Origin of the sequence: Nocardia sp. NPDC056541 (assembly GCF_042794235.1) — a bacterium.
Lineage (GTDB): Bacteria > Actinomycetota > Actinomycetes > Mycobacteriales > Mycobacteriaceae > Nocardia.
This window is the reverse complement of record NZ_JBHTUD010000010.1, coordinates 1-333,880: the sequence shown is the minus strand read 5'-3', so window position 1 is coordinate 333,880 and position 333,880 is coordinate 1. Positions and strand designations below refer to the sequence as shown.

The 333,880-nt window shown below is 67.8% G+C and carries 291 protein-coding genes, 2 tRNA genes and 1 riboswitch; of the genes, 97 read left to right on the top strand and 196 right to left on the bottom strand.

All coding sequences use genetic code 11. From position 1 onward, the window contains the following. Positions 1–101: 101 nt before the first annotated feature. The 4 genes from pspA to pgsA form a co-directional block, all read right to left on the bottom strand. On the bottom strand, positions 102–920 hold the full coding sequence (gene pspA, locus ACFQ9R_RS20185) for a phage shock protein PspA (RefSeq protein ID WP_378992389.1): 819 nt from the start codon (positions 918–920) through the stop codon (positions 102–104). 196 nt (positions 921–1,116) lie between these two features. Next, positions 1,117–1,569, bottom strand: a complete 453-nt coding sequence (locus tag ACFQ9R_RS20180; RefSeq protein WP_378626573.1) for a helix-turn-helix domain-containing protein — start codon at positions 1,567–1,569, stop codon at positions 1,117–1,119. Between the two features lie 91 nt (positions 1,570–1,660). Further along, positions 1,661–2,152: a CinA family protein gene (locus ACFQ9R_RS20175; RefSeq protein WP_378992388.1), complete on the bottom strand. Its 492-nt coding sequence runs from the start codon at positions 2,150–2,152 to the stop codon at positions 1,661–1,663. Further along, on the bottom strand, positions 2,149–2,784 hold the full coding sequence (gene pgsA / locus ACFQ9R_RS20170; RefSeq protein WP_378992386.1) for a CDP-diacylglycerol--glycerol-3-phosphate 3-phosphatidyltransferase: 636 nt from the start codon (positions 2,782–2,784) through the stop codon (positions 2,149–2,151). Before pgsA ends, ACFQ9R_RS20175 begins: the two co-directional genes overlap by 4 nt. A gap of 255 nt (positions 2,785–3,039) precedes the next feature. Here pgsA and ACFQ9R_RS20165 point away from each other — a divergent pair, with 255 nt between their 5' ends. Both ACFQ9R_RS20165 and ACFQ9R_RS20160 read left to right on the top strand, forming a co-directional pair. Then, complete coding sequence (locus tag ACFQ9R_RS20165) at positions 3,040–3,606, top strand: amino-acid N-acetyltransferase (protein ID WP_378992384.1); 567 nt, start codon at positions 3,040–3,042, stop codon at positions 3,604–3,606. A gap of 28 nt (positions 3,607–3,634) precedes the next feature. Further along, on the top strand, positions 3,635–3,919 hold the full coding sequence (locus tag ACFQ9R_RS20160; protein WP_378992382.1) for a YciI family protein: 285 nt from the start codon (positions 3,635–3,637) through the stop codon (positions 3,917–3,919). 64 nt (positions 3,920–3,983) lie between these two features. Here the strand turns inward: ACFQ9R_RS20160 and ACFQ9R_RS20155 are convergent, their stop codons facing one another. Then, positions 3,984–4,964 (bottom strand): TerC family protein, encoded by a 981-nt coding sequence (locus ACFQ9R_RS20155; RefSeq protein ID WP_378992379.1) that lies wholly within the window; start codon positions 4,962–4,964, stop codon positions 3,984–3,986. 425 nt (positions 4,965–5,389) lie between these two features. Continuing rightward, on the bottom strand, positions 5,390–7,936 hold the full coding sequence (locus ACFQ9R_RS20150) for a DNA translocase FtsK (RefSeq protein WP_378992377.1): 2,547 nt from the start codon (positions 7,934–7,936) through the stop codon (positions 5,390–5,392). A 297-nt stretch (positions 7,937–8,233) separates the two neighbouring features. On the opposite strand from ACFQ9R_RS20150, the gene ACFQ9R_RS20145 reads away from it, so the two are divergent. After that, positions 8,234–8,617, top strand: a complete 384-nt coding sequence (locus tag ACFQ9R_RS20145; protein WP_378628262.1) for a DUF4189 domain-containing protein — start codon at positions 8,234–8,236, stop codon at positions 8,615–8,617. A gap of 34 nt (positions 8,618–8,651) precedes the next feature. Further along, positions 8,652–9,206, top strand: a complete 555-nt coding sequence (locus ACFQ9R_RS20140) for a hypothetical protein (RefSeq protein ID WP_378992376.1) — start codon at positions 8,652–8,654, stop codon at positions 9,204–9,206. A gap of 120 nt (positions 9,207–9,326) precedes the next feature. On the opposite strand, the gene ACFQ9R_RS20135 is transcribed toward ACFQ9R_RS20140, so the two are convergent. Together ACFQ9R_RS20135 and dapA are read right to left on the bottom strand one after the other, a co-directional pair. Then, the gene (locus ACFQ9R_RS20135) at positions 9,327–11,429 is read right to left on the bottom strand and encodes an RNase J family beta-CASP ribonuclease (RefSeq protein ID WP_378992375.1); all 2,103 of its coding nucleotides are present in this window, start codon (positions 11,427–11,429) and stop codon (positions 9,327–9,329) included. Then, on the bottom strand, positions 11,426–12,334 hold the full coding sequence (dapA, locus tag ACFQ9R_RS20130) for a 4-hydroxy-tetrahydrodipicolinate synthase (protein ID WP_378992374.1): 909 nt from the start codon (positions 12,332–12,334) through the stop codon (positions 11,426–11,428). Before dapA ends, ACFQ9R_RS20135 begins: the two co-directional genes overlap by 4 nt. Positions 12,335–12,448: 114 nt before the next feature. Here dapA and ACFQ9R_RS20125 point away from each other — a divergent pair, with 114 nt between their 5' ends. Beyond that, a complete protein-coding gene (locus tag ACFQ9R_RS20125; RefSeq protein WP_378992372.1) occupies positions 12,449–12,895 on the top strand; it encodes a hypothetical protein in 447 nt (148 codons plus the stop codon). 13 nt (positions 12,896–12,908) lie between these two features. Here the strand turns inward: ACFQ9R_RS20125 and ACFQ9R_RS20120 are convergent, their stop codons facing one another. The 8 genes from ACFQ9R_RS20120 to ACFQ9R_RS20085 all read right to left on the bottom strand — a co-directional run bounded on the left by ACFQ9R_RS20120 (position 12,909) and on the right by ACFQ9R_RS20085 (position 20,090). Beyond that, positions 12,909–14,108, bottom strand: coding sequence for a winged helix-turn-helix domain-containing protein (locus tag ACFQ9R_RS20120; RefSeq protein ID WP_378992370.1), 1,200 nt, complete (start codon positions 14,106–14,108; stop codon positions 12,909–12,911). A 40-nt stretch (positions 14,109–14,148) separates the two neighbouring features. After that, complete coding sequence (locus ACFQ9R_RS20115) at positions 14,149–15,174, bottom strand: hypothetical protein (protein ID WP_378992368.1); 1,026 nt, start codon at positions 15,172–15,174, stop codon at positions 14,149–14,151. Continuing rightward, a complete protein-coding gene (locus tag ACFQ9R_RS20110) occupies positions 15,174–16,388 on the bottom strand; it encodes a sensor histidine kinase (RefSeq protein ID WP_378992366.1) in 1,215 nt (404 codons plus the stop codon). Before ACFQ9R_RS20110 ends, ACFQ9R_RS20115 begins: the two co-directional genes overlap by 1 nt. Continuing rightward, a complete protein-coding gene (locus tag ACFQ9R_RS20105; RefSeq protein WP_378626553.1) occupies positions 16,385–17,074 on the bottom strand; it encodes a response regulator in 690 nt (229 codons plus the stop codon). Before ACFQ9R_RS20105 ends, ACFQ9R_RS20110 begins: the two co-directional genes overlap by 4 nt. Before the next feature lie 110 nt (positions 17,075–17,184). Next, entirely contained in the window at positions 17,185–17,637 is a 453-nt protein-coding gene (locus ACFQ9R_RS20100; RefSeq protein WP_378655351.1) for a flavodoxin family protein, read from the bottom strand. Positions 17,638–17,644: 7 nt separating this feature from the next. After that, on the bottom strand, positions 17,645–18,142 hold the full coding sequence (locus ACFQ9R_RS20095) for a hypothetical protein (RefSeq protein ID WP_378992365.1): 498 nt from the start codon (positions 18,140–18,142) through the stop codon (positions 17,645–17,647). After that, a complete protein-coding gene (gene dapB, locus ACFQ9R_RS20090) occupies positions 18,139–18,885 on the bottom strand; it encodes a 4-hydroxy-tetrahydrodipicolinate reductase (protein WP_378761874.1) in 747 nt (248 codons plus the stop codon). Before dapB ends, ACFQ9R_RS20095 begins: the two co-directional genes overlap by 4 nt. A gap of 98 nt (positions 18,886–18,983) precedes the next feature. Continuing rightward, positions 18,984–20,090, bottom strand: coding sequence for an alcohol dehydrogenase catalytic domain-containing protein (locus ACFQ9R_RS20085; protein WP_378992364.1), 1,107 nt, complete (start codon positions 20,088–20,090; stop codon positions 18,984–18,986). Between the two features lie 134 nt (positions 20,091–20,224). Between ACFQ9R_RS20085 and ACFQ9R_RS20080 the strand changes: the two genes are divergently transcribed. Next, positions 20,225–20,620, top strand: a complete 396-nt coding sequence (locus tag ACFQ9R_RS20080) for a VOC family protein (RefSeq protein WP_378992409.1) — start codon at positions 20,225–20,227, stop codon at positions 20,618–20,620. A gap of 40 nt (positions 20,621–20,660) precedes the next feature. On the opposite strand, the gene ACFQ9R_RS20075 is transcribed toward ACFQ9R_RS20080, so the two are convergent. Further along, positions 20,661–21,854: an MFS transporter gene (locus tag ACFQ9R_RS20075; RefSeq protein ID WP_378992407.1), complete on the bottom strand. Its 1,194-nt coding sequence runs from the start codon at positions 21,852–21,854 to the stop codon at positions 20,661–20,663. 107 nt (positions 21,855–21,961) lie between these two features. Here ACFQ9R_RS20075 and ACFQ9R_RS20070 point away from each other — a divergent pair, with 107 nt between their 5' ends. Next, positions 21,962–22,324 carry an ArsR/SmtB family transcription factor gene (locus tag ACFQ9R_RS20070; RefSeq protein WP_378992362.1) on the top strand — a complete coding sequence of 121 codons (363 nt, stop codon included), beginning with the start codon at positions 21,962–21,964 and terminating at the stop codon, positions 22,322–22,324. Between the two features lie 209 nt (positions 22,325–22,533). Here the strand turns inward: ACFQ9R_RS20070 and ACFQ9R_RS20065 are convergent, their stop codons facing one another. The 5 genes from ACFQ9R_RS20065 to ACFQ9R_RS20045 form a co-directional block, all read right to left on the bottom strand. Continuing rightward, a complete protein-coding gene (locus ACFQ9R_RS20065) occupies positions 22,534–23,862 on the bottom strand; it encodes a M16 family metallopeptidase (protein WP_378992406.1) in 1,329 nt (442 codons plus the stop codon). 198 nt (positions 23,863–24,060) lie between these two features. After that, complete coding sequence (locus ACFQ9R_RS20060) at positions 24,061–47,361, bottom strand: non-ribosomal peptide synthase/polyketide synthase (protein WP_378992360.1); 23,301 nt, start codon at positions 47,359–47,361, stop codon at positions 24,061–24,063. A 593-nt stretch (positions 47,362–47,954) separates the two neighbouring features. Next, positions 47,955–50,228: a polyribonucleotide nucleotidyltransferase gene (locus ACFQ9R_RS20055; RefSeq protein ID WP_378992359.1), complete on the bottom strand. Its 2,274-nt coding sequence runs from the start codon at positions 50,226–50,228 to the stop codon at positions 47,955–47,957. 375 nt (positions 50,229–50,603) lie between these two features. Beyond that, positions 50,604–50,873 (bottom strand): 30S ribosomal protein S15, encoded by a 270-nt coding sequence (gene rpsO / locus ACFQ9R_RS20050; protein ID WP_056811493.1) that lies wholly within the window; start codon positions 50,871–50,873, stop codon positions 50,604–50,606. Between the two features lie 127 nt (positions 50,874–51,000). Then, positions 51,001–51,969: a bifunctional riboflavin kinase/FAD synthetase gene (locus ACFQ9R_RS20045; protein ID WP_378992358.1), complete on the bottom strand. Its 969-nt coding sequence runs from the start codon at positions 51,967–51,969 to the stop codon at positions 51,001–51,003. Positions 51,970–52,071: 102 nt separating this feature from the next. Between ACFQ9R_RS20045 and ACFQ9R_RS20040 the strand changes: the two genes are divergently transcribed. Next, the gene (locus ACFQ9R_RS20040) at positions 52,072–52,833 is read left to right on the top strand and encodes a metal-dependent transcriptional regulator (RefSeq protein WP_378992357.1); all 762 of its coding nucleotides are present in this window, start codon (positions 52,072–52,074) and stop codon (positions 52,831–52,833) included. Positions 52,834–52,840: 7 nt separating this feature from the next. On the opposite strand, the gene ACFQ9R_RS20035 is transcribed toward ACFQ9R_RS20040, so the two are convergent. The 3 genes from ACFQ9R_RS20035 to ACFQ9R_RS20025 all read right to left on the bottom strand — a co-directional run bounded on the left by ACFQ9R_RS20035 (position 52,841) and on the right by ACFQ9R_RS20025 (position 55,442). Continuing rightward, complete coding sequence (locus ACFQ9R_RS20035; RefSeq protein ID WP_378992355.1) at positions 52,841–53,671, bottom strand: hypothetical protein; 831 nt, start codon at positions 53,669–53,671, stop codon at positions 52,841–52,843. A gap of 121 nt (positions 53,672–53,792) precedes the next feature. Continuing rightward, the gene (locus tag ACFQ9R_RS20030; RefSeq protein ID WP_378992353.1) at positions 53,793–54,215 is read right to left on the bottom strand and encodes an EF-hand domain-containing protein; all 423 of its coding nucleotides are present in this window, start codon (positions 54,213–54,215) and stop codon (positions 53,793–53,795) included. A 111-nt stretch (positions 54,216–54,326) separates the two neighbouring features. Next, positions 54,327–55,442, bottom strand: a complete 1,116-nt coding sequence (locus tag ACFQ9R_RS20025; protein WP_378992351.1) for a LuxR C-terminal-related transcriptional regulator — start codon at positions 55,440–55,442, stop codon at positions 54,327–54,329. 225 nt (positions 55,443–55,667) lie between these two features. On the opposite strand from ACFQ9R_RS20025, the gene ACFQ9R_RS20020 reads away from it, so the two are divergent. After that, positions 55,668–57,152: an FAD/NAD(P)-binding protein gene (locus ACFQ9R_RS20020; protein ID WP_378992350.1), complete on the top strand. Its 1,485-nt coding sequence runs from the start codon at positions 55,668–55,670 to the stop codon at positions 57,150–57,152. 81 nt (positions 57,153–57,233) lie between these two features. Here ACFQ9R_RS20020 and truB read toward each other — a convergent pair whose 3' ends face one another. The 4 genes from truB to ACFQ9R_RS20000 form a co-directional block, all read right to left on the bottom strand. Then, positions 57,234–58,166: a tRNA pseudouridine(55) synthase TruB gene (gene truB, locus ACFQ9R_RS20015; protein WP_378992348.1), complete on the bottom strand. Its 933-nt coding sequence runs from the start codon at positions 58,164–58,166 to the stop codon at positions 57,234–57,236. Then, positions 58,166–58,837 (bottom strand): 4'-phosphopantetheinyl transferase Npt, encoded by a 672-nt coding sequence (npt, locus tag ACFQ9R_RS20010; RefSeq protein ID WP_378992346.1) that lies wholly within the window; start codon positions 58,835–58,837, stop codon positions 58,166–58,168. The genes truB and npt overlap by 1 nt, the downstream gene beginning before the upstream one ends. Before the next feature lie 156 nt (positions 58,838–58,993). Beyond that, positions 58,994–59,950 carry a metallophosphoesterase family protein gene (locus ACFQ9R_RS20005; protein ID WP_378992344.1) on the bottom strand — a complete coding sequence of 319 codons (957 nt, stop codon included), beginning with the start codon at positions 59,948–59,950 and terminating at the stop codon, positions 58,994–58,996. 42 nt (positions 59,951–59,992) lie between these two features. After that, positions 59,993–60,295: an ArsR/SmtB family transcription factor gene (locus tag ACFQ9R_RS20000; RefSeq protein ID WP_378626527.1), complete on the bottom strand. Its 303-nt coding sequence runs from the start codon at positions 60,293–60,295 to the stop codon at positions 59,993–59,995. Positions 60,296–60,384: 89 nt separating this feature from the next. Between ACFQ9R_RS20000 and ACFQ9R_RS19995 the strand changes: the two genes are divergently transcribed. Next, the gene (locus ACFQ9R_RS19995) at positions 60,385–60,693 is read left to right on the top strand and encodes a putative quinol monooxygenase (protein ID WP_378992342.1); all 309 of its coding nucleotides are present in this window, start codon (positions 60,385–60,387) and stop codon (positions 60,691–60,693) included. A 17-nt stretch (positions 60,694–60,710) separates the two neighbouring features. On the opposite strand, the gene ACFQ9R_RS19990 is transcribed toward ACFQ9R_RS19995, so the two are convergent. Further along, on the bottom strand, positions 60,711–61,856 hold the full coding sequence (locus tag ACFQ9R_RS19990) for a lipase family protein (protein ID WP_378992341.1): 1,146 nt from the start codon (positions 61,854–61,856) through the stop codon (positions 60,711–60,713). 120 nt (positions 61,857–61,976) lie between these two features. After that, complete coding sequence (locus ACFQ9R_RS19985; protein WP_378992340.1) at positions 61,977–63,317, bottom strand: MATE family efflux transporter; 1,341 nt, start codon at positions 63,315–63,317, stop codon at positions 61,977–61,979. A 369-nt stretch (positions 63,318–63,686) separates the two neighbouring features. Here ACFQ9R_RS19985 and ACFQ9R_RS19980 point away from each other — a divergent pair, with 369 nt between their 5' ends. Next, on the top strand, positions 63,687–64,853 hold the full coding sequence (locus ACFQ9R_RS19980) for an MFS transporter (protein WP_378992339.1): 1,167 nt from the start codon (positions 63,687–63,689) through the stop codon (positions 64,851–64,853). Between the two features lies 1 nt (position 64,854). On the opposite strand, the gene ACFQ9R_RS19975 is transcribed toward ACFQ9R_RS19980, so the two are convergent. From ACFQ9R_RS19975 to rimP, 7 genes are all read right to left on the bottom strand, one after another. Then, on the bottom strand, positions 64,855–65,853 hold the full coding sequence (locus ACFQ9R_RS19975; RefSeq protein ID WP_378992337.1) for a bifunctional oligoribonuclease/PAP phosphatase NrnA: 999 nt from the start codon (positions 65,851–65,853) through the stop codon (positions 64,855–64,857). Between the two features lie 119 nt (positions 65,854–65,972). Continuing rightward, complete coding sequence (rbfA, locus tag ACFQ9R_RS19970) at positions 65,973–66,419, bottom strand: 30S ribosome-binding factor RbfA (RefSeq protein WP_378626520.1); 447 nt, start codon at positions 66,417–66,419, stop codon at positions 65,973–65,975. A 12-nt stretch (positions 66,420–66,431) separates the two neighbouring features. Then, complete coding sequence (locus ACFQ9R_RS19965) at positions 66,432–66,725, bottom strand: DUF503 domain-containing protein (RefSeq protein WP_378628258.1); 294 nt, start codon at positions 66,723–66,725, stop codon at positions 66,432–66,434. A 93-nt stretch (positions 66,726–66,818) separates the two neighbouring features. After that, the gene (gene infB / locus ACFQ9R_RS19960) at positions 66,819–69,836 is read right to left on the bottom strand and encodes a translation initiation factor IF-2 (RefSeq protein ID WP_378992336.1); all 3,018 of its coding nucleotides are present in this window, start codon (positions 69,834–69,836) and stop codon (positions 66,819–66,821) included. Between the two features lie 108 nt (positions 69,837–69,944). Then, positions 69,945–70,256, bottom strand: a complete 312-nt coding sequence (locus tag ACFQ9R_RS19955) for a YlxR family protein (RefSeq protein ID WP_101468594.1) — start codon at positions 70,254–70,256, stop codon at positions 69,945–69,947. A 69-nt stretch (positions 70,257–70,325) separates the two neighbouring features. Further along, positions 70,326–71,354, bottom strand: a complete 1,029-nt coding sequence (nusA, locus tag ACFQ9R_RS19950; RefSeq protein ID WP_378626517.1) for a transcription termination factor NusA — start codon at positions 71,352–71,354, stop codon at positions 70,326–70,328. Continuing rightward, positions 71,351–71,983: a ribosome maturation factor RimP gene (gene rimP / locus ACFQ9R_RS19945; protein WP_378992335.1), complete on the bottom strand. Its 633-nt coding sequence runs from the start codon at positions 71,981–71,983 to the stop codon at positions 71,351–71,353. Before rimP ends, nusA begins: the two co-directional genes overlap by 4 nt. Before the next feature lie 231 nt (positions 71,984–72,214). Between rimP and ACFQ9R_RS19940 the strand changes: the two genes are divergently transcribed. Together ACFQ9R_RS19940 and ACFQ9R_RS19935 are read left to right on the top strand one after the other, a co-directional pair. Continuing rightward, positions 72,215–72,922, top strand: a complete 708-nt coding sequence (locus ACFQ9R_RS19940) for a hypothetical protein (RefSeq protein WP_378992334.1) — start codon at positions 72,215–72,217, stop codon at positions 72,920–72,922. Next, positions 72,919–73,350, top strand: a complete 432-nt coding sequence (locus ACFQ9R_RS19935; RefSeq protein WP_378992332.1) for a ferritin-like domain-containing protein — start codon at positions 72,919–72,921, stop codon at positions 73,348–73,350. The genes ACFQ9R_RS19940 and ACFQ9R_RS19935 overlap by 4 nt, the downstream gene beginning before the upstream one ends. A gap of 57 nt (positions 73,351–73,407) precedes the next feature. On the opposite strand, the gene ACFQ9R_RS19930 is transcribed toward ACFQ9R_RS19935, so the two are convergent. Together ACFQ9R_RS19930 and ACFQ9R_RS19925 are read right to left on the bottom strand one after the other, a co-directional pair. Beyond that, entirely contained in the window at positions 73,408–75,159 is a 1,752-nt protein-coding gene (locus ACFQ9R_RS19930; protein WP_378992331.1) for an acyl-CoA dehydrogenase family protein, read from the bottom strand. 262 nt (positions 75,160–75,421) lie between these two features. Then, the gene (locus ACFQ9R_RS19925; protein WP_378992330.1) at positions 75,422–77,170 is read right to left on the bottom strand and encodes a proline--tRNA ligase; all 1,749 of its coding nucleotides are present in this window, start codon (positions 77,168–77,170) and stop codon (positions 75,422–75,424) included. A 276-nt stretch (positions 77,171–77,446) separates the two neighbouring features. On the opposite strand from ACFQ9R_RS19925, the gene ehuB reads away from it, so the two are divergent. The 5 genes from ehuB (at position 77,447) to yaaA (ending at position 81,305) form a co-directional block, all read left to right on the top strand. Further along, on the top strand, positions 77,447–78,316 hold the full coding sequence (gene ehuB / locus ACFQ9R_RS19920) for an ectoine/hydroxyectoine ABC transporter substrate-binding protein EhuB (RefSeq protein WP_378992405.1): 870 nt from the start codon (positions 77,447–77,449) through the stop codon (positions 78,314–78,316). Between the two features lie 7 nt (positions 78,317–78,323). Further along, a complete protein-coding gene (ehuC, locus tag ACFQ9R_RS19915; RefSeq protein ID WP_378992329.1) occupies positions 78,324–79,040 on the top strand; it encodes an ectoine/hydroxyectoine ABC transporter permease subunit EhuC in 717 nt (238 codons plus the stop codon). Then, positions 79,037–79,684, top strand: coding sequence for an ectoine/hydroxyectoine ABC transporter permease subunit EhuD (gene ehuD / locus ACFQ9R_RS19910; protein ID WP_378992328.1), 648 nt, complete (start codon positions 79,037–79,039; stop codon positions 79,682–79,684). The genes ehuC and ehuD overlap by 4 nt, the downstream gene beginning before the upstream one ends. Before the next feature lie 4 nt (positions 79,685–79,688). Beyond that, a complete protein-coding gene (gene ehuA, locus ACFQ9R_RS19905; RefSeq protein WP_378992326.1) occupies positions 79,689–80,444 on the top strand; it encodes an ectoine/hydroxyectoine ABC transporter ATP-binding protein EhuA in 756 nt (251 codons plus the stop codon). A 114-nt stretch (positions 80,445–80,558) separates the two neighbouring features. Continuing rightward, a complete protein-coding gene (gene yaaA / locus ACFQ9R_RS19900; protein WP_378992325.1) occupies positions 80,559–81,305 on the top strand; it encodes a peroxide stress protein YaaA in 747 nt (248 codons plus the stop codon). On the opposite strand, the gene ACFQ9R_RS19895 is transcribed toward yaaA, so the two are convergent. The 3 genes from ACFQ9R_RS19895 to ACFQ9R_RS19885 form a co-directional block, all read right to left on the bottom strand. After that, positions 81,295–81,687, bottom strand: a complete 393-nt coding sequence (locus tag ACFQ9R_RS19895) for a VOC family protein (protein WP_378992404.1) — start codon at positions 81,685–81,687, stop codon at positions 81,295–81,297. The two genes, yaaA and ACFQ9R_RS19895, sit on opposite strands and share 11 nt — an antisense overlap. Then, the gene (locus ACFQ9R_RS19890) at positions 81,687–81,968 is read right to left on the bottom strand and encodes an ArsR/SmtB family transcription factor (RefSeq protein WP_378992324.1); all 282 of its coding nucleotides are present in this window, start codon (positions 81,966–81,968) and stop codon (positions 81,687–81,689) included. Before ACFQ9R_RS19890 ends, ACFQ9R_RS19895 begins: the two co-directional genes overlap by 1 nt. Positions 81,969–82,046: 78 nt before the next feature. Continuing rightward, a complete protein-coding gene (locus ACFQ9R_RS19885) occupies positions 82,047–82,991 on the bottom strand; it encodes a LysR family transcriptional regulator (protein ID WP_378992322.1) in 945 nt (314 codons plus the stop codon). 50 nt (positions 82,992–83,041) lie between these two features. On the opposite strand from ACFQ9R_RS19885, the gene ACFQ9R_RS19880 reads away from it, so the two are divergent. After that, the gene (locus tag ACFQ9R_RS19880; RefSeq protein ID WP_378992320.1) at positions 83,042–83,731 is read left to right on the top strand and encodes a type 1 glutamine amidotransferase domain-containing protein; all 690 of its coding nucleotides are present in this window, start codon (positions 83,042–83,044) and stop codon (positions 83,729–83,731) included. 107 nt (positions 83,732–83,838) lie between these two features. On the opposite strand, the gene ACFQ9R_RS19875 is transcribed toward ACFQ9R_RS19880, so the two are convergent. Both ACFQ9R_RS19875 and ACFQ9R_RS19870 read right to left on the bottom strand, forming a co-directional pair. Then, a complete protein-coding gene (locus tag ACFQ9R_RS19875; RefSeq protein WP_378992319.1) occupies positions 83,839–84,471 on the bottom strand; it encodes a metal-dependent phosphohydrolase in 633 nt (210 codons plus the stop codon). An 89-nt stretch (positions 84,472–84,560) separates the two neighbouring features. After that, entirely contained in the window at positions 84,561–85,292 is a 732-nt protein-coding gene (locus ACFQ9R_RS19870) for an NADPH-dependent F420 reductase (RefSeq protein ID WP_378992316.1), read from the bottom strand. A 28-nt stretch (positions 85,293–85,320) separates the two neighbouring features. On the opposite strand from ACFQ9R_RS19870, the gene ACFQ9R_RS19865 reads away from it, so the two are divergent. Together ACFQ9R_RS19865 and ACFQ9R_RS19860 are read left to right on the top strand one after the other, a co-directional pair. After that, positions 85,321–85,965, top strand: a complete 645-nt coding sequence (locus tag ACFQ9R_RS19865; protein ID WP_378992315.1) for a LysE family translocator — start codon at positions 85,321–85,323, stop codon at positions 85,963–85,965. A gap of 22 nt (positions 85,966–85,987) precedes the next feature. Further along, positions 85,988–86,836 (top strand): SGNH/GDSL hydrolase family protein, encoded by an 849-nt coding sequence (locus tag ACFQ9R_RS19860; protein ID WP_378992313.1) that lies wholly within the window; start codon positions 85,988–85,990, stop codon positions 86,834–86,836. 10 nt (positions 86,837–86,846) lie between these two features. Here ACFQ9R_RS19860 and ACFQ9R_RS19855 read toward each other — a convergent pair whose 3' ends face one another. Beyond that, positions 86,847–88,469 (bottom strand): PucR family transcriptional regulator, encoded by a 1,623-nt coding sequence (locus tag ACFQ9R_RS19855; RefSeq protein WP_378992311.1) that lies wholly within the window; start codon positions 88,467–88,469, stop codon positions 86,847–86,849. Positions 88,470–88,577: 108 nt separating this feature from the next. Between ACFQ9R_RS19855 and ACFQ9R_RS19850 the strand changes: the two genes are divergently transcribed. Beyond that, complete coding sequence (locus ACFQ9R_RS19850; protein WP_378992310.1) at positions 88,578–90,068, top strand: CoA-acylating methylmalonate-semialdehyde dehydrogenase; 1,491 nt, start codon at positions 88,578–88,580, stop codon at positions 90,066–90,068. A gap of 17 nt (positions 90,069–90,085) precedes the next feature. Next, positions 90,086–91,432, top strand: coding sequence for an aspartate aminotransferase family protein (locus ACFQ9R_RS19845; RefSeq protein WP_378992308.1), 1,347 nt, complete (start codon positions 90,086–90,088; stop codon positions 91,430–91,432). Here the strand turns inward: ACFQ9R_RS19845 and ACFQ9R_RS19840 are convergent. Next, positions 91,422–92,006, bottom strand: a complete 585-nt coding sequence (locus ACFQ9R_RS19840) for a DUF1345 domain-containing protein (RefSeq protein ID WP_378992306.1) — start codon at positions 92,004–92,006, stop codon at positions 91,422–91,424. The genes ACFQ9R_RS19845 and ACFQ9R_RS19840 overlap by 11 nt on opposite strands. Before the next feature lie 99 nt (positions 92,007–92,105). Here ACFQ9R_RS19840 and ACFQ9R_RS19835 point away from each other — a divergent pair, with 99 nt between their 5' ends. Continuing rightward, entirely contained in the window at positions 92,106–92,579 is a 474-nt protein-coding gene (locus ACFQ9R_RS19835) for a PPOX class F420-dependent oxidoreductase (RefSeq protein ID WP_378992304.1), read from the top strand. An 18-nt stretch (positions 92,580–92,597) separates the two neighbouring features. On the opposite strand, the gene ACFQ9R_RS19830 is transcribed toward ACFQ9R_RS19835, so the two are convergent. Together ACFQ9R_RS19830 and cobA are read right to left on the bottom strand one after the other, a co-directional pair. After that, positions 92,598–94,058 (bottom strand): MFS transporter, encoded by a 1,461-nt coding sequence (locus ACFQ9R_RS19830; RefSeq protein ID WP_378628251.1) that lies wholly within the window; start codon positions 94,056–94,058, stop codon positions 92,598–92,600. A gap of 78 nt (positions 94,059–94,136) precedes the next feature. Beyond that, a complete protein-coding gene (gene cobA, locus ACFQ9R_RS19825) occupies positions 94,137–95,378 on the bottom strand; it encodes a uroporphyrinogen-III C-methyltransferase (protein WP_378992303.1) in 1,242 nt (413 codons plus the stop codon). A gap of 148 nt (positions 95,379–95,526) precedes the next feature. On the opposite strand from cobA, the gene ACFQ9R_RS19820 reads away from it, so the two are divergent. Further along, complete coding sequence (locus ACFQ9R_RS19820; RefSeq protein WP_378992301.1) at positions 95,527–96,930, top strand: purine-cytosine permease family protein; 1,404 nt, start codon at positions 95,527–95,529, stop codon at positions 96,928–96,930. 78 nt (positions 96,931–97,008) lie between these two features. Here the strand turns inward: ACFQ9R_RS19820 and ACFQ9R_RS19815 are convergent, their stop codons facing one another. Next, a complete protein-coding gene (locus tag ACFQ9R_RS19815; RefSeq protein WP_378992300.1) occupies positions 97,009–98,541 on the bottom strand; it encodes a PucR family transcriptional regulator in 1,533 nt (510 codons plus the stop codon). An 85-nt stretch (positions 98,542–98,626) separates the two neighbouring features. On the opposite strand from ACFQ9R_RS19815, the gene ACFQ9R_RS19810 reads away from it, so the two are divergent. After that, positions 98,627–99,094, top strand: a complete 468-nt coding sequence (locus ACFQ9R_RS19810; RefSeq protein ID WP_378992299.1) for a nucleoside deaminase — start codon at positions 98,627–98,629, stop codon at positions 99,092–99,094. Further along, on the top strand, positions 99,091–100,050 hold the full coding sequence (locus ACFQ9R_RS19805) for an isopenicillin N synthase family dioxygenase (protein WP_378992297.1): 960 nt from the start codon (positions 99,091–99,093) through the stop codon (positions 100,048–100,050). Before ACFQ9R_RS19810 ends, ACFQ9R_RS19805 begins: the two co-directional genes overlap by 4 nt. Positions 100,051–100,066: 16 nt before the next feature. Here the strand turns inward: ACFQ9R_RS19805 and ACFQ9R_RS19800 are convergent, their stop codons facing one another. Further along, the gene (locus tag ACFQ9R_RS19800; protein WP_378992403.1) at positions 100,067–101,359 is read right to left on the bottom strand and encodes a DoxX family protein; all 1,293 of its coding nucleotides are present in this window, start codon (positions 101,357–101,359) and stop codon (positions 100,067–100,069) included. A gap of 256 nt (positions 101,360–101,615) precedes the next feature. On the opposite strand from ACFQ9R_RS19800, the gene ACFQ9R_RS19795 reads away from it, so the two are divergent. Both ACFQ9R_RS19795 and ACFQ9R_RS19790 read left to right on the top strand, forming a co-directional pair. Continuing rightward, complete coding sequence (locus ACFQ9R_RS19795) at positions 101,616–102,740, top strand: phosphotransferase family protein (protein ID WP_378992296.1); 1,125 nt, start codon at positions 101,616–101,618, stop codon at positions 102,738–102,740. 14 nt (positions 102,741–102,754) lie between these two features. Next, positions 102,755–103,846, top strand: a complete 1,092-nt coding sequence (locus ACFQ9R_RS19790; RefSeq protein WP_378992295.1) for a hypothetical protein — start codon at positions 102,755–102,757, stop codon at positions 103,844–103,846. A gap of 788 nt (positions 103,847–104,634) precedes the next feature. Here ACFQ9R_RS19790 and ACFQ9R_RS19785 read toward each other — a convergent pair. The 7 genes from ACFQ9R_RS19785 to mqo form a co-directional block, all read right to left on the bottom strand. Further along, the gene (locus ACFQ9R_RS19785; RefSeq protein WP_378992293.1) at positions 104,635–106,578 is read right to left on the bottom strand and encodes a hypothetical protein; all 1,944 of its coding nucleotides are present in this window, start codon (positions 106,576–106,578) and stop codon (positions 104,635–104,637) included. Between the two features lie 347 nt (positions 106,579–106,925). Then, positions 106,926–107,282, bottom strand: a complete 357-nt coding sequence (locus ACFQ9R_RS19780; protein WP_378992292.1) for a cobalamin biosynthesis protein — start codon at positions 107,280–107,282, stop codon at positions 106,926–106,928. Positions 107,283–107,320: 38 nt separating this feature from the next. Then, complete coding sequence (locus ACFQ9R_RS19775) at positions 107,321–108,790, bottom strand: cobyrinate a,c-diamide synthase (protein ID WP_378992291.1); 1,470 nt, start codon at positions 108,788–108,790, stop codon at positions 107,321–107,323. After that, on the bottom strand, positions 108,784–109,398 hold the full coding sequence (gene cobO / locus ACFQ9R_RS19770) for a cob(I)yrinic acid a,c-diamide adenosyltransferase (protein WP_378626475.1): 615 nt from the start codon (positions 109,396–109,398) through the stop codon (positions 108,784–108,786). The genes ACFQ9R_RS19775 and cobO overlap by 7 nt, the downstream gene beginning before the upstream one ends. A gap of 211 nt (positions 109,399–109,609) precedes the next feature. Further along, positions 109,610–111,700 (bottom strand): VWA domain-containing protein, encoded by a 2,091-nt coding sequence (locus ACFQ9R_RS19765; protein WP_378992402.1) that lies wholly within the window; start codon positions 111,698–111,700, stop codon positions 109,610–109,612. Between the two features lie 145 nt (positions 111,701–111,845). Further along, positions 111,846–112,286, bottom strand: a complete 441-nt coding sequence (locus ACFQ9R_RS19760) for a GNAT family N-acetyltransferase (RefSeq protein WP_378992290.1) — start codon at positions 112,284–112,286, stop codon at positions 111,846–111,848. Beyond that, positions 112,283–113,893 carry a malate dehydrogenase (quinone) gene (mqo, locus tag ACFQ9R_RS19755; protein ID WP_378992289.1) on the bottom strand — a complete coding sequence of 537 codons (1,611 nt, stop codon included), beginning with the start codon at positions 113,891–113,893 and terminating at the stop codon, positions 112,283–112,285. The genes ACFQ9R_RS19760 and mqo overlap by 4 nt, the downstream gene beginning before the upstream one ends. Positions 113,894–114,046: 153 nt before the next feature. Between mqo and ACFQ9R_RS19750 the strand changes: the two genes are divergently transcribed. Continuing rightward, positions 114,047–115,069 carry an alpha/beta hydrolase gene (locus ACFQ9R_RS19750; RefSeq protein WP_378992287.1) on the top strand — a complete coding sequence of 341 codons (1,023 nt, stop codon included), beginning with the start codon at positions 114,047–114,049 and terminating at the stop codon, positions 115,067–115,069. A 72-nt stretch (positions 115,070–115,141) separates the two neighbouring features. Here the strand turns inward: ACFQ9R_RS19750 and ACFQ9R_RS19745 are convergent, their stop codons facing one another. The 7 genes from ACFQ9R_RS19745 to ACFQ9R_RS19715 form a co-directional block, all read right to left on the bottom strand. Next, positions 115,142–115,705, bottom strand: coding sequence for an alpha/beta hydrolase (locus ACFQ9R_RS19745; RefSeq protein ID WP_378626468.1), 564 nt, complete (start codon positions 115,703–115,705; stop codon positions 115,142–115,144). A 187-nt stretch (positions 115,706–115,892) separates the two neighbouring features. After that, the gene (locus tag ACFQ9R_RS19740) at positions 115,893–117,464 is read right to left on the bottom strand and encodes a cobyric acid synthase (RefSeq protein ID WP_378992286.1); all 1,572 of its coding nucleotides are present in this window, start codon (positions 117,462–117,464) and stop codon (positions 115,893–115,895) included. Between the two features lie 68 nt (positions 117,465–117,532). Then, complete coding sequence (gene map, locus ACFQ9R_RS19735) at positions 117,533–118,396, bottom strand: type I methionyl aminopeptidase (protein WP_378992285.1); 864 nt, start codon at positions 118,394–118,396, stop codon at positions 117,533–117,535. A 13-nt stretch (positions 118,397–118,409) separates the two neighbouring features. Beyond that, positions 118,410–120,719: an FdhF/YdeP family oxidoreductase gene (locus tag ACFQ9R_RS19730; RefSeq protein WP_378992283.1), complete on the bottom strand. Its 2,310-nt coding sequence runs from the start codon at positions 120,717–120,719 to the stop codon at positions 118,410–118,412. A 142-nt stretch (positions 120,720–120,861) separates the two neighbouring features. Beyond that, positions 120,862–121,839: an AAA family ATPase gene (locus ACFQ9R_RS19725; protein ID WP_378992281.1), complete on the bottom strand. Its 978-nt coding sequence runs from the start codon at positions 121,837–121,839 to the stop codon at positions 120,862–120,864. A 4-nt stretch (positions 121,840–121,843) separates the two neighbouring features. Continuing rightward, complete coding sequence (locus ACFQ9R_RS19720; RefSeq protein ID WP_378992280.1) at positions 121,844–122,269, bottom strand: ribulose bisphosphate carboxylase small subunit; 426 nt, start codon at positions 122,267–122,269, stop codon at positions 121,844–121,846. Positions 122,270–122,282: 13 nt separating this feature from the next. Next, on the bottom strand, positions 122,283–123,746 hold the full coding sequence (locus tag ACFQ9R_RS19715; RefSeq protein WP_378992279.1) for a form I ribulose bisphosphate carboxylase large subunit: 1,464 nt from the start codon (positions 123,744–123,746) through the stop codon (positions 122,283–122,285). A 105-nt stretch (positions 123,747–123,851) separates the two neighbouring features. On the opposite strand from ACFQ9R_RS19715, the gene ACFQ9R_RS19710 reads away from it, so the two are divergent. Continuing rightward, positions 123,852–124,763 (top strand): LysR family transcriptional regulator, encoded by a 912-nt coding sequence (locus tag ACFQ9R_RS19710; protein ID WP_378992277.1) that lies wholly within the window; start codon positions 123,852–123,854, stop codon positions 124,761–124,763. A gap of 36 nt (positions 124,764–124,799) precedes the next feature. Next, positions 124,800–125,783: a class I fructose-bisphosphate aldolase gene (locus ACFQ9R_RS19705; protein WP_378992275.1), complete on the top strand. Its 984-nt coding sequence runs from the start codon at positions 124,800–124,802 to the stop codon at positions 125,781–125,783. 99 nt (positions 125,784–125,882) lie between these two features. Here ACFQ9R_RS19705 and ACFQ9R_RS19700 read toward each other — a convergent pair whose 3' ends face one another. Both ACFQ9R_RS19700 and ACFQ9R_RS19695 read right to left on the bottom strand, forming a co-directional pair. Next, the gene (locus tag ACFQ9R_RS19700; protein ID WP_378992273.1) at positions 125,883–127,055 is read right to left on the bottom strand and encodes a GAF domain-containing sensor histidine kinase; all 1,173 of its coding nucleotides are present in this window, start codon (positions 127,053–127,055) and stop codon (positions 125,883–125,885) included. Continuing rightward, positions 127,052–127,720, bottom strand: coding sequence for a response regulator (locus tag ACFQ9R_RS19695; protein ID WP_378992271.1), 669 nt, complete (start codon positions 127,718–127,720; stop codon positions 127,052–127,054). Before ACFQ9R_RS19695 ends, ACFQ9R_RS19700 begins: the two co-directional genes overlap by 4 nt. A gap of 105 nt (positions 127,721–127,825) precedes the next feature. Here ACFQ9R_RS19695 and rpe point away from each other — a divergent pair, with 105 nt between their 5' ends. From rpe to ACFQ9R_RS19680, 3 genes are read left to right on the top strand one after another with little or no spacing between them, the layout of a single operon-like run. Further along, complete coding sequence (gene rpe, locus ACFQ9R_RS19690; protein ID WP_378992269.1) at positions 127,826–128,551, top strand: ribulose-phosphate 3-epimerase; 726 nt, start codon at positions 127,826–127,828, stop codon at positions 128,549–128,551. Next, positions 128,551–130,542 (top strand): transketolase, encoded by a 1,992-nt coding sequence (gene tkt / locus ACFQ9R_RS19685; RefSeq protein ID WP_378992268.1) that lies wholly within the window; start codon positions 128,551–128,553, stop codon positions 130,540–130,542. Before rpe ends, tkt begins: the two co-directional genes overlap by 1 nt. After that, positions 130,539–131,228, top strand: coding sequence for an HAD family hydrolase (locus ACFQ9R_RS19680; protein WP_378992267.1), 690 nt, complete (start codon positions 130,539–130,541; stop codon positions 131,226–131,228). Before tkt ends, ACFQ9R_RS19680 begins: the two co-directional genes overlap by 4 nt. 19 nt (positions 131,229–131,247) lie before the next feature. Here the strand turns inward: ACFQ9R_RS19680 and ACFQ9R_RS19675 are convergent, their stop codons facing one another. The 4 genes from ACFQ9R_RS19675 to ACFQ9R_RS19660 form a co-directional block, all read right to left on the bottom strand. Beyond that, positions 131,248–132,123: a phosphoribulokinase gene (locus ACFQ9R_RS19675; RefSeq protein WP_378992266.1), complete on the bottom strand. Its 876-nt coding sequence runs from the start codon at positions 132,121–132,123 to the stop codon at positions 131,248–131,250. Between the two features lie 11 nt (positions 132,124–132,134). Next, positions 132,135–133,211, bottom strand: coding sequence for a class 1 fructose-bisphosphatase (locus tag ACFQ9R_RS19670; protein ID WP_378992264.1), 1,077 nt, complete (start codon positions 133,209–133,211; stop codon positions 132,135–132,137). An 82-nt stretch (positions 133,212–133,293) separates the two neighbouring features. Then, positions 133,294–134,724, bottom strand: a complete 1,431-nt coding sequence (locus tag ACFQ9R_RS19665) for a DHA2 family efflux MFS transporter permease subunit (RefSeq protein ID WP_378992262.1) — start codon at positions 134,722–134,724, stop codon at positions 133,294–133,296. Between the two features lie 73 nt (positions 134,725–134,797). After that, a complete protein-coding gene (locus ACFQ9R_RS19660; RefSeq protein WP_378992259.1) occupies positions 134,798–135,274 on the bottom strand; it encodes a MarR family winged helix-turn-helix transcriptional regulator in 477 nt (158 codons plus the stop codon). A 110-nt stretch (positions 135,275–135,384) separates the two neighbouring features. Here ACFQ9R_RS19660 and ACFQ9R_RS19655 point away from each other — a divergent pair, with 110 nt between their 5' ends. Then, positions 135,385–136,395, top strand: coding sequence for an LLM class flavin-dependent oxidoreductase (locus tag ACFQ9R_RS19655; RefSeq protein WP_378992258.1), 1,011 nt, complete (start codon positions 135,385–135,387; stop codon positions 136,393–136,395). Between the two features lie 7 nt (positions 136,396–136,402). On the opposite strand, the gene ACFQ9R_RS19650 is transcribed toward ACFQ9R_RS19655, so the two are convergent. Then, positions 136,403–137,011: a DUF4126 domain-containing protein gene (locus ACFQ9R_RS19650; RefSeq protein WP_378992257.1), complete on the bottom strand. Its 609-nt coding sequence runs from the start codon at positions 137,009–137,011 to the stop codon at positions 136,403–136,405. A gap of 143 nt (positions 137,012–137,154) precedes the next feature. Between ACFQ9R_RS19650 and ACFQ9R_RS19645 the strand changes: the two genes are divergently transcribed. The 4 genes from ACFQ9R_RS19645 (at position 137,155) to ACFQ9R_RS19630 (ending at position 139,477) form a co-directional block, all read left to right on the top strand. Then, entirely contained in the window at positions 137,155–137,631 is a 477-nt protein-coding gene (locus ACFQ9R_RS19645) for a DUF1772 domain-containing protein (RefSeq protein ID WP_378626429.1), read from the top strand. Positions 137,632–137,658: 27 nt separating this feature from the next. Continuing rightward, on the top strand, positions 137,659–138,057 hold the full coding sequence (locus tag ACFQ9R_RS19640) for a PPOX class F420-dependent oxidoreductase (protein WP_378992255.1): 399 nt from the start codon (positions 137,659–137,661) through the stop codon (positions 138,055–138,057). 136 nt (positions 138,058–138,193) lie between these two features. Then, a complete protein-coding gene (locus ACFQ9R_RS19635; protein WP_378992253.1) occupies positions 138,194–138,511 on the top strand; it encodes a hypothetical protein in 318 nt (105 codons plus the stop codon). Between the two features lie 558 nt (positions 138,512–139,069). Further along, positions 139,070–139,477 carry a hypothetical protein gene (locus tag ACFQ9R_RS19630; RefSeq protein ID WP_378992252.1) on the top strand — a complete coding sequence of 136 codons (408 nt, stop codon included), beginning with the start codon at positions 139,070–139,072 and terminating at the stop codon, positions 139,475–139,477. Between the two features lie 141 nt (positions 139,478–139,618). On the opposite strand, the gene ACFQ9R_RS19625 is transcribed toward ACFQ9R_RS19630, so the two are convergent. The 3 genes from ACFQ9R_RS19625 to ACFQ9R_RS19615 all read right to left on the bottom strand — a co-directional run bounded on the left by ACFQ9R_RS19625 (position 139,619) and on the right by ACFQ9R_RS19615 (position 141,396). Continuing rightward, on the bottom strand, positions 139,619–139,987 hold the full coding sequence (locus ACFQ9R_RS19625; protein ID WP_378992250.1) for a hypothetical protein: 369 nt from the start codon (positions 139,985–139,987) through the stop codon (positions 139,619–139,621). A 399-nt stretch (positions 139,988–140,386) separates the two neighbouring features. Next, positions 140,387–140,854, bottom strand: coding sequence for a hypothetical protein (locus ACFQ9R_RS19620; RefSeq protein ID WP_378992248.1), 468 nt, complete (start codon positions 140,852–140,854; stop codon positions 140,387–140,389). Next, positions 140,854–141,396 (bottom strand): hypothetical protein, encoded by a 543-nt coding sequence (locus tag ACFQ9R_RS19615; protein ID WP_378992247.1) that lies wholly within the window; start codon positions 141,394–141,396, stop codon positions 140,854–140,856. Before ACFQ9R_RS19615 ends, ACFQ9R_RS19620 begins: the two co-directional genes overlap by 1 nt. A 485-nt stretch (positions 141,397–141,881) precedes the next feature. Here ACFQ9R_RS19615 and ACFQ9R_RS19610 point away from each other — a divergent pair, with 485 nt between their 5' ends. From ACFQ9R_RS19610 to ACFQ9R_RS19590, 5 genes are all read left to right on the top strand, one after another. Beyond that, complete coding sequence (locus ACFQ9R_RS19610) at positions 141,882–142,841, top strand: restriction endonuclease (protein ID WP_378992245.1); 960 nt, start codon at positions 141,882–141,884, stop codon at positions 142,839–142,841. A gap of 751 nt (positions 142,842–143,592) precedes the next feature. Continuing rightward, positions 143,593–145,311: an ATP-dependent endonuclease gene (locus ACFQ9R_RS19605; protein WP_378992243.1), complete on the top strand. Its 1,719-nt coding sequence runs from the start codon at positions 143,593–143,595 to the stop codon at positions 145,309–145,311. Next, positions 145,308–147,056 carry an ATP-dependent helicase gene (locus ACFQ9R_RS19600; protein ID WP_378992242.1) on the top strand — a complete coding sequence of 583 codons (1,749 nt, stop codon included), beginning with the start codon at positions 145,308–145,310 and terminating at the stop codon, positions 147,054–147,056. The genes ACFQ9R_RS19605 and ACFQ9R_RS19600 overlap by 4 nt, the downstream gene beginning before the upstream one ends. Positions 147,057–147,330: 274 nt before the next feature. Continuing rightward, complete coding sequence (locus ACFQ9R_RS19595) at positions 147,331–148,044, top strand: helix-turn-helix transcriptional regulator (RefSeq protein WP_378992241.1); 714 nt, start codon at positions 147,331–147,333, stop codon at positions 148,042–148,044. Between the two features lie 134 nt (positions 148,045–148,178). Beyond that, positions 148,179–148,943, top strand: coding sequence for a glucose 1-dehydrogenase (locus tag ACFQ9R_RS19590; RefSeq protein WP_378992240.1), 765 nt, complete (start codon positions 148,179–148,181; stop codon positions 148,941–148,943). Positions 148,944–148,949: 6 nt separating this feature from the next. On the opposite strand, the gene ACFQ9R_RS19585 is transcribed toward ACFQ9R_RS19590, so the two are convergent. The 6 genes from ACFQ9R_RS19585 to ACFQ9R_RS19560 all read right to left on the bottom strand — a co-directional run bounded on the left by ACFQ9R_RS19585 (position 148,950) and on the right by ACFQ9R_RS19560 (position 154,920). Beyond that, the gene (locus ACFQ9R_RS19585; protein WP_378992238.1) at positions 148,950–149,753 is read right to left on the bottom strand and encodes an ABC transporter permease; all 804 of its coding nucleotides are present in this window, start codon (positions 149,751–149,753) and stop codon (positions 148,950–148,952) included. Next, positions 149,750–150,646, bottom strand: a complete 897-nt coding sequence (locus ACFQ9R_RS19580; RefSeq protein ID WP_378992236.1) for a 2-aminoethylphosphonate ABC transporter permease subunit — start codon at positions 150,644–150,646, stop codon at positions 149,750–149,752. Before ACFQ9R_RS19580 ends, ACFQ9R_RS19585 begins: the two co-directional genes overlap by 4 nt. Positions 150,647–150,686: 40 nt before the next feature. Then, a complete protein-coding gene (locus ACFQ9R_RS19575; protein WP_378992235.1) occupies positions 150,687–151,889 on the bottom strand; it encodes an ABC transporter ATP-binding protein in 1,203 nt (400 codons plus the stop codon). A 28-nt stretch (positions 151,890–151,917) separates the two neighbouring features. Beyond that, positions 151,918–152,964 carry a 2-aminoethylphosphonate ABC transporter substrate-binding protein gene (locus tag ACFQ9R_RS19570; protein WP_378992234.1) on the bottom strand — a complete coding sequence of 349 codons (1,047 nt, stop codon included), beginning with the start codon at positions 152,962–152,964 and terminating at the stop codon, positions 151,918–151,920. Positions 152,965–153,096: 132 nt separating this feature from the next. Continuing rightward, entirely contained in the window at positions 153,097–153,783 is a 687-nt protein-coding gene (locus tag ACFQ9R_RS19565; protein WP_378992232.1) for a phosphonatase-like hydrolase, read from the bottom strand. Positions 153,784–153,792: 9 nt separating this feature from the next. Continuing rightward, on the bottom strand, positions 153,793–154,920 hold the full coding sequence (locus ACFQ9R_RS19560; protein ID WP_378992230.1) for a TIGR03364 family FAD-dependent oxidoreductase: 1,128 nt from the start codon (positions 154,918–154,920) through the stop codon (positions 153,793–153,795). A 97-nt stretch (positions 154,921–155,017) separates the two neighbouring features. Here ACFQ9R_RS19560 and ACFQ9R_RS19555 point away from each other — a divergent pair, with 97 nt between their 5' ends. Continuing rightward, the gene (locus ACFQ9R_RS19555; protein WP_378626415.1) at positions 155,018–155,740 is read left to right on the top strand and encodes a GntR family transcriptional regulator; all 723 of its coding nucleotides are present in this window, start codon (positions 155,018–155,020) and stop codon (positions 155,738–155,740) included. Positions 155,741–155,744: 4 nt separating this feature from the next. Here the strand turns inward: ACFQ9R_RS19555 and ACFQ9R_RS19550 are convergent, their stop codons facing one another. After that, on the bottom strand, positions 155,745–156,104 hold the full coding sequence (locus ACFQ9R_RS19550; RefSeq protein ID WP_101468584.1) for a DUF4254 domain-containing protein: 360 nt from the start codon (positions 156,102–156,104) through the stop codon (positions 155,745–155,747). A gap of 398 nt (positions 156,105–156,502) precedes the next feature. Here ACFQ9R_RS19550 and ACFQ9R_RS19545 point away from each other — a divergent pair, with 398 nt between their 5' ends. Further along, a complete protein-coding gene (locus ACFQ9R_RS19545; protein WP_378655165.1) occupies positions 156,503–157,381 on the top strand; it encodes a helix-turn-helix domain-containing protein in 879 nt (292 codons plus the stop codon). Here the strand turns inward: ACFQ9R_RS19545 and ACFQ9R_RS19540 are convergent. From ACFQ9R_RS19540 to ACFQ9R_RS19520, 5 genes are all read right to left on the bottom strand, one after another. Continuing rightward, positions 157,375–158,184 carry an ABC transporter permease gene (locus ACFQ9R_RS19540; protein ID WP_378992228.1) on the bottom strand — a complete coding sequence of 270 codons (810 nt, stop codon included), beginning with the start codon at positions 158,182–158,184 and terminating at the stop codon, positions 157,375–157,377. The genes ACFQ9R_RS19545 and ACFQ9R_RS19540 overlap by 7 nt on opposite strands. Further along, the gene (locus ACFQ9R_RS19535; protein WP_378992227.1) at positions 158,181–159,053 is read right to left on the bottom strand and encodes an ABC transporter permease; all 873 of its coding nucleotides are present in this window, start codon (positions 159,051–159,053) and stop codon (positions 158,181–158,183) included. Before ACFQ9R_RS19535 ends, ACFQ9R_RS19540 begins: the two co-directional genes overlap by 4 nt. Then, complete coding sequence (locus ACFQ9R_RS19530; RefSeq protein WP_378992226.1) at positions 159,047–159,955, bottom strand: thioesterase domain-containing protein; 909 nt, start codon at positions 159,953–159,955, stop codon at positions 159,047–159,049. The genes ACFQ9R_RS19535 and ACFQ9R_RS19530 overlap by 7 nt, the downstream gene beginning before the upstream one ends. Positions 159,956–160,156: 201 nt before the next feature. After that, complete coding sequence (locus tag ACFQ9R_RS19525) at positions 160,157–160,600, bottom strand: hypothetical protein (RefSeq protein WP_378992225.1); 444 nt, start codon at positions 160,598–160,600, stop codon at positions 160,157–160,159. A gap of 257 nt (positions 160,601–160,857) precedes the next feature. Beyond that, on the bottom strand, positions 160,858–162,204 hold the full coding sequence (locus tag ACFQ9R_RS19520; protein WP_378992224.1) for a TIGR03118 family protein: 1,347 nt from the start codon (positions 162,202–162,204) through the stop codon (positions 160,858–160,860). A gap of 115 nt (positions 162,205–162,319) precedes the next feature. Between ACFQ9R_RS19520 and ACFQ9R_RS19515 the strand changes: the two genes are divergently transcribed. Together ACFQ9R_RS19515 and ACFQ9R_RS19510 are read left to right on the top strand one after the other, a co-directional pair. Further along, positions 162,320–162,817, top strand: coding sequence for a peroxynitrite isomerase (locus ACFQ9R_RS19515; RefSeq protein WP_378992223.1), 498 nt, complete (start codon positions 162,320–162,322; stop codon positions 162,815–162,817). Positions 162,818–163,083: 266 nt separating this feature from the next. Then, the gene (locus tag ACFQ9R_RS19510) at positions 163,084–163,287 is read left to right on the top strand and encodes a hypothetical protein (protein WP_378992222.1); all 204 of its coding nucleotides are present in this window, start codon (positions 163,084–163,086) and stop codon (positions 163,285–163,287) included. Positions 163,288–163,339: 52 nt separating this feature from the next. On the opposite strand, the gene ACFQ9R_RS19505 is transcribed toward ACFQ9R_RS19510, so the two are convergent. The 5 genes from ACFQ9R_RS19505 to dxr form a co-directional block, all read right to left on the bottom strand. After that, positions 163,340–165,130, bottom strand: coding sequence for a penicillin-binding transpeptidase domain-containing protein (locus tag ACFQ9R_RS19505; RefSeq protein WP_378992221.1), 1,791 nt, complete (start codon positions 165,128–165,130; stop codon positions 163,340–163,342). Positions 165,131–165,186: 56 nt separating this feature from the next. Further along, complete coding sequence (locus ACFQ9R_RS19500; protein WP_378992401.1) at positions 165,187–166,041, bottom strand: GNAT family N-acetyltransferase; 855 nt, start codon at positions 166,039–166,041, stop codon at positions 165,187–165,189. Positions 166,042–166,126: 85 nt separating this feature from the next. Next, positions 166,127–167,281: a flavodoxin-dependent (E)-4-hydroxy-3-methylbut-2-enyl-diphosphate synthase gene (ispG, locus tag ACFQ9R_RS19495; protein ID WP_378992220.1), complete on the bottom strand. Its 1,155-nt coding sequence runs from the start codon at positions 167,279–167,281 to the stop codon at positions 166,127–166,129. A gap of 114 nt (positions 167,282–167,395) precedes the next feature. Further along, positions 167,396–168,592, bottom strand: a complete 1,197-nt coding sequence (locus ACFQ9R_RS19490; RefSeq protein WP_378992219.1) for a M50 family metallopeptidase — start codon at positions 168,590–168,592, stop codon at positions 167,396–167,398. A gap of 147 nt (positions 168,593–168,739) precedes the next feature. After that, entirely contained in the window at positions 168,740–169,933 is a 1,194-nt protein-coding gene (dxr, locus tag ACFQ9R_RS19485) for a 1-deoxy-D-xylulose-5-phosphate reductoisomerase (protein WP_378992218.1), read from the bottom strand. A 95-nt stretch (positions 169,934–170,028) separates the two neighbouring features. Here dxr and ACFQ9R_RS19480 point away from each other — a divergent pair, with 95 nt between their 5' ends. After that, the gene (locus ACFQ9R_RS19480; protein WP_378992217.1) at positions 170,029–170,298 is read left to right on the top strand and encodes a DUF2631 domain-containing protein; all 270 of its coding nucleotides are present in this window, start codon (positions 170,029–170,031) and stop codon (positions 170,296–170,298) included. Positions 170,299–170,362: 64 nt separating this feature from the next. On the opposite strand, the gene ACFQ9R_RS19475 is transcribed toward ACFQ9R_RS19480, so the two are convergent. The 5 genes from ACFQ9R_RS19475 to ACFQ9R_RS19455 form a co-directional block, all read right to left on the bottom strand. Continuing rightward, complete coding sequence (locus ACFQ9R_RS19475; RefSeq protein ID WP_378992216.1) at positions 170,363–171,325, bottom strand: LysR family transcriptional regulator; 963 nt, start codon at positions 171,323–171,325, stop codon at positions 170,363–170,365. A gap of 43 nt (positions 171,326–171,368) precedes the next feature. Next, a complete protein-coding gene (locus tag ACFQ9R_RS19470; protein WP_378992214.1) occupies positions 171,369–172,505 on the bottom strand; it encodes a serine/threonine-protein kinase in 1,137 nt (378 codons plus the stop codon). A gap of 94 nt (positions 172,506–172,599) precedes the next feature. Continuing rightward, positions 172,600–173,556 carry a hypothetical protein gene (locus ACFQ9R_RS19465; RefSeq protein ID WP_378992213.1) on the bottom strand — a complete coding sequence of 319 codons (957 nt, stop codon included), beginning with the start codon at positions 173,554–173,556 and terminating at the stop codon, positions 172,600–172,602. 32 nt (positions 173,557–173,588) lie between these two features. After that, on the bottom strand, positions 173,589–173,837 hold the full coding sequence (locus ACFQ9R_RS19460) for a hypothetical protein (RefSeq protein ID WP_378992212.1): 249 nt from the start codon (positions 173,835–173,837) through the stop codon (positions 173,589–173,591). A 105-nt stretch (positions 173,838–173,942) separates the two neighbouring features. Beyond that, positions 173,943–174,365, bottom strand: coding sequence for an uL11 family ribosomal protein (locus ACFQ9R_RS19455; protein ID WP_378992211.1), 423 nt, complete (start codon positions 174,363–174,365; stop codon positions 173,943–173,945). 115 nt (positions 174,366–174,480) lie between these two features. Here ACFQ9R_RS19455 and ACFQ9R_RS19450 point away from each other — a divergent pair, with 115 nt between their 5' ends. Continuing rightward, the gene (locus ACFQ9R_RS19450; protein WP_378992209.1) at positions 174,481–175,284 is read left to right on the top strand and encodes a transglutaminase family protein; all 804 of its coding nucleotides are present in this window, start codon (positions 174,481–174,483) and stop codon (positions 175,282–175,284) included. A 42-nt stretch (positions 175,285–175,326) separates the two neighbouring features. Here the strand turns inward: ACFQ9R_RS19450 and rlmN are convergent, their stop codons facing one another. Next, the gene (rlmN, locus tag ACFQ9R_RS19445) at positions 175,327–176,436 is read right to left on the bottom strand and encodes a 23S rRNA (adenine(2503)-C(2))-methyltransferase RlmN (RefSeq protein ID WP_378626392.1); all 1,110 of its coding nucleotides are present in this window, start codon (positions 176,434–176,436) and stop codon (positions 175,327–175,329) included. Between the two features lie 101 nt (positions 176,437–176,537). Between rlmN and ACFQ9R_RS19440 the strand changes: the two genes are divergently transcribed. After that, on the top strand, positions 176,538–176,918 hold the full coding sequence (locus ACFQ9R_RS19440) for a lipopolysaccharide assembly LapA domain-containing protein (protein ID WP_378992208.1): 381 nt from the start codon (positions 176,538–176,540) through the stop codon (positions 176,916–176,918). Positions 176,919–176,929: 11 nt separating this feature from the next. Here ACFQ9R_RS19440 and ACFQ9R_RS19435 read toward each other — a convergent pair whose 3' ends face one another. The 5 genes from ACFQ9R_RS19435 to rpsB all read right to left on the bottom strand — a co-directional run bounded on the left by ACFQ9R_RS19435 (position 176,930) and on the right by rpsB (position 181,247). After that, positions 176,930–177,808 (bottom strand): phosphatidate cytidylyltransferase, encoded by an 879-nt coding sequence (locus ACFQ9R_RS19435; RefSeq protein WP_378992400.1) that lies wholly within the window; start codon positions 177,806–177,808, stop codon positions 176,930–176,932. 111 nt (positions 177,809–177,919) lie between these two features. Beyond that, positions 177,920–178,477, bottom strand: a complete 558-nt coding sequence (gene frr, locus ACFQ9R_RS19430) for a ribosome recycling factor (RefSeq protein WP_101468579.1) — start codon at positions 178,475–178,477, stop codon at positions 177,920–177,922. Positions 178,478–178,526: 49 nt separating this feature from the next. After that, positions 178,527–179,255, bottom strand: coding sequence for a UMP kinase (gene pyrH, locus ACFQ9R_RS19425; protein ID WP_378607015.1), 729 nt, complete (start codon positions 179,253–179,255; stop codon positions 178,527–178,529). Between the two features lie 168 nt (positions 179,256–179,423). Further along, positions 179,424–180,248 carry a translation elongation factor Ts gene (tsf, locus tag ACFQ9R_RS19420; RefSeq protein ID WP_378992207.1) on the bottom strand — a complete coding sequence of 275 codons (825 nt, stop codon included), beginning with the start codon at positions 180,246–180,248 and terminating at the stop codon, positions 179,424–179,426. 108 nt (positions 180,249–180,356) lie between these two features. Next, entirely contained in the window at positions 180,357–181,247 is an 891-nt protein-coding gene (gene rpsB / locus ACFQ9R_RS19415; protein ID WP_062989975.1) for a 30S ribosomal protein S2, read from the bottom strand. Between the two features lie 914 nt (positions 181,248–182,161). On the opposite strand from rpsB, the gene ACFQ9R_RS19410 reads away from it, so the two are divergent. From ACFQ9R_RS19410 to ACFQ9R_RS19400, 3 genes are all read left to right on the top strand, one after another. Then, positions 182,162–182,410 (top strand): hypothetical protein, encoded by a 249-nt coding sequence (locus ACFQ9R_RS19410; protein ID WP_378992206.1) that lies wholly within the window; start codon positions 182,162–182,164, stop codon positions 182,408–182,410. Positions 182,411–182,750: 340 nt separating this feature from the next. After that, positions 182,751–183,230, top strand: a complete 480-nt coding sequence (locus tag ACFQ9R_RS19405; protein WP_378992205.1) for a M23 family metallopeptidase — start codon at positions 182,751–182,753, stop codon at positions 183,228–183,230. 61 nt (positions 183,231–183,291) lie between these two features. Then, positions 183,292–183,804 (top strand): DUF1990 family protein, encoded by a 513-nt coding sequence (locus ACFQ9R_RS19400; protein ID WP_378992204.1) that lies wholly within the window; start codon positions 183,292–183,294, stop codon positions 183,802–183,804. A 31-nt stretch (positions 183,805–183,835) separates the two neighbouring features. On the opposite strand, the gene ACFQ9R_RS19395 is transcribed toward ACFQ9R_RS19400, so the two are convergent. The 16 genes from ACFQ9R_RS19395 to ACFQ9R_RS19320 form a co-directional block, all read right to left on the bottom strand. Continuing rightward, positions 183,836–184,177, bottom strand: coding sequence for a hypothetical protein (locus ACFQ9R_RS19395; RefSeq protein ID WP_378992203.1), 342 nt, complete (start codon positions 184,175–184,177; stop codon positions 183,836–183,838). A gap of 61 nt (positions 184,178–184,238) precedes the next feature. Further along, positions 184,239–184,538, bottom strand: coding sequence for a DUF202 domain-containing protein (locus ACFQ9R_RS19390; RefSeq protein WP_378992202.1), 300 nt, complete (start codon positions 184,536–184,538; stop codon positions 184,239–184,241). Then, positions 184,535–184,900 (bottom strand): YidH family protein, encoded by a 366-nt coding sequence (locus ACFQ9R_RS19385; RefSeq protein WP_378992200.1) that lies wholly within the window; start codon positions 184,898–184,900, stop codon positions 184,535–184,537. The genes ACFQ9R_RS19390 and ACFQ9R_RS19385 overlap by 4 nt, the downstream gene beginning before the upstream one ends. A gap of 417 nt (positions 184,901–185,317) precedes the next feature. After that, positions 185,318–186,241 carry a tyrosine recombinase XerC gene (locus ACFQ9R_RS19380; protein WP_378626382.1) on the bottom strand — a complete coding sequence of 308 codons (924 nt, stop codon included), beginning with the start codon at positions 186,239–186,241 and terminating at the stop codon, positions 185,318–185,320. Positions 186,242–186,502: 261 nt separating this feature from the next. Then, complete coding sequence (dprA, locus tag ACFQ9R_RS19375) at positions 186,503–187,684, bottom strand: DNA-processing protein DprA (RefSeq protein ID WP_378992199.1); 1,182 nt, start codon at positions 187,682–187,684, stop codon at positions 186,503–186,505. Further along, a complete protein-coding gene (locus tag ACFQ9R_RS19370) occupies positions 187,681–189,189 on the bottom strand; it encodes a YifB family Mg chelatase-like AAA ATPase (RefSeq protein ID WP_378992198.1) in 1,509 nt (502 codons plus the stop codon). The genes dprA and ACFQ9R_RS19370 overlap by 4 nt, the downstream gene beginning before the upstream one ends. Then, entirely contained in the window at positions 189,189–189,545 is a 357-nt protein-coding gene (locus tag ACFQ9R_RS19365) for a YraN family protein (RefSeq protein WP_378992197.1), read from the bottom strand. Before ACFQ9R_RS19365 ends, ACFQ9R_RS19370 begins: the two co-directional genes overlap by 1 nt. A gap of 91 nt (positions 189,546–189,636) precedes the next feature. Further along, positions 189,637–189,942 carry a DUF2469 domain-containing protein gene (locus tag ACFQ9R_RS19360; RefSeq protein WP_011210678.1) on the bottom strand — a complete coding sequence of 102 codons (306 nt, stop codon included), beginning with the start codon at positions 189,940–189,942 and terminating at the stop codon, positions 189,637–189,639. A gap of 46 nt (positions 189,943–189,988) precedes the next feature. After that, the gene (locus tag ACFQ9R_RS19355) at positions 189,989–190,693 is read right to left on the bottom strand and encodes a ribonuclease HII (protein ID WP_378992196.1); all 705 of its coding nucleotides are present in this window, start codon (positions 190,691–190,693) and stop codon (positions 189,989–189,991) included. 124 nt (positions 190,694–190,817) lie between these two features. After that, the gene (lepB, locus tag ACFQ9R_RS19350) at positions 190,818–191,582 is read right to left on the bottom strand and encodes a signal peptidase I (protein WP_378992195.1); all 765 of its coding nucleotides are present in this window, start codon (positions 191,580–191,582) and stop codon (positions 190,818–190,820) included. 86 nt (positions 191,583–191,668) lie between these two features. Next, positions 191,669–192,010, bottom strand: a complete 342-nt coding sequence (rplS, locus tag ACFQ9R_RS19345; RefSeq protein ID WP_071929278.1) for a 50S ribosomal protein L19 — start codon at positions 192,008–192,010, stop codon at positions 191,669–191,671. A 157-nt stretch (positions 192,011–192,167) separates the two neighbouring features. Then, the gene (locus tag ACFQ9R_RS19340; protein ID WP_378992193.1) at positions 192,168–193,046 is read right to left on the bottom strand and encodes a hypothetical protein; all 879 of its coding nucleotides are present in this window, start codon (positions 193,044–193,046) and stop codon (positions 192,168–192,170) included. A 28-nt stretch (positions 193,047–193,074) separates the two neighbouring features. Beyond that, a complete protein-coding gene (locus tag ACFQ9R_RS19335) occupies positions 193,075–195,456 on the bottom strand; it encodes a Tex family protein (RefSeq protein WP_378992192.1) in 2,382 nt (793 codons plus the stop codon). Between the two features lie 47 nt (positions 195,457–195,503). Beyond that, positions 195,504–196,673: an alpha/beta hydrolase family protein gene (locus ACFQ9R_RS19330; protein WP_378992190.1), complete on the bottom strand. Its 1,170-nt coding sequence runs from the start codon at positions 196,671–196,673 to the stop codon at positions 195,504–195,506. Between the two features lie 110 nt (positions 196,674–196,783). After that, on the bottom strand, positions 196,784–198,397 hold the full coding sequence (locus ACFQ9R_RS19325; protein ID WP_378992188.1) for an AMP-binding protein: 1,614 nt from the start codon (positions 198,395–198,397) through the stop codon (positions 196,784–196,786). After that, complete coding sequence (locus ACFQ9R_RS19320) at positions 198,397–200,010, bottom strand: AMP-binding protein (RefSeq protein ID WP_378992186.1); 1,614 nt, start codon at positions 200,008–200,010, stop codon at positions 198,397–198,399. Before ACFQ9R_RS19320 ends, ACFQ9R_RS19325 begins: the two co-directional genes overlap by 1 nt. 96 nt (positions 200,011–200,106) lie before the next feature. Between ACFQ9R_RS19320 and ACFQ9R_RS19315 the strand changes: the two genes are divergently transcribed. Beyond that, positions 200,107–200,952, top strand: coding sequence for a LuxR C-terminal-related transcriptional regulator (locus ACFQ9R_RS19315; RefSeq protein ID WP_378992184.1), 846 nt, complete (start codon positions 200,107–200,109; stop codon positions 200,950–200,952). 404 nt (positions 200,953–201,356) lie between these two features. Continuing rightward, the gene (locus ACFQ9R_RS19310; RefSeq protein WP_378992183.1) at positions 201,357–201,725 is read left to right on the top strand and encodes a VOC family protein; all 369 of its coding nucleotides are present in this window, start codon (positions 201,357–201,359) and stop codon (positions 201,723–201,725) included. A gap of 1 nt (position 201,726) precedes the next feature. Here ACFQ9R_RS19310 and trmD read toward each other — a convergent pair whose 3' ends face one another. The 6 genes from trmD to ACFQ9R_RS19280 form a co-directional block, all read right to left on the bottom strand. Next, the gene (gene trmD / locus ACFQ9R_RS19305; RefSeq protein ID WP_378992180.1) at positions 201,727–202,404 is read right to left on the bottom strand and encodes a tRNA (guanosine(37)-N1)-methyltransferase TrmD; all 678 of its coding nucleotides are present in this window, start codon (positions 202,402–202,404) and stop codon (positions 201,727–201,729) included. Between the two features lie 3 nt (positions 202,405–202,407). Continuing rightward, positions 202,408–202,932, bottom strand: coding sequence for a ribosome maturation factor RimM (rimM, locus tag ACFQ9R_RS19300; protein WP_378626368.1), 525 nt, complete (start codon positions 202,930–202,932; stop codon positions 202,408–202,410). Continuing rightward, positions 202,933–203,175 carry an RNA-binding protein gene (locus tag ACFQ9R_RS19295; RefSeq protein WP_056811833.1) on the bottom strand — a complete coding sequence of 81 codons (243 nt, stop codon included), beginning with the start codon at positions 203,173–203,175 and terminating at the stop codon, positions 202,933–202,935. After that, positions 203,175–203,612 carry a 30S ribosomal protein S16 gene (gene rpsP, locus ACFQ9R_RS19290; RefSeq protein ID WP_378626367.1) on the bottom strand — a complete coding sequence of 146 codons (438 nt, stop codon included), beginning with the start codon at positions 203,610–203,612 and terminating at the stop codon, positions 203,175–203,177. Before rpsP ends, ACFQ9R_RS19295 begins: the two co-directional genes overlap by 1 nt. 208 nt (positions 203,613–203,820) lie before the next feature. After that, positions 203,821–204,915, bottom strand: coding sequence for an amidohydrolase family protein (locus ACFQ9R_RS19285; RefSeq protein ID WP_378992179.1), 1,095 nt, complete (start codon positions 204,913–204,915; stop codon positions 203,821–203,823). 122 nt (positions 204,916–205,037) lie between these two features. Further along, positions 205,038–205,856: a nuclear transport factor 2 family protein gene (locus ACFQ9R_RS19280; RefSeq protein WP_378992178.1), complete on the bottom strand. Its 819-nt coding sequence runs from the start codon at positions 205,854–205,856 to the stop codon at positions 205,038–205,040. A gap of 104 nt (positions 205,857–205,960) precedes the next feature. Here ACFQ9R_RS19280 and ACFQ9R_RS19275 point away from each other — a divergent pair, with 104 nt between their 5' ends. Next, the gene (locus ACFQ9R_RS19275; RefSeq protein WP_378992176.1) at positions 205,961–206,752 is read left to right on the top strand and encodes a 3-oxo-5-alpha-steroid 4-dehydrogenase; all 792 of its coding nucleotides are present in this window, start codon (positions 205,961–205,963) and stop codon (positions 206,750–206,752) included. A 63-nt stretch (positions 206,753–206,815) separates the two neighbouring features. Here the strand turns inward: ACFQ9R_RS19275 and ffh are convergent, their stop codons facing one another. From ffh to ftsY, 6 genes are all read right to left on the bottom strand, one after another. Further along, the gene (gene ffh / locus ACFQ9R_RS19270; protein ID WP_056811842.1) at positions 206,816–208,381 is read right to left on the bottom strand and encodes a signal recognition particle protein; all 1,566 of its coding nucleotides are present in this window, start codon (positions 208,379–208,381) and stop codon (positions 206,816–206,818) included. Between the two features lie 80 nt (positions 208,382–208,461). Then, complete coding sequence (locus ACFQ9R_RS19265) at positions 208,462–208,776, bottom strand: hypothetical protein (RefSeq protein WP_378992174.1); 315 nt, start codon at positions 208,774–208,776, stop codon at positions 208,462–208,464. A 132-nt stretch (positions 208,777–208,908) separates the two neighbouring features. Beyond that, the gene (locus tag ACFQ9R_RS19260) at positions 208,909–211,353 is read right to left on the bottom strand and encodes a [protein-PII] uridylyltransferase (protein ID WP_378992173.1); all 2,445 of its coding nucleotides are present in this window, start codon (positions 211,351–211,353) and stop codon (positions 208,909–208,911) included. Between the two features lie 91 nt (positions 211,354–211,444). Continuing rightward, complete coding sequence (locus ACFQ9R_RS19255) at positions 211,445–211,783, bottom strand: P-II family nitrogen regulator (RefSeq protein ID WP_067449485.1); 339 nt, start codon at positions 211,781–211,783, stop codon at positions 211,445–211,447. 5 nt (positions 211,784–211,788) lie between these two features. Next, a complete protein-coding gene (locus ACFQ9R_RS19250; protein WP_378992171.1) occupies positions 211,789–213,135 on the bottom strand; it encodes an ammonium transporter in 1,347 nt (448 codons plus the stop codon). A gap of 314 nt (positions 213,136–213,449) precedes the next feature. Next, the gene (gene ftsY / locus ACFQ9R_RS19245) at positions 213,450–214,970 is read right to left on the bottom strand and encodes a signal recognition particle-docking protein FtsY (protein ID WP_378992169.1); all 1,521 of its coding nucleotides are present in this window, start codon (positions 214,968–214,970) and stop codon (positions 213,450–213,452) included. Positions 214,971–215,124: 154 nt separating this feature from the next. Here ftsY and ACFQ9R_RS19240 point away from each other — a divergent pair, with 154 nt between their 5' ends. Then, on the top strand, positions 215,125–215,514 hold the full coding sequence (locus ACFQ9R_RS19240) for a DUF2237 family protein (protein WP_019048221.1): 390 nt from the start codon (positions 215,125–215,127) through the stop codon (positions 215,512–215,514). Here the strand turns inward: ACFQ9R_RS19240 and ACFQ9R_RS19235 are convergent. Then, positions 215,498–216,271, bottom strand: coding sequence for a TetR/AcrR family transcriptional regulator (locus ACFQ9R_RS19235; protein WP_378992167.1), 774 nt, complete (start codon positions 216,269–216,271; stop codon positions 215,498–215,500). The genes ACFQ9R_RS19240 and ACFQ9R_RS19235 overlap by 17 nt on opposite strands. 123 nt (positions 216,272–216,394) lie before the next feature. Between ACFQ9R_RS19235 and ACFQ9R_RS19230 the strand changes: the two genes are divergently transcribed. Then, on the top strand, positions 216,395–217,315 hold the full coding sequence (locus ACFQ9R_RS19230) for an NmrA family NAD(P)-binding protein (protein ID WP_378992165.1): 921 nt from the start codon (positions 216,395–216,397) through the stop codon (positions 217,313–217,315). 27 nt (positions 217,316–217,342) lie between these two features. Here the strand turns inward: ACFQ9R_RS19230 and smc are convergent, their stop codons facing one another. From smc to ACFQ9R_RS19180, 10 genes are all read right to left on the bottom strand, one after another. Further along, positions 217,343–220,969 carry a chromosome segregation protein SMC gene (gene smc / locus ACFQ9R_RS19225; protein ID WP_378992163.1) on the bottom strand — a complete coding sequence of 1,209 codons (3,627 nt, stop codon included), beginning with the start codon at positions 220,967–220,969 and terminating at the stop codon, positions 217,343–217,345. A gap of 155 nt (positions 220,970–221,124) precedes the next feature. After that, positions 221,125–221,601, bottom strand: coding sequence for a DUF1707 domain-containing protein (locus tag ACFQ9R_RS19220; protein ID WP_378992161.1), 477 nt, complete (start codon positions 221,599–221,601; stop codon positions 221,125–221,127). An 87-nt stretch (positions 221,602–221,688) separates the two neighbouring features. Continuing rightward, positions 221,689–222,144 (bottom strand): DUF350 domain-containing protein, encoded by a 456-nt coding sequence (locus ACFQ9R_RS19215; RefSeq protein ID WP_062986928.1) that lies wholly within the window; start codon positions 222,142–222,144, stop codon positions 221,689–221,691. A 35-nt stretch (positions 222,145–222,179) separates the two neighbouring features. Then, a complete protein-coding gene (locus ACFQ9R_RS19210) occupies positions 222,180–223,343 on the bottom strand; it encodes a glutathionylspermidine synthase family protein (protein WP_378992159.1) in 1,164 nt (387 codons plus the stop codon). Next, positions 223,344–224,093 carry a hypothetical protein gene (locus ACFQ9R_RS19205; protein ID WP_378992158.1) on the bottom strand — a complete coding sequence of 250 codons (750 nt, stop codon included), beginning with the start codon at positions 224,091–224,093 and terminating at the stop codon, positions 223,344–223,346. It lies immediately after the preceding gene. Between the two features lie 31 nt (positions 224,094–224,124). Further along, on the bottom strand, positions 224,125–224,460 hold the full coding sequence (locus ACFQ9R_RS19200; protein ID WP_378992157.1) for an acylphosphatase: 336 nt from the start codon (positions 224,458–224,460) through the stop codon (positions 224,125–224,127). Beyond that, positions 224,457–224,900: an OsmC family protein gene (locus tag ACFQ9R_RS19195; protein ID WP_378992155.1), complete on the bottom strand. Its 444-nt coding sequence runs from the start codon at positions 224,898–224,900 to the stop codon at positions 224,457–224,459. Before ACFQ9R_RS19195 ends, ACFQ9R_RS19200 begins: the two co-directional genes overlap by 4 nt. Before the next feature lie 90 nt (positions 224,901–224,990). Next, positions 224,991–225,662: a response regulator gene (locus tag ACFQ9R_RS19190; RefSeq protein ID WP_378992399.1), complete on the bottom strand. Its 672-nt coding sequence runs from the start codon at positions 225,660–225,662 to the stop codon at positions 224,991–224,993. Between the two features lie 121 nt (positions 225,663–225,783). Beyond that, entirely contained in the window at positions 225,784–228,306 is a 2,523-nt protein-coding gene (locus ACFQ9R_RS19185; RefSeq protein WP_378992154.1) for an ATP-binding protein, read from the bottom strand. Continuing rightward, the gene (locus ACFQ9R_RS19180; protein WP_378992153.1) at positions 228,303–228,446 is read right to left on the bottom strand and encodes a hypothetical protein; all 144 of its coding nucleotides are present in this window, start codon (positions 228,444–228,446) and stop codon (positions 228,303–228,305) included. Before ACFQ9R_RS19180 ends, ACFQ9R_RS19185 begins: the two co-directional genes overlap by 4 nt. Before the next feature lie 264 nt (positions 228,447–228,710). Between ACFQ9R_RS19180 and ACFQ9R_RS19175 the strand changes: the two genes are divergently transcribed. The 4 genes from ACFQ9R_RS19175 to ACFQ9R_RS19160 are packed head-to-tail and all read left to right on the top strand — an operon-like array spanning position 228,711 to position 233,593. After that, positions 228,711–228,908 carry a potassium-transporting ATPase subunit F gene (locus tag ACFQ9R_RS19175; protein ID WP_378992151.1) on the top strand — a complete coding sequence of 66 codons (198 nt, stop codon included), beginning with the start codon at positions 228,711–228,713 and terminating at the stop codon, positions 228,906–228,908. Then, positions 228,909–230,579 carry a potassium-transporting ATPase subunit KdpA gene (gene kdpA / locus ACFQ9R_RS19170; protein ID WP_378992148.1) on the top strand — a complete coding sequence of 557 codons (1,671 nt, stop codon included), beginning with the start codon at positions 228,909–228,911 and terminating at the stop codon, positions 230,577–230,579. It begins immediately after the preceding gene. Between the two features lies 1 nt (position 230,580). After that, positions 230,581–232,722, top strand: coding sequence for a potassium-transporting ATPase subunit KdpB (kdpB, locus tag ACFQ9R_RS19165; RefSeq protein ID WP_378992147.1), 2,142 nt, complete (start codon positions 230,581–230,583; stop codon positions 232,720–232,722). A gap of 1 nt (position 232,723) precedes the next feature. Beyond that, positions 232,724–233,593: a potassium-transporting ATPase subunit C gene (locus tag ACFQ9R_RS19160; RefSeq protein ID WP_378992146.1), complete on the top strand. Its 870-nt coding sequence runs from the start codon at positions 232,724–232,726 to the stop codon at positions 233,591–233,593. Positions 233,594–233,646: 53 nt separating this feature from the next. Here the strand turns inward: ACFQ9R_RS19160 and ACFQ9R_RS19155 are convergent, their stop codons facing one another. The 10 genes from ACFQ9R_RS19155 to ACFQ9R_RS19110 all read right to left on the bottom strand — a co-directional run bounded on the left by ACFQ9R_RS19155 (position 233,647) and on the right by ACFQ9R_RS19110 (position 243,895). Next, positions 233,647–235,791 carry a glycogen debranching N-terminal domain-containing protein gene (locus ACFQ9R_RS19155; RefSeq protein ID WP_378626337.1) on the bottom strand — a complete coding sequence of 715 codons (2,145 nt, stop codon included), beginning with the start codon at positions 235,789–235,791 and terminating at the stop codon, positions 233,647–233,649. Beyond that, positions 235,788–236,957 (bottom strand): glycosyltransferase family 4 protein, encoded by a 1,170-nt coding sequence (locus tag ACFQ9R_RS19150; RefSeq protein ID WP_378992398.1) that lies wholly within the window; start codon positions 236,955–236,957, stop codon positions 235,788–235,790. The genes ACFQ9R_RS19155 and ACFQ9R_RS19150 overlap by 4 nt, the downstream gene beginning before the upstream one ends. 285 nt (positions 236,958–237,242) lie before the next feature. Beyond that, the gene (locus ACFQ9R_RS19145) at positions 237,243–238,751 is read right to left on the bottom strand and encodes a PstS family phosphate ABC transporter substrate-binding protein (protein WP_378992143.1); all 1,509 of its coding nucleotides are present in this window, start codon (positions 238,749–238,751) and stop codon (positions 237,243–237,245) included. Between the two features lie 94 nt (positions 238,752–238,845). Then, positions 238,846–239,883, bottom strand: a complete 1,038-nt coding sequence (locus ACFQ9R_RS19140; protein ID WP_378992141.1) for a PHP domain-containing protein — start codon at positions 239,881–239,883, stop codon at positions 238,846–238,848. A gap of 5 nt (positions 239,884–239,888) precedes the next feature. Then, the gene (locus ACFQ9R_RS19135) at positions 239,889–240,470 is read right to left on the bottom strand and encodes a dihydrofolate reductase family protein (protein WP_378992139.1); all 582 of its coding nucleotides are present in this window, start codon (positions 240,468–240,470) and stop codon (positions 239,889–239,891) included. Positions 240,471–240,534: 64 nt separating this feature from the next. After that, a complete protein-coding gene (gene mutM / locus ACFQ9R_RS19130; protein ID WP_378992137.1) occupies positions 240,535–241,395 on the bottom strand; it encodes a bifunctional DNA-formamidopyrimidine glycosylase/DNA-(apurinic or apyrimidinic site) lyase in 861 nt (286 codons plus the stop codon). Between the two features lie 3 nt (positions 241,396–241,398). Then, positions 241,399–242,130 (bottom strand): ribonuclease III, encoded by a 732-nt coding sequence (gene rnc, locus ACFQ9R_RS19125; protein WP_358064067.1) that lies wholly within the window; start codon positions 242,128–242,130, stop codon positions 241,399–241,401. Positions 242,131–242,154: 24 nt separating this feature from the next. Beyond that, entirely contained in the window at positions 242,155–242,337 is a 183-nt protein-coding gene (gene rpmF / locus ACFQ9R_RS19120) for a 50S ribosomal protein L32 (protein ID WP_040708879.1), read from the bottom strand. Between the two features lie 80 nt (positions 242,338–242,417). Continuing rightward, complete coding sequence (locus tag ACFQ9R_RS19115; protein ID WP_364401610.1) at positions 242,418–243,023, bottom strand: DUF177 domain-containing protein; 606 nt, start codon at positions 243,021–243,023, stop codon at positions 242,418–242,420. A gap of 98 nt (positions 243,024–243,121) precedes the next feature. Continuing rightward, positions 243,122–243,895, bottom strand: a complete 774-nt coding sequence (locus tag ACFQ9R_RS19110) for a DivIVA domain-containing protein (RefSeq protein WP_378992397.1) — start codon at positions 243,893–243,895, stop codon at positions 243,122–243,124. A 252-nt stretch (positions 243,896–244,147) separates the two neighbouring features. Between ACFQ9R_RS19110 and ACFQ9R_RS19105 the strand changes: the two genes are divergently transcribed. After that, complete coding sequence (locus ACFQ9R_RS19105) at positions 244,148–244,693, top strand: GtrA family protein (RefSeq protein ID WP_378992136.1); 546 nt, start codon at positions 244,148–244,150, stop codon at positions 244,691–244,693. Here the strand turns inward: ACFQ9R_RS19105 and coaD are convergent. Then, complete coding sequence (gene coaD, locus ACFQ9R_RS19100; RefSeq protein ID WP_056811926.1) at positions 244,690–245,175, bottom strand: pantetheine-phosphate adenylyltransferase; 486 nt, start codon at positions 245,173–245,175, stop codon at positions 244,690–244,692. The two genes, ACFQ9R_RS19105 and coaD, sit on opposite strands and share 4 nt — an antisense overlap. 86 nt (positions 245,176–245,261) lie before the next feature. Here coaD and ACFQ9R_RS19095 point away from each other — a divergent pair, with 86 nt between their 5' ends. Beyond that, entirely contained in the window at positions 245,262–246,695 is a 1,434-nt protein-coding gene (locus tag ACFQ9R_RS19095; protein WP_378992135.1) for an RNA-guided endonuclease TnpB family protein, read from the top strand. A gap of 37 nt (positions 246,696–246,732) precedes the next feature. On the opposite strand, the gene rsmD is transcribed toward ACFQ9R_RS19095, so the two are convergent. Then, the gene (gene rsmD / locus ACFQ9R_RS19090) at positions 246,733–247,308 is read right to left on the bottom strand and encodes a 16S rRNA (guanine(966)-N(2))-methyltransferase RsmD (RefSeq protein WP_378992134.1); all 576 of its coding nucleotides are present in this window, start codon (positions 247,306–247,308) and stop codon (positions 246,733–246,735) included. After that, positions 247,305–250,703, bottom strand: coding sequence for a pyruvate carboxylase (locus ACFQ9R_RS19085; RefSeq protein ID WP_378992132.1), 3,399 nt, complete (start codon positions 250,701–250,703; stop codon positions 247,305–247,307). The genes rsmD and ACFQ9R_RS19085 overlap by 4 nt, the downstream gene beginning before the upstream one ends. Before the next feature lie 290 nt (positions 250,704–250,993). Beyond that, positions 250,994–251,191: riboswitch (cobalamin riboswitch) on the top strand. Between the two features lie 136 nt (positions 251,192–251,327). Between ACFQ9R_RS19085 and metE the strand changes: the two genes are divergently transcribed. After that, positions 251,328–253,598: a 5-methyltetrahydropteroyltriglutamate--homocysteine S-methyltransferase gene (gene metE / locus ACFQ9R_RS19080; RefSeq protein WP_378992395.1), complete on the top strand. Its 2,271-nt coding sequence runs from the start codon at positions 251,328–251,330 to the stop codon at positions 253,596–253,598. A gap of 85 nt (positions 253,599–253,683) precedes the next feature. On the opposite strand, the gene ACFQ9R_RS19075 is transcribed toward metE, so the two are convergent. The 3 genes from ACFQ9R_RS19075 to ACFQ9R_RS19065 are packed head-to-tail and all read right to left on the bottom strand — an operon-like array spanning position 253,684 to position 257,268. Then, positions 253,684–254,826 (bottom strand): bifunctional 2-methylcitrate synthase/citrate synthase, encoded by a 1,143-nt coding sequence (locus ACFQ9R_RS19075; RefSeq protein WP_378992130.1) that lies wholly within the window; start codon positions 254,824–254,826, stop codon positions 253,684–253,686. A gap of 4 nt (positions 254,827–254,830) precedes the next feature. Beyond that, the gene (gene prpB / locus ACFQ9R_RS19070) at positions 254,831–255,745 is read right to left on the bottom strand and encodes a methylisocitrate lyase (RefSeq protein ID WP_378992129.1); all 915 of its coding nucleotides are present in this window, start codon (positions 255,743–255,745) and stop codon (positions 254,831–254,833) included. Then, positions 255,745–257,268: an MmgE/PrpD family protein gene (locus ACFQ9R_RS19065; RefSeq protein ID WP_378992394.1), complete on the bottom strand. Its 1,524-nt coding sequence runs from the start codon at positions 257,266–257,268 to the stop codon at positions 255,745–255,747. The genes prpB and ACFQ9R_RS19065 overlap by 1 nt, the downstream gene beginning before the upstream one ends. Before the next feature lie 353 nt (positions 257,269–257,621). Here ACFQ9R_RS19065 and ACFQ9R_RS19060 point away from each other — a divergent pair, with 353 nt between their 5' ends. Beyond that, the gene (locus tag ACFQ9R_RS19060; protein WP_378626319.1) at positions 257,622–259,046 is read left to right on the top strand and encodes a short-chain fatty acyl-CoA regulator family protein; all 1,425 of its coding nucleotides are present in this window, start codon (positions 257,622–257,624) and stop codon (positions 259,044–259,046) included. 11 nt (positions 259,047–259,057) lie between these two features. Here the strand turns inward: ACFQ9R_RS19060 and recG are convergent, their stop codons facing one another. Further along, entirely contained in the window at positions 259,058–261,316 is a 2,259-nt protein-coding gene (gene recG, locus ACFQ9R_RS19055; protein WP_378992128.1) for an ATP-dependent DNA helicase RecG, read from the bottom strand. Further along, positions 261,317–263,275, bottom strand: a complete 1,959-nt coding sequence (locus ACFQ9R_RS19050) for a DAK2 domain-containing protein (RefSeq protein WP_378992127.1) — start codon at positions 263,273–263,275, stop codon at positions 261,317–261,319. Between the two features lie 313 nt (positions 263,276–263,588). Between ACFQ9R_RS19050 and rpmB the strand changes: the two genes are divergently transcribed. From rpmB to ACFQ9R_RS19035, 3 genes are all read left to right on the top strand, one after another. Further along, the gene (gene rpmB / locus ACFQ9R_RS19045) at positions 263,589–263,780 is read left to right on the top strand and encodes a 50S ribosomal protein L28 (protein ID WP_011210730.1); all 192 of its coding nucleotides are present in this window, start codon (positions 263,589–263,591) and stop codon (positions 263,778–263,780) included. A gap of 99 nt (positions 263,781–263,879) precedes the next feature. Next, positions 263,880–264,386 carry a GNAT family N-acetyltransferase gene (locus ACFQ9R_RS19040; protein ID WP_378992126.1) on the top strand — a complete coding sequence of 169 codons (507 nt, stop codon included), beginning with the start codon at positions 263,880–263,882 and terminating at the stop codon, positions 264,384–264,386. Between the two features lie 9 nt (positions 264,387–264,395). Then, the gene (locus ACFQ9R_RS19035; RefSeq protein WP_378626314.1) at positions 264,396–265,184 is read left to right on the top strand and encodes an enoyl-CoA hydratase/isomerase family protein; all 789 of its coding nucleotides are present in this window, start codon (positions 264,396–264,398) and stop codon (positions 265,182–265,184) included. 201 nt (positions 265,185–265,385) lie between these two features. Here the strand turns inward: ACFQ9R_RS19035 and ACFQ9R_RS19030 are convergent, their stop codons facing one another. From ACFQ9R_RS19030 to ACFQ9R_RS19020, 3 genes are read right to left on the bottom strand one after another with little or no spacing between them, the layout of a single operon-like run. Further along, positions 265,386–265,637, bottom strand: coding sequence for a hypothetical protein (locus ACFQ9R_RS19030; protein WP_266291645.1), 252 nt, complete (start codon positions 265,635–265,637; stop codon positions 265,386–265,388). A gap of 49 nt (positions 265,638–265,686) precedes the next feature. Next, complete coding sequence (locus ACFQ9R_RS19025) at positions 265,687–266,370, bottom strand: uracil-DNA glycosylase (protein ID WP_358064032.1); 684 nt, start codon at positions 266,368–266,370, stop codon at positions 265,687–265,689. 11 nt (positions 266,371–266,381) lie between these two features. Beyond that, positions 266,382–267,386 (bottom strand): thiamine-phosphate kinase, encoded by a 1,005-nt coding sequence (locus ACFQ9R_RS19020; protein WP_378992392.1) that lies wholly within the window; start codon positions 267,384–267,386, stop codon positions 266,382–266,384. A 119-nt stretch (positions 267,387–267,505) separates the two neighbouring features. Between ACFQ9R_RS19020 and ACFQ9R_RS19015 the strand changes: the two genes are divergently transcribed. After that, positions 267,506–268,267 carry a DUF3515 domain-containing protein gene (locus tag ACFQ9R_RS19015; protein ID WP_378992125.1) on the top strand — a complete coding sequence of 254 codons (762 nt, stop codon included), beginning with the start codon at positions 267,506–267,508 and terminating at the stop codon, positions 268,265–268,267. 66 nt (positions 268,268–268,333) lie between these two features. On the opposite strand, the gene ACFQ9R_RS19010 is transcribed toward ACFQ9R_RS19015, so the two are convergent. Beyond that, positions 268,334–269,425, bottom strand: coding sequence for a D-alanine--D-alanine ligase family protein (locus tag ACFQ9R_RS19010; RefSeq protein ID WP_378992123.1), 1,092 nt, complete (start codon positions 269,423–269,425; stop codon positions 268,334–268,336). A 44-nt stretch (positions 269,426–269,469) separates the two neighbouring features. Further along, a complete protein-coding gene (locus ACFQ9R_RS19005) occupies positions 269,470–270,465 on the bottom strand; it encodes an NAD(P)H-dependent glycerol-3-phosphate dehydrogenase (protein ID WP_378992122.1) in 996 nt (331 codons plus the stop codon). Positions 270,466–270,496: 31 nt separating this feature from the next. Between ACFQ9R_RS19005 and cofC the strand changes: the two genes are divergently transcribed. The 3 genes from cofC (at position 270,497) to ACFQ9R_RS18990 (ending at position 274,353) form a co-directional block, all read left to right on the top strand. Beyond that, the gene (gene cofC / locus ACFQ9R_RS19000; protein ID WP_378992120.1) at positions 270,497–271,168 is read left to right on the top strand and encodes a 2-phospho-L-lactate guanylyltransferase; all 672 of its coding nucleotides are present in this window, start codon (positions 270,497–270,499) and stop codon (positions 271,166–271,168) included. Between the two features lie 72 nt (positions 271,169–271,240). Next, positions 271,241–273,409, top strand: coding sequence for an RNA degradosome polyphosphate kinase (locus ACFQ9R_RS18995; protein ID WP_378992119.1), 2,169 nt, complete (start codon positions 271,241–271,243; stop codon positions 273,407–273,409). A 23-nt stretch (positions 273,410–273,432) separates the two neighbouring features. Beyond that, a complete protein-coding gene (locus ACFQ9R_RS18990) occupies positions 273,433–274,353 on the top strand; it encodes an NUDIX domain-containing protein (protein ID WP_378992118.1) in 921 nt (306 codons plus the stop codon). 122 nt (positions 274,354–274,475) lie between these two features. On the opposite strand, the gene ACFQ9R_RS18985 is transcribed toward ACFQ9R_RS18990, so the two are convergent. The 3 genes from ACFQ9R_RS18985 to leuC all read right to left on the bottom strand — a co-directional run bounded on the left by ACFQ9R_RS18985 (position 274,476) and on the right by leuC (position 277,351). After that, positions 274,476–275,126, bottom strand: a complete 651-nt coding sequence (locus ACFQ9R_RS18985; protein ID WP_358105333.1) for an HU family DNA-binding protein — start codon at positions 275,124–275,126, stop codon at positions 274,476–274,478. 156 nt (positions 275,127–275,282) lie between these two features. After that, positions 275,283–275,891: a 3-isopropylmalate dehydratase small subunit gene (gene leuD, locus ACFQ9R_RS18980; protein WP_378626302.1), complete on the bottom strand. Its 609-nt coding sequence runs from the start codon at positions 275,889–275,891 to the stop codon at positions 275,283–275,285. A 35-nt stretch (positions 275,892–275,926) separates the two neighbouring features. Further along, a complete protein-coding gene (gene leuC, locus ACFQ9R_RS18975; protein WP_378992116.1) occupies positions 275,927–277,351 on the bottom strand; it encodes a 3-isopropylmalate dehydratase large subunit in 1,425 nt (474 codons plus the stop codon). A 63-nt stretch (positions 277,352–277,414) separates the two neighbouring features. On the opposite strand from leuC, the gene ACFQ9R_RS18970 reads away from it, so the two are divergent. After that, positions 277,415–278,116, top strand: coding sequence for an IclR family transcriptional regulator (locus ACFQ9R_RS18970; RefSeq protein ID WP_101466364.1), 702 nt, complete (start codon positions 277,415–277,417; stop codon positions 278,114–278,116). A 51-nt stretch (positions 278,117–278,167) separates the two neighbouring features. Here ACFQ9R_RS18970 and ACFQ9R_RS18965 read toward each other — a convergent pair. The 4 genes from ACFQ9R_RS18965 to ACFQ9R_RS18950 form a co-directional block, all read right to left on the bottom strand. Further along, positions 278,168–278,240: transfer RNA gene (locus ACFQ9R_RS18965), tRNA-Glu, on the bottom strand. Between the two features lie 27 nt (positions 278,241–278,267). Beyond that, positions 278,268–278,339 (bottom strand) — tRNA-Gln (locus ACFQ9R_RS18960). 190 nt (positions 278,340–278,529) lie between these two features. After that, a complete protein-coding gene (gltX, locus tag ACFQ9R_RS18955; protein ID WP_378992114.1) occupies positions 278,530–280,005 on the bottom strand; it encodes a glutamate--tRNA ligase in 1,476 nt (491 codons plus the stop codon). A gap of 20 nt (positions 280,006–280,025) precedes the next feature. Continuing rightward, the gene (locus tag ACFQ9R_RS18950) at positions 280,026–280,799 is read right to left on the bottom strand and encodes a fumarylacetoacetate hydrolase family protein (protein ID WP_378626299.1); all 774 of its coding nucleotides are present in this window, start codon (positions 280,797–280,799) and stop codon (positions 280,026–280,028) included. Between the two features lie 303 nt (positions 280,800–281,102). Between ACFQ9R_RS18950 and ACFQ9R_RS18945 the strand changes: the two genes are divergently transcribed. Continuing rightward, positions 281,103–282,278 carry an MFS transporter gene (locus ACFQ9R_RS18945; protein WP_378992391.1) on the top strand — a complete coding sequence of 392 codons (1,176 nt, stop codon included), beginning with the start codon at positions 281,103–281,105 and terminating at the stop codon, positions 282,276–282,278. 185 nt (positions 282,279–282,463) lie between these two features. Here the strand turns inward: ACFQ9R_RS18945 and ACFQ9R_RS18940 are convergent, their stop codons facing one another. The 3 genes from ACFQ9R_RS18940 to serA all read right to left on the bottom strand — a co-directional run bounded on the left by ACFQ9R_RS18940 (position 282,464) and on the right by serA (position 285,999). Further along, entirely contained in the window at positions 282,464–283,072 is a 609-nt protein-coding gene (locus tag ACFQ9R_RS18940) for a Uma2 family endonuclease (RefSeq protein ID WP_378992112.1), read from the bottom strand. 201 nt (positions 283,073–283,273) lie between these two features. Next, positions 283,274–284,281 (bottom strand): 3-isopropylmalate dehydrogenase, encoded by a 1,008-nt coding sequence (locus ACFQ9R_RS18935; RefSeq protein ID WP_378992110.1) that lies wholly within the window; start codon positions 284,279–284,281, stop codon positions 283,274–283,276. A gap of 119 nt (positions 284,282–284,400) precedes the next feature. Continuing rightward, positions 284,401–285,999: a phosphoglycerate dehydrogenase gene (serA, locus tag ACFQ9R_RS18930; protein ID WP_378992108.1), complete on the bottom strand. Its 1,599-nt coding sequence runs from the start codon at positions 285,997–285,999 to the stop codon at positions 284,401–284,403. A 135-nt stretch (positions 286,000–286,134) separates the two neighbouring features. On the opposite strand from serA, the gene ACFQ9R_RS18925 reads away from it, so the two are divergent. Next, the gene (locus ACFQ9R_RS18925; RefSeq protein WP_378992107.1) at positions 286,135–286,938 is read left to right on the top strand and encodes a DNA polymerase beta superfamily protein; all 804 of its coding nucleotides are present in this window, start codon (positions 286,135–286,137) and stop codon (positions 286,936–286,938) included. Between the two features lie 72 nt (positions 286,939–287,010). Here the strand turns inward: ACFQ9R_RS18925 and ACFQ9R_RS18920 are convergent, their stop codons facing one another. Continuing rightward, a complete protein-coding gene (locus tag ACFQ9R_RS18920) occupies positions 287,011–287,214 on the bottom strand; it encodes a cold-shock protein (RefSeq protein WP_056812000.1) in 204 nt (67 codons plus the stop codon). 418 nt (positions 287,215–287,632) lie between these two features. Here ACFQ9R_RS18920 and ACFQ9R_RS18915 point away from each other — a divergent pair, with 418 nt between their 5' ends. Continuing rightward, the gene (locus ACFQ9R_RS18915; protein ID WP_378992106.1) at positions 287,633–288,415 is read left to right on the top strand and encodes an MHYT domain-containing protein; all 783 of its coding nucleotides are present in this window, start codon (positions 287,633–287,635) and stop codon (positions 288,413–288,415) included. Positions 288,416–288,503: 88 nt separating this feature from the next. After that, on the top strand, positions 288,504–288,773 hold the full coding sequence (locus ACFQ9R_RS18910; RefSeq protein WP_378992105.1) for a hypothetical protein: 270 nt from the start codon (positions 288,504–288,506) through the stop codon (positions 288,771–288,773). Here the strand turns inward: ACFQ9R_RS18910 and ACFQ9R_RS18905 are convergent, their stop codons facing one another. Next, positions 288,774–288,977, bottom strand: coding sequence for a cold-shock protein (locus tag ACFQ9R_RS18905; RefSeq protein ID WP_358063985.1), 204 nt, complete (start codon positions 288,975–288,977; stop codon positions 288,774–288,776). Between the two features lie 170 nt (positions 288,978–289,147). Between ACFQ9R_RS18905 and ACFQ9R_RS18900 the strand changes: the two genes are divergently transcribed. Further along, positions 289,148–290,443: a hypothetical protein gene (locus ACFQ9R_RS18900; protein WP_378992104.1), complete on the top strand. Its 1,296-nt coding sequence runs from the start codon at positions 289,148–289,150 to the stop codon at positions 290,441–290,443. On the opposite strand, the gene ACFQ9R_RS18895 is transcribed toward ACFQ9R_RS18900, so the two are convergent. Beyond that, complete coding sequence (locus ACFQ9R_RS18895) at positions 290,433–290,876, bottom strand: NUDIX domain-containing protein (RefSeq protein WP_378992103.1); 444 nt, start codon at positions 290,874–290,876, stop codon at positions 290,433–290,435. The genes ACFQ9R_RS18900 and ACFQ9R_RS18895 overlap by 11 nt on opposite strands. 76 nt (positions 290,877–290,952) lie before the next feature. Here ACFQ9R_RS18895 and ACFQ9R_RS18890 point away from each other — a divergent pair, with 76 nt between their 5' ends. The 3 genes from ACFQ9R_RS18890 (at position 290,953) to ACFQ9R_RS18880 (ending at position 292,862) form a co-directional block, all read left to right on the top strand. After that, positions 290,953–291,597 (top strand): hypothetical protein, encoded by a 645-nt coding sequence (locus ACFQ9R_RS18890; RefSeq protein ID WP_378992102.1) that lies wholly within the window; start codon positions 290,953–290,955, stop codon positions 291,595–291,597. A gap of 87 nt (positions 291,598–291,684) precedes the next feature. Further along, on the top strand, positions 291,685–292,203 hold the full coding sequence (locus ACFQ9R_RS18885; protein ID WP_378992101.1) for a hemerythrin domain-containing protein: 519 nt from the start codon (positions 291,685–291,687) through the stop codon (positions 292,201–292,203). Positions 292,204–292,289: 86 nt separating this feature from the next. Next, on the top strand, positions 292,290–292,862 hold the full coding sequence (locus ACFQ9R_RS18880; RefSeq protein WP_378992100.1) for an HD domain-containing protein: 573 nt from the start codon (positions 292,290–292,292) through the stop codon (positions 292,860–292,862). On the opposite strand, the gene ACFQ9R_RS18875 is transcribed toward ACFQ9R_RS18880, so the two are convergent. Both ACFQ9R_RS18875 and ACFQ9R_RS18870 read right to left on the bottom strand, forming a co-directional pair. Then, complete coding sequence (locus tag ACFQ9R_RS18875; protein WP_378992098.1) at positions 292,844–293,311, bottom strand: NUDIX hydrolase; 468 nt, start codon at positions 293,309–293,311, stop codon at positions 292,844–292,846. The two genes, ACFQ9R_RS18880 and ACFQ9R_RS18875, sit on opposite strands and share 19 nt — an antisense overlap. Before the next feature lie 10 nt (positions 293,312–293,321). After that, positions 293,322–294,059, bottom strand: coding sequence for an XRE family transcriptional regulator (locus tag ACFQ9R_RS18870; protein WP_378992097.1), 738 nt, complete (start codon positions 294,057–294,059; stop codon positions 293,322–293,324). A gap of 157 nt (positions 294,060–294,216) precedes the next feature. Here ACFQ9R_RS18870 and ACFQ9R_RS18865 point away from each other — a divergent pair, with 157 nt between their 5' ends. The 4 genes from ACFQ9R_RS18865 (at position 294,217) to ACFQ9R_RS18850 (ending at position 297,909) form a co-directional block, all read left to right on the top strand. Beyond that, a complete protein-coding gene (locus ACFQ9R_RS18865; protein ID WP_378992096.1) occupies positions 294,217–295,110 on the top strand; it encodes a radical SAM protein in 894 nt (297 codons plus the stop codon). Positions 295,111–295,658: 548 nt separating this feature from the next. Continuing rightward, positions 295,659–296,339, top strand: a complete 681-nt coding sequence (locus ACFQ9R_RS18860; RefSeq protein WP_378992094.1) for a class I SAM-dependent methyltransferase — start codon at positions 295,659–295,661, stop codon at positions 296,337–296,339. Next, positions 296,329–296,883 carry a class IV adenylate cyclase gene (locus ACFQ9R_RS18855; RefSeq protein WP_378992092.1) on the top strand — a complete coding sequence of 185 codons (555 nt, stop codon included), beginning with the start codon at positions 296,329–296,331 and terminating at the stop codon, positions 296,881–296,883. The genes ACFQ9R_RS18860 and ACFQ9R_RS18855 overlap by 11 nt, the downstream gene beginning before the upstream one ends. A gap of 48 nt (positions 296,884–296,931) precedes the next feature. Beyond that, entirely contained in the window at positions 296,932–297,909 is a 978-nt protein-coding gene (locus ACFQ9R_RS18850) for an HNH endonuclease (protein WP_378992090.1), read from the top strand. A gap of 5 nt (positions 297,910–297,914) precedes the next feature. Here ACFQ9R_RS18850 and ACFQ9R_RS18845 read toward each other — a convergent pair whose 3' ends face one another. Together ACFQ9R_RS18845 and ACFQ9R_RS18840 are read right to left on the bottom strand one after the other, a co-directional pair. Next, entirely contained in the window at positions 297,915–300,899 is a 2,985-nt protein-coding gene (locus ACFQ9R_RS18845; RefSeq protein WP_378992089.1) for a Z1 domain-containing protein, read from the bottom strand. 18 nt (positions 300,900–300,917) lie between these two features. After that, positions 300,918–302,375 carry an ATP-binding protein gene (locus ACFQ9R_RS18840; RefSeq protein ID WP_378992087.1) on the bottom strand — a complete coding sequence of 486 codons (1,458 nt, stop codon included), beginning with the start codon at positions 302,373–302,375 and terminating at the stop codon, positions 300,918–300,920. 521 nt (positions 302,376–302,896) lie between these two features. Between ACFQ9R_RS18840 and ACFQ9R_RS18835 the strand changes: the two genes are divergently transcribed. The 3 genes from ACFQ9R_RS18835 to ACFQ9R_RS18825 all read left to right on the top strand — a co-directional run bounded on the left by ACFQ9R_RS18835 (position 302,897) and on the right by ACFQ9R_RS18825 (position 305,154). Beyond that, on the top strand, positions 302,897–303,112 hold the full coding sequence (locus ACFQ9R_RS18835; protein ID WP_056812051.1) for a hypothetical protein: 216 nt from the start codon (positions 302,897–302,899) through the stop codon (positions 303,110–303,112). After that, entirely contained in the window at positions 303,109–304,383 is a 1,275-nt protein-coding gene (locus ACFQ9R_RS18830) for a hypothetical protein (protein WP_378992085.1), read from the top strand. Before ACFQ9R_RS18835 ends, ACFQ9R_RS18830 begins: the two co-directional genes overlap by 4 nt. A 117-nt stretch (positions 304,384–304,500) precedes the next feature. After that, positions 304,501–305,154 carry a hypothetical protein gene (locus ACFQ9R_RS18825; RefSeq protein ID WP_378992083.1) on the top strand — a complete coding sequence of 218 codons (654 nt, stop codon included), beginning with the start codon at positions 304,501–304,503 and terminating at the stop codon, positions 305,152–305,154. Here the strand turns inward: ACFQ9R_RS18825 and ACFQ9R_RS18820 are convergent. After that, positions 305,146–306,102: a helix-turn-helix transcriptional regulator gene (locus ACFQ9R_RS18820; RefSeq protein WP_378992081.1), complete on the bottom strand. Its 957-nt coding sequence runs from the start codon at positions 306,100–306,102 to the stop codon at positions 305,146–305,148. The genes ACFQ9R_RS18825 and ACFQ9R_RS18820 overlap by 9 nt on opposite strands. An 89-nt stretch (positions 306,103–306,191) precedes the next feature. On the opposite strand from ACFQ9R_RS18820, the gene ACFQ9R_RS18815 reads away from it, so the two are divergent. Next, a complete protein-coding gene (locus ACFQ9R_RS18815) occupies positions 306,192–306,719 on the top strand; it encodes a DinB family protein (RefSeq protein ID WP_378992080.1) in 528 nt (175 codons plus the stop codon). Here ACFQ9R_RS18815 and ACFQ9R_RS18810 read toward each other — a convergent pair. Next, a complete protein-coding gene (locus ACFQ9R_RS18810) occupies positions 306,679–309,168 on the bottom strand; it encodes a tetratricopeptide repeat protein (RefSeq protein WP_378992079.1) in 2,490 nt (829 codons plus the stop codon). The two genes, ACFQ9R_RS18815 and ACFQ9R_RS18810, sit on opposite strands and share 41 nt — an antisense overlap. Before the next feature lie 176 nt (positions 309,169–309,344). On the opposite strand from ACFQ9R_RS18810, the gene ACFQ9R_RS18805 reads away from it, so the two are divergent. Next, on the top strand, positions 309,345–309,800 hold the full coding sequence (locus tag ACFQ9R_RS18805; RefSeq protein ID WP_378992078.1) for a carboxymuconolactone decarboxylase family protein: 456 nt from the start codon (positions 309,345–309,347) through the stop codon (positions 309,798–309,800). 30 nt (positions 309,801–309,830) lie between these two features. Continuing rightward, complete coding sequence (locus ACFQ9R_RS18800) at positions 309,831–310,292, top strand: nitroreductase family deazaflavin-dependent oxidoreductase (RefSeq protein WP_378992076.1); 462 nt, start codon at positions 309,831–309,833, stop codon at positions 310,290–310,292. A 132-nt stretch (positions 310,293–310,424) separates the two neighbouring features. Here the strand turns inward: ACFQ9R_RS18800 and ACFQ9R_RS18795 are convergent, their stop codons facing one another. The 6 genes from ACFQ9R_RS18795 to ACFQ9R_RS18770 form a co-directional block, all read right to left on the bottom strand. Further along, positions 310,425–311,852, bottom strand: coding sequence for a VWA domain-containing protein (locus ACFQ9R_RS18795; RefSeq protein ID WP_378992074.1), 1,428 nt, complete (start codon positions 311,850–311,852; stop codon positions 310,425–310,427). Continuing rightward, positions 311,849–312,733 (bottom strand): AAA family ATPase, encoded by an 885-nt coding sequence (locus ACFQ9R_RS18790; protein WP_378992073.1) that lies wholly within the window; start codon positions 312,731–312,733, stop codon positions 311,849–311,851. Before ACFQ9R_RS18790 ends, ACFQ9R_RS18795 begins: the two co-directional genes overlap by 4 nt. 76 nt (positions 312,734–312,809) lie before the next feature. Further along, positions 312,810–314,168 carry a DUF2252 domain-containing protein gene (locus ACFQ9R_RS18785; RefSeq protein ID WP_378992071.1) on the bottom strand — a complete coding sequence of 453 codons (1,359 nt, stop codon included), beginning with the start codon at positions 314,166–314,168 and terminating at the stop codon, positions 312,810–312,812. Between the two features lie 147 nt (positions 314,169–314,315). After that, entirely contained in the window at positions 314,316–315,395 is a 1,080-nt protein-coding gene (locus tag ACFQ9R_RS18780) for a DUF4185 domain-containing protein (RefSeq protein ID WP_378992070.1), read from the bottom strand. Positions 315,396–315,747: 352 nt separating this feature from the next. Next, positions 315,748–318,300 carry a TIR domain-containing protein gene (locus ACFQ9R_RS18775; protein WP_378992069.1) on the bottom strand — a complete coding sequence of 851 codons (2,553 nt, stop codon included), beginning with the start codon at positions 318,298–318,300 and terminating at the stop codon, positions 315,748–315,750. Continuing rightward, entirely contained in the window at positions 318,293–321,028 is a 2,736-nt protein-coding gene (locus ACFQ9R_RS18770; RefSeq protein ID WP_378992068.1) for a WD40 repeat domain-containing protein, read from the bottom strand. Before ACFQ9R_RS18770 ends, ACFQ9R_RS18775 begins: the two co-directional genes overlap by 8 nt. A 274-nt stretch (positions 321,029–321,302) precedes the next feature. On the opposite strand from ACFQ9R_RS18770, the gene ACFQ9R_RS18765 reads away from it, so the two are divergent. Beyond that, positions 321,303–321,755: a DUF4231 domain-containing protein gene (locus ACFQ9R_RS18765; protein ID WP_378992067.1), complete on the top strand. Its 453-nt coding sequence runs from the start codon at positions 321,303–321,305 to the stop codon at positions 321,753–321,755. Here ACFQ9R_RS18765 and ACFQ9R_RS18760 read toward each other — a convergent pair whose 3' ends face one another. From ACFQ9R_RS18760 to ACFQ9R_RS18735, 6 genes are all read right to left on the bottom strand, one after another. Then, entirely contained in the window at positions 321,756–322,472 is a 717-nt protein-coding gene (locus ACFQ9R_RS18760) for a hypothetical protein (RefSeq protein WP_378992066.1), read from the bottom strand. A 48-nt stretch (positions 322,473–322,520) separates the two neighbouring features. After that, entirely contained in the window at positions 322,521–323,903 is a 1,383-nt protein-coding gene (locus tag ACFQ9R_RS18755; protein WP_378992064.1) for a TRAFs-binding domain-containing protein, read from the bottom strand. A 71-nt stretch (positions 323,904–323,974) separates the two neighbouring features. Next, positions 323,975–326,851 carry a toll/interleukin-1 receptor domain-containing protein gene (locus ACFQ9R_RS18750; protein ID WP_378992062.1) on the bottom strand — a complete coding sequence of 959 codons (2,877 nt, stop codon included), beginning with the start codon at positions 326,849–326,851 and terminating at the stop codon, positions 323,975–323,977. A 258-nt stretch (positions 326,852–327,109) separates the two neighbouring features. Next, a complete protein-coding gene (ilvC, locus tag ACFQ9R_RS18745) occupies positions 327,110–328,111 on the bottom strand; it encodes a ketol-acid reductoisomerase (RefSeq protein WP_174551969.1) in 1,002 nt (333 codons plus the stop codon). A gap of 77 nt (positions 328,112–328,188) precedes the next feature. Next, a complete protein-coding gene (gene ilvN / locus ACFQ9R_RS18740; protein WP_019048314.1) occupies positions 328,189–328,692 on the bottom strand; it encodes an acetolactate synthase small subunit in 504 nt (167 codons plus the stop codon). Next, positions 328,689–330,617 carry an acetolactate synthase large subunit gene (locus ACFQ9R_RS18735; protein ID WP_378992061.1) on the bottom strand — a complete coding sequence of 643 codons (1,929 nt, stop codon included), beginning with the start codon at positions 330,615–330,617 and terminating at the stop codon, positions 328,689–328,691. Before ACFQ9R_RS18735 ends, ilvN begins: the two co-directional genes overlap by 4 nt. Before the next feature lie 314 nt (positions 330,618–330,931). On the opposite strand from ACFQ9R_RS18735, the gene ACFQ9R_RS18730 reads away from it, so the two are divergent. Then, positions 330,932–331,711 carry a PH domain-containing protein gene (locus ACFQ9R_RS18730; protein WP_378992059.1) on the top strand — a complete coding sequence of 260 codons (780 nt, stop codon included), beginning with the start codon at positions 330,932–330,934 and terminating at the stop codon, positions 331,709–331,711. Positions 331,712–332,001: 290 nt separating this feature from the next. Beyond that, entirely contained in the window at positions 332,002–333,843 is a 1,842-nt protein-coding gene (gene ilvD / locus ACFQ9R_RS18725) for a dihydroxy-acid dehydratase (RefSeq protein WP_378992058.1), read from the top strand. The last annotated feature ends 37 nt before the right edge of the window (positions 333,844–333,880 follow it).

Here is a 333,880-nt window from a genome sequence, read left to right as displayed (position 1 = left end):
CCCTGCGGGGCGTTTGCGTACGCGCCAAGAGACACATCCAACGGTGCCTGATCGACGGGACACAAGGGGCCGCGAACTCGAGCGCGCCAGCGCTCCGAATATTACAGCGCTTGGCCCTTGTCGATGTTCGGTGCCGGTGCGGCCTTGGGCTGCGCCGGGTTGATCGCCGCGTTGTTGTTGCTGGTGGGCAGCGCGTCACCGCGCATGGAGGCGCGGATCTGCTCGAGCTTGCTGTGCCCGGCCATCTGGACGCTGGCCTGCTGCACCTCCATCATGCGACCCTGCACCGTGTTCTGCGCCAGCTCGGCCGAGCCGAGCGCGTTGGCGTAGCGGCGCTCGATCTTGTCGCGCACGGCGTCCAGGCTGGGCGTGGAGCCCGGCGCGGACAGGGTGGAGTCCATCTGCTGCAGCGAGGCCGAGACCTGCTCCTGCATCTTGGCCTGCTCGAGCTGGCTGAGCAGCTTGGTGCGCTCGGCGACCTTCTGCTGCAACATCATCGCGTTCTGCTCGACCGCCTTCTTGGCCTGTGCGGCGGCCTGCAGGGACTGATCGTGCAGCACCTTGAGGTCTTCCACCGACTGCTCGGCGGTGACCAGCTGGGCGGCGAACGCCTCGGCGGCGTTGGTGTACTGGATCGCCTTCTCGGTGTCGCCCGCCGCCTGTGCCTGATCGGCCAGGGTGACGGCCTGACGGGCGTTGGCGTTGAGCTTCTCGACCTCGTCGAGCTGGCGGTTCAGCTTCATCTCCAGCTGACGCTGGTTACCGATCACCGACGCCGCCTGCTGCGACAGCGCCTGATGCTGACGCTGCGCCTCCTCGATAGCCTGCTGAATCTGGACCTTCGGATCCGCATGCTCTTCGATCTTGGAGTCGAAGAGGGCCATCATGTACTTCCAGGCCTTCACGAACGGATTAGCCATCGATTGATCCCGCCTCCATCTGTGCGTCGCTCGTGCGACTGGTGGTACGCGACCGTCACGCACCAGATACGTGCTTATCCTTCACCATGCGGCACCCGGACCGGCAGTGGCCGGACCGATCGACGCCTGATGAGAATCTATCCGTTCTCACCAGCGGTGTGCAGCGTCTCGCGCGCCGGGCGCAGGGTTCGCCGCGTCACATTCCCTTCACCAGTACCAGCATCTCGGCCCTCGGGGCCGGGATGACGATGCGGGTGTCTTCGGCGATGCCGATGCGCGCGCCCTGCTCGGCCGCCGCGCTCGCGGAGGCGGAAGCCTCGCCCGCGGCGGGTTCGGGCAGGGTGGCGGGCTCGGCTTCGGCGGGCTCGCGCTCGGCGGCGGGGCCGGTCAGCGCGGGTTCGCGCGGCGCGGAGCCGTCGGCGCCCGCCATCAGGGTGCTCACGTCCCAGAGCACGCGCGAGAGCGGCACGTCGAGTGCCTCGCAGATGCTGGCGAGCAGTTCACTGGAGGCTTCCTTGCGGCCGCGCTCCACTTCCGACAGATAGCCGAGGCTCACGCGCGCCGAGGTCGACACCTCGCGCAGCGTTCGATGCTGGGCGAGACGCGCACGCCGCAGACTGTCCCCGATTGCCTCCCGCAGCAGCGTCATCTCGTTCTCCTCCACCTCGTGTCACCGCCGTAGCGGTGCTCACCTCTTTCTGGCACAACGTCGAGCATGGACCGGTGGTTCCCGAACCGGGCTACTTCACACTGACACAGCGCAGCAACTCCCGCACCGCACTGTGCACCGCACCGAGTCTGATCGTCCACCGGTCACCGTGCAGTTTCAACCGGACCACTTCGCTGTGATGTGGACCGGCCAACCCGAGGTATACCGTGCCGACGGGATGCCCGTCCTGGGAATCGGGTCCGGCGACCCCGGTCAATCCCAGACCCCAGTCCGCGCCACACTGCTCCCGCGCCCCCACAGCGAGCTGTTCGGCGGTCGAGGCGGCGACCGGTCCGTCGGTACGGAGCAGCTCGTCGTCGACGCGGGCCAGGCTGTTCTTGAGGTCGGTGGCGTAGACGATCAAGCCGCCCCGCAGCACCGCGCTCGCACCGGGAACTCCGGCCACCGTGGCCGCGAGCAGGCCCGCGGTGAGCGATTCGGCCGTGGCGACGGTCTGACCCGCCGCGTTCAGGGCTTCGACCAGTTCGGCGACCGGCGCACCGTCGATGAGCGGATCGCTCACGAGCGCGACCGTCCACCCGCCAGCCACACCCTGGCCGCCTGCCCCACATAGTCCAGACCGGTGACCACCGTCAGCGCCACGGCCAGATACATCAGCCACATGCCCGCGGTGGCGAAGACCCCCGACAGCGGCAGCACCAGCAGCGCGATCGCCACCGACTGCACCAGCGTTTTGAGCTTGCCTCCGCGTCCGGCCGGGATCACCCCGCGCCGCACCACAACCAGCCGCAGCAGCGTGATGCCGATTTCACGGCCGCAGATGACCAGGGTGATCCACCACGGCAAGTCCCCGAGTACCGAGAGCCCGATCAGCGCGGCTCCGATCAGCGCCTTGTCCGCGATGGGGTCGGCGAGCTTGCCGAAATCGGTGACCAAACCGTATTTGCGGGCCAGTTGCCCGTCGAAGCGATCGGTGATCGCGGCCAGGCCGAAGACCGCCGCGGCGATGACCCGCCAGCGGGTGTCGTGCCCGCCCTCGGCGAACAGCGCCAGCACGAACAGCGGCACCAGCACGATGCGCGCGATGGTCAGCACGTTGGCGATATTGAGCAGCGGAACCTGCGTCTCCGCCACCCCGTGCATCGGCGTCACCGCACTCGACCCACGATCGATCTCTTCGGGTCGCACGCTCATGCCCTGTCCTCGTGGCATGACCGGGCGCCTCGCGTGGCCACGCGAGCTACCGCCTCCAGACGCTGACCGTTCATGCGCTGCCCTCTCGGCACTCACCGGCACTGCGCCGAAATCCAACGGTTTCGCGAGCTGTTTGCTCGCACGATCGGTGCCGCGCGATCCGGTCGTCGAGCCCGGCGCGATGCGAGGAGCGGAACGACAGGATGTGCGGCACATGTTCAGACTATCGGTAACCCGGCCGACTACTGTGCACCCATGACCTCACGGGGACCCTTGAGCGGTTCGACCAGCGACGCGCATACTGCCGCGCCCACTGTGGCGCCTGTTTCCGGCGTGGTCGTCCGACGAGCGCGAACCTCCGATGTCCCCGAGATCAAGCGTCTGGTCGACGAGTACGCCGGGCGCATCCTGCTCGAGAAGAACCTGGTCACACTGTACGAATCAGTGCAGGAGTTCTGGGTCGCCGAGCTCGACGGGCGCGTCGTCGGCTGCGGTGCGTTGCACGTGCTGTGGGCCGATCTGGGCGAAGTACGCACTGTCGCAGTGGATCCCGTCGTCAAGGGCCGCGGCGTCGGCGGGGCGGTGGTCGAGCACCTGGTCACCGTCGCCCGCGAACTGCAGTTGCAGCGTGTGTTCGTGCTCACTTTCGAGGTGGACTTCTTCGGCAGGCACGGGTTCGTCGAGATCGACGGCACGCCCGTCACCGCCGAGGTGTACGCGGAGATGTGCCGCTCCTACGACACCGGTGTCGCCGAATTCCTCGACCTCAGCTTCGTCAAGCCGAACACCCTCGGTAATACCCGCATGCTGCTGACCCTGTAGAGAATCCCTCGCGAGAAAGTGATCGACTGTGCCGATCTTCGCTGTCCACTACACCTACTCCGATGCGACGGCGGCCGACCGCGCGACCAACCGACCCGAGCATCGCGGCTGGCTGAACGCGCTCGTCGACGCGGGCACGGTGCTCAGTAGCGGGCCCTACCCCGACGGTTCGGGCGCGCTGCTGCTGTTCCGCGCCGAGGACGCACCCTCGCTGACCGAACTGCTGGGCAACGACCCGTTCGCGAAGCTGGACCTGATCGACGCCGTCCGCGTGGTCGAGTGGTTGCCGGTGATGGGCGCCTTCGCCGAGTAGCGCAGCCCGGAGACAGAGCTGCCCGGAACCCTCGGGGTTCCGGGCAGCGTCGTCCGCGGTGGTGTCAGGCTTTGTTGGTGTTACGGGTGCGCAGCAGGCTCGCCACCGTCGCGATGACCAGAATGCCGATGATCACGCTCAGCGAGAACGCCGTGGAGATCTCCGGGACGCTCACGTGCTCACCGCCGTTGATGAACGACAGCGTGTTCTCGTGCAGCGCGTGCAGCACCAGCTTCACGCCGATGAACGCCAGGATCGCGGCCAGGCCGTAGGACAGGTACACCAGGCGGTCGAGCAGACCGCCGATGAGGAAGTACAGCTGGCGCAGGCCCATCAACGCGAAGGCGTTGGCGGTGAACACCAGATACGGCTCCTCGGTGAGACCGTAGATCGCCGGAATCGAGTCCAGCGCGAACAGCAGGTCGGCGAAGCCGATCGCCAGCAGCGCGAGCAGCAGCGGCGTCACCACGCGTTTGCCGTTGATCCGGGTGACGAGCTTGTCGCCGTCGTACTCGTCGGTGGTGGGCAGGACCCGTTTGGCCAGCGAGACGATGTAGCTGTCGCGCTTCTTCTCGTGTTCGACCTCGTGTCCGCTCTCGCGCAGCAGGTTGATCGCGGTGTAGATCAGGAACGCGCCGAACAGGTAGAACACCCAGCTGTACGCGCTGATCGCGGCCGCGCCGACCGCGATGAACACACCGCGCATCGCCAGCGCCAGCACGATGCCGATCAGCAGCACCTTCTGCTGGTAGATCCGCGGCACGGCGAAGGTGCTCATGATGATGAGGAAGATGAACAGGTTGTCGACCGAGAGCGCTTTCTCGGTGACGAAGCCCGCGTAGTACTCCCCCGAGAACGTGCCGCCCCATTTCCAGGCGACGAACAGGCCGAACAGCAGCGCCAAGCTGATGTAGACAGCCGACCAGATGCCCGATTCCTTGAAGGTGGGCTCGTGCGGGGTGCGCACGTGGGCGAAGAAGTCGAAGACGAACAGGCCGAGGATCACCAGTCCGGTGATCACCCACTCGAGCGTGGTCACCTGCATGTGGTGGTCCGATCGATGAAGTTCATGTCGCCCATCATGCCCGAATTGTCCGTTTCAGTCGGCTTTGCGGAACGATTGCCCGTCATGATTTCACACACATCGGCGGCCGACGCACCCGCCGCGCACACGGAAAAGCGCTTTCGCCCGGTTCGCGAGCGCTGCTACCGTCACCGCATACCCCGACCACAGCCCCGAGAGGAGCGAGCCGTGTACGAATCCACCGCGCAGAACCAGCGCCCCACCGCGATGCACCGGCCCAGCCCCGGTGCCGTGAAGTCGGGTACCCGCCTCGCGCGCGCCCGCTTCATCGCCTGACAGGCGATTTTCGCCCGACCCCGGGCCAGTCCCGACCATGAGCCGTGCCAGGTCCCTCCTCGTTCGTCGCCGCCTGCTTCCGGCACGGTCAGAGCAAACCGGGAACGGCGTCACTCGTCCTCGGACGCACCGGGATCGCCGCCACGGATCGACCACAGCAACCCGTCCAATTCGTCGGGCTTGATGAGCACGTCACGCGCCTTGGAACCCTCACTGGGCCCGACCACGCCGCGCGTCTCCATCAGGTCCATCAACCGGCCCGCCTTGGCGAAGCCGACGCGCAGCTTGCGCTGCAGCATCGAGGTCGAACCGAACTGTGAGGTGACCACCAGCTCCACCGCTTGCAGCAGCACGTCCATGTCGTCGCCGATATCGGGGTCGACGTCCTTGACCTCGCCGGCCTTGGCCGCGGTGACACCCTCCTGATATTCGGGTTCGGCCTGGGTCTTGCTGAACTCGACGACGGCCTGGATCTCCTCGTCGGAGATGAACGCGCCCTGCAACCGGGTCGGCTTGCCCTGACCCATCGGCAGGAACAGACCGTCGCCCATGCCGATCAATTTCTCCGCGCCCGGCTGGTCCAGGATGACGCGCGAGTCGGTGAGCGAGGAGGTGGCGAACGCCAGCCGCGAGGGCACATTGGTCTTGATCAGACCGGTCACCACGTCCACCGAGGGCCGCTGGGTGGCCAGCACCAGGTGGATACCGGCGGCACGCGCCTTCTGGGTGATCCGCACGATCGCGTCCTCGACATCGCGCGGTGCGGTCATCATCAGGTCGGCCAGCTCGTCGACGATGGCCAGGATGTACGGGTAGGGCCGGTAGACGCGTTCGCTGCCCAGCGGCGCGGTGATCTTGCCCGAGCGCACGTTCTTGTTGAAGTCGTCGATGTGGCGGACCTTGTTGGCCTGCATGTCCTGGTAGCGCTGCTCCATCTCCTCGACCAGCCAGGCCAGCGCGGCGGCGGCCTTCTTCGGCTGGGTGATGATGGGCGTGATCAGGTGTGGAATGCCCTCGTACGGCGTGAGCTCCACCATCTTCGGGTCGATCAGGATCATCCTGACCTCCTCGGGGGTGGCCCGGTGCAGCAGCGAGATCAGCATCGAGTTCACGAAACTCGACTTACCCGAACCGGTAGAACCGGCCACCAGCAGGTGCGGCATCTTGGCCAGGTTCGCCGAGACGAACTCGCCCTCGATGTTCTTGCCGAGACCGATCACCAGCGGATGGTGGTCGTTGCGGGTGTGCGGCGACTTCAGGACGTCGGCCAGGCGCACCAATTCGCGGTCGGCATTGGGCACTTCGATGCCCACGGCCGACTTACCGGGGATGGGCGCGAGCAGGCGCACGTTCTCGGTGGCGACGGCGTAGGCGAGGTTGCGGGCCAGCGCGGTGATCTTCTCGACCTTGACGCCGGGACCGAGCTCCACCTCGTAGCGAGTGACGGTCGGGCCGCGCACGAACCCGGTGACGGCGGCGTCGATCTTGAACTGCACCAGGACTTCGGTGATCGCCTCGATCATCGATTCGTTGGCCGCGGAACGCTTCTTGGGCGGGTCGCCGTCGAGCAGCAGTGTCAGCGGGGGCAGCGTGTAGTCGCCGTCGACGACCCGATCGGTGACGAACTCCGGTTCCGGTGGCGGCGGCGGGGTCTGGTCGACCGGCTTGACCACCGGCCGCTTGCGCGCCGGTTTCGGTGCGGGCGCGGGCGGTTCCTCGATCGGCTTGGCATCGCGCAGCGGCGGTTCGCCCAGTGATTCGGTGACCGCGTCGGAGCCGCCGAACTCGTCGGGCGGGTAGTTGTCGTCGGGGTTGCGGCCACGGCGACGGGTTCGGTTGCGGTGCACCGGGAATCCGTCGGCGTCGTAGTTGGCCGGGTCGTAGGGGTCGCCGTCGTCGGCGTATTCGCCGAGGCCGAAGTATTCGCTCAGCTTGGCAGGCACCTCGCGCACCGTGGTACCGGTGAGCAGCAAGACGCCGAACATCATGGCCAGCAACAGGATCGGCAGCGCGAGCCATGGTGTGAGCCCCTGGCCGAGCGGTCCGCCGATCGCATAGCCGAGCGCGCCGGCCGCGGTGGCGCGGCCGTCCGCGCCGGTGGGGGAACCAGCTGCCAGGTGCCAGACCCCCAGGGCGGGAAGCACGACGAGTAGCCCACCGAGGACCAGCCGTGGCCGGATCTCCGGATGTGGTTCGGTGCGCATCAGCACCACCGCCAGCGCGACCAGCAGAATCGGCGCAAGCGCGGCCGCGGAACCGGCGATCGCCCGGACGATGTCCTCGAGGAAACGGCCGACCGGTCCGCCCGCCGACAGCCACATCGCGGCGGCGATGATCGCGCTCAACGCGATGAGCGCCAGGCCGATGCCGTCGCGCCGGTGCCCGTGGTCCAGGTCGCCTGCCCGGCTCAACGTGCGGGTGGTGGCGCCGACGCCGCGCGCCAGCATGGTCCAACCGCTCCCGATCCCGCGGCTGATCACCGCCAGCGGTGCGGTGTTGGAGGCGCGTTTGACCGGCCTGCGTACGGGCGTGGTGCGCCCACGCGGAGCCGCCGTCGCTCGCGGAGTCGCCGAACGAGACCGCGCCGCCGGCGTCTGCCCCCTGGTCGATCCCGCCCGCGCACGAGAGGTCGTGGTGCTGCGGGACTTACCTGCCATGACCATCAGGCTAGCCGCTCGAACACCTCCGAGACCATCCGCAACACTGGTCCCACCGTGCTCGCCACGGTGATCCAGGGTGGATGCGCAGGTCGCAGCGCCCCGGTCAGCGCGGGGAAATCTCGCCGGGAACCGCGTTTCGCGGGCCCGAACTTACGGAATCCTTGTCGATCGCCACTGATTCGGGCGTGAGCGGGCTCGCGCGTCTAGCGCGGGCGCCGTAACCCTCGGTACGTTGACTGCGCTCTATCGGGTCGTCGACCCGTGCAGATGAAGGGGACGCTACAAGTGAAGAGAATGCTCACCAGCGCGGCCGTGCTGGGTGCCACCGCAGCCGCAGTGTTCGCGGGGCACATCGCACCGGCCCAGGCGCAGTCGGGCAACTACGGCGCCATCGCGGTGTCGGTCAAACCGGGGGTTTACGGATACGCCACGGACTACGGCAGCTACGCCGATGCCGAGGCCGGTGCCATGTCGGCCTGCCTGCGTGGCGGCGGTGGTGGCGGGTGCGACGTGAAGGTGTCCTACCGCAACGGGTGTGGAGCCATCGCGATCTCGCGCGGGTGGTGGAGCTACGGCTCCGCGTCGACGATCGGCGGCGCGAAACGCGAAGCGCTGAACAACAATCCGGGCAACGCCTACATCAAGCACTGGAACTGCACCAGCGGCTACCAGCTCTAGCCCGACCGTTTCGACCATGATCATGGGAGTTGTAGTGAACAACCGTCCAGTGAAATCCGCTGCCGTTCTCGTCGCGATCGTCGCGGCGCTCGGCCTCAGCGCGTGCAGTTCCGGCACCGACTCGACCAGCACGAGCGCGGGAACCACCACCAGCAAGGGCGGCGCCTTCGAAACGGGCGACGCCAAGTCGGGCAAGGAAGAGGGCGGTGAGCCCGCGGCCACCACGGTGCCCAACCTGCCCAAGCCGACCGCCGCCGAGCTGAACGCCCGGTTGAACAAGGCCCTCGCGGGCCAGCTCACCGGCGAGGAGAAGAAGACCTACATCGAGGACGCCGACCAGGATCCGATGCTGGTCGACAAGTTCGTCGAGGCGGCGAAACAGAACAACGTCAAGGTCGCCATCACCACCGTCGGTGACCCCGCCGACGGCAAGCTCAAGGCGAACGCCGATGTCACCATCGACGGCGCCCCGGTCAAGGACGCCTTCGTCGACTTCGTCGCCGAGGACGATTCCTGGAAGGTGTCGCACGTGTTCGCGTGCAACATCGTGAAGTCGGCGCAACTCGACTCCGCTGCCTGCCAGGCCTGAGTCACAGTCCGAATATCGCATCCGAATATCGGGTCCGAATATCAAGAAAACCGCTGGGCGACATAGTCGCCCAGCGGTTTTCAGTTGATCTGTTGATCTGTTGATCTCTCGATCAGGCGATCAGACGGCGACGACCGTCGGCACGATCATCGGGCGGCGACGGTAGACGTCGGCGACCCAGCGGCCGACCACCCGGCGCACGCCCTGGGCGATGCGGTGGGTGTCGGTGATGCCCTCACCGGCCAGGCGCAGCAGCTCCGCCTCGACCAGCTCGTTCGCGCCGTCGAGCGCGGTCCGGTCGTCGGAGAAGCCGCGCCCGTTGAGCTCGGGCGTGCTCACCGCCTTGCCGGTGGTCGAGTCGATGACGATGGTGATCGAGATGAACCCACCCTCGCCCAGGACCAGGCGGTCCGACAGGGTCGACTCGCCGACGTCGCCGACCGAGAGGCCGTCGACATAGACGTGTCCGACCGGCACACGGCCGACGATGGAGGCGATGCCGTCGACCAGGTCGACCACCACGCCGTCCTCGGCCAGCATGACCCGCTCCTCGGGCACACCGGTCGCCACCGCCAGTGCGGCGTTGGCGCGCAGGTGCCGCCATTCGCCGTGCACGGGCATGGCGTTGGTCGGGCGCACCGCGTTGTACAGGTACAGCAGCTCACCGGCGGAAGCATGCCCGGAGACGTGCACCTTCGCGTTCTGCTGGGTGATCACGGTCGCGCCGAGCCTGGCCAGGCCGTTGACCACGGCGAACACCGAGTTCTCGTTGCCGGGGATCAGCGAGGACGCCAGCACCACCAGGTCGTCGGCGCGGATGTTGATCTGGCGGTGCTCGCCGCGCGCCATCCGTGACAGCGCCGAGAGCGGCTCGCCCTGGGAGCCGGTGGAGATCAGCACCAGGCGGTTGCCGGGCAGGTTCGCGGCCTGATCGAGGGTGACCACCACGTTGTCGGGCACGGTGAGGTAGCCGAGGTCCTGCGCGATCTCCATGTTGCGGACCATCGAGCGGCCGACGAAGCAGACCTTGCGGTTGTACTTCTGCGCGACGTCGACGACCTGCTGGATGCGGTGCACGTGGCTGGCGAACGACGCCACGATGACGCGGTTGGTGGCCTTGCCGATGACGTTGTCGAGCACGCCACCGATCTCGCGCTCGGGGGTGACGAAACCGGGAACCTCGGCGTTGGTGGAGTCGACCAGGAACAGGTCGACACCTTCGTCGCCGAGGCGGGAGAAACCGGCCAGGTCGGTGAGGCGGCCATCGAGGGGCAGCTGGTCTAGCTTGATGTCGCCGGTGTGCAGGACCACGCCGGCACCGGTGCGGATGGCCACGGCCAGCGCGTCGGGAATCGAGTGGTTGACCGCGAAGTACTCGAGCTCGAACGGGCCGTGCACCGTGGTCTCGCCCTCGGCGACCTCGCGCAGCTTGGGCTGCAACCGGTGCTCGCGCGCCTTGGCCGCGACCAGCGCGAGGGTGAACTTGGCGCCGATCACCGGGATGTCCTGGCGCAGGCGCAGCAGGAACGGCACGGCACCGATGTGGTCCTCGTGGCCGTGGGTGAGCACGATGGCCTCGACGTCGGCCATCCGGTTTTCGATGGGCCCGAAGTCCGGCAGGATCAGGTCGACACCGGGCTGCTGGTCCTCGGGGAACAGCACACCGCAGTCGACGATCAGCAGCTTGCCGCCGTATTCGAACACGGTCATGTTGCGGCCGATTTCGCCGATGCCGCCCAGGGCGAACAGGCGCAAGCCGTTCTTCACCAGCTTCGGCGGCGGGCCCAGCTTGTCGTGGGCCGCCTTCTCGCGCGGCTCGGCGACCGGCGCGGAACCTCGACCGCGTCCCCCGCCCTGCCTGCCACGGCCACCACCGCGGGACTGCTCGGCGGCGGGCTTGCTCTTGGCCTCGGCCTGCTTGCCCTTGACTTCGGTAGCCGGCTTGGTCCTCGCGCGCCGCGGCGCGGTCTTCTTCGCGGTCACTTGTTCTTCGGCGACGCTGAGCAGGTCGGTGCCCACTTCGGCGCTACCGGCCAGGTTCGCTTCCGCGGTGACCTCGGCGATCGGTTCGGCGATCGCCGGTTCCTTCGCCGCGGGGGCTTCCTCGGGCGCGACCACCTTCTTCACCGCGGCCTGCGCGGTCTCCACCGGCGTCGGCTCCGGCGCACCGGCGGCACGCGATGCCGAACGGCGGCGGGGCTTACGGGCTACGGGTTCGGTCATGCCGACACCCCCGCGGCCTGCAGGTCCAGCGCCAGCTCCTCGAGCTGTGCCTGCGTCGGCATCAGCTGGGGCAACCGGGGCTCACCTACGTCGATGCCGAGCAATCGGAGTCCTCCCTTACACATCGCCACACCTCCCAGGCGGGTCATGGCCGCGTACAGCGGCAGTAGTGTCGCGTTGATCTCTCGCGCCCTGGCCACGTCACCGATGGTGTAGGCGTGGTGGATCTCGCGCAGTCGCTCCGGCACGAGGTGTCCGATGACGCTGATGAACCCGACCGCACCGACCGAGAGCCAGGGGAGATTCAGTCCGTCGTCACCGGAGTAGAAATCCAGATCGGTGGTCGCGATGAGATCGGCTCCGGAGACGAGATCGCCCTTGGCATCCTTCACCGCGACGATGTTGGGATGCTCGGCAAGGCGCCGGATCGTGTCGATGGCGATAGGCACCACCGACCTCGGTGGAATGTCGTAGAGCGTGATCGGCAGCGCGGTGGCGTCGGCGACCGCGGTGAAATGCGCGATCAGGCCCTCCTGTGTGGGCCGCGAGTAATACGGGGTCACCACGAGCAGACCGTGTGCGCCCGCGTTCTCCGCGGCACGCGCCAGTTCGATCGAGTGCGCGGTGTCGTAGGTACCCGCGCCCGCGACCACGGTGGCCCGGTCGCCGACGCCGTCGACGACCGCCCGCAGCAGATCATGCTTCTCGGTTTCGGTCGTGGTCGGCGATTCGCCGGTGGTACCCGAGATGATCAGCAGGTCGACCCCACGGTCGACCAGGTGTGCCGCCAGTGCGACACCGGCATCGACGTCGAGCTTGCCCGCAGCGCTGAAGGGGGTCACCATCGCGACACCTACCGTGCCGGACGCGCGCAGCTCCGTTGGCGTCGATTCACCGTTCGTCATGGTCAGAAAGGCTACCCGGTCGCCGGATGCGCCTCGACACCCTAGCGCCCGAAGCGGCTGCCGGTGGGTGTTTTTCACCTTGCGTGATGTCATATGTGACGTCACAATGATGTCATGGATCTGAATGCTCATACCGCGCGGTTGCGCGAGGAACTGATCGCCGCCGCCGCGCTCGGCGACGAGAAAACGCAGGCCACCGCCGCCGCCCTCGCCGCTGCGGTGGAGAGTTCGAGCCGCCTGGTGCTGCTGTCGGCGCTGTCGGAACTGGCCGCCGAGATCAGTACCGAACTCGGTGACCGCACCGTGCACGTCCGCCTGGAAGGCACGCAGGCGAAGGCCGACGTGCGCAAGAACACGCCGCCGGGCGCGGAGGAACCCCAGACTTTCGAGGAAATGACCGGCGACATCAGCCGGGTGACCCTGCGACTGGTCGAACAGCTCAAGTCCCGCGCGGAGGAAGCGGCCCAGCAGAACGGGCAGTCGCTCAACTCCTGGCTCTCCGGCGCCGTCAGTGGCGCGTTGAAGGATCAGATGCGCGGTTACGGCGGCAAGGGCTGGTAGACCGCGTCCGAGTTCACAGCAGCGGGGCCAGGTCGCCGCGTTCGCCGATAACGACTTCGTCGAGTTCGAGCCAGTCGGCCATTTCCCGCAGTGCCCCGCGCAAAGCCTGGGCGGTCTCGGCGGTCGCGTAGCCGGGTTCGGCGAACGCGCCGGGGGCGAGCAGTCGGCCGGTGGCGCGTTCGGCGCGCAGATCCACCCGGCCGACGAGCTTGCCGTCGACGAGCAGCGGGAAGACGTAATAGCCGTGCACCCGTTTGGGTTCGGGGGTGTAGATCTCGATGCGGTAGTGGAAGTCGAAGATCCGCTGGGTACGTGGGCGGAAGAAGATCAGCGGATCGAACGGGCACAACAGCGCGGTCCCGGTGATCCGACGCGGGGTGGCGGCCTCCGGGTGCAGGTAGGCGGGTGCGTCCCAGCCGTCGACGTCGACAGGGAGTAGTTCGCCCGCGTCGACCAGGTCGGCGATCGCCGGGGCGCTCTGGCGCCGGGCCAGGCGGTAGTAGTCGCGCAGGTCGGCCTCGGTGCCGATCCCGAGGGCCCGGCTGGACCGGCGGATCAGCTCGCGCACGGCGTCGTCCTCGGCGATCTCCCGGTCGCGTACATCGGCCGGGACGACCCGTTCGGTGAGGTCGTAATGCCGGGTGAACCCGACCCGGCGGGCGGTGGACAGCTCACCGGCGGCGAAGAGCTGCTCGCAGATCATCTTCGTGTCGCTCAGGTTCCACCAGGTCCCCTTCGGCCGGGGCTTGTCCAGTTCCAGATGACGTTCGATCTCCCCGGCGCTCGCCGCGCCCACCTCGGTCACGACATCGAGAATGTCCTTGCCCAGCGTGGGATTTCGTTCGACGATCGTGCGCATCCCCGACCAGCGCCCGTGCCGGTACTCGCGCATCCGCCAGCGCATCAGCGGCCAGTCGGCGACCGGGATCAGCGCCGCCTCGTGCGCCCAGTACTCCACCAGCCCCCGTCGCGCCTTCGCGCTGTCGCTCCAGGCGGCGCCGTCGAGCAGGCCGCGATCGTAGGGGCCGATCCGGCTGAACACCGGCGCGTAGTGCGCGCGGACCACAGCCGAGACCGAATCTATTTGCAGCAGACGGGTTCTGGCGACCACATCGAGCACGGCCCGACGCTTCGGGTTGGTGGGCCTCCGCTTGCCGAAGCCCTGCGCGGCCAGCGCCGTTCGACGGGCCTGCGCCGCATTCATCCGCTGCATTCGCTCAGCCTGACACAGGGGTCCGACAGGTTTTCGGCGCTCAGGTGGAGACCCGGACCTCACCCGCGGTGTCGATCTCGGTCCGCCGATCCCCGCCCGGCGCGGCGGCCAGCACGGTCGCCACCCAGCGTCTGCCGACCGGCAGCACGCGCACGGTCACCGAGCCCGCTCCCGCCATGTCGAGTTCGTCGACCGCGGCCTCGATCACGTGGTGGCGCACCCATTCCGGGACCCCGAGAAAGCCGCCGTCGTCGAGCAGGGTGACCTCGACGCCGCGCGATCGCGCCCCCCGAGCGGCGGCGCTGAGCCGCTCGGTGACCAGCTGCGGCGCCCGGAGACCGTCGCGCAGTTCGGCTTCGAGCAGCCTGCACTGTTCGCGTTCGGTGTCGGTGAGCTCGATCCCGGCGGCGATGCGGGCGAGCAGTGGCCCGGCCACCCGGTCGAGTGCTCCCAGCTGACGATCACGCTCGGCAGTGGCCGCGGCCAGCGCGGCCTCGGTCGCCGCGCGTCGATTGGCCTCGCTGCGCAGTTCCCGCAGCGAACGCTGGGTGGGCCGCACGATCGACATGAACACCGTCACCGCGCCGACGGTGGCGACCGGCGTCAGCGCGCGCACCACGGTTTCGGGGTGCCAACTGGTGAACACCCCCATCGTCACCAGCACCGTCGCGGCGGCCGCCACGCCGAGCCAGGCCGACACGATCCGCCCGCGCAGCACCAGCATCGCCAGCAGATACGACGTCGGATAGGCGGTCCACAGCTGGTGGGCGAACCCCGACGAGCTCTCGAGCCACGGCACGGTGAGCGCCATCGCCGCAGGTCCGGCACAGGCCACGTAGATCGTGGCGGGCCACGGCAGCGGGTCCACCGGGAACACCAGCACCACCAGCGCGGCCACGGCCATCAGCACCAGCGCGGCGGCCGCGGCCGCCGGCGGGGCGATATCGAAATTCACCCGGAGGTACATCACGATGGTGGCTTCGAAGATCACCACGAACAGCCACGCCGTGCCGTCGCTGAGGCCGAACAGATCGCGCATCGCGAACGGCAGATCCCGATCGACCATCAGCTACCCCACACCAGTGTCACCACGGTTCCCGCGCCCGGCGCCGATTCCACGAACGCCGCGCCACCGGCGAGCGCGCGCATCCGGCCCAGGATGCTGCCGGCGATCCCCATCCGATCGGCCGACACCCGCGCCGGGTCGAACCCGGCGCCGTCATCGGACAGCACCACCCGGATGCCGCCGGTCGCGATGGTGACCGACACACCGCGCCGCACCGTCCGACCGGGGACGTCGGCATGACGCACGCTGTTGCGCACCGCCTCCGAGAGCGCGGCCCCGAGCACCTGGGCGGCCTCGATCGGCAGGCACAGATCGGCCGCGCGCCGCGAGGACACCTGCACCGGGACCTCGGATTCCACCTCGCGCACCGCCTCGCGCAGGAATTCGATCGCCGCGGCGGCGTCGAGGTGGTCGATCTCGGGCGCGGTCCGCGACAGCTCGAGCTGTTCGAGGGTGCGCGCGGCCTGGTTGCGCAGCACCGGCGAGGACTGCTGCGCCCGAGAGGCCTCCAGCAGCGTCGACAGCACCGCGTCGTGGATGAGCGCCGCGAAACGCGCGCCCTCGCGTTCCCTGGCCGAGGTCGCCGCGACCGCCGCCGCCCGGCTGCGCTGCCGGACCGCTTCCCGGTCGACCCGTTCGGCGGCGGCACGCGCGTACACCACGCACCACAGGAACAGCGCGGCTACGCCGAGCGCCCTGGTGATGTCGCCGAACAACGCCCCCATCGAACTGTCGGGCACCACAAGGGCATTCGACACACTGGTCGTCACCGCGAGCAGGGCTGCGAACGCGGCCGCACCACGTCGCGGCCACGCCAGACCCGCGGCCAGCACGCCGACAGCGAGCCCTCGATAAGGCCACGAGGCGAACGAACCGACGTGCACCACCGGATACACCAGCGGCGTCGCCACGGTGGCCGCGAGGTAACACACGGCGGCCGCGGCGGCGGTGCGCCGGATCGCCGCGGCGGTGCCGCGCGCCGACACGATCGCCAGCACACCGAACATCAGATACGCCGACACCAGATGCAGTTCCGGCCACACCGACTGATTGATCGGCTGCACCAGCACCGCGGGCAGTTCCAGCACCATCACGATCGTGGCGCCGGTCCCGATCACCAGCCCGAGCCTGCGCAGGATCTGTTCGGTCGCCGCGCGCGAGAAGTCGACGTCGCCGACCGGTGCGGGCGCCGTCGCGACCGCGAGATCGGTCACGTGCGCTGCTGCCTTTCCGGCACGGGCAGCCATCCGTCCTCGACGGCCCGTTTGTACAGATCGGTCTTGGTGGGCGCGGGTCGGCCCGCGTCGGCGTACTTCTGCCGGATGCGGCCCAGGTAGTCGTTGACGGTCTGTTCCGACAGACCGGTCAGCCGGGCCACCCGCGAGGCCTTCTCCCCCGAGGCGTACAGCATCAGCACTTCCTCCTGACGCGGGCTGAGCCCGACGTCGGAGAGCTTCGGATCGCCGTCGATGGCGGCGGCCCAGTCGGTGGTCACCACCTGCTCCCCCGACGCGGCCCGGCGCACCGCCTCGACCACGGTCGCCACGCTCTCGGACTTGCGCAGCACCCCGAGCACGCCCGCTTTGGCGGCGGAGCGGACCAGGAAGGCGTTGTCGGCGCCGGTGAACACCAGCACCTCGATGTCGCGTTCGCGCAGCGCGGTGACATTGTCCTCGGGCGTCGAGCCGTCGGGCAGGCGCAGATCGAGGACGACGAGGTCGAGATCGGTGGTCTCGGCGAGCAGCCCGGCGACGGACTCCGCCACCGCCACCAGTTCCAGGTCGGGTTCGGGGCCGAGCATGGCCGCCAGTCCGATCGCCACGGACTCGTGGTCCTCCACCAGACCGACCCGCCGCACCGTGCGCGTCTGCGCCAACTCGCTCACCCGACCACTCCCCATCCTCGAACACCCACCGCGGCCAGCCCGCAACACGTCGGTCGAGTTCTACCGCATCCCGAGCCCGCGTGTCAGCCCACCAAAATTCGGGGCGGACCCGCTGTCCCGATCAGCTATTCCATCAGACCAGCGGCGATGGTCGCGCCGAGTTCCCAGCATTTCTCCAGATCGGCCTTGCTCGGCGGTCCCGAGACCACGACCGCCTCGGCGGCGCGCTGCCAGCCCAGCCCGGTGGTGATCCGCTCCACGCTGCTCTCAGCGCCTTCGGTGCCTTCGTTGCCGTGCAGGTAGAGGCCGTAGGGGCGCCCACCGGTCGAGTCGAGGCAGGGGTAGTAGATGGTGTCGAAGGCGTGTTTGAGCGCGCCGCTCATGTAGCCGAGATTGGCCGGGGTGCCGAGCAGGTAGCCGTCGGCGTCGAGCACATCGACGGCGGTCACCGCCAGCGCGGCCCGGCGCACCACCTCGACCCCCTCGATCTCGGGGTCGCTCGCCCCGGCGAGGACCGCTTCGAACATCGCCTGGGTGTGCGGCGACGGGGTGTGATGGATGATCAGCAACCGGGCCATGGGCTCGCTACTCTCCTGGGTCGCGTTCCAGTTTTTCCAGTGCCACCGCGCGGCGCATGGTGTCGCGGGCGCGGCCCCGGTCGCCGGCGTAGTCGTAGGCGCGGGCCAGCCGGTAGGAGGACCGCCAGTTGTCCGGGTCGGCTTCCCATTCGGTCTTGATCTGTGTGAACAGGGCGTCGGCCGCGTCGCGTTCGATCCGGCCGGAGGGTCGGCGCGGCAGTTGCGAGGTGTCGACCTCCAGTCCTTCCTCGTGGATACGCCGGGCCAGCCGTTGATGCGCGAACGCCGCGCTCAAGGTCGCCCACAGGATCCAGAGACCGACGACGGGCAGCAGCAGCATGCCGATGCCGATCGCGATACCCGCGAACCCGCCGTCGGCGATGTAGGCGATGGCGAGCCCGCCGAGCCGGACGAAGTAGAACAGCAGCGCGACGACCAGGAACACCACGACCGCAACGGTTTTCAGGACCTGCCGATCGGGTCGCTGCGCGTCGGAGTCGCTCACAGATCCAGGAACGGGTCGAGCCCGACGGTCAGACCCGGCCGTCCGGCGATCTCGCGCACCCCGAGCAGCACGCCCGGGGCGAACGAGGACCGGTCGATGGAGTCGTGGCGAATGGTCAGGGTCTCGCCCTGGGTGCCGAACAGCACCTCCTGGTGGGCCACGAGCCCGGCCAGACGCACCGAATGCACTCGCACACCGTCGACATCGGCGCCGCGGGCACCCTCGAGTTCGGTGGTGGTGGCGTCGGGGCTGATCCCGACCCCGGCCTCGGCGCGGGCCGCGGCGATCACTGCGGCGGTGCGGTAGGCGGTGCCCGAGGGGGCGTCGGCCTTGTTCGGGTGGTGCAACTCGATGACCTCGACGGAGTCGAAGAACCGCGCCGCCTGCTCGGCGAATCGCATCGACAGCACGGCGCCGATGGCGAAGTTCGGCGCGATCAGCACGCCCACCTCGGGCCGCTGCGCCAGCTGCCCGCGTACCTCGGCGAGGCGGGCCTCGTCGAAGCCGGTGGTGCCGACGACGGCGTGGATGCCGTTCTCGATCAGGAACTTCAGGTTGCCCATCACCACATCGGGGTGGGTGAAATCGACGACCACCTGGGTGCCCGCCTCGGTGAACGTCTCGAGCGCGTCACCCTTGTCGACCTGCGCCACCAGCTCCAGATCGGGCGCCGCCTCCACCGCCGCGCAGATCGCCTGCCCGACCTTGCCGCGTGCTCCGAGCACTCCGACCCGAATGGTCACCGCATCTCCTCGTCCTCGACTCAGCTTGCTCGTCGAAGCCTATCGAGCAGCCCGTGGGGCCGCGGCGCCGACCTCACACCATCGGGCCTGCCGAGCCGTCAGTCGAAGACGATCACCTGTCGTAGCGCCGCGCCCGCCGCGAGATCGTCCATCGCCTGGTTCACCTGGTCGAGTCCGATGCGGGCCGAGACGAGCCGTTCCAGCGGCAGCTTGCCCTCGCGCCACCGCCGCACGTATTCGGGGATGTCACGGTCGGGAACAGCGGAGCCGAGGTAGCTGCCGATGATGGTGCGGCCCTGCGCCACCAGCGCCAGTGGCGAGATGGTGGCCGTGGCGGTCGGGGCGGGCAGGCCGACCGTCACGGTGACGCCACCGGGTGCTGTTGCGGTGACGGCGGTTTCGAACGCGCGCACGTTGCCCGCCGCTTCGATCACCACGTCGGCCTGCACGCCCTGCTCGGCGACCTCGCCCGGCGTGCAGGCCGCGGTCGCACCGAATTCGCGGGCGAGCGCCAGCTTTTCGGGAACCGTGTCGACGGCGATCACCTCACCGAGCCCGAGCGACACCGCGACGAGCACCGCCGCCATCCCGACACCACCGAGCCCGACCACCATGATCCGGTCGCCCGCACCGGGTTTCGCGGCGTTGAGCAGTGCGCCGCCGCCGGTGAGCACCGCGCAGCCGAGCACCGCCGCCACCTCGGGCGGCACGTCGTCGTCGACCGGGACGACCGAGCGCCGGTCCACCACCGCGTGCGTGGCGAAGCCGGAGACGCCGAGATGGTGCTGCACCACCTCGCCGTCGCGGGTGAGCCGTCGACCGCCGCCGAGCAGTTCGCCCGCGTTGTTGGCCACACTGCCCGGCCCGCACGGGGTGCGTCCGTTGCTCGCACAGCCCGCGCAGTCGCCGCAGCGCGGCAGGAACGTCATCACGACCCGCTGTCCAGGGGCCACATCGGTGACACCGGCGCCCACCGATTCGACGATGCCCGCGGCTTCGTGGCCGAGCAGCATGGGCACCGGGCGCACCCGATTGCCGTCCACCACAGACAGATCCGAATGGCACAGGCCGGCCGCTTCGATGCGCACCAGCAATTCGCCCCGACCCGGTTCGGCCAGTTCCAGGTCACACACCGTGATGGGCTGCGAATCGGCGAACGGCGCCGAGTCGGCGATCCGTTCCAGAACGGCTCCACGAATCTTCATGCTCGCGACGCTACCGCGAGTGCCCTTTACAGGTTCCGGGATCTGTCGCTAACCTCGATCTCGGTGATGGTGCTCCTGTCGGCCGCCTCGTACCGTGCCCAGGGTCGGCGCCATCACGAACAAGGAGAAATCCCCTGTCAGTGCAGTTCAATCACACCATTGTCGGATGCCGCGATAATCGGGAGACCGCCGAGTTCTGGGCGGACATCCTCGGGTTGGACGTAGGAAAAGAGTGGGGGCCGTTCATTCCGATCGCCCTCGATCACGGTGCGGCCTTCGATTTCGCCAAGGTCCCGCCCTTCGTTTCCGAGATCCAGCCACAGCACTACGCGTTCCTGGTCAGCGAGGCCGAGTTCGACGCGTCCTACGCCAAGATCCAGCGCTACAAGCTGGACCATTGGGCCGACCCCCAGCAACACGGGGTCAACGAGATCAATCACAACGATGGTGGTCGCGGTGTCTATTTCCTCGACCCCAACGGCCACTTCCTGGAACTGATCACCGTTCCGTACGGCGGTTGGCCCGAGTAGTCGTTCAGGCCGGTCCCTGCTGGGACCGGCCTGTTTGCGATTACCCGAGTTTCGCGGCCGCGCGGGTCCCGCGCAGACCCAGCAGCGCGGCGCCGACACACGCCACCGAGACGCCCACGATGAACCAGGGGAATACCGTCGTAAGTCCCCAGGTCGTCGCGGCCCAGCCCGCCGCCAGGGTCGGCAAGGCCATCGCCGAATAGGCCAGCAGGTAGAAGGCCGACATGGTCTCGCCACGGCGATGCGGCGGAACGACCTCGGACAGGTGCCGCAGCGACCCACCGAAACCGAGACCGAAGGTGCCGCCGAGCACCAGACCGGCGAGGACCACTACCGCGGGCTCTTTCGTCGCCAGCGCCGGAATAGTGGCGAGTAGTGCGGCCGCCATGCCGAGGTCCCCGATCATCGCGGCGCGACGGGCCGGCACCCGGGTGGCCAGCAACTGCGCCAACGCGCCCGCCAGCGCGGTGCTCGCGACGACGACACCACCGAACACCAGATTGTGCACGCCGGTTTCGGCCGCGGCCAGCGACGGATACAGCGACAGCAGGACACCCAGCACCGACCAGGCGGCCATCACGCCGATCGCGGAGAACCAGAAGTCGGACCTGATCTCGTGCGGGACGGACGGTTTCGCGATGGTGATGCGTGCCTTCACCCGGGTGGTGTGCGGTTCACGAAGGGCGAGAATGCCGGCCCCCGCGGCCACACAGATGACGGTGATCACCACATACGGCGTGCGCAACGGCGACGGCGCGTACTGCGCGAGCACCGCGGTGCCGAGCACCGCGATCGCGATGCCGACGTTGAACGCGACGCCGCTGAGCTGCCCGGAGCGAGCACCACGCTCGGGCCGCAGATCCAGCAGCGCCGCCGCGCCCGCGACGACGGTGGCGCCGACGGCCGCCCCGTGCAATGCCCTGGCCAGCAACAACATCGGCACCGAATCGGCGAGCAGGAAGACGCCCAGCCCGAGGATCATGGTGGCGAAGGCGCCGATCATCACCGGCTTGCGGCCGACCACATCGGAGATCCGGCCGGAGACCAGCACCGCGCCGAGCGCCGCGAAGGCATAGACGGCGAAGACCAGCGTCGTGGTCAGCGGGGACAGATGCCACTCGGTCTCATAGATCCCGTAGAGCGGAGCGGGCGCCCCGGAAACCCCGAGCGCCACCGCGCTCGCGGCCAGGACGAGCCCGTACGCCCAGCGCTGCCCGGCCTCGACCGGCGCCATCGTTGTCGCTGCCACAGCAGCCCCCATCAGCAGAGTTTGATAACCATCGAACGATGATCAGGCTACGCCGAGTATGATGACTATCAAACCCCCGAGTGAGGTAACTCATGACACAGGCTAAAGATCTCACCCCGGCGCCGACCATACCCGTCGCCGCGCTCCCTACCGTCCTCGGCGCCCTTCACGACCCCGTCCGCCTGGAGATGGTCCGTCGCCTGAGCAATGCCGCCGCCCCCGTCCGCTGCGCGGCGCTCTACGACGCGATCAACAAATCCACCGCGACCCACCACTTCAAGATCCTGCGCGAAGCGGGCCTGATCGAACGGCTCACCATCGACGGCCAGACCTTCCAGGAACTGCGCACCGACGCCGTAGAGCACGCGCTGCCCGGCCTGCTCCCCTCGATCGTCGACGCCGCCAACCGCGTGGATGCGGATGCCACACACCGCGACGAGCAGTCCTTGCGCTGATCGCCCGACCGGCCCTGCGTGTTTCCAGCGTTCCGCGGCTGTCGCCACCGCGCCGCCCGGCAGTGACGGCGTACCGGCCAGAGCCCGGCTCGGACAGATGGCCGCAGGCGACCGGGGTGCTTCCACCCGGGGTGGCGCGACACCGCTCACCACCGATCATCGGCACCACCGTTCACGCGCGCACCCGGATGACCCCGGTGCCGAATTGCTCAGCGCTCGACGAGCTTTCGGACCGAGGCGGGCAGATCGCGGGTGCGCTGATACGGGCCCGACACCGCCGCACCGTAGGGGCGGGCGAGCAAGGTGCGGGCGATCTCGCTGACCTCGTCGGTGGTGACGGCGTCGATGCGAGCCAGGGTCGCCGAGACGCTGCGATGGTTGCCGTAGCTGAGTTCGCTGCGGCCGATGCGGTTCATCCGGGAGGCCGAGTCCTCGAGGCCCAAGACCAGCCCGCCGCGCAAAGAGCCCTTGGCCCTGGCGCATTCGGCATCGGTGACACCGTTGGCGGCGACCTCGTCGAGCACGCCACGTGCCAATGTCGCGACCTGGCCGAGGTTTTCGGGCTGGCAGCCGAGCGAGACCGAGAACGCGCCGGTGTCGGCGAAGGTGTCGACGCTCGAGTACACCGAGTACGCCAGGCCGCGTTCTTCCCGGATGCGCTGGAACAGGCGCGAACTCAGGCCGCCGCCGACGATGGTGTTGAGGATCGACAGCGGCCAGCGCTGTTGGCCTTCGTGCCTGCCGAACGCCCGCACCCCGAAGGCGAGGTGGGTCTGTTCACTGTCGCGGTTGATCCTGATCAGGCCGGGTGCGCCCTGCGCGCGGAACTTCCCTTCGCGGCGCGGCGCGGGCTCGGCGGTGGTGTCCAGGTGTGGCCCGAACGCGCGGTGCACCAGTTCCACTACGCGTTCGTGCTCCACGTTGCCCGCCACCGCGACGACCATGCGCTCGGGCCGGTAGCGGCGCTGATGGAAGCCGCGCAGCTGGGCAGCCTGCATGTTCTCGATGGATTCGACGCTGCCGATCACCGGGCGCCCGATCGGGTGGTCGCCGAACATGGCGGTGAGGAAGGAGTCGGCGACCAGGTCTTCGGGGTCGTCGTCGCGCATCGCGATCTCTTCCAGGACCACCTGGCGCTCCACGTCGACGTCGATCGCGCGGCACAGACCGTTGAGCACCACATCGGAGACGAGGTCCACCGCGAGCGGCAGGTCCTCGTCGATGACGTGGGCGTAGTAGCAGGTCTGTTCCTTGGCGGTGAACGCGTTGAGCTCGCCGCCGACCGCGTCCATGGATTGCGCGATGTCGAGGGCGGTGCGTGTGGGCGTCGCCTTGAACAGCAGATGTTCGAGGAAGTGCGCGGCGCCGGCCACGGTGGGGCCCTCGTCGCGCGAACCGACGCCTACCCACACCCCGATGGAGGCCGAGCGCACGCCGGGCACGTGCTCGGTGACCACACGAAGGCCACCGGGCAGCACGGTGCGGCGCACTCCCCCGGTGGAGACATCGTCAGCGGATTCGGTATTCGACTCGGTCAACTTCGGTTTCGTCACCCGATCCTCGATAACAGTGTCTTCGTCGGACTCGGTCTGCGACTCGATGTGCTCGGACCTCGTCACCCGATCCCACCGGACGGCTGTGCTGGCATGGTTCCTCAAACTCTCGAACGGGACCTGGCGACGTGCGCGTAATGCCTCATTGTGCAGGCCGCAGGCACGACGGCCGGCTCCGCGATTCTATGCGCCCATCGCCCCCGCCCGCGCATCGGCCCTCGTCGCCGGGTCCTCGCCTGCGAGCCCGCGCGTCTCGGATCCGCTCCCGTCGAGGACGTCCGCGATCCGGGCCAGCGCCGCCTCACCCGCCATCGCCCAGTGCGTGGCGGGGATGGCGTGCCGGTGGACCGTGCCGTCGACGGCGGTGGCCCAACTCGCCGCGCCACGCGATCCGCTGGGATCGTCGACGGTGGCGGCGAAGTAGACGAGGTCGCCGTCGAAGCGACGTGGCCGGTATTCGTCGACCATCCGCATCGAGGCCGTGGCGGCGTCGATGATGCGGGCGATGCGGTCGCGATCGAGTGCCGCCAGTGGTCCGCCGATGCCCGCGGCCGCGGCGGCGAGACCGTCGGTGTCGAACGCGAGATCGTCACCGGCGAGCCCGCCGAGCAGGTCGCCGACGGTGGGCATCGCAGTCTGTTGCGGTCCGTCGCCGAGCCAGCTGTCCATCATGGCCAGCTGTGCCACCTGTTCGCCGTCGGCTTGCAGGCCGGTGGCGACGGCGTGGGCCAGCAGCCCGCCCAGCGACCAGCCGAGCAGGTGGTACGGCCCTTCCGGCTGCACCTCGCGGATGGCGGCGATGTAGCGGCGCGCCCAGTCCTCGATCGTGGCGGGCAGCGGTTCGTCGGCGGTGAGGGCAGGCGACTGCAACCCGTAGATCGGGCGCTGCGGGTCGAGGTGGCGGGTCAGTCCGGCGAACGACCAGGACACACCGCCGACGGGGTGGATGCAGAACAGCGGCGCGCCGGTGCCGCCGGCGCGCAGCGGGAGCAGGACCGCGAACGCGTCATCGCTCGAATCATCTTCGGCGCGTAGCCGTTCCACGACGACCGCCGGCGTGGGGTCGGTGAAGAACCACGCCACCGGCACCGGGCTGCCCAGTGCTTCGCTCAGTCGAGACGACAGCTGGACCGCGGTGAGGGAGTTGCCGCCGAGGTCGAAGAAGTTGTCGTCCATGCCGATGCGGTCCAGTCCGAGTACCCGGGCGAAGGCGCCTGCGACGAGCTGCTCGGTCTCGGTGATCGGCGCCCGATAGGTCGCCTGGCGGATCTCCGGGCGCGGCAGTGCGCCGCGGTCGAGTTTGCCGGAGGTGTTGACCGGCAACGCGTCCAGCTCGAGGACCACGGCGGGCACCAGGTAGCCGGGTAGTTCGGTGGCCAGCGCCGCCCGCAGCACGGCCGCATCGAATCCCGAACCAGCGTGTGTCACAGTGCCGTCGACCGCCGCACCGGGACCTGCTCCGACGGTAGTGGGCGCACCGGCAATGCCATCGGATTCCTTGTTCCGTGACGCCACCACGTACGCGACAAGTCGATCTGCGCCGACCCCGGACACCACGGCCGCCGCGGCCTGCGCCACCCCGGGCCGCCGCTGCAGCGCGGCTTCCACTTCACCGAGTTCGATGCGCTGGCCGTTGAGCTTCACCTGCAGGTCGGCACGCCCGAGGTATTCCAGTGCCGGAGTGTCGCTTCCCCGCAGGCGAACGAGGTCGCCGGTGCGATACATCCGAGCGCCGGACGCACCGAACGGGTCCGGGACGAACCGCTCCGCGGTGAGCTCGGCGGCCCCGATGTACCCGTGTGCGAGTTGCGCGCCACCGACATACAGCTCACCGGTCACCCCCGGCGGCACCGGACGCATCCTGGCATCGAGCACGTACAGCCCCGTATTCCACACCGGCGCACCGATCGGCACCGTGACGACGTCGTCATCGGTCACCCGGTGCGCACTCACCTGCACCGTGGTCTCGGTCGGCCCGTAGAGGTTCACCACCTGCGCGCCGGTCAGTGCGCGCACCTGCTGTGCCAGCCCGGCGGGCAACGCCTCGCCACCGGCGAACACCCGCCGTAGCGGCGTACTCACGACACTGTTGCCCGCAGCGGCCGCCTCCCGCGCATGCGCCGCATAGGCCGCGAGCAGGGTCGGGGCGAATTGCGCTGTGTCGATGTGGTGTTCGGTGATCAGCGCGGCCAGGTAGGCCGGGTCCCCGTGCCCACCGGGCCGGGCGATGACCGTGCGGGCGCCCACCCGCAGCGGCAGCAACAGCTCCCAGATCGAGGCGTCGAAGGTGATCGGCGTCTTGTGCAGCACCCTGTCACCGGCGGCGAAGCCGAACTGCTGTGCCAGCCAGTCGAGTTGGTGGACGATCGCGCGATGCGGCACGCCGACGCCCTTGGGCAGACCGGTCGACCCGGACGTGAAGATCACGTACGCGGTGTGCTCCGGGAGCAACGGCGCCACCCGTTCGGCGTCGGCGATCGGCGCTACCGGCAAGCCCGCGAGATCGACGGTGTCCAGCGTGATCACCTCGTGCCCGCGCAGCGGGAGGTCCATAGCATCGCCGCTGGTGGTGAGCACGCAGACCGGTTGCGCGATCCGCAGGATGCGGGTGATCCGCTCCGCCGGATGATCCGGATCGATCGGCACGTAGGTGCCACCCGCCGCCAGCACCGCGTACACGCCGACCAGCAACTCGGCCGAGCGCCGAACTCCCACCGCCACCGCGTGATCCGGCCCGACACCGTGGTCGATCAGATGGCGGGCGAGCCGGTTCACCCGCGCCGCGAATTCGGCGTAGGTGAGAACGAGGTCACCGTCGACGAGCGCGACGGCGTCCGGTGTCGCCGCGGCTCGGCGATCGAACGCTGTCGGCAGAACGCCGACCGCGCCGACGTGAGCGATGTCGTCCGGCAGCGACCTCGCATCCTCGGTCGCCGCGACCGGCCACGCATCGTCGGCCGGATGCGCGGTGTCACACCAATTCTCGAGCATCTGACGGTCGCCGTCGGTGAGCAGGTCGATATCACCGACCGCACCTTCCGGGTTCGCCGTGACCGCGTCGAGGATCCGCACGTACCCGTCCGCGATGCGGGCGGCCGTCTCGGCGTCGAACAGGTCGGTGGCGTAGGTCACGCTCACCGCGCAACCACCGTCGGCGGTGCCGGTGAGGACCAGATCCAGGTCGAACTTGGCGATGGCGGCGTCGGCGTCCAGTCCGGTCACGGTGAGGCCGGGCAGGACCACCTCGACCGGGCCTGCGGCCAGGTTCTGGAAGGCCAGCATCACCTGGAACAGCGGGCTGTGCGCGGTCGAGCGGGTCGGGTCGAGCACGTCGACCAGCCGTTCGAACGGCACCTGCGCGTTCTCGAAGGCATCCAGATCCACCCGCCTGGTCTCGCGCAGCAGCGAACTGAACGACGCTGCGGGGTCGACACCGGTGCGCAGCACCAGCGTGTTGACGAACATGCCGACGAGATCGTCGAGGGCCTGCTCACCGCGACCCGCCACCGGGGTGCCGATCGCGATGTCGCCGGCGCCACCGAGTCGCGCGAGCAACGCGGCCAGCGCGGCATGGGCAACCATGAACTCGCTCACGTCGGCGCGACGGGCCAACCGCGCCACCCGCTGCCATACCGTCGGCGGCACAACAGTGTCAACGCTCGCACCACGATGCGACGCGACAGCAGGCCGCGGCCGGTCGGCGGGCAATTCGAGCAACCCGGGCAGTCCGGCCAGCTCGGTGCGCCAGAACCGCAGCTGCCGCGCGGCGACCGACTCGGCGTCGTCCTCGCTGCCCAGCACGGCACGCTGCCACAGCGTGTAGTCGGCGTACTGCACCGACAGCGGCGCCCACCCGGGTTCGGTCCCCGCGCGACGGGCGAGGTAGGCGGCGGTGGTGTCACGCAGCAGCGGCCCGGCGGAGAACCCGTCGGCGCTGATGTGGTGGATCACCACGACCAGCACGACTTCGTCCGCCGCGCAGCGCAATACGCGCACCCGCACCGGCGGCGCGACGGTGACGTCGAATCCGCGCCCGATCTCGGCCGCGACGATCGCCGGTACCGCGATGGGGTCCACGGTCTCCACCACCGGCGTCGGCACGAACTCCCACACCGCCTGGTGCCCGATCCCGTCGACGGCAGGGTAGGCCGTGCGCAGCACCTCGTGCCGGTCGAGCACGTCGGTGACCGCGGCGGCCAGCGCGCCGGCATCGACATCACCGGTGAGCCGCACCGCGATCGGGATGTTGTACGCGGCGGACTCGGGATCGAGGCGGTTGAGCAGCCACATGCGCTGCTGGGCCGCGGACAGCGGTATCCGGGCCGGTCGTTCGCCGGATGTCAACGCGATCCCCGCGCCGCTGCCGGCCGTGGTCGCGAGCGCGGCGGCCAGGTCGGCCACGGTGGTCGCTTCGAACAGGGCCCGCACGGGCACCCGCGTCGACAATGTCGCGCCGAGGCGGGCGGCGACCCTGGTCGCGATGAGTGAGTTGCCGCCGAGTTCGAAGAAGTCGTCGTCGAGCCCGACCCGCTCGCGCCCGAGCACCTCACCGAACACCTCGGCCACCGCCCGCTGCGCCGCGCTGACCGGCGCCCGGAACGGCCTGGCCACGAATTCCGGTGCGGGCAGCGCCTTGCGGTCGAGCTTGCCGGAGGTGTTGAGCGGGAACGCGTCGAGCACCACGATCACCGACGGCACCATGTAGGACGGCAGCACCGCGCCCACGCCCGACCGCAGGGCGGCCGGATCCAGCGCGACGCCCGGCCTCGGCACGACATAGCCGACGAGCTGGTCACCGGTCGCACTCGCCGCGACCACCGCCGCGGCCTGACCGACCCCGGCCGATCCGCCGAGCGCGGCCTCGATCTCACCGAGTTCGATGCGCTGACCACGGAACTTCACCTGGAAGTCGATGCGCGCCAGATAGACCAGTACGCCGTCGCGAGTCCACTTCACCAGGTCTCCGGTGCGATACATTCTCGCGCCCCGGCGATGCCGGTCGCGGCCGTCACCGACGGAATACGCGGTGTCGAGACCCGCGTCCGCGACGGTGCCTGCCGCGCCGGACTGGATGTCCGCCCCGGCGAACGGGTCCGCGACGAATCTGTCGGCGGTGAGCGCGGTGCGGCCGAGGTACCCGCGAGCGAGCTGGTCACCCGCCAGGTACAGCTCACCGGCCACTCCCGGTGCGACCGGGCGCAGCCGTTCGTCTAGCACGTACACACGCGAATTCCATTCGGGCACACCGATGGGCACCGTCTGCCCGGTCGCACCGTCGGCGGGCCACGCCGTCACCGACACGGCGGCCTCGGTCGGCCCGTACAGGTTGTGCACCGCCGCAGCCGATTTCGCCCGCAGCGCGCCGACTGTCTCCGGAGTGAGCGCTTCACCGATCGCGAGCACCAGCCGCAGACCGGCCAGGTGCTCGGCGTCGGCGTGCGCGGCGAACACTGCCAGCATCGACGGCACGAAGTCGACGACGGTGACCTGCCGCGCTGCCACCAGTTCGGCGAGGTACAGCGGGTCGCGATGCCCGTCCGGGGTGGCGAGCACCAGCGTCGCGCCCGCTGCGAGCGGTGCGAAGAAGCCCCAGACCGACAAGTCGAACCCGGCCGCGGACTTCTGCAGGTACACATCGTCACCGTCGATCGCGTACTGCTCGATCAGCCAGGCGATCTGGTTGCGAATGCCGGCATGACTCATGGCCACGCCCTTGGGTTCGCCGGTCGAGCCGGAGGTGAACAGCACGTAGGCGAGGTTCGAATCCCGCAGGGGGGCGCGGAGTTCGGACTCCACGACCGGATGACCCGGGTAACGGGCAGTGTCGATGTCATCGAGCACGACAACCCCGGTCGGCCCCGCGGTCCGCGAACCACCTGGCGCGGTCTCGCCGCCCTCGACTCCCGGGATCGGCGATCCGCGATCACTGCCGATCACCCGGAACGGCGAGTCGGACGAACCGTCAGCCGGTGCCGGCTTGTCGAATGCGTCTGCGGCGGTGGTGAGGACGAGGTGTGGCCGCGCGGTGTCGAGGATCTGGGTGATCCGGTCGGCCGGGTGATCCGGATCGATCGGCACATACGCGCCGCCCGCGGTGAGGACCGCGTACAAGGCGACGACGAGTTCGGTGGAGCGCCGGATGGCGAGCCCCACCAAGGCGTCGGGGCCGACACCTTCCTCGATCAGGTACCGGGCCAGGCGGTTGACCCGGGTGTCGAATTCGGCGTAGGTCAGGGCCGTGTCCTCGAACACGAGCGCTGTCGCGTCCGGGGTAGCCCGAACCTGCGCACGGAACGAGGTGAGTAGCGTGGCGGCGCCGTCGATCTCGTGGGTGGTGGCATTCCACTCGGTGAGGATGCGCGTGCGCTCGACCGGTTCGAGCACCTCGACCGAATCCAGCGGTGTACGCGGCGATGCCGCGACAGCGGTGAGCAGGCGTTCCAGCCGTCCGGCGATCGCCACCGCGGTCTCGGTGTCGAACACGTCGTGGGCGTAGGTGAGGACGCCGGTGACGCCCGCGGCCGCACCGTCGACCGCGTACTCGTCGCTGACGATGAGGTGCAGATCGAACTGCGACAGCTCGTTCTCGGTGTCCAGCCCCGACACGGTGATCCCGGGCAGGGCCAGCTCGGCACGCTCGAAGTTCTGGAACGAGAAGCCGACCTGGAACAGCGGATGCCGGGCGGTGGAGCGGGCCGGATCGAGCACCTCGACGAGGCGTTCGAACGGCACCTCGGCATGGGCGTACACGGCGAGGTCGGTGGCGCGCTGGCGAATCAGCAACTGCTGGAACGACTCTCCCGCGCGCAGCCGGGTTCGGAAGACCAGCGTGTTCACGAACATGCCGATCAGGTCCTCGAGCGCGGCCTCACCGCGCCCGGCGACCGGCGTGCCGACGGTGATGTCCGCGCTGCCCGAGAGGCGACCGAGCAGCGCCGCGAACGCGGTGTGCACGACCATGAACAGCGTTGCGCCGGACTCCCTGGCCAGCGCGCTGAGCCGGGCGTGGGTGCCCGCGTCCAGGGTCACCGGCACGGTCCCACCGGCGAGGGTCCGCACCGCCGGGCGCGGGCGGTCCAGCGGCAACGCGAGTTCATCGGGGAGGTCGGCGAGTTCGGCGCGCCAGAAGTCGAGCTGGCGGGCGGCCACCGAGTCGGGATCGGCTTCGTCGCCGAGCAGCGCACGCTGCCACAGCGCGTAGTCGGCGTACTGCACCGGCAGCGGCGTCCACGACGGGGCCGTACCGTCGCGTCGTGCGAGGTAGGCGGTCATCAGGTCGCGCACCAGCGGCGGCATCGACGAACCGTCGGCGCTGATGTGGTGCACGACCATGGCGAGCACCGCCTCGTCGGCGCTGATCCGATACAGCACCACCTGCCACGGCACACCGGCCGTGACATCGAAGGCGGTGGCGGCCAGCGCCGTCACGGCAGCCACGATCTCCGCCGGCGCGAGGTACTGAACCCGCAGAGCCACACCGGCTTCGGCGGCGGACACGATCCGCTGTACCGGACCTTCGGCGGTCTCGGGGTAATAGGTGCGCAGTACTTCGTGCCGATCGATGAGATCGTCCACCGCGGCGGCGAGCGCGTCGAGATCGAGCGCGCCACCGAGTCGCACCGCGATCGGCACGTTGTAGCCGGCCGAGTCCGGATCGAACCGGTTGAGGAACCACATGCGCTGCTGGGCGGGCGAGAGCGGGATCGAAGCGGGCCGCTCCCCCGCCACCAGCGCCAGCCGCGCCGCGCCGCCCGCGGCGTCGAGCGCGGCAGCCAACGCGGCCACCGCCGGCGTCTCGAAGATCCGCGCCACGGGCACCTGCCGGTTCAACGCCGCACCGAGGCGCGCCGCGACCCGGGTCGCGATCAGCGAGTTGCCGCCCAGATCGAAGAAATCGTCCTCGGCACCGACCAGTTCGACACCGAGCACCTCGGCGACGACCCCGGCCACCAACTGCTCCGACGGTGTCGCCGGAGCACGGAATTCACGAGCGGCCAGCTCGGGCGCGGGCAGCGCCCGCCGATCGAGCTTGCCCGAGGAATTGACCGGGAACTCCGTGAGAACGACGAACGCGCTCGGCACCATGTAGGCCGGAAGTGCCTGCTGTAGAGCGGATTTCACCACGTCGAGGTCCACACCCGGGACGCCGAGCAGGTAGGCGGTGAGGTAGTCGCCGGTGCCGTCGTCACGGACCGTGACCACCGCCCGTTCGATGGTGTCGAGACCGGTGAGAACGGCCTCGATTTCGCCGAGTTCGATGCGCAGGCCGCGCAGTTTCACCTGGAAGTCGGTGCGGCCCAGGTATTCCAGTTCGCCCGAGCGAGTGCGGACCACGAGGTCGCCGGTGCGGTACATGCGGTCGCCGGGGGCACCGAGGGGGTTGGCGACGAAGCGGTCGGCGGACAGATCCGGGCGGGCGAGGTAGCCGCGGGCGAGTTGGACGCCGGCCAGATACAGCTCACCCGGTGTGCCGACGGGAACGGGACGCAGGCGGGCATCGAGCACGTGCAGGGCGGTGTTGGCGACCGGGGCGCCGATCGGCACCGTGACCGTGTCGGCGTCGGTGACCTCGTGGAAGCTCACGTCGACCGCGGCCTCGGTGGGTCCGTACAGGTTGTGCACGGCGACACCGGGGACCAGCGCGCGCAGGCGCTGGGCAGCGGCGGCGGGCAGCGCCTCACCGGAGGCGAACACCTGCCGCAGCGAGACACAGTCGGCCGCACGCGGCTCGGCGAGGAAGGCCGCCAGCATCGACGGCACGAAGTGCGCGACGCCGACACCCGTGCGGGTGATGACCTCGGCCAGGTAGGCGGGGTCGCGGTGCCCGTCGGGCCGCGCGATCACCAGGGTGGCGCCGATCTGCAAGGGCCAGAACAGTTCCCACACCGACACATCGAAGGTGATCGGCGTCTTGTGCAGCACGGTGCCGGCCGCGTCGAGCCGGTAGGCATCCTGCATCCACACCAGACGGTTGACGATCGCGGCATGGGTCACCGCGACGCCCTTGGGCTTACCGGTCGAGCCGGACGTGAACAGCACATACGCCAGGTCCGCGGCACGCAACGGCCGGATCCGGTCGGCATCGGTCACCGGGTCGACAGCGAACCCGGAAAGATCGAGCGCGCCGGGCTCGACAAGACGAATGCCGGGCTCGGTGCCGGATTCGACCGCATGCGTGCCGGACTCGACCAGCCGGTAGCCGGACTCGACCTGCGCGGCGGGCACCGCGGTGCGTGCGCCGGTTTCGGGGAAGTCGGCGGCGGCCAGCACACAGACCGGGGCCGCGGTCGCCAGGATGTCGGCGATCCGGTCGGCCGGGTGGTCGGGATCCAGCGGCAGATAGGCGGCGCCCGCGGCCTGGACCGCGTAGAGGGCGACCAGGAGATCGATGCCGCGCCGCAGCCCGACACCGACGACCGCGCCGGGACCGACCTGCTCGGCGATCAGCCAACGCGCGAGGCGGGCGACACGCATCGCGAACTCGCCATAGGTGATCCGCTGCCCCTCGAACTCCAGGGCGATCGCGTCGGGGGTACGCGCGGCCTGCGCGGCGAACATCGAGACCAGCGTCGCCTCGGCGTCGAGCGGGGCCACGGTGTCGTTCCACGCCGCGAGCTGGGCGGACTCGGCGGCATCCAGCAGATCGATCTCGCCGACCGCGATGCTGTCGTCGGCGACGACCGCGCTCAGCACCCGCACGAACCGCGCACCGAACGCCGCCACTGTGTCGGCGTCGAACAGATCCGTGGCGTAGCGCAGCCACCCGCGCATGCCGGGCTCCCCCGCGGCGCCGACGATCTCGTTGATCGCCAGCGACAGATCGAACTGGGTGGTCGCCGCGTCCAGAGCGAACTCGTCGATCCGCAGTCCGGGCAACTCGATGATGGTGTCCTCGCGATGCTCGAACGCGAGCATCACCTGCACGATCGGCGAATACGCCGTGGAGCGGCTCGGATTGAGCTCGTCGACGAGCCGCTCGAACGGCAGGTCGGCGTGTGCGAAGGCCCGCAGATCAGCGTCGCGCACCTCGGCCAGTAGTTCACCGAACCCGGCACCGGCATCGACCGCCGTCCGCAACACGAGGGTGTTGACGAACATGCCGACCAGGTCGTCGAGCGCGGCATCGGCCCGCCCGGCGACCGGCGTGCCGACGAGCACATCCGCGCCGGCGCCCTGACGAGACAGCAGCACCGCGAACGCCGCGTGCACCACCATGAAGGTGGACACCCCGTGGCGGCGGGCCAGCGCCTCGATCCCCGCCACGACATCGGCGGGCACCTCGAACCCGACGGCCCCGCCCGCACCCGCGCGGACGGCGGGCCGGGGCCGATCCGTCGCCAGTTCGAGAACCGGTGCGATCCCGGCCAATTCGTCACGCCAGTGCGCCGACTGCCGCGCCAGCCGCGACTGCGGGTCGGCCGCGTCGCCGAGCACGGCACGCTGCCACAGGGTGAAGTCCGGATACTGCACCGGCAACGGCTCCCACACCGGAGCGATCCCCGCGGCGCGCGTGGCATAGGCGGCGATGAGGTCCCGCGCCAGCGGCGTCGTCGACACCCCATCGGCGGCGATGTGATGCACAGCGAGCACCAGCACGTGCTCTGTCTGGTGCGAACCCACGCAATGCACGGCCGCGAGACCCGGCGTGGCATCGCCGACCACTGGTCGGCGGTCGACAGCTTCGACCGGCGTTTCCCGGCGCAGCAGCGCGGCGCGCAGAGGCGGCTGAGTGGTCAGGTCGTAACCCTGGCCGATGATCGAGCGCACCGTAGCGGCCAGTTCACCCTCGGCGATCTCGCGCACGACGGCAGCGGGCAGCACCGCGTCGGCGGGAAGGACCACCTGGGTCGGGCCGTCGGCGTCTTCGGGGAAAATGGTGCGCAGTGATTCGTGCCGGTCGAGGACGTCGGCCAGCGCCGCCCACAGGGCGCCGGTGTCGAGATCGCCGGTCAGGCGCAATGCGATCGGCAGGGTGTAGACGGCCGATTCGGGATCGATCCGGTTCAGTAACCACAGGCGAGTCTGGGCCAGCGACAGCGGGATTCGATCCGGGCGCGGTCGCACCACGGTCAGCGGCGGCGACTGTTCGCCGCCGACGCCCGCACGCTCGGCGAGTCCGGCGACGGTCGGGGCGTCGAACACATCGCGCACGTCGAGCGCACTGCCGAGGGCCGCGTTGGCCCGGGCGACCAGACGCATCGCGAGCAGTGAGTTGCCGCCGACGGCGAAGAAGTCGTCGTTGGCGCCGATGCGTGCCACGCCGAGCAATTCGCCGATCACACCGGCGAGCGCGGTCTGCGCACCCGGTCGCGGCGCCACGTATTCGGTGGTGACGGACAGGTCGGCGGCGGGCAGCGCGGCCCGATCCAGTTTGCCCGCCGAGTTGAGCGGCACGGTGTCGAGCACGACCAGGTGCGAGGGCACCATGTACGCGGGCACCCGGCCCGCGACGTGGGCACGCACCGCCACGCTGTCCACCTCGCCCGCGACATATCCGACCAGACACTGCCGACCGGCGTCGTCGGTGGCGGGCAGTACGGTCGCGTGGGTGACGCCGGGTGCGTCGCCGAGCGCGGCCTCGATCTCGCCCAGCTCGATCCGCAGTCCCCGGATCTTCACCTGGAAATCGTTGCGGCCCAAGTAGACCAGCGCATCGTCGCGATCGCGGCGAACGAGGTCACCCGTGCGGTACATCCGGGTTCCGTCCGCCCCGAACGGGTCGGCGACGAAGCGGTCGGCGGTCAGGTCGGGCCTGCCCAGGTAGCCTCGGGCCAGCTGATCACCCGCGAGATACAGCTCGCCCGCGACACCGCCGGGCACCGGGTGCAGGCGCTCGTCGAGCACGTAGGCGCGCACGTTCCAGGTCGGCCTGCCGATGGGCAGCTCGGTCTGCTCGACCGGCGCGGTGATCCGCTGGAACGTGCTGGTGATCGCCACTTCGGTGGGGCCGTAGGTGTTGTGCAGTTCGCCGGGGATCGTGGCGAGGACGGTGGCCGCCAGTGGCGCGGGCAGTTCCTCGCCGCCCACGTGCAGCATGCGCAGCCCGCTCAGCGCGTCGCCGAGCCCTTCGGCGAGCATCGCGGCCAGCACCGACGGCACGATCTCCATGATGGTGACGCCCTGCTCGCGCACCACTCGCGCCTGATATTCCAGGTCGAGGTGACCGCCCGGGCGCAACAGCACCAGCGGGGCGCCGAGCAGCGCGGGCGCCAGCAGTTCCCAGAGCGAGACGTCGAAGGTGAGGGGCGCGCGCTGCAGGAAGCGATCGGCCGACGTCATGCCGTATTCGCCACGCAGCCAGCAGATCTCGTTGACCACGGCGCGATGCGAGATCAGCACGCCCTTCGGCGTACCGGTGGAGCCGGACGTGAACAGCACGTACGCCGGGTGCTCGGGGTGCAGCGGCGCCAGGCGTTCGAGGTCGGTGACCGGGCCGGCTGCCACCGTATCCTGCGCTACGTCCTCGAGCTGGCCGACGGTGAGCACCGCAACCCCGGAGCGCGACGCGGCGGCGAAATGCACCGAGGCCGTGGCGGATCGGATACCGCTGTCCACATGGTCGAGGTCACCGGCCCCCGCGACGACGACGAGTCGCGGGGTGGCGGTCGCCAGCACATGCCCGATGCGTTCGGCGGGCTGGCCCGCGTCGATCGGCACGTACACGCCCCCGGCGGCGAGTACACCGTGCAGCACCACCAGCAGTTCGATGCTGCGCGGAACAGCCACGGCCACCGGTGTTTCCGGCCCGACACCGCAGTCGATCAACCTGCGCGCCAACCGGTTCGCCCTGGCAGCGAGCGCGCCGTAGGTGATCTCGACGCCTTCGAAGATCGCCGCCACGGCGTGGGGAGCTCGCGCGGCCGCGGCATCGAGCAGGTGGGCGGCGAGTGGGGCGCGCAGGCCCAGTTCCGCGAGCGCGCTGTCGAGCGGCACCACCTCACCGTGGTGCCGCGTCGGCAGTGTGGCCGCGGCGGTGTCGGCCAGCAAGGCGAGGTCGCCGACCGCGGTGCCGGGGGCGGTGACCGCGTCCCGCAGCACCCGATCGAGCATCGCGACCATGGTCGCGATGGTGTCGGCGTCGAAAAGATCGGTGGCGTAGCGCAGTTCGAGGTCGAGCCCGTCAGGTGCGCCGTCGGGCGCGAAACGGTCGACGAAGGTGAAGTCCAGATCGACTTCGATCGGCGCATCCGGCAGGGTCAGCCCCGACAGGGTCAGGCCCGGCAATTCGAAGGCGGTCCTGCGCTGGTTCTGCAAGGCCAGGGAGATCTGGTACAGCGGTGAATACCCCTGTGAGCGCGCCGGATTCAGTGCGTCGACCAGGCTTTCGAACGGCACGTCGGCATTGTCGAAAGCATCGAGATCCTCGGCACGGACCGCGTCGAGGAGATCGCTGAAACGCGCGCCCGCGCGCACCTGCGCACGGAGCACGAGCGTGTTGACGAACATGCCGACGATGTCGTCGAGTTCGCGATGGCCACGCCCGGCCACGGGCGTGCCGACGACGATGTCGGTACCGGCCGAGAGCCGCGCGAGCAGCACCGAGAGGCCCGCGTGCAGCACCATGAACGCAGTGGCGCGGTGCGCGCGAGCCAGCTCCTCGATCCCGCGATGCAGGTCGGCGCCGAGGGTGGTGGTGAAGGTCGCGCCCCGGTTGGAGGCGATCAGCGGCCTGCGCCGGTCGGCGGGCAGCGTCAGGACATCGGGCAAACCCGCGAGTCGGCGCGTCCAGTAGTCGAGCTGGCGGGCCAGCGGCGCGTCCGGGTCGTCGGCACTGCCGAGCCCCTCGGTCTGCCACAGTGCGTAGTCGGCATAGTGCACAGCGAGCGCGGGCAGCTGTGGCTGCGCACCTACAGCGCGGGCGGCGTAGGCGGCCACCAGATCCCGCGTCAGCGGCCCCATCGACCAGCCGTCGGCCGCGATGTGATGCACAACGAGCACCAGCACGTGTTCGGTCGCCGCGACCCGCAGCAGTGCGGCGCGCACCGGCACCTCGCGGGTGATGTCGAAACCGCCGGCGAGGACCGACACCACCGTCGCGGGCACGTGATCGGCGGCCACGTCGACGACGGCGAGCTCGGGCACGAACGCCGGACCGACGAGTTGGGTCGCCCGCCCGTCGAATTCGGGATAGGTCGTGCGCAATGTCTCGTGCCGGGCGATCAGATCACCCAGGGCGCCGCGCAGCGCGGTCGTATCCAGCTCGCCGCTGAGCCGGATCGCGACCGGGATGTGGTACGCGGCGGAGTCCGGATCGAAGCGGTGCAGGAACCACATCCGCTGCTGGGCGGGCGAGAGCGGGATCCGCTGCGGCCGTTGGCCCGCCACCGGTCCACGCCTGCTGCCGGTGCCGCGCAGCGCGTCCAGCCGCACGGCGAGTCCGTCCACGGTGCTCGCCTCGAACAGCTCGCGCACCGGCACCCGCGCATCCAGCGCGGCACCGAGCCGGGCCGCCACCTGGGTCGCCAGCAGCGAGTTGCCCCCGAGGGCGAAGAAGTCGTCGCCCGCGCCGACTCGGTCGAGGTCGAGCACCCCGGCGAACGTCGCGGCAACGATCCGCTCGGTGGCGGTGGCGGGCTCGCGGTAGTCGAGCTGCCGCGACTGCGGCGCAGGGAGTGCCCGGCGATCGAGCTTGCCCGAAGCATTCACGGGCAACTCGTCGAGGAAGACGTAGGCGCCAGGGACCATGTAGGAGGGCAGGGTCGCCGCGATCGCTGCGTCGAAGTCGGCGGTGGTGGGCGCCGCCGACGAGTCGGGTCGCGGAACAGCCGGCGCGACGTCGACAGCACGGACCGCGTCGCCTCCCCCGGAATCGGCGCCGCCGGCGATGGGGCCGAAGTCGCCGACGACGACCTCGGGCGTCTCGGCAGCACGGACGACGTAGGCGACGAGCTGATCGGTCCGGCCTTCGTCCGAGCGGACCAGGACGGCGACGCGGCCGACGCCGGGAACCGAGGCGATCGCGGCTTCGATTTCGGCCGGTTCGATGCGCAGACCGCGCAGTTTCACCTGCAAGTCGGTGCGGCCGAGGTAGTGCAGCGCCGGACCGTCGGCGCCGGTGCGCCAGGTGACCAGATCGCCGGTGCGGTACAGGCGCTCGCCCGCGCCGAAGGGGTCGGCGACGAAACGTTCGGCGGTGAGCTCGGTACGGCCGTGATAGCCGTCGGCGAGCTGCGCGCCCGCCACGTACAGCTCGCCCGGAACACCCGCGGGGACGGGACGCAGGCGCGAATCCAGCACGTACACACGGGTATCGGCGACCGGTGCGCCGATCGGCACCGTGGCGCCGAGTTCGTCACCGGCCTCGTGCGTGGTGACCTGGATGGCGGTTTCGGTCGGGCCGTACAGGTTGACCACCGTCGCGCCGGTCATCGCGCGCACCCGCCGCGCCAGGTCGGTTGTCAGCGCTTCACCGCCCGCGAAGACGAGTCGCAGCGAATCGGACTGCGCGGCAGCCGGTTCCGCCACGACCGCGGCGAGCACCGACGGTACGTACTGGACGACACTCACCCGATGCCGCACGGTGGCTGCCGCCAGGTAGGCCGGATCGCGATGCCCGTCAGCGGTGGCGAGCACCAAGCGCGCCCCGGCGTGCAACGGCCACAGCAGTTCCCACACCGATGCGTCGAAGGTGAACGGTGTCTTCTGCAGCACCACGTCGTCGGCACCGAGCGGGTACTCCCGCTGCAACCACAGCAACTGGTTCACCGCGGCCTTGTGCGGCACGGCCACACCCTTCGGCTTGCCGGTGGAACCCGACGTGAACAGCACATACGCGAGGTGCCCGGGACGCAGCGGCGCCACCCGCTCCGCATCGGTGATCGGCTCGCCGGACAGCTCCGACAGGTCGAGCACGTCGACCTCCACCACCGATTCGCCCACAGCCACACCGATTCCGGCAAGCGTCAGCACACAGACCGGTGCCGTCTGCGCCAGCACATACGCGGTCCGCTCGGCCGGATGATCCGGGTCCACCGGCACATAGGCCGCCCCGGCCACCAGCACGGCGTGTACCGCGACCAACTGCTCCACACCACGGCGCATCGCGACCGCGACCAGCGAGCCAGGGCCCGCTCCCAGCCCGATCAGATGACGCGCCAATCGTGCGACTCGCACGCCGAACTCCCCGTACGAAAGCTCCACTGCGGTCGTGGAATCAGCAGCACGCAGCGACACCTCGGGCACCGCACCCCGGGCGCGGTGTGCGGCGATGGCATCGGCTGCCGCGTGTTCGAGCCGGGAAATCGCGCTCGAGGACGCCCCGATTCCGAGGGGCGCGCCATCGGCAACTACCCGAGCGCCGTCCTCGGTCGGTGTGCCCGCCTCGACTGTGCGCGCCGACAGACGACCCGGCTTCGCCGTCGACTCCAGGCGCTCCTGCACCGATTCGTCTCTCGCGGTGGGCGATACATCGAGCGCCCGTGCCATTGTCGTGGCGGCCAGCGGCGCGTCATCGACCGCGGTGGGATCGGTATCGAGGACGACGGCGATCGCGTGGGGCGTTGCGGCGGCTCGGTCGGTGAGCAGCGAGGCGAGAGTCGCGGCGTGGCCGGTCTCGGTGGCGGTGTCGTTCCACGTGGTCAGGATGTCGGTCCGCTCGGCGGCGTCGAGGAAGTCGAGGTCGCCGACGGGGCGGGCCGGGTCGGCGAGGACGGCCGTGAGGATACGGTCCAAGCGGGTAGCGAACGCGGCGACGGTGGTGGCGTCGAACAGGTCGGTGGCGTAGAGGAAGGCACCGGAAATGCCGGTGGGAGTGCCGTTGTCGTCGCGGTGCTCGGTGAGGGTGAGTTCCAGGTCGAACTTGGCGATACCGGTGGGCAGGTCGAAACCTGCGACGGTGAGGCCGGGGAGCGCGAGTTCGCTCGGGGTGTCCTCGTTGAGGGACAGCATCACCTGGAACAGGGGGTTGCGGGCGGTGGAGCGAACCGGATCGAGGACCTCGACCAGGCGCTCGAACGGCACGTCGGCGTGGCCGAAGGCGGCGAGGTCCTGCTCGCGGACCTGGGCGATCAGTTCGGTGAACGGAGTCGCGGGTACCACCTCCACCCGCAGGACGAGGGTGTTGACGAACATGCCGACGAGATCATCGAGCGCGCGCTCACCCCGCCCCGACACCGGCGTGCCGATCGCGATGTCGGTGGTCGCCGACAGCCGTGCCAGCAGCACCGCGAACACCGCGTGCGCGGCCATGAACACCGTGATGCCCTGCGCGCGAGCGAATTCCGCCAGTGCCCGATGGGTCGCGGCATCGATCTCGACGCCGTGCATCGCACCCCGCCGGGAAGCGACCGCAGGCCGGGTCCGGTCGGTGGGCAGTTCCAGCTGCTCGGGCACCCCCGCCAGCGCGTCACGCCAGAACGAGAGCTGCTTCGCCGCCACCGATTCCGGATCGGCCGCATCACCGAGCACCGTGTGCTGCCACACGGCGTAGTCGGCGTATTGCACCTCCAACGGCGCCCAACCCGGGGCCTCACCGATGGCGCGCGTGCCGTAGGCCGTGAGCACGTCCCGGATCAACGGCCCGAACGAGAAACCATCGGCCGCGATGTGATGCACCACGATGACCAGCACGTACTCAGCACCGGCAGACCCCGTCGAGTCCGCCACTGCGGCATGCCCATCGGCCCGGTCACGCGCACCCGACGCGCGATGCTCCAGCGCGGTGTCCGGGGCAACACGCAGCAGCGTCGCGCGGATCGGGGCATCGACGGTGAGGTCGAAGCCGGTGGCGGCGAAGGTACGCACGGCGTCGGACAGGTCGGCCGCAGCCACGATCTGCGGGTGGACCTCGGGAAGCAGGCCGGTCGCCGGAAGGATCTCGGCGATGGCGTTGCCGTCCAGTTCCGGGTAGCGGGTGCGCAGGACCTCGTGCCGGTCCAGCACGTCGACGATCGCGGCCTGGAGTGCGGCGATGTCGAGCGCACCGGTGAGCCGGACGGCCAGCGGGATGTTGTCGGTGGCCGAGCCGGGATCGAAGCGGTTGAGGAACCACATGCGCTGCTGGGCAGGCGAGAGCGGCACGGGATCGGGCCGGGGTCCCGCCACCAGCGCGGGGCCGGTGCCGGTGCCACGCAGACGGTCGGCGGCCGCGGCCAGCGTCAGCACCGTCGTGGTGTCGAAGAGCTGGCGGACGGGAATGCGCAGGTCGAGGTCGGCGCCGATGCGCGCCATCAACCGGGTCGCCAGGAGCGAGTTGCCGCCCAGATCGAAGAAGTCGTCGTCGCGGCCGACCCGGTCCAGTCCGAGGACCTCGGCGAACGCGGCGGCCACCACCTGCTCGGCCACCGTTTCCGGTGCCCGGTAGGCGGCGGTGTCGAAGACCGGTGCGGGCAGCGCGGCCCGATCGAGCTTGCCGACAGGGGTCAGCGGCACGGCATCGAGGGTGACGACCGCGGCGGGCACCATGTGCGAGGGCAGGTGCGCGGCGGTGTGCGCGATGAGGGTCGCGGCGTCGATGGTGGCACCGGCGACAGGCACGACATAGGAGACCAGCAGGGTGGCGCCCGCGTCGGTCCGATGACCGACGGTGGCGGCGAAGTCGACCGTCCGATGGCGGGCCAGGACCGCGTCGATCTCGCCGAGTTCGATCCGGAAGCCGCGCACCTTCACCTGGAAGTCGTTGCGGCCCAGGTACTCCAGATCGAACGAGCCTTCGCGCCGCACCCAGCGCACGGTGTCACCGGTGCGGTACATCCGCTCGCCGGGCGCGCCGAAGGGATTGGTGACGAACCGTCCGGCGGTCAGCGCGGGCCTGCGATGGTAGCCGCGCGCCAGCTGCGCACCAGCGATGTACAGCTCGCCGACGACCCCCGCGGGCACCGGCCGCAGCCGCTCGTCGAGCACCAGTTCGGTCGTGCCCTCCACCGGTGCGCCGAGCGTGATCGCCGTTGTCGCACTGAGTGGTTCGCTGATATTGGTGACGATGGTCGTCTCGGTCGGGCCGTAACCGTTGCGGAAGATCAGACCCGGAATCGCGGCGGTCCACCGCGCCACCAGTTCCGGCGGGCATGCCTCGCCACCGACCACCACCATCCGCAGCTCGTCGAGGCCCTCCGGGTGTACCGTCGCCAGCGCCGACGGCGTGATGACCACATGGGTCACCCGCTCGGCCCGCAGCAACTCCCCCAGCTCCGCCCCACCGAACACCCCGGCGGGCGCGATGACCATCGTCGCCCCCTCGGTCACGGTCAGCAGCAGCTCGGCCACGGAGATGTCGAACGAGGGCGACGCCACGTGCAGCACGCGCGCATCGGCGCAGGCCAGGTACCGCCCGGCCTGCACGGGCAGATACGCCGCGACCGCACCGTGCGGAATCACCACACCCTTGGGCAGACCGGTGGTGCCGGAGGTGTAGATGACGTACGCGGGATCCAGCGGATCCACCGCTCGTGCACCCGCCGCGCCGCCGTTCACCGCACGGCCACCTGCTGCGCCGACCGTACGGGAATCGGCCACGGGGGCATGGGGAGAGGTCACGACGCCGCCGCGACCGGTCTCGGCATCGACGGCGTTCTCGACGCTGATCGTCCTGTCACCGGCACGTGCGTATGCGCCCAGGCCCGCCCGCGCCGCATCGTCTGCCGTGGGTTCTGTGCCGTCGAGCACGAGCCAGTTCACGGTAGCCGGCAGATCCGACCGCACCGCCTCGATCGTGATACCCGCCGCCGCGCCGGAATCGGAGAGCATGTGGGCGATGCGGTCGGCGGGATAGTTCGGGTCGACCGGGAGGAAGCCCGCGCCGGACTTCACGACGGCCCAGATCGCGGTGATCGAGTGGGCCGAACGCGGAATACTCACGGCGACAAGGTCACCCGTGCCGACGCCGAGATCGGCGAGACGGGCGGCCAGGGAGGTGGAGGCGTCGTCGAGCTCGCCGTAGGTGAGGGTGCGGGCGCCGTCGCGGATGGCGATCGCGGTGGGGTCGGCGGCGGCGCGGGCGAGCACCTGCGGCAGCAGCGGAGCCGGAGTCGACGGGCCGCCGGTGCGGGCGGTCAGCTCGGCGAGTTCGGTGTCGATCAGCAGTGGCAGGTCGGCGACGGGAGTCTGCGGGGCCGCGGCGATCGCGGCGAGTAGGCCGGTGAAGCGGGCCACCGTGCGCCGGATGGTCTGCTCGTCGAACAGATCTGTGGCGTAGGAGAATTCGCCGGACAGACCCAGGGCCGCGGAATCACGCAGGGTCAGGGAGAGATCGAACTTCTCGATGTCATAGGGCAGGTCGACGGCGGCCGCGCGCAGACCGGGCAGCTCGAAGGTGGTCGGCGGCAGGTTCTGCAACGACAGTGCCACCTGGAACAGCGGATGGCGACCGGCTGAACGGGTCGGCGCGAGCACCTCGACGAGCCGCTCGAACGGCAGGGTGGTGTGGTCGAAAGCGGCCAGATCCCCGGTGCGGACGCGGCCGAGCAGGCCGGCGAACGGTTCGCCGCCACGCACCTGAGTGCGCAGCACGGCGGTGTTGACGAACATGCCGATGACGTCGTCGAGTTCGGCGGCACCGCGCCCGGCGACCGGCGTGCCGATCGCCACATCGGCATTGCCCGACAGGCGTGCGATCAGCACCGACAATGCCGCGTGCAGCACCATGAACAGGGTCGCACCCTGTTCCGCGGCAACAGCGTTCAGCGCCGCGACCACGTCGGCATCGAGCTCGAACGAGACCCGGCGTCCCCGCATCGACGCGGTGGCGGGGCGAGGGCGATCGGTCGGCAGGCCCGACTCGTCCGGCAGTCCGGCCAGCGAGTCACGCCAGAACGCGATCTCGCGCCCGGCCTGCGAGTCGGCGTCGTCCTCCGCGCCGAGGACGGCACGCTGCCACAGGGTGTAGTCGGCGTACTGCACCGGCAGCGGATTCCACTGCGGCGCCACACCTTCGGCACGCGCGTAGTAGGCGGTCATCGTGTCACGCACCAGCGGACCGGCCGACCAGCCGTCGGAGGCGATGTGATGCACCACCAGCACCAGCACGTGATCACCGTCGACCTCGAACAGGCTCGCGCGCACCGGTGGCGCGGCCGTGACATCGAATCCGCGCAGAACGACGGCCGCCAACACCTCCGGAAGGTCCTCGGCGCCGATGCTGACGGCGTCGAGCACCGTCGAAGACCCCGCCGCGACCCCATCGGCGCCGGCATCGGCGTGGTCGCTCGAAGACAATTCGGCCGCAAGCACTTCGAGCGCCTCGGCGACAGGAAGAACCCGTTGCGTCCCCACCCCGTCGACCTCGGGGTACACCGTGCGCAGCACCTCGTGCCGCGCGATCAGATCACCCACCGCCGCCCGCAACGCGTCCCGATCCAGCGCACCCGTCAACCGCACTGCGATCGGGATGTTGTACGCCCCGGTCTCCGGATCGAACCGGTTGAGGAACCACATCCGCTGCTGCGCGGGCGAGAGCGGCAACAGCTCGGGACGCGGACCCGCGACGAGCGCGGGCCGATCATCGACCACCCCGCCCTCGACCAGCTTCGCGAGTACGGCCACCGTCGGGCTGTCGAAGAAGTCGCGAACATCCACCCGCACACCGAAGTTCGCCTGCAACCGGCCGATGGCGCGGGTGGCGATCAACGAGTTGCCGCCGAGGCGGAAGAAGTCGTCGTCCAAGCCGACCACGTCCACCTCGAGCAGCTCGGCGAACAACGCGGCGACGGTACGCTCGGTCGCCGTGCGTGGCTCCCGGAATTCGGCGGCCGACACCCGGAAGTCCGGCTCCGGCAACGCTTTCCGATCCAGCTTGCCGCTGGCATTGATCGGCATCGCGTCCAGTTGCACCAGCAGCGACGGCACCATGTACTCGGGCATCGACGACTTGGCGTGCTCGGCCAGCTCGGCCTCGTCGAGCACCGCACCGTCGACGCTCACCACATAACCGACCAGCGCCTCACCGGCGCCATGGCGATGCAGCACCACCGCCGCGTAGCCGACGCGAGGGTGCGCGGCCAGCACGGCCTCGATCTCCCCCAGCTCGATCCGCAGGCCACGCAGCTTCACCTGGAAGTCGGTGCGCCCCAGGTATTCCAGCTCACCGCGCGACTCCCGTACCAGGTCACCGGTGCGATACATGCGCTCACCGGGCACGCCGTACGGATTGGCGACGAACCGATCCGCGGTGAGCCCCGGGCGCGCCACGTACCCACGCGCCAACTGGACACCGGCCAGATACAGCTCGCCGACCACCCCGACGGGGACCTGGTCGAGGTTCTCGTCGAGCACGAGCAGCCCGGTGTCGTCGGCGGGACCCCCGATCGGCACCGACACCTCGTCGAGAGCGGTCACCTCGTGCGCGGTGACGTCGACCGCCGCCTCGGTGGGCCCGTACAGGTTGTGCAGCGCCGTCGCCGACAACGCGCGCAGCCGGGCGGCCGTGGCAGCGGGCAGCGCCTCACCGGAGGCGAACACCATCCGCAACGACGACAGATCCACCTCGGGACCCACGTCACCGACGAACGCGGCCAGCATCGACGGCACGAAGTGCGTCACGGTGACCCGATGCTGGGCGATCAGCGCCGCCAGGTACGCGGGATCACCGTGGCGCCCCGCCTCGGCGACCACCAGCCGAGCGCCGATCTGCAAGGGCCAGAACAACTCCCACACCGACACATCGAAGGTGTAAGGCGTCTTCTGCACCACCACATCGGCCTCGGTCATGGCGTAGCGGCGCTGCCGCCAATCCAGGTTCGCCACGATCGCCCCGTGGGTGACCGCCACGCCCTTCGGCCTGCCCGTGGAGCCCGACGTGAAGATGACGTAGGCCGTGTTGCCCGCCCGTACCCCGGACACCACCTCGCCGGGCGCCGCGTCCCAGTCGATGTCATCGGTGCGCAGCACCGGCGCGCCGTTCAGATCCGGCTCGTCGCCTGCCCGTGTCACGACCACCACCGGCCGCGCCACCTCGAGCACATAGTGCAGCCGGTCCACCGGATGATCGGGGTCCAGCGGCACATACGCACCGCCCGCACGCACGATCGCGTGCACCGCGACGATCAGCTCGACACTGCGCCGCAGCGCCAACCCGACCAGCGTCTCCGGCCCGACGCCCGCCTCGACCAATCGCGCCGCCAGCACCCGCACTCTGGCATCGAATGCCGCGTAGGTCAGCGTGACGTCACCGCACTGCACCGCGACAGCATCCGGCGTCCGCGCCACCTGCGCGGCGAACCGATCGACCAGCGTCGCCGCGGCCACCGCCTCCAGCCCCAGCGCCGCCATCACATCGCCCGCGAGCGAATCCAGCAGCACACCGAACGTCCCCTCGGCGGCATCGACCACGCCGGGGAACAGCTCGGCGAGCACCACCTGCACGAGCGTCTCCGCGTCCAGCGCCCCACCGGTGAGCTCGGCCATCAGCGTGAGCTGGGCGTCGAGATCGGCATAGGACACCGCGGTGCTGTCGAACTCGACCGCGATCCGCGCCGGATCCATCGCCGCGACCGTCGCCACCAGCGCCGCCAGCTGTTCTGTTTCCGCGCGCGCCGGAGTGGGGTTGGTCATCGCACACTGCCTTCCATTACCGGCCGCGGGTAACGCCACGCGGCCGCACAAACTCTCGGAACTCCCCGGCTCGAACCGGGGTGGGGTGGATCGGCGCGGGGGCGGCCAACCTCGGGCACCCTGCCCGAAATCCGCCCGCGCACACCGGATTCAGTGCGATCGGCTATGACACGATCGCGGCAATCCGGCTCGCCGCCACGCAACCAGCAATGACTCGGCTATCTCCCGACCTCCATCGTCAACCCCGACACCTGAAACACGCGTCCGAACACGAGGAGAAGCGTATTCGTTTCAATAATAAACCGGACCAGATTCAGTCAAAATCACGGCGGGGCGACACACTTTCCGGCGCTGAGAAACGGTCCAGCGATCCGACCGCGTACGCCGAGCCGACAGCGGTCGGCACTGCGCTCCGAGTGGGCGGCAGCACGGCTGTCGGCACAGATTCTTACTGTGTCCAGCCACACTAGGCGACGCAACGTTGCATCACCGTTGCATCTTCGTGACCCAGGTCACGAACCTGCCAGAGCCCGGAAACGACAAAACCCCCGCCGTGCAACGGCGGGGGTTTCGGCAGTCAGCAGCAGTAACGCCTACTCGGCGTCGGTGTTCTCCTCGACAGCGGCCGGCTCAGCGGCAGCGGCCTCGTCCTCGACCGGGACGAGCGAGATCTTGCCGCGGTTGTCGATATCGGCGATCTCCACACGCAGCTTGTCGCCGACGTTGACCACGTCTTCGACCTTGGCCACGCGCTTGCCGTTGCCCAGCTTGGAGATGTGCACCAGACCGTCGCGGCCCGGCAGGAGCGACACGAACGCACCGAAGGCGGTGGTCTTGACGACCGTGCCCAGGAAACGCTCGCCGACCTTGGGCAGCTGCGGGTTGGCGATGGCGTTGATCAGGTCGATCGCGGCCTGGGCCGACGGCCCATCGGTCGCACCGACGAACACGGTGCCGTCATCTTCGATGGAGATGTTGGCGCCGGTTTCCTCGGTGATCTGGTTGATCATCTTGCCCTTGGGCCCGATGACCTCGCCGATCTTGTCGACCGGGATCTTGATGGCCGTCACGCGCGGGGCGTAGGGGCTCATCTCGTCGGGGTCGGTGATGGCCTCGGCCATCACGTCCAGGATGGTGGTGCGGGCGTCGTGCGCCTGGTTCAGCGCACCGGCCAGCACCTGCGAGGGGATGCCGTCGAGCTTGGTGTCCAGCTGCAGGGCGGTGACGAAGTCACGGGTACCGGCAACCTTGAAGTCCATGTCGCCGAAGGCATCCTCGGCGCCGAGGATGTCGGTAAGCGCGACGTAGCGGACCTCGTCCTCACCCTTGTCGTTGGTGATGGTGTCGGAGACCAGGCCCATGGCGATACCCGCGACCGGCGCCTTCAGCGGCACACCGGCGTTGAGCAGCGACAGGGTCGAGGCACAGACCGAACCCATCGAGGTGGAGCCGTTGGAGCTCAGCGCCTCCGAGACCTGACGGATGGCGTAGGGGAACTCCTCCTGCGAGGGCAGCACCGGCATCAGCGCACGCTCGGCGAGCGCGCCGTGGCCGATCTCGCGACGCTTCGGCGAACCGACGCGACCGGTCTCGCCGGTGGAGAACGGCGGGAAGTTGTAGTGGTGCATGTAGCGCTTGGAGGTCTCCGGGCCGAGCGAGTCGACCTGCTGCGCCATCTTCACCATGTCGAGGGTGGTGACGCCCATGATCTGGGTCTCGCCACGCTCGAAGATCGCCGAACCGTGGGCGCGCGGGATCACGTCGACCTCGGCGGAGAGCTGACGGATGTCGGCCAGGCCGCGGCCGTCGATGCGGAAACCGTCGGTGAGGATGCGCTGGCGGACCAGCTTCTTGGTGACCGAGCGGAACGCGGCACCCAGTTCTTTCTCGCGACCGACGAAGTCGTCACCCAGGCGGGACAGCACCTCGGCCTTGATCTCGTCGATCTTGGCTTCGCGGGCCTGCTTGTCGGCGATGCTCAGCGCCTCGTTCAGCTCGACCTTCGAGGTGCCCTCGACAGCCTCGAACACGTCCGGGCCGTACGGCGGGAAGAGCGGGAACTCCTGGGTCGGCTTGGCAGCCAGCGCGGCCAGGTCGGCCTGGGCGCGGACCAGGCGCGCGATGAACGGCTTGGCGGCTTCCAGACCCTCGGCCACCACGGCCTCGGTCGGGGCCTGCGCACCGTCTTCGATCAGTGCGATGACCTTGTCGGTGGCCTCGGCCTCGACCATCATGATGGCGACGTCGCCGGTGTCGGTGACGCGGCCCGCGACGACCATGTCGAACACAGCGCCTTCGAGCTGCTCGACGGTCGGGAACGCGACCCACTGGCCACCGATGAGGGCAACGCGGACGCCACCGATCGGGCCGGAGAACGGGATGCCCGAGAGCTGAGTCGACGCCGAGGCGGCGTTGATGGCCACCACGTCGTAGAGGTCGGCCGGGTTGAGGCTCAGGACCGTGACGACGACCTGGATCTCGTTGCGCAGACCGTCGATGAAGGTCGGGCGCAGCGGCCGGTCGATCAGGCGGCAGGTCAGGATCGCGTCGGTGGAGGGGCGGCCCTCGCGACGGAAGAACGAGCCGGGGATGCGACCCGCGGCGTACATGCGCTCTTCGACATCGACCGTCAGCGGGAAGAAGTCGAACTGGTCCTTGGGGTACTTACCGGCGGTGGTCGCCGACAGCAGCATGGTCTCGTCGTCCAGGTAGGCGGCGACGGAACCCGCGGCCTGCTTGGCCAGACGGCCGGTCTCGAAGCGGATGGTGCGGGTGCCGAAGCTACCGTTGTCGATCAGCGCGACCGACTCGAAAACTCCGGGCTCGACCTCGACCGCAGTCGAAGGGCGTTCAGTTGTCTGCGTCATATTCTCTTCTCTCGACCTCTCGTCTCGCTGGAGCGCAGCACCATGTGGGCGCGAACCAGCTATTCGTCAGCCGTACCGGACACGGACACGTGGAAACCCTCCTGGCTGCCACGCGCAGCACCCGGCCGGATCCCCTTGGAAGCGGCGACGCGGAGGCGGTCATCGATCGAAGCCCGACGGCGGCGGGAAACGCCTGCCGAAAGGCCACTACCGAAGACCGACGCCACGCGGACGGGTACATACGGCTGTCACATGTTGTAGTGCAGCCGGGAACCCGATGGTCCCCGAATACACGAATAGCCAACGAGAAGAAGTGTACTTCTTCCCGTTGGCCAGGTGTCGACCGCCTCGACGAGGAGGCGTGTCCGATTCAGATCAGCGACGCAGACCCAGGCGCTCGATGAGCGAACGGTAGCGGTTGATGTCGTTGGCCTGCAGGTACTTCGACAGGCGGCGACGACGACCGATCAGGGCCAGCAGGCCGTGCCGGGTGTGGTGATCGTGCTTGTGCTGCTTCAGGTGCTCGGTCAGGTCCGAGATCCGCTTCGACAGCAGCGCGATCTGCGCCTCCGGCGAGCCGGTGTCGGTGGGGTGCAGGCCGTATTCGGCGAGAATTGCCGACTTCTGCTCAGTGGTCAGCGCCATGTGGCTCGACTCCTATTTTTCAGTTCCGCGCTCGAAGGTCCGGTTACCCGGGATGGGCGCCACCGCGGACCGCAGCAAACCCGAGGAGCCACTCTACTCGACACGTAACGGCCAGGGTAATTCGGGCTCAGGCGTCGGCGGCGGTGAGGACCTTGCGCGCGGCCTCGACGTCGCGGCCCATGGCCTCGACCAGATCGTCGATGGAGTCGAACTTGCGCATTCCGCGTAGTTGTTCGACGAAATCGACACCGACGTGCTGGCCGTAGAGATCGGCCTCGCCGTCGAGGACGAATGCCTCGACGGTCCGTGAGCGACCCGAGAACGTGGGGTTGGTGCCGACCGAGATCGCGGCCATCGCGCGCTCGCCGGGTGCGGCGTCACCGATGGCCGGGCCCGCCCCGAGCACGGTGAACCACCCCGCGTACACCCCGTCGGCCGGGATCGCGGCGTGCATCGGCGGGGCGACGTTGGCGGTCGGGAAACCCAGCCCGCGCCCGCGCCCGTCGCCGTGCACGACGACGCCCTCGACGCGATGTGGCCGCCCCAGCGCCTCGGCGGCCGCGGCCATGTCGCCCGCGTCGACACAGGCCCGGATGTAGGTGGAGGAGAAAGTGACAGCGTGTTCGCCCAGCAGGGTCACCCCGTCGACCTCGAAGCCGAACCGCTCGCCGAGTTCGCGCATCGTGTCGACGGTGCCCGCGGCCTTCTTACCGAAGGTGAAATTGTCGCCGACCACGACCTCGGTGACGTGCAGACGTTCGACCAGCAGGTCGTGTACGTATTCCGACGGGGTGAGCTTCATGAAGTCCTGGGTGAACGGCATCACGCAGAACACGTCGATCCCGAGCTCCTCGGCCAGCTCCGCGCGGCGGGTCAGCGTGGTGAGCTGCGCGGGGTGCGAACCGGGTCGCACCACCTCCATCGGGTGCGGATCGAAGGTCATCAGAACCGAGCGCACGCCACGCTTCTCCGCCGCGGCGACCGCGCGGCTGATCAGCTGCGCGTGCCCCCGATGTACCCCGTCGAACACGCCGATCGTGAGAACGCAACGCCCCCAGTCCGCGGGCACGTCGTCGAGACTTCGCCATCTCTGCACAGAGCGAAGCCTACGCAAAGCGGTGCCCGAACAGAATTCCGGTGTGCGGCGGATCGCCGGTGCGCGGCGTGCCGGTTCGCCGATGTGTCATTCGGGCCAGGGATGCCTAACATTGGTGATGTGCCAGCTAAACGAGATGTCGCGACCCGCAGCGCGCTGACGCAACCCGCCGAGCAGGCCGAACTCGCCGCCACGATCGCGCCCGAACTGTCGGCGGTGGCACAGGATTATCTGAAGGTCATCTGGACCGCTCAGGAGTGGTCGCAAGAGAAGGTGTCGACCAAGTTACTGGCCGAGCGGATCGGCGTGTCGGCCTCGACGGTGTCGGAGGCGGTGCGCAAGCTCACCGATCAGGGCCTGGTCGAGCACGCCCGCTACGGCGCGATCACCCTGACCGAACACGGCCGTCGCGCCGCGGTCGCGATGGTGCGCCGTCACCGGCTGATCGAGACCTTCCTGGTGAACGAACTCGGCTACGGCTGGGACGAAGTGCACGACGAGGCCGAGGTACTCGAACACGCCGTCTCCGACCTGCTCATGTCCCGCATCGACGCGAAACTCGGCCACCCCGACCGCGACCCGCACGGCGACCCCATCCCCTCCACCGACGGCGCCGTCCCCACTCCCCCCGCCCGTCAGCTCAGCGACTTCGCCGCGGGCGAATCCGGCCGGGTGGCCCGCATCTCCGACTCCGACCCCGCGATGCTGCGCTATTTCGACTCGGTCGGTATCGCGCTCGACACCACCATCGAAGTCGCCGAACGCCGCGATTTCGCCGGCACCATCGCCGTCCACATCGCCTCGGCCGAAGCCCCCACCGAACTCGGAACTCTTGCCGCCGAAGCGATTTGGCTCACCACATAGTCCTGGATCAGCAGTTGAAGTAGGTACGGAGGCGGTCCGGAACGCCATCGGCGACGGCGCTGGACCAACAGATGTCGTGGGGGAACCGGACATAGGTGGACCAGGTTCCCGACGTGCGGGTGATGACGCGCTGGTTGTCGCCGGGTGTCTCCCAGCGGATGACACCCCACTGCCCGTCGCAGTCGGCGATGGTGGCGACGGGTCCCGGATCGACACCGAGTTCGGTTTCGATGGTGGATTCGGCGCAGGCCGGGGCGGGTTCGGGTGGGGTGTCCTGGAAGCGCAGCTGACCGGTGGCCGTGCCGCCGGGGGTGACCAGGAACAGCGAGTGCATACCCTCGGGGACCGGGTTCGTCCCGGCGGGCGCGGTCATCCCGAAGCGGTAGCAACCGATTTCGGTGGCGAAGGCCGCCCGGCCCTGCTCGTCGGTGACACCGTCGCGGCGCAGCGTTTCCACCGTCTCGCCGACGGGGATGTCGTTGCTCGCCGGATCACACGGCTGCTGCAGCGACAGGTACACCGGCACACCAGGAACGGGGATCCCGGACAGTGTCACGGTGCGCAGCACCACGGTGCCGGTCGCGAGTTCGGGCGGTCTCGCGGTCTTCGCCGGGGCAGTGGAGGCACCCACGGAATTCGAGGAGCCCGCGCCAGGGCGACCGGCGGGCGTGACTGCGGGAGCGGGGCTGGGCGTGGCGACCGAGATCGGCGCAGTGCGAGTGGTGGTCGGACGCGCCGAGCTCGATCCCGGTGCCTGCGGATCGACGCCGCCACAGCCCGCGAGCACCATCGTCACCCCGGCGACGGCACCGATCCAGATCTTCCTGATCGCAGCCATGGTCTACCCCTCCGACGCGAAAGCCATACATCCTCGCTATCGCCCGTTCCGAGCAGGGTGTTATCCGCCGTCCAGTACCCCTGACTACCGGTGCGGCCGCCGACCGGGGAAGGCGGCACCTTCAGCGCGACAGGAAATCCAGCAGCACCCGGAATTCGGGCAGCGAGAGGTAGCCGTCGCCGTCTTGATCGGCGGCCGCGAGCAGGTCGGCGGCCGGTTCGTCGATGCGCCCCGCACCCACGTGGCGGATCAACGATTCCAGCTCGGCCACCGAGATCCGGCCGTCACCGTTGGTGTCGAAGACCCGGAACGCCGCATCGGCGTCGGTGACCTCGATCCGCCCCGCGACGACGGCGGCGTCGAATTCGGCACGGGAGACGAGAAAATCGCCGTTGGTATCCGCGGCGGCGACCATCCGCTCGACGGCCTCCCGGTCGACTTCGATTCCCGCCGAACGAATTCCGTCGGCGATATCGTCCACCGACACCAGTCCGTCACCGTCGCGATCCCACAGTGTGAACGTGTCGACCGACTCTGCACTCATCTCACGATCCCTCTTCCACCCCGGCCACCGGCCGGTTTACGCCACTCTACGGATTCGCCGGAGTGGGTGCGGCGCACAGGGAGTCGGCCCAGCGGTCCGCGAGATCGCCGCTCAGCCGGCGCGTCCGTCGAGGACCCGCAGTGTGACCGATTCGGCCGCCGGTTGCCGGTATTCGGTGAACAGGGCCGCGACGAGCTCGCCACGGCTGGTGACACCCGTCTTGTCGAAGACGGACTTCACGTGGTCGCGCACGGTGTGGGCGGAGACGAGCAGCTGCCGGGCGATGGCGGCGGTGGACAGTCCCGCCGCGATGAGTTCGGTGACCTCCAGTTCGCGGCGGGTCAGTTCATAGGCGGCGACGACGAGCGCCGCGACGTCCGAGGGCGTCGCGTGTTCGATCACCAGCGCCGTCGTAGTCGGTTCGCCGTTCGCGTCACGCAGACACGAGGCGTGGCAGACGAGCCACTGCCCGGTCAGGGTGCGAATGCGGATGCGAGCGCTGTCTCCGGTGAGCCGCGCACGCCCCGCGGTGCTGAGAATCCAGACCGGCAAGGGCAATTCGAGTCCGGCGCCGGTCGTGGTGGACGGGCCAGGCGGCATCCGCGCGAGCAGCTCGCGGGCCTCGTCGTTCACCGAGAGCAGCGCGCCGTCCGCGCCGAACAGCAGCAGGCCGGGTGCGTGGACGCCGCGCGAGCCCGTGGTCGCCGGTCGGGCGAAGCCGCGCAGGCGTCGGGCCATGGGGGCCGACAACACGTGCAGCACCGCCACATCGGCGGCTGCGAAGGCCTGTCTGCCGCGTTCCCGGAACAAGCTCACCTGCCCCCAACCCTGACCGTCCACGCGCAGCACGGCCCGCAGTTCGTCACCGAATCCGCGGGGCCGCATGAAGCTTCGATACAGCGGGCTCAGTGTCGGCCGGTCGCCCGTCACCGCGCGCAAACCGGCCACCGGCACCTGCGCCACGGCCAGATCGCGGAACAGGTTGACGTGCTCCGCGAAAAGCTCTGACTCCCAGTAGGTCCCGCAGCCGCCTTCGTGCAGGTTCTCCACCCGCACCGGCGCGGTCGTCAGCCCGTTGACCGGATCGGTGGCCACCCACACCGCGGCGTCGAACCCCACGGACCGGCGCAACCGGGTGGAAGTCCGCTCGAACAGCTCGTGCGCATCCGGCGCCGCGTCGATCCCGCGGAGCAAGGCGGTCATGGCAGGCGAAGCCGGGGCGGTCATGTGCCCATTGTCGTCGCGGTCAATGTTCGGGACCATCCCGCGATCGAGGGGGTGCCCGTCGATCGCGCACCGCCGCGGCCCCGCGTCACCCGGTGAGCCGTATCCCGCACATGCGGGATTTCGCGGCGGCACCGGCGCGAGCACGCTGATCACAGAGCGGGCACGACGTCGTGCTCGCCATCGAATGAGAGTGCGCGGCAACGCCCTCCGAGGACAGGAGTCGACATGCGAATCGGGATCATCGGTGCGGGAGTGGCCGCGGTCGGGTTGCTCGACGCGCTCGCGGGTGCCGACGGGGCACCGGGCACGATCACCGTGTTCGAGGGGTCCGCGGCGCTGTGGCGTGGGCGAGCCTATCAGCGCGATGTGCCCGCGGTGCGCGTGAACGCCCCGCCCGCGTTGATGTCCGCGCGGGCGATCGATCGTGGGCATTTCCAGGACTGGCTCGCCCCGCGACCGGACGCGGTGCGCTTCCTCGACCCCGGGTTGGGACAGCCGATCGTGCCGCGCGCGATGTACGGCGAGTACCTGGAACAGTCGGCGCGGGCGTCGATCGACCGGTTGCGTCACGACGGATGGCGGGTCGACGTGGTGAACGACCGGGTCACCGGCGTCGCGCAGCAACAGCCGGTGGTACTGCGCACCGAGGGCGGTGTCAGGTATCCGGTGGATCGCGTGGTGCTCTGCGTCGGCAGTGGCCGTCCCCGCGACCAGTACGGACTGACCGGGGCCCCCGGCTATGTCGACGAGCCGTATCCGCTGGCGCGCACGCTCACCGAGGTGGATCCCGAGGCTCGGGTCGCCGTGATCGGTAGCGGCCTGACCGCCGTCGACATCACGGCCGCGTTGACCGAGAACGGTCATCGAGGTCCGATCACCCTGCTGTCACGCAGCGGGATCCTGCCGTTCGTCCAGCAACGTCCACGACCACTGTCACCGCGCCACCTCACCCCGGCCGCCGCACTGGACCTCGCGGCGGGCGGGGCGGTCGAGTTCACCGCGGTGGCCGCGCTCCTGCGTGCCGAATTGACCGGCCTGGGTGAGGATTTCGACGAGTTCGCCGCCGAGATCCGCGCCACCGGCGCCGAGGACCCGGTGCTTCGCCTGCGCCGCCAGCTCGCCGATGTCGACTCCACCCTGCTGGGTCGACGCCTGCTCACGATGGCGATCCGCACGATGGGCCCGATCCTGTGGCCTGCCCTGACCGACGCCGACCGGATGAGGTTGCGGACCGATCACTACCGCACGATCAGCAGCCTCAGCTCGCCGATGGTCCCGCACAACGCGGAAATCCTGCTGCGCCTGCTGGATTCGGGTCAGGTGCGGTTGCGCACCGGACTCACTGCGATCGCGGCGGACGACACCGGGTTCACCCTGACCGGCGAATCCACCGGGACGGCCGACATCGTGATCAACGCTGTCAACCCACCCGCCTACGTCACCCCGCAGGACACCGAGACGCTGATGACACACCTGCTCGACAGCGGCACAGCGCAAGTCGCGCCCACCGGTGGTCTCCGCGCCGAACCACGCACCCGTGCGCTGCGTGCCGGCACCTGGCACGTCCTCGGCAACCTGGCGGCGGATTCGATGTTCATCGCCACCAACCCACCCGGCCTCGCCGCGGAAGCGGCACAGCTGGCCGAGCACCTGACGAAGGAATCCGGGCTACCGGAATTCCGGTACGAGGCACTTCCCGTGAGCAGCTGACCTCTGCCCGGCGGGGCGGTTTCGGGCTCGGGCGCCCGCCTCACCCGGCCACGAGACGGGCATCGAACGACAACGAGCTCGTCAGTCGCCGATTCCCCTCGGCCGCACCACCATCACCGAGCCCGCGCGTTTGCCGCTCTCCTCCAGGAGTGCGATGGCCCGGCCCCGTGGGTCGATCGCGGCGTAGACGCCCTTGATGCCGACGGGCTCGAGCCAGCGGCCGGTCCGCAGGTCGGTGGCCTGCGATTCGTCGATGTCACGGAGTGGGAAGGCGGTGCGGACGGCGGCGTCGATATCGAGGCTGAGCAGAGGCTGCTCGGCTTCGACCGCGGTCGCGAGTTGTTCGAGGGTACGGGCGTGTTCGAGCGTGAAGGGACCGACCCTGGTGCGGCGCAAGGCTGTCAGATGTCCGCCCACACCGAGGGCCGCGCCGAGGTCGCGGGCCAGGGCGCGAATGTAGGTACCGGAGGTGCATTCGACCGCGACGTCGAGATCCACGAATTCACCGTCGGCGACATCGCGACGGGCCAGGATGTCGAAGCGCGACACCGTGACCGGCCGGGCGGCCAGTTGTACCTCCTCGCCGGCGCGCACGCGCGCGTAGGCCCGTTCGCCGTCGACCTTGATGGCGCTCACCGTGGCGGGGACCTGCTCGATGTCACCGGTCAGGGCCGCGACGCCGGCCGCGATCTCGTCGTCGGTGACGTGCAGCGCGGGTGTGGTCGCGGTGACCTCACCCTCGGCGTCGTCGGTGTTCGTGGCCTGACCGAGGCGGATCGTCGCGGTGTATGCCTTGGTGGTGAGCAGCAGCTGGCCGAGGAGTTTCGTGGCCCGCTCCACCCCGAGCACCAGCACCCCGGTGGCCATCGGGTCGAGGGTGCCCGCGTGGCCGACCTTCTTGGTCTGCAACAGCTTTCGGCTGCGCGCCACCACGTCGTGGCTGGTGAGGCCGCTGTCCTTGTCGACGATCACGAGACCGCCCAGCTCGCCCACCCGCGACACTCGCGCGGCCATCAGCCGTGTGCGATCGCGGTCAGGATCAGCCCGTCGGCGATCAACCAGAGGCCGTCGAACTCGGTCAGAGCGGCGCCGCCGTCGTTCGTCAGGCCGGGCACGAGCAGCTTCGTATGAAAAGTGCCCGAGCCCGCATTGTCTGTGCGGGAGTCGATCTCGAAGGTGATGTGCGCGTCCTCGAAACCGAGCCACCGCAGCGTGAGCGGGAACCAGGCTTTGTAGGTGGCCTCCTTGGCACAGAACAGCAGCCGATCCAGATGCAGGCCCTCGCCGGGCGTGTCCGACAGCCATTCGCGTTCGGCGGGCAGACTGACCGAATCGAGCACTCCCTCGGGCAGGGTGTCGTGCGGTTCGGCGTCGATACCGACCGAGCGGAAACGCAGCGAGTGCGCCATCGCGGCGGCACGGTAGCCGTCGCAATGGGTGAGGCTGCCGACGATGCCGCGCGGGAACAGCGGCATGCCGCGTTCGCCCTTGCCGATCGCGACAGGCTGCTCACCGAGCTGTTCGAGGGCGAGGCGAGCACAGTGCCGGGCGCCGATGAAATCGCGGCGCCGCTTCTCCACGGACTTGGCGATGAGGTGCTCCTCGGCGGGATGCGCCGTGAGATCCTCCGGGAAAACCAGCAACTCCGCCGAAGCCACACTCCTCGGCAAAATCCTCTCCAGCACTGGCTTGTCCGCCTCTCCGCGTCGTGTGGCCAGACCTCGGCGCTGGTTGGGTCAGCGTTGGCGTCTGGCGGTACCGGGTGGGCGGGTTTGCTCGTGCCCGGTGAGTTGCCGATGCTCTTACGAAATCAGGCGTGGGGTTTTCGTGCAAATTCGCTGTCAGATGCCTCGCCTGCGCTCGGCCTTCTCGCGCATCTCGGCGGCTGCGGCTTCCATCTCCGGGGTGACCTTGAAGTGGCCGCCCCAGGAGTTCAGATCGCCTTCGGCGTAGACCGGGTCGGGAAGGATCTGGCGGAGCAGCGGTTCCGGCATGCCTCGGCGTTTCCATTCGCGGGGATAGCCGAGGGAGACCTCTTCGAAGCGGACGCCGTCGTAGTAGGTGGTGCGCGGGATGTGGAGGTGTCCGTAGACCGAGCAGACCACGTTGTAGCTGGTGTGCCAGTCGGCGGTCAGGTCGGTGCCGCACCACAGCGAGAACTCCGGGTAGAACAGGATGTCGGTGGGCTGGCGGACCAGGGGGAAGTGGTTGATCATCACCAACGGAGTGTCGGTGGGCAGCGCGTCGAGGCGGCGCTGGGTGTACTGGACACGGGCGTGGCACCAGGCGTCGCGGGTGAGGTACGGGTCGGGAGTCAGCAGGAACTCGTCGGTCGCCACCACATTGCGTTCTCGCGCCAGCGCCAGACCCTCCGCCTTGGTCTTCGTGCCCGCCGGTCGCCACGAGTAGTCGTAGAGCAGGAGCATCGGCGCCAGGGTGACCCGGCCGCCGTACTTCTCGGCGCCCGGACCCGTCCACACCGGGAACGGGTCCTCGGGGGTGACGACATCGAGGTCACGGCACATCGCGACGAGATAGTCGTAGCGGGCGGCGCCGTGCATCTGCACCGGATCCTTCGGCGTGGTCCACAGCTCGTGGTTGCCCGGTACCCAGATCACCTTGGCGAAGCGGCCGCGCAGCAACTCCAGCGCCCACCGCACCTCCTCGGCCTTCTCCCCCACGTCACCGGCGACGATCAGCCAGTCCTCGGGCGAATCGGGAACGATCTGCTCCACCACAGGCTTGTTGCCCTGATGCCCCACGTGCACATCGCTGACCGCCATCAACTTCGGAATCACCTGTCCACAGTGGCACACCCCGGGTGCGCGGCACCGGCGGGTTCACCCCTGCGCGTCGGCTGCCTCGGCCACCAGCAGATCGAGCAGCCCGGGAAACCGCGCGTCGAGGTCGGCCCGCCGCAGGACGACGGTGCTGCGATTGCCGTAATTCACCTGCCGGACCAGCCCCGCCTCGCGCAGCACCCGGAAGTGGTGGGTGCGGGTCGCCTTCGTCACCGGTAGGTCGAACGACGAGCAGCTGCGGTCGCCATCGGCGGGATCCAGCGCGAGCAGGGTGATCACGCGACGCCGCAGCGGATCGGCCAGCGCGCCGAGTACCGCTCCCAGCTCGAGTTCCTGGTCCACCCACCACCTCCACATAGGTACGGCTTGCGTCATACCTAACTGCCGCCTAGCGTCCTTAGGTACGTAGAACATCGTACCTAAGGAGCATCATGTCGAGCACCTACGCGCTGGTGGGGTTCGCCCACCCGAAACCCGAACGCCGCGACGACCTGCGTGAGCTGCTGCTCTCGTTCGTCGAACCGACCCGCGCCGAAGAAGGCTGCCTCGAATACCACTTCCACGTCGACAGCGACGACCCCTCGGTCTTCGTCTTCTACGAGGTATGGCGCAGCAAAGCCGACCTCGACCGCCACCTCGCCCTGCCGCACATGCAGGACTTCTGGAATTCGCGCCTGGACTACCTGACCCGCGACCTGGACATCCGCTGGATCGACATGCTCAGCCCCTATCCCCGCTGAGCCGTCCCGCTCCCGGGTCAGGCGGTGGCGAGTAAGCCGTCGACGAAAGCCAGGACCCGTTCCCGCGATTCGACGCCGACCTGTTCGTGTCCGCCCGGGTACTGCGCGAACTCGACCTGGGTGCCCGCCGATCGCATCTGCGCGAGCAGCGCGAAAGTCAGCGGCAGCGGAACCACCGTGTCGGCCGCGCCGTGGGCGATCAGCACCGGTTGGCGATAACCGACCGTGGGAACGACCATGTAGTCGCGCAGGGCCGCGCCGATGCCGTCGGCGGCCACGGGCTTCGCCAGGAGCGCGCCGATCGACGCACCGCCGACGGCCCGGTCGAAATCGTCGACACAACTGGTGGCGATCGCGTCGACCACTTCGCGGCCACGCGCGCTGAGCAGACCGTTCACATCCAGATCGGGACGGGTGGCGCGAAGCCCGGCGAGCATGCCCGCGAACGGGCCGACGAGCCGGTCCACCACGGGGAGGTTCGGGACCTCGGGACCGAGCTGGGTCAGAATCTGCTCGTAGTTGGATGCCGGCGCCAGTGCCACGGTGCCGCGGAAGTCCAGTTCGGGCGCGTAGTCGCCGGCGAGGTTGCCGGTCCCCAGTGCGGCATGTCCCCCCTGCGAACCGCCGACCACGGCCCACGTCGGCGCCAGACTCGGCTCCGCGGCCCGCGCGGCACGAACCAGGTCGATCGTGGCCGTGGCCTCGGTGCGAGTGTGCAGGTACGGGTGCACGGTGTCGGAGCCGGGCGACAGGCCGAGGTAATCCGGTGCGACCACCGCCCAGCCGCGATCGAGGAACGCTTGCAGCAGCGGGCGTTCATGCCGCGCCTTGTCGGTGGTGAGGCCGCAGTCGGGCCCGAGCCCGCTGGTCCCGTGATCCCACGCCACCACCGGATAACCACCTTCCGGGGCGGGCGAATCCGGGAGCAGCACCAGCCCTGCCGCGTTCGCGATGCCGTGCGTCGCACCCTCCGTGCGATATTCGACGATGGCTGCCCGCGACCATTCACCCCAGCCGGCAGGCTGCGCGGTGTGGGCAATCAGCTGCCCCGGCGCGACGGGCGCCGCCTGCGCCGCGGGCCCCGCGCCCACCGCGCCGATCAGCACCAGCGCCGCGGCCACCGCCACCCGGCCGGCCTGGGCAATCACATCGTGCACGGCCATTGCGCCTCCATCGTCGATCCCACTGTCCGCACTTGCGACGGTAGGCGATCGACTGTCGAGAAGCACCTTCGTACCCGTCACCAGAATCGAATCTGCTGCGTCGCAAAGGTTTCCACAGCCCTATGCGGCGCCGTGCGGGATTTCGGCGCCCACCTTGGCCCAGCGACCGGATCGCGCGCGGGCGATGACGGCCAGCAGTCGAGCCAACATGAAGACGACCAAACCGGTCCAGATTCCCGCCACGCCCCAGTCGAAGATCAGCGACAGCCAGATCAGCGGCAGGAAGCCGGTCAGGGCGGCGACGAGGGTCGCGGTGCGAAGGAAGGCGGCGTCGCCCGCGCCGAGCAGGACACCGTCGAGGGCGAACACCGCGCCGGCCACCGGGATCATGGCGACGAAGAACCACCAGATGACATGGATGCGTTCGAGGACCTGGGGGTCGTCGGTGAACAGCAGCGGGATCGCGGTCACGCCCGCGGCGAAGACGGCGGCAAGGAGCAGCGCGAAGATCTCGGACCAGACCGTCACCCGGCGCGCGATCGCCTTGGCGCCGTGGGCATTACCGGCACCGAGAGCCGCGCCGACCAGGGTCTGGGCGGCGATGGCGAGCGAGTCCAAGGTCAGGGCGAGGAAATTCCAGAGTTGCAGGACCACCTGGTGGGCGGCCACGGACGCGGCGCCGAAACGGGCGGCCACCGCGGCGGCGGAGACGAAGCAGATCTGGAACGACAGACTGCGGATGATGAGGTCGCGCCCGAGGACGAGTTGAGCGCGCATCACCGCGACGCGCGGGCGCAGCGAAACACGTTCGCGCAGCAGGGCATAGGCGAACAGGACGCCGGAGACCGATTGGCCGACGAGGTTCGCCACCGCCGAGCCGGCCAGTTCCATCCGCGGTGCGCCGAGCAGTCCGTACACCAGAACCGGACACAGCACCGCCGACAACGCCAGACCCACCACCACATAGGTCAGTGGTCGTCGCACATCCTGCACACCGCGCATCCACCCGTTGCCCGCCATCGACAGCAGGATCAACGGCACGCCGAACAGCGCGATCCGCACCCAGATCAGCGCCTCGTCGGCGATCTCCCCACCGCCGGAGAGCACCGAACACAGTGGCACCGCGAACAACTGGATCACCGCGACGATCACCAGACCGATCGCCACACCCACCCAGCTGGCCTGTACGCCCTCCTCGACAGCACCTGTCCGATCCCCCGCACCGTGTCTACGGGCCGCACGCGCGGTCGTCCCATAGGACAGGAACGTCAACTGGGTGCTCACCGACCCGAGGATCACGGCGCCGACGGCCAGCCCGGCCAGTGCCAGCGCCCCCAGCCTGCCGACCACCGCGATATCGAAGAGCAGATACAGCGGCTCGGCGACCAACACACCCAGGGTGGGCACGGCGATGCCGAGAATTCGCCGCGGCCCGACCTGGTCGACCTCATCGCCGGTCACGGCTTCGTCCCTCGGTTCAGCGGACCCCACACCGACCTCCCACGGTCACCACGAACTCATCGGACGCGCAGCCGACCTGCCGATGGTGGCACACGCCACCGACACCATCGCCCACCGCGCAGCACCACCGGAGCGATCTCGCCGATCGCCGGGCATGATCATGTTCGCGGTGGTGGCGCACCGACGCCGCCACCCACATCGCCGATCACGCCCGCCGATCGCGGACACACCTCCCGATCAGCACGAAACCGCGAGTACGAAGTGTGGACGGCAGGCAGGATGAGCGACGATACTGGTCGCCTGCCCAGCTCGGGTGGGACGATGACATACCGCGGACGCCTGGTTCGCCCGGACAACTCAGGATCGACCATGGTGTTTGTGCAGCGATGGCGGGTGATCACGGCGTTCGCCCTGGTCGGCGCGGCCACCCAGCTGGTGTGGCTCACCTACGCGCCGGTGACGACCGTGGCGGCGGAGCACTTCGGTGTGTCCGAGTCCGCGATCGGGTGGCTGGCGAACATGTTCCCGCTGCTCTATGTCGTGCTCGCCGTGCCCGCCGGAATCGCACTCGATCGCTGGTTTCGCCCCAGCCTGATCGCCGGCGCAGTTCTCACCGCGATCGGTGCGGCGCTGCGCCTGCTCGACGGCGGTTTCGCGATCGTGCTCATCGGTCAGACCGTCGTCGCCATCGCGCAACCGCTGGTGCTCAACGCCATCACCGGCATCTCGGGGCATTATCTCGACGAGAAGGACCGGCCGACCGGTATCGCGGTGGGCACCGCGAGCACCTTCGCCGGGATGGCCGCCGCGTTCGTACTCGGCGCGGCGCTGCCCGCGCAAAGCCAGCTCACCGCCCTCACCGCGATCGGCACGATCTTCGCCGCCCTGGCCGCGGTCGCACTCACCGTCGAACTGATGCGCGCGGGCACCGGACCTGCCGCGAGCACATCGACCTCGTTCGTCGCGCTCCGAGCGACCCTCGGGGACCGGTATGTGCGCAGACTCTGCGTCACCGTGTTCTTCCCCTTCGGCACGTTCGTCGCGCTGGCGACCTATGGCCAAGCGCTGCTGGAACCGTCCGGCGTGAGCGCGGACGCGGCCAGCATCGTGCTGCTGGTGAACGTCCTCGCCGGTGTCGTCGGCTGCGCGGTGATTCCGGTCGCGGTCCTGCGCCGCGGTATCGAACTCCCCGCCGTGATGGTCGGTCTCACCGCCAGCGCCGCCGCCTGTCTGCTCGTCGCCCTCGCCCCCGGCCTCGCCACCGGCTTCCTGGCCTTCGTGCTCATCGGCCTGACCCTGCTCCCCGCCCTCCCGATCGTGCTGGCCATGGCCGAACGCCACACCGGCGCCGCGGACGGCACCGCCGCGGGCCTCATCTGGATGACCGGCAATCTCGGCGGTCTCGTCGTCGCGGGCCTGACCGGCCTCCTCGTAGACCAGCCCGCCCTGGCCTTCACCCTCTGCGCCACCACCACCGTCCTCGGCGTCCCCCTGGCCCTGCGCCTGCGCCGCGAGAAGGCCGTCGCCGCGACCTAGGTCAGCCCAGTGCGGCGATCAGGGCGCGCACGACATCCTCGGCGTTGCCGTAGGTGGTGTAGCCGGCGGCGAAGCGGTGGCCGCCGCCGCCGAAAACGCCGGCGACCGCGGCGACATCGACGCCGTCGGTGCGGCCTGGGGCAGAGTCGCGGGAGCGCAGGGAAACCGTCCAGCGGTCGTTCTGGCCGCGGGCTTCCTTGAAGACGGCGGCGATGCCCGCTTCGGCAGTGGTCCGGATGACGTCGATGACGCTCTCGACCTCTTCGGGCCCCACGTCATGGGTATCGGCGGCGCGCACGAGCGCGTAGACCAGGCCGACACCGGCGGCGGCGGGCACGACCACGGCGGTGGACAGCACCTTCGACAACATCGGGAGCCAGGCGTAGGGGTGGGTGTCGAGCAGGACACGGGTGATCTCGGTGCCGTCGATGCCGGTGGCGAGCAGGCGCTCGGCCATCGCGTGGCTGCCGGACCGGGCCCAGCGGAACGAGCCGGTATCGGTGACCAGGCCCGCGAACAGGCAGTGCGCGATGGGGGCGTCGATCTCCACGCCCCACGCATCGAGGAGCCGGGTCACCAATTCGGTGGTCGAGGCCGCGGATTCGTCGATCAGGTCGACGGTGCCGAAGCCGTCGTTGGCCCGGTGATGATCGATCACCAATGTCATGGTCGCACCGGGTAATCGGTCGGCGAGAGCGCCGAGACGGCTGCGCGCGCCGCAGTCGACGACGATCAACAGGTCCACCTCGGCCGGCACCTGCGCGGGCGGCACGACCAGCTGCACGCCGGGCAGCGTGCGCAACGAAGCGGGCAGCTCAGCGGGCTCGGCGAAGGACACACACACCGGTACCTCGCGCCGGTGCAGGGCCAGCGCCAGCGCCAGCCCGCTCCCCACGGTGTCGGCATCGGGCTGCACGTGGCACAGGATCGTCACCGAGCGCGCCGCCGCCAAGGCGGCGACGGCAGTGCCCAGTTCGGTCCCGTCGCGGACGCTGGTCATCCGGCGTCCACGACGGGCACCGGTCGGCGGCCCGACAAGGCGGTGGCCACCGGGCAGGATGACGTACCCTGCGTGGTCACTCGGGCTACCGCCTGCGGGCGCTGACCGGACATGCCTGCCTACTCGTCTTCGTCGTCGCGATCGGCCTTGTACGGGTCGGCCTCGCCCGCATGCTTGGCGTTGGCGGCGACCTTGGCCACCTCGTCGTCGATGGCGCGAGCTCTCGCGAGCAACTCTTCCATCTCGCGGGCCACCTCGGGCACCTTATCGAGAGTGAAAGACAGGATCGGGGTGAACTTCACTCCGGTACCCGCGCCCACCTTGGACCGCAACACACCCTTGGCCGCGTCGAGCCCGGCGGCGGCCTCGGCGTAGTCGGGTTCGGCGTCGATGGTCTCGCCCATCACCGTGTAATAGACGTTCGCCTCGCGCAGATCCCCGGACACCTTGGCATCGGTGACGGTGACGAACCGCAGCCGCGGATCCTTGATCTCGTATTCGATCGCGGTGGCCACGATCGCGGAAATCCGCTTGGCGAGCCGGCGTGCCCTGGCTTGATCAACCATGGCTGAACCTCCCTAGTCTTCGGGTCCGAAGATCCGGCGGCGTACTGCCAGCAACTCTATCTCCGGACGCGCGGCAACGTGCCGCTCACACTTGTCGAGCACCTCGTTCAGGTGTCCCGTTTCCGCACTGACCATGGCAACCCCGAGCAGTGCCCGGCGGTGCAGGTCCTGATCTCCGGCTTCGGCGGCATTCACGCCGAAGCGCTTTCCCAGCTCGGCGAGGATCGGCCGGATCACCGACCGCTTCTCCTTGAGCGAATGCACGTCACCGAGCAGTAGATCGAATTCGAGCGCACCGATGAACAGCGGTGCTCACCTCCTGGTAGATGGGGTTCCCGCAAGACTCCACGCCGCACCCGAAGAATCGGATGCGGCGTGGATCGAGCGGTATTGCGTTGATCAGTCGCGCGGCTTTTCACGAAGCTCGTAAGCCTCGATGATGTCGCCGTCCTTGATGTCGCTGTAGGTGACGGTCATACCGCACTCGAAACCTTCGCGAACCTCAGGAGCATCGTCCTTCTCCCGCTTGAGCGAGGAGATGGTCATCGTCTCCGCGATCACTCGACCGTCACGGATCAGGCGCGCCTTGGCGTTGCGCTTGACCGAGCCCGAGGTGACCATGCAACCGGCGATGTTGCCGATCTTGGACGAACGGAAGATCGCGCGGATCTCGGCGCGGCCCAGCTCGACCTCTTCGTAGATCGGCTTGAGCATGCCCTTGAGGGCCTTCTCGATCTCGTCGATCGCCTGGTAGATCACCGAGTAGTACCGGATGTCGACGCCTTCGCGGTTGGCCAGCTCAGTGGCCTTGCCCTCCGCGCGGACGTTGAAGCCGATGATGATCGCGTTCGAGGCCGACGCCAGGTTGACGTTGGTCTCGGTGACGCCACCGACACCGCGGTCGATGACGCGCAGACGCACCTCGTCGTCGATCTCGATACCGAGCAGGGCCTCTTCGAGGGCCTCGACGGTACCGGAGTTGTCGCCCTTGAGGATCAGGTTGAGCTCCGAAGTCTCCTTCAGTGCGGCATCCAGATCTTCCAGGCTGATCCGCTTGCGGCTGCGAGCGGCCAGCGCGTTGCGCTTACGCGCATTGCGGCGATCGGCGATCTGCCGGGCGATGCGGTCTTCCTCGACCACGATCAGGTTGTCACCGGCGCCGGGCACCGAGGTGAAACCGATGACCTGGACCGGGCGCGACGGGGTCGCCGCGTGGACGTCCTCGCCGTGCTCGTCGACCATGCGACGGACGCGGCCGTAGGCGTCGCCCGCCACGATCGAGTCGCCGACGTGCAGCGTGCCGCGCTGGATGAGCACGGTGGCCACGGGGCCACGGCCGCGGTCGAGGTGCGCCTCGATGGCGACACCCTGGGCGTCCATGTCCGGGTTGGCCCGCAGGTCGAGCGAGGCATCCGCGGTCAGCAGCACGGCTTCGAGCAGCTGATCGATGTTGGTGCCCTGCTTGGCCGAGATGTTGACGAACATGGTGTCGCCGCCGTACTCCTCGGTGACCAGGCCGTACTCGGTGAGCTGCTGCTTGATCTTGTCCGGGTTCGCACCCTCTTTGTCGATCTTGTTGATCGCGACGACGATCGGCACATCAGCGGCTTGGGCGTGGTTGATCGCTTCCACCGTCTGCGGCATGACGCCGTCGTCGGCCGCGACCACGAGGATCGCGATATCGGTGGCCTTCGCACCACGAGCACGCATGGCGGTGAACGCCTCGTGACCCGGGGTGTCGATGAAGGTGATCAGACGCTCTTCCTCGTTGAGGTTGGTGAGCACCTGGTAGGCACCGATGTGCTGGGTGATGCCACCGGCCTCGCCCTCGGCGACGTTGGCCTTACGGATCGTGTCGAGCAGTCGGGTCTTACCGTGGTCGACGTGACCCATGACGGTCACGACCGGCGGACGGTGCTCGAGGTCGTCCTCGCCGCCGGCGTCTTCGCCGTAGGTGAGGTCGAACGACTGCAGCAGTTCGCGATCTTCGTCCTCGGGGCTGACCACGTGGACGACGTAGTTCATCTCGCCGCCGAGCAGCTCGAGGGTCTCGTCGTTCACCGACTGGGTCGCGGTGACCATCTCGCCGAGGTTGAACAGTGCCTGCACGAGAGCTGCGGGGTTCGCGTCGATCTTCTCGGCGAAGTCCGACAGCGATGCGCCACGGGCGAGACGGATGATCTCGCCGTTGCCGCGGGGCAGACGCACGCCACCGACGGCGGGAGCCTGCATGTTCTCGTACTCGGCGCGCTTCGCCCGCTTCGACTTACGGCCACGGCGAACTGCGCCACCGGGACGACCGAAGGCGCCTGCGGCACCACCACGGCCACCGGGACCACCGGGACGACCGCCGCCGCCACCGGGACGACCACGGAAACCACCGGCCGCGGGAGCGCCGGCACCGGGAGCGCCGGGGGTACCGCCACCGCCACCGCGGTAACCGCCACCGCCGCCGCCACCGCCGGGACGGCCTGCGCCGCCACCGCCGGGAGCGCCACCCGGACGACCCGGACGGCCACCGGCCGCGGGGCCGGGACGTGCGGAGCGTGCGGGCATGGCGCCGGGGTTCGGACGCGGAGGCATCGAACCCGGGTTGGGACGGGGACCACCGGGACGCGGGGCACCGCCCTGCGCGGCGGCCGGACGCTGACCCTGACCACCCTGACCGGGGCGGGGACCGCCCTGACCGGGAGCGGGACGCGGGCCACCCTGACCGGGAGCCGGACGGGGACCGCCCTGACCCGGAGTGGGACGCGGGCCACCCTGCGGAGCGGGACGCGGTGCCGGACGCTCACGATCGGGCGCCGAGCTGAACGGATTGTTGCCGACGCGCGGAGCCTTCGGCCCCGGCTTCGGGCCGGGACCGGCCGGACGCGGACCGGGCGCGGCAGCACCCGGCGTCGCCTGACCCGGACGGGTCTGACCTGCGGCGGGCGCCTGTGCCGGACGCGGCGCGGCGGGAGCCGGACGCGGGCCGGGCGCGGGGGCGCCTGCGGGCTTGGTGGCCGGAGCCGACTGCGCGGCGGCCGGAGCGGGGCTCGCGGGTGCCGGAGTAGCGGGCTTGGCCTCGACCGGAGCGGCCTGTTCGGGCTTCGGCGCAGCCGGCGCGGCAGCGGCTGCCGGGGCGGGAGCGGCCGGAGCCGGACGCGGACCGGGGCGAGGGCCACCGGGGGTGGGCTTGGCAGCCGGACGGGCTGCTGCTGCCGACGACGGGCCGGGACGGGCCGCCGACTTGGCATCGGCCGCCGGAGCGGACTTCGACGCCAGTGATTCGCGCAGACGACGTGCGACGGGTGCTTCCACCGTCGAGGACGCCGACTTCACGAACTCGCCTTGCTCCTTGAGCTTCGCGAGTAGTTCCTTGCTTGTGACACCGAGCTCTTTAGCCAACTCGTGCACGCGGGCCTTGCCTGCCACTGCTCTCCTCACTGAGAGGCCGAGCAGTGACGCCGCCTAGGTAAGGCGGGCCCGCACGACCTCGGGTTATCTCCGACGGACGTTCATCGTTGGTGCTTCACGGTGTGCTCATGAGTGCTCGTGCCTGTTCTCGAGGTACTGCTCCAGGGCTGAGATATCCAGATTTCCGGACACTCGTAGGGCTCTGCCGAATGCTCGGCGCCGCTCTGCGGAACGCAAACAAACTGAAACGGGGTGCAGCCATGCACCCCGTCCGGGCTGTCTGCGCCGCGGATCGGGAACAATCGCGACATCGGTGTTCCGATGCTGCGCCACGATCCGCAACAGGTCGGCAGACGGCTCGCGCTGACGGCATCCGATACAGGTGCGAACGGATTGCGCGGGCCGGTCCTGTACCCACTCTACCGGTGACCCGGTCATAACGACGAACCCCTCCCCTCCGGAAGTTACGAACATGTCATCCGCCGGTCGGGATTCGACGTGTTCGGATCAGCTACGGTGCGCTTCCGGCCGGGCGGAGTCGTCCGGTTGTGGAGCCGCGTCGCTGCGGATATCGATGCGCCAGCCCGTCAGACGGGCAGCCAGGCGGGCATTCTGGCCCTCCTTGCCGATGGCGAGGGAGAGCTGGAAGTCCGGCACGATCACGCGTGCCGCCCTGGCGTCGGGATCGACGACGGTGACCGAAACCACCTTCGACGGCGAGAGCGCATTGCCGACGAACGTCGCCGGATCCTCGGCGTAGTCGATGATATCGATCTTCTCGCCCGCCAGTTCACTCATCACGTTGCGCACGCGCTGACCCATCGGGCCGATGCACGCGCCCTTGGCGTTCACGCCCGGCACGGTGGACTGCACGGCGATCTTGGACCGGTGTCCCGACTCGCGCGCCACCGCGACGATCTCGACGGAGCCGTCGGCGATCTCGGGCACCTCGAGCGAGAACAGCCGCCGCACCAGGTTCGGGTGGGTGCGCGAGAGCTGGATCTGCGGGCCACGCGGGCCACGCGAGACGCCGTAGACGTAGCACTTGATGCGATCGCCGTGCTCATAGGTCTCCCCCGGCACCTGTTCGGCGGGCGGGATCAGCCCCTCGGCGCCGTTGGCCTCGCTGCCGATGCGAACCACCACGATGCCGCGGGCGTTGGCCCTGGCGTCGCGCTGGACCACACCGCCGACGATCTCACCCTCGTGGGTGGCGAAGTCGCCGAAGGACTTCTCGTTCTCGGCGTCACGCAGCCGCTGCAGCACCACCTGGCGGGCGGTGGTCGCGGCGATGCGGCCGAAACCCTCCGGGGTGTCGTCCCATTCGGAGACGAGGTTGCCGTCGGCGTCGAGCTCACGCGCCATCACCCGCACCACACCGGTCTTCTGGTTGATGTCGATGCGCGCGTTGGCCTCGTGGCCGTCGGTGTGCCGGTAGGCGGTGAGCAGTGCCGACTCGATCGCCGAGATCACGGTCTCGATCGAGATACCTTTGTCGGCGACGATCGCCCGCAAGGCTTCGATTTCAATATTCATTCCGCAACCCCTTCGGTGGGAGTGTCACTGTGTTGTCCTGGTGCGGCGAGGTCGGCGGGTTCTTCGCCCGGTACCGGGCGGCCCGGTGCGATACCGCCCGCGAGCTCGAGTTCGGCGGCGCCCGGTGCGTTGAACTCGACCTGGACGACAGCCTCGGCGATATCGACGACCGGAACGTGTACGCGGTGCGGCTTCACCTTGCCGCCGATGACGAGCGCGATGGCGGTGGCGTCGTCGGTGAACTGGCCGACGCGCGCGTCGAAACGAGCCTTGCCCTCGATCCGCTCGGCGCCGTCGGCCAGCTTCACGCGGACCTTGCGGCCCTGTGCGCGCCGCCAATGCCGTTCGGTGGTGAGCGGGCGCTCCACGCCGGGAGTCGTCACTTCGAGCAGATAGGCGGCTTCGCCGAAATCGCCTGCGGCATCGAGAAGTTCGGACATCTCGCGGCTGAGCGCGGCGATGGCGTCCAGGTCGGCGGGGCCGTCGCTGTCGACGGTGACCTTCACTCGAACCGGAGCCAGCTCGCCATTGCCCGCGGCGGCGATCGCGACGCCCTCGAGGTCGAATCCCCGGCGTGCGACGAGCTCAGCGACTAGCTGGCTCACCCTTTCCTCGGTGGGCATCGGCATATGGGCGGCTCCTGGTTCAGTTGTGACGCGATCGGAAATATCTACGCCGAAGGTCTAGCGTAACGCGCTCAGAGAGTGTAAAGGACCAGGCGCTGAGCGCCACGCACCGGTCCGACTCGGCGTGCCCGCGGCCTGTCAGCACGCATGCGTGCCGCCCGCGTGAGATCTGGCACGATGGTCAACGTGCCCCACCGCCATTCCGTCCCGCCGAGAGCCGGGCGACCTTCCGGCATGCGTTCCGACCGGCACGAACCCTCTCGGTTACGGGTCGAGCCCGCCGACGCGCACCTCGCCGGGCCGACGCCGGCTCCCACCGGCGCGACCGCGTCGCCGCCGCCCGCCGTAGTGCCGCATCCCACACCGGTGCAGCAGCTTTCACCGTCGGCGACCGGACGGGTCGACACCCGGCCTGCCTGGCGCCGCCGCACCGTGCTCCGACTCGTCGGCGCGAGCGCGATCGGCCTCCCCGTGGTGGCCACGCTGGCCGCCTGCACCGAGGACGATACCGTCCACGCGCCGGATCCTCTTGCCGCGCAAGAAGTTCTGGCTCGCGCCGATGCCGCGGCCGCGACCGCGGCGATCGCGCTGGCACCCCAGTCGAATGCCGCGCTGAGCACGATCGCCACCGAGCGCACCGCGCACGCCGACGCGCTCCGCACCGAAATCGACCGGGTGATCGGCGTGTACGGCGACGGCACCACGCCCGTTCATCGCACGGGCGCCGTGACCGTGCCCGGCCCCGGCGGATCGCCGGTTTCGGCCTCGGAGGTCGAGACCGCGTCCGCGCAGCCGGCCACCCTCGCGCAAGTGCGTGATCAGCTGGTCCGGTCCCAACAGTCCGCCGCCGCCCTGGCCCGCACCGAAACCGGCTATCGCGCAGGTCTTCTCGCGTCGATCAGCGCGGCCTGCGCCACCCAGGCAGGAGTCCTGCTGACATGACCGAACAGCGAACGGCATTGCAGAGCGCACTCGATGCCGAGTACGCGGCCGTCTACTCCTACGGCCTGATCGCCGCGTACGCCAATGCCGACCGGTCCCGGCTGGTCGCCGAGTTCAGCGCCGCGCATCGAGCACGTCGCGACAGCACGGTCGAACTGCTCGAAGCGGAGGGCACGGCACCCGACGCTCCCCGCGCCGCCTACACCCCACCCGCCCCGGTCGACGACCCGATCCCCGCGGCGCATCTCGCGGTGAGCGTCGAAACCGATTGCGCGGCAGCGTGGTACGCGGTCGTGGAGAACGCGACCGACGAAGTGGTGCGCGCCACCGCGACGGAAGCCCTCACCGAGGCCGCCGTTCGCCGCGCTCGCTGGCAGACGATTCTGGGATCGGTCCCGGTCACCGTCACCTTCCCGGGACGGGCGTAGCGAACCGAGTCGGCGGTTGCGGGCAGATCGGCGATCTGCCCGCAACCGAGGTCCCGACTACGGGCGCATCGCGTACGCGCCGTCGTAGGCCTCGACCTGCTGCCACACCCGGCCGAAACGCTCGGCGTCGGCAACCGGGCTGCGCAGGGCCCCGATCGCCCAGGCACGCTGAGCCTCGGTGACCGACGGCTTGCCGAGCAGCGCCGCCGCCTGGGTGTTGAAGTCGCGGATCTGGAAGTCGAAGATCTGATCGAGCACATCGCGGTCGAGCCCGGTGAGCTCGGCCTGCTCGAGAATCAGCTGCCCGTAGACCACCGTGGAGAACAGGTGGCCGATGGTCAGCATGAAGTCCAGGTCCTTCTGCTGGTCCGCATCGGGTGCCGCGGTGAGCAGCAGGCTGCGCAGCGCTTGGGCCTGCTCGTAGAACCTACCGACATTCGGGACCGCGGATGCCTGCTCATAGGCGGGGGTCCAGTCGGCGAACTGCACCTTGCCTGCGCCGCGCGCCGGACCCTGCTGCCAGAAGAACGGCTGGTCGCCGGGGGCGAGGTCGGTGCCGATCGCCGGGTATTCCTTCGGGTTGAGCAGGTAGTTCGGCATGAACTTCAGGATCTGCCCCACGTTCACGTGCACGGTGCCCTCGAGGCGCGGCAGGTGGTTGATGTAGCGCGAGGCCTGCGCGAAGTAGGTGGCCTTCTCGAATCCCTTGGCCGCCAGCACATCCAGCAGCAGGGTCATCGCGACCTCGGCCTCGGAGGTGACCTTGGACTTGGTCATCGGGTTGAACAGCAGGTAGCGGCGGTCCTCGAGCGAGGCGCTGCGGAAGTAGTCGACGGCGCGGTCGCTGAACAGCTTCATCGCGATCAACCGCGCGTAGGCGTCGACGAAATTGCCGCGCACATGGGCGAAGTCGGTGACGGGGTTGCCGTAGAGGATGCGGTTGTTGGCGTGGGTGATGGCCTCGAAGAACGAGTGCTCGACCATGCCGATGCCGCCGTGGCAGAGGTTGAACTTGCCGACGTTGACGGTGTTGAGCGCGGCCGAGAAGGCCTCCGGCCCCTCGTGCAGCAGGTCGGCGGCGGTCACCGGGTAGTTCTCCAGCCGGAAGTGGCTGACATACATCTGACCGTGGATGACGCTCTCGATCAGGTGGTAGTCGTCGTGGCGGCTGTCGGCGGCGAACCAGATGTAGCCCGCCGGACCCTCGACGTCGGCGCGGCGCGAGAACACCGACACCATCGAGGCGACGTTGCCGTTGCCGATGTAGTACTTCTCGCCGCTCGCCCGGAACAGGATGCCCGCCTCGGCGTCGGCGCTGCCCGGCTCGCTCGGGGTGAGGATCAGGTCGGTGTTGTAGATGTCGGCGCCGTGGTCGCGCTCGGACAGCGCGAACGCCATCACCTGACCGTCGTCGAGATCGGCGGCGGCCTTGCGCTTGGCGACCTCGTTATCGCTCTGCCAGATCGGGCCGAGGCCGAGGATGGTGACCTGCTCGGCGTACCAGTACGCCAGTCCGTAGAACCCGAAGATCTCCGCCAGCGCCGCGTTGCGTGCCGCGTCCCAGCGCTTGTTCGGGTCGCCGTCGGCGTAGGCGGCCGGGGTCAGGAAGGTCGCGAACAGCTTCTCCTTGCCGACGAACTCGAGGAACTCCGAGGTCCACACCGCGTCGCGATCCTCGACCAGCAGCTGCGCCTTGCCCTTGGACTCGAACCACTCGATGGTGGCCTTCAACAGCCGCCGCGTCTCGGCGTCGAAGTGCTGCGGGTCGTAGGTGGCCGGGTTGAAAAGCAGGCTGGGCGAACTCGTCATGCCGTTAACTTATCAGCGCCGCCCACTCGCCACGCCGACCCTCACACCCTCTACCAGCACTTTCGCCTACGTAGCCGTAAGTTCGAACAACTTGCTGTTCCCCCCGATCGAACACGAACCAGATTTCCGGCCTCGCCCAGATGTCGAGCAACTCTCGCCGAGAAGATGCGCCAGGGCGTACGAACCGGTCCGCGGCGCGGTCCTACAGACAGCAATCGCGCTGCCCCACATCAAGTGGGACAGCGCGATTCGTGCGATGAACTCAGCCGCGAACCTTGGCGGTGACCGCGCTGACGGCGTCTTCGGCCGGGATCTCCTCGGCTTCGCCGGTGAAGCGGTTGCGCAGCTCCACCTTGCCCTCGGCCCAGCCGCGGCCGATGACCAGGATCCAGGGCATGCCGAGCAGTTCGGCGTCCTTGAACTTCACGCCGGGTGAGGCGGTGCGGTCGTCGAAGAGAACCTCGAGGCCTTCGGCGTCCAGGCCCGCGACGACGTGTTCGGCGCCGTCGCGGGCGGCGGCGTCCTTGTTGGCGATGACGACGTGCACGTCGTACGGGGCGACCTCGGCGGGCCAGCGCAGGCCCTTCTCGTCGTGCTGCTGTTCGGCGATCACCGCGACCATGCGGGAGACACCGATGCCGTAGGAACCCATGGTGAGGCGCACCGGCTTGCCGTTCTCGCCGAGCACGTCGACATCGAAGGCGTCGGTGTACTTACGGCCGAGCTGGAAGATGTGACCGATCTCGATGCCACGGGCGGACACCAGCGGGCCCGCGCCGTCGGGCGAGGGATCGCCGTCGCGGACCTCGGCGGCCTCGATGGTGCCGTCGGGGGTGAAGTCGCGGCCGGCAACCAGGCCGACAACGTGCTTGCCCGCCACGTCGGCACCGGTGATCCAGGCGGTGCCGTCGACGACGCGGGGGTCGACGAGGTAACGAACACCGTTGGCGGCCAGGCCCTTCGGGCCGATGTAGCCCTTCACCAGGAACGGGTTGGCGGCGAAGTCGGCCTCGGTGAGCAGTTCCACCTCGGCGGGTTCGACGGCGGCGCCCAGACGCTTGTCGTCGACCTCGCGGTCACCGGGGACGCCGATGCCGAGGATCTCGGTCTTGCCGTCGGGGTGGCGCAGCTTCACCATCACGTTCTTCAACGTGTCGGCGGCGGTCACCGTGCGGTCGAGGACCTTCGCCTCGTTGGCCCAGTCGACCAGCGTCGCGATGGTGGGGGTGTTCGGGGTGTCGTATTCGACCGCGGCGGCCTGGCCCTCGATGGGCAGCGGCGCAGGCGCGGGCGTGACCACGGCTTCCACGTTCGCCGCGTAGCCGGACTCGACGCAGCGCACGTAGGTGTCCTCACCGACGGGGCTGGCGGCGAGGAACTCCTCGGACGCGCTGCCACCCATGGCGCCGGAGGTGGCGGCCACGATCACGTACTCGACGTCGAGCCGATCGAAGATGGCCTGGTAGGCCTTGCGGTGGGTGGCGTAGCTGTTGGTGAGACCGTCGTCGTCGATGTCGAAGGAGTAGGAGTCCTTCATCACGAACTCGCGCCCGCGCAGGATGCCCGCGCGGGGACGTTCCTCGTCGCGGTACTTGGTCTGGATCTGGTAGAGCGTGACCGGCAGATCCTTGTAAGAGTTGTACTCGCCCTTGACGGTGAGCGCGAACAGCTCCTCATGGGTGGGCCCGAGCAGGTAGTCGCCGCCCTTGCGGTCCTTGAGCCGGAACAGGCCGGGCCCGTACTCGGTCCACCGGTTGGTGGTCTCGTAGGGCTCGCGCGGCAGCAGCGCGGGCAGCGAGATCTCCTGGGCGCCGGTGGCGTCCATCTCCTGGCGCACCACGTCCTCGATCTTGCGCAGCGTGCGCAGACCGAGCGGCAGCCACGAGTACACGCCGGGGGCGACCCGGCGGACGTAGCCGGCGCGAACGAGCAGTTTGTGGCTGGGCACCTCGGCGTCGGCGGGATCGTCTCGCAGGGTGCGCAGGAACAGGCGGGAGAGGCGGGTGATCACGGATGCACAGGGTAGTCCCTGGTCCGCGCGGGGCGACAGCCGATTACCACCTGGGCGCCCGCAGGCCCCCGAAAACCGGTTCCGACAAAAGAGCGCATATCAGGATACCCAGTACAAATCTATTTCAATCATCAGATAACAACCTGATAACGTAACCGCATCTGGCAATTCTTACGTGACTAGATTTTCTCTATAAGTCAATTACGCACTTACAACAGAAAATTGGTGGCGGCGACGCTGCCCTTGCGAGAGGTCACAATGGCTGAGACGAAATCCATGTCGAAGCGCTGTACAGCGGTGTTCACCGGAGCCGCGTTGGTGGCCGCGGCCCTCGCCGGATGCACCAAGACCGAGACCACCGAGAGCGGTCAGCTCCTGCAGTCGCTGAAGGACAAGGGCACGATCACCGTGGGTTTCGCCGGTGAGGCGCCCTATTCGTTCGAAGAGGGAGGCCAGCTCACCGGTGCCACGGTGGCCCTGCACAAGGAGATCTTCGCCAACCTCGGCATCAAGACCGTCGACGGTGTGCAGACCGAGTTCGGCGCACTGATCCCCGGTCTGCAGGCCAATCGCTTCGACGCGGTCAGCGCCGGGATGTCGATCTTGCCGAAACGCTGTGAACAGGCATCTTTCAGCGAACCGGAATTCATGTACACCACCGCGCTGATGGTGAAACCCGGTAATCCGATGAATTTGACGGATATGCAGTCGATCAAGGCCGGTGGCGCGAAGATGGCCGCGATGACCGGCGCCATCGAATCCGATTACGCCAGCTCGCTGGGCATCGACGCCACCCAGGTCGGCACCCCGCAGGACGGCATGGACGCGGTCACTTCAGGACGCGCCGACGTGTTCGCGCTCACCGCGATCTCGCTGAACTGGCTCAAGAGCCACACCCCCAACGCCGCGGTCGACGTGACACCGTCGTTCGTGGCCGTCATCGACGGCAAGCCGCAGGTCGGCGCCGGTGGCACCGTGTTCCGCACCACCGATCCCGATCTGCTCGCCGCCTACAACGCCGAGCTGGCCAAGATCACCGGCGACAAGGACAAGTACTTGTCGATCGTCGGGAAATTCGGGTTCACCGAGCGCGAGCTGCCCGATCCGAAGTACACGACGGCCGCGCTGTGCAAGGGCGAAATCTGATCCACGCATGAGCAATGTCGATGCGGTCCGCGATGCCCTGCCCTCGTTGTGGCAGGGCATCGCGGTCACGCTGGAGCTGACCATCGGCGGCGCGCTGCTCGCGTTCGTCCTCGCCCTCGCCCTCGGCACCACCGCCCGCGTGCGCAATCTCGCGGCACGCGGCAGTGCCAGGGTCATGATCGAATTCTTCCGCGGTACCTCACTGCTGGTGCAGATCTTCTGGCTGTTCTATGTACTGCCGTTGCTCGGCTACAAGCTCGACCCGCTGTTCTGCGGCATCCTGGCGCTCGGCCTCAACTACGGCGCCTACGGCGCCGAGGTGGTGCGCGGCGCGCTCAACGCGGTGCCGCGCGCGCAGTTCGAGGCGGCGGTCGCGCTGAACTTCAGTCCGTGGCAAAGGATGCGCAGGGTGCTGTTCCCGCAAGCATGGGCGCTGATGCTGCCCTCGCTGACCAATCTGCTGGTCCACCTGCTCAAAGGCACCGCCGTGGCGTCCTACATCACCCTGCACGACCTGACCTACGAGATCGGTGACCTGCGCAAGACCACCAGCGACACGCTGTTCTCCTTCGGTGTCGGCCTGGTCATCTACTTCGTCCTCGGCTACCTGCTCACCCTGGGCATGAACCTGCTCGAAACCCGCGCCAAGACCAAGCTGGGTCGCGGCGCGTCGCTCAAGGAGGTCCTCAGCCTGGCGCCCGACGACACGAAGGTGGCGCCATGAGAGCCGAATGGAGTTGGGAGCGCGCCCGCGAGGCGCTGCCGGTGCTGTGGGACGGCTTCCAGATCACACTGCTGGCCACGGTGCTCGGCTTCGCCCTGGCCGCGGTGCTCGGGCTGGCGATCGCGATCATCCGTCGTACGATGCCGCGCCCGATCGCCGCGCCGGTGCACGCGGTGAGCGAGTTCGTCCGGCTCACCCCGCTGGTCGTGCAGTTGCTGTTCGCCTACACACTGTTCACGCAGTTCTCGGCGTTGCAGATCGGCATCGTGGTGCTGGGCATCCACTATTCGAGTTACCTGGCCGAGGTGTACCGGGCCGGGATCGAGGCGGTGCCGAAGGGACAGTGGGAGGCAGCGCGCGCCCTGTCGTTGCCGCCTGCCCGCACCTGGGGCGCGGTGGTGCTGCCGCAGGCGATCCGGGCGAGCCTGCCCGCGCTCGGCACCAACGCCGTCTCGATGTTCAAGGACACACCGTTCCTGTTCGCCATCTCGGTCGTCGAATTGGTGACCGCCGCACAGCAATTCGGGGCACGCAATTTCGCGTACCTGGAGTCGATCACGATGGCCGGGGTGTTCTTCCTCGTCGCCAGCTACCCGACGTCTGTGCTGATCAGAAGACTGGAGAAGCGACTTGCCTACTACTGACGAGATGATCCGATTCGATCAGGTGGTCAAACGCTTCGGCGACCTCACCGTGCTCGATCACCTCGATTTCAGCGTGCGCCGCGGGGAGAAGGTCACCCTGATCGGGCCGTCGGGGTCGGGCAAGACCACCATTCTGCGGCTGCTGATGACCCTGGAGACGATCAGCGACGGCGTGATCTGGGTCGACGGTGAACCACTCACCCACACCGAGCGCGGCGGAAAGCTGGTGCCCGCCAAGGAGAAACACCTGCGCGCGGTGCGGACCAAGATCGGCATGGTGTTCCAACAGTTCAATCTGTTCCCGAACATGACGGTGCTGGAGAACATCACCGAGGCGCCGATCCATGTGCTCGGCAAGTCGAAAGACGCAGCGCGCGAACGTGCCCGCCATCTGCTCGACGTCGTCGGCCTGTCGGACAAGGCCGGCGCGCATCCCTCGCAGCTGTCGGGCGGGCAGCAACAGCGGGTCGCGATCGCCCGGTGCTGCGCGATGGATCCGAAGGTCATGCTGCTCGACGAGGTGACGTCGGCCTTGGATCCGGAACTGGTCGGCGACGTCCTCGACGTGCTGCGCACCATCGCCGAAACCACCGACATCACCATGCTGATCGTCACCCACGAGATGCGTTTCGCGCGCGAGGTCTCGGATCGGGTCCTGATGTTCGACTCCGGTCGCATCGTCGAACAGGGCCCGCCGGAGCAGATCTTCGAAGCACCGACCAACGAGCGCACGCGCAAGTTCCTCGAAGCCGTGCGCTGAACCACGCGGACAGCGGATCGGGGCGGGTCCAGCAAGGCCGCTGACCGCCGGACGACCGGTCCGCGGCGGGGCGGGGCGCGGTGGTGGTTGCGGCGACGATTACCGTTGTCGATCGTGCTGGTGCTGCTGCCTCCCTCCGAAACCAAGTCCGACGGCGGATCGGGCGTGCCGCTGGAACTCGCCGATCTCGCGATGCCGCAGCTCAGCGCGATTCGCGACAAGTTGATCACCGAGGTCGTCCAGCTGGCGGCCGACCCCGCGGCCTCGGCCGCGGTGCTCGGTCTGGGTAAAGGCGCCGACGCGGAGATCGCCCGCAACGCGAGCCTGCGCACGTCGGCGACCCGCCCCGCCCTCGAGCGCTACACCGGGGTCCTCTATGACGCCCTGGACGCGAAGTCGTTCACCACGGTGCAGCGGACCAAGGCATTCGCCCGCCTGGGGATCGGATCGGCCCTGTTCGGCGCGGTTCGCGCGGCCGACCCCATCCCCGCCTACCGCCTCTCCGGCGGCACCAAACTGCCAGGGCTGCCGACACTTTCGGCCCTCTGGCGCGACGTGCTGCCCGACGCTCTCTACGCGGAGGCCGCGGGCGAGCTCGTCATCGACCTGCGGTCGGGTACCTACCAGCAACTCGGCCGAGTCCCCGGCGCCGTCACCGCCAATGTGCTCACCGAGCACCCGGACGGCTCACGCACGGTGGTCAGCCACTTCAACAAACATCACAAGGGTCTGCTCGCCCGCGCGCTGGTCCTCACCCGCGCCGACCCCACCGACATCCGCGCCGTTGCCCGGGTAGCCACCAAGGCAGGCCTGCGCGCCGAAATCGCCTCCCCCACCGAACTTCTGATCATCACTCGGTGACGGGCGCCATCAGCTGGATGAGGTTGCCGCAGGTGTCGTCGAACACCGCGGTGGCGAACGCGCCCATCGGGGCGGGGGCCTGCGTGAAGAAGACATCGCGGTCGAGCAGGCGGCGGTATTCGGCGTCGAGATCGTCGACGGTGAAGACGATGACGGGGATACCTTCGGCGCTCAGTGCCGTTTTGTAGGCCTTGGCGGCCGGATGCTGGTCGGGCTCGAGCAACAGCTGGATGCCGTCGACATCGGCGGGTGAGACGAGGGTGAGCCAGTCGAATTCGCCGAGCGAGACCTTGTCTTTGACCTGGAAGCCGAGCACGTCCGTGTAGAAGGCCTCGGCCTTGGCCTGGTCGTCGACGAAAACGCTGGTCACTCCGATGCGGATCATGTGTCCTCCTGAGGGATGGGCCAACGCACCGAAATCGCCTGTAGCGGCGTGAAATCGGCGTGATGGAACTTGTATCGGCCTTGCCGGCGGGTATGGACGAGACCGACTTCCTCGAGCACGCCCAGGTGCTGGGTGATCGCCTGACGTGACGAGCTGATGCCGTGCTTGTTCACCAGGCGGGCGCACAATTCGAACAGGGTTTGCCCGTCGCGATCAGCCAGTTCGTCGAGCAGCGCGCGTCGTGTCGAATCCGCCAACGCGGTGAAGATATCGGTCACTCTGCACGCTCCGTTCACTCCCCTCGAACCATAGGCAAGTGTGCGCTTGCCTGTCAAGCGCAAGTGCTCGCTTGCCTGTCAAGCGCCGCACCCCGCCCGCCAACCTCGCGCCGCCTCCACCAACCGGGCGCGAACCACGTCGACGTGCGGTCGCGACGGTGCGCCGATCCGGCGGGCCAGGAAGCCGGTGTTGATCGGCGGGTCGGCGGGATCGAGCAGCGTGACCAGCGTTCCGTCGGCCAGTTCCCGGCCGCACAGGTAGTGCGGAAGCACGCTGATCCCCGCCCCCGAGGTGACAGCGGCCAGTACCGCGCGCAGATCGCCGACGATCAGGGCGGGCTCGGTTTCCAGGCGGGTCTCGAAGACATGGCGCCAGTAGCGACGCAGGATCGGCAGATCGGCGGCGTAGCTGACGAGCGGGATGCCGTCGAGCGCGATCGGGCCCTCGGCCCGCAGACGGTCGGCGTCGATCCGGTCGGCGATCGACGGGGCTGCGACGAGCAGGAATTCCTCGTCGACGAGCGGTTCCGCCAGCACGGTCCGACCGCGTGGGCGGGTGGTGGCGAAGACCAGGTCCAGCGCCCCCGAATGCAATCGAGCGAGCAACTCGTCGGTCAGGCCGGTACTGACCGTGAGCCGCACACCGTCGGCGACCAACGGCGACAACGCGGGCACGATCTTGGCGGCGAGCATCTCCGCCGGTCCACCGAGCAGCACCGGCGGCTCGGGCGGGGCCGCCCGGGCGGTCGCCGCACCGCTGACGACCGCCTCCAGCTCCTCGAGTGGACCGCCCACCCGCGCCGCGAGCTCGTGACCGGCGGCGGTCGGCGTCACCCCGCGCGGCAGGCGTTCGAACAGCGGCCTGCCGAGGTGCCGTTCGAGCGCCTGGATCTGCGTGGTCACTGTCGGCTGGGACAGCCCGACCTGGGCGGCGCCCGCGGTGAGCGAGCCGGTGCGGAACACGGCAAGGAAGGTCCGCAGCTGCACCAGATCCATCGACCCATCGGCTGACCTATGTCTCATATAGGCAATCCTATTGGTCAGGAGATGCCATCAACCCTAGCGTTGTTCCCATGGCACACATCCTGTTCGTTCTCACCGGCACTGATCATTGGACACTGGCCGACGGCACCGAACATCCCACCGGCTACTGGGCCGAGGAATTCACGGCGCCCTATGCGGCCTTCACCGCCGCGGGCCACACCGTTACCGTGGCGACCCCGGACGGCGTTGTCGCGACCGTCGACCAGGCCAGCCTGGCCCCCGAGGTCAACGGTGGCGCCGACGGTGCGGCGGCGGTCGCCGAAATCCTGTCCGGCGCCGACGCATTGCGGAATCCGCTCGCTCTCGACAAGGTCGACCTCGCCGACTACGACGCCGTCTTCTACCCCGGCGGACACGGCCCGATGCAAGATCTCGCCGTCGACCCGGTCTCGGGCACCCTGCTCGTCGACGCCCTTGCCTCCGGCAAACCGCTCGGCATCGTCTGCCACGCCCCCGCCGCGCTACTCGCCACCGCCGAATCGGGCAACTCCCCCTTCGCGGGCTACCGCCTCACCGCGTTCAGCGATGCCGAGGAAACCCAGGCGGGCTTCGCCGACAAGGCGAAGTGGCTGCTCCAGGATCGCCTGGTCGCACTCGGTGCCGACTACCGCGAAGGCGACCCGTGGGCCCCGCACATCGAGGTGGACCGCAATCTCTACACCGGCCAGAACCCCGCCTCCGCGGGCCCGCTGGCCGCCGAAATGCTCACCGCCCTCTGACAGACAGCGCCGTATCGACCGGCTGCAGTCGTCGACGACCGCAGCCGGTGCCGCCGGGTCGGTAACCCGGGATCACCGGAGCCACCGAGACAGGGGCAGTCGGCCGGTCAGCCGATCTCCGCGGTGAGTTCGGCGAGTTCCGCGGCGAGGTTGGCGCGGGCGATCGCCTCGTACCGGTCGTGGGCGAGGTCGGTGCGGAAAAGGCGGGGCTGGTCGGCCAGATTGCGCAGCACCGAGGCGCGCCCGGCCCGGAACAGATCGTCGGGCACGTGGGCGTATTCGGCGCGGATCGCGGTGGTGTAGGCGGCGTATTCCTGCGGACTACCGCCGAGCACAACGAGGTCGGCATCACAGAGCACCGCGCCGTTCGCGTCACCGGGCTGTGGACGGTGCCCACGGGTCACAACCACGAGCCGCACTACCTCCTCGACCAATTCCGGTGCGGCACCGAGTGATTCGAGGATGTCACGGCCCAGGTCGGCGCTGCGCTCCTCGTTGTCGGCCCGGGCGACGGCGTAGATCGCGTCGTGGAAGAACGCCGCGTAGCGCACGGCGTCGATATCGGTTGCGGCATCGGCCAATTCGTCGATGGCCGCGAGCATCACCGCCAGGTGCGTGCCGGTGTGGTAACGGCGGTGCGGTTCGCTGTAGCGCCCCACCACTCCGGCACCGATCTGTTCGGCCTCGATCCCGGCCAATGCGATCCACCGGTCCATCAGGTTCTGTGACAACGCACTCATACACCAAGTTTCGTCGTCGGTACCGACACCCACAACCCCCCGAAACTGGTCGCCCGGCCGGTCGCGGCCGGCCGGACGACGCTCAGCGCTCAGACCTCGGCGGCGGCGAGGGCCGCACGCACCTCCTCGGCGCCCGCGGGCTTCGAGGCGGGCGGCCAGTTGTCGTCGGCGGCATAGGGGCGTACGTAAACCGGGGTATCCCGTTGGGAGCGGCGGCTTTCGGCGAGGGACCCACCGTCGACCACGTCATAGCCGATGGCGTCGATGAGGTCGGTGGCGAGCTTCTTGGCGTCGGGGTCGTCGCCGAACACGGGCAGGGCAGACCGGTCCGCGGCACCGACCGGGCGGGCGAGTTCGGCGAGGTTGGCGTAGGCGATGTTGTTGAACGCCTTGACCACCTTCGATTCCGGCAGGTGGCGTTGCAGCAGTTCGCTGGTGGTGGTCTGGTCGGCGTCGAGTTCGGGGAAGGCCCCGTCGCGGTCGGGGTAGTAGTTGTTGGTGTCGAACACGACCTTGCCCGCGAGCGGTGCGACCGGTACGTCCCGATACGCCTTCAACGGCACCGTGACCACCACATAGTCGCCCGCTTCGGCCGCCTCGGCCGGAGTAGCCGCCCGGGCCCGCGGACCCAGCTCGGCGACCAGATCCGCCAGGGTCTGCGGTCCGCGTGAGTTGCTGAGCACCACGTCATAACCCGCGTCCACCGCCAGCCGCGCGACGGTGGATCCGATATGTCCGCTACCGATCAATCCGAGTGTCGTCATGCGCAGCACAACCGCCACCACCGCATGGTTGTTCCCGCGCACCGCGGCCGTTGTCACCGCGCCCACCGCCGGATAGCGTGGGGCGATGGTGTCGTCGGCTCATCTGGTCTCGTTCGCGGGTTTGGCGTTTCTGCTGGTGATCGTGCCCGGACCCAGCGTCTTGTTCACGATCGGCCGGGCACTCACCGTCGGGCGACGATCGGCGCTGATGACCGTGCTGGGCAATGCGGTCGGGGTGTACGGCCAAGTCGTGGCAGTCGCGTTCGGGTTGGGCGCGGTGGTGGCGGCGTCGGCGGCGGTGTTCACCGCGATCAAACTGGTCGGCGCCGCCTATCTGGTCTATCTCGGCGTGCAGGCGATTCGCCATCGTGACGCGCTACGGACCGCCTTTCACGCCGAGCAGGACGTGGCCGCGCACAGTCCGATGGCGGCGTTGCGCGACGGCGTGATCGTCGGGGCCGCCAACCCGAAGACCATCGTCTTCCTGGCGGCGCTGCTGCCACAGTTCGTGGATACCACGCACGGTGCGGTCCCTCAGCAGATGTTGATCCTCGGGCTCTGCATCCCCGTGTTCGGCCTGATCTTCGACTCGCTCTGGGCGTTCGCGGCCGGGTCGGCACGGTCCTGGTTCGCGCGGTCGCCACGCCGTCTCGCCGCCATCGGCGGTACCAGTGGCCTGGTGATGATCGGGCTCGGCACGTCACTCGCTCTCACCGGTCGCAAAGACTGAACCACAACCGTCAGGATCTTCGATGAAGAGCTTGCTGCTCACCGGCGCTGTGGCGCTGATGGTCTCGGTGTCGACGCACGCGGTGGCACGGGCCGAGGTGCGGCCGGGCGCCACCTACGTCGCGCTCGGTGATTCCGGGGCAGCCACCACCGGTGCGGTCGATCTCGACGTGACGGCTCCGCTGCGCTGTGTGCGGTCCACCGCCAACGCGCCGAAGCTGGTCGCCGAAAAACTCGGGCTGGGGCTGGACGACCGGACCTGCAGCTCGGCGAAGATCCCGGATCTGTACGGGTCGCAAGGCGCCGGGATCGACCCCCAATTCGACGCACTCGGTCCCGCCACCCGGATCGTCACCCTGCACATGGGCGCCAACGACGCCGGCATGACCGAGTTCATCCTCGGCCACTGTCACGCCGGAGCACTCAGCGGTGGTTGTGCCGCCGAGGCAGATCCGGAGTGGGACAACAGGATAGACGCGATCGCGCCCGCCTACGCCGCCGCGCTGGCCGACATCACCCGGCGCGCACCCGAGGCGACCGTTTTCGTCGACGGGTGGCCCACCTATCTCACGAACACCAGCTGCCCGGCCATGCTCGGCCTGCTTCCCGCCGACGCGGCCTACATCCAGTCCAAGTTCGAACGCCTCAACACCGTCGTCGCGCGGGCGGCCGCCGACCACGGCGCCGTGTACATCGATACCGTCACCGCCTCCCGCGAATTCGGGATGTGCGCCGACCCTGGCGTCCGCTGGTTCGATCCGATTCTCGCCGATCAGACCCTGCTCCCCTATCACCCCACCCTCGCGGGCCAACGGGGCGTCGCGGACCTGATCGTCGCCGCCGTCGAGTCGACCGGAGTCCTTTCCCGCTGACCCCTGCGGTCTAGAGCTTCGCGCCACCCGCGGTGAGGTCGCGCACGAGCAGCGCGGCGTGCAGGGAGGTGCGCGATTCACCGTCGTCGAGGTCGACGGCGAGGACGCGTTCGATGCGGGCGAGACGGTCGTAGAGGGTGGGCCGGCTGATCGCGAGCGCCTTGGCGAGCTCGGTCTTGTTGCCCGCCAGGTCGAGGAAGCGGCGCAGCGTACCGGTGAGGTCGGCGGTGTGGCGGATGTCGTAGCGCAGCAGTGCCCCGAGTTCGGCCTCGGCGAAACTCTGCACGCCGGGCTCGTCGCGGATCAGCGACAGCAGACCGCGCAGACGAATATCCGCGCTGCGGAAGAACGCGCGATTCGCCGCCGCGGTCATCGACAGGGCTACCTCGGCGACACCCGCGGCATGCGCGAGCCTGCCCGCGGTGTCGAGGAGGGAATCGGAGTCGGCGCCGACGCCGACGACCGCACGACGCACGTTGTCGACCCGGCGGACCTCGGCCAGCACCGCCGAACACACCGTCGCCAGCCGGCCGTCGACGTCGCCGCCCCGCGGCACCGCGAGGATCACGGTGACCTGCTCCCCATCGGAGCCACCGCGGGTTCGCCGATGTTCCGCCGCGCTGAGCGCCGACGCGTCAACCAGGCCGAGCGCATGCGTCGCCGCTTCGACGATGGCCTCGCTGCGTCGTTGCGCCGCCACCGGATCCGGTGCCGGCTCGGTATCGATCTCGATCGCCAGCGGCACATAACGAGCCCGGCGGTGCAGACCGAGGGCGGCCGCGCGCGCCTGCGCGTCGCGCTCGTCGATCACCCGGCCCTCCACCAAATCGGCGATCAGGCCGGTCTGGGCCTGGCGGTGCAAGCCGAAACGGTCCTTGTCGATCATCCGGTGCAGGGTGATGGTCTGCGCGGCGCGCTCGAGGACCATGCCCACCCGCGCGGTGTGGGCATGGTCGGTGCGCAGGATCAGCCTGCCCCAGCGCTGTGTGTGCGGTCCGACGCCGACCACACCGGACCCGTCGGGCAGCATCCGCGACACCGATTCCCAATCATCGAGCAGCGCGGCCGAACTGGTGTGGCGGGCGGTAGCCGCCAGCACCCGATGCGACAGGTCTTCCAGCACCACCGACGCGTCGAGCATGCTCGCGGCCGTGTGCACGATCTCGGCGAGCGCGGCGCGGCGCACGCTCAGCTCGGTGAAGGTCTCGTGCACGGTGCGCGCGAATTCGAGTTCGGCGTATTGGTCGGCGACGATCGCCCGATGGACGGCTTCGGTGATCTCCACGAAGCGGGTCACCCGGTGCAGCACGATCACCGGCAACCCGAGTTCGGCGGCCGTGGCGGCAACGACGGGACCCAGCTCGCTCACGTAGCTGCCCAGCTCCACGACCAGTCCCGCGACGCCGGCGGCGGACAGCGATCTCAGGTAGACGATCCGCGCCTGCTCGGGAGCGGCGAGCGCCTGCCCGGTGGTCAGGATCAACTCCGAGCCGACCAGGAGGTCGGCCACCTCGGCCTGGTCGCTGACATGCACCCAGCGCACCGCCCGGTCCAGGTTCGCGGCACAGACGACCTCGGGTTGCCCGGCCTGCATCACCGGCGTCGCGAGCACATCGGCCACGGTCATCAGCATTGACGAATCGTAATATGAATGCCGCGATTGTGTACATATCGTCGGCCCGCCGACGGCTCAGGATGGACCAGGGTGGAAGCACCACACCACCGGCGAAACGAGGCATTCATGCAGTCCATCGGGCACTGGATCGACGGCAAATCGGTCAGCGGCAGCAGCGAGACCACCGCGCCGGTGACCAATCCCGCCACCGGCGCCGTCACCGGGGAGCTGGCGCTGGCCAATGTGGCCGACACCCGCGCCGCGATCGACGCCGCGACGATGGCCTTCGCCTCCTGGCGTGACGCCTCGCTCACCCGCCGCACCCAGGTGCTGTTCCGCTTCCGCGAACTCCTGGCCGAGCGGAAGACCGAACTGGCCGCGGTGATCACCGCCGAACACGGCAAGGTGGCCGCCGACGCGCTCGGCGAGGTGACCCGTGGGCTCGAAGTCGTCGAATTCGCCTGTGGTGTCCCGCATCTGCTCAAAGGCGGCTTCACCGAGAACGCCTCGACCGATGTCGACATCTACTCGATCCGGCAGCCGCTGGGTCCGGTCGCGATCATCGCACCGTTCAACTTCCCCGCCATGGTGCCGATGTGGTTCTTCCCGCTGGCGATCGGCGCGGGCAACACGGTGGTGCTCAAGCCGAGCGAGAAGGACCCGTCGGCGGCGCTGTGGCTGGCGCGGCTGTGGCAGGAGGCAGGCCTGCCCGACGGTGTGTTCAATGTCGTGCAGGGCGACAAGGTCGCCGTCGACGAACTCCTGGACAACCCGGCCGTCAAGGCCGTCTCGTTCGTCGGCTCGACCCCGATCGCCAAGTACGTGTACCAGCGCGGCACCGCGGCGGGCAAGCGGGTGCAGGCGCTCGGCGGCGCGAAGAACCACATGGTGGTACTGCCCGACGCCGATCTGGACCTGGCCGCCGATGCCGCCGTGAACGCCGGTTTCGGGTCGGCGGGTGAGCGGTGCATGGCGATCAGCGTGGTCGTCGCCGTCGGCGGGGTGGCCGACGATCTGGTCACCAAGATCAGTGCACGAGCCGCGAACATCGTCACCGGTGACGGCACCGGTGGCGCCGAGATGGGCCCGCTGATCACCCGGGCGCACCGCGACCGGGTGGCCGAGTACATCGACGCGGGCGAGACGGCCGGTGCCCGGGTGGTGCTCGACGGGCGCAATCTCACCGTCGACGGCGCACCGGACGGATTCTGGCTGGGCCCCACGATTCTCGACGAGGTCACTCCGACCATGAGCGTCTACACCGACGAGATCTTCGGCCCGGTGCTGTCGGTCGTGCGGGTCGGCACCTATGAGGAGGCGGTGGCGCTGATCAACGCGAACCGCTACGGCAACGGCACCGCCATCTTCACCAACGACGGCGGCGCGGGACGACGGTTCCAGCACGAGGTGGAGGTGGGTATGGTCGGCATCAACGTCCCGATCCCCGTGCCGATGGCCTATTTCAGCTTCGGCGGCTGGAAGAATTCCCTGTTCGGTGACTCGCACGCGCACGGCACCGACGGCGTGCACTTCTTCACCCGCACCAAAGCGGTCACCACCCGCTGGCTCGACCCGAGCCACGGTGGGCTGGAACTCGGTTTCCCACAGAACAAGTGACTCCAGGAGACTTCGCCATGACGCTTTCCGAAGAGGCCGCTCGCGCCTACGAGCTCGACCGCCGCCACGTCTTCCATTCCTGGTCCGCGCAGGCGACTCTCACGCCGACGGTGCTCACCGCCGCCGAGGGGTGCTACGTGTGGGACGGCGAGGGCAACCGCCTGCTCGACTTCTCCTCGATGATGGTGAACACCAATATCGGTCACCAGCATCCGAAGGTCGTGGCCGCGATCCAGGAGCAGGCGGCCAAGCTGTGCACTGTCGCACCCTCGTTCGTCAACGATGCCCGCTCGGAAGCGGCCCGCCTGATCAGCGAACGCACGCCCGGTGACCTCGACACGATCTTCTTCACCAACGGCGGCGCCGACGCCGTCGAGCACGCCGTCCGGATGGCGCGACTGCACACCGGCCGCTACAAGGTGCTCTCGCGCTACCGCTCCTACCACGGCGGCACCGAGACCGCGGTGAACCTCACCGGCGACCCGCGCCGCTGGCCCAACGACCACGGCAACACCGGCACCGTGCACTTCTTCGGCCCGTTCCTGTATCGCTCGGAGTTCCACGCCACCGACGAGGCGCAGGAAACCGAACGCGCGCTGGCGCATCTGGAACGCACCATCGAGATGGAGGGTCCGGCCACCATCGCCGCGGTCGTCCTGGAGTCGGTCCCGGGCACCGCGGGCATCATGGTGCCGACCACGGAGTACATGCGTGGAGTGCGCGCGCTGTGCGACAAGCACGGCATCGTCTTCATCGCCGACGAGGTGATGGCAGGCTTCGGCCGGACCGGAAAGTGGTTCGCCATCGACAATTTCGATGTCGTGCCCGATCTGATCACCTTCGCCAAGGGCGTGAACTCCGGGTATGTCCCGCTCGGCGGCGTGGCGATCAACGCGGCCATCGCGGCGACCTTCGCCCACCGCCCGTATCCCGGCGGGCTCACCTATTCCGGTCATCCGCTGGCCACCGCCGCTGCCGTCGCGACGATCAACGCGATGGCCGAGGAAGGCATTGTCGAGAACGCCGCCGACATCGGCGCGACGGTCATCGGGCCCGGCCTTCGTGAACTGGCGCAACGGCATCCGAGCATCGGCGAAGTCCGCGGGCTCGGTGTCTTCTGGGCCGTCGAGCTGGTCCGGAACCGGGCCACCCGCGAGCCACTGGCCCCCTACGGCGGCACCAGCCCCGCGATGAACGAACTGGTGGCCGCCTGCCGCGCAGGCGGGATGCTGCCGTTCGTCAATTTCAACCGCTTGCACGTGGTCCCGCCGTGCGTGATCACCGAGGCCGAGGCCAAGGAGGGGCTCGCCATCCTCGACCAAGCCCTCACCGTCGCCGACGCGCACACCGTCGCTACCCCTTGATCCAGTCGATCGCGATGGCGACGACGGCGGCGTTGAAGAAGAAACTCAGCACGCTGTGGGCGGTGACGCGCCGGCGCATCGACCGGTGCACCACCTTCACATCCGATACCGCGAACGACGTACCGATGGTGAACGAGAAGTACACGAACTCCGACAGCTGCGGCACCGGGCACTCCGGGAAACGCAGTCCCCCGTCGGCGAACTGGGCCCGCGCGTAGATCTGCGCGAACGCGGTGTGCAGGAGCAACCACGACATCAGCACCGTCGCCGCCGCGACGGCATTGTCGGCATCGCTGTCGCGGGCACCGATCATGATCATCCCGGCCGCCAGCCCGGCGCCACTGGCCACCACCGCGAAAGTGGTGGTGTACCAGCGTGGACCGATCCAGTCGATGGAGTCGTCGGGCAGGTCGCGGCGCAACAGCAGCCAGCCCGACGCGACATAGGCGACGGCCAGCAGATCCCAGACCAGCAGCAGGCCGATCCCGCCGGTTGTCCACGAGAAGAGCGACAACCAGACCACACCGAGGACGGTCAGCCCGAGCTCCAGTACCCACACCAGCGTGCGACTCATGGCCGCAACGTCTACCACGCCGCCGCGTGGACACACCGACACCGCGCCCGGCGGCGGCGTTTCCGCGCCGCGCGACTGGTCGACGCGCTCCGGCTACGCGTGACCACCGATCGAATCCTGACCGGAATTCCCCGGCCGGGCAATGCGTTGTCCAAGAGCGTGACCGATACCGCAGTGCTTTCCGATGAACTGAAGTCGTACCTCGACGAGGAGAAGGTCTACGCGACCGTCGCCACCGTCGGGCCCAACGGGCATCCGCATCTGACCGTGGTCTGGATCAAACGCGAGGGCGACGAACTGCTGTTCTCCACCACCGTCTCACGGCAGCAGGCCAAGAACCTGGTGCGTGACCCGCGGATCACCGTGATGGTGAACCCGCCGGAGCGGCCGTTCCTGTACGCCGAGGTACGCGGAACCGCCACCACCACACCGGATCCCGAGCGGGCGCTGCCGGACGAGATGTCGCTCAAATACACCGGCAAGCCGTATCGCGAGTTCAACCCGGCCTCGGTGGACGACGCCGAACGCGTCGTCATCCGCGTCACCCCCACCAAGGTCGCCGGACGCTTCTGACCAGCGGGCCCGGCGGAGTCAGCTCCGCTGGGCCTCTTCCTGCGCGTGCTGCGCCTGCACCAGCTGTTGCGGGGTGTAGCGCACGGTCAGCGCGACGAGCGCGGCGACGGCGGCGATGATCGCGCAGATGAACAGCACCAGGGTGTAGCCGCTGTTGAGCGCATCGATCTCGGCGGGCGTCGTGTTCGCGCCGGGGGTATCGCTGCCGCCGAGCGACAGCGTGCGTGACGCCGCGATCGGGCTGAGCAGACCGATGGCGATCGGTGTCGCCAAGCTCATGAACATCTGGCCGACCGCCGAGAGCGGGCCGATGTTCGACGGCGGAACCCCGACCAGCACGCAGAGCGGAGCGAGCACGATCGCCATCCCGACGCCGAAGCCGATCACCAGCAGCAGGGCCAGCAGCGTCGGCAGGTACTGCACGTGCCGGTCCAGCGTCGACCCGAAGAACAGGCCGACGGCGAGCACCACACCCGCGGTGGCGAGCAACCAGCGCGGCGCGATCACCAACGCGGCCTTGGAGGCCACGGCACCGCCGACACCGATGCCGATGGTGAACGGGATCGAGGCGACACCGGCCAGCAGCGGGCTGTAGCCGAGCACGTTCTGCAGCAGCTGGGCGACGAAGAATGTCATCGCGCCGAGCACCGCACCGGCCAGGAAGATCAGAACGAAGGTGGCGACCCGGTCGCGGCTGTCGAACAGCGACCACGGCAGCAGCGGATCGGATTCGCGTCGCTCGGCGAAAACGAAGATCACCAGCAGGACGAAACCGCCGATCAGCGAACCAAGGATCAGCGGGCTCGTCCAGCCCATGGCCGGGCCCTCGGTGGCACCGAACACGATCGTCGCGCAGGCCAGGGTGCCCAGAATCGCGCCCTTGATGTCGAGCGGAGTGCGGTGGTGTTCGGTGTCGGTGAGCTTGTAGACCGCGCCGAGCACGATGAGCGCGCCGATCGGGACGTTGATCAGGAAGATCCAGCGCCACCCGACCTCGGTCAGCGCACCGCCGACGATGAGACCACCGACCGATCCGATGCCCGCCATCGAGCCGACGATCGCGATCGCCTGGTTCCTGGCCGGCCCGGGTGCGAAAGTGGTCGCGACCAGTGCGAACGCGGTCGGTGCCGCGATGGCGGCGCCCGCGCCCTGGAAGGCGCGCGAGATCAGCAGCATCGCCTCACCGGTGGCCAGACCGCACGCCAGCGAGGCGGCGGTGAACAGGCCGACACCGTAGATCAGCATGCGTTTGCGGCCGAACGCGTCGCCGAGCCTGCCACCGAGCAGCATCAACCCCGCGAAGGTGAGCCCGTAGGCGGTCACCGTCCACGCACTGCCCGAACTGGACAGCCCCATGTCCTGCTGCAGGCGCGGCAGGGCGAAGATCACGACGGTGCCGTCGAGCACCACCATGAACTGCAGACCGCTCAGCACGAGGATGGCCAGGCCGAACGCCCGCTGCTTCACCGGATACTGCATCGTCGCAGCGGGTTTATCGAGCACAGTGAGGCAGTGTAATTGGCGCACCGGCAACGAGTGGGCGCGCCGTCGGTGAAGCTAGTCGAGGCCGAAGCCGGCCGTGGGGCCGATGACGATGATCGCGGGCGGGCGGATGCCCTCTTCCTTGACCCGGTCGGCGACCGTGGCGAGGTCGGCGCGCACCACCCGCTGCGTGCGCAGCGTGCCTTCCTGGATGACCGCGGCCGGGGTATCGCTCGGGCGACCACCGGCGAGCAGGGCCGCGGCGAACTTGTCGATCCGCTCGACCGCCATCATCAGCACGATGGTGCCGCGCAGCTTGGCCAGTGCCGACCAGTCGACGAGCGAATCAGGATGTTCGGGGGCCACGTGTCCGCTCACGACCACGAACTCGTGGGTGACCCCGCGATGGGTCACCGGGATGCCTGCCGCGCCGGGCACCGAGATCGGGCTCGTGACACCGGGCACCACCGTCACCGGGATGCCTGCCTCCGTGCACGCCTCGAGTTCCTCGTAACCGCGACCGAACACGTACGGATCGCCGCCCTTGAGCCGGACCACGAACTTGCCCGCTTTGAAGCCCTCGACGAGCGCGAGGTTGATCGCCTCCTGCGCCATCGACCGGCCGTAGGGGATCTTCGCGGCATCGATCACCTCGACGTGCGGGCCCAGTTCGGCGAGCAGTTCCGGCGGGGCGAGCCGGTCAGCGACGACCAGATCGGCGCGCGCGAGGAGCCTGCGACCACGCACGGTGATCAGGTCGGGATCGCCGGGACCGCCGCCGACGAGCGCGACGCCTGGAGTCACCGGTTCCGAATCATCGGTCACCACACCCGATTGCAGCGCTTCGAGGAGACCGTTGCGCACCGCGGCCGAGCGGCGGTGCGCGCCACCGGCGAGCACGCCGAGGGAGAGTCCGTCGTAGCGAGCGGTCGCGGGCGTGACCGCGGTGCCGTCGCGCGCGATGTCGGCGCGGACGCAGAAGATGCGCTTGGCGGTGGCTTCGGCGACCACCGCGGCGTTGGTCTCCGGTTCGTCGGTGCAGGCCATCGCGTACCAGGCGCCGTCGAGATCGCCGTCGGCGTAAGCGCGCAGTTCGACCGTGAGTTGTCCCGCCGTAGCCATGCCCTCCACCGCCGGGGTGACCGCCCGGCTGATCACGTGCACCTCCGCACCCGAGGCCACGAGCAGGCCGAGTCGGCGCTGGGCGACGGTTCCGCCGCCGACCACCACTACTCTGCGTGCACGCAGATCGAGCCCGACCAGGTAGTTCGGGTCGCCTGCGGGCGGGGTCGATGCGGTGTCAGCGGTGTTCGGCACAGTGTCCCAGCCTAGTTCCTGGCTCGGTGCGGCCCGAACGCACCCGCCGACAGACTCGGCGCCGATCGACGATCTGTCCGTCGGCGGACCCGTCTTGACGGACGATCCGTCGGTTGTCCACGACACGGGACCCGACGAATGTTCAAGAATGGCTACGACCGAAGACAACGCGCCCGCCGCGGACTACACCGATCGCGTGATCGCGGTGGAGCCCGGCGGCAACGAAACCATCCCCGAATCCGCCCGGCACGGCAGTCCGCGCGGGCTGCTGTGGACGTGGACCTCGCCCAATCTCGAGTTCGCCACGATCTTCATCGGGGTGCTGTCGGTGACCGTCTTCGGCATGAGTTTCTGGCAGGCGGCGCTCGGGCTGGCGGTCGGTATCGGTCTCGGTGCCGGGGCGCACTACGTGTTGTCCGCGCGTGGTCCGGTGTACGGCGTACCGCAGATGGTGCTGGGCCGCACGGCTTTCGGGTATCGCGGGAACGCGCTGCCCGCCACGTTCATGGCGATCATGTGCGGTGTCGGCTGGTTCGCCACCAACAGTGTGTCGGGCGCGTTCGCGTTGAACACGCTGACCGGTCTGCCGAAGGTTCCGTCGCTGGTGCTGATCGTGGTGTTGCAGACCGGTTTCGCGGTCTTCGGGCACAACCTGGTGCAGGCTTTCGAGCGGTTCGTCTTCCCGTTGCTGGCGGTGGTTTTCGTGCTGGTGACCGTCGTGATCGTCAGCAAGGCCGAGCTGACCGGCGCCGCGCCCGCGGGCGGTGTGGGTGGGATCGCCGGATTCCTGCTCACCGTCGGCACCGCCTTCGGCTACGCGGGCGGCTGGAACCCGTACGCGGCGGACTACTCCCGCTACCTGCCGACCGCGGTGTCGAAGGTCGCGACCGGCGGATACGCGGCGACCGGGCTGTTCGCCTCCTGCCTGTGGTTGTCGGCGCTCGGGGCCGCGTCGGCGACCATCGTGAGCACGGCGACCGGGAGCCCCACGGACGTGTTCACCGCGAATCTGCCCGGCGCACTGGCGAATCTGACGCTGCTGGCCATCACCCTCGGCGCGATCGCGGCGAACGCGCTCAATGTGTACTCGGGGGCGATGGCGTTCGTGACGATCGGGGTGAAGCTGCCGGTGCGCACCCAGCGGGCGCTCGTCTCGGCGGTGTTCGGCGTGGTCGGCTTCCTGGTGGCGTGGTGGGCGCTGCCCGACGCGGCGGCCGGCTACGAGGCGTTCTTGCTGATCGTGGCCTACTGGATCGGGCCGTGGCTCGGTGTCGTGTTCGCCGACCAGTACCTGCGCCGCGGCACCGACATCCGCCCACTGCTCTACGACCGCGCCTCCACCAACCGGGGTGGAGTCGTGGCCTTCGCGACCGGCCTGGTGGTGTCGGTGCTGTTGTTCTCCAACCAGGCGAAGTTCACCGGCTACCTGGTGCGGGAGTTCCCGAATCTGGGCGACATCACCGTCTTCGTCGGATTCGCGCTGGCGGGTGGGTTGTACCTCTTGCTCACCCGGGGACGTGTCAGCGCCGACCGGGCGGTGGTCGCGGCGTGAGGCCCGTCGAGCCGGCGGCCGGCTCGGTCCGGTCAGCGGCCGGATGACCGGCTTCCCGCCCCGTGCTCGCGATCCGCGTCAGTTCGACACCCGGTGCGCGCTGAGCGCCAGCAGCAAGGTGGGAGTGAGTTCCGGTGCGGCGGGATCGAAGCCGAGAAGCGCTTTGATCCGGTCCAGGCGTTGGTAGAGCGATTGCCTGCCGATGTGGAGGGCGGCGGCGCATCGGGTGGCGCTGCCACCGTGACGCAGGAATGCTTCGAGTGTGTGGGTGAGAGCGCTGTGATGGGCGGTGTCCCAGGCGATCAGCGGAGCGAGAGTCGTCTCGACGAGGCGGGCTCGGTCGGCGGCGGGCAGCGCGTCGACCAGCAGATCACCGGCCAGTGCGCGCCGGGTGGTGACGGGGCCGCTCTGCCCGGCGCGGTCGCGGCGCTGACGGACGGCCAATCGCAGTGCCGGGCCCGTCGCGGTGAGTGCGGCAGACAGACTCGCCGCTGTCGACTCCGCCGGGTCACCGACCACCAGGGTGACGCCATCGATGCTGTTGGTGGCACACGCTTTTCGCATCAGGTCCGCGACCTCGGCGACGGGATCGGTCGCCGCGGGGTCGGGTGCGAGCACCCCGTACACCGTCGCGTGCACCTCACCGATCACCCCGGGGCGCCCGAGTTCCTTGACCGCGCTGTCGAGCAGCCTGGCGGCGATCCGCGTGTCCGGCGCGTCGACCGCCACCGGGACCAGACGTAGCCCGGCCGTCGCACCGGCACCGGCCGCGGCCAGCCGCGCACGGAGGTCGGCGGGGCGGATCTGCTTGTCCGCCAGCAGATCCGCGAGCAACCGGGTGGCCACCCGGCGCGGCCGGCCGCTGGGGCCGGCGGATCGCGCGAGCGCCGGTCCCAGCACGGCGGCGGCACGGTCGAGGACTTCACCCAGCGTCGTCGGATCCAGCGGTGAACCGGGACCGGCGGTGAGAGTGCCCCAGAAACTGTCGCGCACCGTGATCTTCGCGGTAGCTCCGGCGGATTCCACGGCGGCCCAGGCAGATCGATCATCGTCGACCCCGTGCGCCGCGACCAACGCGCCACTGCCCGCGGTGAGCACCACCGCGCACCCGGTCACCGCGCCGACCTTCGACAGCAGCCGCGCCGGGCCGTGCCCGGCACCGAGCTCGACCAGCAGCTCGCGGGTCAACCCGTCGACCACCCGCCGCATCCCCACTTCGCGCGAGACGATCACCGTGTTGGCCGCGCGGCACAGGTCGATGAACGGCACCACGCTGCGCAGGGCGATCAGCGGCAGCCCGGCCCGCGAGGCCTCCGCGACCATGTCCGGCGGGACGGTGTCGAACGTGCGGCCCAGCTCGACCGCCACCCCGGCTACCGCGCGATCGGCGATCTCGCGCAGGTAGTGACGTCGGGTTCCGGCGTCGACGCCCGCCAACCCCAGCCCCGTCGTCAGCAGCAGCTCACCGCCCGAGAGCAGCGGGCTGATCTCGAAGATCTCGCTGGAGTGCACCCACCGCACGGCCCGGTCCAGCGACGAGCGCCCCGACAGCACCAGCGGGTCGGCCGCCAGGAACTGGTCGGCGAGCAGTTGTCGGACGGTGGGCAGCATGCGGTCATCCTGTCATCGATCGACCGCACGGGTATGGACGAAATGTACGTTGCCGACCGGGAGAGCAGGCAGGACAGTGGAGTCCATGACACCGCCGGACGCACTCCTGGACGTGGCCTACGACGAAGCCCTGCGCGGGCTGGCCGAAGGGGGTGTCCCCATCGGCGCGGCCCTGTTCGACGCCGACGGCACTCTGCTGGGCCGCGGCCACAACCGCCGCGTACAGAACGACGATCCGAGTGTGCACGCCGAAACCGACGCCTTCCGCGCCGCGGGCCGACGCCGCGACTACGGGCCGACGATCATGGTCACCACGCTGTCCCCGTGCTGGTACTGCAGCGGCCTGGTACGCCAGTTCGGGATCGGCACCGTGATCATCGGCGAGGCGCGGACCTTCCACGGCGGCCACGACTGGCTGGCCGAACACGGGGTGACGGTGATCGTGCTGGACGACCCGCGCTGCGTGTCGCTGATGACCGACTTCATCGCCGAGCGCCCCGACCTGTGGTTCGAGGACATCGGCGTCGCGCCGACGAAGGAGACACCCGCATGAGCAGCATCGCCTCGGTCGATCTGGCCCGCTGGCGCACCGGCGGCGAGGTGGCCCGCACCGTGGAACGCGAGGTCGACGAAGGGCTGCGCCGGGCCGGCTTCCTCCTGGTGCACGGCCACGGGATCGACCCCGCGTTGCCCGCCGCGGTCCGGGCCGCCGCACGCCGGTTCTTCGCCCTGCCGGACGACGTGAAGCAGCGGTACGCGGTGGCCGTCGGCGGTCGTGGCTGGATCGGTCCCGGCCGCGAGGCCAACGGCTATGCCGAGGGCACCGAAACCCCGCCGGATCTGAAGGAGACCTTCGCCGTCGGCGCCGACACCGCGACCGGTGATCCGGCGATCGATCAGATGTGGTTCCTGCCGAATGTGTGGCCCGCCGAGGTCGTGGAGCTGCGCGCGCTGCTGACCGAGTACACCGCCGCGGTGCGCACGCTGTCCGACGAACTGCTCGCCCTGTTCGCCGCGGCCCTCGCGCTGCCGGTCAACCCGTTCGCCGACCTGGCCGCACGCCCGACCTGGACCTGCAATATCAACCACTATCCGCCGATGACCGATGTCGGTGAGCCGGAGCCCGGCCAGTTCCGGATCGGTCCGCATACCGACTTCGGCACGGTGACGGTGCTCGACCGAGAACCCGGTGCGGGCGGGTTGCAGGTCTACACCGAGGCCGGCGGGTGGGCCGACGCTCCCTACGATCCGGCGGCGCTGACGGTGAACATCGGTGACCTGCTGGCCTATTGGAGCGGCGAGCGATGGCCGTCGGGTCGGCATCGGGTGCTGCCACCCCAGCCCGATGCCCCCGAGGAGGACCTGGTCTCGCTCATCTACTTCTACGAACTCGACCACGACGCGGTGGTGACTCCGCTGGCACCGCCGATCGGCCGGGTGGCGCAGGGACCGCCGGTGGTGTCGGCCGATTTCCTCCGTATCCGGTTGGATGCCATCACTATCGGCTGACGCACCGGGCGCGCGATCATTCGAAGTACGGCTGGTTCTGCACCCAGCGGAAGTCTGTGCTGCGCAACGGGAACCGCTCGAGGTCGAGGCGGTCGAGAGTGACCGTGGCGGGCCGGCCGTCCAGTTCGCCACGCAATGTCAGCGTGTCGGCCGAGGGATGCTCGACGGTGAAGGTGGCGTAGGGCGCCGGGGTTCCGTCGGCGCCGGTGGGTGCGGCGACGAGCGTCATCGTGGCGGCCGCCAGGTCGGTCGTGGCCGACACCGGCACCACCGAATCGTCCATTCGCTGGTATCCCGCCGAGCCCACGTCGATCACGAGGCGTTGCCAGCGCACCGGATCGGTGGCCAACGGCGGGATCGGGGTCGCTTCGACGCTGAACTCGCGCACCTCCCAGATGCCGTACAGCTCGGGTTTCGGTGCACCGCCGCCGTATTCGCGCCAGCTCTGCATTCCCGCGTCGATCATGCCCGCCGTGATCCACAGTCCGACCACGACCTGCGCCACCGCCGCCCACCGGTTCGCCCGCGACGAGGAGAACAGCGGTGGCTGCACGGCCGGGCCCGAATCACGCTCCAGCACGAGGAAATTCGCGAGCCTGCGCGCCTGCGGGGCGAGCAGCACCAGCCCCATCAGCAGCAGGTGCCCGGCCAGCATCTTCACCGGCACGTCGAAAGTCAGATTGAGCAGGAACACCTGCGCCATGCTGATCACGCCCAGCATGGCGCCCACCGTCGCGGTGCGTGGCCAGAACAGCAGCAGACCGGCGAGTACTTCGGCTGCGCCCAAAGCGATCTCGTAGGCGGGTGACGATCCGACCTGGGTCCACAGCATCGCCATCGGCGTCAGATCACCGACCCGGGTGAGCAATGTGGTCAGCGCGGGTTCGGGCATCTGCGTCGGGATGAGCTTGGCGAATCCGTAGAACAGCATCTGTCCGCCCACACACAGCCGCAGCGCCGTGAGAAACCAGCTCAGCAGTCGTGGATACGCGAGCCTGCGCCGGTCGAGCACCGACCACACCAGGGTGATCAGCACCGCGACCACCAGCAGCAGACCGCACTGGATCCAGATCGCGGCCTGGTCGCCGCTGCCGTTCATCGCCAGCTCGGCCTCCACCCCGAACACGTGCTCACCGATCCAGCTACTCATCGGATCGAGGGCCATGATCTGCCAGAGCATGGCCTCCTCGGGCAACCGCAGCGCGAGCACACCCAGGAAGACGAAGGTGATCTGAGCCATCCACAGACAGAAAAGGCCCAGGTACGCCACACTGAACCGGAAGGCGAGCCGGGTGATCGGATGCCACATCGGTGGCGGTGAGGACGGGCTCGCGATATCGTCGCGCGCACGCTCAATGGTCCCTGTGGTCACCCACGCCTCCTCATCGAGTTCGGTTGTTACCGAAGCTAATCGGAAGATACCGTGGAGCGCGTCGGGGAAAACCCCGATCTTTGCGCTGTCAACCCTGAGTCTCACTCAGCGATGCCGCCCTTACATTCCGGTCGGCCGTCCGGTACTCAGAAGTGACACACGTTACAGTTTTGCCGACAGGGGTACCCCGTAGATGTCCGAAGATCAGGATCCGGCCGCTCAGATGTCGCTCACCGTCAGCGAGCGCGATCTGGACGAGCTAGCCGGGACGCTGGCGAGCTGGCTGACCGACAAGGTCGGCGCCGACGTGACGGTCAGCAATCTGAACAAACCGTCCAGCGGCGGCATGTCGAGCACCACCATCCTGTTCGACGCCGAATGGCCGGCGGACGGGGCCGCCGAACAGGGGTCCTTCGTCATCCGGATGGCGCCGGAGGACAGCTCGTTCCCGGTGTTCGAGTCCTACGACCTGGCGATGCAGTACCAGGTGATGGCCGGCGTCGCCGCGTCCTCCGAGGTCGCCGTGCCGACGCTGCGCTGGCTCGAACTCGACGATTCGGTGTTCGGCTCCCCCTTCCTCGTGATGGAGCGGGTCGAGGGCAGGGCGCCGTCGGACAATCCGCCGTACGTGTTCTTCGGCTGGCTGTTCGACGCGACGGTCGCCGAGCGCGAGCTGGTGGCGGACGCGACGGTCGAGGTGATCGCCCAGGTGCACGCCATCGACAAGGTGGCCGAGCGCTTCCCGCTGCTCGACGGTGCGGGCACCGCGCTGCGCAGGCATTTCGAGGCCCAGCGCGCCTGGTACCGGTGGGCACTGACCGACCACGGTGTCGAGGTGCCGCTGATCGAGCGGACCTTCGATTGGCTCGAGGCCAACTGGCCGGCCGACCCCGGTCCCGAAGTGCTGAACTGGGGCGACGCTCGTCCCGGCAACATCCTGTTCGACGGGTTCACCCCGGCGGCCGTGCTCGACTGGGAGATGGCGACGTTCGCGCCACGCGAACTCGACCTCGGCTGGACCATCTTCATCCACCGGTTCTTCCAGGACATCGCCACCCGCTTCGACCAGCCGGGTCTGGTGGACTTCCTGCGCCGCGACGCGGTGGTGGCGAAATACGAGGAACTGACCGGGCATTCGGTCCGGAATCTGGACTTCTACATCGTCTACGCCGCGCTGCGGCACGCGATCGTGATGGCCAGGATCAAGTGCCGGATGATCCATTTCGGCGAGGACACCGTGCCCGCCGAACTCGACGACTACGTGATGCACCGCCTCACCCTCGAGGCGTTGCTCGACGGCACCTACGAATGGGACTGACTATGCGCGCGATCATGCCCGTCCCCCTGGACGAATACCCGGTCCATCAGACCCCGCTGTCGCTGGCCAGGGTGGCCACCAGCGACCGGAACTTCTACGACCGCTATTACTTCAACGCCTTCGACCCGGCCGGCGACGCGATGCTGATCACCGGGTTCGGTGTGTACCCGAACCTCGGGGTGGTCGACGCGTTCGCGACGGTGCGCCACGGTGACGCCCAGCGCAGCGTGCGCTTCTCCGACGCGCTCACCTCGCGCGATCTGACCACCGCCGTCGGCGGCTACCGGATCGAGGTGATCGAGCCGCTCCAGAAGCTCCGAGTGGTCTGCGAGCACGACGATCTCGGGTTCGATCTGACCTGGACCGGTGCGCAGCCCGCCGTGCAGGAGCAGCCGCACCTGATCCTGTCCGGCACCAAGCCGATCATCGAGGCCTCGCGCTTCGCCCAATCGGGTTCGTGGGAGGGCACTCTCGCGGTCGACGGCATCGACTACCCGGTCGACCCGGCGGTGTGGACGGGCAGCCGCGATCGATCCTGGGGCATCCGGCCCTCCGGTGAGCCCGAACCCGCAGGCAGGCCGACCGGCATGGACGGTTTCTGGTGGCTGTACGCGCCGCTGCGGTTCCAGGATTTCTCGATCGTGGTGATCGTGCAGGAGGAGCCCGACGGCACCCGCACCCTCAACAACGCGGTGCGGATCTGGAACGACGGGCGCAAGGAACAACTGGGCTGGCCGCGCATGCACTGGACCTACGAGTCCGGCACCCGGCACCCGAAATCCGTGCGCCTGGACATGACCACCCCCGACGGGAAGCCGCTCGAGGTCGAGATCGAGTCGCGCCCCGGGATCGCCCTGCACGTCGGCTGCGGTTACGGCGCCGACCCCGACTGGACCCACGGCCGCTGGATGGGCGAGAACTGGTCGCTGTCGAGCGCCTACGACCTCACCGACCCCGCGATCAAGGGCCGCACCCCCTACGGCGTGATCGACCACATCGGCTACGCCCGCTGCGGTGATCTCGAAGGCTGGGGCCTGTTCGAACACGCCTCCATGGGCCGCCACGACCCCACGGGTTTCGCCGATTGGTCTTCCGTCGCCCCTTGACGGAGCTCTCGCGCGAGAAGAAAAGGCGCCGCCGCGACAACGAGGTCGCGGCGGCTCCGATTTCTTGTTTCTTATGCGCCCGTGGCCAAGTTGGCCAGTAGCGACGGCACCGCCTCGCCTCAAACCTCCGGCATACTGACGGCCTTGAACTGCCCGTTGGAATTGCTCCTCAGACGTTTGGCCGCAGCCTCGGAGCACGCTCGCTGACGGCGGACCTGGGTTGGCTCTTGCGCTCGATACTCCGCCAGGACCTCGTCAATCCTTGAGCGTCGACGTTCACCGAGCCACGGGTATAGGTCCATCATCCATTGCGCAGCCCCTGAACCGGTTATCTGTGCTCGGTACGATAATTTTCGGCCTTCCACATATCGAGGTATGTCGTATACAGAACAACCGAACAAACGTGCAACTCGCACAATGACGTCACGGTCGGTCATATTTACTACAATGTGCGGGTACCGGTAAATCTTACTGCTCCTGATCATGAGGAACGATCCTTCACCCTCCAACAGACCAGCCAACCATGCAATCTCGACGACAGTGGGCCTGACCCTCTCCTTCGAATTTCCTCGCGCCGACATATTCGCCACTCCCCCCACTAGGTCCGAAACATAAAGGTCATTCAGCTCGAACACACGCCCAGTAAGTCGACAGAGCCTCGAAATGTCGCGTGCACCATTACTACTCTGTCGACAATCGCTCTCGGGTGGATACCTTCCACACGAACTACGCAGCGGTCGGTCGCAACTCGGTGAGCTTCGGTTTCCCGCTGTCGCCGTGCCTGATGCCTACGTCGGCTTCTTCTTCCCGAACCGGGAGCCTGCCAACACGTTGATACGCTGCTCGACGTTGATGAGGCCAAGCACAGTGGCGGTGAGAGCCTCCGGCGACGTCCAGTTGTCGATATTGGCGTTGTTAACGCGGACAGGGTCCCCTTCTGCCGCGTACAGCGGCTGACCCGACAGCTTGTGGGCATGCATGACCTTAGAGATCACCTCATCCTCGTACACGCCCTTCACCAGATTGACGACGTCTTCGGACGCCGCCTTCGGATACTGGTCGATCCAGTACTGGAACTCAGACTTGAACAGCGGGAACGACAGGTTGAAATGCACCGTGCCGTAGGACCCGTCGACGCAATCGGCCTTATCGAACCGTGCCGCGTGGGCTCCCTCGTCCTCAGGAAAGTGGTTGTCCCAGCTAGTAGTAGGGATGCCATCGGACGAACGCCGCACCGCGCCAAATCGTTCACCACTTCGGTCTTCGTTGAGGAGAGCAGTCCCTCCGGCTCCGCCGGTGTCCTGTCGGCCGGGTGACGAGCCACTCGGGCGAGGGTGGTTCGGCCGCTTGGCCTTGACGTGCACACGTGGTTCACCAGTGCGTGAACCTGAATCGTTGCCGGCCGTCCTCCCAAGGGAATGCTCGATCAGGTTCACCGGGCGGAATCGCGTCGCTAGCCGAGCTGCGATGCGCTTCAGGCGTTCCCGCCGCTCGGTGCTGTCGGCAGGGGACGACCGCGACTTGCGAAACTCAGCGAGCGCGTCCTGGATAGGCTTAGGCATGTTGAGCGCGAACGAGTCCTCCCAGTCGGCCCACGGCAGCGGGGTGCCGCCCTTTGAGAGCAGCTGACCACGCGAACCCTGCGGGAAAACGCCCCAATCGGGACGACCCTCTTCGTACTTGGGTGGCGTCAAGACGAGCCACAACCTGTTCCTGAACTCCTCGATGAGACCGAATGGGCGGTAGTCCCGCACGGTCGTCTTCCGTTCGTACGATTCACCCTCGTAGGCGAGACAGATGTGCGGGGTAGCCGGACCGTCCGTCTGGCCGCGGGTGACGATATCTTCTCCGGCGAGGTACCAGTCGACCGAGGTGTCGTGCTTGAGCATGAAGCCGCCCCGCTGGGCAGTGTCGGGGATATAGGCCAACGCCCCGCGAGCACGACGCCAGTCGATGGAGAGCAGCGACCCGGTCGGCGACTCCAGCGAGTCCTTCTGCCATGTGCCCGGCTCACGCCTCGCCCGATCCTCGACCTCGGCTACCCTGGCCGTCACACCCTGCGGGATCTCAAGGAACCTGGAGTTGATGTAGATAATGATCCCGCGCTTCACATTGTCCTCGCCGCGGTCGACGTCACCGCGATGAGTGTCATCGTCCGGCGACTTACCGAGAAACAAGAACACAGTGCCCTGGCCGGCTTCCTCGATCTCCTTGGTCTTCAGCTTTGCGACGTCCACACCGATCTCATCGAGGTAGAACGGAGCTACAACGTCTTCAACCGAGGCGTCTTCTTCGACCTCGAAGTCCTTCAACTCCCAGTAGATCTTGCCCGCCCGCGTCCTCCGGTGGATCCAGATCATGCAGCCTTCGGGGTAGTCTTTCGTCCACGACGCAACGATGATGCCGTACGGATTCCACTCGTAGCAAGACGATTTGAATCCCTGCCCGAAGTTCTGGGTCAACCCGATCGGACGACCGCCACCACCAAAGGACATCAGAAAGATTTTGATGTCCTCGGGACTCATCCCGATGCCGTTGTCAGCGATATACCGGCGAAGCACGCCCTTCGACTTGAATCCCTGCGGCTCGACGCCGAACTCGATCGACGTGGCTTGAGCCTGGATGCCGTTGACAAGAGCTTCCCGGGCCCACTGCCACTTCTCACCGGCCTCGTACGCCTGGCGGATCAAATAAGCGGTGCCCTCCTGCGACACCGACGCAATACTTCCCATCAGCTTCTCCTAGTTCGCTAGGAACGGCGGCTAGGCAACTAGCTTCCGCTCAGGCACCAATGTCGGACCTCAACCCGAGGGTACCTTCGACCACCGACATGAGGAGAGCAATCCGGCGGTGTGAAGCTGCGACCGTAGTCGTCAGCAGACGAAACCGAGGAGGCCAGACAGGGCACGAGTCCCTGAAACCCGAGTTTCTTCTGCTCAGATGGGGTGCCCCGGCAGGATTCGGACCTGCGAAATCCCCAATCCGGTTGGTAACCGATCGGATTCCGGTCCGCCTCGCAACTGCTGAAAGCGACGTTACTGCGCGGGATCGAACTTGCACAGCGAATCAACTCGGGCATTTACGAACGCGGCGACACTACTGCCACCGCGACGGCTGTTCCGTCGACAATTGTTCTGCCGCAGACGAGTTCACCGCCGCCTGCGAGCAGTGCCGCGGCTTCGGCGACGCTGGCGGTGCCGACCGCCGCCGAGACCCGCTCGGAACTGTGCTCCACCTCGACCTCGGCCAACTGCTCGGCTGAGAAGGCCATGACGGGTACACCGAAGGCGGCTGCTGCGGCACCTACCGCGGGTTCGATGGCACGCCGGTCCAGCGTCGCCAAACACGCGATGGTGCGGTCGCCGATCACCGCATCGACGGCGCGAACGATCCGCTCGGCGTCGGTCCCCGGCCGGATGCCGATACCGACAGCCACCGCCGCACCCGCTGTCAAATCCGGTCGGGTGCGCGCCATCAGTGGCCGAAATGTTGTGCGGCGGTGACGAATCGGGTGATCGCGTCGGGGTTTCCCGCCGGGTGGGTGTGCAGGTAGGAGGCATGCACCTGGCGGACAACGGCACCTTCGGCAAGGGAACCTGTTGTGCGCCAACCCCAGGCCGCGTTCTCGGCACCGGTGCGGACCAGCCGGGTGCGGTGGAATTCGTGGCCGCGAACCCGTGCCCCGGCACGCCACAGCACTGAGTCGTGCAGGGCAACGGCGTCGCGGTAGCCGAGGGTCAGGCGCGGGCCGAATTCGGCGTCGGCGTCGATGACCCCGGCCATCGGGTGGCCGTCGAGGGAGCGGGTGAGGTAGAGCAGGCCCGCGCATTCGGCGTGAATCGGCAGACCTTTCGCCGCGCCGTCAGCGACTGCGGCTCGGAGGCGCTCGTTGGCGGAAAGCTCGCCTGCGTGCTCCTCCGGAAACCCGCCCGGCAGCACCAATCCCGCTGTGCCGAGTGGGAGTTCGTCGGACAGTGGGTCGAAGACGACCACCCGCGCTCCTGCGGCGTCCAGGAGTTCCCGATGCTCGGCGTACCCGAAGGTGAACGCAGGACCGCCCGCCATCGCGATCAATGGACCTTTGCCTGATCGAGTCAATGAGGTCGCCGCAGGCTGATCGAAAGACGTCGATGGTGCGTCGGTCGTCGCGGGCGCGCTGCCCTTATCGAGTGCGGTCCAGCTTGCATGTTCAGCGGCGGCCAGTTCTGCGCGCGGGTCCCATGCGGGCCCCTGGGCCGAGCCTCCGGCCAGCGCGGCAATCGCGCGCAGATCGATGTGTGCCGCAACGAGTTCGGTCATCGCGTCGACTGCCGCGGTGGCGGCGGTGCCGTGTTCGACGGCGGGGATCAGTCCCAAATGCCGTGAGGGGACCTCCAATTCGGCCATGCGAGGTAGGGCACCGAGAACGGGCAGGCCGACACGATCGCAGGCCGCGCGCAGGACTTGTTCGTGGCGTTCGCTGCCGACGCGATTGAGGATCACACCGCCGAGGCGGACCGAGGAGTCGTAGGTGGCGAAGCCGTGCAGGAGCGCCGCGAGACTCTGGGAATGACCACGGGCGTCGACCACCAGCACCACCGGTGCCCCGAGCAGCCCCGCCACCTGCGCGGTGGAACCCTCGGCGATCGCGTCGCCGCGGTTCTCGTCGATCCGGCCGTCGAACAGGCCCATCACGCCTTCGACGACGGCGATATCGCAGCCCTGCGCGCCGTGGCGATACAGCGGCACCACCCGATCCTCGCCCACCAGAACGGGATCCAGATTGCGCCCCGGCCGCCCGGCCGCGAGCCCGTGGTAGCCGGGGTCGATGTAGTCGGGTCCCACCTTGAACGGTGCCACCCGATGCCCGGCCCGTCGCAGCGCACCGATCAGCCCGGTGGCCAAGGTGGTCTTCCCGCTCCCCGACGCCGGGGCCGCGATCACTACTGCGGGAGCACTCACCATTCGATACCGCGTTGGCCCTTGCGACCCGCGTCCATCGGGTGCTTGACCTTCGTCATCTCGGTGACCAGGTCGGCGGCCTCGATCAGGGCCGGGGGCGCGTCGCGACCGGTAATGACCACGTGCTGGTTGCCGGGGCGGTGGGTGAGGGTGTCGACGACCTCGTCGATGTCGACCCAGCCCCATTTGAGCGGGTAGGTGAACTCGTCGAGGACGTAGAAGCGGTGCTGTTCGGCGGCGAGACGGCGGGCGATCTCCTGCCAGCCGGACAGGGCGGCGGCCGCGTGGTCTTCCTCGGTGCCGTGCTTGCGGGTCCAGGACCAGCCTTCGCCCATCTTGTGCCACTCGACCGCGCCACCCGCGCCGGTCTCCTCGTGCAGGGTGCCGAGGGTCCGGAAGGCGGCTTCCTCGCCGACCTTCCATTTCGCGCTCTTCACGAACTGGAAGACCGCCACGTCGAAGCCCTGGTTCCAGGCCCGCAACGCCATCCCGAACGCCGCGGTGGACTTGCCCTTGCCCGGCCCGGTGTGCACGGCGAGCACCGGCTGATTGCGCCGCTGCCGAGTGGTCAGACCGTCCTCGGGGACGGTCTCCGGAACACCTTTGGGCACGGAAACTCCTCTTCTCGACGCACGCGAGGTGCGCGTTCTGCACGACCTCGCGGTCGATATCTGTCGCACGCCGGCGCGCTCGAATGTCGAAGCCCGCTCCGCGACCCGTACCTCTCGGGTCGGCCGCGCGTGCCGGTTCGTCACCCTTTCTATCAGGGTGCGCCCGGCACACTCACAGGGCTCGCCCCCTACGCCGGACGGGCTGGAACCTCTACGCCGCTCGAGCGGGCAGACCCGTGGCACGGACCACGTCGGCGACTGTCTCGCCGGTGAGTTCGGTCAAGCGCAGGTAGCGGGCGCGCAGGTCGCGAGCGAGTTCGGCGGCGAGGCCGAGCCGGATCATGCCGCGCTCGCAGTCGATGACCATGGCGGTGTGTCCTTGCGCGGCCAGCAGCTTGGCGGCGGTGCGCGCCCGTGGCAGCGGGTCGGTGCCGCCGGTAGCACGGCCGTCGGTGAGCAGGATCAGCATCGGGCGGCGGCGGGGGTCGCGGACGTGTTCGCGGGCGATCACCTCGCGCGCCTTCTGCAAGCCCGCGGCGAGTGGCGTTTTGCCGCCGGTACGCATCCCGGCCAGGCGGCGGACCGCGATGTCGACCGAGGAGGTGGGCGGCAGAACGAGTTCGGCCGTACTGCCGCGGACGCTGATCACGGCCACCTTGTCGCGGCGCTGGTAGGCATCGCGCAGCAGGGTGACAATCGCGCCGGTGACGGCGGTGAGCCGGTCGCGCGCGGCCATCGAGCCGGACGCGTCGACCACGAAAACGACCAGATTGCCTTCTCTGCCTTCGCGATACGCGCCGCGCAGGTCCTCGGTTTCCAGGGCGAGTGGGCCGCTGATCCTGCCACGCTCGAATTGCTTCGGCGCGGCCGCGAAGACGGTGCCGAGCAGGTGCAGGCCGGTCGACGGGTCGGCGTCGGGGCGGACCGTACGGCCGGTCCTGGTCCGGGCGCGCGAACGGCGCCCGGGGGCACCTTCGCCGATACCGGGGACCTCCCACCGCGGCGCGGGCTTGCCTGCCGAAGTCGGTGTGCCCGAGAGTTTTTCGGGTCCGGGTCGCGAACCGTTGCCCGCGTTGTCCTGGTTGGAGCTGTCCGAGCGGTCGCCGCCGGAACCGCCGCCGCCCGGTCCGCCACCGTCCGGTCCTCGATCGTCCGGGCCGCCGCCATCAGGGCCGCCGTCATCATCAGGACCATCATCGGGACCCAGGCCGTCCGGACCGCTTTCGCGACCGCTGCCTCGCGACCGCTCGTCCTCGCGGCCACCGGGGTCGACATCGTCCGGGTGCGCGCTGTCACCGTCATCGGCGTCGAGCTCGTCCCGGTGGCCGTTCCCCTCGGCACCCGGTCCACGCGAACCGTCGAATTCCTCATCCCCCGAAGCCTTGTCGACCTCGGCGGCCGCGGCGTCCATCGCTTCGTCGAGCTGCTGCTCGCTGATCCCGGGCTCGTCGAACGGATCCCGCCGACGACGGTGCGGCAGCGCGAGTTCCGCCGCGATCCGCACATCGTCCTCGGTGACCCGATCCCGTCCACGCCACGCGGCATGCGCGGTCGCGGTCCGGGCGACGACGAGGTCGGCACGCATCCCGTCGACATCGAACGACGCGCACAGCGCCGCGATCCGGCGCAGCTCCGCATTGTCCAGCGCGACCTCGGGCAACCGGTCGCGTGCGGTCAGAATGCGTTCGGCCACTACCTGATCGGCGTCGACATAGCGGGCGGCGAACGCGGCCGGGTCGGCCTCGTAGTCGAGGCGACGGCGCACCACCGCCATCCGCACGTCGACCTCGCGCGAGGCCGCCACATCGACCGTGAGCCCGAACCGGTCGAGCAGCTGCGGGCGCAACTCGCCTTCTTCGGGGTTCATCGTGCCGACCAGCACGAACCGCGCCGGATGCGAGTGCGAGACACCGTCGCGCTCGACGTGCACGCGTCCCATCGCCGCCGCGTCGAGCAGCACGTCCACCAGGTGGTCGTGCAGCAGGTTCACTTCGTCCACGTAGAGCACGCCGTGGTGGGCAGCGGCGAGCAGCCCGGGCCGGAACGCCTGCTCCCCGTCGCGCAGCACCCGCTCGAGATCGAGTGACCCGACAACCCGGTCCTCGGTGGCGCCGACCGGCAACTCCACCAGCCGGGCGGGCCGGGCCCCGGTCTCGTCGACCACGGGCGGCAGCAACTGCGCGAGCGCGCGGACCACGGTCGACTTCGCCGTGCCCTTCTCACCCCGCACCAGCACCCCGCCGATCCCGGGGTGCACGGCCGACAAGATCAACGCCAGCTGCAACCGCTCCTGCCCCACCACAGCGGAGAACGGGAATCCCGCCTCACCCGCCGCCCGTGCGGCGGTGTGCGGACCAGCGGCGACATCAGCAAAACCAGGCACGCCCCAACTCTATGCGCGCGCCGTTGCGGGCCCTCCCCCGGGCATCGACGGGCGGTGTACCGCCTCAGCCGCGCCGCATCGGCACGTGCATGATCCCGTCGTCGTCGTATTCGGGCCCGTCGACGGCGAAACCGAACTTCGCGTACATGCCGACCAGGTGCGACTGGGCATCCAGTCGCACAGTGGCCGAGCCGGATTCGGCCAGTGCGGCCTGCATCAGCCGGGTGGTGTACCCGTGTTTGCGAGCGGACTGCGCGACGCAGACCCGGCCGATGCGATAGCTGGTGACCCCGTTGTCGGACTCGTCGAGCAGGCGCAACGTGGCGAGCACGGAACCGTCGTCGAGCCACAGGTGCCGCGTCGTCGCCAGCAGGTCGCGCCCGTCCAGCTCGGGATAGGCGCATTCCTGCTCGACGACGAACACCTCGACGCGCAGGCACAACAACCGGTACAGGGTGGCGGCGTCGAGATCCGCCGCCCACGCCCGTCTCAGTTCGGCGCTCACACCTGGGCGTAGCTCGAGACCTGCTCGTTCGCAGGCGCGGTGGTGCCGTCCAGCTTCAGCGACTTGCTGGTCCAGTCCCACACTTCCTGGAACAGGGCCTGGTTCTCCGACAGCTTCTGGCCGAGGGAGGGGATCATCTGCTGCAGCTGCGGCGTCCAGCCGGTGTACTGCTCCGGGAAGCACCGCTGCATCACGTCGAGCATGGCGGTGACGCAGGTCGACGCACCCGGCGACGCACCGAGCAGACCGGCGATGGAGCCGTCCTGCGCGGAGATGACCGCGGTGCCGAACTCGAGCACGCCACCCACACCCTTGCGGCGGATGACCTGCACGCGCTGACCGGCGGTGATGAGCTCCCAGTCGCGGCCCTGCGCGCGCGGCAGGAACTCCCCGAGTACGCCCACCTTGCCGTTCTGCGACTTGAGCAGCTCTTCGACCAGGTACTTGGTCAGGCCGAGCTCGGTGAGACCGACGCCGACGAGCGAGCCGATGTTGTTCGGCTTGATCGACTTGAACAGGTCGGCGTTGGAGCCGTCCTTGAGGAACTTGGGGGTCCAGCCGGCATAGGGGCCGAACAGCAGGCCCTTCTGGCCGTTGATGACGCGGGTGTCGAGGTGCGGCACCGACATGGGCGGCGCGCCGACGGCGGCCTTGCCGTAGACCTTGGCCTCGTGCGCGGCGATCAGCTCCGGGTTGGTGGAGCGCAGGAACTGGCCGCTGATCGGGAAGCCGCCGAAGCCCTTGGCTTCGGCGATGCCTGCCTTCTGCAGCAGCGGCAGCGCGCCACCACCGGCGCCGACGAACACGAACTTCGCGTTGATGGTGCGCGACTGGTAGGTGCGCAGATTGCGGACGGTGACGTTCCACGACCCGTCGGACTGCTTGTCGAGGTTGCGGACCTCGGTGCCGAAGGCGATCTCGCCGCCGGAGTAGCCGATGTAGGCGAGCAGCTGCTTGGTGAGCGCGCCGAAGTCGATATCGGTGCCGCCGTCGGACCAGTTCAGCGCGATCGGGTCGCTGAAGTCACGGCCCTTGGCCATCAGCGGCAGGCGCGCGGCGAACTCGTCGGGGGTGTCGATGTACTCCATGCCACGGAACAGCGGGTGCGGCGACAGTGCCTCGTAGCGCTTGCGCAGGTAGTCGACGTTGTCGGCGCCGTGCACGAAGCTGACGTGCGGGATGGGGTTGATGAAGCCCGCGGGGTCGTCCAGCACGCCTGCGTCGACAGCGGAGGCCCAGAACTGGCGCGAGACCTGGAAGCGCTCGTTGATGTCGACGGCCTTGCTCACGTCGACCGAGCCGTCGGCGTTCTGCGGGCTGTAGTTGAGCTCACACAGCGCCGAGTGGCCAGTGCCCGCGTTGTTCCACGGGTCGCTGCTCTCCGCGGCGGCGGCGTCGAGCCGCTCGAACACCGAGATCGTCCAATCCGGCTGCAGCTGCCGCAGCAGCGCGCCCAGCGTGGCACTCATGATGCCAGCGCCGATGAGAACTACATCGGTCTTTTCACTCTTCGCAGCGTTCGGCACGGGTAGATCGACTTCCTTGTCCTTCTCAGCTACCCACCGGCAGGTGAGTTCGCTTGGCGCGGGCGCTTTGGCGGTGTTCATGCGACTCGCGGTGAATCGCCGGGAGGTAGGTTACCCGTCGTTCACCTGATGCCAATTGTGCACCTCAGCTGAGCACAGTTCTGCAACGGACCTCCCGAATGTGATGAAAAGCAAGCCTGCACGTCACCATGACCGCGCGATAGATTGAGCAGTGTGACGAAAGAAACCCTCGCTGATCGAACCGACGAGCAGTGGCAACCCGATGTTCTCGGCACCGCCTATCAACAGCGGACCCTCCCGCTCGGTATCGACCCCGACGGTGAGGGCGAGGTGGTGGCCACGCTCGTGCGCTATCTGCCCGATGCCACGGCGCCGGCGATCGAGCCGACCGTGCTCTACGTGCACGGGTTCACCGACTACTTCTTCCAGGAGCATCTGGCCGAGCATTTCGCGGCGCGCGGGCACCGGTTCTACGCGCTCGACCTGCGTAAATGCGGGCGGTCGCGGCGAGAAGGACAGAGCGCGCACTACGTGAGCGACCTGGCGCTCTACGACGACGAGCTGACCGAGGCGCTGCGGATCGCGCGCGAGGAGACCGGCAACGATGTGCTGATCGTCGCGCATTCGACCGGTGGCCTGATCGTGCCGCTGTGGCTGGACCGGCTCGAGGCGGCCGGTGGCAGCGCGGCGGCGGGTGTGGCCGGGGTCGTCCTCAACAGCCCCTGGTTCGACCTCCAGGGACCGTCCTTCTACCGCACCGTCGGCACCCCCGTGATCAACGCCGTGGGCCGGTTCCGCGCCTTCGCCCAGTTGCCCGGCGGCGTCAGCACCGCCTACGGCGACAGCCTGCACACCAGCCGCTCGGGTGAGTGGGATTACAACCTGGACTGGAAGCCGCTCAGCGGTGAACCGGTGCGGCTGGGCTGGCTGCGCGCCATCCGCCGGGGACACGCGCGCCTGCACCAGGGCCTGACCATCGGCGTGCCGGCGCTGATCCTGCGTTCGCGGCTCACCAAGTTCGCCCGTGAGCACTCCCCCGCCGTCGACGTGGCCGATGCCGTGCTCGATGTGAAGCAGATCCAGCGCTGGGCGGGTTGTCTGGGCGAGCGCACCTCGATCGTCCCGATCGACGGCGCCCGCCACGACGTGTTCCTGTCCTCGGAAGCCGTGCGCGCCAACGCATTCCAGGAAACCGACAACTGGCTCGACTGGTTGGCGGCCTACCGCAAGTCCTGATCCGGACACACCGCTCACCAGGCTCTGGCGCGATCAGCGATCCGCGTCAGTGCCTGGTGAGCTCGGCCGCATCTACCAGAGGCTGGTGCGCAGGACGATCTCGGTGGCGAATTCGTGGCCCGCCTCGGTGGCGATGTTGTCGACTTCCAGTGGGACGACCCGGAATTCGCCGTAGACATAGCGGCCGGAGGCGTCGGCGGTGGCGCGGGGCAGGCCCTTGGTGACCAGCATCGTGACGGGCAGTTCCAGCGGCGGACAGGTCGCGTCGGGGACTCGGCCGTCGGCGTCGGGAACCGCCGGGTGCCCGTGGTCGGCGACGACCAGACTCATGAACCGGCCGAACCGGCCCGCGCACACCCGCCACGCCAGCTCCGCGCCCGACCCACGCCCCGCGACGTTGACGTAGGGCAGTTCGAGTTCGTCGAGAATCGCGCGCACACCCGCCGGATCGAGCCCCTCGACTGACTCCACGACGATGGTCTGCAAGTCGGATTCGTGCAGCCGCGTGCACACCTTGTCGAACACGTCGGCAGGGTCGTCCGCATCGGGAAGCAGCAGCACATTGTGCCGCGAAGATGGTCCGTCGACCCGCACCGTCCAGGCCTGGTCACCGACCGTGATCTGCCGAGATTTCATGCCGGGTTACGGTACACGTCCAGCCTGAACAACGCGGCCTGTTCCGCCGCGGCCCGCCGATCCGCACACCCCCGTGTACTGGGCTTTCACTGCCCACAACACCCGAATTGCCGAACCTGTCACAACGCCGCGCCCCGGGCTGTGAGGCGAGACGAGCCGCACACCGCCGCGTCCACGGCGCGCTGGGTCACTGGGACGTTCGGATGACCGGGATGCCGGCCGGGGCGCCGTCGCGGATCAGCTGGTCCAGCGCCACGAGGTCGACGTGTTTCTCGATGAGGTCGGCGAGGAGGTCGAGTTGCGCGGATCGGACGGCCGCGACCGAGGTGCCGGGCGCGACGGTGAAGCCGGTGCGTCCGGCGCGGGCGGCCACCTCGGTGAGCCAGGTGCGGCGGAACTCGTCGGACTCGAGGAGCCCGTGGACATGGGTGCCCCAGATCGCTTCTCGCACACTTCCTTCCGGGTCGCCGTCGATGGTCAGCCAGGCGGGGTCGGCGGTGCGGGTGACGCGGCCGTGATGGATCTCGTAGCCGTGCAGGGGGTCCGCGCCCGCGATGCCCGACACCTGCCGGGCGATCTTGGGGTCCGCGAATTCGATATCGAGGTCGAGGAGACCGAGGCCGTCCACCACGCAGGGCCGCGCAGACCCCGATTCGGGGACGTCGGCCTGACCCGCTGCCGCTGTGTGCTCGACGCCGTCGACGATGCGGGTGCCGAGCATCTGGTAGCCGCCACAGATGCCGAGGACGGGACGGCCTGCGACGGCGCGAGCACGAAGAGCATCGGCGATTCCGTTGGCGCGCAACCAGTTCAGGTCGGAGATGGTCGCCTTGCTGCCGGGAACGATCACGAGGTCGGCGGTGGCCAGCTGATGGGGGCTGTCGGCCCAGCGGACCGAGACGCCGGGTTCGCAGGCGAGAGCCTCGATGTCGGTGGAGTTGGAGATTCGCGGGAGGCGGATGGCGGCCACGGTGAGCCAGTCGGTGCCGTGCGGCGGGCCTGGGCGGCCCACGGGGGCACCGGAGAGGGTGCCGAGGGAATCTTCGGCATCGAGCCAGAGCTCTTCGGCGAAGGGAAGAACGCCGAGGGTGGGGCGGCCGGTCAGCGCGACCAGCTGGTCGAGGCCGGGTTGCAGCAGGGACACGTCACCGCGGAATTTATTGATGAGGAAGCCCGCGATGAGCTGCTGATCTTCGGGTTCCAGCACGGCGACGGTGCCGAACAGGTGGGCGAGAACGCCGCCGCGGTCGATGTCGCCCACCACCAGCACCGGAATATCGGCGGCGCGGGCCAAACCCATGTTCGCGAGATCGGTTGCCCTGAGATTGATTTCGGCCGGTGAGCCCGCCCCCTCACAGATCACTACGTCGAATTCGTCACGTAACGAGGCCAATTCGGCCGCGACGACCTCGCGCAGTTCCTGCCGACGAGTGAAATAGTCACGCGCGCCGACAGTTCCGACAGCGGCGCCGCGAACCACCAGCTGCGAGCGGCGATCGCTACCGGGCTTCAACAGCACCGGGTTGAACCGCACGCTCGGCTCCAGCCCGCAGGCTCGAGCTTGCAGCGCCTGGGCACGCCCGATCTCCCCGCCGTCGAGGGTGACGACCGAGTTGTTCGACATGTTCTGCGCCTTGAACGGCGCCACCCGCACCCCGCGTCGCGCCAGCATCCGGCAGATACCCGCCACCACGACACTCTTCCCGGCGTCGGAGGTGGTACCCGCGATCAACAGCGCGCCGCGCAGGGGCGCGCTCACGGCAGCGTGAGAATTTCCGCGCCCGTGTCGGTGACGACCCAAAGGCGCGAGCCTCGACCTGCGCCGATTCACGGCAAGGTCAGAACTTCCGCACCCGTGTCGGTGACGACCAGTGTGTGCTCGAATTGCGCGGTCCACTTGCGGTCCTGGGTGACCACGGTCCAGCCGTCGTCCCAGATGTCGTAGTCGATGCCGCCGAGGTTGATCATCGGCTCGATCGTGAAGGTCATGCCGGGCTCGATCACCGACTCGATGTTGGGCTGGTCGTAGTGCAGCACCACCAGTCCGCTGTGGAAGGTGGGGCCGACGCCGTGGCCGGTGAAGTCGCGCACCACGCCGTAGCCGAAGCGGTTGGCGTAGGCCTCGATGACACGCCCGACCACGTTCAGGGCGCGACCCGGCTTGACCGCCTTGATGGCCCGGTTGGTGGCCTCTTCGGTGCGCTCGACGAGCAGACGCACCTCCTCGTCGACATCGCCGGCCAGGAAGGTCTTGTTGGTGTCGCCGTGTACGCCGTGGATGAAGGCGGTGACGTCGATATTGACGATGTCACCGTCTTCGACCACCGTCGAGTCGGGGATGCCGTGGCAGATGACCTCGTTGAGCGAGGTGCAGCAGGATTTGGGAAAACCCTTGTAGCCCAGCGTCGACGGGTAGGCGCCGTGGTCGCACATGTACTCGTGGGCGATCCGGTCGAGCTCGTCGGTGGTAACGCCGGGAACCACGGCCTTACCCGCCTCTTCGAGTGCCCGCGCCGCGATCTTGCCGGCGATTCGCATCTTCTCGATGGTCTCGGTGGTCTGTACCCAGGGCTCGTTGCCCTCGTTCGCGGTCTTCTTCCACACGTATTCGGGCCGCTCGATGGAGCGGGGAACTTCCCGGATCGGCGACTGGGTACCGGGAACTAGTGGCTGACGGGTGCGCACGGACATGAGAGCAGTGTATCTATGCGCGCTCGTCGCCGTCGGTCCCAGCCCGTCGGACCACCGGCTCCAAACGGACGATGATGCCTTTCGAGGTCGGCGTGTTGCTGATGTCGGCGACGCTGTCGAGCGGAACCAGCACGTTGGTCTCCGGGTAGTACGCGGCGGCCGACCCACGGCTGGCCGGGTACCCGACGGCGACGAACTTCTCCGCGCGGCGCTCGGTGCCGTCGTGCCAGATGCTGACGATGTCGACCAGCTCCCCGTCGGCGATCCCCCGCTCGGCCAGGTCGTCGGGGTTGACCATCACCACCCGGCGGGCGTGGTGGATGCCGCGATAGCGGTCGTTGCTCGCGTAGGGAATGGTGTTCCACTGATCGTGGGACCGCAGTGATTGCAGCACAAGGTATCCCGGCGGCGCGTCGATCATGTCGAAGTCGTTGCGGGTGAACTCGGCCTTCCCGCTCGCGGTGCGGTAGATGCCCTTGTTGACCGGATTGACCAGCAGCATCCCGCCCGGCGCGGTGACCCGCTCGTTGAAGTTCTCGAAGCCGGGTACGACCCGGGAGATACGGTCGCGCACGGTGCTGTAGTCGGCGACGAATTCCTCCCACGGAATCGCGGACTCCGCCCCCAGCGTGCTGCGCGCCAGCCGGGAGATGATCGCGATCTCGCTGAGCAACTCGGGTGAGGCCGGGTCGAGGCGCCCCCGCGACGTGCGGACCTGACTCATCGAATCCTCGACCGTGTAGAACTGCTCACCCGTGGCCTGGATGTCGCGATCGCTGCGACCCAGTGTGGGCAGGATCAGTGCCGTCTCGCCGCAGACCGTGTGGGAGCGGTTGAGTTTGGTGGAGATCTGCACGGTCAGCGAACACTGCCGCAGGGCCGCCTCGGTGACCTCGCTGTCGGGCGTGGCCCGCACGAAATTGCCTGCGACACCGACGAATACCTTCGCCTTGCCGTCGCGCATGGCCCGGATGGCACCGACCGCGTCCAGCCCGTGGGCCGCGGGCGGGGTGAAACCGAACTCCGTGCCGAGCGCGTCCAGGAACGACTGCGGCATCCGCTCCCAGATGCCCATGGTGCGGTCGCCCTGGACATTGCTGTGCCCGCGCACCGGACACACCCCGGCGCCGGGTCGGCCGAGGTTGCCGCGCAGCAGCAGGAAGTCGACGATCTCGCGGATCGTGGGCACGCCGTGCTTGTGCTGGGTCAAACCCATCGCCCAGCACACGATCACCTTCTTGCTGGCCACCACCTGCTGGTGCACGGCCTCGATCTCCGCGCGCGTGAGCCCGGTGGCGGTGAGCGCGTGCTCCCAGCTCACCGTCCTGGTGTGCTCGGCGAACGCGTCGAAACCGCTGGTGTGCGCGGCGATGAACGCGTGGTCGAGCACCGTGCCCGGCGCCGCGTCCTCGGCGTCGAGGAGCAGTTTGTTCAGCATCTGGAACAGGGCCAGGTCGCCGCCGGGGCGGATCTTGAGGAAGATATCGGCGATCTCGGTGCCGCGCCCGAGCACCCCGCGCGCCTTCTGCGGGTTCTTGAACCGGATCAGCCCGGCCTCGGGCAGCGGGTTCACCGCCACGATCTTGCCGCCGTTGCGTTTGGTCTCCTCGAGCGCCGACAGCATGCGCGGATGGTTCGTGCCGGGGTTCTGGCCGACGACGAAGACCAGGTCGGCTTCGTAGATGTCGTCGAGGGACACGCTGCCCTTGCCGACACCGATGGTCTGCGCCAACGCGGAACCGCTCGACTCGTGGCACAGGTTCGAGCAGTCGGGCAGGTTGTTGGTGCCATAGGCGCGGGCGAACAGTTGCAGCAGGAACGCGGCCTCGTTGTTGAGCCGCCCCGAGGTGTAGAACAGGGCCTCGTCGGGGCTGTCGAGCCCACGCAGTTCGCCGGCCAGCACGCCGAACGCATCGTCCCAGCCGATGGGCTCGTAGTGCGTGGCGCCGGGCCGCTTCACCATAGGCTCGGTGAGCCTGCCCTGCTGGTTGAGCCAGTAATCCGACATGGTGTCGAGCTCGGCGACCGGATGCTCGGCGAAGAACTGCCGGGTGACGCGGCGGGTGGTGGCCTCGTCGTTGATGTGCTTGGCGCCGTTTTCGCAGTACTCGTTGAGGTGGCGGCGCGTGGGCTCGGGCCACGCGCAGCCGGGACAGTCGAAGCCCTTGGTCTGATTGATGTTGAGCAAGGTGAGCGCGGTGCGGGCCGGGGAGTTCTGCGAGAGCGAGTACTCGATCGCGTGCGCCACCGCGGGAACGCCGACCGCCCAGGTCTTGGGCGGGGTCACGCTCAGATCATCTTCTGGGTCCTCGATCGAGGTCATGTGTCAGCTTCTCTTCAGTTCTGCGGCACCGCGCGGTCGGCATATCTGACAAAAGGCTTCTCACATTGTCCACCCTTGTCAAAGCGGAAAGCCCGATCACCTGATAGATGCCGGTTATCGGGCTTTCCGCCGCGCGCGTGACTCAGTCCTGGGCCGGCTCGAAGACGCTGCTGCCGTAGACGTCCTCGGCGGTGAGCGTGATGAGGTCGGACTTGCCCAGTGGCCGGTCGAGCGCGACCAGCCTGCGGGCCTGCCGCAGCCTGCAGCGTTCGATCGCGTTACGCACGCTGCGCGCGTTGGAGAACCTGGGCTGCTCCATGCGCAGCGTGAGGTACTCGGCGAACGCCTTGTGCGCGTCGTCGTCGAAGGCGAATCCTTCCGACTCCACCATCAGTCCGGCGATCTGGGTCAGTTCCGCATGGTCGTAGTCGGCGAACGTGAGATGGTGCGGCACCCGGGAACTCAGGCCCGGATTGGCGGCGAAGAAGGTCGCCATCCGGTCGGGGTAGCCGGCGAAGATCACCACCAGATCACCGCGCTCGTTCTCCATCTCGGTGAGCAGGATCTCGATCACCTCCTGCCCGTAGTCCCGCTCGTTCTCCGGCCGGAACAGGTAGTAGGCCTCGTCGATGAACAGCACTCCCCCGGCCGCGCGGGCGATCGCCTCCTTGGTCTTGGGCGCGGTGTGGCCGATGAACTGGCCGACCAGGTCGTCGCGGGTGACGGTGTGCACGCGCGGGGCCCTGATGTAGTCGAGTGCGTGCAGGATGGCCGCCATCCGCAGCGCGACCGTGGTCTTGCCGGTGCCGGGACCGCCGGTGAAGCTCATGTGCAACGTGGGCCGCGTGGTGGTGAGCCCGAACCGGCGCCGCGCCCGGTCGACCTGGAGCAGCGAGGCGATCTCACGGACCCGGCGCTTGACCGAGGCCAAGCCGACCAGCTCGGCGTCGAGCGCGGCCAGGGTGTCGCTCACCCTGGCCGCGGCCTCGTCGGCCGAGAGATCGAGCACCTCGTCGTCGCCCAGAATCGCGGGCTCGGGCGTCTGCTCCTCGACTGCCGTGGTCTGCGCCGCGCCGCCCGCCGACGGTCGGTGGAACCCGAATCCCTTTGGTGTATCCATCAGTTCACTCGCCCGCGTACCGATCGCCGGTCGGACGGGCGGTGGCGTAGGACTTCACCGAGTACCGCTGGGTGCGGTCGGGACCCTCGACGCGTTCGAGCAGGAAGCCGGGCTCGTGTGCCGGTCGCTGGACGAGGAACGACATCGCGGTGGACTGCCTGCCCAGGGACGCGTCGTAGGCCAGCAGCCGGATGTAGTGCTGCGGGAAGGTGGCCCGGCAATCGGCGAGCTGGGCGAGCACGCCGTCGGGTTCGGCCAGGTCGAACATCGGCAGCCCCCACATCTCCCAGTAGACGTTGCGTGGGTGCGGGTCGTCGGTGTACTCCAGCGAGACCGGCCAGCCGTGATCGAGGGCGAACTTCACCTGGGCCGCGATCTCGTCGTCGGTGAGGTCGGGCAGGTAGGAGAAGGTTCCGTAGCGCAGTTTCATCGGGTGCTCCTGGTCAGATCGAGGGCACCGGAGTCGCCACCACATCGGGGGCGTCGGTGCTGGTGTAGTCGAAGGTGATGTCGCCCCAGGTGTCCAGGGCGGCCTGCAGCGGGGTGCAGTGCTTGGCGGCCCTGCGCAGCACGTCGGGTCCTTCGATCAGCAGATCGCGACCTTCGTTGCGCGCCTTGACCATTGCCTCGAGCGCCACCCGGTTGGCCTCGGCGCCCGCGGCGATGCCGTACGGGTGCCCGATGGTGCCGCCGCCGAACTGCAGGATCACGTCGTCGCCGAAAAGGTCGAGGAGCTGGTGCATCTGGCCGGCGTGGATGCCGCCGGAGGCCACCGGCATCACGCCGGGCATCGAGATCCAGTCCTGATCGAAGAAGATGCCGTTGCCGAGATTGCGGGGAACGTTGTTGTCGCGCAACGTGTCGTAGAAGCCACGGGTGGTGGCCGGGTCGCCCTCGAGCTTGCCGACGACGGTGCCCGCGTGCACGTGGTCGACACCCATGAGCCGCGACCACTTCCCGATCACCCGGAAGCTCACGCCGTGCGTCTTCTGCCGCGTGTAGGTGGAGTGCCCGGCCCGGTGCAGATGCAGCAGCAGGCCGTTCTCGCGGGCCCAGTGCGCCATCGACTGGATGGCGGTGTAGCCGATGGTGAGGTCGATCATCACCACCACGCTGCCGAGTTCCTTGGCGAGGTTCGCCCGCCGGTACATCTCCTCCATCGTGCCCGCGGTGACATTGAGGTAATGGCCCTTGATCTCGCCGGTTTCGGCCATCGCCCGGTTCACCCCCTCCATCGCGTAGAGGAAGCGGTCACGCCAGCGCATGAAGGGCTGGGAGTTGATGTTCTCGTCGTCCTTGGTGAAGTCGAGGCCGCCGCGACAGGCCTCGTAGACCACGCGCCCGTAGTTGCGGGCCGACAGGCCCAGCTTGGGCTTGATGGTGGCGCCGAGCAGCGGGCGGCCGTACTTGTTGAGCATCTCCCGTTCCATGACGATGCCGTGGGCGGGGCCCTGGAAGGTCTTGGTGTAGGCGACGGGGATGCGCATGTCCTCCAGGCGCAGCGCCTTGAGCGGCTTGAAACCGAAGACGTTGCCGATGATCGAGGAGGTCAGGTTCGCGATGGAGCCTTCCTCGAAGAGGTCGATGTCGTAGGCGATGTAGGCGAAGTACTCACCGGGCCTGCCCGGAACCTCGTCGACCTGGTACGCCTTGGCCTGGTAGTGGCTGTTGGCGGTGAGCCGGTCGGTCCACACGACAGTCCAGGTGGCGGTGGACGATTCGCCCGCGACGGCGGCCGCGGCCTCGATCGGGTCGACGCCGTCCTGGGGGGTGACCCGGAACACGGCGAGCACGTCGGTGTCCTTGGGGATGTAATCGGGGTTCCAGTAACCCATTCCGGCATAACTCTGTACACCTGGATCCCAACGCTCTTTGGTCGCCGCGCCGTCGTTGTCGATCGTCGTCATCGCCGTTCCTTTCGGGTCACGCCTATGAAGCACTTTCAGTGTGTGGGCGCGACTGTTCAGCGACAATGGAATGTTTCCTGTGCACTGTTAAGACATAATTGAATGATGTTCGCCAGCCCCGACCTGCCCGCGGCCGCTACCTGGGGTCGGCTGCGCACCTTCCTCGCCGTGTACGACACCGGGAGTGTGCGTGCCGCCGCGCAGACGTTGCATGTGACGCCGCCGGCGGTGTCGGCCGCGCTCGCCGCACTCGAAGACGCGCTGGGCACAACGCTTTTCGGTAAGTCGGGCCGGGGTATCGTGGCCACGGATTCGGGCGAGATCTTCGCCGTTTACGTGCGCAAGCTGCTCGGGCTGCTCGCGGAGGCGGCCGGGGCGGTGCACGACGCCGATCGCGGACGGGTGCGCATCGGCGCGGTCGCGACGGCCAGTGAGTACGTGCTGCCTGCACTGATGGCCACCTTCGCCCAAGCCCATCCGCACGTGGAACTGTCGCTGTCGGTGCTGACGCGCGGCGAGCTGTTCGCCCGCGCCGCCGACCACGTCTTCGATATCGCCCTGGCCGGTCGACCGCCGCGGGGCTCCGGGCTGGTCACCGCCGCCCAGCGGGCCAACCGGCTGGTGCTGGTCGGGCGGCCCGGGCTGGTCGACGATCCGCTCACCACGCCCTGGCTGCTCACCGGGATCGGCTCCGGCACCCGCGACACCACGCTGTCGTTGCTGAGCCGATTACAGGCGGCGCCACCGCTGCTCACCCTCGGTACCTCGGGCGCCGCCGTGGCCGCGGCACGCGAGGGGCTCGGTGTCACGCTCGTGCACGAGGAGGCCGCGCGCGAGCAACTCGCCTCGGGGGAACTGGTCTCCTACAGCGTGCCGGGCACCCCTCTCGACCGGCCGTGGCACGTCTGCACGACCCAGGAACCGACCGCGGCGACCCGACTGTTCGTGGCGCACCTGTGCGATCCGGAGCAGGTGGGCGCGGCCGCATTTCACACCCGTCCTCGCCCGAAGGGGTGAGGACGGCGGCGACCGGATGCTCGCATGCTGGTCGTCATGACGACACTCCCCGCCGACGTCGCCCAGCAGCTGACCAGCGGCGGCCGCGGCATTCTCGCCGCCGACGAGTCGATCAAGACCATGTCGTCGCGCCTGGAACAGGAAGGGGTTCCCGCGAGCGCGACCGCCCGGCGCGACTACCGCGAACTGCTGCTCACCGCCGACGGTCTGCCGGAATGGATCAGCGGAATCATCCTGTGCGACGAGACCTTCGGCCAGGATCTCGCCGATGGGCGCCCGTTCCCGATCGCGGCGCGCGAACTCGGCGTCCTGCCCGGCATCAAGGTCGACACCGGCACCACCGCGCTCCCCGGCCAGGGCGGTGCGCTGATCACCGAGGGGCTCGACGGGCTCGGCGCACGGCTGGCCTCCTATTCCGATCGAGGGGCGGCGTTCGCCAAGTGGCGGGCGGTGTTCGACGTGCACACCATCACCCCCTACTCCGCCGCCGCCAACGGGCACGCGCTGGCCCGCTATGCCGCGCTGTGTCAGCAGCACGGCATCGTCCCCATCGTCGAGCCCGAGGTGCTGTGCACCGGCGACCACAACCTCGCGGCCTCGGCGAAGGCGACACGCCTGGCCCTGAGCGCGGTGTTCACCGAACTCGTCGACGCCGCGGTGGATCTCACCGGCATCGTGCTCAAGCCCAACTTCGTCACCCCCGGTCTGGACGCCGCGGCTGCCCCGCCCGCCGACGTCGCGGCCGCGACCTTCGCCGTGCTGCGTGAGCTGGTGCCCGCCGAGGTGGCGGGCATCGCGTTCCTGTCCGGTGGGCATCCCACCTCGCGGGTGTGTGCTTTTCTGAGCGAGCTCGCCGCCGTCGACGAGCGGCCGTGGCCTGTGACATTCTCCTTCGGGCGCGCGCTCGTGAGCGCGGCCCTGCACACTTGGGGTGGAACGAACTCCGAAGTTCCCGCAGCACACCGTGTTCTGCTCCAGAACTGCCGCAACGCCTCTGCTGCCGCCGAGCACACCGCGTAAGCGGGTCCGCTCGGCAGCCGCCCTGAGCGCGGTGGCAACGCGCAGCAGCGGCGCTACCCCTCGGGCACCGCTGCTGCGTTCGTTGGCCGGTGCCCGCCGCTACTTCAGCGGTAGTTCCACCAGCACCGTGGTTCCGCGTCCCCGCATCGATTCCACGCGCAGCGAGGCTTCGATCAGGGCACAGCGTTCCGCGATCGAGCTCAGGCCGAAATGTTGTTCGCCGTCGGCGTCGGCGGCGCGATGGGCACGCTGCGCTGCCGGGTCGAAACCCGCACCGTCGTCGGAACATCCGAAGATCGCCGAGTCGCCGACCCGGCGCAGGGAGAGCACGATCCGTTGCGCATCAGCGTGTTTCACCGCGTTCGCGAGCGCTTCCTGGGCGATCCGGTACAGGGTGGCGGCGGCGTGGTCGGGGATGTCGTCGATGGCGGCGGCGTGATCGACGAGGAATTCGATCGTCGGCGGGCCTTCGCCACTCACCGTGCGCACCAGCGATTCGATCGCGGCGACCAGGCCGAGGTCGTCGAGGACGAGACTGTGCAGGCCCGAGATCGCCGCCCTGGTCGCGTTGTAGGCGAAATCGGCCAGCTCGCGCGCGCTGACGAGTTCGGCGCGGGCCCTGGCGAGATCGCGCAGGCTGGCTCCGTCGGTGACGTCGACGTGGGCGGCGAGTTCGGAGACGGTGAGATCGGCGGCGGACAGGTGAAACGACATCGAGGCCAGGGCGGTGGTGACGCCGTCGTGCAGATCGAAGGCGATGCGTCTGCGTTCGGCCTCCTGAGCGGTGATCGCCTGCTCGACCAGGCGGTCGCGCTCGGTGCGCTGCCGGTTGACGGTGCGGAACAGCCGCTGCGCGTGCAACCACAGGCCGAGCACGCCCGCGTACTGCTGCGCGACGTCGAGGTCGTGCTGCCCGAACGGGTCACGGGGACGGCGGTGCACGGCGAGCACGCCGACCACATCGCCTTCCAACCCAGGCAGCGGCAGACACATCCGCGCGACCGTCTGCTGCGGATCCAGACGTAGAAGTCTGCGGTGCAGAGCATTACGTGGCGAGTCGTTGTCGAGCAGCACCGGCGTACGAGTGCGGGCCACCAACCCGGTCACCCCGAATCCGACCTGCAACCGCAACGAACCCGCCGAGGGATGCGAAGGCCACAGATCGACGATGCTCAGATCCTGGCCGTCGACGGCGTAGAGCAGCACGCCTTCGGCGCCGAGCAGTGGCGCCAGCTCCGCCGCCGTGGGCACCGCGCCGCTCGCGAAGCTCACCGGAACAGCCCCTCCCGCAACGCGACCGCGATCGCCCCGCTGCGATCGGACACCCCCAGCTTGCGATACAGCCCGCGAATATGGGTTTTCACGGTGTCCTCGCTGACCACCAGCTTGCTCGCGACCGCGCGATTGGAGTGGCCGGAGACCAACAGTCCCAGCACTTCCGACTCACGCTGGGTCAGTCCGAGGTGCGCGCCGGACCAGAACTGGCCCGCGCTGAGCCGGGCCGCGGCCAGCGCCACCCGACCGGCCAGTGCGGCGTCGACCACCGTCTCGCCTTCGCGGACGCGGCACAACTGGGCGACCAGTTCGCGCCCGTCGACCCGCTTGAGAATGTAGCCCGACGCCCCCACGCGCAGCGCCTGGTACAGGTAGTGCTCGTCGTCGTAGACGGTCAGCAACACGACCTTGGTCTCGGGATATTGCAGGGTGATCTGACGGCACAGATCCAAGCCACTGGCCTTGCCGATGCGAACATCGCACAGGACGATATCGGGCCGATGTTCGGCGACCATCCGCAGCGCGGCGGTGTCGGTGGTGGACTGGCCGACGATCATCACGTCGTCGGGAAAGTGTCCGAGCATGGCGTCGAGCCCGTGCAGCACCATTTCGTGATCGTCGACGAGCACAAGCTTCAACGGGGTCGGAGGTAACTCCGGCATCACTCCACCCTACGGCGAGCGGCAGCGCGGCTACGGGCATTGACGAGATCTCACCCGGGCCGCCACCCCCGAGGGGGAGTGCGGCGGGTACGCCGGTGCGGTCCGATGAACGGACCCGATCAGAAAGGCCGCGCCATGCCGGAGTCCTCAGTTCGTCGGCCGCTCATAGTGCCGTCGGTCTTGCCCGCCGATTTCGCCTGCCTCGGTGAAGAAGTGCGCGATCTGTGCGCGGCGGGCGTCGACCGGATCCAATGGGACGTGATGGACGGCGTGTTCGTCCCCAACCTCACCTTCGGTCCCGATGTCATCGCGTCGGCGCGTTCGCACAGCACCGTGGGGTTCGAGGCGCACCTCATGGTGGTGAATCCCGATGGGCTGCTCAGCACGTACGTCGACGCGGGTTGCGAGCTGATCATCGTGCACGCCGAATCCTGTACGCATCTGCATCGCACGCTCGCCAGGATCCGCGAACTGGGCGCGCGCAGCGGTGTCGCGGTGAATCCGCACACCCCCGCCGAGGTCGTCGCGCACGTGCTGGCCGAGACCGACCTGATCCTGGCCATGACCGTGAATCCGGGTTTCGGTGGGCAGGCCTACATTCCGGCCGTGGAATCGAAGATCACGCGGTTGCGCCGGATGATCGACGAGTCCGGGCACTCCATCGAGCTCGAAGTGGACGGCGGGATCACCGGTGACACGATCGGCGGCGCGGCCGCGGCCGGCGCCGACGTGTTCATCTCGGGATCGTGGATGTACGGCTGCCCCGAAGGCAAGGCGGCCGCGGTCAAGCGGCTTCGCGATGCCGCCACCGTCGCGGGAGCGGCAGCCTGATGACCGATATCGCGCCAACGACTTTCACGCCGACGGTGGAGACCGACCAGCTCGCCGTCGACACCCTGCGCTTCCTCGCGGCCGACATGGTGGAGGCCGCGCAGTCGGGTCACCCCGGCATGCCGATGGGGGCGGCGCCGATGGCGTGGACGCTGTGGAGCCGGCACCTGCGCCATGACCCGGCCGATCCCGAGTGGGCCGATCGGGACCGGTTCGTGCTCTCGGCCGGACACGGGTCGGCGCTGCTGTACGGACTGTTGCACCTGTTCGGCTACGACCTGCCCGTCGAGGAACTGCGGCGCTTCCGGCAACTGGGGTCGCGGACGCCGGGTCATCCCGAGTTCGGGCAGACGCCCGGCGTGGAGTGCACCACCGGCCCGTTGGGTCAGGGGCTGGCGATGGCGGTGGGCATGGCCCTCGCCGAGCGGATGACCGCCGCCCGGTATCCGGAGATCACCGGTCATCGCACCTACGCGATCGTCGGCGACGGCTGCCTGATGGAAGGTGTCAGTCACGAAGTCGCCTCGTTCGCAGGGCATTTGGGGCTCGGCGGGCTGACCGTGCTGTGGGACGACAACGAGATCACCATCGACGGCGCGGTCGGGCGCTCGTGCGGTGACGATCAGGTGGCGCGGTTCGCGGCCTATGGGTGGCATACCGAAGTGGTGCCGGACGGGACCGATATCGAGGCGATCGACGCCGCGCTGACCCGGGCGAAGGGTGATCCCCGGCCGAGCTTTCTCGCGGTGCGCACGGTGATCGGTCACGGTGCGCCCGGCGTCGCCGGAACGCCGAAGGCGCACGGCTCGCCGCTGGGCGCCCAACGACTCGCACAGGCCAAAGAGCTGGCGGGATGGACTCTTCCGCCGTTCACCGTGCCCGAGCAGGTCGAGGCGACGTGCGCGGTGCTGGCCGCGCTCGGTGGTGCGGAGCATGCGACCTGGCTCGAGGAGTTCGCGGCGTTCGACGCCGTCGCGCCGGTGCGCGCCGCCGAGTTCCGGCGCGCCCGTGCGCGACTGCTGCCTGCGGGTTTGCCGGACGCGCTGGAAGCCGTCGCCGCGCGGGCACCGCGCGCCACCCGGCAGTCCTCACAGGCGTGTTTGCACGCGGCGCTGTCGGTGATGCCGGAATTGGTGGGCGGGTCGGCCGACCTGGCCGGGTCGACCGGCACCGTGTGCGGCGAGGTGGTGCATCGCGACGACTTCAGTTCCAGCGCTGTCGCTTTCGGTATTCGCGAGTTCGGGATGGCGGCGATTCTGAACGGGATGAGCCTGCACGGCGGGTTCCGGGTCTTCGGCAGTACGTTCCTGGTGTTCGCCGACTATCTGCGTCCCGCCCTGCGGCTGTCGGCACTGATGGGGCAGCCGGTGATCTATGTGCTCACCCACGATTCCGTCGCGGTCGGCGAGGACGGGCCGACACATCAACCCGTCGAGCAGATCGAGTCGCTCCGGGTGATTCCGGGGCTGCAGGTGTTGCGACCGGCCGACGATGCGCAGACCGCTCTCGCTTGGGAACTCGCGCTGAGCCGGGTCGACGGACCGACCGCGCTGATCCTGTCCCGCCAGTCACTGCCCCAGCTGGAACTCGCGGAGAGTGCTACCTGGCCCGATAGTGCGCTCTCGAGAGCCGACGCGGTCGGCACGGTGGCCGGCAGACCATCCACAGCAGCGCTTCCCAGCATCCACATCGTCGCTACCGGTTCGGAAGTCGCACTGGCGGTCGCCGCCGCCGAGCAGCTACGGGCAGAAGGGTTCGCCGTGCGGGTGGTGTCGGTGATGGATCGGACGCGCTTCACCCGCGACGCCGCGGCGCACACCATCAGCATCGAGGCGGGAAGTACGGCGGGCTGGACCGGGCTGGTCGACCTGGCGATCGGGATCGACGACTTCGGGCACAGCGGCCCCGGCGACGAGGTCATGGCTTGTCACGGATTCACCGTGCGCGCCGTACTCGACCGGATTCGCGAATACCTCGACGGTGCGCTGTGACTCGCCTGCGGGCGGTGATCTTCGACGTCGACGGCACCCTGGTGGACAGCGAGCGCGACGGCCATCGGGTGGCTTTCAACGCGGCCTTCGCCGAGGCGGGTCTTCCTGATCGCTGGGCGGTCGAGGAGTACGGGAAGCTGCTGAAGGTGGCCGGGGGCGCGCAACGGCTGGCGTTCTGGTTCGAACAGCAGGGCAGGCCCGTCGAGCAAGCGCGGGCGCTCGCGCATCAGGTGCACCGCACCAAGACCCGCATCATGCGGCAGATGGCAGCGGACGGGCACATCCGTGCCCGTCCGGGCGCGCGGGAACTGATCGAACGGCTCCGGTCGCACGGTGTCCGGTTGCACGTGGCGACCACCGGCACCCGCGCGTGGGTCGAACCCTTGCTGAAGCACGCTTTCGGTGAGCCGTTCGACACCGTGACCACCGGCACCGAAGTGCCTGTCCTGAAGCCGAGCCCCGCGGTGTATCTGGATGTCCTGATCCAGACCGGACTGTCCCCCGATCAAGCAGTGGCCGTGGAGGACTCGTCCAACGGCGTGCGGTCGGCGGTAGCCGCGGGACTGCGGTGCGTGGCCGCCCAGAACGCCTACACGCGCACCGACGACCTCTCGGCGGCAGTGCTGGTCGCCGACGGGCTCGACGACCCGGAGCTGGTGACATGGTTCGACGGCCACCTCGCCTGAGGTGGCCGTCGAATCGGGCTCAGCGCGTGCGGCCGCGACGTTCCATGAGCCGCAACAGCATCGGCGTGAAGATCAGCTGCATCGCCAGGTCCATCTTCCCGCCGGGACACACGATCGTGTTCGGGCGCGACATGAACGAGTCGTGCAGCATCGACAGCAGATACGGGAAGTCGATGCCGTGCGGGTCGGCGAACCGGATCACCAGCATCGACTCATCTGGCGTCGGAATGGTCCGGGCCACGAAGGGATTCGATGTGTCGACCACGGGAACCCGCTGGAAGTTCACATGGGTGCGGGAGAACTGCGGGCACATGAAATTCACGTAGTCGTGCATGCGGCGCAGGATCGTCTCGGTCACCGCCTCGGTGGAGTAGCCGCGCTTGTCCTTGTCGCGGTGCAGCTTCTGGGTCCACTCGAGGTTGATCACCGGCACCACCCCGATGAGCAGGTCCGCGTACTGTGCCACGTCGACCTGTTCGTTGGCGACCGCCCCGTGTAGACCCTCGTAGAACAGCAGGTCGGTGCCGGGGCGCAGGTCCTCCCACGGTGTGAAGGTGCCGGGTTCCTGGTCGTAGGGCGCCGCTTCCTCCTTGTCGTGCAGGTACTTTCGCACCCGGCCCGTACCGGTCTCGCCGTAGCCGCGGAACAGCTTCTCGAGGTCTTCGAACAGGTTGGCCTCCGCGCCGAAATGGCTGAAGGTGTGGTCACCGTCCGACAGCGCTCGCGCCAGCTCCTCCTTCATGCCGGCCCGGTCGAACCTGTGGAAGCTGTCGCCCTCGACGTACGCGGCGTCGATGCCTTCCCTGCGGAAGATCGAATCGAACGTGCGCATCACCGACGTTGTTCCGGCACCGGATGACCCGGTGATGGCGACGACAGGGTGCTTGGCGGACATGAATCTCCTCCTCAGGTGGTGGAACGGTAGAGACCGCGGAGACCGAACAGCGGACTCCACTGGCCGTCGGGCTCCTCGGCCGCGTCGGCGTGGTATCTCACGATGCGCGCTACCTCGTCGCGGGAACCGAAAATGAACGCGATCCGCTGGTGCAGTTCGGTGGGGGCGACGTCGAGGATGCGCTCGCGACCGGTCGAGGCCAGGCCGCCGGCCTGCTCGATCAGAAAGGCGATGGGGTTGGCCTCGTAGAGCAGCCGCAGTCTGCCCTCCTTGGCCGGGTCCTTCGAGTCGCGCGGGTACAGGAACACCCCGCCCCGGGTCAGGATGCGGTGGGTTTCGACCACCAGCGACGCCACCCAGCGCATGTTGAAGTCCTTCTCGCGCGGACCCGTCGCGCCCGCCAGGCATTCGTCGATGTAGCGGCGCACGGCCGGTTCCCAGAATCGACGGTTGGAACTGTTGACCGCGTACTCCGAGGTGGACTCCGACAGCCGCAGGTTCTGCCCGGTCAGGAAGAACTCGCCCAGTTCGGGATCGAGAGTGAAGGCGTGCACGCCGGTGCCGACGGTGAGCACGAGTTGCGTCGCGGGGCCGTAGATCGCGTAACCCGCGGCGACCTGCTCGGTGCCGGGCTGCAGGAAGTCCACCGTCGTCGCGTCGATGCCGGGGTTCGGGGCGCGCAGAATCGAAAAGATGCTGCCCACAGCGACATTCACGTCGATATTGGACGAACCGTCGAGCGGATCGAACGCCAGCAGGTATTTGCCGCGCGGATAGTCGGGCGGGATCGCATACGGGTCGTCGAGCTCCTCCGACACCATTCCCGCCAGCTGGCCGCCCCATTCGTTGGCGCGCAGGAACAGCTCGTTGGCGACCACGTCGAGCTTCTGCTGCTGCTCACCCTGCACGTTCACCACACCGGCGCCGCCGAGGACGCCGGTGAGCGCACCGGAGGCGATGCGCTTGGAGATCGCCTTGCAGGCCAGCGCGACGTCGAGGATCAGGGAATTGAGCTCACCGCTGGAACCGGGATGGCGCCTGCGCTCTTCGATGAGGAATTGGGTCAACGTCGTGCGATCGGTCAGCATCTTTCGAGGACACCACCGCACCCCCCGGGCGGACATCCACCCGGGGGGTGAATCGCGGGGGTGGTTACCGCGATTCGTCGCGTCAGAAGGCCGGGACGGCTTGCGCGACCGTTGCCTCCTCGGACGTGTGCCGCTTGCGCAGCACGGTGACGCCGACGACCAGGGCCGCGGCGAGCAGTCCGGCCGCGACCGTGAACGCCAGCCGGTATCCGCTGGTCAGAGCGGCAGCGTCGGACGCTCCGGCCACCAGTTCGGTGCCGGTCCGTGCGGCGGCGAGGGTGGACAACACCGCGACGCCGATCGCCATGCCGACCTGCTGGGTGGTGTTGAACAGCCCCGAGGCCAGGCCGGCGTCGTCGGCGTCGGCGCCCGACATGCCCAGCGCGGTGAGTGCGGGCAGCACCAGCCCGCCACCGGAGACGGCCACCATCACCGGCAGCACGTCGGTGAGGTAGCCAGCATCGACCGGAAGCCGCGTCAGCCACGACATCCCGGCCAGCAACAGGGACAGACCCGCGATGAGCACGGCCCGCTCACCGAAGCGGGTGATCAGCCGGGCAGAGGCGAACAGCGACACCCCGCCGATGGCGACGGCGGCGGGCAGCATGGCCAGGCCGGTCTGCACGGCGTTGTAGCCCAGCACCTTCTGCAGGTAGAGCGCGACGATGATCTGGAAGGCGAACATGGCCGCGAGAGTGAGCATCTGAACCACATTGGCGCCGGAGACCGTGCGGGAGCGAAAGATTCGCAACGGCAGCAGCGGGTTGGTCGCGGTGGCCTGACGGAGGACGAAGGCCGCGAGCAGTGCGGCGGCGAGTGCGCCGAGGCCGAGAGTGTGCGCCGAGACCCAGCCGTAGCGTTCGACTTCGACGACGGTGTAGATGCCGAGCATCAGACCGACGGTAACCAGGGCCGCACCCAGCACATCGGCACCGGCGGACCAGCCGAGGCCGCGGTCGGCGGGCAGCGCTCGCACCGCCACCAGCACGGTCAGCACGCCGATCGGCACGTTGATCAGGAAGATCCAGTGCCAGTTCAGCGCGTCGGTGAGCACGCCGCCGAGCACCTGTCCGATCGAGGCGCCCGCGGCGCCCGTGAAGCTGAAAACACCGATGGCCGTTGCCCGTTGGCGGGGTTCGGTGAAGATCGTCACCAGGATACCGAGGACCACCGAGGCGGCGATCGCGCTGCCGACGCCCTGCAGGAATCGGGCCCCGACCAGCACGGCGGGGGTGGTCGCGACGCCTGCCAGCACCGAGGCCGCGGTGAAGACGACGGTGCCGGTGATGAACATCGTCTTGCGGCCGATCAGGTCGCCGAGGCGTCCCGCCAGCAGGAGCAGACCGCCGAAAGCGATCAGGTAGGCGTTCACGGTCCAGCTCAGGCCGGCCGGCGAGAAGCCGAGGTCCTCCTGGATCGCCGGCATGGCGACGGTCACGATGCTGCCGTCGAGGATGGTCATCAGCATCGCGGCCGACAGCACCGCGAGAGCGGTGCGCTGGGACTTGGTCATGGGGTCATCTCCTGCTCGAAGCGAACAAGAGAGACCGTACTAGATAGTTCCGTAGCAGACAATCTATAACGGACTATTGCCTCGCGCGACGCGCGGGCGCAGCGTCGACCGCAGTCGACAGATGCCCTTCCACCAGGTGATTCAGTGCACGCAACAGGGATTCACGCTCCGCCTTCGGCAGCGAGCCGAGCGCCCCCCGATGGACGCCGTCGACGATCTCGGTACTGCGCGCGGCAAGTTCGGCACCGGCCGGAGTCACCGAGATGATGCGCGCGCGACGGTCGGCACTCGACGGCTTCCGTTCGGCCAGACCCGCTTTCTCCAGCGCGTCGACGGTGACGACCATGGTCGTCTTGTCCATATCGCCGAGTTCGGCGAGCTGAGCCTGGGTGCGCTCGGCCTCCAGCGCGTGGACCAGCACGCAGTGCATGCGGGCCGTGAGCCCGATCTCGGCCAGCGCCGCTGCCATCTGCGTACGCAGGACGTGGCTGGTCCGGTCCAGCAGGAAGGACAGGTCGGGTTCGGCGCGCGTGGTCGCCAGAGCGGTCATACCGCTCATTATAGTTTTGTCATAGATAATCCGCATACATCCATAAGTCGGGGAATGTTATCGGACTGCGGTCCGTTTAGATGGGGACCACATCCCGAAGAGAGGTTCACATGGAACTGGGGCTCACCACCTTCGCCGAGCTGTACCCGACCGGCGACCGGCCCGCGCCGACCGCCGCCGAGCGGCTGCGCCAGGTGGTCGACGAGGCCGTCGCGACCGAGGCCGCCGGGCTCGATGTGTACGGCGTGGGTGAACATCATCGCCGGGATTTCGCCGCGTCCTCCCCCGCTGTCGTCCTGGCCGCCGCGGCCGCCAGGACCGAGCGCATCCAGTTGACCAGCGCGGTGACCGTGCTCAGCTCCGACGACCCGGTGCGCGTGTACCAGGACTTCGCCACGCTCGACGGGCTGTCGAACGGGCGCGCGGAGTTGATGGCGGGGCGCGGTTCGTTCACGGAGTCGTTCCCGCTGTTCGGCTACGACCTGTCCGATTACGACGCGCTCTTCGAAGAGAAGCTGGCACTGCTGCTGCGGGTGCGCGAGGAAGGCCCGGTCACGTGGACCGGGCGATTCCGGGCACCGCTGCACGACGCCACGGTGTATCCGCGCACCGATGATCGACCGCTGCCGGTGTGGATCGCGGTCGGCGGCAGTCCCGAATCGGTGATCCGCGCCGGGCTGCTGGGTCTACCGCTCGCCCTCGCGATCATCGGCGGTCAGCCGGCACGGTTCAAGCCGCTGGTCGAGCTGTATCACCGGGCGCTGACCGAAGGCGGCCACGAGAAGCAGCCCGTCGCGGTGCACGCGCACGGGTATGTCGCCGACACCGACGCCCAGGCAGTCGCCGAGTTCTACCAGCCCTACGCCGGGGCGATGTCGGTTATCGGCCGGGAGCGCGGCTGGGGACCGATGACGCGCGAACAGTTCGACGCGCTGCGTTCGCAGAGCGGTTCCCTGTTCGTCGGCACCCCCGACTACGTGGCAGGCAAGATCGCCGAGGTCCGCGACACCCTCGGCCTCGACCGCTTCATGCTGCACACCAGCGTCGGGACGCTGCCGCCCGAGCAGGTGCTGCACAGCATCGAACTGCTGGGCACGAAGGTGGCCCCGCAGGTGCGGTGAGCAGGGTCTATTCGAGCGCCGGGCCGACGCCGGTGGTCCGGGCGGCCCGGCGTTCTCGCCTTCGTCGGCGGTAACGGCTGATTCGGCTGGCGCACAGATAGACCACCCACAAACCGATGCCCAACAGGGCCGCGGCGATCACCGCGGCCAGCACCGGGAAGAACACCGCGAGGGTGAGGACGCCGCCGACCGTGAGGTCCTCGGCGGTGCTCACCGCGATATTGGTGACCGGTTCCGGCGAGGTGTTGATCGCCATCCGGGTGCCCGCTTTGACGATATGACTGAGCAGGGCGGTCGTGCCACCCACCGCCGCGGCGAACATCGTGGGCAGTGAATCGTCCTGCCCCGCGATCAGTGCCGACACGACCGCGCCCGACGCGGGCCGCACCACCGTGTGCACCGCGTCCCAGAACGAGTCGAGGTACGGGATCTTGTCCGCCACCGCCTCGATCAGGAACAGCACCCCGGCGGCGACGAGCACATCGGTGCGCAGCAGCCCCGGCGGCACATCGCCGGCCCACCCGATCCGACCGAACAACCCCAGCAGAAACACCACCGCGTACGCGTTGATACCGCTGGCCCAGCCCGCGGTGAAGATCAGAGGGAGCACCGACACCCGCTCAGACTAAGCCCGCCTGCCGACACCGCGCGGCAAGGACGTGCAGCGGCGATATCTAGCATCGCTAGATAAGCTAGCGATCAACTGTTACCTTTGCTCCATCATCTAGCGCTGCTATATATCGAGGAAGGAAAGCCGAAATGCTCATCGTCACCGGCCAGATCATCGCCACCGCCGCCGTGCTCGCCAATGCCGTCGTCTACGGCACCGATGTCTGCGCGGCCGTGATCATGCGGTCGGTGTACCGCAAACTCGATGACGCGACCGTCACCATCAGCGCGGGGTGGGGCCACTACTACGGCGACCGGCGCATGCCGGTGGTCGGTGCGGGCGGTGTGATCACCGCGGTGCTCACCCTGCTCATCGCACTGCTGGCCGGACAGATCGGCGCCGCGGTCGCGGCGGGGATCGCGGTGGCGGCACTGCTCACCTGGCTCGCCCTCTACGTCCGCATCGCCAAGCCGATCAATGCCAGGCAGACCGCCGCCGCCCAGAGCGGCGTCATTCCGGCCGATGCCCGTGCGCTGCAGGACAAGTGGGACAGCATCCTGAAGTACCGCGTCACCCTCCAGTTCGTCGCCATCGCCGGACTGTGCGCCGCGCTGATCCTGTTCTGATATCGAATTCACCGAGGAGAATCCGTCATGAGTTTCACCAGCAATGAACAGCAGTTCCTCGCGGAGGCCGGGATCGGCCGGCTGGCCACGGTGTCGCCCGACGGCATTGTGCAGAACAACCCGACCGGCTATCGGGTGAACGCCGACGGCACGATCGATATCGGGGGTATGCGGATGCGCGGCAGCCGGAAATACCGCAATGTCGAAGCGGGCAGCCGGGTCTCGTTCGTCATCGACCAACAGGTTTCCTGGGAGCCGTACGTGATTCGCGGCATCGAGGTACGCGGCACCGCCGAAGCGCTCGACGACGAGCAGCCACCGTTCGAACACCAGGAACGCGCGATCATCCGAATTCACCCCGAGCGGATCATCTCCTGGGGCATCGACGGCGGATCCTTCGACTTCACCAGTCGCGCCGCCGAATAGAGGAGGCTCGGCTCATCATCAGCAACTTGCCTCGACAAGTCGAAACACAGGAATATCAGCCCCTACGGCAGTCATCCGAGTAACGTTTTCGATCACCCGGCGATTTCTCAGACAACATCGATTCAGGAGGTTCGACATGCTTTCTGTGAAGAGACTCGCCGCCGGTGCCATCGTTGCCACCGCCACCGCTTCCGCCGTCATCGTCGGTGGCGGTGTGGCCCAGGCCGACGTTCCGGTGTGGCAGGCCAACTGTCACGTTTACAACATCTTCAACACCGGCGGAATGGCCAATTGCGAACTGCCGACCTGGCACCAGGTGAAACTCACCTGCGTCGCGTGGCCGGTCCCGTTCGTCTACTGGAAGTACGGCCCCGCGCAATACGGACAGAACCAGTCGTGGGCCAGCTGCGACTCGCTCAACGCCCTGGTGGGCATCGAGGTCATTCAGGCGTAAACCACGCACCGCGATCGAGCAGCACCCCACTCGCCCCGTTGTTACCGTGGATTCATGGTCAGTGCGGCATCCACCCGGCGACACGAACAGCTCCGTGACTTCCTGCGATCGCGGCGGGAGCGGATCGGACCGGGCGAGGTGGGTCTGCCGGTAGCGGGGCGACGGCGAACCCCCGGGCTACGGCGCGAAGAAGTCGCGATGCTGGCCGGGGTGAGATGTCGGTTACACACTCCATCGATCCAGAGGGCGGGAGGGAGACAACAACGTTGCCGCTCCCATCTGTGGATCAGTCGTCGACCACATCGCTACCACCGAGTCGGTCGGAGCATCCTGAAATGCCGATGTGCGCGCCCCTTCGGTGGACCGCGATGCTCAAGAAGTGCGGTGCCGAGTATCGAGGAAGAACAGAAGCGCAGAACCCTTCCGGCTTGGGTGTGTGGCCTCGGCATCCGAACGAATGATCGGCTGTCCCTGCCGATCCAGGGACTCAGTGATTGACGACCCGACCGCATCCGGGTTGTTGCCGACGATCAGTCGCGGTAGTAGGAAGATCTCTCCATGCATGTCTTCGCGAGTTCGCGCACCTTCGAGGTCTGGCAATGGGGCCCGGGGCACACTGGGCTATTGCTACGCAGCTGGAGCGGCGCCAACGACGAGCCTCGCATCGAAGTTCTGTTCAAACCGGCCGACTTCGTATGCCTGCCAAACAGGTTGACCGGCGTCGACATCGCCATGGTGACCGACGGTGACGTGTGGACAACCGTCCCGAGAGTGGTCGGACGCGATCTGAAGCAGCGGGAGAACCTGTTCGTTGTGACGTCCGAAGAAATGTCGGGTTGGGTGGTCGGAGGCTCAGTAAATGGCCGCACTGGCCCTGAATCCGGCTCCCGCGAGCCGATGTTCGACGGATGGGAGGCCCGAGACCCGATCAGGGACCTCTTCACCACTAACACCGCCCCACACTGACGGTCGGCTAGAACGCACTATTCTGCCGCATACCGTGCTGACCGACCCGGCCAGCGCGGAGCCCCGGAAGGGCAAGCGGCCGGGCCGGGCAGACTACCGTCCAACGCCTGCAACAGCCGGATGGCATGAGCCCCTGGGCGGTCAGAATTCCAACTGGTCATCGAGTCGACCGATGATCGCGCGAAGCTCGCGCGCGCTGCGGGGTGACATCGCTGAGATCACGATGTCGAGCAGGTCGCGGGCCTCCACCGGACTGCCACAACAGAAGTCGTGCACATCCCCGAACTCGTAGTAATGCCGCAGCTCACGGGTCGGACGGCGAACGTGGTTCTTCCACAAACGAACTGCATTGCCGACATCCCCTGTCCGCAGGTAGTTCCGGGTGCGCTCGAGGCGAGCGATCTCGGAACTCGCTGACGACGACAGTCCGTTGATAGCGGAGGCGGCGCCTTGGGGGCGGGGCCTCAACGCAGCGGCGGCCCGGACCTCGGATGGGCGGTTACGCGGCATGGGCCTTTCGGCTGGAGATCATGTCGAACATGATGCCACGATACGAACCTGGCGAACGTAGTCAATTGCCGCCTACCGCGAGTCCGGCCAGCCTCTCCGACACTTGCAATGCCAGCTGCGCGCAGCCTTGATCGACTGACCGGCTCGGTGGTGGGACTGAGCGAGGAATTCTGAGGTGTTCTTTGCGTTGCTCAGTCGACGTGAAGTACGTAGCGTGCACACCTGGCTGGGGTGAGATGTCGGTTACACAGTCCTTGAGGGCGCAGCCGAGTCCGGTAACACCAGGCCGGGATTCGGCGAACCAGTTGCAGTAGCTGCGAGTGCCGGAGTGCGGAGGTCAAGAGAACCCACACGGGCTTGCACCAGGTGGATAGCGGCTGTGACGGAAACCTGGTGTGGCTATATCGAAGCGACTTCGTCGTAGAAGGTGGAGGGTACTGCCTGGCGGGAGACCTCAGCGCGGACAGGCGCGAGCAATTGCTCAAATCCTCGACGGGGAGCCACACGGGCCAAGGCCCAGTCGCCTGTGCTGTGTTGACGGTTCTTCGAATCCTCATACAAATGACTAAGGGCTCTGTCGAGGCGGGTGGCGGCCAGCGCAGCCTTCGGAGTGCCATAGATCCAGACACAGCTGAGCGCGTTGTGCCACACGTGGCTGTCGGCCGCGAGAACGCGATCGTCTGCTGTGTTTGCCAGGGCGATCTGTTGGATGGTGTCGTAGCTGGTACGGAAAGCGGCAGCGAGCTGCTGGTAACTGTCGGCGCGCTTATCCCGCCGCCAGCGGGTTGCTTCGGTGCGATGGTCCCAGAGGCGGCCGATCACGATGCCGAGGACGGCAGCGCACGCTGCCAGTAGCGCGGCAGTCATCAGGAGCCCCGTCGCTGTTCGGTGATCGCGGCCGAGTCGTGCCCGGTTGTCGGGAGTATCTGTGCAGAGTGGAACACTCTTACAGGGGCCGGGGGAAGGTCGAGCTCCCTACGCGCCGCGTTGACGAACTGTTCGAAAACAGCCCCTGCTGGCTGGCGCGCCTGCTCCCACTCGGCGCGGTCTTGAATCTGCCGGTCGGTTGCGGCGGAGAACAAGACCCCGAGTGCTTCGTCGAGATCAGTGACCGCGATGACGACGTCAGTCGACCCGTGGAGCCACACGGCGGCTACCGCGCTGTCCCAGGCCGCGAACCCGCCCGAACGGGTGTGCTCGATCAGGGCTTGAAACGCTGCTGCGTCGGTATCGGTCAGGGCGACTACACGAATCGCTTCGTAGGTGGCTTGGAACTGTTCGATGACGCGCTGATAGCTGGCGGTCTTCTGATCGCGGCGCCAGCGAGTCGATTCGGATCGTATATCCCACAGCCGCCCGATCATGACGCCGACCAAGCCGGCCAACGCGGCGAAAAATGCTGCCGTCATTGCTCCCCCAACTGACCCCCGCTGCGCGCGGGATCAGGGCTAGTCTACGGCCATCGTGCAGCATTGCCAGGCGGCATTCGCCAGGAAGCGTTCTGCACCAACGGTTCTCACTCTTCGACGAGCGCAGCCTCGATCTAAGCATGGCGATCGTTCAGGAGCCACAACCAGGGCAGGCACACCCGTCCCGCCGGGCTGCCCCGAGCGAGCGGGCGCAGCTAGCGCATTTCCGCAGCTCAGGCGATAGGTGGTGTAGAGGCCGTACCACTCTCCGGGGTAAGATGTAGTTTATACACTCCTCAATTGCCCGAATGCGGCGAAGGCGACCTCGTCATCACAGGAACGGCAGCGATCGCGGATTCCGTAGAGGCTCAAGCAAATCCGATGGTGTGCGTTTACGGGGCGGTCCACGTTCCAGGTCGGTGTCGAACTGTACGATCCTGCAGAGATCCAGTCTGGGATCTGCACGAGGAATTCAGTGAGGGCGAATGCGGTACATCACGACAGCACGGCAAGCCGAAGAAAATGCGGCCCAAGTGCTTCGGGATATGGGATTTCGGGATGCAACCGCTACGCCGGTAGGTCCAGATGGTGGAATAGATGTCGTTGCCAACGGTGCGATCGCGCAGGTGAAGTGGCAAAGTGCCCAGGTGGGTCGGCCCGAAGTCCAGCGTCTTTTCGGTGCCCGCGGCAACCACTACAGTACGAGGCTGTTCTTCTTTGCGGCATCCGGCTACTCGAACGGCGCTATCGAGTACGCCGACGAGCATGCTATCTGCCTGTACACATACGACCCACTAGGGGTAGTGAGCGCGAAAAACCCTGTGGCCCAAGCCTTCTCGCTGACGGCGAGACACACACCCGCTCCAACCACCGCCGGACGCCCGAATGTGGCCAAGGTGTCGTCCTCGCCGCCGCTCGCGCGAACATCTCGGCTGGTCAAGCCCAACAATCCGGATATCGATGACCCGCAGGCGCGCCAAGAACTTGCCCATTCTTTCCTCCTCAAGAACATTCCCGATGCGAAGCTATACCGGTTGGTGAGCACCGAAGCCGGGATCGCTATGGTCGCGCCAGCGCCCTCCCAGATGCCAAAAGGTTCGCTTGGCCTGTCCAAAGAGCCAGCTCGGCGGCCAACGTGGATCTGGCGGCATGTCGCGTGTGGGCGAGGAATATGGACCACCATAGACGAGGCGAGCGCGATGCAGGGACAACTTCGCGCTGGTGTCCAGGGGCTGCTTCGGTTCGTTGACGGCATGCCGCGTTGGGATGACCTAAATCGGCTTCCACTCCCATCCGCCTTCGTCATGGAAGCGGCACACAATGCCTTCGTGAAGCGATACCCGGCCGTGACTGACTACGACGTATCTTCCCAGTGGCTCGTAGTGAGATTCGAGCACAACGGAGTTCTGCTGCTCCGCGCGACAGCGAACGACAAAGCCAGCTGACAAATCGGCGTGCGTTCATGGGCTTTGGACCCAGCCGACCGGGTGTGCAGGACACCGGCGCGCTAGGCGGATGTCGGCGTCCTGGCGGTCCACGGAGACAGCACCGGCGAGAATCCGAATCGCTGCCGGGGCGGTGCTGTTCGGTCTGGGCTGAAGTGGGTATCGCGGTCCGGGCTGGCGGTCTACGTTGAGGAGCTGCAGTCGCCATCCTGCAGTCCACGGGGCCATTCCGGGGAGGCCAGTTTTGATCGACATCACTTCGAGCGCCACACGAACGGGCGTTCAGACCGATCGGTAGTGCTGTAGTCATTGTGGTTAGGTCGCTCCGGTCATCCGCGGCCCTACTAGATGGAGTGCGGAGGCGGTACCACTCACCGGGGTGAGATGTTCGTTACACATCCCCTAGCTGCCCACCTGCGGGGAGGCATCTCTGCCATCTCTTGCCACAGCCGCCCGCCTCTTCTCCCATCTTGTCACTCCGTCGTCGACACCACGCCTGCAATGCCGTACCAACCTTGGCGTCGAAGAAACAAGATTCGAGTTAGAAGACCTTGCGGTGACGATTCCGGTGGAAATGTAAAAATCGACCGAGCGGTATTCTACTGCCGCAGCGACTAATCAGGTCATCTCTCTCCAGAAAATCTAGGATGTCGACCGAACTCGCTAGTAACTGGACGAGTGCTGGTATCACCGACTACCGTGATGACCGTCCTGGAGTCGGAGCGCTTGTATCGCATATTACTGGAGCGTTATGCAGATCGTTCAGTTTTCTGTAAATAACTTTCGAAACCTCGCGGATGTTCAGCTTGAACTGCGACCGGGGACTGTTATTGTAGGCGAAAATAGGGCCGGCAAGAGCAACTTGTTGCACGCCCTGCGCTTGATTCTTGATGGCAGTCTCTCCTATGCGGATCGCCAACTAGCGCGTGAGGATTTTTGGGAAGGGCTCTCAAATGGTGCTGATGACTGGGATCCCATGGCGGCCGGCTGCGTCATCGAAGCATCCATTGACATTGTCGAATTTGAAAGCGACCCGAAACTTGCGGCCGCTCTAGGTGATGCGCTTCTAATAGCTGAACCTATGCGTGCCCGGCTCACTTATCGCTTTGCGCCTGTAGATACTGGCGGCACAATGAAGGCGAAGTACCGTGGCGCGGTTTACGGAGGCGAAGAACTGGATAAGCCGATCTCGTCGGATGTCCGGTCGACACTGCATATGGTATTTCTGCACGCGTTGCGCGATGTAGAGTCCGACATTAAGAACTGGCGGCGATCGCCATTGCGCGCACTGTTGCTGGAAGCGGCGGCCGCAGCGGATGACGAGGATCTAGGCGAAGTACGCTCTGCCATGCACGAAGCGAATGAGAAGCTGAATGGCCTGGAGGTAATTCATGATCTTGGAAAATCGATCAGTAATCGCCTGGTCGATATGGTTGGCGACGCGCAAGCAATCGAGACAGAACTGGCAGTGGCACCGGATGATCCACTCCGCCTAATTCGAGGTATGCGGCTTTTCGTTGACGGGGACGCTCATCGAGCGCTGGGAAGCACAAGCCTTGGCACGCTCAATATTATTTATCTGACATTGCAGCAACTTGGCCTGGACTCTCGGATCGTCGGCGATTCTGAAATCGCCCACGTAGTAATGGCGATAGAGGAGCCCGAAGCTCATCTACACCCTCATTTACAGCGACTTGTTTTCCGCCGATTGTTTGCTGATCGAGATCGTCCGAGTACCGTGCTTGTAACTACTCAGTCACCACAGATCGCCAGCGTCGCAGATCCGCGTAACCTGGTGGTTTTGCGTAATATGGATGGTGGAGTTGTTGCGGCACAGGCTCATCACGCCAACCTCTCTTCAGCCGAGTGGGACGATATTGCCCGCTATCTCGATGCCACTCGTGCGGAGCTGGTTTTTGCACGCAAAGTACTACTGGTCGAAGGATTTGCCGAGCAACTGCTCGTACCGAAGCTCGCACTCTCTCTCGGGATCGATCTGGATAAACAGGGCATCACGATTTGCGCCGTTCATGGTACTCATTTTTCATCTTATATCCAGTTCTGTCAAGCTATTGGCCTCCCGTGGGCGGTTATCACGGACGGAGACATCGATCTGACGACGCCGTATCAGGGCGCAACTCGTGCAGCGGAGTTGGCCACTCTCATTGCGCCGGGCGTCGATCCACAGAAATGCGGAATATTTGTCGGAGACAACACCTTTGAACATGACCTGATTGCCTCTGTAGCCGACAATATCGACCCCAGTTTCGACACTCTTAGGGAACTATGCAAAAATCCATCGGTCAAGGTGATCGACTCCTGGGGTGGAAAAGATCCCGGCCACGCTGCCTTCATGACTATGATTACCAACGCTGGAGGCAAGGGGCGTTATTCGCAAAGACTCGCATTGCGTGAGCTCCGTCCACCCCTCTACATTTCTAACGCCCTGCACTATCTGGCGGGCCTGTGAACGCCCTTTCTGAGTCGATTAAGGACCTTCGAACCAACAAACGCCAGTGGGAAGCATTCTCGACCGAGGGGCATTGCGTAGTTCTCGCACCCCCTGGCAGCGGCAAGACGAAGTTGCTGACCACCCGTATGGCTTACGACCTTGCTAACAATATTCACCGTCCCCATGGAGCGGCCTGCATTACACTAACTAATGCCGCTGCGGACGAACTTCGGCGGCGTGTCGAGCGTCTCGGTATCGAGGGCCGCTTGAATCTGTTTATAGGAACAGTGCACAGCTTTATATTGCGTAGGATTATCGAGCCCTTTGCAATGGCTGTCGGTCGACCAGATCTGGCGGACATCACAATTGCCAGCAAGCAAACGTGCGACTCGCTCCTGCGAGAGGCTATCTCGGAGGTATTCCCGCATACAGACGCCCGATTGGTGAAATCGACTATTGAATTCAATCGGCAACGTATGGCAAGCGATGAAGAATGGTCTAGAGCTGGTATCCAAGTGCTTGATGCCGCGAATGTCTACGAAAATAAGTTGGCGCAACGCAACCTACATGACTTCAGTGGTATTATCGCCACCGCAGTACACCTTGTTGAAGAGTATCCGGCCATCAGGAGAATTCTAACGTCACAATATCCCCGCCTTTACATTGACGAGTATCAAGATCTTGCACCTGGCCTGGATCGGATGGTAAAGGCGCTGTGTTTCGACTACGTCAATAGCTCAGATATTTTTGCGGTCGGCGATCCGGACCAGGCACTTTTCGGATTCACGGGTACGCGACCAGAACTGCTGAACGAGCTCGCGTCACGAAGTGATATCGCCCGTGTCGAGTTAACTCACAATTATCGGTGTGGCACAGAAATTATTCGCGTCGCCAATCTGATGCGTGCTGGACGCAGTCCTATTACGGGGGACAGGGCGGGTGGCCGTGCAACAGCTATTCAATGCCCCGGCGGCCTCCCAGACCAATACAGGCATGTCATCGAAGCGGCCAATGATGCGAGACGACGTGGCGTGCCACTTCATGAGATCGCGGTATTGTGCGCAACGAGGGCACATTGCCTCGAAGTGACGAGTTCACTTAGGAAGGCGGGGACCAGTGCCTTCTTCAGGGACACCTCCGAATATCGGCTAACTACAGTTACTGGCTTCATCGAGGCTGCGTCAGCTTGGGCGGTTCTGGGTCGAGAGCTGAGTGGCTACCGTCTTGGTGATTTACTTCGCCGATGGCGTCTAATACTGGGCGCAAGATGGACCCGCGCCCACAACAGCACCCTTACAAAATTCCTCATGGACTGTGCCGCGCGAGCCAACGAGCAAGCGATAGTTGTCGTTAGCGAGCTCACGACTTTTGGGCTAGAGGATGCGCTTAAACGCGTCGCATTGGCTGAAGATGCATTAGAGGTCGAGAGAATGTCCGAGACTATACAAGGCCTGTCACTGATAGAGCTAGCCGAGCGCGCACGTAAAACGGACCGCGTTGAGGTCACGACGATGACGTCCAGTAAAGGGTTAGAGTTTGATGTCGTATTTATAGTTGGTGCAGATGAGCAGAACATGCCGAGCTACCTCTCAAAAACGGCATCCCAACTGGCCGAGGACCGCCGGAAGTTCTATGTTTCGATTACACGTGCTCGGGACGAGTTGCGAATTTTCTATTCCAGATTCGTCATTACCAACAACGGGCGCAGAATTAACGTCGAACCTAGTCGCTACCTCAAGGAAGTCCACCTTATACCGCAGTGACACTCGGCTTCAAAGGACATGATTTCCGCCGAGCATCTACGGAAGTATTGGAAACCCGGCAGGCTGCCTCGCTCCGGCGAGCCAGCCTGCCGGCTCAGTACGTTTCCATTTATGGCCGATCGGCGGTGATAAATGATCGTCACTGCGTCGGTCGGCAGCCAGCAAGCGCGCTGCTGACTGCAGAACTCCGATGATGGTGCGTAAGCCCCGCCAGGAGCGCGAGCGACTTTGATGGCGTTGCGCGAATGTGTCCGCAGTACCAACTGTATAGAGTATGGAGGCGGAACCGCTCGCCGGGGTCGGGGTGTCTTGGTACACCTGGTTGGAGCAGGGGCGTGACATCAGGGTGTCGGGGGAGGTGCTCGACGCGGTGGCGGGGGTGTTGCGGTTGAGTGCGGCCGAGCGGACGCATCTGTATGTGCTGGCCGGGCTCAATCCGCCGGTGGCGCGGGGGTCCGCGGTGGAGGTGACCGCGGAGATTCGGGCGCTCATCGATGGGTGGGTGCGTGGACCCGCGGTAGTGCGGGATCGGTACTGGAACATCGTGGCGTTCAACGTGCTCGCGGGGCGGGTGTTCGGGTGTGACGATGGCGAGCCGCACAATTGCCTGGTCACGTTCTTCACCAGTCCTCGTTATCGCGAGCTGCCCGACCTGTGGTCCGATGCCGCACCGGGTGTGGTCGCCGCCTATCGCGCGGACGCGGCCCTCGTCCCGCACGACGACGAATTCCAGCGCGTAGCAAGCGAACTCGCTGCTGCCGAGCCGGAGTTCGCCGAGCTCTGGGAGCGACACGATGTCGGTGCGCCTGTGCAAGCCGTGAACGCCCTGCACCACCCGGAGGCCGGGGATCTCTACTTCGACGCCACCACGCTCACCGTCGCCGACCATCCCCACTGGTCACTGGTGCTCTACAACCCGAAACCGAACACCGACACCGCCGACCGCCTGGCTGCCCTCCCCCGACTGCGCCTCTCCGAATCCGCGTAGCGATCCGGTGCGGGTGCGGAACCCGGATCGGCGCGACAGTGCCGACCGTCCCGCAGTACCGTCGATCCTGGTGGTGGCACACCCCTGATAACTGCGCACTGCCTGCTCGGGCTGCCACCCGCCAGGCTGAGTTCATGACGCACAACGGTTCTCGATTCGATGGCAAGACCGCGCTGATCACGGGCGGTAGTAGTGGGATGGGGTTGGCTACCGCGCATCGTCTGATCGCGGAGGGGGCTCGGGTCGTGGTGACCGGACGCGACAAGAAGCGCCTCGACGCGTCGGTCGCCGAGCTCGGTGGGCAGGCGCACGGAATCGCCGGTGATGCCACCGATCTCGACGATCTCGACGATCTCGCCGCGGCGGTGGCCGACCGCTTCGGACACCTCGATCTCCTGTTCGCCAATGCGGGCATCGGCTCGTTCCAGACGATCGAGCAGGTCACCGGCGAGCTCTTCGATCAGGTGATCGGCAGCAACCTCAAGGGCGCCTTCTTCACCATTCAGAAGGTTCTGCCGCTGCTCCCCGACCACGCCTCGATCGTCATCAATGCCTCCTTCGGCCTGCACCTCGGGGTCTCGGGCTCTGCCCTCTACTCCGCGAGCAAAGCGGCCGTCCACAACCTGACCCGCGCTCTCGCCGCGGAATTGGCGCCACGGCGAATCCGGGTGAACGCGGTCAGCCCCGGCTACATCGACACCCCGGCCTTCCGCGCGGAGCTCTCCGAATCCGCTCGGCAGGGGGTCGCGGCCCTGTCCCCCGCGGGTCGCGTCGGCACCGCAGAAGACGTCGCCGCCGCCGTCGTCTTCCTGGCTTCGGCCGACGCCGCCTTCGTCAACGGCCACGACCTGCGCGTGGACGGTGGCCTCACCGCAATCGGCGCATCGGCGCTGGTGTAGGCCGGCTCAGCGCAGCGCGGCGCGTCCACGTATGCGGCCGAGCACCACCAGCACCACCAGTGTGACCACGACCAGGACCGTGGTTCCGGCCGCGGCGTCGAAGACTTCGCCGCGGTCGGTCTGCGCGAAGATGCTGACGGGCAACGTCTTCCAGGTGGCGGGGTAGACCATGATGGTCGCGCCGAGCTCGCCCATGGACAGGGAGACCGCCAGGCCCGCTGCCGCGCCGAGAGCGGGCAACAGCAAGGGCAGGGTGATCTGGCAGAGGACGCGAACAGGGCCCGCGCCAAGGGATTGCGCGGCCTGCCGGTAGGCGGGGTCGAGCCGATCGAGAGCGGCGGAGACGGCGCTGAAGGCGTAGGCCAGAACCAGGACCGCATGGGCGACGATGACGATCCATTTGGTCCCGCCCAGGAGCACCGGGCGTTCGTTGAAGGCGATGAGGACGCCGAGACCGACCGCTACCGACGGGACGGCGACCGGGAGGTGGAAGACGGCGTCGGTGAGACGGCGCAACCAGGTGGGCGCCGCTCGGGAGGCCAGAGCGGCCCAGGTGCCGAGGACGAGGGAGATCGCGCCGGCGAGCAGGGCGGTTTGCAGGCTCACCGAGAGGCTCGCCGCCTGCTCACCGCTGAGCGCGTTGCCGATATTGGTGAAGCCGAGGTCCGACGGCAGTGGGCCGGTCCAGCTGCCTGCCAGGGCGGCGGCGATCACGGTGGCGATCGGGGCGACGAAGACCACCGCGACCACCAGCCCGAACACGCCGAGTACCAGCGCTTTTCCGCGAGAAGTCCAGACGAGCACGATCATTGCTCCTTCGGGCGGGCGATGAACCGGGCGAACACGAACCGGTAGACGAGGTAGAGGCCCAGCGAGAGCAGCACCTGCACCGAGGCCAGCACCGCCGCACCGGGCAGGTCGAAGGTGACGATGCCCCGGGTGTAGATCAGCGCGGGCAGCGTGATGACGCCCTTGGCGCCGGTGAACAACACGATGCCGAATTCGTTGAGCGTGAGCAGCAGCACCAGCGACCCGCCCGCCGCGAGCGCGGGCCACGCCTCGGGCAGTACCACCTGCCGCAGCACCCGCCACGGCGAAGCGCCGAGACTCGCTGCCACATCGAGCTGTTCCCGGGGCAGCTGCGCGAACGCGGCCAGCACCGGGCGCACCACGAACGGGGTGAAGTAGGTGATCTCGGCCAGGATCACACCGAGCGGGGTCGTCAGAAAGTCGATGACCGGTGTGGTGGCGCCGGTCAATTCGGCGATCAGGGCGTTCACTGCGCCCGCCGTCCCGTAGAGGAAGGTGAAGGCGAGGGTGATCAGGAACGAGGGCAACGTCAGGATCGTGTCGATGAGCCTGCCGACCAGACCGGATCCAGGAAACGGCACGAAGGCCAGCACGATCGCCAGGAACGTGCCGAGCACCAGACACCCCGCCGTGGCACACACGGCGATGGAAACGGTGCGCCACAACGCTTCCCGGAACGCTTCGGAGCCGAGTACCGATGTCCACACCTCGGTGCCGCGCCCGGTCGGCGTCCGGGTGGACTCGGTGAGCACCCGCAGAATCGGATACCCCGCGATCCCGAGCACCACGAGCACGGGCGGCAAGGTCCACAGGATCGGCAACCACGACCGGCGAGGTGCGCGATCTTTCGATGGCGGCGACGCGTCGGGCCGATCGAGAACGACAGCGCTCACGACAGCACCTCGCTGATGCCCCGTTCGGCTACGAGCGCTTTCATGGCTGATCCTCTGCGCGCACGGAACTGCCTGCCGTAGTGGCTGTCTCGCCGATCGCACGAGGGATGAGCACACCCGCCGGGTCCGGAAGCTTCACCCCGACAACGGCACCGGCCTCGGTCGTGAAGTGCCCCGACACATCGGCCGCGAGCGTGCCGGGTAGCCCGTCGACCGACAGCTCGACCCTGGTCGTGGCACCACGCCATACCGAGGTCGACACAGTGGCGCGCAAGGCGTCCCGCTCGCCGGGTGTGCCGACGGTGATCGTGTGCGGGCGGATACACAGCAGCGCGTCGTCGTCGGGCGCCCACTCCGCCGGTCCCACACCGGGTTGCGGTGCCTGGGCGCGCAGGGTGTTGGTGCCCGCGGTGACCAGGGCTGCGGTGCCGCTGACGTGGTTGACGGTGCAGGGCACCAGGTTCGCGCCGCCGAGGAACCCCGCGGTGAAGTCGGTGGGCGGGCGCTGCCACAGGTTTTCGGCCGTGTCGATGTCGACGAGGCGGGCATCGCGCATCACCGCGATCCGATCCGCCAGCGCCAGCGCCTCGGCCTGGTCATGGGTCACGTACAGCATCGCGGTGTCGGGCAGCGCTTTGCGCAACGCCTGCAACTCGCCGAGCATCGAATGGCGCAATTGCGCGTCGAGCGCGGCGAGCGGCTCGTCCAGCAGCAGGACGCTGGGCTTGATGGCCAGCGCACGGGCGATCGCCACCCGCTGCTGCTGGCCACCGGACAACTCACGGGGGAGCCGCTGCGCGTAGTTGCCCATGCCGACCATGTCGAGCGCCTCGGCGACCCGTGCGGCGATCTCCGCCCGCGGCACCCGATGCGATTTCAGGCCGAACGCCACATTGCTGTGCACGCTCATGTGCGGGAATAACGCATAGGACTGCACGACGACACCGATCCCACGCTTGGCGGGCGAGAGATCGGTGACGTCGCGGCCCGCCAGGCGGACCGCGCCCGCGGTGGGCCGGACGAAACCGGCCAGCGCCTTGAGCGCGGTCGACTTGCCCGAACCACTCGGGCCGAGGAGCGCGACAGTCTCACCGACGGCGACGCGCAGGGTGAAATCGGCCAGCGCGACCGCGGCCTTGCGGCCGCGGCCGTAGCTGACCCCGACCCGGTCGAACACGATCGCGGGTTCGGTGGTGGCCGCCACGGACATGGCGGATCTCATCTGGAGGTCACCGTCGGACATCGTCAACTCCCTTGTGTCACAGCCGCAGTCAGCTGCCGGTTGCCTTCTGGTACGCCGCGACGTCGGCGTCCAGCTCGGTGAGCACCTTGTTCCAGTCGACCGGGACCACCTCGACACCGGTCATGGCGGCGGCCGGACCACCGTCGGCCGGGGCAGGCACATCGGTGCGGGGCGACACGGCGAACGCCTCGGGGCCCAGTTTCGCCTGCGCGGCCGGGGCCATCAGGAAGCTCATCAGCTTGGTGGCGTCGTCCTTGTGCGGCGCGCCCTTGGCCAGACCCATCATGTACGGGACGGCCACGGTGGAACGCTTGCCTGCGGCGGCCGGGAAGAAGACGGTGAACTTGGAGCCCTTCTCCTTCACCGTGGTCAGGTTCATCTGCACGTCGCCGTTGGCGATGAGCAGCTCACCCTTGTCGACCTTGGCCTGCAGTTTGCCGGTCGAGGACGACGGGCCGACGTTGTTGGCCTGCAACGCGGCCAGGTAGTCGAGGGCGGCCTGCTTGCCTCGCAGCTGCTGCAGCAGCACCAGCACCGCGGTGCCGTCACCGGCCTGGCCGGGAGTGGAGTACTGCAGCTTGCCCTTGTACTCCGGCTTCAGCAGGTCTTCCCAGGTGAGCGCCGAAGCATCGACCGCGGGGTTGGCGATGAAGCACAGGAAGTTGTTGGCCAGGGTCACATAGCTGCCCTCGGCGTCCTTGGCCGCGGCGGGTACAGCGGCGGTGTCGATACCGCTGGGCTGCAGCAGACCCGACTGCTTGGCCTTCTGGATGAACGGGGGCAGCGTAACGACGACGTCGGCCTGCGGGTTGGACTGTTCCTTGTCGACCCGGTTCACGACCTCGCCGGAGCCCGCCTCAACCAGGTTGACCGCGATACCGGTCTCCTTGGTGAACGCGTCGAACTGGGACTTGTACCAGCCGCCGACACCGTCGGCGGAGTACACGGTGACGGTCTTGCCGTCCGCGGATTCGGTACCGGTGCCACCGCAGGCGCCGGTGAACGCGACGGCGGTGACGCCGGCCAGCAGCAGCGCGACCTTGGACAGGCGGCGCGCGGTGAGGGAAGTACGCACGATGACAGCAACTTTCGTCTCAGATGTCGGGGGAATCGCAGGGGCGGGTGGATCGGAGGGCGACGCCGCGGCGAATACCGCGACGGCAGGTTCGTGAGCGAGCAGCGGCTCTCAGTGCGCGAGCACCAGCTCTCAATGCGCGAGCACCAGCGCCGGGAACTCGGCGACCGACGCCACGACGTGGGTGGCGCCGGCGGCGCGCAGCTGCTCGGCGGTGTGCGCGCCGGTGAGGGTGCCCGCGACGATGCCCGCGCCTGCGGCCAGGCCGGTGGCGATATCGCTGGTGGTGTCACCGAGCACGGCGATCCGGTCGACGGCGTCGACGCCCAGGCGCAGCGCGGCGGCCAGCACCATGTCGGGGTAGGGGCGGCCGCGTCCGGCGTCGGACGGTGCGAGGGTGAGGTCGACCAGGTCGGCCCAGCCCAGCGCGGCGAGGAGTTTGTCCTGCGTGCTCCGGCTGAATCCGGTGGTCAGCGCGACCCGGACACCGGCCGCACGCAGTGCGGTGATCGCGTCCACCGCACCGGGAATCGGCGCGATATCGGCCTCGTCGACCAGTGCTTCGTAGGCGGTTTCGAAGGCGCGGTTGGCATGGTGGGCAGCGGCCTCGTCGCCGTCGAGCAGCGCGCGGAACACCTCGATCTTGGACTGGCCCATGGTGTCGACCACGTAGCGGCGGGCCTGTTCCCGGCGCGGGCCCTCGGGCTCGATCCCGGCGGTGGTAGCGGCACTCTCGAAGGCGCGCAACACCAGCCCGCCGTCGGCGACGGTGGTGCCTGCCATATCGAGGGCGGCGAGCTGAATCTTGTTGTTCGACACAGGTGTTCCTCACAGTCCGATCTGGTCGGCGGTCTGTTCGCCGATGGCGGGGCCGAGCGTCATACCGCGACCGCCGGGGCCGGTGACGACCCAGACGTTGGTATCGGCGCGCACCCGGGTGACGACGGCTCCGGGGTCGACGCTCTGGCTGTAGACGCCCGCCCAGCGCCGCACGATCGGCGGCAGCTTGCGGCCGAGCAATTCCTCGGTCACCTCGGTGAGGTGGTCATAGGGTGCTTCGTCGACGTCGAAGGCGAAAGGCTCGACATATTCGTGGGTGTCGCCGATGGTCAGGCCACCGTGCAGGCGCTGCACGCACAGCAGCTGCATCTTGTGCTCGGCGGCGGTCGCGGTCTGCGATTGCTCGGCGGCCAGCGAATCCAGCTGCGGGCCCGCGAAACCCGGGTAGTAGCGGAAGCTGTCGCCGTCGGCGATCGCGGTGGTGAGCGGTTCGCCCAGCGGGGCGGTCTGCATCATCTGCAGCCGCACGCGGCGCACCGGCAGTTCGCCCGCCAGCTCACGAGTGAGCCCCGAGTGAGCGGCGCCGGGGCAGTGGACGACCAGGTCGGCCTCGTGGCGGCGACCGTGATCGTCGACGACCACCGCGCCGGAACCGGTGTCGAGGACCGCGCGGGCCTCGGTGCCCTCATGAAAGGTGTAGCGATCGGAGGCAGCCATGTGGGCGCGCAGCGCGGGCAGCGCTTGCCGCGACTCCACGGCGGCATCGGTCGAGCAGTGCAGGCCCGCAAGGTATTTGCCGCGCACCGCCGGGTTGATCGCGCGCACCTGGTCGGGGTCGAGCAGGGTGAAGCCACGGGCATCGGCGGAGTCGCCGGCAGCCGCGGCCTCGGCGACAGCGAGTTCGGCGGGGGTACGCACCAGCGTGATCGAACCGGCGGGCCGGAAGCCGACGCCGGCCACCCGGCCGCCGATCTCCTCCCACAGCTCGCGCGAACGCAGCGTCAGCTCCAGCTCGTTCGCCGACCGGCCCGAGACCCAGACCAGGCCGAAGTTGCGGACCGTCGCGCCGCGGGCTTCGCGCTCGCGTTCGAGGTGCACGACCTCGTGTCCACGGGCTATCGCCGCCCAGGCGTGGGCGGTGCCGAGGATCCCTCCACCGATGATGACCAATCGCATGCCACCGATAGTGGCAAATGGTCTAGACCGATAGGTGTGGGCCGCGAGAACGGCAAGTTAATTTTTGGTATAGACCAATCCGGGTAGGGTGGACAGCATGGATTCGCCGCAGACGACCCGAGTTCCGAAGGTGTTCCTGGTTCGCACCGAAATCGATCTGCTGCTGGCCGATCTCACCGAGGGCGACCCGGTGCCCTCCGAACGCGACCTCGCCACCCGCTTCGGCGTCGCCCGCGAGACCGTGCGACAGGCACTGCGAGAACTGCTGGTGGAAGGCAGGATTCGCCGTCAGGGCCGCGGCACGGTGATCTCCCGCCCCAAACTCACGCAGCCACTGTCGCTGCGCTCCTATACCGAGGGCGCGATCAGCCTCGGCCGCACCCCCGGCCGCATCCTGGTGGCCTGGGAAGACGTCGCCGCGGACGCGGCGACGGCCACCGACCTCGAGGTGGAGCCGGGCACCGAGGTGATGCACCTGGAGCGGGTACTGCTCGCCGACGGTGAACGTGTCGGACTGGAGAGCACCTACCTGCCGCTGCACCGCTTCGCCGCCTTGCGCGGCAGCTATGACCCCACCACTTCGCTGTACGCCGCGATCCGCGCCACCGGCGTCGAACTCGCCGGTGCGCGCGAACGCATCGAAACCGTACTCGCCGCCCCGCGAGAGGCGGGTCTACTCGAATGCACCACCGCACTACCGATGTTGCTGCTGCACCGGCGCAGTGTCGACGCCGACGGCGCACCCATCGAACGGGTGCGCTCGCTCTACCGTGGCGACCGCATCGCCTTCGAGGCGAGACTGTCACCGGAGCCGGCGTAGCCCCTCACTGCTCGGGCAGCCGCCGCCGCCCACCGGCCACATCGGTGACCAGATCTGTGTAACCATCCACAAGCTCGGCAAGGTGGTACCAGTGCTTGTGGGTGTTGTCACTTCGCGCGCCGTCGATGTCGATCGCCTGATTGGCATCCACCCAGCTACGCGCCATCCGGTCGACGACCGCACCGAGACTTTCGGTGTGCAGCGAGGCGCCGTTGCGATGCAACGGGATCTCCTGGACACACCAGTCGTTGATATCGTCGACGAGTTCACTTCGACGGCAATCGATCTCGGCGATCAATGCCGTATCACGCACCTGCCCCCGCCGTTCGTGCAGTTCAGCGAGTGCGTGCGCTGACCGCAACAATTCGCGATCTTGAAATCGCCGCCCCTGAAATGCGCACAACAATTGCGGAGCGGTGGGCAGTATGCCCATCACCGGCGCGCTCATCGCACGGCCCCGAATTCACCCGACACCCAAGATTTGTCTACCAACATGATTGGCTCTCGATTCGGTTATCCCGGTCATCTGTTTGGATTGTTCGCAACCAGGCTAACTGGATCATGCTCGCTCAGAAGGCGAAACGCAAGATTGCGTTATCACTCCTGCAGTAAAGCCGCCCTGACAGAACTTGGAGTCACATGCGCAGCGCCGCACGGTCTTCCGGCGCGCCTCGCGGACTCGCCGAACACCATGGCAGGCCCTATGCCGCTGTCTTCGCCGAACGCGTGACACAGCGGCCTTGCAGCGCAATAATGCGTTTCATGGCAGGCAAGCGCACGACCCTGACCGTCCGGCTCCGCAGGCTCGCGGCCATGTTGCGCGAGTTGCGCGAAAGCGCCCAGCTGAGCAAGGAAGACGTCAGCGCGCGAACCGGAATCAACGTCACCACGCTGTACCGGATCGAAATGGCGCAGGCGCGCCCACAACGTCGCACTCTCGGCGCCATGCTCGACCTGTATCAGGTCGACGACAAAATGCGCGAGGAAGCGCTCAGCTTGCTGACCGACGCGTTGAAACCCGGCATGTCGCGACCTTACGAAGGCGCGGTGTCGGAGGTGTATGCGAATTACATCAACTTCGAGGCGGAAGCGTTGTCGGCCAGGCAATACCAGACCTCGACGGTGCCCGGCCTGCTGCAGACCTTCGAGTACGCCGCCGCCGTGATCGACACCTCGATGCCACGCCTGGATGCCTCGGTGATGGAGAGCCGGGCGCAGGCGCGCATGGATCGCGCCATCAACCTGACCAAGGACGACCCGCTGGAATTGTGGGTGGTGATGGACGAGGCGGCGATCCGCAGGGTGGTCGGTGGACCCGCGACGATGGCAGGCCAGCTCGACCGGCTGCTCGACGAGACCAAGCGCAAGAACGTGATCCTGCAGGTACTTCCGTTCGACGCGGGCGCGCACCCCGGCATGGCGGGCTCGTTCACGCTGCTCGACTTCCGCAATCCCGTCGACCCCGAACTGGTGTACGTGGAGAGTATGTCCGTGCACGATCTGGTCGAGGGGCACTCGGAGATCCGGCGATTCGGCGTGATCTTCGACCAGCTGCGGGCGATGGCGTTGAGTCCCCGCGATTCGGCCAAGCTGATCACCGAGGCACGGGACGCGATCACCCGGTCCGCGTCCGCTCAGTAGCGGCTGGCCCGGCGGAAACCGATCGCGGCCGGTAGGGCGAAAATCGCGATCGCGCCGAGCGACCACGCCAGGGTGGCCAGCAGCGGGCCACGCACCGGCCCGCCGAGCGAGAGGCCGCGCATGGTGTCGATGGCGTGCGTGAGCGGGTTGTGCTCCACGATCGGGCGCGCCCAACCGGGATAGGCGGCGAGCGGGACGAATCCGGTGCTGAAGAACATCAGCAACGACGAGCCCAGCGAAACAACCTCCACCAGTGCGGCTCCAGCCGTGTACACCGCCAGTGCGGTAACCATCGTCGCGAAGCCGAGTCCGTACAGCACCGGGATGGCGAACAGGGCGATCGCGGCGGGCAGGCCCTGGGTGAAGCGGAATCCGAGCGCGATGCCGACCGCGAAGATCACCATGGTGCACACCAGGATCCGGACGCCTTCGGCCAGGACGCGCGACAGCAGACCCGAGGCGCGATGGACCGGCAGTACCCAGAATCGGGACAGCAGTCCCTCGTCGCGCTCGCGGCCCAGGGTGACCGCTCCGGCCAGGGAACCCGACATCACCCCGACCAGTGCGACCATCGGGACCGACCCGTAGAGGGCGTCGGCGCCCGCGAACGACGACACCTGTTTGCCCAGTACGGCATTGAGCATCACCAGCAACAACGCGGGGAAGAGCAGGGCCTGCATCACGGTCAACGGGTCTCGACCCCAGCGAGTCAGCAGCCGCCGGGTCTGGATCACGGTCTGCGGTAGCAGCATTCGCAGCGACTCGCTGTGCCGCGCGAGGGCGGGCAGGGGAAGGGTTGTCATGCGGCCCGCCGGGCGGCATGGCGCCAGGACAGACCGCCGCAGACCACCAGGATGCCGAGCGCCCAGGCCAGACCGGGGCCCAGGGTCGCGAGGTCGACGGTGCCCGCGTCACCGGTGGAATCGCCCGCCAGCGCGCGCAGGCCGTCGACGAACTGGGAGACGGGCTGATTGCGGGCGAAACCCTGGATCCAGCCGGGAAATTGGCTCGCGGGCGCGAAGCCGGTGGACACCATGCCGAAGATCAGCTGGGGCAGGACGAGGATCTGGGTGGTGGCCTCGGGACTGGCGGACACGCTGCCGAGCAGATCGGCGCCGCAGCTCAGGGACGTCGCGATCAGCAGCGAGAACGCGAGGAAGCCGACTGTGTGCCACCAGCTTCCGTAGAACCGGAACCCGATGACGGCGCCGCAGACGAGCGCGGCGCCGACCGCGATCACCGCGCGGTGGGCGGCCGCGGTGATCCTGGCCGCGAACGGGACCCAGCGTGGCATCGGCAGGGTCGCGAACCGGACGTCGAGGCCGTCACGGGCATCGGTGGCCGCACGGAACGCGGCCGAGATGGCGCAGAACGCCACGGCCTGCATGACGATCATCGGCATCAGGAACTGGGCATAGCTGCTCAGGCCGTGCCCGTAGACGGTCATCACGAGGTTGAGCGGGACGTAGAAACCGAGGGTGAACACCGCGGGGGCGAGCAGGGCGGTGAGGATCTCACCGGTGCGCCATGCCGGACGGATCAGCCGTCGCGCGAGCACCCACCACTGAGTGAACGCCACCGTCGGCGCGCGGTCGGGCGTGAGCTCGTCGGCGGTCGGCACGCCCCCATCGTGGTCGATGCGCGCGGTGGTGCCGGGGAACCCGGTCAGCATGTCGTGCGCGCGGAGGGCGGGGCGGTCGCGAGGATGCGGGCGATTTCGGGGAGGACGTCGGGTGCGGTGAGGTCGCGCGGGGTGGCGTCGAGGACGAAGCCGGTGACCGCACCCTCGACGTAGGGGCGCCACCGGCGAACTGTGGCACCGGGGTCGAGGCGATCGGTGCCGCCGGGCTCCCGGCCCGGGATGCACACGGTGAGGTCGCCGAGGAGCCACGAGGGCCGGTGTCCGGCCACCATGCGTGCGGCTGTGGCGCTCAGGTCGGCCAGTCGGTCGAGATCGTCGCCGGTGACGTCGATCGTTCCCGCCATGGCGGCATTGATCGCCGCGGCGGTGTCGTCGGAGGTCGGGGTTGTCGAGCCTTCCGCAGCTGCGTCGAAGGCCGGGCTGTCGACACCGAGCAGCGAGGCGATACGGTCGGCCGGCAGCGGCGCCGGGGCGGAGGCCTCGGGGTCGGTGGCGAGAACGACGACACGGACTCGCTCGCCTGCCGCACGGAGCCGAACCGCGACTTCGTGGGCGACGAAACCCCCTGCGGACCAACCGAGTAGCTGGTACGGGCCGTGCGGGGCGATGCGGCGGATCTCGGCGAGACAGCGGGTGGCGTAGTCGCGGATCGTGCGCGGTTCGGCGCTCGCCTGCAGACCGTAGATCGGGACGCGAGGATCGAGGTGGGCGACCAGGCCCGCATAGTTCCAGGCCAGGACCGCTTCCCCGGCCAGGCAGAACAGCGGTGTGCCGTCGACATAGGCGCTGTGCGGGCGGATCGGCAGCACCATCGCCGTTGCCGCGGAATCGGCACGCTCGCCGACGGGCGGCTCCGTCGAACAGGAATCGGGCCGACCAGCCGTCCACCCGCAGGCGGACGGCAGGTCGGCCGGATCGTCAACGGTGCTCACAACACATGATACGTCGCACGAAACCCCCAGCAGCCCAATACTTTCGGGGGCTTCCGCCACAGACCGACCGCGCATCCGAACTCCTTCGCCGACCCGACCACAGATGGTGTGAGTTCCACTGTCGCGCGGGACGGCCCCGACCCCAACCCTCCCCGGGGCCCGGTCTCGCCCACCCAGGTGGCGGTGAATCCACCCTTGGTGTCAATAGGTGTTCGCGGGCAGGCTGCGTGCGCCGGACCACAGATCGTCGATCAAGCGCTCATAGCTGTCGGCGAGGTCGTCGAGGCGGACCCATTCGTCGTAGAAGACCGACTCGGGGGCGCCGGCCAGGCCGACGAACGCCTGGGAACAGTGCTTGGCCAGGCGATCGACCAGGCCGCCGAGGGTTTCGCAGTGTTCGTCCGCCGCGGCGTGCGGAACGGGGGCGGCGAGGATCACCCAGCGGTCGATCGCGCGCATCAGCTGGGCCCGGCGCCGGTCGATGCGCTCGGACTCGCTCAGTGGGGAGCGCTCGCGCAACTGGTGCAGCAGCGCCAGCTCCCCGGCGGCATCGAGGATGGGGTGGTCATCGTGTGGCAAACCACGGAACGCCGCGAGGAGCACGTCCCGGCCGGGCAGCATCGCCTCTCGTGCCGCGTGCCGCATTTCACCGCTCCCCCGCCGAACCGACGACGTCAACGTGCGAAATCTTCATCTGGCACACCTCCGGCTCGGGCACGGCACCCCGGCGGGGGTGCCATCGCGTGCGGACGGAACACGCCGGGTGGACACCGATCGCATCCACCCGGCAACCATTCCGCCACCACTGTCCCCTACAACGGCCCGTCGGCGGAAGCGAATCGGCACCGGACATCCAAATTGTCCGCTTCGCCGCCCCTTGTCCGCCGCGCCCCCAGGCCCGCTTACTGCACGCGCAGACTGCCGAAGAGGCCGTCTTTCTCGTCTTCGGGACCCGCCGTGAAGTAGAGGGCGTTCGCGTCGCCCAGGCTTTCGCCGTTGCCGAACATCAACGCCCACAGACCCGCGATCTCGACCGGCTTCGCCTCACCGTCGCGCAGATAGTCGACGAAGGTGCCGGTGGTGTCGTCGTAGGCGAGGACCCGGCCGAGGCCACCGAAGTTGCCGATCAGCAGTTTGCCCGACAGCGCGCCGAAGTTCGACGGCGCGATCGCCACACCCCACGGCGCGTTGAGCCTGCCGCCGTCGTCGATGATGCGCACCAGCTTGCCCGCCCCGTCGAACTCGGCGACCTTGCCCTTGTCGGGCTTGCCGTGGGAGTCCTTGTCCTGGTCGGCGTCGAGCGAGGCTTCCTCGGCCTTGTCGAAGGCTTTCGGGTCGTTCTCCTCGGGCTGCGTCACGGCATAGGACACGAACACCCGGCTGCCCAGGGTGGTGATGTTGAACGGCGCGGGATCGCCTGGCTTGGCCTTCTTGCCCTTCTCGGGCGAGGACGCGTCGATCACCTCACCGGTGGCGAACGGGTTGGCGAAACCGGTGGTCGCGACCGGCTGCCAGAACTTGTCGAAGGTGCGAACCTGCGGGTCGGCACCGAAATCGGCGGCCAGCAGCTTGTCACCCGAGGGCGCCAGCGCGATTCCGAAGAAGGCCATGCCCGCAGCGGAACCGTCGAACACCTGGTTCGCGCCGCCGTCGCGGCGCACGATCGCGCCGTCGGGGGCCTGTTCGGTCCAGGCCGAGATCTTGCCCGAGTCGGTGGCGAAGATGAAGCGCGAGGAACCGCCGAGCGGGATCGGCACACCGTCCACATCGACCCACTGGTCGCGCACCGCGAACAGATCCGAGGTGATCGGCGCCGGGTTGAACACGACGCCGGTGACCTTGCCGATGCTCTTGTCGGAGGTATCGGCATCGGCGCCGGGGACGCCGACGAGCTTGAGCTGGTCCTGGGTCAGCTTCTGCAGCTTGGGATCCGAGGACGACTGCACGTCACCGAGGAACTGGAACGACTTGCCGCCCGCGCCGACCCAGAAATGCCCACCCGCGCCCTTCGGCCGATCGGCCAGTCCCCAGGCGTTGACCATGCCGGGCAGCGTGAACTGGGCGTGATAGGAGTCCTTGTCGGCGGCCAGGTTGGTCTGGCCGTAGCGGTTGCCGTCCAGCGCGGCCACATCGTCGCTCGAGGGCTCGGTGTTCGAGCACGCCACGGCGAGCAACACTGCCGCGCCGAGTACCGCACCACGCACCAGCCCGGACCGCACCCCGCGGGCGCCCCTCACATGTCCGTTCACGTTCTTGTCCTTTCGACCTTCCGCCGGACGGCGTTCAGGCGAGGCTGACCTTATCGTGGCTGATGCGGCGGTGTGCCGTGACCGTCGCAGGAAGCACAGGGCTACGCTGTCGGCCGTGGTCGAACCTTCCCCCAACATCGCCCCGCATCCCGACATCGCCGCCCTGGCACCACTACTCGGCACCTGGCGCGGTCGGGGCAGCGGCGAATACCCGACCATCGAATCCTTCGACTACGTCGAGGAGATCACCTTCGGGCACCTGGGCCGACCGTTCCTCACCTACAAGCAGCGCACCAAGGCCGGCTCCGACGGCAGGCCGCTGCACGCGGAGACCGGCTACCTGCGCAGTCCGGCGCCGGGCCGGGTCGAATTGATACTCGCCCATCCGACCGGAATCACCGAGATCTGCGAGGGCACGATCACCGAAACGGTGGACGGAATTCGTCTGGAATTGAACTCCACGAATATCGGTCTGAGCGAATCAGCAAAGCCGGTTACCGCCGTCGGACGCTCATTCCATGTCACCGGCGACACCATCGAGTACACGCTACGAATGGCGGCGGTCGGCGAATCTTTGCAGCATCACCTAGCGGCAACGCTGCAACGCGGCTGAGTCACACGCAATTCGGCAAGTTACCCGAGCATGACCTTTGATCAGCGCATTTGCCGGATCGAAACCGATAATTCACCTTTTCATCACGGCCCGGTAGCAGTTGTGTTCGAACACGCCCGCACATAGGGCAACAATTGTGTGTCGCTTGCTGCCGTCGCCTGTTGCCGAAGTAACCGCCGTTCTACGGTGGTGCATCAGCTAATCCTCAGACAATCGAACGACCTGCCCCGCGAACACGTCGAAACCCTGAATGAGGGAGACGAACCATGAGGCGTTCTACTTTGATCTTGACCACGGCGGGGATGATCCTCGGCGGCGCGGCCGCCATCGACGTCCTCGACAGCGCGGCCACCGCCGCACCCGAGCCCGTTGTCAGCTACAACGTGCTGCACGACACAGCGACATCCCACACCGACAGCACATCGCTCGCGGTGGTGCGGGGTCTGCTGGCGACCGAGAACGCCGACTGACCCGACACCATCACGAATCCCGTACGGCCCGCAGGCCCGTTCGACGGCGCGATCAGTAGCCGGCGGGTAGTGCGGCGAACATATCCCGGGTGACAGCCACCGCGTTGTCGGAACTGCCACCCTTCACCAGCAGCGTCGCGAAGGCGATATCCCCGCGATAGCCGATGAACCACGAGTGCGATCCACCGTCGACCTCGGCCTCGCCGGTCTTGCCGTAGACCTCACCTTGATCCCTGATGCGTTCGGCCGTGCCACCCGTGACCACCATGCGCATCATCGAACGCAGCCCCTCGACCACCTCCGGCGCGATCGCGGGCCGATCGCCGGTGATCTCGGTGGGCCTGCCCGCGATCAGATACGGCACCGGCGCGGCACCATGGGCGACCGTCGCGGCCATCACGGCCATGCCGAACGGGCTCACCACCACTCGGCCCTGGCCGATGCCGTCTTCGGCGCGCTGGACGAGCCCCTCGGCCTTCGGCACAGACCCGGACACGGTCGGTAGACCTTCGACCTTGTAGTCCTGGCCCACGCCGAGACGCGCCGCGGCCTCGGTGAGCGCGTCAGGTTCGAGCTTGCTGGCCAGCCTGGCGAAGGTGGTGTTGCACGAGCGTTCGTAGGCGGTGGCCATCGGCACTTCACCGACGGTGAACATGTTGTAGTTGGGGATGGTGCGCTCGCCGATGATGGTGCTGCTCGGACAGGCCAGCACGGTGTCGGGCGTGGCCAGCCCGGAGGCCATCGCCGCCGACGCCGTCACCGTCTTGAAGATCGAGCCCGGCGGGTACTGACCGCTGGTGGCCACCGGCCCGTCGCGGTCGGCGAACTTGTTCTGGGCCACCGCGAGGATCGCACCGGTCGACGGGCGCAGCACCACCATCATCGCCTGCTCGGCGCGCAGGTCGACCGCGTGCTGGGCGGAATTCTGCACGAACCGATCGATGCTCAGCGCGAACGACGGCGCGGGTTCGGCCGCTTCCTCGTGCAGCACATCGAGGTCGGCGCCGTCGGCATTGCGGGTGACCACGCTCCAGCCCGCCTTGCCGTCGACCTCGGCGATCACCGTCTTGCGGACCTGGGTGAGCAGGTCGGGCGCGAATTTGCGGTCGGTGGGCACCATGTCCCACTCCTGGGTCAGGGTCACGCCGGGCAGGCCGATCAGTTCGCCGCCGATGGTCTCGGCCTCGTACTCGTTGAGCAGGATCACGGTGTGCGCGCCGTCGGTCTTGCGCGCCGCGGTGAGGATGGACTGCGGGGTGTAGGCGACGGGGTCGATACGGCTCAGCGCCGCGGCGAGCGCACCGGCGACGCGGCTGGGGTCGGGGGCGTCGGCCACGGTGAACTTCACCCGCGAGATCTTGCCGGGGACCAGCACATCGCTGCCCGCGGCCTCGTTCACCCTGGCGCGCGGCGCGGGTCGGGTGCGCAACTCCATACTCTGGGTGTCACCCAGTTTGGGGTGGATGTCGGCGGAGCTCCAGCGGACCAGCCAGCGCCCGTCACTGCGGCCCATCTGCAATTCGCCGGAATAGGTCCACTGCCGACCCTTCGGCAGGGTCCACTCGTAGGTGTAGTCGACCGTCGCGGTGTCACCGTTGACGCGCGCGTCGCCGGTGCGGATCGACAGCTTCTCCGCCTGCAACGCCTGCCACGTCGAAGTCAGTGCCGCCGCGGCCTTCTCGGGTGCGGTGGTGAGCGCCGCGGCCGCGGGGAGATCGTGTTCGGCGAACGCCTCGGCGAAGGCGTCGGCGGCGGGCACCGGCCCCTGGGCACCGGAAGAACAGGCCGTCGCCGCGACAGCGAGGGCGGCCACCGCGCACGTGGTGAGCATCCGTGTCCTCATCGGCACCGATGGTAGCGGCGAAAAGCCCTCCGACCTCGGCGCCACGCGCCAAAGTTTCAGTCCAGCAAGACGGTTGCGAAGGTAGCGATCTGACGGAATCCCACCCGGCTGTAGGCGCGGCGGGCGACGCGGTTGTAGTCGTTGACGTAGAGGCTCGCCGTACGGCCCGTTGCCACAACAGCATTGGCGACCGAGGCGGTCCCGGCGGTCCCCACACCCGCACCCCGGAATTCGGGATGCACCCACACGCCTTGGATCTGGCCGGTGCGTCGCGACAGCGCGCCGATCTCGGCCTTGTAGACGACCTCACCGTCCTCGAAACGTGCCCAGGCCCTACCGGATTCGATGAGATTCTTGATCCGCCTCCGATAGCCGCGCCCACCGTCACCCGTGCGCGGGTCGATGCCGACCTCTTCGATGAACATCGCGATCGCGGCGGTCAAATAGCGGTCGATCTCGTCGGGCCGCACGCGGCGCACTCCCCCGTCGGCGCGCGCGGCGGCCGGCCTGGCCAGTGCCAGCAGGGGCTGATCGGCGCGCAGTTCCCTGGCCGGGCCCCAGGCCGGGAGCAACATCTCCCACAGCGGGAGCGCGAGTTCCTGCCTGCCGACCACCGAGGAACACACCCGCGGCCAGCGGCCTGCCCGATCGGCGAACGCGCGCAATGCCTGCTGGTCACCGCGCAGCGGCACCAGATTGGCGCCGGAGAAACACAGGGAGTCGGCCGGCCCGCCGCGGCTCCACAGCTCACCGGCACCGGTCCGGGAGTCGATCCCGAATTCCTGCACCCGGGCCGCGATCATGCACGACGCCACCGGGTCGGCGTCGAGGACGCGCAGCACCTCACCGACATCTCGCACGGCCACCGGGCGCGCGGGAGCGGTTTTGGACCGTCGCGTCGGCTCCAGCAGACTCCGCACGGCACAAGCCTGCCACGAAAGCACGCCGAGCGGTACGGGTCCGCCGAATCCGGCGGATGACTGTGCGGAGGCCGGTTCAGCTCACAGAGACAACGGGCTCAGTGCCCGGCTCCGCGTCCATCTGTTCGGCGATGCGCATCGCCTCTTCGATCAGGGTCTCCACGATCAAATGCTCGGGCACGGTCTTGATGACCTCACCCTTGACGAAGATCTGCCCCTTGCCGTTACCGGAGGCGACACCGAGGTCGGCTTCGCGCGCCTCGCCGGGCCCGTTCACGACACAGCCCATCACCGCGACGCGCAGCGGCACCTCCAGGCCGTCCAGACCGGCGGCGACCGCGTCGGCCAGGGTGTACACGTCCACCTGAGCGCGTCCGCACGATGGGCAGGACACGATCTCGAGCTTGCGCGGGCGCAGGTTCAGCGACTGCAGGATCTGGCTGCCGACCTTGATCTCCTCGGCGGGCGGGGCCGAGAGCGACACGCGGATCGTGTCGCCGATGCCCTCGCTGAGCAGCGCGCCGAAGGCCACCGCGGACTTGATCGTGCCCTGGAACGCCGGGCCCGCCTCGGTGACGCCGAGGTGCAGCGGGTAGTCGCTCTGTGCGGCGAGCTGGCGGTAGGCCTCGACCATGATCACCGGGTCGTTGTGCTTGACCGAGATCTTGATGTCGCCGAAGCCGTGCTCCTCGAACAGGCTCGCCTCCCACAGCGCCGACTCGACCAGCGCTTCGGGGGTGGCCTTGCCGTACTTCTCCAGCATCCGCTTGTCCAGCGAACCGGCGTTGACGCCGATGCGGATCGGGATGCCCGCGGCGCCCGCGGCCTTGGCCACCTCGCCGACGCGGCCGTCGAATTCCTTGATGTTGCCCGGGTTGACGCGCACCGCGGCGCAGCCCGCGTCGATGGCGGCGAAGATGTAGCGCGGCTGGAAGTGGATGTCGGCGATCACCGGGATCTGCGACTTCTTCGCGATCGTGGCGAGCGCGTCGGCGTCTTCCTGGCGCGGACAGGCCACCCGCACGATGTCGCAGCCCGAGGCGGTGAGCTCGGCGATCTGCTGCAGCGTGGCGTTGATGTCGTGGGTCTTGGTGGTGGTCATGGACTGCACCGAGATCGGCGAATCGCTACCGACGCCGACATTGCCGACCATCAGCTGGCGGGTCTTGCGCCGGGGTGCGAGAACAGCAGCGGGGGCGGCGGGCATCCCCAATCCGATTGTGCTGGTCACGTTCGGCTGCCTTCTTTCGTACGTTTCGCGGATCGACCTGGGTTGTTGATGCCGAGCTTAGTCGCGCAAGGTAACCGGGCGCCCTGTGAGGGGCACGACACCGGTCGTCTCGCCTCAGGGCAGACGGATCGGGTTGACGATATCGGCGGCCAAGGTCAGCACCATGAACGCACCACCGATCACTACCGCCACATAGGTCACCGGGAGCAGCTTCAGATAGTCGACCGGACCGGCAGGGGCCTTGCCGAGCCAGCCGCGAATCGTGTTCCGGATCTTCTCGTAGAGCACCACCGCGATATGCCCGCCGTCCAGCGGCAGCAGGGGCAGCAGGTTGAATGCTCCCAGGAAGAAGTTCAAGCTGGCCAGCACCATAATGAACATGCCCCACAGGCCACGCTCGGCGGTCTCGCCACCGATGCGGCTGGCACCGTAGACGCTGACCGGGGTCTCCGGATCGCGCTCGCCGCCGGTCACCGCTTCCCACAGCGCCGACACCTTCTGCGGCATCTTGGCGAGCGACTTCACCGTCTCGACGAAGAAATCACCGGTGAACGAGATGGTGGCGGGGATCGCCGCGATCGGGCCGTACTGCTTCGGCTCGGCGTAGTCGGGGCCGACGCCGACCGCGCTCACTTCACGACTCGCGCCTTCCTTGGGCGAGCGCATGACCCGTTCCGGAGTGACCGGGACCGTCAGCGTGGTGCCGTCGCGTTCGATCGTGTAGGTGAAAGTGCCGGTCTGCTTCTGGGTTTCGGCCTGGAACTGCGCCCAGGTGCTCACCTCGACACCGTTCACGGCCTTCACCACGTCACCACGCTGCAAACCGGCGCGCTGGGCGGGTCCGTCGCCGGTGCAGGGGGCAAGGGTCTTCTGCGGGGTCTCCTGCGCGACACAGCTCATGGTGCCCAGCGCGGTGGCAGGCGGCTGCTCGAGCTGGGGCAGACCCCAGCCGACCGCGAGGACCATCAGCAGGACGAACCCGAGCAGGAAGTTCATGCCGATGCCGCCGAACATCACGACCAGCCGCTTCCAGGTCGACTGGCGATACATCGCCCGGTCGACCTCCTCCGGTTCGAGCTCGTCGAGCGCCGTCATGCCCGCGATGTCGCAGAAGCCGCCCAGCGGCAGCGCCTTGAGCCCGTACTCGGTCTCCCCGCGACGGAACGAGAACACCTTCGGCCCGAAGCCGATGAAGTAGCGGCGCACCTTCATGCCGGTGGCCTGCGCGGCCCACATGTGCCCGCACTCGTGCAGCGCGATCGAAATCGTGATACCGAGAGCGAACAGTGCGAACCCCAGCGCGAAAACCATGTGGGCCCTTCTCTTTGGCGGCTGGCGCCGCGTGTTTTCGGCCTCGTAACCCCGAATCCGAGGGGCGATACTGCGCCTGCGGCGTTCCGTCTCGCCCCTCGGATCCGGGGCGGCCGAAAACGTGGTGGTCTCGTTGTGGTCGTCAGGTCAGGACGTTGTTTCACCGTCGATGGTCTTCGCGGCGTACTCCCGTGCCCAGCGGTCGGCCGCGAGGACGTCGTCCAGGGTATCGGGTTCGGCGTGCCAGCGGTCGGCGGCCTCTACCGCGCGGGTGACGGTGCGCACGATGGCGGGGAAGGTGATCTTGCCGTCGAGGAAAGCTTGGACCGCGACTTCGTTGGCGGCGTTGTAGACCGCGGTGACGCTGCCGCCCGCTTCGCCTGCCTGCCTGGCCAGGCGGACGGCGGGGAAGACCTCGTCGTCGACCGGCTCGAAGGTCCAGGTGGAGGCGGTACCGAAATCGCAGGCGGCGGCCGCGCCGGGGATGCGGTCGGGCCAGCCCAGCGCCAGGGCGATGGGGAGTTTCATGTCAGGGGGGCTGGCCTGGGCCAGGGTGGAGCCGTCGGTGAAGGTGACCATCGAGTGGACGATCGACTGGGGGTGGACGGTGACGTCGATCCGGTCGTAGGGCACACCGAACAGCAGGTGGGTCTCGATCAGTTCCAGGCCCTTGTTCACCAGCGAGGCCGAGTTCAGGGTGTTCATCGGGCCCATCGACCAGGTCGGGTGGGTCTTGGCCTCCGCGGGGTTCACCGATTCGAGCATCTCGGTGCTCCAGCCGCGGAACGGTCCACCCGACGCGGTGAGCACGAGGCGGTCGACCTCCTGCGCGCGACCGCCGCGCAGGCACTGGGCCAGCGCCGAGTGCTCGGAGTCGACGGGCACGATCTGGCCGGGCGCGGCCGCCCGCGTCACCAGGGAGCCGCCCGCGACCAAGGATTCCTTGTTCGCCAGCGCCAGGCGGGTGCCCGCGTGCAGGGTGGCCAGCGTGGGTTCCAGACCCAGCGAACCCACCAGCGCATTGAGCACGACATCGGCGTCGGTGCGGCGGACCAGTTCGGTCACGGCGTCGGGGCCGCCGAGTTCCAGCCCGAGCGCCTGGGCGGCGGCGGGATCGGCGACGGCGACATTGCGGGTGCCGGTGGCGGTCATCTGCTCGGCGAGCAGGGCGGGGTTGCCGCCGCGTGCGGCCAGCCCGACCACCTCGAAGCGGTCGGGGTTGGCGGCGATCACCTCGAGCGCCTGGGTACCGATCGAACCGGTACTGCCGAGAAGCAGCACCTTCACCCGATCGGTGGACGGGGAACTGTCGTGCGTGGCACGCGTTGCGGGGTGGGACACGGGCCCATTGTGGCAGGGCTGCTGGCTACGACGGACGGTCGTATGCCACGATATGCTCACTCGCCCAACCAGAACTCGAGCCCTTAGGAGCGATCGTGGCAGCCACGGACCTCGATAAAGCCAGCACCGAGCGTGCCGTCGCCACCAGCGTCGACCCCGCCGAGGTGCCCTCGGCAGCATGGGGCTGGAGCGGTGAGTCGCGCAAGACCTTCCGCATCGCGGGTTGGGTCGTCATCGTGGCCCTGCTCGGGATGACCATCGGCAACCACAAGGGTCATGTCGAGGACATCTTCCTCGTCGGCCTGGCAGGCGTGATGGCGATCATCCTGGTCGTCGATTCGCTCACCCAGCGGATGCCGAAGTAGTTCTTCGACGACACGTACGTCCCCGCCTGCGGCAATCACCATGCGCCGCAGGCGTTTTCGTGCGTCAGCGGCCGCGCCGGGCCGGTTTGCGGCCACGCGCGACCGGCTTCTTCGGCGCCGGTTTCTTGGCCGCGGGCTTCTTCACCGCGGGTTTGCGCGCGGGCGCCGTGGCGCGCTGCTCCGGTTCCGCGACCCCGCCGCGCGAGCTGTTGGCCGAGCGGCCGCGCACGATGCCGACGAACTCCTCGAGCAGATCGCTGTCGGTCCCGGCAGGCCAGGCCAGCGCGATCTCGGTGAACTCGGTGTCGCTGATCGGGCGGTAGACCAGGTCGCGGCGGTGATGCAGGCGCGCGATCGATTGCGGCATGATCGCCGCGCCGCCCACGGCGGCGACCAGGGCGAGAGTGTCGACGGCCTGATCGAGATCGGCACTGTCCTGGATCGTCTCGTCGGCCAGATCCGCCGGGCCAATCGTCTCCAGCAGTGACAGCTCGTCGTCTTTCTGCACGACCGCGACCGGCGTCTCCTGCCACAGCGCGATCGCGTTGGTCGCGGTCCGGTCGATGGGCAGCCGGACGAAGCACAGGTCGACGCGCCCCTCGCGCAGCACCGACTCCTGCTCGCCCTGCGCGACGCCGACCACCTCGAGCGGGTGGTCAGGTAGCCGCTCGCCCCAGATCCGCGCCCACTTCGACACCGTCACTCCCGGCACGAACCCCACCCGCAGGCTCGCGGGCGCGTCGGGCTTCTGCTCCCGTTCGGCCTGCTCCCGCACCCGGATCAGGTCCCTGGCACGCGCGAGCAGGGCGGTGCCGTCGTCGGTGAGCTGGGTGGGCGAAGCGCCCGGCACGAAGACGCGGGTGCCGAGCTCTTCTTCCAGCTCGATCACAGTGGCGCTGAGAGCCTGCCGGGGGATCCGCAGCGCCTTGGCGGCGCGGGCGAAGTGCAACTCCTCGGCGACCGCGACGAAACGACGCAACCGGTCGAGGTCGATAGAGTCGGCGGCGGTGACGTCGAAGTCGCTCATTCTGACCAGAATATGGCACCCGCCGATCGGGTCGACGAGCCGATCAGAGGTTGGCCAGCAGCGCGATCACACCGGCGATCACGATGACGACGACCAACAGGACCGCGTAGGCGCCCAGTGCCGATCCCCAGCCGCCCCGTTGCGGCGGCGGATTCGGGATCGGCGCCGGTTGCTGCCGATACTGCGGCGGGGGCGCGTACTGCGGCTGCGGCATCCGCGGGGGCATCGGAGCGGGGTTGTACTGCGGGATGGGCGTGCCCGTCGAGCTCACCGGGCGCATGGGCTGCATGCCGACGAACGGCTGCGCGTGCGACCCCGAGGTCGGCCGGGCGATCGGGCGGGCACCGGTGGTTCCGGTGCGCACCGCCCGCTGCGCGGCGTCGACGAACTCCTCGCACGAGGTGAACCGATCGGCGGGTCGCTTGGCCAGCGCACGCGCCATCACGGCGTCGAGCACCGGCGGCAGGCCCGCGCGGCGCGGACTGATCGGGGGTGGCGGCGCTTGCAGATGACCGGTGATCACCGCGGCCGGGCTGGTTGATTCGTAGGGCGCGCTGCCGGTCAGCAGTGTGTAGAGCGTGCATGCGAGGGAGTACTGGTCGGCGCGGTGATCCAGTGCGGCGCCGGTGAGCTGCTCTGGCGCGGCGTAGGCCAGCGTGGCGGTGAACGATCCGGTCTCGGTGAGATGACCCGAATCGTCGCGCAGCCGTGCGATGCCGAAGTCGGTGAGATACACCCGCTCCTGGCTGCTGGAACGCGCCAGCAGGATGTTGGCGGGCTTGACGTCGCGGTGCAGCACCCCCGCGCGATGCGCGTAGTCGAGCGCGGCGGCGGTCTCACCGATGATCTGCAGCGCCCGGTCCGGCGGCAGGGAATGCGGATCCAGCGAGGAGGCATCGATCCCGTCGATGTACTGCATGCTGATCCACAGCTGATCGCCCTCGACGCCGCGGTCGAACACGGTGACGATGTTGGGGTGGTCGAGCTGCGCGACCAGGTCGGCTTCACGCTCGAACCTGGCCCGGATCTCCTTGTCGGAGAACAACTCCCGATTCAGCAGCTTGAGCGCCGTCCATCGGGGCAGACGCGGGTGCCTGGCCAGATACACCGATCCCATCCCGCCCTGACCCAGCTGCCGGTCGATCGTGTAGCCGGCGAACACCGTCCCGTCAGAAACCACTCTGACCCCCGAATCTCGCTCTTCGTCCGACGGCCTGGACCCTACCAAACGCGAGGACCCGCGAATCGGTGCAGTACACCGCTGTGTGGCAGGTTCAACCCAGTGGGAAGCGAGCGATGTCGGCGAGGAGAACAGGCATATCGGCCTCGACTGTGGTGAAAGCCGAGCCGCGCTGGAAGACCAGCACCCATCGTTCTCGCGCGGAATCGCTGAAGGTGGACACCACGGCGGAGCCACTGTATCCGCCGTTGTAGGCCTGTTCACGATGGTGGTCGGTACGCGATCCGGTCGAGGCGTTTCCCTTGTCACCGGTCTCACCACGAAACCGATTCACTGCCTCGACTGCGTCTGCCGCGGTCGCGAAGGCGTAGAAGAAATAGTCGGTATCGGCACTGTCCAGACTGCCGCACGACCATTTCGCGTCTGCCTCCTGAAACGTCAACTCCCACAGGAGTTCGTTCCGGATCTTCGTGTTCGCGTACGCCGAGCACTCACGACCCTCGAATCCGGGGCCGTCCGCGAATCCGGTCGGCACCATCTGGGGAAATGCCTGCGACATCGCGGCCAGATCTTTGTGCGCACGCGATCGTTCCAGCATGTCCGAAATCCAGGTGCTCTCGTCCTGCCACACCCAGGTGACGGCGCCGCCGATGATCAGTGTCAAGGTCAGCAACACCGCTGCGACTACCCGGCCGCCCTTTCGTCGCGGCACCGGCGCGCGGTAACCGGAGTTTCGCGGCATCGGCGGCGGTGCGTAGCCCGGGTTCGGCTGGGGCGCGGCGAAGCGCGGCGCGTGCCCGCCGTCACCGTACGGATTCGGCTGGGGGTGTCGGGGCACCGAGCGCGCACCGGCGAACACGGTGGGTTGCGCACCGGTGCCACTCAGCGCACGGCGTGCGGCAGCCGCGAATTCGGCGCAGGAATCGAATCGGTCGGTGGCGCGTTTGGCGAGGGCGCGGGCGAGGACCGCGTCCATGGCTGCGGGCAGATCCGGTCGATGGGCGCGCAGCGACGGGGGTGGGGATTGGAGGTGTCCCTGGATCACCTGCACCGGGTTCGGCGCCTCGAACGGGGCGACGCCGGTCAGCAGCGAGTACAGGGTGCAGGCCAGGGCGTACTGGTCGGCGCGTGCTCCAATTGCGCGGCGAGGTCGGCCTCGCGCTCGAACCTGGCACGAATCTCGTTGTCGGCGAACAGCTCCGGATTCAGCAGCTTCAACGCGGTCTGCCGAGGCAGGCGCGGATGCCGGGCAAGGTACACCGAACCCATCCCGCCGCGCCCCAGCTGCCGTTCGATCGCGTACCCGGCGAAGACGTCCCCCGTCGCAAGCATGGTCCCCCGTTGTCCACCGAAGTAGTGCCCGGCCTTCAGCGAATATCCCCGCCGCCGACCAGCACCAACCCTAATCGGCGCGAGGACAGGGCACTACACCCCGGCTCAGTCCTCCACCCGCACACCCATCGACCGCGCTGTGCCCGCGACGATGCGCATCGCCGCTGCGACATCGTCGGTGTTCAGGTCGGGGAGTTTGCGGATCGCGATGCGGCGCAATTGATCCCGGCTGATCGCCCCCACCGGTTTGTGCCCGGGCTGCGGGGAGCCGGGGTGGCCGAGAGCCTTGCGGATCAACGATGCGGTCGGTGGGGTCTTGAGCCGCATCGTCCAGCGTTTGCGGGCGTCGATCGTGATGACGGCCGGAATGATCTCGCCACGTCGATCCGCGGTGGCGGCGTCGTAGCGCCGTTTGACCTCGAAGGGCGCAACGCCGGTCGGACCGAGCATCTTGCCGAGGATCATCAGCGAGGCATTGCCCGCTTCGAGCTCGAGAGTGACTGTGACAGAGGCTATTTCGCGCGCCATAGTCAACGATCTCGGATGCACGCGTCGATCCGGTCCCACGACGGTAACGCCTGGGCCACAACCCGCTCCAGCGGTTCGGTTCGCCTGATCCCGATTCGCCTGTCAGTCTGTGGGCGTGAAACGGGACGTTTCCGCTCGCCTGGAGGTCGCGGTCCATGCCGATTCGGTGCTGCAGTGTCAGATCACTGTCGCCCGCCAGCCAGGACTCGATCTCATCGAGTCCATGACATGCTCGCTCGACGGCGAGTTCCTCACGCCGCGCGAAGTGGTCGGTCCGCACGGTTCCCGGATCCACGTGCTCGACGTGCGCGCGGGGACCCTCCGGATCGACTATCAGGCGACCGTCCTGGGCACCGCCGTCCTCGCGCCGCCGTCCGACTACGACCTCGCGCTGTACCGGCGGCCGAGCCGCTACGCGGAGTCGGACAAGCTACTCGGCTTCGCGGCAGCCGAATTCGGTTACGGCATCGCCGATCCCGAGGTGGCCAACCGCGTCTCGTCGTGGATCGGCAGACGGATCACCTATGTCTCGGGCAGTAGCACGCCCATCGACGGCGCGGTCGAGACACTGCTCTCCGGCACCGGCGTCTGCCGCGACTTCTCGCATCTGATGGTCGCGCTGTTGCGCGCCGTCGGCGTCCCCGCCCGGGTCGCCGCGGTCTACGCGCCGGGCTGTGTGCCGATGGACTTCCACGCCGTCTGTGAGGCCTACATCGACGGCGAGTGGCGCACCTACGACCCGACCGGCCTCGCGCCGCGCTCGAGCCTGGTACGCATCGCCACCGGCCGCGACGCCTCCGATATCGCCTTCCTGGACAACCACGGCGGCGACATCACTTTGAACTTCATGTCGGTCAACGCCTTCGTCGCGGGCCCACTCCCCTACGACGACTTCATCGCACCGAGCAGCATCGTCTGAGCTCGGACACGTCTCCCCGAGCTCATCACGGCGGCGAGGCCCCTAGCCCTCGGCGGCGAGCTGACCGCAGGCGGCGGCGATCTCCTGGCCGCGGGTGTCGCGCACGGTGCACGACACGCCCTGGGCGATCACGCGACGCACGAACTCCTTCTCGACCGGCTTGGGGCTGGCATCCCACTCGCTGCCCGGTGTCGGGTTGAGCGGGATCAGGTTCACGTGCACGAGCGGACCGAGCGCCTTGTGCAGTTTCTTGCCCAGCAGATCCGCCCGCCACGGCTGATCGTTGATATCGCGGATCAACGCGTACTCGATCGACACGCGACGCCCGGACTTGTCGGCGTAATACCGTGCGGCGTCGAGCACTTCGGCGATCGACCAGCGATTGTTCACCGGCACCAGAGTGTCGCGCAGTTCGTCGTCGGGGGTGTGCAGCGACACCGCAAGGCGCACCGACATGTTCTCGTCGGCCAGCTTGCGGATCGCGGGCGCCAGGCCGACGGTCGACACCGTCACCGACCGCTGCGAAATACCGAGCCCGTCGGGAGCGGGCGAAGTGATCCGGCGAACCGCGTTCACCACCCGCTTGTAGTTGGCCAGCGGCTCGCCCATCCCCATGAACACGATGTTGGACAACCGGCCCGGACCGCCGTGCACCTCGCCGTCACGCAGGGACGCCGCGGCGGCACGCACCTGGTCGACGATCTCCGCCGTCGACAGGTTGCGAGTGAGCCCCGCCTGCCCGGTCGCGCAGAACGGACAGGCCATTCCGCACCCAGCCTGACTGGAAATGCACAGCGTGTTGCGGTCGGGGTAGCGCATGAGCACGCTCTCCAGCAGCGTCCCGTCGTGCGCCTTCCACAGCGTTTTGCGGGTGTCGCCCTCGTCGCAGGCGATATTGCGCACCACCGACAGCAGCGGCGGGAACAGCGTCTCGCCGACCTTCGCGCGCACATCGGCGGGCAGGTCGGTCATCAGGGCGGGATCGGACTGCAGGCGGCCGTAGTACTGACGGGCCAACTGGTCGGCACGGAACTTCGGCAATCCCAGCTCCTGCACCGCGGCCTTGCGTTCGTCCGAATCGAGATCGGCGAGGTGGCGCGGCGGCATACCGCGGCGCGGGGCATCGAACACGAGGGGCAGGGAGATGGCCATAGTTTCACCATTGTCCCAAACGCCACGTCGGACCTGCCACGCCGGGCGACGTTATCGAGAAGATGCGTGCGTGAGCCATAGCAGTCGGCCATGATCGAACCATGAGTACACATGCGGAATCCGGTGCGTCACCGGCCGAGCACGACCCGCCGACGACCGATCTCACCGGCAAGCACAGCAAGCCCGCCGAACCGGCGAAACCCGCGGCCGCGCCGGTACCCGTCCCACGCGACGCCGTGCACGGGTCTCGCACCGGCTACACCTGGATCGCGTTGCTGGCCGCCGCCCTGCTCGGCATCGTGCTGCTGACCTTCATCATCCAGAACCTCGACAAGGTCCGTACCAACCTGCTGTTCTGGGATTTCGAACTGCCGCTCGGTATCACCGTGTTGCTGTCGGTGATCGCGGGCGCGCTGGTGATGGGTCTGGTCGGCGGGGTGCGCATTCTGCAACTGCGGCACGCCGCCAAGCGGTCGTCCTGACGCTGAGTCGATCAGATCAGCGCGCTGAGTACCAGCCAGGACACGAACGCCGAGGGCAGCATCGAGTCCAGGCGATCCATGATTCCGCCGTGCCCCGGCAGCAGGGTCCCCATGTCCTTGATGCCGAGTTCCCGCTTGATCTGCGACTCGATCAGGTCACCGATGGTCGCCACGGCCACCAGGCCGACACCGAGCACCACACCGATCATCGAGTTCGCCTCGAGCAGCAGCGTGACGGTCAGCAGACCGCCGATCACGCTGAACACCAGCGACCCGCAGAACCCCTCCCACGACTTCTTCGGACTGATCGCGGGCACCATCGGATGCCTGCCGAACAGCACACCGGCGACGTAGCCGCCGACATCGGAGCACACCACCAGGATCATGAAGGTGAGTACCCGGAGATTGCCGTCGGGTTCGAGCAGCAGCAACGTCGAGAACGCGGCCAGCAACGGAATCCAAGTGAGGGTGAACACAGCGATCGCCGTGTCACGCAGGAAGTTCTTCGGCGCGGTACTGAGGCCGTGGTCGAACAGACGCCACACCATGCACACCAGCGCGGTGGCGGCGAACGCGCCGAGCACCCCACCTGCCCCCCACGGCCAGCCCAGCCAGAACACCGCCTGACCGCCCACCAGCAGCGGAATCCGCGGTACCAGCACATCGGCTTCGCGCAGCCGCTTGGTGACCTCCCAGGTCGCCACGCCGACGCCGATGCCCGCGACCGCGATGAACACCTTCGGGACGAACAACAGGATCGCGATCAACGACAGCCCGAGCGTCAGCCCGACTGCCAGTGCCGCGGGCAGATTGCGCCCGGCCCGTGAGGTCGGGGCGGGCGGCTGCTCGTCCTGCGGCGCGGCCGCGGTCTCCTCGACCTTGTCCGGCATGGGATCCGGTGCCGCCCCGGTGGCGGCGGCGTCTTCGGCCACGATTGTCCCGTCGCTCAACTCGTCGTTCCGTTCATCCCCCGCACGAGCGGGACTGGCGAGATCTGGCGCTCAGACCTCGAGCAGTTCGGCTTCCTTGTGCTTGACCAGCTCGTCGACCTGGGCCACATACTTGGCGGTGGTCTTGTCGAGCTCCTTCTCGGCGCGCCCGACCTCGTCCTCACCCGCTTCGCCATCCTTCTGGATGCGACCGAGTTCGTCCATCGCCTTGCGGCGGACGTTGCGAATCGAGACCTTGGCGTCCTCGCCCTTGCTCTTGGCCATCTTGACCATCTCGCGGCGGCGTTCCTCGGTGAGCTGCGGCACCGAGATGCGCAGGATGTCGCCGTTGTTGGTCGGGTTCACGCCCAGGTCGGAGTTGCGGATGGCGTTCTCGATCAGGCCGAGCGAGCTCTGCTCGTAGGGCTTGATCACGACCATGCGCGGCTCGGGCACGGTGATGCTCGAGACCTGGGTGATCGGGGTGAGCGAGCCGTAGTACTCGATCAGCACACGGGTGAACATGCCCGGGTTGGCGCGACCGGTACGGATGCTGCCCAGGTCGTCCTTCGCCACCGTGACGGCCTTGTCCATCTTCTCTTCGGCATCGAAGAGCGCTTCATCAATCACGACCGAATCCTCCACAGCGTCGTCATCGTCATCGTCCGCGGGTGCGGGGTCACGACCGAACCAGGGTGCCGATGGGTTCACCGGCGACCGCGCGGGCAATATTGCCCTTGATCAACAGATTGAACACCAGCATCGGCATCTGGTTGTCCATGCAGAGACTGAACGCGGTGGCATCGGCCACCTTCAGGCCCTTTTCGATCACTTCCTTGTGGGTGATCTCGGTGAACATGCTCGCATTCGGGTCGACGCGCGGATCGGCGTCGAACACACCGTCGACCGCTTTCGCCATCAGCACCACGTCGGCGCCGATTTCCAGCGCGCGCTGCGCGGCCGTGGTGTCGGTGGAGAAGTAGGGCATGCCCATTCCCGCGCCGAAGATCACGACGCGGCCCTTCTCGAGGTGGCGCTTGGCGCGCAGCGGCAGGTAGGGCTCGGCGACCTGGCCCATGGTGATGGCGGTCTGCACGCGGGTGTCCACACCCTGCTGCTGAAGGAAATCCTGGAGGGCAAGGCTGTTCATCACGGTGCCGAGCATGCCCATGTAGTCGGAGCGCGCCCGCTCCATGCCGCGCTCCTCCAATTCGGCGCCGCGGAAGAAGTTGCCGCCGCCGATCACCACGGCCACCTGCACGCCGGTCTCGACGATCTCGGCGATCTGCTCGGCCACGGTCTGCACGACGTCGGGATCGAGGCCCACTCCGCCACCACCGAACATCTCCCCACCCAGCTTGAGCAGCACCCGGTTGTATCCAGGGCGGTCGTTACCCGGGTCGGTCATGGGTGTCGGTCTCCTTCGGCGAGGTCGAGAGCGGGGCGAGCAGGCGGCATCCATCCTGCCCTATCAGGTTGCGGTCACCCGGAAGTGGGGTCGGTCGATCCATGAGGAAAGCCCCTCCGGCGCGGCATCACACCGCGCCGAAGAGGCTGTTCGTGAAGTTCAGGCGGATCAGGCCTGGCCGACCTCGAAACGAGCGAAACGCTTCACGTTCACGCCCGCCTCTTCCAGAAGCGCCTTGACGGTCTTCTTGGAGTCGGTGACGGCGGACTGCTCGAGCAGCACGACGTCCTTGAAGAAGCCGTTCACGCGGCCTTCGGTGATCTTCGCCAGCGCGGCTTCGGGCTTGCCCTCTTCGCGCGCGGTCTCCTCGGCGATGCGACGCTCGTTGTCGACGACATCGGCGGGCACCTCCTCGCGGGTCAGGTACTTGGCCTTGAGCGCGGCGACCTGCATGCCTGCGGCACGCGCGGCGTCGGCAGCGGCGTCGCCGGTGCCTTCGTACTCCACCAGCACGCCGACGGCGGGCGGCAGGTCCGAAGCGCGCTTGTGCAGGTAGGTGGCGACCGGGCCGTCGAAGGACACGACGCGACGCAGTTCCAGCTTCTCGCCGATCTTGGCCGACAGCGCCTGCACGGCGTCGTCAACGGTGCCGTCGGTCAGCTTGAGCGCCTTGAGGGCGTCCAGGTCGGCCGGCTTGGCCGCGGCGGCCGCGGTCACGATCGCGTCGGCCAGCTGCTGGAACTCGGCGTTCTTGGCGACGAAGTCGGTCTCGCAGTTGATCTCGACCATGACGCCGTCCTTGGCGATGACCAGGCCTTCGGCGGTCGCGCGCTCGGCGCGCTTGCCGACGTCCTTGGCGCCCTTGATGCGCAGCACCTCGACGGCCTTGTCGAAATCGCCGTCGGAGTCGGCCAGCGCGTTCTTGCAGTCCATCATGCCGGAGCCGGTGAGCTCCCGGAGCCGCTTCACATCAGCAGCGGTGTAGTTCGCCATCGGGGGCGAGCCTCCTCGTGTGTGGGGTGCTTGGGTGTTAACACCACCTTGCCGACCGCTTCTGAATTCAGAAGGGCCGGCAAGGTGAACGTAGTGCTACCGGTCAGCTCAGAAGTCGGCCGGGGTGTGCTGTGCCGGGTCGGCCTTGACCTCGGCCTCGGCCTCGGCCGGGGTCTCGACGGCCGGGGCCTCGGTCGCGGCAGCGACATCGGCTTCGGCAGCCGGGGTCGCCGAGGACAGGAGCTCCTGCTCCCACTCGGCCAGCGGCTCGCCTGCGCCGGCTTCGGGCTTCGCGTCGCCGGAAGCCTGGCCCGCGCGGGCCTGCACGCCCTCGGCCACCGCGGAGGCGACGACCTTGGTGAGCAGTGCGGCGGAACGGATCGCGTCGTCGTTACCCGGGATCGGGTAGTCGACCAGGTCGGGGTCGCAGTTGGTATCCAGGATCGCGATGACCGGGATGTTCAGCTTGCGCGCCTCGCCGACGGCGATGTGCTCCTTGTTGGTATCGACGATCCAGATGGCCGAGGGAACCTTGGCCATGTCACGGATACCGCCGAGGGTGCGGTCCAGCTTGGTCATCTCACGCGTGAGCATGAGGATTTCCTTCTTGGTGCGACCCTCGAAGCCACCGGTCTGCTCCATCGCCTCGAGTTCTTTGAGGCGCTGCAGGCGCTTGTGCACGGTGGAGAAGTTGGTGAGCATGCCACCCAGCCAACGCTGGTTGACGTAGGGCATTCCGACGCGCAGCGCCTCGGAAGCGATCGACTCCTGGGCCTGCTTCTTGGTACCGACGAAGAGGACGGTGCCACCGTGGGCGACCGTCTCCTTGACGAACTCGTAGGCCTTGTCGATGAAGGTCAGCGTCTGCTGCAGGTCGATGATGTAGATGCCGTTGCGGTCGGTGAAGATGAACCGCTTCATCTTCGGGTTCCACCGACGAGTCTGGTGGCCGAAGTGCGCGCCGCTGTCGAGCAGCTGCTTCATAGTTACGACAGGCATAGCCTTCGTATCTCTCTTTCGTTGCCGGTTGTCGCGGTCGATCGGCGATCGACTGCCCTGGCGCCACCGAAACCGCCGGACCCGATTCGAAGAATCCGGGACCAGCCGACGATTTCCCTGTTCATCCGCTGGAGAACTCGCGCTGACATGCCCTCGCGGACCGTCTGCATTGCGAGCGACGACCGGATGGACGAGCACGGGTGGCGCGCGAAGTCGGTCCGTGCTGTGCACACGCATTGGCTGCTGAGCACAAACCGCTTGTTCAGTCTACGCGGAGCAGGGCCAGGTCCGAAATCGCCCCTGCGCAAAGACCGCCCATTTCGCGGATGAAGTACGCGATATCCACATGCGGGAACGTTGTCCACATTCCCGAAATCGTTGTCCCGGTGGGGTTGTCCAGCGCCCAGAGTTGGGGCATGAACACTGTGACACGCACCCTGATCACTACATTTCCGCTGCTCTTCGCGGCGGGGGTCGCTGCCGCACCGGCCGCGGCACACCCTGAGAGCGGTGCTCCACCCGCAGCTCGACCCTCCGCTACCGACGTCGCACCAACGGTCCCACACCCCAGCGACCCATCGCCGATATGCGCCGGTGGCGGGGCACACGGGGCCGTGGTCCTGGCCCACCCGCCCGAGCGGGTCGGCCAGGCGACTCGCCCATCGCAACGTGCGGCCGCGCCCGGCACGGTGCCGACAGCGCCGCCCGCGCCCAACCCACAGAACGCGCCCACCTCGACAGGCCGACCAGCGGCGGCCGCTGTTCCCGTTTCGATCATCCTCGCAGCGGCGGTAGCTGTGGAACTCCCGCCGAGGCCGGCGATGGAAGGTGCGCGCAGGAGTGGTTCGCCTGTCCAGCCGCCGGAGCACCCGTCCGGCGCCGTCTCGTGCGGCCGGGAATCGAATGTGGTTCCGGTGACCGTGCCCCGACGGGAACTCGTTCCCGCTCCTGTCCCGGTGCAGGTGACGATTCACGATTTCGGATCCGCGCCGGCACGACCGCAGGGTATGGATCCGAGTGCCGGGGCTCGGTCGGAGATAGGGATCAGGGTGCTGGCCGGAGGCGGGAGCGGGTCGGCGGCGCAGCTGCCCGCGGTTCTGCGGGAGATGCTGCGGGCGCTGGCGGCGCAGCAGCGGGTGCCGACACCACGACCGCACCGCTGAGGCCTCGATGTTCGCGACCCACGACGGTGGGCTGAAGATGGCGGGTCGCGTTCTTCGGCCCGGTTGGTCCCGACCCCGCTCCACAGCGTGGCCAGCTGGCGCCAATCGGCCCGGTCGGTCTGACGCCGTGGCGTGGTCGACGAACCGAGCACCCCGTCATCGATCTGACGCCATCACATCAGCGACCCGCCTGTACCGGGTCGACCAGCCCTGGCCCGGCTGTGATGCGTGGTCGGCGGCACCCGATCGTGGCCGGCGTCCTCGCATTCCCGAGCAGCTGCGACGCGCGGCGCTTCGGGTGCGGTCGATTTTCCGGGGAGTACTCGGGGTCGTCTGTCCGGTGGCCATTGTGCTCAGTGGCGCGGTACCGGCCGATGCGGCGGAAGCGGGGCCGTTCGGTTGGCCGTTGCGGCCGCGACCGGCGGTGGAGCGCCGGTTCGACAAGCCGGAGCGGAATTGGCTGCCGGGGCATCGGGGAGTGGATCTGGCGGGTACCGCCGGGCAGACGGTGCTGGCGGCGGGGGACGGCATCGTGGTGTTCGCGGGGGAAGTGGCGGGCAAACCCGTGGTGTCCATCGATCATCCGGGCGGCTTGCGCACCACGTATGAACCGGTGACGGCGAAGGTCGCGGTGGGAGGCCGGGTGGTCAGGGGTACGGCGATCGGCACGCTGGTGACCGGACACGAGGGGTGTCCGGTCGCCGCGTGCCTGCACTGGGGAGCCCGACGTGAGTCCGGTGCCCACAACCGGCGCGAGTACGTCGACCCGCTCGGACTCCTGCACGAGGTGCCGGTCCGGCTGAAACCGCTGGATCCGTGATGTGACGAAACGCTCCGCCACCCCGCACCTATGACAGCCCGGAGCGGACGAGAATCGAGGTGTGTCCGAGAAATCAGCGCCTTTCACCTATCCCGACGTGGGCGCCACCCGCGCCACGATGCCCGACGGGTACCACCGGTTCCGGAATCGGCGGCCGATCGGCCACGGCCGCGATCTGTTCGAGCGCGCGGCCGCCCACATTCTCGACTTCGGAATTCAGAAGGGCGTCGGCACCTTTCGCGGCGCCGATACCGAAACCGCGCAGCCCGGAACCGAGTTGACCGTCGTCCTCCGCATCGGGCCACTGAACATCAGCGCGCCCTGCCGCGTCGTCTACGTCCTCGACGAACCCGACCGCCGAGGTTTCGCCTACGGCACCCTGCCGGGACACCCCGAGGTCGGCGAGGAACTGTTCGCCGTCGAATACGACCCGACCGACGACACCGTCTACGGCCTGATCACCGCCTTCTCCCAGCCGGGTGCCTGGTACGTCCGTCTCGGCGGACCCGTCGCCCGGCTGATCCAGCGCTGGTTCACCCACCGCTACCTGAACACTCTGCCCACCAACGACTGACGTCGCAGCCCGGCCCGCCCGGGTACGGCCGTCAGAGCAGCGCGGCCAGCGCGTCGGCCTCGGCGCTCAACCGATCGCGGCGATCGATCGCGCCGAGTCGGTCGTAGTCAGATGCCGCGCAACGTCTTTCGTCGATCTCCCGACGGACGATCGCCTCGATCTCGACCTCGGTGAGGTCGCGGCGAACGGCCTCGGCCGCACCGAGGCCGACTGCGCTTTCCTCCACGGCGCCGGCTCGTACGTCACCGGCATCGATCGCCTCCGCGTTGTCGATCGCCGCCAACGCCGAACGCAGCGCCGTGACCGCACCGAGGTCACGGGCCTTCATCGCAGTTTTCAACGCGGCGCGCAGCCGCTCGCGCAGGGAAGTCACGTCCACCACAGTATTTCTGACAACGCCACCGGTGCCGAGTACATCGCAGGGCGAGCGCGCGCTACCCGTTGAGCACTACGGTGACTGCCGCGATGAGGGCGACGGTCGCAACGGCGAGGGTGGTGGTCGCGACGAATCGGTGCGCGGTGCCGCAGTGTCCGCGATCGAGTGCGCGGCCGCGCGACCAGCCGACTCCGGCCACGAGCAGGGCGACCGTGGCGGCGGCGAGCGGGACCGGCCATGCCGGCCAACCGTCGACAGTCGCCTCGTGCACGAAGAGCAGCGCGCAGCCGGCTGCTCCGAGAGAGGTGCGCCGCCAAGCCAGAGCGGTGCGCTCCATCGCCAGGGTCGCTGCGGTCACGACAGCACGACCGCCACACAGGCGAGCACGGCGACGATCGCGATGCCGGCCGACAACACGGGAACCAGGACCGTTCCTGGCAACGGTCGCCCGGTCCGCATCGCGAGATCGACCCGCCGCCAGTGCCGGAAGGCAGCGAGCGCGACGGCCAGCGCCATGATCAGGCAGATCATCGAGATGGCGCCGGCGAATCCGGCCAGCCGAGTCGGCTGCACGAGGGTGTGCACCGCGACGCCGCCGGCGAGCAGACCGATCGCGGTCCTGATCCACGCCAGAAACGTCCGCTCGTTGGCGAGGGTGAACCGATAGTCGACCTCCTCCTCGCCGTCGTCCGATTCGGCCCCGACCTCGGGCAACGTCACGACCACCACCTCCTGCCCCCATCATGCGCTACCCCGATCCACCCACGGATGATCCGCACGAGCGCGGCGCCGATCAGGTTGTCGCCGCTGATCTGTGCGGTGCCGGCGCGGCGCCGATCGTGCGCACTCCGTGACAAGGACTCGCGCGGGTTCCCCGCCCACCCAGAAACTCCCGGAGCGGCACGGTTCCTGAAGCCGACTTCCAGACCGGACACGAGAATAGGCACGTTGCGGGCCAGACCGAGGTCACCTGCCGACGGGTGGGATCGGGCGTAAAACCGCTCCAAGGCGACCGGTCGCCGGGTGGGCCGGCCGCTGACCGCTCGAGTCGGTCGGCCGCGCACGGGACCTGGCCGAGAACCCACTCGACACGATCAGCCATCGAAGTCGACCGGACCGAAGACCGACTCGACACGGTCAGGCGCGGGGGTGGGCCTGGTCGTGGACTCGTTTGAGGCGCTCTACGGAGACGTGGGTGTAGAGCTGGGTGGTTGCCATGCTGGCGTGACCGAGGAGTTCCTGGACAACGCGCAGGTCGGCGCCGCCCTCGAGGAGGTGGGTGGCGGCGCTGTGGCGGAGGCCGTGCGGGCCCATGTCGGGAGCGCCGGGGATCGCGGCGATGACATCGTGGACGACGGCACGCGCTTGGCGCTGGTCGAGGCGGCGACCGCGCTGGCCGAGGAACAAGGCGCGGCCCGAGTTGCTGTTGACCAGCGACGGCCGGCCCGCCCGGAGCCAGGCCTCGAGCGCGGTGTCGGCCGGACCACCGAACGGTACCGAGCGCTCCTTGTTGCCCTTGCCGAGCACACGCACCAGACGACGCTCCCGGTCGATGTCGTCGAGGTCGAGACCGCACAGCTCGCTGACACGAATCCCGGTGGCGTACAACAACTCCACCACCAGCCGATCCCGTAGCGCCATCGGATCCTGCTGCGCCGCCCCGGATTCCGCCGCGACCATGGCCTGTTCGGCCTGACCACGGCCGAGCACCGCGGGCAACACGCGATGGGCTTTCGGAGCCTGCAGGCGCAGCCCCGGGTCGACACCGAGCCGCCCGGTCTCGGTCAGCCACGCGGTGAAAGTCCTTGCCGCCGATGCCCGCCGAGCCAGGGTCGTCCGGGCCACCCCCGCCGCCGCCAGCTCGGCCAACCACGACCGCAGCAACGGCAGATCCAACTCCCGCACCGCCGAATCCGCCGACCGCGCGTACAGATGCTCGAGCAACGACCGCACATCCCCCAGATACGCCCGCACCGTATGCGCCGACCGATTCCGGCCCAACCGCAGATGCCGCCCGAACTCGGTGAGCAACGCGGTCAGGTCATCAGGCAACACATCCATGACCCAACCGTCACCCTTCCCGGTCCCCCACGCAACCCACCACGCCGCCGAGCCGACCGAACGGTCCGCTTCCCCGTACTGCTCGTCTTCGCACCGTCGCCGCCCGGCCCGCGAAGCACTCAGTCGCGATCCCACTCGACCATTGCCGCGCAGCCGGGACAGACCTGTACTCGCCGAAACGTCGATGTCCACACGTCACGCGACCTGCGCTCGCCTGAAACGTCGATGTCCACACCTCACCCCCGCTGGACGCCCACCGTGTCAGCTGGCCCGTCGACTGGATGTCCGAAACCAGCCACCGGAATCGCAGCCGACCAGTTCGGCGAGCTCCAGGCTCGGCAGGACCGCTCGAACCGTGGCCAGGTCCAAGCCGGACTGCTCAGACAGTTCGCGAGGTAGACGCGAGCCGATGGTGGGTAGAGCCGCGTAGATCTCAGCTTCAGCACCGCGCAGGTGGCCGGCGCGGTCCGTCGAGCCACCTTCGCTGACAGGGAGGCGGAGGGGACCCGCTTCGTCGATGATGTCTTCGGCTCGGGTTACCAGCAGCGCCTCGCCGTCTCTGATCATGCGATGACAGCCTGCCGAGGAGGCCGACCCGACCGGCCCCGGCACAGCCATGGCCGGCCTGCCCAGTCTGCGGGCCCATTTCACGGTGTTGCGAGCGCCGCTGCGCAGCCCTGCCTCGACCACCAGAACCCCGTCCCCGAGCGTCGCGATCAACCGGTTCCTCGCCAGGAACTGATGTTTCTGCGCCGAGATGCCCGGCGGGTATTCGCTGACGACCAGACCACTGTCGGCGATGGCGGCGAGCAGGCGGTCGTGCTGCGCCGGATAGGGACGGTCGACACCGCAGGCGAGGACGGCGACGGTGGTTCCACCGACGGCGAGGGCCGCCCGGTGCGCCGCCGCGTCGATGCCGAAGGCCGCTCCGGAGACGATCGTCCAGCCCCGGCCTGCCAGGTCGCACGCGATCTCGCTCGCCACCTGCAACCCGTATCCACTGCTACACCGCGAACCGACCACCGCGACAGCACGTTCGGACGCGGTGTGGAGCGAGAGGGGACCCCGCGCCCACAGCACCAGCGGCACCGCCGCCTCGCGATCGCGCTCGCTGTCGAGTTGGTCGAGTCCGAGCATCCGCCAGCCCGGCCATTCCTCGTCGTCGGGAGTGATCACCCGCCCGCCCAGACGAGCAATCGCCTCCAGATCTGCTGCTGCCGAGTCGATCTCACGCCGCATCGCGGTGGGACCACGCAGTGCCGCGGGCAACTCGTGCTCACGGACAGCACGCGCGGCCTCGCACACCCCGACCGAGGCGATCAAAGCCGACAGTGGCGCACACGGCCCCTGCACCACCCGCGACAGGTACACCCAGGCGAGTCGGCGCTCGTCCGGATCACCGTCGAGATCCACCATGTCGCCGACCGCACGCGATTCGCTCATTGCGCACCTCGCTGCCGGAAGTTCAACGACGACATCACATCCCGCACCGTGGGCAGCTCCCCTTCGCGCAGGTCGCAGACCGTCCAGGCGACCCGGATGGCCCGGTCGGCGCCACGGGCCGACATGCGCCCCAGCCGTAAGGCCGTCTCGATCGGCGCGATCGATTCCCGCGGCAACGTGAATCGCTTCCGCAGAATGTGGCCCGGCACTTCGGCATTGGTCGCCCACCCGTCCTCGCTCCACCGCTGCGCCGCGCGGGCTCGCGCCCGGGCCACGCGTTCGGCCACCGTGCCGCTGCTCTCGGCCTGTTCGTCGCCGAACGTCGCACCGGCCTGCCCGTGCATCTGGACCCAGATATCGATGCGGTCGAGCAACGGTCCCGATAGTTTGCCCAGGTAGCGGCGTCGTGCCAGTGGCGCGCAGATGCAGTCCACATCGCGTGCCGGAGCGCACGGACAGGGATTGGCCGCCAAGACCAGCTGGAAGCGGGCCGGGTACCGGGCAACGCCGTCGCGCCGGGCGATACGCACTTCCCCCTCTTCGAGCGGAGTCCGCAGTGCCTCCAAGACTTTGGTGCCGATCTCGGCGCATTCGTCGAGGAACAGAACCCCGCGATGGGCCCGGCTGACCGCGCCGGGACGGGCCATGCCGGAACCACCGCCGATCATGGCGGTGACCGACGTCGAATGATGCGGCGCGACAAAGGGAGCCAACGTGAGCAACGGCTGCTCGGCCGACAGCGATCCCGCCATCGAATGGATCGCGGTTACCTCCAGCGATTCCGCTTCCGACAGCGGTGGCAGCAGTCCCGGAAGACGTTGTGCCAACATCGTTTTGCCGATCCCGGGCGGCCCGGTGAGCAGCAGATGGTGTCCGCCTGCCGCAGCGACCTCCAGCGCCCAGCGCGCCTCGTCCTGTCCGACGACATCGCTGAGGTCACCGCACGGGACCTGTGTCCCCGGCACGACGCCGTCGGGTTCGAGCAGCTGGCCCTCCCCGCGCAGCCAGGCCACCACTGCCCGCAGACTCGTCGCCCCGAGCACCTCGATCCCCTCGACCAGCCCCGCTTCGGCCACCGCCTCGGCGGGCACGACCACCGTGGGCAGCCCGGCCCGCCGGGCCGCGATCACCGCGGGCAGCACCCCGCGCACCCGCCGAACCCGCCCGTCGAGCGCCAATTCCCCCAGCAGCACCGTTTTCACCAGCCGCTCGCCGGGCACCACCCCGGAGGCGTCGAGCACGGAAACCGCCAGCGCGAGGTCGTAGACACTGCCCACTTTCGGCAGCGTCGCAGGCGAGAGGGCCAGGATCACCCGGCCGTCCGGCCACTTCTCCCCCGTGTTGGCCACTGCCGAACGCACCCGATTGCGCGATTCCTGCAGGGCGGTATCGGGCAGACCGACCAGATTAACCGAGGGCAGACCCTGACCGATGTCGGCCTCGATCTCCACCAGCTGCCCGTCGACCCCCGTCACCGCGACCGACAGCGCCCGTCCGAGCGCCATCAGAACGCGCCGGTCAGATGTTCGATGACCGGCCCGCGCCCCCGCGGCATCAGCACCGACACGACGTCGAAGCGGATGCGCCGCCACGGCCCGTCCTGTTCGGCCAGCCACAGCAGCGCCAGCCGGCGGATGCGCTGCTGCTTGCTGAAGGTGACCGACTCGGCCGGAGTTCCGAACCCCAGCCCCGACCGCGTCTTCACCTCGACGAACGCGGTGATCGACGGGTCCTGGACGATCAGGTCCAGCTCACCGTATCGACACCGCCAATTGCGGGCGACGATCTCCATCCCCGACTCGCACAGATACTGCGCGGCCAGCTTCTCCCCGTACGCGCCGAGCGCCTGTTTGTGTGCCATGAGCGAAAGCATGGCCACAGACGCTCACGTGGCTGTCCCCCGCGACCTGGGCAAACAGAAATCCTGTGGATAACCGCGCCCCTGTGGACAACTACTCCGGCAGGCGCAGGTCCGGCTTCTCCAGCTCCTCGATGTTCACGTCCTTGAACGTGATCACCCGAACGTGCTTGACGAAGCGTGCCGGGCGGTACATATCCCATACCCACGCATCGCTCATCCGCACTTCGAAATACACCTCGCCGTCGGCGTTCTGCGGACGCAGTTCGACCGAATTGGCCAGGTAGAAGCGCCGTTCGGTCTCCACCACGTACGAGAACTGGCCGACGATGTCCTTGTACTCGCGGTACAACGACAGTTCCATCTCGGTTTCGTACTTCTCGAGGTCCTCAGCACTCATCGGGTGGGACGTCCTCCTGCTAGCAGCGCCGCGTTCATTGGTGACATCATCGCGCATGTGCCGCGCGAGTAGCCACTCGGCTACCTCCGGGCGCCTCGAGCTCGCGCACATTCCGCCAGGAACGGCGGTGTTCTGTGCTCGGTCCGAGCTGCCGCAGGGCGGCGGTGTGCTCGGGCGTGTTGTAGCCCTTGTGCGCGGCGAAACCGTAGCCGGGTAGCTGGGCGTCGAGCTCGACCATCATCCGGTCCCTGGTCACCTTCGCCAGGATGCTCGCGGCCGCGATGCAGGCCGCGGTGCCGTCGCCGCCGATCACCGGCAGCGACGGTGCGGGCAGGCCGGGCACCTTGAATCCGTCGGTCAGGATGTAGCCGGGGGTGCGTTCGAGGCCGACGACGGCTCGGCGCATGCCCTCGATATTGGCGACGTGGATCCCGATCGAGTCGATCTCCCACGCAGGTACCACCACGACGCTCCAGGCCAGCGACAACCGCTGAACCACCGGGAACAGCTCCTCACGGGCCGCCTCCGTGAGTTTCTTGGAGTCGTCGAGCCCGGCGAGCTTGTCGTAGGCCTTGGGCGCGAGCAGGCACGCGGCGACCACCAGCGGACCCGCGCAGGGTCCGCGCCCCGCCTCGTCGACACCGGCCACCGGCGCGAGGCCACCGCGCACGAGCGCGGCCTCGAGCGTGCGTAGTCCCGCCGCCCGGCGCATCACCATCCGCGGCGGCCAGCTGGTCCGATCCTGCCCCACAGTTCGATTGTCCCGTCGCGTCAGTTCGACTGGGTGTTCCGGGTGCGCGTTCGCCCCGGAACACCCCTGCTCAACGTGTCAGTTCTCTTGCGCGTTCTGGCCCAGAACACTCATCCTCGTCGCGTTAGTTCTCTTGCGGGTTCTGGGTCTTCACTGGGCCCATCCGGTTCGGCGGCCAGATCTTGAACACCGTTTTGCCGCGGACGTTGTCCACCGGCACGGTGCCCTGTAGATCGTCGCTGACGTGGGCGCGCGAATCAGCCGACTCGTTGCGGTTGTCGCCCATCACCCACAGATTGCCCTCCGGCACCTTCACCGGGCCGAACACCCGGCCCGCCGGGTACACGGCGTTGGGACGGTCGGTGTACCAGGGGTAGTCCTTCTTGATGTACGGCTCGTCGAGCGGTTTGCCGTCGACCATGACGCGCCCCTGCGGATCACAGCACTGCACGGTTTGCCCGCCGACCGCGATCACGCGCTTGACCAGATCGTTCTCGTCCGGCGGGACCAGCCCGAAGTAGGACAGGAAGTTCTGCAGACCGCGCACGACAGTGTTGTCCGAACGCACCGACTTGTAGTGCCCGTTCCACGACGGCGGTCCGACGAACACCACCACGTCGCCCGGTCCGGGTTCGGAGCCGTAATAGCTGATCTTCTGGACGTAGATGCGATCACCGATCAGCAGCGTGTTCTCCATCGACTGCGAGGGGATCACATACGGCCGACCGACGAAAGTCACCATCAACGCGGCGATCACCGCTGCGATCACGACAAGTATCGGCAGCTCCTGCCAGAACGGGCGCTGCTTCTTGTCGCCGCGCTTTTTTCTGCGCCGCCCACCTTCGTCACCCGAATCGGACACCGACACCGACTCACTTTCGTCTGCCACGCCGAACAGAGTAGCCCGGCACCCTGACGTGAGTCGGGTACCGGGCTACCTGAAGAATTCTGGTACTGCGAAGTGCTACTGCGAGATCAGCGCTTTTCCTTGATCTTGGCAGCCTTGCCGCGCAGGTCGCGCAGGTAGTACAGCTTGGCGCGACGCACGTCACCGCGGGTCACGACATCGATGTGGTCGATGTTGGGGCTGTGCACGGGGAAGGTGCGCTCGACACCGACGCCGAAGGACACCTTGCGGACCGTGAAGGTCTCGCCGATGCCGCCGCCGTGACGCCGGATCACGACGCCCTTGAAGACCTGGATGCGCTCCTTCGAGCCTTCGATGACCTTCACGTGCACGTTCAGGGTGTCGCCCGGACGGAAGTCGGGGACGTCGCTACGCAGCGACTTCTCGTCGACGAAATCAAGGGTGTTCATTTTCCACCTTTTCGGATTCTTTGCGTGAACAGAGGAACCTGGCGGCACTCGCGCGCTCGACCGGTTCATGCTCAGAACAGGAGTGCTCTCGGACATGACTCGTCCAAGGCAACCGGTTCATTGTGCCAGACCGGGTAGCCCTGATCGAAATCGGGCCTCACTGCTCGTCGGTCTGGTCGGTTCGGCGGCGCGGCAGCAGGTGCGGATGCGGCGGCGGTGCCGAGGGCGCCGGGACAACGGTACGCGCCAACTCCGCCTCGGCTGCCGTACGCGCGTGCTCGACGTCGGGCTTGCCCGCGATCAGGTCCTGGATGAAGATCTTCGCGCGGATGACCGGGCGACGGTAGCGCCGCTCCCGCGCGACCGCGCGGTTCATGGTCTTGGGCCGGTGACCGTAGCGCCAACGTGCCCACGGGGCGCCCGGCCTGCTCAAGCGCACCGCGCCGACCAGCAGCAGCGGCGTGAAGAACATGCCGAACAGCCCGGTCCAGATCTTGCCCTTGGCGATCACGATCGCGGCGAGCACCAGATTCACTGTGATCGTGATCACCACCCCGACCCGCACCCCGACACCGCGCGATGCCCGGAAGTCGTCGTAGTCCAGAAACGTCGCCGGTTGGACGCCGAGCAGGAGCAGACCGGTCACGGCGAAGGCGACGAAGACGGCGTCCACCGAGGTTCGGCCCTGCTCGGACCAGTAGACATCACGCAGATAGAAGATCAGCGCGAACTCGTCGAGTACCAGCGCGGCGCCGATCCCGAAGATCGCGGCCAGCACGCTCGAGGTGACCTGGGTGGAGTCCTCGGCGGTGGCGATCAGCCCGATGCCCGACAGCAGCACGGTGATCACGCCGAACACCATGTGGTGGATGTGGGTGTCGCCGGCTTTCACATTGCCCGGCCACCAGCGCACATTGGCCCGGATCATCCGCACACTCACCCGGATCACCACGAAGCCGAGGATGAACCCCAGCAGGAAACAGAGCAGGGGCAGGCGGCCGTGCGCGATCACCGCTTCCTCGAGCCACCGTCGCATGCCGCCCGCCCTGTCGTCGAGTTGCTACCTACTTGTTGCCGAAACCAGCCGCGCGCAGGGCGTCTGCCATCGAACCGCTCGGTGCCGCAGCCTGCTTGCGCTGGTTACCGCCGCCGTTGCCCTGACGCCCCTGTCCCTGGTTGCGGGCAGGCGCCGGACCACGACCGCCTTGCTGTCCACGACCCTGACCGCGCGGCGCGCCACCTCCACGATTGTCCCCCTGCGCGGGCTTGCCCGGCTCGTCATCGAGCCGCAGGGTGAGCCCGATCCGCTGACGGGCGACGTCGACCTCGAGAACCTTCACCTTCACCACGTCACCGGACTTCACCACTTCGCGCGGATCCTTGACGAAGGTGTGCGACAGCGCCGACACGTGCACGAGACCGTCCTGATGAACGCCGACATCGACGAACGCGCCGAACGCGGCCACATTCGTCACGACGCCCTCGAGCACCATCCCGGGCTTCAGGTCGGCGACCTTCTCGATGCCCGCGGCGAACTCGGCGGTCTTGAATTCCGGACGCGGGTCCAGGCCCGGCTTCTCCAGCTCGGCGATGATGTCGCTGACGGTGGGCACACCGAACTTCTCGTCGGTGAAGTCGCCGGGCTTCAACGCGCGCAGAGTGCTGGTGTTGCCGATGACCTCGGCCATCTCCCGGCCGGTGTGCTCGAGAATGCGGCGCACCACCGGATAGGCCTCGGGGTGCACGGCGGAGGTGTCCAGCGGGTCGGCACCGCCGCGGATACGCAGGAAGCCCGCGCACTGCTCGAAAGCCTTCGGCCCCAGGCGCGGAACCTCGAGCAGGGCCTTGCGGCTGTTGAAAGGCCCGTTCTGATCACGGTGGGCCACAATGCTTTCCGCCACCGACGAGGAAACACCCGACACGCGCGAGAGCAGCGGCACCGAAGCCGTGTTCACGTCGACACCGACGGCGTTCACCGCGTCTTCGACGACCGCGCCCAGCGAGCGCGCGAGCAGCGTCTCGGATACGTCGTGCTGGTACTGGCCGACGCCGATCGACTTCGGATCGATCTTCACCAGTTCGGCGAGCGGGTCCTGCAGACGCCGGGCGATGGAGACCGCGCCGCGCAGCGACACGTCCATGTCGGGCAATTCGGCCGAGGCGTAGGCCGATGCGGAATACACCGAGGCGCCCGCCTCCGACACCACGATCTTGGTCGGCTTGTTCTCCGGAATCCGCGAGATCAGTTCCACCGCGAGGGCATCGGTCTCGCGCGAGGCGGTGCCGTTGCCGATGGCGATGAGCTCCACACCGAAGCGGGCGACGAGCGCGGCCAGCACCGCGAGGGACTTCTCGGTCTGCCCCTGCGGCTTGTGCGGGTAGATCACCTCGGTCGCGACGGCCTTACCCGTGGCGTCGACGACGGCGACCTTCACGCCGGTGCGGTAACCGGGGTCGAGGCCCATGGTGGTGCGGGTGCCCGCGGGTGCGGCGAGCAACAGGTCGCGCAGGTTCGCGGCGAACACGTCGACCGCGTCCTTCTCGGCCGCCTGGCGCAACCGCATCCTGGTGTCGATACCCAGGCTCACGGCGAGCTTGGTGCGCCAGGCCCAGCGGACGGTGTCGAGCAGCCAGGAATCGGCCGGACGGCCCTTGTCGGCGATGCCGAACGCGACCGCGATGCGGCCCTCGTAGAGGGTGCGCTCGCCGGGTGCCGGTTCGTCGGTGTCGGCTTCGAGATGCAGTGTGAGCATCTCCTCCTTCTCCCCGCGCAGCAGCGCCAGGATCCGGTGCGAGGGCAGCTTGTGGAAGGGCTCGCTGAACTCGAAGTAGTCGGAGAACTTGGCTCCCGCCTCCTCCTTGCCCGCGCGCACCGTGGAGGTGATCTGGCCGCGTTTCCACATCAGCTCACGCAGCTCACCGACCAGGTCGGCGTCTTCGGCGAAGCGTTCGACCAGGATCGAGCGGGCGCCGTCGAGCTGTTCGGCGGTGTAGGCGGCCGGATCGGTGCCCGGGTCGCCGATCAGCGCGTCGGCCACCGGCTCGTGTCCGGCTTCGCGCGCGATCTGCGCCTTGGTGCGGCGCTTGGGCTTGTACGGCAGGTAGATGTCTTCCAGGCGCGCCTTGGTCTCGGCGAGCATGAGCTGCGAGTGCAGAGTGGGATCGAGTTTGCCCTGGCCGCGAATGGATTCGATGATCGCGCCGCGGCGCTCGTCGAGCTCACGCAGATACCCGAGCCGTTCCTCGAGCTGACGCAACTGGGCATCGTCGAGGCCGTCGGTGACCTCTTTGCGGTAGCGCGCGATGAACGGAACCGTCGAACCACCGTCGAGCAGTTCGACGGCGGCACGGACCTGGGTCTCGCGCACCCCCAGTTCATCGGCGATCCGCCTGCCTACGCTGGCGATGGTGGTCGTGCTGTCGGCGATCTCGGGCGCTGTCGTCACAGCCGCAGAGACTACAGCTCATGACCGACACCGCGCTGGCACCCAGGTCAGCGGATTGTCCGCACCTCGGGTTCGGTGATCGGGCGATCCAGCACGGTGTCGGTGCGTTCGCGCAGGAATTTGTCGAACATCGCCGCGACGTAGCCCCGCACGAGCGACGCCATGCGATCCGGATCGATGGCGCCGAGGTAGGTCGACGCGGCGGGCCGGGCGACGGCGGGTACCAGCGACGGCATGTCGGTGAAGTCGTAATGCGCCGAATCCGCTATGGCCAGATGACGTTTCCAGCCGGTGGCCCCCTGCCAGAACGCGTCGAGGGACGGATTCGCATCACCGACTTCCTCGATCTGCTCGCTGGTCAGGACCAGGGTGGGCCGATCGACGCCCTCGGTCACCGCGCGGCCGAACGCCTCGTCCACCCCGATCTGCCCGTCCATGTCGACGGCCGCGTCGATGCGGCGGTCCTCGTGCATGGCCTCGACGGCGGTGTACCCGCCCGACGAATGTCCGACGGCGCCGATCCGGTTCAGGTCGAGCACCCGGCCCAGATCGGCGGGTAGGGGGTCGGATTCGGCATCGGGGTTGGTCCCCGCGGCCAGCCCGGCAAGGGAGTCGAGCACGAACCGGAGATCGAGCAGCCGTGCGGCGATGTACTTCTCGCGGATCGCGGTGTCGAAGCCGTTGGGCGCCGGGGCGGGCCGCACGAGCCGGCCGCCGGGGAACTCGACGGCCGGACCGGTTTCATAGGTGTGATCGATGGTCACCACCACGTAGCCGCGCGAGGCCAGGTCCTCGGCGAGCCCGGTGCCCAGAATCCGCGAGACACCGGCGCCGGGGGTGTACAGCACGACCGGGTAGGCGCCCGCCGCCTCCGCGGGCGCCTCCCGGTGGGCGTGAGTCAGGGCGCCGGGCAGCTCGATGCCGAGTTCGTCCTCCAGTCCGGGGATCAGTTCGGTCGACGCGTAATGCGCACGCGGGTAGCGATTCACCTCGGTCGCCGGGTAGAACACCGAGACCATCAGTTCCCTCGACCGGTCGGGCTGGAACGGATCCGGCCGTGCGTCGTCGACCAGGTGCAGCGTCGTGGCGCCGACCGGCAGAGTTGCACTGGGACTCGGGAGAACGCCGACCCCGCCCGGCCCGGCGTCGGCACCACCCGCACTCGACGCGACCACCGCGCAGACCGACATCGATACCACCACTACACGACGGAACACCGTCTCCCCCATCATTGTTCAGTACCATCCCGAACGCCCGACCGTCGCGAACACGCTAGCAACAAGCGCTGGTGCCCGCGACGGATCGAGCCAGGGTGCGCTCCAGCCGCTCAGCCGAGGATGTCCCTGGCAAGTTCGCGCATCTCGGCCTTGCGCACCTTGCCGGTGACCGTCATCGGGAACTCGTCGACCACGTGCACATAGCGCGGGATCTTGTAGTGAGCCAGGCGTCCGGCGCAGAAGGTGCGGACGGTGTCGGCGTCGAGGGGTTTCGCGCCCTCACGGAGCCGGAGCCAGACCATGAGCTCCTCACCGTATTTGGCGTCAGGGACACCGATGACCTGGGCGTCGACGATATCGGGGTGGGTGTAGAGGAACTCCTCGATCTCGCGGGGGTAGATGTTCTCGCCGCCGCGGATCACCATGTCCTTGATCCGGCCGGTGACCGCGAGGTAGCCGTCGGCGTCCATGACGCCGATGTCGCCGGTGTGCATCCAGCGGGCGGCGTCGATCGCCTCGGCGGTCTTGTCGGGCTGTTCCCAGTACCCGAGCATCACCGAGTAGCCGCGGGTGCACAGTTCGCCCGGTTCGCCACGCGCCACGGTGCGCCCGGTCTCCGGGTCGACCACCTTCACCTCGAGGTGCGGGCCGACCCGGCCGACGGTGGCGGTGCGCCGGTCGATGCTGTCGTCGCGACGGGTCTGCGTGGACACCGGTGAGGTCTCGGTCATGCCGTAGCAGATGGACACCTCGCTCATCCCCAGCCGATCGATCACCCGTTTCATCACCTCGACCGGGCACGGTGAGCCCGCCATGATGCCGGTGCGCAGGCTCGACAGGTCGTAGTCGGCGCCGGAATCGAGTTCGGCCAGCATCGCGATGAACATCGTCGGCACACCGTAGAGCGAGGTGCAGCGTTCCGCGGCGACAGCGGCCAGCGCCGCGGCCGGGTCGAACGACGGCGACGGAATCACCGCGGTCGCACCGTGGGAGGTGACCGCGAGATTGCCCATCACCATGCCGAAGCAGTGGTAGTACGGAACCGGGATGCAGACCCGATCGGCCTCGGTGTATCCGCACAGTTCGCCGACGAAGAACCCGTTGTTGAGGATGTTGTGGTGGCTCAGCGTCGCGCCCTTCGGGAAACCCGTTGTTCCCGAGGTGTATTGGATGTTGATCGGGTCGTCGGCCGACAGCGTCTCGGCGATCGCACCGAGCCGCTGCCTGTCCGGCACGGTTTCGGCCACCTGCCGCCACGGCTCGGTGCCGAGAATCAGCACCTGTTCCAGGGCGGGACAGTTCGGCCGGACCTGCTCGATCATCGCGACGTAGTCCGAGCTCTTGAACTCCGGTGCGGCGATCAGCGTGCGTATCCCGGCCTGGACGAGAACGTATTCGAGTTCGCTGGTGCGGTAGGCGGGGTTGATGTTGACCAGGATGGCACCGATCTTCGCGGTGGCGTATTGCACGAGGAACCATTCCGCACAGTTGGGTGCCCAGATGCCGACCCGGTCACCGGGTTCGATGCCGTGTGCGGCGAGACCGGTCGCGACGGCGTCGACCGCCGCACCCACCTCGCGGTAGGTCCAGCGACGCCCTGCCGGGCAGTCGACGAGCGCGTCACGCGCGGGGTGGGCCGCGACGGCGCGGTCCAGATTCGCGCCGATGGTGTCGCCGAGCAGCGCGACCTCGGCGGGACCGCAGCTGTAGCTGAGTTCGGACATCACCGGATCTCCTTGCCGCGCAGCAGGAATCGCTGCACTTTGCCACTGGGCGTCTTGGGCAGGCTGTCCACGAAATGGACCCTTCTCGGATAAGCGTGGGCGGCGAACTCGTCCTTGACCAGCTGCTGCAGCTCGGCTGCCAACCCGGCGCTGCCCTCGATGCCGGTGCGGGTCACCACGAAGGCCTCCAGCACCTCACCGCGCAGTTCGTCGGGCATCCCGACCACGGCGGCCTCGGCGACCTGCTCGTGCAGAACCAGCACACTCTCGACCTCGAACGGGCCGATCCGGTAGCCCGCCATGATGATCACGTCGTCGTCGCGGGAGCTGAAGCGGAAGCAGCCGTCGGAATCGCGGGAGGCGACGTCACCGGTCAGATACCAGCGTCCGTCGGCGGTGAATCGGCTCGCGGTGCGCTCCGGATCGTCGAGGTAGCCGAGGAACCAGAGCAGCGGGCTGTGGTGGGTGTCGATGGCGACCCGGCCGATCTCACCGGGTGCCGCCTCGGTGTCGACGTCCTCGGCGAGGACCGCACAGGACCACCCGGGGAGCTGCCTGCCCATCGAACCGGGCGGGACGGCCACATCGAGGGCGGGGTGCCACGCATGGCAGATCACCATGCCGTGCTCGGTCTGACCGTAGTGGTCACGCACCGCAACCCCGAGTGTCCGCTGCGACCAGGCCACCACGTCCGGGGTCAACGGCTCGCCCGCCGACGACGCCCGGCGCAGGGCGAAGCCCTCCGGAGCCGGAGCGCTGTCGGCGCGCAACGCCCGATAGACGGTCGGCGCGGCGGCGAAGTTGGTGACGCCGAAGCGCTGCAACACGTCCCAGGTGAGTGACGCCGAGAACCCCGCGTGCAGCAGCAGGCTGCGCACGCCGGTGGCCAGCGGCCCCAGGATCGCGTAGTAGAGGCCGTACGCCCAGCCTGGATCGGCCGCGTTCCAGAAGACGTCCTCGGGGCGCACATCCAGGGCGAACTCCTGGTAGGCGTGGAACGACGCCAGCGCGCGCACCGGGATCGGCACGCCCTTGGGGGTTCCGGTGGTGCCGCTGGTGAACAGCTGGACCAGCAGGCCGTCGCCACCTACCGCCACCGGCTTCGCACGCGGGTCGTCGGACCGGTACCCGTCGAGCAGATCGTCGAAGCGCAGCGCGCCGGGGCTGTCGGCGTCACCGGCAACGATCGTCCGATAGCCGGCCGCCGCGAGTTTCGGCGCCTGGTCGGCATCGGCGACCACGACCTTCGCGCGGCTCGCGGTCAGCCGGAATTCGACGGCCGGGGGCGCGAACGCGGTGAACAACGGCACGTGCACCGCGCCGCGGCGCCAGATACCCAGCAGCGCCACCACGAGCTCGACGGATTTCGCCATCAATGTCGCCACCCGATCGCCGGGTTCGACGCCGAGTTCGGCCAGCGCGGCGGCGAACCGGGCCGAGCGCTCCCGCAGCTCACCGTAGGTCAGGTCGTGGGCGCGCAGATCGGACTCGATCACCGTGAACGCGATCTGCCCGGCCGGGTGCCGATCGCAGAGCAGATCGGCCGCACAGGCCTCTGGTCGGTCGTAGTGGTCGAGCAGGTCGCGCACCCGCACGTCCAGATCGGTAGTCATCGCAGCTTCTCCTCATCACCCGGGTATCGGCCACCGGGTCTGCCCTAGAATGTGGCATAGCTCACGTGTCCCACTACCCCCGAAAAGGGGTGATCCATGACTTCCCTGTTGCGCCCGCGCGACGGTGACGCGCTGCGCGCCGAGATCCGCTGGGTGGCGGGACGGGCGAGCGTCCCGGTGGTGTTCGGCGGCGCGGTGGACGAGGACACCCTGCTGCTCACCGAGTTCGCCGGCACCGTCACCACCGGTCTGCGCGGGCTGTCGGTGCTGCGCACCTCCGGGCTCGGCGGGCAGGCCATGGAGTACCGCAGGCCCGCGTCGGTGGCCGACTATCGAGGCTCGTCCGCGATCACCCACCACTACGACGCCGCGGTCGTCGGCGAAGGGTTGCGGTCGGTGATGGCCGTGCCGGTGCTGGTCGCCGACCGACCTCGCGCCGTGCTGTACGCCGCCACGCGTGGCACGGGCCCCCTCGGCGACCGCACCGCCGAGGTGATCCTGCAGGCGGGTAAGCGACTGGCCGCGGAGATCGCCGTCCGTGACGAGGTGGACCGGCGGGTCCGGCTGCTCGAGCTCGCGACACCGCCGGCGACGACCACCCCCGCGGCGACCGAGGAGTTGCGGGAGATCCACGCCGAGCTTCGCGCCCTCGCGGCCGCCACGGGCGATCTCGCCCTGCGCGACCGGCTTTCCGGGGTGTGCGAACGACTGACCGGGGTGTTGACCGGCGAGTCCGCCGGCGATGCGCCGCGGTTGTCGCGGCGCGAACTCGACGTGCTCGCCCAGATCGCCCTCGGCTGCACGAATCAGGAAGCGGCGCTTCGACTCTCGCTCGGCGCCGAGACCGTCAAGAGTTACCTGCGCCAGGCGATGAGCAAGCTGGATGCCGGCACCAGGCACGAGGCGGTGGCTCGGGCACGGCGGCACGGCCTGCTGCCCTGACCGCCGCGACCCACGACCGCTTCGACCCCTGCATCAGATGTGGGATATATCACCGCCATTCGGCCGCTGAATCCGCCGCAATGCCTCCGGCGCGACCGATCGGACCGGCAAGGTCTCACATCGTGGGCGCGACACCCCACACCGAATGTCACCGAGCGCTCACTCGGGTCAGCGTCCAATCATCAAGGGACGCAGTGCCTGTACTGGGAACATCGGCGCAGCGTCCGTTCGGCCTCGTCGCGTCCGACCCGACCGCGCCGACGGACGCTGGAACCGAACCCGTTCCGGATGGAACCAGCAACCCTCACTATGGACGATCGCACAAAGAACGACCTGGATGGATACCCAAATGTCTTTAGGGGAAAACAATCTCGGTCCCCGTCGCGCCCGGTAGCGTCGCTTCGATGACGGAGCCTTTTCAACTGGCCGGCCTCTCACTGGACTGTGACGACCCCGAGTCCCTCGCCCGCTTCTATCTCGGGCTGCTCGGTGGCCGTGTCCTGTGGAACGACGCGCACAGCGTCGGGATCCGAATCCCGTCGGGACTGACGGTCGCCGCGCAACGCGTCGAGGACTACTACCCGCCGCAGTGGCCCGGCACGGCCGCGGTGCACCTCGATCTCGCCGCCGACGCCGACCTCGATCTCTGCGAACAGCACGCCCTCGCGATCGGCGCCAAACCCGCACCGGTACAACCGGATCCGCGCTGGCGGGTATTGCTCGACCCCGCCGGGCACCCGTTCTGTATCACCACCCGGGTGATCCCGGGTTAGGTCAGGGCAACAGGTCGGGACGGCGCTGCGCCGTGCGTTCCAGTGACTGTTCGTGCCGCCACGCGGCGACCTTGGCATGGTCGCCCGACAGCAGGATCGGGGGCACCTCGAGGCCACGCCACGACACCGGCCGGGTGTAGCTGGGCCCTTCGAGGAGCCCGTCGGAGAACGAATCCTCCTGGTGGGACTGCTGATTGCCGAGCACGCCGGGGATCAGACGCACCACGGCCTCGGTCATCACGAGCACCGCGGCCTCGCCGCCGATGAGAACGTAGTCGCCGATGCTCACCTCTTCGACGCGGACGCGGCGGGCGGCATCGTCGAACACGCGCTGATCGATGCCCTCGTAGCGCCCGCAGGCGAACACGAGGTGCTTCTCGGTGGCCCAGCGCTGCGCGGTGGCCTGGGTGAACGGCACACCGGCCGGCGTGGGGACGACGAGCAGTGCGTCGTCCGGGCACACCTCGTCCAGGGCCTCGCCCCAGACGGTGGGCTTCATGACCATGCCGGGACCGCCGCCGTAGGGCGAATCGTCGACCGATTTGTGCACGTCGTGCGTCCAGTGGCGCAGATCGTGCACGCCGATCGAGATCAGGCCCTTGTCGACAGCCTTGCCGAGCAGCGCTGTCCGCAGCGGCTCGAGGTACTCCGGGAAGATCGTGACGACGTCGAGTTGCACGAATTACTCCGGATCGAGCAGGCCCTCGGGCGGCGTGATGACAACCAGTCCATCGGCGAGCGAAACCGTCGGCACGATGGCGGTGACAAAGGGAATGAGAATCTCGCGACCGTCGTCGGCGGCGCGCACCGACAGCAGTTCGCCCGCGGCCGAATGCAGCACCTCGGTGACCGTGCCGACGAGGGTGCCGTCGGTGAACTCGACCCGGAGGCCTTCGAGTTCGTGGTCGTAGAAGGCGTCGTCGTCCTCCGACGGCGGCAGCGAATCGCTGTCGACGACGAACAACGTGCCACGCAGGGCGTCGGCGGCGGTGCGATCGTCGATCCCGTCGACGAACACCAGAAGCCGGCCCGAGTGCTCTCGGGCCGACTTCACGGTGTAGTCACGGGTCGCCGAGGACTTCGGCATCCTGCCGCGCAGCGTGACGCCCGGCGCGAACCGGACGTCCGGTTCGTCGGTGCGAACATCGACGACGAGTTCGCCGCGCACACCGTGCGACTTGGCGACCCGACCTACGACGAGTTCCATCTAGGCGTCGGTATCGACCACGTCGACCCGGATCCCACGGCCGCCGATGCCAGCGACCAGGGTGCGCAGCGCGGTCGCGGTACGACCACCGCGCCCGATCACCTTGCCCAGGTCTTCAGGATGGACGTGTACCTCGACGGTGCGTCCACGACGTCCGGTGAGCAGCTCGACACGGACGTCGTCAGGGTTGGCGACGATGCCGCGAACCAGATGTTCGACGGCATCGGCAACAACAGCAGTCATTACTCGGCAGCCTCGGTGGCGGCTTCCTCAGCGGCAGCCTCGTCCTTCTTGGCGGCCTTCTTCTTCGGGGTGACGGCCTCGGTGGTGGGCGCGTTGTCGGCGGCGGCCAGCGCGGCGTTGAACAGGTCCAGCTTGGAGGTCTTCGCGGCCTTCACCTTCAGGGTGCCCTCGGTGCCCGGCAGGCCCTTGAACTTCTGCCAGTCGCCGGTGATCTCCAGCAGACGCTGCACCGACTCGGTGGGCTGCGCGCCGACCGACAGCCAGTACGCGACGCGCTCGGCGTCGATCTGGATCAGCGAAGGCTCTTCCTTCGGGTGGTACAGGCCGATGGACTCGATGGCGCGGCCGTCACGACGGGTACGGGCGTCGGCGACGACGACGCGGTACTGCGGGTTGCGGATCTTGCCGAGACGAGTGAGCTTGATCTTGACAGCCATGCTGTTCAGTCTTCTTTCAGTAGTTTTGGTCACCACGCGATTCGGCGACCCGCATGGTCTGCGGGTCCGGTTTCGCGCATGCGTGCGTGACCGCCGCGCGGTACGTAACCGGAGACGGGCTGACACTGTCCAGGAAGGACGAGGGTTCATTCTGCCAGACGACCCGCCGCGCCCGGAAATCGCCTCCGCTATTGCCGTCGACGCCGATTCAGCGGTGCCCGGTGACCGGATCGGGGGTCTTCACGACCAGGCCACGCAGCACGACCCATTGTGGGTCGGTGAGCGAGTGCGGGTTCACGCGGGGGTCGTGGGCGTAGACGACGAAGTCGGCCGGGGCGCCCTCGTCGATACCGGGGCGGCCGAGCCAGGTGCGGGCGTTCCACGACGCGGCGCCGAGAGCCTCGTGGGGTGACAGGCCCGCGCCGGACAGGGCGGTGATCTCGTCGGCGATGCGGCCGTGACGGATGGAGCCGCCCGCGTCGGTGCCCGCGTAGATCGGGACGCCCGCCTCGTGGGCTTTGCCGACGGTGTCGCGAACGCGGCGGTGCAGGTCGCGCATGTGGGCGGCGTAGACCGGGAACTTCGTGGCGCTGTCGGCGATGCCGGGGAAGGTGTCGATATTGATCAGGGTGGGGACCAGGGCGGTGCCGTTGGCCACCATCAGTTCGATGGTGTCGTCGGTGATGCCGGTGCCGTGTTCGAGGCAATCGATACCCGCGTTGATCAGGCCCGGCAGGGCGTCCTCACCGAACACGTGGGCGGTGACCCTTGCCCCGTTCGCGTGGGCGGCGTCGATGGCCTGCTTCAGGATGTCGTCACTCCACAGCGGGCGCAGGTCGCCGACGGAGCGGTCGATCCAATCCCCCACGATCTTCACCCAGCCGTCACCGAAGCGGGCCTGCTCGGCGACGATCTCGGGCAGGTCGCGCTCGTCGTCGAGTTCGATCCCGAGTTCGCGGATGTAGCGCTTGGGGCGGGCGATGTGACGACCCGCGCGGATGATCCGCGGCAGCTCGGCGTGCTCGTCGATGAAGCGGGTGTCGATCGGCGAGCCCGCGTCGCGCAGGAGCAGCGCCCCGGCGTCGCGTTCGGTCTCGGCCTGCTCGATCGCGCCGTCGCGGGTCTCGTCCCCGCCGCCGTAGCGAATGCCGACATGGCAGTGCGCGTCGACCAGGCCGGGCACGATCCAGCCTGTGCCGCACAGGGTTTCGGCACCACGCACGGGCTCGAACGTCACGGCGCCGTCGACAACCCAGAGGTCGCGCTCCCGGTCGCCGGGGAGAACTACACCACGCAGATGCACACGAACCTCCAGTCGTCGGCCTGAAACCGAACCTACCTCGCAGGATCGGCGCACGCACACGCTCCGAGGCCCGGCCACCGCGCCAGCACCGGGCGCGGGGTCGGCACCCTTCGGGCGAGCGGTCAGTCGCCTGAAGGATCGCCGTCGAGAAAGACCCGCACAGCGGTGATCCGCGGCCGGTCCGGGGCGAAGTCGACGAAGGCCACACCCCGCGACGCACCGACCCGCACGCTCACGCTGACCGTGCGACCCGCGGCGATCATCTTGTCCCACTCGATGTCTCGCGCGCGGTCGGCGAACTCCGTCACCGAGATCGGTCGCCCGGCGGGCAGCTCGCACACCGTCCGCTCATCGAGCAGCGCTCGCACGCCACCCGTGTCGCCGGACGCGACAGCAGCGAAGAGTCTGCCGACGATGCGCTTGCCGGAGCCGCCTATGCCGCGCAGCGCCCGCATCATGCCCATCGCTCCGCCCATGCCGAGCTCGCCCACGAGTTGCGGCCCGAGCTTCGCTCCCGCGAGCAATCCGGACGGGCCGGTGCGCAGCAGACGCGCGACCATCACCCCCAGCTCCCAGTGCGCGGCGAGCCGGGCGATCCGCCAGCCGCCATCGGTATCGACCAGGTCGTAGCGCAGATGCATCGGCACGGTGACGGTGGCGCCCGTCGACATCGTGGTCTCGATGTGCAGGTCACGCACCACCGCGTAGCCGGCGACGATGTCGCGGTCCACGCGGAAGGCGATGGCGTTCGGCGCGATGAAGACGTTGTAGAAACGCGAGATCGCGTCCGGGCCGATGTGCTCGCGCGAGCCGTACGGGTCGTGTACCGCCGCCTGCTCGGCGAACAGCCCGACCCACGCGGTCTTGTCGTGCGCGGCCACCGCACGCGGTGACGCCCGCACCGCCGCCAGCAGGTCCTCGGCGGTCCGATCCAACGACATGTAGGTCCTCCATAGTCACGCTCCCCCTCCGCGATCCATGATAGAACGTGTTCTAGTTTTGCGTCGGCGATCGTGCTCGGCGCCTGTTGGACAAGAGGATCTCGATGGACTGGTACACCGGGAACACCACCTACGACACCGTGCTGGCCATCGCCTTCGCCTTCGCCGCGTTCGTGATCGTCGGCGGGCTGTTCGCGCAGAGCCCCTACGGCCGCTTCGCGTCGAACAAGGTCGGCTTCAATCTCAACCCCAAGCTGGGCTGGTGGCTGATGGAGCTGCCCGCGACCGTCGTGTTCGCGGTGTTCTATCTCAGCGGCCCCGATCGTTTCGAGCCGGTGCCGCTGGTGCTGGCCGCCATCTGGTTGCTGCACTACGGCAATCGCGGCTGGTTCTTCCCGCTCTCCATCCGGCAGGTGCCGGGTAAGACGAGCAGCTTCAACGTTTCGGTGGTCGCGGCGGGCGTGTTCGTGACGGCCCTGCACGGCTACCTCAACGGCGCGTTCTTCAGCAACGACTACAAGAACCAGTACGGCACCGCCTGGCTCACCGATCCGCGCTTCCTGATCGGGCTGGTCGTGTACCTGTGCGGATTCGGGCTGCTGGTGCGATCCGAGGCGATCGTGCGCAATCTGCGGGACAAGAACAACCCCGGCGCCGCCGAGTACCGGGTCCCCCACGGCGCCGGCTTCCGCTTCGTCAGCAGCCCGGCCTACCTGGGCGAGCTGATCGCCTGGGCCGGGTTCGCCCTGCTCACCTGGTCGCTGGCCGGCGTCGCGATCTTCTTGATCACCGCGGGAAACCTGGTGCCGCGCGCCTTCGCCACCCACCGCTGGTACCGCGAGAAGTTCGCCGACTACCCGACCACCCGCAAAGCGCTGATCCCCGGCGTGATCTAACACGCCGACCAGCACCGCGACCCCTCAGGGCCGCGGACACGCGCGCGCCAGCGCGCCAACAATTCAGTTCTTGGGGAACTTCAGCTGGGACAGGTCGATCCCCTCCAGGCCGGGCGGCAGCTGATCGAGACCGGGGGGCATGTTCGACAGATCCATGCCCGGCGGCAAGCCCGGCATCCCGGCGGGCATTCCGGGGAACCCGCCGCGCATCTTCGGCTGAGTGGGCCCACGCCCGCCCTTCTTGCCCTTTTTACCGCCCTTTTTGTTGTTGCCGCGGCGAGCTCCCGGCATCCCCATCTGCCGACCCATCATCGCCATCATCTTCTTGGCTTCGAAGAACCGGTCGACGAGCTGGTTGACCTCGGAGACCTGCACCCCGGAACCGTTGGCGATGCGCAGGCGCCGCGAGGCGTTGATGATCTTCGGATTGTCCCGCTCGGCGCGGGTCATGCCCCGGATGATCGCCTGCACCCGGTCGAGCTGCTTGTCGTCGACCGCGGCCAGCGCGTCCTTCATCTGACCGGCGCCCGGCAGCATCCCGAGCAGATTGCCGATCGGGCCCATCTTGCGGATGGCCAGCATCTGATCGAGGAAGTCCTCGAGGGTGAGCTCGCCGCTGCCGATCTTGCGCGCGGTCTCCTCGGCCTGCTCGGCGTCATAGACCTGTTCGGCCTGCTCGATGAGGGTGAGCACATCGCCCATGCCGAGGATGCGCGAGGCCATCCGGTCGGGATGGAAGACGTCGAAGTCCTCGAGCTTCTCACCGGTGGAGGCGAACATGATCGGCGCGCCGGTGACGTTGCGGACCGACAGAGCGGCACCACCGCGGGCGTCACCGTCGAGCTTGGTGAGCACGACACCGGTGAACCCGACGCCGTCGCGGAAGGCCTCGGCGGTGCTCACCGCGTCCTGACCGATCATCGCGTCGAGCACGAACAGCGTCTCGTCGGGCTGCACGGCGTCGCGGATGCCGGCGGCCTGGCGCATCAGCTCGGCGTCGATACCGAGGCGGCCTGCGGTATCGACGATGACCACGTCGTACTGCTTGGCCTTGGCCTCTTCGATACCGGCCGCGGCGACGGCGACCGGGTCGGCCGCGGTGATCCCGAGCGGGTTCTCACCGCCACCGATGGAGGTGCCGCCGTGCGGGGCGAACACGGGCACGCCCGCGCGCTCACCGACGACCTGCAGCTGGGTGACCGCGCCGGGACGCTGGAGGTCACAGGCCACCAGCAACGGCTGGTGCCCCTGGCCCTTGAGCCATTTGGCCAGCTTGCCCGCGAGCGTGGTCTTACCCGCACCCTGCAGACCGGCCAGCATGATGACCGTCGGCGGGTTCTTGGCGAGATTGAGGCGACGGGTCTCGCCACCGAGGATCGCGACGAGTTCCTCGTTGACGATCTTGACGACCTGCTGCGCGGGATTGAGCGCGCCGGAGACCTCCGCGCCCTTGGCGCGTTCTTTGACGTTGGCGATGAAGCCGCGCACCACGGGCAGCGCGACGTCGGCCTCGAGGAGTGCGAGGCGGATCTCGCGCGCGGTGGCGTCGATGTCGGCCGGTGACAGACGCCCCTTACCGCGCAGATCCTGCAGTGCACCGGTAAGCCGGTCGGACAGGGATTCGAACACCGATCGCGCTCCTGATCTGAAAGGGTCTCAGGTCGTCTGACCGAAGCCGGACGTCTCTTGCCCTCCCAGGGTAATGGAGGTTATTCGGTATGTTGCACGTGCGGTGGCGCCGTGCGGCGCAACTCGTGCGATTCGATGTCCACCAGATACACCGCTTCTCTGCCGGTGAGGCCGAGTTCCCGGGAGAGCGCCTCGATCCGAATCCATTCGGAATCGGCACTGTCGGCGTGGTGGGCGGCGGTCGAGGCGATGGTCATCGCGGCCAACGCCTGCGCACCACTGAGGGTGCGACCCGGCAACCACGAAACCACCCACAGGTCACCACCGACGCACCGCGCGATGTGCGCGGTCGCGTCGCTGGTCATCATCGACGCGGAAACGACTTCGATAGCCACGGATCAGCTCCCCTCGTACGAGCGACAGCCGGACCAGGGGAATGCTATAGGTCCCATCTCGACTTATCGGGCCGCGAGGACGCTGTGTAGCAACCTGATAGCAATCAGTGAGTAAACCGTGTCCTTGCGGTGTCAGCCGGCGTCGGTGGTTTCGGTCGGCGGCGGGGTGGGCGCGGGCCGCGGAACCACGTCCAGGACGGCCTTTTCGATCCGGTCGCGCAGGGCTGGGCTGTCGGTGTCGCCCAGATCGAGGCAGAAGGCGTCGACCACAGCCGAGCCCATCGTGACCACCTTGGCCCACCGGACATTGGCTCCCGTCGCGGCGAACGCACCGGCCAGCCTGCTCAGCAAACCGATCCGGTCGTCGGCGCGCAGCTCCAGGATCACCTGTCCGGGAGTGCTGGTCGGTGACCAGATCAGGCGCGGCGCGGCGCGCGCGTACCGGCCTGGCCCGGTCCCGACAGCGTCGGTTTCGCGTTTGGCCAGCACCGCGGGCAGGTCGAGCGCGCCGGTGGTGGCCCGGATGAGTTCCTGACGCAGCAGACCCGCGTCCGGCGGATCGCCGAATTTCGGCATCACCACGAAGGTATTGATCGCCGATTCCCCCGCACTGCCCAGCGCGGCCGAGAGCACCCGCAACGCGTGCAGTGCCAGGACACCGGCGGCGTCGGAGAGCAGGCCGGGCTCGTCGGGGGCGATCACGGTCACCACGAAGGTGTGCTTGCCGTCACCGGGCGCGAGGGTGACGTGCACGCCGCCCGCCCTGGCCTTGTCCAGAAGCTCCGGGTCGATCGGTTCCGGTTGCGGCAGCGGCTCGCCCGCCATGACGAGCCGGCAGCGGCGCACCAGCTCACCGATCAGCGAGGCCTTCCAGTCGCCCCACACTCCGGGGCCGGTCGCCATCGAGTCGGCTTCGGCGAGCGTGTGCAGCAGTTCGAGCAGGCCGACGTCACCACCGAGCGCGTCGGCGACGTGCTGCACGGTCGCCGGGTCGTCGAGGTCGCGCCGGGTCGCGGTGTCGGGCAGGAGCAGGTGGTGGCGCACGATCGCGCTGAGGGTACGCACATCCGAAGGCCACATTCCGAGCCTGCGGCCGATATGCGTGGCCAGCTCGGCGCCGACGATGCTGTGGTCGCCCTGCCGCCCCTTGCCGATGTCGTGGAGCAGGGCGCCGAGCGCCAGCAGGTCGGGCCGGGCGACCCTGGTGCTCAGGCTGCTCGCGTAGGCGACCGTCTCCATCAGGTGCCGATCGACGGTCCAGGTGTGCATCGCATCGCGCGGCGGCAGATCACGGACCGCACCCCATTCGGGAAAGAGTCTGCCCCACAATCCGGTTCGATCGAGCGCCTCGACCGCGTCGATGCTGCCGCGACCCGCGCCGAGCAGGACGAGCAGATCGTTGAGCGCGTCCTTGGGCCACGGTTCGCGTAGTTCGGGCGCGTCCTCGGACAACCTGTTGAGCGTGGTCGCCGACATCGGCAACCCGGTCTGCGCCGATGCCGCCGCGACACGCAGGATCAGCCCGGGATCACGCTGCGGGCGGGCGTCTCTGGCCAGCACCACCTCGCCGGAGTGCTCGACCACCCCCTCATCGAGTGGTCGGCGCACCGGCATGCGGCGCAGTCTGGCCAGGCCGCGCCGCGGTAACGCGTTGGCGGCCGTGCGCAGACCGACGTCGCACGAATAGCTCACCGTACGCGCCGAATCGGTCAATGTCCGGGCGAGATCGAAGCGGTCGCCGATGCGCAGCGCGGCGCCGATCTCGTCGGCATCCTGGGCGCGCAGCTGATCGCGGGCCCGGCCTGCGACGCGGTGCAGTTCGGTGCGCACGTCGAGGAGCCTGCGGTGGGCCTGTTTCAGGCCGCCGCCGGGGACCTCAGGGCCCAATCCCGGCATGGCGTCGGTCAATTGGGCGATCGAGAGCGCGTCGAGCAGCTGGATATCGCGCAGCCCGCCGCGACCGTTCTTGAGATCGGGTTCGGCGCGATGGGCGATCTCGCCGCTGCGCTGCCAGCGGGCGGTGGTCTGGGCGATCAGATCGTCGAAGCGGGACCGGATACCGGTGCGCCATTCCCGGCGCACGCCGCCGATGAGCAGATTGCTGAGGTCTCGGTCGCCGACGATGTGGCGCGCCTCCAGCAGGCCGAGCGCGGCGATCATGTCGTCGGCGGCCACCCGCAGCGCCTGCGGCACGGTGCGCACGCTGTGGTCGAGCTTGATGTGGGCGTCCCAGAGCGGGTACCAGAGTTGATCGGCGACCTCCGAAACCACCTTGGGGTCGACGTCGTCGTGCAGCAGCACGAGGTCGAGATCGGAGTAGGGCAGCATCTCGCGGCGTCCGAGTCCACCCACCGCGACGAGCGAGAGGCCGCTGTCGGCGGTGATGCCGAGTTCGTTGCCCTTGCTGGTGAGCCACAGTTCGAACAGATCGACCAAGGCCTCGCGCAGCGATTCCGGATCGAGCCGCGGATTGCGGGTGCCCGCTCCGTCGAGCAGTTGCGACCTGGCCTTGACCAGGTCCGCCGCTCCGTTGTTCTGAATACCACCGTTCCGCTGTGCCACAGCCCACACCACCATTTCATGCGGGCGGCCCCGCCCCGACCGGATCAGTCTCACCGGTGGGAGCGGGGCCGCCGCTCGATCGATTTATCGTGCGTGCCCTACCGAATTACAGTGCGTCGCTTCCGCGTTCGCCGGTACGGACGCGGATGATGGTGTCCACCGGGGTCACCCACACCTTGCCGTCACCGATCTTGCCGGTGCGCGAGGCTTCGACGATCACCTCGACGACCTTCTCGACCGACGCATCGTCCACGACGACCTCGACCCGGACCTTGGGCACGAAGTCCACCGAATACTCGGCACCGCGGTAAACCTCGGTGTGGCCCTTCTGCCGGCCGTATCCCTGGACTTCGCTGACGGTCATGCCGAGCACGCCTGCCTGTTCCAGCCCGGACTTCACATCTTCGAGCGTGAACGGTTTGACGATTGCCGTAACCAGTTTCATGTTCGTCATGCCTCCTTGACGAGCGTGCGTGCCGTGCCACCCACAGCAGCGAAATCGTAAGCGGTTTCCGCGTGCTCGGACTCATCCAGGCCCGCAGACTCGGATTCTTCGCTGGCGCGCAGGCCGATCGTGAACTTGATCGCGTACGCGATGATGGCCGTGGCGACCAGCGAGTAGGCGAGAACGGCGAAGGCACCGACGGCCTGCAGCTTCAACTGCTCGACCCCACCACCGTAGAACAGTCCATCGACACCTGCGGGAGCTTCGCTGGTAGCGACGAGTCCGACGATCAGCGTGCCGACCAGACCACCGACGAGGTGGACGCCGACGACGTCGAGCGAGTCGTCGAAGCCGAAGCGGAACTTCAGGCCGACGGCCAGGGCGCACAGCGCACCGGAGACGACACCGACAGCCAGGGCGCCGACCACGTTCACCGAGGAACAGGCCGGGGTGATCGCGACCAGACCGGCGACGATGCCCGAGGCGGCACCGAGCGAGGTCGGGTGACCGTCGCGGATCTTCTCCACGAGCAGCCAGGCCATCATGGCGGCGGCGGTGGCGATCGTGGTGGTGAGGAAGGTGGCACCCGCGACACCGTTGGCGCTCAGCGCCGAACCCGCGTTGAAGCCGTACCAGCCGAACCACAGCAGACCGGCGCCGAGCATCACGAACGGCAGGTTGTGCGGACGGAACGGCGTCTTCGGCCAGCCCTTGCGCTTGCCGAGGATCAGGCAGAGCACCAGACCGGCGGCACCGGCGTTGATGTGGACCGCGGTACCACCGGCGAAGTCGATCGCCTTGAGGTTGTTGGCGATCCAGCCGCCGTTCTCACCGGTGTAGCCGCTGAAGGCGAACACCCAGTGCGCGACGGGGAAGTAGACGACCGTGGCCCAGATTCCGGCAAATACGAGCCACGACCCGAACTTCAAGCGGTCGGCGACCGCGCCCGAGATGAGTGCGACCGTGATGATCGCGAACATGAGCTGGAAGGCGACGAACACCGAGAGCGGGATCGTGCCGAACAGCGGGATGGCGGCGGGGGCCGCGGGGTCGGTAGTCGCTAGATAGTCGCCGCCCAGGACGCCCTTGAGGCCGAAGTACTGGAGCGGGTCACCGACCAGCTTGCCCTTGTCCTCGCCGAACGCCATCGAGAAGCCGTATAGACACCACAGGATGGTGATCAGGCCCATCGCGGAGACGCTCATCATGATCATGTTCAGCACGTTCTTGCCACGGACCATACCGCCGTAGAAGAACGCCAGACCCGGCGTCATCAACAGCACGAGGGCCGCTGACGCCAGCATCCAGGCGGTGTCACCGGCGTCCGGTGCGCCGATCAGTGGAAATGCCACCTTGTGTTCCTCCTCATCTCGGGCCCTGCCGATGACGGCAAAAGGACCTGTACAGAAGGGTCGCCACTCGGTGTTTCATCCGTTGAGCTGTGGTGTTTCACCTGAGTGAACGGATAGCGCTGTTGTGTTGCATCCACGTTTCGCGTGGTTGGCACGAGCCTGTCAGCTCACGGTGAGGTTGGTACGGATGTGCGATTCGCCGCGAGTTCGCGCGGCGATTCCCCACACCACCGCTGTCCGGAAACAGTGATGTCAGCCCAGGAAAACAGCGATGCCCGCCCGATCGCTGGATCGGACGGGCATCGGCGGGACCGTTACGCGGTACCCCCGAGCAGCGCGTCGACGAACGCGCCCGGCTCGAACGGCGCCAGGTCGTCGGCGCCCTCGCCGAGGCCGACGAGTTTCACCGGCACACCGAGTTCGTGCTGCACCTGGAACACGATGCCGCCCTTGGCGGTGCCGTCGAGCTTGGTGAGCACCACGCCGGTGATGTCGACGACGTCGGCGAACACCCGGGCCTGCATCAGGCCGTTCTGGCCGACGGTCGCGTCGAGGACCAACAGCACCTCGTCGACCTCGCCCTTCTTCTCCACGACCCGCTTCACCTTGCCCAACTCGTCCATCAGGCCGGTCTTGGTGTGCAGGCGGCCCGCGGTGTCGACGAGGACCGCGTCGACGCCGCGGTCGATGCCCGCGGTGACCGCGTCGAAGGCGACAGCGGCCGGGTCGGCGGCCTCTTTACCGCGTACGGTCTCGGCGCCCACCCGTTCGCCCCAGGTCTGCAGCTGATCGGCGGCGGCGGCGCGGAAGGTGTCGGCGGCGCCGAGCAGCACCCGGCGGCCGTCGGCGACGAGCACGCGGGCCAGTTTGCCGGTGGTGGTGGTCTTGCCGGTGCCGTTGACGCCGACGACGAGCAGGATCGCGGGCTTGTCGCCGTGCGGAAGGGCGTGGATGGAACGGTCGAGCTCGGGACGCAGCGCCTCGATGAGCACATCACGCAGGGCGGCACGAGCCTGTTCGGGAGTGCGCACGCTGCGCGAGGCCATCTCCTCGCGCAGGCGTTCGACGATCTTGGCGGTGCTCGCGGTGCCGATATCGGCCAGCACCAGGGTGTCTTCGATCTCTTCCCAGGAGTCCTCGTCGAGGTCGCCGCCGCCGAGCAGGCCGAGCAGGCTCTTGCCGACCGCGTTCTGGGAACGGGCCAGGCGACCGCGCAGCCGGACGAGGCGGCCGGTGGTGGGGTCGATCTCGTCGATCGCGGTGGTGGTGGCGCCGGCTTCGGCCGGGGTGGTATCGGCCGGAGCCGGTGCGGGCTCGGTGGTCGGTGCGGCGGGAGCCTCGATCGAGGACGTATCCGCGGGCTCGACTTCGGTAACAACCGGGTCGGACGGCGCGGTCTTCGCGGGGGCCGTGTCCGCGGGCGCGGTCTCGGTGCCGGGCTCGGCCGGTGCGGCCGTGTCGAGGGCGGACGCGTCGTCGGGGACGACCACGGTCTCGTCGACGGCGACATCGCCCTCGGGCAGCGGAACATCGGTGATCCCGCGGCGCGGGGCGTCGCGCGGGATCGCGGCGTCGTCGCCGACGTGCGGTTGACCGTCGGTATCGGTGCGTTCAGGGACGGGTTCGGGTTTCGGCACGGTCGCCGTCGAGCCGCCCTGGCTGAAGCTGAATCCACCGGACGCGGTGTAACCACCGGAGCGGTCCGTCAACTCCTTGTCCGGCTCGGGCGGGGCCAGCGAAATCTGGCGTCGCTTGTACAGGACGAAACCCGCGACGAGCGCCACCAACAGGACGGCGGCGATCGCGGCGATCAGGATCCACGCTTGCGAACTCACCCGGCGAGTCTATTCGGGCGGGGAGTTGCCGCACGTCGGCGGCGTCTGCGCGGCAGGTCGGCGAGCCGTAGCCGGGCGCGTCGCGGCGTGGCGGAAATACTACAGATTCGTTGTCCTGCGGAACTTCTGGCGGTTGCCCCATAGGATCGGCGGAGTGACCGATCGAAACGTGCTTGGGGGGCCGCTGGAAGAGTGCGGCACCGATCCTCTCACGGGCTTCTACCGGGACGGCTGCTGCAGCACCGGTCCGGAGGATCTCGGCAGCCACACCGTGTGCACCGTCGTGACGGCGGAATTCCTGGAGCATCAGGCCTCCATCGGCAACGACCTCAGCACCCCGCGCCCAGAGAACAACTTCCCCGGCCTGCAACCGGGCGACCGCTGGTGCGTGGTGGCGGTCCGCTGGTTGCACGCCCACGAGGACGGCGTGGCCGCACCCGTGGTACTGGCCGCGACCCATGAGAACGCGCTGGAGGTCATCTCCATGGACATCCTGCGCAAATACGCCGTAGACGTCCCCGACGACGTCAGCGACCTGCTGTAAGGGGTCGCGACCCGTTGCGGAGGCGGTGAGCCTTCTGGCGGCAGGCCGGGGAGCAGTAGCGGGCCGGTCGGCCGGTGGCCGGTCTCCGGACGGGCGAGCCGCAGACGACGCAGGGTGCCGAGGTTTCGTTACCTTCCGCCGTTTCGTTACGGTCGGCCGCCGGGCGTTCCGTTACGACTGACGGATGGGCGCGCAGGGCGTCGAGGATGAGCGCGACGGCCGGGGCGAGCGGGTCCGCTGCGCGTCGATGTCGTTGGATCGCAACGCATCCGGTGAAGATGTCCAGCACATCGGTGACGACCACGTCGCGCCGGACCGCGCCCTGACGTTGCGCCGAGGCCAGCAGCGCGCCCAGTGCGCGATGGAAGCGGTTGCCCGCCCCGCGTAGCAGGGCGCGAGGCCAGCCGTCGTCGGATTGCACCAGGTCACAGAGGTCCTTGTTGCCGGGTGTGGTCACGATGACGTGGGTGCACAGGGCGAAGAAGGCCGCGCCCGGATCCGGATCGGTGAGGTGGTCGGCGGCCAGCGCCGCCAGCCGGTCGACGCGCTGTTGCATAACCGCTTCCAGCAGATCGGTTTTCGTGGGGAAATGCCGGTGGACGGTGCCCGCGCCGACACCGGCGCGGCGGGCCACCTCGGCCAGCGAGACGGTGGCGCCGCGTTCGGCGAGCGCACGCTGCGCGGCAGCCAGGATCAGCGCGCGATTGCGGCGCGCGTCGGATCGGATCGCCGGTTCCACGCCGTGCTCGACCGTCATTTCGTTACGCCTTCCCTGCACCGGACCTGGCCAACCGGGTGTGACCACCCGTACCGTCCGGAATACGGGTCGACCGACCCGATTGTAGGCACACGATCGATCACGAAACGGAGCTCCTCCGCAATGACGTCAGCACTTCCCGTTCTGATCACCGGCGCGACAGGCAAGCAGGGTGGCGCGACCGCCCACCGATTGCTCACCGAAGGCCGGCCGGTTCGCGCGTTGGTGCGCGACCCCGGCTCCCCCGCCGCCCGCGCACTGGCCGATGCCGGCGCCGAACTGACGGTCGGCGACTTCGACGACGCGGCCTCCCTGCGGGTGGCGGTGACCGGAACCCGAGCCGTATTTCTCGTTCCCCCAGCCGATTACCGCGTCAAGGGCTGGGGTGAGGACACCGAGGCCCGCCGCGGTATCGCCCTGATCGACGCGGCCCGCGCCGCCGGTGTCGAACAGATCGTGTTCACCGGCGTCGCGACGATGGGCGACGCGAAATCATGGGGTCAGCAGGGCAAACGCCGGATCGAAGAGGCGCTGGCTTCGTCGGGTCTGCGCTACACCGTGTTGCGCCCGGTGCGGTTCATGGAGAACTACCTGCTGCACGGCTCCCCTGTCGACGGTATCCGCGACGGCGGCGAACACCCGCACCTGTTCCCCGCCGATCGCCCGCTCCAGATGATCGCGATCGATGATATCGCCGCGTTCGCCGCCCTGGCCTTCGCCGACCCCGCGGGCTGGCACGCCCGCATCCTCGAACTCGCGGGCGACGCCATCACTCCGGTCGACGCGGCCGCGATCATCGGCGCCGCGATCGGCCGGCCCGTCCACTACCGCGAGGTCACCGAGGAGGAAGCCGACGCGATCGGCCCCCAACTCGGCAACACCTGGCGCCTGATCCGCGAGACCGGCGGCTGGCACGCCGACCTGCCCGCCTTGCGCGCGCTGTACCCAGAGTTGACCTCCCTGCGGGATTGGCTCGCCCGCGGCGGCTCTGAGCGGATCATCGACCGGATCGACACCACGGCTCCGGCGACCCGGTTCGGCTGAGACCGTCCAGCCGCGCGAGCACCGACCTCAGGCCGAAGCCGAGACCGGGTCGGGGTCGGGGACCTCGGCTCGGTTCAGCCGCTGGGAGATGACCTGGGTGATGCCGTCGCCGCGCATGCTCACGCCGTAGAGGGCGTCGGCGATCTCCATGGTGGGCTTCTGGTGGGTGATGACGATCAGCTGGCTCTTCTCACGCAGCTGCTCGAACAGGCCGATGAGACGGCGCAGGTTGGTGTCGTCCAGGGCCGCCTCGACCTCGTCCATCACATAGAACGGGGAGGGGCGAGCGCGGAAGATGGCGACCAGCAACGCGACAGCGGTGAGCGACTTCTCACCGCCGGAGAGCAGCGAGAGGCGCTTCACCTTCTTGCCGGGCGGGCGCGCCTCGACCTCGATGCCCGTGGTGAGCATGTCCGACGGGTCGGTGAGCACCAGCCTGCCCTCGCCGCCGGGGAACAGTTTCCCGAAGACGCCGACGAATTCGCGTTCCACATCGGCGTAGGCCTCGGTGAACACCTGGAGGATGCGGGCGTCGACTTCGGCGACCACGTCGAGCAGGTCCTTGCGCGCGTTCTTGACGTCCTCGAGCTGGGTGGCCAGAAAGGTATAGCGCTCTTCCAAGGCCGCGAACTCCTCCAGCGCAAGGGGATTCACCTTACCGAGGGTGGTGAGGTCCTTCTCGGCGCGTTTGGCGCGGCGCTCCTGGGTCGGGCGATCGTAGGGCATCGGCTGCGGTGCGCTGACCTGCTCGCCGCGCTCCTTGGCCTCCTCGTACTCGTGCAGCTCCAGGGCCGAGGGCGGCAACGGCACCTCGGGCCCGTATTCGGCGACGAGGTCGGCGAGCGCGATGCCGAATTGTTCGGAGATCGTCGTCTCCAGCTGTTCGATGCGCAGTGCCGCTTGGGCTTTGGCGACTTCGTCGCGGTGCACGGCGTCGGTGAGCTGGGTCAGCTGGGTGTTCAGCGCACGGGCGCGTTCCTTCACCTGTTCCAGCACGGCCGCGCATTCGCCACGGCGACGGACCAATTCGTCACGCCGTGCCGCGGCGGCGGCCACGACCTGCTCGAGTTCGTTCTTGATCTCGGTGCCCGATGCGGCGACGGCCGCGGCGACCGCGGCAGCCTGGCGCCGAGCGGCCTGCGCGCGTTCGGCGCGAGCCCTGGCCTCCCGCTCCCCACGGGCCGCCCTGCGCAGCGAATCCGCTTTGCCGCGAACAGATTCCGCGCGCTCCTCCGAAGTACGCACCGACAGCCGGGCCTCGACCTCCATGGTCCGGGCCTCGGCGAGCGCGGCGGCGGCTTCCTCACGGGCATAGCCCGCGGTCTCGGTGCTCGCGGCGCCGTAGCTGTCGTCGCTGCCGTCGTGTTCGATCTCGGCGTGCCGCAGCCGGTCCTCGAGCTCGGCGAGCGAGGCGAGCGACTTCTCCCGCGCCGCTTCGGCTTCCGCGCGCTGGGTGGCCAGCCGCTCGCCTTCGGTCTGTGCCGCGCGAGCGTTCTGCCCGACCCGGGCGAGCCGGTCGTAGATCGCCAGCAGTGCCTGATCGGATTCGTGCAGCGCCATCAGCGCGTGGTCGGCGGCGTCCTTGCGGTCGGTCTGTTCGGCCAGCGCGCCGGCCAGCGCGGCCTCCAGCTCCTCGGCCCGCCGTTGCGCGGCCGCCAATTCGGCGGTGGCGGTGTCGATATCGGCCTGGACCTCGAGCTGGCTGGGCATCCGTTCCGAACCGCCGACGATCCAGCCGGCACCGGCCAGATCCCCGTCACGGGTGACCACCCGCAGTTCCGGGCGCAGGGTGACGAGCTCGGTGGCGGTCGCCAGATCGTCGACGACCACCACGTCGGCAGTGAGCGCGGCCAGCGCGGGTCGCACCTGCTCGTCGCCTTCGAGCACGTCGGCGAGCCACTGCGCACCGGCGGGCAACGCGGAACGCTCGGCCGATAACGCCGCGTCGGTGGCGAAGACGAACGCCACCCGGCCACCGTCACCGCTGCGCAATTCCCGCACCGCCGAGTCGGCGGTGGTCGCGGTATCGGCGGTGATGGCATCGGCGAGCGGACCGAGCAGTGCGGCCACAGCGGCCTCGAACCCGGACTGCACGCGTAGCAGGCCCGACAGCCGTCCGCCGAGCCCGCCCACGCCGTGTTCGAGCAGCCAGGCCGCGCCGTCCTTGCGGGCCAGGTTCATGCCGAGCGCTTCGATGCGGGCACCGAGCCGGGCGACCAGCTTGCTCGCCTCCCGGTCGAGTTCCCGCAGTTCCCGCACGCGCTCGTCGGCCAGTTCCTGGGCGGCGACGGCGTGTTCGTGCTGGGCGTCCAGACCCTTCTCGCCCGCGTCGAGTTCGCCGAGTTCGTCCTGCACCGAGTCGTATTCGACCTGCGCGGTCTCACCACGGTGCCGGGCGTCGGCGATGGCCACGGACAGACGCGCGATCTCGGCGTCCACGGACTGGGCACGGGTGCGCAACGTGTCGACCTGGCCGGACAGCCGGGCCAGCCCCTCCCGCCGGTCGGCGATCGCGCGCACGGCCGCCAGGTGCGCCTGCTCGGCCGCCTTGGCGGCGTGTTCCCGCTCGGCGAGGGCTTCGCGGGCGGCTTCGAGGGTCTCGGTGGCCATCTCCACCGCGTACCGCAGTTCGGCCTCTTCGGCTTCGATCCGGTCGGCCTCGGCCTCGAGCTGGTCGGGGTCGCGTCCGGTGCCGACCGGCGCCTCGGTGTGCAGGTGCCGGGCCCGGTCGCTGGCGATGCGGATGGTGGCGTTGACCCGTTCGGTCAGCGCCGAGAGCTGGAACCACGTCTGCGCGGCGGCCTCGGCGCTGGGACTCAGCCGCGACAGCTGGAACTCCTGCTGCGCCAGTGCGGCGTTGGCGGCGTCGAGTTCGGTCTGCACGTTGATCTGCTGTTCGCGGGCGTAGGCCTCTTTGCTGAGCTGGGATTCCAGCTCGCCGCGGCGGGTGACCAGGTCGTCGGCGGCCAGTCGCAACCGGGCGTCGCGCAGGTCGGCCTGCACGGTCTGCGCGCGGCGGGCGACCTCGGCCTGGCGGCTGAGCGGCTTGAGCTGGCGGCGAAGTTCGGTGGTGAGGTCGGTGAGCCGGGCGAGGTTGGCCTGCATCGCGTCGAGCTTGCGGACCGCCTTCTCCTTGCGCCTGCGGTGCTTGAGCACGCCCGCGGCCTCTTCGACGAACGCGCGCCGATCCTCCGGCCGCGATTCCAGGATCGCCGACAGCCTGCCCTGACCCACGATGACGTGCATCTCGCGCCCGATACCGGAGTCCGACAGCAGTTCCTGCACATCCATCAGCCGGCACGTGCTGCCGTTGATCTCGTACTCGCCCGCGCCGTCGCGGAACATCCGCCGGGTGATCGACACCTCGGCGTAGTCGATGGGCAGTGCGCCGTCGGAGTTGTCGATGGTCAGTGTCACCTCGGCGCGCCCGAGCGGAGCCCGCCCGACCGTCCCGGCGAAGATGACGTCCTGCATCTTCCCGCCCCGCAACGCTTTGGCACCCTGCTCGCCCATCACCCAGGACAGCGCGTCCACGACATTGGATTTGCCGGACCCGTTCGGCCCGACTACGCAGGTGATGCCCGGTTCGAAGCGCAACGTGGTCGCAGACGCGAAGGACTTGAACCCCTTCAACGTCAGGCTCTTCAAATGCAAGAGAACTCGTCCGCCTCTCCGCGAATCAGGCCAGACCTAGGTGCGTGCAGGCATCGCACGCGGCCAGCGGTGATGGGGGTGACTCGGGCAGCCGGTTCCCGACGAGTTACCCATGTGCTCGCGAAAGCCTAGCGGACGTAGCGGCAAGTTTGCGGTCAGTGCGGATTGATGTGCTTCATCTGCTTCTGAAGTTGACGCAAGTGGGTCTGGGTGCCGGGAGTCGCTTCCCAGCCGGTGATCACGCGGAAGACCAGGACCGCGCCCCACGGGCCGATCACCCACATCGGCCAGAAGTAGGTGAGCTCGCCCGCAGTCAAGGAGATCAGACCCCAGATGACCAGCACGATCACGCTGACGCCGAGCCAGCTGCCCGCCTCGATGCGCTGCCAGATCGGGAACCGTGTACCGGGCTTGCGTTCGACCGGTACGTCCGCTTGCTGCTGTTTCGTCAGCGCGGGCAGGTCGGACAGGACGACGGCGAGTTCGTCGCGCGTGGTGGTCGCGTAGACCTTGGCCACGCGCAGATCGTATTCGCCCAGGTCGAGCCTGCCGTCGGCCAGATGTGTGCCCAACTGGGCGACGATCGCGTTGCGTTCGGCGTCGGACGCGCGCGTACCCGGGGTGATATCCATGCCGACGTCCTCTCGGTCACATCCACGGTGGAGTGCTGGTTTCCAGCGTCCACCCTCCACAGTGCGATGTCAACCGATCACCCTCGTTCAGAGAATGGCGAAGGCCACCACGAGACCCAGCGCGAAGTGCGCGGCGGCGACGACGAGAACCTCGGGGGTGTAGGTCTCGGCGTGCAGCGTGCGGCCGATGTCGATGCCGGTGACCTTCTCGATCACCCGTACCGAGATCACCTGCGCGATGATGCCGACCAGGCCGTAGATGATCGCCGCGATCAGACCTTCCGACAGCTTGCCGCTGCCGCCGGTGGCCAGCACCGCGAACACGACGATGAACGCCATGCTGATCATCCCGGCCGCCGAGACGATGATCGCGTTCGGCTTACCCGCCACCACCAGGTCGCGCAGCTTGCCGGGCGTGGTCAGGTCGATGGCGAAGAAGCCGATCAGCATGAGGGCGAGGCCGATCAGGCAGTACAGGATGATGGCGCCGACGCCTTCACCGAGCGCACTCCAATAACCCGATTCCAGGGCGAGGGCGGTCATCGTGGTCCTTTCGAACAATGTTGTGAGGTCAGGTGTCAGTCGACGATGCGGTGCGGCACGAATGCGGCGCCGTCATCGGTGATCAGGCCGGCGGTCTCCCGAATGCCCAGCCCCGCCGCGGTGTCACCCACGACCCAGGCGCCGAGCACCGGGCGCATCCCGTCGAATTCCGGTAGCGGATCGAGCAATTGGTAGACGAAACCCTCGGCGCCGTAGACGCCGCCGGTCGCGGTCTCCATGCCGGGACCGACGATGGTCATGTTCGCGCCCTCGCGGCCGAGCTTGGGTTTGCGAATGTATTCGGTGAGCTCGTGCGGGTTGTCCAGGTAGGCGGGCAACAGATTGGGATGACCGGGATACATCTCCCACAGGATCGCCAGGATCGCCTTGTTGCTCAGCAATGTGGTCCACAGCGGTTCGATCCACGCGGTCGCGGGCAGGCTGCCGACCACGCGCTTGCCGAAGTCGTCGTCGAGGATCCACTCCCACGGATACAGCTTGAAGATCGCCTCGATCGGCGCCTCGGCCAGATCGACGAACCGGTTCAGCTCGGTGTCGAAACCGACTTCCTCGATCGGCAGCGCGACCGTGTCGAACCCGGCTTCGGCCGCCGTCTCCTGCATGTAGGCGGTGGTGACATTGTCCTCGCCGGTCGCGTCGGCGCCCGACCAGGTGAAGTGCAGTTCGGTACCGGGCAGCACGCCGCGCAGTTCGGTCCAGCGCTCCACCAGTTTCTCGTGCAGCGAATTCCATTGGTCGCCACCGGGATACACCTGCTGCAACCAGTGCCACTGGATGATCGCGGCCTCGAGCAGCGAGGTGGGGGTGTCGGCGTTGTATTCCAGCAGCTTGGCCGGGCGGCGCGCGTCGTAGCGCAGGTCGAAGCGGCCGTACACGTAAGGGTCACTGCGACGCCATGATTCGGCGATCGGGCCCCACGTCCATTCCGGCAGACCGAAATCGGCGAAGCGCTCGGTGAGGACCACGTGCTCGACCGCGTGCAGACACATCGATTGCAGCAGTTCCACATCGGCTTCCAGCGCGAGGATCTCGTCCATCGAGAACTCGTAGTGCACCGACTCGTCCCAGTACGGGCGCGGCTGACCGCTGGCATCGCGCCCCGGCGCGCCGTAGACGAGGCCCTGCTTCTCGACGATCTGCTGCCAGTCCTGGCGTGGTGTGCTCTTGGTGCGCCGCATCTACGACCCACTCCCCCCGGTCGACTTGCTGCCGAGTCCGCCGCGTTGCACCGTGGTGCCGCTCTTGGTCGTGATCTGGGCATTGCGCGGTTTCACCGAGGTGCCGCCGGTGGGTGGCTTGCCGATCGTCGGTGTGCCGCCGTAGTGGTAGCGGTACTGCGGCCAGCCCAGAATCAACAGTCCGGCGCCGTGACCGCCGGAGCCCTCACTGCGGAAATTGGTCTTGCCGTCGCCGCAGTTGTCGTCGGGGACAACGACTTCCTGCCCGTTCTGGTCGATCTGCACGCACGAGGCCGTGACCTGGTCGGGTGCGGTGATCGCCCGGTAGGCGAGGTAACCGCCACCGACCAGCGCGGCGACGCCCACGATGGCGACACCGCCGATCATCACGCGTTTACGGTTGCGCCGCTTCTCCTCGGCCGCCGCGACCGCTGCCCGCTCGGCCTCTTCGGCCTGCCTGCGGGCCTTGTCCCTGGCGCGCGCCTCACCGACAGTGGGTGGACGTGGCTGGGTGACGCCGGGTTCCTGCCGTGACATCCGGCCGGGTTGCGGTTGGCCGACGGGATGCCCGCCCCCGCCGAACACCGGGTCCGCTGGCGTCGCACCGGCATTCGGATCGGACGGTGCCGAACCCGGGTCCGGCGGGGTCCAGCCCGCGCCGGAGTCGGGCGGGGTCCACGGCGATCTCTCGGGCTCGCCGTTCGAGGGTTGTTCCGGTCGATCGGGCGGACCAGGGTTCTGTGTGCTCACCGCTGCCGCCCCCTAGCCCCCGAAGTCACCACTAGCGCTCCTCGAATCCCGTCATGTCGCCCCGCACGGGCTCCCAGCTTTCCACAACCAGGTCTACCCGCCCAGGAGCACGCCCGGACAGACCATGTGTCACGTGCCCGACAGCGTGCGAGCTCTCGGGCGCTTCGCCGGACCGTAGCAGTTCCAGCAATTTCTCGCCCGCCGTTCGTGGCCCTTCGGCGACAACGTGGACGCGACCGTCGCTGTGGTTGCGCGCGTAGCCGACCAGGCCGAGTTCCAGTGCGCGCGACCGCGTCCACCACCGGAATCCCACGCCCTGCACGTACCCGTGCACCCACGCGCTCAGCCGAACCGGCTCCTCGCTCATGCGTCGATGTTGAAGGTCAGCGTCACCTTCGTGCCCGCTTTGAGCGTGCGGCCCACGGTGCACACCTTGTCGACAGCACGCTGCACGGTGACCAGTAGTCGTTCGCGGGCGGCCTCGTCGAGTTCGGACAGGTCGAGTTCGAGGACCTCGTCGAGCTGCGGGTAGAGCTCGTTCTCGCGGTCGGCATCGCCCGAGACGCGGATGGTGGCGTCGAACTCGTCGCCGAGGCGACGCGACAACGGCAAATCGGAGCTGAGCCCGGTGCAGCCCGCGAGCGCGATCTTCAGCAACTCACCCGGGGTGAAGGCACCCGGCACGCCCTGGGAGGCGATCAACACCTCGGCGCCACGGTTGCTGCGCCCGGTGTAGGCGCGGGTTCCGGTGCGCTCGACCCACAGTTCGGTGGGGGCGTTGGTCACGGGTGCGATCTGCTCAGCCATGCCTTGATCCTGCCATTCGCTCGACGACGATCCACGCCTGGGAACGTCCACGCCACTCCCGGCATTCCGGTCACGTGACCGGGCGCACGCTCATTCCTGGAAGCGGTACCCCATCCCCGCCTCGGTGAGCAGATGGCGCGGGTTGGCCGGATCGTCTTCGAGTTTGCGCCGCAACTGCGCGAGGTAGACCCGCAGGTAATGGGTCTCGGTGGCATAGGCCGGACCCCACACCTCGCGCAGTAGTTCCTTGCGCCCCACCAGTTTTCCGCGATTGCGCACCAGCATCTCGAGCATCCCCCACTCGGTGGGCGTCAGGTGCACCGGCACACCCTGCTTGGTGACCTTCTTGGCGACGAGGTCGACGGTGAACGAGTCGGTGACCACGATCGGGTCGCCCGCATCGGTCGCGCTGGCACCACGACGCACCGCCGCGCGCAGCCGGGCCAGCAGTTCGTCCATCCCGAACGGCTTGGTCACGTAGTCGTCGGCGCCGGCATCGAGCGCCTCGACCTTGTCGGCCGAATCGGTGCGCGCCGACAGCACGAGCACCGGTGCGGGCGACCACCCACGCAGTCCGGCCAGCACCTCGATCCCGTCCATGTCGGGCAGACCGAGGTCGAGAATGACGACGTCGGGGTGCTTTTCGGCCGCCACCCGTAAGGCGGCGGCGCCGTTTCCCGCGGTCAGGACCTCGTACCCGCGCACCGACAAATTGATCCGCAAGGCGCGGACGATCTGTGGCTCGTCATCGACGACGAGCACTTTGACCGGGGGATGCGCTGCCCCGCCTCCCCGCGTCTTCGGATCGGCCTCCTGCGCGTGGTCGTCCACCGCCGGCGGCCGGCGGACCGGTTCGCCCGTCCCCGATGAGTTGCCCATGTGCTCACTTTCCTCGGGAGTCGACGTGTGCCGGCGCCGCGGGTGTGCCGGACGGCAGATCGACGAGCATCGTGAGCCCACCTCCCGGGGTCGGCTCGGCGTGGACGGTGCCGCTCATTGCTTCGACGAAGCCGCGGACCACGGACAGGCCGAGGCCGACGCCGGTGGTGTTGTCGCGGTCGCCGAGGCGCTGGAAGGGTTCGAACAGTTGCTCTTCGGTGCCGGACGGGACGCCGGGGCCGACGTCGACAACCGCGATCGACACCCGGTCACCGTCGTGTTCGGCAGTCACCCGCACGGGCGACTCGCGACCGGAATGGCGCAGAGCGTTATCGATCAGGTTGGCCAGGACGCGTTCGAGCAGACCGCTGTCGGCGAGCACCGAAACCTCATCGACCTCGACCTTCACCCGGTCCATCGCCGCGCGGCGCAGGCCACGGGTGCCCATGCCGACACTCACCAGCGCGCGATGCACCGCCTCGTCCATGTACACCTGTCGCAACTGCGGCGTGACGACGCCGACCGCCAGTCGCGAGGAGTCGAGCAGATTGCCCACCAGCGCGGTCAGCTGGTCGACGGATTCCTCGATCGCCTCCAGCAGTTCGCCGGTGTCCTCCGCCGAGAATTCGATGTCGTCGCTGCGCAGGCTGGACACGGCCGCTTTCGCGCCTGCCAGGGGGGTGCGCAGATCGTGGCTGACCGCCGACAACAGCGCACGACGCAGCCGGTCGGCTTCCAGCAGCGCCGCCGCCGCGCTGGCTTCCTCCGCCAATCGGGCCTGGCGCACCAGCCCGACCGCCTGATTGGCGACCGCGTTGAGCACCGGCCGATCGGAGGAGTCGATCGACCGACCGGCGAGCAGCAGGTGACTCTGCGCGTCACCGGCTTCGATGACGGTCTCGGCATCGGAGGGACGTGTCGGTGGTTCGGGGCCGACCGCGGCGACGATCCGATCGCCGCACTGCACACTCACCGCGCGCTGGCCGTAGGTTTCGCGGACTTGCTCGAGCAGGTTGTTCAGATCGGCGCCGTGCAGCACGGATCCGGCGAACATCGTCAGCAGCTCGGCTTCCCGGGATGCCTTGCGCGCCTGCAGCGTTCGCTTCGCCGCGACATCGACCAGCGCCGCCACGGCCACCGCGACGATGAGCAGCACGACCACGGTGACGAAGTTGTCCGGCTCGGCGATGGTGAAGCTGAAGCGCGGATCGGTGAAGTACCAGTTGAGCAGCAGCCCCGACAGCAGCGCCGACAGGCCGGCGGGAACGATACCGCCGAACAACGCGACCGCCACCACGCCGACGAAGAACATGGCGCTGAGCCCGCCCAGCTGCAACCACCCGTCGAGGAATACCGCGCAGATCGCGCTCACCAGCACCGGCACGATCACCGCCGCGGGCCACGCGCTCACCGGCCGCCTCGGACGCAGCCAATGCCTGCGCACCCCTCGATTGGCCTCCTCGTGCGTCACCATGTGCACGTCGATCTTGCCCGAGCGCTGCACCACGGTGGAGCCGATGCCCTCATCGAGCATCCGCGCCCAGCGCGAACGCCGCGAAGTGCCGAGTACCAGCTGAGTGGCATTGACCTCTCGCGCGAATTCCAGCAGCGCGGTGGGCACGTCGTCGCCGGTCACGGTGTGCAGCGAGGCGTCGAGACCGGCGGCGAGATCGCGCAGCTTGGTCATCCGTTCGGTCGACACCCCGACCAGCCCGTCGCCGCGCACCACGTGCAACACGACCAGATCGGCACTGGACTTGGACGCGATCCGCCCGGCCCGGCGCACCACCGTCTCCGACTCGGGACCACCGGTGACCGCGACCACGACGCGTTCACGCGCCTCCCAGAGCTCGGTGATCTTGTGGTCGGCCCGGTACCTGGCCAGCGCCGCATCGACCTGGTCGGCCAGCCACAGCAGCGCGAGTTCGCGCAGCGCGGTGAGATTGCCGGGGCGGAAGTAATTGCGCAGCGCTGCGTCGACCTTGTCGGCGGCGTAGACATTCCCGTGAGAAAGCCTGCGCCGCAATGCTTCCGGTGTCAGGTCGACCAGTTCCACCTGATCGGCGCCGCGCACCACCGCGTCGGGCACGGTCTCCCGCTGCTCGATCCCGGTGATCTGCTGGACCACATCGTTGAGGCTCTCGAGGTGCTGCACGTTCACCGTGGAGATCACGTCGATACCCGCGGCCAGGAGTTGCTCCACGTCCTGCCAACGCTTCTCGTGCACGCTGCCCGGTGCGTTCGTATGCGCCAGTTCGTCGACCAGCACCACCGCGGGCTTGCGCGTGAGTACCGCATCGACATCGAGTTCGGGCAACTCGGTCCCGCGATAGGAGACCGTCTTGGTCGGAATCTGCTCGATGCCATCCAGAAGTTCGGCGGTCTTCTTGCGCCCGTGCGTCTCCACGACGGCCGCCACCACATCACGGCCACGTTCGGACCGCCGATGCGCTTCGCCGAGCATGGCGTAGGTCTTGCCCACGCCCGGCGCCGCACCGAGGTAGATGCGCAGTTGTCCGCGTTTCACCGGTCCATCATCGCGTGTCGTCGCGCCGGAGCCGACGTGCGCACCGGCAACACACCGACGCTCACCATCGGTGCGTGCGAGGTGTTCAGCCGACCGAGCATCCGGATCAACAGCAGCGATCCGGCAAAACCGAAAATCACCGCAAGGGTCACTACCGACACCGCGATCTCACTTTCCGTGCACCAGGGACCGCCGGCGCCATTCGCCGACCGGTGCCCACTTTCTACCGCCCGAACAGGCGCGTGATCTCGATCTTTACGGTGTGTTGACAGCTATCGCGCCTGCTTTGACGGCATCCTCACACCCATCGGCAGCGTCAACGTTGCGCAAAGGCCGGGCCCCGAGGCGCTAAGGAGTCGTAAGGAAGCCACGCCGAGCCGCGATCCGGCGTTTCACTCACCTAGGTGCTCCACCTCGGAGCGCAAGGAGGTTGGAATGTCTGTCGTGGTGTTCACGGTGCTCACCGTGGCGATCTTCGCGCTGCTGGGCTTGATCCAGCGAGGGGTGGAGAAGCTGTGATCGCGAACCTTGTCGGTCTCGCTCTGGCTGCCGGAGTCGCCGTCTTCATGGTCGCGGCGCTGCTCTTCCCCGAGAGGTTCTAGGTGAACACGACTACTGCGGGGATCGTCTTCGTGGCGGCTCTGGTTCTCGCGCTCGCCCTGGTGCATGTGCCGCTGGGCGACTACATGTACCGGGTCTACAGCAGCGACAAGTACTCCCGCGTCGAGCGGCTGATCTTGCGCGCCATCGGCGCGAAACCCGAGGTCGAGCAGACCTGGCCCGTCTATGCCCGCAGCGTGCTGGCGTTCTCGGCGGTCAGCGTGCTGTTCCTGTTCTTCTTCCAGCTGGTGCAGGGCGCGCTGCCGCTGCACCTCGACGATCCCGGCACCGAGATGACCCCCGCGCTCGCGTGGAACACCGCGGTCAGCTTCGTCACCAACACCAACTGGCAGAACTATTCCGGTGAGTCCACCCAGGGTCACCTGGTGCAGATGGCCGGTCTCGCGGTGCAGAACTTCGTCTCCGCGGCTGTCGGCATGGCGGTGGCGGTGGCGCTGGTGCGTGGCTTCGCCCGTCGCCACACCGGCGACCTCGGCAACTTCTGGGTCGACCTGGTGCGCGGCACCCTGCGCATTCTGCTTCCGCTGGCGTTCGTGTTCGCGATCGCGCTGGTCGCGGGCGGCGTCATCCAGAACTTCCACCTCCACGATCAGGTCGCGCAGACCATCGGCGGCGCCGAACAGACCATCACCGGCGGTCCGGTGGCCAGCCAGGAGGTCATCAAGGAACTCGGCACCAACGGCGGCGGCTTCTACAACGCGAACTCCGCGCACCCGTTCGAGAACCCGAGCACCTGGACGAACTTCCTCGAGATCTTCCTGCTGATGGTGATCGCGTTCTCACTGCCGCGCACCTTCGGCCGGATGGTCGGTTCCACCAAGCAGGGCTACGCGATCGTGGCGGTGATGGGCACGATCGCCCTGGCCAGCATCTCGCTGACCAACCTGTTCCAGCTCCAGCACCACGGCACGGTGCCGACCGCGATCGGCGCCTCCATGGAAGGCGTGGAAACCCGTTTCGGCGTGGCCGATTCGGCCACCTTCGCCGGTGCGACCACCCTCACCTCGACCGGCGCGGTGAACTCGTTCCACGATTCCTACACCAGCCTCGGCGGCATGATGACGATGTTCAACATGCAGCTCGGCGAGGTGGCGCCCGGCGGTGTCGGCTCCGGCCTGTACGGCATGTTGATCCTCGCCGTGATCACGGTGTTCGTCGCGGGCCTGATGGTCGGACGCACTCCGGAATACCTGGGCAAGAAGATCACCCCGCGCGAGATCAAGCTGGCGGCAACGTATTTCCTGGTGAGTCCGCTGATCGTCCTGGTCGGCACGGCGGTGGCCATGGCCTTGCCGGGACAACGAGCGAGCATGCTCAACGGCGGGCCACACGGCATGTCGGAGGTGTTGTACGCCTTCACCTCCGCGGCCAACAACAACGGTTCCGCCTTCGCCGGTCTCACCGGCAACACCGAGTGGTACAACACCGCACTCGGCCTCGCGATGCTGTTCGGCCGATTCCTGCCGATCATCATCGTGCTGGCACTCGCGGGTTCGCTGGCCCAGCAGGGCACCACCCCCGCGTCGATCGGCACGCTGCCGACGCACCGGCCGCAGTTCGTCGGCATGGTCGTCGGCGTGACGGTGATCCTGGTCGCGCTCACCTTCCTGCCCGCTCTCGCGCTCGGGCCGCTCGCCGAAGGAATCCACTGAAATGACCACTCCCACACTAGAATCCGCACCGCGGCCCGAGCACCGCAGCAAAGGCGTGCAACGCGGCGTCCTCGACCCGAAGTTGCTGCTCACCTCCCTTCCCGACGCCGTGCGCAAGCTCGATCCGCGCACGCTGTGGAAGAACCCGGTGATGCTGATCGTCGAGATCGGCGCCGTGTGGTCGACCGTCCTCGCCATCGCCGACCCGAGCTTCTTCGCCTGGGCGATCGTCGTCTGGCTCTGGCTCACCGTCGTTTTCGCGAATCTGGCCGAGGCCGTCGCGGAGGGGCGCGGCAAGGCGCAGGCCGACTCGCTGCGCAAAGCCAAGACCGACACCATCGCCCGCCGCCTGGCCGACTGGACACCGGGTGGGCGCATCGTCGAGCAACGCCTCGCGGCTCCCGAGCTGCGGCGCGGCGACTACGTCGTCGTCGAGGCGGGCCAGATCATCCCTGGCGACGGTGACGTCGTCGAAGGCATCGCCTCGGTGGACGAATCGGCCATCACCGGTGAATCCGCGCCCGTGATCCGGGAATCCGGCGGCGACCGCTCGGCCGTCACCGGCGGCACCACGGTGCTCTCGGACCGGATCGTCGTGCGGATCACCCAGGAACCCGGCGCCAGCTTCATCGACAAGATGATCGCCCTCGTCGAGGGTGCGAGCAGGCAGAAGACCCCGAACGAGATCGCGCTCAACATCCTGCTGGCCGCGCTCACGATCATCTTCGTGTTCGCGGTGACCACCCTGCAGCCGCTGGCCGTCTTCGCCAAGTCGAACAACCCCGGCGTGCCGGACACCTCGGCACTGGACGCGCACGGCATCACCGGCATCGTGATGGTCTCGCTGCTGGTCTGTCTCATCCCGACCACCATCGGCGCGCTGCTCTCGGCCATCGGCATCGCGGGCATGGACCGCCTCGTGCAGCGCAACGTGCTCGCCATGTCCGGTCGTGCGGTGGAAGCCGCGGGCGATGTGAACACACTGCTGCTGGACAAGACCGGAACGATCACCCTCGGCAACCGCCAGGCAGCCGCGTTCATCCCGGTACCCGGCGTTCTCGACGACGACCTGGCCGACGCGGCACAGCTGTCCAGCCTCGCCGACGAGACGCCGGAGGGGCGCTCGATCGTCGTGTTCGCCAAGGAGGTGTTCAACAAGCGCGAGCGCAGCGCGGGTGAACTTCCCGGGGCCACCTGGGTCGAGTTCACCGCGCAGACCCGCATGTCGGGCGTCGACCTGGCCGACGGGCACCAGCTGCGCAAGGGGGCAGCGGGTGCGGTCACCGAATGGGTTCGCGCCCAAGGTGGTTCGATCCCGGCCGAGGCTTCGGCGATCGTCGACGGCATCTCCGCCTCCGGCGGCACCCCGCTGATGGTCGGTGAAGTCCGCGACGCAACACCGCGTCTGCTCGGCGTCATCCATCTCAAAGATGTTGTCAAGCAGGGCATGCGGGAACGTTTCGACGAGATGCGCCGCATGGGCATCCGCACGGTCATGATCACCGGCGACAACCCGTTGACAGCCAAGGCGATCGCCGACGAAGCGGGCGTGGACGACTTCCTCGCCGAGGCGACGCCCGAGGACAAGCTCGCGCTGATCAAGTCCGAACAGGACGGCGGCCGCCTGGTCGCGATGACCGGTGACGGCACCAACGACGCTCCCGCCCTGGCTCAGGCCGACGTGGGCGTGGCGATGAACACCGGCACCTCGGCCGCCAAAGAGGCGGGCAATATGGTCGATCTCGACTCGGATCCGACCAAGCTGATCGAGATCGTGGAGATCGGCAAGCAGTTGCTGATCACCCGTGGCGCGCTCACCACGTTCTCGATCGCCAACGACATCGCCAAGTACTTCGCGATCATTCCCGCGCTGTTCGTGGCACTGTTCCCCGGTCTGGACGCACTCAACATCATGCGCCTGGCCAGCCCACAGTCGGCGATCCTGTCCGCGGTCATCTTCAACGCGATCATCATCGTGGCGCTCATCCCGCTCGCGCTGCGCGGTGTCAACTATCGGCCGAGCAACGCCTCGAAGCTGTTGAGCCGCAACCTGACGATCTACGGCCTCGGCGGCATCATCGCGCCGTTCCTCGGCATCAAGGTCATCGATCTGTTCGTCCAACTCCTCCCCGGGATGTCCTGAAATGCGTATGTCAACCTGGATCCGCCAGCACCTGGCCGCCCTGCGCGCCCTGCTCGTGCTGACCGCGATCACCGGAATCATCTATCCCGTGGCGGTTTTCGCGGTCGCTCAGCTGCCCGGACTCGACAACAAGGCCGACGGCTCGCTCATCGAGCGGGACGGAAAACTGGTGGGCTCCAGCCTGATCGGGCAGTCGTTCGCCGACGCCGACGGCAAGGCCATGGCGCAGTACTTCCAGAGCCGCCCGTCGGCCGCGGGCGACGGCTACGACCCGCTGTCCACCGCCGCGAGCAATCTCGGCCCGGAGGACATCGTCGACACCGCCGACCGCACCAGCCTGCTCACCACCGTGTGCGCCCGTTCGAAGGAGGTCGGCGACCGTGAGGGGGTCGACGGCGCCCGGCAGTTCTGCACGAAAGACGGTGTGGGCGCGGCGCTCTCGGTGATCGGGCCGCGTGATGCCGACGGCGACGTGTCGCGGCCGGTGCAGGTGGTCAGCGTCAACGAACTCTGCCCCGCGCGACCGTTCCTGACCACGTTCCGCGGCGTCGCCGTGGAGTGTGCGCAGGAGGGCGAGGACTACGCCGTCGGCCGGATCATCCCGATCCTCGGTGACGCGCCGGCCGAGGCCACGGTCCCCGCCGACGCGGTCACCGCGAGCGGCAGCGGTCTCGACCCCCACATCTCCCCCGAATACGCGACCATCCAGGTCGATCGGGTGGCCGAAGCACGCGGCATCACCGCCACCCAGGTGCGCGAACTACTCGCCGCGCACACCGACGGGCGCACGCTCGGATTCCTCGGGGAGCCACGGGTGAACGTCGTCGAACTCAACCTCGATCTCGACGCCCGCTACCCGTTCGAAGGCTGAAGCACAGCAATCGGGGCCGCGACCATCGCTGGTCGCGGCCCCGATTCCGCGATCTACTCCTCGTCGGTGATCAGCGCCCAGCCCTCGGGCAGGCCCGTCACGGTCACCGCCGAGCCGCACACCTCGAGATCCACCGTCACCCCGTCGCCGAGCCGGAACTCCGACATCCGCACGCACCCCCAGGCCGGGGGAATCTGCGGCCGCAGCGTCAACGTCCTGGCCGGCACATCGGGATCGAGCCCGAGGAACGACCGAACCAGCAGCAGCGGCGCCGCACTGGCCCAGGCCTGGGGCGAACACGACGTCGGATACGGCACGGGCGCGGCGAATCTCGCCCGTGGGAAACCACAGAACAGCTCGGGCAACCGGCCGTCGAACGCCGCGGCGGCATCGAGCAGACCACCCGACAGCTTCGTCGCCAGTTCCACCGCGCCCGGCACATGCTGGTATCGCATCAACCCGGCGACAGCGATCGCCGTGTCGTGCGGCCAGATCGACCCGCAGTGGTAACTCATCGGGTTGTAGGCGCCCATATCGGAAGCCAGCGTCCGCAGCCCGAAGCCCGAATCCATCTCCGCCCGGGACAGATTCCGGATCAGGATCTCGGCGTGCTCGTCGGTCGCGATGCCCGACCACAGACAGTGCGCCGCATTGCTGGTCAACGCGTCGACCTGGCGTTTGCGTCCGTCCAAGGCCACCGCGTACCACCCGTAATGGGGTAGCCAGAACTGTTCGGCGAACTTGGTTCGCAACTCGTCGGCCCGTTCCCGCATTCGCACGGCCAGCTCGGGGTCGTCGAACTGGTCGGCGAGCTCCGCGCGGGCCAGGAACGCCGCGTACACATATCCCTGGACCTCGGCCAGCGCGATCGGGGCCTCGGCGATATGTCCCGCGGCGTCGTTGATTCCGTCGAAACTGTCCTTCCAGCCCTGATTGATCAGGCCGCGATCGGTGGCGCGCACGTATTCGACGAAACCGTCGTCGTCGCGGTCACCGAAATCGGTGATCCAGCTGATCGCGGCGTCGGCCGCGGGCAGCAGGGTGGCGATCGACGCCGGATCCGCGCCCCATCGCAGACATTCGGCGAGCAGCATCACGAAAAGCGGTGTGGCGTCGACGGTTCCGTAATAGATCTGCCCGCCCAGCACCTGCCCGACCGAGGGCCCGCGCCGCATCTCGTGCATGATCCGGCCCGGCTCCTCCTCGACGAGCGGGTCGATCGTCTGCCCTTGCAATTCGGCCAGCTGCTGCAAAGTGCCCAGTGCCAGATCGGTTTCCAGTGGCAGCGACATCCACGCCGTGAGGAGGGAGTCCCGGCCGAACAGCGTCATGAACCACGGCGCACCCGCCGCCACGAAGGGCCGGTTGGTACCCGAATCGGTGTGGATCTGCAAGGCGCCCAGATCGCTTTCGGTGCGCCGCAGGATCTGGTTGAGCAGGCCCGAATCCGCGGAGATATCGGTGGCGGTGGCTCGCCAAGCCTGGATCTTGCGCACGGGCTCGCTGGCCCGATATCGCTCGCCCGGTGTCCCCGCGATCTGCGGGCGTTGCGCGGCACCCGCCGGCTGGGCGGTGATCTCGGTCTGCCAGCGCCCGCCCGCGGGGACCACGACCCGCCAGATCATGGTGCCGGGCAACACCATCGGCTCGACGGTCGAGGTGAGCGCGAGCCCACGTGACAGATCGGCGCGATCGTGCAGCAGCAGTTCACCGTCGGTGGTGGTCATCTCCGCCCGGCGCCCGTGGGTCCGGCCTTCCTTCACCGCGAACAGGTCGACGAAGTCGGCGTCGACGTGCAGTTCGAGCACCACCGCTGTCGCCTCACGGCTCATGTTCTCCAGCGTGATCAGCTCGTGCATGCCCTCGGCGACGAGCCGATCGCGCACCACGAGCAGGGTGCTGTCGGCCCGACCCTGTTGCGGTGGCCTGCGCAGCACGAACCGCGCCGCGAAGGCCTCCGGGCTCAACACCGACAGCGCCTCGGGCCGTTTGCCGTCGATCATCAGCTCCCAGCGCGAGATCACCCTGGCGTCACGAAAGAACAGGCCCTGCGGCTTACCCGGCTCGATATCGCCGAGCCGGTCGGACAGGCAGAACGTGCCGCCTTCGACCAGGGTGATGTTGCCGCCGCCGCCACCGAGCCCCGCGGGTTCCCCCGCGTTGAGGGGGCTCGGCGCCGAGGCGCTGTCGGTGCTCATGCGCGCCCGTTGGCCGCCACCCCGACGGGCATCGGCATCGCATACGCGGTGTCGTACCCGATCGTGGTGCGGGCGAGCAGATCCCGGTACACCTGTTCGTAGCCGCGGCCGAGGGTGTCGGCGCTGAAGTTGTCGACCACGTGCTTGCGGCAGACCGCCGGATCGTAGGTCTGAACTTCGGCGATGGCCTCGGGCAGCTCGGCCGGATCGTCACAGATCCGCCCGGTGACCCCGTCGACCACCACTTCGCTCACCGCACCGCCACGCAACGCGACCACAGGCGTACCGCAGATCATCGCCTCGATCATCACCATGCCGAACGGCTCCTCCCATCGAATGGGGAACAGCAGACACTTAGCTCCGGAGAGCAGCTTACGCTTGGCGGCCGCGTCGGCGAGACCGAACATCTGATCCTGATCGGTCATCCGCGGCCGCACGAACTCCTCGAAGTAGGCCTTCTCCGGCGGCTCACTGCACTTGCCCGCCAGGATCAGCGGCATGCCGACGGCGTGGGCGGCGTCGAGCGCGAGATGCGGGCCCTTGTCGTCGCTGAACCGGCCGAGAAACAGTGCGTAGTCCTGCTTCTCGGTCTCGTACGGCCACTGATCGGGACACAGCGCGTTGTGGACCCGGCCCGCCCATGGCAGATCGGGCGCCAGCGCGCGCTGACGGTCGCTGATCGCGACGAGCGAGCACTCCTGGCCCAGTTCCTTGTAGTAGCGGTAGCAGTCGTCCTGCACCGGGCCGTGCACGGTGACCACCGTCGGCAACCCGAGATTGGCGTAGGCGGGCGCGTTCAGCGGGCCCGCGAACGTGTGGTCGTGGACCAGGTCGATGCCTTCGGTATCGGCCAGCCGCTCGATGGCGCGGCGCACCCGCAGCGCGTGCACGATTTCCGGGAACGGATCGCCCAGCCGTTCGGGCTGGATCCGGTCCCACAGCGGAACGAAATCCGCTTTGGTACCGTCGACACCCGCACCGAACAGCGTGACGTGATGGCCACGCTCACACAGGGAGTCGACCAGATCGGCGACGACGGCCTCGACGCCGCCGTAGGCCTTGGGTGGAACATCGAAATACGGTGGAACAACCATCGCGATCCGCAGGGGACCACCGTGGTGATCGATCGAGTAGAGATCGGACGCGGACAAACCGGTCGGCGACATTGCCGACGTGTCTGTACTCATGACCTTCCTTCCAGGGACGCAACCTAGCAACACTTGCGCGAACAAGAGATGGCCGCCTCGGCGGAGGTGGAGACGAGAGCTTCACCGCCGTCCATGGGGCATGGTTGGCCTGGCCAGACGCAATACGCACCGTTTCGGGTGCCCGCCTGAACAGAGGGGCCGTCAAGGAACGTACCCCGCTACCGCAGAGTAAACCAGCGTGTTGCTGGAAATGTTCTATATCGATTACCTACCACGGCAGGAGATTACGCGGTCAGAGGCGGTCTACGGCGTACAGATTGCCTGTCCAACCGAATCCAGGCACGGAATATTGCCGAACTCCCGAATAGTGGCCCTGCCTTGACCGTGCATCAGGTAGTCGATGAACTGAGCCGCCAGCGAATCACCGGCCACCTGTCCATGTGTATCGGCGTACTCCACCACCGTGAGCGGGTACGTCCGCATCTTCATGGTGTCCTCCGACGCGTTGACCCCGTCCAGCGCGACGAGTTTCACCTCACCGCTGACCGCCGAAGTCTCCATGTAACCCACCGCGCCCGGGGTACGGGCGACGAACGATGCCACCCCCTCGGTGGTCTTGACTTCGCATTGTTCGCCCTCCGATGGCCTTCCGGCGCACGGGATGAACGGGAATACCTTACGGTTACCTTCGAGCAACCGGTTCTCGAGCGCCGTTCGGGTGCCGGAACCCGCCTCCCGGTCGATCAGCACCACCGGCTGATCGGGCCCACCGATCTGGTTCCAGTTCTTGATGTTTCCCCGGTACAGATCACGGACCTGCTGCGTCGTGAGATTCGGCAGGTCGACACCCGGGTGGGTCACGATCGAGAAGGAACTGAGAGCCAATTGATACTCGATCAGTTTGTCGAAGCCGTTGCCCTTTGGACCGTCACTGATCGCGAGCATCTCCTGCGTCGGGCCGGTCTGGACCAGCTCGACGAGCCCGTCGGAGGTTCCCGCGAAGTCGAAGGTGAATTTCGCTCCGGTGCAGGTCTTTGCGTAGTTCTGCGCGGCCGTGCGAATCATCGGCGCCATCGCGGTGGAACCGACCAGCGTGAGGGCACCCTCCGCGCAGTCACGCGGTGGCGGGTCCGGTTGCAGAGCGAGGACCGCTTGCACCGCGATCAGCGCGACCAGGAAGCCCGACAGCGCCATCAGTTTCTTCGACGGGCCGGAGTGACTCGTGGTCTCGACGACCTTGCCTCGCTTGACCCGCCCGGTCAGGACCGGTTCCACCGGCTCCCCGTCACCGTGCACCCGCTTGAGCACCGCGAGAATCTTGTAGTGCTGGCGTCGTTCGAGCTGCACCTTCGGCAGATCGATGATGCCGGCGAAGTTCTCGCCCTCGCCTCTGGCCCGTTTGCCGATACCCGATGCGGGGCCGAGATTGTCGGAGAGCGGCCCGTCCAGCTCGGTCACCGCCAAACCGATGACCTCACGACCAGGGAACGTGACATGCAGCCCGACCCGCGGATCGGCTCCACTCATCGTGTAGTCGTCGGGGTCGATGGCGAGCGTTCCGTTGTTCTCGACGCGGACCAGCACGACCGACAGCTTGGACAGGTCCAGCTGTGGCCCACCGGCTTCCGGGGTGCTCAGATTCGCCAGGGCGCCGACCAGCGACGCGGTGTCCGTCTCGCCTGTCACCGGCGTATCCATCTGGACGCGGTATCCCAGCCGACGCCGCCCGACCAGGACGAATTCGCGAACGAACGCCGCCGAGGCCACCACGAGGCCGACCGCGGAAAGTACGAGCTCCACCGGAATGTCCATCAAATCCCCCACTAAACCATGTCGATCAGCGAGTTGATGTGTACCAGGCGGGATTCGGCGGATCAGAGATCGAAATCAGTTGTTGGGCAAGACTTCACCCATTCGATTCCGAACACCAGGCGAGCAGCTCCTCGACCGGCCAGGAGTCGATCACCTTCTCGGCCGTCACACCGTGCGCCAACGCCCGCTCGCATCCGTATCCCTGCCAGGCCAACTGGCCCGGCGCGTGCGCGTCGGTGTCGATGGAGAACAGGCAGTCCATCTCGACGGCCAGCTCGATCAAACGCCCGGGTGGATCACGGCGTTCGGGGCGGCTGTTGATCTCGACGGCGGTGCCGTAGCGGCGGCAGGCTTCGAAGACGAGTTCGGCGTCGAACGACGACTCCGGCCGGGTGCCGCGCGCCCCTTCCACGAGACGGCCCGTGCAGTGACCCAGGATATCGACGTGAGGGTTCGCGACGGCGTAGACCATGCGCTTGGTCATCGTGTCGCTGTCGTCGCGCAGGTGCCAGTGCACGCTGGCGACAACGACATCCAGGCGTTCGAGGAGATCTGCCCGCTGGTCGAGGGTGCCGTCGTCGAGGATGTCGACCTCGATACCGGTGAGGACGCGAAACGGCGCCATCTGCTCGTTGAGTTCGGCGATCACGTCGAGCTGGCGCAGCAGCCGGTCGGCGGACAGCCCGTTGGCGACCTTGAGACGCGGCGAATGGTCTGTCAGCGCGCAGTATTCGTGGCCGAGCGCGGCCGCGACGCCCATCATCTCGGCGATCGGGCTGCCCCCGTCGGACCAGTCCGAGTGGGTGTGCAGATCACCGCGCAGCGCCGCGCGCAGCTCCTCGCCCGCGGGCGCGATCGGCTTCGCCTGTGCGCGGAGCTCGGCAAGATAGCCGGGAACCTCACCGGCACAGGCCGCTTCGATGATGGAGGCCGTCTTGGGCCCGATCCCGGCGAGCTCACGCCAGCTGTGTTCGCGGGCGCGCGTCTCCACCTCGTCGTCGGCGAGCCCGGCGACGACATCGGCGGCACGGCGGTAAGCCTTCACCCGGTGCGTTTCGGCACGACCGCGTTCGAGCCAGAACCCGACCTCGCGCAGTGCCGCCACCGGACCCGGACTCGCCGCCGATGTCATCGCGACTACTTGATCCGGCCGTACTTGAGGAACGCGACGCCGTCGGCGTACACCCGGCTGGTGATCACCCGGAACTTCTCCGGCGCGGGCAGTTTCGCCCCGCCGCCGAACAGCGGCCTGCCGGTGCCGAGCACCACCGGGTGCAGCTTCAGGAACACCTGGTCGATCTCGGGCAGCAGCGCCTGCGCCAGTTCACCGCCACCGCAGAGCCAGATGCCCAGTCCGTCTTCGCGTTTGAGCTCACGCACCGCGGCGATCGGATCCTCGGCGATCAATTCCACCCCGGGCGCGGGCGATTCGGGCAGCGTCGTGGACACCACGTACTGGCGCAGGTGTTCGTACGGGCTGGCGGTGCCGGTGCGTACCCCGAAGTCGTGGGTCTTGCGGCCCATGATCACGGTGTCGAAGTAGATGTTGCCCGCCGCGATTCCGCGCGCCTCGCGCACCTTGGTGGGCAGGGTTTCCGGGTACTGCGAGATGATCGCGGGCCCGTGATCACCGCCTACCGGGAAGAAGTCCAGCGTTCCGTCCTCGGCGGCGATGAAACCGTCGATTGTCGATGCCACGAAATAGGTCAGCTTGCGCATAACGTCCTCCCTGCACGGACCCGGTCTGTCACGACCTGTCAGAGGAAACGTTAGCGTGCCCGGATCAGCGGCGGCGCGGCTTCCGTTGACACTTCGGACAGGAAAACGACGACCGATTCATGAACTGTTCCCGCACCAGCAGCGTCGCACACCGATCGCACGGTTCGTCCTCGCGCCCGTAAGCGGCCAGTGACCGGGAAAAATAGCCGGATTCGCCGTTCACATTCACGTACAGGGCGTCGAAGGAGGTGCCACCGACGGCCAGCGCTTCGGTCATGACCGCGCTGACTCCGTCGAGCAGGGTACGCACGACCGGCCGGGTGAGTTCGGCGGCCACGCGGGTGCCGTGCAATCCGGCCCGCCACAGTGCTTCGTCGGCGTAGATATTGCCGATACCCGAGATCACCGTCTGGTCGAGCAGCACGCGTTTGATCTCGGTGTTCTTGGCGCGGATGGCCGCGACCACGGCCTCGCGATCGAACAGTGGGTCGAGCGGATCGCGCGCGATATGGGCCACGGAATCGGGCACCACGGTCCCGTTCACCTCGACGAGGTCGGCCAGCGCCCAGCCGCCGAAGGTGCGCTGATCGACGAAGCGCAATTCGGCGCCGTCACCGAGCACGGCCCGGATGTGCGCGTGCTTCTCGACGGGAGCGTCGGCGGGCTGCACCAGCATCTGACCGCTCATGCCCAGATGCACCACCAGTGCGGTATCGGGCTCGTCGAAGGTGAGCCACAGATACTTCCCGCGGCGCTGGGCGGAGTCGATCCGCAACCCGGTGAGCCTCGCCGCCAGATCAGCACCACCCGCGATGTGCCTGCGCACGGCTCGCGGGTGGGTGACGGTGACGGTATCGATGGCCCTACCGACGGCGTGCTCGGCGAGACCGCGACGAACAACCTCGACCTCGGGCAGTTCGGGCACGGCTCAGGCTTTGTCTGCGGATTCGGCGGTCAGCGCCTTGTACGCGGTACCGGCGGCTTTCTGCTCGGCTTCCTTCTTGGAGCGACCCACGCCTGAGCCGTACGGAACACCGGCGATCACCGTGGTGGCGGTGAACTCCTTGTTGTGGTCCGGTCCGGTGGAGGTGATCTCGTAGGCGGGCACGCCGAGACCGCGTTCGGCGGTGAGCTCCTGCAGGCTGGTCTTCCAGTCGAGGCCGGCGCCCATGCGGGGGCCGCGCTCGAGCAGGTCGGCGAACAGCCGCAGCACCACACCGCGCGCGGTTTCGATGCCGTGCTCGAGGTGCACCGCACCGAGCAGCGATTCCATGCCGTCGGCGAGGATGCTCGGCTTGTCGCGACCGCCGGTGAGCTCCTCGCCCTTGCCGAGCAGCAGGTACTGACCGAGTCCGCCGTCGCCGAGACCACGCGCCACCTCGGCGAGCGCGTGCATGTTCACCACACTGGCGCGCAGTTTCGCGAGTTCACCCTCGGACTTCTCCGGATGCTCGGTATACAGGCGCTCGGTGATGCTGAGGCCGAGTACCGAGTCGCCGAGGAACTCCAGGCGCTCGTTGGTCGGCAAACCGCCGTTCTCGTACGCGTACGACCGGTGCGTCAGCGCTAGGCGCAGAAGCTCCGGTCGTACGTCGACACCGAGGGCGGTGAGCAGGCTGGCGTGATCCGCCGCGCCCACATTGTCTTTACTGGCTGTCACGTTGCTAGGAATGATCTACAACGATCAGACTGCAGAGGTGACCTGGCGGCCCTTGTAGGTGCCGCAGGACGGGCACGCGATGTGCGGGAGGGTCTTCTCACCACACGCGCGGTTCGGGCAGGTGACCAGGGTCGGCGCGGTGGCCTTCCACTGGCTGCGCCGCGACCGGGTGTTGGAACGCGACATCCGACGCTTGGGAACAGCCACGGCTACTTCTCCTCTTGGTTTTCGCTGACTACACCGGCATCAGATGCCGCGGCAACGGTTTGGTCTTGGTGGTGGAACCCTCAGGCGGGGTCGCCGGTACCGGGCTCGTCAGTGGCAAAATTCGCCAACTTCGCCCAGCGAGGGTCCAGTATCTCATGCCCATGATCAGGACCCGCAATCGCCATCCGCACACCGCACTCGGGGCACAGGCCCGCGCAGTCCGGCGAGCACAGCGGCTGCAGCGGAAGCTCCAGCCCGATGGCGTCGAGGATCACCGGCTCGAGGTCGACGAGGTCGTCTTCCATGCGGTAGACCTCGGCATCCTCGGTCGTCTGCTCGGTGGTGCTGTCCGGATACGCGAACAACTCCGTCAGACGAATCTCCACCTGGTCCTCGAACGGTTCGAGGCAGCGCGAACACTCCCCGGCCGTCGGCCCGGACGCCGTGCCGGTGACCAGCACACCCTCCGAGACCGCCTGCAATTGCAGATCGAGTTCCACCTCGGCATCGGCCGGGATGGCGATCAGGTCGAGACCCAGCCGCTCGTGGTCGGTGACCGTGCGACGCAGCTCCCGCATGGTTCCCGGCCGACGGCCGAGATTGCGGACATCCAGCACAAAGCCCGCCTCCGACACAGGACCACTGGTCTTGCGTGGACGCGCGGACGAACCGGAACCGGCGGACATCACGGACTCACTTACCGTCGAGGGGATAATGGGCAACCACTCCACAGTACGGCAGGACCCCGCCGGAACTCAAAACGCGCGCTGGTCGCCAGGACCGGTCAGCGCCGGTGCTCGGCAGCGTATTCCGGGTATTCGGCGGCCGGTGCGCCGCGCATCTGCTGGCGTCCGCGGGTGATCGAGCGCCGGGTGGTGTTGAGCGTCTCTTCCATGGATGCGAGCCTGTTGCCGAAATCGGCCATCTGCTCGTCGACGTAGTCGTCACATTCGGTGCGCACCCGGTCGGACTCGGCCTGGGCCTCGTCGATCAGACGGGCGGATTCGGCGTGCGCGACCCGGACGACCTCGGTCTGCGCGACGAGGCGGGCCTGCTCGGCCTTCCCGTCGGCGACCGAACGTTCGTAGGAGGCCTTGCCCGCTTCGATGGCCCGGTCGGCGTCGATCTGGGCGCGACCGGTGAGCTCGTCGTACTCGGCATTGCCATCGGCGACAACCTGATCGGCCTCGGCCTGGGCCGACGTCACCAGGCGGTCGGCGTGGGCGGTGGCCTCGGCGACCATCCGGTCGGCGTGGTCCTTGGCGTCGGCGAGGATGCGATCGGCCTCGGCGCGCGCCTTGTCGATGGTGGTGCGTGCCTGCTCGTTGGCCGTGGTGACCGTCGTTTCGGCGCCGGAACGGGCGTCGCCGACGATCTTGTCGCGGTGATCGAGCACGTCCTGGGCGTCGTCGAGTTCACCGGGTAGCGCGTCGCGGACGTCGTCGAGCAGCTCGAGAACATCGCCGCGCGGCACGATGCAACTGCGGGTCGGCGGGATGCCACGCGCCTCTTCGACGATGGCGACCAGTTCGTCGAGTGCTTCGAATACGCGATACATGCTCACTACCCTCCTGCGGACTCACGGCGAAACCACTACCGCCGACGCCCAGTGTGCCTGTCCGGGGCGGCTGTGCCGAATGTCGTCGCGGTGTGTCGCGACAGTGTCCAAGATCGCACAGATATCAAGTGGAGTGCAGCCCTCCACTTCGGCTACCATCGGTAAGCACGACAACGCCGTCCGCCGGGAAGCACCGCAACCTTTTCGCTGTTGTACTCCTCGACGTCTGTTCATTTGGGATCGGAGTCGAACATGACCCTCCTGGAAACTCCTAGGAGTCCGGTGTCGCACGTCGCGGGCATGTTCACTCCCTGGACCGGTCCGTTCCCCGTGGTGACGCCGAGTGAAGTCGCACCCGCGCTGCGCCCGCAGTTCGAGGGCGCGCTCACCTACCTGCGCGGCGACCGGGCGCTGCCCCAGCTCTTCCGCTTCGCCCTCGTCGGCGGGTCGAGCAACATCGCCTATGTGTTGCTGTTCTTCGCGATGCACGGCATCGGCCCGCTGGTCGCCAATGTGGCCGGATCGGTGGTCAGCACGATCATCGCCAACGAATTCCACCGGCAGCTCACGTTCCACGCCACCGACCGGGTCACCTGGTTCACGGCGCAGTGGGAAGGCGGCGGGATCGCGTTGATCGGACTCGCGATCACGACCGCGTGTTTGGCCGGACTGGATTTCTGGGCACCCGGACTGGGTGACATCACGCAGGCACTGACGGTCCTGGCCATCACCGCCGCGGTCGGCGGCATGCGATTCCTCGCCCTGCGTGGACTGTTCCGCCTGCCCGCGACTTCCTAGCCCTTACGTTCGGCCAGGCGGTCCAGCAGGCGCTTGTGGACCGCCGGCGGGAGCATGTCGCTCACGTCGCCGCCATAGGCCGCCACTTCCTTGACCAGCGAGCTGGACAGGAAGCTCAGGGACGGGTTGGTGGCGATGAAGAAGGTGTCCACACCGGCCAGTTTGTGGTTCATCTGGGCCATCTGGAGCTCGTAGCCGAAGTCGCCCGCGTCGCGCAACCCCTTGACGATCGCGCTGATCCCCTCCTGCTTGGCGAAGTCCACCGTGAGGCCCTGCCAGGAGGCGACGCGCACGTTCGGCAGGTGGGCGACGGATTCGCGCAGCAGTTCCATGCGCTCCTCGACGGTGAACATGCCCTGCTTCTTGGGGTTCACATTGACGGTGACGATCACCTCGTCGAACTGGGCGGCCGCGCGAGCGAACACGTCGAGGTGACCGTTGGTGACCGGGTCGAAGGAGCCGGGGCACAGTGCTGCAGCCATACCTCAGAGACTATCTGAGAACTGAGACGGCCCGTGCCGGGCGGCTCGTCATTCAGTGTCGGTGGTGCGTGTCACACTCGTGGATGATGAGCCGCCACACGACTTTCCGGTATTGCCTCGACCCCATAGTCGAGCAGTCCGACATGCTCGCAAGGCATGCCGGTGCGGCCCGATTCGCGTTCAACCAAAGCCTCGACTTCGTGAAAACCGCTCTCACCCAACGCAAAACCCGCCCAGCACATCCGGTCCCATGGACTCGGTTCGACCTGATCAAAACGTTCAACACCTGGAAGAAGACCGAAGCCGCAGGACGGGTCTTCACTGTCGACGCGGCTGGGGTCACCGAAGTACAGGTAACCGGGTTGGCATGGCGTGCTCAGGTGTCTCAGCAAGTTTTCGAGGAAGCCGCCGTCGACTGCGGTCGCGCGCTGGCCGCGTTCTCTGATTCCAGAACCGGCAAACACGCGGGTAAACGGGTCGGGTTTCCCCGGTTCAAGAAGAAGGGTACAACCGTCCCGGCATTCCGGATCCGTAACAAGCCCGCCAAGTCGGGGCGAGCGTCGATCCGAGTCGGTGACCAGGGACGCGCTCGGTCAGTGGCGTTGCCTGGGATCGGCGCGATCCGGGTGCGCGAGGACACCCGCCGGTTGCGGCGGATGCTTACCAAAGACCGGGCGAGGATCCTCTACGTCACCGTCGCCTATCGGGTGCGACGCTGGTGGATCAGCCTGACCGTCGAAGCATCTGATCTCCACACAGCCCATCGTCACCGGCCCCGGGAACACGCTGATCACGGTGGCTGGGTCGGGATCGACCGCGGTTTGACCGCGTTCGCTGTCGCCGCGAACTCCACCGGTGCCGAGGTCGCTCGTATCACCAACGCCCCCAAACCACTGACTACCGGGCTGGATCGTCAACGACGGATGGCGAAGTCGGTGACTCGGAAGCAGAGCGGGTCCCGCAACCATCGGCAGGCGGTTGCCCAGCTGGCCCGCCACCATCACAAGGTCGCCAACATTCGCCGTCATTTCGCTCATCAAGTTGCTAACCAGTTGGTCAAGACCCACGACCGGCTCGTTGTCGAAGACTTGAACGTTGCGGGAATGCTCGGCAACCGTCGTTCGGCCCGCGCGATCAGCGACGTCGGATGGGCCGATTTCGCGCGCCTGTTGGTCTACAAGCAGGCATGGCACGGTGGCACGGTCACCGTCGCGGATCGTTGGTTTCCATCGAGTAAACGGTGCTCGGCCTGCGGCGCACATAATCCGACGCTGTCGTTGGCGGATCGCGTGTTCGTCTGCGAATGTGGGTTTCGCGCTGACCGGGACCACAACGCGGCGGTCAACCTCGCACTGTGGCCGACGATTGAACAAGACTTTTCACGATCCCCGGACCCCCGAGCAGGAGGCCGGGTTACCAAAGTCCGCCGACGGGAAGGCTCTGACCGGCACCCTGTGGGTGTCGGTGAAACCGTCCTGGTAGACGCGGGAACAGAGGTTCACGCCACGCTTGTGGCGTGAACCGACGACGCCCGAGAAGGGCGGTGTCCGGGACGATCTAGGTTTCCGGACACGCTGTAGCACCGAACTCGGCGAGCTCGACTCTGGTCTCCCCGTATTTGCGTGTCTTCAACGCCACATAGCCTGCGGGCCAGGTGATCTCGGGTGAGCGGCTCGACCGTTCCACCACCACCAGCGCTTCCGGCGCGAGCCAGCCGTTGTTCGCCAGCGCGGTGAGGTCGGCGATCACGTCCTCGGTGCTCACGTCGTAGGGCGGATCCGAGAACACCACGTCGTAGGCCCTCGGCGCGGATTGTTTCAGCACCGAGGACACACTGCCGAGCCTCAGTTCGGCACCGGGGAGACCGAGCTCGGCGATATTGGCGCGCACCACCTCGCCCGCCTTGCGATCGGACTCCACGAGCAGCGCCCGCTGCGCCCCGCGCGACAGCGCTTCCAACCCCAGCGCCCCCGAGCCCGCGTACAGGTCCAGGACCAGCGTCCCGTCCAGATCGAGGCGGGCGTCGATCGCGCTGAACAGCGCTTCACGCACCCGATCGGAGGTAGGGCGGGTACCGGCGGGCGGCACCTTCAAGCGCCGCCCGCCCGCCACACCCGCGACGATGCGTGTCATTCCGACTCGCGTGCGACCAGTTCCACCAGCAGGTCGCCGCCCTCGACCTGGGCCACCTTGGTGGTCGCGATCCGGCCCACCACGCCACCGCGCGGCGCGGTGATGGCCGCTTCCATCTTCATCGCCTCGATGGTGCCGACCGTGTCGCCGGCGTGGATCTCGTCGCCCTCGGACACCGCCAGGGTGACCACACCGGCGAACGGTGCCGCGATGTGGCCCGCGTTGTTCTTGTCCGCCTTCTCCGCCGCGGGCACCTCCGAGGCGACGGACCGGTCACGCACCGCGACCGGGCGCAACTGCCCGTTCATGATGCACATGACCGTGCGCATGCCCTTCTCGTCCGGCTCGGAGATCGCCTCGAGGCCGATGAGCAGGGTGACGCCCTTCTCCAGCTGCACGCGGTGCTCTTCGCCGCGGCGCAGGCCGTAGAAGAACTGGTTTTCCGACAGCCCGGTGGTGTCGCCGTACTTCTCGCGGTGAGCGTTGAACTCGGCGGTCGGGCCGGGGAACAGCAGCCGGTTCAGCGTGGCGCGACGCTCGGCGGACGAGCCGTCGAGGGCCTTCTGATCCGCCGGGCTCAGCGGGGTCTCGGGCTTGGGCTCGTTGCGCCCGGCCAGCGCCTTGCTGCGGAACGGCTCGGGCCAGCCACCGGCCGGGGTGCCGAGCTCACCGCGCAGGAAGCCGATCACCGAATCGGGGATGTCGTACCGGCCCGGGTCGGCGGCGAAGTCCTCGATGTCGACACCGGTGCCGACCAGCGCGAGCGCGAGATCACCGACGACCTTCGACGACGGAGTCACCTTGATCAGGCGACCCAGCAGCCGGTCGGCGGCCGCGTACTTGGCCTCGACCTCTTCGAACCGGTCGCCCAGACCCAGCGCGATCGCCTGCTGACGCAGGTTCGACAGCTGACCACCCGGGATCTCGTGGGTGTACACCCGGCCGGTCGGCGCGGGCAGACCCGACTCGAACGGCGCGTAGACCTTGCGCAGCGCCTCCCAGTACGGCTCGAGATCGCACACGTTCTGCAGGTTCAGGCCGGTGTCGCGATCGGTGTGCGCGGTGGCGGCCACGATCGCCGACAGCGCGGGCTGTGAGGTGGTGCCCGCCATGGCCGCGGACGCACCGTCGACCGCGTCGGCCCCGGCCTGCCAGGCCGCCAGGTAGGTGGCCAGCTGGCCGCCGGGGGTGTCGTGGGTGTGCACGTGCACCGGCAGATCGAAGTTGCTGCGCAGTGCGGTCACGAGTTTCGCGGCGGCGGGGGCACGCAGCAGACCGGCCATGTCCTTGATCGCGAGGACGTGCGCGCCCGCGTCGACGATCTGTTCGGCCAGCTTCAGGTAGTAGTCGAGGGTGTAGAGCGATTCGTTCGGGTCGAGCAGGTCACCGGTGTAGCTGAGCGCGACTTCGGCTATGGCGGTACCGGTTTCGCGGACCGCGTCGATCGCCGGGCGCATCTGGTCGACGTTGTTGAGCGCGTCGAAGATGCGGAAGATGTCGATACCGGTGGCGGCGGCCTCGGAAACGAAAGCGCGCGTGACCTGTTCGGGGTAGGGCGTGTAGCCCACGGTGTTGCGACCGCGCAGCAGCATCTGCAGGCAGATGTTCGGCACGGCTTCGCGCAGCGCGGCCAGGCGCTCCCACGGGTCCTCGTGCAGGAACCGCAGTGCCACATCGTAAGTCGCGCCGCCCCAGGCTTCGATCGAGAGCAGTTCGGGGGTCAGCCGCGCGACATGACCCGCCACACCGAGCAGACCGTTGGTGCGGACGCGGGTGGCCAGCAGCGACTGGTGTGCGTCACGGAAGGTCGTGTCGGTGACGCCGAGCGCCCTCTGCTCGCGCAGGGCCTTCGCGAAACCCTCCGGGCCGAGAGTGAGCAGACGCTGGCGCGAACCGTCCGGCGGCGGCAGCGTGAGGTCGACAGCGGGCAGCTTGTCGTAGGGGTACACCGTGGTCGGGCGGTCGCCGTTCGGCTTGTTGACGGTGATGTCGGCCAGATAGGTCAGGATCTTGGTGCCGCGGTCGGCCGAGCCGCGCGAGGTGAGCAGTTCGGGGCGCTCGTCGATGAACGAGGTGGTGACCCGGCCCGCCTGGAAATCGGGGTCGTCGAGCACCGCCAGCAGGAACGGGATGTTGGTCGTCACGCCGCGGATACGGAATTCGGCCAGCGCCCGGCGGGCGCGCGCGGCGGCGGCGGGCAGGTCACGACCACGGCAGGTGAGCTTCACCAGCATCGAGTCGAAGTAGGCGCCGATCTCGGCGCCGAGATTCGCGCCGCCGTCGAGGCGGATGCCCGCGCCGCCGGGGGTGCGGTAGGCGGTGATGCGGCCGGTGTCGGGGCGGAAGCCGTTGGCCGGGTCCTCGGTGGTGATGCGGCACTGCAGGGCGGCGCCGCGAATCTGCACCGTCTCCTGGCTCAGCCCCAGGTCGGCGAGGGATTCGCCCGCCGCGATGCGCAGCTGCGACTGCACCAGATCGACGTCGGTGATCTCCTCGGTGACCGTGTGTTCCACCTGGATGCGCGGGTTCATCTCGATGAACACGTGGTTGCCGCGCTCATCCAGGAGGAACTCCACGGTGCCCGCGTTGATGTAGCCGATCTGGCGGGCGAAGGCCACCGCGTCGGCGCAGATGCGCTCGCGCAGTTCCGGTGACAGGTTCGGGGCGGGCGCGAGCTCGATCACCTTCTGGTGGCGACGCTGCAGCGAACAGTCCCGCTCGAACAGGTGCATGACGTTGCCGTGCTGGTCGGCCAGGATCTGTACCTCGATGTGGCGCGGGTTCACCACCGCCTGCTCGAGGAACACCGTCGGATCGCCGAACGCCGACTCCGCTTCGCGCGACGCGGCCTCGATCGACTCACGCAGCTGCTCGGGCGCGGCGACCCGGCGCATGCCACGGCCACCACCACCGGCGACGGCCTTGACGAAGATCGGGTATTCGAGTTCGGCCGAGGCGGTGAGCAATTCGTCGATATCGGCCGAGGGCTCGCTGGACTTCAGCGTCGGCAGTCCGGCCGCCTTCGCCGCCGCGATGGCCGTGGCCTTGTTGCCGGCCATCTCCAGGATCTCGGCGGTGGGCCCGATGAAGGTGATGCCCTCGGCGGCACAGGCCGCGGCGAGGTCGGGGTTCTCCGACAGGAAGCCGTAGCCGGGGTAGATCGCGTCGGCGCCTGCGCTCTTGGCCGCCTCGATGATCGCCTCGATCGACAGATACGCGCGAACGGGATGACCCTCTTCGCCGATCTGATAGGACTCGGCAGCCTTCAGGCGATGGACGGAATTGCGATCCTCGTGCGGGAACACCGCGACCGTTCCGATGCCGAGTTCGTAGGCCGCGCGGAAGGCACGGATAGCGATCTCACCACGATTTGCGACCAAGACTTTCGAGAACATTGGCCTACGGTACCCGGCCACGAGCCGGGGCCGGACACGCAAGGTGGCTTCGCAGCAATCTTCACACCGCACACCTGCCTACCTGCGAAGTTGCGTTCATCGGGCCGTCACATCTCACCGTGCGCAGCGGTGCGCGGTGCGCGCGGACAACGTGGGCGCAACCGCAGGTCACGGCCGTGTTCAGGACGGGGCGGTGACCCATGTCCCCGCCGAGGGCCTATGCTGGGCGGGCAGCTGGTTCGCGTGCGCGGTGGAAGAGTCGGAGCCCCGACCTCCCGCGTAGGCGTCGAAACCCGGGTGCGGATCATGTTCCGCACCGGGTGAGAGGGAACCCGGTGAGAATCCGGGACTGTCCCGCAGCGGTGAGCAGGAACGACCGCCGTCATCAGCACTGGGCTGCACGCCTGGGAAGCGACGGCCAGTAGGTCGGTCGATCACACGACCGGTGCCCGCGAGTCCGAAGACCTGCCGACTGTGCCGGATACGCCGTATCCGGCGGCCACCGCCTCGTGGATCGGGCGCGCGGACCACCGATGCCGACCTGTCGTGTTCTCTCGCGACTCTGTCGGCCGTGTGGCGTGTGCCCGCGAAAAGGCGGCGGCTCTCCCCGCACGACACTGGAGAATCTCCGTGACTGTTTCGCATACCCCCTTCACCGCAACGGTTCTCGGCCTACCGCGAGTGGGCCCGAACCGGGAACTCAAGCGCGCCACCGAGTCCTACTGGGCGGGCCGCGCCGATGCCGCGCACCTGCACGCGGTCGGCCGGCAGCTCCGTCGCGCCCAGCTCACCGAACTCGCCGCGGCCGGACTGGATTCGGTGCCGGTGGGCACCTTCTCCTACTACGACCAGATGCTCGACACCGCGGAACTGCTGGGCGCACTGCCGGTGCGGGTCGCCGGAATCGCCGATCCGCTCGACCGCTATTTCGCGGCCGCGCGCGGCACCGACACGATCGCTCCGCTGGAGATGACCAAGTGGTTCGACACCAACTACCACTACCTGGTGCCCGAAATCGACGCGGCCACCACCTTTTCCCTGCATCCGGGCAAGCTGCTGACCGAACTCGACGAGGCGATCGAGCTGGGGGTCCCCGCACGGCCGGTGGTGATCGGTCCGATCACCTTCCTGAAGCTGGCCAAAGCCGTCGACGGCGCCGCGCTGGAGCGGCTGCCCGAGCTGGTGCCGCTGTATCTCGACCTGCTGGCCCGGCTGGCGGACGCGGGCGCGCGGTGGGTACAGATCGATGAGCCGGTGCTGGTCACCGACCTGACCGAGGCGGAGCTCGCCCTGGTCGGCCAGACCTACAGCGCGTTGTCGGCCGCGCAGAACCGGCCCGCGATCCTGGTCGCCACCTACTTCGGGCACCCCGATGCCGCCCTGGCGGTGCTGGCCGACACCGAGATCGAGGGTGTCGCCCTCGATGTCACCGCGGGCGCCGATCTCTCGGCGGTCGCGGCGTTGCCCACCCTGTCCCGCAAACTGGTGGTGGCGGGTGTGGTCGACGGCCGCAATATCTGGCGCGCCGACCTCGACGCTGCCCTCGGCACCCTGGGCACCCTGCTCGGCAGCGCCGACGCGGTGGCCGTGTCGAGCTCGTGCTCGCTGCTGCACGTGCCGTATTCGCTGACTCCCGAGACCGGGCTGGACGAGCGGCTGCGCTCGTGGCTGGCCTTCGGCACCGAGAAGGTCGGCGAGGTGCGCGTCCTGGCCACCGCACTCACCGCGGGCGTCGACGCGGTCGCCGACGAGCTGGCCGCGGCCCGCGCCGCCGCCGACTCACGCCGGACCGATCCGCGTCTGCACAACGACCAGGTCCGCGGCCGGTTGGCCGCGCTCGACGAGAACGACCTGACCCGCTCCCCCGCCGACGAGCGCCGCGCCCGCCAGCGCGATCACCTCGACCTGCCGGTGCTGCCGACCACCACCATCGGCTCCTACCCGCAGACCTCGACCATCCGGCTGGCCCGTGCCGCGCTGCGCAAGGGTGAGATCGACCAGGCCGAGTACGTGCGGCGGATGCGGGCCGAGATCGCCGACGTGATCACCCTGCAGGAAGAGCTCGGTCTCGACGTGCTGGTGCACGGTGAACCCGAGCGCAACGACATGGTGCAGTACTTCGCCGAACTGCTCGACGGTTTCGCCGTCACCGAGGCGGGCTGGGTGCAGTCCTACGGCACCCGCTGCGTGCGTCCGCCGATCCTGTTCGGCGATGTCACCCGGCCCGCGGCGATGACACTGTCGTGGATCGGATACGCCCAGTCGCTGACCACCAAGCCGGTCAAGGGCATGCTCACGGGCCCGGTGACCATCCTGGCGTGGTCGTTCGTCCGCGACGATCAGCCGCTGGGTGACTCGGCCCGCCAAGTCGCGCTCGCCATCCGGGACGAGACGCTCGACCTGGAAGCCCAGGGCGCGCGGATCATCCAGGTCGACGAGCCCGCCCTGCGCGAGCTGCTGCCGCTGCGCGCGGCCGAACAGCCTGCCTACCTGCGGTGGTCGGTGGACTCGTTCCGCCTCGCCACCGCGGGCGTCGCCGACACCACCCAGGTGCACACCCACCTGTGCTACTCGGAGTTCGGTGAGGTCATCTCGGCGATCGCGGGCCTGGACGCCGATGTCACCTCGATCGAGGCGGCGCGCTCGCACATGGAGGTCCTCGACGACCTGAACGCGGCCGGGTTCGCGCTCGGTGTCGGGCCTGGCGTCTACGACATCCACTCGCCGCGGGTGCCGTCGGTCGAGGAGATCACGATCTCCCTGTCCGCGGCGCTGAAAGCCGTTCCGGCCGAACGACTCTGGGTGAATCCGGACTGCGGCCTGAAGACCCGCGGACCGGTGGAGGTCGAGGCGTCGCTACGCAATCTGGTGACGGCCGCCGCGGCGCTGCGCTGACCGACGGGAGCTGAGCACCGCGACGGTGAGCGGCACACAGACCACTGCCCCGGACGGAGATTTCCGTCCGGGGCAGTGGTTCGGTTCAGCTCGCCCTGGCGACCGGAACCGCACGCTGGGCCACGCCGCGATACTCCGACAGCGGCCGGATCAGCGCGTTGGCGGCCGACTGCTCGGCGATGTGCGCGGTCCAGCCGGTGATCCGGCTCATCACGAAGATCGGCGTGAACATCTCGATGTCGAAGCCCATCAGGTAGTAGGCAGGCCCTGCCGGAAAGTCGAGATTCGGCGCTATGCCGGTTTTCTCGGCCATCGCGGCGGCGAGTTCGTCGTACATGCGGACCCACTGCTGTCCTCCGGTCACCGCCGCGACATCGTCGAGGGCCGCCTTCATCGTCGGCACCCTGGAATCGCCGTTGCGGTACACGCGATGCCCGAAGCCCATCACTTTGCGCTTGGCGCCGAGGGTTTCGGCGATCCATGCCTGCGCGTGCGCGGGATCGGCGATCTCGAGCATCGTGTGCATCACCGCCTCGTTGGCGCCGCCGTGCAATCGTCCCTTCAGGGCGCCGATCGCCGCCGTGATGGCGCTGTAGGAGTCCGAGCCGGTGGAGGTCACCACGCGAGCGGCGAAGGTCGACGCGTTGAATCCGTGCTCGGCGTAGAGGATCAGCGAGATCTCGAACGCGCGCACGATCCGCGGATCCGGTACCGCACCGAAGCACATGTACAGGAAGTTCTCGGCGAATCCGAGCTGGGAGTGCGGTGCGATCGGGTCGAGCCCCCGGCGCCTGCGCATCGCCGTCGCGATCACCGTCGGCAGCAGCGCGGTCAATCGCAGTGCGCCGTCGAGCCTTTCGCGCTCGCTCGTACTCTCGGAGGCCGCGTCCTCGGTGCCGAGGTAGCTCACGACCGTACGGACCGCGTCCATCGGGTGGCAGGTCTGCGGCATCTTCTCCAGCAGGGCGAGCACCGACCGGTCGATCCGGCGCTGGGCGCGTTCACGCTGGCAGAGCAGTTGCAGCTGACCGTCGTCGGGGAGTTCGCCGTACCAGAGCAGGTAGGCGACCTCCTCGAAACCGCAGCGCGCGGCCAGGTCCTGGACCGGGTAGCCACGGTAGGTCAGCGAGTTGGTCTCGGCGACGACCTTGGAAATGCTCGTCGTGTCGACCACCACCCCGGCCAAGCCCTTGGCGATGGCGGGTTGTGTTGTGTGTCCACTGGTCATGGCGTCACTCACCCACTGTGAAGTCGAAGATGCCGGAGTCGAATGCGTTGTAGTGCCGGTAGCCGAGCAGTTCGTAGAGCCGAGACCGGTGCTGCATCCGGTCCAGCAGCGCCGATTGTGTTCCAGCCGTCGCTATCTCGCGCAGGCCGTCTTCGATCGCGCCCATCGCCAGGCGCAGCGTGGTGACCGGATAGATCACCGCGTTGTAGCCGAGATCGGTCAATGTCCGCGCGCTCAGCAGCGGCGTCTTACCGAATTCGGTCATGTTCGCCAGCAGCGGGACAGCCACGGCGGCACGGAACTTCGCGAACTCGGCCTCCTCGGCCAGCGCCTCGGTGAAGATCAGATCCGCGCCCGCGTCGACGTAGGCTCGTGCCCGCTCGATCGCCGCGTCGAGACCCTCGATCGCGCGTGCGTCGGTGCGGGCGCAGATCACGAAGTCCGGATCGCGGCGCACCGCCACGGCGGCCCGGATGCGGCGCACCATCTCGGCGGTGTCGACGACCGCCTTGCCGTCGAGATGTCCGCAGCGTTTCGGGTTGACCTGGTCCTCCAGATGGCAGCCTGCCAGGCCCGCGTCCTCCAGGAGGGTCACGGTGCGGGCGGCGTTCATCGGTTCACCGAAGCCGGTGTCGGCGTCGATGAGGACGGGCAGATCGGTGGCGCGGGCGATCTGGCGGCCACGCTCGACGACCTCGGTGAGCGTAGTCAGGCCGATATCGGGCAGTGCCAGCTCGGCCGAGATCACCGCGCCCGAGACGTAGACGCCGTCGAATCCGATCTCCTGGATCAGTGTGGCCACCAGCGGGTTCACCGCTCCTGGCAGTCGTTGCAGGCGACCTGAGGCCAGCCCGGCGCGGAAACTCGCCCGCTTCTGCGAGGCAGTGGTGTGCGCGGCGAGCAGTCCGGAAACAGCCATCAGAACAGTCCTTCCCGTGCGGCGGGCAGCCGGTCGAACAGCGCGGGGTCGACGGTGAAGCTCAGCTGATCGAGTTCCCCCGCGCCGAGTTCCGGTGTGCGCTGGGCGGCATCGAGGAAACGGTCCTGCTCGGCGGGCGCCACGACACCGTCGGCGAGGACGCGGAACTTCTCGACGTACTGCTCGCGCGCGAACGGCCGAGCGCCCAGTGGATGCGCGTCGGCAACCGCGAGTTCGTCGACGATCACCTCGCCGTCGTCGAGAGTCACCACGGCACGGGCACCGAAGGCCTTCTCGGCCGGATCGGTCGCGTGATAGCGGCGCGTCCACTCGGGATCCTCGACCGTGGCGATCTTGCGCCACAGCGCCACCGTGTCGGGTCGCTGGGCGCGCTCGGGCGCGTAGGAACGCTCGTGGTGCCAGGTCCCGTCCTGGAGGGCGACCGCGAAGATATAGGGGAGCGAGTGGTCGAGGGTCTCGCGGCTGGCGTGCGGATCGAACTTCTGCGGGTCGCCGGATCCGGTGCCGATCACGTAGTGCGTGTGGTGGCTGGTGTGCAGCACGATCGAGGTGATGCGGGCGGTGTCGGTGATCCGCTCGCGCAGTCGGCGGGCGAGGTCGATCGGGGCCTGGCTCTGGTATTCGGCGGAGTGTTGCTTGGTGTAGCTGTCGAGAATGGCGCGCTTGGCCGCGCCCGGAGTCGGCAGCGGCACCTGGTATTCGGCATCGGTGCCGCCGAGCAACCAGGCGATCACACCGTCGGCGCCCTCCCAGATGGGTGCGGGCGCGCCTTCACCGCGCATCGCCCGGTCGACCGCCTCGACGGCCATCTTCCCGGCGAACGCGGGGGCATAGGCCTTCCAGCTGGAGATCTCGCCCTTGCGGGACTGCCGCGTGGCGGTCGTGGTGTGCACTGCTTGGCCGACGGCCTGATAGATGGTCTCGGTGTCGAGGCCGAGCAGCGTGCCGATGCCCGCGGCGACCGACGGGCCGAGGTGAGCGACGTGGTCGATCTTGTGTTCGTGCAGGCAGATCGCGCGCACCAGGTCGATCTGGATCTCGTAGCCGGTGGCGAGCCCGCGGATCAGCTCGGCGCCGGACCGGCCCAGGTGCTGGGCGACGGCCAGAATCGGCGCGATGTTGTCGCCCGGATGCGAGTACTCCGCCGCGAGGAACGTGTCATGGAAGTCGAGCTCGCGCACCGCGACCCCGTTCGCCCACGCTGCCCACTCGGGTGAAAATCGCTGCCCGCCGGGCAGTCCGAAGACGGTGGCCCCGTGGCGAGGCGAAGCGGCGGACAGTGGATGGGCCGACGCCTGCGCGCGGGCGGTGCGGACCGGACCGCGCAGGACCGACGCGGCGGCCACGGCGGCGTTGTCGATGATGCGGTTGACGATCATGTCGGTGACCTCGCCGGTCACCGCCACCGGATCGGTGGCCACCTCGGCGATCAGCGTGGCCAGATGCTGTGACCGCGGAAAGTCCTCGGCGGCCCCGACGCTGCGAACGATATGGGTTTTCATTGCCATGGTTCGCACGCTACGCACTGGATCTATCGCTGAAAACGGGCTGAACAAGCGTATTTTTGCGTGCGATAGACGACAAATCAGCAACTATTGCGAAGATTGACGATCATCGCCGGATCGGTGATACCGAAGCGCTATGGTTGATTCTCCCGGCAACCACGCAGAGAACGCGCGGGCCACCCTCGGCGACAATGCGGTCGCCGCACGCGAGCTCGCGTCTGCCGCCGAGCGCGACTTCGCATGTTACGCACGGGTAGACACAGGTAAAATCCCTTGCGGGACTGGACTTCTCCCGAGGCATTCGCCACTTTGAGCAAACATTGCGAACAGGTCGCGTTAGGATCTGCGACGTGCGGAAGATGTACGCGGGGGCCAGGCTACGAAGGCTGCGCGAAGAACGGCGGATGACCCAGGCAGCGCTCGCGAAGTCGCTGGACCTCTCACCCAGCTATCTCAATCAGCTCGAGCGTGATCAGCGCCCGCTGACCATTCCTGTTCTGCTGAAACTCAACTCGACCTTCGATCTGGACGTGCAGTTCTTCGCCGCCGACTCCGACGCGCGGCTGGTCTCGGACCTGCACGAGGTACTGGTGGAAGCCGCGGGCGGCGGCGACACCGCCCCGATCACCGAGGTCGAGGAACTGGCGACCCGGCTGCCCGAGGTGGCGCGCATCGTCATCGCGATGCACCGGCGGTTGCGCGCGGCGACCGACCAGCTCGACCTGCTGTCCTCACGCGTCGACACACCGGCCGGCGCGCCGGGCACCCCCATGCCGTACGAGGACGTGCGCGACTTCTTCTACGACCACCGCAACCACATCTCGACCCTCGACCATGCCGCCGAGCAGCTGTTCGAGGAATCCGGTCTGAGCATCGGCTCGCTGGATCGTCAGCTGGCCAGGATCGCCGAGGAACGCGCCGGCGTCACGGTGCTGGTCCGCGGCGACGGCGCCGACCCGGCCATCCCGAAACGCCACTACGACCCCGACACCCGAACCCTCACCCTGGCCAGGCGACTGCGCCCCGGGCAGCGCGCCTTCCAGATCGCGACCACCCTCGGCCTGCTGCTCTACGGCCGCGAGATCGACAACGTGCTCGCCGAATCCCGGGCGCTCACCGGCGAATCGCGCACCCTGGCCAGGGTCGGGCTGGCCAACTACTTCGCCGGTGCGCTGATCCTGCCCTACGGCCGGTTCCTGCGCTCGGCCGAGGAATTGCGCTACGACGTCGACCTGCTCGCACTGCGGTTCGAAGTCGGCTTCGAGACGGTCTGCCATCGGCTCAGCACCCTGCAGCGGCAGGGTCAGCGCGGCGTGCCGTTCTTCCTGGTGCGTACCGATCGGGCCGGCAATATCTCGAAACGCCAGTCCGCCACCGCGTTCCACTTCTCCCGGGTGGGCGGCAGTTGCCCGCTGTGGGTCACCCACGAGGCATTCGCGCACCCCGGACGCATCCTCACGCAGATCTCGGAGATGCCCGACGGGCGCCGGTACCTGTGGATCGCGCGCACCACCCCCGCCGCCGCGCAGGGGTTCGGGGCGGCGTCGAAGAACTTCGTCATCGGGCTCGGCTGCGACATCGAATACGCCGACCGGCTGGTGTATTCGCAGGGGCTGCAGCTCGACGATCCGCAGGTGGCGGTGCCGATCGGGGCCGGGTGCAAGGTGTGCGAGCGTCCGTCGTGCCCGCAGCGCGCGTTCCCGCAGATCGGGCGGCCACTGTCGGTGACCGAACACACCAGCACCGACCTGCCGTACCCGCGCCTACCTCGCTGACATCGCGGGGGTCAGGACTTGGCGAGGTATTCGATGCGTTCGCCGTCGACGGCGGCGTGCATCATGCCCGCCAAGCCCGGATGATGCACCAGACCCGGGTCCTCGGCGACGACCTGGCGGGCGAGTTCCTGTGCGGCGGTGATCACCTCGAGGTCGTCGAGCAGCGAGAGCAACCGCAACGACCGGGCGGTACCGGACTGCGCCGAACCGAGGACGTCACCTTCGCGACGCTGGCGCAGGTCGAGCACCGAGAGTTCGAAGCCGTCGGTCGTCGCCGCCACCGCCTCCAGCCGCGCCATCGCTGTCCCGCCCGGCGCGGCATCGGTGACCAGCAGGCACAGGCCCGGGTGCTTACCTCGGCCGATACGACCGCGCAGCTGGTGCAGCTGACTCACCCCGAACCGGTCGGCGTCGACGATCACCATGACAGTCGCGTTCGGCACGTCGACACCGACCTCGACGACCGTGGTGCAGACCAGCACGTCGATGGCGCCGTCGTTGAATTGGCGCATCACGTGGTCTTTTTCATCGGACGGCAGCCTGCCGTGCAGCAGGCCGACGCGTACACCGGCGAGCGGACCGGCGCTCAGCGTCTCGTACATCTCCACCGCGGCCGCGGTGGTCGGGCCTTCCTTCTCCGCCTTCTTCCCCTTGGCCGGTGGCGCGTCGGGATCCTCGCCGATGCGCGAACAGACGACATAGGCCTGCCTGCCCTGGCCGACCTCCTCGACGATGCGCTCCCAGGCACGATCCACCCAGCCCGGGTGCAGTTTGCGCGGAACAACTTTCGACACGATCGGTGAGCGCCCCTTGGGCAGCTGGGTGAGCGTGGAGGTTTCGAGATCGCCGAGTGTCGTCATCGCGATGGTGCGCGGGATCGGGGTGGCGGTCATCACCAGCAGGTGCGGGCTGATGCCGTCTTTCGCCTTGGCGCGCAACGCGTCTCGCTGTTCGACACCGAAGCGATGTTGTTCGTCGACCACCACGAGGCCGAGGTCGTAGAACTCGACGGCATCCTGGATCAGCGCGTGGGTACCGATGACGATGCCCGCCTCGCCGGTCATCGCGTCCAGCAATGCCGCCTTCTTCGCGGCCGTCGACATCGATCCGGTGAGCAGCACGACCTTCGTCGAGTTCTCCGCAGCGCCGAGTTCGCCCGCGTTGCCGAGGTCGCCGAGCATCGCCCGCAGCGACCGATAATGCTGGGCGGCCAGGACTTCGGTCGGCGCGAGCAGGGCGCATTGACGCCCCGAGTCCACGACTTGGAGCATGGCGTTCAGTGCCACGATCGTTTTGCCCGAACCCACCTCACCCTGCAGCAGGCGGTGCATCGGGCGGGTACGGGAGAGGTCTTCGGAGATCTCCGCGAGCACCTGCTGCTGGCCTTCGGTGAGCTCGAACGGCAAGCGCTCGTCGAAGGTGGCGGCGATGCCGTCGGCCGAGGGCGGGCAGGCGGGGGCGGTGCGGCCCTCCACCTCGTGGCGGCGTTCGGCCAGCACGAGCTGCAAGGCGAGCGCCTCATCGAAACGAAGCCTGTCCCTGGCCTTCTCGATATCCAGCTTGTGCTCAGGGAGGTGGATCAGGCGCAACGCTTCCGAGAGCGCAAGCAGTTGGCGCTCCTCGCGCAGGTCGGCGGGCAGCGGGTCGTCGATGGGGTCGAGCTGGTCGAGCACCTGGCGAATGCAGGCCAGCAGGTCCCAGCTCTGGACCTTCGCGGTCGCCGGATACACGGGCACGAATTCGCGCTCGAAGAACGAGGCATCCACTCCGCCCGCGCCTTTCGCGCTCTGCGCCAGCCCGCGCAGCGCGCCGCTACCGCGCACGGAGGTGAGTTCCTCCACACCGGCTTCGGCCTTGTCGGGCAGGATCAGGTAGTCGGGGTGCGAGAGGTTCCAGCGGTCGGGACGCCACCAGTGCACGGTGCCCGACATCATCGCTCGCACACCTTCTTTCACCAGATATCGCACCTTGTCGCCGTTGAAGAAGGTGGCTTCCAGTGGACGCTGGGCGCCGGTGTCGAGCTGCACCTTCAGCAGGGAGCCGCGCCGGTTCTTCATCGGGCGCAGTTCGGTTTTCGTGATGCGACCGATGACGGTGATGTGCGCACCCTCCTCCGGCTCCTCCTCGGTGAGGGGCTGCCCCTGCGTGGCGTAGCGCACCGGATAGTGGCGCAGCAGATCCTCGACCGTGGACATGTCGAACGCCTCGGTCAGCCGGTCGGCCGCCTTGACGCCCAGCACATGGTCGAGCCGGTCACTCAACGTCGCCATCTACTCGACCCCTATCTGCACCAGATCCGCTTGCTGTCCACCGGAATACACCACCACCTCGACGCCGGGGAAACCGGCCGTCACATGCTCGGCGAGCACCTGCGCCAGCTCGGGCCCCGTATCGGCGCCCATCAGCAGCGTCACCAATTCCCCACCGAGACCGAGCATCCGGTCGAGCAGAATGCGTCCCGCGCCGACCACATCGGGGTCGATCACCACCACATCCTGGCCGACGAGCCCGAGTCCGTCACCGGGAGAACACATTCCGACCATCGTCAGGGCCCGCACCCGAGCAGCCCGCAGGGCACCCCAGCGCATGGTCGCCGCCGCCTCCGACATCGCGAACGCGTCATCCACCGCGATCCGCCCGCGATCGTGCACCGCCAGCGCCGCGAGGCCCTGCACCATCGACGCGCTCGGCAGCAACAACACATCACGCGACCCGTCACGCGCGGCCACACCGACCGCGACGAGTTCCTGCGCGGGCAGGGCGCCGTTGGGCAACACGAGCACCTCACGATGTGGCATCCGCCGAATCGCGGTCAGCAGAGTGCTCGTATCGACCTGCCGATCCCCGCGCAACACCACCGCCCCGGCATCTTCGAACAGGCGCGTGGCGGCAGCGCCTGCCACCACCGCCAGGACACCGCGGTCCGCGAGGACACCGCGCGCGGCGGGATCGCCGAAGACGCGACCATCGCGAGCACCGCCGGTGACGGGAAAGACGTCTCCCTCCGCGGGACGCGACAGTCGATCACCGGCACCGCTCGCAACCTGCGCGCACACCGCGGAGTTGTCTCGCGCACCCGTCCCGCCCCGCGCGTGCCGCGCACCGAGCCGGTCGGCGCCTCGCGCGTGGTGGCCGTGATCGTGATGGCCGGGCTCGTGATGGCCGCTGTGCGGCGCGGTCACCGCGAAACTCTCGATTCGAATGCTCGTCACCGTGCCCACCGCGAGCCCGGCCTCGATCGCCGCCCCCGCGTCGCGGCAGTGCACGTGGGCCGACCAGGTGCTGTCGCCGTCGCCGACCACCACCACCGAATCACCGAGAACGGCGAGCCGATCGCGCAGCCCACCCGCGGCGGTCTCGTCGGTGCCGGAGATCACGTACATGACCTCGAAGTGTGGATCAGCGTCCCGATCACGGTGATCATGGTCGTCGCGTATCCGCTGCTCCCGGCCGTCGGAAACGGCCTCCCCCTCGCCGTCGCGCGCAGGTTCGTGATCGATGTCACCGGACCCGCCGGGCAGAGTCACTCCCTGCTCGTCGCCGTCGTCCGGCCGCCGGTGCGGCCCCTGATCCGCGCGCTCGCCCCGCGTGTACCTGACTCGCGCGGGTGCCTCACCGCAGACTTCGGCCACGAGGCAGTCGAGCAACACCAGCAGCCCGCGCGCCCCCGCGTCGACGACTCCCGCCGCGCGCAGCACGCCCAGCTGGGTCGGAGTCCGGCTCAGTGCCCGCGCGGCGCCTTCGGCGGCGGCACGGGCCACCTCTTCCAGGGAGGGTTCGGCGACCTCGGCGGCCGCGGCGGCGGCGCGGTCGAGAACCGTCAGGATCGTGCCCTCGACCGGGGCACTCAGTCCCGTGCGCACGAGCACGGCCGACCGCCGCAATGCCTCCTGCAGCCGCGCACCGGTCAACGGGCCTGCGACAACGGCCTCCGCGATCCCGCGCAGGACCTGCGACAGGATGATGCCCGAGTTTCCGCGCGCACCCGTGGTCGCGCCGCGGGCCAAGGCCTGGGCGACGAGGTGGGACGTGGCGTCCTGCGCGTCGAGCACGGCCCGCTCCGCCGTCGCGACCGCGGCGCGCATGGTGGCCAGGAGGTTGGTCCCGGTGTCGGCGTCGGCGATGGGGAACACGTTGAGCGCGTCGATCTCCGCGCGGCGTAGCTCCAGGTCGGTGCGGCAACCGCGGGCCCAGACCAGCAGATCGGGGCCGTCGAGAGACTCCCGCACGTGCGCCACCGCCACCTCGCTCCCCGTTCTGCGTACCCGCGCGCCGAGCACGCACGCCAGGTTAGCGGCAGCTACCGACCGGGGTACGCTGACCTCGGACGGGCCCTCAGCCGGGCTGTGCTCGGCAAGTCGACCGGGATACCCGGTTTGGAACTTCGAGGCCCGGCCCGCTAGTCTTGCAGGGTTGCTTTGTGCGGCCCACGTGGGTCTGCGCTGGCCGACGACAGTCGGCAAGGCATTTGACGACATCAGTTTCCGGTTCAGCGGGCATACGTGCGCCGCTGTCCGCTTATGACATGAAGGAGCTCGCGACATGGCTGCCGTTTGCGACGTCTGCGCCAAGGGCCCCGGTTTCGGGAAGTCGGTCTCGCACTCGCACCGGCGCACCAACCGTCGCTGGAACCCGAACATCCAGACCGTGCGTGCGCAGGTTGCCCCTGGCAACACCCGCCGGATGAACGTGTGCACCTCCTGCCTGAAGGCGGGCAAGGTCGTCCGCGGCTGATTTTCAGCCCGTACATTCTGCCGACAATGCCCCGGCACCCCTCGTGGGTGATCCGGGGCGTTGTCGTACAACGGCCCCGTGCCCTCGAACGAGCGCGCCGTGTCTGACTGGCGGATCGCGCCGCTCACGGCGAACCGGGTCACCGAACTCGCCGCGTGCCACATCGCCAGCTGGCGTGAGGCCTACGACACGCTCGTCCCCGCCCACATCCTCGACGGCTTCGACCTCGAACGCTCCGCGATCAATTGGGAACGTCGTCGTGCCGCGGGCACCCACCGGTTGCCGGTCGCGCTGGCCGGCGACCGCCTGATCGGTTTCGCCGCCGGGCGGGATCTGCCCGTACCCGGTCGAGCGCCGGACCGGTGCCCGTCCACCGAGGCCGAACTCGAAGCGCTCTACGTCCGCAGCGCCTGGCACGGCACCGGCATCGCCGACGCCCTGATCGAGGCGGCAGCCCCCGGATCGCCGTGCACCCTCTGGGTCTTCGCCGACTATCCGCGCGCCCACGCCTTCTACCGCAGGCACGGCTTCACCGACACCGGCAACCGCCGCACCGACCCGTTCACCCTGCTGCCCGAACAATTGTGGCGACGCGAGCCGGGTTAATGTGACGCCATGAGTACCACCGAACCGGTCGCCGCCGCCGAGATCATCGACGGCGTGCTCCAGCTGACCATCGCCACCTCCGCCGCGGGCACCTCGATGGATTTCGACCTGATCAACGCGGGCACCGCGGCCCTGCGCGCCCTCGACCCGTCGGTCGGCGCGATCCTGCTCACCGGCGCGGGCGCGAACTTCTGCGCGGGCGGCAATGTCCGCAATTTCGCCGGGGCCGATGACCGCGGCGCCTACCTGCACCAGCTGGCCGACGAACTCCACGAGTTCGTCCGCGCGCTCGCGGCCGCCCCCGTTCCCGTGATCGCCGCGGTGCAGGGCTGGGCGGCGGGTGCGGGCATGAGCCTGGTCTGCGCCGCCGACATCGCGATCGGTGGACCCTCGACGAAACTGCGCCCCGCCTACCCCGGCATCGGCCTGTCCCCCGACGGCGGCATGTCCTGGCTGCTCCCCCGGATCGTCGGCCTGGGCCGCGCCAGCGAGATCCTGCTCACCGACGCCGTCCTCGACGCCGACGAAGCCGTCCGCCTCGGCATCCTGAGCCGCACGGTCGCCGACGACGACATCCGCGCCGAAGCCCTCCGCCTGGCACAGACCTTCGTCAACGGCCCCCGCGCCACCTACTCGGCCATGAAAAAACTGCTGGCCCAGTCGCCCACAGCGATTCTGGACCAGCAGCTCGATGCCGAACGCGACAGCATCTCGGCCGCCGCGAACAGCGACACCGGCCGCGAAGGCGTCGACGCCTTCGTCGGCAAGCGCAAGCCGAACTACGTCGGCCTCACCTAGAAGCCACCAACTTCGACATAGAAGTCACCAACTCCCGCGACTGAACTGACCACCCCGGCGCGACCAACGCCACGCCGGGTGTCAGCCACCACGGGTTTTCGGCCGCCTCGCATCCGAAGGGCGAGACGGAACGCCGAAGGCGCAGTATCGCCCTTCGGATGCGAGGCCCTCAGGGCCGAAAACCCCGCGGCGCCAGCCGCTCTAACAAGCAGCGCCGAGGGCGCTGAAGGTGTTCTGCAGCAGGCAGGTCACCTTCGCGTTCACGCCCGAGGAGATGGTCGAGGTGCCGGTGGAGGTCCATTCCTCGCCGACCTGGGTGGTGGCCACCGGTGCGGCCTGCTCGTTGTAGGGCTCGAGCTGCAGGCCTGCGGCGGTGGCCGAGCCCGCGCCCGCGGTGATGGCGGCGGCGACGGCGGCGGTCGCGAGGGCAGCGCGAACGGTGGAGATGTGCATCGGGTTGTGCTCCTTCATCATTCTCTTCTGGTGCGGGCGACGCCCCGGGTCAGGGCAGCCGCCAGTCGACGGGGTCGGCGCCGAGTTCGTCGAGCAGTTCGTTGACCCGGGAGAACGGTCGTGAACCGAAGAACCCGCGCGAGGCGGAAAGCGGTGAGGGGTGCGCCGATTCGACATAGGGCACCTCGGCGTCGACCAGTGTGGGCTTCAGTGAGCGGGCGTCGTTGCCCCACAGCACCGCCACGAGCGGCTCGTCACGGGCGACCAGCGCCCGGATCGCCTGCTCGGTGACCGCTTCCCAACCCTTGCCCCGGTGCGAGGCGGGCGCGCCGGGGGTGACGGTGAGTACCCGGTTCAGCAGCAGCACACCCTGATCCGACCAGGGGCTCAGGTCTCCGCAGGTCGGCGTATCGAAGCCGAGATCCTTGCTGTATTCGGCGAAGATGTTGGACAAGCTGCGTGGAACCGGCGAAACCTGCGGTGTGACAGAGAAACTCAGCCCCATCGCGTGGCCCGGTGTCGGGTACGGATCCTGGCCGACGATCAGCACGCGCACCGCGTCGAACGGGCGCTGGAACGCGCGCAGCACGTTCTCCCCTTCGGGAAGATAGCCGCGGCCCGCCGCGTTCTCTTCGCGAAGGAATTCGCCCATTTCGCTGATGCGGTCGGTGACCGGCTCCAGTGCCCGGGCCCAGCCCGGATCGATGATCTCCGACAGTGGTTTGGCACCCATGACCGCACAACCTATCGTTCGCCGTCGGTGGGCGTGGCGTCCGCCCCACGGAACGATTCCCAGCCGGTGCCGCCGGTGGGTGTCACGCCGTCGACGGTGACGCCACTGCCTGCGGTTACTACGCCGATCGGCCGCCAGCCCGCGGGGAGCGCCACCTCGGCCGGCCAGGTTCCGGCGAAGGCGTGGTCTTCGCCGCCGGCCAGAATCCATTGCGCGGCATCGGCATCGAGCAATGTCGCGAGGGCCGCCAGTTCGGGGTCGGTCAGTGCCGCGCTGTGCACGTTGATTGCGACGTTCGAGGCGGCGGCGAGATGCCCGAGGTCGGCGAGCAGTCCGTCGGAGACATCGGTGAGGGCGGTCGGGGGGTGCGCGCCGAACGCGTCGATCACCGCCGCGTACGGCGGCTGCGGAACACGATGTGTCGCAAGGGCATAGGTGAACTCGGGATCGACGAGGTCCGCGCCGCCGGTCAGGACGGCCAGCCCGGCGCCGGACCAGCCGAGTTCGCCTGCCACCGCGACGATGTCACCGGCCACCGCGCCCGAGCGGGTGATCGCGGGCTGTCCGCCGAGGTCGCCGAACGCGGTCACCGAGACGATCAGCTGATCGCTGCGCACCAGGTCGCCGCCCGCGATGGACCCCCCGGCGCGGCCGGCCTCGATCCACATCCCGTCGGCGATCCCTTCGACCACGGACACGGGGGTGTCGGCCGGGCAGCCGAGCGCGACCACGAACGCGGTAGGCCGCGCACCCATCGCCACCACATCGGCGGCGTTCTGGGCGATGGCCTTGCGGCCGATGTCGACGGGCGAGGACCAGTCGAGGCGGAAGTGTCTGCCTTCGACGAGCATGTCGGTGCTCACCACGAACCGCCCATCGGGCGCCGCGACCAGCGCGGCGTCGTCACCGGGGCCGAGCAGCACGTGCGCGGCCTGCTCCCGACCGGCGTTGATCCGGTCGATCAAGGCGAATTCGCCCAGCTCACGCACCGTCTGCGGACGGCTGTCCTCGCTGATGACCGACCCCTTCCCGCTGTGCTGCTGACCGACGAAATCGCCCCGACGGTACCCTTTCGGAGGCGATCGGGCACCACCGACGGCGCAGGCGAACCAGCGAACGGAAGGACCACACAGCTATGGCGGACTCGACACCGGAGGATCGCGACGAGGCGACCACTCCCGACGACACCGCCGCTGCCGACGCGAAATCGTCCGGCGACGAGCCGACGTCCGACGACAATCCACCGTCCGGCGAAGGCGCCCACCCGGAACCCGCCGCCGAGCCGAGCCTCGCCGCCGACACAGACAGGGACGCGGGCGATTCGGAGTCCGACGACGAGGACGAGGACTCCGACGACGCCGACCTCGAGTCACACCACTCTCCCGCGCTGATCGCCACCGCGGTCGCCCTGCCCGTCGTCTTGATCGTCGCCGTCCTGGTCGCCGCCTTCATCGCCCTGCGCGCCCCCGTCGAACGCGAGCCCCTCGCCCTCGGCCCGGTCCCGGCCCCCGCCGCCGACGGCCCCGCCTGTCAAACACTGCTCCCGGCCCTGCCCGCCGAGCTCGGCGACTACACCAAGTCGACCCTCGTCGAACCCGCCCCGCCGGCCACCCGCGCCTGGCAGCTCCCCGACGGCGGCGATCCGATCACGCTGCGCTGCGGCCTCGACCGCCCCCTCGAGTTCAACCGCGCGTCACCGTTGACGGTGATCGACGGCGTGAAGTGGTTCCAGGTCCGCGACGAGGTCGGCAAGACCGGCACCTGGTTCGCCGTCGACCGCGAGACCTACATCGCGCTGACCGTCCCCGATGGCTCCGGCACCAGCGCGGTGCAGACCGTGTCCGACATCATCAACGCGAATCTGCCTGCCCGCGAACCGACTCCGGGCGAACTCTGAGCTAACTGACTGGCGCCGTGGGGCTTTCGCGCACAACCCCGCCGAAAGCCCTGCGGCCGAACAGGACTACCGCAGCCCGGTTCCGCGCGCGAGCGCCGTCTCGATCAGCGTCGACACCAGCGTCGGGTAGTCGATACCGGTCGCTTCCCACATCCGCGGGTACTGCGAGATCGGCGTGAAGCCGGGCATCGTGTTGATCTCGTTGATCACCGGACCGTTCTCGGTGACGAAGAAGTCGACCCGCGCCAGCCCCTGGCAGTCGAGCGCGCGGAACGCCCGCACCGACAGCTCCCGGATCTCGTCGGCGACATCGTCGTCGAGCTTGGCGGGCACATCGAATTCGCACACGTCGTCGAGGTATTTGGTGGCGAAGTCGTAGAACTCGGGGGCGGCCGCGTCGGCATCGGGCATGCGGATCTCGGAGACGACGCTGCCGCGCACCTCACCATCGGCGAATTCCAGTACGCCACACTCGACTTCGCGTCCGACGATGCCCGCTTCGATGATCACCTTGGGGTCGTGCGCACGGGCGGCGGAGATCGCCGCGGCGAGATCGGCCCAATCGGTGATCTTGGTGATGCCGATCGAGGAGCCACCGCGCGCGGGCTTCACGAAGGCAGGGAGGCCGATCCGGGTCCGGTCGGCCTCGGACAGGGTCTCGGTGCCCGGCCGCAGCACGACCTGCACGCCGACGGGCAGCGATTCGGCGGCCAGCAATTTCTTGGTGAACTCTTTGTCCATGCCCGCCGCGCTGGCCAGCACGCCCGCGCCGACGTAGGGAATCCCGGCCAGTTCGAGCATGCCCTGCAACGTGCCGTCCTCACCGAAGGGCCCGTGCAGGATCGGGAACACGACATCGACATTGCCGAGGACGTCGCTCGAGTCGAGGGCGACCAGCGCACCGGAGCGGCCGGGGTCAGCGGCGAGGGTGAGGGCGGTTCCCGACGCGTCGACCTGCGGTTGCACGCCGTGGCTCAGCGCCAGCTCGCCGATCCCGTCGGCCAGTACCCAGCCGCCGGTCGGGGTGATGCCGATCGGCACCACCTCGTAGCGGGTGGGATCGAGGTTGCGCAGCACACTGCTCGCCGACACGCACGAGACGGCGTGCTCGCTGCTGCGCCCGCCGAACACCACAGCCACCCTGATCCGTTCCGTCATGAACGTCACCGTAGTAGGTTCTCGCCGCCGTGGCGCTATCGCCCTTATTCGGGCTTGATCCGCCTGCCGAGCAGGCTGCCGACCGCCTCGCTCACCGATAGCCCCTCATGACACACCCTGTGCACCGCGTCGGTGAGCGGCATCTCCACCCCGTGCTCGGCGGCCAGGGCCCGCACCGATGTGCACGACTTCACACCTTCGGCCACCTGCCCATTGGTCGCTTCCTGCGCGGCGCTCATCGTGCCGCCCGCACCGAGCGCGTACCCGAAAGACCGGTTGCGCGACAGCGGCGAGGTACAGGTAGCCACCAGATCGCCGACACCCGCCAGCCCGGCCAGCGTCACCGGCTGCGCGCCCAGCGCCACCCCGAGCCGGATCACCTCGGCGAGCCCGCGCGTGATCAGGCTGGCCGCCGTGTTGTCGCCCAACCCCATTCCCGAAGCGATGCCGCAGGCGAGCGCGATGACGTTCTTGCACGCGCCACCGATCTCGCAGCCGATCACATCGGTATTGGTGTACGGCCGGAAGTACCCGGTGGCACACGCGCGCTGCGCGACCCCGGCCCGCTCGGTGTCGGTGCAGGCGATCACGGTCGCCGCGGGCTGCCGTTCGACGATCTCGTGCGCCAGATTCGGGCCCGACAACACCGCGATGCGTCCCGGCTCGGCCCCGGTGACCTCCGCGATCACCTGACTCATCCGCAGCAGCGTGCCGGTCTCGATCCCCTTGGCCAGACTCAACAGCGTGGCGTCGGACCCGATATCGCCCTTCCACAGATCCAGATTCGCCCGCAACGATTGCGACGGCACCGCCAGCACCACCAGATCCGCCCCGTCCAGCGCGACCCGATGGTCATCGGTGCCCCGCACCGGTGGCAACTGCACGCCGGGCAGGTAGAACGGATTGCGGTGCTCGGTATCGAGCGCCTGCGCCACCTCGGGCCGCCTGGCCCAGATCGTCACGTCGGTCCCCGCCTCGGCCAACACCTTCGCGAACGCCGTACCCCACGACCCCGCACCCATAACCGCCGCCCTCGTCATCAGCCCAATATGCCATGCAAGGATCGGAACCATGCACACCGTGCACGCCGTGATGGCGGTCAAACACATCGGCCGGGCCAAGAGCAGGCTGGCGAACGTGCTGAGCACCGAGCAGCGGGCCCAGCTCGTGCTCGCCATGTTCACCGACACCGCCGTTGCCGCCACCGCGGTGCCCGAGTTGTCGTCGCTGACCGTGGTCACGCCCGATCCGCTGGTCGCCGCCCGCGCGCGCGAGCTCGGCGCGCACGTGCTCGATGAGCCACCGGCCGGTGCCGACCCGCTCAACACCGCGCTCGCCGCGGGCGCCGCCCACGTGCGCGATCGCCACGGACCCACCGCGCTGCTCGCGCTGCAGGCCGACCTGCCCGCTCTTCGCCCGTCCGAACTGGCCGACGTGCTCACCGTCGCCGTCAGCGCGCGATCGGTGGTGATCGATCACACCGGTACCGGCACCGCCGCATTGCTGATCCGCGACGCCACCGCACCGCTGTCGCCCCGCTTCGGCGCCGATTCCGCGCGCGCACACCGCGACGACGGCGCCGTGCCGCTGCTCGGGCACTGGCCGGGCCTGCGCTGCGATGTCGACACCCCCGAGGATCTCGATCTCGTCCGCACGCTCGGCGTCGGCGAATTCACCACCTCGACGCTGCGCGAATTCGGATTCTCATCGCACAGAAGTGATCCCGTTCGCACTGTGTGCTAGCTGATCGCCACAATCGGACCGGTCGGAACGAATCGTGCAATGTCGTGATGCGCGGCGCCCGTTCCTCGAGGGATGATTGATCTCGTGAGCGATACGGAAACCATCAAGCAGCTGCCCCCGATTTCCCCGCCACCTGCGGCCGCCCTCGCCTCGGGCGGTGACGCGAGCGCGCAGCGGTTGCCCAGAGATCGCTACCTCAACCGCGAGTTGAGCTGGCTCGACTTCAACGCCCGTGTCCTGGCCCTGGCCGAGGACGCCTCGTTGCCGTTGCTGGAGCGCGCCAAATTCCTCGCGATCTTCGCGTCGAACCTCGACGAGTTCTACATGGTGCGCGTGGCCGGCTTGAAACGCCGTGCCGAGACCGGCCTGTCGGTGCGCTCGGCCGATGGTCGCTCACCGTCGGAACAGCTGGAGATGATCACCGCCCGTGCCCAGGAGCTCGCCGAGCGGCACGCGAAGGTGTTCATCGACGCGGTGAACCCGGCGCTGGCCGTCGAGGGCATCGACATCATCGGCTGGAGTGACCTCGACGACGATGAGCGCCAACGCCTGTCGAACTACTTCACCGACCAGGTGTTCCCGGTCCTCACACCGCTCGCCGTCGACCCGGCGCACCCGTTCCCCTACATCTCGGGCCTGAGCCTGAATCTGGCCGTGACCGTGCGTGATACCGGCACCGGCGGTGAGCACTTCGCCCGCGTGAAGGTGCCCGACAACGTCGACCGTTTCGTGCGCGTACGCCGCACCGGCGCGCCGTCGGCGATCGCGGCGTTCCTGCCGATGGAAGACCTCATCGCCGCCCACCTCGACCTGCTGTTCCCCGGTCTGACCGTGGTGGAGACGCATTCGTTCCGGATCACCCGCAACGCCGATTTCGAGGTCGACGAGGACCGCGACGAAGACCTGCTGCAGGCGATGGAGCGCGAACTCGCCCGCCGCCGCTTCGGCAAGCCGGTGCGCCTCGAGGTCTCCGACGACATGACCGAGCACATGCTGGAACTGCTGTTACGTGAGCTCGAGGTCGACCCCGCCGATGTGATCCAGGTGCCCGGCCTGCTCGACCTGTCCTGCCTGTGGCAGGTCTACGGTGTCGACCGCCCCGAGCTGAAAGACGCGCCGTATGTTCCGGCCACTCCGGCGGCCTTCGGCGAGCGCGAGACTCCGCGCAACGTCTTCGCCGCGCTACGCGAGGGCGACGTGCTGGTGCACCACCCCTACGACTCCTTCTCCACCAGCGTGCAGCGCTTCATCGAACAGGCCGCGGCCGACCCGCAGGTACTGGCGATCAAGCAGACGCTCTACCGCACCTCCGGTGACTCCCCCATCATCAATTCGCTGATCGAGGCCGCCGAGGCGGGCAAGCAGGTCGTCGCGCTGGTCGAGATCAAGGCCCGCTTCGACGAGCAGGCCAACATCAAATGGGCACGCGAGCTGGAACAGGCGGGCGTGCACGTGGTCTACGGCCTGGTCGGTCTGAAGACCCACTGCAAGACCTGCCTGGTGGTGCGCCGCGAGGGTTCCACGATCCGGCGCTACTGCCACATCGGCACCGGCAACTACAACCCGAAGACCGCGCGCCTGTACGAGGACGTGGGGTTGTTCACCGCCGCACCGGAGATCGGCGCCGATCTCACCGACCTGTTCAATTCGCTGACCGGCTACTCCCGCAAGGAGGACTACCGCAATCTGATGGTCGCGCCGCTGGGCGTGCGCGCGGGCATCATCGAGCGGATCGATCGCGAGATCGAACTGGCCGGACAGGGCGCGGCCGCCCGGATCCGGATCAAGGCCAACGCGATCGTCGACGAGCAGATCATCGACGCGCTCTACCGGGCCTCCCAGGCGGGCGTGCCGGTGCAGATCGTGGTGCGCGGCATCTGCGGCCTGCGCGCGGGTGTGCCCGGTCTGAGCGAGAACATCGAGGTGCGGTCGATCCTCGGCCGGTTCCTGGAACATTCCCGGGTCATGGAATTCGGCGCGCAGGAGCAGACCTGGATCGGCAGCGCCGACATGATGCACCGCAATCTCGACCGCCGCGTCGAAGTGATGGTGCAGGTGAAGGATCCCAAACTCGTCGATCAGCTCGCGCAGGTGTTCGATTCCGCGCTCGATCCGGCGACCCGCTGCTGGATCCTGCTGCCGGACGGCACCTGGCAGGCCAGTCCCACCGATGTCGAGGCCGACCAGGTGCGTGATCACCAGGCCTTCCTCATGCGCCGGCGTCGCCCCGATCAGCCGTGAGCGCACAGAGTCAGGACGGGTCGTTGCGCGACCCGCGCGTACGGCCCAACATCCATGCCGCCGGGGCGGTTCTGTGGCGGGCGGGGACGCTCGGCCCGGAGATCGGCGTGATCCACCGGCCGAAATACGGCGACTGGTCACTGCCGAAGGGCAAGCTCGATCCCGGCGAGACCCCGGTGGTCGCGGCCGTGCGCGAGGTGGGCGAGGAAACCGGCCTCGCTGCCACGCTGGGGCGCTATCTCGGCCACGTCACCTATCCGATCCCGGGCCACCGTCAGCTCAAGCGGGTCGACTACTGGGCCGCCGAGGCGGCCGACGGCGACTTCGCCGTCAACGACGAAGTCGACCAGCTGCGGTGGTTCCCGCTGGCCCGGGTGATGGACCAATTGTCGTATCCGATGGATCGCCAGATCGTGCGGATCTTCGCGCGGCTGCCCGCCCGCACCAACACGGTGCTGCTGGTGCGCCACGCCAAGGCGGGCAAGCGCAACCGCTTCGACGGACCCGACGAGTTACGGCCGCTCGAGGCCGCCGGGGAACAGCAGGCGAAGGCATTGACGCCGAATCTGCTGGCGTTCGGCGCATCCGAGATCTATTCCGCCGATCCGCTGCGCTGCATCCAAACCGTGACCCCGTTGGCGGAACAGCTCAACACCGAAATCAATTGCGAGCCAATGTTTTCCGAGCAAGGTTACGATTCAGCGAAAAGCACGGCGCGGCAACGATTTCTGTCGTTGGTAACAGATCGGGGGGTGCCGGTCGTGTGTAGTCAGGGTGGGGTGATTCCCGATCTCACCCAGTGGCTGGCCGAGCAGGGCGGACTCACGCTGCCCTCGGCGCGCAATCGCAAGGGCAGCGTCTGGGCATTGTCGTTCGTCGCGGACCGATTGGTCGCGGCGGACCATATGGACCGTTCGTTGTCGACGGCAATCGTCACCACCTGAGTCACCCGGACCGGCTCGGAAACAGCCGAAACGGCCCCGGGATTCCCGGGGCCGTTCTCGGTCCAGTGGTGGGTGATGCGGCCTACGTGCACATTCCCCGACCTGATCCCGCTGCGGCAGGATCAACGAGCACGACGGGCGGCAGTCTTCTTAGCAGCAGTCTTCTTGGCGGCAGGAGCCTTCTTCGCAGCGGTGGTCTTCTTGGCGGCCGTGGTCTTGGCCGCCGTCACCTTCTTGGCAGGAGCCTTCTTGGCCGCCGTCACCTTCTTGGCGGGCGCCTTCTTGGCCGCCGTCACTTTCTTTGCCGCCGTGGTCTTCTTGGCGGCAGGTGCCTTGGTGGCGGCCTTACGGGCCGTGGTCTTGGCCGGACCCTTGGACGGCGTGGCCTTCTTGGCCGCGGTCTTCTTCGCCGCGGTCTTCTTGGCTGCCGCCTTCTTCGCCGCCACCGGGGCATTCACGCCCCGCTTGACGGCAGGCCCGGACGAGGCCAGCTTCTGCTTACCCGCGATGACTGCCTTGAACTGCGCGCCCGGCCGGAAGGCAGGCACCGAAGTAGCCTTCACCTTCACGGTTTCACCGGTACGCGGGTTACGGGCAACCCGGGGAGCACGCTTGCGCTGTTCGAACACACCGAATCCGGTGATGGTGACGCTCTGACCCTTGTGCACGGCACGGACGATGGTGTCGACAACATTCTCGACAGCCGCGGTAGCCGTCCGCCTGTCCGTACCCAACTTTTCGGTCAGAACGTCGATCAGTTCCGCCTTGTTCATTGAATCCTCCGCAGACTAATGGCCCGTCGTCGGACCGACTAGGTACCACGGTAAACCCAGTTTGAGCAAGAGTCTATGTGCCACGCCAAAATTCATGTGGTTTAGCACACGTCCAGCTACCGCCGCCCAGGATGCGCCCCTAAGCGCCCCAGCTGATTACGCCCGTGAAATAGGCTCCGGCAGCGTCACGGGTTTCCATGACGGCCTTCCCTTTTCGAACTCGCTGATCTCGTCGGCGCGGCGCAGCGTGAGGCCGACATCGTCCAAACCCTCCAGCAGACGCCACCGGGTGTAGTCGTCAATATCGAACGGCAACACGACGGTTCCCGCTGTGACGGTGCGCGCGGACAGGTCGACAACCAATTCGATGCCGGGCTGTTCCTCGATCAGCTTCCAGAGCATTTCGACATCGTTCTGTGACATCTGCGCGGCCAACAGCCCGCCCTTGCCCGCATTTCCACGGAAGATGTCCGCGAAACGCGACGAGATGACCACCCGAAAGCCGTAGTCCGACAGCGCCCACACAGCGTGCTCACGCGAAGAACCGGTACCGAAATCCGGGCCCGCCACCAGCACGCTGCCCCGGGTGTACGGCTCGGTGTTGAGAATGAACTCCGGATCGGCACGCCAACCGGCGAACAAGCCGTCCTCGAAACCCGTTCGGGTCACGCGCTTCAGGTAAACGGCGGGGATGATCTGATCGGTGTCGACATTGGACCGGCGCAGCGGTACGCCGATGCCTTTGTGAACGGTGAAGGCTTCCATAACGATTCCCTTTCGATCTGTAGGTGATCGGTGACTCAGGCCAGATCGGCAGGCGAGGACAGGGTTCCACGGACCGCCGTGGCGGCCGCGACCAGCGGCGAGACCAGGTGCGTGCGACCGCCCTTGCCCTGCCTGCCCTCGAAATTGCGGTTCGAGGTCGACGCGCAGCGCTGGCCGGGTTCGAGCTGATCGGGATTCATACCCAGGCACATCGAGCAGCCCGCCTGACGCCATTCCGCGCCCGCGGCGGTGAAAATCTCGCCGAGTCCTTCTTTTTCCGCCTGCGCGCGCACCCGCATCGAGCCAGGCACAACCAGCATTCGTACGCCCTCGGCGACCTGGCGCCCCTTCAAAACATCGGCCACCGCGCGCAAATCTTCGATCCGGCCGTTGGTGCAGGAGCCGACGAATACGGTGTCGACGCTCACCTCACGCAGCGGCATTCCCGGTGTCAGGTCCATGTAGCGCAAGGCCTTCTCGGCGGATTCGCGCTCGTTCTCGTCGGCGATCTGAGCCGGGTCGGGCACATTCGCGCCCAGCGGCAGGCCCTGGCCGGGGTTGGTGCCCCAGGTGACGAACGGGGTGAGCGTGTTCGCGTCGATGTGGACCTCGGCGTCGTACTGCGCGCCTTCGTCGGTGACCAGCGCGTCCCAGGAGGCCACTGCGGCATCCCAGTCGGCTCCCTGCGGTGCGTGCGGGCGGCCTTTCAGGAATTCGTAGGTCACCTCGTCGGGGCCGATCATGCCGGCGCGTGCGCCCGCTTCGATGGACATGTTGCAGATCGTCATCCGCGCTTCCATCGACAGCTTGCGGATCGCCTCGCCGCGGTATTCCAGCACATAACCCTGGCCGCCGCCCGTGCCGATCTCGGCGATCACGGCCAGGATCAGGTCCTTGCTCGTGACGCCCGGCGCCAATTCACCGTCGACGGTGATCGCCATCGTCTTGAACGGGCGCAGCGACAGCGTCTGGGTGGCGAGCACGTGCTCGACCTCACTGGTGCCGATGCCCATCGCCAGCGCGCCGAAGGCGCCGTGGGTGGAGGTGTGGCTGTCACCGCAGACGACGGTCATGCCGGGTTGGGTGAGACCCAGCTGCGGACCGACCACGTGCACGATGCCCTGCTCCGCGTCGCCCATCGAGTGCAGGCGCACGCCGAATTCGGCGCAGTTGCGGCGCAGCGTCTCCACCTGGGTACGCGAGATCGGGTCGGCGATCGGCTTGTCGATATCGGTGGTGGGGACGTTGTGGTCCTCGGTGGCGATGGTGAGATCGGTCCTGCGCACCGGACGGCCCGCCGCGCGTAGCCCGTCGAAGGCCTGCGGACTGGTCACCTCGTGCACGAGGTGCAGATCGATGTAGATCAGGTCGGGTTCGCGGGAGGAACCATCGCCTTCGCCAGTGACGACGACGTGCTGTTCCCACACCTTCTCGGCCAGTGTGCGAGCGCGCTCGGCCATAGCTTGATCACCTTTCGACGGGCATACTTGGTATCTCAGCATTTGAGACGTTAGTATCGTTCTATGAGACAGCATAGCGGTATCGGTGTTCTCGACAAAGCCGTGGCGGTGCTCTATGCCGTCGCCGACGAGCCCTGCGGTCTCAACGACCTGTGCACCCGCACCGGCCTGCCACGCGCCACCGCGCATCGGCTGGCGGTCGGGCTGGAGACGCACCGGCTGCTGGCCCGTGACGGCAACGGACTGTGGCGGCCGGGGCCCGCGCTCACCGAGTTGTCGGCGGGGGCGGCCGATCCACTGGTGGAGGCCGCCGGTGCCATTCTGCCCCGTCTGCGCGAGATCACCGGCGAGAGCGTCCAGCTCTACTGCCGCGACGGTCACGCCCGCGTCTGCGTCGCCGCGCTGGAGCCGCCCGTCGGCCTGCGCGACACGGTGCCGGTCGGTTCGCGACTACCGCTCACCGCGGGTTCGGCGGCGAAGGTGTTGCTGGCATGGGCCGATCCCGAGTTGCAGCGCACGGTCCTGGCCGACGCGGTGTTCGGCGACCGGGCACTGGCCGAGGTGCGCAAGCGCGGCTGGGCGCAGAGTGCCGCCGAGCGCGCGCAGGGGGTGGCGAGCGTGTCGGCGCCGGTGCGCGATGCGGGCGGGGTGATCGTGGCCGCCGTGTCGGTCTCGGGGCCGATCGATCGAATGGGCCGTAGGCCGGGCGCGCGCTGGGCCGCCGATCTGGTCGCGGCCGCCGAGGCGTTGCACAAGCGATTGTAGAAACGAAGAAGGCCCCCGGTCGGATTCGACCGGGGGCCTTACTTTGCTTTGTAGCCCCGACGGGATTCGAACCCGCGCTACCGCCTTGAGAGGGCGGCGTCCTAGGCCGCTAGACGACGGGGCCAGGACGATCTCACAGAGTGAAACCTTGCTGGGGTACCAGGACTCGAACCTAGAATGGCTGTACCAGAAACAGCTGTGTTGCCAATTACACCATACCCCAAAGACCGAAACGTCCGGCCTTGCAATCCCCACCGAGTGGTTGTCGGTGTTGCGAGGCCGTGTTCCGCGGCGATGAGAAGATTACCAAACACTAGGGGGTAAACTACAAATCGCCTGGTCAGAAGCCGCTTTTCGGCCGTTTTCGACCCGCTGGAGCGGATGCGGCGCAGGGCCGCACCCGCTTCCCACAGCTACTGCGCGGCAGGAGCCCAACCACGGGCGGCACGCAGTCGATCGAGTGAGGCCTCGCGACCCAGCAATTCCATCGACTCGTACAGCGGCGGGCTGATGTGCGAACCCGTCACCGCGACCCGCACCGGCGCGAACGCCTTACGCGGCTTGAGCCCCAGATCGTCGATCAGCGCATTTTTCAGCGCCTCCTCCAGTGCCGGGGTGGTCCACTCGCCCAGCGGCTCCACAGCGGCGATCGCGGCGTCGAGCACGGGGTCGGCCTCGGCGCCGAGATTCTTGGTGCCCGCCGCCTGGTCGATCGCGAACTCCGCGGGAGCGACGAAGAGGAACTTCAGCAGGTCCCACGCGTCACCGAGCACCACGATGCGGGTCTGCACGAGTTCGGCGGCGACCAGGAATGTCTTCTCGTCGACTTCGGCCCCGATGTGGTTCTTCGCGGTGAGGAACTCACGCAGACGGTGACCGAAATCGCCGGGCTCGAGAAGGCGAATCTGCTCGGCGTTGATCGCGTCGGCCTTCTTCTGATCGAAGCGCGCCGGATTCGAATTCACCGAGGAGATATCGAAAGCCGCGACCATTTCCAGCATGGAGAACACATCGCGGTCCTCGCCGATGCTCCAGCCGAGCAGGGCGAGGTAATTCAGCAAACCCTCAGGGATGAATCCGCGGTCCCGATGCAGAAACAGATTCGATTCCGGGTCGCGCTTGGACAGTTTCTTGTTGCCCTGACCCATCACGAACGGCAGATGACCGAACTCGGGCGTGAACTCGGCAACCCCGATACGCTGCAGCGCGGCATACAGCGCGAGCTGACGTGGTGTCGAGGAGAGCAGATCCTCACCCCGCAACACATGGGTGATCCGCATCATCGCGTCGTCGACCGGATTCACCAACGTGTAGAGCGGGTCACCATTGCCCCGGGTGAGGGCGAAATCGGGGACGGTGCCGGCTTTGAAGGTGGTTTCGCCGCGAACGAGATCATTCCATCCGAGATCTTCTTCGGGCATCCGCAAACGGACCACGGCGGGGCGACCCTCGGCTTTGTACGCCGCGATCTGCTCGGCGCTGAGATCGCGATCGAAATTGTCGTAACCGAGTTTCGGGTCGCGGCCGACGGCGCGATGACGGGCCTCGACTTCCTCCGGCGTCGAGAATGCCTCATATGCCTCCCCGGCCTCGAGCAACCGGCGCACCACATCCAGATGCTGATCGCGGCGCAGCGACTGCCGGTAGGGCTCGTAGGGTCCGCCGACCTCGGGGCCCTCGTCCCAGATGAGCCCCAGCCAGCGCAGCGCGTCGAGCAGCGCGCGGTAGGAATCCTCGGAATCGCGGGCGGCGTCGGTGTCCTCGATGCGGAATACGAATTTGCCGCCGTGGTGCCGCGCGAACGCCCAGTTGAACAGCGCCGTGCGCACCAGGCCGACGTGCGGCGTGCCGGTCGGCGACGGGCAGAAACGGACCCGTACTTCAGTCATGACTCTCTTCTCCGCTGGTCTCAGCGCTTGGTGGCAACAGGATTGGTGAGGGTGCCGATGCCCTCGACGGTGACCGACACGTTCTGCCCGGCCTGCAGCGGTCCGACGCCTTCCGGTGTGCCGGTGAGGATCACGTCACCGGGCAGCAGGGTCATCACCGAGCTGATCCATTCGATGATCTTCGGAATATCGTGCAGGAACAGCGACGTGCGGCTGCGCTGACGAACCTCGCCGTCGACCTCGGTGACGATCTCCAGATCGCTTGGATCCAGCGCGGTTTCGATCCACGGGCCGAGCGGGCAGAACGTGTCGTAGCCCTTGGCCCTGGTCCACTGGCCGTCGTGGCGCTGCTGGTCACGAGCGGTGACGTCGTTGGCGATGGTGTAGCCGAGGATCACCTCGGACGCCTTGGCCGCGGCCACGTCCTTGCACGGACGGCCGATCACCACGGCCAGCTCGCCCTCGTAGTCGACCTGAGAAGAGCTGGGCGGCAGGATGATCGATGCGTTCGGGCCGATGATCGAGGTGTTCGGCTTGATGAAGATCACCGGGTCCACCGGCGCCGCACCGCCCATTTCGGCCGCGTGGGCGGCGTAGTTCTTCCCGATGCAGATCACTTTGCTCGCCAGGATCGGTGCCAGCAGGCGGATATCGGCCAGCGGCCAGCTCCGTCCGGTGAACGTCGGCGAGCCGAACGGATGTTCGGCGATCTCCTTGGCGACGGCATCGCTTCCGTCACCCTCGATGCTGACGAAAGCGACTCCATCGGGACTGGCAACTCGACCTAAGCGCATGCCCCGGAGTCTATCGAGACGGGGCTACCTGCCCGAACGCACCCGTGATGCGACACCGGTCGCTCGATAGCCGCCCGGGGGAAGTGCGGGAAAGATCACACCGGTGTGATTCGAAGCCACTGCCCGCCTGCGGGATTCGCGCGTGCGCCGATGTGACCCGTCAGACACCTCGCCGGTGCGGAAATTCCACGGGTCACCGGTGTAGCGTGATCATGGACGTTCAAACAATGAGACATCAATCTCAGATAATGAGATGCAATCGTGCAATCCGGCGAGGTGAGAATCGTGACAGACGCGCGGCCGATGGCCCCAGTGACGCGGATCGGTGACGGCAGACGCTGGATGATGCTCGCCCTCGGTGTCTTCGCGCAGACCTCGAGTTCGATCTTCATCCACGGCACCCCGTTCCTGCTGCCCGCGCTCACCGCTCGTGGCGATTCACTCGCGTCCGCCGGAGCCCTGGTGGCATTGCCGACCGTAGGTCTGGTTTGCACCCTGATCGCCTGGGGGTACGTGGTCGACCGGATCGGCGAACGCATCGTGCTGGTGGCGGGGACCCTGCTGATGTTCGTGGCAGGCGTCGCCGCGGCCGTGGTGGACAACCCGGTCGCGTTCGGTGCGCTGCTGTTCGTGGGCGGCATCGGCGCCGCCAGCTCCAACGGCGCCAGTGGCCGGGTGATCGTCGGCTGGTTCCCGCCGGACCGGCGTGGCCTGGCCATGGGCATTCGCCAGACCGCGCAGCCACTGGGCGTCGGCATCGGCGCGCTCACCATCCCGTGGGTGGCCGCGCACCACGGCATCCCCGCAGCGCTGCTGGTGCCTGCCCTGATGGCCGGGGTCGCCGCGATCGGCTGCCTGGTCGGCATCATCGACCCACCGCGACCGGCCGCGAAGGCCGCCGACCGCGCCAATCCCTATCGCGGCGACTCCACTCTGTGGCGCATCCACGGCGTCTCGATCCTGCTGGTCGTCCCCCAGGCCACACTGTGGACCTTCGGTCTGCTGTGGCTCCACGTCGACCTGGGTTGGTCACTGGCCGCGGCGGGCGCCTTGATGACCGCCACCCAATTCCTGGGCGCCGCAGGCAGAATCGGCGCGGGAGCCTGGTCGGACCGAGTCGGCTCCCGCCTGGGCCCCCTGCGTCAGGTAGCCATCGCCGCCGCCCTCGCCATGGCCGCCCTGACTGTCACCGCCTGGACCGACTGGTGGTGGGCCGCCGTCCCGTTGATGGTCGCGGCGTCGGTGATCTCGGTGTCCGACAACGGATTGGCGTTCACAGCCGTGGCCGAGATCGCCGGCCCCTTCTGGAGCGGTCGCGGCCTCGGCATCCAGAACACCGGCCAGAACCTCGCGATAGCCGCCGTCCCACCACTTTTCGGCGCGGTGATCACGGCGACCGGCTTCCCCGTGGTCTATGCCTTGGCGGCGGTCGCCGCAGTGGCGGCGGTGCCCTTGGTACCCAGAGAATCCCGAAAGTAACGGCACGGCAGTCTGGTTCATCGAGACACGACGCCCCCTACCCTGCTCGCACCCCTGCCCACGAATTACGTTCCGGGACAGTCGAGTAGCCGTATCACCCACTCACCGGACACAATTCGATCCGCGCCACCAACGGCAAAGGCTCGCTCCGGCATTCAGCCGAAGCGAGCCTTGTTGCCGAGCTGTCAGAAGTCGATCAGCTGTTCGGGATCGAAGGACAATCGAACATCGCTGTCTCCCCGCAACACTGCGTCGAACATCGAGCCGGATCCGACCGCCGGATCGGCACGATAGGTACCTGCGCCCGCATCGAGCAGCAGCCGGATGACTCGAATGCTGGGCCGATGCTCCACGATCCAATATTCGGGAATCCCGAGCGCCGCATACTCACCGACTTTTCGCACCCGATCGGTACGTTCGCTCCCGCTGCCCGGCGAGACCACCTCGACAACGAGCAAGACGTCGAGTCCTGGAAGAATTTTCGGCACCTCGTCCACGATCACCGATCGTGCGACGTCACGAGGAACGATGAGAACGTCAGGCTTCCGTACACCTGAAGGGGTACTGATCTCCCACTCACCGCCGTCGAGGACCACCAGTGAGTCGTTGGGCAGTGCGCCTCGCACTATTTGAGCCAGCCGGTGCGCGATCCAGTTGTGCCGAGCCCCCGCAGCCACCTCGACCAACCACCCGTCCTCGAGTTCGAACCCTTTGCCGTCCTCCGACAGGTCGTGCAGATCGAGCACAGTGTAGGGGCCGAAGCCGCTGTCACCGACAGCGCGGTCAACCGTCATCTCGCCTCCCGATCTGGGGCCTTCCACCCTTCATCTGCCTGACCGCCCGACTGGACACGCCACGATGTGATCAGTCTAATCACCACGGTCCGGGATAGACACCACCGTCGAGTCGCGTACAGATTCAGCGACCAATCACCCGAAACCTGGAAGGGCCTGCACCATCGAGCACCGGTGCAGGCCCTTCCCCGTCGAGTTGTCCTACACGATGGCCGCGATGCGGTCGCCGACCTCCACGGTGGACGCGGTGCCGGTGCGCGAGGCCAGGTCCTTGGCGACGGCGGATTCGATGCGCGCCGCGCCCTCGGTGTTGCCGAGGTGGTTGAGCAGCAACGAGACCGAGAGGATCGCGGCGGTCGGATCGGCCTTGGACTGACCCGCGATATCGGGGGCACTGCCGTGGACCGGCTCGAACATCGACGGGTTCACACCCGAGGCGTCGATATTGCCCGAAGCGGCCAGACCGATGCCACCGCTGACGGCGGCGGCGAGGTCGGTGATGATGTCGCCGAACAGGTTGTCGGTGACGATCACGTCGAAGCGGCCCGGATCGGTCACCATGTGGATAGTCGCGGCGTCGATGTGCTGGTACGCCGTGGTCACATCCGGGAATTCGACCGAGACCTCGTCGACGGTGCGCTGCCACAGCGAACCGGCGAAGGCGAGCACATTGTTCTTGTGCACCAGGGTGAGGTGCTTGCGACGGGCCCGCGCGGTGGCGAAGGCGTAGCGCACCACACGCTCGATGCCGAAGCGGGTGTTGTTGGAGACCTCGGTCGCCACCTCGTGCGGGGTGCCGACGCGGATCGCGCCGCCGGTGCCCGTGTACGGGCCCTCGGTGCCCTCGCGCACGACCACGAAGTCGATATCCGGGTTGCCCGACAGGGGGCTGGTGACGCCCGCGTGCAGCTTCGACGGACGCAGGTTCACGTGGTGATCCAGCGCGAAACGGGTCTTGAGCAGCAGTCCACGCTCGAGCACGCCGCTGGGCACCGACGGATCGCCGATCGCGCCGAGCAGAATCGCGTCGTGCTGCTTGAGCTCGGGCAGCACCGACTCCGGCAGGATCTCCCCGGTGCGGTGGTAGCGCGCGGCGCCCAGGTCGTACTCGGTCTTGTCCACACCGGGCACCACCACGTCGAGCACCTTGAGCGCCTCGGCGATGACCTCGGGACCGATGCCGTCACCGGCGATTACTGCGAGTTTCATGAACTAGCTCCGTTCGAAGTCGGGGCGGACCGTGCCGCGCCGGGATACAGGTGCGCGCCGCCACCGTGAGGTGACGGCGCGCAGCTGCCGATGTCCCGGCTGTACCGGGACGAAACAACTCAGGCCAGGTCGACCAGGACGACCTTCGAGGCGCCGACGGCCTCGGCGATCGCGGTCTGCACCTCGGCGGACACCTCGGCGTTGACGCGCAGCACCACGGTGGCGCCTTCGGAGTCCACGTCCTGGCTCAGCTGCGCGGCCAGGATGTCGATCTCGGCCTCGCCCAGCAGGGTGCCGATCTTGCCCAGCGCGCCCGGCTTGTCGCTGTAGTTCAGCACGGCCAGGTTCAGGCCCTCGGCGCGCATGTCGTAGTTGCGGCCGTTGATGTTGACGATCTTCTCGACCAGGTTGGGCTCGGTCAGGGTGCCAGCCACGTTCAGGGTCGAACCGTCGCCGAACACAGCGCGCAGGTCGACGACGCTGCGGTGAGTGGGGCTCTCCGACGCGGTGGTGACGGTGGCGGTGATGCCACGGTCCTTGGCCAGCGCCGGGGCGTTGACGAAGGTGACCTGGTCCTCGACCAGCGCCGAGAACACACCGCGCAGCGCGGACAGCTCCAGCACGGCGACGTCCTGCGCGGACAGCTCGCCGCGCACCTGGACCTCGACACTGACGGGCAGCTCGCTGGCGATGGCGCCGAGCAGCGCGCCCTGCTTGCGGACGACGTCCAGCCAGGGGGCGACCTCGTCGTTCACGGCGCCACCGGTGACGTTCACCGCGCCCGGCACGAACTCACCGGCCAGCGACAGCAGCACCGACTTGGCGACGTCGGTGCCCGCGCGGTCCTGGGCTTCCGAGGTCGAGGCGCCGAGGTGCGGCGTCACGACGACCTGCGGGAGGTCGAACAACGGCGAGTCGGTGCACGGCTCGGTCTCGAACACGTCCAGGCCGGCGGCACGCACGTGGCCGGACTTGATGGCGTCGGCGAGCGCCTGCTCGTCGATCAGCCCACCACGGGCGGCGTTGACGATGATCACGCCCGGCTTGGTCTTGGCCAGCGTCTCGGCGTTGAGCATGCCCTTGGTCTCGGGCGTCTTCGGCAGGTGGATGGAGATGAAGTCGGCGCGCTCGAGCACCTCCTCCAGGCTCAGCAGCTCGATGCCGAGCTGCGCCGCGCGAGCGGGCGAGGTGTAGGGATCGTACGCGACGATCTTGGTCTCGAAAGCGGCCAGGCGCTGCGCGAACAGCTGCCCGATGCGGCCGAGGCCGATCACGCCGACGGTCTTGCCGAAGATCTCGACACCGTTGAACTTGCTGCGCGCCCAGGTCTTCTCCCGCAGGGTCGCGTCGGCGGCCGGGATCTGCCGGGCGGCCGAGAGCAGCAGCGTGACGGCGTGCTCGGCGGCGGTGTGGATGTTGGAGGTCGGCGCGTTGACGACCATCACGCCACGCTCGGTGGCGGCGGGCACGTCGACGTTGTCGAGGCCGACGCCGGCCCGGGCGACGATCTGCAGCTTCTTGCCCGCGTCGAGCACTTCGGCGTCGACGGTGGTGGCGGAGCGCACGAGCAGTGCGTCGGCCTCGGGGACCGCGGCGAGCAGCGCCGGGCGGTCGGGTCCGTCGACCCAGCGAACCTCGACACCGTCACCGAGTGCGTCGACGGTCGACTGGGCGAGCTTGTCGGCGATCAGAACTACAGGACGGCCTGCTTGGCTCACTGTGGGGTACTCCTGGGGAAGAAAGGGGGTCGGCAGTTACCGCCGACCAGGATAGTCGCCCGGACTTCGGCTGCCCTTACCCCCCTGCCCGAAAACCGGGTGAACCCTGGGCACCCACCGCTCTACGATCACCGCATGTCCTTGCGCACCGTCCCCGAATCGATGGACCCGGCCGTGGTGGCCGCCGTCGACGCAGAGCTCGATCGGGTGGCTGCCGAGCACAACGTGTCCATCCGACTCGCGATCGAAAGTGGCAGCCGTGCTTGGGGTTTCCCCTCGCCCGATTCCGATTACGACTGCCGTTTCGTCTATGTGGCAGGCCTGGAGACCTACCTGTCCCCGTGGCGCACCCGCGATGTGATCGAAACGCCGCTGATCGGGCTGCTCGACGTGAACGGCTGGGATCTGGCCAAGGCGCTGCGCCTGCTGGTGGCGGGCAACGCGGTGCTCGTCGAATGGTTGATGTCGCCGATCGTCTACCGCGGCGACGAGGCGTTTCGCGCCCGGCTACGCGAGGTGGCGAGGGAGGTGGCCGATCGCGACCGGATCGCTCGGCACTACCTGCACCTGGGCGCGCGCCAGTGGGCGCTGTTCGAGCGCAACGGCGGTTTGAAGAAGGTGTTCTACGCGCTGCGGCCCGCGATGGCGCTGCGCTGGTTGCGTGAGCATCCGGGTGCCGCGGTGGCGCCGATGCATCTGCCGACGCTGCTCGCCGAGTGCGAGTTGCCGGTCGACCTGGTGGCGGCGATCACCGAACTGACCGATCTCAAGTCGAAGACGAGGGAGATGGGTTCGGCCGCCCCGCCCGCGTTGATCACGGCGTTCATCGACGCCGAATTCGACAGGGCCACCACGGAATTCAACTCCCGCGGGCCGCGTGATCTCACCGCGTCGATGGCCGTCACCGGCGAGTTCTTCCGCGCCGAGGCGCTGCGGTGACTACCCCCGGATAGCAGAAACTCCGCACCAACTGGTGCGGAGCTTCACATTCGTACGCTGGTCAGCGCAGAATCAGATGGCGCGAACGTCCTGAGCCTGGGGGCCCTTCTGACCCTGACCGACCTCGAACTCCACGCGCTGGCCCTCTTCGAGGGACTTGAAGCCGGAGCCGCCGATCGCGGAGTAGTGAACGAAGACGTCCGGGCCGCCTCCGTCTTGGGCGATGAAGCCGAAGCCCTTTTCGCCGTTGAACCACTTAACAACACCCTGTGCCATTTCAAAAACCTTCTGTAGATGAGCTAGGTCCTAATAGTCCGGCCCTGGTCTCGGTGTCCACCATGCCATGATCCGACGAATTCGGCCACATCGCACAGTGCAAAGTGTGCGAACTGTGAGGAAGGCAACCCCCAGATCCTGCCAGCAGACACTGGCACGGAGGTGACGCGGCCCGCTTTCGGGGTGGATGCTCGCCGTATGCCGAGGCAGTTGCTCCACGGATGCCGGATTAGCCGGGAGCGCACACCAAACCGACTGGAACGCTTCACCATCGAGAGCTCTATGCAATAGGGGCATGTCATCGTCAGCAACCCTAGACATTTTCGAGAAACCCAGTACGGCAAATTCCCTACCAGCGTATTTTCCGAGATCGTGAGGGATCGCACGCCTCGCCGAGAAATCACGCTAGGAGTAGACGGTGCTGGATATCAACCATTTCACTTACGGCTGGGTGACCCCCTTGCTGGCCTATGCCATGTCGGTCGTCGGGTCGATGCTGGCGCTGCGTTGCATGGTTCGCTCGCGTGCTTCCGGCATGCACGGCGGTTGGCTCACGGCGGCCGCGATCGCACTCGGTGGCACCGGTATCTGGGTCATGCATTTCATCGCGATGCTCGGTTTTTCGGTACGCGGCGTGACCATCCGCTACAACGTTCCCGTCACCTTGTTCAGCGCCGCTGTCGCCATGGGTGTGGTGTGGCTCGGATTGTCCATCGTGGTGCGCCGAAGCTGGGACAGCGCCGCATTACCGGTCGGCGGCACGATCACCGGGCTCGGCGTGGGGGCCATGCACTACGCGGGCATGTACGCGATGAAAACCGACGCCGAGATCATCTACGACCCCGTCGTGGTCGCCGCGTCGCTCGCCATCGCGGTGGTCGCCTCGATCGCGGCGCTGTGGTTCGCCCTGCACATCCACGGCATCGTCGCCACCGCGGGCGCGGCCCTGCTGATGGGCGTGGCCGTCACCGGCATGCACTACACCGGCATGTTCTCGATGAGCGCGCACACCAGCGCCCATGTGGCCCATGCCAGCGGCGCCACCGCGGCCCAGCTGCTCACACCCCTGATCATCGGCATCAGCATGGTGACCATGATCCTGCTGATGCAGGTCGGCATCACCGAAGCCGAGGACCCCAACCTCACCCGCCCCGTGGACGGTCAACGCGCCAGCCGCTTCTGGCCCAGCGGCCAGAACTGAAACCTGTCGGACCCCGATGCGACAATGAAGGAGGTAGAAAACACCGGCATGAGCTGCGGCTATGCCGATTTCCGGGGGGAGTTACACGATGCCGATCGTCATTGTCGCCACCATTGCCTGCGCGGTCCTCGGCGCACTGAGCCTGTACGCCGCCACCGTCGCGGAAACCCGCGCGAACCGCGCGTTGCACGACTCCCGGTCCTGCTTCGTCGGCGACGGTAACCCCACGAATTCCTTCTTCACGCATCGCGCCCGGCACGACCGGCTGCACCGTCGCACCAATCAGCTGCTCATCCTGAGCGCGGTCGTCTCACTGGCGGCAACGGGGTTGGCCGCCTACGCGGTGGCTGTCTTCTGATCACCCGGCCCGCACATCGTGTGCTTCGGGTCCGCGCCGGGTCTCGGTGACGGTGTATTCCACGCGCTGACCGTCGCGCAGCGTGCGGAACCCCGCACCGGCCAGCGCGGTGTATTCGACGAATACGTCGGGTCCGCCCGCGTCGGGAGTGATGAATCCGAATCCCTTGCCGCTGTCGAACCAGGCCACGATCCCGCTCGGCATCCACCGACCTTCCGACTCCTGTGCCTGCCAACCTGATTCGCTAATCGTCGCATGCCGCTGCCCGCGACACGACCGGCATTCGATTCGAGGAGCCGATCGCCCGGTGACGAAGTGGATATGCTCCGGACACGGTCCGACCGGACCGGCTCAGCCGCGAGAACGGGGATTCGGTGCAGCCTTCGACCGTTCGCTGCGCGGCCGAAACCGTGACGATCTTCGTCACCACCTCGGTGGCGGCGCTCGTGATCATGTTGCCGATCAGTTTCGCGTCCCTGGCGGCATCGCTGCACGTCGACCTGCTGGTGTTCAACATTCCGCGGGCGATGACCGGTGCGGCGTTCATCGCGGTGATCACCGCCGCCGTCACGGTGGCGATCGGCAGCGTGCGAACGGCCCGCTGGACCGCGCTGATCGCCCTGGTCGGCATCTTGGTGAACCATCTCGCGTTGCTCCCCGACAGCGCCGACGGTCACCTCGACATTCTGTCGCTGCCCACCTTGAACTTCATCGACGCACTACTGGCGGGGGCTGTCATCGGCGCGCTCGCGGTCGCGGTCTGGAACGAACCGCTCCTGCGCACCGTATATCTGTTCGGCACGCTCGGCGGCACCATCCTGGGCGATCTCACCCAGTCGCCCACCGACCCGAACTCCGACGGTTTCAGCGGTGCGCTCGGCGGCGCACTGCCCCTGTGGTTTATCGCCGCGAGCGTGCTCGCGCTCGCGTACTTCGCGCTCACCACCGTGGCCACGCCCCGCTGGACCACCGAAACCGCCATTCCGCTGGCGCCCGTGTTCGCCGCCGTCGTCGCCTTCACGACGACCATCATCACCGCGCTCGCCGTGGCATCGCACAAGACCAGCGCCCCCTATCTGATCGTCGCCTCGGTCGTCGCCATCGCGGCCGCGGTCGCCGCCGCGATGATCCTGCCGGGACGCGACGGGATTCTGGTCCTGCTGATGAGCAGTTTCTCGGTCGCGGGCAGCCTCGTCATCACGCTGCCGCGTTCCGGCTGGGTCGATCTCGCCACCCTCGCCACCACCGCCGCCGGCCTACTGATCGGTATCCGCACACCGCGTCCACTGGTAGCCGCGACGAGTGTGCTCGCCCTGGCCTGCCTCGTCCTGGCCGCCGATATCTTCGACCCACCCGCCACGCTCACCGCGGCCCTCGGCTGCCTCGCCCTCGGCTCGGTCGCCGGGTATTGCCTCGGCACAGCTGTTCCACAAAGTCCCACGTCCGGGACCGTCGGACTGGCGATCCTGTTCGTGCCCTCGATCGGTGTCGCACTGAGCGACACCGACTTCGGCCACCTCGCCTATTCGTCGTCCTGGTACCGCACCACGGATGTCGACCGCGGGATCGGCCCCGGCGCGGTTGCGATCGTCGTGGCACTCGGCTGCGCGATCGCCGTCCTGGGCCTGATGCGCCTGCGCTCCGAGACCTCCGAGATCGTCAGCCCCTAGCCGAATCCCAGCCGTATTCCGAGAACGCTTCCCCTGTCATCACCTTGCCGATCCCGACCCGGCAGTAGTCGACGATCTCCTCGGGCAGCGCTTCGGGCTCGAACCATCCCAGTTCCGAACATTTTTCGGGCTCCCGGTTAGCGACCCCGCCTGTCCAGCGTCGTACGGTGAAGAACATCTGGACCCGCTCATCGCTGTGCAGCACATGCGCGAATTCCACGTCCCGAGCGTCGATCTCGACCCCCACCTCCTCGCGAGCCTCCCTGATCAACCCGGCCACCGCCGACTCGCCCGCCTCCAGATGTCCCGCGGGCACATGGAACAACCCATCGCCGAACCCTGTATTCGCCCTGCGCCCCAACAACACCCGTCCCTGTGCGTCGACCAACACCAGGTGAACCCCCACGAGCACCCGGTACTTCTCCACTGTCACCCCTCCTGATCGAATTGCCCACCCAAGAACTTCGAGACCGCCGCTGTTGCAGATGTTTTCGGGGTATACCCACATCATGAGTTTCCCGGTTTCCTTCGGGTTCGCCCAGGTCGGTCTCCTGGCATTGATCGCCCTCGCCATCGCCCTACTGGTCATGGCCGCACTGGCCGCCACCCGCCGTCGCGGCCCCAAAGCCGTTCTCGGCCGCGCGGTCCCCGGCACCGCCCTCCTCCTCGTCGCGGTCCTCCTCCTCTGGATCGCCACCCTCCTCCAGACCTATCTCGGACTCACCGGCGAGATCAAGGCCGCCCACGTAGTCGCCAAACCCGTTGCCGGCCAGGAACACCAACTCGACCTCGTCCTCACCCAGTTCGACGAAGACGGAAACGCGGGGCAGCCGACAACCCATCGCATCGAGGGCGACATGTTCGCCCTCCAGTCCAACATCGTCGAACTCGAACCGTGGGTCAACGCCCTCGGCTTCCACTCCGGCTACAAGCTCAGCCGCCTGTACGGCCAGCGCCTCGACGGCAAATCCCCCGCCCAGGACCAGACCTTCCTCAACGGCGGCGACCGCGACTTCTTCGAAGACATGAACAAAAACCGCTGGTACACCAGCCCTTTCATCCGCTCCGCCTACGGCAACGCCACCATCGCCACCCCCGGCGAATACGACGTCTACATCTCCCGAGACGCCATCAAAGTCCGCCAGACGAACTGATCAGCGCCTCGGATCCTGAGACGTTCGCGTATGGACTCGAGCAAATGAACGATGTCTCGTCTCGTCTCGCGCGGATGTAATTGGACCATGACCGAACGTGACGTGACCATGATGTACGCAGCACACGACGCGTTCCGGCGCGATCTCCGAGCGCTCGCCAGCGCTCCGGACCGTGAACGCTGGACGCAGTTTCACACCCAACTATCCGTCCACCACACCGCGGAGGACGTCGTGCTCTGGCCGAGTCTGCGCCGCCGCGGCGTGAACGCGCAGTTGGTCGAGGCGATGGCCGCAGAACACGACCGCATCGACCCACTCCTCGCCCAGGTGGACCGGGCCTTCGATAGCGCGGGACCGGACGCCGCGCGACCGACGCTCGGGGCACTGTCCGAGCTGTTGCACAACCACCTGCGCCACGAAGAGCAAGAAGCACTGCCATTGATCAACGACCGAGAGTGGTCACTACTCGACCGAGAAATGCGCCGCCGCATCGGACTCCGAGGACTTCGGCCCTACTACGCATGGCTGCTGCGCGATGTAGAGGGTGAACGCCGCCGCAGCGTTCTGTCCACTATTCCCCGCCCACTCCGGCTGGTGATCTCGTAGAAGGATCGTGGCATCGACCGATCACGCCGACTTCAGATCGTCGCAACGAACTCTCGCTGCTCGCTCCGCGGGTATCTTCGTGCCCTGTGAGTGATTCCATCGATGTCGAGTGGGCTCGGGCCGTTGCACGGTCAGAGCTCGAGCAGGCTTTGCCGCGCCGCTGGTCGCACTCCCAAGGTGTCGCGCGAGCGGCTGACGCTCTGGCAGGGATCGTCGAGCACAACGCAGACCTTCTGCGAGCTGCCTCCATCTTGCACGATGTCGGCTATTCCCCAAGGTTGGCGCTGACCACATTTCATCCGCTCGACGGCGCTCGATTCCTGCGCGACCAGCACGGCGCCGATGAGCAGCTGACACGGCTGGTCGCCAACCACAGTTGTGCACTGCTCGAAGCTGAGGAGCGTGGACTCCGCCACGAGTTGGAGACCGAGTTCCCGCTCCCCGACAATGAACTCCTGGTAGACGCCCTGATCTACGCCGACATGACCACAACCCCCGACGGAAGTCCAACGGTCCCGTCCGCGCGGATCGCCGAGGTCGTCGGCCGCTACGGGCCGGACACACTGGTGGGCAGATTCATTCAACGCGCCGAACCAGAAATCATGGCCGCCACAACAAGAATCGAACAGGCGAAGGCGAATCAGCCGAGATATGGATAGCTTCCGGACAGGAAGTCACCGATCTGCTGCCGCATGCTCGGGTGGATGTCATAGGCGCACAGGTCATCCGGGGCGACATACACCACGCCATCGGCTTCATCATTGATCGTCGGTTCACCTGACACCGGTCGCCCGATGTAGGCGTTCTCATACTGCTGCCGCACCTCACCGTCGCTGTAGGCCACAATGTGGTGGGGATTGCTGTAAATACCCAGGAATCCCGTGATCTCCGCTGTAATACCCGTTTCCTCCTGGCATTCCCGGATCGCACATTCGGCCGCGGTTTCGCCGAAGTCCATGGCTCCGCCGGGCAGCGCCCACTGCCCGGTATCACGCCGACGCTGCAGCAGAATCGCCCCAGCCCCATCGACAACCAATAGATTACAAGCCACCACAAGCGAATTCGGCTTCGGCGCCTTCGGATCGTGGTAGTACTCGATTCTGCCCATCGTCGGCCTCTCAGTCCGGAATCCAGGGCTGTGCATCGGCCCAGATCGCGTCGAAACTCTCGGAATAGTTGTCGAACCAGCCGACATCGTTGACCCGCCGGAGTTGAAAGACAGGATTGGCGCTGGCTGGCTGACCCCAGATGTGGGGATTGACCAACAGAGTGTCGTCGTATCGAAACAACGAGTTGTACAGTGTCGTCTCGTGTAGGCGTACCTCGCACCGATCGACCGCAAGAAGCGGGCGGTAGTAGGTGAGCGAGCCGCGGATTTTCGCAGCGAGCGTGTCCGGGCCGAGGCCCTCTTCGCTACCACGGTCGATGACAGCTCTGCTGCCAGGATTGCCGAAACACATCCGGATCCGCACACCTTCCCGTGCTCGTTCGATCAGTGCGTGGGCAACCCGCGGGTTGGATTGAGCAAAGAAGGTGCCCGAGAACACGAGCACGTCGATCTGCTCAGTTGCATTGTCCAACAATGACAGCCACGTCTCGCGAGGAACTTCGGCACGGTTGTGGTAGGTGGCGACGAGTTCGACATTCGTCGGTACGGCTCGCTCGTCTGTGACCGGCGGCCAGAGGAATCCTTCTTCAACCCGCAGGTGATGCGCGACCCGTCGTCTGTGACGCGGGTGAGGTACACGACCGCCGAGCCAGCGCCCGACCGTCTTCGGATCGACCTGGCAGACAACGGCCAGCGACTCGGGTGCGATCCCCCGTTGGTGGAGCACGGTCTGAAGCCGGACATTCACGCCTCCAATAGAAGCCGATGCGACGGGGTCGAGCAAGCACACACGAACGTCACCTCGAAACGTCCCGGGACGTCCCTGCCTACGTCCCAAACGCGGTTACGCAGTCCGACTACAAACGGCCACGATGTTGACCTCACCAAAACCCAAGGGAGCCAGCATGATCACCGAGCGAACCGGCATCCACAGCATCCGACGGCTGTACCTGCAGCTGCTCTATCGCTGCAACTTCGAGTGCCTGCACTGTTTCCACGGTGAGCGGCTTCGGCATTCCGAGGCATTCACCGTCGCACAGGCCTGCAACCTCATGGGGCGTATGCAGCGCGAGTACGCCACAGAAGAGGTGGTCCTGCTGGGCGGCGAGCCGTTCGTCTACAAGGATCTGCCACATGTTGCACGCTACGCCAAGCACACGCTGGGATTGAAGGTCGAAATCTGTACAAACGGATACCGGATCGGCCGACAGCTGCGCGAGATCGCACCCTGCATCGACCTGCTTCGAATTTCGCTCGAAGGGATCGGTGCGACCAACGATCGCATCCGCAATACAGGAAGCTACGACGCTGCGATGGAATCCATCTCACTCGCGAACACTCTCGGCGTACCGACCGGCGCGACCCTCACCGTGAACCGATACAACATCGATGAAGTAGTCCACCTCGCGGAGACTCTCCAATCGCTCGGAGTGAGGCAACTCAAGCTGCACCAACTCCGAGCAGTCGGGAACGCAAAAAAGCACACCGACATGCTGATCACCGACTCCGCCGCCTACACCCGGCTCCGCCGTCAACTCGGCGAGACCCAACTGGAAATCGAAGTGATCCTCGACGAGGACCTCAACGAAGTGCCGGCCTGCGCGTCCGCGGCCATCAACGACACGATCGACCGTATCGAGTCAGACCCCCGCGGCGCACTCACGATGTCATGCAAGGCAGTCGGCAAGGACTCATATGCCTTTTGGTACGACAAGGCCTCTGACCGTATCGAATACCGACCCTCTGCCAGCGACGAGATCGCTCTGGGAATTCCGGACGTGGTGTACGGCCATGTCTGATCGCCGACTCTTCGAGTGCATCGAGGGAATCGCCGGGACCGGTAAGACCACAGTCGCACCCCTGCTTGCGGAGGCTCGCCAGGGTGTCTTGGTCCCAACAGTTCCTCCGAATTTCCAGTCCCTACGCCGGGAGCTGGACCACACGAGCAATCCAGACGCGCGCATGTGCCTGTTCCTATCCGCCCTCTTCACCGCAACCGACCAAATCCTCCGCTACCTCGATGCAGGGATCCCCGTAGTCGTCGAAAGCTACTTCGCCCGCTGCCTCACTACTCACCGGGAGTTCGGTGCCCAACTCGACATCGTCCTCCCCTCAGACCTCCCCGAGCCTGTGACCTATCAGCTGACATGCACACCTCACGAACGGCTTCGTCGGCTGGCGCAGCGCGACCGGGCGATGACCAAATGGGATGTCCTGGCAGAGAGTGGCGCCCAGAGCCTCGCCGAAGCAACCAATGCGTGGACCACACACCTAATCGACACCACAGCGTCCACGCCTGCGCAAGTTGTGCAAACCATCCTGTCCCTCAACACAAGTGAGGTCCAACATGCCGACCAGCAGCCTTTGGGAGCAGACCCTGACGTTCTTTCCCCAGTTCGTACGTGAACTGAGCGATCGCTGCGCCCCTGGCGCAACCGTGACCGTAATCGGAGCCAGCGACGGCAAATTCGTCTTGCCGCTCGCGGATGCGGGCTACCGCGTCATCGCAGTCGAGAACGATCCGCAAGCTCTGCATGGTGGCGAGGTGCTCCTGCCTGTCGCCGGTTTCGCGTACGCGCCCAGCCTGGCCGAGCGCGTGGCGGAAGCCGGACTGACAAGTCAGGTGCGGATAGAACCGCACGACTTCTTCGACGCCGCCCTGACGGACATGCACGCCGACGCAGTCTGGACGAGTTGCTCATGGCACTACAGCGCAAACCACCGCCGTCCCCTCCGCGAATTCATCGGACGGATGCAAGATCTCCTCGCACCGGGCGGCCTTCTCGGCTCCGAATTCATGATGCCGGTCGAGAACCGCCACTACCTCATCGAGCACTACACGACGCCGGACAAGCTGTTCCGCCGTTTCCCCTGTGACACGTGGGAGGTACTGCTCACCTTGCGCACCGACCCCTTCATCGAACGACCCCATGTCGGACAGCTCCACGACCACACGCACCGCATGGGTGTATTTTTCGCTGCAAAGCGCGAACACCTCGACGAAGGGCGCGACCTCGATGAAGCATGAATACGAAGCCACCTTCTTGGCGATCGACGTCGATGCGGTCAGGGCTCAGCTCGAGGCTCTCGGCGCCACGTTGGCTCTCCCGCGAACCCTGTTGACCCGCAAGATCTTCGATGGCGACGCCCTCCCCGCCGGCGCCTGGGTCCGCCTGCGCCACGAAGGCACCCGAACGACGTTGACGCTCAAGCACGTCACCGATTCCTCCACGATCGACGGCACCACCGAGATCGAGACCGTGGTCGGCGATCTCGACTCGATGGCCGAAATCCTCGTCACCATTGGGCTGCAGGAGGTCCGCTACCAGGAGAACTACCGCGAAGAATGGCGTCTTGGCGACATCGTCTTCGATCTGGATACATGGCCTGACCTGCCCACATTTCTCGAAATCGAGGGGCCCGAAGAATCCGCGGTTCGCCGGGCCGCGGCAGACCTCGGGCTCGACTACGGCCAAGCGAAGTTCGGCAGTGTCGACACCATCTACCGAGTAGAGATGAGCCGCGACATCCTCGCGGAGCCGACGCTACTGTTCAACGACTTCGCCGAGTAGGGCGCGTATCCTCTCGAATCTGTCGTATGGCCGTGGCAGACTTCGTTCGTGGGCCACGGGGATGAGTACGCGTTTCGTTCGAAGATCTTTCACGCACTGAGGCAGTTGGTCGACGAGCGGGGCGGCTTTGTCACCCGGGCCGATCTGTTGGAGTTCAAGGTCGGAGACGATCCGATTCAGCTTGTCGACCGCAATCGCGGGATCCGGAATCCGAAGGGGCTCGCATCCACGCTGTCGATCATGTCCAAGCCAGGCAGCCCGTACGAGGACGAGGTCGTCGGGGACTCGTTGTTCACCTACGACTATCGCGAAGGCCCGATCGATGTCGGCGACAACATCAAGCTCCGGAAGTCGGCGGAGACCGAACTTCCGCTCATTCTGCTTCGGTGGATCAAGGTCGGTCCCGACATTCGTTACCTGCCCATCTTTCCGGTCTATGTCGTCGCCGACGATCCGACCAATCGCCGGGTGCTGCTTGCCCTAGATGAATCATTGCGCGGCGTCAGCGATCCGCAGCACTTGACGCAGACCGAGCGTCGCTACGTCCAACGGATCACCAATCAGCGCCTGCACCAGCCACAGTTCCGCAGCCGAGTGCTGATGGCCTACGGGAACCGATGCGCGGTGTGCAGGCTCGGCCGTCCTCAATTGCTCGAAGCTGCACACATCATCTCCGACGGCAAAGAGCATGGTATCGCTGATATCCCGAACGGCTTGAGCCTCTGCAAGATTCACCATGCGGCGTATGACCGGAACCTGATGGGAATCTCCGATGACTACCGAGTTCACATCGGTTCGGTCTTGGCGAAAGCCGACGATGAGGGGCCGATCCTCGAGTTCGGGCTCCAAGGCATGGACGACGTCCACCTCACGCTGCCCGACAAGAAGGCGTTCTATCCTGCGCCTGAACGACTTGCCGAACGCTTCAGCGAGTTCGTGAACGGAGACAAGGCGTTCCGCGTCGGCAAGGTCGACTTCCAGCGAACCGAGCCGATAGTCGTCGGATCACACCTCGGGACAATATAGATCGGCTATTCCTCGGCATCGCAATCGATAATCGGTGCGGCTGTACCCGAATCTCTCGTGGTGAAGCGAACAACCCGGTCGGCGCCTCCATACGCGGAGGCCGGCGCAACGAAACCGAACGTCAGGACCAGCTTGCCCGGGTCGATCGCACCACTGGGGTCCACGCTCGATACATGATGCGGTTCGACGACCGCGTGGATCAGGATGGCGCCGGTGCGCTTGCCGACAAACCGCTCCGTATTCGGATCCCTCGAATCACCGATGGCCCCTGCGATGCGAAGCGCAATGCTGCGGTGACGGCTCGTGCTGATCGAGCCGAAGAGCGGATCACGGCGTCGCACACGGTCCCATCGGGTGATTTTCCTGCCGCCCACACGAACTTGTTGATCGCCCTTTTCACGCTGTGGCGCAAGTACGACCCACTCGTCCACCGCGCGACCAACTCCGCACGTGATCGAACGCAAGTACTCGAGGTGTGGGCCGAACTCACCGGGCGCCCGCCACTTCGTTCGTTCGGCGAGATCGAGGAATTCCTCGGGTGACAGTCTGCCGGTCAATGCCGTCAGATAGTGGACCGTCGGTGCGGAGTCCTTGGCATGCCTGCCGTGCTGCGCAGAAAAGTGATACGCGAAACGCGTTATCTCCGTTGATAATCCGTCGAACGCGGGGGTCCACACAGCAGTGTTGTGCTTCAACTGCGTAGCAGAGGTCGGATACGCCGTCGGCTCCAACCACTTTCCCGGCGAACGCACCTCGACCAGTTTCGCGTTGTACATCTTGTTGGGGCTGGCCGGTTTCAGCTGCGGCAGATGCTGCGAAACCAGGGGCGGCACCTGCGCTGGGGTAACCTGCGGCATTCCGTCGACCATGACCGAGTACTGCTGCAACTCACGCCGGAACGCATCCTCGTCGCGGCAGACAGCCTCGAACGCGCGCAGCAGGTCGATTCCCTTGACACCCGTTCCAGGCTGCTCCCGACCGATGTAGAGACGCACCAAGTCGCGGTAGCCGGGTCGGAATCCGAACCAGCGGCCCATCTGCATCAAGGCCGACATATTCGACGCCCGCCGCAGGAAGTACGAGATCGTGAGTCCCTCCACAGTGAAGCCTCGGGAGAGCTTTTGGCCGCCGACCAGGATCTTCCAGATCTGCCGCTTGTCGAAATCCGCTTCACCGGTCTCGATGTCCTTGTCGCTGTTGACGACGATGATCGGTTTCTGATCTCCCCCGATCCGGAACACGGCTGCCCCGATATACGGCTGCAGCTCCGCATAACTCGACGGCACGACATGGCCGTCTGCGCGGACTGCCGACACCTCGGACACATCGTTGTCGAACAATGTCCGCAACCGTTCATGTCCATTCGGTCCCGAGTAGTCGGAATCCCACCACAGCTTCGTGATGCGCCCCAGCACTTCTCGATGATCGATGGTCCAGCTCGATTCGTGGATCAGCATCGTGTGGTGTTGGAAGAACCCGTCGCCGAGATCGCTCCGCTCCTCGCGATACAGCTTCATCGCGGCTGTGAGGACGAACATATCGATCGCTTGGCGCAGCGTCGCCGTATCGACCTCGTCCAGACCATCGACCTGAACACTGCGCACGTGGGCCATCTCGTTCGAGTTGGCAAATGTGCGTTCGTCCTCGGGGATGTCATCGTCGAGGTCGTGGAAGTCGCGCGCACCCATGTAGTTGTGGGGCCGCTCGAGCGAGACGATGAAATCCTTCGGGAAGATATCCGCAGCGTCGCTCGGGTCGATGAATACATTGGCGTACGGCGTGGCCGTATACCCGACGTACTGCGCCCGAGGCAGCATCGTCAGCAACTCGGAGATCTTCTTGTTGATGGCAGTGCGCTCGGCGTCCGGCTTCTGCCGGGCGGTGTTCACCGACGCCTCGTCGGACTCGTCGTCGATGATCAGAACAGGAATCTCAGCGAGCGGAGTCTTGATCTTTTTCAGGTCCTGAACAAGTTTGCCGAGGACCGCCTTGTTCTTCTTCACCACCATCAGCCGTGCAGAAGAACGATGCAGGTTGGCTGGGTCGTGCAGTGGCAGTGCGGGTTGCTGCTTCTCGAACTCGAGCGCGACAATCCCTTGTCGAAGGCTCTTGTAGTCGTCATCGCGGGTCGTCATCCGGACGATGTCGAAGGCACCCAAAGCAGCAGGCTGACTACCGAATTTTATGAACTTTCCCTGGTTCCATGCCGGATCGTCGGCATAGTCCGACTCGAACTCGCTGGCGCCGCGGAGAATGTTCTCCCAACCCACCAACTCCATATCGAGTCGCCGCTGTGTCTGGGCGCGAAGCAGATTCAAGGTACCACCGAGCACGATGACCAGCCGGTATCCAGCGTCCACGGCCTTGGCGATCACGCCGGTAAAGTTGGCGGTCTTGCCCGATTGAACGTAACCGACGACAAGACCTTTTGCCTGGAAGGCTTCGGGACGCGACGGGTCCGACAATCGCTCCACCACACTGTCGGTGGCCATGTCTAAACCGGCAACCGCGTCATCGGACCAACCCTTGGAGGACAAGAGGTTTCGATATGCAGGCCAGTACCATTCGCGGCCGTACTTCGTGGTGGCCCGGTACCAGGGCTCGAATTTTTCGCTGATCACCACAGGCGGCGGAGTCTTCATCACCGGCGCGCAGGCTTCGAGTAGTTTACGCGTACCCGGCTCCAGATCGAGCAGGTCGTAGATATCGGTGCGCCGCTGGTCTGTCCGTGGTTCGGAGGCTGACCAATTCGGATGTTCCGCAAAATCCCAGTGTGTCAGCTGCTTTCGCCACATATCAACCAACTGATCACTGGGACCAGCCGCGAGCAACGCGGACCGGAAATCTTCCTCATTGGCCGACGGCTGCGCACCGGGCAGATCATATGCCTGATAGCCCATCGCCCGAGCGAGACTCTTCGGCTTGCTCCCCGCCAGGTCGGCAAGCACAGCACGGTGCAAGTCGAGCCGAGTCGACTCAGCCTGCGACATCAGAATTTCCATCAATGTCTACAGTCCTGCCTGATCGCGCTCGACCCGGGCGGCCGAGATGAGTACCGACTGCCACAACGCCAAATTGTCCTTGATTCGGGACCCATTGCGTTCCTTGCCGAACACATCGTGCAGCAGAAAGAACATGAGCGCCTTGAGCATTGGCGCATCGTTCAAGCTGCCATTGCGGCCGCCCAACATCGCGGAGCGAAATCTCTTGTTGAGCAGAATCATTCGCGTCTCGCCGTCGATGTCGAAGAAGACATCGTCTGGCAGTTGCCGCCACTCGATTCCGATGGGATCTTCGCCGGGGATCTGCGGAAGTTCATCGTTGATGGTCTCTTTGACCGCTCGCGCGAATCCGCGCCCTGGTGGAATTACAGCCTTGCGCGTAGAGCCTGATCGTTGACGAGCCTCGCGATAAACCGTCTGAGCATCGTTGATGTAGTCGGCGAACGACCGACCGGTGTCATCGGCGGCAGTCTCGATCGCTGACACGAACTCGGGTGAGACCTCGACACCTTCCTTCTTGACGGTCAGTCGGAATACGTCGCCGCATGTGCTCGGGAGGTCGACATCGACCCGCGCCAACGAAAGGTGCTGTTCGGGCTGCCGATAGTTGTTCCACCCCCCAGCCTGTACGACCCGACCGTGGCGGTAGAAGTAGAAGCCTTGGCGGTCGAGCACACTCCCCACTGCTTTGTACTCGCTCACCGATGAACGTGGCGTCCAGATATGGGCAGTGAGCTGGACTTTTCCGATCGAATCGATGTCGGCAACGAACGCGCGTGGGTAGTCGCGGTGACCCGTAACCGGATACCCGAACGGGTTCAGCCCGACGACACCGAGGTTGGTGTAGACCGTGCCGGTTCGCACGTCCTCCACCGCGATCGTGATGTTGAAGTCGTCCCGGGCGAGGAAGCGGTGCAACTGCAGCCCGAGATGTGCCCCGAGTCGGTTGATCATACGATCGAGGTAGCGCCCGGTCTGTGCGCTGCCGACGTTGCGGGGGAAATCCTTCACTCCATCCCATCGCACAACGGTGCCGTGCCATTCGATCGGACACTGGTGGTAGCGGTCGATCAGCGACTGGGCATACCGAGGTTCGACGATGTCGCATTGGAAGCCGTCGCGCGCCCGTTCCATGGCCCACTGGAGTCCCGCAGGCCTGGTCTTCTTGGTTCGGCTGACCACCGTGACGGCCGAGGCCTGACTCAACGACGCGGACTTCAAGCCGGTGCCGAACATACCGAGGGAATCCGCCGCATAGTTGCGCCGACCGCCGACCGTCATCGCGACCTCGAGTTCGTCTTCGGTCATACCGACGCCGTCATCGATGATGAGCAGGCTCAACAGGTCGTCGCCGTCCCGGAGGAAGTGGATGACCACGTCCTTCGCGCCTGCGTCGATCGAGTTGTCCACAAGGTCGGCAACGGCGGCTTCGAACCCGTAGCCCTGACTGGTCAGCGCTTCCATGTATCGAGCGTCCGGCGGTAGATGCTTCTGCCCTGCCGTAGGCACATCGAACTGCCAGTCTGCCGTCATCGCCGCCCCAAGTCACCAGCACGAATAGTTGTCGAACTCTCCGAGTTGATCAGCGGCGACGTGTGCCTTGTTACAAGCGAACTCTGCGGCAGGCGCGGGGAGACAGGCGGCTGGTCGGACGGCGCCGTCGCAACAGCACCGGACAACTCGGTCGACGACATTGCAGACGCCCGGTCGATGAGGCTGTACCGCGAGCACCGATATCTCGTGAGTTCGAAATCGACGAGGGTCATCGACCGAGCACGCCCGGAAGTTGGCAGTAGTGCATCGACGCGCTTGCCGACATCAACGATCGTATCCACCGCAGGTCGGCTGTCAGATAGTGGTACGTCTGTTCACATGTACCTGGGCTGGGGTTTTCGTTGCCATGCACAGTGATTCGGCGAAGTTCTGGCGCGTGGCGGCGGGAAGGGGGACCCTCGGAGTAGAGGATCGCGTTACCCAGGAGCCGCATGACTGTCAGAAGTGACCGTGAAGGTGGCTTGCCGGAGACATTGCCCGCGCTGGAGCAGTTGCCGGCGGATGAGGCTCGGGATCTGTTCGAGTTGATGAGGGCCGCGAGTACGTTCGAGGCGGCCGCGTTGGACAAGTCCATCGATTCGATGGTCTCCGCGTTGCCGCGGCCGTTGCGCCGGGTGACGAAGAAGATCATGTTCGGCGGCAGATGACGGACCTGACGACGCGGGCGCAGTTGATTCTGCTGGCTCGGACATTGCATGTTCATCCGCAGCGGTTGGATCACCTGCGGTATCTGGGGGCCGATCGGCTGCATGCGTTGCATCAGCAGATCTCGGGGGTGTTGTTCGATCAGCACACGGACACGTTTCGGCGGATCAGCGCGCTGGTGCCGTTCATTCCGTTGACGATCTCGATTCCGCTGGTGCAGAAGCTGGTTCCGCCGATGATGACGGGGCGGGCGGCGGGGTCGGTGGGGTTGGATCATCCGGGCAAGGCGGCGGAGACGTTGACGATGCTCGAGGCGGGGTACGCGGCGGATTGTGCGCCCTATCTCGATCCACGGGCCATCGAGCAGCTGGCCGATCAAATGGCGCCGGGGCCGATCGTCGACATCGTGAACGAGTTGCTGCGGCGGCAGGACTATGTGACAGCCGGCCCGTTCTTGTCCTGTGCGACACCGGAATTGATCGCCGCGGTCGAGGCGGGGGTGCGCGATGACGCGGGGCTGATCTTCTCGGCTGCGTTCTCCTACGACGTCGACGTGCTCAGTGCGGTGGTTCGCCAACTGCTGGATGGGCCGCATCGGCGGGTGCCGCGGATGACGCAGACGGTGTTGGCGGGTTCTGCCGACCTGCAACATGCTGCGCTGTCGGTGTTTTCGCGGTGCGCGCCCGATGTGATCCGCCGAGTCGGTGACATTCTGTTCGGGAATGCGCAGCCCGGTGATGTCGCGCGGTTGGTGCGCAACGCGCTCGCGCTCGGGGCGGTTCCCGAATTCCTCACCCTGGCCGGGTATCTCACGCCGCTGGGGCTGTGGACGCTGGTCGGCAATCCGGTGTTCAGCGATCCGGATGTCGGGGTGGATCTGGTCGCGCCGATGGATGGGCGCGGCGATGCGGAGAGTTGGCGTGGGTTGTTCACGTTGATGTCGCGGATGGATGACGATGTCAGGAGCGCTGTGGGGTACGCGCTGGCTTTGCTCTCGGAGTCCGCGGTGGCGGAGTTGCCCGCGCGGGCGACCGAAACCGGTTGCTGGCCTGCGTTACTCGATCTGGTGGCGGTTTCCGGGGAGCGGGGGCAGTCGCGGTTCGGGTCGATCTGGGCGCAGTTGGGGCCGGAGCGGCGGGCCTATCTGCACCGGTGCATCACCGAGCTCAGGTACGACTCGCGGTTGGCCGAGATCACCGCGCTGGTCGAGCCGGTGGAGGTGGATCTGCTGTTCTATCAGCGGCGGCAGAAGGGGCGCTATCGCAACGGGTGACGCGACATCCGCGTGCGAGTCCGACAAAGTGGGTACCTCGGACATCGACCGTTGATTTCCAGGAGGACCCGTATGTATCCCGCTCCCGCCCAGCGCCCAACCACCGGAGGAACGGCGGTGACCGCGGCGATCCTGGCGTTGCTCGGTGGGTTCGCGGCGTTCGGCGGGGTCGTCATGTACGTGGTGAACACGCTGCGCTTCGACGCGCGGTGGCTCGCGTGGGGGCTCGTGCCGGGATGGGCGTCGATCGTGACGGCGGTGCTGTTGGTGATCGACCTGGTCGCCTCGATCATGCTGGTCTCCGGGGCCATCCTGGTCTTCCGCAAGCGCAACCCGGGGCGCGTGCTCGTGGTTCTGGGCTGTCTCGGCGTGATCGGCACGTATGCGCTCGGAGCTCTGTCGACGGTCATCCAGCTCATGGACTACCGGTTTCCGTTGAGTCGGCAGCTGGAAGCGATACTCGGGAATTCCAGCATCGACTCGATACTCGGGGCCGACGTCGACATTCCCTGGGCGGTTTCGCTGCTCATGATGGTGTTTCCGGTGCTCACTGTTGTCCTGGCCGTGCTGCCGTCGACGAAACGGTGGTGTCGAGGCGGCGCTGATCGGCGCCCGGCAGGTCGGGCCCCCGGCGCGCCGACGATGCAGCCCTACCCGATGCCCAGACCCGGAATGCCTCCCGCAGGTGGTTACGGTGCACCACAAGGACATTGGCAACAGCCGAACCAGCCACCGCAGGGCGGCTACCGACCGGGCAACCCGCTACGTTGAGCAAGTGAAGCGGGTTCCCCATTCGTGTAACTGCTCGACCAGTTCCGGTGGGCCGAGGACGCGGAAATTCGCTTCTACCTTGCCGAGCACCAGCATCGGCCAGTCGAGGCTGTCGACGGTCATTTCTATGTGGGTGCGGTTGTCGGGGAGGGCGGTGATGCTGCACCAGCGGCCCACTCGGGCGTGGACGTCGGTGGCCGGGGCTGCTATTTCGGCGGTGACGATATAGCCGGAACGGCGGGCGCCGATGGCGTTGTGGACGAAGGTGGCGGCGTCCGGGGCCGGAAGGGTGCGGGGGCGGAAGCGCGCGCCGGTGCTCGCGGAGCCGGTGAGGCGGTCGACCCGGAAGGTGCGCCAGTCGTGGCGGGTGAGGTCGTAGGCGACGAGGTACCAGCGCCGGCCCAGGGAGACGAGACGGTGGGGTTCCACTTCCCTGGTACTGGTGCGGCCGTCCGCGGCGGTGTAGGTGAAGGTCAGGCGTTCTTCGCGGCGGCAGGTGAGGGCCAGATCAGTGAGGACGGCGGGGTCCACGTCCGAGAGGGGGACGGCGGTCCAGGCGGTGGATTCGGTCATGGCGCGTAAGGCGTCGACGCGGCGGCGTAGGCGGGTGGGCAGGACGGTCACCAGTTTGCCGAGTGCGCGGATGGACGGTTCGGCCAGGCCGTCGCCCGCACCCTGGGAACCGGCTTGCAGGCAGACGGTGATGGCGACGGCTTCGTCGTCGTCGAGGACCAGGGGTGGCATGGCCGCACCCGCGGCCAGCTGATAGCCCCCGTCGACGCCGGGGCGCGCGTCGACGGGGTAGCCGAGTTCGCGAAGGCGGTCGATGTCGCGGCGCAGGGTGCGGGCCGAAACACGCAGGCGTTCGGACAGTTCCGTGCCGGACCAGGACCGGTGGGTCTGCAGCAGCGACAGCAGTCGGAGGGTGCGTGCGCTCGTATCGGCCATATTCCGAGTATCTCGCAATTGCGGTCAGAAACTGGCCGCAATGGGTTCTACCTTGGGTTTCACAACACCGACAAGCAAAGGATCCGGACATGACCACGAGCACCCAGATCGACACCGAGCGCACCGACATCCTCGAGATGCTCGCCAAGCACCGGCACTTCCTGCGCTTCACTGTCCGCGACCTCACCGACGAGCAGGCGGGTCTGCGCACGACCGTCAGCGAGCTGTGTCTGGGCGGACTGATCAAGCATGTGGCCGCGGTGGAAGCGAATTGGGCGGGCTTCATCCTCAACGGGCCCGCGGAAGCCCCCGATTTCTCTTCGATGACCGAGGAACAGATCGCGCAGTGGGGCGAGATCTTCCGGATGCTGCCCGGCGACACGCTCGAGGGCGTCCTGGCCGAGTACGAGCGGGTGGCCGCACGCACCGACGAGCTCGTGCGCACCCTCCCGGATCTGAACGTGAGTCAGCCCCTGCCGGAGGCCCCGTGGTTCGAGCCCGGCGGACGCTGGACCGCCCGCCGCACGCTGATGCACATCATGACCGAGACCGCCCAGCACTCCGGGCACGCCGACATCATTCGTGAATCGCTGGACGGAGCGAAGTCGATGGGGTGATCTCGGCGAACAGGGACTCGGCCGCCGTACGGTGTTCGGTGGCGGCAGCCGGGTCCGTCGCGTCGAGAACGTCGGCAATGCCCTGGTGGGCTGTCGCCTCCTCGAAGCGGTGTCCCAGTCTCGGTGCCAGGGCCAGGGTTTCGCGGTAGAGGTCGAGGGCTTGCTCGGGAAGTCCTGCGAGGCGGCAGGTTTCGGCGTAGCCGTTGAGGAAGTGGATCTTCCAGTGGTCTTCGAAAAGGGCGTCCAAGAGGGCGAAGGCCTCTCGGTGGCCGGCGAGGGCTTCGTCGTAGCGACCCATTTCACGCAGGGCGACGCCCCGGCAGTTCAGGCACCAGGCTTCGTTGTGTTTGTGGCCGTCCTCACGAGCGAGGGCGAGGGCCTGGTCGAGGTGGTCCAGGGCTTGCGCGGGTTCGTCCGCCGCGATCGCTACGCCGAGCGTGATCTGGGCCTGCAGCGAGGGGTTGACCGCGGGGATCGCGAGGGCTTCGCGGGCGAGTTGGACGGCTTGTTCGCGATGACCCAATTGGAGCAGGGCCCAGGCTTCGCTGGCGATGGCGTCGGCGGCGCTCGTCGGGCAGCCGCCGGTGGTGTAGAGGTCGCGGGCTCGGCGGAACAGTTCCAGTGGTTCTTCGATACTGCCTTCGTCCCAGCGCAATTGGGCGCAGCGCATCGTCAGTTCGGCCCGGGGTAGCGGGTCACCCACTGCGGCCACCAGGGGTGCGGCCGCGGCGTACGCGGCGGCCGCTTCGGTCATCCGCCCTGCGTTGTATCGGGCGAAACCCAGGTCACTGTGAGCTTCGGCGAGTTGGCGTGGGTCGCCGAGATTCTGTGCGGCGGTGAGGGATTGCTCGAAGAGTGCGTTGAGATGTGTGGTGCCGCACCGGCGGGCGAAGAACGCGCGCATGAAGCGCGGCAATTCGCAGACGTGGGTGTCGGCGCCGACTTCGACGGCGGCGTAGAACACGGCCATCAGGTTGGTGTACTCGGAGACGAACCAGAAGAACGCGGCGTCGCGGCCGGGGAAGCGCGGCAGTTCGGCGGGCGGTGCGCCGGCCGAGACCGGGCGGGTCGGCGACAGGAACGGCATGGCGCCGTCGGCGGCGGCCGCGGTGTGCACGTAGTAGTCGAGGATGCGGTGTAGTGCGCGTTCACGGTCGGCGGGGGTGTCGTGTTCGAAGGTGGCGGTGCGGGCATGCTGGCGGACCAGGTCGTGGAGGCGGTAGCGGCCGTCAGCCGGTTGCTGGACGAGGTGCGCGTCGAGGAGGTCTTCGAGCATGGCGCGGGCGCTGCGCAGCGAGACGTCGGCCACGGCGGCGGCGACGTAATCGGTGAACGTGGAGCCGGGGATCAGGCCGAGCAGCCGGAACAGGCGACGCTGGTCCCGGTTCAGCTGACGAACCGACATGCCGAAGGCGGTGTCGAATTCGCTTGCCCCCTCGGACATCCGCTCCACGAGAATGCCGATCGACCAACCCGGGCGATGACGCAGACGAGCGGCCGCGAGGCGCAACGCCAGCGGGAGATTGCCGCACAGGCGCAGCACTTCGGCGGCCTGCTCGGGTTCCTTGGCGAGCCGTCCGGCGCGTGCGTCACCGCTGGCCCGCACCAGCAGTTCGGCGCTCTCTTCGGGAGTGAGTACGTCGAGGGTCACCGGCGGGACCTCGTCGAGCTCTAGCAACCGGTTGCGGCTGGTGATGATGGCGACCGACTCGCCCGCACCCGGCAACAGGAGGCTGACCTGCGCGGCGTCGGCGACATTGTCGAGCACGACGACAGCGCGCAACCGCGCCAGCTCCGAACGCCAACAGGCGGCGCGCAATTCGACGCCCCCGTCCTGCGGCACCCTTTCCGAAGGGACCTGCAACGCGGCCAGCAGCGCACGGAGGGCGGCGTCGGGGTCGAGCGGCTGACGTCCGTCGGTGAAGCCGTGGAGGTCCAGGTACAGCTGGGCATCTGGGTATTCGGCGGTGAGCTGATGCGCGGCGTGCACGGCCAGTGAGGTCTTCCCGACGCCTGCCATGCCGTCGATGGCGACCACGCGATCGGCACGCACGGCGGCGATCACCTCGGCCAGTGCCTGCTCGCGGCCGGTGAAGTCGGGCACGTCGCGGGGCAGGTCGTTGCGGGGCGGCGGTGGGGCGTCGGCCGGCGGGCTCGGCGGGGCGGGCTGGCGGCTGGTCTTCGGCGGGGCGGGCAAGGGGTTGTTGGCGCGCTCCCAGAGGGGACGCAGCGGGCGCGGGTCACGTTTGACCAGGCGGCACAGCTCGATGACCGCCGGCCACGGCGGGACCGTCTGGCCGCTGAGATAGCGCGAGAGCGAGGACGAGCTCAGGCCGGTGTCGCGGGCCAGGGCGCGCACGCCACGACCGGACAGTTCCTGGATCAGGCGCAGGCGCGACGCGAGCTCGTCCTGCGGGTACGCCCGTGCCGTCTGCTGTTGCACAACCACCGTATTCCACTCCCGTTGTCCCGGCCTGAACCAGAAATCTCACGACGGACAAGCCGGTGGTCAGGGCCGTTTTCAGCTGTCCCACAGTGTCCCACAGCCATTCTGTTCCAGCGCCGGACGGGCTGTTATTGGGTCACACCGCAAGCAGCGGAGAAACACCGAACAAGGAGAACGACATGCAGTCTCGGATGAAGAACCCCGCCATGGTCCTCACCGACGCGATGGGCCCCATCCAGCAGGTACTCAAGGCCGTGGAGACCGGTGGCGTGGACAGCGAGATCCTGGAGCTGGTGCACCTGCGGGTCAGCCAGATCAACGGGTGCAGCGCCTGCGTGCACGGCGGCACCACCACCGCACGCAAAGCGGGCGTCAGCGAAGACCGCCTCGCCACCGTGGTCGCCTGGCGCGAGACCCCCTTCTTCTCCGAGGAGGAGCGCGCCGCCCTCGAACTCGCCGAGGCCGCTACCCGGCTGGCCGACCGTCCCGACGCGGTCACCGACGAGATCTGGGACAGCGCCGCCAGCTACTTCGACGAGAAGCAGCTCGCCTCGATCGTGCTGATGATCGGCGTCACCAACATGTTCAACCGGCTCAATGCCACCACCCGTCAGATCGCCGGCGCCTGGGGCTGAGGCGCCCCCTCCTCGAAAGGAACAGTGACGATGTCCGCGAATCAGCAAGCGAGCAAGAGTAATTCACACGGCGGGTTCTCCCGGTGGATGCAGCACCGGATGAACGCGCGCATGAACCGCAAGATCCGGCGCGGCAAGGGCACCTTCATGGGGATGGACGTGCTGATCCTGCACACGGTCGGCCGCCGCAGTGGCCAGCCACGCGATACCCCGATCAGCTGGTTCCCCGGCGAGGACGACTCCTGGCTGCTGGTCGCCTCGGGCGGCAAGGACGGGCACCCCGACTGGTTCCTCAACCTGATGGGCCATCCCGATCAGGCGACCGTCCAGCTGCCCGACCGCGACCCGGTCGCCGTGACGCCTCGGGTACTCGACGGCGCCGAGCGGGCGACGGCCTGGGACCACATCGCGGCCGCCCAGCCCCGCTACGACAAGTACCAGGCCAAGGCGGGCCGGGAGTACGCGGTCGTGCGGCTGGCGGCCACCGCTTGAACGCTCGTGTCGAAAGCAGAGGGCCTGCCGAGGCGTTTCAGACTTCTCGGCAGGCACGGGGGACCGAGCGCCCCACGAGGACGCCTCGGCGCGACTATCACCTACAGTCAGCGTCGACCTGGCCGAGCTGAATCAGGCGGGCAGCAGTCTGCCGATCACCTCGGCGAGCTGGGCTACGTTGCGACATTCGTGCATGGTGACGATGTCGGTGTAGTCCTCGGCGGCCGAGTCACCGGTCGACCACGAGCGCGACGGCTCCGGGTTGAGCCAGTAGACGGCCTTCGCTCGCTCGGTGATCGCTTGCAGCGCAGCCAGATTCGGATCGGTGCGGTTGGTGCGGGCGTCGCCGAGGATCAGGACACACGTACGCGGGCCGACGGCGTCGAGATAGTGGTCGACGAAACCCTGGAGGACCTCGCCGTAGTTGCTGGATCCGAACCGGGCGACGCCACCTTCACGGACGATGTCCTGCGCGAAGCCCGGTGACGGCGGCTCACCGGGAGTGAAGTACTGGGTGATCTCGGCACAGGTGTCGACGAAACCGAAGCTGCGGACCTTGCTGAACTGGTCCTGCAGCGCCTGCACCAATTGCAGCGTGAATTCGGCGAAACCGCTGACCGAGCCCGAAACATCGGCCAGCACAACGAGGTCGGGCCGACCGCGCTTGCGGGCCCGCAGCACCGGATCGACCGGGACACCACCGGTGGCCATCGATCGGCGCAGGGTGCGGCGCAGATCGATCTGACCGCGCACCGCCTTCTTGCGACGCACCGCCAGCCGGGAGGCGAGCTTGCGGGCCAGTGGGTGCACCAGGCGGCGCATCTCGGCGAGGTCCTGTTCGCGAGCGCCGAGGAAATCCGTTCGGTCCGCGGAGTTCTCGACGCCGCGCCGGGCGATGTAGTCGGTGCCGCGCAGTTCGGCCGAACGCAGGCGTGCTTCGGTTTGCACATCGGTGCGGAACTGGTCGACGCGGCGACGGGCCTCGATGGTACGCACCGCCGTATCGAACTGCCCCGAGCCACCCATGGTTCGGGCGAGCTGCTCGGAGATCTCATCCGGGCGTAGCGATTTCATCGTCAGATAGGAGGACCAGCCGGCGCCCGAAGCCTGGGTGACCCGGCCCGCGCTCTCCCCCGCACCGCCGTAGGCACCGAAGGTGTCGAGTGCTTCGCGGGCCAGCTCGGCAGTGTCCTCACCCTGGACGAGGGCGGCCAGCAGACGCTCGCGCAGGTCCCCGGCGCTCTCGCTCGGGCGCGCGGGTGGCAGCGAGACGCCGAGGAAGTACAGGTCGAAGAGCTGGTCGAAGAGCTGGTCGAAGACCTTGCGTTGGCCATTGCGGCGCAGCAAGCAGGCGGCCAGGCCCGAGCGCAGGACGCGGGGGTCGGTGGTGCCGAGAGCTACCACCGCCGCGGCCGCGTCGATGGTTTCGCTGGGGCCCGCGTGAATGTTGTGCTCGCGCAGCAGAGTGACGAAATCGACGAGCCGAGCGCCCGTGGGGGCGAAGCGCGAATCCGTTGCCGCGACAGGCGCCGAGCGGCCGAGGTGATCGCGGCTCGTCACCGCACACTGCCGTCCGTCTGGTCGTCGAGGCCGAGACGGTCGATGGCCACGCGATGGTCCGACTGATACTTCAGCAGGACTCCGAGTGTCGAGCGGACCACGCCGCCGGTCAGCGTCCGCGTTCCCAACGCGACCAAAGTTCTTGCCCAGTCGACAGTTTCGGCAATCGAGGGTGCTTTGCGCAGCGAGAGCTGCCGCAGTGCGCTCACCGTCGCCACCACCGGTTCGGCCAGCGACGCATCCAGCTCGGGGACTTTGAGCGCGACGATCGCCTTCTCCAATTCCACTGTCGGATAGTCGATATGGAGATACAGGCAGCGGCGCTTCAACGCTTCGGACAGGTCGCGGTGAGCGTTGGAGGTGAGGATGACGAAGGGCTTGCGGACGGCGGTGACCGTGCCGAGCTCGGGGATGCTCACCTGGAAGTCGCCGAGGACTTCCAGCAACAGACCCTCGAGCTCCACGTCGGCCTTGTCGAGTTCGTCGATGAGCAGAACCGTGGGGTCGGGGTTGCGGATCGCCGCCAGCAGCGGGCGGGCGAGCAGGAACTCCTCGGTGAAGACGTGGTCGCGGGTGCTGTCCCAGTCCTCGCCGGATGTGGCGGTGATGCGAAGCAGCTGCTTGGCGTGGTTCCACTCGTACAGGGCACGGGCTTCGTCCACGCCCTCGTAGCACTGCAGGCGGATGAGCTCGGCGCTCACCGCGGCGGCGATCGCCTTGGCGAGCTCGGTCTTGCCGACACCGGCGGGACCCTCGATCAGCAGCGGTTTACCGAGGCGATCGGCGAGAAAGACCGCAGTCGCGATGTCGAGGGACGGCAGGTAACCGGCGGCCGTCAGCCGGTCGGTCACCTGGTCCACCGAGGAAAAGAAGTTACTCATCGGTAATGAGTGTATCGAGTGTTGCCGGGATGGCGGCGACGCGAGCCCCTGTTGCTCCGACGCCGCCTGTTCGGCCTCAGTACGGGTTGTCGGCCACCTCGACCCGGCCGTCCTTGATCGCGGCCTGTAGCAGGCCGTAGTCGGCTTTGCTCTGATCCGAATACGACATCGCGAAATCGCTCAGAGCCGTGTCGAACTTCTCGCTGCCGCCGATATAGGCGTCGATGGCCAGCGGATCACCGGAACGACAGTGGGCCCGAGCCAGCACGCCACCGCAGACGGCGCCATAGTTGGACAGTTGCCGGTGGGTCAGATTGTCGATATCGACGGAGCCCTTCATGTCGCGGAACTGACGCCAGTAGTGATGCACGCCCTCAGGGCCGGTGGCCCAGCCGAGGAAGATGTCGCTCGACGCCTGCATCAAGCGCTGACCGGCGACGACGCGATGTCCCTGGTGCTTGTACCGGCTCGCCTTCTGATACGGCGCCAGCACCGACGTGTCGGCCTCCTTCAACTGCAGGAACAGCGGAGCGCCGGACTCCTTGTCCATCAGCAGCGCGATGAAGCACCGGGTGCCGACACTGCCGACCCCGACGACCTTCACGGCGGCCTCGACGAAGGTGTAGCGGTTGAGCAGCACGCGCATGTGGTCGGGCAGGGTGCGCCGATATTCGGCGAACAGCGCCGTCACGGTCGCCGCGTCAGGGGTGGTGATGGGTACCAGCAGTGGCGGCTGATTCTTGATCCGCGGAATGCCGTCGGCATCGGGTTCGGTGAGTTTGTCCAGCGCTTGCAGGCTGGTGCGCTTCTTGGCCGAGGCGATCGTCTTCTCCGCCAGCTTGCGGCCCTTCTTCTTCTGGACCAGCTCGAGGACCATGTCGGAGTCGACCCGGTCGTACCAGATCTCGAGACTGTCCTGCTCAGCCATCGCCTCGATGCCCTCGCGATAGCCGCGGGCGGTGGCCTCCGCCGCCGAGGCCGCGTCCTCATCCGAACAGCCGTTGCCCAGCGCCGCGACCGCGACACTGGCGACCAGGCGTTTGACGTCCCACTCGAACGGGCCGGGCAGCGTCTCGTCGAAGTCGTTCACATCGAACACGAGATTGCGTTCAGGAGTGCCGAAGAGCCCGAAGTTCGACAGGTGTGCGTCACCGCACAGTTGCACGATGAGCCCGGTATCGGGACCGGATCCGAGGTCATTGGCCATGACCGCCGCGGCACCACGCAGAAAGGTGAACGGCGACACCGCCATTCGCGCCATCCGGATCGGCACCAGGCTCGGCACCCGCTTCGCGTTCTGCTTCAGCAGAATCGCCACCGGGTCCTCCCTGCCCGGCTCCGGTTTCCACTCCCCCAACGCGGTACGAGAAACCCGCTTCCGCGCCGCTTTACCGACCTCCACCGCCTGCCGATCGAAATCCTCAACCGTCGTCATCGAGCAAGTCTCGCGCTACTGGACCACCACGGCAAGGACCAGCGGGTAACCATGCGGTGACAGAGTGCGCCACCACCCAGCAAACACGAACAACTCATCGAGCGAGACTCCCGCTATCGACCGCCGACAGCAAGGGGGCGGGTGGCGCTACGGACCAAGGCGCCTGCGCCACTCGTCGACTCGGCGGACGAGCTCCTGCCACCAGGTCCGATGCGGGTCCGGTGGTGGAGTCGGCCAGGGCTCGGGCGCCGGTTCCGGGTCAGGGGCCGGGACGAGCACCTTCCGGCGAATCCCGGTGCAGGTGAATTGGGTCGCCCGATAGGGATTCCCGTTCTGCGCCCACTCGGAGACGATGAGGGTGAACTTGCCGTCTTCGAGCCTGCTGTAGGGGTGTATATAGCCGCCGTACAGGCGCGCGACGGTGTCGACACCGCGCGACATCCCGGTGATCGGCCGGTGTGTGGGGGTCGTGATCCAGTTCGTGTTGTCGATGCGGTCACCGACCTTGACGAAGATCGAGTAGTCCCCCGCGTCGAATCCGGAGATCACGGCCCTGTTCTCGACATAGCGCAGGCAGATCTCACCGAATTGCCAACCGGGCAGGATCGGCGTGGGCTCACGGTTCCAGGCCCAGTTGCCGCCGTCCCAGCCCCAGCCCTGCCAGGCGTGCGGATCGGACAGGCCGTCGACCGTCGCGCGCCACAGCAGCATGTCCTTGTTCCTGGCCAGGCCGCCGGTGGAGATGATGTGCACCCAGTCGCTGTGCGGGTCCTTGGCCCAGGAGATCATGACCCGCTTGCCGTCGAACGCGCCGCACCAGAACTTCGACCCGCTGCGCGCCCAGGTGACACCGCTGTCGTCGGATGTCCATACCTCGCACCACTTCTCGTTGCCCAGGCCCTGGGTGTACATGACCCACAGGTAGATCCGGCCGTCGATGGTCATCGCGTCGCACGGCAGGACGGTGGAGTACTCGGCGTTGTCGTGCTGGTAGTCCCACAGCTGGCGGCCGTCGGTACCCGGCACGGTGGCCATGACGATCGGCTCGGCGGGGTCGCGTTGAGACGTGCGAGTGATGATGGGGGAACGCCAGTTCCCGATGCCGCCCATCGGTGGGCCGTACGGGCCGTCCCCGGAGAACGAGTCCCCCCAGATGAAGCCGACATCGCCGTCGGGCAGCTCGAACGGAATCGCGAGATCGCCGCCACCGAGGTCAGCCGAAGGCACAGGGTTCAGATCCGTGACGCGGATGACACACACCCCTCGGTTGGCTCGATCCAAAATCGTTGGGCTGGTGTCGTTTCCGTCACCGATTCAGGTTACCCGGAGATAGTTGAGCGATCCGATCTGCCCGAGAACGGGCTTCAGAATGCGAGCAGGGCATCGAGACTCGACCCCAGGTCGCGGTCTCGGTCGAAGCCGCGGTCGGTGCCCGGTTGCCGCCACCGGCAGACTCAGGTCGGGGACGATCTCGATCTCGTCAGCCCACGTTGTCGATGTCGGCTCGCGCGCGCAGCAGGGCCGATTCGAGATCGACAGCGATCAGAGGCGGAACGCCCTTGCCGTCGACGCGGCTACCTCATGGCAATGGAATCCGGATCCGGCGGCTCTGCGTTGCCTCCTCGCCTTCGGTACCTACAGAAAGTCCGACCAACTGGTTCCCCCGAACGGTGAACGCCGTCACCGAGGTGACCTTCGCCGGGATCGCATCGGTGACGACCAGGGAGCCGGTATCGAAGACGGTGATGCCGTTGCGCGAGGAGGTGACGACCGCGTGATCACCGAACAGCTCGGCCTGCCGCACTTGATCGCCGACAAAGGCCGTTGCACGAACGTCGAGCTCGGGACCGAGCAACCGGACGATCCCATCGGCGCCGACCACGAAGACCGCGCCGGTGCGCGCGACGAAGGCGACCGGCAGGATCGAGCCGACCGGCATCTGTTGCGCCCAGAATCTCGCGGAAGCGGGCGCGTTCAGGTCGACGACCGCGACTTGCCCGCCGGTCGTCGATACCACAAGGGAGCGGCCGTCAGGGGAGATGTCGGCGTCGGCCAATCGATATCGGCTGTCGAGCCAGCTCATCTCGATCGCGCGAACGCTGCCGTCGACACCGAGCAGTCGCACCGTTCGACCGCCGGCCGCCACGAACGTCTTCGAGTCCGAACCAGCACGAATCGAGGCGACCTCGCGACGGTCGACCGCGACCACCAGCGAGGCACTACCTCGCTCATCGATGCGCACGATGCCGTCGTCGGTGCCGATCATGGCGACACTGCCGATTGTCAGAGCGAGGGGGCTGAGTGCCTCGCTTCCCGCGTGGCCGGTGACCACCCCGGTGGCGGTGTCGACGACCGAACCGTCGCGCCGGATCGCGAATTCCGTGGTCGGCAAGGCGATCAGCGCGGTGGCATCGTCGATTTCGCGCACCTCGATACGCTCGCCCGGCATCACATAGAGCCACCCGTCCGGGGTAACCACCGCTGTTCGGGCGCCGACCGTGTCGACCACCGGGACATACCGGTTGACGCCCCAGGGAAGGTAGGGCGTCGGACCACCACCGAAAGCCCGACCGCTCGGCCCTGAGACGTAGGTACCCCACGCGGTCCCGTCCGGGTTGCAAATGGGCGGGTAACTGAAGAACGACACGTCCTCGGTGGTTACTCGCCCACCGATCCGGGAAAAGCTTATGTCGAACAGTCCACGTTTCGGCGTGACGCCGTAGACGTTCTCCCCGCAACGCGAGATCCTCGCACCGCGTTCGTCCACGTCGACCTCCGCGGGCGGCACGAGCTCGTGCGTGCCGACGTCGACGAATTCGGTCTCGGTGAAGCGGGCCGAGTGCAAGGTTCCCCGACCGTCGAGATAGTCGACGACGCGGCGGCTCTCATCGATTGCGAGCGCCTTCGGGGCAGTCGGCAGCCGATAGGTCGTACCACCGATCGGATTCGCGGCGTCACGGAACGCGGTCCGACGCAACTGCGGCCACTCCGCGCTCGACGCGACCCAGACGTGCTCGCCGTCAGCGGTTGCGACAAAGTTGACGTTGCCGGTCACTTCCTCGACTCGGCCACCAACGAAGTCCGCGACGAGCAGGAAGACGCCGTCGCCGAGCACGACCCGCTCGCCCGTCCGGGAGACCGCGATCGATGTGATCGAGCGTTCACCGAGCCCGATCGACGCGATCTCGCGTCCGCTGCGCGCGTCGAGCTGGTAGATCCCGGTACGGGTGTAGGCCACGATGATCGGTGCGTCCGCCGCCCACTGGGCGCCGACATACTCACGATGCGCTATCGAAAAGGACTGCAGCCGTCTGTTGTTCGCGTTGGCCACATTCAGTGCCGACGTCGCGGCCGACGTCGGCGCGAAACCGGCCGCTCGATGCGCCAGAGCCAACGCCTGACTCGTGTCGTCCTGATCACCTGCCTGCGACGCGGTGTTCAACGACATCGACGTATTCGCCGAACGAGTAGCCGAATCACGCTGTCGCACCGCGACGTTCAGCGCGATCAACCCGACAACAGCACAGACGGCCAATACCGCCGTGAGCACCGTCGCCGATCGAAGGACTCGCCGGCGGACCCGGTTCGCGTTGTCGATGGCGCGCTCAGCCACGACCCCCAGTCGCTCGCCGACCGTGATCCCGGCGGTGGCGGCGTCGGGACCGAGTATCGTCCTGGCGTCATCGGCGTCTGCTCGACGGAACCAGCGCTCGACCAGCCCGGGTGAGTGCGGGCCGGTCGACTCCATCCGCTGGATGAGCCGCGCGTGCGCACCGGTGATGTGGCGTCTCGACGCCAGCGGTGCGGCCAACGCGACGACGTCGGTGGTACCGGGCTGGTGGAATTCGACCCACTTTCCCCAGCTCGTGAGCGTGTCGTATTCCCTGGCACAGTTGGGCGAGGCCCACCACCGCGCAGTGTCGATCACCACGACGAGATCGGCCGCCGCGAACTCCGCCTCGATGACCTGCCAATGATCGGCACCGAAGGGCACCGCGATGCCGTCGGCGTCTGCCCCGAAGTCGCCGGTCTCATCGATCCAGACCGTGTGCCCCGCGGCGAGAAGTTCGTTACGCACCTCGTACGCGAGTTCGGTGTCGAGATGCGAGTACGAGATCGCGATGTCAGCCATGGTGTGGCTCTCCCCCGAGGTCGAATACGGAAACTTCCGCCGCGGTCGCCTCGCGTGGTGCTCGGTGGCCGGTTACCGAGCCGCCGAGCTCGAGCTTGCGCACGGTCCCGATCCCGGTGACCAGCATGAGGCCCCGCGCATCGTCGGTGAAGGCCGCATCGGTCACCATCACCGATCCAAGGCTCGGCTCACGCAGGAGTTCGGTTCCGCGCTGCGTGTCGACCACGACGATCCCGCGTTCGGTCATCACCGCGATGCGCTCGCCCGACGGCGACACACGCAGCGCGAACGGCGCGGCCTCCGCACCGATATTGCCGACGATCCGGGTCCGGCCCGAGCGCAGTGCCACGATGTCACCGCCAACTGTCACGAAGTACATGTGACCGAGGTCGATCACCTCCGCCGCGGCGATGGTCATCGCCGCGGCGCCCAGATCCACCGGGCCCGCCAGCTCGTACTCCGCGCCGGTCAGAGTTCGGAGATATCCATCGGCGGTGACCACGCTCGCCTCCCCGGCGGCGGCGAAGACCGCGACCGGCGCGCGTTCGACATCGAAGCGATGAGTTCGGTTCGTCGCGCTCGATATCTCGACAGATCCCACAGTGAGGCTGTCTGCCACGCCGACTATCGACCCGTCGTCGCTGAGATCGCCGATTCCCCGCTTGCCCGCACCGATGGCCATGGGGACCGGACCGCCCTTGGCCTGTTTGCACTCTTCGCTGAGCGATCGTGGTTGCTCGGCAAAGGCACACACGCGCGTCCGCTTCGTACCGACGGTCGCGATGTATCGGCCGTTGTCGGAGAGAAAGACATCGGTATCGAGTCCGCCGAAGTAGGGTTTCGTGCCGACATCGGCCATCGTCTCGCGGTCGATCAAGCGCGCGTACCCCGGCAGGATCGTCGTCGGATACAACCCGGCAGCCGCGTGACGGATCTGATTGCGGGCCGAGCCGAGCGGCGAGGTCTCGACCAGGTGGCTGGTCATCCGCGCGGAACTGCTCACGATGCCCATTCCGGTCGGGACGCCGAGTCGCGCGCTCGCCGGGGTGTCCCAGATCCGCAGATATTGGTCCACCGCGACAGTCGCCACCTGTCCTGTCGACAACGCGGCCAGCTGAACCCTGCCCGCGGTGTGTGCGCGCACTCGCTGGATCGCCTTGGTGGTGTACTCGGCGGCGACCAGACTGAGCGAACCGCCCGGATCGCCGACCAGCTGGTACTGACCGTCGACATCCAGGATCGACGACGCGAACGCGTCGAAATCGGTGGCTCCGGCATTGCCGGAGCCGTCGTCGAGCTCGAGATCCCACAGATTCCCATCATCGGCGATCCCGAGCGCGCGGGTGCCGTTATCGTTCACCTGTAGTTTCGAGATTCCGCGCGCGTCGACAGTTCCGGTGACCGCACCGGTCTGCGCGTCGACCAGGAACACCGACTCCTCGGTGGCGACGGCGAGATGACGGCCGTTGCGGCTGCGGTCGGCGGCCTTGATGACCGTGCCCGGTGGAGCCGCGAAAGCGTCGACGCTCGCCCCGGTTCGAGCGTCGATACGCAGCAGTGACGAGTTCCTGGCGAGCAGTACCTCGTCGTTGTCCCACCAACCGAGCAGCCGATCGTAATCGGTTCGCCAACTGGTGGATTGTGTCAACTGTTCGCGCGCTGCGACGTCGAAGACCTTGATCGGACCGGGCAGACGCTCGGTGGTCACCAGCAGCTCGCCGTCCGGGCTGAGTTCGCCGAAGCCACCACCCGGTTCCCCGCTACCTTCGTGATAGTCGAAAACCCCGATCTCATTGCCACCCGGAGCGTCGTAAACCCGGATGACTGTCTGGTCGTACGCGGTGATCGCGATGCGCGTCGAGGTCTGCGCGGCGCTCACCTCACGCGGCAGGTAGTCGAGCCGGACAGCGGTATGCGGCCAGGTCTGCGCCGCGACGGCGGCGGCGGCACCACGGACGGCGTCGGTCGCAGCATGCTGCTCGGCTCGTGTGACCAGAATGCTCGGCAAGTCGGGATCCGACCCGATCAGCTCGACGGCGACCCTACTGAGACGGTCGGCCGTGGCGGCGTCGGCGGCTCGGTCGGCGGCCGATTGTGCTCGACGCGCTCCCACGGTCTGCACGGTCGCGAAGGTGACCAGCGCGGCCAACGCGACAATGGTCACCGCGAGCACAGCGCCCGTTCGACGGCGACGCCGGGCCACCGCCGACGAGCTCGCGGCGACGAACGCGCGCACCGTCTCGACATGGGGTGACGATCGGGCGGGGACGGACCGAAGGAGCCCGTGGGTCGCCGACAGCGCCGACTCGTTCAACAACGCCGTCGACTCGGCCGTTCGCCACTTCGAGGCCTGGTCGACGAGTCTGGCCCACTCGACGATATCGGCGCCGCCGTAGCGGGCGATCGCGGTGACCCGCTTGGCGGCATCACTGACCGTGACCCGGGGCAGATAGCACGGATTGAGTTTGTCGAACGGGTCGGGCACGTCGGGGACGTAGGCCATCGGCACCACCGTGCGGTAGCGACTGGTCACCTCGGTCAAGAGATCCATGCCGGTCCGCTCGACCTCGTCCGCCATTGCCTCGCTGAACACCACGACCAGCGTCGCATCCGACGGTGGCTCGGCCTGGGGGGCACCTGTTCTCACCCCTTCCGCGTCAAAGGCGGCCAGTAGCGGCTGGATTCGGTCCGCGTCTTCGGGCCGGTGGAGCACGTCGATTCTGATCACGTCGAGTACCTCACTGCGTTACGGATTGTTGCCCGGCAGGTCGAGTCGATTGGAAAAGGTTCCTGTGCAACAGATTTCATCGGCATAGTACGAGTTATGGCACCGCGAGGGCGGAGGTTCCGGCCGGTAACATCGAGATTGTTCCGGCCGCACACCACCAATGGGTCGTCTATTCTCGACCGCACAGCTGATCGACTCTGCCGCAACAGGACTGGACCAAACGGTCGCTTTCCCGGACGGCAGCGATCCCTCTCGCGGTCCCATCGGAGAAACCATGAGCACCCAGATCGACACACCGGTCCGCCCTGACCACGGCGACGATGACGTCGCCTGGGAACGGCTGACCGGACAGTTGACGTGGTACAGCACCAAGGCCGCGGCTGCTCAGCGCGTATACAAACGGATCAAGCTGGCGCAGATCGTGATCGGCGCACTGCTACCGGTCGCGGCACTGGCCGCCCCCGCTGTCATCACCGCGACCATCGCGGCTACCCTCGTGGCGGCCGAGGGAGCCCTGCAGCTGTTTCAGTGGCAGTCGAACTGGATTCGCTATCGCGCGACGGCGGAGGCGCTCAAACGCGAGAAGTTCCTGTATCTGGCCAAGTCCGGGCCCTACCGTGACGGCGGGCGCAAGCGGGCACTCGCCGATCGCACCGAGGCGATCATCGCCGCGGAGACGTCGTCATGGGTCGCGCTGCACGAAGACGCCGACGAGACACAGAAGTAGCTATTCGAGTTCGGCGGATTCGGCGATCCGGGCACGGAGAGCGGCCGCGACGGCGACCGGGTCCGCGATCGAGACGACCGTGGTGAGCGGGGAGTCCGCGATCGCCAGGGCGCGGTCGTTCGTCCCGATCGTCCTGGCATCGGCGATCTCGTCGGCCGTTCGACCCGATCCCGCCAAAACGACAGCCGCCCTACCCACCGCCAAACTGTTGAGCGCATCCACATAGGCGATGGCACCGCCGTTGACGAGCATCGTCACCGAGCCCGCACGGCCCGCGATCGCCGTCGCCACCGCCGCCAACCACGGCGACTCGTCACCCCACTCCGAGCCCGGCACCAGCACGATGTCGGTGTGCCCCGGCTCGACGTGCGCCCAATCCGGACTTCGAGGTGGGGGCGCTCCGGGTAACCGCACTGTGCCTTCGGCCACCACACCGACCAGCCGGAAAGTCGCGTCCGCCGAGCGCCGCGCATCACCGACCATGCGCATCACACCCGCGTCGGTGCCGCCGTCGACGACCACCGCGCCCAGCTGTTCGACCAGCGGCACAACGTGCTCGACGAGGAGACGGGCCAGCGGACTGTCCGGGTCGACGGGCAGCCCGGCGGCGCCGCCGACCAGCACGAGAACCGGGCGACCGGGCGTCAGCGTGGTCCGTCGCAGGGATTCGTCGATCGTATCCAGCGAATCCAGGATGGTGATAGTTGGCGGGGGCACGGCGCTCTTTCTGTCGACTTCACTTGTGACGCAACATACTTCGTTCGCTCAGGGCTGATCCGCGAGCCCACGCGAACCAGTGGCCAACCCCTCGATCAGCGCGTCCCAGTATTCGTCGTCGCCGTCACAGTAACTACGCAATCGCCTGATCGTGGTGTAGGTCGATTCCTTTTCCATATCACTCGGCGTTGTGCCGAGCGCCTGGTCCAGCCAATCCAGCGCATCAGGCATTCGGCCGTCGTAGATCGCGAGCTCGATCATGGTGGCGTAGTCCCAATACGTTGCCCCACCTCGGACGATGCGGGCGCGTGCCGCGTACTCCACCACCGGAAGCAGCTGCGCGAGACGCTTGCTGCGTCGGTCATCGATCCACAGCAGATGAACCGCGTTGATGCCAGGGTAGTAGTCGCGCCAGTCGAGCTCGAATCCGGCAGCGTAGGTGTCGATCGCGAGCCGAAGATACCCGCGCGCCTGCGGTGTGCCCTGCGCGGCGGACCATCGATCCTTATAGATTCTGCCGAGAAGGCCGAGGGTCTCACTACTGCTGCCGTACTCCTGACACAGCTCACGCAGTTCGTTTTCGGCGACGATGCTTCCCGGCTGCAATCGATTTCGCGCGAAGGCCCGCTGCTCGCGCACGGTCACACTGCGGGCGAGCGAGGGCGGAAGGTCATCGACCAAGTCGATCATCTCCCGCCACATTCGAAAGTCCCGATAGGCCAGCAACAGATCGATCAACAGGCTCTCGTCGTACCCGTGGAGGTCCGACAGCGCCAGACGGACCCGCGATATCTGCTCGACGGCCTCTTCGCGTCCACGACGGTCATCGCCGCGCGCCGCCTCACGTGCCTCGTCGAGTTGCCGACGGACCGCTTCGGAGACTTCGAAGCGGTCGTTGAAGGCCTCGAGATCGGACTTCGAGAGCTTGGGCGTCGTCAGCCCGGTGAACAGCTCGAACAACGGGCTGTCGGTACGTTGTTCGGCGCGTGCGAGCCGCAGCTGTTTCGTCAGCTCCGCGCGGTCGACCTCCGGGCGGCTCGGGCACCCGACCGCGTCCAGCTCGTACCGGTGGACTCGCTCAGGAGCGAGATCGAACGGCAATCGGAATCCCGCGGCCGAGATCAGGACGGTACTCCAGGGTCGAAGGGCATGGCGGATTCCGAGCTCGTAGTACACGTTCGCGTTGGCTTGCGTCAGGTCCGCGACCACGTAGTCACACACCATCAACCGCTCGAACATCGCTCGGTGAATGAACCCACCGAACTGCTCTTCGTCGGCCCGCAGGCAGGCCATGCCCGCGTCCTGCACCGCGGGCTTGACGATCGACTCGTACACCCGGTCGAATTCGATCGCCGAGGCCGCCTCGCCTTTGGTACCGAAGGGCATGATCACGAAGCACAACGGCTTCGCCGAGAAAACGCTGTCGTTCATGCTTGACCGTCCGATCAGCTTGCACCGCAATAGTGTTCATCGAACCAGCGAGATTCGTGGTCTCGTCCGGCTCATCCGACAAAGATGTCGTACAGCGTCGGATAGGCCGCGCCGATCCCGGCGTTCGGCTCCGCTCCTTCGCCCGCGTCGAATTCCTGGCAGGTTCGCGTGTACGCCCTGTCCCCGAGATACCGATCCCACTCCGTCTCGGTGAGATTGCGACCAGCCCGTCGACAGGCTTCACGAATCCACAGCGCCGGACCCCAAACCCTGGCGGTGTCGTCGTCACTCGCGGAAACCAGCATTTCGCCGCCCCCATGGAATGCCGTCGACGTGATCGGGCCGGAGTGCCCGCGCAGCGGTTCGCCTACTTGCTGTCGAGTCTGCGCGTTCCATAGTCGAACTGTCTTGTCGTCACCGCCGGTGGCCAACAACTTTCCACTCGGGTGAAAGTCGACCGAGTTCATCCCCTCGATATCGCCACGCATCGGCGGCCCGAGCGGCTGTCCGGAGGGCAGGTCCCACAGCTGCACCGCCACACCGGCAACCGCCAGTCGTTCCCCGGTGGGATCGAAGGCAAGCGCCTCGATCTTTCCCGTGCCACCTACCAGCGGTGGACCGATCGGCTTGCCCGTGTCGATGTCGAAGACCCGCGCGGAACCGTCGAAGGCGCCAACGGCGAGCAACCCGGTACGCGGATGAAACGCCAGCGCCGACACCGTGCCCGCGTCTACGATCGGCGACCCGACGAGCTGTCGGCCCGTCCTGGCGTCCCACAGCCGGACCGTGCCGTCCGACCCCGCGGCGAGGACATCTCGGCTCGGATGGAAAGCGATCGCCTCGACATCCCTCTCATCGAGTTCGGTGACGAGCTTCTTCCCGTTCTCGACATCCCAGATCCACACGTCCTCCTCGATCAGTCCAAGCGCGCCGACCAGCGTGGGGCCGGGGCGCATGGCCATCGCCGTCACCGGCCCGTTGTATCCGACGCGGGAATCGTCGGTACGGAAGATCTGACCAGGAGGCAACGGGTCGCCCGCACCGATGAGGTCCTTGCCCGCCGGCTTGCCGGTTTTCGGGTCCCAGCGCCGCACGGTCCCGTCCAGCCCGGCGGTCACCACCTCGTCACCATTGAACTCGACACCGGTGACGCTGTCACGGTGACCACGGAGTACCCCGCCGGTCTCCTTCACATTGTCCGGATCCAGCAGTCGCACGGACCCATCGCCGGTACCGACCGCCAGTTGCCTGCCGACTGCGCTGAACGTCACGGCGAACAGCGGATTGTCGTGGCCGGTCAGCGGTTCGCCGATCTGCTGTCTGGTATTCGGATCCCACAGGCGCACGTCACCGTCCCAGCTCGCCGTCGCCAACCACCGACCGTCAGCGCTGAACGCCACCCGTGGCACAACACTAGAATGCCCCTGCAACGGGTCACCGATCGCGGTTCGGGTAGCGAGATCCAGCAAGGTGACGGTGCCTCGCAGATTGGCATCGGCGATGGCGAGCAGCCGCATATCCGGGCTGAACGACATCGAGGTCACCCCGGTCGCACCCTGGTCGGCGCCCGGCAGCGGAGCACCCAACAGCTGGCGAGTACTCGGGTTCCACAACCGCACGGTCCTGTCCGCCCCGCCCGTGGCCAGGGTGCCGTCCGCGCCGAAAGCCAATGCGGTGACCCCTCCGGGGTGGATCATCGGATCGCTGAGCTCGGTCCAGGTCCGCGTATCCCACAACCGCACCGAGTCGCCACTGCCCGCGCTCGCCAGCAGCGACGCATCCGGACTGAAAGCGAGCAGACCCGCGCCGCCCGCCTGTGGCAACGGCGGAACTACCTGCTCCCAGGTTTCGGTGCTCCACACCCGAACAGTCGCGTCCGACGTGTTGCCCGCGGTGACCAGCACCGCGTCCTTCGGACTGAAGGCGACGGCCGACACCCCTCCGGTGTGGCCTTCCAATTGCCGCAGCTGTCGACTGGACCGCGCGTCCCACACCCTCGCCGTCGAATCCCAACCGCCACTGGCCACCAGCGTGGCGTTCGCGTTGAACGCGACCGACGGCACCGGGCCGCGGTGGCCACGTAGCGTCCGCGCCAGTCGGTCGTTGGCGAGTGCCCGATTCAAGACGTCGACCGATTCCCTGGTCGCGCCGAGCCGGAGCCCTTCCAACGCCAGGAGATACGCCAGATCGTCTTCGTCGCCGATCAGGTTCGCGGCCTGGGCCGCGAGCGCCCGGGAGGTCGCGATCCGTGCCTGCAGTTCGGCGGCGTCTCGCTGTTCCCGTGTTTCGCGCACCTGGAAGAACAGCCCTATGCCGGTCAGGATCGCCACGACGAGCAACCCCACCAACCCGGCGACAGCGGCGTTGCGGCGCCGCTCGAAGGTTCGCTGCTGCTGGATATCTTCGCCGACCAGGTCGGACTTGCTGCGCCCGTGCACTCGCGCGGCGAGGGTCGCTATCGCATCCTGAAACCGCAGATCACGCAGATCTGGCCGATCGAATCGCCCGTCGCGCAGGTCGACCCATTTCGGCTCGTGCGTGAAGTAGCCGCGCAAGACATCCGGCAGCGCATCGGTCGCGCCCCAGTCGTAGTCCGTGGTGCCGGCGTCCCATTGTGGCGCGGTACCGTCGGTCAGCGCGAAGAGGAACCGGCTGGGATCCTTGTGCCGACGCCAGTAATCGACTTCATCGCGTACCCACCCCGACGCGGCGGCCTCGGGCGAGGCCAGCAACAGAAAGTACCGGGAATCGGCGAGTACCTTCTCGATGTCGGGCCACAGGGTCGGTGTCGCGGTGAGGTCGTTCTCGTCGAGAAACACCCTCAGCGCGGGCGTGCGGGTCCACGGGCGCGCGAGGTGAGCGAGGCCGGTGCGCACTGCGGGCGCGAGATCATGATCGGCTCGGTGGCTGTAGGAGATGAAGACGTCGGGTTGTCGCGGTCGATTCATCGACCGCTTCCACGGCAGCCACCGTCCACCCCAAACCTGTATGGCTGCATACACATTGGTCACCTGGCCCAGGATGGGACACCGCGCGCACGCTGTCCAGCCTTTCCCGGAAAACAACGAGCGGCCCGCATCGCGACACCTCGATATCCAGCCTGTTGCAGCAAGCAATTCGCAAGACTCGGCGCGCAGCGTTGTACACCGAAATACCGAAAGGCCCGCTCGCACATGGCGAATGGGCCTTTCGGATGTGCGAAGTACTTACGCGGTTTCGGTGATCGGGCGGTCGACCCAGCTCATCAGGCCGCGCAGCTTGGCGCCGGTGACCTCGATCGGGTGCTCGGCGTTCTCCTTGCGCAGACCCTCGAGCTCCTTGTTGCCGCCTTCGACGTTGGCGACGAGGCGCTTGACGAAGGTGCCGTCCTGGATGTCGGTCAGGATCGCCTTCATGCGCTCCTTGGTACCGGCGTCGATGACGCGCGGGCCCGACAGGTAGCCACCGAACTCGGCGGTGTCGGAAACCGAGTAGTTCATGCGGGCGATGCCGCCCTCGTACATCAGGTCGACGATCAGCTTGAGCTCGTGCAGGACCTCGAAGTAGGCCATCTCGGGGGCGTAGCCCGCCTCGACCATGACCTCGAAACCGATCTTGACCAGTTCCTCGGTGCCACCGCAGAGCACGGCCTGCTCACCGAAGAGGTCGGTCTCGGTCTCTTCCTTGAAGGTGGTCTTGATGACGCCGGCGCGGGTGCCGCCGATGCCCTTGGCGTAGGACAGCGCCAGGGCCTGGCCCTCGCCGGTCGGGTCCTGATCGACAGCGATCAGAGCCGGAACGCCCTTGCCGTCGACGAACTGACGACGCACCAGGTGGCCGGGGCCCTTCGGGGCGACCATCGCGACGGTGACGCCGGCCGGAGCCTTGACGAGACCGAAGTGGATGTTGAGGCCGTGGCCGAAGAACAGCGCGTCGCCGTCCTTCAGGTTGGGCTCGATGTCGTTGGTGAAGATCGACGCCTGCGCGGTGTCGGGCGCGAGCACCATGATCACGTCGGCCCAGGCGGAGACCTCGGCGGGGGTACCGACGGTCAGACCGGCCTCTTCGGCCTTCGGGCGAGACTTCGAACCCTCGGCCAGGCCGACGCGGACGTCGACGCCGGAGTCGCGCAGGCTCAGCGAGTGCGCGTGGCCCTGGCTGCCGTAACCGATCACGGCGACCTTGCGGCCCTGGATGATCGACAGGTCAGCGTCGTCGTCGTAGAACATCTCGACTGCCACTTTGGTTGGTCCCTTCTGAATGAATGCGGTTAGGAAAAGTTATCGCGGAGGTTGCTGAAGGAGGTTCAGCGGGTCGCGGTGATCGATTTGGGGCCGCGGCCGACGGCCACGACACCGGACTGCACGATCTCGCGGATCCCGTACGGCTCGACCATGCGCAGCAGCGCGTCGAGCTTGGAACGGGTGCCGGTCGCCTCGATGGTCAGCGCGTCGGGCGACACGTCGATCACCTTGGCGCGGAACAACTGCACGGCCTCGATCACCTGCGTGCGCACCGACGCGTCGGCGCGCACCTTCACCAGGATCAGCTCGCGGGCCACCGAGGCGTCGGCGTCCTGCTCCACGATCTTGATGACGTTGATCAGCTTGTTGAGCTGCTTGGTGACCTGCTCGAGGGGCAGATCGTCGACGGTCACGACGATCGTCATCCGCGAGATCTCGGGGATCTCGGTGCCACCGACGGCCAGGGATTCGATATTGAAGCCACGGCGCGAGAACAGGCTCGCGACTCGCGCCAGCACGCCCGGCTTGTCCTCGACGAGGACGCTCAGGGTGTGGGTGGTGCTCATTCGTCGTCGCCCTTCTCGGAGGTGGCCTGCTCGCGTTCCATCGCCTCGTGGATGACGGCCGGCTCGGAGACCGACTCGTCCTCGTCGAAGAGCGGACGGATGCCGCGGGCGAACATGATCTCGTCGTTGCTGGTGCCCGAGGCGACCATCGGCCACACCTGGGCGTCCTTGCCGACGATGAAGTCGATCACGACCGGGCGGTCGGTAATGGCCTGGGCCTGGCGGATCGCGTCCTCGACCTCGGACTCCTTCTCCACCCGGATGCCGACGCAACCCAGCGCCTCGGCCAGCTTCACAAAATCGGGGATGCGCAGGGAATGCGTGCCGAGATCGGTGTTGGAGTAGCGCTGTTCGTAGAACAGGGTCTGCCACTGGCGGACCATGCCCAGGTTGCCGTTGTTGATCAGGGCGACCTTGATCGGCACCCCTTCGATGGCACAGGTGGCCAGTTCCTGGTTGGTCATCTGGAAGCAGCCGTCACCGTCGACCGCCCAGACTTCCTTGTCCGGCGCGCCCATCTTGGCGCCCATGGCAGCGGGCACCGAGTAGCCCATGGTGCCGAGACCGCCCGAGTTGAGCCAGGTGCGCGGGTTCTCGTACTTGATGAACTGCGCGGCCCACATCTGGTGCTGGCCGACGCCGGCGCAGTAGATGGCCTCGGGGCCCGCGAGCCGACCGAGGGTCTCGATGACGTACTCCGGCGAGACCGAGCCGTCGCTGGGCGTCTTCCAGCCCAGCGGGTAGTTCTCGCGGATGCCACTGAGGTAGGCCCACCATTCGGTGAGGTTCAGCAGCGGTGCGTCGCCGGCCTGCGGATCGGCCTTGAGGGTTTCGATCAGCTCGACGATCACCTCACGCGCGTCGCCCACGATCGGGACGTCGGCGTGGCGGTTCTTGCCGATCTCGGCCGGGTCGATGTCGGCGTGGATGACCTTCGCGTCGGGCGCGAAGGAATCCAGCTGACCGGTGACGCGGTCGTCGAAACGGGCGCCGAGGGTGATCAGCAGGTCCGACTTCTGCAGCGCGGCGACGGCACCGACGGTGCCGTGCATGCCGGGCATGCCCATGTTCAGGGTGTGGCTGTCGGGGAACGCGCCCCGCGCCATCAGCGTGGTGACCACCGGGATGCCGGTGAGTTCGGCCAGCTCGAGCAGTTCCGGCGAGGCGTCGGACTTGATGACGCCACCACCGACGTAGAGCACCGGCTGCTTGGACTCCAGGATCATCCTGGCGGCCTCGCGCACCTGCTTGCCGTGCGGCTTGGTGACCGGGCGGTAGCCGGGCAGACGCATCTCCGGCGGCCACGAGAACGTGGTCTGGGCCTGCAGCGCGTCCTTGGTGATGTCGACCAGAACCGCGCCGGGGCGACCCGAGGCGGCGAGGTAGAACGCCTCGGCCAGGGTGCGCGGGATCTCGGCGGCGTCGGAGACCAGGAAGTTGTGCTTGGTGATCGGCATCGTGATGCCCGAGATGTCGGCTTCCTGGAACGCGTCGGTGCCGACCAGGCTCGACGGCACCTGACCGGTGATCGCCACGATCGGGACCGAGTCCATCTGGGCGTCGGCCAGCGGGGTCACCAGGTTGGTCGCGCCGGGGCCGGATGTGGCCATACACACACCGACCTTGCCCGAGGCCTGCGCGTAACCGGTCGCCGCGTGACCGGCGCCCTGCTCGTGCCGGACCAGGACGTGGCGGACCTTCTTCGAGTCGAACAGCGGGTCGTAGACAGGAAGGACCGCGCCGCCGGGAATGCCGAATACCGTGTCGACGTCGAGCTCTTCGAGGGACCGAACCACCGACTGGGCGCCGGTCACGCGCTCGGGCGCGACCTGGCGGCGGGCGGGGTTGGTCGCCGGGCTACCAGGGGTAGCTGAAGGCGCTGACCTGCGGGCCGATGGCCCGGGTCGTGCGGTTGGTGCACTCACCGTCTTCGTTCCTCACTGTCTCGTTCTGACTCGGACTGACCCGACAGGGCCGCTGGCATTCGCCCGAACACAAAAAAGCCCCCGCCCAGCGCATGGCTGTTCGAGGGTGGCGCGTCGCAAACGCGAGCTGACGTATTGACTAGGTGTCAGGCTCAGCGCTGGACGCGCCGGCCGATTACGAGCTCGTTTCGAATCACGCATACGACGTTAGGCGCGCGTAGTGCGTCGAGTCAAACAGGCTTTCCGCTCCGGTCCCATTCTGTGGGACTCGAGTGGTTGCGTGGGTCCGTGTACCAAGATGCGAGGATAGGAGGGTGTCATCACCGCATCAGTCCGTGCCACCGGCTAAATCGTCCCACACCACCGACGAGGGAACCGATACGGGTCGCCCGTCGCGACCCGGCGGCCTGCGCTCGGCCAGTCCGGGGCGGCTCGCGGCGATCGGCGCGGTGGTGCTGGCCTACCTGGTCTTCATCGTCGTCGGCACGGTGCAGGACTGGTCGCTGGGGGTGCGGATCGGGGTGATCGTGCCCGTCGCGGTGGTCGTCTGGCTGCTGATGCCGCGCCGGACGAACACGCCGACGCCGGGTGTGCACGTGATCGGCGTTCCCCGCCTGGCCTATATCGGCGTACTGGTGCTGGCGTTCTGCGTGTTCTTCCCGTTCGTCGGGTGGCCGGCCGTCCTGTGGCCGCTGCTGCTGGCCCCGGTGATCGCGGTGTGGTGGGTGGTGCGCACGCACACGACCGTGTCCGAGTCCGGGCTGGATCTGAGCTCGATGACCAGCACGAAGCACCTCGACTGGGCGCGGATCAAGGGGATCAGCATTCCCAAGCGCGGCTCTGTGCGCGCCCGGCTCGACGACGAATCCGAGGTGAAGCTGCCTGCCGTCGGTTACGACCGGTTGCGTGAGCTGATCGAAGCGTCCGGCGGGCGCCTGCCCGATGTGTTCGCCGCCGCCGAAGCGGCCGAAGCCGAGCGTCTCGCCGCCGAGCGGGCCGCGGCGAAGGCGGAAGCCGACGCGAAGGCCGAGCCCGAAGCTGCAGCGTCGGAGGCGAAGGCCGAACCGGACGCGGAGCCGAAGACCGAGCAGTGACCGTGGGCACTGTGGGAATGAGCACGTCGGCGCGATCCTTGTACCGGTAAGCTGACGGCGACCGGGCACCCCGCGCCGACGGCACCACCGCGGCGACACCTCACGGAGCGACACTCCCGCCTCGAGCCCCGGTTCCCGCTCCCCCGCACGCCACCACCGGCGCGATGCGACCATCGCTCGCCGGAGTAACGTGAAGGGCTGCCGGACGCACCGCGATCGCGCACGTGCCACGCAGGTCAGCCCCCTGTGCGCACGCTCGCCACGCACCCAGCGACATCACGAGGACTTCCATGCCACCGCTTCGCTCACGCACCACCACCATCGGCCGCAATGCTGCGGGCGCGCGCTCACTCTGGCGCGCGACCGGCATGACCGATTCCGATTTCGGTAAGCCGATCATCGCGATCGCGAACTCCTACACCCAGTTCGTGCCCGGTCACGTGCACCTCAAGAACATGGGCGAGATCGTCGCCGAGGCGGTGGCCGCCGCCGGTGGCATCGCGCGCGAGTTCCACACCATCGCCGTCGACGACGGCATCGCCATGGGTCACGGCGGCATGCTCTACTCGCTGCCCTCGCGCGAGATCATCGCCGACTCCGTGGAGTACATGGCCAACGCCCACACCGCCGACGCGCTGGTGTGTATCTCCAACTGCGACAAGATCACTCCCGGCATGCTCAACGCCGCGATGCGTCTCAACATCCCCGCCGTGTTCGTCTCCGGCGGGCCGATGGAGGCCGGTAAGGCGGTGATCGTCGACGGTGTCGCGCAGGCGCCGCTCGACCTCGTCAGCGCGATCTCCGCGAGTGCGAACCAGGCCGTGTCCGACGAAGGACTGGACGAGGTCGAGCGGTCCGCGTGCCCGACCTGCGGTTCGTGTTCGGGCATGTTCACCGCGAACTCGATGAACTGCCTGACCGAGGCGCTCGGCCTCGCGCTGCCGGGCAACGGTTCCACCCTCGCCACCCACTCCGCGCGCCGTGCGCTGTTCGAGCGGGCGGGCACGGTGATCGTCGATATCGCCAAGCGCTGGTACCAGGACGACGACGCCTCGGTGCTGCCCCGAAACGTGGCCAACGCCAAGGCTTTCCGCAATGCGATGGCCCTCGACGTCGCCATGGGCGGCTCGACCAACACCGTGCTGCACACCCTCGCCGCCGCGCAGGAGGGCGAGATCGACTTCGACCTGCAGACCATCGACGACATCAGCCGCAAGGTGCCGTGCCTGTCGAAGGTGTCGCCGAACTCGGATTACCACATGGAAGACGTGCACCGTGCCGGTGGCATCCCGGCCATCCTCGGCGAGCTGCGTCGCGGTGGGCTGCTGGACACCGACGTCACCACCGTGCACACCGCCTCCTTCGAGGAATACCTCGACACCTGGGATGTGCGCTCGGGCAAGGCATCCGAAGAGGCCATCGAGCTCTTCCACGCCGCCCCCGGTGGCGTGCGCACAGTGGAACCGTTCTCCACCAGCAACCGCTGGTCCTCGCTCGACACCGATGCCGCCGGTGGCTGCATCCGCGACGTCGAGAACGCCTACACCGTCGAAGGCGGGCTGTGCGTGCTGCGCGGCAATATCGCTCCCGACGGCGCGATCCTCAAGACCGCGGGCATCGACGAAGACCTGTTCACCTTCGAAGGCCCGGCCGTGGTGGTCGAGTCGCAGGAGGACGCGGTGTCGATGATCCTCGGCAAGAAGATCCAGCCCGGTGACGTGGTCGTCATCCGCTACGAAGGCCCCGCCGGCGGTCCGGGCATGCAGGAGATGCTGCACCCGACCTCGTTCCTCAAGGGTCTCGGTCTCGGCAAGGTGTGCGCGCTGATCACTGACGGCCGCTTCTCCGGCGGCACCTCGGGGCTGTCGATCGGTCACATCTCTCCCGAGGCCGCCTCGGGCGGTGCCATCGGCCTGATCGAGAACGGCGACCGCATCCGCATCGATGTGCACACCCGCGCGCTGGAAGTGCTTGTCTCCGACGAGGTCATGGCCGAGCGCCGCGCGAAGATGGAAGCCTCGGAGCGCCCGTGGCAGCCCGTCAACCGCGACCGCACGGTCACCACCGCCCTGCGCGCCTACGCGGCGCTCGCCACGTCGGCGGACAAGGGTGCCGTTCGTCAGGTGCCGTAGCCGCCTCCCCGCGTATTCAGGCTCGCCGCCGGTCGTT

What these genes read in the sequence shown, in the direction of transcription:
- ACFQ9R_RS18785 (WP_378992071.1), bottom strand. Translation starts at nt 314,168, where the DNA reads ATGACGACGGTTGAGGATTTCGATCGGCAGGCGGTGGAGGTCGGTAAA.
- ACFQ9R_RS19275 (WP_378992176.1), top strand. Translation starts at nt 205,961, where the DNA reads ATGGACTGGTACACCGGGAACACCACCTACGACACCGTGCTGGCCATC.
- ACFQ9R_RS19010 (WP_378992123.1), bottom strand. Translation starts at nt 269,425, where the DNA reads ATGACGGAACGGATCAGGGTGGCTGTGGTGTTCGGCGGGCGCAGCAGC.
- ACFQ9R_RS20060 (WP_378992360.1), bottom strand. Translation starts at nt 47,361, where the DNA reads ATGACCAACCCCACTCCGGCGCGCGCGGAAACAGAACAGCTGGCGGCG.
- ACFQ9R_RS19745 (WP_378626468.1), bottom strand. Translation starts at nt 115,705, where the DNA reads ATGAAATCTCGGCAGATCACGGTCGGTGACCAGGCCTGGACGGTGCGG.
- ACFQ9R_RS18885 (WP_378992101.1), top strand. Translation starts at nt 291,685, where the DNA reads ATGACCGAACGTGACGTGACCATGATGTACGCAGCACACGACGCGTTC.
- ACFQ9R_RS19210 (WP_378992159.1), bottom strand. Translation starts at nt 223,343, where the DNA reads ATGCGGCGCACCAAGAGCACACCACGCCAGGACTGGCAGCAGATCGTC.
- pgsA (WP_378992386.1), bottom strand. Translation starts at nt 2,784, where the DNA reads ATGAGCGTGCGACCCGAAGAGATCGATCGTGGGTCGAGTGCGGTGACG.
- ACFQ9R_RS18845 (WP_378992089.1), bottom strand. Translation starts at nt 300,899, where the DNA reads ATGTCGCAGGCTGAGTCGACTCGGCTCGACTTGCACCGTGCTGTGCTT.
- gltX (WP_378992114.1), bottom strand. Translation starts at nt 280,005, where the DNA reads ATGACTGAAGTACGGGTCCGTTTCTGCCCGTCGCCGACCGGCACGCCG.
- leuD (WP_378626302.1), bottom strand. Translation starts at nt 275,891, where the DNA reads ATGGAAGCCTTCACCGTTCACAAAGGCATCGGCGTACCGCTGCGCCGG.
- leuC (WP_378992116.1), bottom strand. Translation starts at nt 277,351, where the DNA reads ATGGCCGAGCGCGCTCGCACACTGGCCGAGAAGGTGTGGGAACAGCAC.
- ACFQ9R_RS18970 (WP_101466364.1), top strand. Translation starts at nt 277,415, where the DNA reads ATGAGACAGCATAGCGGTATCGGTGTTCTCGACAAAGCCGTGGCGGTG.
- ACFQ9R_RS19635 (WP_378992253.1), top strand. Translation starts at nt 138,194, where the DNA reads ATGCTTTCTGTGAAGAGACTCGCCGCCGGTGCCATCGTTGCCACCGCC.
- ACFQ9R_RS19730 (WP_378992283.1), bottom strand. Translation starts at nt 120,719, where the DNA reads ATGACCTCGATCGAGGACCCAGAAGATGATCTGAGCGTGACCCCGCCC.
- ACFQ9R_RS19610 (WP_378992245.1), top strand. Translation starts at nt 141,882, where the DNA reads ATGCGGTACATCACGACAGCACGGCAAGCCGAAGAAAATGCGGCCCAA.
- ACFQ9R_RS19200 (WP_378992157.1), bottom strand. Translation starts at nt 224,460, where the DNA reads ATGAGCGAGGAGCCGGTTCGGCTGAGCGCGTGGGTGCACGGGTACGTG.
- ACFQ9R_RS19235 (WP_378992167.1), bottom strand. Translation starts at nt 216,271, where the DNA reads ATGACGGTCGAGCACGGCGTGGAACCGGCGATCCGATCCGACGCGCGC.
- ACFQ9R_RS19510 (WP_378992222.1), top strand. Translation starts at nt 163,084, where the DNA reads ATGAGGCGTTCTACTTTGATCTTGACCACGGCGGGGATGATCCTCGGC.
- truB (WP_378992348.1), bottom strand. Translation starts at nt 58,166, where the DNA reads ATGGCCGCGCGAGTGTCGCGGGTGGGCGAGCTGGGCGGTCTCGTGATC.
- ACFQ9R_RS18995 (WP_378992119.1), top strand. Translation starts at nt 271,241, where the DNA reads ATGATTGATCTCGTGAGCGATACGGAAACCATCAAGCAGCTGCCCCCG.
- ACFQ9R_RS19710 (WP_378992277.1), top strand. Translation starts at nt 123,852, where the DNA reads ATGTTCGCCAGCCCCGACCTGCCCGCGGCCGCTACCTGGGGTCGGCTG.
- ACFQ9R_RS19295 (WP_056811833.1), bottom strand. Translation starts at nt 203,175, where the DNA reads ATGACTGCTGTTGTTGCCGATGCCGTCGAACATCTGGTTCGCGGCATC.
- ACFQ9R_RS19195 (WP_378992155.1), bottom strand. Translation starts at nt 224,900, where the DNA reads ATGGCTGAGCAGATCGCACCCGTGACCAACGCCCCCACCGAACTGTGG.
- ACFQ9R_RS20055 (WP_378992359.1), bottom strand. Translation starts at nt 50,228, where the DNA reads ATGACGCAGACAACTGAACGCCCTTCGACTGCGGTCGAGGTCGAGCCC.
- ACFQ9R_RS19620 (WP_378992248.1), bottom strand. Translation starts at nt 140,854, where the DNA reads ATGACTGCCGCGCTACTGGCAGCGTGCGCTGCCGTCCTCGGCATCGTG.
- ACFQ9R_RS19815 (WP_378992300.1), bottom strand. Translation starts at nt 98,541, where the DNA reads ATGCTGCCCACCGTCCGACAACTGCTCGCCGACCAGTTCCTGGCGGCC.
- ilvN (WP_019048314.1), bottom strand. Translation starts at nt 328,692, where the DNA reads ATGAGCACCACCCACACCCTGAGCGTCCTCGTCGAGGACAAGCCGGGC.
- ACFQ9R_RS19990 (WP_378992341.1), bottom strand. Translation starts at nt 61,856, where the DNA reads ATGGCCGTGCACGATGTGATTGCCCAGGCCGGCCGGGTGGCGGTGGCC.
- ACFQ9R_RS19585 (WP_378992238.1), bottom strand. Translation starts at nt 149,753, where the DNA reads ATGATCGTGCTCGTCTGGACTTCTCGCGGAAAAGCGCTGGTACTCGGC.
- ACFQ9R_RS18940 (WP_378992112.1), bottom strand. Translation starts at nt 283,072, where the DNA reads ATGACGGTTGACCGCGCTGTCGGTGACAGCGGCTTCGGCCCCTACACT.
- ACFQ9R_RS18950 (WP_378626299.1), bottom strand. Translation starts at nt 280,799, where the DNA reads ATGCGCTTAGGTCGAGTTGCCAGTCCCGATGGAGTCGCTTTCGTCAGC.
- ACFQ9R_RS19665 (WP_378992262.1), bottom strand. Translation starts at nt 134,724, where the DNA reads ATGACCAAGTCCCAGCGCACCGCTCTCGCGGTGCTGTCGGCCGCGATG.
- ACFQ9R_RS19695 (WP_378992271.1), bottom strand. Translation starts at nt 127,720, where the DNA reads ATGCCGGAGTTACCTCCGACCCCGTTGAAGCTTGTGCTCGTCGACGAT.
- ehuC (WP_378992329.1), top strand. Translation starts at nt 78,324, where the DNA reads ATGAGCAATGTCGATGCGGTCCGCGATGCCCTGCCCTCGTTGTGGCAG.
- ACFQ9R_RS19790 (WP_378992295.1), top strand. Translation starts at nt 102,755, where the DNA reads ATGCCCGTCCCCCTGGACGAATACCCGGTCCATCAGACCCCGCTGTCG.
- ACFQ9R_RS18920 (WP_056812000.1), bottom strand. Translation starts at nt 287,214, where the DNA reads ATGGCACAGGGTGTTGTTAAGTGGTTCAACGGCGAAAAGGGCTTCGGC.
- ehuB (WP_378992405.1), top strand. Translation starts at nt 77,447, where the DNA reads ATGTCGAAGCGCTGTACAGCGGTGTTCACCGGAGCCGCGTTGGTGGCC.
- ACFQ9R_RS20135 (WP_378992375.1), bottom strand. Translation starts at nt 11,429, where the DNA reads ATGACCGAACCCGTAGCCCGTAAGCCCCGCCGCCGTTCGGCATCGCGT.
- ACFQ9R_RS19315 (WP_378992184.1), top strand. Translation starts at nt 200,107, where the DNA reads ATGACTTCCCTGTTGCGCCCGCGCGACGGTGACGCGCTGCGCGCCGAG.
- rsmD (WP_378992134.1), bottom strand. Translation starts at nt 247,308, where the DNA reads ATGACACGCATCGTCGCGGGTGTGGCGGGCGGGCGGCGCTTGAAGGTG.
- ACFQ9R_RS19845 (WP_378992308.1), top strand. Translation starts at nt 90,086, where the DNA reads ATGACGCTTTCCGAAGAGGCCGCTCGCGCCTACGAGCTCGACCGCCGC.
- ACFQ9R_RS19475 (WP_378992216.1), bottom strand. Translation starts at nt 171,325, where the DNA reads ATGAGCGACTTCGACGTCACCGCCGCCGACTCTATCGACCTCGACCGG.
- ACFQ9R_RS19340 (WP_378992193.1), bottom strand. Translation starts at nt 193,046, where the DNA reads ATGCGACGGTGGCTCGAGGAAGCGGTGATCGCGCACGGCCGCCTGCCC.
- ACFQ9R_RS20180 (WP_378626573.1), bottom strand. Translation starts at nt 1,569, where the DNA reads ATGACGCTGCTGCGGGAGGCAATCGGGGACAGTCTGCGGCGTGCGCGT.
- recG (WP_378992128.1), bottom strand. Translation starts at nt 261,316, where the DNA reads ATGGCGACGTTGAGTGACCGGCTCGACCATGTGCTGGGCGTCAAGGCG.
- ACFQ9R_RS19625 (WP_378992250.1), bottom strand. Translation starts at nt 139,987, where the DNA reads ATGCCGCGTAACCGCCCATCCGAGGTCCGGGCCGCCGCTGCGTTGAGG.
- rlmN (WP_378626392.1), bottom strand. Translation starts at nt 176,436, where the DNA reads ATGGCCATCTCCCTGCCCCTCGTGTTCGATGCCCCGCGCCGCGGTATG.
- ACFQ9R_RS19995 (WP_378992342.1), top strand. Translation starts at nt 60,385, where the DNA reads ATGTCGAGCACCTACGCGCTGGTGGGGTTCGCCCACCCGAAACCCGAA.
- prpB (WP_378992129.1), bottom strand. Translation starts at nt 255,745, where the DNA reads ATGGCTGTTTCCGGACTGCTCGCCGCGCACACCACTGCCTCGCAGAAG.
- ACFQ9R_RS18935 (WP_378992110.1), bottom strand. Translation starts at nt 284,281, where the DNA reads ATGAAACTCGCAGTAATCGCCGGTGACGGCATCGGTCCCGAGGTCATC.
- ACFQ9R_RS19505 (WP_378992221.1), bottom strand. Translation starts at nt 165,130, where the DNA reads ATGAGGACACGGATGCTCACCACGTGCGCGGTGGCCGCCCTCGCTGTC.
- ACFQ9R_RS19955 (WP_101468594.1), bottom strand. Translation starts at nt 70,256, where the DNA reads ATGACCGGGTCACCGGTAGAGTGGGTACAGGACCGGCCCGCGCAATCC.
- ACFQ9R_RS18855 (WP_378992092.1), top strand. Translation starts at nt 296,329, where the DNA reads ATGAAGCATGAATACGAAGCCACCTTCTTGGCGATCGACGTCGATGCG.
- ACFQ9R_RS18750 (WP_378992062.1), bottom strand. Translation starts at nt 326,851, where the DNA reads ATGAATCGACCGCGACAACCCGACGTCTTCATCTCCTACAGCCACCGA.
- ACFQ9R_RS19005 (WP_378992122.1), bottom strand. Translation starts at nt 270,465, where the DNA reads ATGACGAGGGCGGCGGTTATGGGTGCGGGGTCGTGGGGTACGGCGTTC.
- ACFQ9R_RS19110 (WP_378992397.1), bottom strand. Translation starts at nt 243,895, where the DNA reads ATGTATCGCGTATTCGAAGCACTCGACGAACTGGTCGCCATCGTCGAA.
- ACFQ9R_RS18910 (WP_378992105.1), top strand. Translation starts at nt 288,504, where the DNA reads ATGCCGATCGTCATTGTCGCCACCATTGCCTGCGCGGTCCTCGGCGCA.
- ACFQ9R_RS19105 (WP_378992136.1), top strand. Translation starts at nt 244,148, where the DNA reads ATGACCCTCCTGGAAACTCCTAGGAGTCCGGTGTCGCACGTCGCGGGC.
- ACFQ9R_RS19645 (WP_378626429.1), top strand. Translation starts at nt 137,155, where the DNA reads ATGCTCATCGTCACCGGCCAGATCATCGCCACCGCCGCCGTGCTCGCC.
- dapA (WP_378992374.1), bottom strand. Translation starts at nt 12,334, where the DNA reads ATGACGAACGGTGAATCGACGCCAACGGAGCTGCGCGCGTCCGGCACG.
- ACFQ9R_RS19885 (WP_378992322.1), bottom strand. Translation starts at nt 82,991, where the DNA reads ATGAGACATAGGTCAGCCGATGGGTCGATGGATCTGGTGCAGCTGCGG.
- ehuA (WP_378992326.1), top strand. Translation starts at nt 79,689, where the DNA reads ATGATCCGATTCGATCAGGTGGTCAAACGCTTCGGCGACCTCACCGTG.
- ACFQ9R_RS20035 (WP_378992355.1), bottom strand. Translation starts at nt 53,671, where the DNA reads ATGGCTGCGATCAGGAAGATCTGGATCGGTGCCGTCGCCGGGGTGACG.
- rimP (WP_378992335.1), bottom strand. Translation starts at nt 71,983, where the DNA reads ATGCCGATGCCCACCGAGGAAAGGGTGAGCCAGCTAGTCGCTGAGCTC.
- ACFQ9R_RS19675 (WP_378992266.1), bottom strand. Translation starts at nt 132,123, where the DNA reads ATGTCCGCCAAGCACCCTGTCGTCGCCATCACCGGGTCATCCGGTGCC.
- ACFQ9R_RS19230 (WP_378992165.1), top strand. Translation starts at nt 216,395, where the DNA reads ATGACGTCAGCACTTCCCGTTCTGATCACCGGCGCGACAGGCAAGCAG.
- ACFQ9R_RS19085 (WP_378992132.1), bottom strand. Translation starts at nt 250,703, where the DNA reads ATGTTCTCGAAAGTCTTGGTCGCAAATCGTGGTGAGATCGCTATCCGT.
- ACFQ9R_RS18985 (WP_358105333.1), bottom strand. Translation starts at nt 275,126, where the DNA reads ATGAACAAGGCGGAACTGATCGACGTTCTGACCGAAAAGTTGGGTACG.
- ACFQ9R_RS19785 (WP_378992293.1), bottom strand. Translation starts at nt 106,578, where the DNA reads ATGGGAAGTATTGCGTCGGTGTCGCAGGAGGGCACCGCTTATTTGATC.
- ACFQ9R_RS19725 (WP_378992281.1), bottom strand. Translation starts at nt 121,839, where the DNA reads ATGGATACACCAAAGGGATTCGGGTTCCACCGACCGTCGGCGGGCGGC.
- ACFQ9R_RS19025 (WP_358064032.1), bottom strand. Translation starts at nt 266,370, where the DNA reads ATGGGTGCCAAACCACTGTCGGAGATCATCGATCCGGGCTGGGCCCGG.
- ACFQ9R_RS19490 (WP_378992219.1), bottom strand. Translation starts at nt 168,592, where the DNA reads ATGGTTTTCGCGCTGGGGTTCGCACTGTTCGCTCTCGGTATCACGATT.
- ACFQ9R_RS18925 (WP_378992107.1), top strand. Translation starts at nt 286,135, where the DNA reads ATGTCCTTGCGCACCGTCCCCGAATCGATGGACCCGGCCGTGGTGGCC.
- ACFQ9R_RS19525 (WP_378992225.1), bottom strand. Translation starts at nt 160,600, where the DNA reads ATGCGGCACGCGGCACGAGAGGCGATGCTGCCCGGCCGGGACGTGCTC.
- ACFQ9R_RS19875 (WP_378992319.1), bottom strand. Translation starts at nt 84,471, where the DNA reads ATGAGTGCGTTGTCACAGAACCTGATGGACCGGTGGATCGCATTGGCC.
- ACFQ9R_RS20125 (WP_378992372.1), top strand. Translation starts at nt 12,449, where the DNA reads ATGGATCTGAATGCTCATACCGCGCGGTTGCGCGAGGAACTGATCGCC.
- rpe (WP_378992269.1), top strand. Translation starts at nt 127,826, where the DNA reads ATGAACGGACCCGATCAGAAAGGCCGCGCCATGCCGGAGTCCTCAGTT.
- ACFQ9R_RS20100 (WP_378655351.1), bottom strand. Translation starts at nt 17,637, where the DNA reads ATGGCCCGGTTGCTGATCATCCATCACACCCCGTCGCCGCACACCCAG.
- ACFQ9R_RS19325 (WP_378992188.1), bottom strand. Translation starts at nt 198,397, where the DNA reads ATGTCCGAACTCAGCTACAGCTGCGGTCCCGCCGAGGTCGCGCTGCTC.
- ACFQ9R_RS20165 (WP_378992384.1), top strand. Translation starts at nt 3,040, where the DNA reads ATGACCTCACGGGGACCCTTGAGCGGTTCGACCAGCGACGCGCATACT.
- ACFQ9R_RS19215 (WP_062986928.1), bottom strand. Translation starts at nt 222,144, where the DNA reads ATGACCGCCCTCGCCCTGGAATCGGGTTATTGGAGTGCGCTCGGTGAA.
- ACFQ9R_RS19135 (WP_378992139.1), bottom strand. Translation starts at nt 240,470, where the DNA reads ATGCGCAAGCTGACCTATTTCGTGGCATCGACAATCGACGGTTTCATC.
- ACFQ9R_RS19855 (WP_378992311.1), bottom strand. Translation starts at nt 88,469, where the DNA reads ATGCTGATGACCGTGGCCGATGTGCTCGCGACGCCGGTGATGCAGGCC.
- ACFQ9R_RS18840 (WP_378992087.1), bottom strand. Translation starts at nt 302,375, where the DNA reads ATGGAAGCGCTGACCAGTCAGGGCTACGGGTTCGAAGCCGCCGTTGCC.
- ACFQ9R_RS19160 (WP_378992146.1), top strand. Translation starts at nt 232,724, where the DNA reads ATGCGTATGTCAACCTGGATCCGCCAGCACCTGGCCGCCCTGCGCGCC.
- ACFQ9R_RS19455 (WP_378992211.1), bottom strand. Translation starts at nt 174,365, where the DNA reads ATGGCGCGCGAAATAGCCTCTGTCACAGTCACTCTCGAGCTCGAAGCG.
- ACFQ9R_RS19655 (WP_378992258.1), top strand. Translation starts at nt 135,385, where the DNA reads ATGGAACTGGGGCTCACCACCTTCGCCGAGCTGTACCCGACCGGCGAC.
- ACFQ9R_RS20020 (WP_378992350.1), top strand. Translation starts at nt 55,668, where the DNA reads ATGCGAATCGGGATCATCGGTGCGGGAGTGGCCGCGGTCGGGTTGCTC.
- ilvC (WP_174551969.1), bottom strand. Translation starts at nt 328,111, where the DNA reads ATGTTCTACGACGACGACGCTGACCTGTCGATCATCCAGGGCCGCAAG.
- ACFQ9R_RS20030 (WP_378992353.1), bottom strand. Translation starts at nt 54,215, where the DNA reads ATGAGTGCAGAGTCGGTCGACACGTTCACACTGTGGGATCGCGACGGT.
- ACFQ9R_RS19880 (WP_378992320.1), top strand. Translation starts at nt 83,042, where the DNA reads ATGGCACACATCCTGTTCGTTCTCACCGGCACTGATCATTGGACACTG.
- ACFQ9R_RS19555 (WP_378626415.1), top strand. Translation starts at nt 155,018, where the DNA reads ATGGATTCGCCGCAGACGACCCGAGTTCCGAAGGTGTTCCTGGTTCGC.
- ACFQ9R_RS19605 (WP_378992243.1), top strand. Translation starts at nt 143,593, where the DNA reads ATGCAGATCGTTCAGTTTTCTGTAAATAACTTTCGAAACCTCGCGGAT.
- ACFQ9R_RS18875 (WP_378992098.1), bottom strand. Translation starts at nt 293,311, where the DNA reads ATGGGCAGAATCGAGTACTACCACGATCCGAAGGCGCCGAAGCCGAAT.
- ACFQ9R_RS19545 (WP_378655165.1), top strand. Translation starts at nt 156,503, where the DNA reads ATGGCAGGCAAGCGCACGACCCTGACCGTCCGGCTCCGCAGGCTCGCG.
- ACFQ9R_RS19850 (WP_378992310.1), top strand. Translation starts at nt 88,578, where the DNA reads ATGCAGTCCATCGGGCACTGGATCGACGGCAAATCGGTCAGCGGCAGC.
- ACFQ9R_RS19095 (WP_378992135.1), top strand. Translation starts at nt 245,262, where the DNA reads ATGAGCCGCCACACGACTTTCCGGTATTGCCTCGACCCCATAGTCGAG.
- ACFQ9R_RS19140 (WP_378992141.1), bottom strand. Translation starts at nt 239,883, where the DNA reads ATGACATCGGCGGCGAGTCCGGGTCCGGTGGCGGCACTGCGCGAGGTC.
- ACFQ9R_RS18830 (WP_378992085.1), top strand. Translation starts at nt 303,109, where the DNA reads ATGACGGACCTGACGACGCGGGCGCAGTTGATTCTGCTGGCTCGGACA.
- ACFQ9R_RS19715 (WP_378992279.1), bottom strand. Translation starts at nt 123,746, where the DNA reads ATGACGACGATCGACAACGACGGCGCGGCGACCAAAGAGCGTTGGGAT.
- ACFQ9R_RS19155 (WP_378626337.1), bottom strand. Translation starts at nt 235,791, where the DNA reads ATGAGCACCGACAGCGCCTCGGCGCCGAGCCCCCTCAACGCGGGGGAA.
- ACFQ9R_RS19255 (WP_067449485.1), bottom strand. Translation starts at nt 211,783, where the DNA reads ATGAAACTGGTTACGGCAATCGTCAAACCGTTCACGCTCGAAGATGTG.
- ACFQ9R_RS19865 (WP_378992315.1), top strand. Translation starts at nt 85,321, where the DNA reads ATGGTGTCGTCGGCTCATCTGGTCTCGTTCGCGGGTTTGGCGTTTCTG.
- ACFQ9R_RS19775 (WP_378992291.1), bottom strand. Translation starts at nt 108,790, where the DNA reads ATGGTGAGTGCTCCCGCAGTAGTGATCGCGGCCCCGGCGTCGGGGAGC.
- ACFQ9R_RS19280 (WP_378992178.1), bottom strand. Translation starts at nt 205,856, where the DNA reads ATGTCGTTGGATCGGACCGCCGAGGACCTGCTGGCGGCGGTGCGGGCG.
- ACFQ9R_RS19145 (WP_378992143.1), bottom strand. Translation starts at nt 238,751, where the DNA reads ATGGACATTCCGGTGGAGCTCGTACTTTCCGCGGTCGGCCTCGTGGTG.
- coaD (WP_056811926.1), bottom strand. Translation starts at nt 245,175, where the DNA reads ATGGCTGCAGCACTGTGCCCCGGCTCCTTCGACCCGGTCACCAACGGT.
- ACFQ9R_RS19320 (WP_378992186.1), bottom strand. Translation starts at nt 200,010, where the DNA reads ATGACTACCGATCTGGACGTGCGGGTGCGCGACCTGCTCGACCACTAC.
- ACFQ9R_RS18945 (WP_378992391.1), top strand. Translation starts at nt 281,103, where the DNA reads ATGGCCCCAGTGACGCGGATCGGTGACGGCAGACGCTGGATGATGCTC.
- ACFQ9R_RS18865 (WP_378992096.1), top strand. Translation starts at nt 294,217, where the DNA reads ATGATCACCGAGCGAACCGGCATCCACAGCATCCGACGGCTGTACCTG.
- ACFQ9R_RS18800 (WP_378992076.1), top strand. Translation starts at nt 309,831, where the DNA reads ATGTCCGCGAATCAGCAAGCGAGCAAGAGTAATTCACACGGCGGGTTC.
- ACFQ9R_RS19640 (WP_378992255.1), top strand. Translation starts at nt 137,659, where the DNA reads ATGAGTTTCACCAGCAATGAACAGCAGTTCCTCGCGGAGGCCGGGATC.
- rplS (WP_071929278.1), bottom strand. Translation starts at nt 192,010, where the DNA reads ATGAACACCCTTGATTTCGTCGACGAGAAGTCGCTGCGTAGCGACGTC.
- ACFQ9R_RS18860 (WP_378992094.1), top strand. Translation starts at nt 295,659, where the DNA reads ATGCCGACCAGCAGCCTTTGGGAGCAGACCCTGACGTTCTTTCCCCAG.
- rbfA (WP_378626520.1), bottom strand. Translation starts at nt 66,419, where the DNA reads ATGGTTGATCAAGCCAGGGCACGCCGGCTCGCCAAGCGGATTTCCGCG.
- ACFQ9R_RS18765 (WP_378992067.1), top strand. Translation starts at nt 321,303, where the DNA reads ATGAGCACCCAGATCGACACACCGGTCCGCCCTGACCACGGCGACGAT.
- ACFQ9R_RS19660 (WP_378992259.1), bottom strand. Translation starts at nt 135,274, where the DNA reads ATGACCGCTCTGGCGACCACGCGCGCCGAACCCGACCTGTCCTTCCTG.
- ACFQ9R_RS19810 (WP_378992299.1), top strand. Translation starts at nt 98,627, where the DNA reads ATGACACCGCCGGACGCACTCCTGGACGTGGCCTACGACGAAGCCCTG.
- ACFQ9R_RS19795 (WP_378992296.1), top strand. Translation starts at nt 101,616, where the DNA reads ATGTCCGAAGATCAGGATCCGGCCGCTCAGATGTCGCTCACCGTCAGC.
- rimM (WP_378626368.1), bottom strand. Translation starts at nt 202,932, where the DNA reads ATGGAACTCGTCGTAGGTCGGGTCGCCAAGTCGCACGGTGTGCGCGGC.
- ACFQ9R_RS19075 (WP_378992130.1), bottom strand. Translation starts at nt 254,826, where the DNA reads ATGACCAGTGGACACACAACACAACCCGCCATCGCCAAGGGCTTGGCC.
- ACFQ9R_RS19575 (WP_378992235.1), bottom strand. Translation starts at nt 151,889, where the DNA reads ATGTCCGACGGTGACCTCCAGATGAGATCCGCCATGTCCGTGGCGGCC.
- rpsB (WP_062989975.1), bottom strand. Translation starts at nt 181,247, where the DNA reads ATGCCTGTCGTAACTATGAAGCAGCTGCTCGACAGCGGCGCGCACTTC.
- dprA (WP_378992199.1), bottom strand. Translation starts at nt 187,684, where the DNA reads ATGAGCGAATCGCGTGCGGTCGGCGACATGGTGGATCTCGACGGTGAT.
- tkt (WP_378992268.1), top strand. Translation starts at nt 128,551, where the DNA reads ATGACCGATATCGCGCCAACGACTTTCACGCCGACGGTGGAGACCGAC.
- ACFQ9R_RS20085 (WP_378992364.1), bottom strand. Translation starts at nt 20,090, where the DNA reads ATGAAGATTCGTGGAGCCGTTCTGGAACGGATCGCCGACTCGGCGCCG.
- rpsO (WP_056811493.1), bottom strand. Translation starts at nt 50,873, where the DNA reads ATGGCGCTGACCACTGAGCAGAAGTCGGCAATTCTCGCCGAATACGGC.
- ACFQ9R_RS18815 (WP_378992080.1), top strand. Translation starts at nt 306,192, where the DNA reads ATGACCACGAGCACCCAGATCGACACCGAGCGCACCGACATCCTCGAG.
- ACFQ9R_RS19360 (WP_011210678.1), bottom strand. Translation starts at nt 189,942, where the DNA reads ATGAGTGCTGAGGACCTCGAGAAGTACGAAACCGAGATGGAACTGTCG.
- pspA (WP_378992389.1), bottom strand. Translation starts at nt 920, where the DNA reads ATGGCTAATCCGTTCGTGAAGGCCTGGAAGTACATGATGGCCCTCTTC.
- ACFQ9R_RS19065 (WP_378992394.1), bottom strand. Translation starts at nt 257,268, where the DNA reads ATGAAAACCCATATCGTTCGCAGCGTCGGGGCCGCCGAGGACTTTCCG.
- ACFQ9R_RS18835 (WP_056812051.1), top strand. Translation starts at nt 302,897, where the DNA reads ATGACTGTCAGAAGTGACCGTGAAGGTGGCTTGCCGGAGACATTGCCC.
- ACFQ9R_RS19150 (WP_378992398.1), bottom strand. Translation starts at nt 236,957, where the DNA reads ATGTCGCCGACCGGTTTGTCCGCGTCCGATCTCTACTCGATCGATCAC.
- ACFQ9R_RS19535 (WP_378992227.1), bottom strand. Translation starts at nt 159,053, where the DNA reads ATGCTGACCGGGTTCCCCGGCACCACCGCGCGCATCGACCACGATGGG.
- ACFQ9R_RS19980 (WP_378992339.1), top strand. Translation starts at nt 63,687, where the DNA reads ATGGTGTTTGTGCAGCGATGGCGGGTGATCACGGCGTTCGCCCTGGTC.
- rpmB (WP_011210730.1), top strand. Translation starts at nt 263,589, where the DNA reads ATGGCTGCCGTTTGCGACGTCTGCGCCAAGGGCCCCGGTTTCGGGAAG.
- ACFQ9R_RS19115 (WP_364401610.1), bottom strand. Translation starts at nt 243,023, where the DNA reads ATGTCCGCCGGTTCCGGTTCGTCCGCGCGTCCACGCAAGACCAGTGGT.
- tsf (WP_378992207.1), bottom strand. Translation starts at nt 180,248, where the DNA reads ATGGCGAACTACACCGCTGCTGATGTGAAGCGGCTCCGGGAGCTCACC.
- ACFQ9R_RS19035 (WP_378626314.1), top strand. Translation starts at nt 264,396, where the DNA reads ATGAGTACCACCGAACCGGTCGCCGCCGCCGAGATCATCGACGGCGTG.
- ACFQ9R_RS20025 (WP_378992351.1), bottom strand. Translation starts at nt 55,442, where the DNA reads ATGACCGCCCCGGCTTCGCCTGCCATGACCGCCTTGCTCCGCGGGATC.
- ACFQ9R_RS18890 (WP_378992102.1), top strand. Translation starts at nt 290,953, where the DNA reads ATGAGTTTCCCGGTTTCCTTCGGGTTCGCCCAGGTCGGTCTCCTGGCA.
- rpsP (WP_378626367.1), bottom strand. Translation starts at nt 203,612, where the DNA reads ATGGCTGTCAAGATCAAGCTCACTCGTCTCGGCAAGATCCGCAACCCG.
- ACFQ9R_RS19840 (WP_378992306.1), bottom strand. Translation starts at nt 92,006, where the DNA reads ATGAGTCGCACGCTGGTGTGGGTACTGGAGCTCGGGCTGACCGTCCTC.
- ACFQ9R_RS19935 (WP_378992332.1), top strand. Translation starts at nt 72,919, where the DNA reads ATGACCGAACAGCGAACGGCATTGCAGAGCGCACTCGATGCCGAGTAC.
- ACFQ9R_RS19805 (WP_378992297.1), top strand. Translation starts at nt 99,091, where the DNA reads ATGAGCAGCATCGCCTCGGTCGATCTGGCCCGCTGGCGCACCGGCGGC.
- ACFQ9R_RS19460 (WP_378992212.1), bottom strand. Translation starts at nt 173,837, where the DNA reads ATGCTTGCGACGGGGGACGTCTTCGCCGGGTACGCGATCGAACGGCAG.
- ACFQ9R_RS19940 (WP_378992334.1), top strand. Translation starts at nt 72,215, where the DNA reads ATGCGTTCCGACCGGCACGAACCCTCTCGGTTACGGGTCGAGCCCGCC.
- ACFQ9R_RS19440 (WP_378992208.1), top strand. Translation starts at nt 176,538, where the DNA reads ATGAGTACACATGCGGAATCCGGTGCGTCACCGGCCGAGCACGACCCG.
- ACFQ9R_RS18790 (WP_378992073.1), bottom strand. Translation starts at nt 312,733, where the DNA reads ATGAGTAACTTCTTTTCCTCGGTGGACCAGGTGACCGACCGGCTGACG.
- ACFQ9R_RS19435 (WP_378992400.1), bottom strand. Translation starts at nt 177,808, where the DNA reads ATGCCGGACAAGGTCGAGGAGACCGCGGCCGCGCCGCAGGACGAGCAG.
- ACFQ9R_RS19705 (WP_378992275.1), top strand. Translation starts at nt 124,800, where the DNA reads ATGACGACACTCCCCGCCGACGTCGCCCAGCAGCTGACCAGCGGCGGC.
- ACFQ9R_RS19720 (WP_378992280.1), bottom strand. Translation starts at nt 122,269, where the DNA reads ATGAAACTGCGCTACGGAACCTTCTCCTACCTGCCCGACCTCACCGAC.
- nusA (WP_378626517.1), bottom strand. Translation starts at nt 71,354, where the DNA reads ATGAATATTGAAATCGAAGCCTTGCGGGCGATCGTCGCCGACAAAGGT.
- ACFQ9R_RS19380 (WP_378626382.1), bottom strand. Translation starts at nt 186,241, where the DNA reads ATGGATGTGTTGCCTGATGACCTGACCGCGTTGCTCACCGAGTTCGGG.
- ehuD (WP_378992328.1), top strand. Translation starts at nt 79,037, where the DNA reads ATGAGAGCCGAATGGAGTTGGGAGCGCGCCCGCGAGGCGCTGCCGGTG.
- ACFQ9R_RS19975 (WP_378992337.1), bottom strand. Translation starts at nt 65,853, where the DNA reads ATGACCAGCGTCCGCGACGGGACCGAACTGGGCACTGCCGTCGCCGCC.
- ACFQ9R_RS18820 (WP_378992081.1), bottom strand. Translation starts at nt 306,102, where the DNA reads ATGGCCGATACGAGCGCACGCACCCTCCGACTGCTGTCGCTGCTGCAG.
- ACFQ9R_RS19370 (WP_378992198.1), bottom strand. Translation starts at nt 189,189, where the DNA reads ATGGCGCTCGGACGGGCGCTGTCGGTCGCGGTGACGGGGGTCGACGGG.
- ACFQ9R_RS20120 (WP_378992370.1), bottom strand. Translation starts at nt 14,108, where the DNA reads ATGCAGCGGATGAATGCGGCGCAGGCCCGTCGAACGGCGCTGGCCGCG.
- ACFQ9R_RS20115 (WP_378992368.1), bottom strand. Translation starts at nt 15,174, where the DNA reads ATGGTCGATCGGGATCTGCCGTTCGCGATGCGCGATCTGTTCGGCCTC.
- ACFQ9R_RS19820 (WP_378992301.1), top strand. Translation starts at nt 95,527, where the DNA reads ATGGCTACGACCGAAGACAACGCGCCCGCCGCGGACTACACCGATCGC.
- ACFQ9R_RS19220 (WP_378992161.1), bottom strand. Translation starts at nt 221,601, where the DNA reads ATGGATATCACCCCGGGTACGCGCGCGTCCGACGCCGAACGCAACGCG.
- pyrH (WP_378607015.1), bottom strand. Translation starts at nt 179,255, where the DNA reads ATGACCGACCCGGGTAACGACCGCCCTGGATACAACCGGGTGCTGCTC.
- ACFQ9R_RS19260 (WP_378992173.1), bottom strand. Translation starts at nt 211,353, where the DNA reads ATGGTGGTGTGGGCTGTGGCACAGCGGAACGGTGGTATTCAGAACAAC.
- ACFQ9R_RS20070 (WP_378992362.1), top strand. Translation starts at nt 21,962, where the DNA reads ATGACACAGGCTAAAGATCTCACCCCGGCGCCGACCATACCCGTCGCC.
- cofC (WP_378992120.1), top strand. Translation starts at nt 270,497, where the DNA reads ATGCACACCGTGCACGCCGTGATGGCGGTCAAACACATCGGCCGGGCC.
- ACFQ9R_RS18755 (WP_378992064.1), bottom strand. Translation starts at nt 323,903, where the DNA reads ATGAACGACAGCGTTTTCTCGGCGAAGCCGTTGTGCTTCGTGATCATG.
- ACFQ9R_RS19595 (WP_378992241.1), top strand. Translation starts at nt 147,331, where the DNA reads ATGGAGGCGGAACCGCTCGCCGGGGTCGGGGTGTCTTGGTACACCTGG.
- ACFQ9R_RS20145 (WP_378628262.1), top strand. Translation starts at nt 8,234, where the DNA reads ATGCTCACCAGCGCGGCCGTGCTGGGTGCCACCGCAGCCGCAGTGTTC.
- ACFQ9R_RS19615 (WP_378992247.1), bottom strand. Translation starts at nt 141,396, where the DNA reads ATGACGGCAGCATTTTTCGCCGCGTTGGCCGGCTTGGTCGGCGTCATG.
- ACFQ9R_RS19930 (WP_378992331.1), bottom strand. Translation starts at nt 75,159, where the DNA reads ATGACGAGTTCGCCCAGCCTGCTTTTCAACCCGGCCACCTACGACCCG.
- ACFQ9R_RS19670 (WP_378992264.1), bottom strand. Translation starts at nt 133,211, where the DNA reads ATGCTGACCGATCGCACGACGTTGACCCAATTCCTCATCGAAGAGCGC.
- ACFQ9R_RS18905 (WP_358063985.1), bottom strand. Translation starts at nt 288,977, where the DNA reads ATGCCGAGCGGGATCGTGGCCTGGTTCGACAGCGGCAAGGGATTCGGA.
- ACFQ9R_RS19630 (WP_378992252.1), top strand. Translation starts at nt 139,070, where the DNA reads ATGCATGTCTTCGCGAGTTCGCGCACCTTCGAGGTCTGGCAATGGGGC.
- ACFQ9R_RS18775 (WP_378992069.1), bottom strand. Translation starts at nt 318,300, where the DNA reads ATGGCTGACATCGCGATCTCGTACTCGCATCTCGACACCGAACTCGCG.
- ACFQ9R_RS19365 (WP_378992197.1), bottom strand. Translation starts at nt 189,545, where the DNA reads ATGGCACACAAACAGGCGCTCGGCGCGTACGGGGAGAAGCTGGCCGCG.
- ACFQ9R_RS20150 (WP_378992377.1), bottom strand. Translation starts at nt 7,936, where the DNA reads ATGGCAGGTAAGTCCCGCAGCACCACGACCTCTCGTGCGCGGGCGGGA.
- ACFQ9R_RS20105 (WP_378626553.1), bottom strand. Translation starts at nt 17,074, where the DNA reads ATGGGGAGTGGTCGGGTGAGCGAGTTGGCGCAGACGCGCACGGTGCGG.
- kdpB (WP_378992147.1), top strand. Translation starts at nt 230,581, where the DNA reads ATGACCACTCCCACACTAGAATCCGCACCGCGGCCCGAGCACCGCAGC.
- ACFQ9R_RS20075 (WP_378992407.1), bottom strand. Translation starts at nt 21,854, where the DNA reads ATGGCGCCGGTCGAGGCCGGGCAGCGCTGGGCGTACGGGCTCGTCCTG.
- ACFQ9R_RS19800 (WP_378992403.1), bottom strand. Translation starts at nt 101,359, where the DNA reads ATGTGGCATCCGATCACCCGGCTCGCCTTCCGGTTCAGTGTGGCGTAC.
- ACFQ9R_RS19540 (WP_378992228.1), bottom strand. Translation starts at nt 158,184, where the DNA reads ATGACAACCCTTCCCCTGCCCGCCCTCGCGCGGCACAGCGAGTCGCTG.
- ACFQ9R_RS19030 (WP_266291645.1), bottom strand. Translation starts at nt 265,637, where the DNA reads ATGCACATCTCCACCGTTCGCGCTGCCCTCGCGACCGCCGCCGTCGCC.
- ACFQ9R_RS20040 (WP_378992357.1), top strand. Translation starts at nt 52,072, where the DNA reads ATGCCTAACATTGGTGATGTGCCAGCTAAACGAGATGTCGCGACCCGC.
- ilvD (WP_378992058.1), top strand. Translation starts at nt 332,002, where the DNA reads ATGCCACCGCTTCGCTCACGCACCACCACCATCGGCCGCAATGCTGCG.
- map (WP_378992285.1), bottom strand. Translation starts at nt 118,396, where the DNA reads ATGTCCGTGCGCACCCGTCAGCCACTAGTTCCCGGTACCCAGTCGCCG.
- ACFQ9R_RS19310 (WP_378992183.1), top strand. Translation starts at nt 201,357, where the DNA reads ATGACGGAGCCTTTTCAACTGGCCGGCCTCTCACTGGACTGTGACGAC.
- ACFQ9R_RS19015 (WP_378992125.1), top strand. Translation starts at nt 267,506, where the DNA reads ATGGCGGACTCGACACCGGAGGATCGCGACGAGGCGACCACTCCCGAC.
- ACFQ9R_RS19830 (WP_378628251.1), bottom strand. Translation starts at nt 94,058, where the DNA reads ATGCAGTATCCGGTGAAGCAGCGGGCGTTCGGCCTGGCCATCCTCGTG.
- ACFQ9R_RS20155 (WP_378992379.1), bottom strand. Translation starts at nt 4,964, where the DNA reads ATGCAGGTGACCACGCTCGAGTGGGTGATCACCGGACTGGTGATCCTC.
- mqo (WP_378992289.1), bottom strand. Translation starts at nt 113,893, where the DNA reads ATGAACACCGCCAAAGCGCCCGCGCCAAGCGAACTCACCTGCCGGTGG.
- ACFQ9R_RS19560 (WP_378992230.1), bottom strand. Translation starts at nt 154,920, where the DNA reads ATGCGATTGGTCATCATCGGTGGAGGGATCCTCGGCACCGCCCACGCC.
- ACFQ9R_RS19590 (WP_378992240.1), top strand. Translation starts at nt 148,179, where the DNA reads ATGACGCACAACGGTTCTCGATTCGATGGCAAGACCGCGCTGATCACG.
- ACFQ9R_RS19860 (WP_378992313.1), top strand. Translation starts at nt 85,988, where the DNA reads ATGAAGAGCTTGCTGCTCACCGGCGCTGTGGCGCTGATGGTCTCGGTG.
- ACFQ9R_RS18805 (WP_378992078.1), top strand. Translation starts at nt 309,345, where the DNA reads ATGCAGTCTCGGATGAAGAACCCCGCCATGGTCCTCACCGACGCGATG.